The 461,373-nt window shown below is 57.3% G+C and carries 429 protein-coding genes, 2 tRNA genes, 2 pseudogenes and 2 riboswitches (2 of these 435 only partly in view); of the genes and pseudogenes, 175 read left to right on the top strand and 258 right to left on the bottom strand.

Annotated elements, in window-relative coordinates; all coding sequences use genetic code 11:
• The 6 genes in view from QUE75_RS02635 to QUE75_RS02605 are tightly spaced (at most 33 nt apart) and all read left to right on the top strand, a layout consistent with a single transcriptional unit that may run on beyond the window.
• Nucleotides 1–1,029: the 3' portion of an ABC transporter substrate-binding protein gene (locus tag QUE75_RS02635; RefSeq protein WP_106694402.1), read on the top strand. The gene continues 522 nt to the left of window position 1, outside the view; only the last 1,029 of its 1,551 coding nucleotides appear in the window; its start codon lies off the left edge, out of view; it ends in the stop codon at nt 1,027–1,029.
• Complete coding sequence (locus QUE75_RS02630; protein WP_286253425.1) at nt 1,029–1,946, top strand: ABC transporter permease; 918 nt, start codon at nt 1,029–1,031, stop codon at nt 1,944–1,946. The genes QUE75_RS02635 and QUE75_RS02630 overlap by 1 nt, the downstream gene beginning before the upstream one ends.
• The gene (locus tag QUE75_RS02625) at nt 1,947–2,882 is read left to right on the top strand and encodes an ABC transporter permease (protein ID WP_286253424.1); all 936 of its coding nucleotides are present in this window, start codon (nt 1,947–1,949) and stop codon (nt 2,880–2,882) included.
• Between the two features lie 13 nt (nt 2,883–2,895).
• Nucleotides 2,896–4,905, top strand: coding sequence for a dipeptide ABC transporter ATP-binding protein (locus QUE75_RS20580; RefSeq protein ID WP_396631683.1), 2,010 nt, complete (start codon nt 2,896–2,898; stop codon nt 4,903–4,905).
• A gap of 29 nt (nt 4,906–4,934) precedes the next feature.
• Entirely contained in the window at nt 4,935–6,008 is a 1,074-nt protein-coding gene (locus tag QUE75_RS02610; RefSeq protein WP_286253423.1) for a hypothetical protein, read from the top strand.
• Nucleotides 6,009–6,041: 33 nt separating this feature from the next.
• Nucleotides 6,042–6,851, top strand: coding sequence for an alpha/beta fold hydrolase (locus tag QUE75_RS02605; protein ID WP_286253422.1), 810 nt, complete (start codon nt 6,042–6,044; stop codon nt 6,849–6,851).
• On the opposite strand, the gene mrtJ is transcribed toward QUE75_RS02605, so the two are convergent.
• Nucleotides 6,852–7,337: a JDVT-CTERM system glutamic-type intramembrane protease MrtJ gene (gene mrtJ / locus QUE75_RS02600; protein WP_286253421.1), complete on the bottom strand. Its 486-nt coding sequence runs from the start codon at nt 7,335–7,337 to the stop codon at nt 6,852–6,854.
• 144 nt (nt 7,338–7,481) lie between these two features.
• On the bottom strand, nt 7,482–9,176 hold the full coding sequence (locus tag QUE75_RS02595; protein ID WP_286253420.1) for a JDVT-CTERM domain-containing protein: 1,695 nt from the start codon (nt 9,174–9,176) through the stop codon (nt 7,482–7,484).
• A gap of 423 nt (nt 9,177–9,599) precedes the next feature.
• Here QUE75_RS02595 and QUE75_RS02590 point away from each other — a divergent pair, with 423 nt between their 5' ends.
• The gene (locus tag QUE75_RS02590; RefSeq protein WP_286253419.1) at nt 9,600–11,903 is read left to right on the top strand and encodes a galactose oxidase-like domain-containing protein; all 2,304 of its coding nucleotides are present in this window, start codon (nt 9,600–9,602) and stop codon (nt 11,901–11,903) included.
• 10 nt (nt 11,904–11,913) lie between these two features.
• Nucleotides 11,914–12,453 (top strand): hypothetical protein, encoded by a 540-nt coding sequence (locus QUE75_RS02585; protein WP_286253418.1) that lies wholly within the window; start codon nt 11,914–11,916, stop codon nt 12,451–12,453.
• A 67-nt stretch (nt 12,454–12,520) separates the two neighbouring features.
• Here the strand turns inward: QUE75_RS02585 and QUE75_RS02580 are convergent, their stop codons facing one another.
• Nucleotides 12,521–12,934: a c-type cytochrome gene (locus tag QUE75_RS02580; RefSeq protein ID WP_106694394.1), complete on the bottom strand. Its 414-nt coding sequence runs from the start codon at nt 12,932–12,934 to the stop codon at nt 12,521–12,523.
• 215 nt (nt 12,935–13,149) lie between these two features.
• Here QUE75_RS02580 and QUE75_RS02575 point away from each other — a divergent pair, with 215 nt between their 5' ends.
• Nucleotides 13,150–13,482 carry a hypothetical protein gene (locus QUE75_RS02575; RefSeq protein WP_286253417.1) on the top strand — a complete coding sequence of 111 codons (333 nt, stop codon included), beginning with the start codon at nt 13,150–13,152 and terminating at the stop codon, nt 13,480–13,482.
• 9 nt (nt 13,483–13,491) lie between these two features.
• Complete coding sequence (locus QUE75_RS02570; protein WP_286253416.1) at nt 13,492–14,610, top strand: phospholipase A; 1,119 nt, start codon at nt 13,492–13,494, stop codon at nt 14,608–14,610.
• Between the two features lie 128 nt (nt 14,611–14,738).
• Here the strand turns inward: QUE75_RS02570 and QUE75_RS02565 are convergent, their stop codons facing one another.
• The 5 genes from QUE75_RS02565 to QUE75_RS02545 form a co-directional block, all read right to left on the bottom strand.
• The gene (locus QUE75_RS02565; RefSeq protein WP_286253415.1) at nt 14,739–16,094 is read right to left on the bottom strand and encodes a phosphohexomutase domain-containing protein; all 1,356 of its coding nucleotides are present in this window, start codon (nt 16,092–16,094) and stop codon (nt 14,739–14,741) included.
• Between the two features lie 158 nt (nt 16,095–16,252).
• Nucleotides 16,253–16,729 (bottom strand): bacterioferritin, encoded by a 477-nt coding sequence (gene bfr / locus QUE75_RS02560; protein ID WP_058092587.1) that lies wholly within the window; start codon nt 16,727–16,729, stop codon nt 16,253–16,255.
• Nucleotides 16,730–16,846: 117 nt separating this feature from the next.
• Nucleotides 16,847–17,053, bottom strand: coding sequence for a bacterioferritin-associated ferredoxin (locus tag QUE75_RS02555; RefSeq protein WP_058092588.1), 207 nt, complete (start codon nt 17,051–17,053; stop codon nt 16,847–16,849).
• A gap of 98 nt (nt 17,054–17,151) precedes the next feature.
• Nucleotides 17,152–17,877, bottom strand: coding sequence for an LrgB family protein (locus QUE75_RS02550; protein ID WP_138436851.1), 726 nt, complete (start codon nt 17,875–17,877; stop codon nt 17,152–17,154).
• Nucleotides 17,870–18,235 carry a CidA/LrgA family protein gene (locus QUE75_RS02545; protein WP_138437003.1) on the bottom strand — a complete coding sequence of 122 codons (366 nt, stop codon included), beginning with the start codon at nt 18,233–18,235 and terminating at the stop codon, nt 17,870–17,872. Before QUE75_RS02545 ends, QUE75_RS02550 begins: the two co-directional genes overlap by 8 nt.
• Nucleotides 18,236–18,304: 69 nt before the next feature.
• Between QUE75_RS02545 and QUE75_RS02540 the strand changes: the two genes are divergently transcribed.
• The 3 genes from QUE75_RS02540 (at nt 18,305) to bluB (QUE75_RS02530) (ending at nt 19,759) form a co-directional block, all read left to right on the top strand.
• Nucleotides 18,305–18,850, top strand: a complete 546-nt coding sequence (locus QUE75_RS02540; RefSeq protein WP_286253414.1) for a YaeQ family protein — start codon at nt 18,305–18,307, stop codon at nt 18,848–18,850.
• A gap of 90 nt (nt 18,851–18,940) precedes the next feature.
• Nucleotides 18,941–19,017 (top strand) — tRNA-Arg (locus QUE75_RS02535).
• A gap of 64 nt (nt 19,018–19,081) precedes the next feature.
• Complete coding sequence (gene bluB / locus QUE75_RS02530) at nt 19,082–19,759, top strand: 5,6-dimethylbenzimidazole synthase (RefSeq protein ID WP_286255574.1); 678 nt, start codon at nt 19,082–19,084, stop codon at nt 19,757–19,759.
• 69 nt (nt 19,760–19,828) lie between these two features.
• Here bluB (QUE75_RS02530) and QUE75_RS02525 read toward each other — a convergent pair whose 3' ends face one another.
• From QUE75_RS02525 to QUE75_RS02465, 13 genes are read right to left on the bottom strand one after another with little or no spacing between them, the layout of a single operon-like run.
• Nucleotides 19,829–20,737, bottom strand: coding sequence for a F0F1 ATP synthase subunit gamma (locus tag QUE75_RS02525; RefSeq protein WP_286253413.1), 909 nt, complete (start codon nt 20,735–20,737; stop codon nt 19,829–19,831).
• Nucleotides 20,721–22,337, bottom strand: a complete 1,617-nt coding sequence (locus QUE75_RS02520; RefSeq protein WP_286253412.1) for a F0F1 ATP synthase subunit alpha — start codon at nt 22,335–22,337, stop codon at nt 20,721–20,723. Before QUE75_RS02520 ends, QUE75_RS02525 begins: the two co-directional genes overlap by 17 nt.
• 34 nt (nt 22,338–22,371) lie before the next feature.
• The gene (locus QUE75_RS02515) at nt 22,372–23,142 is read right to left on the bottom strand and encodes a F0F1 ATP synthase subunit B family protein (RefSeq protein WP_022990720.1); all 771 of its coding nucleotides are present in this window, start codon (nt 23,140–23,142) and stop codon (nt 22,372–22,374) included.
• An 8-nt stretch (nt 23,143–23,150) separates the two neighbouring features.
• Nucleotides 23,151–23,429 (bottom strand): F0F1 ATP synthase subunit C, encoded by a 279-nt coding sequence (locus QUE75_RS02510; RefSeq protein WP_022990721.1) that lies wholly within the window; start codon nt 23,427–23,429, stop codon nt 23,151–23,153.
• Nucleotides 23,426–24,124, bottom strand: coding sequence for a F0F1 ATP synthase subunit A (locus tag QUE75_RS02505; protein ID WP_022990722.1), 699 nt, complete (start codon nt 24,122–24,124; stop codon nt 23,426–23,428). The genes QUE75_RS02510 and QUE75_RS02505 overlap by 4 nt, the downstream gene beginning before the upstream one ends.
• Nucleotides 24,124–24,438, bottom strand: coding sequence for an ATP synthase subunit I (locus QUE75_RS02500; RefSeq protein ID WP_022990723.1), 315 nt, complete (start codon nt 24,436–24,438; stop codon nt 24,124–24,126). The genes QUE75_RS02505 and QUE75_RS02500 overlap by 1 nt, the downstream gene beginning before the upstream one ends.
• Complete coding sequence (locus QUE75_RS02495) at nt 24,435–24,737, bottom strand: AtpZ/AtpI family protein (RefSeq protein ID WP_022990724.1); 303 nt, start codon at nt 24,735–24,737, stop codon at nt 24,435–24,437. The genes QUE75_RS02500 and QUE75_RS02495 overlap by 4 nt, the downstream gene beginning before the upstream one ends.
• Nucleotides 24,734–25,144, bottom strand: coding sequence for a F0F1 ATP synthase subunit epsilon (locus tag QUE75_RS02490; RefSeq protein ID WP_286253411.1), 411 nt, complete (start codon nt 25,142–25,144; stop codon nt 24,734–24,736). The genes QUE75_RS02495 and QUE75_RS02490 overlap by 4 nt, the downstream gene beginning before the upstream one ends.
• Nucleotides 25,141–26,517: a F0F1 ATP synthase subunit beta gene (gene atpD / locus QUE75_RS02485; protein ID WP_022990726.1), complete on the bottom strand. Its 1,377-nt coding sequence runs from the start codon at nt 26,515–26,517 to the stop codon at nt 25,141–25,143. Before atpD ends, QUE75_RS02490 begins: the two co-directional genes overlap by 4 nt.
• A gap of 19 nt (nt 26,518–26,536) precedes the next feature.
• Nucleotides 26,537–27,460: a carbamate kinase gene (arcC, locus tag QUE75_RS02480; protein ID WP_022990727.1), complete on the bottom strand. Its 924-nt coding sequence runs from the start codon at nt 27,458–27,460 to the stop codon at nt 26,537–26,539.
• A 33-nt stretch (nt 27,461–27,493) separates the two neighbouring features.
• The gene (locus QUE75_RS02475) at nt 27,494–28,495 is read right to left on the bottom strand and encodes an ornithine carbamoyltransferase (protein WP_022990728.1); all 1,002 of its coding nucleotides are present in this window, start codon (nt 28,493–28,495) and stop codon (nt 27,494–27,496) included.
• 18 nt (nt 28,496–28,513) lie between these two features.
• Nucleotides 28,514–29,743: an arginine deiminase gene (locus QUE75_RS02470; protein WP_022990729.1), complete on the bottom strand. Its 1,230-nt coding sequence runs from the start codon at nt 29,741–29,743 to the stop codon at nt 28,514–28,516.
• A 14-nt stretch (nt 29,744–29,757) separates the two neighbouring features.
• Nucleotides 29,758–31,242 carry a YfcC family protein gene (locus tag QUE75_RS02465; RefSeq protein ID WP_022990730.1) on the bottom strand — a complete coding sequence of 495 codons (1,485 nt, stop codon included), beginning with the start codon at nt 31,240–31,242 and terminating at the stop codon, nt 29,758–29,760.
• Between the two features lie 224 nt (nt 31,243–31,466).
• Here QUE75_RS02465 and QUE75_RS02460 point away from each other — a divergent pair, with 224 nt between their 5' ends.
• Together QUE75_RS02460 and QUE75_RS02455 are read left to right on the top strand one after the other, a co-directional pair.
• Nucleotides 31,467–32,135, top strand: a complete 669-nt coding sequence (locus QUE75_RS02460; RefSeq protein WP_286253410.1) for a DNA-3-methyladenine glycosylase I — start codon at nt 31,467–31,469, stop codon at nt 32,133–32,135.
• A 107-nt stretch (nt 32,136–32,242) separates the two neighbouring features.
• Nucleotides 32,243–32,764: a type I restriction-modification system subunit M N-terminal domain-containing protein gene (locus QUE75_RS02455; RefSeq protein ID WP_286253409.1), complete on the top strand. Its 522-nt coding sequence runs from the start codon at nt 32,243–32,245 to the stop codon at nt 32,762–32,764.
• On the opposite strand, the gene QUE75_RS02450 is transcribed toward QUE75_RS02455, so the two are convergent.
• The 12 genes from QUE75_RS02450 to QUE75_RS02395 all read right to left on the bottom strand — a co-directional run bounded on the left by QUE75_RS02450 (nt 32,761) and on the right by QUE75_RS02395 (nt 41,916).
• On the bottom strand, nt 32,761–33,138 hold the full coding sequence (locus tag QUE75_RS02450) for an antitoxin Xre-like helix-turn-helix domain-containing protein (RefSeq protein WP_022990734.1): 378 nt from the start codon (nt 33,136–33,138) through the stop codon (nt 32,761–32,763). The genes QUE75_RS02455 and QUE75_RS02450 overlap by 4 nt on opposite strands.
• The gene (locus tag QUE75_RS02445; RefSeq protein WP_022990735.1) at nt 33,138–33,377 is read right to left on the bottom strand and encodes an AbrB/MazE/SpoVT family DNA-binding domain-containing protein; all 240 of its coding nucleotides are present in this window, start codon (nt 33,375–33,377) and stop codon (nt 33,138–33,140) included. The genes QUE75_RS02450 and QUE75_RS02445 overlap by 1 nt, the downstream gene beginning before the upstream one ends.
• 518 nt (nt 33,378–33,895) lie before the next feature.
• On the bottom strand, nt 33,896–35,467 hold the full coding sequence (locus QUE75_RS02440; RefSeq protein WP_286250329.1) for a transposase: 1,572 nt from the start codon (nt 35,465–35,467) through the stop codon (nt 33,896–33,898).
• Between the two features lie 154 nt (nt 35,468–35,621).
• The gene (locus QUE75_RS02435) at nt 35,622–36,119 is read right to left on the bottom strand and encodes an ankyrin repeat domain-containing protein (protein WP_286253408.1); all 498 of its coding nucleotides are present in this window, start codon (nt 36,117–36,119) and stop codon (nt 35,622–35,624) included.
• Nucleotides 36,120–36,250: 131 nt separating this feature from the next.
• Entirely contained in the window at nt 36,251–36,685 is a 435-nt protein-coding gene (locus QUE75_RS02430; protein WP_286253407.1) for a DUF2262 domain-containing protein, read from the bottom strand.
• A gap of 106 nt (nt 36,686–36,791) precedes the next feature.
• A complete protein-coding gene (locus tag QUE75_RS02425; protein ID WP_286253406.1) occupies nt 36,792–37,133 on the bottom strand; it encodes an SMI1/KNR4 family protein in 342 nt (113 codons plus the stop codon).
• A gap of 92 nt (nt 37,134–37,225) precedes the next feature.
• The gene (locus QUE75_RS02420) at nt 37,226–37,714 is read right to left on the bottom strand and encodes a hypothetical protein (RefSeq protein ID WP_286253405.1); all 489 of its coding nucleotides are present in this window, start codon (nt 37,712–37,714) and stop codon (nt 37,226–37,228) included.
• A 91-nt stretch (nt 37,715–37,805) separates the two neighbouring features.
• Nucleotides 37,806–38,348 carry a DinB family protein gene (locus QUE75_RS02415; RefSeq protein ID WP_286253404.1) on the bottom strand — a complete coding sequence of 181 codons (543 nt, stop codon included), beginning with the start codon at nt 38,346–38,348 and terminating at the stop codon, nt 37,806–37,808.
• 96 nt (nt 38,349–38,444) lie between these two features.
• Nucleotides 38,445–38,978, bottom strand: coding sequence for a GNAT family N-acetyltransferase (locus QUE75_RS02410; RefSeq protein ID WP_286253403.1), 534 nt, complete (start codon nt 38,976–38,978; stop codon nt 38,445–38,447).
• A gap of 98 nt (nt 38,979–39,076) precedes the next feature.
• Nucleotides 39,077–39,658 (bottom strand): GNAT family N-acetyltransferase, encoded by a 582-nt coding sequence (locus tag QUE75_RS02405; RefSeq protein WP_286253402.1) that lies wholly within the window; start codon nt 39,656–39,658, stop codon nt 39,077–39,079.
• Nucleotides 39,636–40,133, bottom strand: coding sequence for a DUF3291 domain-containing protein (locus QUE75_RS02400; protein ID WP_286253401.1), 498 nt, complete (start codon nt 40,131–40,133; stop codon nt 39,636–39,638). Before QUE75_RS02400 ends, QUE75_RS02405 begins: the two co-directional genes overlap by 23 nt.
• Before the next feature lie 211 nt (nt 40,134–40,344).
• Nucleotides 40,345–41,916, bottom strand: a complete 1,572-nt coding sequence (locus QUE75_RS02395) for a transposase (protein WP_286250329.1) — start codon at nt 41,914–41,916, stop codon at nt 40,345–40,347.
• 520 nt (nt 41,917–42,436) lie between these two features.
• Here QUE75_RS02395 and QUE75_RS02390 point away from each other — a divergent pair.
• From QUE75_RS02390 to QUE75_RS02365, 6 genes are all read left to right on the top strand, one after another.
• The gene (locus QUE75_RS02390; protein ID WP_054645368.1) at nt 42,437–43,465 is read left to right on the top strand and encodes an IS630 family transposase; all 1,029 of its coding nucleotides are present in this window, start codon (nt 42,437–42,439) and stop codon (nt 43,463–43,465) included.
• 442 nt (nt 43,466–43,907) lie between these two features.
• Complete coding sequence (gene phnC, locus QUE75_RS02385; protein ID WP_011784779.1) at nt 43,908–44,753, top strand: phosphonate ABC transporter ATP-binding protein; 846 nt, start codon at nt 43,908–43,910, stop codon at nt 44,751–44,753.
• Complete coding sequence (phnD, locus tag QUE75_RS02380; protein WP_011784780.1) at nt 44,750–45,613, top strand: phosphate/phosphite/phosphonate ABC transporter substrate-binding protein; 864 nt, start codon at nt 44,750–44,752, stop codon at nt 45,611–45,613. The genes phnC and phnD overlap by 4 nt, the downstream gene beginning before the upstream one ends.
• A gap of 10 nt (nt 45,614–45,623) precedes the next feature.
• On the top strand, nt 45,624–46,454 hold the full coding sequence (gene phnE, locus QUE75_RS02375; RefSeq protein WP_011783501.1) for a phosphonate ABC transporter, permease protein PhnE: 831 nt from the start codon (nt 45,624–45,626) through the stop codon (nt 46,452–46,454).
• A gap of 9 nt (nt 46,455–46,463) precedes the next feature.
• Nucleotides 46,464–47,474 (top strand): phosphonate dehydrogenase, encoded by a 1,011-nt coding sequence (locus QUE75_RS02370; protein ID WP_026949874.1) that lies wholly within the window; start codon nt 46,464–46,466, stop codon nt 47,472–47,474.
• On the top strand, nt 47,468–48,328 hold the full coding sequence (locus QUE75_RS02365) for a LysR family transcriptional regulator (RefSeq protein WP_011783503.1): 861 nt from the start codon (nt 47,468–47,470) through the stop codon (nt 48,326–48,328). The genes QUE75_RS02370 and QUE75_RS02365 overlap by 7 nt, the downstream gene beginning before the upstream one ends.
• On the opposite strand, the gene QUE75_RS02360 is transcribed toward QUE75_RS02365, so the two are convergent.
• The 6 genes from QUE75_RS02360 to QUE75_RS02335 form a co-directional block, all read right to left on the bottom strand.
• Nucleotides 48,243–48,566, bottom strand: coding sequence for a reverse transcriptase domain-containing protein (locus QUE75_RS02360; protein WP_081697591.1), 324 nt, complete (start codon nt 48,564–48,566; stop codon nt 48,243–48,245). The genes QUE75_RS02365 and QUE75_RS02360 overlap by 86 nt on opposite strands.
• A 345-nt stretch (nt 48,567–48,911) precedes the next feature.
• Entirely contained in the window at nt 48,912–49,664 is a 753-nt protein-coding gene (locus QUE75_RS02355) for a VIT1/CCC1 transporter family protein (RefSeq protein WP_011784790.1), read from the bottom strand.
• A gap of 75 nt (nt 49,665–49,739) precedes the next feature.
• The gene (locus tag QUE75_RS02350; RefSeq protein ID WP_022989539.1) at nt 49,740–51,956 is read right to left on the bottom strand and encodes a PepSY domain-containing protein; all 2,217 of its coding nucleotides are present in this window, start codon (nt 51,954–51,956) and stop codon (nt 49,740–49,742) included.
• 22 nt (nt 51,957–51,978) lie between these two features.
• Nucleotides 51,979–52,452, bottom strand: a complete 474-nt coding sequence (locus tag QUE75_RS02345) for a DUF2271 domain-containing protein (protein ID WP_011784788.1) — start codon at nt 52,450–52,452, stop codon at nt 51,979–51,981.
• Between the two features lie 54 nt (nt 52,453–52,506).
• Nucleotides 52,507–52,887, bottom strand: a complete 381-nt coding sequence (locus QUE75_RS02340) for a PepSY domain-containing protein (protein WP_011784787.1) — start codon at nt 52,885–52,887, stop codon at nt 52,507–52,509.
• Nucleotides 52,888–52,963: 76 nt separating this feature from the next.
• The gene (locus tag QUE75_RS02335; RefSeq protein ID WP_286253399.1) at nt 52,964–54,280 is read right to left on the bottom strand and encodes a ferredoxin reductase family protein; all 1,317 of its coding nucleotides are present in this window, start codon (nt 54,278–54,280) and stop codon (nt 52,964–52,966) included.
• A gap of 167 nt (nt 54,281–54,447) precedes the next feature.
• Here QUE75_RS02335 and QUE75_RS02330 point away from each other — a divergent pair, with 167 nt between their 5' ends.
• The 4 genes from QUE75_RS02330 to QUE75_RS02315 all read left to right on the top strand — a co-directional run bounded on the left by QUE75_RS02330 (nt 54,448) and on the right by QUE75_RS02315 (nt 58,355).
• The gene (locus QUE75_RS02330; protein ID WP_011786648.1) at nt 54,448–55,113 is read left to right on the top strand and encodes a response regulator; all 666 of its coding nucleotides are present in this window, start codon (nt 54,448–54,450) and stop codon (nt 55,111–55,113) included.
• Nucleotides 55,103–56,428: an ATP-binding protein gene (locus tag QUE75_RS02325; protein WP_011786649.1), complete on the top strand. Its 1,326-nt coding sequence runs from the start codon at nt 55,103–55,105 to the stop codon at nt 56,426–56,428. Before QUE75_RS02330 ends, QUE75_RS02325 begins: the two co-directional genes overlap by 11 nt.
• A complete protein-coding gene (locus QUE75_RS02320) occupies nt 56,419–57,558 on the top strand; it encodes a helix-turn-helix domain-containing protein (RefSeq protein ID WP_022989540.1) in 1,140 nt (379 codons plus the stop codon). Before QUE75_RS02325 ends, QUE75_RS02320 begins: the two co-directional genes overlap by 10 nt.
• A gap of 215 nt (nt 57,559–57,773) precedes the next feature.
• Nucleotides 57,774–58,355, top strand: coding sequence for a DUF6448 family protein (locus QUE75_RS02315; RefSeq protein ID WP_022989541.1), 582 nt, complete (start codon nt 57,774–57,776; stop codon nt 58,353–58,355).
• Nucleotides 58,356–58,462: 107 nt separating this feature from the next.
• On the opposite strand, the gene QUE75_RS20575 is transcribed toward QUE75_RS02315, so the two are convergent.
• From QUE75_RS20575 to QUE75_RS02305, 3 genes are all read right to left on the bottom strand, one after another.
• The gene (locus tag QUE75_RS20575; protein ID WP_396631682.1) at nt 58,463–58,609 is read right to left on the bottom strand and encodes a MipA/OmpV family protein; all 147 of its coding nucleotides are present in this window, start codon (nt 58,607–58,609) and stop codon (nt 58,463–58,465) included.
• A 116-nt stretch (nt 58,610–58,725) separates the two neighbouring features.
• Nucleotides 58,726–59,148, bottom strand: a complete 423-nt coding sequence (locus QUE75_RS02310; protein WP_286253397.1) for a MipA/OmpV family protein — start codon at nt 59,146–59,148, stop codon at nt 58,726–58,728.
• Nucleotides 59,149–59,253: 105 nt separating this feature from the next.
• Complete coding sequence (locus QUE75_RS02305; RefSeq protein WP_286253396.1) at nt 59,254–59,694, bottom strand: hotdog fold domain-containing protein; 441 nt, start codon at nt 59,692–59,694, stop codon at nt 59,254–59,256.
• A 143-nt stretch (nt 59,695–59,837) separates the two neighbouring features.
• Here QUE75_RS02305 and QUE75_RS02300 point away from each other — a divergent pair, with 143 nt between their 5' ends.
• Nucleotides 59,838–60,452, top strand: a complete 615-nt coding sequence (locus QUE75_RS02300; protein ID WP_286253395.1) for a TetR/AcrR family transcriptional regulator — start codon at nt 59,838–59,840, stop codon at nt 60,450–60,452.
• A gap of 1,110 nt (nt 60,453–61,562) precedes the next feature.
• On the opposite strand, the gene QUE75_RS02295 is transcribed toward QUE75_RS02300, so the two are convergent.
• The 9 genes and pseudogenes from QUE75_RS02295 to QUE75_RS02260 all read right to left on the bottom strand — a co-directional run bounded on the left by QUE75_RS02295 (nt 61,563) and on the right by QUE75_RS02260 (nt 71,763).
• Nucleotides 61,563–63,284: a hypothetical protein gene (locus tag QUE75_RS02295; RefSeq protein ID WP_286253394.1), complete on the bottom strand. Its 1,722-nt coding sequence runs from the start codon at nt 63,282–63,284 to the stop codon at nt 61,563–61,565.
• Between the two features lie 415 nt (nt 63,285–63,699).
• Complete coding sequence (locus QUE75_RS02290; protein WP_286253393.1) at nt 63,700–64,149, bottom strand: hypothetical protein; 450 nt, start codon at nt 64,147–64,149, stop codon at nt 63,700–63,702.
• Nucleotides 64,150–64,760: 611 nt separating this feature from the next.
• Entirely contained in the window at nt 64,761–65,033 is a 273-nt protein-coding gene (locus QUE75_RS02285; protein WP_286253392.1) for a hypothetical protein, read from the bottom strand.
• A 526-nt stretch (nt 65,034–65,559) separates the two neighbouring features.
• Nucleotides 65,560–66,480, bottom strand: coding sequence for a lipid A deacylase LpxR family protein (locus tag QUE75_RS02280; RefSeq protein WP_286253391.1), 921 nt, complete (start codon nt 66,478–66,480; stop codon nt 65,560–65,562).
• 1,116 nt (nt 66,481–67,596) lie between these two features.
• Nucleotides 67,597–67,707: pseudogene (locus tag QUE75_RS02275) on the bottom strand (ATP-binding protein); the annotation flags it as partial.
• A gap of 27 nt (nt 67,708–67,734) precedes the next feature.
• A pseudogene (locus QUE75_RS02270) lies at nt 67,735–68,988 on the bottom strand (IS256 family transposase).
• Nucleotides 68,989–69,052: 64 nt separating this feature from the next.
• Nucleotides 69,053–69,382: a retropepsin-like aspartic protease family protein gene (locus QUE75_RS20570; protein WP_396631681.1), complete on the bottom strand. Its 330-nt coding sequence runs from the start codon at nt 69,380–69,382 to the stop codon at nt 69,053–69,055.
• A gap of 123 nt (nt 69,383–69,505) precedes the next feature.
• Complete coding sequence (locus QUE75_RS02265; RefSeq protein WP_286253390.1) at nt 69,506–70,483, bottom strand: XdhC family protein; 978 nt, start codon at nt 70,481–70,483, stop codon at nt 69,506–69,508.
• A gap of 17 nt (nt 70,484–70,500) precedes the next feature.
• Nucleotides 70,501–71,763 (bottom strand): amidohydrolase/deacetylase family metallohydrolase, encoded by a 1,263-nt coding sequence (locus QUE75_RS02260; protein WP_286253389.1) that lies wholly within the window; start codon nt 71,761–71,763, stop codon nt 70,501–70,503.
• Between the two features lie 238 nt (nt 71,764–72,001).
• Here QUE75_RS02260 and QUE75_RS02255 point away from each other — a divergent pair, with 238 nt between their 5' ends.
• The 4 genes from QUE75_RS02255 to QUE75_RS02240 all read left to right on the top strand — a co-directional run bounded on the left by QUE75_RS02255 (nt 72,002) and on the right by QUE75_RS02240 (nt 76,936).
• Entirely contained in the window at nt 72,002–74,395 is a 2,394-nt protein-coding gene (locus QUE75_RS02255) for a xanthine dehydrogenase family protein molybdopterin-binding subunit (RefSeq protein ID WP_286253388.1), read from the top strand.
• On the top strand, nt 74,392–75,201 hold the full coding sequence (locus tag QUE75_RS02250) for an FAD binding domain-containing protein (RefSeq protein WP_286253387.1): 810 nt from the start codon (nt 74,392–74,394) through the stop codon (nt 75,199–75,201). The genes QUE75_RS02255 and QUE75_RS02250 overlap by 4 nt, the downstream gene beginning before the upstream one ends.
• Entirely contained in the window at nt 75,198–76,340 is a 1,143-nt protein-coding gene (locus QUE75_RS02245; RefSeq protein ID WP_286253386.1) for a xanthine dehydrogenase family Fe-S subunit, read from the top strand. The genes QUE75_RS02250 and QUE75_RS02245 overlap by 4 nt, the downstream gene beginning before the upstream one ends.
• A 95-nt stretch (nt 76,341–76,435) precedes the next feature.
• Nucleotides 76,436–76,936, top strand: coding sequence for a MarR family winged helix-turn-helix transcriptional regulator (locus QUE75_RS02240; protein WP_286253385.1), 501 nt, complete (start codon nt 76,436–76,438; stop codon nt 76,934–76,936).
• Here the strand turns inward: QUE75_RS02240 and QUE75_RS02235 are convergent.
• From QUE75_RS02235 to QUE75_RS02175, 13 genes are all read right to left on the bottom strand, one after another.
• Nucleotides 76,933–77,652, bottom strand: a complete 720-nt coding sequence (locus QUE75_RS02235) for an ABC transporter ATP-binding protein (protein WP_286253384.1) — start codon at nt 77,650–77,652, stop codon at nt 76,933–76,935. The two genes, QUE75_RS02240 and QUE75_RS02235, sit on opposite strands and share 4 nt — an antisense overlap.
• Entirely contained in the window at nt 77,645–78,448 is an 804-nt protein-coding gene (locus QUE75_RS02230) for an ABC transporter ATP-binding protein (protein ID WP_286253383.1), read from the bottom strand. Before QUE75_RS02230 ends, QUE75_RS02235 begins: the two co-directional genes overlap by 8 nt.
• On the bottom strand, nt 78,448–79,491 hold the full coding sequence (locus tag QUE75_RS02225) for a branched-chain amino acid ABC transporter permease (protein WP_286253382.1): 1,044 nt from the start codon (nt 79,489–79,491) through the stop codon (nt 78,448–78,450). Before QUE75_RS02225 ends, QUE75_RS02230 begins: the two co-directional genes overlap by 1 nt.
• 1 nt (nt 79,492) lies before the next feature.
• Nucleotides 79,493–80,365, bottom strand: a complete 873-nt coding sequence (locus QUE75_RS02220) for a branched-chain amino acid ABC transporter permease (protein ID WP_286253381.1) — start codon at nt 80,363–80,365, stop codon at nt 79,493–79,495.
• A 68-nt stretch (nt 80,366–80,433) separates the two neighbouring features.
• Nucleotides 80,434–81,585 carry an ABC transporter substrate-binding protein gene (locus QUE75_RS02215; RefSeq protein ID WP_286253380.1) on the bottom strand — a complete coding sequence of 384 codons (1,152 nt, stop codon included), beginning with the start codon at nt 81,583–81,585 and terminating at the stop codon, nt 80,434–80,436.
• 46 nt (nt 81,586–81,631) lie between these two features.
• Nucleotides 81,632–82,600, bottom strand: coding sequence for an isopenicillin N synthase family dioxygenase (locus QUE75_RS02210; RefSeq protein ID WP_286253379.1), 969 nt, complete (start codon nt 82,598–82,600; stop codon nt 81,632–81,634).
• A 10-nt stretch (nt 82,601–82,610) separates the two neighbouring features.
• Nucleotides 82,611–83,333 (bottom strand): SDR family NAD(P)-dependent oxidoreductase, encoded by a 723-nt coding sequence (locus tag QUE75_RS02205; protein ID WP_286253378.1) that lies wholly within the window; start codon nt 83,331–83,333, stop codon nt 82,611–82,613.
• Complete coding sequence (locus QUE75_RS02200; protein WP_286253377.1) at nt 83,330–84,382, bottom strand: oxamate carbamoyltransferase subunit AllG family protein; 1,053 nt, start codon at nt 84,380–84,382, stop codon at nt 83,330–83,332. Before QUE75_RS02200 ends, QUE75_RS02205 begins: the two co-directional genes overlap by 4 nt.
• Before the next feature lie 381 nt (nt 84,383–84,763).
• Nucleotides 84,764–85,558, bottom strand: coding sequence for a sulfite exporter TauE/SafE family protein (locus QUE75_RS02195; protein WP_286253376.1), 795 nt, complete (start codon nt 85,556–85,558; stop codon nt 84,764–84,766).
• The gene (locus QUE75_RS02190; RefSeq protein WP_286253375.1) at nt 85,555–87,165 is read right to left on the bottom strand and encodes a gamma-glutamyltransferase family protein; all 1,611 of its coding nucleotides are present in this window, start codon (nt 87,163–87,165) and stop codon (nt 85,555–85,557) included. The genes QUE75_RS02195 and QUE75_RS02190 overlap by 4 nt, the downstream gene beginning before the upstream one ends.
• Nucleotides 87,162–87,872, bottom strand: coding sequence for a GntR family transcriptional regulator (locus tag QUE75_RS02185; protein WP_286253374.1), 711 nt, complete (start codon nt 87,870–87,872; stop codon nt 87,162–87,164). The genes QUE75_RS02190 and QUE75_RS02185 overlap by 4 nt, the downstream gene beginning before the upstream one ends.
• A 235-nt stretch (nt 87,873–88,107) precedes the next feature.
• On the bottom strand, nt 88,108–88,587 hold the full coding sequence (locus tag QUE75_RS02180; protein ID WP_286253373.1) for an EAL domain-containing protein: 480 nt from the start codon (nt 88,585–88,587) through the stop codon (nt 88,108–88,110).
• A 79-nt stretch (nt 88,588–88,666) separates the two neighbouring features.
• Nucleotides 88,667–89,551, bottom strand: coding sequence for a helix-turn-helix transcriptional regulator (locus tag QUE75_RS02175; protein WP_286253372.1), 885 nt, complete (start codon nt 89,549–89,551; stop codon nt 88,667–88,669).
• A 118-nt stretch (nt 89,552–89,669) separates the two neighbouring features.
• Between QUE75_RS02175 and QUE75_RS02170 the strand changes: the two genes are divergently transcribed.
• The 7 genes from QUE75_RS02170 to QUE75_RS02140 all read left to right on the top strand — a co-directional run bounded on the left by QUE75_RS02170 (nt 89,670) and on the right by QUE75_RS02140 (nt 95,259).
• Nucleotides 89,670–90,368, top strand: a complete 699-nt coding sequence (locus QUE75_RS02170) for an ABC transporter permease (RefSeq protein ID WP_058092941.1) — start codon at nt 89,670–89,672, stop codon at nt 90,366–90,368.
• Nucleotides 90,365–91,108 (top strand): ATP-binding cassette domain-containing protein, encoded by a 744-nt coding sequence (locus tag QUE75_RS02165; RefSeq protein ID WP_286253371.1) that lies wholly within the window; start codon nt 90,365–90,367, stop codon nt 91,106–91,108. The genes QUE75_RS02170 and QUE75_RS02165 overlap by 4 nt, the downstream gene beginning before the upstream one ends.
• 67 nt (nt 91,109–91,175) lie before the next feature.
• On the top strand, nt 91,176–91,982 hold the full coding sequence (locus QUE75_RS02160; RefSeq protein WP_286253370.1) for a substrate-binding domain-containing protein: 807 nt from the start codon (nt 91,176–91,178) through the stop codon (nt 91,980–91,982).
• Nucleotides 91,983–92,047: 65 nt separating this feature from the next.
• Nucleotides 92,048–92,917: a formate dehydrogenase accessory sulfurtransferase FdhD gene (locus QUE75_RS02155; protein WP_286253369.1), complete on the top strand. Its 870-nt coding sequence runs from the start codon at nt 92,048–92,050 to the stop codon at nt 92,915–92,917.
• On the top strand, nt 92,910–93,497 hold the full coding sequence (mobA, locus tag QUE75_RS02150; protein ID WP_286253368.1) for a molybdenum cofactor guanylyltransferase MobA: 588 nt from the start codon (nt 92,910–92,912) through the stop codon (nt 93,495–93,497). The genes QUE75_RS02155 and mobA overlap by 8 nt, the downstream gene beginning before the upstream one ends.
• On the top strand, nt 93,494–93,985 hold the full coding sequence (mobB, locus tag QUE75_RS02145) for a molybdopterin-guanine dinucleotide biosynthesis protein B (protein ID WP_061333159.1): 492 nt from the start codon (nt 93,494–93,496) through the stop codon (nt 93,983–93,985). The genes mobA and mobB overlap by 4 nt, the downstream gene beginning before the upstream one ends.
• Nucleotides 93,982–95,259: a molybdopterin-binding protein gene (locus tag QUE75_RS02140; RefSeq protein WP_286253367.1), complete on the top strand. Its 1,278-nt coding sequence runs from the start codon at nt 93,982–93,984 to the stop codon at nt 95,257–95,259. The genes mobB and QUE75_RS02140 overlap by 4 nt, the downstream gene beginning before the upstream one ends.
• Here QUE75_RS02140 and QUE75_RS02135 read toward each other — a convergent pair whose 3' ends face one another.
• From QUE75_RS02135 to QUE75_RS02120, 4 genes are read right to left on the bottom strand one after another with little or no spacing between them, the layout of a single operon-like run.
• Nucleotides 95,260–95,736, bottom strand: a complete 477-nt coding sequence (locus QUE75_RS02135) for a DUF6505 family protein (protein WP_138436866.1) — start codon at nt 95,734–95,736, stop codon at nt 95,260–95,262.
• Nucleotides 95,733–96,437 (bottom strand): biotin/lipoate--protein ligase family protein, encoded by a 705-nt coding sequence (locus QUE75_RS02130; RefSeq protein WP_286253366.1) that lies wholly within the window; start codon nt 96,435–96,437, stop codon nt 95,733–95,735. The genes QUE75_RS02135 and QUE75_RS02130 overlap by 4 nt, the downstream gene beginning before the upstream one ends.
• Nucleotides 96,434–97,279 (bottom strand): Mrp/NBP35 family ATP-binding protein, encoded by an 846-nt coding sequence (locus QUE75_RS02125; RefSeq protein WP_138436868.1) that lies wholly within the window; start codon nt 97,277–97,279, stop codon nt 96,434–96,436. Before QUE75_RS02125 ends, QUE75_RS02130 begins: the two co-directional genes overlap by 4 nt.
• Nucleotides 97,280–97,297: 18 nt before the next feature.
• Nucleotides 97,298–99,277 (bottom strand): 4Fe-4S binding protein, encoded by a 1,980-nt coding sequence (locus QUE75_RS02120; protein ID WP_286253365.1) that lies wholly within the window; start codon nt 99,275–99,277, stop codon nt 97,298–97,300.
• Nucleotides 99,278–99,429: 152 nt separating this feature from the next.
• On the opposite strand from QUE75_RS02120, the gene QUE75_RS02115 reads away from it, so the two are divergent.
• The 9 genes from QUE75_RS02115 to QUE75_RS02075 all read left to right on the top strand — a co-directional run bounded on the left by QUE75_RS02115 (nt 99,430) and on the right by QUE75_RS02075 (nt 106,784).
• Entirely contained in the window at nt 99,430–100,008 is a 579-nt protein-coding gene (locus tag QUE75_RS02115) for a DUF3305 domain-containing protein (protein WP_152437141.1), read from the top strand.
• Nucleotides 100,008–100,622 (top strand): DUF3306 domain-containing protein, encoded by a 615-nt coding sequence (locus QUE75_RS02110; RefSeq protein WP_286253364.1) that lies wholly within the window; start codon nt 100,008–100,010, stop codon nt 100,620–100,622. Before QUE75_RS02115 ends, QUE75_RS02110 begins: the two co-directional genes overlap by 1 nt.
• Nucleotides 100,623–100,729: 107 nt before the next feature.
• Nucleotides 100,730–101,341: a TorD/DmsD family molecular chaperone gene (locus QUE75_RS02105; protein WP_138437004.1), complete on the top strand. Its 612-nt coding sequence runs from the start codon at nt 100,730–100,732 to the stop codon at nt 101,339–101,341.
• Nucleotides 101,342–101,382: 41 nt separating this feature from the next.
• The gene (locus QUE75_RS02100) at nt 101,383–101,571 is read left to right on the top strand and encodes a twin-arginine translocation signal domain-containing protein (RefSeq protein WP_058092954.1); all 189 of its coding nucleotides are present in this window, start codon (nt 101,383–101,385) and stop codon (nt 101,569–101,571) included.
• A gap of 89 nt (nt 101,572–101,660) precedes the next feature.
• On the top strand, nt 101,661–104,546 hold the full coding sequence (locus QUE75_RS02095) for a formate dehydrogenase subunit alpha (protein ID WP_286253363.1): 2,886 nt from the start codon (nt 101,661–101,663) through the stop codon (nt 104,544–104,546).
• A 15-nt stretch (nt 104,547–104,561) separates the two neighbouring features.
• Nucleotides 104,562–105,170, top strand: coding sequence for a formate dehydrogenase FDH3 subunit beta (fdh3B, locus tag QUE75_RS02090; RefSeq protein ID WP_058092956.1), 609 nt, complete (start codon nt 104,562–104,564; stop codon nt 105,168–105,170).
• An 87-nt stretch (nt 105,171–105,257) separates the two neighbouring features.
• Entirely contained in the window at nt 105,258–106,430 is a 1,173-nt protein-coding gene (locus QUE75_RS02085; RefSeq protein WP_286253362.1) for a formate dehydrogenase subunit gamma, read from the top strand.
• A complete protein-coding gene (locus QUE75_RS02080; protein WP_264754036.1) occupies nt 106,427–106,552 on the top strand; it encodes a hypothetical protein in 126 nt (41 codons plus the stop codon). Before QUE75_RS02085 ends, QUE75_RS02080 begins: the two co-directional genes overlap by 4 nt.
• Complete coding sequence (locus QUE75_RS02075) at nt 106,545–106,784, top strand: sulfurtransferase TusA family protein (RefSeq protein WP_106694373.1); 240 nt, start codon at nt 106,545–106,547, stop codon at nt 106,782–106,784. Before QUE75_RS02080 ends, QUE75_RS02075 begins: the two co-directional genes overlap by 8 nt.
• A gap of 30 nt (nt 106,785–106,814) precedes the next feature.
• Here QUE75_RS02075 and QUE75_RS02070 read toward each other — a convergent pair whose 3' ends face one another.
• Complete coding sequence (locus tag QUE75_RS02070) at nt 106,815–107,852, bottom strand: helix-turn-helix domain-containing protein (protein ID WP_286253361.1); 1,038 nt, start codon at nt 107,850–107,852, stop codon at nt 106,815–106,817.
• A gap of 159 nt (nt 107,853–108,011) precedes the next feature.
• Here QUE75_RS02070 and QUE75_RS02065 point away from each other — a divergent pair, with 159 nt between their 5' ends.
• The 3 genes from QUE75_RS02065 (at nt 108,012) to QUE75_RS02055 (ending at nt 111,260) form a co-directional block, all read left to right on the top strand.
• Nucleotides 108,012–108,332: a 2Fe-2S iron-sulfur cluster-binding protein gene (locus QUE75_RS02065; RefSeq protein ID WP_286253360.1), complete on the top strand. Its 321-nt coding sequence runs from the start codon at nt 108,012–108,014 to the stop codon at nt 108,330–108,332.
• 75 nt (nt 108,333–108,407) lie between these two features.
• Nucleotides 108,408–109,817, top strand: coding sequence for a cytochrome P450 (locus QUE75_RS02060; protein WP_286253359.1), 1,410 nt, complete (start codon nt 108,408–108,410; stop codon nt 109,815–109,817).
• Between the two features lie 129 nt (nt 109,818–109,946).
• A complete protein-coding gene (locus QUE75_RS02055) occupies nt 109,947–111,260 on the top strand; it encodes a peptidoglycan DD-metalloendopeptidase family protein (protein ID WP_286253358.1) in 1,314 nt (437 codons plus the stop codon).
• Between the two features lie 37 nt (nt 111,261–111,297).
• Here the strand turns inward: QUE75_RS02055 and QUE75_RS02050 are convergent, their stop codons facing one another.
• The 5 genes from QUE75_RS02050 to QUE75_RS02030 all read right to left on the bottom strand — a co-directional run bounded on the left by QUE75_RS02050 (nt 111,298) and on the right by QUE75_RS02030 (nt 117,045).
• Nucleotides 111,298–113,625 (bottom strand): molybdopterin-dependent oxidoreductase, encoded by a 2,328-nt coding sequence (locus tag QUE75_RS02050; protein WP_286253357.1) that lies wholly within the window; start codon nt 113,623–113,625, stop codon nt 111,298–111,300.
• Nucleotides 113,626–113,789: 164 nt separating this feature from the next.
• On the bottom strand, nt 113,790–114,431 hold the full coding sequence (locus QUE75_RS02045) for a response regulator transcription factor (RefSeq protein ID WP_286253356.1): 642 nt from the start codon (nt 114,429–114,431) through the stop codon (nt 113,790–113,792).
• A 4-nt stretch (nt 114,432–114,435) separates the two neighbouring features.
• Nucleotides 114,436–115,956 (bottom strand): PAS domain-containing sensor histidine kinase, encoded by a 1,521-nt coding sequence (locus QUE75_RS02040; protein ID WP_286253355.1) that lies wholly within the window; start codon nt 115,954–115,956, stop codon nt 114,436–114,438.
• 95 nt (nt 115,957–116,051) lie between these two features.
• Nucleotides 116,052–116,597 carry a hydrolase gene (locus tag QUE75_RS02035; RefSeq protein ID WP_286253354.1) on the bottom strand — a complete coding sequence of 182 codons (546 nt, stop codon included), beginning with the start codon at nt 116,595–116,597 and terminating at the stop codon, nt 116,052–116,054.
• 16 nt (nt 116,598–116,613) lie between these two features.
• Nucleotides 116,614–117,045 (bottom strand): MaoC family dehydratase, encoded by a 432-nt coding sequence (locus QUE75_RS02030; RefSeq protein WP_286253353.1) that lies wholly within the window; start codon nt 117,043–117,045, stop codon nt 116,614–116,616.
• Nucleotides 117,046–117,194: 149 nt separating this feature from the next.
• Between QUE75_RS02030 and QUE75_RS02025 the strand changes: the two genes are divergently transcribed.
• Genes QUE75_RS02025 through QUE75_RS02010 form a run of 4 tightly spaced genes read left to right on the top strand, consistent with a single transcriptional unit; the run spans nt 117,195 to nt 122,571 of the window.
• Nucleotides 117,195–118,562, top strand: a complete 1,368-nt coding sequence (locus QUE75_RS02025; RefSeq protein ID WP_286253352.1) for a malonyl-CoA decarboxylase — start codon at nt 117,195–117,197, stop codon at nt 118,560–118,562.
• Nucleotides 118,563–118,585: 23 nt separating this feature from the next.
• Entirely contained in the window at nt 118,586–119,335 is a 750-nt protein-coding gene (gene phbB / locus QUE75_RS02020) for an acetoacetyl-CoA reductase (protein WP_286253351.1), read from the top strand.
• 11 nt (nt 119,336–119,346) lie between these two features.
• Entirely contained in the window at nt 119,347–121,125 is a 1,779-nt protein-coding gene (locus QUE75_RS02015; protein WP_286253350.1) for an acyl-CoA dehydrogenase, read from the top strand.
• A 24-nt stretch (nt 121,126–121,149) separates the two neighbouring features.
• Nucleotides 121,150–122,571 (top strand): NAD-dependent succinate-semialdehyde dehydrogenase, encoded by a 1,422-nt coding sequence (locus QUE75_RS02010; protein ID WP_286253349.1) that lies wholly within the window; start codon nt 121,150–121,152, stop codon nt 122,569–122,571.
• A gap of 111 nt (nt 122,572–122,682) precedes the next feature.
• Here QUE75_RS02010 and QUE75_RS02005 read toward each other — a convergent pair whose 3' ends face one another.
• Together QUE75_RS02005 and QUE75_RS02000 are read right to left on the bottom strand one after the other, a co-directional pair.
• Nucleotides 122,683–124,308, bottom strand: coding sequence for an AMP-binding protein (locus QUE75_RS02005; protein ID WP_286253348.1), 1,626 nt, complete (start codon nt 124,306–124,308; stop codon nt 122,683–122,685).
• A 43-nt stretch (nt 124,309–124,351) separates the two neighbouring features.
• Complete coding sequence (locus tag QUE75_RS02000; RefSeq protein WP_286253347.1) at nt 124,352–125,599, bottom strand: hypothetical protein; 1,248 nt, start codon at nt 125,597–125,599, stop codon at nt 124,352–124,354.
• 433 nt (nt 125,600–126,032) lie between these two features.
• On the opposite strand from QUE75_RS02000, the gene QUE75_RS01995 reads away from it, so the two are divergent.
• Nucleotides 126,033–126,917 carry a mechanosensitive ion channel family protein gene (locus QUE75_RS01995; RefSeq protein ID WP_286253346.1) on the top strand — a complete coding sequence of 295 codons (885 nt, stop codon included), beginning with the start codon at nt 126,033–126,035 and terminating at the stop codon, nt 126,915–126,917.
• 72 nt (nt 126,918–126,989) lie between these two features.
• Here the strand turns inward: QUE75_RS01995 and QUE75_RS01990 are convergent, their stop codons facing one another.
• The 19 genes from QUE75_RS01990 to QUE75_RS01900 form a co-directional block, all read right to left on the bottom strand.
• Complete coding sequence (locus QUE75_RS01990) at nt 126,990–127,739, bottom strand: fructosamine kinase family protein (protein WP_286253345.1); 750 nt, start codon at nt 127,737–127,739, stop codon at nt 126,990–126,992.
• Between the two features lie 9 nt (nt 127,740–127,748).
• Nucleotides 127,749–128,693: a ketopantoate reductase family protein gene (locus tag QUE75_RS01985; protein ID WP_286253344.1), complete on the bottom strand. Its 945-nt coding sequence runs from the start codon at nt 128,691–128,693 to the stop codon at nt 127,749–127,751.
• Nucleotides 128,694–128,772: 79 nt separating this feature from the next.
• A complete protein-coding gene (locus QUE75_RS01980; protein WP_286253343.1) occupies nt 128,773–129,216 on the bottom strand; it encodes a GlcG/HbpS family heme-binding protein in 444 nt (147 codons plus the stop codon).
• Nucleotides 129,217–129,221: 5 nt separating this feature from the next.
• Nucleotides 129,222–129,908, bottom strand: coding sequence for a hypothetical protein (locus QUE75_RS01975; protein WP_061332458.1), 687 nt, complete (start codon nt 129,906–129,908; stop codon nt 129,222–129,224).
• 37 nt (nt 129,909–129,945) lie between these two features.
• Entirely contained in the window at nt 129,946–130,137 is a 192-nt protein-coding gene (locus QUE75_RS01970) for a 2-hydroxymuconate tautomerase (protein ID WP_027951160.1), read from the bottom strand.
• 9 nt (nt 130,138–130,146) lie between these two features.
• The gene (gene dmpH / locus QUE75_RS01965; RefSeq protein ID WP_286253342.1) at nt 130,147–130,941 is read right to left on the bottom strand and encodes a 2-oxo-3-hexenedioate decarboxylase; all 795 of its coding nucleotides are present in this window, start codon (nt 130,939–130,941) and stop codon (nt 130,147–130,149) included.
• Entirely contained in the window at nt 130,938–131,975 is a 1,038-nt protein-coding gene (gene dmpG, locus QUE75_RS01960) for a 4-hydroxy-2-oxovalerate aldolase (RefSeq protein WP_286253341.1), read from the bottom strand. The genes dmpH (QUE75_RS01965) and dmpG (QUE75_RS01960) overlap by 4 nt, the downstream gene beginning before the upstream one ends.
• Before the next feature lie 12 nt (nt 131,976–131,987).
• Entirely contained in the window at nt 131,988–132,923 is a 936-nt protein-coding gene (locus QUE75_RS01955) for an acetaldehyde dehydrogenase (acetylating) (protein WP_286253340.1), read from the bottom strand.
• A 24-nt stretch (nt 132,924–132,947) separates the two neighbouring features.
• On the bottom strand, nt 132,948–133,733 hold the full coding sequence (gene dmpE / locus QUE75_RS01950) for a 2-oxopent-4-enoate hydratase (RefSeq protein WP_286253339.1): 786 nt from the start codon (nt 133,731–133,733) through the stop codon (nt 132,948–132,950).
• Nucleotides 133,733–134,593 carry an alpha/beta fold hydrolase gene (locus QUE75_RS01945; RefSeq protein WP_138436882.1) on the bottom strand — a complete coding sequence of 287 codons (861 nt, stop codon included), beginning with the start codon at nt 134,591–134,593 and terminating at the stop codon, nt 133,733–133,735. Before QUE75_RS01945 ends, dmpE (QUE75_RS01950) begins: the two co-directional genes overlap by 1 nt.
• A gap of 7 nt (nt 134,594–134,600) precedes the next feature.
• The gene (locus tag QUE75_RS01940) at nt 134,601–136,061 is read right to left on the bottom strand and encodes a 2-hydroxymuconic semialdehyde dehydrogenase (protein ID WP_286253338.1); all 1,461 of its coding nucleotides are present in this window, start codon (nt 136,059–136,061) and stop codon (nt 134,601–134,603) included.
• A gap of 46 nt (nt 136,062–136,107) precedes the next feature.
• Nucleotides 136,108–137,031, bottom strand: coding sequence for a catechol 2,3-dioxygenase (locus tag QUE75_RS01935; protein ID WP_286253336.1), 924 nt, complete (start codon nt 137,029–137,031; stop codon nt 136,108–136,110).
• 5 nt (nt 137,032–137,036) lie between these two features.
• Nucleotides 137,037–137,366 carry a 2Fe-2S iron-sulfur cluster binding domain-containing protein gene (locus tag QUE75_RS01930; RefSeq protein WP_286253333.1) on the bottom strand — a complete coding sequence of 110 codons (330 nt, stop codon included), beginning with the start codon at nt 137,364–137,366 and terminating at the stop codon, nt 137,037–137,039.
• Nucleotides 137,367–137,378: 12 nt separating this feature from the next.
• Nucleotides 137,379–138,440: an NADH:ubiquinone reductase (Na(+)-transporting) subunit F gene (locus tag QUE75_RS01925; protein WP_286253330.1), complete on the bottom strand. Its 1,062-nt coding sequence runs from the start codon at nt 138,438–138,440 to the stop codon at nt 137,379–137,381.
• 10 nt (nt 138,441–138,450) lie between these two features.
• Entirely contained in the window at nt 138,451–138,810 is a 360-nt protein-coding gene (locus QUE75_RS01920) for a phenol hydroxylase subunit P4 (protein WP_286253329.1), read from the bottom strand.
• A 72-nt stretch (nt 138,811–138,882) separates the two neighbouring features.
• Nucleotides 138,883–140,418, bottom strand: a complete 1,536-nt coding sequence (locus QUE75_RS01915) for an aromatic/alkene/methane monooxygenase hydroxylase/oxygenase subunit alpha (RefSeq protein WP_286253327.1) — start codon at nt 140,416–140,418, stop codon at nt 138,883–138,885.
• A gap of 14 nt (nt 140,419–140,432) precedes the next feature.
• Nucleotides 140,433–140,702, bottom strand: a complete 270-nt coding sequence (locus tag QUE75_RS01910; protein ID WP_106694354.1) for an MmoB/DmpM family protein — start codon at nt 140,700–140,702, stop codon at nt 140,433–140,435.
• The gene (locus tag QUE75_RS01905; protein ID WP_286253325.1) at nt 140,699–141,700 is read right to left on the bottom strand and encodes an aromatic/alkene monooxygenase hydroxylase subunit beta; all 1,002 of its coding nucleotides are present in this window, start codon (nt 141,698–141,700) and stop codon (nt 140,699–140,701) included. Before QUE75_RS01905 ends, QUE75_RS01910 begins: the two co-directional genes overlap by 4 nt.
• 52 nt (nt 141,701–141,752) lie before the next feature.
• Nucleotides 141,753–142,013 (bottom strand): phenol hydroxylase subunit, encoded by a 261-nt coding sequence (locus QUE75_RS01900; protein WP_027951174.1) that lies wholly within the window; start codon nt 142,011–142,013, stop codon nt 141,753–141,755.
• Between the two features lie 364 nt (nt 142,014–142,377).
• Here QUE75_RS01900 and QUE75_RS01895 point away from each other — a divergent pair, with 364 nt between their 5' ends.
• From QUE75_RS01895 to QUE75_RS01860, 8 genes are all read left to right on the top strand, one after another.
• Nucleotides 142,378–144,081 carry a sigma-54-dependent Fis family transcriptional regulator gene (locus QUE75_RS01895; RefSeq protein WP_286253319.1) on the top strand — a complete coding sequence of 568 codons (1,704 nt, stop codon included), beginning with the start codon at nt 142,378–142,380 and terminating at the stop codon, nt 144,079–144,081.
• 261 nt (nt 144,082–144,342) lie between these two features.
• Nucleotides 144,343–145,335: a WD40/YVTN/BNR-like repeat-containing protein gene (locus QUE75_RS01890; RefSeq protein WP_106694521.1), complete on the top strand. Its 993-nt coding sequence runs from the start codon at nt 144,343–144,345 to the stop codon at nt 145,333–145,335.
• Nucleotides 145,336–145,346: 11 nt separating this feature from the next.
• Complete coding sequence (locus tag QUE75_RS01885; RefSeq protein ID WP_106694350.1) at nt 145,347–147,812, top strand: efflux RND transporter permease subunit; 2,466 nt, start codon at nt 145,347–145,349, stop codon at nt 147,810–147,812.
• Between the two features lie 41 nt (nt 147,813–147,853).
• Entirely contained in the window at nt 147,854–149,797 is a 1,944-nt protein-coding gene (locus tag QUE75_RS01880; RefSeq protein WP_061332474.1) for a DUF1302 family protein, read from the top strand.
• A gap of 18 nt (nt 149,798–149,815) precedes the next feature.
• Nucleotides 149,816–151,147 carry a DUF1329 domain-containing protein gene (locus QUE75_RS01875; RefSeq protein WP_286253315.1) on the top strand — a complete coding sequence of 444 codons (1,332 nt, stop codon included), beginning with the start codon at nt 149,816–149,818 and terminating at the stop codon, nt 151,145–151,147.
• 72 nt (nt 151,148–151,219) lie between these two features.
• Complete coding sequence (locus QUE75_RS01870) at nt 151,220–152,827, top strand: methyl-accepting chemotaxis protein (protein ID WP_286253314.1); 1,608 nt, start codon at nt 151,220–151,222, stop codon at nt 152,825–152,827.
• Entirely contained in the window at nt 152,824–153,408 is a 585-nt protein-coding gene (locus tag QUE75_RS01865; RefSeq protein ID WP_286253313.1) for an antibiotic biosynthesis monooxygenase, read from the top strand. The genes QUE75_RS01870 and QUE75_RS01865 overlap by 4 nt, the downstream gene beginning before the upstream one ends.
• Nucleotides 153,409–153,432: 24 nt before the next feature.
• On the top strand, nt 153,433–154,821 hold the full coding sequence (locus QUE75_RS01860) for an SLC13 family permease (protein WP_286253311.1): 1,389 nt from the start codon (nt 153,433–153,435) through the stop codon (nt 154,819–154,821).
• A gap of 36 nt (nt 154,822–154,857) precedes the next feature.
• Here QUE75_RS01860 and QUE75_RS01855 read toward each other — a convergent pair whose 3' ends face one another.
• Nucleotides 154,858–156,948, bottom strand: a complete 2,091-nt coding sequence (locus tag QUE75_RS01855) for a tetratricopeptide repeat protein (RefSeq protein WP_286253309.1) — start codon at nt 156,946–156,948, stop codon at nt 154,858–154,860.
• Between the two features lie 186 nt (nt 156,949–157,134).
• Here QUE75_RS01855 and QUE75_RS01850 point away from each other — a divergent pair, with 186 nt between their 5' ends.
• Nucleotides 157,135–158,124, top strand: a complete 990-nt coding sequence (locus QUE75_RS01850) for a helix-turn-helix domain-containing protein (protein WP_286253307.1) — start codon at nt 157,135–157,137, stop codon at nt 158,122–158,124.
• A gap of 33 nt (nt 158,125–158,157) precedes the next feature.
• Here QUE75_RS01850 and QUE75_RS01845 read toward each other — a convergent pair whose 3' ends face one another.
• Nucleotides 158,158–159,183 (bottom strand): porin, encoded by a 1,026-nt coding sequence (locus QUE75_RS01845; RefSeq protein ID WP_286253305.1) that lies wholly within the window; start codon nt 159,181–159,183, stop codon nt 158,158–158,160.
• A gap of 33 nt (nt 159,184–159,216) precedes the next feature.
• Complete coding sequence (locus QUE75_RS01840) at nt 159,217–160,905, bottom strand: arylsulfatase (RefSeq protein ID WP_138436899.1); 1,689 nt, start codon at nt 160,903–160,905, stop codon at nt 159,217–159,219.
• 344 nt (nt 160,906–161,249) lie between these two features.
• Between QUE75_RS01840 and QUE75_RS01835 the strand changes: the two genes are divergently transcribed.
• The 4 genes from QUE75_RS01835 (at nt 161,250) to QUE75_RS01820 (ending at nt 166,833) form a co-directional block, all read left to right on the top strand.
• Entirely contained in the window at nt 161,250–162,200 is a 951-nt protein-coding gene (locus QUE75_RS01835) for an alpha/beta hydrolase (protein WP_286253301.1), read from the top strand.
• A 35-nt stretch (nt 162,201–162,235) separates the two neighbouring features.
• On the top strand, nt 162,236–163,156 hold the full coding sequence (locus tag QUE75_RS01830; protein WP_138436901.1) for a SphA family protein: 921 nt from the start codon (nt 162,236–162,238) through the stop codon (nt 163,154–163,156).
• Nucleotides 163,157–163,230: 74 nt separating this feature from the next.
• Entirely contained in the window at nt 163,231–164,880 is a 1,650-nt protein-coding gene (locus QUE75_RS01825) for a flavin-containing monooxygenase (protein ID WP_286253299.1), read from the top strand.
• A gap of 243 nt (nt 164,881–165,123) precedes the next feature.
• On the top strand, nt 165,124–166,833 hold the full coding sequence (locus QUE75_RS01820) for a sigma-54-dependent Fis family transcriptional regulator (protein ID WP_286253297.1): 1,710 nt from the start codon (nt 165,124–165,126) through the stop codon (nt 166,831–166,833).
• A gap of 32 nt (nt 166,834–166,865) precedes the next feature.
• Here the strand turns inward: QUE75_RS01820 and QUE75_RS01815 are convergent, their stop codons facing one another.
• A complete protein-coding gene (locus QUE75_RS01815; protein WP_286253295.1) occupies nt 166,866–167,522 on the bottom strand; it encodes a GntR family transcriptional regulator in 657 nt (218 codons plus the stop codon).
• Between the two features lie 154 nt (nt 167,523–167,676).
• On the opposite strand from QUE75_RS01815, the gene QUE75_RS01810 reads away from it, so the two are divergent.
• Complete coding sequence (locus tag QUE75_RS01810; RefSeq protein WP_286253294.1) at nt 167,677–169,419, top strand: FAD-dependent oxidoreductase; 1,743 nt, start codon at nt 167,677–167,679, stop codon at nt 169,417–169,419.
• A gap of 73 nt (nt 169,420–169,492) precedes the next feature.
• Here QUE75_RS01810 and QUE75_RS01805 read toward each other — a convergent pair whose 3' ends face one another.
• The 10 genes from QUE75_RS01805 to QUE75_RS01760 form a co-directional block, all read right to left on the bottom strand.
• Entirely contained in the window at nt 169,493–170,644 is a 1,152-nt protein-coding gene (locus tag QUE75_RS01805) for a DcaP family trimeric outer membrane transporter (protein ID WP_286253292.1), read from the bottom strand.
• A gap of 145 nt (nt 170,645–170,789) precedes the next feature.
• Nucleotides 170,790–172,085: a TRAP transporter large permease gene (locus tag QUE75_RS01800; RefSeq protein ID WP_286253291.1), complete on the bottom strand. Its 1,296-nt coding sequence runs from the start codon at nt 172,083–172,085 to the stop codon at nt 170,790–170,792.
• Nucleotides 172,086–172,095: 10 nt separating this feature from the next.
• Nucleotides 172,096–172,602, bottom strand: coding sequence for a TRAP transporter small permease (locus QUE75_RS01795; protein WP_286253289.1), 507 nt, complete (start codon nt 172,600–172,602; stop codon nt 172,096–172,098).
• A gap of 69 nt (nt 172,603–172,671) precedes the next feature.
• Nucleotides 172,672–173,811, bottom strand: coding sequence for a C4-dicarboxylate TRAP transporter substrate-binding protein (locus QUE75_RS01790; protein ID WP_286253287.1), 1,140 nt, complete (start codon nt 173,809–173,811; stop codon nt 172,672–172,674).
• Between the two features lie 271 nt (nt 173,812–174,082).
• Nucleotides 174,083–175,111 carry a 4-hydroxy-2-oxovalerate aldolase gene (dmpG, locus tag QUE75_RS01785; RefSeq protein WP_286253285.1) on the bottom strand — a complete coding sequence of 343 codons (1,029 nt, stop codon included), beginning with the start codon at nt 175,109–175,111 and terminating at the stop codon, nt 174,083–174,085.
• Nucleotides 175,112–175,123: 12 nt separating this feature from the next.
• Nucleotides 175,124–176,059 (bottom strand): acetaldehyde dehydrogenase (acetylating), encoded by a 936-nt coding sequence (locus QUE75_RS01780; protein ID WP_286253283.1) that lies wholly within the window; start codon nt 176,057–176,059, stop codon nt 175,124–175,126.
• Nucleotides 176,060–176,089: 30 nt separating this feature from the next.
• The gene (gene mhpD / locus QUE75_RS01775; RefSeq protein WP_286253280.1) at nt 176,090–176,884 is read right to left on the bottom strand and encodes a 2-keto-4-pentenoate hydratase; all 795 of its coding nucleotides are present in this window, start codon (nt 176,882–176,884) and stop codon (nt 176,090–176,092) included.
• 34 nt (nt 176,885–176,918) lie between these two features.
• Nucleotides 176,919–177,788, bottom strand: a complete 870-nt coding sequence (locus tag QUE75_RS01770; RefSeq protein WP_286253278.1) for an alpha/beta fold hydrolase — start codon at nt 177,786–177,788, stop codon at nt 176,919–176,921.
• A gap of 41 nt (nt 177,789–177,829) precedes the next feature.
• The gene (locus QUE75_RS01765) at nt 177,830–178,771 is read right to left on the bottom strand and encodes a 3-carboxyethylcatechol 2,3-dioxygenase (protein WP_286253276.1); all 942 of its coding nucleotides are present in this window, start codon (nt 178,769–178,771) and stop codon (nt 177,830–177,832) included.
• A gap of 1 nt (nt 178,772) precedes the next feature.
• Entirely contained in the window at nt 178,773–180,446 is a 1,674-nt protein-coding gene (locus tag QUE75_RS01760; protein ID WP_286253274.1) for a bifunctional 3-(3-hydroxy-phenyl)propionate/3-hydroxycinnamic acid hydroxylase, read from the bottom strand.
• Between the two features lie 193 nt (nt 180,447–180,639).
• On the opposite strand from QUE75_RS01760, the gene QUE75_RS01755 reads away from it, so the two are divergent.
• Complete coding sequence (locus QUE75_RS01755; protein WP_286253272.1) at nt 180,640–181,434, top strand: DNA-binding transcriptional regulator; 795 nt, start codon at nt 180,640–180,642, stop codon at nt 181,432–181,434.
• 22 nt (nt 181,435–181,456) lie between these two features.
• On the opposite strand, the gene QUE75_RS01750 is transcribed toward QUE75_RS01755, so the two are convergent.
• The 23 genes from QUE75_RS01750 to QUE75_RS01640 all read right to left on the bottom strand — a co-directional run bounded on the left by QUE75_RS01750 (nt 181,457) and on the right by QUE75_RS01640 (nt 205,578).
• Nucleotides 181,457–181,765: a 2Fe-2S iron-sulfur cluster-binding protein gene (locus QUE75_RS01750; RefSeq protein WP_138436916.1), complete on the bottom strand. Its 309-nt coding sequence runs from the start codon at nt 181,763–181,765 to the stop codon at nt 181,457–181,459.
• A 72-nt stretch (nt 181,766–181,837) separates the two neighbouring features.
• Nucleotides 181,838–182,773 (bottom strand): catechol 2,3-dioxygenase, encoded by a 936-nt coding sequence (locus QUE75_RS01745; protein ID WP_138436917.1) that lies wholly within the window; start codon nt 182,771–182,773, stop codon nt 181,838–181,840.
• A 60-nt stretch (nt 182,774–182,833) separates the two neighbouring features.
• Nucleotides 182,834–183,898, bottom strand: a complete 1,065-nt coding sequence (gene dmpG / locus QUE75_RS01740; RefSeq protein WP_228263860.1) for a 4-hydroxy-2-oxovalerate aldolase — start codon at nt 183,896–183,898, stop codon at nt 182,834–182,836.
• Nucleotides 183,898–184,812, bottom strand: coding sequence for an acetaldehyde dehydrogenase (acetylating) (locus tag QUE75_RS01735; RefSeq protein WP_138436918.1), 915 nt, complete (start codon nt 184,810–184,812; stop codon nt 183,898–183,900). Before QUE75_RS01735 ends, dmpG (QUE75_RS01740) begins: the two co-directional genes overlap by 1 nt.
• 3 nt (nt 184,813–184,815) lie before the next feature.
• Nucleotides 184,816–185,043, bottom strand: a complete 228-nt coding sequence (locus tag QUE75_RS01730) for a tautomerase family protein (RefSeq protein ID WP_138436919.1) — start codon at nt 185,041–185,043, stop codon at nt 184,816–184,818.
• Nucleotides 185,044–185,061: 18 nt separating this feature from the next.
• Nucleotides 185,062–185,859 (bottom strand): 2-oxo-3-hexenedioate decarboxylase, encoded by a 798-nt coding sequence (gene dmpH / locus QUE75_RS01725; RefSeq protein ID WP_286253266.1) that lies wholly within the window; start codon nt 185,857–185,859, stop codon nt 185,062–185,064.
• Nucleotides 185,856–186,653 (bottom strand): 2-oxopent-4-enoate hydratase, encoded by a 798-nt coding sequence (gene dmpE, locus QUE75_RS01720; protein WP_286253264.1) that lies wholly within the window; start codon nt 186,651–186,653, stop codon nt 185,856–185,858. The genes dmpH (QUE75_RS01725) and dmpE (QUE75_RS01720) overlap by 4 nt, the downstream gene beginning before the upstream one ends.
• A 7-nt stretch (nt 186,654–186,660) precedes the next feature.
• Nucleotides 186,661–188,121, bottom strand: coding sequence for a 2-hydroxymuconic semialdehyde dehydrogenase (locus tag QUE75_RS01715; protein ID WP_286253262.1), 1,461 nt, complete (start codon nt 188,119–188,121; stop codon nt 186,661–186,663).
• Nucleotides 188,122–188,292: 171 nt separating this feature from the next.
• Nucleotides 188,293–189,222, bottom strand: coding sequence for a catechol 2,3-dioxygenase (locus tag QUE75_RS01710; protein ID WP_286253260.1), 930 nt, complete (start codon nt 189,220–189,222; stop codon nt 188,293–188,295).
• 32 nt (nt 189,223–189,254) lie between these two features.
• Entirely contained in the window at nt 189,255–190,316 is a 1,062-nt protein-coding gene (locus QUE75_RS01705) for an NADH:ubiquinone reductase (Na(+)-transporting) subunit F (protein ID WP_286253258.1), read from the bottom strand.
• A gap of 15 nt (nt 190,317–190,331) precedes the next feature.
• Nucleotides 190,332–190,682: a phenol hydroxylase subunit P4 gene (locus QUE75_RS01700; RefSeq protein ID WP_286253257.1), complete on the bottom strand. Its 351-nt coding sequence runs from the start codon at nt 190,680–190,682 to the stop codon at nt 190,332–190,334.
• Between the two features lie 71 nt (nt 190,683–190,753).
• Nucleotides 190,754–192,271 carry a YHS domain-containing protein gene (locus tag QUE75_RS01695; RefSeq protein WP_286253255.1) on the bottom strand — a complete coding sequence of 506 codons (1,518 nt, stop codon included), beginning with the start codon at nt 192,269–192,271 and terminating at the stop codon, nt 190,754–190,756.
• Nucleotides 192,272–192,287: 16 nt separating this feature from the next.
• Nucleotides 192,288–192,554: an MmoB/DmpM family protein gene (locus tag QUE75_RS01690; protein ID WP_138436927.1), complete on the bottom strand. Its 267-nt coding sequence runs from the start codon at nt 192,552–192,554 to the stop codon at nt 192,288–192,290.
• Nucleotides 192,555–192,563: 9 nt separating this feature from the next.
• Nucleotides 192,564–193,556 (bottom strand): ferritin family protein, encoded by a 993-nt coding sequence (locus QUE75_RS01685; RefSeq protein ID WP_286253253.1) that lies wholly within the window; start codon nt 193,554–193,556, stop codon nt 192,564–192,566.
• Nucleotides 193,557–193,602: 46 nt separating this feature from the next.
• Nucleotides 193,603–193,890, bottom strand: coding sequence for a phenol hydroxylase subunit (locus QUE75_RS01680; RefSeq protein WP_138436929.1), 288 nt, complete (start codon nt 193,888–193,890; stop codon nt 193,603–193,605).
• A gap of 351 nt (nt 193,891–194,241) precedes the next feature.
• The gene (locus QUE75_RS01675) at nt 194,242–195,921 is read right to left on the bottom strand and encodes a sigma-54-dependent Fis family transcriptional regulator (RefSeq protein WP_286253249.1); all 1,680 of its coding nucleotides are present in this window, start codon (nt 195,919–195,921) and stop codon (nt 194,242–194,244) included.
• Nucleotides 195,922–196,050: 129 nt separating this feature from the next.
• Nucleotides 196,051–198,447 carry an efflux RND transporter permease subunit gene (locus QUE75_RS01670; protein ID WP_286253247.1) on the bottom strand — a complete coding sequence of 799 codons (2,397 nt, stop codon included), beginning with the start codon at nt 198,445–198,447 and terminating at the stop codon, nt 196,051–196,053.
• A 10-nt stretch (nt 198,448–198,457) separates the two neighbouring features.
• On the bottom strand, nt 198,458–199,555 hold the full coding sequence (locus tag QUE75_RS01665) for a WD40/YVTN/BNR-like repeat-containing protein (RefSeq protein WP_286253244.1): 1,098 nt from the start codon (nt 199,553–199,555) through the stop codon (nt 198,458–198,460).
• A gap of 79 nt (nt 199,556–199,634) precedes the next feature.
• Complete coding sequence (locus QUE75_RS01660; protein WP_286253243.1) at nt 199,635–200,987, bottom strand: DUF1329 domain-containing protein; 1,353 nt, start codon at nt 200,985–200,987, stop codon at nt 199,635–199,637.
• 36 nt (nt 200,988–201,023) lie between these two features.
• On the bottom strand, nt 201,024–202,715 hold the full coding sequence (locus QUE75_RS01655; protein WP_286253241.1) for a DUF1302 domain-containing protein: 1,692 nt from the start codon (nt 202,713–202,715) through the stop codon (nt 201,024–201,026).
• Nucleotides 202,716–202,906: 191 nt separating this feature from the next.
• Entirely contained in the window at nt 202,907–204,307 is a 1,401-nt protein-coding gene (locus QUE75_RS01650; RefSeq protein ID WP_286253239.1) for a methyl-accepting chemotaxis protein, read from the bottom strand.
• An 82-nt stretch (nt 204,308–204,389) separates the two neighbouring features.
• On the bottom strand, nt 204,390–204,803 hold the full coding sequence (locus tag QUE75_RS01645) for a tautomerase family protein (RefSeq protein ID WP_138436936.1): 414 nt from the start codon (nt 204,801–204,803) through the stop codon (nt 204,390–204,392).
• 10 nt (nt 204,804–204,813) lie between these two features.
• Nucleotides 204,814–205,578: an SDR family NAD(P)-dependent oxidoreductase gene (locus QUE75_RS01640; protein WP_286253233.1), complete on the bottom strand. Its 765-nt coding sequence runs from the start codon at nt 205,576–205,578 to the stop codon at nt 204,814–204,816.
• 155 nt (nt 205,579–205,733) lie between these two features.
• On the opposite strand from QUE75_RS01640, the gene QUE75_RS01635 reads away from it, so the two are divergent.
• Nucleotides 205,734–206,645 carry a LysR substrate-binding domain-containing protein gene (locus tag QUE75_RS01635; RefSeq protein WP_138436938.1) on the top strand — a complete coding sequence of 304 codons (912 nt, stop codon included), beginning with the start codon at nt 205,734–205,736 and terminating at the stop codon, nt 206,643–206,645.
• Nucleotides 206,646–206,738: 93 nt separating this feature from the next.
• Here the strand turns inward: QUE75_RS01635 and QUE75_RS01630 are convergent, their stop codons facing one another.
• The gene (locus QUE75_RS01630; protein ID WP_138436939.1) at nt 206,739–207,170 is read right to left on the bottom strand and encodes an EAL domain-containing protein; all 432 of its coding nucleotides are present in this window, start codon (nt 207,168–207,170) and stop codon (nt 206,739–206,741) included.
• Between the two features lie 236 nt (nt 207,171–207,406).
• Between QUE75_RS01630 and QUE75_RS01625 the strand changes: the two genes are divergently transcribed.
• Nucleotides 207,407–208,510, top strand: a complete 1,104-nt coding sequence (locus tag QUE75_RS01625; protein WP_286253229.1) for a PilT/PilU family type 4a pilus ATPase — start codon at nt 207,407–207,409, stop codon at nt 208,508–208,510.
• Between the two features lie 56 nt (nt 208,511–208,566).
• Here the strand turns inward: QUE75_RS01625 and QUE75_RS01620 are convergent, their stop codons facing one another.
• The 4 genes from QUE75_RS01620 to QUE75_RS01605 all read right to left on the bottom strand — a co-directional run bounded on the left by QUE75_RS01620 (nt 208,567) and on the right by QUE75_RS01605 (nt 210,948).
• Nucleotides 208,567–209,193 carry a peroxiredoxin gene (locus QUE75_RS01620; protein WP_286253227.1) on the bottom strand — a complete coding sequence of 209 codons (627 nt, stop codon included), beginning with the start codon at nt 209,191–209,193 and terminating at the stop codon, nt 208,567–208,569.
• Between the two features lie 133 nt (nt 209,194–209,326).
• On the bottom strand, nt 209,327–209,752 hold the full coding sequence (locus tag QUE75_RS01615; RefSeq protein ID WP_286253225.1) for a TIGR01244 family sulfur transferase: 426 nt from the start codon (nt 209,750–209,752) through the stop codon (nt 209,327–209,329).
• Nucleotides 209,753–209,779: 27 nt separating this feature from the next.
• Complete coding sequence (locus QUE75_RS01610) at nt 209,780–210,646, bottom strand: MBL fold metallo-hydrolase (RefSeq protein ID WP_286253223.1); 867 nt, start codon at nt 210,644–210,646, stop codon at nt 209,780–209,782.
• Between the two features lie 173 nt (nt 210,647–210,819).
• Nucleotides 210,820–210,948: a hypothetical protein gene (locus tag QUE75_RS01605; RefSeq protein WP_286253221.1), complete on the bottom strand. Its 129-nt coding sequence runs from the start codon at nt 210,946–210,948 to the stop codon at nt 210,820–210,822.
• A 90-nt stretch (nt 210,949–211,038) separates the two neighbouring features.
• Here QUE75_RS01605 and QUE75_RS01600 point away from each other — a divergent pair, with 90 nt between their 5' ends.
• Both QUE75_RS01600 and QUE75_RS01595 read left to right on the top strand, forming a co-directional pair.
• Entirely contained in the window at nt 211,039–211,491 is a 453-nt protein-coding gene (locus QUE75_RS01600) for a hypothetical protein (RefSeq protein WP_286253219.1), read from the top strand.
• A gap of 83 nt (nt 211,492–211,574) precedes the next feature.
• Complete coding sequence (locus QUE75_RS01595) at nt 211,575–212,537, top strand: SLAC1 anion channel family protein (RefSeq protein ID WP_286253217.1); 963 nt, start codon at nt 211,575–211,577, stop codon at nt 212,535–212,537.
• Between the two features lie 42 nt (nt 212,538–212,579).
• On the opposite strand, the gene QUE75_RS01590 is transcribed toward QUE75_RS01595, so the two are convergent.
• Complete coding sequence (locus tag QUE75_RS01590) at nt 212,580–213,125, bottom strand: rhodanese-like domain-containing protein (RefSeq protein WP_286253215.1); 546 nt, start codon at nt 213,123–213,125, stop codon at nt 212,580–212,582.
• A 248-nt stretch (nt 213,126–213,373) separates the two neighbouring features.
• Between QUE75_RS01590 and QUE75_RS01585 the strand changes: the two genes are divergently transcribed.
• Nucleotides 213,374–214,423 (top strand): cytochrome-c peroxidase, encoded by a 1,050-nt coding sequence (locus tag QUE75_RS01585; protein ID WP_061332483.1) that lies wholly within the window; start codon nt 213,374–213,376, stop codon nt 214,421–214,423.
• A gap of 154 nt (nt 214,424–214,577) precedes the next feature.
• On the top strand, nt 214,578–215,315 hold the full coding sequence (gene nfsA, locus QUE75_RS01580) for an oxygen-insensitive NADPH nitroreductase (RefSeq protein WP_286253213.1): 738 nt from the start codon (nt 214,578–214,580) through the stop codon (nt 215,313–215,315).
• Nucleotides 215,316–215,325: 10 nt separating this feature from the next.
• Here nfsA and QUE75_RS01575 read toward each other — a convergent pair whose 3' ends face one another.
• The 4 genes from QUE75_RS01575 to QUE75_RS01560 are packed head-to-tail and all read right to left on the bottom strand — an operon-like array spanning nt 215,326 to nt 220,018.
• Nucleotides 215,326–215,997: a LutC/YkgG family protein gene (locus tag QUE75_RS01575; RefSeq protein WP_061332488.1), complete on the bottom strand. Its 672-nt coding sequence runs from the start codon at nt 215,995–215,997 to the stop codon at nt 215,326–215,328.
• On the bottom strand, nt 215,997–217,439 hold the full coding sequence (locus tag QUE75_RS01570; RefSeq protein WP_286253200.1) for a LutB/LldF family L-lactate oxidation iron-sulfur protein: 1,443 nt from the start codon (nt 217,437–217,439) through the stop codon (nt 215,997–215,999). Before QUE75_RS01570 ends, QUE75_RS01575 begins: the two co-directional genes overlap by 1 nt.
• Nucleotides 217,436–218,263 carry a (Fe-S)-binding protein gene (locus QUE75_RS01565; protein ID WP_286253199.1) on the bottom strand — a complete coding sequence of 276 codons (828 nt, stop codon included), beginning with the start codon at nt 218,261–218,263 and terminating at the stop codon, nt 217,436–217,438. Before QUE75_RS01565 ends, QUE75_RS01570 begins: the two co-directional genes overlap by 4 nt.
• 60 nt (nt 218,264–218,323) lie before the next feature.
• The gene (locus QUE75_RS01560; RefSeq protein WP_286253198.1) at nt 218,324–220,018 is read right to left on the bottom strand and encodes an L-lactate permease; all 1,695 of its coding nucleotides are present in this window, start codon (nt 220,016–220,018) and stop codon (nt 218,324–218,326) included.
• A gap of 218 nt (nt 220,019–220,236) precedes the next feature.
• Here QUE75_RS01560 and QUE75_RS01555 point away from each other — a divergent pair, with 218 nt between their 5' ends.
• Nucleotides 220,237–221,022: a GntR family transcriptional regulator gene (locus QUE75_RS01555; RefSeq protein ID WP_106694332.1), complete on the top strand. Its 786-nt coding sequence runs from the start codon at nt 220,237–220,239 to the stop codon at nt 221,020–221,022.
• Between the two features lie 116 nt (nt 221,023–221,138).
• On the opposite strand, the gene QUE75_RS01550 is transcribed toward QUE75_RS01555, so the two are convergent.
• Nucleotides 221,139–221,897, bottom strand: coding sequence for a putative 4-mercaptohistidine N1-methyltransferase (locus tag QUE75_RS01550; protein WP_286253197.1), 759 nt, complete (start codon nt 221,895–221,897; stop codon nt 221,139–221,141).
• Between the two features lie 220 nt (nt 221,898–222,117).
• Between QUE75_RS01550 and QUE75_RS01545 the strand changes: the two genes are divergently transcribed.
• From QUE75_RS01545 to QUE75_RS01535, 3 genes are all read left to right on the top strand, one after another.
• Entirely contained in the window at nt 222,118–224,592 is a 2,475-nt protein-coding gene (locus QUE75_RS01545) for an ExeM/NucH family extracellular endonuclease (RefSeq protein ID WP_286253196.1), read from the top strand.
• A 122-nt stretch (nt 224,593–224,714) separates the two neighbouring features.
• The gene (gene nadN / locus QUE75_RS01540) at nt 224,715–226,535 is read left to right on the top strand and encodes an NAD nucleotidase (RefSeq protein WP_286253195.1); all 1,821 of its coding nucleotides are present in this window, start codon (nt 224,715–224,717) and stop codon (nt 226,533–226,535) included.
• 147 nt (nt 226,536–226,682) lie between these two features.
• Nucleotides 226,683–227,702: an LLM class flavin-dependent oxidoreductase gene (locus QUE75_RS01535; RefSeq protein ID WP_138436955.1), complete on the top strand. Its 1,020-nt coding sequence runs from the start codon at nt 226,683–226,685 to the stop codon at nt 227,700–227,702.
• On the opposite strand, the gene QUE75_RS01530 is transcribed toward QUE75_RS01535, so the two are convergent.
• A complete protein-coding gene (locus QUE75_RS01530; RefSeq protein ID WP_396631680.1) occupies nt 227,669–228,214 on the bottom strand; it encodes a glutathione peroxidase in 546 nt (181 codons plus the stop codon). The two genes, QUE75_RS01535 and QUE75_RS01530, sit on opposite strands and share 34 nt — an antisense overlap.
• A gap of 107 nt (nt 228,215–228,321) precedes the next feature.
• Here QUE75_RS01530 and QUE75_RS01525 point away from each other — a divergent pair, with 107 nt between their 5' ends.
• The 7 genes from QUE75_RS01525 (at nt 228,322) to QUE75_RS01495 (ending at nt 234,670) form a co-directional block, all read left to right on the top strand.
• Nucleotides 228,322–228,861, top strand: a complete 540-nt coding sequence (locus QUE75_RS01525; protein ID WP_106694326.1) for an alpha/beta fold hydrolase — start codon at nt 228,322–228,324, stop codon at nt 228,859–228,861.
• A 127-nt stretch (nt 228,862–228,988) separates the two neighbouring features.
• On the top strand, nt 228,989–229,312 hold the full coding sequence (locus tag QUE75_RS01520) for a high-potential iron-sulfur protein (protein ID WP_106694325.1): 324 nt from the start codon (nt 228,989–228,991) through the stop codon (nt 229,310–229,312).
• Nucleotides 229,313–229,559: 247 nt separating this feature from the next.
• Nucleotides 229,560–230,588, top strand: a complete 1,029-nt coding sequence (locus tag QUE75_RS01515) for a TRAP transporter substrate-binding protein (protein ID WP_286253192.1) — start codon at nt 229,560–229,562, stop codon at nt 230,586–230,588.
• A 115-nt stretch (nt 230,589–230,703) separates the two neighbouring features.
• The gene (locus QUE75_RS01510) at nt 230,704–231,300 is read left to right on the top strand and encodes a TRAP transporter small permease (protein WP_072678710.1); all 597 of its coding nucleotides are present in this window, start codon (nt 230,704–230,706) and stop codon (nt 231,298–231,300) included.
• A 37-nt stretch (nt 231,301–231,337) separates the two neighbouring features.
• Nucleotides 231,338–232,624 (top strand): TRAP transporter large permease, encoded by a 1,287-nt coding sequence (locus QUE75_RS01505; RefSeq protein WP_106694323.1) that lies wholly within the window; start codon nt 231,338–231,340, stop codon nt 232,622–232,624.
• A 33-nt stretch (nt 232,625–232,657) separates the two neighbouring features.
• Nucleotides 232,658–233,101 carry a universal stress protein gene (locus QUE75_RS01500; protein ID WP_061332500.1) on the top strand — a complete coding sequence of 148 codons (444 nt, stop codon included), beginning with the start codon at nt 232,658–232,660 and terminating at the stop codon, nt 233,099–233,101.
• Between the two features lie 156 nt (nt 233,102–233,257).
• Entirely contained in the window at nt 233,258–234,670 is a 1,413-nt protein-coding gene (locus QUE75_RS01495; protein WP_058093010.1) for an alanine/glycine:cation symporter family protein, read from the top strand.
• 2 nt (nt 234,671–234,672) lie between these two features.
• Here the strand turns inward: QUE75_RS01495 and QUE75_RS01490 are convergent, their stop codons facing one another.
• From QUE75_RS01490 to QUE75_RS01460, 7 genes are all read right to left on the bottom strand, one after another.
• Nucleotides 234,673–236,829 carry a GGDEF domain-containing protein gene (locus tag QUE75_RS01490; protein ID WP_286253184.1) on the bottom strand — a complete coding sequence of 719 codons (2,157 nt, stop codon included), beginning with the start codon at nt 236,827–236,829 and terminating at the stop codon, nt 234,673–234,675.
• Nucleotides 236,830–237,026: 197 nt separating this feature from the next.
• On the bottom strand, nt 237,027–238,064 hold the full coding sequence (locus QUE75_RS01485) for an extracellular solute-binding protein (protein ID WP_061332502.1): 1,038 nt from the start codon (nt 238,062–238,064) through the stop codon (nt 237,027–237,029).
• Nucleotides 238,061–238,831, bottom strand: coding sequence for a spermidine/putrescine ABC transporter permease PotC (gene potC, locus QUE75_RS01480; protein WP_058093013.1), 771 nt, complete (start codon nt 238,829–238,831; stop codon nt 238,061–238,063). Before potC ends, QUE75_RS01485 begins: the two co-directional genes overlap by 4 nt.
• Complete coding sequence (gene potB, locus QUE75_RS01475; RefSeq protein WP_106694322.1) at nt 238,828–239,685, bottom strand: spermidine/putrescine ABC transporter permease PotB; 858 nt, start codon at nt 239,683–239,685, stop codon at nt 238,828–238,830. Before potB ends, potC begins: the two co-directional genes overlap by 4 nt.
• On the bottom strand, nt 239,678–240,799 hold the full coding sequence (gene potA, locus QUE75_RS01470) for a spermidine/putrescine ABC transporter ATP-binding protein PotA (RefSeq protein ID WP_058093015.1): 1,122 nt from the start codon (nt 240,797–240,799) through the stop codon (nt 239,678–239,680). The genes potB and potA overlap by 8 nt, the downstream gene beginning before the upstream one ends.
• A 130-nt stretch (nt 240,800–240,929) precedes the next feature.
• Nucleotides 240,930–241,994, bottom strand: a complete 1,065-nt coding sequence (locus QUE75_RS01465; RefSeq protein ID WP_286255559.1) for a TRAP transporter substrate-binding protein — start codon at nt 241,992–241,994, stop codon at nt 240,930–240,932.
• Between the two features lie 116 nt (nt 241,995–242,110).
• Nucleotides 242,111–243,787, bottom strand: coding sequence for a methyl-accepting chemotaxis protein (locus QUE75_RS01460; RefSeq protein ID WP_286253178.1), 1,677 nt, complete (start codon nt 243,785–243,787; stop codon nt 242,111–242,113).
• Between the two features lie 233 nt (nt 243,788–244,020).
• Between QUE75_RS01460 and QUE75_RS01455 the strand changes: the two genes are divergently transcribed.
• Complete coding sequence (locus tag QUE75_RS01455; protein ID WP_286253175.1) at nt 244,021–245,370, top strand: CHAD domain-containing protein; 1,350 nt, start codon at nt 244,021–244,023, stop codon at nt 245,368–245,370.
• 16 nt (nt 245,371–245,386) lie between these two features.
• On the opposite strand, the gene QUE75_RS01450 is transcribed toward QUE75_RS01455, so the two are convergent.
• A complete protein-coding gene (locus tag QUE75_RS01450; RefSeq protein WP_058093018.1) occupies nt 245,387–246,160 on the bottom strand; it encodes a cation diffusion facilitator family transporter in 774 nt (257 codons plus the stop codon).
• 93 nt (nt 246,161–246,253) lie between these two features.
• On the opposite strand from QUE75_RS01450, the gene QUE75_RS01445 reads away from it, so the two are divergent.
• Nucleotides 246,254–247,135, top strand: coding sequence for a LysR family transcriptional regulator (locus QUE75_RS01445; RefSeq protein WP_286253173.1), 882 nt, complete (start codon nt 246,254–246,256; stop codon nt 247,133–247,135).
• Here QUE75_RS01445 and QUE75_RS01440 read toward each other — a convergent pair.
• The 5 genes from QUE75_RS01440 to QUE75_RS01420 all read right to left on the bottom strand — a co-directional run bounded on the left by QUE75_RS01440 (nt 247,114) and on the right by QUE75_RS01420 (nt 250,516).
• A complete protein-coding gene (locus tag QUE75_RS01440) occupies nt 247,114–247,347 on the bottom strand; it encodes a DUF3565 domain-containing protein (RefSeq protein ID WP_286253172.1) in 234 nt (77 codons plus the stop codon). The two genes, QUE75_RS01445 and QUE75_RS01440, sit on opposite strands and share 22 nt — an antisense overlap.
• Complete coding sequence (rarD, locus tag QUE75_RS01435; RefSeq protein WP_138436968.1) at nt 247,344–248,240, bottom strand: EamA family transporter RarD; 897 nt, start codon at nt 248,238–248,240, stop codon at nt 247,344–247,346. The genes QUE75_RS01440 and rarD overlap by 4 nt, the downstream gene beginning before the upstream one ends.
• 116 nt (nt 248,241–248,356) lie before the next feature.
• Nucleotides 248,357–248,821 (bottom strand): YchJ family protein, encoded by a 465-nt coding sequence (locus tag QUE75_RS01430; protein ID WP_228263862.1) that lies wholly within the window; start codon nt 248,819–248,821, stop codon nt 248,357–248,359.
• A gap of 69 nt (nt 248,822–248,890) precedes the next feature.
• Nucleotides 248,891–249,565, bottom strand: a complete 675-nt coding sequence (locus QUE75_RS01425) for a Frag1/DRAM/Sfk1 family protein (protein ID WP_061331182.1) — start codon at nt 249,563–249,565, stop codon at nt 248,891–248,893.
• A gap of 114 nt (nt 249,566–249,679) precedes the next feature.
• Nucleotides 249,680–250,516 (bottom strand): substrate-binding periplasmic protein, encoded by an 837-nt coding sequence (locus tag QUE75_RS01420; protein WP_286253168.1) that lies wholly within the window; start codon nt 250,514–250,516, stop codon nt 249,680–249,682.
• A gap of 235 nt (nt 250,517–250,751) precedes the next feature.
• Between QUE75_RS01420 and QUE75_RS01415 the strand changes: the two genes are divergently transcribed.
• From QUE75_RS01415 to QUE75_RS01395, 5 genes are all read left to right on the top strand, one after another.
• Nucleotides 250,752–251,390 carry a DUF1826 domain-containing protein gene (locus QUE75_RS01415; protein WP_286253166.1) on the top strand — a complete coding sequence of 213 codons (639 nt, stop codon included), beginning with the start codon at nt 250,752–250,754 and terminating at the stop codon, nt 251,388–251,390.
• 45 nt (nt 251,391–251,435) lie between these two features.
• A complete protein-coding gene (locus tag QUE75_RS01410; RefSeq protein WP_286253164.1) occupies nt 251,436–252,734 on the top strand; it encodes a hypothetical protein in 1,299 nt (432 codons plus the stop codon).
• Between the two features lie 84 nt (nt 252,735–252,818).
• A complete protein-coding gene (locus QUE75_RS01405) occupies nt 252,819–253,934 on the top strand; it encodes a porin family protein (RefSeq protein WP_286253163.1) in 1,116 nt (371 codons plus the stop codon).
• Nucleotides 253,924–254,850: a metal ABC transporter solute-binding protein, Zn/Mn family gene (locus QUE75_RS01400; protein ID WP_286253160.1), complete on the top strand. Its 927-nt coding sequence runs from the start codon at nt 253,924–253,926 to the stop codon at nt 254,848–254,850. The genes QUE75_RS01405 and QUE75_RS01400 overlap by 11 nt, the downstream gene beginning before the upstream one ends.
• The gene (locus tag QUE75_RS01395) at nt 254,840–255,601 is read left to right on the top strand and encodes an ABC transporter permease family protein (protein ID WP_106694312.1); all 762 of its coding nucleotides are present in this window, start codon (nt 254,840–254,842) and stop codon (nt 255,599–255,601) included. Before QUE75_RS01400 ends, QUE75_RS01395 begins: the two co-directional genes overlap by 11 nt.
• Here the strand turns inward: QUE75_RS01395 and QUE75_RS01390 are convergent.
• On the bottom strand, nt 255,582–256,010 hold the full coding sequence (locus QUE75_RS01390; RefSeq protein ID WP_286253158.1) for a hotdog fold thioesterase: 429 nt from the start codon (nt 256,008–256,010) through the stop codon (nt 255,582–255,584). The two genes, QUE75_RS01395 and QUE75_RS01390, sit on opposite strands and share 20 nt — an antisense overlap.
• A gap of 138 nt (nt 256,011–256,148) precedes the next feature.
• On the opposite strand from QUE75_RS01390, the gene QUE75_RS01385 reads away from it, so the two are divergent.
• Nucleotides 256,149–256,613 carry a c-type cytochrome gene (locus QUE75_RS01385; protein WP_286253155.1) on the top strand — a complete coding sequence of 155 codons (465 nt, stop codon included), beginning with the start codon at nt 256,149–256,151 and terminating at the stop codon, nt 256,611–256,613.
• 14 nt (nt 256,614–256,627) lie between these two features.
• Here the strand turns inward: QUE75_RS01385 and QUE75_RS01380 are convergent, their stop codons facing one another.
• The 3 genes from QUE75_RS01380 to QUE75_RS01370 all read right to left on the bottom strand — a co-directional run bounded on the left by QUE75_RS01380 (nt 256,628) and on the right by QUE75_RS01370 (nt 259,538).
• Nucleotides 256,628–257,320, bottom strand: coding sequence for a cytochrome b/b6 domain-containing protein (locus QUE75_RS01380; protein WP_286253153.1), 693 nt, complete (start codon nt 257,318–257,320; stop codon nt 256,628–256,630).
• Between the two features lie 71 nt (nt 257,321–257,391).
• Nucleotides 257,392–258,774, bottom strand: a complete 1,383-nt coding sequence (locus tag QUE75_RS01375; RefSeq protein ID WP_286253151.1) for a ribonuclease J — start codon at nt 258,772–258,774, stop codon at nt 257,392–257,394.
• Nucleotides 258,771–259,538 (bottom strand): substrate-binding periplasmic protein, encoded by a 768-nt coding sequence (locus QUE75_RS01370; RefSeq protein ID WP_286253149.1) that lies wholly within the window; start codon nt 259,536–259,538, stop codon nt 258,771–258,773. The genes QUE75_RS01375 and QUE75_RS01370 overlap by 4 nt, the downstream gene beginning before the upstream one ends.
• Before the next feature lie 174 nt (nt 259,539–259,712).
• Here QUE75_RS01370 and QUE75_RS01365 point away from each other — a divergent pair, with 174 nt between their 5' ends.
• A complete protein-coding gene (locus QUE75_RS01365; protein WP_286253147.1) occupies nt 259,713–260,396 on the top strand; it encodes a type 1 glutamine amidotransferase domain-containing protein in 684 nt (227 codons plus the stop codon).
• Between the two features lie 80 nt (nt 260,397–260,476).
• On the opposite strand, the gene QUE75_RS01360 is transcribed toward QUE75_RS01365, so the two are convergent.
• Entirely contained in the window at nt 260,477–261,589 is a 1,113-nt protein-coding gene (locus QUE75_RS01360; RefSeq protein ID WP_138436979.1) for an S-(hydroxymethyl)glutathione dehydrogenase/class III alcohol dehydrogenase, read from the bottom strand.
• Nucleotides 261,590–261,742: 153 nt separating this feature from the next.
• Here QUE75_RS01360 and QUE75_RS01355 point away from each other — a divergent pair, with 153 nt between their 5' ends.
• The 7 genes from QUE75_RS01355 to QUE75_RS01325 all read left to right on the top strand — a co-directional run bounded on the left by QUE75_RS01355 (nt 261,743) and on the right by QUE75_RS01325 (nt 267,699).
• Entirely contained in the window at nt 261,743–263,068 is a 1,326-nt protein-coding gene (locus QUE75_RS01355; protein ID WP_286253144.1) for a DASH family cryptochrome, read from the top strand.
• Entirely contained in the window at nt 263,065–263,553 is a 489-nt protein-coding gene (locus QUE75_RS01350) for a DUF6231 family protein (protein ID WP_286253142.1), read from the top strand. Before QUE75_RS01355 ends, QUE75_RS01350 begins: the two co-directional genes overlap by 4 nt.
• Complete coding sequence (locus QUE75_RS01345; protein WP_286253140.1) at nt 263,547–265,190, top strand: phytoene desaturase family protein; 1,644 nt, start codon at nt 263,547–263,549, stop codon at nt 265,188–265,190. Before QUE75_RS01350 ends, QUE75_RS01345 begins: the two co-directional genes overlap by 7 nt.
• A gap of 9 nt (nt 265,191–265,199) precedes the next feature.
• Nucleotides 265,200–265,457, top strand: a complete 258-nt coding sequence (locus QUE75_RS01340) for a TIGR03643 family protein (RefSeq protein ID WP_318036578.1) — start codon at nt 265,200–265,202, stop codon at nt 265,455–265,457.
• 56 nt (nt 265,458–265,513) lie between these two features.
• Nucleotides 265,514–265,936, top strand: a complete 423-nt coding sequence (locus QUE75_RS01335) for a YkvA family protein (RefSeq protein ID WP_061331198.1) — start codon at nt 265,514–265,516, stop codon at nt 265,934–265,936.
• Nucleotides 265,937–265,999: 63 nt separating this feature from the next.
• The gene (gene pomA / locus QUE75_RS01330; protein WP_061331199.1) at nt 266,000–266,776 is read left to right on the top strand and encodes a flagellar motor protein PomA; all 777 of its coding nucleotides are present in this window, start codon (nt 266,000–266,002) and stop codon (nt 266,774–266,776) included.
• A 2-nt stretch (nt 266,777–266,778) separates the two neighbouring features.
• A complete protein-coding gene (locus QUE75_RS01325) occupies nt 266,779–267,699 on the top strand; it encodes a flagellar motor protein MotB (protein WP_061331200.1) in 921 nt (306 codons plus the stop codon).
• Nucleotides 267,700–267,703: 4 nt separating this feature from the next.
• On the opposite strand, the gene QUE75_RS01320 is transcribed toward QUE75_RS01325, so the two are convergent.
• The 7 genes from QUE75_RS01320 to QUE75_RS01290 all read right to left on the bottom strand — a co-directional run bounded on the left by QUE75_RS01320 (nt 267,704) and on the right by QUE75_RS01290 (nt 280,132).
• On the bottom strand, nt 267,704–268,804 hold the full coding sequence (locus tag QUE75_RS01320; protein WP_286253135.1) for a lipocalin-like domain-containing protein: 1,101 nt from the start codon (nt 268,802–268,804) through the stop codon (nt 267,704–267,706).
• The gene (locus QUE75_RS01315; protein WP_286253134.1) at nt 268,801–271,059 is read right to left on the bottom strand and encodes an FtsX-like permease family protein; all 2,259 of its coding nucleotides are present in this window, start codon (nt 271,057–271,059) and stop codon (nt 268,801–268,803) included. The genes QUE75_RS01320 and QUE75_RS01315 overlap by 4 nt, the downstream gene beginning before the upstream one ends.
• Nucleotides 271,060–271,065: 6 nt before the next feature.
• Nucleotides 271,066–271,716, bottom strand: a complete 651-nt coding sequence (locus QUE75_RS01310; protein ID WP_061331424.1) for an ABC transporter ATP-binding protein — start codon at nt 271,714–271,716, stop codon at nt 271,066–271,068.
• Between the two features lie 39 nt (nt 271,717–271,755).
• Nucleotides 271,756–274,914, bottom strand: a complete 3,159-nt coding sequence (locus tag QUE75_RS01305; protein WP_286253130.1) for an efflux RND transporter permease subunit — start codon at nt 274,912–274,914, stop codon at nt 271,756–271,758.
• Complete coding sequence (locus tag QUE75_RS01300) at nt 274,911–276,152, bottom strand: efflux RND transporter periplasmic adaptor subunit (RefSeq protein WP_138436989.1); 1,242 nt, start codon at nt 276,150–276,152, stop codon at nt 274,911–274,913. Before QUE75_RS01300 ends, QUE75_RS01305 begins: the two co-directional genes overlap by 4 nt.
• A gap of 163 nt (nt 276,153–276,315) precedes the next feature.
• Nucleotides 276,316–277,929 (bottom strand): BCCT family transporter, encoded by a 1,614-nt coding sequence (locus QUE75_RS01295; protein ID WP_286253127.1) that lies wholly within the window; start codon nt 277,927–277,929, stop codon nt 276,316–276,318.
• A gap of 178 nt (nt 277,930–278,107) precedes the next feature.
• Entirely contained in the window at nt 278,108–280,132 is a 2,025-nt protein-coding gene (locus QUE75_RS01290) for a TonB-dependent receptor domain-containing protein (RefSeq protein ID WP_286253125.1), read from the bottom strand.
• Between the two features lie 251 nt (nt 280,133–280,383).
• Here QUE75_RS01290 and gdhA point away from each other — a divergent pair, with 251 nt between their 5' ends.
• The 5 genes from gdhA (at nt 280,384) to QUE75_RS01265 (ending at nt 288,507) form a co-directional block, all read left to right on the top strand.
• Nucleotides 280,384–281,733 carry an NADP-specific glutamate dehydrogenase gene (gdhA, locus tag QUE75_RS01285; protein ID WP_061331205.1) on the top strand — a complete coding sequence of 450 codons (1,350 nt, stop codon included), beginning with the start codon at nt 280,384–280,386 and terminating at the stop codon, nt 281,731–281,733.
• A 7-nt stretch (nt 281,734–281,740) separates the two neighbouring features.
• On the top strand, nt 281,741–284,317 hold the full coding sequence (locus QUE75_RS01280) for a PEP/pyruvate-binding domain-containing protein (protein ID WP_286253122.1): 2,577 nt from the start codon (nt 281,741–281,743) through the stop codon (nt 284,315–284,317).
• 63 nt (nt 284,318–284,380) lie between these two features.
• Nucleotides 284,381–285,652, top strand: coding sequence for a sensor histidine kinase (locus QUE75_RS01275; RefSeq protein WP_286253120.1), 1,272 nt, complete (start codon nt 284,381–284,383; stop codon nt 285,650–285,652).
• Nucleotides 285,649–286,179, top strand: a complete 531-nt coding sequence (locus tag QUE75_RS01270; protein ID WP_061331207.1) for a response regulator transcription factor — start codon at nt 285,649–285,651, stop codon at nt 286,177–286,179. Before QUE75_RS01275 ends, QUE75_RS01270 begins: the two co-directional genes overlap by 4 nt.
• Before the next feature lie 198 nt (nt 286,180–286,377).
• Nucleotides 286,378–288,507, top strand: a complete 2,130-nt coding sequence (locus QUE75_RS01265) for a putative bifunctional diguanylate cyclase/phosphodiesterase (protein ID WP_286253118.1) — start codon at nt 286,378–286,380, stop codon at nt 288,505–288,507.
• A 7-nt stretch (nt 288,508–288,514) separates the two neighbouring features.
• Here QUE75_RS01265 and QUE75_RS01260 read toward each other — a convergent pair whose 3' ends face one another.
• From QUE75_RS01260 to QUE75_RS01225, 8 genes are all read right to left on the bottom strand, one after another.
• Nucleotides 288,515–289,174 carry an energy-coupling factor ABC transporter permease gene (locus QUE75_RS01260; protein WP_061331209.1) on the bottom strand — a complete coding sequence of 220 codons (660 nt, stop codon included), beginning with the start codon at nt 289,172–289,174 and terminating at the stop codon, nt 288,515–288,517.
• A gap of 87 nt (nt 289,175–289,261) precedes the next feature.
• Complete coding sequence (locus QUE75_RS01255) at nt 289,262–290,983, bottom strand: SulP family inorganic anion transporter (protein ID WP_061331210.1); 1,722 nt, start codon at nt 290,981–290,983, stop codon at nt 289,262–289,264.
• A gap of 7 nt (nt 290,984–290,990) precedes the next feature.
• Nucleotides 290,991–291,857, bottom strand: coding sequence for an MBL fold metallo-hydrolase (locus QUE75_RS01250; protein ID WP_061331211.1), 867 nt, complete (start codon nt 291,855–291,857; stop codon nt 290,991–290,993).
• 85 nt (nt 291,858–291,942) lie between these two features.
• Nucleotides 291,943–293,457 carry a sensor domain-containing diguanylate cyclase gene (locus QUE75_RS01245; RefSeq protein ID WP_286253112.1) on the bottom strand — a complete coding sequence of 505 codons (1,515 nt, stop codon included), beginning with the start codon at nt 293,455–293,457 and terminating at the stop codon, nt 291,943–291,945.
• Nucleotides 293,458–293,536: 79 nt separating this feature from the next.
• Complete coding sequence (locus QUE75_RS01240) at nt 293,537–294,157, bottom strand: tetratricopeptide repeat protein (protein ID WP_286253110.1); 621 nt, start codon at nt 294,155–294,157, stop codon at nt 293,537–293,539.
• Nucleotides 294,157–294,936, bottom strand: coding sequence for an SDR family oxidoreductase (locus QUE75_RS01235; protein WP_286253109.1), 780 nt, complete (start codon nt 294,934–294,936; stop codon nt 294,157–294,159). The genes QUE75_RS01240 and QUE75_RS01235 overlap by 1 nt, the downstream gene beginning before the upstream one ends.
• Nucleotides 294,923–297,130, bottom strand: coding sequence for an AMP-binding protein (locus QUE75_RS01230; protein ID WP_286253107.1), 2,208 nt, complete (start codon nt 297,128–297,130; stop codon nt 294,923–294,925). Before QUE75_RS01230 ends, QUE75_RS01235 begins: the two co-directional genes overlap by 14 nt.
• Entirely contained in the window at nt 297,114–297,824 is a 711-nt protein-coding gene (locus tag QUE75_RS01225) for a thermostable hemolysin (RefSeq protein ID WP_286253106.1), read from the bottom strand. The genes QUE75_RS01230 and QUE75_RS01225 overlap by 17 nt, the downstream gene beginning before the upstream one ends.
• Before the next feature lie 157 nt (nt 297,825–297,981).
• Here QUE75_RS01225 and QUE75_RS01220 point away from each other — a divergent pair, with 157 nt between their 5' ends.
• The 3 genes from QUE75_RS01220 to cobS all read left to right on the top strand — a co-directional run bounded on the left by QUE75_RS01220 (nt 297,982) and on the right by cobS (nt 300,944).
• Nucleotides 297,982–298,668 carry a response regulator transcription factor gene (locus QUE75_RS01220; protein ID WP_061331216.1) on the top strand — a complete coding sequence of 229 codons (687 nt, stop codon included), beginning with the start codon at nt 297,982–297,984 and terminating at the stop codon, nt 298,666–298,668.
• Entirely contained in the window at nt 298,659–300,083 is a 1,425-nt protein-coding gene (locus QUE75_RS01215; RefSeq protein ID WP_061331217.1) for an ATP-binding protein, read from the top strand. The genes QUE75_RS01220 and QUE75_RS01215 overlap by 10 nt, the downstream gene beginning before the upstream one ends.
• A gap of 99 nt (nt 300,084–300,182) precedes the next feature.
• Entirely contained in the window at nt 300,183–300,944 is a 762-nt protein-coding gene (gene cobS / locus QUE75_RS01210) for an adenosylcobinamide-GDP ribazoletransferase (RefSeq protein ID WP_082780509.1), read from the top strand.
• Nucleotides 300,945–300,974: 30 nt separating this feature from the next.
• On the opposite strand, the gene QUE75_RS01205 is transcribed toward cobS, so the two are convergent.
• From QUE75_RS01205 to cbiB, 11 genes are all read right to left on the bottom strand, one after another.
• Nucleotides 300,975–301,643 carry a DNA-3-methyladenine glycosylase I gene (locus QUE75_RS01205; RefSeq protein WP_061331219.1) on the bottom strand — a complete coding sequence of 223 codons (669 nt, stop codon included), beginning with the start codon at nt 301,641–301,643 and terminating at the stop codon, nt 300,975–300,977.
• 91 nt (nt 301,644–301,734) lie between these two features.
• Nucleotides 301,735–302,436: a 5,6-dimethylbenzimidazole synthase gene (gene bluB / locus QUE75_RS01200; protein WP_061331220.1), complete on the bottom strand. Its 702-nt coding sequence runs from the start codon at nt 302,434–302,436 to the stop codon at nt 301,735–301,737.
• A complete protein-coding gene (locus tag QUE75_RS01195) occupies nt 302,433–303,902 on the bottom strand; it encodes a cobyric acid synthase (protein WP_230714106.1) in 1,470 nt (489 codons plus the stop codon). The genes bluB (QUE75_RS01200) and QUE75_RS01195 overlap by 4 nt, the downstream gene beginning before the upstream one ends.
• Nucleotides 303,903–304,514 (bottom strand): cob(I)yrinic acid a,c-diamide adenosyltransferase, encoded by a 612-nt coding sequence (cobO, locus tag QUE75_RS01190; RefSeq protein WP_230714104.1) that lies wholly within the window; start codon nt 304,512–304,514, stop codon nt 303,903–303,905.
• A 34-nt stretch (nt 304,515–304,548) separates the two neighbouring features.
• A complete protein-coding gene (locus QUE75_RS01185) occupies nt 304,549–305,856 on the bottom strand; it encodes a cobyrinate a,c-diamide synthase (RefSeq protein WP_230714102.1) in 1,308 nt (435 codons plus the stop codon).
• Nucleotides 305,857–306,015: 159 nt separating this feature from the next.
• Nucleotides 306,016–306,786, bottom strand: coding sequence for an ABC transporter ATP-binding protein (locus QUE75_RS01180; RefSeq protein WP_230714182.1), 771 nt, complete (start codon nt 306,784–306,786; stop codon nt 306,016–306,018).
• 23 nt (nt 306,787–306,809) lie between these two features.
• A complete protein-coding gene (locus QUE75_RS01175) occupies nt 306,810–307,724 on the bottom strand; it encodes a FecCD family ABC transporter permease (protein WP_061331429.1) in 915 nt (304 codons plus the stop codon).
• 69 nt (nt 307,725–307,793) lie between these two features.
• On the bottom strand, nt 307,794–308,645 hold the full coding sequence (locus QUE75_RS01170) for a cobalamin-binding protein (protein ID WP_061331430.1): 852 nt from the start codon (nt 308,643–308,645) through the stop codon (nt 307,794–307,796).
• Nucleotides 308,646–308,713: 68 nt separating this feature from the next.
• Nucleotides 308,714–310,543, bottom strand: a complete 1,830-nt coding sequence (locus tag QUE75_RS01165; RefSeq protein WP_286253096.1) for a TonB-dependent receptor domain-containing protein — start codon at nt 310,541–310,543, stop codon at nt 308,714–308,716.
• A 158-nt stretch (nt 310,544–310,701) separates the two neighbouring features.
• Nucleotides 310,702–310,894: riboswitch (cobalamin riboswitch) on the bottom strand.
• Between the two features lie 39 nt (nt 310,895–310,933).
• Complete coding sequence (gene cobD / locus QUE75_RS01160; protein ID WP_230714098.1) at nt 310,934–311,998, bottom strand: threonine-phosphate decarboxylase CobD; 1,065 nt, start codon at nt 311,996–311,998, stop codon at nt 310,934–310,936.
• Nucleotides 311,995–312,954: an adenosylcobinamide-phosphate synthase CbiB gene (cbiB, locus tag QUE75_RS01155; RefSeq protein WP_230714097.1), complete on the bottom strand. Its 960-nt coding sequence runs from the start codon at nt 312,952–312,954 to the stop codon at nt 311,995–311,997. Before cbiB ends, cobD begins: the two co-directional genes overlap by 4 nt.
• A gap of 114 nt (nt 312,955–313,068) precedes the next feature.
• Here cbiB and cobT point away from each other — a divergent pair, with 114 nt between their 5' ends.
• Both cobT and QUE75_RS01145 read left to right on the top strand, forming a co-directional pair.
• Nucleotides 313,069–314,127 (top strand): nicotinate-nucleotide--dimethylbenzimidazole phosphoribosyltransferase, encoded by a 1,059-nt coding sequence (cobT, locus tag QUE75_RS01150; RefSeq protein WP_230714096.1) that lies wholly within the window; start codon nt 313,069–313,071, stop codon nt 314,125–314,127.
• A gap of 4 nt (nt 314,128–314,131) precedes the next feature.
• Nucleotides 314,132–314,731 carry a histidine phosphatase family protein gene (locus QUE75_RS01145; RefSeq protein ID WP_230714094.1) on the top strand — a complete coding sequence of 200 codons (600 nt, stop codon included), beginning with the start codon at nt 314,132–314,134 and terminating at the stop codon, nt 314,729–314,731.
• Here QUE75_RS01145 and cobU read toward each other — a convergent pair.
• Nucleotides 314,715–315,245 carry a bifunctional adenosylcobinamide kinase/adenosylcobinamide-phosphate guanylyltransferase gene (cobU, locus tag QUE75_RS01140; protein WP_061331229.1) on the bottom strand — a complete coding sequence of 177 codons (531 nt, stop codon included), beginning with the start codon at nt 315,243–315,245 and terminating at the stop codon, nt 314,715–314,717. The two genes, QUE75_RS01145 and cobU, sit on opposite strands and share 17 nt — an antisense overlap.
• A 139-nt stretch (nt 315,246–315,384) precedes the next feature.
• Here cobU and QUE75_RS01135 point away from each other — a divergent pair, with 139 nt between their 5' ends.
• The 4 genes from QUE75_RS01135 to QUE75_RS01120 all read left to right on the top strand — a co-directional run bounded on the left by QUE75_RS01135 (nt 315,385) and on the right by QUE75_RS01120 (nt 319,341).
• Entirely contained in the window at nt 315,385–317,262 is a 1,878-nt protein-coding gene (locus QUE75_RS01135; RefSeq protein ID WP_230714092.1) for a putative nucleotidyltransferase substrate binding domain-containing protein, read from the top strand.
• Complete coding sequence (locus tag QUE75_RS01130) at nt 317,255–317,977, top strand: 3'-5' exonuclease (RefSeq protein WP_230714090.1); 723 nt, start codon at nt 317,255–317,257, stop codon at nt 317,975–317,977. Before QUE75_RS01135 ends, QUE75_RS01130 begins: the two co-directional genes overlap by 8 nt.
• A gap of 62 nt (nt 317,978–318,039) precedes the next feature.
• On the top strand, nt 318,040–318,618 hold the full coding sequence (locus QUE75_RS01125; protein WP_230714089.1) for a QsdR family transcriptional regulator: 579 nt from the start codon (nt 318,040–318,042) through the stop codon (nt 318,616–318,618).
• A 120-nt stretch (nt 318,619–318,738) separates the two neighbouring features.
• Nucleotides 318,739–319,341 (top strand): hypothetical protein, encoded by a 603-nt coding sequence (locus QUE75_RS01120; protein WP_230714087.1) that lies wholly within the window; start codon nt 318,739–318,741, stop codon nt 319,339–319,341.
• An 81-nt stretch (nt 319,342–319,422) separates the two neighbouring features.
• Here the strand turns inward: QUE75_RS01120 and QUE75_RS01115 are convergent, their stop codons facing one another.
• From QUE75_RS01115 to QUE75_RS01105, 3 genes are all read right to left on the bottom strand, one after another.
• Entirely contained in the window at nt 319,423–320,817 is a 1,395-nt protein-coding gene (locus tag QUE75_RS01115) for a sodium-dependent transporter (protein WP_286253089.1), read from the bottom strand.
• Between the two features lie 171 nt (nt 320,818–320,988).
• Nucleotides 320,989–322,563 (bottom strand): methyl-accepting chemotaxis protein, encoded by a 1,575-nt coding sequence (locus QUE75_RS01110; RefSeq protein WP_286253087.1) that lies wholly within the window; start codon nt 322,561–322,563, stop codon nt 320,989–320,991.
• Between the two features lie 144 nt (nt 322,564–322,707).
• On the bottom strand, nt 322,708–323,580 hold the full coding sequence (locus QUE75_RS01105) for a carboxylate/amino acid/amine transporter (protein ID WP_058092806.1): 873 nt from the start codon (nt 323,578–323,580) through the stop codon (nt 322,708–322,710).
• Nucleotides 323,581–323,744: 164 nt separating this feature from the next.
• Here QUE75_RS01105 and QUE75_RS01100 point away from each other — a divergent pair, with 164 nt between their 5' ends.
• A complete protein-coding gene (locus tag QUE75_RS01100; protein WP_058092807.1) occupies nt 323,745–325,187 on the top strand; it encodes an MATE family efflux transporter in 1,443 nt (480 codons plus the stop codon).
• Here QUE75_RS01100 and QUE75_RS01095 read toward each other — a convergent pair.
• Nucleotides 325,163–326,167: a GGDEF domain-containing protein gene (locus QUE75_RS01095; RefSeq protein ID WP_286253083.1), complete on the bottom strand. Its 1,005-nt coding sequence runs from the start codon at nt 326,165–326,167 to the stop codon at nt 325,163–325,165. The genes QUE75_RS01100 and QUE75_RS01095 overlap by 25 nt on opposite strands.
• Before the next feature lie 244 nt (nt 326,168–326,411).
• Between QUE75_RS01095 and QUE75_RS01090 the strand changes: the two genes are divergently transcribed.
• Nucleotides 326,412–327,536 carry an HD-GYP domain-containing protein gene (locus QUE75_RS01090; protein WP_061331238.1) on the top strand — a complete coding sequence of 375 codons (1,125 nt, stop codon included), beginning with the start codon at nt 326,412–326,414 and terminating at the stop codon, nt 327,534–327,536.
• Nucleotides 327,537–327,557: 21 nt separating this feature from the next.
• Here QUE75_RS01090 and fghA read toward each other — a convergent pair whose 3' ends face one another.
• Both fghA and QUE75_RS01080 read right to left on the bottom strand, forming a co-directional pair.
• Nucleotides 327,558–328,403, bottom strand: a complete 846-nt coding sequence (gene fghA / locus QUE75_RS01085; RefSeq protein ID WP_230713173.1) for an S-formylglutathione hydrolase — start codon at nt 328,401–328,403, stop codon at nt 327,558–327,560.
• A 29-nt stretch (nt 328,404–328,432) separates the two neighbouring features.
• A complete protein-coding gene (locus tag QUE75_RS01080) occupies nt 328,433–328,864 on the bottom strand; it encodes a CBS domain-containing protein (protein ID WP_061331240.1) in 432 nt (143 codons plus the stop codon).
• Nucleotides 328,865–329,062: 198 nt separating this feature from the next.
• Here QUE75_RS01080 and QUE75_RS01075 point away from each other — a divergent pair, with 198 nt between their 5' ends.
• Nucleotides 329,063–330,424, top strand: coding sequence for an alanine/glycine:cation symporter family protein (locus tag QUE75_RS01075; protein WP_058092812.1), 1,362 nt, complete (start codon nt 329,063–329,065; stop codon nt 330,422–330,424).
• 155 nt (nt 330,425–330,579) lie between these two features.
• Nucleotides 330,580–331,233, top strand: coding sequence for a peroxiredoxin (locus tag QUE75_RS01070; protein WP_058092813.1), 654 nt, complete (start codon nt 330,580–330,582; stop codon nt 331,231–331,233).
• A gap of 84 nt (nt 331,234–331,317) precedes the next feature.
• Here QUE75_RS01070 and QUE75_RS01065 read toward each other — a convergent pair whose 3' ends face one another.
• From QUE75_RS01065 to QUE75_RS01055, 3 genes are all read right to left on the bottom strand, one after another.
• Nucleotides 331,318–332,100, bottom strand: a complete 783-nt coding sequence (locus tag QUE75_RS01065; protein ID WP_058092814.1) for a MetQ/NlpA family ABC transporter substrate-binding protein — start codon at nt 332,098–332,100, stop codon at nt 331,318–331,320.
• 200 nt (nt 332,101–332,300) lie between these two features.
• Nucleotides 332,301–332,978 (bottom strand): methionine ABC transporter permease, encoded by a 678-nt coding sequence (locus QUE75_RS01060; RefSeq protein ID WP_058092815.1) that lies wholly within the window; start codon nt 332,976–332,978, stop codon nt 332,301–332,303.
• Complete coding sequence (locus QUE75_RS01055) at nt 332,978–333,985, bottom strand: methionine ABC transporter ATP-binding protein (RefSeq protein WP_058092816.1); 1,008 nt, start codon at nt 333,983–333,985, stop codon at nt 332,978–332,980. The genes QUE75_RS01060 and QUE75_RS01055 overlap by 1 nt, the downstream gene beginning before the upstream one ends.
• Before the next feature lie 210 nt (nt 333,986–334,195).
• Between QUE75_RS01055 and QUE75_RS01050 the strand changes: the two genes are divergently transcribed.
• A complete protein-coding gene (locus tag QUE75_RS01050; protein WP_286253072.1) occupies nt 334,196–335,620 on the top strand; it encodes an HDOD domain-containing protein in 1,425 nt (474 codons plus the stop codon).
• A gap of 27 nt (nt 335,621–335,647) precedes the next feature.
• Here QUE75_RS01050 and QUE75_RS01045 read toward each other — a convergent pair whose 3' ends face one another.
• Nucleotides 335,648–336,346 (bottom strand): anti-sigma factor, encoded by a 699-nt coding sequence (locus QUE75_RS01045; RefSeq protein ID WP_286253070.1) that lies wholly within the window; start codon nt 336,344–336,346, stop codon nt 335,648–335,650.
• Complete coding sequence (locus QUE75_RS01040) at nt 336,343–336,900, bottom strand: sigma-70 family RNA polymerase sigma factor (RefSeq protein WP_138437296.1); 558 nt, start codon at nt 336,898–336,900, stop codon at nt 336,343–336,345. Before QUE75_RS01040 ends, QUE75_RS01045 begins: the two co-directional genes overlap by 4 nt.
• A 170-nt stretch (nt 336,901–337,070) precedes the next feature.
• Here QUE75_RS01040 and QUE75_RS01035 point away from each other — a divergent pair, with 170 nt between their 5' ends.
• The 4 genes from QUE75_RS01035 to QUE75_RS01020 are packed head-to-tail and all read left to right on the top strand — an operon-like array spanning nt 337,071 to nt 341,158.
• On the top strand, nt 337,071–338,576 hold the full coding sequence (locus tag QUE75_RS01035; RefSeq protein WP_286253067.1) for a DUF4331 domain-containing protein: 1,506 nt from the start codon (nt 337,071–337,073) through the stop codon (nt 338,574–338,576).
• A 20-nt stretch (nt 338,577–338,596) separates the two neighbouring features.
• Entirely contained in the window at nt 338,597–338,830 is a 234-nt protein-coding gene (locus tag QUE75_RS01030; protein WP_286253066.1) for a hypothetical protein, read from the top strand.
• On the top strand, nt 338,814–340,031 hold the full coding sequence (locus tag QUE75_RS01025; protein WP_286253065.1) for a tetratricopeptide repeat protein: 1,218 nt from the start codon (nt 338,814–338,816) through the stop codon (nt 340,029–340,031). The genes QUE75_RS01030 and QUE75_RS01025 overlap by 17 nt, the downstream gene beginning before the upstream one ends.
• Complete coding sequence (locus QUE75_RS01020) at nt 340,028–341,158, top strand: HupE/UreJ family protein (protein ID WP_106694255.1); 1,131 nt, start codon at nt 340,028–340,030, stop codon at nt 341,156–341,158. Before QUE75_RS01025 ends, QUE75_RS01020 begins: the two co-directional genes overlap by 4 nt.
• A 48-nt stretch (nt 341,159–341,206) precedes the next feature.
• Here the strand turns inward: QUE75_RS01020 and QUE75_RS01015 are convergent, their stop codons facing one another.
• Together QUE75_RS01015 and QUE75_RS01010 are read right to left on the bottom strand one after the other, a co-directional pair.
• Nucleotides 341,207–341,815, bottom strand: a complete 609-nt coding sequence (locus QUE75_RS01015; RefSeq protein WP_058092818.1) for a hypothetical protein — start codon at nt 341,813–341,815, stop codon at nt 341,207–341,209.
• Nucleotides 341,816–341,957: 142 nt separating this feature from the next.
• A complete protein-coding gene (locus QUE75_RS01010; protein WP_286253063.1) occupies nt 341,958–343,445 on the bottom strand; it encodes an amidase in 1,488 nt (495 codons plus the stop codon).
• A 96-nt stretch (nt 343,446–343,541) separates the two neighbouring features.
• Between QUE75_RS01010 and QUE75_RS01005 the strand changes: the two genes are divergently transcribed.
• The gene (locus QUE75_RS01005) at nt 343,542–344,309 is read left to right on the top strand and encodes a sulfite exporter TauE/SafE family protein (RefSeq protein WP_286253061.1); all 768 of its coding nucleotides are present in this window, start codon (nt 343,542–343,544) and stop codon (nt 344,307–344,309) included.
• Here the strand turns inward: QUE75_RS01005 and QUE75_RS01000 are convergent.
• Nucleotides 344,306–346,660 (bottom strand): sensor domain-containing diguanylate cyclase, encoded by a 2,355-nt coding sequence (locus tag QUE75_RS01000; RefSeq protein WP_286253059.1) that lies wholly within the window; start codon nt 346,658–346,660, stop codon nt 344,306–344,308. The genes QUE75_RS01005 and QUE75_RS01000 overlap by 4 nt on opposite strands.
• A 155-nt stretch (nt 346,661–346,815) precedes the next feature.
• Between QUE75_RS01000 and QUE75_RS00995 the strand changes: the two genes are divergently transcribed.
• From QUE75_RS00995 to QUE75_RS00950, 10 genes are all read left to right on the top strand, one after another.
• The gene (locus QUE75_RS00995) at nt 346,816–347,601 is read left to right on the top strand and encodes a MotA/TolQ/ExbB proton channel family protein (protein WP_106694252.1); all 786 of its coding nucleotides are present in this window, start codon (nt 346,816–346,818) and stop codon (nt 347,599–347,601) included.
• A 76-nt stretch (nt 347,602–347,677) separates the two neighbouring features.
• Nucleotides 347,678–347,983: a biopolymer transporter ExbD gene (locus QUE75_RS00990; RefSeq protein WP_286253055.1), complete on the top strand. Its 306-nt coding sequence runs from the start codon at nt 347,678–347,680 to the stop codon at nt 347,981–347,983.
• Entirely contained in the window at nt 347,980–348,390 is a 411-nt protein-coding gene (locus QUE75_RS00985; RefSeq protein WP_138437304.1) for an ExbD/TolR family protein, read from the top strand. The genes QUE75_RS00990 and QUE75_RS00985 overlap by 4 nt, the downstream gene beginning before the upstream one ends.
• Nucleotides 348,387–349,127, top strand: a complete 741-nt coding sequence (locus tag QUE75_RS00980; RefSeq protein WP_286253053.1) for an energy transducer TonB — start codon at nt 348,387–348,389, stop codon at nt 349,125–349,127. The genes QUE75_RS00985 and QUE75_RS00980 overlap by 4 nt, the downstream gene beginning before the upstream one ends.
• A 296-nt stretch (nt 349,128–349,423) precedes the next feature.
• Nucleotides 349,424–350,260 carry a formate/nitrite transporter family protein gene (locus tag QUE75_RS00975; protein WP_058092825.1) on the top strand — a complete coding sequence of 279 codons (837 nt, stop codon included), beginning with the start codon at nt 349,424–349,426 and terminating at the stop codon, nt 350,258–350,260.
• Nucleotides 350,257–351,987: a bifunctional protein-serine/threonine kinase/phosphatase gene (locus tag QUE75_RS00970; RefSeq protein WP_286253050.1), complete on the top strand. Its 1,731-nt coding sequence runs from the start codon at nt 350,257–350,259 to the stop codon at nt 351,985–351,987. The genes QUE75_RS00975 and QUE75_RS00970 overlap by 4 nt, the downstream gene beginning before the upstream one ends.
• A 204-nt stretch (nt 351,988–352,191) precedes the next feature.
• A complete protein-coding gene (locus QUE75_RS00965) occupies nt 352,192–352,710 on the top strand; it encodes an Hcp family type VI secretion system effector (protein WP_286253048.1) in 519 nt (172 codons plus the stop codon).
• A gap of 116 nt (nt 352,711–352,826) precedes the next feature.
• Nucleotides 352,827–353,015, top strand: coding sequence for a type II toxin-antitoxin system HicA family toxin (locus QUE75_RS00960; RefSeq protein ID WP_072678787.1), 189 nt, complete (start codon nt 352,827–352,829; stop codon nt 353,013–353,015).
• A gap of 2 nt (nt 353,016–353,017) precedes the next feature.
• Nucleotides 353,018–353,410 (top strand): type II toxin-antitoxin system HicB family antitoxin, encoded by a 393-nt coding sequence (locus tag QUE75_RS00955; protein WP_138437307.1) that lies wholly within the window; start codon nt 353,018–353,020, stop codon nt 353,408–353,410.
• A gap of 48 nt (nt 353,411–353,458) precedes the next feature.
• Entirely contained in the window at nt 353,459–354,115 is a 657-nt protein-coding gene (locus QUE75_RS00950) for a hypothetical protein (protein ID WP_286253045.1), read from the top strand.
• Nucleotides 354,116–354,122: 7 nt separating this feature from the next.
• On the opposite strand, the gene QUE75_RS00945 is transcribed toward QUE75_RS00950, so the two are convergent.
• Nucleotides 354,123–356,798: a nitrate reductase gene (locus tag QUE75_RS00945; RefSeq protein WP_286253044.1), complete on the bottom strand. Its 2,676-nt coding sequence runs from the start codon at nt 356,796–356,798 to the stop codon at nt 354,123–354,125.
• Nucleotides 356,799–357,284: 486 nt separating this feature from the next.
• Here QUE75_RS00945 and QUE75_RS00940 point away from each other — a divergent pair, with 486 nt between their 5' ends.
• The 3 genes from QUE75_RS00940 to QUE75_RS00930 all read left to right on the top strand — a co-directional run bounded on the left by QUE75_RS00940 (nt 357,285) and on the right by QUE75_RS00930 (nt 360,684).
• Complete coding sequence (locus QUE75_RS00940) at nt 357,285–358,649, top strand: CmpA/NrtA family ABC transporter substrate-binding protein (RefSeq protein ID WP_286253042.1); 1,365 nt, start codon at nt 357,285–357,287, stop codon at nt 358,647–358,649.
• A gap of 11 nt (nt 358,650–358,660) precedes the next feature.
• Nucleotides 358,661–359,653 (top strand): ABC transporter permease, encoded by a 993-nt coding sequence (locus QUE75_RS00935; RefSeq protein WP_286253040.1) that lies wholly within the window; start codon nt 358,661–358,663, stop codon nt 359,651–359,653.
• Between the two features lie 152 nt (nt 359,654–359,805).
• On the top strand, nt 359,806–360,684 hold the full coding sequence (locus QUE75_RS00930) for an ABC transporter ATP-binding protein (protein ID WP_106694242.1): 879 nt from the start codon (nt 359,806–359,808) through the stop codon (nt 360,682–360,684).
• Nucleotides 360,685–360,734: 50 nt separating this feature from the next.
• On the opposite strand, the gene QUE75_RS00925 is transcribed toward QUE75_RS00930, so the two are convergent.
• Nucleotides 360,735–362,033 carry a nitrate regulatory protein gene (locus QUE75_RS00925; protein WP_286253038.1) on the bottom strand — a complete coding sequence of 433 codons (1,299 nt, stop codon included), beginning with the start codon at nt 362,031–362,033 and terminating at the stop codon, nt 360,735–360,737.
• A 364-nt stretch (nt 362,034–362,397) separates the two neighbouring features.
• On the opposite strand from QUE75_RS00925, the gene QUE75_RS00920 reads away from it, so the two are divergent.
• The 3 genes from QUE75_RS00920 to nirD all read left to right on the top strand — a co-directional run bounded on the left by QUE75_RS00920 (nt 362,398) and on the right by nirD (nt 366,705).
• The gene (locus tag QUE75_RS00920) at nt 362,398–363,627 is read left to right on the top strand and encodes an NAD(P)/FAD-dependent oxidoreductase (protein WP_286253036.1); all 1,230 of its coding nucleotides are present in this window, start codon (nt 362,398–362,400) and stop codon (nt 363,625–363,627) included.
• 27 nt (nt 363,628–363,654) lie between these two features.
• Nucleotides 363,655–366,168, top strand: a complete 2,514-nt coding sequence (gene nirB, locus QUE75_RS00915; protein WP_286253034.1) for a nitrite reductase large subunit NirB — start codon at nt 363,655–363,657, stop codon at nt 366,166–366,168.
• Nucleotides 366,169–366,336: 168 nt separating this feature from the next.
• Nucleotides 366,337–366,705 carry a nitrite reductase small subunit NirD gene (gene nirD, locus QUE75_RS00910; protein WP_106694238.1) on the top strand — a complete coding sequence of 123 codons (369 nt, stop codon included), beginning with the start codon at nt 366,337–366,339 and terminating at the stop codon, nt 366,703–366,705.
• A gap of 19 nt (nt 366,706–366,724) precedes the next feature.
• Here nirD and QUE75_RS00905 read toward each other — a convergent pair whose 3' ends face one another.
• Nucleotides 366,725–367,390 (bottom strand): nitroreductase, encoded by a 666-nt coding sequence (locus QUE75_RS00905; RefSeq protein ID WP_286253030.1) that lies wholly within the window; start codon nt 367,388–367,390, stop codon nt 366,725–366,727.
• 145 nt (nt 367,391–367,535) lie between these two features.
• On the opposite strand from QUE75_RS00905, the gene QUE75_RS00900 reads away from it, so the two are divergent.
• Both QUE75_RS00900 and QUE75_RS00895 read left to right on the top strand, forming a co-directional pair.
• Nucleotides 367,536–369,413 (top strand): MFS transporter, encoded by a 1,878-nt coding sequence (locus QUE75_RS00900; RefSeq protein WP_286253029.1) that lies wholly within the window; start codon nt 367,536–367,538, stop codon nt 369,411–369,413.
• Between the two features lie 113 nt (nt 369,414–369,526).
• On the top strand, nt 369,527–370,894 hold the full coding sequence (locus QUE75_RS00895) for a WS/DGAT/MGAT family O-acyltransferase (protein WP_286253027.1): 1,368 nt from the start codon (nt 369,527–369,529) through the stop codon (nt 370,892–370,894).
• On the opposite strand, the gene QUE75_RS00890 is transcribed toward QUE75_RS00895, so the two are convergent.
• Nucleotides 370,895–371,302: an NINE protein gene (locus tag QUE75_RS00890; protein WP_061331279.1), complete on the bottom strand. Its 408-nt coding sequence runs from the start codon at nt 371,300–371,302 to the stop codon at nt 370,895–370,897. It abuts the gene before it with no gap.
• 397 nt (nt 371,303–371,699) lie between these two features.
• Nucleotides 371,700–372,806, bottom strand: a complete 1,107-nt coding sequence (locus tag QUE75_RS00885; protein WP_286253022.1) for an AraC family transcriptional regulator — start codon at nt 372,804–372,806, stop codon at nt 371,700–371,702.
• A 229-nt stretch (nt 372,807–373,035) separates the two neighbouring features.
• Between QUE75_RS00885 and QUE75_RS00880 the strand changes: the two genes are divergently transcribed.
• Complete coding sequence (locus QUE75_RS00880) at nt 373,036–373,929, top strand: metal-dependent hydrolase (RefSeq protein ID WP_061331283.1); 894 nt, start codon at nt 373,036–373,038, stop codon at nt 373,927–373,929.
• Between the two features lie 188 nt (nt 373,930–374,117).
• Here QUE75_RS00880 and QUE75_RS00875 read toward each other — a convergent pair whose 3' ends face one another.
• The 3 genes from QUE75_RS00875 to pqqA all read right to left on the bottom strand — a co-directional run bounded on the left by QUE75_RS00875 (nt 374,118) and on the right by pqqA (nt 377,850).
• On the bottom strand, nt 374,118–376,250 hold the full coding sequence (locus QUE75_RS00875; RefSeq protein ID WP_286253020.1) for a PQQ-dependent dehydrogenase, methanol/ethanol family: 2,133 nt from the start codon (nt 376,248–376,250) through the stop codon (nt 374,118–374,120).
• A 445-nt stretch (nt 376,251–376,695) separates the two neighbouring features.
• On the bottom strand, nt 376,696–377,472 hold the full coding sequence (locus QUE75_RS00870; protein WP_286253018.1) for a response regulator: 777 nt from the start codon (nt 377,470–377,472) through the stop codon (nt 376,696–376,698).
• Nucleotides 377,473–377,775: 303 nt separating this feature from the next.
• On the bottom strand, nt 377,776–377,850 hold the full coding sequence (gene pqqA, locus QUE75_RS00865) for a pyrroloquinoline quinone precursor peptide PqqA (RefSeq protein ID WP_286255554.1): 75 nt from the start codon (nt 377,848–377,850) through the stop codon (nt 377,776–377,778).
• A gap of 185 nt (nt 377,851–378,035) precedes the next feature.
• Between pqqA and tnpA the strand changes: the two genes are divergently transcribed.
• From tnpA to QUE75_RS00840, 5 genes are all read left to right on the top strand, one after another.
• On the top strand, nt 378,036–378,326 hold the full coding sequence (tnpA, locus tag QUE75_RS00860; RefSeq protein WP_286250842.1) for an IS66 family insertion sequence element accessory protein TnpA: 291 nt from the start codon (nt 378,036–378,038) through the stop codon (nt 378,324–378,326).
• Nucleotides 378,323–378,667, top strand: a complete 345-nt coding sequence (gene tnpB / locus QUE75_RS00855) for an IS66 family insertion sequence element accessory protein TnpB (RefSeq protein ID WP_016915087.1) — start codon at nt 378,323–378,325, stop codon at nt 378,665–378,667. The genes tnpA and tnpB overlap by 4 nt, the downstream gene beginning before the upstream one ends.
• Entirely contained in the window at nt 378,615–380,327 is a 1,713-nt protein-coding gene (tnpC, locus tag QUE75_RS00850; RefSeq protein WP_374815464.1) for an IS66 family transposase, read from the top strand. The genes tnpB and tnpC overlap by 53 nt, the downstream gene beginning before the upstream one ends.
• A complete protein-coding gene (locus QUE75_RS00845; RefSeq protein ID WP_100732364.1) occupies nt 380,317–380,586 on the top strand; it encodes a hypothetical protein in 270 nt (89 codons plus the stop codon). Before tnpC ends, QUE75_RS00845 begins: the two co-directional genes overlap by 11 nt.
• A gap of 629 nt (nt 380,587–381,215) precedes the next feature.
• Complete coding sequence (locus QUE75_RS00840) at nt 381,216–383,159, top strand: sigma-54-dependent Fis family transcriptional regulator (protein WP_286253014.1); 1,944 nt, start codon at nt 381,216–381,218, stop codon at nt 383,157–383,159.
• Nucleotides 383,160–383,237: 78 nt separating this feature from the next.
• Here the strand turns inward: QUE75_RS00840 and QUE75_RS00835 are convergent, their stop codons facing one another.
• The 15 genes from QUE75_RS00835 to QUE75_RS00765 all read right to left on the bottom strand — a co-directional run bounded on the left by QUE75_RS00835 (nt 383,238) and on the right by QUE75_RS00765 (nt 400,578).
• Nucleotides 383,238–384,491, bottom strand: a complete 1,254-nt coding sequence (locus QUE75_RS00835; protein WP_286253013.1) for a porin family protein — start codon at nt 384,489–384,491, stop codon at nt 383,238–383,240.
• Nucleotides 384,492–384,765: 274 nt separating this feature from the next.
• Nucleotides 384,766–386,343, bottom strand: coding sequence for a GMC family oxidoreductase (locus QUE75_RS00830; protein ID WP_286253012.1), 1,578 nt, complete (start codon nt 386,341–386,343; stop codon nt 384,766–384,768).
• Nucleotides 386,344–386,355: 12 nt separating this feature from the next.
• On the bottom strand, nt 386,356–386,916 hold the full coding sequence (locus QUE75_RS00825; RefSeq protein WP_286253010.1) for a gluconate 2-dehydrogenase subunit 3 family protein: 561 nt from the start codon (nt 386,914–386,916) through the stop codon (nt 386,356–386,358).
• Between the two features lie 39 nt (nt 386,917–386,955).
• Nucleotides 386,956–387,750 (bottom strand): lipoate--protein ligase family protein, encoded by a 795-nt coding sequence (locus QUE75_RS00820; protein WP_286253008.1) that lies wholly within the window; start codon nt 387,748–387,750, stop codon nt 386,956–386,958.
• On the bottom strand, nt 387,737–388,423 hold the full coding sequence (locus QUE75_RS00815) for a 2-oxo acid dehydrogenase subunit E2 (RefSeq protein ID WP_286253007.1): 687 nt from the start codon (nt 388,421–388,423) through the stop codon (nt 387,737–387,739). Before QUE75_RS00815 ends, QUE75_RS00820 begins: the two co-directional genes overlap by 14 nt.
• Before the next feature lie 18 nt (nt 388,424–388,441).
• A complete protein-coding gene (locus tag QUE75_RS00810) occupies nt 388,442–388,675 on the bottom strand; it encodes a biotin/lipoyl-containing protein (protein ID WP_286253005.1) in 234 nt (77 codons plus the stop codon).
• Entirely contained in the window at nt 388,672–389,652 is a 981-nt protein-coding gene (locus QUE75_RS00805; protein WP_286255550.1) for an alpha-ketoacid dehydrogenase subunit beta, read from the bottom strand. Before QUE75_RS00805 ends, QUE75_RS00810 begins: the two co-directional genes overlap by 4 nt.
• Nucleotides 389,653–389,730: 78 nt before the next feature.
• Nucleotides 389,731–390,717 carry a thiamine pyrophosphate-dependent dehydrogenase E1 component subunit alpha gene (locus tag QUE75_RS00800; protein WP_286253003.1) on the bottom strand — a complete coding sequence of 329 codons (987 nt, stop codon included), beginning with the start codon at nt 390,715–390,717 and terminating at the stop codon, nt 389,731–389,733.
• A gap of 414 nt (nt 390,718–391,131) precedes the next feature.
• Nucleotides 391,132–391,521: a c-type cytochrome gene (locus QUE75_RS00795; protein WP_286253001.1), complete on the bottom strand. Its 390-nt coding sequence runs from the start codon at nt 391,519–391,521 to the stop codon at nt 391,132–391,134.
• A 63-nt stretch (nt 391,522–391,584) separates the two neighbouring features.
• Nucleotides 391,585–393,567 carry a pyrroloquinoline quinone-dependent dehydrogenase gene (locus QUE75_RS00790; RefSeq protein WP_286252999.1) on the bottom strand — a complete coding sequence of 661 codons (1,983 nt, stop codon included), beginning with the start codon at nt 393,565–393,567 and terminating at the stop codon, nt 391,585–391,587.
• 575 nt (nt 393,568–394,142) lie between these two features.
• Nucleotides 394,143–394,916 (bottom strand): class II glutamine amidotransferase, encoded by a 774-nt coding sequence (locus QUE75_RS00785; protein ID WP_286252997.1) that lies wholly within the window; start codon nt 394,914–394,916, stop codon nt 394,143–394,145.
• Between the two features lie 50 nt (nt 394,917–394,966).
• Nucleotides 394,967–396,073, bottom strand: coding sequence for a GGDEF domain-containing protein (locus tag QUE75_RS00780; RefSeq protein ID WP_286252996.1), 1,107 nt, complete (start codon nt 396,071–396,073; stop codon nt 394,967–394,969).
• Nucleotides 396,074–396,167: 94 nt separating this feature from the next.
• Nucleotides 396,168–396,983: an SDR family NAD(P)-dependent oxidoreductase gene (locus QUE75_RS00775; protein ID WP_286252994.1), complete on the bottom strand. Its 816-nt coding sequence runs from the start codon at nt 396,981–396,983 to the stop codon at nt 396,168–396,170.
• Between the two features lie 131 nt (nt 396,984–397,114).
• Nucleotides 397,115–397,720: a 5'-deoxynucleotidase gene (yfbR, locus tag QUE75_RS00770; RefSeq protein ID WP_286252992.1), complete on the bottom strand. Its 606-nt coding sequence runs from the start codon at nt 397,718–397,720 to the stop codon at nt 397,115–397,117.
• Nucleotides 397,721–397,743: 23 nt separating this feature from the next.
• Nucleotides 397,744–400,578, bottom strand: a complete 2,835-nt coding sequence (locus QUE75_RS00765; protein WP_286252989.1) for a DUF748 domain-containing protein — start codon at nt 400,576–400,578, stop codon at nt 397,744–397,746.
• A gap of 177 nt (nt 400,579–400,755) precedes the next feature.
• Here QUE75_RS00765 and pdxH point away from each other — a divergent pair, with 177 nt between their 5' ends.
• The 5 genes from pdxH to QUE75_RS00740 are packed head-to-tail and all read left to right on the top strand — an operon-like array spanning nt 400,756 to nt 403,536.
• Nucleotides 400,756–401,391, top strand: coding sequence for a pyridoxamine 5'-phosphate oxidase (gene pdxH, locus QUE75_RS00760; protein ID WP_106694228.1), 636 nt, complete (start codon nt 400,756–400,758; stop codon nt 401,389–401,391).
• Nucleotides 401,360–402,121, top strand: coding sequence for a 4'-phosphopantetheinyl transferase family protein (locus QUE75_RS00755; RefSeq protein WP_286252986.1), 762 nt, complete (start codon nt 401,360–401,362; stop codon nt 402,119–402,121). The genes pdxH and QUE75_RS00755 overlap by 32 nt, the downstream gene beginning before the upstream one ends.
• A 15-nt stretch (nt 402,122–402,136) precedes the next feature.
• Entirely contained in the window at nt 402,137–402,721 is a 585-nt protein-coding gene (locus QUE75_RS00750) for a DNA-3-methyladenine glycosylase I (RefSeq protein WP_061331298.1), read from the top strand.
• A 57-nt stretch (nt 402,722–402,778) separates the two neighbouring features.
• Nucleotides 402,779–403,084 carry a DUF6482 family protein gene (locus QUE75_RS00745; protein ID WP_061331300.1) on the top strand — a complete coding sequence of 102 codons (306 nt, stop codon included), beginning with the start codon at nt 402,779–402,781 and terminating at the stop codon, nt 403,082–403,084.
• Nucleotides 403,081–403,536 (top strand): DUF3429 domain-containing protein, encoded by a 456-nt coding sequence (locus QUE75_RS00740; RefSeq protein WP_286252982.1) that lies wholly within the window; start codon nt 403,081–403,083, stop codon nt 403,534–403,536. The genes QUE75_RS00745 and QUE75_RS00740 overlap by 4 nt, the downstream gene beginning before the upstream one ends.
• A 2-nt stretch (nt 403,537–403,538) precedes the next feature.
• Here the strand turns inward: QUE75_RS00740 and QUE75_RS00735 are convergent, their stop codons facing one another.
• From QUE75_RS00735 to QUE75_RS00700, 8 genes are all read right to left on the bottom strand, one after another.
• Nucleotides 403,539–404,531 carry a sigma-70 family RNA polymerase sigma factor gene (locus QUE75_RS00735; RefSeq protein ID WP_061331304.1) on the bottom strand — a complete coding sequence of 331 codons (993 nt, stop codon included), beginning with the start codon at nt 404,529–404,531 and terminating at the stop codon, nt 403,539–403,541.
• A 241-nt stretch (nt 404,532–404,772) separates the two neighbouring features.
• The gene (locus QUE75_RS00730; protein ID WP_061331306.1) at nt 404,773–406,224 is read right to left on the bottom strand and encodes an aspartate kinase; all 1,452 of its coding nucleotides are present in this window, start codon (nt 406,222–406,224) and stop codon (nt 404,773–404,775) included.
• Between the two features lie 50 nt (nt 406,225–406,274).
• Nucleotides 406,275–407,543: a diaminobutyrate--2-oxoglutarate transaminase gene (ectB, locus tag QUE75_RS00725; protein ID WP_061331308.1), complete on the bottom strand. Its 1,269-nt coding sequence runs from the start codon at nt 407,541–407,543 to the stop codon at nt 406,275–406,277.
• Between the two features lie 178 nt (nt 407,544–407,721).
• Nucleotides 407,722–408,237, bottom strand: a complete 516-nt coding sequence (gene ectA / locus QUE75_RS00720) for a diaminobutyrate acetyltransferase (RefSeq protein ID WP_072675768.1) — start codon at nt 408,235–408,237, stop codon at nt 407,722–407,724.
• A gap of 148 nt (nt 408,238–408,385) precedes the next feature.
• Nucleotides 408,386–409,342, bottom strand: coding sequence for a hypothetical protein (locus QUE75_RS00715; RefSeq protein ID WP_230713204.1), 957 nt, complete (start codon nt 409,340–409,342; stop codon nt 408,386–408,388).
• 21 nt (nt 409,343–409,363) lie between these two features.
• Entirely contained in the window at nt 409,364–410,767 is a 1,404-nt protein-coding gene (locus QUE75_RS00710; protein ID WP_286252974.1) for a sodium:solute symporter family transporter, read from the bottom strand.
• Nucleotides 410,768–411,049: 282 nt separating this feature from the next.
• Nucleotides 411,050–412,021 (bottom strand): radical SAM protein, encoded by a 972-nt coding sequence (locus QUE75_RS00705; RefSeq protein WP_061331317.1) that lies wholly within the window; start codon nt 412,019–412,021, stop codon nt 411,050–411,052.
• Entirely contained in the window at nt 412,008–414,200 is a 2,193-nt protein-coding gene (locus QUE75_RS00700) for an FAD-dependent oxidoreductase (RefSeq protein ID WP_286252971.1), read from the bottom strand. The genes QUE75_RS00705 and QUE75_RS00700 overlap by 14 nt, the downstream gene beginning before the upstream one ends.
• A gap of 189 nt (nt 414,201–414,389) precedes the next feature.
• Between QUE75_RS00700 and QUE75_RS00695 the strand changes: the two genes are divergently transcribed.
• The 4 genes from QUE75_RS00695 to QUE75_RS00675 all read left to right on the top strand — a co-directional run bounded on the left by QUE75_RS00695 (nt 414,390) and on the right by QUE75_RS00675 (nt 416,913).
• Nucleotides 414,390–415,010 (top strand): RNA polymerase sigma factor, encoded by a 621-nt coding sequence (locus QUE75_RS00695; RefSeq protein ID WP_286252969.1) that lies wholly within the window; start codon nt 414,390–414,392, stop codon nt 415,008–415,010.
• Complete coding sequence (locus QUE75_RS00690) at nt 415,004–415,279, top strand: zf-HC2 domain-containing protein (RefSeq protein WP_138437331.1); 276 nt, start codon at nt 415,004–415,006, stop codon at nt 415,277–415,279. Before QUE75_RS00695 ends, QUE75_RS00690 begins: the two co-directional genes overlap by 7 nt.
• A gap of 95 nt (nt 415,280–415,374) precedes the next feature.
• Nucleotides 415,375–416,046 carry a TVP38/TMEM64 family protein gene (locus QUE75_RS00685; protein ID WP_286252965.1) on the top strand — a complete coding sequence of 224 codons (672 nt, stop codon included), beginning with the start codon at nt 415,375–415,377 and terminating at the stop codon, nt 416,044–416,046.
• 261 nt (nt 416,047–416,307) lie between these two features.
• Complete coding sequence (locus tag QUE75_RS00675; protein ID WP_138437333.1) at nt 416,308–416,913, top strand: TetR/AcrR family transcriptional regulator; 606 nt, start codon at nt 416,308–416,310, stop codon at nt 416,911–416,913.
• Nucleotides 416,914–416,971: 58 nt separating this feature from the next.
• Here the strand turns inward: QUE75_RS00675 and QUE75_RS00670 are convergent, their stop codons facing one another.
• Nucleotides 416,972–417,823, bottom strand: coding sequence for a UDP-2,3-diacylglucosamine diphosphatase (locus QUE75_RS00670; RefSeq protein ID WP_072678081.1), 852 nt, complete (start codon nt 417,821–417,823; stop codon nt 416,972–416,974).
• Nucleotides 417,824–417,958: 135 nt separating this feature from the next.
• Complete coding sequence (locus QUE75_RS00665; RefSeq protein ID WP_286252959.1) at nt 417,959–418,582, bottom strand: YbhB/YbcL family Raf kinase inhibitor-like protein; 624 nt, start codon at nt 418,580–418,582, stop codon at nt 417,959–417,961.
• 327 nt (nt 418,583–418,909) lie between these two features.
• Here QUE75_RS00665 and QUE75_RS00660 point away from each other — a divergent pair, with 327 nt between their 5' ends.
• Nucleotides 418,910–420,220 (top strand): NAD(P)/FAD-dependent oxidoreductase, encoded by a 1,311-nt coding sequence (locus QUE75_RS00660; RefSeq protein WP_286252957.1) that lies wholly within the window; start codon nt 418,910–418,912, stop codon nt 420,218–420,220.
• A gap of 51 nt (nt 420,221–420,271) precedes the next feature.
• On the opposite strand, the gene QUE75_RS00655 is transcribed toward QUE75_RS00660, so the two are convergent.
• Nucleotides 420,272–422,017, bottom strand: coding sequence for a BMP family ABC transporter substrate-binding protein (locus tag QUE75_RS00655; protein ID WP_286252955.1), 1,746 nt, complete (start codon nt 422,015–422,017; stop codon nt 420,272–420,274).
• A 295-nt stretch (nt 422,018–422,312) separates the two neighbouring features.
• Here QUE75_RS00655 and QUE75_RS00650 point away from each other — a divergent pair, with 295 nt between their 5' ends.
• Nucleotides 422,313–424,217: a pyruvate kinase gene (locus QUE75_RS00650; protein WP_286252952.1), complete on the top strand. Its 1,905-nt coding sequence runs from the start codon at nt 422,313–422,315 to the stop codon at nt 424,215–424,217.
• A 68-nt stretch (nt 424,218–424,285) separates the two neighbouring features.
• Here QUE75_RS00650 and QUE75_RS00645 read toward each other — a convergent pair whose 3' ends face one another.
• The 3 genes from QUE75_RS00645 to QUE75_RS00635 form a co-directional block, all read right to left on the bottom strand.
• Entirely contained in the window at nt 424,286–425,167 is an 882-nt protein-coding gene (locus tag QUE75_RS00645) for a phosphate/phosphite/phosphonate ABC transporter substrate-binding protein (protein WP_286252950.1), read from the bottom strand.
• Nucleotides 425,164–427,488 carry a putative bifunctional diguanylate cyclase/phosphodiesterase gene (locus QUE75_RS00640; protein WP_396631679.1) on the bottom strand — a complete coding sequence of 775 codons (2,325 nt, stop codon included), beginning with the start codon at nt 427,486–427,488 and terminating at the stop codon, nt 425,164–425,166. Before QUE75_RS00640 ends, QUE75_RS00645 begins: the two co-directional genes overlap by 4 nt.
• 247 nt (nt 427,489–427,735) lie before the next feature.
• Nucleotides 427,736–427,809 (bottom strand) — tRNA-Gly (locus QUE75_RS00635).
• Nucleotides 427,810–427,880: 71 nt separating this feature from the next.
• Here QUE75_RS00635 and QUE75_RS00630 point away from each other — a divergent pair.
• From QUE75_RS00630 to QUE75_RS00620, 3 genes are all read left to right on the top strand, one after another.
• Nucleotides 427,881–429,593 (top strand): potassium/proton antiporter, encoded by a 1,713-nt coding sequence (locus QUE75_RS00630; RefSeq protein ID WP_061331330.1) that lies wholly within the window; start codon nt 427,881–427,883, stop codon nt 429,591–429,593.
• A gap of 123 nt (nt 429,594–429,716) precedes the next feature.
• The gene (locus tag QUE75_RS00625; RefSeq protein ID WP_286252946.1) at nt 429,717–430,271 is read left to right on the top strand and encodes a L,D-transpeptidase family protein; all 555 of its coding nucleotides are present in this window, start codon (nt 429,717–429,719) and stop codon (nt 430,269–430,271) included.
• Between the two features lie 209 nt (nt 430,272–430,480).
• Nucleotides 430,481–430,762 carry an Lpp/OprI family alanine-zipper lipoprotein gene (locus QUE75_RS00620; RefSeq protein WP_061331332.1) on the top strand — a complete coding sequence of 94 codons (282 nt, stop codon included), beginning with the start codon at nt 430,481–430,483 and terminating at the stop codon, nt 430,760–430,762.
• A gap of 66 nt (nt 430,763–430,828) precedes the next feature.
• Here the strand turns inward: QUE75_RS00620 and QUE75_RS00615 are convergent, their stop codons facing one another.
• The 8 genes from QUE75_RS00615 to QUE75_RS00580 form a co-directional block, all read right to left on the bottom strand.
• On the bottom strand, nt 430,829–431,614 hold the full coding sequence (locus tag QUE75_RS00615; protein ID WP_106694188.1) for a slipin family protein: 786 nt from the start codon (nt 431,612–431,614) through the stop codon (nt 430,829–430,831).
• A gap of 42 nt (nt 431,615–431,656) precedes the next feature.
• The gene (locus tag QUE75_RS00610; RefSeq protein WP_061331334.1) at nt 431,657–433,117 is read right to left on the bottom strand and encodes an NfeD family protein; all 1,461 of its coding nucleotides are present in this window, start codon (nt 433,115–433,117) and stop codon (nt 431,657–431,659) included.
• A gap of 22 nt (nt 433,118–433,139) precedes the next feature.
• On the bottom strand, nt 433,140–433,892 hold the full coding sequence (locus tag QUE75_RS00605; RefSeq protein ID WP_286252940.1) for an SDR family oxidoreductase: 753 nt from the start codon (nt 433,890–433,892) through the stop codon (nt 433,140–433,142).
• Between the two features lie 70 nt (nt 433,893–433,962).
• Entirely contained in the window at nt 433,963–435,003 is a 1,041-nt protein-coding gene (locus QUE75_RS00600) for a L,D-transpeptidase family protein (protein WP_396631678.1), read from the bottom strand.
• Between the two features lie 60 nt (nt 435,004–435,063).
• Complete coding sequence (locus QUE75_RS00595; protein ID WP_286252938.1) at nt 435,064–435,633, bottom strand: TMEM165/GDT1 family protein; 570 nt, start codon at nt 435,631–435,633, stop codon at nt 435,064–435,066.
• Nucleotides 435,634–435,717: 84 nt separating this feature from the next.
• Nucleotides 435,718–435,823, bottom strand: a riboswitch (yybP-ykoY riboswitch).
• A gap of 46 nt (nt 435,824–435,869) precedes the next feature.
• Nucleotides 435,870–437,261: a DHA2 family efflux MFS transporter permease subunit gene (locus tag QUE75_RS00590; RefSeq protein ID WP_061331338.1), complete on the bottom strand. Its 1,392-nt coding sequence runs from the start codon at nt 437,259–437,261 to the stop codon at nt 435,870–435,872.
• A gap of 3 nt (nt 437,262–437,264) precedes the next feature.
• Nucleotides 437,265–437,690: a MarR family transcriptional regulator gene (locus QUE75_RS00585; RefSeq protein ID WP_058092884.1), complete on the bottom strand. Its 426-nt coding sequence runs from the start codon at nt 437,688–437,690 to the stop codon at nt 437,265–437,267.
• A 162-nt stretch (nt 437,691–437,852) separates the two neighbouring features.
• Nucleotides 437,853–439,136, bottom strand: coding sequence for an MFS transporter (locus QUE75_RS00580; protein ID WP_061331339.1), 1,284 nt, complete (start codon nt 439,134–439,136; stop codon nt 437,853–437,855).
• A gap of 249 nt (nt 439,137–439,385) precedes the next feature.
• On the opposite strand from QUE75_RS00580, the gene QUE75_RS00575 reads away from it, so the two are divergent.
• From QUE75_RS00575 to QUE75_RS00560, 4 genes are all read left to right on the top strand, one after another.
• Nucleotides 439,386–440,288 carry a WYL domain-containing protein gene (locus QUE75_RS00575; RefSeq protein WP_106694183.1) on the top strand — a complete coding sequence of 301 codons (903 nt, stop codon included), beginning with the start codon at nt 439,386–439,388 and terminating at the stop codon, nt 440,286–440,288.
• A gap of 9 nt (nt 440,289–440,297) precedes the next feature.
• Entirely contained in the window at nt 440,298–442,064 is a 1,767-nt protein-coding gene (locus QUE75_RS00570; RefSeq protein ID WP_286252933.1) for an ExeM/NucH family extracellular endonuclease, read from the top strand.
• A 106-nt stretch (nt 442,065–442,170) separates the two neighbouring features.
• Complete coding sequence (locus QUE75_RS00565) at nt 442,171–443,058, top strand: alpha/beta fold hydrolase (protein WP_106694182.1); 888 nt, start codon at nt 442,171–442,173, stop codon at nt 443,056–443,058.
• A gap of 144 nt (nt 443,059–443,202) precedes the next feature.
• Nucleotides 443,203–444,246: an AraC family transcriptional regulator gene (locus QUE75_RS00560; RefSeq protein WP_061331343.1), complete on the top strand. Its 1,044-nt coding sequence runs from the start codon at nt 443,203–443,205 to the stop codon at nt 444,244–444,246.
• Between the two features lie 43 nt (nt 444,247–444,289).
• On the opposite strand, the gene queE is transcribed toward QUE75_RS00560, so the two are convergent.
• Both queE and queC read right to left on the bottom strand, forming a co-directional pair.
• Entirely contained in the window at nt 444,290–444,946 is a 657-nt protein-coding gene (queE, locus tag QUE75_RS00555) for a 7-carboxy-7-deazaguanine synthase (RefSeq protein WP_106694181.1), read from the bottom strand.
• Nucleotides 444,946–445,611, bottom strand: a complete 666-nt coding sequence (gene queC, locus QUE75_RS00550; RefSeq protein ID WP_106694180.1) for a 7-cyano-7-deazaguanine synthase QueC — start codon at nt 445,609–445,611, stop codon at nt 444,946–444,948. Before queC ends, queE begins: the two co-directional genes overlap by 1 nt.
• Before the next feature lie 150 nt (nt 445,612–445,761).
• Between queC and QUE75_RS00545 the strand changes: the two genes are divergently transcribed.
• Nucleotides 445,762–446,274, top strand: a complete 513-nt coding sequence (locus QUE75_RS00545) for a 3'-5' exonuclease (protein WP_286252928.1) — start codon at nt 445,762–445,764, stop codon at nt 446,272–446,274.
• On the opposite strand, the gene QUE75_RS00540 is transcribed toward QUE75_RS00545, so the two are convergent.
• The gene (locus QUE75_RS00540; RefSeq protein WP_058092893.1) at nt 446,243–446,479 is read right to left on the bottom strand and encodes a hypothetical protein; all 237 of its coding nucleotides are present in this window, start codon (nt 446,477–446,479) and stop codon (nt 446,243–446,245) included. The two genes, QUE75_RS00545 and QUE75_RS00540, sit on opposite strands and share 32 nt — an antisense overlap.
• A gap of 571 nt (nt 446,480–447,050) precedes the next feature.
• Between QUE75_RS00540 and QUE75_RS00535 the strand changes: the two genes are divergently transcribed.
• Complete coding sequence (locus tag QUE75_RS00535) at nt 447,051–447,323, top strand: hypothetical protein (RefSeq protein WP_058092894.1); 273 nt, start codon at nt 447,051–447,053, stop codon at nt 447,321–447,323.
• Between the two features lie 25 nt (nt 447,324–447,348).
• Here the strand turns inward: QUE75_RS00535 and QUE75_RS00530 are convergent, their stop codons facing one another.
• Genes QUE75_RS00530 through QUE75_RS00520 form a run of 3 tightly spaced genes read right to left on the bottom strand, consistent with a single transcriptional unit; the run spans nt 447,349 to nt 451,871 of the window.
• Complete coding sequence (locus tag QUE75_RS00530; protein WP_061331348.1) at nt 447,349–447,762, bottom strand: response regulator; 414 nt, start codon at nt 447,760–447,762, stop codon at nt 447,349–447,351.
• Between the two features lie 28 nt (nt 447,763–447,790).
• On the bottom strand, nt 447,791–448,336 hold the full coding sequence (locus QUE75_RS00525) for a hypothetical protein (protein WP_286252926.1): 546 nt from the start codon (nt 448,334–448,336) through the stop codon (nt 447,791–447,793).
• The gene (locus QUE75_RS00520; protein ID WP_396631677.1) at nt 448,329–451,871 is read right to left on the bottom strand and encodes a 7TM diverse intracellular signaling domain-containing protein; all 3,543 of its coding nucleotides are present in this window, start codon (nt 451,869–451,871) and stop codon (nt 448,329–448,331) included. Before QUE75_RS00520 ends, QUE75_RS00525 begins: the two co-directional genes overlap by 8 nt.
• A 164-nt stretch (nt 451,872–452,035) precedes the next feature.
• Between QUE75_RS00520 and QUE75_RS00515 the strand changes: the two genes are divergently transcribed.
• Nucleotides 452,036–453,049: a hypothetical protein gene (locus QUE75_RS00515; protein WP_286252924.1), complete on the top strand. Its 1,014-nt coding sequence runs from the start codon at nt 452,036–452,038 to the stop codon at nt 453,047–453,049.
• 2 nt (nt 453,050–453,051) lie between these two features.
• Here QUE75_RS00515 and QUE75_RS00510 read toward each other — a convergent pair whose 3' ends face one another.
• The 3 genes from QUE75_RS00510 to QUE75_RS00500 all read right to left on the bottom strand — a co-directional run bounded on the left by QUE75_RS00510 (nt 453,052) and on the right by QUE75_RS00500 (nt 455,968).
• Nucleotides 453,052–453,279, bottom strand: coding sequence for a hypothetical protein (locus tag QUE75_RS00510; protein ID WP_058092899.1), 228 nt, complete (start codon nt 453,277–453,279; stop codon nt 453,052–453,054).
• 107 nt (nt 453,280–453,386) lie between these two features.
• Complete coding sequence (locus QUE75_RS00505; protein ID WP_106694175.1) at nt 453,387–454,673, bottom strand: serine hydrolase domain-containing protein; 1,287 nt, start codon at nt 454,671–454,673, stop codon at nt 453,387–453,389.
• A gap of 74 nt (nt 454,674–454,747) precedes the next feature.
• Complete coding sequence (locus tag QUE75_RS00500) at nt 454,748–455,968, bottom strand: sensor domain-containing diguanylate cyclase (RefSeq protein WP_286252919.1); 1,221 nt, start codon at nt 455,966–455,968, stop codon at nt 454,748–454,750.
• A 136-nt stretch (nt 455,969–456,104) separates the two neighbouring features.
• Between QUE75_RS00500 and QUE75_RS00495 the strand changes: the two genes are divergently transcribed.
• From QUE75_RS00495 to ybaK, 4 genes are read left to right on the top strand one after another with little or no spacing between them, the layout of a single operon-like run.
• Nucleotides 456,105–456,488, top strand: a complete 384-nt coding sequence (locus tag QUE75_RS00495) for a c-type cytochrome (RefSeq protein ID WP_286252917.1) — start codon at nt 456,105–456,107, stop codon at nt 456,486–456,488.
• A gap of 11 nt (nt 456,489–456,499) precedes the next feature.
• Nucleotides 456,500–457,918: a D-arabinono-1,4-lactone oxidase gene (locus QUE75_RS00490; protein ID WP_286252916.1), complete on the top strand. Its 1,419-nt coding sequence runs from the start codon at nt 456,500–456,502 to the stop codon at nt 457,916–457,918.
• Nucleotides 457,919–457,924: 6 nt separating this feature from the next.
• On the top strand, nt 457,925–459,229 hold the full coding sequence (locus tag QUE75_RS00485) for a DSD1 family PLP-dependent enzyme (RefSeq protein WP_286252914.1): 1,305 nt from the start codon (nt 457,925–457,927) through the stop codon (nt 459,227–459,229).
• A 57-nt stretch (nt 459,230–459,286) separates the two neighbouring features.
• Entirely contained in the window at nt 459,287–459,757 is a 471-nt protein-coding gene (gene ybaK, locus QUE75_RS00480; protein ID WP_106694170.1) for a Cys-tRNA(Pro) deacylase, read from the top strand.
• A gap of 96 nt (nt 459,758–459,853) precedes the next feature.
• Here ybaK and QUE75_RS00475 read toward each other — a convergent pair whose 3' ends face one another.
• Nucleotides 459,854–461,373: the 3' portion of an NADP-dependent isocitrate dehydrogenase gene (locus QUE75_RS00475; RefSeq protein ID WP_286252912.1), read on the bottom strand. It continues 724 nt past the right edge of the window; the window shows 1,520 of its 2,244 coding nt (coding positions 725–2,244); its start codon lies off the right edge, out of view; it ends in the stop codon at nt 459,854–459,856.

Raw genomic sequence — 461,373 nt, 5'->3', positions numbered from 1 at the left:
TACGACGGTACCCGGGGGCGGGAGAACGCCGCCGAGGATATCCCCCTGAACGGCATCGGCCCTTATAAGCTCAAAGAGTTCCGGGCCGGGCGAGAGATCGTGTTAGAGCGGTTTGACAACTATTACCAGGCCAGCCCGAAAGCCAATCCCGCCATCGACACCATTGTGTTCCGGGTTATTCCCGACCAAGGCACGCAGCAGGCGGAACTGCTCAGCGGTGGCATCGACCTGATGATGGACGTTCCACCGGATGTGGCGGACAACATCAGCCACCTGCCGGGCGTGCGCAGAAAAGAAGGCAACGATATCCGGATTGGCTACATCACGCTGGATGCGGCTGGTTACTCCAACCCGGACAGCCCGTTCACCAATGTCAAAGTGCGCCAGGCCATTAACCACGCCATCAATCGCGAAGAGATAACCCGCTACCTGGTTCGCGGCAGCGCCGAAGTGGTTCATTTCGCCTGCCACCCCCGCCAGTTTGGCTGCGACAGTGACGGCCCCCGATATCCGTACGACCCGCAGAAGGCCAAAGCTTTGCTCGCAGAGGCGGGCTACCCGGACGGTTTCTCCTTCAACCTCTGGGCCTACCGGGAAAAGATCATTGCCGAAGCGGTGGTCAGCAACCTCAGAGCCATAGGGCTGGACGTGGACCTGCGCTTTGTAAAGCTGAACGTGTTTTCCAAGGTCCGCAACGATAGAAACATGGAAACCTTCTTTGCCTCTTACGGCAGCGGTGGTACCGCTGACGCATCGGCGTCTGCCGGCGTCCACTTTGCCAGCAATACCGCCCGTAACTTCACCAAGGATGAAGAGCTGGCCGAGACGTTACTGGCCGCCGAACAGACCATTAATCCGGATGAACGTAAACGCCTGTATCGCAACGCTCTGAACCGTATCGCTGAACAGGCCTACTGGGTGCCCATGTTCTCCTACAGCCAGAACTATCTGCTGGCTCCCGGGCTGGAGTTTCCGGTGCCTAACGATGGCGTCCCCCGATTCTGGCAAGCCAGTTGGAGCGAACAGTAATGCTTACTTTCATACTTCGCCGCGGTCTGATGGCCATACTGGTGGCCCTTACCGTTTCCTTCGGTACGTTCGCCCTTTTCCATTACGCAACAGACCCGGCACAGACCATTGCCGGTGAGGATGCCCCACAGGAAATGGTCGACGAGATCCGTAAACAGTACGGCTTTGATCGCCCGGCCGCCGTGCAGTATTTCGATTGGCTGGGAAGTACCCTGACCGGCGATTTTGGCGAGAGTTATTTCTGGAAGCAGCCGGTGGTACAGCTGATTGTGGACCATGCCCCGGTCACCATCACCCTGGCACTGGCGTCGCTGTGCGTCACCGTGCTGATCGCCCTGCCGCTGGGCATCAGCGCCGCCCTGAAACCCAACAGTTGGGTGGACCGCTTTGCCCTGTCAACAGCCGTTTCAGCCCAGGCCATCCCGAACTTCTGGCTGGGGCTGATGCTGATCATCCTGTTGGCGGTAACCTTCCCGATTTTCCCGGTATCGGGTGACGCTACCTGGCGCCACTTTGTGCTGCCCTCGCTGGTTCTGGGCGCCAGCTCTGTGCCAGCGGTCATGCGCCTGACTCGCACCGGTCTGCTCGACGTGCTGTCTTCCGACTATATTCGCACGGCCCGGGCCAAGGGCTTCACCGGCTACCGGCTGATTGTCCAGCAGGCCATGCGCAACGCTCTGTTGCCCATTGTCAGTGTGCTGGCCGTGCAGCTCGGCAACAAACTGGGAGGGTCGGTGGTCACCGAATCGGTATTCAGCATGAATGGCCTTGGCCGGCTAGCCGTTGAGTCCATTTTCAATTCCGATATCCCGACCGTTCAGTCACTGATCCTGATTTTTGTTTTGACCTTTGTATTGCTCACGCTGGCGGCTGACCTTATCAACGCCTGGCTTGACCCGCGGATCCGGATGGGGTGAATGATGACGACCAATCAAGCAATCAATGAATCCGGCCTTACACCAACCACCGCCGTTCAGGAAGACAACAGCCTCGGCTTGAGCCCAACCATGGCCGCCCTGAAACGGGCGCGCAGCCATTACGGGCTGAAGATCGGCCTGGGCATTCTGCTGGTGATGGCGATCTTTGCACTGTTCGCGCCCTGGCTGGCACCTCACGACCCTTACATGCAGAACCTGCCAATGCGCATGTTGCCACCGGTCTGGGGGGAAGGCGGTCAATGGCAATACCTGCTTGGCACCGACCATCTGGGTCGGGATTACCTGAGCCGACTGATCTACGGCGCGAGAATCTCCATGACCATCGGTATCGGTGCCGCTACAGTCGGCATGATCATCGGCGTCACGCTCGGCCTGATTGCCGGCTACTACGGCGGCTGGCTGGATCAAGCGGTCAATTTCCTGGTGACCTGCCAGCTCGCCGTTCCCAGCCTGCTGCTGATCATGGCCCTGGTGTTTGTGATCGGCCAGTCCGTCACCGTGGTGATCTTCGTGATCGGCGCCACCCACTGGGTGTTCTATCTGGTGGTCACCCGCTCCGCCACTCTGCGCCTGCGGGAAATGGACTTTGTTGCCGCCGCCCATGCCATGGGTTGCAGCAAATTCCAGATCGCTGTGAAAGAAGTGCTGCCGAATCTGGCGAACCAGATTATGGTGATTTTCACCCTGGAAGTGGCGGTGGCCATCCTCAACGAAGCCACCCTGTCGTTCCTTGGCCTGGGTATTCCGTCGCCCATTCCGTCCTGGGGGCTGATGATTGCTGAAGGCAAACAGGCCATGTTCTTCCAGCCCTGGCTGGTGGTTTTGCCGGGCATCGCCCTGTTCGTTCTCGTGATTGCCATCAACCTGCTGGGTGATGGGGTTCGCGACGTGACCGTGACCAACCGGAGAAACTGATATGGGTACTGATATGAGCAGAGCATCCATACTGGACATCCAGAACCTGGCGGTCGAAATTCCCACCGACTCCAGCACCCTGAGGGCGGTCCGCAACATCAGTCTTGAACTGAACAGGGGCGAGACTCTGGGTATCGTGGGCGAATCCGGTTCCGGCAAATCCATGACCGCCCTGGCGCTGATGAACCTGCTGCCGCCAGCGGCAAAGCGCTCGGCGGCCTGCATCAATTTTGACGGCAGCGACCTGACCCACGCCACCGAACAGGAACTGGCCAGCAAGATTCGCGGGCAGAGAATTGGCATGATTTTCCAGGAGCCGATGACCAGCCTCAACCCGGTCTACTCCATCGGCCGCCAGCTGCGGGAAACCATGACGCTGCACCGCAAGGTGTCCGACGCCGACGCCCAAAAGCGCGCTATCTACCTGCTGGAAAAGGTGGGGCTGCCCGATCCGGCCAGCCGGCTGAAGCAATACCCCCACGAGCTTTCCGGCGGACAACGCCAGCGGGTGATGATCGCCATGGCCCTGATGAACGAGCCGGAACTGTTGATCGCCGACGAACCCACCACGGCGCTGGACGTTACCATTCAGGCCCAGATTCTGCATCTGCTGCAGGATCTACAGAAAGAATTCGGTATGTCGATGATTCTGATCACCCACGACCTGGGCGTGGTCTCCCGGGCGGCCGATCAGATTGCGGTGATGTACGCCGGTGACATTGTGGAGTCAGGCAAAACCGCTGATGTGCTGAAAAACCCGAGGCACCCATACACTCAGGGACTGTTGGAATGTATCCCGGGTTACCAGGGCGCCGCCCGGAAACGCCTCGGCGCCATTCCCGGCATCGTGCCGTCAATGACCGGTCGGATCTCCGGCTGCGCCTTTGCCTCCCGTTGCCCCCGTGCCGCGGATGTTTGCAAAACCGATACACCGCCAACCAAGGAGCTCCATCCCGGGCGGTATTTCGTGTGCCATGAACCGGATGAAAACGCCGTTGAAAAAGCCGGGGCACCAGACCTGGCCGGAGTGCATGCAAGGCCCTTCAGCGGCCAACCGGTTCTGACCGTTGAGAATGTCAGCATCCGCTTTTCCGTCCGGCGAGGGCTGTTTGGCAAGCGGCGCCCCTTACAGGCACTCGATAATGTCAGCCTGACCCTGAATAAGGGGGAGGTACTGGCCCTGGTGGGGGAATCCGGCTGCGGCAAGACCACCCTGACACGCTCCATCATGGGGCTTCAGCAGCCTGATACCGGCTCGGTCACTCTGAACGGGCGGCACATCGGTCAATTGCCGCCCATGGAACGGGCACGGATGATTCAGCCAATCTTCCAGGACCCCTATTCCTCTTTGAATCCCCGCAAAACCATTGGTGAGATCATCACCAAACCGCTGGCCGTTCATAAGCTGGGTACCCGCCAGGAACAGCAAGAAAAAGCCAGGCGGATGATGGAACTGGTCGGGCTGCCCTTGCGGGTATTCAACAGCTACCCCGATCAGCTCTCCGGAGGGCAGCGCCAGCGTGCCGCCATCGCCCGGGCGCTGGTCTTGAACCCGGAAGTGATCATCTGCGACGAACCCACCTCGGCACTGGACGTATCGGTGCAGGCCCAGATTCTGAACCTGCTGCTGGACCTGCGGGACGAGCTGGACCTGACCTACCTGTTTGTGACCCACGATCTGTCCGTGGTGCAGCACATGGCCGACAGGGTGGCCGTGATGTACCTGGGCGAAATTGTGGAATGCGGTAACCGGGACCAGGTGATGTCCGCACCGAAACACCCCTACACCCACGCGCTGATGAACTCGGCACTGAGTATTTCGCCCGGCGAATCCATACCCGATCCCGGCTTGTCCGGTGATTTCCCGAACCCGATGAACCGGCCCAGTGGATGCCCGTTTCACCCACGTTGCCCGATCGCCAATCAGCAATGCCGTGAACAGGCGCCTGGCCCCGAAATCATCGACAACACGCTGGTTCAGTGCTGGAAGGCGAAAACCGCCGGCAGCCAGCTCAAATCCTGACCCAAACAAAAACACAGAGGGCTAGCGCCATGAAACTCATCGCCATTCTGCTTGCAGGGCTGTTATCCGCCCTCTCCGGCTGTGCCTCGGTGCAACCGGGTAATGCGGCACTCAGTGAGGACGACGAATCCAACCTTTTCAAGCTCCCAACGTTTGAACGTTACGGGTCTTTGGTCGTACCGGCCGGCACCGAAGCAAAGCCCGTTAACATGCGGCTCTGGTACTCTGCCCCCGATCAGATCACCCCTGACACACCGGTTGTCATGGTCATGCACGGCGGCCGCCGCGATGCCGACCAATACCGGGATTACTGGGGCAGCTACGCCAGGAAATACGGCGCTCTGATCGTTTCCCCGGAAATTTCCCGGAAGGACTTCCCCACCGGATGGGGCTACCAGGCCGGCAACTGGGTCACCCCGGATTCCAGCTCCACAGACGCAACCAAAGGCCAGCGGGTACCCGTGGAAGAAACCTCGTTTGCCGCCCTCGAGCGAGCGTTTGACCAACTCAAAGAGCGATTTGATCTGAACGCTGACACCTACGACATCTGGGGCCACGGCAGCGGTGCCCAGTTTGTCTCCCGCATGGTCATGTTGTATCCGCAAGCGCGCATTGGCACAGCCATCGCCGCCAACGCAGGCACCTACACCTTTCCGGACTGGACCCTACCCCTGCGTTACGGACTCAAGAACACCGGTGTACAACCGGAAGACCTGAAAGCCGCCTATCAACATCACCTGGTCATCATGCTGGGCACGGAAGACAACGACACCTCCCATCGCCTGCTGAGTCAGCTCGACATCGCCAAGGCGCAGGGCGAGCACCGCGTGGCAAAAGGGAGGAACTTCTTTCAGGCAAACAAGGCCCAGGCAGAAAAGCTGAACACCCCTTACAACTGGGAACTGCAGACGGTCTATGGCATTGGCCACAGTGGCCGGCGAATGTCGAAGGCGGGTGCCGAGTACCTGCTGGAGGGGAAAACCGAACAGCCCCTGTTCACCAACGACATGGAAGTGAACGAGCCCTATCGCCGGTCCGGCAAGCCGGGAAAAACCAACGAGTTACTAAAAGGTTCGGACGACGGTGAAGCGTCACCCTTCTAGGGAAAGGCGTCTTGATCTCTGGACCAATCAACCATGAGCGAGTCAAACTTCATGAAACAGCCAATCCCCCGGTCGATTGTCCGCCTCGCGCATGGTCGACTCAGCTATCTGCACAGCGGCAGCGGAACACCGGTGCTCTTTCTTCACGGCCTCAATGGCAACGGCTCTAGCTGGGTCGACCAGCTGTCAGCGCTGGCCCCATTCATGGAAATGTGGGCCTGGGACGCTCCCGGCTACGGTGAATCCGATGTGGCCGGTAGTTCGGTCACGGCGTTGGCGCGAGTTGCCATCGAGTTTTTGTCGCATTGTCATCAGGGACCGGTCAATGTCGTCGGCCACTCCATGGGCGGGCTGGTCGCCATGAAAATAGCCATTCTGAGGCCGGATCTGGTGAACCGCCTGATACTCTCGTGCACCCATCCCGGCCACGGCCTTACCGACGGAGCCAACGAGCGATATCAAAGACGGTTGCGGGAACTGGCGGAATTGCCGAAGGCAGAATATGGCAAGCGGCGGGCCACCGGGATGCTGCCCGAGGGTACCGATGATACGATTTTCCAGCGCGTCGCTGACATTGCAGCGGAATCAAGGCAGGAGGGTGTGGCAAATGCTGCCCTGGCCATTCAAACCGCCAACCTGATACCGGAGCTCGCGCGAATTCAGGCCCCGACACAGGTGATTACCTGCGACCGGGATTCCGTCGCACCACTGACAAAAGCCCAACCGCTGTTGGACCATATTCCTGACGTACACCATTTGGAGCTCAGGGGCCTGGGCCACGCGCCTTACCTCGAAGACGCAAAACAGTTCAATTCTGCGGTATCCAGCTTCCTGCTGGGCTGATCAGCCGGGCTCGATCGCAATGGCCGACATTGCGACAATCAGGTTGAAGGCCATATGCATCATGATGGGCGACACCAGCCGCTGGTGACGTTCAAAAAAGTATCCGAAACAAATACTGGGAACAATCACACCTGCCGCGAGGAGCAGCCCACCTCGCGGCAAGTGTGCGATGGCGAACAGTGACGAGGTCACAAGATTGGCCAGGGTCATGGGCCCGTAGCACCGCCGTCCTATCGACGTTTTGAGCAGCCCGCGCTGCATCATCCCCCGAAAGACGAATTCCTCCAGGAACGGAAAAACAACCACGAATACGACCAGTGGTAGGACACCGGCGTCGAAAACCCCTGCCGTTGGCTCTATCCACCATACCCACAGAAAGCCGATGGGGATTGCAACACTCATGGCTGCCTGAAACTGCCAATCCCTTAGTATGTCGATACTGGACCACGCCACGCTGGTTTGACGGCCTTCTCCGCTACGTTGCATGAAGTTCCTGCCTTGCGTTCATTCAATCGCATCATGCCACACCGTCACTGCCCGGGTTGAAAAGATCAGCGTATTCCCCTGCCGGACACATAAAAAAAGCTCCCTGCCGACGACAGGGAGCAAAGATGACGGCCGGACTGATCGTCAGGCGTTAGTCCGCCGCGCACCCCTCGCCAAACCGATCAAAGCCATCAATACCAGCATGGGCAGCACAGGGTCCTGGCCGCCACCCAGACTGCAACCGAATGAACTACCGCTGCTTTGACTGCCAAGCTCTGAGCGATTAAGACGGGTATAGACTGCGGACTGTATCTCTGACACCGCTTGCCCATCTGACGCCAACGCCCGGAGCTCTGTTGTCTCGATTAACTCGATGGTCTCCCCAGGCTGCAACGCCAGGCTGCTGGTATCCGGATCAGAACCGTCTGTGGTGATATACAGCGTGGTCCCCGGGCGGCCGTTCACGGTGACGACCAGCCTGTCCAGGAAACTCTGACCGCCATCCGGGCTGAAGGTAGGTCTGGCAAGCGTCAAGGCCGATAACTGTACGTCATCCACGAACACGGTACGGACCAAACCGTTATCCGGAGCGCCACTGCCGCCGGACTGATCGCGGACGCTGAGGGTAAGACGCATGGAACCGCTGCCAGCAATGCTATCCGCATCGATATCGTCCGTGGTCCTGATGAATAGCCACTGCCGGGGATCCGCCGTGATCTCCAGCTCCCCTTCGAGGTCATCCAGGGTGTCCCCATTGACACAGGCATCGTCCGTGAAGAACTCGGCACGTAAGGCGGCCATCAACCCAACAGCAGGTTCATCGCTTGAGACATTGACCGACGGCTGGAGAACACCGGACGGGATATCATCCCGGCTTATGCACTGAACCAGTCTGGCATCCTCGTATTCGCCGGTGAGACGCTTGAAGTAGAGGCCATTATCACCACTCAGCGCAAAAGGAAGGGGACCCGCCGAAGCCAGCGGAGTGATGCTGTTACGGGGTGACAATGCCAACTGCCAGCCACTGGCATCGGCTGTCACAAAGTCTCCATCCTTAAGGGCCGGATGGCTGAAGTCGTTATTAATCAGCACATTTTCGCCATTCTGCTCTACCCGAATATCGTCCAGCCAGATTCGCACTTCCTCGGGATCACTGGCGGCATTAAGGCTAAAGGGGCGAATGGACAAGCGAACCGCCTTTGCTCCTTCCGAAATCTGGTCGGCGGGGTGAACCATCGGGCCGGTTGTCTCGCGATTCGCCTCCTCCACGAACGCCCATTGATTTTGCTCAACACCACCGTCACCAAGGTGAAATCTGCGGTTTACATCAAACTCACCGTCCGTTAACCGGTTGTCGGTGCTGTTGGCTTGTATGTCCCTGTTGCAGGTTTCCAGATCACTGTAAAAGTTGGTGTTCAGCTGAACCCGGAGACTGTTGTTGACCGCACTGCGATTGGAGAGCACCCAGTAGCTGAATTTGATGTCAAGGTTCTCATCAATGGCGACACACTGCTCGAGTCTGTTGGCATCGAAATCATTGGTTATTTGCTCAAAGGAGAACACGCCCGTGCCCGATACCGGTGCTGGTGAGTCGGTGATGACAGACCCCTCTACCGACACGGTCGCGGATGGATCTCGGGTAGCGATCGTGAGATCCCGCAGGAAGGTCCAGGACGGGAGAAAACCAAGGCCAACATCGCCACCAATGTCGACCACCTCAAAATTGGTATCTTCCGGGAAGGGGGTTACGTCTGAAAAATCACCGTTGGGTGCAGCCAGTGCCAGACTCGACAGACCAGCAGTCGCTAAAATGAACAAGCCTTTAAGGGGGGGATGCATAATCACGCTCCACTTTTTTGTTTTCGTAAGGTCTCCTCGGTAGATGTCACCTTTTATCTTCAGCAGACTTGATTACTATCCCGGTAACAAATCTGGCTCAATTGGCGCGGTCTACCCCCTATTTGTCCGCCATTACCAATACCAAAGTAAATTGAAATAATACGATATACCTATGCATATTTTGCATCGAAATCGAAAAGCCCCAACATATCAGGACACTGGGAAGGTGTCGGGGGCTAGGACAAAAACGGCAACCAGAATATAGAAAACGCCACGCTCAGAGAGCCAGCCAACCGCCACCTCGTCATATTGCCGGACAATATGACATTTTTTGAAACTTTTCCCGCTCCCCTTCGTATGAAATAGATACGTGGTCGCATAGACCACTGCATACCATACAAATACAAGACAAGGGAGCATACGATGAATCGAACAAAAATCGGGTTATACAGGGGTATCCCCATTTTGTTGGGCGCCGCCTATCTTTCAGCCTGCGGCGGTGACGGTGCTGAATCGGGTGATACCGCCAACCCAAGCACCGAGGCGCCAGCAGTCGCAGACGCGGCCCAACCGTCGCCCAGGCCGCTGCCCGCCATCCCGGAGAATTACTCACCTATCGGTGTGTTCAGCGCACCGTTCGCAGAACCCACCATCGTGGTGGATGGGGAAGTGGTCGAAACCGACGAAAAGTGCATCACCACCGAAGACGGTCTGCAGGAATGTAAGCCGGCCGCCGGCACCATGGCGCTGCTTCCCGACGACCGCCTTCTTTACCTGAATGCGCTGGAGGGAACCGAAAACGTTGAGTTGTCCATTGTTGCAGAATTCGGCGAGGTATCGGTAAACGACCAGACACGGGTGCTGTCACTGGGTAACGACGATCGCCCCGACTGGCTGAAACCCTCTCCGCTACGCGGTGGTGCCAACCCGGATGGCAACGACAGTGAGACGTTGCTTGGCGGAACGCCACTGGACGGTTTGCTGGACACCGCCGACAACACCAACCGGAACGATGGCGCCCTGTTCTGCTCTGACGTGATCGGGCTCGCGGATGGCAGTGTCATGGCCGTAGGCGGCACCGACTATTATTCCGAGCCGGGCATTGATGGCTTACCCCTGGGGGTAGCTGAGCTGGAAGGCATCAAGAATTCCCGGATCTTTGATCCGACCACCAATACCTGGCGACAAACGGGAGACATGAACTTCGGCCGCTGGTATCCCTCCATGGTCACGCTGCCAGACAGCAAAATCTTTGTTGCCAGCGGCGTCACCAAACTGCTGAAGCCGGTTTATCCCGAGGAGCCCATCAACTCCGGCCGCAACGTGGTGCAAACGGAAACCTTCAACCCCTGCACCGGCGTATGGAGCCAGAATCCCAGCACCGCTGATCGTTCTCTGCCTTTGTACCCCCGCTTGCACCTGCTGCCCAACGGCCACGTGCTCTACAATGCCGGCGGCCAAGCCTTCAATCCGTTTGGCCAGGGTTATGACCAGGCACTCTGGAACATCGTCGCCACCTTTGACCCTGCCAGCCAGCGCTGGAACGACATTGGCTATGCCGGCCTGCCGTTGCGGCTGGACGAAGTCGGGTTGGGACAACTTGCCAGCACGCTCAATCTGACCAACCTGACCGAAGAGCAGCTCCGGTTGTTTACCGAAGGCCTGTTATCCAGCACGGATGGACTGATCAGCTCCGTCACGGATCTGCTGACCAGCCCGGACGATTCGCTCCTGACAACTGACACGCTGATCAAAGCCATCGGCGGTGGTATGCGGGGCTCCACCTCCTCGACCATGCTGCCGTTAAAGCCGGACGAAAATGGCGAGTACAACGACGTTGAACTGCTCACAGCCGGTGGCGTGCCCAGCTATGCACTGCTGACCAGCCCTGGCGGCTACCTGCCGACCGATCAGAGCCGGATTGACCGGATTGAAACCAACGGCGACCAGATTGGCTATGAATCACGGCTGACCGGCGCCCTGAACCAGCCGCGCTGGTATGGCACCAATGTGGTTATGCCTGACGGCAGCGTGATGGTATTCAGTGGTGGCACCCGAGACGGCGTCGTCTTGCCGGGACTTGAAGGCGCCATCATGACCGCGGAGCGATTTGATCCGGACACCGAAACCTGGACCGAAATGGCCAGCGGCCATCGCCCAAGAACCTATCACAACACCGCCGTGTTGATGGCCGATGGCCGGGTCATGATTGGCGGGCACGCTCCGATCAACACAGCGTATTTGTCTCACATCAGCCTGGAAGACTTCGGACTGGCCCCGAACGATGGCCGGGACCCAAGCTTCGAGATCTACACACCGCCCTACGCCATGCGTAATGATCGGCCCACCATACTGTCTGCACCGGAGCAGCTCAGTGTTGGCGATAGCTTTACCATTCAGGTGGACCAGGCCCTGGACATCGACAAGGTGCTGCTGATCCGAAGAACGGTGATGACTCACCTGATTGATGGCGATCAGCGGGCGATTGAGCTGCCGGTCAAGGCTCGCAACGGCCGCAACCTGCAACTGGAAATGCCCGGAAAACAGAGCGTTGTGCCCGCCGGGCAGTATATGTTGTTCGTCAGCAAATCCACGCCGGAGGGGCGGGTACCCTCGGTTTCTGCACCGATTGCGGTGGTAAACGAAGCGCTCCAGTGCCAGGGCGATGCCACCATGGCGCAGCTGGGCCAGGACATGCTTGAGCTGTTGCCTGGTGCATCCGGCTAAGGAGGCGATCATGCAGATGACGAAAAAGGCGCGGACATTGGCTGAGGCCGCTGTGTTTGCACTGCTAGGCACAGCTTTACCCTCAACCTTGCTGGCGCACGGAGCCGTTGAGGTAGACAACGCGCCCGAGCACATCCTGCAGGCGAGCATCAGCCAGTCTGCAGCGATCCCCGGGCTGTCTGCGGTTATCCTGGATGCGCCACAACCGGGCATTCTGGTGTCTTACCGTGGGAACAATGTTCTTACCGTGGAGGATACGGAAGGCGAGGGGCTGCTGAGGTTCAGCCCGGAAGGCGTGATGGCAAACCGTTCGAGCACAGACTGGCCCGGCCTGAGCGAGGCAAGACCGGGTATGGTCAACAGCCACAACAAGGACAGTTCCTGGGTAAAGGTGTCTGCGACGCCAAGCTTTGGCTGGCTGGATCCTCGCCTGGGTGTTGAAAACGGGGAGGGACTCTGGCGAATTCCCGTTATTACAGATTCGGGCGCTCAGTCTGAGATCAGTGGGCGCCTAACCAGAAACCCACTACCCAAGGATGACCACCACTGATCCGCACAAAATAAAACAGCCCCTTTATGAGGGGCTGTTTTATTCATCCAAACATTCTCAAGCCGAATTACTGGCTCTCATCAATGATGTGCTCAATAGCAGCAACGATTTCCTCATCGGAGCAGCTGGCACAGCCGCCTTTGGCCGGCATGGCGTTGAAGCCGTTAATGGCATGATCAATCAGGGTGTCCATGCCCTTGTCAATGCGAGGCGCCCACTGGTCGGCGTTGCCGATAACCGGAGCACCGGCGGCACCGGTGGTGTGGCAAGCCATACAGGCTGCATCGTAAACTTCGCTACCGGAGCGAGGGCCAGAGCTGGCGGCGGCCGGAGCAGCTGCTGCTTCACCACACTCCTCACCCTGCAGGCACACTTCGCCCACTGGTTTGATGCGGTTACGGATCTCATCTTCAACACTTGCCAGTGCAGCACCAGCGGCCAGGCCAAAACCCAGAACAACAACAGCCAGGACTCTCTTCATCTTCACAATGCACCTCGCATTTGAGCGTTATAATCTTTCGGTGGCAGCATTATAGCGATTGAGCCCCCGCAAAAAAACCAAAGGCCAGAAACAGAATTTGATTTCAACCATTTTAGTGACAGTTTCGTAGGTTATAACGGAACTGAAGCCAATTCCGGTTACCATACCTGTTGACCGTGTGGTTTAACATTATTCCGGCCAGAACAGGGAGTCACATGTCTGACAACACCCCCCACCGCCTGCGCAAGCCGCTGCTGATCGTCGAGTTCTCGAGCCTGGCGATTCTGTTGGTTTCGATGGCCTGGTTTGGCAACCAGTCCACTGCTGAGACGCCGGTGAGCGCTGCCTGGCTTCTTGTTCCGGCGGTGGCCAGCCTGGGCGTTTTCCTGAGCTTCATCGGTCTGATGTATCTGCGCTGGGTGGCGTCTGCCAGTGATGATCGCAACTCCCGGCATAAACTGATTTTCCTCCTGCTGGCCCTGAGCCTGCTGGGGATCTGGGTATACAGCATTGCCAATACCTGGCTCAGCCTGACCGCCACCAACTGAGGGGCTCTGATGAAAAGATATGGACATGGATTGTCAGTCGCTGCGCTGACCGTAATGCTGCTGGCTTCCAGCGCTTCGATCTCGGCCCAGGAAACACCCGGGAAAGAGGGCGCATCGGTCAACTGCGCTTTGATCCGTGACGGCATCCAACGGCTAGCCTGCTACGACGCCCAGAACGATCCGGAAACAGCCCGGACGTCGGCGGAGCAGGAGGAAGTGGAACAGGCCGAGCAGAAAGCCGATGCCATGGTTGCTGACGATGCCAGCCGTGAGGAGATGGTCGGTGATGCCCTTGGCGACGATCCGGATGCCGGCGTAATGGCGGCACTGGTGGATAATTACCTGACCGCCGAGCAAGCCATTTTTTCCTTTACCGGTAGTTTCGTAACGCATCGGCCAAATTATATCCTGCCGATTACTTACGTAGACGACCCCAATCCGAGGCCTGTCAGCCCGCGACTGGGCACAGGCGGGTACGACTATGGTCTGGAGCAGGAAGAAGCGAAATATCAGATCAGTTTCAAGGTTCCACTGCTGACGGGCATTTTCGACGATCGCACAACGTTCTGGTTCGGTTATACCCAGCAATCCTACTGGCAGGTATACAACACCAATGATTCGGCTCCGTTCCGGGAGACCAATTACGAGCCGGAGATTTTTTTCCGTCACCGCCTCAATTGGGATATCGGCCCGGGCACGCTAAGCGCGGTTTCCCTTGGTTTCAATCATCAGTCCAATGGCCAATCGGAGCCCCGCTCCCGAAGCTGGAACCGGATCACGGGTACGGCGGCATACAGCTACGATCGCTGGCTGTTTATGGTGCACCCGTGGTACCGGCTGCCGGAGAGCAGCAGTGATGACGATAATTCGGATATCGAGAAGTATCTGGGGCATGGCAGTTACCATGCGGTTTACAAGCTGACGGAGGACCGTACGTTCTCGCTGAAGCTTTTGAACAATATGCGGTCTACCAATCGGACGTCGGTGGAGTTTGGCTACAGTTTCCCGATGGGGGATACGTTGAAGGGCTTTTTCCAGTACTACAACGGGTATGGGGAGAGTTTGATTGATTATAATGAGCGTATTGAGCGCTTTGGGGTGGGTATTATGCTGAATAACTGGCTGTAGTAAATATAGTTCAAGACCGGGGTAAGGGGGAGGGCTTCCAAAACGGAAACCGTGGCTTTCCTGATAGTTTTGGAAGCCCTCCCCCTTACCCCGGTCCCGAAGCCCATCCGTGGTTTCAACTCACAGTCTTAATTCTTGTTCAGTCTGTCCATTTCCTGCAGTAACTCTTCCGTTTTCGCCTCCATCAACGCTTTGTCTGCCCTGGATTCCACGTTCAGGCGAACCACCGGTTCGGTGTTGGACATCCGGAGGTTGAAGCGCCAGTTGTCGAATTCGACGCTCAGGCCATCTACGAAGCTGACGCTCTTGGCTCCCACGGAGTATTTGCCTTCGATGGCGGCGATGACCTTGGGGGGATCGCTGATGGTGCGGTTGATTTCGCCGCTGGCCGGGTAGGCTTCGATTCTGGCGTCGATCAAAGACGACAGGGTCTGGCCGGACTGGCACAGGCGTTCGGCGATCAGTAGCCAGGGGATCATGCCGCTGTCGCAGTAGGCGAAGTCACGGAAGTAGTGGTGGGCGCTCATTTCGCCGCCGTAGACGGCGTCTTCGTCGCGCATTCTCTGCTTGATGAAGGCGTGGCCGGTTTTGCTTTCGATGGCTTCGCCGCCGGCGGCTTTGACCAGGTCCAGGGTGTTCCAGGTGAGGCGGGGGTCGTGGATAACTTTGCCACCGCCGGTCTTGCGCAGGAACTGGTCGGCCAGCAAGCCCACTACATAGTAGCCTTCAATGAACCGGCCGTTTTCGTCGAAGAAGAAGCAGCGGTCGTAGTCGCCGTCCCAGGCGATGCCCATGGCTGCACCGTGTTCGATCACGGCATCTGCGGTGGCGGTGCGGTTCTCCGGCAGGATCGGGTTGGGTACGCCGTTGGGGAAGTGGCCATCCGGCTGGTGGTGCACTTTCACGAACTCGAATGGCAGGTGCTGTTCCAGTTCGTCAATCACCAGCCCTGCACCACCGTTACCCGCGTTGCAGACGATGGTCATGGGCTTGAGGCTGGCGGCGTCGATGTAACCCAGCAGGTGGTCTACATAGGCACTCATTACTTCCAGTGTTTCGTAGCGGCCCTGCTCCGGTGCGTTCGTGAAAGGTTCCAGAACCCGGTCCCGAATGTCGTTCAGGCCGTTGTCGGAGCTGATCGGCCGTGATTCGGGGCCAACCATTTTCATGCCGTTGTGGTCTTTCGGGTTATGGCTGGCAGTCACCATGATGCCGCCGTCCATGCCATAGTGGCTGGTAGCAAAATACACCTGCTCGGTGCCACAAAGGCCAATGTCATATACATCCGCGCCGGCGGCCATCAGGCCGGAGCTGAGAGCCTCTGTGATTTCGGGGCTGGACAGGCGGATGTCGTAGCCGACGATCACTTTCTTTGCGCCTGTGATCTCCACATAGGCGCGGCCGATTTTCTCTGCCAGGGTGGGGTTGAGTTGATCAGGTACTCGGCCACGAAGGTCGTAGGCCTTGAAACAGGACAGGTCCATTGCAGTCTCCCGGTCAGTGGTATCCGGCAGGATCCGGATGATTCAGAACGTCAACCGGAACATTCTAACCGTTATCAGGCGATTTCGGGGACCCAGACCGAAAAAACCGGGCAAATGAAACCCGGCACACGCCCGTCATGGCGAGTGCCGGTCAGATGTTACTCAGATGCACCGGACTGCAGCTGAATATAATTCTGGATGCCCATCTGGGAAATCATTTCCAGCTGGGTTTCCAGCCAGTCGATGTGCTCTTCTTCGCTCTCCAGAATACGGCGGAAGATTTCCCGGGAGGTGTAATCCTTGACCTGATCACAGTAGGCAACGGCTTCGACGTAGTCTGCATGGCCGGCCAACTCCAGTTTCAGATCGCACTGGAGCATTTCTTCCACGTTCTCACCGATCAGCAGCTTGTTCAGGTCCTGCAGGTTAGGCAGCCCCTCAAGAAAGAGAATACGCTCGATCAGCTCGTCGGCGTGCTTCATCTCGTCGATGGACTCTTCGTATTCCTTTTCAGCCAGCTTCGTGATGCCCCAGTCCTTGTACATTCTGGAGTGCAGGAAATACTGGTTGATGGCAGTCAGCTCGTTGGCAAGAGCCTTGTTGAGGTATTGGATGACTTTCTTATCGCCTTTCATAACCGGATTCCTTGTGTGTTGAATGCCATAACACACAAGGATAGACCGTTAAGTGCCGATAAAAAACCGCGACTGTAAAAAGATCGCAATTGAAAATACGGGGGAATAACGAAATAGTCAGGCCGGTTGGGCAAGCATATTCGCCAGCGAGAGGTAATCCGGCGACCGGCTCTCACGGAGTATTTCCCGGGCCGTACAGGCGCAACGGCCACACTGGGTACCCACACCCAGCTGTTTGCCAAGTTGGCGCATAGAGGATACCCCTTCTTCAGCGGCTTCCCGGATTTCTCGATCAGTTACCCCGTGGCAAAGGCAGACGTACATAGCTGTCTCTCACTAACGCCATAAAAGTTAGTGATAATTATTGTCATTACAAACGAGAATTGCAACCATTTGTACTTAACTTTTTGCTAATAAATGTATCAGATCATCCAGAAGGCCAGCGGCAGGAACAACGCCGTGAATACCCCCGTCAGCCCCATCCCCAGAGAAGCAAAGGCGCCGGCAGTATGACTGATCTCAAACGCACGGGCCGTGCCAATGGCGTGACCATTGAGGCCAAGGGCAAAACCGATGATTCGGTCGTCGGTAATCCTGAGCCAGCGGGCGCACCAGTCCACGAACAGCGAGGCCAGTACACCGGTGATCAGCAGCCCGCCCAGTGTGAGCGACACCGACCCGCCCAACTCCTCAGTGATGCCCATCGCAATGGGTGCCGTAACGGATTTAGGCGCCAGTGATGCCAACACCATCGGCGCCGCCCCCATCAACCAGGCAATGGCCAGGGCATAGATCGCCGCCAGGCTTGCGGCCAGGGGCAGCGTCACGATAATCGGCCGCCACAGCGCCCGGATGTGATGCATCTGCTGATACAGGGGAATACCAAGCGCAACCGTTGCCGGCCCCAGCAGCACCGTTAGCCAGCGCGCACCCGCCTCGTAACGTTCAAAGCCCAGGCCACTGGCGGCCACTACCGTCGCCAGCAGCAGCGCCGCAATCATTACCGGCGGCAACCACAATGGGCGCCGTAGCCTGGCGAACAGCCACTGGGCCACGATAAAGGCGCCCAGGGTCAGACCAATGGACAACATGGGGCCAGCCGTCCAGGCCGCCAGCAACGCGTTGAATCCGCCCGGTTGATCAGTCATGTTGATCACCTCGGGTTTGCTCTGTCGTCAGTTTCTTCATCAACAGCAACGTGGTGAACACACTCAGCAAGGTGCCTAAAACCAACGCCACCACCACGGCTGTCCAGTGCCCGGCAAACTGATCCGCTATAAAGAACACACCAACAACACCGGGCGTGATCAGTAACACCAGAACCGATATCAGCCCCTGGCTGGCTGCCGCCAGCTCGTCGGTTACCCGCCCGCGAAGCATCAGGGTAAAGGTTGCCATCACCATACCCAGAACCCCGCCGCTGATGGGCAGCCCCACCAGTACCCGCACCGCTTCACCCAGCAGAAAAAACACCACCAGAACCAGAAAACCCCGCAACACCACCATGCCGCTATGCCCTGCCAAGTCAAAATTGCTCTACACTATTGCCCTGCCACCCAAAACACAGGACGCTCAATGGCACTGAAAGCCACTATATTCAAAGCCACACTCCATATCGCGGATATGGACCGGCATTACTACGCCGACCACCACCTGACCATCGCCCGCCACCCGTCAGAGACCGACGAGCGAATGATGATCCGGCTGCTGGCCTTTGCCCTGAACGCCACAGATACGCTGGAGTTTACCAAAGGCCTGAGCACCGATGACGAACCGGAGCTGTGGCAGAAATCCCTGACCGATGACATCGAACTCTGGGTAGAGCTGGGCCTGCCAGACGAAGACCGGGTTCGCAAAGCCTGCAACCGGTCGCAGCAGGTCATTCTGTATACCTACGGTGGCCGCGCGGTGCCGGTGTGGTGGGAGAAACACCATAACAAGCTGGAAAGATTTGGCAACCTGACCATCGTCGACCTTCCCGCCGAAAGCACCGCCGCACTGGCTCGCCTGGTGGAGCGCTCAATGACGCTACAGGTGTCGATGCAGGACGGCGAAGTCACCTTCAGCAATGACACTGATCTGGTCAGCATCACACCGGAACAGAAACTGCCGAAGGTGTGAAAACAGAGTTGCCGCAAGGGGCTGGACAGACGCCCCCGGCGCACGTAAGATTGCGCACTCGAAATTGACGAGCAATCCGCAGTTTCGAATGCGCCCGTAGCTCAGCTGGATAGAGCGCTGCCCTCCGGAGGCAGAGGTCAGAGGTTCGAATCCTCTCGGGCGCGCCATATTTTTCAAGGGCTTACGTGAAAACGTAAGCCCTTTTTATTTGTCTGTGTCCAAATTGTGTCCATGGTGTGTCCACGGTTTCTAGGACATTTTTTCCGGCCATGGAATTTTGACCTTTGTACTGAAACCGAAAACTCCCCCATTCCCCAGCCAGTGTTGGCTCGTTTGCTGAAAGCTGCCCACCATGCGCCATCGGTGGGCTTTATGCAGCCGTGGGACTTTGTTCTGATTGATAGCCTTGAGGTGCGTCAGCAGGTGCTGGCGAGCTTTAACGAAGAAAATGCCAAAGCTGCAGAAAACTATACTGGTGAACGCCAGCAAACCTACCGCAGCCTGAAATTGCAGGGCATTACCGAAAGCCCGATGAATTTATGTATTACCTGCGATCGCAGCCGGGGTGGTACTCACGTACTGGGCCGTAACTCGATTGTTGAAATGGATCTGTTCAGCACTTGCTTGGCGGTACAGAATTTGTGGCTGGCGGCGCGAGCGGAAGGTATTGGTGTGGGCTGGGTTAGTATTATCGATCAGGATCGGTTGTCGGATATTCTGCAGTTGCCCGAGCAAGTCTACCCCTTGGCGTATCTGTGCTTGGGCTATGTCAGCGAGTTTCTGGATCAGCCAGAGCTGCAAGCGAAAGGCTGGCGTGAACGCTTGCCATTGGAAGAGTTGGTGCATGGAAATGGCTGGGGAAAGCCGTTAGAGCCGGTTGGCTTGAGTGAACGATTGAAGAATAGCTGAACATCAGGCTGCAATGGGCGCTAACCTCTTTAACAGCACCTGAAGCCCCAGAGTGGGGATGATAAGCCCCTATTTGGGGATTTGAGAGCCCATTATGGGCTTTTTAGGCTTCTTCAACGCCTCAAAACCAATAATCACATCCATCAGTTCATTGGTAATTTCGTCTTGCCGCACCGATCTTAACTCGCCCGTTACATCTTCTATGCGCTCATCCACGGACTGCTCCGCCTGCTGCATAAGGGCCAAACGTGCGGAGTTTTCAGTGACCATGGCTTCTGCGGAGGCGCGGAAAACGCTGGCGAAAATGTGACTGCGAATCAGGGATGATAACAGCGCGTCTGCTTCCATGGTGTAATCCGGAAGTGCGCGTGAGTCCCATTGTTTTTCAGGCTGGAGCAGAGAAGGCTCCAGCGGTAAAAGGCTCTGCAGTGTCGGCTCTCGGGTGCCGTGCTCACCCCGCTGGGTAAAAGCCAGGGTGACGGCCAGGTGATGCAACGGCTGGCCCCGGCTAAAGCGATCGATACGGGTAACAATATCACCAGCGAGGCGGCCTATGCCGTCAGCTGAGGCGGGAGGCAGCAGGACCGCTTCCGGCGCCAGAGTCTGATCATCCAGGGCATCGTTCATTTGTGCACCAATACAAAGCAGGCGCTGTTTGCCTGCCATTGTGCGTTGGCAATGTTGCTGAACCGCTTTTGCGAGTACTTCATTGTAGTTGCCGCAGAGGCCATGGTCGGAGCCGAATACGATCACCAGATGCTCCAGCGCGTCGTCCTGGCGCAGGGTGATGCCGCCGGTTCGGTAAGCGAAGGCTGCAAAGCCCCGCAGTATGGCCTGATGATAGGCTTCGATTGAGCGGGCTGCGTGTTCATAAGGCGTTGCGTTTATCGCCGACAGGGTTTTCATAGTGTGAACGATGCCACGAATACTGGTCAGGGTATCGCTCTGCCGGGTGAGTGCTTCAAGCGTCTGGGCCATGCTTGACCTCGTCCGCTTCGGGTGTGGGGCCGGCATGATTTGCAGGCAGTACGGTGCGGGCAGTTGCGATAATCTGTGCGCGGTCGTCCTGGCTTAATGCCTTGTTTTCGCTGATGCGTTCATCAATGAACTGGAAATGCTTGCGGGCCGCGGCGCGGATACGGCTCATGGCATCGCTTAACTGCTCTTCAGGCAGGTCGTCGAACAGTCCTTCCATTGCCGCAATCAAAACCGCCAGTTGTTCGGCAGCAGGCATGGGATCACGCTCGGCCTGACGTAACGCGGTGCGAACCGCAGCACCACGGGTAAGGCGGGCGCGGGTGGTGTCGTCCAGCCGGGTACCGAACCGGGCGAAGTCTTCCAGTTCTTCAAACTGTGACAGGGTAACCCGCAGGTTACCGGCCACTTCCCGCAAGGTGCGGCTTTGCGCTTTGCCGCCTACGCGGGAAACCGACAAGCCCAGATCCACAGCCGGAAACTGGTTTCGACGCACCAGCCTTGGTGACAGATAAATTTGCCCGTCGGTAATGGAAATCAGGTTGGTGGGGATATAGGCGGACAGGTTTTCTGCCTGGGTCTCCACCACCGGCAAGGCGGTGATCGAACCGCCACCGGCTTCCCGGGTAAACTGACCGGCCCGCTCCAGCAAGCGGGCGTGTACATAGAAAATATCTCCGGGGAAGGCTTCGCGTCCCGGCGGCCGACGCAACAACAGCGACAACTCCCGGTAGGAGCGGGCGTGGTGGGTAAGGTCATCAAAAATCACCAGCACATCCTGGCTCTGATCAGAAAAATACTCCGCCATGGCCATGGCGGAGTAGGGGGCAATGTACGCCAGTCCGGGAGTTTCTTCGTCGCCGGCGGACATCACGATACTGCGGGCCAGCATGTTATCTTTCTTAAGGGCCGCAATGACTCGCGAGACCGCATCGCCGCGCTGGCCAATGGCGCAATAGATACAGGTCACGTCTGATCGTGCCTGATTGAGCATTGTGTCTATGGCGATGGAGGTTTTTCCGGTCTGGCGATCACCAATAATCAGCTCCCGCTGGCCCAGCCCCACGGGCACGGCGGCGTCAATGGCTTTGATGCCGGTCGCCAGGGGCCGGAAAATGGCTGAGCGGCTGAGCACACCCGGTGCTTCGGCTTCAATAGGCGTGTCTGCTACCGCGGCTATGTCCCCCAGGCCGTCCCTCGGGCGGCCCATGGCATCCACCACGCGCCCGAGTAAAGCCGGGCCCACAGGCACGCTCACCACTTTGCGGGTGCGGCGAACATCTTCGCCCAGAGAAATAGATTCCGAGGGGCCGAGCAGAATCACGCCAAGCCTGCCAGGTTCCAGATCCAGTACCATGCCGCGCACACCGCTCTCGAACACCAGCAGCTCATCTGCCAGGGCGCGGGCAAGGCCGGTAACCACCGCCACACCGTCGCCCACTTCGGTTACCTTGCCAACTTCGGTTATTGCCGGGGTTGGTGCAGGCACTGCCAGCAGTGAGTTGCGCCATGCCTCAAACTGCTCGGCTGAGTGCAATTCTGTGTGTGATTGCGGGAGTGGTTCAGAAGGGTTTTCTGAAGCACTGCGATGAGTTTCGGCCATAGCGTCTCACTTATCCTGTTTGTACCTGCCGTATTCAGGTCTCGACGGGCGGTAACCGCCCGGACGCGCCGGCAGCCATGCGTTCGCTTAATAAAGCGTCAAATTCATCGGTGTAACTGTCCACTGTCCAGGCCACCTGGGCGCCGCCAACTCGAAGAACCAGGCCCGGGGCCTGTTGCGGGTCGGTTTCATAGCGCAGGTTAATACCGGGAAGCAGATCTTTGATATCGGCTCGCAGCAAAGCTTGTGCTGGTTCAGGCAAGGGATCACGAGTGGTTGCTATTGCCTCCTTGCTGTTGCCCGCAGCGTCTGACAGCTCGCTGGTCATGGGTCGTAAGCGCGCGCTGACGTGGCGAACGATAGCCTCTTCCAGGGATTCGTCCGCAAGATCCCGTAAGGCTTTGCGGGTAAGCTCCAGCAGAGTTTCTTCGCCGGCCCGCTGCAATTTTGCGGTGAACTTGCGGCGTTCACGCTCAAGGTATTTGTGCCAGTCTTGTTGCTCCTGCTCAAGCCTGGCGCGGGCATCGGCCAGAATGTTGTCGCGCTGGTCTTCTGATTCCCTGAGCGCCTGTTTGACCATGGCATCCTGGTCTGAAAGCAGTTGCTTTTTCTGCTGGCGAAACTCTGCTTCGGCAGCCTGGGCTTTCTTCTCGGCCTCTCCGGCTTCGGCCATGCGCCTGGCTATTTCAGCCTCACGGGCATCAATTCCGTCAAGTATCGGGCGATAAAGAAACCGCTTCAATAGCCACACCAGTACCAGAAAGTTGGCGATCTGCGCGATAACGGTAACCCAGTCAATGGACATGATCGGCTCTAACCTCCTGCGGCAACCTGCATGGCATCCCAGAACGGGTTGGCAAAAATCAGAATCATTGCCACCACAAAGCAGTATATGGCGGTGGATTCAATCATCGCCAGACTCACAAACAGGGTTCGTGACAGGGTTGGAGCGGCGTCCGGTTGCTGTGCTATGGCAGCAATCGCGGCTGCGGCTGCTCTCCCTTCGCCCAGTGCAGGGCCAATGGCCCCAATGGCAATGGTCAGGCCGGCGGTAAATATGGAAATCGCCGCAATAATGGCAAGATCGGTCATGATTTGTCCTCTTTCTTGAGCACTGGGTGGTCTGGGTCTGCTGTGGCAGACGAAATGTAAACGGTGGCAAGAATGGCGAAAATGTAGGCCTGAATCATGCCGGTTAACAATCCCAGCATGTCCATGACCACCGGGAAGAAAAACGGCGCGACGGTCAGCAGAATGGCAGCAATAACCGCGCCACTCATCACGTTGCCGTAAAGACGGATGGCCAGGGAAATGCCCCGGGAAAACTCACCAATAATATTGAACGGCAACATGATGACTGAAGGCTCAATAAACGTTTTCAGGTAATGCCCGACGCCGCCGCTGGCTATACCGAAAATCGGTACTGCCACCAACACAGACAAGGCCAGTGCTGCCGTGGTGGATAGCGACGACGTTGGTGGCGAAAACCCGGGGATCACCAGCATCAGGTTTGATAGGGCAATGAACAGGAACAGGGTGCCGGCAAAGTACATTACGTGGCGTGCCGAGTTGCGGGTAACTTCTTCGATCTGACCCTGGATCAGCTTAACAATCACTTCCAGTGATGTGCGCCAGCGATTGGGTGGCACATCAGGGCGCAGGTTGCGGGTAATCAGCATGGAAATGCCCACAAGCAGAGCCATTACAATCCAGGTGTTAACGATGGTGGCGTTGACCTCCCAGCCGGCGAGTGTGAAAACAATAATGTCATCGGGGGTAAGCTGCATTACGCGCCCTCCTGTGGTGCGGTTGTGGGTGCCTTGCCGGCTCTGGCCCGGAATACAGCCACCAGTCGCGTCAGGAAAAATGCCAGTGCGTAACCGGCGATGGCCCAGTTGCTGCCGGCGTAAGCGGTGCCCCCTGCACCAATGCCAAGCAGCACCGCAATCCGGCAGAATGAACTGGCCATCAGCCAGAGCCCGGGCCGCTCAGAGGCCAAAGCCTGCCGCATGCCCCAGGCCAGCCCTATAAAGAACAAGGCGCTGATGGGTAAACCAAAAGAAAAACCCAGCAGTACCGCTTGCCAGTTTACTGTTATCACCGTTTGTCCCCCTTTTGATCCGGCCCTTCTTTTTCGATCCAGCTCCAGGCAATGATGCCTCCTACAACCACACCGCCAAGAATCAGCGCAATGGGCCAGGAAAAGTTCTGGGGTGCCACCTTGTTCAACCATAACCCCAGGAAGGCGCCACCCACAGTAGGCACCGCGATTGACCAGCCGATGATGCCGAAGGCGCCCAGCCCGCGGAGGGGACTGACTCCTGGCTCATTGCGCGCGCGCTTCATGCGCTCGGCACTGCGCCGGATGTCGTCTGCCGAGCGATCATTTTTCGTGCTCATACCGTGGGTTTCCGTAAGTCGCCGAAACGCCGCACTATGCCCGCTTCCAGCCGGGACAGGGCTGAGCGTGCCACCCGCTCTTCTTCATCCACTTCGATAAATGCAGCCTGTATGGTTTCGTTGAGAGTTTCCAGGTCTTTGCCCTGAACACCGCGGCGTATGGCGATGTCCACCTGGTGGCCCGTCTTTACCAGCACACCTTCATCGATGCCAAAAAACGTTTCGGTACCCTCGGCCGAGGTGAGGATCAACACCGAGGGCACTAAAGCTGTCACGAAATCCGTGTGGTTCGGGAGCATGCCAAAAGCGCCGTTTTGCGCGGTCGCAAACAGCTTTTTCACGCTGCCTTCGAACAGGGTCCGGGTGGGCAGTCGCAGCGTTACCCGCATGGATTCGGCAAGGCTCATGGTTTTTTCTCCAGATCCTGCAGGGAGCCGATCATGTAGTAGTCGGTTTCGTTATCGTGAAATTCGGTCTGGTTCAGGATGGTTTCGCAACCGTCCAGCGTGTCCTTGATGGACACGCGCCTGCCGCTGTCGCCGGTTAACGCACCAACGGTGAAAAACGGCTGGGTGAGAAAGCGCTCAAGCCGTCGTGCCTGTGCCACTGTGGCCCGGTCTGCGGCGGAGAGTTCTTCCATGCCCAGCATGGCAATAATATCCCGCAGATCTTCGTATTCGGCCAGGGTGCGCCTTACCGCCCGGGCAATATCGTAATGGCGTTGGCCTACAATGGCCGGCGTCAGCATCACGGAGGCGGAGCCAAGGGGGTCCACTGCCGGATAAAGACCTTCACTGGCGCGCTTGCGCGACAGCACCACAGAGGCGGAAAGGTGCGAGAAAATATGCGCTGCTGCCGGGTCCGTGAAGTCATCGGCGGGCACATAGACTGCCTGAATGGAGGTGATGGCACCGTTGCGGGTGGATGTGATGCGCTCCTGCAATGTGGCGAGTTCAGTCGCCAGTGTGGGCTGGTAACCCACCCGGGAAGGCATGCGACCCATCAATCCGGAGACTTCAGAGCCTGCCTGCACAAAGCGGAAAATGTTGTCGATGAGCAGTAGTACATCCTGCTTCTGCTCGTCGCGGAAATACTCCGCCATGGTGAGTGCGGTTTTGCCCACCAGAAAGCGCACTCCCGGGGCTTCGTTCATCTGCCCGAACAGCATCACGGTTTTATCGCGCACACCGGCATCGTCCATTTCGCGGTACAGCTCTTCGGCTTCCCGGGAGCGTTCACCTATGCCGCAGAACAAGCTTACGCCCTGGTAGTGCTGAACTGTGTTGTTGATCAGTTCCGTAATCAGTACGGTTTTGCCCACCCCGGCGCCCCCGAAAAGCCCGGTTTTGCCACCACGTTCAATGGGGGACAGCAGATCGATGGCCTTGATGCCGGTTTCCAGAATATCACTGTGTATTACGCGGTCTTCCAGCGCTGGGGGAGGCTGATGGATGGCGCGGTACACTGAGGCTGCAGGAGCCGGTTTGTCGTCAATGGGTTCGCCAAATACGTTGAGCATGCGACCCAGGACGGTATCACCCACCGGAACCTGAATGGGTGCCCCGGTGGCCCGAACCGGCATTCCCAGCCCCAGCCCACGTACAGGCGCCAGCGCCATACAGCGCACAACCCCGTCATCAAGGAGGGAAGTTACCTCCAGCGCAAGGCTGCCGGCGTAAACCAGGTCCTGAATACGGGGCGAGGTTGCCGGGAACTTCACATCGATAACACCGCCGCGTATTCCCACGATCTGTCCATCATCGACGATCTGATCCAGCATGGATAACGAGCCCGAACCTTTAAGTGTTATGGGTAGCGTTCCTGGTGATAAGCGTACCCGCGCGCCCATCGAGAATATCGAGAGCATCTTCCAGGCGGCCAATTCCGCTGATACCGCCAAAGTCAGCAAAATCGCAGGCCGCCGCCACCTTTGGCCCCATTGAACCGGCCGGAACATCCAGCTTCCGTCCTTGTTCGGGGGTTACTTTTTGAACGGGTGCGGCAGCAGGTGTACCAAAGTCACGATACACCGCGTCCACATCGGTTAACAGCAGCAGTGCATCAGCCCGCAACTCTCGTGCCAGTAAGGCACTGGCCGCATCCTTGTCAATCACCGCTTCTACACCAGTCATACTACCGTCATTGCGACGCAATACCGGAATGCCACCGCCTCCGGTGCAGATAACAACCACTCCCTGATCCAGAAGCAACCTCAGCACCCGCATATCGGGTATTTCTTTGGGTGCAGGCGAGGGCACAACTCTGCGCCACTTATCGCCGTCGGCCGCAATATGCCAGCCGGCAGCGGCTGCCCGGGATTCGGCTTCTGCCTTATCATAGACCGGGCCGATAAATTTGGTGGGATTTTTGAAGGCAGGGTCCTCACGCTCAACCACAACCTGGGTAAGCAAAGTTGCCACAGGGCGGGAGTGGTTGAGGGCGTTTTCCATCTCCTGTTCGATCATGTACCCGATCATGCCACCGGTTTCCGCCCCCAGCACATCCAGTGGGTAGGCTTCCTCAGGCTTGTATGCCGCGCCCTGCAATGCCAGCAACCCCACCTGGGGGCCGTTGCCGTGGGTAATCACCAACTCATGCCCGGCCTCTACCAGTTTGGCCAGTGATTTCGCAGCGATTTTCACATTGGTGCGCTGGGTTTGGGCGGTTAATGGCTCACCGCGCTTTAAAAGGGCGTTACCGCCCAATGCTGCAACAATCAACATCCTGTGTATCCTTTTTAGCAGCCGGGGCCGGCGTCAGGCCCCGAGGGTGGCTACCAACACCGCCTTGATGGTGTGCATACGATTCTCTGCCTGATCAAACACGATGGATGCAGGGCTTTCGAAAACCTCGTCTGTCACCTCCATGGCACTTATGCCGAACTCCGCTTCTATTTCTTTACCCACGGCTGTTTCTGTATTGTGAAAAGCAGGCAGGCAATGCATGAAGCGGGCGCGCGGATTGCCGGTTTTTTCCATCAGTCCGGCGTTCACCTGGTAGGGCATTAACAGCTTGATCCGCTGGCCCCACTTCTCTTTCGGCTCACCCATGGATACCCAGACATCTGTGTACACAAAATCGACCCCGGCCACGGCCGTATCAATGTCGTCGGTAATGGTAATGCGGGCGCCGGTTTCCCGGGCAATAGCCTGAGCTTCATCTTGTATGGCCTCTTCAGGCCAGCATTCTTCGGGTGCACACAGGCGCACATCCATACCCATTTTGGCACCGCCAATCAGCAGGCTGTCCCCCATGTTATTGGCAGCGTCGCCAATAAAAACATAGGCCATTTCATGCAGTGGTTTTTCAACGTGCTCCTGCATGGTTAAAAAGTCTGCAAGAATCTGGGTTGGGTGGAACTCATCCGTCAGGCCGTTAAAAACCGGTACACCTGCATACTCTGCCAGTTCCTCAACAATTTTCTGACCAAAGCCCCGGTATTCAATGCCGTCATAAACACGGCCCAGCACCCGGGCAGTATCTTTTACCGACTCCTTGTGGCCAATATGGGTGCCTGAAGGTCCCAGGTAGGTCACTCTGGCCCCCTGGTCGTAGGCGGCCACCTCGAACCCCACCCGTGTCCGGGTGGAGTTTTTTTCGAAGATCAGTGCGAGTTCCTTGTTAACAAGCTGGGGAACCTCGGTGCCGGCATATTTGGCGGCTTTCAGGTCTTTGGCCAGTTTCAGAAGAAAACTGATCTCTTGCGGGGAGAAATCCCGCAAGGTCAGAAAGTCACGATTTTTCAGGTTAAAAGCCATGGTCTGAACCCTCTCCGGTCAAACGGGATCGCGCATTGTGGGGCAGCTCATGCAGCGCCCACCGCCGCGGCCACGGCCCAGCTCTGCACCTGGAATAGCCAGCACTTCGATGCCTGCTGCCTCAAGAGCTGCGTTGGTGTCGTCGTTGCGGTCGTAGCCAATAACCACACCCGGACTCAGGGCCAGTACGTTGTTACCATCGTTCCACTGCTCCCGCTCACGTTCGGCCGGGTTATCGCCTCCGGTTGGAACAACCTCCAGGGACTTATAGCCAAGCACGTCTGCGACTACGTCGAACAAGGGCCTGGGGTCCTGGCGGAAAGACAGGTGTTTACCGCCCTCACCCGGGCGCAGGTCGTAGCAGATCAACTCCTCTGCGACTTCTTTGAAGGCTGTAACGACGTTGCCACCGCAGAAGGTAAAGATGGTATCAAGGTGCATGGCCGCGCGGGATTTCGGGATCTGACAGGCAATGACCCGCTCTGCAGTACCCTTCCTGAACAGAGCATTGGCCAGCTGCCCGACGGCTTGTGGTGATGAGCGCTCACCCATGCCCACAAGCACGGTGCCATTACCTACGGGCATCACATCACCGCCTTCAAGTGTTGCAAGGCCATGGTTTTGTGTTGGATCACCCCAGAGCACGTCCACCTTCCCGGCAAATTTCGGGTGGTAGCGGTACACGCCGGCCATCAACAGTGTTTCGGGTTGCCGAGCAGACCAGTACATGGGGTTGAGGGTAACGCCATCGTAGATCCAGGAGCTGTTGTCCCGTGTGAACAGGTAGTTAGGCAGCGGTGGCAGCACAAATCCGTAGTGCCCCAAGTGGTTGCCAAAAAGCCCGGTTGGATCAAAGGGCAAATCGCCCACTTCAAGGCCGCCAATCAGATATTTTGAAAGCTCGGCTCCCGGCAACTCGTCCATCCAGGCGCGCAGGTCGGAAATCATCCCTACACCAATGTCGTTCCACGTAATCCGGTGGTCCAGGATCCATTTACGGGCTTCCGGAATATCCAGGGTCTCTGCCAATAATTCGTTAACATCCAGTACTTCAACGCCTCGCTCGCGCATCACGCTGGCAAACACATCGTGATCTTTCTGGGCCTGTTTGACCCAGAAAACGTCGTCAAACAACAGGGCGTCACAGTTGGATGGAGTTAGCCTCCGGTGGGCCAGGCCAGGGCGGCATACAACCACCTGCCGCAGCTTTCCGGTTTCCGAATGTACTCCAAGCTTGTGATCAGACATGGTTCAATCCTCTTTTAGATGAGTGCAGCTATGCTGATAACCACTGAAATGAAAATGGTGAGAATCAGGAGCAAAGGCCAGATAAACGCGATCCAGCGGTCGTAGGACACACGGCCAATTGCCAAACCTCCAACGACGACTGCAAACGTCGGGTTGATCAGGTTTACGAGTCCGTTGGCTGACTGGTACGCGGTGACCACCAGATCCCGGCCTACATGAGCAAAATCTGCAAGAGGTGCCAGAATCGGCATCGAGAGAACCGCCAGGCCGGATGACGATGGTACAAAGAAGCTCATGCCCACCTCGATCCAGAACATCAGGTTAATAAAGGCCAGTTCGGGTAAACCGCCCAGGGAGGTTTCGGCGCTGTGCAAAATGGTGTCTGCAATCATGCCCTGATCCATGATCACCACGATGCCTCGCGCAAGCCCTACTACCAGGGCCACACCCAGGAGATCACGGGCACCATCCACAAAGCTGCCGGTCAGCTCTTTCTCGCCCAGGCGGGCAATGATGCCGATAACAAGCGCAGAGCCAAAGAACAATGCCCCCATGCGCGCCATCCACCAGTCCTGGGACGATACGCCCCAGATCATCACTACGAAGGTGGCGGCAAAGATCAGCAACGCGACAATCTGTGTTCTGGTCAGAGTGGAAGCCTGAACTTCGTCGGCATGCTTGCCCAGGAAAAGTCGACGGTGTGCATCCCATTGCCTGGAAACCACCGAGTGAGAAGGGTCTGACTTTACGCGAACGGCATAACGCATAACGTAGCCGGCGCAAATCAACAGGCCGCCAATAAGCAGAATTAAGCGCACGACAATACCGTCTGTAAACGGAATTTGCGCTGCATTGGCGGCGATAACCGTGGCAAACGGGTTAATGGTAGAGCCCAGAACGCCAATGCCGGCCCCGATCAGGATAATGGCAACGCCGGTTACAACGTCGTATCCGGCGGCCATCATCACTGGAATCAGAATGGCATAAAACGCCAGGGTCTCTTCAGCCATGCCATAGGTGGTGCCGCCGATGGCAAATAAACTCATCAGGATCGGGATCATCCAGACCTCACGACCCTTGAGATGTCGCATGGCGCTGCGTATCCCAGTATCTATGGCCCCCGTAGCGTTCATCACGCCGAGGAAGCCGCCCAGGAAAAGTACGAACAAGGCAACATCAATGGCGTTTGCGACATAACTGTCCGGATCATAAAACCCGGCCGTTGGCGCCAGCATTACTTCCATAAAGCCCTGAGGGTTGGGGTCGACCGTCTGGTAGGTGCCAGGCACGGCCACTTCACGCCCGACTTCCTCGTTCATTGCCCGGTCGTATTGGCCGGCAGGTATAATCCAGGTCAGGGCTGCAACAAATATAATCAGCAGAAACAGAATGGTATAGGCGGTGGGGAACCGCGTTGCCAAATCCTGCTCAGGGTCGTTGGGTGAGTTTTCCAAAGATTTATCAGAAGGGGTTTCGGTGAGGTTATCATTATCATTCACAGCGCTTCTCCTTTGTGCACATCGACAGCTATATAGAGCCAATGAAGGGTCTCGATCCCGGCTGTGAACTTTTTGCTCTCATCCAGCCAGGAGTGAGCACGATTTCCGGATCGTTCATCTCCAAGATAGACGAGAAACAAAAAAATGAATTGAGTTAGGTCACTATTAATACAACTGTGACATTAATTTTCGGGTACCCGTCAATACTTCAAAGGCGAGACATTATGCGTTTTTCAGAGATTCATGAGCGTGCCATCGCCCGTAAAGGCGGCATCGAAGAGCTGAACGCCCTGCTGCCAAAACTGCCGCCAGCCACGGCCCTGGAGGCGCGATCGGATGATCGTTACCTCTCGGAAATCACCCGCTGCGTATTCAAGGCTGGTTTTGTGTGGCGCGTTATAGACAACAAATGGCCGGGTTTTGAAGCGGCTTTTCATGGCTTTGTGCCTGCCTACTGGCAACAGGTGCCACCAGACGTTTTGGAAGAGTTGGCGCAGGATGAACGGATTGTGCGCAACATGCAGAAAATACGTACCGTGCCGGAAAATGCCCGCATGATTGTGGATGCTGCGCGGGAATACGGCAGCTTTGGGGCTTTTCTGCAGCAATGGTCGTCAGAAGATCAAGTTGGCTTGTTGTTGTGGCTAAAGCGCAATGGCTCCCGCTTGGGCGGTAACAGTGCTCAGTATTTTCTGCGCATTGTTGGCTGGGATGGCTTTATTTTGTCTCACGATGTTGTTGCCGGCCTGCGCAACGCCAATCTTCTGGATGCTTCACCAACGAGCAAGAAAGGGCTGCAGCAGGCGCAGGCTGCGTTTACCGGTTGGCACCAGGAAACCGAGTTGCCATACAGCCAGCTGTCCCGCATTTTGTCGTATTCGGTGGAGAGTTGAATCCCTGAATTATAGTGGCTCAGGGTTAGGCACAAACTTTGTGTAGGCGCTATCATGCCAGTCACTATTGGATTTGTTCCCACCGCACCCGTAACTAAAGGCAGTTCATGAGCAAGGCGTCTTCCCCTGTAAAAAAGAACACCCGCACCTTCGAACAAACCCTCTGGGACACCGCTGACAAGTTGCGCGGTACGGTGGAATCGTCGGAATACAAGCACGTGGTGCTCAGCCTGATCTTCCTCAAATTCGTTAGCGATAAATTTGAGGCCCGAAAACAGGCGCTGGTTAAGGAGGGGCAAGAGGCCTATGTAGACATGGTGGAATTCTACACCATGAAAAACGTGTTCTACCTGCCCGAGCATGCCCGCTGGAATACCCTGCAGAAACAGGCCAAGCAGGACGACATAGCGGTAAAAATTGATTCAGCCCTGTTTTCCATTGAAAAACTGAACCCATCGCTGAAAGGCGCACTGCCGGACAACTACTTTTCCCGCATGGGGTTGGAGGCCAGCAAACTGGCGGCGTTGATTGATTCCATCCGGTCGAACTGGCTCCGTATTTCCTACCACTCAAACAAAAAAGGTGGCCAAACTGACCGCCCAAAATCTTGGTCGACGGGGGCTGGTTAACCCGCCCGCTTTGCATCAAAGTAGCGTCGAGTTTCCATGAGGTGCTTCATGGAGCCTAGCGCCATAAAGTCCAGGGCAGACGTTCCAGCGAAAGGAACTTCACTGGTTACCAGGCGAATCCGGTGATTGGCGCGCTCGGCCGTTGGGTACATGACTCTCAAGGATTTGTAGATGCCCAGGATGTAGCTGATGCGCTCCAGGGTATCCTGCGAGAGCGTTACATGTGGCAACGTCTCATACTTGGCCAGCGTGCTCCGGGACACACCGCCGAGCAACTGCATCATCTCTTTCTGGGTGCAGTCCCATTCGCGACAGATACCAAAAAAGCCTTTGAGAGCCACATGCCCTCTAGTTTTTTCGTCATCGAGGGCCATTATGTTCGTCCATCCTTGGGCTGCTCTCGATCTTCCACAAAGTCGTCACTGACGCCTTCAGAGTCGAACCACTCGTCCCAAACCGGATCGGTTGGTCGCTCGTAGCCTTTGACTGTCCCCTTTAGGCGTTCCAGAGGTGTAAGCTCCTGAGGGAGCGGCTCGGCCAGCTCGTCAGCATGGGCGGTGTGGGCATCTAGGCCGTCCAGGAGTTCTTTTTCGGTTGGGCGTTTGGTCTTCATGGCACACTCTCCGCAATCACAAGCAGGCCAACTCCGGGGCAGTAGGCTGCAGATAGTATGACTTTACCACCCGAACGAAGCGAGCTACATAGCCGCACTCGCCCAATGGGGGCTGCCATTCGTCGGGACCTTCGGCTCCCTTGCTCAGGCTCGCTTCGACAGGCAAAAGACTAACCGAGTCATTGGCGATGGACCGGCGCTTCTGGCCAAGCCATTCTCAGGCTCCACGATCCCAAACCCAGGCCAGCGGCACAACATGTTTGGTGCCCTCAAGGAACAAGCTTTTGGTACACGGTATGGTCGCAAAGCGAACGTTCAGATTTCGGAATAACGAGGCTGTAGAAAAACCCGATTCCGAGCCTTCCCCAGCACCTGGTTCCTAAAATTTTCTTAGCGGCCATCAGTTAGCCGATTATCATCGTTCCGATGTTCAGCCATGAGTTTCAGCCCTTTTGACGGTGTCAGTGCCGGTATAGCTGACATCCAGCAGACACATTTGTAACCGCCTGATCCCGACATCACGCTGCTAACCGCCCGTAATTCGCCAACTTCTCAATATTGTGCACCAGGCAGTATAGCTGCCATTGGCCTTGCACCTTCTTCTTGCCTCGCAAGCTGAAGCGATTCAGCCGTTTGTTCGTGCCGATGTTGCCGAACACCGGCTCCACCACCGACATTCGGTGGCTGTATATCTCTTTGCCCTGTTGGCTGTCGACCCGGTGCTTCATCCAGTCCGTGTAGTTCGGCAGACGCTTGTTCTCAATGGTGAACGACACCTGTCGGCCAGACCCATTTCGGTGGTTAGCGGATGCAGGGTTCTGCATGCATTGGTGCTTCTTGGGACAGTGGCGACATTGCAGCAATCGACCTTCGAAGTGAACTCGGACCTTGCCATTCTCGGCTTCCCTTTGACCCCGATAGGTAAGCTCTTCGCCAGTCGGGCAGACGCAGATCAGGTTCACGGGATCGAACTGGAATTCACTGGCCGGAATGATGTCTTTCCAACCCTTGTCCGGCAGGTTTTGATGCCGCTTGCCGTACTTGTCTTTCTGGTTTGTGAACTTCGGGTCCCGGCTGCGGAACTGGTTGTCTGGCACATAGCCGTTGATCTGACGGTCATGCAGGTACTGCATGTTGGCCTCGTTGGCGAAGCCGGTGTCGGCAGTGACAATAGCGCCAGACTGGTAGATGTTGTCAGCGATACCCAGTTTCTTGAAACGGGCTTCGACGGTTTCCAGTACCGGTTGCAGGGTGTGATGTTCCTGGCCTTCGCCAAAGGCCTGGGCGTCGATGATGATTTGGTGTTTCTTATCCACCGTGGCGACCCCATTGTAGCCCTGGATCGTGCCTTTGCTGGTGGTCATCTTGGCGCTTTCGTTATCGGTGACGTTGCTCTTCACTTCCTTGCTCCGTTTCCCCCGGCCCATCCGTGGGCGGCTCGTCTTTAGGAAACGATCAATCTTTTTAGCGGCCTCATCCAACGACAGAATGGTCTTCGCTCGGCGGATGTCGCGGTCCAGTTCGGCCTCGGTGTCTGCCTCGTCCCGCTCGTAATGCGCCCTGAGGTGATGACGGATCAGTCGTCGCAGTTTCTCCCGCTTCTCGCCCAGCTCTTTAAAGGTGCCGGACCATTCCTTGGCCGCGTTGGAGGACATTTTGCAGCCGTCGATGGCAAACAGCTCGTTACCCAACAGACCTTCTTCGTGGCACACCAGCAGAACTTGTTCGAACAGCTCTTCGATCTCATCGGCGTGGCTGCTGACAAACTTGGCCAGGGTCGTGAAATGCGGAACGGTATCGCAGGAGAGAGCTTTGAAGATGATGTTGGTCTCGCAACACCACTGCATTTCGCGACTGGAGGTGATGCCCTTGGAGTAGGCAAACAGGATGATCTTCAGCAGGATGGCCGGATCGTAGGCCAGCCGGCCAGTGTCTTCGTTGCGGTACTTGGGATGAAACACCGCCAGGTTCAGTTTGTGCTCGATCAGGTAGTGCACCGCGTGTTCAAAGGTGCCGGGCTGGAGCTGTTCCTGGTAGTTGATGGCGACCATGGTGTCCTGGTCGTAGTTGTAGTGCTTGAAGCGGGGCATCTGACCACTCCTTGTCCGTTTGCCTGATCCTATCAAAACACAGGGTGATTTCGGGGTTTTTCTACAGCCTCAACGCCCGCAGCACGCGCGGCCTTGTAGTGTAGGCGCAGCCGCAACGAAAAGGCCGTCGCTGTGCCTGCGCTGGTTATGCCGTCTAGGCCACCGTTTGCACGTACGCAATGGTCTCTGCATGACCTCTTTCTTTTGCGAATTCCAAGGCGCCCATATTCTTCATTGACTGCCCCGTATACCTCACCGACGTGTCGATGCCGGCTTCCACCAAAATTCGGGCGATGTCCGTATGGCCGTCGTAAATCGCAGAGAACAAGGCAATACGTTCTGGCTCACTTATATCGAAGCAGGCGCCACTTTTGATCAAAAAACATACCATTTCCCGTTGACCTTCTTGAGCAGCAGCATTGAGAGGGTTTCCACCAGAGACACCTCCATTAATGTTTATATCAATGCCTTGCTCAATGAGATACTTCGCCACCGACTTCTGCCCGGCGCTCGCAGCGATGTGAAGCCAAGACCCAAAAGGCGTCAACTTATGAAGATAATCAGAATCTTCCTCAAGGATCGCCTTGATTTTTTCTAGATCGCCATGCCTTACGGCATTTAGCATTGACCTGTTTTTCTCTTTATCTTCCATGGCTACTTCCAGAACCCCATGGGGCATAACGCCCTTGTTCAGCGGCAGCCTTGGAGGTGCGAAGCGCTGTAAAGGCTGTCCGATGGAGGCACCGAAGGTGCCGGAATGCACTGGAACAGTTTGTTAAGCGCCTACCCATACATTTGCACATAGGTAAAGTTCTCTCCATCAAATGATTGCGAGATTAGGGAATGACCGCCAAACATACCGCCATCGGAATACATGAAATCAACACCGTCTACCCCAAGAAACCATATGTGCACGAGCTTAATCCGCTGTAGGAACTGATCCTCTGTAAGAACGGGCTCATCCTGCTGCCGCCAATCATCATTGTATGAAGAGAAGCAATCTTGAAGTATTTTCTCCTTTGCTTTCCTTTCATATAATTCCAGCTTCGATAGGACTTCTTTTGCCCGCCATAAAATAACATCCCACTCTTCATCGTCTGGATCTACGGCAACAGAGACTTCTTCACCCTGGAAATCAAACTTTCCTTCAAGGCCTCCATCAGGCTTCCCGTCCCGCCTGACACACTGAGTCAATCTATCTAACACATCTGCGTACATAGCTTGCCTTTACGCTTAACGCGAAGGTAACCGGCACCGGAGCGCCAGCGGAGGGAACCATAGCCCGCCAGGGCTATGGTGTCCGGTTGACCGTATGGTTATGTGGTTACCCGTCTTCATACTGAAAGCCTGTAGCCACCCAACCGCTGAAGCTTGAGCAAACCAGCTCTTTGAATTTAGGATCCATGCTCCCATGCCCTACCGCGACCACCGCCGGGTCATCTTCGTCAAAGCTGATCAGGAAGGCCTGCCCTCCACCATCATCTCCGATACTTATGTAGCCGGGCGCATACTTTCTCGTTTCGTAGCACTCATTCCGCTCTATCAGTAGTGCAAGGGGGTAAAGATGAATGTCCCCATTGATTCCTGTTGGTTGGCCTAGAACAAAGTCTCTGTAGACTTTCGGAAGCTTCTGCCCGAAATATGCTTCTATTTCAGCGATAGCCATGATGCTTCCCTCACACATAACGCTGCCAGCACGCGCAGCTTTGTAGTGGAGGCGAAGCCGCAACGGAAAAGCTGTCGCTGTGACTGGCCTTGTTATGCATTGTCCGCACTCAGGACTCCTTTTCGATGCTCAAGCCAACCAGCTTTCTCTTGCTGACCGATGTATTGATTAATTATTTTCCTCGAATCTTCTGGCGACATGGAAAGCATCTTGATAAAGGTAGAAATATTACTTTCGTATTTTGTGCCAACTGAATTAGCCAGCCCGCACAATAGCTCTCCTGCCCATTCAGAATTTCTCTGTATCATTGGCGGGAGCTCAGAAATCAGCGCCTCAATGTATTCAGCGCCAGGAAACCTCCCGAGCGCCGCCTGGGTTGTTTGATATGCTCCATAATCATCTTCTGCTTGCATTGACTGTATTAGTGCCCTGACTACTTCAATGCCTTCGTTGCCTGACAACGAATCTAAAAGTTCGATATACCTATTAAATCGATCCTCTCGCTCAGGCCAAGGCACCGACTCGTCTGAGTCTTGTACGATATTACCAGTGGCGATTAATTCTTTGATTAGTTCTTCCATGTTCTCTCATGCATAACGCTGAGCTTAGCGGCGCCACGACAGTGGCGTCCGGTGGACGGCCCTCGGGCCGGGAACGCACTACAGCGACTGGTTATACGTGAGTTTCCTCCGGAATCAGAGCCAATAGGTCAGTAACCCCAACGTCCGCACCTGCCTGTGATAATAGAGCGGAAACTTGCCCTCGATGATGAGCCTGATGGTTAAAAAAATGAAGGACAAGACTCGAATATCGCTTATTGGCCGGAATCCCTTTGGTGTTGTGGTAGCTGAGAACGAAATCCAGATCGCTTTGGGTTAACCCGGCTACCCAGCTAATAATCTGCCGGTCAAGCCAAGTCCGATGTTCGAATAAGCTACCAATATCGTCAAACACTATCTGGCTTAGGCTTGTCGGATTTGGAAGGTTGGCGACCTCCTGCAACGAGCCCACGCAGGATGGATGGTTGGCAAACCGCTTCAGCCAGATCGTGTCACCAACGACGATGTGATTCAGAGTTCCAAGAATAGAGCCGAAAAAAGCCCCGCGATCCTGAGTTAAGTCTGTTGCAGAGAGCGAACTTGCAGACTCGTAAATTTTGGCATTCATCCATTGGTTGTATATGGACAGCAATTCAAAGTGATCTTTCAGGCTCACCTGAGTTCCCTCTCATGTATAACGCTTTTGTTTAGCGGCGACTACGGAGCGCAGCGTAGTAGGCGTCCGGTGTAGGGCCGCCAGGCCCGGAACGCACTACAACAATTTGTTATGCAGTGCCCAGTCGTCGCACGACATTCGATACACCCGCACAGGTCGGGCATGGAACTCTCGAATCGTATAGTCTCCGAACCCGACCTTCTCCGTAACCCTGACAGAAGCTGTATGCTCCGGCTCGATAATAACAATTACCGACTCGCAGTGTTTATGGTCGAAAGCATACTGGAGAACGCCTTTTACAGCTTCTGTCGCATACCCCTGATGCCAGAACCTGCGCGCCAGACGATAACCCAGGTTGATCTCCTCAACATTGCCAACCAACTCCGGCCCGACGCCACAGAAGCCGATAAAATTCCCTGATTTTTTCTCACACAATGCCCATGGCCCTATCCCATGGGAGGCGTAACACTGAAGGCACCAATCAACGAATTTTCGGGTGGCTTCTTCGTCACAAACTCCACGGACGGAGAACTTCATAACTTCTGGATCACTGAGCATTCCAGTGAGCACCGGAACGTCTTGATGGGACAGCTTCCTTGCAATCAACCTCTCTGTTTCAAACAATGGCACTCATCTCTCCCTGTGCATAACGCTTAGGTAACCGGCGCCGGAGCGCCAGCGGAGGGAACCAAAAGCGGCACGCTTTTGGTGTCCGGTTGACCGCCTTGTTACATGGTGATTCGATAGTATCCGCCATACTCTCCATCCTTAGAACCACTATGCGTGGCCTGCCAACCCAATTTTTGGGCCACTCTCTTGCTGGCCACATTATCGTCCGCGATGAAGACCTGAACGGTATCGAGGTCGAACTCTGTGGATAGCCTTTCAACCGCCAACTCGCAAGCCTTGGCAGCTATCCCGTTTCCCCAAAACTCCGACCTGATGAAATAGCCGAAGTCGAAAACGCCATCTATCTGCTTAATACCGCAGAACCCGATAAATTCATCTTTATCAGCCTCTGCAATAGCAAAGCGAGTTGGGTTAGTGAGAGCACTCTCGAACCAAGAATTCGCCTCATCTTCTGTCAGGGCGCGACCCGGCCCAAGAAATCGCATGACCTCAGGATCTCGAAGCATCGACATAACAGCCGTCTTATCTTTCTGTTGAAGATCCCTCAGCTTCACTGGAATCACAAGGCTGACCTCACCATGTAACGCCGAAAATAAGCGGCGGCCCGACAGGGCCGTCCGGTGGAGGCCGAAGGCCGGAACGAACTTAATTGATTTGTTAAGTGGCTGGACATTCACCACCCAAAGTATCGGTCGACACGGTGCCCAATTCACTTGGAGCCGGGAAGGCTTTTTTGAACGTGAAAGCCTCGGCGGTCGGTCCATGCTCTCTCAGGGTGTTCAGCTTTTGCGCCGCTTCTTCGACTGAGGGAATGTGACCGGCAGGCACCCACCAAAGAACCATGTATGCCTCACCCATTTTGTGGAACCACTCTTTCTTGCGACGCATGATCTCGACGTGGGCAGACCGATAAACATAATCATGCAAAGCCTCGACCGAATCCCAGAGAGAAAGATTCACGATCTTATCGGAGCCAAAATAATCAATGCCGGTGGCATCACCTTCGTCGGTTTGCAAGCGCCAGACGAAACCAGGCGAGTCCTCAGCCAACGCGTTTATCCTGTCCAAATTCGCGACGAAATCTGAAAGCTGAGGCGAATCGATCGGAGCCATTAGTGTGGCAATGTTGAGCTGGGCAATCTGATACTTACTCACAGTTTCCTCCCTGAAAACACTTAACGAGGCTGTAGAAAAACCCGATTCCGAGCCTTCCCCAGCACCTGGTTCCTAAAATTTTCTTAGCGGCCATCAGTTAGCCGATTATCATCGTTCCGATGTTCAGCCATGAGTTTCAGCCCTTTTGACGGTGTCAGTGCCGGTATAGCTGACATCCAGCAGACACATTTGTAACCGCCTGATCCCGACATCACGCTGCTAACCGCCCGTAATTCGCCAACTTCTCAATATTGTGCACCAGGCAGTATAGCTGCCATTGGCCTTGCACCTTCTTCTTGCCTCGCAAGCTGAAGCGATTCAGCCGTTTGTTCGTGCCGATGTTGCCGAACACCGGCTCCACCACCGACATTCGGTGGCTGTATATCTCTTTGCCCTGTTGGCTGTCGACCCGGTGCTTCATCCAGTCCGTGTAGTTCGGCAGACGCTTGTTCTCAATGGTGAACGACACCTGTCGGCCAGACCCATTTCGGTGGTTAGCGGATGCAGGGTTCTGCATGCATTGGTGCTTCTTGGGACAGTGGCGACATTGCAGCAATCGACCTTCGAAGTGAACTCGGACCTTGCCATTCTCGGCTTCCCTTTGACCCCGATAGGTAAGCTCTTCGCCAGTCGGGCAGACGCAGATCAGGTTCACGGGATCGAACTGGAATTCACTGGCCGGAATGATGTCTTTCCAACCCTTGTCCGGCAGGTTTTGATGCCGCTTGCCGTACTTGTCTTTCTGGTTTGTGAACTTCGGGTCCCGGCTGCGGAACTGGTTGTCTGGCACATAGCCGTTGATCTGACGGTCATGCAGGTACTGCATGTTGGCCTCGTTGGCGAAGCCGGTGTCGGCAGTGACAATAGCGCCAGACTGGTAGATGTTGTCAGCGATACCCAGTTTCTTGAAACGGGCTTCGACGGTTTCCAGTACCGGTTGCAGGGTGTGATGTTCCTGGCCTTCGCCAAAGGCCTGGGCGTCGATGATGATTTGGTGTTTCTTATCCACCGTGGCGACCCCATTGTAGCCCTGGATCGTGCCTTTGCTGGTGGTCATCTTGGCGCTTTCGTTATCGGTGACGTTGCTCTTCACTTCCTTGCTCCGTTTCCCCCGGCCCATCCGTGGGCGGCTCGTCTTTAGGAAACGATCAATCTTTTTAGCGGCCTCATCCAACGACAGAATGGTCTTCGCTCGGCGGATGTCGCGGTCCAGTTCGGCCTCGGTGTCTGCCTCGTCCCGCTCGTAATGCGCCCTGAGGTGATGACGGATCAGTCGTCGCAGTTTCTCCCGCTTCTCGCCCAGCTCTTTAAAGGTGCCGGACCATTCCTTGGCCGCGTTGGAGGACATTTTGCAGCCGTCGATGGCAAACAGCTCGTTACCCAACAGACCTTCTTCGTGGCACACCAGCAGAACTTGTTCGAACAGCTCTTCGATCTCATCGGCGTGGCTGCTGACAAACTTGGCCAGGGTCGTGAAATGCGGAACGGTATCGCAGGAGAGAGCTTTGAAGATGATGTTGGTCTCGCAACACCACTGCATTTCGCGACTGGAGGTGATGCCCTTGGAGTAGGCAAACAGGATGATCTTCAGCAGGATGGCCGGATCGTAGGCCAGCCGGCCAGTGTCTTCGTTGCGGTACTTGGGATGAAACACCGCCAGGTTCAGTTTGTGCTCGATCAGGTAGTGCACCGCGTGTTCAAAGGTGCCGGGCTGGAGCTGTTCCTGGTAGTTGATGGCGACCATGGTGTCCTGGTCGTAGTTGTAGTGCTTGAAGCGGGGCATCTGACCACTCCTTGTCCGTTTGCCTGATCCTATCAAAACACAGGGTGATTTCGGGGTTTTTCTACAGCCTCAACGCTTGCAGCATGCGCGCCTACGAAATGAAGCCGAAGGCGCAATGTAGTGGGCGTCGCCGTGCCTGCACTTGTTATGAGAGGCTTTAAGAGCTGACACCATAGTATGAGGAAACTCGCTTTGAACGCTTTAAATAAGAAGCACAGATTATATTATAAATAATACCAAACAGAATCGGTATTGGCTTCTCACTAACGTAACCTTGCATATATGCATAATATATAAATATAGTTGCTATAAAGTTCAACGCCAACTCAATTCGCATTAACGATTTAATTTTTGATGGTATCTCATAAGATTTAACAAGGAGCGACTTCCATATTAAAAACGAAATCACAGCTCCAGGAAAAAACCTCACTAATGATGCAATTACTAATGGGTTCGAAAGTAAGCGAACATCATTTATAATGTAGGCTCCGTTCGCCAAGCTTATCGGATATTTACACACATGCGCCACGATGACGGTCGTAAACTTGATCACAAAACATTAGAAGCCATTCGCGTTCGCGCCGTTCAACGGGTCATGGATGGCGAGAGTCCAGAAGTCGTCATCAAAGCGCTGGGGATGAGCCGAGCACGAATCTATGAATGGCTGGCTGCCTACCGCGAGGGTGGCTTTGACGCGCTCAAGGCCAAGCAGATTTCCGGTCGTCCCAAGAAACTGAGCGGTGCTCAGATCCGGGAGCTGTATATCTGGATAACGACCTTTACGCCGGACCAGTTGAAGTTTGATTTTGCCCTGTGGACTCGGGGCCGAGTTCGTGAGCTCATCCGGCAAAAGTTCAACGTCCGGTTAAGCGATGTCTCGGTCGGTCGTCTGCTTCGAAACCTGGGGCTGACGCCTCAGAAACCCCTGCATCGGGCCTACCAGCAAAAACCAGAGGCCGTGAAACAATGGAAAGAAGAGACCTACCCGGAAATTCGCAAGGAAGCAAAAAAAGTCGGCGCCACCATCTATTTCGGCGATGAAGCCAGCATTCGGTCTGATTATCACAGTGGCACCACCTGGGCACCCAGGGGTGAAACTCCGATCATCCGTAATACGGGCAGTCGCTTCAGCATCAATCTGATCTCGGCCATCTCGCCTCGCGGCGAGCTTCGCTTTAAGACCATTCAGGGCAACATGAACACCGATGCGTTTCTTGGTTTCCTCAAGGCTCTGGTGCAAGACGTTGACAAGCCGGTTTTCCTGATCCTCGATAACCACCCGGTTCATCATGCTCGTCGGGTTCGAGACTATGTTGAGAGTCTCGACGGCAAGCTCAGGTTGTTCTTCCTGCCGCCGTACTCGCCGGAGCTGAATCCTGACGAGTCTGTTTGGGGCTATATCAAATACCATCACGTCGGTAAAAAGATCATTAACAGCAAAGAACAACTTCGGAGCACTGTTTACCGGCAGCTTCGACGTTTGCAAAAATTGCCACGACTATTGAAATCGTTTTTTGGCCATCCGGATTTGGCTTATATCTCTGGGTAATGTTCGCTTACTTTATTTCGAATTAGTAAGTGCAAGGCTGTCCTTGCCCACCCTTAAGGCCACACCTTGAATTGCTGCCCGTTTCCAGATCCACCCCACCATAGTCAGCACCTGGAAGCGCGACCTATTGGAGAGCGCGTCCGACCTCCTCGAAGGCAAGAGTATAGTCGGTAAGCAATTCGATGAACTCAGCACGGACGAACTGTACCGTGAGATTCGCCGACTGACGGTGGAACGCAATTTTTGTTGCTTAAGCTCCTGGGTGGCTCGTTCCACTTTGGCTGAGCTCCATGTATTTCACAGAGCCCTTCGGAAAATCCTTGCGAACCAAAAGCACTTCATCAACCTGTCACGTCAGTGACACGACGGTGTCATCTCTCAGCTTTACCGTTCAATTGTAACTCGCAATACGGCGAGCTTATTTATTGCAAAAGGTGATCCTGTGGCGCCAACTCAATCAACCAATGTGATGCTTCGAGTCGAGAGTATGGGCGTAACCTACCCGGGAAACGTCCTCGCGCTCAAACCCACCAACGTTCACTTTCACAAGGGCGAATTCACCGTGCTACTGGGACTTTCAGGCGCGGGTAAATCCACTCTGCTTCGTTCACTGAATCACCTGGTTAAGCCCACAACCGGGAAGGTTGTGTCTGGCGAGTTTGGTGAACTGACCAACCGTAGAATCCTGCGACAGCACCGCAGCCGCACCGCCATGGTGTTCCAGCATCACCAGCTGATCGAACGATACACCGCGTTACAGAATGTGCTGACAGGCAGACTTGCGTATCACGGTACTTGGCGAAGCCTGCTTCCCCTGCCCCGGCAGGACCTGGAGTTGGCTCTGCAATGCCTCGACCGCGTAGGTCTGGCTGACAAAGCGCTTTCCCGAGTAGATCAGTTGTCCGGCGGCCAGCAGCAGCGGGTTGGAATCGCCAGAGCATTGGTGCAGCAACCATCCATGATTCTTGCCGATGAGCCCGTTGCCAGCCTGGATCCGGCCACTTCTGAAAAGGTACTCGGCCTACTGCGCGATATTTGTCAGGAAGATGGAATCACCGCGGTTATTTCCTTGCACCAATTGGAATACGCCCAGCGTTTTGCAGACCGGATCATCGGCCTTTCGAACGCTCATATCGTTTTTGACGATGCTCCTGAAAACCTGAAATCGAAACACCTGGACGAGATTTACCACCGTTCACCCAGCGTGGTAGCTGCGGAAGGCAAACCAGCCATCCATAAACCTAAGACCACCCCGATAACGACAGACGTACTGGAGATAGCACAATGAAGACAATGATTCACTCTTTGCTGGCTCTGATAATGATGCTCGGCATCCATTGGTCAGCCCATGCCGCAGATACAGACCCTGATCTTTTGAAAGTTGCCTTGCTGCCGGATGAGAACGCGTCAGAACTGATCAAGCGAAACCAACCTTTGAAGGATTACCTCGAAACCACTCTTGGTAAGGAAGTAGAACTGATTGTTACCACCGATTACTCCTCCATGATCGAAGCCATGCGTTTTGGCCGAATTGACCTGGCTTACTTTGGTCCGTTGTCCTATGTGATGGCCAAGAGTAAGAGTGACATTGAACCCTTTGCCGCCATGGTGGTAGACGGGAAGCCGACTTATCGCTCCATCATTATTGCCAATGCGGACTCTGGCGTTGGCTCCTTCGCGGATATCAAAGGCAAGAAAATGGCCTACGGTGACCGCGCATCCACTTCCAGCCACCTGATCCCCAAGACCGTACTCCTTGAGAAGGCAGAGCTCGAAGCCGGAAAGGACTATGAGGCTCATTTCGTCGGTAGCCATGACGCTGTTGCGGTTAACGTCGCCAATGGCAATGCCGACGCCGGAGGGTTGTCCGAAGTTATCTTCGAGCATGTGATGGACCGCGGTTTGATTGATCGGAGCAAGGTCAAAGTGCTGGGCTACAGCGGTGACTTTCCTCAATACCCCTGGGCCATGCGTTCGAACCTGGCCCCTGAGCTGAAGAGCAACATTCAGAAAGCCTTTCTGCAGATCGATGACCCGGAGATTCTCGACAACCTGAAGGCTGAGGGATTCGCGGCAATTACCGACGAAGATTACGATGTCATCCGCGCTATGGGTGGCCTGCTCAATCTTGATTTCGCAAAAATGTGAGGAGTGCCCCATGAACTATACAACGACGGAACCGGCGACTCTGTCGCCGGCCCCGTCGGCCTCCGTGCTGGATGAGCACGCGAAAGGCTGGCGGAAAAAACTCGGACAGTCGCTGTTAGTGCTGCTCATCATTTTTGTCGCAAGTTGGTACGTAGGGCTGCTCAATTTCAATACACTTGCCAATGGCGTGCCAGCCATAGGCACACTCATTGGCGAATCTCTTCCACCTGACTTCACCAATGTGGCCAGCTGGGTGTCGCCGTTAATCGACACGCTTGCGATGAGCATTGCCGGTACTGCCATTGCAGTAACCTTGTCTGTGCCACTGGCATTCCTGGCTGCGCGCAACACCTCTCCACATCCGGTGGTGTTCCAAGTAACTCGAACCCTTTTAAACGGTTTGCGTTCAGTCCCGGAACTGATCATGGGCATCATCTTCGTGGCTGCTGTTGGTTTTGGGGCGTTGCCTGGCGTACTGGCGCTCGGTCTTCACTCCATTGGCATGGTTGGAAAGTTTTTTGCCGAAGCGATTGAGCATGTAGATGAGGCGCCAGTGGAAGCGGCCGATGCTGCCGGCGCTACTCGCTTGCAGGTGCTCTATCACGCCGTGCTGCCACAAGTACTTCCTCAATTCGCGGACGTGTCCATTTATCGCTGGGAATACAATTTCCGTGCCTCGACCGTAATGGGCATGGTGGGTGCCGGTGGTATTGGCTTCGAATTGATGGGCTCGCTGAGAATCATGCAGTATCAGGAAGTCAGCGCCATTCTCATTGTCATCTTGTTGATGGTCACCGTCGTGGACAGTCTCAGTGGCCGCCTTCGTAAGAAATTCAAATAAGGAACGTCGATGAAACCCAAGGTTGTGATAACCCATAAGGTCCATGACAGTGTTCTGGATGAACTTGCCCAAGATTGCGAGCTGGTCACCAACCAATCCGGCGCCACGTTGCCCCAGGAGGAAGTGGCTGCGCGCGTTGCAGACGCTGATGCGATGATGGCGTTCATGCCAGACCGAGTTGGAGTGGAGTTCCTACAGGGGTGTCCGCGCTTGAAGGTGATTGGTGCAGCCCTGAAAGGCTATGACAACTTTGATGTGGATGCCTGCACGCGTCATGGGGTTTGGCTGACATTTGTACCGGATTTGCTAACCGTGCCTACTGCAGAGCTAACGGTCGGGCTGACGATCAGTCTCACCCGACAAGTCAAGGCGGCGGACCACTTCGTTCGATCCGGTGAATTTACTGGCTGGACACCACGCTTCTATGGGCAGGGGATCGAAGGCTCACGGATTGGTATTGTGGGTATGGGGGCCATCGGCCAAGCGGTGGCGCAGCGCCTGAACGGATGGGGAGCGGATTTAATCTATTCCCAGCCGGAACGTTTACCCGTGCAGCATGAGCAGGCACTGGGTTTGTCCCATACTCCCCTCAAGATGCTGCTGGCCCAGTCAGATATTGTGATCCTGGCACTGGCGCTCAATGAGCAAACCCTCCACACCATTAATCGCGAAACGCTAACAGGAATGAAACCGGGCGCATTCCTTATCAATCCCTGCCGTGGATCTGTGGTGGATGAGGGTAGTGTTCTGCAAGCGCTTCAATCCGGTCAGTTGGGGGGGTACGCCGCTGATGTGTTTGAGATGGAAGATTGGGCGAGAGAAGATCGTCCGAGGGAGATCGCCCAGGGGCTCAGGGCCCACCCCAACACGCTGTTTACTGCTCACATCGGATCGGCAGTCAGCCAGGTGCGTCTGGCTATCGAGCAACGCGCTGCTCGGAACATTCTGCAAGTGCTTCGGGGTGAGCGGCCGGGTGATGCGATCAATGATCCCAGTGGCCGCGAGAGCGGCCCATGCTGAATCTTGTCTGGCTGAAGAGTTTCGTGGCGGTGCTGGACCACAACGGGTTTCAGGCCGCAGCCCGCCAGTTGGACATCGCACAACCCACACTGTCCCAGCACCTTCAAAAACTCGAAAACCAACTTGGCGTTTTATTGGTCCACAGGGGGCGCTCTGGCTGTGAGCCAACCCGGGCTGCCTTAACCTTGTTGCCTTTTGCCCGAAGTCTGCTCCGGCTGGAGGAGCAGGCGAGATCTTCCATTATGGAGGCTCGACTTCGCGTTGGGGCGAGCTCCAATATTGGGATTTATATGCTCCAGCCCTACATCCGTCGTTACAAGGAGCTGGGCGTAGGGCCCGAGGTGGATGTGGTAATAGATTCCAATCCGACTATTGCACGGCATTTATCGGACGGTGAGCTGGACGTGGCGATTATGGAGTGGTGGCATGATCTACCCGGATTCCATGCTCAGGCGTGGCGTAACGAGCCCGTTGTTCTAATCGTTCCGCCTGGTCACCCGTTAGCCCGTCGAACCGATATCGACCGCGATACGCTGTCTAACATGGCTCTGATCGGCGGCGAACCCGGCACCGGCACTGGCCGGCTTTTGGCGACCTACTTCGGTGAGCATGGGCCATTTCCGACGGTATCTATGCAGCTGGGTAGCACCGAAGCCGTCAAGCAAGCGGTTAAGGTCGGACTTGGCGCATCGTTGGTGCTTGAAAGTTCTGTACGGGAGGAGGTCCAAAATGGAAGTCTGGTGGCTATTCCCGTGAGTGAGCCTGGCCTTAGCAAGGAGCTGATGGTGATTTATCCGAGCAGCCTGGACAAACACAGGCCAGTATACTCGTTTGTTGGGCATCTCTGTGAATAGCTATTGGGTCCACCTCACGCATATCTAGCTGGGAATGCAGATACTGAGCCTCACGCTCACTTCGACAACGCAGTATTCCGTCATCTGCATATCGGCAGAATGGGATATCCGGATGACGAACGGTCAGCCAACGATCCAATGCATAATGCAGAAACAGGTTTGCCAGAACTGGCGATAACGGGCCACCTTGTGGTGTGCCAACGTTCCGTCGTTCCTGCTTACCATCTTTCGTCTGCATCGGTGCCGTTAGCCAGCGCCTCACATACAGCAGCACCCAGGATTCAGAGCAATGGTGGGGTCAGTTCACGAAACGGAAAAAATTGTACGCTAAGCCTTTGGCATCAATGATATCGACACCATTTTTTCCACAATTCATAAAGTTGCGCAGTAATTAGTCGACGACTGGCCCTTGCTAAATAATTTTCATTTCAGCATGAGTTGTGCTTTAAAAATTCAATTCTGCAACTACACTCATTGGGCGAACAGAGCGAGAAATCCGCCGTTAATTCCAATAGCGGGTACGCGAATGAATATCAGCTCTTAGGGGAATATTATGTTAAATTGTCTATTCACCGCTGAAGAACTAACCCCCCAATAACCCCTGCGCAAAATGCCCAGTAGCAAACGCCAGCCCCGCTGCGGCCGTACCCATGATCAAAGTCCGGAGTCCTGATCGCATTGCTGGTAAGCCATAGACGATACTTTTAAGCATTCCGATACCCAAGAAGACGACGCCTGCCAAACCAAGACTCGTCAGGAACTGAATCTGACTCTCCATACCCGGGATGGCATAAGGCAGTAAAGGTAAAGCACCAACCGACAAAAATGCGGCGAAGGTAGTCAACGCGGCTCGGCGTGGGCTGAGTCCGGCACCCGAGAGTCCGTACTCTTCTCGCAACATGGTTGCTACCCACACATCGGGATTACGACTGATAGCCTCCACTACTTGCTCCAGCAATTCGCCGTCGAATCCCTTCGCCTGAAACAGCTGGCGAATTTCCTCACGTTCACCTTCTGGCACAGCACGGATATGTTCACGTTCTGTGCGTTCAGCAAATTTGATCTGATTCAACTGCGCCTGGCCCGCTTCGTAATTACTTACCGCCATGCTGAAGCCGTCTGCAATCAGGTTTGCAAAGCCGAGTACCAACGCAACCTGTGGCGAGAAACCTGCGCCGAACGCACCCGATACAACCGCAAACGTTGTAACGCAGCCATCGATGCCGCCAAGCACAGCATCTGGTAGCGTCGAGGCCTTAACGGGACCAGCAAGCCGTGCACGAACGGCATTAGGCTGGTGCTCGCTGAGCAGTCTTTCATTTTCTGTGGATGGCATCTTTCAGCTTCCTGTTCAGGACGCGATTTGGTGCTTTGGGATTATAGGCTCAGTTCGACCTTGTCACTTTATCTGTCAATATACATCTTCAAGATAACGTCCCTGGCCTCTCAGAGTTTCAATATCGATGTGCAAGGGTTTGAGAATGTCTTCTATAACCTGCCGCACAGCCGCCGCCATATCCCGGCCACCACAGACCAGTATCTGCGCACCGGTGTTAACCATCTGTCGCACGGCTAATTCATCCTGTTTGAGCTTATCCTGCACGTAGGCGCGCTCGTCTGTTCTTGAGAAGGCTGTGTTCAGCCCGCTCAGTCGATGATCCTCAAGATAGCGCCCAAGCTCAGGTTGGTAGAGAAAATCTGACCTGGCATCGCGACCGCCCCAGTACAGATACATAGGGTTGCAACTGGTATTGTTTCTGATGAAACCGGTTAACGGACCAATGCCGGCACCTGCACCGATTAGGATAACTGGCTGGCTACCTGTAGCTGGCCGAAAGCCTGGATTGGGGCGGATGAAGCCATCGATACAATCACCCGGCTTGAGGTCATGCAAATAACCGGAGCAAAGACCGCCGGCCTGCTTACGGACGCATATCTCAACAATTTCGTCATTTGCCGAGGACGCGAGCGAGTAGAACCGCGGGGGTTGACCGTGTGGGGGAATAACCCCCAAAAGGTCTCCCGCCTCGAACGGTGGCAGCGCTTTAAATCTTCTTGGAGAAGCCGTTAGCCATCCGCCCTGCTCCGCCGGTTTGAACCGGAAGATACTGGTGGGCGCCTGAACCGCAATCCCGTAATCCGCCCTTTCTACCAGTTCCAGTTTGACCGTTGCTGGCTGCAATGCACAGTAGTTCAAGAAAAGCGGAGTACCGATAACCTCACCAACCCGGTTTCCCCACTCACTGAATTGCGAGGCAGAACACCGATCAATCAGTTCAATGGCGTGCAAACGGCTGACGCCTTTACCGGCGAGCGCAGTATCCACCGACAAGGCAAACTGACAGAAGTTCGGAAACTGCCGGTCACCAAAACCCAGTACCGTGTATCGCAGGTTCTTCTCAGCCCGGAATTCTTTGAGCCTGGCCATAAACTGCCGGGCCGATGCGGGTGCATCACCATCGCCGTATGTCGAAGTCAGCACGAACAGCCTGGAAGCCTGCGGATACTGCTTAGCCAGGGCATTCATCTCGCTGCAATGCACGCGGAAACCGGCCTTATTCAGGCTGCTATGGAGTTCCCGGGCAAATCCCCAGGTGGCATTACCTTCGGAGCCGACCAGAATAATTGTATCCGCCTGAGCGGCATCGGCGTTGTCAGGAAGCTGCCCTGAAGACCGGCGACGCTGCCACCAGATGGTTGCACCTGTTATCGAGAGAGCTGGCACAGTCAGTGCCGCAGCGCCAAGAATCAGGCCAAGCCACCATAGGCCTTCACCGGTGTGCAAACGTACAATCCAGTCCTGCAATACGCCGCTGTCAGAGCGCGGCTGGAACTGCAGCAACTCGCCCGTAGCCTGGTCCACGAATCCGGAGCCGCCGGCGGTTGACAGCGAATAGACGTCCTGCGGATCACCGGGATAGGGAAACACCAGTTCCCGGAGTTCGCCAAGATCGAAATTGCCTAGCGCTTTTAAGGTGCCCACAGGCGATGGTTGCCCGCCCGAGACCTCAGCCGGAAACCCTGGCCCTGTGTCAGGCGCTTCCGGCAGCAAACCAAAGCGCTGTGCCGACATATAGCTACCGGTCAGTGCGGATAACAGTAGGCCGAGCACGGCAAACCGGGCCAGCTCGGCATGGATTCGTTTCCCGCCTGAGCCGGAAAGCGGTCTTAATATATTCTTCCAACCCCCGGTACGCCGGGCTATCAAAAATATTCCCGAAAGACACAGAAGCACCATCAAAACAGCCAATACGCCGGCCAGCGCTCTACCGGCATCATCCAGCATAAACGCACGATGCAGATCCTTGATCCAGCCAAAGAATGCGGAAGGTTCGTAGGGCGTGCCCTCACCTGTTACCGGATTCACCAGATCCGCACCGGCCTGGCCGTCACGGCTGTAATAGACAATGACCTTGCCAGAAGGCTCTCGCACGATCTGCTCAGTCCCGGGATAGTGAGCAACGACCCGGTCTGCCAGCTCGGCAATACTGACTTCACCGGAAGCCGGAATGACCGCTGACACTCTATCCAGCGTCGGAGCCAAAGCCAACACAGCTCCCGTGACCGAGAGAACGATCAGGAACACGCCTGCAAGCAAACCCGGTAAACTGTGGAACTTGCGCAACATAATAGCCGATGCTCCTGGTGAATTATTGAAGCTCGTAGGTCAGAGCGCGCACGTAACCACGTCCTGAAACCGGCTTTCCGGACCCTTCGGTGGTCAGGGGGGCTATCACATCGGCTCTGATATCGCGCATATCTTCAACAGCAGAGTCGACTCGAACCTCATAGCCGTTGTCGATCAGCGAATCATCGAGGTTCAGAGTCACTTTCAGCGTGCGGCCACTGGTAACACTGGCGCCAGTCAAGCCGTCATACTCTGCAGGATCAAGCCCACTGCCCCGGGCCCAGCCTCCCAGGTGTTTGTAGTATTTAGATTTCTTCCCGGAAACCCAAAGGGTACCCTGATACTCTCCGGCGGCATCGGTAAGATACAGCGCCAGATAGGCTCCATCGCCGCCGTAATTCTGTAGTTCCGTAGTGAAGGTCACGTCACGGGCCTGGGCGAATACCGGTAAAGCCAAGGCGGCGAAAAGGCTGCAAGTGAGAACAAACGTTTTCATAAATGGTCTCCAAAAACCTGATGAACGTTAAAGGAACAGGGCAAATTCGCTCAGTTACTCAACGGTAACCGTGGGACGCCCCTTGACGATGCCGTTGCGTGGCGCCTGACTTTTGGGATTGTCCTGTCCATTTTTCCTGTTGCCGCGGTCCCTCTCCTCATCGTCACTGTCTTCACGCTCCCATTTCATCATGGTCAATGAAGCGGGCGCGAAAGAGGCTTCTGCCCTGACCCCATCGGCATCGAGGCCCCGGACTTCATAACAACCGTCGTCAACCTTTATTCGGTGAACTGTCCAGCCTTCGGCTTCCAGCTTTTCACGCAGATTTTCACGGGGCTGCCAACTCGCCACCGGATCATCGCAGTCGTCATCGGCCACTGCGGTACCGCTCAGAAGTAACAAAGACAGGCTCAGAATAATGGGTTTGGTCTTCATGGTGTCTCTCCTGCTGGTTGTGTTAAATCCACTCTAAGGCGCTAACCTGACAACGACCTGAACAAACGAGGCCATTTCAGCGGAACTGAAAAGCTTCTTTATGGAAGCGAGTCAGGCGGAAGGGTGCTGCCCGCAAGCCGTTTCTAATGGCTTCCCCCAGCCCTGCCGGGCCGCAGAACCAGACCTCTGCGCCTGCTGCCGAGCGTCCGTTGGTAGACAACGTCTCGGCAGACAACCTCTGCCCCTTGCTGCTGTCATGAATCTCGAGGTGTATCCCGGAAAAGCCATCGCAAAGCGCCCGAAGTCGATCCACCATGGGATCCTGGCCGGCGTTGCGCGTGCAGTAATGCAGATCGGCTTCAGGCACGGTGGCGTCGGTGGCGCTGCTTAGAGCTTCGAGCCAGGCCAGAAACGGCGTGATCCCGATGCCACCGGCTATCCAGATCTGGTGGGATTTGCGGTTGCGGCGATCGAAGTTAAAACAGCCGTAAGGGCCTTCTATATTTACGGTTTGCCCCACGCTGATTTTTTGGCTCAGATTGCGGGTGAAGTCGCCGAGCGATTTAATGATGAACGTAACCGTGCCATTTTCCCTATCGGCACTGGCAATCGTGAACGGGTGCGCGCCCTCTAGTCGGTCGAAGGTCACAAAGGCGAATTGCCCCGCACGGTGACCGGGCCATGCCGGCCCCATGTGGCAGGTAACTTCGGTGACGTCCCGGTCTGGTGTTTTGATCGCGGTGACCATGCCGCGAACCTGGCGACGACGACCAACTCTGCCGGTCAGGGATAGCCCGCTGGCGATGCTGCCGCCAAAGAGCAAAATGGCCATCAGCACACCGATTGGCTGCTGCCACCATTGCAGCGGAGTAAGCCACGCCGCGTGGAAAGCGAGCAACAGATAAAGCACCGGCATGCCGCGATGCAAATAGCGCCAGTATTTGTAGGGGAACTTGCGCAACAAGGTGATCAGCAGCATGGCGAACAGCAGATAGATGGCGAACTCCCCTACCTCTTCCGCCGCATCGCGCATGGTGTCGATGAACCCGGAATAATCCTGATCGTGCAGCTTGCCGGCTTTTCCGAACACCGACTCTATTACATCGTCACCCATTTCAATCAGCCAATGGGCGGCGGCGAATACCACTGCCAGAATGCCCGCCCATTTGTGGGTGCGATAGATCTGATCCAACCCGCCCAGCGGTCTCTCCAACCAGGCTGGGCGCAGTGCCAACATCATGGCTAGTGACATCAGAGCAATGGATAACAGCCCACTGAGCAGCAGGCTCTGGTCATAGACTGCCCAGGGAGAACCGGCCCCAGGACCTGCAAAGAGGTTCCAGGCCCATAGGCCCAAAACCAACACAACGAAAGGAAAAATCATCCGCATCATCACATCTCCTGCGATCGGTACCTGGAATATTCCCCCGAAGGCTAGCGCCCAAACCTGACAGCCAGCTGAAGGTCGGTGAAGAGAGATCGAAGCGTTATTGACCATTCAGGCTGTTGTCAGGTTCGAGCTGTAGTATCTTGATTTCAGGGCTGGGTCAGAGGTGAACAATGCGGGTTCTTTTGGTGGAGGATACGGCGGGATTGGGCGAGGCGGTCCGGGATCAGATTGCGGACGACGGCCACGCCGTGGACTGGGTGCAAACTCTGCGCTTTGCTGAGGCGAGTATCAGGACCACAGCCTACGACCTGATTCTGCTGGACCTGATGCTGCCCGACGGCCATGGCTTCGGCTTTTTGCGAACGATCCGGGCTACCGGAATAACAACACCGGTGATCATTCTGACCGCCAGGGATCAGGTGTCTGACCGGATTGAAGGATTGAATGCCGGTGCTGACGACTACCTGGTCAAACCCTTTGATCTTTCGGAGTTGTCGGCCCGCGTGGCCGCGGTGGCTCGCCGATATCGCGGCAATCCAAGCCCGATCATACAAGTGGGCGAGCTGATGATTGATCTTGGCGATCACCGCATCAGTCGCAACGGCCTGCCGGTAGAACTTACGGCACGGGAGTGGGCATTGTTTGAGGGCTTTATCCAGCGACCCGGAATGCTGTTATCGCGATCGCAACTGGAGGATCGTCTATACGCTTTCGGGGCCGAAATCGAAAGTAACACCATCGAAGTTTATGTCAGCCGTCTGCGTAAAAAGCTGGGGCGGGACGCTATCGTAACCGTCAGGGGAATGGGCTATCGCCTGGAAACACATGACCACTAGAACCAGCCTGCAAAAAACACTCGGTATCGGCCTGACACTCGGTGTCACCCTACTCTGGCTGTTGGGCGTGACCGCTTCGGGACTGGTGGCACAGCATGAAATGAACGAGGTCTTCGACAGTGCCCTGGAAGAAACCGCCCAGCGCATACTGCCACTGGCGGTCACCGACATCCTGAACCGTGAGAACGGCGCGGGCAATCAAAAGGCCCCAGCCCTGAAAGACCATGACGAATACCTGACCTATCTGGTACGGGACGAAGCTGGAAATATTCTGCTCCAGTCCCACGATGCCGACCCTGGCGTGTTTAGCAGGACCCCCGCGGAAGGGTTTTCAGATACTCTGACCCACCGGCTATATGGCGTATCTGCAGTCAGCAATACCATCTATCTTGAAGTGGCCGAACCCTTGGCGCACCGGCGTGAATCCGCTCTGGAGGCGGGATTAGCCTTACTGTTGCCTTTACTGGTGCTGATTCCGGTCAGCCTGTTGGGTGTCTGGTGGATTGTCCGGCTTTCCCTTCGTAAGGTGGTCGATTTTCAGCAAGACATTGAATCCCGCGGCGCGGGAGATCTGTCCCCTGTTGTAGAAGAGCAGTTACCCCGTGAATTTGAACCAATCGCCGGTGCCATCAACCGGCTGCTTGAGCGTTTGCATCGTGCTCTCGAATCAGAACGCAGCTTTACCGCCAACAGTGCCCATGAATTGCGAACTCCCCTGGCAACAGCGCTTGCCAAAGTGCAGCGACTGAAAACCAGAATGCCCGATGATTATCTCAAGAATGATGTTGCAGAAATTGAAGAAGCGTTACGCAGTCTCTCGGTGCTGTCCGGAAAACTGCTCGAGTTGGCAAAAGCAGAAGGTGGCGGTGCACTCTCACAAAGCCAGCAGGATCTTGTGCCCATCCTCGCGATGATTGCCCGGGATTTTGAGGCCCAGGCACCCGGGCGAGTTGTTTTATCCCTGCCGGAGCGCGAAGTGAACTCCTTTCTTGATCCCGATGCCTTCGCCATCCTGGTGCGTAACCTGATCGAGAATGCCCTTAAGCATGGTTCCCGTAGCGAGCCGGTGAAGATCAACCTGAACGATAATGGGGTTTTAAGGGTCTGCAATGGCGGTGCAAGAGTGCCACCGGAACAGCTCGCTCTTTTAAGAAACCGGTTTGCACGCGCCAAAACGGACGCTGCAGGTTCTGGCCTGGGCCTCGCGATTGCCGATGCGATTGCTAAAGGTGCCGGCATGACCCTGCATCTCAGATCGCCGGCAACAGGACGGCAGGATGGTTTTGAAGCGGAGCTGAATCTGGCATGTATCTGACACTCACCGACATTGTGCTGCTGACGAGCATCATTCAATCGCTGGCTCTTGCCGTTTTTCTCCTACTTCCATCCAACAGTGGGCTCATATCTAACCGACTCCTGGTTGCCACTCTGGTGTTCTTCGCCGCCGGGTTGGGAGAGATCTTCCTCTATGGCAGCGGGCTTGCGTTCCAGCACCCAAACTTCGCCTACCTCGGGACACTCATCGGGCTTCTGCAAGCAGGCACGCTCTATCTATATGCGCAATCGCTGATGTATCAGAACTTCCGGTTACGCGGGAAGCATCTCGTGCACACGTTGCTCTTCTGGGTGGTCGGCGCAATTTTTCTGGTTGAGTATTATTTGCAGCCGAGCGAGACCAAAATTCAGATTCTGCTTGAACGGGACCACCCGGGCGTACTTACCTCTCCCCTTCTTGCAGTCGCTATTCACGCGGTCTTTCTGGGCTACCTGTGCACGACGATTCGTGCGATCAACCGTTTCGGCCTTGGTATTCGACAGATTTTCTCGAGTATTGAAAACAAACAACTTGCGTGGTTACGGACGCTTCTGATCGGCTATGCAGTGGCCTGGACCGTAAGCATGTTTTACTGCCTTGCGGCGCATGTGTTTAGAAGCGTGCCTGGAACCGAGTGGGTGGCCGGCGCTGGCGCTGTAACGGGCTTCATTTTCATCAATTTTCTGATGATAAACTCTCTTCGCCAACCCGTTGTTTTCTCTGGATTGGCAGCAGACCAGGCCGCCTTGCTGGAAGAAGAGCCCACGCCGCAGTTTGATCAAACTTTAAAGGTCAGGCTCCAACAGTTAATGCACCAGGAAAAGCCCCACTTGCACCCCAACCTGACCCTGGAACAACTTTCACGGAAATTGGGCGCCCCTTCAAGAGAGGTTTCACGGGCCATTAACCAAGGCTTTGGCTGCAATTTCTTTGAGTTCGTCAGTCGCTATCGCATCGACGAGGCGAAATCGCGCCTGGCCGATGCAGCCAATCAGGCAAATATTCTGCAAACTATGTATGACTCTGGCTTCAACTCGAAGTCCGTATTCAACACTGCTTTCAAGAAAGAGACAGGATTTACCCCCAGTGAATATCGCCGACGAGCCCTGCAGGGCGATATCCGACCCTAGCCACGATCCTGAACCTGGCTACCCGGCGTTCGAGTACGCTCTCACCCGATACTGAAACCTCTATCCTTTTGAATTATATATTTTATTTCCAAACCATGGAATCGGTTCGGTTTCGTACTTGCGAACGATTCTTTGGCCTCCCTTCCGTACTCTGATTGCGAAACGCCACCAAACCCGGTGCTCGTGAAGCTCAACGCAATATGAAGAGGTCATGTATGAAAACCAAATTACGCAAAACCGCTGTTCCCGCAGTGGCCGCAGCAATCTTCAGCCTGATGTTTGCCGGTAGCGCCCAAGCTCATTGTGATGCTCTGGACGGTCCCGTGATTACCGAAGCCCGTGCGGCACTGGAGTCAGGCAATGTTAAGCCCTTGCTCAAATGGGTGCCGGCAAAGGATGAGGCCGAAATCAAAAGGGTATTCGCCGATGTGCGCCAAGTCCGCGGGCAAAGCGAAACTGCGAAAAACATTGCCGATCAGCATCTGTTCTCGACGCTCGTTGAGGTTCATCGTGCCTCCGAAGGCGCACCCTTTACCGGCATCAAGCCTTCCGGACAGATTGATCCGGGTTTAATGGCGGCGGATGCGGCGTTGGAAAACGGGCAAATTGATCGCCTCGTGGCAAATATAACCCGCAAGATCGAGAACGGTATTCGTGAGCGTTATCATGAGGCTCAGCGTGCAAGGGCCATGGCTGATCAAAGCGGCGATAAGGGGCGTGCCTTTGTCGCTGACTACGTCAATTACATTCACTATATAGAGGGCGTGCATGGCGCTGCTGGAGGGCAGGGGCACTAATTCCTATCTTCACGCAGACGCAAAGCAGGCTGACGGCCTGCTTTGCGTTGTATTCATTTCCAGTTTCGCCTTCGGCTGAATTGGTACCATCATTCTATTAAGGCGCATCAAAAAACATAAATGAAGCCAACACCAATCTCCGCTTCATAATCATTCCGGGATATCGGGCTATCTGAGACGTCACTCCCATAAACTTCGTAAAGAGCTTCGCCGAAGATCTGCCGTGGAACGTTGCAGCCGCGCCAATTTCCCATCCAGTGCCATCAGGCTGGCAAGCCAGGCAGGTTCCTGCGCCGAAAACCCCCAACGTACCGATCTCTCCCGCTGAAACACGACCATCCAGGAAGTAACGCCAGTTTTCTGCAAGAGCCTAACGCACCTCAAGCAACACTGCCGCTCCAGAACTTGATTCACCCAGGCCATCCAGTCTGCCATCCTCGGAATCACCCTCTTCCCGGCCTTCTTCGTAGCCTACCGAGGCTTGAATCAACCACGCATCCCTGGCCAGTGTTCGCCACCCAATGGCCTCACCTGCCCAGAAAAAAAGGTGGTCACCCGTTCGCCACTGAACACCCCCAGCCGGATCGACCTCAAGCTCGAACTCGTCTGAACCCTCATAAGCCGTCTCATACTCAACGCCCAGGCCAAGCCCAACACCCCAGCCATCGCCATCGGTAAAATCAACGACAGAGGGAAGCGGAACCAGAGGGGTTCTCGTCTCCGTCGCATTTACCAATCCAAAACAAGAAATTGCGCCAAGAAATGTGGCGGTTTGCAGAACTGCTTTTTTCATGGTTTTTCCCTCATCAAATCCTGAGGGGTTATACGACATACGCATCATTATGGATGCATATTTTAGAGAGGCTGCCGGGCCATAAGCCCGACATTCAAATATCTATTACCCCAGTTTTACGTTCATGGTGATTTCTGCAGTGAATACCGTTTGCCCGTCTTCGTCGATGACAGAAACCGGAACGATTTTTTGTCCCGCACTATCCCAGGCAATTCCTTCTCCGTTTGCGATCGCGCGCAGGTCGGTTTTCGCTTTGGCCAGGTAATTCACGCTCATTGACTGAGGAATCCATCGGGCACCGCTCGGAATTGTCGCATCAGTCATCAGGCCAGCGACTAACTCGGCGGCGTTGCACATGGCAATGGCGTGGACCGTTCCCAGGTGGTTTGTGATTTCCTTCCTGAATGGCACCTTCGCCTCGGCGTAGCCTTGCTTCAATTCGACAAGCGTTGGCTGGATAGTGCTGAAGTAAGGCGCTTGCTGACACATCATGCTGGAAAAACTTTCGGCACCAAAGGCGTTGAATGCTGCGAGTGCTTGGCTCATAAATCGTGATCTCCATGATATTTGGTAGCGACAAGTTACTAAACAGAATAATATTCTGTAAAAGAATAATGTTCTGTTTATGGAGGGGCTGTCAAGGAGTAAACTGCCGTATTAATCGATACAGGAATGAGCAAGAGCCCTTTATGCCTGACGACGATATTCTCGAAAAGCCGTTCCCAGGGCGCAGATCTGCGCTGAAGCGGAACATTCTTGAGAACGCCCTGGCTTGCTTCAATGAGCTTGGCGTGGAAGCCACGACCATCGACACCATCAAGGTTCGGTGTGGCGCCAGTGTTGGTGCTATCTACCATCATTTCGGAAACAAAGAAGGCATTCTGAGCGCCCTATTCTTCTGTGCGCAGGATAATCAGAGAGCGAAACTGACATCAGCTCTGGAGACGGCGGAAACACTGAAAGAAGCTGTCCACGTTATCGTTAAAAGTTATGTGGACTGGGTAACGAGTTACCCGGAGTGGGCTCGTTTCCTTTTTCAGGCACGATCCGCTGTGGCTAAAGGGCCACATCAGCAGCAACTCAGAGAGCGCAATATTGAAAACTACCGTGAGCTGAGGGAGGTGTTATTCAGGCTGGATTCCGGCGCGAATGAGATTATTCAATGCCAGGAATTGCTTCCATCTCTGATCATCGGGCCGGCGGAGAACTTTTGCAGGGCCTGGCTTTCCGGGCGGATCCAGACGTCACCCCTCGAGTATCGGGAACAGTTTGCGGAATCGGCCTGGCGGTCCATTCATAGGTAAGGGCCTGATAATGGCGTTGGAGTCGGGCAGTACCCCGCCCTTATATACATGCTCAGTAGCCTGCGACCGACGAAAGGCTTGAATCCTGCCCTGACTATTCTCCGGCCTTTCTGGCCGATGCTTCTCATTACCGTATCAGGATCTGCCGATGTCTGACCCCTCCTAGTCGCATTAAAGGAGCACCCTCACATCATCGAAGACCGGTCTGAAACGGCAGAAAAACTTGCCGCCCAATCATTCATCCTATTGTACTTGGCAGTACTCATTGATTTTTTAAATAGAAATTAGAAAAATCAATATAACCATATGTTTTTTAATGAAAATATTGGATAACACAATATTGTGAGTCTGTTTGGTAAGTAGGCTGACGAAGTGGCCAAAGGCAAGTATCATCAGTCCATCGCCTTTCTTTAGGCGATAAAAAACCCCAGGACCGAAGCCCTGAGGTTTTACCAAGCGGCAGGGGCCTTCCGCCAAGAATAACCCCCTACCTATATCCACACAGCCAGTAAGACTGATGGGTTGAGAATAGTACAAAACGAGACGCTTGTATGCCAATACCCTTTGGATCTATCGTCCCGTGATCGTAACGCCTCTTACCGTCACCTCACTGGCTATCTCGTACAGGAGATCAGCCATGGTCATCAGACCCGCTGTCTACGTTCGAGCCTACTTCCGAATGGTCAACGGCACGCTTCAGCGTGTTTGCGCCCATTTCCGGAGTTGGCCAAACCGCTAAATGAGGATGATGCCGAGGGCATCCCTGGGCATCGCTAGAATCTTTTCATTGATGTGAGGTGACGCATGTCCAAAAAATACCGAAGCGCTGTAACAGGCCGTTATGTAACCGAGACCTTTGCCAAGAAACACCCGCGGGAAACCGTCGGTGAAAAGAGTAAACCGTCTCGGAAGAAAAAATAACGAAGTCGGCACAAGGACGTGCCCTGGAACCCGCTTCAGGCTCTGGTGGTCTCCCAAGTACACTGCGCATAATCGGCGTTACGTTAAGGTCGCGAAGCGAATATTCAGATCCAAGCCCGAGGGGCTCGTCTTGAGGGCCTTGTGCAGCATAGCTATGGAGGCAAGCCCATGTTCGACAACACCGATTTGCTAGGCTTCATTGGCATTGTCTTTATTAGAATCAGCCAGAAGGATATTCTCCCAGCGTATTTGATCGTTGTTCTCGAAAAACTCATTTTCGAATAATCTTAACCCCTCGTGTTCGGGGTAATTTTCTACCGCCCTTGAAATATAAAGTTTGGCTTCCTCAATACTACCATTATCTCGATAGCGCTCAGCTAACTCTAGAAGAATACCCGCCTCCAGAACTCTGGGCGCTCGAAAACCTTGCTTATTGTCCCTAGTCTTAAAATACCTATTAATTACTTCCTGATGCTCACAAAAACTCCACTGAGGGGTAATATTGAAAAGCAGATTCATGAAAGCTGCTTCGGAGCTTGGTTCTGAAATTTCACCCCTATACTTTTCATTTATCTTTCTGAGTCCTGGCATGCGATTTTCTTCGGAGAGAAGGCCGTTAAAAATAAAATACAGGGCGAGAAAAGGTCTGCGTTCCTTTTTCTTTAACGTTGGAATAAGATTTTCAACTTCCTCTAATACAGCGGTTAAGTCTGTAACTAAAGCACCAGGTTCCTTTAAAAGATAAGAGCCTAGCTGACTTAAGAATCCCTCAAGCTTTCTGGGTGCTGAATTTCGATCCATGCCTTTGACGTTGCCGACCCAATACTGGGGAGCCAAAGGAGCTTGAACAATTCCAGACCTCTCCAAGTGGTAATCATGCACTTCTTTTTTAATTGTAGGTTGGCGTCTTATGAACTCCAAAATCACATGCCGAACAATTCTAGAAAGCCCTTGCAAAGTCAGCCAGGTTTCTCTATCTACCCGACAGGTTTCTGAAAAGGAAGAGCCCATAGTAAGAAGTTTGGGAAGTTGTTTAAGATTATGAATATATTTAGATCGAGCACGGTATGCTATATTTAGAGCGCCAGGTAGCTCTTCTCGTGTGACTGGATTCAAAAGCCCGTTAACTTCCTCTCTAAAAAAAGAAGGACCAAGATTATTCAATGTGAAAACACGAAATCGACGAGCCAGAGCGGTATGTTCAATCTCCAATATTGCAGTCCGCACATTTTCTATGGTTTTCTCGTTTGCCGACACTAGTGCACGGTCTATTTTAGTTCTTTTTTTGGGGTCGAAATCTTCCCAAGTTGCTTCGTGCTCATCGAAATCTTGAGCTAAGGATTCTACGGAGGCAACCAATAAGGTATAAGCTAGCTCCAAGTCATCAGAAATTCTATGCATTCCTGTAACATAAGTTTTGATTGCTCTCATAACTCCCAAAAAGGTTTTTCTTTTTAACCCAATCAATTGGTTCACAAAACTTATGAAATTCACCTCATCGTCGTGGTTCGCCCATACTTCCCTATCGAACACTCTTCTAACTAACCTATTTGGAGTCTCAGGAGTAGAAGGACTTCGCCTTGAGCTTAGCAGCCTATCTGTTAGTTCATAATCAGGCGTGGCAATACAATTCAGAGCAAAGGATAGAATCGTCGAGAAATCAGAAATGTATGGATCAACACCATGAGATATCAGTACACCCGGCCCATTTTCTTGAGATTCTATAAGCTCAGAAAATTCGTAAACTAATGCAAGGGAATTGCCTAAATTCGATGTTGGGAGAATTGTTCCGGCGTCGGTTTCAATTTCTCGCTCCCGCCGCAGCTTTAAATTTGTGTAGATTACACCACGCAGATGGTTCTCATGCTCGGCTTCTCTTTGGAACAATTTACCTGAACCTATCTGTAGCAATACTCCCCCTACCGCGACTTACCTTCCTATTTGCCCAACAGCAATTAGACAGCACGCTTTATCATTAAAAACTGATTACGTCACTATTATCACTGACTTTCAATCATCAATCACGCCGCAATTAAATTCAGAAATAAATGGCTTATTCGAACATGATCATCGCTGCCATTCGATCGTTTAGCGTCTGCATTTGCACTGCCAACCATATTGTATGAGAAAACTGTACTTAGTTAGGAGGCTTTGGAGCATAGCTCTGACATGAATATTCACCTTTATAAGGAATTCCAGGAGCCTGGCCGGTCGCACAGCAAACATTCTGTTTTGGCAATCATGTCGGCAGTATGCGCGGCTTTGGAATGGAGGTGAAGCAGCAACGTAAAGCCGTCGCCGTGCCTGAGATGGTTATGGGCCATGCCTATTTTAGCTGGAAATTACAGTCGAAATTCGTAGACCGCGCCTTTACTCCGCTTCTCGGCGCTCCATAGGTTCCGTATGCGTTGACTTGAGACCCAACAACTTTCTGCATTCCAATGTGTATCGCATACGTCCAAACCCCCGCGGCATTTCCATTATTTCCGGGGGCTTCTACAACAATTATTAATCCAGGATTCTGCGCGAGGACATAGCCCATTTTTTCATCAATACTGATTTGGTCAGGAGGAGTAAACGTGAATTTCCACGTAGACCCAAACTTTTCCGCTGTCGTCCAAACGCCGCCCGATTGGTCTTCACGAAAATCTGTTGCGTCGCGATATCCATGCGTATTCACATCTTTGCATATCGCATCGAATGCCGGATTTTGGCCTTGCCCGAAAGCAAATGTCCCGGTGGCCGTGAGAACCAGTCCAACGATCAATGTTCTCATACCTATTTCCTCGGCATTGCCCTGACGTAATCTAATAAGGCAAACAGCAGGGGCGCGACGAAAGGAGCGTCCCTTGCCCGTATCTGTTATGCCTAGCTCTCAGGCAGCTCCCGGATAGCTCGCCGAATGTCTGATTCAGCATCATCCAACTCACGGATTGCTCGATCGATATCTGAGCGTCCTTCACCTGACCGGTTCCTCGCGCTCTGAAGAGCCGAAATTGCGTCTTCAAGTGCACTCAGGGCTCTTTTCATCCGTCTTTTCGTGTCCATTTATCCCCCCATCGTAACAATATGAACTACTTACCGAACTGACACGGTGTGTTAGGCGACTCCGCAGGCCAGGCTCACCACCAGAAGCGCTGCCTGAATTACTAGCAGAACTAAGCAGCTGTTCTCTGACAAATTCGACAGCCGGTACTGCAACAGGGAATGTTTAATGTCCTTTTCTCGCTGTTCATCAGTGAGCTTTTCCGGATCCCCAGACATTACATTGCCGATACGGAAATACATCTTCTTCATTGCAAGATAGTTACTAATGGGTAACAAAGTAGCCGAACACTTAAAAATATCGACTGAAAAAGACCGAAAACTCGTTATTTCAAAGATAAATCAATAAGTTAAATTCGTAGATAATCTTTCGGGAGTTGCGTTGACCGGTGTTCGGATACAAAGTTTCGCATTAGTAAATGTCAACAACGCAATTGATAATAGAGCAAGCACGACCACAAAGACCTTGATTTTCGAAAGATTATCGGCAGCAACCAAGGTGGCAGCTGCGAGAATCAATCCATTCACAGTAAGAAGGGCGTTCCACAAACCATAGCTTGCCTGGAGGTAGCGTTCGATTACTTGTTCTCGTCGAGCTTCGTGCTGATCCTGCATACGCTCTTACCTAACAGCTTATTTAGTCTGGATTAGCACTAAACCCAGTCGGCTTCTTCATTCTAGATCTGAATCACAATGCAAATTTTCAGTCCAGTTCAAAGGGATACTAGCTGCCTTTCCGCTATTCTGCGAAGCTAGGCTCTCTCAAAAGGTTGCACACGGCTTATCCGTGCACATTTCTGCAATTAAAATCCAGAGGGCTGAAAAAGCTTTTCGTTAAAACAATGAGCTACAAGGATTCCTTGTGAAAAGTGCACAGCACCGTGCAAATTAAACTAGGAGCATTTTGCGGATTTGAGGTATTTTCATTGTATGCCCATAAATTCTACAGACACCTATGCCGACCAAAAGCCCTCACAGAAACTCAGCTTTAGACCAATTCGTTTGCTCCAGACAGGATGGATTTCTTAAGTTTGAGCCAAGAAAACGGACTTGAATTGAGTGCGAAGCGAATGTTCGCTTTTGTTTAACAGCGGGAACAAGCGCCACCACATCCCGTAAGCAACGGGCAAAACCAACCTTTCTACAATTCCCAAGAAACTGACAGCGTCCCAAAGCTGAAGTTGTCTTTATGACGCTCGTCTTCACTGGTTGAGGCACGCAGTGTGACCGAGGCCAGCAGGTGATCCCACTGCCAGGTAGCGCCCAGACCAAGCTGACCAATCAACGGCCCCTCGTCAAAACGATAAGCCCCGGCATTGTCATCGATGTAGGAATAGCCTACATACTCCAGCCCCAGCCCCACATATACTGACCAGCTACTGCCTGAATCCTTGAACGAGCCCGGCAAAGCGATGGTTGAGGATGTACCAGCGTAGTCCGGCACAAAATTTATAGGAAGGTGTCTGCCAAGCTGCCAGACCAACCCGGTTTTAGCGGAGGTTCGAAAACTCGACAGTAGTCCGGATCCGATCACCGACAAACGCTGTTCAATGTCGCCGCCCTGCCCGGCTTGCAACAGTTTTCGGCCATGCGCAGCCTGTATGCCACCCACCACATCGGTTCCAAGCTGATTCCCCCACCCTTGCGGCTTGTCGCTTCCAGTGGCTTTGTGCACCCATTTCTGAACCGACTCGGCACCGCTTTCGGGCCCAATAACACCAATGTGAGCACCAAAGCCGGTAATCGTATCGGCGTTCCAGCTCCAGAGTGTGCCGCTGAGCGACAGGTGGCCGGCATAGGGAATGTCGTCGAATTGGGGATCCTCAACCGTGATATCTTCAGGTGTGACCATGAATTGCCGCAAACTCAGGCTTACCGCCTGCTTTGAATCAGCAGTTCCAATACCTGGCAGATAGCGCAGCTCATCACGCAGAATCCGGGCAAATCTTGCCGACTTTCCATCGTTCTCGTCAGCGGTGTCTGTCAGATACGAAAAGCGTACCCCGTTTGTATAGCCGCGATCGGTTCCGGTAAGCAGGTCGTTATCCCAGGACAGGTTCACGACTTCAGCCTTCAGGCTGGTTGGGAAAACACTAATGACGAAAAACAGCAGGAGGGCACATCCGCAGCGACAACTCAAATCCAGTCTCTCCGGTTGATACAAGAGTTAACAAGCATGGCCTATGTCGAGTCATACCGTTACAACGGCCACTCAATCAGATGTGCAGACTAAGTCGCTTTCCCTCGCTTTTCTAGCTCCCTCCCATCGACGCGGTCAGCTCTTCCGGATTAACGTGCCGCCGGACGAGATAGAACACCCGATACTTGGAAAAGTTCAGCTGTAGTCAATCGACCTGACAGATACTGGCTCTTTAGCTATTGGTAGTCTGAACTCTACACTCTACTCTAGTCGCCCCGAGTGTCAGCTATGTGGTTGCCGAATCCCCCCGTTACTCTTGATAACCTCTGATGCGGCCAACCCTTGACTGTTAACGAGTGCCGATGGGTGATACTCTCTCGCAAAATATAGCTTTCTACAGGCGGACTCTCGGACTACCCCGCTCGACAACTGTCCAATTTCGGACAGTTAAAACCAGACATTTTTTCTGAGCTTGAAGTTCGCATAGTAAACTGTAAAGCTAGAAATTAAGCAGCTGGGGCAGTGGTCATTCTGTCCAGGTAGAGCCATCTCCAACCTGACAAATGCGTGCCCAAACTTGGGATAAAACGTGTAACTAGCGGTGTTAACAGAACTTTTTTGAACTTCCGCCCAGCCTGCAAGTTACTGACGAACAACGATTTAGACCCACCGACCTCACTCCAAACCGACCCCAATCGGCGCCCTCCGGAGGCAGAGGTCAGAGGTTCGAATCCTCTCGGGCGCGCCATACATATGAAAGTCTTGCGTGAAAGCGCAGGTCCTTTTTTTGACTTGTTCCCAAACGGTGCCCTGATAGTGCTTTATTAATTAAGGCAGCAGGACAGGCCCCTAACATTCTGACCTTTGCACTGCCCTCCTCCAAGCTTACTCAGGCACCGAAAAACTCCCTTCAATTATGCTCATTGCAGCAGAAGCCTCAACATCGTTATGACTATACCCGTATCTTAATCTCTCTTTTTTGCGTAAACCGCTGAAGGTTGCCACCCATCGGAACGTAGCGACGCGGGGTTTCTTTTCTTACGCCGAAGTCTCGGTGGTCGTCAACTTTGCCTGTTGTTTTCGCATGGACTCGCCCCGCAGATTGATCTTGTAGGCGTTGTGAACGAGCCGGTCCAGAATGGCGTCAGAGTTATTGTCAAATCTGGTGTATGACCATCAAGCGGCGTCTCTGTCAGGTTGACCATCCACCCGCTCTCCATCCCGAAACTGAACGTTGTTCACGACCAGCTTCAGTTGGTTGAACCCCTTAATCCGCTTCCAGCGTTTCTGGGCGGATTGGAGCAATTTGAACACCATCGATAACGTGGTGTCGCGGTTGCCACAGAACCGGCTTCGCTTGGTCCTCAGCCTGACTGTGGCGAAGGTAGATTCAATGGGATTCGTGGTCCTCAAGTGAATCCAGTGCGCTGCCGGGAAGTCGTAAAAGGCCAGTAGTTCATCCCGGTCCTTTTCAAGGTTTTCCATGGCCTTCGGGTACTTGTCCCGGAATCGCCTTAACGTGCTGTCAAAGGCTTTGTGAGCGCCATCACGGGTCTCCGCCAGATAGATTTCATGCAGGTCTGACTTCACCTTCGGCTGTACGGACTTGGGCAGCTTGTCCAGCACGTTGGCAGTCTTGTGAACCCAGCACCTCTGGTGCCGGGTATCCGGAAACACCTTGCTAAGCGCTTTCCAGAAGCCCAAAGCCCCGTCGCCTACGGCCAGCTTGGGCGCATTGTCCAGGCCGCGTTCCCGCAAGCCGGTGAGTAGCTCTCACCAGCTGGCTTCGGACTCGCGGTGGCCGTCTTCCACCGCGACCAGCTCCTTGTGGCCATGCTCTGTGACCCCGATGATCACCAGCAGGCAAAGCCGATCATCCAGGCGAACATTGCTGTAGACACCGTCTGCCCACCAGTAGACGTAGCGCTTCTGGCCCAGACCACGGCGACGCCAATCCTCGTGCTCCTTCAGCCACCGCGCCTTGAGCCGCGACACCGTGTTGGCGGACAGGCCCTTGGCCTGCTCGCCAACCAGGGCACTCAGGGCTTCCTGGAAATCGCCAGAGGAGACACCGCGCAGGTAGAGCCAGGAGATGAGTTCATCCAGACTCTGGGCCCGCTTCAAATACGGTGGCAGGAGCTGACTGTTGAAGCGAATGCCGGAGCCGCTGCGGTCCCGAACCTTGGGCACCTGAACGTCAACATCTCCAACGCCTGTCTGGATCGTGCGCTTGGGCAGGTGTCCGTTGCGGACCACCGCCTTGCGACCATCGGGGGTCGACACATCGGCATACTGATCCAATAGCCCCTGAAGCTCAGATTCGACAGCCCGCGCAATCAGGTCACGGGCACCTTGTCGGATCAGGTCGTGCAAGGGATCGTTCGTGGTCGCCTCTGGTTGTGAAAGAGCATGCAGGTTAGACTTGGACATGGCGTATCCATCCTCTGTTGGTTGTGATCTTGGCGGTGATCAACCAACAGGATACGCCACCCTTTCAGCCTGCTTCCATACACCAGAAATCACCATAACTCCCCGATTGCTGAGAGAAGTTTAGCTGTCTAAGGACGCTCATCCCCAGTAATACCATTTCGGGGTCCATGGCGGGACTGATAGTGCCAGGCACATGATTGAACCTCATATTCCCCATGCGGAGCTCCGGTATGGTCGTACTCCATACCTTAACTGTGCCAGCCGCCGTCTGTGCAATACCTGGCTGTCCTCGACTAAGGCCTGCTTTTTGGGCTACGGCTTCTGAGACGGATACCGTTGTAGCGCCGGTGTCCAGAATGAAGGTGGCTTTGTGATTATTTATGGTGCCGTTCACCAGATAATGACCTTGGCGATTGGCTTTCAGTTGAATTTCGGCAACTCCGCCACAGGTGTGACTGACCAGTTATTGATTTGAGTTGGGCCGCTGTGACTCCAACCTATCGAAAAAATGTGCCGGTTAACTGAGCGCCGGCGGGCAACTCCGGACATCACGGAGGCTCCCGGAGCCCGGAACAAGCAGCGGACGATCAACTGACCGATATGCCCGGGTCATTTCCGCCAGTATCGACAGGGCGATTTCAGACGGTGTCTGGGCACGAATAGCCAGTCCGGCGGGCCCGTGCAGGGACTCGGCCCAATCGCCCAGCCCCTGCTCGTGCAGATGTTCAAGTCGTCGGGCATGGGTCCGATGGCTTCCGAGGGCGCCGAGGTAGTAACAGCGGCTCCCGAGGAGCGATTTCAGGATAGGCATTTCCCAGTCGTGGTCATGAAACATGGTGACGGCCGCCGTCCAGGGGTCCGGCGCCGGGCAGGCAAACGCCCGCGCTGTGGGCAACTCAAATGTGGCCGCACCGGCCTGAGCGGCCACCTCAAGTGTTCCGGCATCAGGCGAGAACATCATGACCTCGTGCCCACTGGCCACCGCCACCTGACTCAGGGCCATGGCGTTGAGCCCCTGCCCGATCACCACCAGCCGCTGGCGGGGATACAGCCAGCGCCGGAACACGCCCTCAGGTGGCGGGATGGTCTCAGCATCGATCACCACACGGGAGGTCGAGGCCCGGGTATCAATCTCCAGCGCCACCGGGCGGCGGACTTCATGCAGCTCCAGCAGGTTTGCCAGGCTGTCCCCATCTGTCCGGACATCAATATAGAACTCAACGTCTGCCCCACAAGGCAAGCGAATGTCCAGATAAGCTGACCCGGCGCCCAGGCGCAACCATCGGTTCCGGTCCACCCTGATGGCTTCGAGCGCCTCGTGAACAATCAGTTGGTCGGCACAACCGGTGCCCGTAAGACTCCCCACACAGTTACCTTGACCGCTGATGACCATCTGGCTGCCCAGTGACCTGGGTGCGGAACCCCGGCGGTTGACCAGGGTGACCAGTGCGACTGCCTCGCCCTGGCCCAGGAAATCCCGGGCTGCCGCGAGCACAGATACCTCATCGGGAATCAACCGGCCAGATCCATTGGCTCGACCACCACTGGACTGTCCACGTCGAAACGAATTCCTTCACGAAGCATGAACAGGGGTCTGAGTGCTTCCGACGCGTTGACGGTCACGCCACTGTTATCCGTCAGGGTAAACCGGCCCCTGACCTGCTCCAGCACCGACACGTCGGCAATCTGGCCAACCGAAAGGCTGCCCACTTCATCATCAATGCCCAGCATGCCGGCGGCATTACTCGTCACCGTGGCAATCACTTCGTTCAGCGACACACCCAGTGCCAGCAATTCAGTCATGGCGTGGGTGAGACAGAAACGGGTCTTGCCGAAGAACGGGCTGGCTTCCCGGTTCGCGGTCTTCGCCTGACCGGCGTCGGTGTTATAACCGTGCATATCGGCCCCGAGGGTATTGGGGAGGATACCGGCATCAATCACCTTGCGCGCCATCTCAAAGCTGAAATGGGAGCCGTGGCCCACATCCACGCGCAAGCCCCGGTCCAGTCCCGCGCGAATGATCGGATGCAGCTCTCCGGTCTTGCTGGAGATAAACCCGCCCGGGTGCCGGGTGAAGGGATGCGCAAGAATGTCACCTTCCTTCATCAGCGGCACCAGCTCTTCTATCACCGTGTCGGGATCATCAATGCCTTTACCGGCTTCTGGCCATATCTGGCCCAGGTGAATGTACAAGGGTACGCCAATGCCCCGGGCGATATCCCGGGCCTGCTTGATCACGTCCATGCCCCAGCGTGATTTGCCGCCAACTTCGGCATGGGCCTTGATGCCCTTGACCAGGTCCCGGTTGGCCAGGCCCACCTCTATCGTCCGCTTCACATCAACGTCTTCCGGACTGTAGAGCTGCGGGTAGTGATGCCCCTCCAGTCCGCCCACGAGGTATGCGGACAGGAAACACAGAACACGGCTGTGGGCGGGTTCGGAGATGTAATGGCGAAAGGCCGGCAGCGTCATCAGGCTGGGCCCGCCCTGATCCACCAGGGTCGCCACACCGGCCTGCACACCGCAACGATCCGGATTGAGCCCGAAGCGCCCGGTCACATGCTCGAACACATGTGCATGGGTATCGATCAGACCGGGGGTTACGAGGCGGTTCTCCGCGTCAATGACCTCCTCGGCCAGATCCGGGTTAATACCCGCTTCCACCGCCGCAATGCGACCGTCCTTGATGGCGACATCCAGAACGCCATCGCTCCGGTTCGCAGGATCAACAACGCGCCCCGACTTCAGCAGCAGGTCGTAGGGTTTACGTTCCATAAGCCTTCTCCTCTCTGTAGGCGCGCGAGCGGCACGGGTATTGCTTTCGCTCTTCATCTGACGCCGCGACATCAAAAAAATTATGCAGTACACGAACTAATAGTATACAGTAGCCCCAATCAAATTAAACAGTGTACTGATTATTTTCTGAAATACATTTCCATGCTTAACAGCAAGTTGCCGTTTTTAAAGCCTTTTTAATTTAGCTTTCTGGCGGCGATTCCCGGAGGAACTGAAGGTGCAGAGCAAAAACCACGACGAAGCATCAGTCACGCAGGAGCGCGGTGTCGGCGCCAGAAAGGTGCGTAAAGAAGACGACCGCTACATGAGGGGACGTGGTGAGTACGTGGGCGACATGAGTCTGCCTGGCATGCTCGAAGTCGCATTTCTTCGCAGTCCGGTCGCCCATGGACGAGTGAAAAACGTCACCAAACCCCCGGGTTCCGAGGCGCAGGTTTTTGTTGCGGCCGATCTGGTCGGCGTAAAAGGCATCCTCGCGGATTCAGCGCTGCCGGGATTCAAGTCATCGGAACAACCCATCCTGGCCAACGACAAGGTTCGCTATGTTGGCGAACTGGTTGCTGCCTGCATCGCCTCGGACCGGGCCAGGGCCGAAGACCTGGCCGACGGGATCGAGCTGGAGATCGACAACCTTCCGGCGGTGTCCGATATGCTGGAAGCCCTCGAGGAGGGCGCGCCACTGGTCCATGACGAATGGGGCGACAACATCTTCCAGCACACCCTCGTTGACGGTGACCTGGACACCGTCCGTCGCGAGGCTGCCATCAAGATCGAACGGGAGTTCCGCACCGCCCGCCAGTGCATGTCTCCCATGGAGGGACGCGGCGTTCTCGCGGTCTGGGACAAGCGGCTGGGGCAGCTTCAGGTGTATACCTCGACACAGATTCCCCACATCGTCCGTACCGGCCTGTGCGAGTGCCTGGGTTTGAGCCATGAGCAGATTCGGGTGGTGGCGCCGGATGTTGGCGGCGGCTTCGGCTACAAAGGCATCCTGCTGGCGGAAGAAGTGTGTGTCGCCTGGCTGGCGATGCATCTCAAGCGCCCGGTGCGCTGGCTTGAGGACCGGCGAGAGCAGCTCACCGCCAATGCCAACTGCCGCGAACACCACTACCGGGTCACCGCCTATGGCGATGCATCCGGCCGGTTACTGGCCATGGACACCGACGCCGTCGTTGACGCGGGCGCCTATTCCTCTTACCCCTTTTCCGCCTGCCTGGAGGGCGCGCAGGTGGCCAGCATCCTTCCGGGCCCCTACGACTTCGGCGCCTATCGCTGCAGCACTATCTCTGCATCGACCAACAAACCACCGATCCTCCCCTATCGGGGCGTGGCACGCACAGGCGTGTGCTTTGCCATGGAACTGACCATCGATGCCCTTGCCCGGGCCGCTGGACGGGAGCCTTCCGATGTGCGTCTGGACTGCCTGGTGAAACCGGAGGACATGCCGTTCAACAACATCACCGGCAAACACTTCGACAGTGGCAACTACATCGAGTGTGTGCAACGCGCCGTGGCCGCAATCGACCTGAAAGCCGTGCGTCAGCGACAGCAGCAGCCCGAACCCGACGGTCGTCTGATTGGCCTTGGTATGTCCATATTCTGTGAACAATCCGCCCACGGCACTTCGGTCTACGCCGGCTGGGGCATTCCCATGGTTCCGGGCCACGAACAGGCCGTGGTCCGGTTGACGCCCGATGGAACCCTGGAGGTCCGGGTGGGCATCCATTCCCACGGCCAGGGACTGGAAACAACCCTGGCCCAGGTTGCCGAAGAGGTCCTGGGGATCGATACAGACCAGGTTCAGGTTGTTCATGGTGATACCGCGCTGACCCCCTACTCCACCGGCACCTGGGGGTCACGCTGCATGGTCATGGCGGGGGGCGCGGTTGCCCGCGCCTGCACAGCCCTGGCCTCAAGGATTGCCCTCATCGGCGCCCACCTGCTTGAAGTGCCGGCGGGGTCGGTCAAGGTGCAGGACGGCGTGGTGTGCTCATCGGAAACCAGCGGTACCGTCACCCTGCAGGACGTGGCCCGGGTCTGGTACCTCAAGCCCCAGTTGCTTCCGGACAACGTCGATTCCGGTGGCCTTGAAGTCACCGTCGGGTATAAGCCACAACGGGACAGTGGCACCTTCAGCTACGCCTGCCACGCGGTTGTGGTTGCAGTCGACCCTGAGCTTGGCACCACGGAGATCCTGGATTACGCCATCGTCGAGGACGGCGGCGTACTGGTAAATCCCATGATCGTTGACGGTCAGGTCTACGGAGGCGTCGCCCAGGGCATCGGCACCGCCCTCTATGAGGAGATGCCGTTTGACCGGAACGGCCAGCCACTGGCTTCGACCCTGGCCGACTATCTGCTGCCAGGCGCAACGGAAGTGCCGGCCATCACAATCGACCACATGGAAACGCCGTCGCCGTATACCGAGTTTGGCCAGAAAGGCATTGGAGAGAGCGGTGCCATCGGGCCACCCGCCGCCATTGTGAACGCCATTAACGACGCACTCCGGCCCCTGCAGGCAGAGATCTGCGAAGTGCCGGTCACTCCACAGCGCCTGTTGCGTGCCATCAACAAGGCCCGAACGGCTGCCACCAGGGAGGCCGTATCATGAAACCACAGGCATTCGACTATCAACGGGCAGAGACCGTCACCGACGCCTGCCAGGGCATGACCCACGGCGACACCCGCCCACTGGCGGGAGGCCAGTCCCTGGGCCCGATGCTGAACCTTCGGCTGGCACGGCCCGGCACCCTGCTGGACGTGTCTGTCACCCGGGAGCTCAGGGGCGTAAAACGCGTAAACGGGGGCGTCCTGATCGGCGCCTCGGTCACCCACGCCGAAATTGAAGACGGCCTGGTTCCGGACAACACCGGTGGCATTCTGCCCCAGGTGGCTCGTGGCATTGCGTACCGTGCGGTCCGCAGCCGTGGCACGATTGGGGGCAGCCTTGCCCATGCCGACCCGGCCGCTGACTGGGCCACCACGCTGACGGCGCTGAGGGCGCAGGTCGTTCTACAACGTCAGTCCACCCAGGGAGCCGTCCGTCGCCGCCTGTATCTGAAAGACTTCATTTCCGGCGCCATGCAGACGGTCATTGGCGAAGACGAACTGATGATCGCGGTCTTTGTGCCGGATGTCCCCGAAGACCACCGTTTCGGCTATTTCAAGCTCTGCCGCAAGACCGGCGAACTGGCCCATGCCATGACCGCCATTCTCAGGGGCTCCGAGCCGGACGATCAACGGGTGGTATTCGGCGCCCTGCCCGGTGCGCCAATCGTTCAGACCGGCGCTGACGCCCTGGAACCTGACGTCTGGCGTCAACTGCTCGCCAGGCGCTACCCCGATATGGACGACGTGGAACTCGCGGTGCGTATTCGCGTTATGAAAGAGGCCTTCGAGCGGAGCAAGACCCGATGAACAGCAAAACGGTAACCATCAATGGCCGCGCGTCTGAGCTGAACGTTGAGCCCCGGCGCAACCTGGCAGACTACGTCCGTGAGGATCTATTACTGACCGGCACCCACCTGGGCTGCGAACAGGGCATCTGCGGCGCATGCACCGTCGTCAAGGACGGTCGCCCGGTGCGTTCATGCCTCACCTGGGCCGCCAGCTGTGAAGGCAGCGACGTCCGGACCATTGAGGCCTATGACACCGATGCCGTGATGACCAGATTACGCGAGGCGTTTTCCCGGGAGCACGCCCTGCAATGCGGCTTCTGCACACCCGGCATGCTGATTACCGCGCAGGACATCGTGCGGCGGTTCGCCGGCCAGACCATCAGCGACAAGCGCATCCGCTATGAACTGAGCGGCAACCTGTGTCGGTGCACCGGATACGCGGGCATTGTGCGGGCCATCCAACGGGTGCTGGAAAGCTACGGCGACCAGCCTGTTCCGGACCTGGCAACCGCCCCGTCATTGGGCGCTATGGAACTGCAGGATTTCGACGCCATTCCGCTTGAGGAGACCACCCGGGACGAGAGCCGGGGCCCCACCACCCGCAGCGTGGCCGAAGGAAATGGCCGTCGCATTGAAGCCCGGTTCGAGCTGGCGCACCCCGCCCCCGCCGTCTGGGCCATCCTGCGGGATGAATTGCCCGCCGTGGTAGCCTGCCTGCCAGGTGCCGAACTGAGCACCATGAACGACGACGGCACCCTGGAGGGCTTCTTTCATGTCAAACTGGGGCCGGTCTCGGCACGCATCGCTGGTGAGGGCAAGGCCACGTTCGATGACAGCCGCTGGCACGGGGAGGTCAGTGGTCAGGGCACCGACAGTCGCTCCAACTCCCGGGCCAAGGGCACGCTCTCCTTCTCCCTTGAAGAACTGGACGAGTCCGCCAGCCGCATGACGGTGTCGATCAGCTTTGAAATGAGCGGCGCCCTGGCCCAGTTCAGCCGCGGTGGCCTGGTGGAGGAAATCATCAGCGTGCTGATCGAGCAGTTTCAAACCAACTTTGGCCGGCATATGGCCGGCGAAGCCCCGGTGAAACAGTCTTCCCTTGGTATTTTCCAGCTCACCTGGATGGCCTTCAAACGGTGGCTGCGGCGCCTGTTCTGAGGCGCCCGGATTTCCCGCTTATTGGCATTGGCCCGGGCTGATGGGTAACAATAGGCCGTTGTTGGTTTCGACTCATCAGAAGGACACTGTCGCCCATGCCCGTCAACGCTCCTGTCACTGCCGCCGAACAGGCGTCGGAAGAACGCCTGGATATCCTGTCGGAACGTCCGGGCTTCCTGATTCGGCGCCTGCACCAGATTCACGTGGCCCTGTTTCATGACGAATGCGAGGCCTTCGGCCTGACGCCGGTCCAGTTCAGCGTGATCACCGCGCTGGAAGATGAAGAGCTGGACCAGAAGCAGCTGGGCCAGAAGGTGGGTATCGACCGGGCATCCACAACGGATGTGTTGCGTCGACTGGAAAAAGCCGGCCTGATCGAGCGTCGGAAATGCCCCGAAGACGGTCGCCGGCAGCTGGTACGCCTGACCGCTGAAGGTGAGTCATTGTTGACGAAAGTCGCGGGCAGCGCCCTGCGCGCCCATGAACGCACGTTGCAGCCACTGACCAAAGCGGAACGCGAACGCTTCATTCGCTATATGCGCAAAATTGTCAGTGCCAACAACGAACATGGGCGCGCCTCACTGAAGCTGTCCTAGGCCGTCGCTGCCTCGCCACCCAGGTAGATCCGGCGCACGTCCGGGTTGTTCAGCATCTCTTCCGCCGTGCCACTCAGCATGACCTCACCGGTGCTCAGCAGGTAGGATCGGTCACACAAGTCCAGGGCGGCGTAAGCGTTCTGTTCCACCATCAGAACCGTCGTGCCACTGGCGCATATGCTCGAGACCAGCTTGAAGACCTGTTCCACGAAGTTCGGGGCCAGGCCCAGGGACGGTTCGTCAAACATCACCAGGCGGGGACGCGACATCAGGGAGCGGGCAATAGCCAGCATCTGCTGCTCACCGCCGGAGAGTGTACCGGCGGCCTGGCGCTCCCGTTCCGCAAGACGGGGAAACATTTCCAGTTTCTGCTCAATGTCGGCGCTGACGCTCTGGCGGTCATACCGACAGAACGCGCCCATCTCCAGGTTTTCCCTTACCGTCAGCTGAGGAAACACCCGTCGACCTTCCGGGCAATGGGCGATACCCAACCGGATGATGTCCTGAGGAGCGGCATTGTGTATGGGTTCGCCCTCAAACAGGATACGCCCCTCCCGCACGGGTTCAAGGCCGCTGATCGCCCTGAGGGTGGTGGACTTGCCCGCCCCGTTGGCACCGATGAGGGTGACAAACTCCCCTTCTTTCACTTCCATGGAAACGTTTTTGACGGCCTCGGTGGCGCCATAGCGAACGGACACGTTTTCAAGCTTAAGCACGTTTCACTCCTGAGCCCAGATAGGCTTCGATGACATCGGGGTTATTCTGGATGGCCTTGGGATCCCCCTCGGCAATGACCCGCCCCTGGTTAAGCACGACAATCCGGTCGGAAATCGACATCACCATGTGCATATCGTGCTCGACAAGCAGCACCGTCACGCCGCTGTCGCCAATACGGCGGATCATGGCCTTGAACTCGTCGGTTTCCGACGGGTTCAGGCCCGCCGCCGGTTCGTCCAGAAGAAGAATCCTGGGGCTGGCGGCGAGGGCGATCCCCACCCCGAGGATGCGCTGCTCGCCGTAGGACAGAGACGCCGCCCGCTCGTCCGCACGATGGCGGAGATCCAGGAAATCCAGCATCTGCCAGACCTGCGCCTTCAATCGGGCTTCCTCGGCGCGGAACCTGGGCAGCCGCAGCAATGACTGAATCAGGGAAGCTCGGCCCTGCAGGTGATAGGCGGTCAGCAGGTTGTCGAAGACCGACTGGTCATCGAACACGCTGGTGCGCTGAAAACTCCGCACCAGGCCGCGGGCGGCGATGCTGTGCGGAGAGTGCCCGGTGATCTCTTCGTCAAACAGGTGGACCGTCCCGGCGGTTGGCGGCATGTATCCCGAAATGACGTTGTAGGCCGTGGTTTTCCCGGCGCCGTTCGGGCCAATCAGACTGACAATCTCACCGGCCGGAATACTGAAGGTGACGTTATCCAGTGCCACGAGACCGGCGATTTTCATGGTCACGCCTTTCAGTGACAGAACCATCTGGCCGGTTTCGGACACCTGGGTTGCATGGGTCATCAGTTCGCCTCCTTTGCAAGCGAATGGCCGGTTTTGCGCTGGGAAATGGCAACGGGTGAGCGTAGCCACGCAATGAAGTCATAGATGGCTGGCACCAGTCCCCGCGGCAGAAACAGCAGAATAATGATCATGGTGATGCCGTAGATCACCCACTGCACTTCGGGCTGAACGACACCGCGAAGCAGTTCCGGCATCAGTCCGAAAATCAGCCCGCCGATAATGGGCCCGCCAAGGGTGCCTTTGCCACCGGCAACCACCATGATGACCATGGTGACGGTGTAGATGAACAGGAAAACATCGGGATCGATAATGCGCACGGTATGGGCATAGAGCCCCCCGGCCGCACCAGCGATGGCCGCTGAAATAATGGCCGCCATCGACAGGAAATAGGTGACCGGAATGCCCACCGATGTCGCCAGCGTCTCGTTTTCACGCAGGGCAATCATGGCGCGGCCCTGGCGGGAATTAACCAGCATCGCCACTAGCAGGTAAGCAATCACGCCAACTGCCAGCACCAGCCAGTAGATCGCGGCTTTGGAAGTAAGGTTGATCAGCCCTTCACCCGGCACCCAGAGATTGAGCGGCGGTATGGAAATCATCCCCATCGGACCTTCGGTCAGGTCGGTCCAGTTCAGGGAGATCATGCGCATCACCTGCGCAAAGCTGATGGTGATCACAACGAAGTAGGCACCCCGCACCTTGAACGCCAGCTTGCCCACCAGCCAGCCAAAGAACGCAGTCACCAGGATCGCGGTGGCGAAGGCCATCCACACCGGCTTGGCGTCCACCTGCCAACTCATGCCGAAACCGGTATCAATGTCGAAGCCGAGTGACATCAGTGCACTGGTGTATGCGCCGATACCGAAGAAGGCCGCGTGGCCAAGGGATAACTGGCCAGTGTAGCCCAGCAGCAGGTTCAGGCTGATGGCGGCAATGATCATGATGCCCGCCGAGCCCATCACCGACAGAACGTAGGGATCACTCCACAAAAACGGGAAAAGCCCAAGAATCGCGACGAAGATTGCAAACAGTTTCCAGTTCATATCAACCGACCCTCTCTTTAGCGGCAAACAGACCCTGAGGGCGAAACAGCATAACGACGATGATGACCAGGAACCCGAACGCATCCCGATAGGCGCTGGATATGTAACTGGCCCCGAATTCTTCTATGAAGGCAAGCAGGAAGCCCCCCAAAGCAGCACCACCGAGACTTCCCAGGCCACCCAGAATGACGATCGCAAAGGCTTTCAGACTTGCCAGGTCGCCCATCAGGGGCGTCGCCACAAACATCGGTGCCAGCAGCGCGCCGGCGACCGCAGCCATGGCGGAACCCAGGGCGAAGGTGACGGTGTAGATGCGCTTGACGTTGACCCCGACGATCCGGGCCGCATCCTGATCCTGGAACGTGGCCCGGATAGCCAGGCCAAAACGGGTGCGTTCAATGCCCAGGTAGAAAATCACCAGCAGCACCGCCGCAATGCAGAAAACAAACACGCGGGTGGGAGAGATGGAGATGTCGCCCATGGAAATGGGGTCCTGTGAGAAAGGCGTCGGGATGATCTTGGCCACCCCACCCCAGATCATCAATTCCAGGTTCTGCATGATAATCATGATGCCGATCATGATCAGCATGACTTCATCGATGTTCTTCAGGTCCTTGCGGCGCAGGAACACATACTCGATCAGTGCGCCTATCAACATCCCGATGAGTGCGGCGACCAGAATCGAACTGAAGAAATCGAGCTTGAGTAAGGCCACCATGCCGTAGGCGGTGTAAGCACCCAGGGTGTATAGCTCACCGTGGGCAAAATTGACCACCCGCATGATGCCGAAAATGATGGTCAGACCAATGCCCAGCAGCGCGTAGGTCGACCCCAGCACCATGGCATTGATGACGTGTTGAAGAATCTGGTCCATTTGCCCTCTCCCAGGATTTCATTCTGCGTTTACAGGGCGGAAACCACGGGTTTCCGCCCTGAAGATGGTTATTGAGCAGAGACTTCGCCGTCCTTGAGCTGAACAACGTAAACGTTGGGCTCGTTCTGTCCGCTTTCTTTGCCTTCAGGTCCGTCTTTGAAGAACGAGATGTCCCCGTTCACCCCTTTCACCTGGACGTCCCAGAGGGCTTCACGGATGGCCTCGGAATCGGTGGAGCCGGCATTCTCGATGGCGGCGGCAATGGTCATGATGCCGTCGTAACCACGGAACCCTTCACTCAGGCCCGGGAAGGAGTAACCGGCTTCATTCCACGCATCCACGAACGCGCCCGCGATGTCCGGGTATACCGCGCTTTCCGGCGTCCAGGGTGAGAAGAACAGCAGGTGTGAGCTGGTGTAGCCTTTCGGTCCCGGTGACGCCAGCAGGGGCTCGGGGAAGGAGCCGCCGGTGGTCACGATGCGCTGCGACAGCTGCTGATCAGCGGCCTGACGAATACCCAGAGTCAGCTGCTCTACCCCTGATGTCATGATCAGCGTGTCACTGCCGGTTCCCTTGAGGGCGGACAACTGGGCCGACAGGTCGACCGTGTCTGGAGAGACGGTTTCCTTGCGGCCAATCTCAATGCCGTTGGCTTTGAACATCTTCTCGAATTCCTGTGAGGCGCCCAGCCCCCAGTCGTTGTTCACTGACAGGAAATCCACTTTCTTGATGGGGGGATCGAAGTTATCTAGTTTCTTGGCGAACGCCTGCGCTTCCATGGCGGATGTGGGGGCAATCCGGAAGATCCAGGGGTTGCCGGCCTTGGTGATCTTGCTGGACGAGGAGGTCTCCACCACCATCGGGACGCCATACTCCTCAAGCTTCGGCATGGTGGCCAGGGTGTATGTTGAGCTCCAGGCGCCCATGATTACCGGCACCTTATCGCTGAGAATCAGCTTCTCAGCGGCGTTCACGGCTTCCCGTGGATTGGACTTGTTGTCTTCGATAATCAGTTCAACCTCGCGTCCCAGCAGGCCGCCCTTTTCATTGATTTCAGCGGCGGCAATCCGGGCGCCGTTTGTCACATAGTTTCCCGATGCGGCCACCGCACCGGTCAGGGGCTGGGACACACCGATTTTAATTGGATCGGCAGCCCATACCTGCGTGGAAGCCAGGGTGCCAACGAGTAAGGAGGCAAGGTAGCGCTTTGAAATAGCCATGGTGTTCCTCTCATGTTTTACGTTGTGGTGTTGGTGTCACGAAGCATCAGACGCGGGTTTGCCGGTATTTCATGTCCCGGTACGCACCTGACAGGACCGGGGGATACTTTGCTTCTCCCTCCGGGACGACGCACTCAATCAGTGCGTCGTAGTTCGGGTGATGGAAAAACGCGACGGAGAGCCGCGCTTCCTGTGGGCTGCCCGCGGGCGGGTTAACCACGCGGTGGGTGTTCGACACCCAGCGATCGTTGGTCCAGCGCATCAGCAGGTCGCCGATATTGACGACAAAGGTGTCCGGAGCTGTCTCCACATCCACCCAGGCACCGCTGCGGGTCAGTACCTGCAGGCCGCCGGGCTTGTTCTCACCGTTGAGGATGGTCAGCATGCCGTAGTCCGTATGGGCGCCGGCCCGAAGCTGACCACTGGCCGGTGACGAGGGCTGTGCGGGATAGTGATTGACCCTCATGGCGGTGATGTGCCGGTCAATCCTGGTGGCGAAAAAGGTCTCGTCCAGCCCGAGGGCCAGTGCACAGAGCGCCATCATCTCTCCGGTCAGTCGCTCCATTTCGGCGTAGTAGCGCTCCGCCACGGCCGACCAGCCAGCGGGCGCATCAGGCCAGAGGTTGGGGATGAAATAGCGCTGGCCTTCCGTGCTGGTGTAATAGGGTTCATCGGGCCACCGCTCGCGTCCGAAGTGGTAATACTCCTTGAGATCCGGAGGCGTGGTTTGATCATTCCCCGCAGACAGCGCTTCAAACCCCAGGGCACGGTAACCTCTTGGTGTCTGGCGATCCGCCGGGGCCATGCGCTGCTTCTGCTCCACGGGTTGATTGAAGAACTCGTAGGATCGGGAACGCAGCTCATCGATCAGCGCCGGATCAACACCATGACCGCGAATGGTAAAAAAGCCGATTTCACGACAGGTCCGGTCGATCTCGGCAGCCACCTCGCGGCGCGCTTGCGCACCACCGTTCAGTGCCGGTGCGAGATCAATGATGGGGATAACATGGGACATAGACTCAACCTCAGTGAAAGTAGGCGCCGCCATCAACAACCAGGGTCTGGCCGGTAATGAACGCCGATTCGTTGCCAACGAAAAACGCCACCGCGCCAACGAGGTCCTCCGCCGTCATATCGCGACTCAGTACCCGCCCTTTCAGCGATGGGCCTTTCACGCCATCGGACAGGGTGAACCCGGGCGCGACGCTGTTGACCCGGACACGGTGCTCTCCGCACTCGGTTGCCAGGGCTCGCGTGAGGGAGATCACCGCCCCTTTGCTGGCCACGTAATGGGCCATGAGCGGATTGCCCTTGAAGGCCACCCCCGACGATATGTTCACGATGCTGCCCTGGCCGGCCTGCCGGAACGCCGGTATAACGGCTTTGCAGCACAGGAACAGGCCAAGGACGTTAACGTCGAGCACCCGCCGCCAGTCTTCCGCGGTCAGCGACTCGAATCCGGTCGGTACCAGTGACGAGTAAATCCCGGCGTTATTGACCAGGGCGTCTATGGCGCCGTATTCTTCGAGGGTGTAGGCCACCAGGGCTTCAACCTGGTCCGGGTCGGACACGTCCACGTCATACCCGCACACCGCCAGGCCGAGGTCCTGCAATGACCGGGCGCTGCGTTGTGCATTCACAAGGTCGGCAATCACCACGCGCATACCACGGGTGGCCAGGTCCCGGGCCACCGCCAGGCCGATGCCCTGGCTGCCGCCGGTCACGATCACAACAGATCCTGATGTCATGATGCGGCTCCTGCCCTGGCGGCCTTGAAAAGACTGAGGTCTGGCTGGTAAAAGCCTTTCCCGAGAATGCCGCCCGCGGCGTCTGCGCTCACCAGGGCCAGGTTCACAATTGGCACGGTCTGCTTTTCCCTCACACGACGTGCGCAAACCACGCCGGAGTCGGGGTCCAGAACGTTTCCGGCGCGCGTCGACCAGTCTTCCGGAAGCAACGCCTGCCAGTCAGAAAGCAGCGAAGGCGCATGGTCCAGGGCCTGCCCCCCCAGACCGCAGAAGTCGATAACCGCACTGTCACCAATCGCACCCAGCACAGGACGCCCTTGCTGATGGGGAAACCGGGTTCCTTCCGGTGGTTGCGCGGGCACGGTCGACCAGTGCCTCTGTCCGCTCAGTCGTATCCCGAATTGCAGACCATTGCCGCCGGCAGCGACCACCTGGCCCGAAGAGCCCGGTGCACGGGGGCCAAACTGGAGCAGCCAGCCAGCGGCCCCCATCAACACCGGCAGGACGAAACCCGGGCTGCTTTCAAGGAGGTCCCGATACTCGCCAGACAGACCCTGGAGCTGGTCCAGGAGCGCGGCGTTTGCGCGGTCCGTCAGCGAATGGCACTCATTGCCTTCGGCCAGGGCACGCTTGATGATCGCGGCGATCTGGACCGGTGACTTGTGAAGTGAGGGGGCGAGCTCCGTCTTAGCAAACCGGGCATGGCGGCGGAGGTTCTCGAGGCATTCCGGTTCGGGGCAACCAAAACGGATACCGGTTGGCGCGCCTTCCACAACCGGGGCGTACATTTGGCTGACACCATCACCGATGACGAATACCGGCATGGACGGGGAGACCACCTGAGCCAGCGGCGTAACCACGCCCCAATCCTGGGCAGGCTGGAAACTCACCTTGCCGTCGTCGATAAGCCGGGCAGCCTGGTCAGGCGTGGTTGCCTGGCCTTCATACAGCAGTGCATGGATGGTCGCGTTGCGAATTGCAGCGGGTACAGCGGCGCTGACAAACGGAGGCCCTGCATGGAGCACCACCCGACCGCTGAGATTGGGCAAAACCTCTCTCAGGAGGCAGGTTCCCCTTAGGGCAATGCCGTCAAACTTCTTATCTATACCGCTTTCTGAAGAACCCATCACGCTTCGCACCAGAATGTATTTTTTAGCCTCTGGAATATTGCATACATAACTTGTGCCAAACTCGGTATTTTGGATACTAAAATACTTTAAGCCATTGTTTTTAAGGTTATTATTTTCGATTCCAAGTTAATGAATACGGCGCCTCAATGCCCGTAACCATGCGCCAATAAAGATCAGTACACTGATCATTGCACCAAATAAAGGCCCGGTCAGGCCGGGCTCAGGGAGAAAACAGGTAGGGACAACAAGACGGGCGTCAGGATCAACCGGGGTTCGTGCGCCCCGGCGACAGATCCGACATCAGATGGAGATGTAGAGCATTCTCAGTGCGACCAGCATCAGCAGGGCTCCGAAGCATCGCTTGAGGGTCGGTGCGGGGATATGATGACTCAGAGCCACGCCCACAGGCGCCAGAGCCACCGTAAACATGGCAATCAATGCGGCTGCCGGCAGATAGACATAGCCCACGGACCCGTCGGTGATGGACAGGTCCCATCCCGAGATCAGATACCCCAGGGTACCTACCAGGGCCAGCGGCAGACCCAGGGCGCTGGAGGTCGCCACCGCACGCTGCATGGGTACATTGAAGAACACCATGAGCGGTACCATGACATTGCCACCTCCTATTCCAGCGAGTCCGGAGAGGGTCCCGCTGAAGAAGCCCAGCACCGAAGTACCCACTTTGCCCGGCATGGAGCGGGAGGGGTTGGGCACCCATTTACTGAGCATGATGATCGACACGATCAGCAGAAAAATGGCGATGCCGGTTTCCAGCACCACCGGGGGCAGTTTGCCTGCAATAAAACCGCTCAGGAAACTGCCGACCACGACCAACAGGGACCAGCGTCTGAAGATGTCCCAATCCACAGCTTTACGTTTGATCTGGGCGCGGGCTGCGGAAATCGAGGTAAAGATGATAGTGCACAGGGACGTGGCTACCGCTGTAACAACAACATACTCCGCCGGGAAGCCCTGACTTGTCAGTATGATCACCAGGGCCGGGACAATCACCACGCCGCCGCCAATGCCTAACATTCCCGCCAGAAGACCAGCGACAATACCCAAGCCCGCACAGGCAAGAATCATTTCCATCATAATGTTGTTTCCGTTTTTTCGGTTGTTTGGCCAAGGCTGACACCCTCCCCCCTGGGATCGTGCATTGCCTCGCGTCTCCCGTCAGGACGTATGTGTATGACACCGGCCTGGCCGTAGAACGGACTTAACTTCGGGAGCCACTCCACGTCGTGCCCCCGCGCTTCCAGTTCACGGGCGACCGTCGTATCGACCGATTCCTCAAGTTTCAGATTCTCCGTACTCCCGAAGAAACTGCGCCCCTGCAGGAAGCGAGGGGCATGGAGCGCCCGCTCTATCGGCTGCGCGTAATCGATCAACTGGGTGGCCAGTACCATCTGGGTCTGGGGCTGCCCATCGCCACCCTGGGTACCGAAATAGAACTGTTCACCGTTGTCTGCCAGGTAACAGCTGGGATTCAGTGTATGGGCCACCCGCTTCCCCGGCGCCCAGGCATTCGGGTGGACCGGATCGGCATTGAATCCCGCCCCCCGGTTAAGCCAGAGCACGCCGGTGTCCCCCGCGAAGCAACCCGAGCCAAAATCGTGAAATAGGCTCTGGATGACACAGGCTGTGCGCCCCTGGCGGTCGGCCACGGCAAACCACACCGTATCCGCCGGGTGGGAAGGCTCCCGCCACGAGGTGGCCCGCGACGGGTCGATGTGCGCGACATCTTCATCGGCGTGGGCCGGGGATAGCTGGGCCGCCAGGTCTGCAACGGCGAACTGCGGATCACACAGTTCCAGGTTGCGATTCACCAGTTGCCGCTTGATGGCTTCCACCAGGTAGTGGTAATAATCCGCTCCGCCGTTGGGCATGGCCCTGAGGTCCACCCTGTCCAGGGCATGCAACGCACGGAGCGTGTATAGACCCTGGCTCGGCGGTGGCATATTGAACAGGTAACCCTGGCGGTACCGGATTTTCAGAGGCTCGACGAGATGTGCCCGGGTCTGGCGAAGGTCATCCACGGTCAACCCGTTGCCAAGGGCATCAAAACCTTTGGCCAGGGCCCACGCCACGTCCCCGTCATAGAAATCATCCACTCCAGCGTCTGCCAGTTGCCTGAGTGTCGCCGCCAGTTCCGGCTGAGTCAGCGTCTCGCCCTCCTGGCGAAACTGGCCGTTGGCGTTGTAACACAGTCGCTGAAGATCCGGTGCTCCCGCAATTAGCTCCGTCCTCTGATGCTGCCAGAACACCTGTGAACCGGAAACGTCAGCGCCCTGCTCGGCCAGACGGATGGCCGGTGCCAGCAAGTCCGGCCATCCCATCCGCGATCCCCAGCGCCCTTGGTTCAGTTGGTGAGCCAGTGACCAGCTACGCAACGCTCCGGCGGTGGTGGCGGCAGAGGCAGGCCCGCGCTCGGTGATGGCACCGCCATCCGGCAGGCGCCCGCCCGCCTGGCCCAGCCCCAGAATTGCATCCACTTTGTGCCCGTCACTCAACAGCCACATAGCATCGCCACCAAGGCCAGTCATATGGGGAAACGCCACACACAACGCCGCACTGGCAGCCAGCGCCGCGTCGATGGCGGTCCCCCCGGCATCCAGCGCCGCCAGACCGGCCTCACTTGCCTGCCGGTGAGGTGTACAGATAACACCTCCGCTCGATACCGCTTTCCCCGAGACACTCATGATCGTTGGTTTCCTTTTGCTACAGGCCGACCCGGCGTGCGGTGTTCCGCGACAAATTCCGCTGATATCGCACTGACGGTCTGAACATGAAGACGCATCAACCGCCCGACACTGTCCGCGTCGCCTATCAGGATCGCCCTGACAATGGCGTCATGCTCTTCCCAGGATTTGCTGATTCGATTGGGCACCCGGAACTGGGCACGGCGAAATGGCGCCAGCCGGGCGCGGGTGGCCACGGCAAGGCCCTGTAATTGGGAGCTTTGCGCCGCTTCGAAGATCAGGTCGTGGAATTCCTGGTTAAAGCGCGAGTAGGCTTCGGTGCTGCCGTCGCGAACAAGATGCACCGATTCCCGGTGGATCTGTTCAAGGCGCTCACGCTGCTCCCGGTTCATACGAAGGGTCGCGAGCCTTGCCAGGGCAGCTTCGAGCTCCGCCATAGCTTCATAAAGGTCCGACAGAGCCTCCGGACGCATCGTGGATACGGTAACGCCACGGTTCGGTCGGTGTGTGACCAACCCCATGGCCGACAGGTGTCCGAACGTTTCCCGTATGGGCGTTCTGGACACACCAAACCGTTCCGCAATGCTCTGCGCATCCAGCTTGGTTCCCGGAGTCAATCGCCCACCTACAATGTCGTCTGCCAATGACTGGACGATCCGGTCAACCACATTGCCCTTGCGCAATCCCTGGCCCTGGTCGGTACTCATAACGGCGGCTTCCACCTTGCATGCTTATCTGGATATCAAATCGCCAAAGTGCATGCACTTCACATGCCAACCTTCGGCCTTCCAGGAAATTCAGAAACGCCAGTTTTTTCAATGCACTAGAAAATTGGAAAAAGGCGCGTAGGAAGTTGTCGCGCCCCATAAGGCATCATAGAGGGGAAATTGCACCACGAACGAACAGAGGTCTGGGCGGTGTGGCGTCCGTGGACACGTTTGGCTAGGCGCCTTCCATTCTCTGCTGCACCCATTTAACTAGGTCTTCAGAAGGCATCGGCCTTGCGAAAAAATATCTTCGGAAGCTGGGACAGCCGTTCCGGGCGAGATACAGGTACTGTTCCTCGGTTTCCACTCCTTCGGCCACCACCGTCCTGTTCAGCTTCCTCGCCAGGGTGATCACTCTCTTGCAAACAGCCGAATCTTTGTCACCATAACCTTCATGAGAATAAGCAGATCGCCCCGGATGATAGGGGCGGCGGCCTGTGTGAGCCGTTTGAGCCTTCCTGAATCCCATCTCTGACAAATTCAGTGAATCCACAAACGCATCAATGACGCGAACCGGGTGATCTTCGGGGACGTAATCTTCAACGCTGGGTGGGAGCATCAGCGTCTGACTTCGAGGGGTGCCTTCAAGATGTCTCATAAAAATAACCGCGAGGCATGTCGCGGTTATTTTGCCAGCTTCTGAGGCTGTTTTCACACAGCCTCCGAGTGCCGGCTTTTTGTGGAACTCTGGTTCACCCGAGGGCCGATGCAGAACTTTCGTTCGCCCCTCCCTCTCACGCGTTATAAACCACCCGCCCCAACTCACTGATGTCATACCCCCCCAACGCCTCTGCCCGCTGACCAAAGCGCTCGCATCGGGCGAACGCCAGCAAGCGCTGCATGGCGGGCTCAAAGTAGTGGCGCCGGCGCATGGCGAGATCAAAATGCTCCTGCTGCAGAGGAATAAACGCCAAGCCCTGGCGGCGCGCTGCCGCCTCGATACCCAGCCCGATATGCGCCTCGCCCTGGCGAATGGCCAGCGCCAGGTCGTCCTCGCTGAGTGACGGGTGAACAGCCCATCTGAGTTGTTTCGCGTCAATACGGTGGCGAGCGAGTAAGCTCTGGAGCAAATGGCTGACGCCGGCATCGGGCTGGCGATGGGCAACCCGGATGCCGGGGCGGGCGATGTCCTCTAGCCGCACCAATTGGTGAGGGTTATCGGCGGCCAGCAGAAGCCCCTGCTGACGTTTTGCCCAGCGGATCAGCACCAGGTCGCGCATGCCGCTCAGGCCCAGGGTGGCCGGGTCGTTGTAACACTGGCTGTCTTCGTGCCAGATATGCATACCGGCGAGCATGGCACGCCCGTCAACCAACCTCTGCACACCATCGCCGCTCCCCTGGCACAGCAAAGCCAGCTCTGCGCCGCTTTCCTTAACTGCCCATTCCAGCAGCGGGTCCTGGCTGCCCGCCAGGACGGGCGGGATCGGCGTGCTGACGGCGTCGTCACCCTCCAGGTGGTTCATCAACCACAGATCCAGCCGCTGGCGTGGGAAGAGAAGCTTGCCTGTCACCCGGACACAGGGAATCACGCCCTGGCTGACCAGGTCGTAAACCTTGCGCTCTTTGAGCCGCAAATACTCGGCGGCCTCAGCGGTGGTGAGATAAGCAGGAAGGGGCATCATTCTCTCCAACTGCGCGGGGAAAGCACAGGACTGTTTCAGGCTGCATGAATTCCGGAAGGCTGTGCAAAGCGTAGTTAAAAACGCCACGATGCTCAAATAATAAGGAGACGCAGCAGTGGAAAATAATGCGTTCTATGTGGCGTTGTCGTTGTTGTTAAGCCTCGACGCCTCGCTAATCCAGATCGTCGCGCTCTCGCTACAGGTGTCGCTTCTGGCCGTGCTGATTGCAGCGGTGCTGGGGTTTCCGCTTGGCGCTGCAGTGGCGCTGTGGCGATTCCCTGGGCGCGGCGCCGTGGTCGTGGTGCTAAACGCACTCATGGGGCTGCCGCCGGTGGTTGCCGGGCTAATGGTGTATTTGCTGCTCTCCCGCGCCGGGCCGCTCGGTGAATGGGGCCTTCTGTTTACCCCCGGCGCCATGGTGATCGCCCAGGTGGTGCTGGTGTTGCCCATACTGGCGGCGCTCTCACGCCAGAAAGTGGAAGAAATGCTGGGCGAGTACCGGGAACAGTTCGTGTCTCTCGGTATGTCTCGGGCTCGCATGATGCCCACCCTGCTCTGGGATGCCCGTTTTGCGCTGTTGACGGTACTGCTCGCCGGGTTTGGCCGGGCCAGTGCCGAAGTAGGCGCAGTGATGATGGTTGGCGGCAACATTGATGGGGTCACCCGGGTCATGACCACCGCCATCGTGCTGGAAACTGGCAAAGGCAATCTGCCCCTGGCGCTCGGGCTCGGCATTGTACTTTTGACGCTGGTCATGCTGATTAACGCCGGCGCCTATCTTGTGGGTGAACTGAGCAGGAGGCGGACAGGATGACCTCACTGAACGCCCCCCTCTTTTCCAGATCCGTTCTGCTTCCACCACCGGCCCTGTCCTTTCAGGGTGTCGCCTTCCATCACGAGGAAAAGACATTGCTGGGCCCCTGCTCCTTCACCCTGGACGGCCCCGGCCCTACCCTGGTGATGGGCCCAAACGGCGCCGGCAAAAGCCTCCTGTTGAGACTGGCCCACGGGCTGCTATCGCCAACCCAAGGCCGGATTATTTGGTCGGATGAGGGCACGCCCCGCCAGGCCATGGTGTTCCAGCAACCGGTGCTTCTGCGCCGCTCGGCGGTGGCCAATCTTCGGCACGCGCTGGCGGTCAACAAGGTTCCCCGTCGGGCACGGGCGAAACTGGCACTGGATGCCCTCGAGCGCTTCGGCCTGTCGGCCTGCGCTCACACACCCGCACGGGTGCTTTCGGGTGGCCAGCAACAGCGCCTTGCGTTGGCGCGGGCCTGGGTGCTCTCGCCCCAGGTGCTGTTTCTTGACGAACCCACCTCGGCGCTTGACCCAGCCGCGATTAAGGCTGTCGAGGCCGCCGTGCTGGATTTTCACCAGCGCGGCACACGCATTGTGATGACCACCCACGATCTACATCAGGCCCGCCGGCTAGCCGGTGACGTTCTGTTCCTGTCTGGGGGAAAAGTGCGCGAACACACGGCGGCTGACGCCTTCTTCAGCAAACCCGTATCCCCCGAGGCGCAGGCGTTTGTTACCGGAGAGCTTGTGGAATAGCTCCGCCTCAAGACTTTGATATGAAGTGACCCGAAAAACGCTCCCAACGCACGGAAGGAAAAACAAGATGAAAAGGACCCTGAATCTGCTGTTTGCAAGTGTGATTGCGATGGGCATGTCGCTCAGTGCGCACGCCGAGGGATACATCATTCTCGCTTCCACCACCTCAACGGAAAACTCGGGGCTGTTCGACTCTATTCTGCCCAAATTCAAAAACGCCAGCGGCATCGACGTGCGGGTTGTGGCCGTGGGCACCGGACAGGCCTTTGAGCTTGCCCGCCGCGGCGACGCCGACAGTCTTCTGGTGCACGACACCAACGGCGAACAGCGCTTTATTGACAACGGACATGCCACCGGGCGAGCGGATGTGATGTACAACGACTTTGTACTGATTGGTCCAGCAAACGATCCCGCCAATGTCCGCAACGCCAAAACCGCCGCCGAGGCCTTCGCGGCCATTGCCAGTGCTCGGGCCCCGTTCACATCACGGGGTGATGACAGTGGCACCAACCGCGCCGAGTTGCGTCTTTGGGAGAACGCCGGTGTTGAGCCCGACGGCGACTGGTACCGGGAACTGGGCAGCGGCATGGGGCCAACACTCAACACGGCCGCGGCCATGGACGCCTATGTGATGTCGGATCGCGCCACCTGGGTGGCGTTTGGCAACCGCCAGAACCTGACCCTGCTGTTTGAAGGCGACAACGTGCTGTTCAACCAGTACGGCAGCTTGTTGCTCTCGGAACAGAAACACCCCCACCTCAAACACGATCTGGCCCGTCAGTGGCACAACTGGCTGATTTCCAAAGAGGGTCAGCAAGCGATTGCTGACTTTAAAGTGAATGGACAACAGCTGTTTTTCCCGAATGCCAAATAAGCTAATCTCTGGCTATGTCCGTAGATAATGCGGTATGCGGAATCCCTGAGAGAGCCAGAATAACAATGACGATCGATTCCATACTTCCAGACCCGAAAGACCCTCGACTGTCCCGGGCAGTCGAGGGTGTTGATGAAACCGGTCAACCCAAGTCCATCAGTGTTATCGAAGAGCGCCCCCTGACCATTTACCTGAACAGCCAGGAGATCCTCACCGCCATGACCATTGGCGATCACCCGGAATACCTGGCCCTGGGTTTCCTGTTGAATCAGGGCATGCTGAAAGAGACCGATCAGGTTACCGGGATTGATTTCGACGAGGAGCTGGAAGTGGCCGTGGTACGCACAGCCGGCATCACGGATGTTGAGGACAAACTGGAAAAGAAAACCCGAACCTCCGGCTGCGCCGTGGGTACGGTGTTTGGTGACATGATGGCAGGGCTGGACGGGCTTTCGCTGCCAGACACCCCGGTACACACCAGTACCTTTTACGACCTGTCCTACCAGATCAACCATACCCCCAGCCTGTACATGGAAACCGGCGCCATCCATGGCACCGCGCTGTGCCAGGGCCGCAGGATTCTGGCGTACATGGAAGATGTCGGACGCCATAACGCGGTCGACAAGATCGCTGGCTGGATGCATCAGAACAAAGTGCCCGCGGCCGACAAGGTGCTCTATACCACTGGCCGTTTAACCTCCGAAATGGTGATCAAAACGTCCCTGATGGGCATCCCGACTCTGATCAGCCGGTCCGGTTTCACCGCCTGGGGCGTGGATATTGCCCGGCAGGTGGGGCTAACCCTGATCGGTCGGATGCGGGGCAAGAAGTTCACCTGCCTCAGTGGCCAGCACCGCCTGGTGTTTGACCAGGACCTGTCTCAGGTTCCCGATGAGGACAAGAAAATGCGTAGAAAAGGGGCTGAGCATGACTGAGTGCGCCGTGATTCTGGCCGGGGGGCAGGCCCACCGAATGGGCGGTGGCGATAAAGGCCGGTTGATGCTGGGGAATCATTCCCTGATTCATCGGGTTATCGAGCGGATAACACCGCAGGTAGACGCCGTAGTACTGAATGCCAATGGCGATCTGTCCCGGTTCGATGATCTGGGGTTGCCGGTGGTTGCGGACTCCATACCGGACTATGCCGGCCCCCTGGCCGGCATTCTGGCGGGCATGGACTGGGCGGCAGAACAGGGCCATGAGTGGCTGATCAGCGTGGCGGCGGATACCCCATCTTTTCCCCTGGACATGGTCGAGCGCCTGTCCGACTCAGGCGCCCCGGTGGTGCTGGCAGCCACCCCGGACCCGGAACGGGGGCGGATTCCCCAGCCCACCTTTGGCCGCTGGCAAGTCGCGCTGAGGCATGACCTGAGAGCCGCCCTGAACGACGGCGTGCGCAAGATTCGCCAATGGACGCTGGCCAAGGGTGAAACCCTGGTGATGTTCGAGGAGGCCGACTTCTTCAACATCAATACACCGGAAGACCTGGCTTGGGCGGAGCAGCATCTGACGTGAACGTGATAGGTATCGTAGGCTGGAAGAATTCGGGCAAGACCACCCTGGCCAGCGCCGTGATTCACGAGTTGTCCAGCAGAGGTTTGACCGTTAACGCCATCAAACACGCCCACCACCTAGTGGACATAGACCAACCCGGAACCGACAGCTACAAGCACCGGGAGGCTGGCGCTCAGGAAGTCATCCTCGCGGGCGGCCAACGCTTCGCCATCATGCATGAACTCCGCGGCGCCCGCGAGCCAACCCTGGATGAGTTGCTGGCCAGGCTGGGCCCCTGCGACTGGGTCGTGGTTGAGGGATTCAAAACCAACGCCCATCCCAAAATTGAAGTTCACCGGCAGGACAGCTCCCACGCCCCCCTGTACCCGCAGGACCCAAGCATTGTGGCGGTGGCGGCAGACTATGCCGCGGATTTCCCGGGCCCGGTCTTCGATATCAACGATGTCACCGGCATCACTGACTTTATTCTGAAGCGTGAACAACCATGAGCAACGCCGCCAATAACGGGAGCCCCACGAAACCGCTCCGCAACGACTGCTTTGCCCTGCCTCCAGGGGTGAACTGGACACCGGTGGACGAAGCGCTGGCGCGGCTGCGTTCCCGCCTGCACCCGGTGGTGGGGGTGGAGCAGGACGTCCCGCTGTCTCAGCTCAACGGCCGAATACTGGCTAAAGATGTCCATGCACCCAGAGCCCACCCGCCAAGCAGCAATTCCGCCGTCGATGGCTATGCCCTTGCCGGCCCTCTAACCGAGGTTCCTTGTGTGCTGCCACTGGCCGATGGCCGCAGTGCTGCCGGTGAACCTTACACCGGGCAGGTTCCCGAGGGATACGCCATCCGCATACTCACCGGCGCAGTGATGCCGGCAGGCACAGACACCGTAGTGCTGGAAGAAGACTGCGAGGTCATCGATGGCCAGCTGCACCTGAACGGCACGTTAAAGGCGGGTGCCAACCGACGCAAAGCCGGCGAGGATATCCAGGTACAGGATTGCATTCTGACCGCCGGCACCCGGCTGACACCTACCCAGATTTCGGTACTTGCCAGTGTCGGCATCGAATCAGTGGATGTTTACCAACGGCTGCGTGTTGGCGTGTTGTCGACGGGAGACGAAGTAAAGCCCGTCGGTGCCCCGGTGACCGACTGGCAGATTTACGACGCCAACCGCCCGATGCTCAGCGCCATGGTGACGCAACTGGGCTATGAACTGGTCGACCTGGGCCATGCGCTGGACCGGGCTGAGGACGTTAAAGCCGCTCTGGAGCGCGGTGCGGACCAATGCGACTTGATCCTCACCAGCGGCGGCGTTTCCGCCGGGGATGAAGACCATGTGTCGAAAACCCTGAAAGCCCACGGTGACATCAGCAACTGGCGCATTGCCATCAAACCGGGCCGCCCCCTGGCGCTGGCCATGTTCAAGGGCACGCCCGTGGTGGGTCTGCCGGGCAACCCGGTGGCGGCCTGGGTCTGCGCATTGCGCTTTGGGGTTCCGGCCATGGCACTGCTGGCCGGGGGTGAGTGGTTTGAACCAACGAGTTACCTGATTCCCGCCAACTTTTCCAAGAACAAAAAACCGGGGCGCAGTGAGATGTTGCGGGCACGGGTGCGGGACGGGCAGGTTGAAGTGTTTGGTTCCGAAGGCTCCGGGCGGGTGACCGGCCTGGCCTGGTCCGAAGGTCTGGTGGAGCTGGACGAGAGCGCCCAGGAAATCGAGCCGGGAACGCCCGTTCGCTTTATACCTTATGGCAACTTCGGGCTGTAATCACTCAACGCTGCCGTGCACGGCGAAGGCTTCCAGTGAGGCATCCTGCGGGGCCCGGGAACGGTAGGTTTCCTCAACCCCCAGTTCGGTCAGGGTTCGGCTGACCATCAGCAGGGTATTGTCCTCGAAGTCCTCACACATGCTGCGCATCTGGTCGATTTCTTCGCAAGCCACGGGGTAGGCCGCCTCTATGTCTGGCGCCCCGTATTGCTCGACAAAGGTTTGCGCCAGGGTCCGGCGCAACCCCTCCAGTTCGGTTTCGGTAATGTCACACACACCCACGAAACTGGCTCGACCACCGGATTCGATGCTGTACCAACCATTACTGAAGGCCTGCCGGGCTTTGCCCTTCAGCTCCGCGTCGGTCCAGTTGGAGAACTCGAATCCGCCCGAAATAGCCCATTCGCCGCTCGGCGCCGGATTCTCGAACACATTGTCATCAGACACATCCAGTCGCAGGGTTCGGGCCAGTTTCATAGGTGCTCCGCGAATTCAATCAGGCTTACGGTTTCTGTCATCACATCTTCCCGTAACAACATCCGGCCTTTGTCATCGAGGCCAACGAAGAGTCCCGGCCTCGGGTAGTCGATCTGCATGCCAAGGGTGTCGCAACGTGGCCGCCAGTCGGCATGTATGCGCTCGAACCCGCTGTCCAGAAAGTAGGTCAGCCAGAGCAATGTGTGCTTGGACCAGCTTTCCAGCAGCGACATGGGGGTGATATCCACACAGCCTTCTTCACACAGGCAGGTTTCGTCCGGGTTCTCACCGGGTTCGTTGCCGGCCATGGTGAACGGCACATGAATACCGATCACCAGCCAGTTCGGGTACGCCTTCGGGTCTGACACATCCGCGGCAAAGCAAACACCGCCGCACACAGCACCATTCACCTTGATACGATCCGGCCACTGGAAATGAACCGGCACCTCTGGCGGCGCCAGCGCACCCAGGCTCTCAGCCAAGCCGATCTGGGCCACGTAGACAGCCTGAATGGCCTCTTCCAGTGGCGTTTCCGGTGCCAACACAAGCGCGGCACGCAAGGTATCCTCCCCTTGCGAGTAGAAGATGGTGCCAGAATCGACCCCGGCGATGGCACGGCTGACCGCCTTGTCAAAAGGGTCGGTATGCTTGGGCACCACCTCGCCCGTCAGCAGCGGCGGAAACTGGGGAGATTGGTTCATAACACAGCCCGGGCATACACATCAGAGGCCATAATTTCATCGGCGATTCGCTGGAACGCCCTGGCCTGGGGGCTTTCCGGTTTCGACACCACAATCGGCACACCGCCATCGGATCCGACCCGGATATCCAGGTCCAGCGGGATTTCGCCCAGGAAAGGCGCCCCAAGCTTTTCCGCTTCCGCCCTGGCGCCGCCGGAGCCGAAGGGATGATGTTCTTTGCCACAACCGTCGCAGACAAACGACGCCATGTTCTCGATCAGGCCAAACAGTGGCACCTCCATCCGGTTGAACATGTCGATGCCCTTGCGCGCGTCCATCAGGGCAATGTCCTGTGGGGTCGACACCACGACGGCGCCGGCTACAAAGAACTTCTGGCTAAGCGTCATCTGCACATCGCCGGTGCCGGGGGGCAGATCCACCAGCAACACGTCCAGCCTGCCCCAGTCCACCTGATTCATCATCTGTTCCAGGGCCCCCATCAGCATCGGCCCACGCCACACGATTGCTTCGTCTTCCGTGGTCATCAGGCCCAGCGACATCAACGTTACGCCATGATTGCGCAAGGGCAGAATGGTGTGCCCGTCCGGGCTGGAAGGGCGGCCGGAAACCCCCAGCATACGGGGCTGGCTGGGCCCGTAGACGTCTGCATCAAGCAGCCCCACTTTGAGTCCCTTCGATGCCAGTGCCACCGCCAGGTTGGAGGCCACGGTGGATTTGCCAACACCGCCCTTGCCCGAGGCAATGGCGATAATCCGGCTGATGCCTCTCGGATTCTTGTCCTGCGGCCGGGGCGCATCGGTTCCGATCAGATTGCTTTTGTCGGCGTTAACGTATTGAACCATACAATGTCCCGATCAGATCTAGTGGTCGCGATAGTCATCACTGGTGCGAACCCGGGGGCGCTCACCGCTGGCCATGGGCGCACTGTCGCCATGGAACTGGGCCTTTACCCGGCAATCGTCACACATCTTGATGAGCTGGACGTTGTCAGACTTGGTGTACATCCAGTGTTGGTTTTCCAGCTTCTCAACAATCCGGTTAATGGTGCTGGCAACACCAAAGGGTTTACCACACTGGATACATTCGAAGGGATCTTCACCGTGCAGGGCACGGGCGCTCAGTGCCGCCTTGGATAGATCCAGCTGTGGCTTCAGAGTGATGGCGGTTTCCGGACAGGTGCTTTCGCAGACACCGCACTGCACACAGGCGTTCTCGGTGAACTGAACTTCCGGTCTGTCCGGGTGATCGCCAAGCGCACCGGTCGGGCACAGGGATACACAGGCAAGGCACAACGTGCACTTGTCTGAATCAATTTCGATGGCGCCGTAGGGCGCGCCCGCCGGCAGGGGGATGGGCGCCTCAATTTTGTCTGCCATCGCAGTGGCGGCAACTCTGGTGATATCCCTGCGGCCGCCCACCAGCAACACAGGTTCACTCAGGCGGCCGGCATTGTCACCAGCTTCGCCGAGGTGCCCAGCCGCAATAACCCGAATCCGGCTGGGGGAATTGTGGGTACCCACCAGCATGGCCTGGGCCAGTTCCACTTCGGCAGCGACAGCCCGCCGATCCAGTTCGTTATCTGCCAGCATCAGCACTTCGGCGTAGCCCGCACCAAAGGCAGCCAGTATCTCTGCATGGCCTATGCGGTCAATCTGTTCCAGGCCAAACGGAATCAGGTCGTCCGCCAGCCCGTCGTGATACCTGGCCAGGTAGGCAATGGCCTCAGCGCCCGCACCCAGGGAATGAAACACCAGCCGTGGTGCCTCGCCCGCGTGCTCCCGGTAGGTCCTGGCCATCACATCCAGCGCTTTGGTAATCGACTCAAAGGGGGTTTCGTTCATGGTGATGGCGGAGGTCGGGCAAACCGCTGCACAAGTCCCGCAACCGGCGCAGATATCGGAATCAATCTGAATGTGGTCGCCGGCGGAAAAGATTGCCTCGGTGGAACAGACATCCAGGCAACGGGTACAACCGGGCTGGTTCGCCCGCGAGTGGGCGCACAGGGATTCTTCCAGCCGGAAATACACGGTTTTCTCAAACTCACCCACCCGCTCTCTGGCGGTCAGGGCAATGCGCTCCAGCTCACCGCTTTTGGCAGGATCAGCCCAGAAATAGCCGTTGCGCTTCTGGTAGTGTGGAAATGCCGGGGCACCGCCCCGCAGATCGATAAAAATGTCGCACTCGCTGCGGGCCGTGGCCTTTGCGTCGCCATAGGCCGGTGCACCCCGGCCCGCCGGATTCAGCATTTGCAGCTGGGCGAATTCCAGCGTGAAATTGCCGAGTGCGCCTTTGGCCGCGGTCAGTTTACCCCTGGCTACGTCGTACCTGGCGGAGGGTAACTGGACAGGGCCGGCATCACTCACAACGCAGGTAACGCCAAGCTCATCCTGCACCAGTTCCGCCATCCGAATGGCCTGGTCGGTTGGGCCAACGATACAGCAGATGCCACTGGACTGGATGAGCTTTGCCGGCGCCATGGCCGCCGGCAGCTGCGCCCCGGCCATCAACGCGGCCTGCTTGGCATGCAGGCGTTTGGGATTGGCATCCGGCGCGCTCCAGCCGGCACGGTCACGGATATCGATGGTGCTCAACGGCGCGGACTGGCTCACTTCCGCTTGCACATCCTCGCCCAGGCGCTCGAATAACGCCGCTTGCTGGCCGCAGGCAATGAGCACTTCACCAGTGCCGCTCAGGTGTTCGGCGGCCGTAGCCATGTCCTTGCCACACAACTCATCCACAACAATCACCTGCCCGGCTGCCGAAGCCGCTTTCAGCGCCTCGGGACTGACGGCCTGCGTTTTTTCGCAGGTGCATAACAGAAGGGTTTTAGTTGGCGTCATCAGGAAAATTACTCTTTTAGTTATTTTTGTACGTATTGATTTCAACCGTGGCTCTTCGAGCATGCCACAGCTGTTTGGCCTTGGACAATCGGATAATTGGATAATTGCCCGGGCTCTGCTAGCTTCAAGAGACAATAAGAAAGAGAAACATCATGAGCAGTCGTACGGACAGTTGGAAACGAGAATTGCCGGTCGGCGCGGTGGTTCGGCGTACCCCCGGAATCACCCGGTGGGCACGTGATATCTGGACACCCGTTGCTGTGATCCCCGGTGCGCCAGAAGCGTTCTGGAAAGAAATGGTCCGCAATGGCGATGTGGTGGATTACCACGCCGGCACCGTGACCATGGAGCTGTTTCGTGCTGATGTGGAAGGTTACCTTGTTTCCCTCAACATGGCCGTCCCCTCTGTTTGGGTCGTGTTGGACAGAGATACCACCGGTCAGTCCCCGGCGGGATGGGTCGTCACCACCATCACCGCCAGTGCCCATGAAGCCCTCGATACCCTGGACAGCGGCGAAAGTATCGTCGAACCCGTTCCGATCCCCGAGTCTCTGGCGGCCTGGATCAAAGAATTTATTGATATGCACTTCGTCGATGAGCCCTTCAAGAAACGCCGCCGAGACCGGGTTGACGTAGATGCCGTCGAAGAGGGCAAAGGCGACCCGCGTATTCGTCAGGAGAGCGACGTTTACCGGGCTCCGACAAACATCAAAAAACCGAATGTGCAGTGATGACTGAATCACGCCTGCAACGATGGTCGCGCAAGAAAGCCGAAGCCAGCAAGCAGTCTGGCCCTACCACCCCCTTACCTGTTGAGAATGAGCCCCCTGCCGAAGAGCAGGAGCTCGCCATTAACCAGGCGCTGCCTGAGCACGAAGTGCTCGAAAAATACGGCTTGCCGGATCCGGACACCATCACACTCGGCACCGACATCACCGGGTTCATGCGCAAGGAGATCCCCGAATTGTTGCGCCGCAAGGCACTGCGCGCACTCTGGAAATCCAATCCGGTTCTCGCGGTGCTGGATGGCCTCAACGACTACGACGAGGACTACACAGACGCGGCAACCGCAGGCGAAGCCGTCAAGACGTTGTACAAAGTCGGCCAGGGCATGTTCGACAAAACGGCGACAAAGACCGAATCAACAATAGAACACGCAGAACCTCAGACCGGCGAGCCGGAACCAGTCAACACCCGGGAAACTTCGCCACCGGAGGGGTCTTCGGAACCAGAGCCAGCCATTGACTCTTCAAGCCAGACCAGGCAGCCACCATCGCTGTCGGACGCGGAGGATGAAGAGGCAGAACCGGCCCCACGTTACCGGCCAAGAATGAGGTTTGATTAAACACCACCACAAACCGGACATGTCTCGAGACTGGTTGCGCCATCGCCCTTTCGGGACTATAAATCTAGATAGCACAAAATTTGAACAACAACATGAAGGAACGTGATTTGGCCAACACTGCTGAAAGCCTTTGTCCTCGCTCGATCAGTGACGAGGATCGAGCCAGAGCCCAGATTTACCAGCTACTGGGCACCCTGCTGAGCAACCCACCGTCAAGTGAGTTGCTGAAGGGGCTGGCGACCCTCAAGGGCGACGACACCCTCATTGGGTCTGCCTCGAAGAACCTTGCTGCCCTCGCCCAACGCACCTCGGCCACCGACGCGGAGCGGGAGTATAACAATCTGTTCGTGGGCCTTGGCCGTGGTGAACTGCTGCCTTACGCCAGCTATTACCTGACCGGATTCCTGAACGAAAAGCCTCTTGCGAACCTTCGCAGTGATTTGATGGCAAGGGGCATCCGTGCCCGTGCCGACGTCAAAGAGCCGGAAGATCACATGGGCACGCTGTGTGAAACCATGGCAGGCATTATCACCGGCGAATTTGAGTGTGACAGCGACCTGCCGTCGCAAAAAGCGTTTTTTGACGCCCACATGGCAAAGTGGGCGCGATTGTTTTTTACCGATCTGGAGCAAGCGCAAAGTGCCATCTTCTACGCCCCCGTGGGCTCGCTTGGTAAAGCATTCATGGCCGTAGAAGCAGACGCCTTTGCAATCCAGTAACCGGGATCAGCTCGATCCCCTGAACCAGGTGGAGATGTTGTATGAACGACCGTAATAAAGAAAACAGCCGCCGACATTTTTTGCGGATGGCCGTTGCCGCTGCCCCCGCTGCAGTGGCAATGACGGTAGCACCGAACGCCGCAGCCGAGGTCGTTAAAGACGTACCGAAAAGCAGCGGCCTGCGCGACACAGAACATACGCGCAAGTATTTCGAATCGGCTCGCTTTTGAAGGGAGCCAGGCCGTTCAAGATTGCGTGATGCTCTTGGATGACCCTGCCCCCGGTAAAACGAGAACAATAAAAGAGAGAGGTATTGGACATGTTAAGGAAGAAAACCAACGGGTTAGCGAAAGGCCCCCGGGCGGGTTCTTTACTTTCATCCCTCGCTGCAACCACCATGGACCGACGGGGCTTTTTGACCGCCTCCGGAGTTGCCGTGGGCGGGCTGGCTGCGTTGTCGTTACCAACCACACGGGTACAGGCCTCAACGCCATCAACTGAAGGCGGAAACGTCGTTCGCAGAAAATCCGTGTGTACCCACTGCTCGGTAGGCTGCACGGTGGAAGCGGAGGTTCAGAACGGCACCTGGATTGGTCAGGAGCCGGGATGGGACAGCCCTTTCAACATGGGCGCCCACTGCGCCAAAGGCGCTTCGGTACGGGAGCATGCCCACGGTGAGCGCCGTCTGAAGTCACCCATGAAAATGGTTAACGGTCAGTGGCAGAAGATCTCCTGGGACGACGCCATCAACGAGATTGGCGACAAGATGCTCCAGATCCGCGACGAGAGCGGCCCGGATTCCGTCTATTGGCTCGGCAGCGCGAAGTTCAACAACGAACAGGCCTATTTGTTCCGGAAGTTTGCCGCTTACTGGGGCACCAACAACGTCGACCACCAGGCCCGGATCTGTCACTCCACCACCGTTGCCGGTGTAGCCAACACCTGGGGCTACGGCGCGATGACCAACTCCTACAACGACATCCACAATTCCAAGGCCATCTTCCTGATAGGAGGCAACCCGGCCGAAGCACACCCGGTATCGCTGCTGCACATTCTTAAAGCCAAGGAAGAAAACAACGCACCACTGATTGTCTGCGATCCACGCTTCACCCGAACGGCGGCTCATGCCGACGAGTTTGTGCGCTTCCGCCCAGGCTCAGACGTCGCGCTGATCTGGGGCATTCTCTGGCACATTTTCGAAAATAAATGGGAAGACAGAGAGTTTATCCGCACCCGCGTTTATGGCATGGAGCAGATTCGCGAAGAGGTTAAACGCTGGAACCCCGAGGAGGTAGAGCGAGTAACCGGTGCACCCGGAGCACAGCTGGAACGGGTTGCCCGCACTCTGGTCAACAACCGCCCGGGCACGGTGATCTGGTGCATGGGTGGTACCCAGCATACCAACGGTAACAACAACACCCGCGCCTACTGCGTGCTGCAACTGGCACTGGGCAATATGGGCGTGGCCGGCGGTGGCACCAACATTTTCCGGGGCCACGACAACGTACAGGGCGCCACCGACCTTGGCGTACTGGCCGACACCCTGCCCGGCTACTACGGCCTGACCGCCGGCTCCTGGGCCCATTGGGCACGGGTCTGGGAAGAGGACATGGACTGGCTGAAGGGTCGTTTTGTCACCTGGGACAAAGATGGAAAATCCCGGGCCATGATGAACGAAAAAGGCATTCCGGTATCCCGCTGGATAGATGGCGTCCTGGAAGCCAAGGAAAACCTCGAGCAGCCCGACAACACCCGGGCCATGGTGCTGTGGGGCCATGCGCCCAACTCGCAGACCCGTATGCTGGAAATGAAAGAGGCCATGGAGAAGCTCGATCTGCTGGTTGTGGTGGACCCCTTCCCGACGGTTTCAGCGGTGCTGCATGATCGTAAAGAAGGCGCTTACCTGCTGCCTGCCACCACCCAGTTCGAGACTACAGGTTCGGTGACCGCCTCGAACCGCTCTTTGCAGTGGCGTGAAAAAGTGATTGAGCCCCTGTTCGACTCCAAGGTCGACCACGAAATCATGAAGCTCCTTGCGGACAAGTTTGGCTTTACCGATCGCATGTTCCGCAACATCGCCATTGAGGGCAACGAGCCACTGATTGAGGACATCACCCGCGAGTTCAACCGGGGCATGTGGACCATTGGCTACACCGGCCAGTCGCCAGAACGCCTGAAAAAACACATGCAGTATCAGCACCACTTCGACAAGACCACCTTGCGCGCAGTGGGCGGGCCCTGTGATGGAGACACCTACGGTTTGCCCTGGCCCTGCTGGGGCACAGCGGAGATGAACCACCCGGGTACGCATATCCTGTACGACATGTCGGTGCCCGTCTCCAAAGGCGGCCTCACCTTCCGGGCGCGATTCGGGGTGGAGCACAACGGCCAGAACATTCTGGCAGACGGTGTTTACTCCAAAGACTCCGAAATCAAGGATGGTTACCCGGAATTCACCATGCAAATGCTGATGGATCTGGGCTGGGACAGCGATCTGACCGCAGAGGAACGGGCTGCCATCGAAGCTGTTGGCGGACCAACCGCAAACTGGAAAACGGACCTGTCAGGCGGTATCCAGCGGGTAGCCATCAAGCACGAATGCGCGCCCTTTGGTAATGCCAAGGCCCGCACCATCGTCTGGAACTTCCCGGACCCCGTGCCACTGCACCGTGAACCGCTGTATACCAATCGTCGCGACCTGATCGAGGACTATCCAACCTACGCCGACAAGACCTTCTGGCGGGTGCCAACCCTGTACGAGTCGATCCAGAAGAACGACTTCAGCAAGGACTTCCCCATCATTCTGACCTCCGGTCGACTGGTGGAATACGAAGGGGGTGGCGACGAAACTCGCTCCAACCCCTGGCTGGCGGAACTCCAGCAGGACATGTTCATTGAGGTGAATCCACGCGACGCGAATAACATGAACATTCGCGATGGCAGGGATGTCTGGGTGTCTGGCCCGGAGGGCGCACGCATCAAGGTAAAAGCAATGGTTACCGAAAGGGTTGGCGAAGGCGTGGCCTTCATGCCGTTCCACTTCGGCGGTCACCTGCAAGGCGAGGATCGCAGGCACAAGTATCCAAAGGGTGCTGATCCTTACGTGTTGGGTGAATCCACAAACACCGTTCAGACATACGGGTACGACTCGGTCACGCAGATGCAAGAGACCAAGTGCACCCTGTGTGCCATCGAACCAGCATAACAAGAGGTGTAGACCATGGCACTTGAAGGACAAGCAAGAGCAAAATTCCTTTGTGACGCCGAGCGCTGCATCGAATGTAATGCTTGCGTGACAGCCTGTAAGAACGAGCACGAGGTCCCCTGGGGCATCAACCGCCGCCGCGTGGTTACCATTGAAGACGGTAAACCGGGTGAGCGGTCCATCTCGGTAGCTTGCATGCACTGTTCAGACGCGCCCTGTATGGCCGTTTGCCCAACAGACTGCTTCTACCAGACGGCGGACGGCATTGTGCTGCACTCCAAGGATCTGTGTATCGGGTGTGGCTATTGTTTTTACGCCTGCCCCTTCGGTGCGCCGCAGTTTCCCCAGGCGGGAAACTTTGGCAGCCGGGGCAAGATGGACAAGTGCACGTTCTGTGCGGGTGGCCCGGAGGAAGACCACTCCACAACCGAGTTCAACAAATACGGCCGTAACCGTATTGCAGAGGGCAAATTGCCACTCTGCGCGGAAATGTGCTCAACCAAAGCCCTGTTGGCCGGTGATGGCAACACGGTTTCGGACATCTATCGCCAGCGAGTGGTGAACCGCGGTTTCGGTTCCGGCGCCTGGGGATGGGGCACAGCCTACGAGAAGAAGGGCGCGTAAACCCACCGGACAGTTCCGGGGCCTTCGGGCCCCGGAACTGATTTCGGCATTGTCTTCTTTTGGTCTATTCCGCTCTGGAGCACTCTGATGAAAACAAAACTATTGGGTGCCGCCCTGCTTGCTATGGCGACACTGCTTTTTCATCCTGCCTGGGCGAGTGATGCCCCGGCGGTTGATCGAACCGCGACCGGGGGCGCGCAAACCCTCGAAGATATCATGGCTCGCCAGCAACAGCTGAAAATGGACGAGTCGTTCCGTTCTGAAAACCTCGGCAACCCGGCCAACGCCAAACCGATCACGGAGCAACTGGGCACCCGGGGCGGCGTGTCAGACTCCGATGTCTGGCGGGGCATCCGCTACAACCAGAGCGATATCAAAACCCAGGCCAGGGGCCCCGGGGCCGATGTGCTGATTCAGGATGGGGGAATGCCTTGGTACAAGCTGCGGGAGGGCCCGATCATCTCCTACGGCGGTGGCGCCCTTCTGGGCATCATTCTGCTGCTGGTAGTGTTCTACTTTGTTCGCGGCAAAATCATGATTGATGGTGGCCCCTCAGGCACCAAAATCGAACGATTCAAAGCCATCGAACGCTTTGGCCATTGGCTGTTGGCTGGTTCGTTTATCGCACTGGCCCTGACCGGCCTGATCACCCTGATGGGGCGAAGCTTCCTGATCCCGGTCATCGGGCACGAGGCCTATTCAACCCTCGCCGTGGGCTCCAAGTGGTTGCACAACAATATTGCCTGGGCGTTTATGCTGGGCCTGGTCATGACCTTTTGCATGTGGGTAGCGCACAACATACCCAACAAACTCGACTGGCAGTGGATCAAGGCGGGCGGTGGCATCTTCACCAAGTCCCACCCCTCCTCGAAGAAGTTCAACGCCGGCCAGAAGATCATCTTCTGGACCGTGATGCTGCTGGGTGTCTCGGTGTCCCTGTCAGGCCTGTCGCTGCTGTTCCCGTTTGAAATGCCCATGTTCGCTGGCACCTTCAGCGTTATTAACAGTGTTATCGGTACCGACTTCCCGACTGCGCTGACGCCCCATGAAGAGATGCAGTACGCCAACATCTGGCACTCTATCGTTGCGTTCGCCATGATGGTGGCCATCATCGCCCACATCTACATCGGCTCTGTCGGTATGGAAGGTGCGTTTGATGCCATGGGCAACGGCCAGGTTGATCGCGAATGGGCCCGCCAGCATCACGACCTGTGGGTAGAAGAGGTTGAGGCGAAACAAGGCAAAGGGGGTTCATCATGAAAGTTATGGCAGCCGCGTTTGTCGTGGCCCTGGTCATTGCCTTTTGTGCGCCCGTGGTACTGAACCAGTTTGGCTGGTCCTCTGCGGAACAAGGCAGTTCCACGAGTGTGCGCCTTGACTGACCAGGCAGAGGTATACCGGATCGACGCTGTCGGTCTGGTATGCCCGCTTCCGGTTTTGCGCTTCAAGAAACGCACCCAGGGGCTGCCCAGTGGCACCCGGGTGGAATTCCTGGCGGATGACGTCAGTGGCCGCCGCGATTTGCAGGCCCTATGCGAGATCACCGGCCACCAGATTGAATCGGTCCATGAAGAAGATAACGGCGTCATTCGTTATCGTATTTGCCTGGCCTGAAGCAAAGCGCCCAATACCTCTGGCCACAGATCATGTTTGCGATGCACTACGACGTCGATATTGGTCCGGTGTAACGCCAAACCACCGCTTGAATGCCCGCCGGAAATTCGCGCTGTCGTGATAATTCAGCAACTCCGCAATGGCCTCGACGGACACCGAGCTGTCCCGCAGATAGCCTATCGCCTGCTGCGACAAAATGCCGTCTCTCAATTGCCGAAAACTGGCGCCTTCCGCTTTCAATCTTCTCGCCAACGTGCGCTTGCAGATAAACAGCGCGGCGGCGGCCTCTTCTTCAGTCAACACCCCGGGCGGATGAGACAGCATCATTTTCTGTACCCGGTATTTGCAGCTCTCACGGTCGGACTGCAATTGCGCCAGCATGCATTCACACTGCTTCAGCGCCATCATGTAGTTCTCATGGTTGGCGGACGCATTGGGCACCTTGCACACGTCGAGCGGAATGTTCAGCGCGAGTGAGGTTGCGCCAAATGTTATCGAACCCGGAATGTAGTCCGCGTAGCAATGGCTGTACCCAGGCTCCTTGTGCAGAAACCCGCATACCACCTCCCCCACCGGTCGGCCCACAATAAATTCCGCACAATCAAAGAAGATCACCGCAAAGCTCTCACTCAGAACCTTTAAAAGTGATTCCGACAATTCCACATGAAAGCGGCAAGTCACCTCCAACCAGTTGTCCCTGGCGGCCATCTCAAGGCGGGCCAGGTTCATGCGGGTTGGCAGGAAGACCTGAAAAGCCCGAATGGCAGTCAGCAGGTCCGGGCTGCTGTTGACCAGAAACCCCATGGCACCGTGGGTAGGCGACGTCAGCCGCCGGCCTAGGCGCAATCCGAAGGTATCGTCATTAGCCAGCTGCAAACTGTTATCCAGTATCTGCAATTGCTGTTGCGGGGTCAGCAGAGTGTCCTCCTGCAGAAACTGATCCACTGTCAGCTGGGTCATCGCCAGCAAATCCGGGACATCGCGGGTTTGTAAAGCCAACTCCCGGGCAATCAGTCGGCTGTAATTGGAGGGAATACACGGCTGGCTCAGGTCAATGTCGCGTATCATTATTCTTGTGTCCTTGAGTGAGCGCCTGAAGACCGGCGCACACCTTGAGTGTCTTTAAATGACCCCTCGCTGTCAATTAATGACCTGCCACCCGAACATCGCTGATCGTAATCTGGCTTCCACTGAAACCACTCCAAAAACAACAGAGGTGAAACGCGTATGGGTCAGATTACATTTATTGAACACAACGGTGCCGCACATGTGGTCGAGATTGCCGCAGGCCAAACGCTGATGCAGACCGCCGTTGATAACGGCATCCCGGGAATAGACGCGGATTGTGGCGGCGCCTGCGCCTGTGGCACCTGCCATGTAATTGTTGATAACGACTGGATTCAGGCCACCGGCAACATCAACGCCGATGAGCAGGGCATGCTGGGTCTCACGCCCGAAAGAGCCGATACCTCACGCCTGTCTTGTCAGATCACCGTCTCGGAGGCCCTGGATGGCCTGATCGTGCGCCTGCCCGAGTTTCAGATGTAATCCACAAGAACTCTGCTGCATGTCGGCTTACCCGCGCCGGCAATAACGAAACAACTGTGTTAACCGAGGTATCCTATGAACCTGCTGAATTCACTGATTGAGCCTGCCCTGAAGCCGGTTATGGATAAGGCTGCGGCGGTTATTCCTGTTCATTGGCAAGTCCGTGGCGCTCATGCTATTCAGAGCATCAAGCAGCGTACCGGCAGGAGCCGCGAAGTGCCGGTGTTCAATGAAGTCCCATTACCCGATGTATCCACTCTTGCGTTACAAGACATCGACCTGAGCAATCCGTTTCTGTACCGGCAAGGCCTCTGGGGTTCCTATTTCAAGCGGTTGCGGGATGAGTGCCCTGTGCACTTCCAGAAACAGAGCCCGTTCGGCCCGTTCTGGTCGATCACCCGCTACGAGGACATCATGTTTGTGGATACCCGCCATGACCTGTTCTCCGCCGAGCCCATCATTTCCATTGGCCCCCAGCCTGAAGGGCTGGAAATCGAAACCTTTATTGCCATGGACCCACCCAAGCACGATGCCCAGCGCCAGGCTGTGCAGGGTGTGGTAGCACCGAACAACCTGGCGCAAATGGAGGCGCTGATTCGCAGCCGCACAGCCGATGTGCTGGACCAGCTGCCGGTGGACGAACCCTTTGACTGGGTACAACGGGTATCGGTTGAACTCACTTCCCGTATGCTGGCCACCCTGTTCGATTTCCCCTTTGAGCTGCGTCACAAACTCGCTTACTGGTCGGATGTGGCCTCCGGCGCCCCGGAATCCACCGGAGGGCACGCCAACCGTGACGAGTTTTTCCGGGCGGCCGCCGATATGGCGCAGCAGATGTCGTTGTTGTGGCGAGAAAAGGAGGCCCGGAAAGCTGCTGGCGAAGAAACCGGGTTTGACCTGATCAGTCTGCTGTTGGCCAATAACGACACCCGGGACATGATCAACCGCCCCATGGAGTTTATGGGTAATATGGTGCTGCTGATCATTGGCGGCAACGACACCACCCGCAATTCCATGACCGGCGGCGTGCTGGCGCTTAACCAGTTTCCAGAGCAGTTCACAAAACTCAAACAGAATCCCGAGCTGATTCCCAATATGGTGTCAGAAATCATCCGCTGGCAAACACCCCTGGCCTACATGCGCAGGGTTGCGAAACAGGATGTGACGCTGAACGGGCAGACCATTAAACAGGGTGACAAGGTGGTTATGTGGTACGCCTCGGGCAATCGGGATGAGCGGGCCTTCGAGCAAGACCCGGACCAGTTCATTATTGATCGGAAAAACGTGCGTAAGCATCTTTCCTTCGGTTTCGGCGTGCACCGCTGCATGGGTAACCGCCTGGCAGAATTGCAGCTCAGGATCTTATGGGAGGAGATACTGAAACGCTTTGACCGTATTGAAGTTTTGGCAGAGCCCGAGTACGTTCAGTCCAATTTCGTACGCGGCTACAGTGCGATGACGGTAAAACTCTCCGCCAAGCCCTGACGAGGGGGTTAACACCGGATGGGCATCACCTGTTAAACTGCTTTCGGAGCAGGCCCGCAGGGCGTGCAGTACGCAATCAGGTTTAAAGCTTGTCGGAACGGTTTCAGGGCGAGCGGGGTTTATTGAACGATGGCAAAGCAACAGGCATTCACTCCAACTCACAAGGTGCTGCTTGGCATCACCGTGCTCATGGTGTTGATCGCCAGCTTCTGGTCCACACAAAGCTCATCCGCGAAGATACCCGCCCTACCGGTTGAGCCCCTGGTTACCCCTACTGATCCCTCTGCCGGTGTTGGGGCGCTGCCTGATACGCTTGCCGAATCCCGTTCAGACACCCGCACCCAGCACCACGAAGTTCAGCCCGGCGACACCCTGAGCAGTATTTTCAGCCGCTACGGGGCACCCACGTCTGATCTGTACAAAATCATGGAAACGGATGTGGAATACCTGGCCCTGGAAACCCTGCAACCCGGCACCCAGCTGCGGCTGACCTTTGACGATCAGCACAGGTTCACCGAGCTTGCCCTCGTGCTTGATACCGCCCGCACCGTTTTCTACACCCGCACAGACGATGACCAGTTCGAATATCGCCGGATTGAAGCAGATACTCACTGGGTGTCTGAAGTGCTGAGAGGTTCCATTGAAGGCAGCTTCTACGTTTCTGCGGTAAAAGCAGGGCTCACCGCGCACCAGATTGCCTCGGTCAACCAGTTGCTTGAACACCGCCTGAATTTCCGGCGGGATTTACGTGCCGGCGACCAGTTTGCCGTAATCATCAGCCATGAAATGACCGATGATCAAAGCACCGGTAAAACCCGGGTTGAAGCGGTTTCGCTGAAGCGGGGGAGCCGCACACACACCGCATTCCGGTTTGAGGACGGCAATTACTACGACCAAAACGGCAAAAGTGTGCTGCCCGCGTTTCGCCGCTGGCCCACCCAGACGCCTTACCGGGTCAGTTCCCACTTCAATCCGAACCGCAAGCACCCGGTAACCAAGCGAATCGCCCCGCACAACGGCGTTGATCTGGCCACCCCCGTTGGCACCCCCATTTTCAGTACCGGCGATGGCATTGTGCAGCGCGTAGGTAACCATCCTTTCGCAGGCAAGTACATCGACATCGACCACGGCAACGCTTACAAAACCCGCTACCTGCACCTGCACAGGATTCTGGTCAAGAAGGGACAGTCCATTCAGCGGGGTGAGAGAATTGCGCTGTCTGGCAACACCGGGCGCAGCACCGGCCCTCACCTGCATTTTGAACTGCATGTGAATGGACGGCCGGTGAATCCTCTGAAGGCAGATATACCTACCGCAGCGGACATCCCCAGTGAACACGCCAAAGCGTTCAAAGAGGACGCTTCCTACAAACTCGCTGTTATGGAGCGGGCGGGTAGTCGTTCGAATCTGATGTTGGCGGGTGCTCGGGTTTCGTTTGAGTGAACCCGACCATTCAGCACCCGCCATTCTCAAATGCCCATCAGTAGCTCGGCCATCTCACCGTCGGTGGTGTAAACACAGTCACAGGAGGCGCCTCGCCTTTGTATACTTCGATGTCGACCATGCACGACATGGCACTGGGACCCTGAGCCAAGCGTGAAGTACCCTCATCCCGCGTTAACACGTTCGGGTTCCCGTGCAAACAAGAAATGCCTGAAATGTTAGCCGGTGGTGGGTTGTACCAGGCGCCGGTACTCAGTTGCAGAACCCCGGCACGCACATCATCGCTAATCAGCGCAGTGCACAGGCAAGAACCACGTGGACTGTACACACGGACTAATGCTCCGTCCTGTATATCCCGAGACTCTGCATCCTCAGGGTTAATAAGCACGGGCTCACGACCATTAATTTTCGAATTGCGACTGTGGCTACCGTGGTCAAGCTGGGAGTGAAGTTTGTTTGCGGGCTGATTCGAAATCAGATGCAGTCTCTGGCCATTTGCGGGACGCCCTAACCATTCCTTAGGTTCGTTCCAGAAGGGAAATCCCGGGGCTTCTTGATAACCAAAAGCCGCCACCCGCTCTGAGAAAATTTCAATTTTTCCGCTAGGCGTTTTCAGGGGGTACATCTCAGGGGCGTCACGAAACTGTTTCAGCAGTATCTGAGGCTCGCGAGGCGTGGAATTCTCAAACCATTCGCTCAATTTGAACTCGTCGAATTCTGGCAACTCAATGCCAACAGACTTTGCCTTATCTCGTGTTTCAGCATAAAGGGCTTGTAGCCAAGCTTCCTCATCACGATTCCCGGTAAAGGCCTCTTCCGCACCCATGGCTTTGGCCAGCAGCCTGAAAATGTCATAATCAGCCCGACTCTCCCCAACAGGCTCAATGGCTTTTTCCATATAAACCAAAAACGGATCCCGGCTGGACGATGCGATATCGTTTCGCTCAAGGGGAGTCGCGGATGGCAAGACAATATCCGCGTGCCGAGCCAGCGAGTTCCAACTCCATTCATGCACCACAATCGTGTCTGGCTTCTGCCACGCTTGCCTCATCCGAACAAGGTCCTGGTGATGGTGGAACGGGTTACCGCCGGCCCAGTACACCAATTTGATCTCGGGGTACACACCCGTCATCCCGTTGTACTCAAAGGTTTCACCGGGATGCAGCAGCAAATCCGTAATCCGTGCAACCGGGATAAAGCTTTTAACCGGGTTTTGCCCCTGGGGTAACGCAGCTCCGGGCATGCCTTGGTAATTGGCGCCTATGGCATTCATTGCACTGTAGCCAAAGCCGATGCCGCCGCCGGGGGTTCCCAGCTGGCCTAACATCGATGCAACAGCAATGGCAGCCCAGTACGGTTGCTCACCGTTATCCTGACGGGTAAGCGACCAGCTCACCGAAATCATCGTCCGTTTGGTGGCCATTTCAACAGCGAGATCACGGATCTCAGAAGGCTGAAGGCCTGTTCGTTGGCTCGCCCATTCCGCTGATTTGGGCTCACCGTCATCATCGCCCAGGACATACTGGAGGAAACGCTCAAAACCCACGGTGTATTTCGACAGGAATGCCTGGTCTACAAGATTCTCTTCATGAAGGGTATGGGCTATGCCCAGGAGGAGGGCCACATCACTACCCGGGTAGATGGGATACCAGCGTGCATCGGATTCAGGCAACATATCTGAGCGCAAAGGCCCTACATTGACAAACTTCATGCCGTTGGCTGCCGCATCCCGCACGCCTTGCGCCTGCCCATGGCGCCCAACGCCACCATTGGTCACCTGGCCATTTTTGATGGGCACTCCGCCAAACGCGACAAACAGTTCGCAGTGGTCCTTAAGAACGTCCCAGCTCGTCGCACCATTGACCATTGAGTAAAAGTCACCGAGCACATACGGAAGCGTCACTTCTGCGGCGGCGTAACTATAGGTGTTAACAGAGTAGGTAAACCCGCCAATCGTGTTGAGAAAGCGCTTGAGCTGGCTCTGTGCGTGGTGAAAGCGGCCAGCACTGGACCAGCCATAGGAGCCACCGTAGATCGCCTGGCTCCCGAACTGACTGCGAACCCTCTCCAGTTCGCCACTGACAAGCTCTATGGCCTTTTCCCACGAAACCTCGACGAAATCATCGCTTCCCCGCCGCCCGTCAGTGTTTCCCGGCCCCTTCTCCAGCCAACCTTTACGTACCATTGGCCTTTTAATTCTTAACGGGCCATCGAGCACATCGACAATCCCCTGTCCAATTGGGGAGGGGTCCGGGTCCTTTTCGAAACCGTTGATAGCGGTCACAACCCCGTTGTCAGTATGGACCCGATAAGTACCCCAGTGGGTGCTGGTGAGTGTGCCTTTGTCCAAACATGCAGAATTCATGTGCGACTCCTATTTGTTATATAGGAATCAAAGCACACAGAGCAATCAAATACAAATACTTGGTTTATTTTTTATAATTGAGGGTTTTTACTTGATTTTGGTTTTTTCGGCCAGCTTGGCAGATAGAACAGCCTCAGGGCCACCGGCTGCAACCCGGCTCCGGGCTAGCCCGCCGTGTTAAAACCCGGAAGTAACCCCAGAGAGATTGCCACCTGAACCAACTCCGCAAACGAATCTACCTGCATCTTTGCCATCATATTGGCACGATGGCCTTCAACGGTTTTCCGGTTGATTTGCAACTCGTCTGCGGCCTCCTGGTTAGAAAGCCCCCTCACAATGAGCTCCAGGACCTGACGCTCCCTTCGAGTAAGGCTCTCATAGCGCTCACGCATGCGTATCTGAGAACCCTGCCGAAACCGACGCACTCGATCTTTTTCAAGGGCATTATGTACATGATCGATTAGCACCTGATCATCGAAAGGTTTCTCGATAAACGTCAGGGCTCCCTGCGTAAGTGCAGTCACCGCCATGTCTACATTTCCGTGGGCTGAGATCATGATAACGGGTAACTCAATGTTGTGTTCTGGCAGCTTCTTCTGGGCATTAATCCCACTTAGCCCAGGCATCCGGACATCCATTACGATGCACCCACTTTGGTTCACATCAGCTTGATCAAAAAATTCGAGGGCATTTTCAAACGCCTGAACCTTCAACCCGACGGACTCAAGCAGCCATTTCAAGGAATCTCTTACATCAGCGTCGTCGTCAATGACAAATACTGTTTGAGCGTCAGTCTTCACAGTCATAGTGTCAGTCAGCAGTATCTAAGGTGAAAGAAAAGCGGGCGCCCCGCTCAGGCAAATTTTCGGCCCATAACTCGCCACCAAGATTCTCTACCAATGTACGGCTTATGGCCAGCCCCATTCCAAGGCCAGATTGCTTTGTTGAGAAGAAACGATCAAAAAGGCGCGGCAGGTCGGCTTCCGAGATACCACCTCCCTGATCCTCAACCCTCACGCATACGTGTCCCGGCACTTGATGGGCTGCCTCGACTTTCACAGTTGCAAAGGGCTCTTCGCAATCCTGAGCACTGGCTTCGATTGCATTAACAATCAAGTTCAACAAAACCTGCTCAAGCTGAACACGGTCACCACGAACCAACGGCAACCCCGCAGGCACCTGACAAACCACCCGCACATGATGCCGCTCCGCCGTCGACTCACAGAAATCCACCATCTCTCGTATCAATTCCGAGAGATCAAGGTCAGAGATGATAGGCTCTTGCTTACGAGTAAAGTCCATCATCCGATGAATGATTTCACCAGCCCTTAGGGCCGTGCGTATGCTTCGGCTTATCGGAACCTCTAGGTCACTCCAGGTAATTTTTTCCTGGCCAGCAAAGCGCCGCTCAATCCCACGCAAGTAATTAACCACAGCCGTCAATGGCTGGTTCAGCTCATGGGCCAGACTCGAAGCCAATTCCCCCATTGTCACCAATCGGCTGGCATGGTCGATATCCCCCTGGTATTGCTTAAGCTGCTCCTCCGCCGCCTTCTTCTCTGTGAGGTCATGTGCCACCAGAGAAAAGTACTCAATGTCACCATGAAGCGAACGGTGCGCCAACAGTTCCAGCATAACAGGAATACGACGGCCTTTAAGGCTGCGCATGTCCAGCTCACCGCGCCAATTTCCGGAATGCCGGGCTGCAGGAAGGCCATCATCCATCAGCAGGGCATAGCCCTTATCGGTAACAAACCAGGACAACGGGAAAGCACTATAGTCAGTTTGCTCCAGCTGTAGCGCCATTCGAGCCGATTCATTGAGGTGAGAAACGGTAAGGTCCAGGTTCAGAAAGACCACAAGATCCTGAGTACTCTCTAAAACTCGAGCAAGCCGCCGATTCGCCTTATCAGCCTTGATTCGGTGGGTAGCATCCCTCGAAACCACCAGGATCTCACGAATCTCGTTAGTCTTCAGGTCGCGAATCGTACGACTGGTGCTTTCCAGCCAAGTGTAGTGGCCATCCTTGCACCGAAAACGATAGGTATGGGTGTACAGGCCCCGGTCATAGTTCACCGTGGGCGCGCGCAGCCTGAAGTCTTCGACATCATCAGGGTGGTAGAGATCGTAGGCAGACATGCCGACAATCTCCTCAACGCTGTAGCCCAGCAGGTGGGTGACGGCAGGAGACGCATAGATGAACCGCCAGTCCTCCGGTGTATGCCGGGAAATCATATCCGTAGACTGTTCGGCCATCTCTGCCAAGAGCCGATTGCGCTCGGCATCATCTGTCAGAGCCGTAAGCCCCTCTTCCGGAGTTCGGGTTTTCATTTGCAGCAGGTTCTCCCGGCCATCGTTGCCTTACTGGAGCCTATTCTGACGATCTCCGGGGCCCTTGGCCATAAGGCCGCAGAGCCCCGAGCCCGCTACCTCAGGAACTCTTTACTGAATGCCTTGAATTCCGCAGCATCAGACCGGCGTAGCCATTCAAAGCCGACCATTTCTCTGGTGACAATTCGGGCGCCAGCCCGCTCCATCCGACGCAAGGCAACGTCGGTATCGAAGGGGTTGCGCGCGGAGATGGCATCAGCCACAACAAACACGTCCAACCCTTCATCCAACAACCTCAGCGCAGACTGCATAACGCAAGCCTGAGATTCCATTCCGCATAGCACCACCTGCTTGCGACCATGGGCCTGAAACGCCTTTTCAAACTCAGGGTCATCGATACAGGCAAAGAACGTTTTGCCATAAATCTTGTCGAGGCCAACCAGTTCGCGCAGGCTTTCCTCTGTATGCCCGAGACCGTCCGGATATTGTTCAGAGCCAATAACGGGAACCCCCATCAAACTCGCCAACCTGACCAACCAGCTGCAATTCCTTACAAGCTGCTCATTTTCGTGAACACCGGATAATAAACGTGCTTGAACATCAATGACCGTAACAATGGCGTTCTCTTTATCCATCATCATTTAACACCCCCTGTTCTCACGCCGGCCGGCGGTCGACCATATTGGTAGCAAAGCCTTCAGCAACCACGGTGTCACCAACTTTGCACACTGTCTCGAGCTTAACCCGGCGACGCTCCTCATTGATCTCGACCACCTTCGCAGAAGCAACGACCGTGTCTCCTATGTGGACCGGAGCCTTAAACTTGATTTGTTGATCAATGTAGATGGCGCCAGGGCCCGGCAAGCGCGTCCCCAGAACGGCGGAGATCAAGGCGGCGCTGAACATGCCATGAACAATCCGTTCCTTGAATGGCGTGGTTTTGGCGTACTCCACGTTGATATGAACGGGATTGTCATCACCACTGATCCCGGCAAACAGCACCACATCTGCTTCGGTAATCGTCTTCGCGTAGAAAGCTTCCATTCCAACTTCCAGGTCTTCCAGATAGTAACCGTGTAGCTCTTGCATTGTGTTTTCCTCAATTTGATCCATGCGCCTACAACGATAATGGTTTACCACCAACAAACCAAGTATTTTTACTTGGTTTTTCCATAATGCTCTGATAGCCTTCTTTCGACAACAAAGACAACACCGCTTTGTACAAGAGGGAAAAGGGTATGCAGAGCCAACCCGTAAGCATTTTAGAACGAGCATTCAAGAAGCTGGTCCCCGGAGGGCTGGAGTCTGTTGGGCGGCGCGGTGCCGATATCATGAACATTGCTGCGGACCTTCCTGACAACGATGCCTTCATCGTTCGGGAGTGGATAGACAACTGTCTTTCAGAAAATGGCGGTCAGGTAGAGGCTCGAAACCGTGCAGCGATGCTTGGTCGCGCCTATCTGAAGTTGTCGCAAACAGGGAAAATGCGTTTTCTGGGATTGCTCTCTGAGCAGTACGGGGTTAACGAAAGCGGCGTAGAGAAGGCTATCAAGCAGTGGCAGAGTGCTGACTCTGTTCAGAAAACCCATGCTGCGCAAACCCTGCGCAGAGCATTGGAGCCAAGTCGAACGGCCTTGTTAAAACAATTCAACGGAGTTCCGTCAGGCGTCAAATTCCTGGTGGACATGCGAGACGAATTGCTCACTTTTTGCAAGGACTACCCCGCCCTCAAACCACTGGAGACCGATCTCCGCAACCTCCTGGCCACCTGGTTTGATGTCGGGCTTCTCCAGCTTGAAGAGATCAGCTGGAACTCCAGCGCTGCGATGTTGGAAAAACTTATTGCCTATGAAGCCGTGCACGCGATCCAGAGCTGGAATGATCTCAAGAACCGGTTGGATTCAGACCGGCGCTGCTTTGCCTTCATTCACCCCAACATGCCGGAAGAGCCTCTGATATTTGTTGAGGTCGCGCTGGTTAACGGGTTGGCAGGTAATGTCCAAAAACTCCTGGACGAAGATGCTCCGACCCAGGACATCGATGAGGCCGATACCGCGATTTTCTATTCAATCTCAAATGCACAACGAGGATTGGCAGGGATAAGCTTCGGTAATTTCCTGATCAAACAGGTGGTGAAAAAGCTCAGAGATGAGTTTCCCCACCTGAAACAGTTTGCCACTTTGTCCCCGATCCCAGGCTTCTGCCGATGGCTGGACAGTATCCCACCAAAAGAACTGGCACAGTTGCCGGGCGGCGAACAATGGCTCAGCTTCCCCCCACCCCGTGATCCGGTGCGAGCCAATCTGGTAGACACCACCGGCGGCCAGCAGGAAGCCATCACAAAACTGGCAGCAGCTTACCTGACCTCAACGAAACCCGGTTCCGGCCGAGCTATCGACCCTGTTGCGCATTTCCATTTGAGTAATGGTGCACAGTTGGCCCGCCTGAACTGGATGGCAGACACCTCAGACAAAGGACTGAAGCAGTCCGCAGGGCTGATGGTCAATTACGTTTATGAGCTCCCGAAAATCGTACATCGGAGCCAGCACTACACCACGGCCGGCACTATTTCCCAGTCGCCTGCCATCAAAAAACTCTTGAAGTAAATCACCCAAAAAAGGAGAACACCATGTCTAATCGTATCGCTGTCATCACTGGCGCAACCGGTGGTCTGGGTACCGCTATGTGCAAGGCACTGGCCAATCAGGGTCGAACCGTTGTCGGCACGCACCTACCCGGTGAAGAGTTCACCGCACAGGCCCAACAATGGCAAGCTGATCTGAGCAAAGAGGGTATTAACGTTGCCATCTATCCGCTGGACGTTACTGACTTCGATCATTGCCAAACGTTTGTACAGACCGTTGAAAAAGAACAGGGCCCGATTGACATTCTGGTCAACAACGCTGGCATCACAAACGATGCTCCACTCAAGAAGATGCAACCGGAGCAATGGAATCAGGTAATCAATGTCAACCTGAACTCCATGTTCAACATGTGTCATCAGGTTTTCGAGGGCATGTGCGAACGCGGCTTTGGCCGGATTGTGAACGTGTCCTCCCTGAACGGTGAGAAAGGCCAGTTCGGCCAGTCAAACTACGCAGCAACCAAAGCTGGCATCTACGGATTCACCAAGTCCATCGCTTTGGAAGGAGCTCGCAAAGGCGTCACTGCCAACTCGGTTTCACCTGGATACATCGACACCCCAATGGTTCGCCAGGTGCCAGAGAAAGTGCTCAACAACATCGTGGCGGGCATCCCGGTGGGTCGCCTCGGTCAGCCCGAGGATATCGCCCGGGCAGTCGCATTTCTGACAGCGGATGAGGCTGGCTTCGTAACCGGCACCAACATGTCGGTCAACGGCGGCCAGTACATGAGTTAAGGGAGCAGACGATGACAGAGTACAGAGCACCCACCCGCGAAATGGCCTTCACCCTGCAACAGGTTGCCGGCTTTTCCGAAATGTCCAAGGCCTGTGGTTACGAAGATGCCAGCGACGATGTGGTCGCTGCCATTCTTGAAGAGGCTGCCCGTTTCGCAGGTTCAGTGATTGCGCCCACCAACGAAAGCGGCGACAAAACCGGCGTCCGACTGGATGGCGAGCACCGTGTCGCAACCCCAGCGGGCTTCCGGGAAGCGTATCAGCAATACGCTGAAAGCGGTTGGGCCAGCCTACAGTTTGACCCAGCTTATGGCGGCCAGGGGCTCCCATTCTCGTTGGCAATCCCGGTCCAGGAAATGTGGCACGCGGCTAACATGGCGTGGGGGCTCTGTCCTTTGCTTTCCCAGGGTGCCGTCGAGGCACTCTCGGAGAACGCCAGTGATGACCTCCGACAACTGCTTCTGCCAAAAATGATATCGGGTGAGTGGACCGGCACGATGAACCTGACTGAACCTCAGTCTGGTTCCGATCTCTCAGGCATCCGGACACAAGCTCGTCCTGACGGGGACATCTACAGGATCAAAGGCCAGAAGATATTCATCACCTGGGGTGAGCACGACATGGCGGAGAACATCATCCATCTGGTGCTCGCACGCTTGCCCGATGCGCCCCCGGGCGTTAAAGGCATTTCGCTGTTTGCCGTCCCCAAGTACCTGCCGGACGCCAACGGCGATCCCGGGCAACGCAACGACTGCAAAGCAGTTTCACTTGAGCACAAGCTTGGCATTCATGCCAGCCCAACCTGTGTGATGAGCTACGGCGACAACGAAGGCGCCATTGGCTATCTGGTTGGCGAGGAAAACCGGGGCCTCGCGTGCATGTTCACCATGATGAACAATGCACGACTCACCGTGGGACTCCAAGGCGTAGCCATTTCGGAACGTGCTTACCAGCAAGCCCGGGCGTACACCTTCGAGCGAACCCAGGGCACCGCGCCCGGAGAGCAGGGCGTGTCACCGATCATTCGTCACCCGGATGTACGCCGGATGATGATGACGATGAAAACGCTGACGGAGGCCGCCCGAACCCTTGCCTACACGGGCTGCGTGGCGGTTGACTATGCCAACGCCCGCGAATTACCCGACGATATCCGCAACCGCTTCAAACGCCGCGCTGATCTTCTGACTCCGCTGGTGAAAGGCTGGTGCACGGAAATCGCCCAGGAAGTAACATCGCTGGCCATACAGTGCCATGGTGGCATGGGGTTCATAGAGGAAACGGGTGTCGCACAGCACTATCGAGATGCCCGGATCCTTCCCATCTATGAGGGCACCAATGGCATTCAGGCAATGGATCTTATTGGCCGAAAGACCATTCGCGATCAAGGCAAGGCTATGGCTGAGTTGATTGGCGATATGCGTCCGTACACCGGGCAACAACAAACCAATACTCTGCTCACGGCTGAACGCCAGGCCCGGTTTGACCAGGCTGTCGCCTTCCTTGAGGATGCGACCAGAATGGTTCTCGAACACGGCGACGATGAACAATTTTCCGGAGCGGTAGCGTTCAATTATCTGATGCTGAGTTCTACGGTGACGGCAGCGTGGCTTATGGTCAAAGCTGCCGGTGCAGCCGCTCCAGGATCAGAATCTCAGGACGCCTTTGCCAGAAGCAGGCTGGCAACCACCAATTTCTTTATTGATCATATTCTACCTCGAAGCTCTGGTCATCTGACCTCACTACGAGCCGGAGACGACGCTATCATGGCGCTCCCTGAGGATGAATTCTAATTACGTTCAGGAGGAAAACACTTCATGTATATCAATGGAGAATGGCTGACCGGGCGCCCTGAATTCCCGGTCACAAACCCTGCAACCGGTGAAATTATCGGCCAGGCCCCGGATTGTACCGATCAGGATATCGAGGCGGCCCTTGCGGCCGCCGATCTTGCTTTCAGGGGTTGGCGAAAGACAACTGCCTATCAACGCTCCCAACTACTGTACCGGGCGTGGGAGTTGATGCTACGCCAGAAGCGTCAACTGGCCGAGCTAATGACGCGGGAACAGGGCAAACCGTTAAAGGCCTCCCTTAACGAAGTCCAATACGGCGCCGACTTCCTGCTTTGGTTCGCCGAAGAAGCCAAGCGCATGTACGGCCAGATCATTCCCTCTGCCCGCGAGAACCAAAGATTCCTCGTACAGAAAGCTCCGGTAGGCGTTGTGGGTGCAATCACACCCTGGAACTATCCGATTTCCATGATAACCCGCAAGTTGGCGCCAGCCCTCGCTGCAGGTTGCACCGTGATATTAAAACCGGCTGAAAGCACACCGTTGTGCGCCAAGGCCATGATGGAAATCTTTGCCGAAGCCGGTTTTCCACCGGGAGTGGTTAACCTGCTGACGGTGCAAAACCCTGCCAGAGTTGGCGAGGCGTTCTGTACCGACTCGCGCATCCGCAAGCTGACCTTTACTGGGTCCACCCCAGTCGGCAAGGAGCTCAACGCCCTCGCCGCGGCAAACATGAAACGGGTGTCTATGGAACTGGGCGGGCACGCACCGGCGATTGTTTTTCCCGATGCAGACCCCGTGCATGCAGCCAAAGGCTTGTCGCTCGTTAAGTTTCTCAATACCGGGCAAGCCTGCATAAGCCCTAACCGGATCTTTGTTCACGAAGACCATCTGGAACCTTTTATCCGGGAACTGACCAGCCGTGCCAGCCGTTTGGTTGCGGGCAATGGCATGTCTGAGGGCACGGGTGTTGGACCACTGATCAATGAGCTGGCCATACAAAAAGTGGATAGCCAGGTTAAGGATGCGGTTTCACGAGGCGCAAAGATCGAAACAGGTGGCCATCGGCTAATCGAGAACGGCTTGTCAGAAGGCTACTTCTACGCCCCCACTGTGCTGTCTGGCGTTACACCCGCCATGAAAATCTATCGGGAAGAAACGTTCGGACCGGTCGCCCCCGTCATTACCTACCGTTCGGAAGATGACGTCATTGCCATGGCCAACGATACAGACTATGGCCTCGCTGCCTACATCTACAGCAACAATATGGCCACGGCCATGCGTGCTTTTGAGGCGTTGGACTTCGGCATTATCGGCATCAATGACATTAATCCAACCAGTGCTGCGGCACCCTTTGGTGGCATGAAGAATAGTGGCCTTGGGCGTGAAGGGGCTCAGGAAGGCATTGAGGAGTATCTGGAAACCAAGCTCGGTGGATTTGCAATCTAGACAGACCACGCTTCCTTTAGCCCGGTTAACCCCGGGCTTTTTTATGGCTACAAAAAAAGCCCCCGGCACTGGCCGGGGGAACATAGCTACAGCGTCAAAACCAGCTCACCACTACGCTGACAGCTGACTCCTCAGTACATGTTTCTGAAGCTTACCCGTTGAGGTCTTTGGCAACTCATCCGAAAAGATCACCTTCTTTGGCACCTTGAACCCGGCCAGATTCGCTCGGCAATGGGCCACAATGTCATCTGCCGTCAGGCCGTCATTCCCGGACTTCAGGGTGATAAAGGCACAGGGGATCTCGCCCCAATGATCATCAGGAGCAGCGACAACGGCCGCTTCCAGAACCGCAGGGTGATCGTATAGCGTACTCTCGACTTCCAGAGTCGAAATATTCTCGCCGCCCGAAATTATGATGTCCTTGGACCGATCCTTGATCTCAACGTAGCCATCGGCATGCCATACCCCAAGATCTCCGGTATGGAACCAGCCCCCTTTAAGGGCTTTGGAGGTTTCTTCCGGGTTATTCAGGTACCCCTTCATCACTGAATTACCACGAACAAACAGCTCGCCAATAGAAACCCCATCCTTGGCGACCGGTTGCAGAGTGTGGGGGTCGGCTACCATCATATCTGTCATAGACAGCGAGAGAATGCCCTGACGAGCCATCTTTGCAGCTTTCTTTTTGCTATCAAGAGTGTGCCATTCGTCCTGGAACTCACAGATCAGGCTTGGGCCATAGGTTTCAGTTAGACCATAGAGGTGGACCACATTGATACCCATCGCCTCCATGGCTTCGATGGTTGCAGCTGGTGGCGCCGCGCCGCCGGTGGCTGCAGTTACCGTCTGGCTAAATGGTTTTTTCACTTCATCCGGCGCATTGATCAACATATTGAGCACGACAGGCGCCGCACAGAAATGCGTGACTCCGTAGCGGGCAATCGCATCAAAGACAGGTTCAGGATGGGGCGCTCGCAGGCACACATGGGTGCCTGCCGCGGCCGTTACGGCCCACGGATAACACCAACCATTGCAATGAAACATCGGCAACGTCCACAGATAAGCCGCCCCTGAAGGCAGTCCGAATCCGATGACGTTGCTCAACGCATTGAGATGCGCGCCGCGATGATGGTAAACAACACCCTTGGGGTTACCCGTAGTGCCAGACGTGTAATTCAGGGCAATCGCCTGCCACTCGTCGTCAGGCATTTCCCACTCAAAGTCATCGTCACCAGTGGCAAGCAAATCCTCATAGGTCATTTTGCCAATCAGCTCACCGCCTTCAAAGTTAGGATCATCCACATCCACCACAATCGGCTTGGCATCACAGCCCGCCAGGGCTTCTCGTGAACGATCGCTGTATTCCTTATCGGTAAAGAACACTTTGGCTCGGCCATGATTCAGCATGAAGGTCATCGTTTTCGAATCAAGCCGGGTATTTTGGGCATTCAAAACCGCACCAATCATTGGCACGGCGTAATGCAGCTCCAACATTTCAGGAATATTCGGTAACAAAGCCGCTACCGTGTCCCCTTTGCGAACGCCAAGTTTGCGTAGTGCCGATGCCATTTTCAGACAGCGCTGGTATGTCTCCGCCCAGGATCGACGGAGATCACCATGAATAACGGCAGTCCGCGATGGATGCGCAAGCGCCGTTCGCTGAATAAAGGTGATCGGCGTCAGAGGCGTATAGTTCGCCTCTGCTTTGTCGAGCCCAAGCTCAAACATGTTTTCCATTTCAGGTACCTCTTGTTTTTCTCGCAGGCGAATAAATCCACCCTCAATTTCGATCAGTTACTGCATCCTCGGAGGTTTCATCATCGTGGTGATGGGTCATCTCATAGGCATCTGCGAACCAGTTTTTCTCCAGGAAGAACCAGAGCACCAGGCCAACCCCCAGTCCCCAGGCAGCACCCTGCACAGCGAGTACAGCCCCCACAATAACAGCAACCCCACGCTCGAGATTCGTCTGTCGGTCAAGCATCTCAATCGCCAGGTATCCACACAGGTAGCCCTGAATCAGCAGTGTCAATGCCATGCCGATGTTCAAGCCAGGCTTGAACAGGGTCACCACGGGAACCAACACAATGGCAATGGTCATACCCCAGTAAAGGCTGGTTGCCCCGCCCCAGTAACTATCCATAACCTTGCGAGGATTGTTCATGTAACGGTTGATGACCAGCGCTTGCCCACCTGTCCAGGCCGGGCCCGACAGGCTGATAAAGGGCGCAAAAATGGCGTGCAGGAAATTACGAATGCCGACTATGATGCTATTGCGACGCGGACTGAATACCAGCTTCTCATCTTTGCGCACCGCATCCGCGTTCTTGAACAGTGAGTCCATCACCAGAATATCGCCAAAGGCAATGATGTAAGCAGCCAGCGCCAGCGGTATGGCATCAATGAAGTATTGAAGCGGCGGCATGCCCAACCCGAACACACTGTAGTCCTGAAGAATGGTCCCCATTGGGATTGTAGTGAACCCCCATTCAATTACTGGTGCGTCCACCTCACCGATAATGATCCCGAACACATAGGCAATCAGGAAAGGCACGGCGATCCCATACTGGGCAACAAAGCGGAAAAACCCGTAGCGTGCACGGAGTGGGCCGGCAGTTTCGGAGAACAACATAAAGAACCCGAGCACAGCACCCGTCAGAATGGTAATCGGCATGGTCCACACCCGACCATCGGCACCGAATTCACCCATGATGGCAGAGATGCCAGCGCCAATCAGGATGCCAGACTTCAATGATGCCGGCATTTTCCTGACCAAGGCATCAGCGCCCTTAAACACCCCGAGCCCAAGGAAAATCACCGCCACCGTTATCTGCAATGCAATCAATGCCAATATTCTGGCATCCCCCTCTGGATAACCCATCAGGAAAGCGATGTAGAGCGGAATACCGGCCGTTATCCAGCCAGCAACCGTTGGATCACCAAAGTGCGTATGAACCAGGTAGAGCATGTTGTTGAGCAGTACAAAAGCCACCGCGATCTCGAACGGAATCCCCAGAACCGATGTCATCAGCGCCGTGATACTCAAAGGGACGACACACAATATCGCGCCCTGAAGTATGTCTGGTATCTCAATCTTGTAATGCACAAAGGGCACACGAAATTTCAATGCACCCAACGTAGACGGTTGTTCACCGCCTGTTGGCCTCTTCTGTAAGGACATTGTTTTTGTTCTCCATCCAATGAAGTTTGGGAATACAGCAAAGGAGATTCCCACCCTGAGCAAATACTAGGCATTATCACTCGTGCAATCAATGGTTTTTACTTGGTTTTTCGGGTATTTTTGACCGAAAAATTAGAAGGGAGGAGTATTAATGGCTAAATTGACCCAATTTTCATATAGTTAAGAACAATTCTGAGCAAGCACAGCCAGCTTCCGCTTGTTAGCTATTCGCCTAATCAAGAAAATAGACCTCCTATCCCACCATCCGGGGACGACAATCATGCTCGAGAACCTAGAATGGCTACCTGAGAACCTCAGCCTGCCGGAGTCGGCCTTACCACTGCTGATCAGCACCACGCTCCTGATCCTTGGTGTGATTGCCCTGAGGGTTGTCATCGCAGGGGTTATCCGGCGCAACGTGGCGTCATCTGAACTGCGTGGCCGGCTCTTGGTCAATTCCCGAAATGCACTGGTGTTGCTGGCGGTGTTCGGCCTGGTCTTTATCTGGGGCGAGCAGCTTCGTTCCCTGGCGCTGTCGATCGTCGCCATCGCGGTAGCGTTTGTGGTGGCTACCAAGGAACTGATTCTTTGTGTGTCCGGCTCCATTCTCAAAGGCGGTGCCGGCTCATTCAGCATTGGCGATCGTATTCAGGTAAAGGATTTTCGGGGTGATGTGATCGACCAGACCCTGCTGACCACCACACTGCTGGAAGTTGGGCCCGGCAAGGCCAGCCATCAACGCACCGGGCGCATGATCGTGTTGCCCAATGCGTTGTTTGTATCGGAGCCAGTTACTAATGAGAGCTTCACCGACCACTGGGATTTCCATGTCTTTACCGTGCCGTTCAAACGCGAAGACAACTGGCCAGCGGCCCGGGAGGCCCTGTTAAATGCCGCAAACCGCCACTGCGAGTCGTACCTGGATACCGCTCGCAAATACATGAGCAAAGTGGGTACGGCCCGAGGACTGGAAGTGCCCTCTGTCGATCCCAGAGTCACTATCCAGGCTCCCGCCGCCGGAGAGATTCACCTAACCGTCCGATTACCCACCCGCACTGGGCAACGCAGTTATATCGAGCAGGCCATTCTGTCAGAGGTTTTTCTGAACAATGATTTTTCTGCCAAGAAAGCTGAGCCCGAACCAAGCGAACCCACGAAGGAATAATTGAACCTTCCAGTTGTCAAAAGTAGTCGAACCTTATCGTTTTGATCTGCTCGCAGTTGTTGCGTCTGCTGGTCAGACCCTCGCAACTACCTTCATACCCCGTTCGCATCCCCCCAGATAACCGGCACCAAACAGGTTGTAGTGATTCAGGTAATGGTAGAGGTTGTAGATCTCGCGCTTGGTGGTATAGACCTCCGAGCGAGGATAAACACTGTCATAAGCGCGATAGAAGGCCGCACCGAAGCCTCCAAACATTTCTGTCATTGCGATATCCGCTTCCCGATCGCCCTGATAGACCGCAGGGTCAATCAGCCAGGGGCCGTCGTGATCGAACAACACATTGCCACGCCACAAATCACCGTGCAGAAGGCTGGGGTGCTTGCAGTGGCTGTCCAGCCAGCGGGTAAGCGCAGCGCTACTTTGGTCAACAACGCGTTGAAATCTTTTTCGAATAACCGGATCAGCAATCCGGCTGACCTGGTACCGGAGTCGATAGTCGACAAAGAACTGACCCCAGGATTCCGTCAGCCCGTTGGGCTGTGGTGACAGACCGATATAATTATCCCGGCCCCAGCCGTAGTGTTCCCGCTCTTGCTGGTGAAGTCGGGCCAGGCCCTCACCGAGCAGGGCCTGGCCCCTTTCGTCCGGAGCAACCGACACGATCTGGGTCATCACCAGCTTGTACTGATCGACCTCAGCCACTTGCGGAATTCTCAGATGCTCCACACCAACCTGCACCAACAATTCGCGAAGGCTTTCCAGCCCCTCCGCCTCACGAGTTAATGCATCGGCAAAGCCGGTGGTGTTGGTTTTGACAAACATAACGTCGCCCTATTGCTGCTGGCGCAGCAAGGCATTCACAGTAAAGGTATACGGCGCATCCACACCCAGTTGCGCACACCGGCGCAGCACGGCCCCGGCGATGCTGTCCAGCTCCAGCGGACGGCCTTTTTCCTTGTCCACCAGCATGGAGGTTTTGATGGCGTTGAAGTTGCTGATCAGCTCGAACATGTCATCCAGGTCTTGCCGTGTCAGGTTCACCCCGTCTGCTTCCGATGCCTTAACCGTTTCCGCCATCATGCCGTAGACCACTTTGCCGAACTCCGGGTGATGAGTCAGGCTGCGGGTATCCAGATGAGTGAGCGCTGACAACGGATTAACTCCATTGTTGATGACCAGCTTGCGCCAGAGTTCGTACCGGATGTTTTCCGATACGGTGGTGGGAATGCCCGCCTCGTTAAAAGCCAACGCCAAAGTCTTGAGCAGTTCCACTCGTAGGTCGTCAGTTTTTGGTATGGGCCAGGCGCCCATCACAATCTGGGCCACGCCTTCGGCGAACACCTTGCCCGGCTCGGTTATGTGGCCGCCAATGCGCACCGCAAGGCCACCGAGCACACGTTCTTCGCCCACCACCTCGGCAATCAGGGGTTCATTATCAATACCATTCTGGAGAGACAGCACCGGAACGGAGCCTGCACACAGCCAGTCAGAAAGCCCCGTCATCACGGCACCGGTCGCCGTCGATTTGAGGGCAATGGCAACCAGATCAAAATCATTCGGGTGGTAATCCCGAATGAGCTCCTGATGATCGCAGGCCGGGAGGCGATGCTGGAGAACCTGCCCTTGATAATCTACGGTCAGGCCTTTTGCTCTCAATGCCTCAAGGTGATCGCCACGGGCCGTCAGCACAACCTGGTGACCGACGTCAGCCAACCTTGCGGCGTAGTAACCTCCGATGCCACCAGCACCGATCATCAGAATCTTCAAAGCAACCACGGCAACCTCGATCAGTCAGGGCGTTGGTCAGAGAGCGTTCAGGGACAGCAGCCCAGAGTATATCAGGCCCGCAGCGCCGTCAGCTCGCGAGGACCTCCGCTGCAGAAAGGGCGCATTCAATGTCCTCATCTTCACTGCCACCAGATACCCCAATGCCGCCCACCAGAACGCCTTCCCAGTACAGCGGCACGCCGCCGCCAATCACGGTGAATTCACCGGCCTTGGTGAGGCCGTCAAGCACTCTGGCAGGAGCCGACGCGAGCATATTTTCCAGATCAACCGTGTTAACGCCCATACCTGCGGCCGTGGTGGCTTTTTTCTGAGCCAGTTCGGAGGACACCAGGAACGACCCGGCCATTTTAATGAACGCCAACTGGCGCCCGGACGTGTCCACAATTGATACCGTCGCCTTGATGCCCAGCCCACTCGCCTTGTTGACGGCAGCCTGGAGCAGGCTTAACGACGCTTGTTCAGTCAGAGAAAACGAGGGTTGTACGAGTGCGAATCGCTGATTGTCATTCATGGTTGCTATCTCATCCAGCCAAATCCGGACAGCATCTGTGCCGCATTGTTCATTCCACTGCTGAACATCCGTTGCGGAAACTGCGAGCCCCCCAGGGTAAACGCGGCATTGAGCAGGCACACCGTCGGGTCATCCAGGCGATTATTCTGGGCGGAGCCCGCAGCATCTCCCTTGAATGACATCACGGCCCCCCACTGCTGATCCTGTGCCCAGGCACTGAGCAACTCCCTTAAATGCCGGTCGTGCAGGGAAATACCATCTGCCTCTTTATGGCAGGCCTTGTCATCAAGGCAGATTAAAAGGACATCCTGTTCCCGAAGCACCTCCAGACACCGCCCGACTCGCCGATATTCAAGCTCACTCATACCGGTATTAAGGATCAGCTCCGTTAACTCCCCGGGCTCCTCTGCCAGAAGCACCCGGAACAACTGGTGCCGGCTTACGACATCCCGTGAATGCACTTCCGGCTCAAAGCCCTGGTCTGAGAGCAGCGTCTTTATCCTGCCAGCGGTGGAGCCGTTGCCTTTAAGCTGCAGGATTTCCGGGGCTTTTTGATCGGCACGGGAGCTGATCACCACCACGCTCTTGTACTGCTTGCCCCAGATCATCCGGGCAGGCCCGGAACAGGTCTGTTCCCGGGACTGGATGCTGTCAGCGTCACAGGAGACAAATAACACCGGAAGTTTTGTCATGTGTCTTCTCCTAATAAGACGGCGAAATTGCCGGGGCTTATCGCCCCAGCTTTTTTGCTGACTGCCCGCCGATGCCGAAATGTTGCTTCGGCATTTCGTTGAGAATGACACGAACACTTTCAACCGGCGCGCCGAGAGAACGGACAATGGCGTCTGTCACCTCGTGGATCAGCATCTCCTTTTGCTCGTCCGTACGGCCTTCCAGAATGTTGATTTGAGCAACGGGCATAAAACCTCCTTATGCGAACCGGGCCGTGACCGTTCCCAGGCCCTGGTAGCGAACGCTGATGTTGTCACCGGCTTCCACCGTAATCGCCGCGGTGATGCCGCCGGTCATGATGAAGGTGCCGGCCGGAATGTGCTCACCGCGCTCAGCCAGAAGGTTGGCCAGCATGGCCACGCTGGAGGCCGGATGGCCCAGCACCGCAGCACCGGCGCCGACGTCCACAATCTCACCGTTCTTTTCAACCACAACACCCAGGGTTTTCAGGTCCAGGTCCGCAATATTCGACATGGTGCCACCGGTAATGAAACGGCTGGAGGAAGCGTTGTCTGCCACCACGCTCACCAGGTCGAACTTGAAGTTCTCGTAGCGGGAATCGATCACTTCCACCGCCGGAATCACGAAGTCGGTGGCAGCCAGGACGTCACCGATGTGACAACCCGGGCCGTGCAACGGTGCTTTGGTCACAAACGCAATCTCGGCTTCGATTTTCGGGTGGATCAGCTCTTTGGTGTTGACCACACCGCCGTCCGGCACACTGAAATAGTCCGCCAGGAAGCCGTAGATGGGGGTTTCCACGCCCATCTGGGCCATCTTGGCCCAGGAGGTCAGGCCCATTTTCATACCAACCACCTTGTTGCCGCGAGCTTCCTTACGGCGGCGGATTTCCCACTGCACGTCGTAGGCGTCTTCAAAGGTCATGTCCGGATAATCATTGGTGACCTTGGTGATGTCGCGGGCGTTCAGTTCGGCGTTTTCTACGTGCTCGGCCAGGGCCAGCATCTGGTCATTGCTAAGGGTCTTGCTCATGCTTTTTGCTCCTCTTGCGCCTTCAGCAGATCCAGCGCCACGTCCACGATCATGTCTTCCTGACCACCCACCATCCGGCGTTTGCCCAGTTCAACGAGAATATCCACAGTCTTCAGGCCATACTTCTGCGCTGCCACTTCGGAATGGCGCAGGAAGCTGGAGTACACACCGGCATAGCCCAGCGCCAATGTTTCACGGTCCACACGCACCGGGCGGTCCTGCAACGGGCGCACGATGTCATCAGCCGCGTCCATCAGGGCGTACACGTCGGTGCCGTGGTTCCAGCCCAGCTTGTCGAAGGCGGCAATGCACACTTCCAGCGGGGCGTTGCCAGCACCGGCGCCCATGCCGGAGAGGCTGGCGTCGATGCGGTCACAGCCTTCTTCCACCGCCACCATGGAGTTGGCCACACCCAGGGCCAGGTTGTGGTGGGCGTGAATACCGGTCTGGGTTTCCGGCTTGAGTACGTCTTTCAGGGCGCGGAAGCGATCCCGAATGTCGTTCATGTTCATGGCACCGCCGGAGTCCACCACGTACAGGCACGTGGCGCCGTAGCTTTCCATCAGCTTGGCTTGTTCGGCCAGGCCCTGCGGGGTCTGCATATGGCTCATCATCAGGAAGCCGACGGTGTCCATGCCCAGCTTTCTGGCGTGCTCGATATGCTGTTTGGAGACATCCGCTTCGGTGCAATGAGTTGCCACGCGTACGATTCGGGCGCCCGCCTTGTAGGCGTTGTCCAGATCGTGGACGGTGCCGATGCCGGGCAGCAGCAGGGTAGCGATTTGTGAGTGGGTGACCACTTCGGCCACGGCTTCAATCCACTCCAGGTCGGTGTGGGCACCGAAACCGTAGTTGAAGCTGGAGCCTTGCAGGCCGTCGCCGTGGGCGACTTCGATGCTGTCGACTTTCGCCTTGTCCAGGGCACGGGCGATGTCCTGCACGTTCTTGATGCTGTACTGGTGGCGAATGGCGTGGCTGCCGTCGCGCAGGGTCACGTCGGAGATGTAGAGCTTTTTACCAGGGTTAAAGGTCATGATTCAGTCTCCTCACTTGACCAGCGATTCGGCGATGCGCTCGGCAGTACCGAGGGCGGCGGAGGTCATGATGTCCAGGTTGCCGGCGTAGGCGGGCAGGTAATGGGCGGCGCCTTCCACTTCCAGGAAGATGGAGGTCTTCAGGCCACTGAAGCGGCCCAGGCCCGGGACGTTCATGGGCTGGTCTTCGGGAATCACGTCGAACTGCACTTTCTGCTTGAGGCGATAGCCGGGTACGTAGGACGACACGGCTTTCACCATTTCTTCGACCGAGGCTTCCACTTCCGCCTGGTCGGCAGCGTCGGACAGCACGTAGACGGTGTCGCGCATCAGCAGCGGCGGTTCAGCCGGGTTCAGGATGATGATGGCCTTGCCCTTCTGGGCGCCACCGACCACTTCGATGGCCTTGGAGGTGGTTTCGGTGAACTCGTCGATGTTGGCGCGGGTGCCGGGGCCGGCGGACTTCGAAGAAATAGACGCCACGATTTCGGCGTAGTGCACCTTGGCGACGCGGGAAACAGCAGCCACCATCGGGATGGTGGCCTGGCCACCGCAGGTAACCATGTTCACGTTACCTTCATGCAGGTTCTGCTCCAGGTTCACCACCGGTACGCAGTAGGGGCCGATGGCCGCCGGCGTCAGGTCGATGATCTTCAGGCTTTCCTTATGGCCACGCAGGAACACTTCGTTGTGCATGTGGGCACCGGCGGAAGTGGCATCAAACACGATATCGATGTTAGCAAATTCCGGCATCTTCACCAGGCCATCCACGCCTTCGTGGGTGGTGGCTACGCCCATGCGATTGGCGCGGGCCAGGCCATCGGATTCCGGGTCGATGCCGACCATGGCGCCCATTTCGATGTGCTGGCCATTACGCAGGATCTTGATCATCAGGTCGGTGCCGATGTTGCCCGAGCCGATGATGGCGGCTTTCAGTTTCTTGCTCATAATCTTGTCCTCAATGGGTACGGATCAGACAAAGCGCACAGACGCGCTGCCAATCCCGCCAATGTCCACACGCATGGTGTCACCGGCTTTCACCGGCTCCAGCGGTACCAGGGAGCCCGACAGGATGACTTCACCTGCCTTCAGGGAAATACCGAACTCGCCCAGGGTGTTGGCCAGCCAGGCCACGCAGTTCACCGGGGAACTCAACGCCGCTGCGCCGGCGCCGGTGCTGATGATGGAACCGTTCTTCTCCACCACCATGCCGCAGGTCACCAGATCGATATCCCGGGGAGAGACTGCGTTGTCGCCCAACACAAACAGGCCACAGGAGGCGTTGTCGGCGATGGTATCCTGAATGGCGATCTTCCAGTCCTGGATGCGGGAATCGACAATCTCGAAACAGGGCATCACACACTCGGTGGCCGCCAGCACGTCGGCGTTGGTCACGCCCGGGCCGGTCAGGTCCTTCTTCAGGATGAAGGCGATTTCGCCTTCGGTCCGAGGGGCAATCAGTCGGTCGCTGATGGGCACCACTTCACCGCTGTTGAACACCATGTCGTCGGTCAGGTAACCGAAATCCGGCTGGTGTACGTTCAGCATGTTCATCACCGCCTTGCTGGTGACGCCAATCTTCTTGCCGATCACCCGGGCACCGGCCTGCTGCCGACGCTCGAGCATGCGCAGAGAGATGTGGTAGGCATCGTCGATGCTGATGTCTTCGCCGCGGCCGGTCAGGGGCGAAACAGCTTCCCGCTTGACCATGGCTTCATAGAGTTCGTCGCCGAACTGCTGGATCTTCTGCTTATCCATTACTTGTCTCCGGCAGCGGCCTGATCCGCTTCGTTCAGGAAATCGTTGACCAACCGGGCGAACCGGTCAGCGTGTTCAATCTGGGTCCAGTGGCCGCAGCGGCCGAACACGTGCAGCTGGGCACGATCAATCAGTTCAGCCAGCTTGTAGGAGGCGTCCAGTGGAATGACTTCGTCTTCGCGGCCGTGGATGATCAGGGTTTCGTGTTGCAGGGCGCGGATGTCGTCCTCGTTGCTGGCCAGTCCATCCACCCAGCGCTGGCGAGGTGCCGGGAACATGGCCGCAAAGGATTCCTGGAAGCCGGGGCGAACGCTGGCCTGATACCGCATCTCCGCCAGCTCGTCGGTCAGCAGCCCCTTATTGAAGGCAAACACATCCATCAACCGACGCATGGCGTCCAGTGACGGCTGGTAACCCCAGACTTCGTCCAACCCCTTGGTGATCGGGAAGCTGACACCTACAGACCCCATCAACACCAACCGGCGAACCCGTTGCGGGTGTTCGATAGCGAGGGCCAGAGCGAGACCACCACCAAAGGAGTTACCCACCAGGTCCACCTGTTCCAGGCCCAGTTCATCCAGCACACCGATGGCGTGTTTAACCCAGCGTTCACGGTTGTAGACCTGGTCTTCGGGGCGTTCGCTGTAGCCGAAGCCCAGCATGTCCGGGGCGATCACCCGGCGATGCTTGGCCAGCTCGGGAATCACCAGGCGCCAGTTGGCCCAGGCGGTCACGCCGGGGCCGGAGCCGTGGATCATCATCAGCGGAAATCCGCCTTTGCCGTGATCATGCAGGTTGGTCCGGTAGCCGGCGGCGGTAATCTCGCGCCCGATTTCCGGGCTGTCTACAGGTGCGTTCATGGCTACCTCACAGTTTGATGCAGACGTTCTTCATTTCGGTGTAGAACTCCAGGGAGTGCACACCGCCCTCGCGGCCAATACCAGACTGCTTGCTGCCACCAAACGGTGTGCGCAGGTCCCGCAGGAACCAGCTGTTCACCCAGATGATGCCGGCTTCAATCTGTCCTGCTACCCGGTGGGCACGGCTCACGTTCTCGGTCCAGATGGCCGAGGCCAGGCCGTAAGGCAGGCTGTTGGCCAGCTCGATGGCTTCTTCTTCGCTGTCGAACGGGCGAATGTGGCAACAGGGGCCGAAGATTTCATCGGTGATCACCGCCGAATCGTCCGGCAGGCCGGTCCAGATGGTGGGCTGTACCCAGGCACCGCCGGCATACTCTTCCGGCATGTCGGGAACACCGCCGCCAGTCACCACCGTGGCGCCGTCGTCCACCGCTTTCTGGTAGTAGGACAGCACTTTCTCGCGGTGCTTCAGGCTCACCAGTGGGCCGAAGTTAGCTTTGTCATCATCGGGCGGTCCGATACGCAGCTTTTCCGCTTCCGCTTTCAGGCGGGCCACAAACTCGTCAAAGATGGACCGCTCCACGTACACCCGCTCAGTACCCAGGCACACCTGGCCACAGTTGACGAACGCAGAGCGCATGGTGCCTTCGATGGCCTTGTCCATATCGCAGTCGGCGAACACCAGGCCGGCGTTCTTGCCACCCAGTTCCAGGGAGATATCGCGGATGCCCTTGGCGGCCGCCTTCATGATCACCTCGCCGGTGCCGGTTTCACCGGTGAAGGTAAAGCCGTCCACGTCCGGATGGGCCGTGAGGAAGGCGCCGGCGGAATCGCCACCGAAGCCATGCACCACGTTGTACACGCCGTCCGGCACGCCGGCTTCCTTCATCACCTCGCCCAGCAGGGCGGTGGTGGTCGGGGTCTCTTCGGAAGGTTTGACCACCACGGTGTTGCCACAGGCCAGCGCAGGACCGACTTTCCAGGTCATCAGCAGCAAGGGCAGGTTCCAGGGGCTGATCACTCCGATCACGCCCTTGGGACGGCGCACGGCATAGTTCAGCGCGCCGCTACCATCGGGCGTAGCCATTTCAAAGGATTCCGCCGCCACGTTTTTGACCATGTCGGCGAATACCTTGAAGTTGGCGGCACCCCGGGGGATGTCGATGTGGCTGGCCATGGACTTGGGCTTGCCGGTGTCCAGACACTCCGCCTCCAGAAACTCATCAAAGCGGTCGTTAATGCCGTCGGCCACCTTGTGCAGAATCCGGGTGCGCTCATCCAGGGTCATCTTGCCCCACGGGCCTTTCAAAGCGGCTCTGGCCGCTTTGACGGCCGCATCCACTTCATCGCGGCCAGCCTCATGAACCTTGGCAATCACCTTGCCGTTCACCGGGTTGACGTTGTCAAACAGCTTTCCGTTGGCAGAGCCGACGTATTGGCCGTTGATGTAGTGTTTGATCTCTTTCATTGCTGCCTAGTCCTGTAAAGTTGAATCCTGTTTGGGCGTTCTCAGATCAGGTCAACACCGTCAAGAAACGCTCGTTCAGTACCCGGTCGTGGTAGAAAATGGCCTTACCAAGTTGTTCGGCCTGCCAGGTCACTGGTTTGTGGTCCGGGTAGAAGTAATCGCCGCCACAGAACACTTCGTTGCGGTTGCCGGACGGGTCAAAGAAGTAAATTGTCTTGCCGTGGGTCAGACCGTGACGGGTCGGGCCGATATCGATGGAGGTGTCGGTCATGGAGATCAGGTCCGCCGCCCGCAGCACGTCTTCCCAGGTTTCCAGGAAGAAAGACGCGTGGTGGAACTTGGCCTTCTCTTCATGGTGAATGAAGGCAATGTCGTGCTCTTTCATGGACACGGTCAGGAACTGGGCGATCCGGGTGCCCTCAGGGTCCAGGACTTGTTCGGCCAGATCGAAGCCCAGAACATTCACGAAGATGTCGTAAACGGCGGCAAGCTCCGGTCCGTAGAACAGGCAATGGTCGAAGCGCACGGCCTTCATCCCTTGCAGGCCGCGAGGCCAGGCTTCCGGGTTGACGCTGGAAACACCCCACTTGCCGGTGTACTTCTTGTCGGCATAGAGTTCAAAAGCGTGGCCGGAAGGCACGGTGAAACGAACGCGGCGGCCGCAATCCTTCAGTTCTTCCGCCGGCACCTGCTCCACCTCAACACCGTAGGCCACCAGGTCTTTTTCCAGGTTGACCAGGGTGTCTTCGTCCACCACCTTGAAGCCCATGAAGTCGCAGCCCGGCTCATCTGCCTCACGCAGTACCAGGGAGAACTTGTCTACCTCGGTCCAGGCTTTCAGGTACACCCGGCCCTGGTCGTCACGATCGGTTTCGATCATGCCCAGCAGCTCGGTGTAGTGTTTGACGGCTTCGCCCATATCGAGAACCCGGATCTGAACGTGGCCGGGACGCATTACACCTTTTTTCATGACAATCACCTCAACGGTTTTGTTGTTGTTTGCTTCGCAAGCGCCGCCTCAGGCAGAGGCACGCACTCGATGGTCAAGTCGGTCCGCGGGTAGATCCGGCAAGCCAGGACCTCCCCTTTTTCAACGGCTTCAGGAGGGGCATGCACCTTGCTCATCTTGCCGCACTCGAAATCCCCCTCCAGAACCCGGATCTTGCAAAAGCCGCAGCCACCGCCCCGGCAGCCCACGGGCACACACTTCATACCCAGCTGTTCCATAGCCTTGAGCACGCTCAGGCCTTCCTGGCAGGTGAAGTGGTCACCCGTTGTGCGGTTGAACACCTGGAACCCGGCCATACCGCCTCCCGGTCAGATCTTTTTGAACAGGGCCGAACGCTGGGTGTCTTCCGCACCGTCGGCCGCTGTCAGGAATTTCTCCATGAAGATGTCCCGCTCGAACAGCCGGCCTTGCATCAGGGCGGTGATCGCTGCATCAATCATCGGAGGTGGGCCACACAGGTAAGCCTTGTTACCGGAAAACCGGCCATCAAAGTGCTCCTTGGCGGCGTCGTGCACGTAACCCCGGAAGCCCTGCCAGTCGGTATCGTCTTCGGCCTGGCTCAGGGCCGGCACGTAGGTAAAGTTGTCGTGGTCGCGATCCAGCGCCTCGAACAATTCACGGTTGTACAGTTCGGCCAGGTTGCGGGCGCCCTGGAACAGCACGATCCTGCGTTCGTCGTTCTGCTCCAGCAGGTCGAGAATCATTGATTGCGGGCTGGAAAGCCCTGAACCACCCGCAATGAAGATCAGGTCGCCAGGCTGGGAACTGCGCACAAAGAACTGCCCATAGGGGCCGGACAGGTTGAGCTCATCGCCTGCTTTCAGCTGCTCGTGGATGTAGGTAGTTGCAGCGCCCCCTTCAACCAGGCGAATGTGCAGTTCCACTTCATCGGGCTTGCCTGGCGGGTTAGCAAGTGAGAACGCGCGGGCGCCCTCTACCCCGGGTACTTCGATGTTGATGTACTGGCCGGCCTGGAAGGTCATCGGCCGGTCCAGTTTCAGGTGCAAACCCTTGATAGTGGGCGACAGCTCAACAATGTCCGTTACTGTTGCCACGTAATCCTCCACCGGGTAACCCTCGAAATCCGGGTCGACATCGATATCGGCTTCGATGGTGACGTCGCTTTCCACCGTGGCGCAGCAGGCCAGTACCTTGCCTTCGTCCCGCTCAACGTCCATCAGGGCAAAGGGAGAGGCGTCGCCAATTTCAACATCGCCTTCCAGAACCTGAACCTTGCAGGTAGCGCAGGTGCCGTGGCCGCAGGCAAAGGGCAACCACACGCCCTGGCGCAGGGCCGCCTGAAGGATGGTCTGGCCATCCTCCACTTCAATCTGCTCGCCAATCGGCTCGATAGTAACGGTATGACTCATAGCTGTGCCCTCAGTATCCGGCGTTCGCCATGCCTTTCAGGCCCGGCGTGGTGACCGTCAGCATGCTCTTGTGATCAATGCCCTGGTCTTTCAGGCTGGCGTCAGCCTTGGGCGTGAACGGCTCATCGTTCAGCAGCCACTCGGCATTGAGGAAATCCGCCCTGGCGGAATCCGGATGCGCGGCCGTGGCAGGCTTGAGGATGTCGTCCACCAGGGCACGGAAGGTCATGTCCGGCTGCACCAGCAACGCAAACGGTGCGCAGAACAGCAGATGGTCGGGCCAGTAGACATACAGCAGCTGCATGCCGTGGAAGTTTTCAACCTTGTCTTTCGGTTCAAACTTGTAATCGTAAAGTGCGTTTACACTCATGATGGTCACCTTGTTGTTTTTGTGGGTGTGTCACCCGGCGCCAATGGCCGCCGGGTAACTCCCGAGTCAATATCAGGCGGCGTCCTGGTTGTCGTCCGCAGGCTTCTGGCCCTTGATGGTCATCCAGTGCTTATGGTCCGGAGACCCGAGGTACTCGAAATTGTCCTCGCCGATGTTGATGTGGTAGTACTTCTGCACCACGGTCTCCACATCCGCACCTTCACAGTTGCCCTGATAGATCTGATGTACTGGCAACCAGGCCTGGACGTACTTCTCCGGCTCATGCTCGAAGATCTCGCAGCAGGCCTCAGAGCAGAAGTGGTAACGCTCGCCCTCATGCACCACCTGGCGATGGCTCAGCTTGGTGGGTGCGCCCATTTCGGTGAACAGCGTCGGTACCTGGCACACCTGGCACAGCTGCGGCAGGGTGTTGTTGTAGAAGCGACGGCCAGCGGCGGCTTCTTTCGCCAGGTACTCGTAACGCGGGCGGTAATACTTGTCGAAAGACTCCGGGTACTTCTCGGACATCCAGTCCATCTCTTGCTTCTCCGGAATCCAGGTGTGGAAGTTGGTGGCCTGGCTGTACTGATAGAAAGTGGTCCACAGCTGATGGCTCAGGTGATGCTTGGCATCGTTAGCCACGTCCTGGTACTTGGGCGGGCGAATGCCGTAGCGCTCAAGATCCTTGAACAGGGCACCACCGTTCTGCTCGTAATACACTTCCCAGGCCTCGGCCCAACTCATCACCTTGTTCGGCAGCATGTAGTCCATCATCATGCTGACCAGGCTGAGCAGGCGGAAACCACGCCAGAACCACTTGTCGATCCAGCGCTGAACGATGGGCACGTTGTCTTCGTGCTGCTCGAGGATGAATTTGATCACCTCAAGGCCCAGGGTCATGTGGCGGGCTTCGTCTGACTGGGCGGAGAAACCGAAAGTCACGGTGGCCATGTCGCCGTTGTAGGCCGCGCCGGACATGAACGGAACGAACAACAGGTTGGTCAGCACGTACTCGAACGAGAACGAAATCGCCGTCAGGAACTCGAACGGGCCGGCGGTGCGGGCATCATCAAAGAACGACTTGGGAACGGACAGGAACCACACCCGGTCGTGCATGTGCGGGGCATCATGCAGGCCGTTGAAGTGCTTGTTGTAGTGGCTCATGGCGTGCTGCTGGGTCTGGGAATGACGCAGCTCGTCAATCGCCTGCATCTGGCAGGCCACCCGCGCACCGGCACCACTGAACTGGCGGCCAACCTTCGCATACCCCTGGAAAGCCGCGTGTTCCAGCGGGGAGACACCGCTGAGGAACAGTTTCAGGGCGTTCACGTAACGGGCATCGGAAATGTTCTGGTGGCCGTTGTTCTGGGCAAAGGCGTCGAAGATGGCGTACAGCTTCTTCTCTTTCTCGGCCTGGTACTTCCAGTAGGCGTCCATGGTCAGGCGGAACGGGTCTTCCCACTGGGACCAATCCACAATCTTGATGCCTTCAAACCGCTCGTCCGGATAGATGTCTTCCATCTTCTGGTAAGTCGGCTCCCAGGCCATATCCCGGGTCAGGTACTGGTATTTGTCTTTAAGGTTCAGCTTTTTGTTTTTAACAGCCATGGTCATTCTCCCGATTATTTCCACTCAAGGATGAAGTGGTCATCGTCTTCGTCGACGTTGCCGCCAATACTGATGACATCGATAAGCATTTCCTGAACGTCCCAGTCACGCCCCAGTTTCTCTTCCATGGTTTCCCGGTTGATCACCAGGCGCTTCTCAGCCTGGATCCGGATCATGGCGGGCTGGTGCTGAATCTCAGCCTCAGGGTTATCTTCCATCACGGCTTCCGCCAGATAACGGGCGTTATCGTTGTCCTGAAATACAATGAATACGAGCTGGCTCATGCGGATACTCCCCGGCTCTGCAGTCCGACTTTCTTCAGGCGGGTAGACAGTTCCGCCCGGGCTTCGTCCAGTGCTTCAACGCCAACCGAGGCCTCTGCCAGGGGTTTAAGCGCGCTGTAAACCTGAGGCTCCCAGTGGTCGACCCACTGCTGGAGTTGTGCAACGTTGGCGTCGCTTTCACCGGCCACGGCTTTCATCATGGCGTTGGTCCAGCGCAGGGTGTCCTTGTACCAGTCGCGCATGAATTCGGTGAGCATCGAAACCTCTTCGGCGCCCTGGCTTTCCAGCCACTCGTCCATCTTGTGGTACACCAGCGGGAACATCAGGCCGTCCATCAGGATGTTCTGGAGCAGGGTCAGTTCGAACCAGTCCTGCACCACCAGTGAGTCTTCCACCAGTTTGCGCATGGGCTGCCACAGCTCGTCGTCCATCCAGTAGCCCTTGGATTCGTCCAGGGCGGTGCCGGTGCTGCCATCAATCATCAAGGCAATGCGGGACAAGTACTGGCCAATGCCCAGTCGGTCCATGGCCTGATAGATATGCATCTGGGACACGGTGGTGGCAGTGGCCTCGCCGGCAATCTTGCTGTTGTTCATGTTGGCGCCCAGTTCCACATGGCGCAGGGGCACCATCAGGCGCAGCAACAGCTTCTGGGTTTCTTCCGGCAGGCGGGTCAGCAGGTTGCGCTTGTCACAGAAGCCGTAGCTGGTTTCGGCCTGCTCCTGCATCTTTGCCCGGTTGCCCACATAGGCGCCGTAGTAGAACTGGCGAGGGTCAGACACCGCATACCAGTCTTCCATCCGGATGGCGGTGCGGCGCTCGTCGTTGAGCTCGTAGTTCGCATCCCACTGCGGGCGATAATGGAAGTTGGTTTTCGCTTCCAGGTCGTAGCTGGCTTCCTGGTAACGGGTAGCCGGCTTCTCGCCAAAACGACGGGCGATGTGGCTGTATGTCTGGCGAATAGGTTCCACCGAGGTGGTTTTGATTTCGATACTCATATCAACCTTTCCGTTTTGTTTTTGTGGATCAGATCGTGGGTGTTGCTGTTGTTCAGTAACGCTGACCGCGCTCGCCGAAGCGCCACTTGATCATGTCTTCGTCGATCTCACGGATCATGTCCGAATCCATATGGACCACGTTGTTGTGCTTGCAGAAAATCTCGAAGGCTTCCCTTGGCAGCACAAGCTCGACGAACAGCTCCGGATAACCAATGGCAAAATCGAATTCCACGAATTTGTCACCTGGCTCGCTGCGAACCCGGATATAGCGGGTCATTTCGTTGAAAGTCTTGGCTTCTGGTTGGTTCGTCATAGTGAGCCCCGTTTATGTTTGTGGTCGGCTTGCAATGTACTGAGCAACGGCTGTGCCACTTCGGAGATAACCACCACGACAGAGTATGTAGACCAATGTTTTTGATAGGTTTTTCAGGAGCAAACGAACGCTTCAAGCGGGTAAAACGAGCTCCGAACTTCGGCTCAAGTGGGGCTCTTTTTTCACCAAATGATCAAAATCAAGGGTGATCTGACCAAATGCTCAGACCAAGGCCCAATTCAACGATTACCTCCATTTTTTTACTATTTGGTTGATTTTTGACGTTGATCAGGTGTTAGATGATTAATTAATGAGCTCCTAATGAGCTGTTCCCCGCCTACAACGATAAAAGGGGTCTCCGACCATGGCTGTCAGTTACAAGCCACAACTGAACTACACCGATTTCAAGGATCTGACGGAGCAGATTCATTTCCAAAGCTCGGAAGGCAAGATCTGGTTTGGCGAGCAGCGGATGCTGCTGATGAACCTCACCTCACTGGGTGCGTTTCGCCGTGAGATCGTCAACAGCATGGGCGCAGAGAGAGCCAAGGGGTTCTTTCTGCGGCTGGGTTATCTGTCTGGTCTGAAAGATGCCGAGCTGGCCCGCAAACTTCGCCCGCATTGCAGTGAGCTGGACATTTTCCTGGCAGGCCCCCAATTACATTCGCTCAAAGGCATGGTCAAGGTGATCCCGCTGGAAATCGATCTGGACCAGGAAACCGGTGATTTCTATGGCCGCTTTGAATGGATTGACTCCTGGGAAGTTGAAATCTGCAAAACCGAACTGGGTCAAATGAGCGAGCCGGCCTGCTGGGTGTTGCTGGGGTACGCCTGCGCCTATACATCATCATTCATGGGGCGGGAAATTATCTTCCGCGAGGTGAGTTGCCGGGGTTGTGGCGACGAGAAATGCATTATTGAAGGCAAACCGGCGGAGGAATGGCCGGATGCAAAAGAGTTTTCCCGCCACTTCAAAGCAGACCCGATCATTGAAGAGCTCTACGACCTGCAGGAGCAACTGAACTCCCTGCGCAGTACCCTGCAGCGACAGCAGGGCCAGTACTACGGCATCGGCCAGTCGGCTTCCTATAACAAAGTGTGCAAGATGATCGACAAGGCAGCTCAGGGCAAGGTGTCTGTGCTGCTGCTCGGTGAAACCGGCGTTGGTAAGGAAGTCATCGCCAAGAGTGTTCACCTGCGCAGCGAGCGGGCCGACGGGCCGTTCATTGCCGTCAACTGCGCCGCCATTCCGCCAGACCTGATTGAAGCCGAGCTGTTCGGGGTGGAAAAAGGCGCCTATACCGGCGCCAACCAGGCCCGTGAGGGTCGCTTCGAACGCGCCCACGGCGGCACGATTTTTCTGGACGAAGTGATTGAACTGACCCCTCGGGCCCAGGCAACCCTGTTACGGGTTCTGCAGGAGGGCGAGTTGGAGCGGGTGGGCGACAACCGTACCCGCAAGGTCAATGTCCGGGTGATTGCCGCGACTAATGAAAGCCTCGAGCAAGCAGTCGAGCAAGGCCGGTTCCGGGCTGATCTGTTTTATCGCCTAAACGTTTTCCCGGTACAGATTCCGGCCTTGCGAGATCGCCTGGAAGACCTGCCCCTGTTGGCCGGGCACTTTCTTGAGAAGTTCCACGCCGAGTATGAAAAGCGCACGCTTGGCTTATCCGACAAGGCGTTATCGCTGTGCATGAATTACCACTGGCCGGGCAATATTCGAGAATTGGAGAACGTGATTGAGCGGGGCGTAATACTGACCGACAACAACGAAACCATCAGTCAGGATGCCCTGTTTGTGACCCCGCCCGCGACGGACAAACAGCCCGGTGAGCGTATTGATGAAGAAGGCAATATGCGTTCCGGCAGACCGGAAGGCGGCACGGGCAGCTGGTCCGATACCATTCTGGGTTCCGGAATTAGCCTTGATGAAGTGGAAGAAACCCTGATGCGCCAGGCGATGGAACAAGCCAATCAGAACGTTTCCAAAGCCGCCAGACTCCTGGGCCTAACCCGCCCGGCCCTGGCCTATCGCCTGAAGAAATCCGGCATTCTTGCCGAAAGCTGATCAGCAACCTGATTCATCCAGCAACAGGGATGTTGCACCACATTTCCGTCGCCTTACGAAATGGACAACCCGCCAGATCACTTGATCATTTGATTAAAATCAAACCCTGACAACCCCCCTCTGCTTTTGCCTCCAACCCTTCTAGAAACAAAATATTTACATATTATTCAATGCGTTAATTAATCACCATTCCAAATGGCACAGCCGTTGCTGATGGCATTGTCAGTCGCTTTTCACAACAACAAAGACGGTGACAAAACAATGCAAAACGCTTTCCTGCGCTCGAAGCGCAAAACGGCGGTGGCTGTCGCGATGGTCGGCGCATCGTCGCTCATCCTGACCGGGTGCGAAGCACCGCTGAATCTCGAATCCGTCAGGGCGGTTTCAGAGCAATCCTCAAAACGCACAGATTTCTACCAGGCCATGGCCAGCAACCACCAGGTGATTGTGGTGTCTGGCAATGATGGGGTTCTCCTGGCCAGTGATGACCAAGGCGATACCTGGAAGCGGCTACCGGTCGGCGCCGCCAGCAGTTTCCTGGCCATGGATGTGTGCCCAGATAACTCCTTTGTCGCGCTGGCCTTCGACAACCACATCTGGCACGGCACAGCCGATGCATCCGAGTGGACAGCCCACGCCATGCCCAGCCAGGAGCAGATGATGACCGCGGCCTGCGGGCCCGATGGTAGCTGGCTCGCCGCAGGCAGCTTTACCACCGTTCAGTTCAGCACCGATCAAGGCGAAAGCTGGGACGAAACCTCCCTCTACGAAGACGCCATCATCAACAATCTCCAGTTTGTCAGTGACGAGCAGGTGATCGCCACCGGCGAATACGGGCTGGTTCTGCGCAGCGACGACAGTGGCATGAACTGGGAAATCGCCGGCCGTGCTCCGGACGAGTTCTACATTCACGCCAGTTACTTCGCATCTGAGTCTGAAGGCTGGGTAGGTGGCCTGAACGGCTTCATCTATCACACCACGGACGGCGGTGAGAGCTGGGATCAGGTGCCGGCCGAAACCTCCGCACCGGTGTTTGGCTTCATTCCGGGTGCAGGTGCCGTCTACGCCCTGGCCGATAACGCCACGGTACTGAAACTGGGCGATGCCGGCTGGAGAAAGATCTCGGAATCCAGCCAACCACTCTACCTGAGAGCCGGGCTGGCTCTGCCAGACCATCGCCTGTTGGTGGCCGGTGGCCGGGGCCTGCTCTTCGACCTTGAACTCCCCACGGCCCTTGCCGCCAGTAAAGACTGAGGATTCCCACCATGTCCCAACTGCATCGTTTCACGCATTTGCTGCACCTGTTGGAAGTGTGGATCTTCAACAATCCACGCAAGGTGTTGTCGTTAATTGCCATTCTCACCCTGGTGTTTGCCCTGCGCATTCCGGGGCTCAAGATTTTCACCGATTTCGCGGACCTGTTGCCGCAACAGCACCCCTACATTGAGCTGCACAACAGCATCAAAGACAGCTTTGGCGGTGCCAACGTGTTGGTTGTCGGTGTTGAGTTCGAAGAGGGGGATATTTTCACCAACGAGAACCTGGCGCGGATTGATCGCATTACCCAGGCGGTGGACAGCCTGCCGGGGGTCAACCACAACCTGGTGTCCAGCGTTACCCACCGCAATTCCCGGAAGGTGTGGCTGACGGAAGTCGGCAGCATCAACTCCGAGCCTTACTACGATTCCACCCGGGGCCTGTACTCACCGGAGGCTCTTGAAGCCATGCGTGCGGATGTGGCTGCCAACCCGCGGGTTTACGGCCCCCTGGTGTCACCGGACCTGAAGATGGCCCTGGTGAAAGCTCAGCTGATTGAAGGCCAGCTGGACTACGAAACAACCTTCGCTCAACTCCAGCAGCTTCGGGCCAATGAAGCCGCCGAAGGCATCAATATCTACGCCACCGGCCAACCAGTCTTGGTGGGCTGGGCCTATACCTACATGGATCAGATCCTGCAGATCTTTATTTTCACCGTGCTGACCATGCTGGCCCTTCTGATCTTCCATTTCCGTAAAGCGTACGGTGTGCTCATCCCCCTTGGAGGCGTTCTGGTCTCAACGATTTGGGGGCTTGGGATTATCAGCCTGCTGGGCTACAACCTTGACCCCCTTGGGCTGGTAATCCCCTTTTTGATCGCCGCACGGGCCATGAGCCACGGGGTGCAGCTGGTCGAGCGCTACTACGCCGAAACCCTGGTACTGGGCAGTGGCCCCAAGGCGGCAAAAGCCACCTTCGACAGCCTGTTCCGCCCCGGCTCACTGGGCGTGGTGTCAGATGCCATCGGCCTGTCCCTGATTGCCATTGGCTCGATTCCCCTGAACACCCACCTGGGCATTTACGCGTCCCTGTGGGCGATCACCGTGGTGTTCACGGTGTTGATTGGTGTGCCGCTGCTGCTCTCCATTCTGCCCACCCCGAAAAATCCGGAAATCCGGGAAACCGCATTGCGTCACATTGGTTCCACCTGCTCCCGTACGGTCACCAAACCGGGGGCGGCACGGTTGATACTGGCGTTCGCCGCGGTCGCCATGCTCGGTGGCTTGCTGGCGTCTTCCAATGTGCAGATTGGTGACTCCGAACCGGGCTCTCCCATTCTGTATCCGGACCACGATTACAACCTCTCTTCCAGAATCGTTAACGACCGCTTTCCGGGTTCCGAGGAACTGTACATCGTTGCCGAAACCAGCGAGAACGGCGGTCTGAAGCGGCCGGAAGTGCTGGCGGCACTGTCCGATCTGCAAGCTCACATGCTGCTCGACCCGGAAGTAGGCGGCACCAAGGGCCTGCCAGACCTGATCAAGCAGGTTAACCGCCTGATGCACAACGACGACCCCCGCTGGTACCAGATTCCCCACGATGCCGGCTACGTGGGCGGATTGATGTTCACTTACATGGCTTCCAGCCCGGTTCCCGGAGCCCTGGACGAATTCAACGATACCGACGACCGCATCGCCAACCTGGTGTTCTATTACAAGGACCGCCAGGGCGAGACCATCCGCCGCGCCATTCATATGGCCAAGGAGTGGATTGACGCGCACGGCGACAGCGTGGAAGGCCTGACCATCCGCCTCGCCGGTGGCACCCTGGGTGTGGCTGCCGCCATGAACGAGTCCGCGTTCGAAACCAACGTGATCGTACTGCCACTGGTGTTCCTGCTGATTTTCATCTTCGTGATGCTGTTCTACACCTCCTGGCACGCCGGGCTGATGATGCTGTTGTCGATGCTGTTCGCCACCACGCTGACCTACGCCTACATGGGCATCAAGGGGCTGAGCATTGATATCAACACGGTACCGGTGATTGCCGTTGGCATTGGTGTGGGTATCGATTACTCCATCTACATGATGGATCGCATCCGGGAAGAAATGGCCAAGTGCCAGGATCTTCGCGAGGCGGTGCGTCGCGCAATATCCACCACCGGTATGGCCATCAGCTTTACCGCCCTCACCCTGATGGCCGGCATCGTGATGTGGGTGATCTTCTCTGACCTGCGCTTCCAGTCCGATGCCGCGTTGCTGCTGTGCGTTATGATCGTGATCAACGGCCTGGCCGCCATGCTGCTGGTGCCTTCCTGGGTGCTGAGTTTCCGCCCCCGCTTCATCACCGATGTGTACGCCGATGAAGACGGCATCCTGCATTCCGACCACAGAACCCCGAAATCAACTCCCTCTGCTGCTCCAGCCATGAAGCAGGAAGACGGATTTGTGCCAGGAGAACCGTACCGGGCCTGAGCCAGGTACCAACTCCCAAAAACCTGTAACGAGGACAAGCCATGCAAATAAAAACAAGAGGCCTGAGATTCTGGTGCTACACCCTGGCGGGTGGGGCCAGCCTGGCGCTGCTACCAATGACCACCACCGTGGCCGCGGAAGACACCCGCTTTAACGGCTACGTGGAGAACGCAACCTACGGGCGGGAGGGCGTTGGCCTTTCCAAGTTCCGTAACACCCTTCAGTTAGAGGCTCAGAAACGCGCTGGCGACATGGGCATCTTCAGTAACGTTCGCTTCAACGCCATCCTGCGGGGTAGTTACGATGGTGTTTATGATCTGAATGATGACGAGTATGGCCGTAACGCCGGCGGGCCGATTCAATTACAGGATCTTGCCCAGGGCTCCGTACCCCATGGCAGCGGTGTTGGCAGTCCTGCCAGCGCGATCCCCTTGCCGCCGGGAAACACCTTCGGCTTTGACACTACCCAAAACCCGAACGACGGCATGGTGGTACTGGGCGAACACCTGCACGGGCAGGACAACGGCGTAGCCTTTGGTGTTCCCGTCCGGCCCTGCGACAAAGACGACCGGGGCTGTATCCAGGGCTACCTGGATAAAGATTCAAACGAGATGAGGTTCCAGGAATTCAACGACCGGGCCGACTTCATCCGTGAACTCTACGCCGATTTCGACATTAACTTCTCCAACGGTAATATCCTGAGTACTCGTGTGGGTAAACAGCAGGTGATCTGGGGCCGAACCGACCTGTTCCGGGTGCTCGATGTGATCAACCCGGTCGACTTCTCCCGCAACAACATCTACGACGAACTGGAAGATATCCGGATTCCGATGTGGATGGTTCGTACCGACTACCGCATGGGGCCCACCGAAGTCTTCGACGGCCTGGCGTTTGATGATCTGAACTTCCAGGTGGTCTGGAACTTCGACAAGTTCCGGCCCCATGACATTGGCCAGTGTGGCCAGCCAAATGTGATTCTGGATGCCGGCTGCTTTTTCCGGGGCATGAATAACCTCTGGGAGAATGGTGGCACCGTGGCCAACTTCGCGGGCGCCACTCCTGACGGGGGGCTGGCAACAGACTTCGGCCCTGGCCAGATCGGTATCCGCAAGGCGCACATGCCCAGCTGGAGCCTGTCCAACACCCAGCTTGGTCTGAAGATGGAAGGGGTTTACGGCGATCTTGGCTTCTCGCTGAATGCGCTGACCTACCGTTCACAGCTGCCCTCGCTCCGTGGAGGCATACCCGCCCAGAACGGGTTCACAGGTGAAACCGGCGTTTGGCCGAGCCTGATTGCGTTCGACATTCACTTCCCGCGGGTCAACCTGGTGGGCGGTTCCCTCGATTACTACTCACAAGGCATCGATACCGTATTCCGGGTCGAAACCGCCTATACCTCCGGTGAGGAGTTCGCCAACACCCTCCGTGAACGGCTCTACTCCGAATCCGATGTTCTGCGTTACGTGATCGGTGCAGACAAGAACATCTTCATCCCGGCGCTGAACGAAAGCCAGGCGTTCCTGTTCTCAGGCCAGATCTTTGGTCAGCACATTCTGGATCACGAACGTGAGCAGCGCACCTACGGCGAGGCCGGTATCCCCGACTGGGAACACAACTGGACCGCGACACTGCTGATCAAGGGCTTCTACATGAATGGCCGGCTCAGCCCCCAGCTCATCACCGCCCACGATTTCCGTGCCCAGGCCACCGCCCTGGCACCGTCGGTTGAATGGCTGGTGACCGATCGCTTCAAGCTCACCGCCGGCGGCAACTTCAAGGTGGGCACGGGCGCCCGCAAGTTTGACGACTGCCGCTCCTGCAACCCCTGGGATCCGTTCACACAAACCCCGGGCGTTGTCGGACACCAACCGGGTGAATCCGCAGGTCTCTCCGGCTATGAACCCCTCGGTCGTTTCCAGTCTGGCCCCATCGGCATGGCCCAGAAAGAAGACGAAATTCAGCTGACCGCCCGTTACAGCTTCTGATAACAAGAGGACAGAACCATGAAAACCACAACCAAACCAACGCTGCTTTCCCGGTGCCTGGCCGCTGGCCTGGCCACCGGAATGCTGGCCTCACTGGCCCATGCCAGTGACGACGTTATCGAGAACTCTTTTTTCCCATATAACGATTCGGTGCCTACGAAAGAGGGCCTGAACACCGGCCTGGTGATCGACCAGTCTAACGTGGCCGAATTCAAAGATGTGATTGACCCGGCCTTCTACACGTTTATCGAGAATGGCTGGACTTCCATCACCGTGGGTGACACCACCTCCTTTGGCCTGAACGAAGGCTACATCGAGGCCACCCGCGCCGCCCTTGGCCAGGTATCGCTGGGTGACCAGGTGGGTGAGATCAACGGCTGGCAAGCCGGCCGCCCGTTCCCGGAAGAGCCGGATGCCAACGACCCGCGCGCTGGCGAGAAGCTGGCGTGGAACTACAAGTACGGTTACAACTGGGGCGACAGCGCCGCCATTTACCCGTTCTACTGGAAGTACCGGGACATGAACTCCGGCAAGCTGGAGCGCACCATCAAGTTCAACTTCCACTTCCTGAACTTCAAGGGTCGGGTAAACCAGGAACCGACGCCGGAAATCACCCCCAACCCGTCTGACCTGTTCCGTGCCATCTACGTGCAGGTACTGGACCCGGCCGATGTGCGCAACACCCAGTTGCTGATTCACCGCGCCGCAGATGACCTCAAGCGCGACAACTCCTGGCTGTACCTGGGCTTCCAGCGCCGGGTTCGTCGCCTGGCCACCGGCCAGGTAACCGATGCCTTCCTCGGCTCAGACCTGATGATCGAGGACTTTGAGGGCTACAACGGCCGAATTTCAGACATGAACTGGACCTACAAAGGCACCCGGAACATGCTGATGCCGTTCTACAACCACAACGACCTGGAACTGGATACCGAGACCCACCAGGACAGCGATGGCTACCAGGTTGTGGCCTTCGGCGGCCAGGGTGGCTGCTTCCCAAACATCACCTGGCAGCTGCGCAAGGTCTACGAAGTGGAATCGGTGCCGGTGGATGACAGCCACCCGCTGTCGCGCCGGGTTCACTACATGGACGCCCAGACCTTCACTATCCCGCGCACGGTGTCTTATGACCGCAAGGGCAGCATGTGGAAAACCTTCACCATTGGTCAGGCGCATCCGGACCATCACCTGCCCAAGAACAAGGGCAGCGGCGTGTCTATCGATGACAGCTTTAGCATGATCGATGTTCAGGCCAGCCACTGCACCACCGGCCAGTTCAAGGGCCAGGTTGACCCGGAGATGTCACCGCCACAAATGTTCAACGTGCAACACATGCGCGCAACAGGCAGCTGATCGGCAAGTCGTAGTTGCTCTCCTTTGGGCCCGCTGTGCGGGCCCCTTTTTCATTTCGGAGGATGAAAAAAGATGTCCCGATATGAACCATTACCAGGGAACGCGCAGGACCAGGATCAACTTCTGGTACTGACCGATGACAAAGGCAGAATTACCTACGCAAGCAGTGCTTTTTGCCGGCTGTGCGGCTTTGATGAAGACACGCTGAAAGCCGAAGGGTTCAGCCAGCTTCGACACCCGAACATGCCCAAAGGCCCACTGAATGATCTGTGGGAAACCCTGGGGCGGAATGACTCCTGGATGGGTATGATCCGGAACCGCAACGCCCGCGGCAACGATCTCTGGCTCGATGCCTTTGTCACTCCAATCTCGGACGAGCACGGTCGGGTCGTCGAATACCAGGCCATTTATCAGGTACCGGACGGTGCCACGGTTCAGCGCACCCAGCAGGTTTACCAGGCCCGGGCCAGGGGCAAACAACCACTGGCCCTGAAGCTTCCCGGGCTGGCGCCGGCCACTCAGCAATGGCTTCTGGCAACGCTGTTGTTCAGCCCCCTGTTGATAGCCGGGCTGATGGCCCAACCCGCACTGTTCGCCGTTCTGTTTACCCTCAGCAGCGCCCTGTGTGGCCTGGCGTTTTTCCTGCTGAACCGCCCCTTACAAGCGCTGTCCCGGTACTGTCAGGGCATTGTAGACCACCCCATCAAACAACTGGTGTACACCGGCCAAGCCGGCACCGTCGGCAAGATCCAACTGGCCATGCGACTGGTGGAAACCCGGCTGAACGTGATGATCGCCAGGGTACGGGACAGCGGCAGCCAGATCGAAGGCTATGTCGGCCAGGCCAATACACTGTTGCAGGCCAGCACCCGAGCGTCTGAACAGCAGCTCTCCGGGTTGAGTACCGTCGCGGCCTCGGTGGAAGAGTTCAGTGCCACCATCCGGGAGGTGTCCGAAAGCACCCATCAGGCCGCCCATCTGAGCACCCGCAACCGGGAATCCGGTGACGACAGTGCCCGCTCCGCCGCAGCCGCACAGGAAAGTATTCGCACCCTGGCCCGGGAACTGGAAGAGGCCGGCGACATTGTCCAGGAGCTGGACCAGAACAGTCAGGCCATCGGGCGTATACTGGATGTGATCAATGCCATTGCGGAACAAACCAATCTGCTGGCGCTGAATGCGGCGATTGAAGCCGCCAGGGCCGGTGAAAACGGGCGAGGGTTTGCGGTGGTTGCCGATGAGGTTCGATCCCTGGCCAAACGAACCCAGCAATCCACCGATGAAGTTCGCGAGATGATCAGCGCCCTGCAGGAAGGGTCTGCCCGGGTGGTTGAATCCATGGAAAAAGGCAAGCGCCAGTCAGCGGCCAGTGTTGAACAAGTATCCGCCAGCGCCGAAGCGCTTCAGGCCATTGTCGCCGGCATTAACGAAAGCGATGGCCTGAACCAGCAGATTGCTGCGGCCACCGAGCAGCAGAGCCAGACCGTCAGCCAGCTGAGCCAGGAGATCCACACCATCCACCAGCTCGCCAGCCAGACCTGTCACCAACTGGCAGATACGGTAAACGCCGGTGAATCCGTTGGCCACCATGTGTTCCGCCAGAAGTTTCTGATCAAACACCTGATGCCCGCCGGCGCCAGCAATGCCCGGCAAGTACAGCTCAAGGAGAAGGTATCGTGACAACGCACACCAACCAGGACACCCACACTCCCCTCACGGTGGTGGTTTCCCGCCGGGTAAAAAAAGGTGAGGAATCGGCCTTTGAGCAACTCAGCAGCCAGATGACCGAAAGGGCCGCCAGCTTCCCGGGTTATCTGGGTGCCACCATGTTCCGGCCCTCCTCGCCGGATGACCCGGAATACCGGATTGTCTTCAAGTTCCGGGACCGGGACACCCTGACCGCCTGGGAAGACTCCCCCGAAAGAGCCGAACTACTTGAGCAGATTGAAGCGCTGCTGGCAAAACCCAGTGAGCGGGAAGTCACCTCTGGCATTGTCACCTGGTTTACCCTGCCCGGTCAGAACCCGGTCAAACCGCCACCCAAGTGGAAAATGACCTTCGTCAGCTGGCTGGCCCTGTATCCCGCCGTTACCCTGGTGTTCCTGCTCTTCGGCGACCTGCTGGCACAGATACCGCTGCTGCTGCGCACCATGGCGGTCACCATCGTGGTCATGCTGCTGATGAGCTACGTGCTGATGCCACGGATGACCCGGTGGTTTGCCTTCTGGCTGTTTCCGAAAAAGAACCACGATGTTCGTTAACGGCGAGAAGGATCTTACCCGGCAATGACCAACCTGCCTGTTAGCCGGTCTCAGTGGCTCGCGCTGGCCCTGATTCCATTATTGTCTGCCGGGTTGCTGTTCAGCCCGGTGGCGGGTTGGTTTGACGGCCCGCAACTGCTATCGGCCTTGCTGGTGATGGCCGGGCTTGTGCTGTTCGCCACCGGCGCCTTGCCGGAGTTTGTCACCGCCCTGCTGGTGCTGACCCTGGCCATGCTGTTGTCGCTGGCCCCGGCCGAGGTGGTGTTTTCCGGGCTCACTTCAACCGCCTGCTGGCTGATTGTGTCCGGGCTGGTGATCGGCATTGCCATCTCGGAAACCGGCCTGGCCCAGCGGGTGTCAGACCTGTTTACCCGCCACCTGGATACCAGCTATACCCGGTTGATCGCCGGCATTGTGGTGATCGGCATTGTGCTGGGCTTTGTCATGCCGTCCTCGGTGGGGCGTATTGTTCTATTTATTCCCATCGCGCTGACCATCGCCCACAGCTGTGGCTTTGAGCCTGGCAGCAATGGCCAGAAAGCCGTCGGGCTGGCGGCGGCCTTTGGCAGCCATCTGCCCACCTTTGCCATTCTGCCCGCCAATGTCCCGAACATGATCATGATCGGCTCTGCCGAGAAGATTCATGGCTGGAGCCCGATGTTCGGGGAATACCTGTTGCTGCACTTTCCGGTGCTGGGCATCCTCAAGGCCATCCTGCTGGTGGTTGTGCTGGTGCGGTTGTACCCGGACAGCCCGAAACCTGTTCCGCAAGCGGGCCCAAGCCGGCCGTTCGATTTCACGGAATCGCGGCTGATGGTGATTCTTCTGGTGACCCTCGGGTTCTGGCTGACCGACACCTGGCACCAGATCTCCGCGGCGTGGATTGGCCTGGCCGCAGCGACCCTGCTGCTGATGCCCGGTATTGGCATGATCTCCACCCAGAGCTTCAACCAGAAAGTGAATATCAGCTCGATTCTGGTGGTGGCCGGCCTGCTGGGCATTGCCGGGCTGATCAACCATCAGAACATCAGCGGCATTCTGGGCGGCCATGTACTGGCCTGGCTGCCGTTGGAGCCGGGGCGGGATTTCGCCAACTTCCTTACGTTGTCACTGGCGGCGACCGCGACCGGGATGGTCACCACCCTGGCCGGCATTCCGGCAACGCTCACACCCCTGGCCGGCGCCATGAGCGAGATGACCGGTTTCAGCCTGGAAGCGGTGCTGATGACCCAGGTTCTGGGCTTCTCCACCATCATCTTCACCTACCAGTCCGTACCCTTGATGATGGCCATGCCCCTGGCCGGCATTCCCATGCGCCATGCCGCCCGGTTGTGCCTGATACTGGCCGCCCTCACCATCGTGATTCTGTTTCCGCTGGATTACCTGTGGTGGAAATGGCTGGGGTGGATCTGAGGCTACAGCGCGCCCCAGCCCCGGTTCTGGTTGTCCCTACAGGTGGTTCATCAGTGCCCGCAACTGGGCGTTGTCGGGGTATCGTTGCAACAAGGCTTGGGTCACTTGCCGGGCTTTGTCCTTCTGGTCCAGCTGGAACAGTGCAACCGCGTACCGGTAGCCAAACAACCACTCGCCGGGCGCCAGCTCATAGGCCCGTTCCAGATCCGCCAGCGCCGCCGGGTAGTCTTGCAGGCGAATGCGGATCAGCCCCCGCAGGTGAATCAGTTGGGGTTCATCAGGGCTGTGTTCCAGGGTTTTATCAATGGCCCGGACCGCTTCCAGGTTGCGGTCTCCGGAACGAAGAATATCGGTCAGCAGGATGGTGGCGGGCACATAGCTTCGGTCTTTGGCCAGAGCACGTTTGAGTTGTTGCTCGGCCTTGTAGACATAATCCCCGGCCATCAGGTATCGGGCTTTCAGCACACTGCCCGCGGGCAGGTCTGACTGCATATCAACATAGTGCTCGTATTCCCGCTTAACCCCGGCCCAGCGTTCGGAGTCCGGCAGGCTGCCACTCCACACCATGGATTCAAAGGCCACCAGCCTGACCGCCAGTGATTCATCAGCCAACCCGTGCTCGGCAAGGTTCCGGACCCGGCCCGTCTCGCCGTGCCTGAGCACACGATAGGCGCTCTCGCGGATCACCGCATGATCGCTCTGGGCCAGGCGCCCCACCACCGACATGTGCCGGGCCACGAGGGCGTCCCCGTGCTGTTCCAGCAGCGTTGCCCGGCGAATGGCAGGCTCGCCCTCATCGGCCAGATAGGCCAGAACCTCTGACAGGTTACGTTGCTGAACGTGATGCCAGGTGTCCGGCTGGTAAAGATCCGGATACCAGCTCCCGACGGTTTCTATCGACCAGGCACGATCCTGGTCTGTGTGGCACGCCAGGCAAACATCCGGGCTGCCGGATGCCTTCGACACATCAGGCCGGGGCACCATGAAACTGTGCTCCCGCCGGTCATCGATTCTCATAAACGTGGCTTCGGGCATGTGGCAGCTTACGCACTGCGCACCCTCGCTGTTGCGGGGGTGATGGTGGTGATCCGGGGTATCGTAGTCACCGGCGTTGTGGCACTGGGCACAGACACCGTTGCCTTCAATCTTGAGCTTGCCGGTATGGGGGTTGTGGCAGTCCGAACAGACCACACCAGCCTGGAACATCTTGCTTTGTTCAAAGGAGCCCAGCACAAATACCTCTTCCCGGACTCGCCCATCAGAGTAATACAGCGGTTGATCCAGCCGGCTCAGGCTGAACTGGTCGTGTACCTGGCCACCGGCGGAATCCGTCAGGCTGGTGCGCAGGGAATGGCACTGGCCGCAGGTGGCCACCTGTTTGGAACCAGGCTTGGCCCCTTTCAGGCGAGGCGGCTGTTTTCCTTCGCTCACCAGCCAGGCCCCCACCGCCGCCAGTTGCACGCCGGCGGCCAGGGAGTCTCCGCTACTCTGGGCAGAGGCATGGTCCAGAGCCGCATCATGGCACGCGGTGCAACTCACGGCCACGTGCTGCCACTCGGTGTGGTAGCGGTCTTCCACCGGGTCGTAATGACGCTCCAGCCCGGTGGAATGGCAATCGGCGCATTGGTTGTTCCAGTTCTGGTAAATGCCGGTCCAGTGCATGGCATCACCGGGCCGGTTCTGCCCCGGTTCATCCAACCGGAACCAGCGCTGACCGCCGTCGGACTTGCTGCGGGTATCCCAGGCAATATTGAAAGCCTGAAGGCGGCCATCGCCAATATCAATCAGGTACTGTTGCAGCGGGTAAACCCCGAAGGTATAGCGGACGGTCCACTGGCGTTTTTCGTCACCCTCCCGGGTGTGAATAACGAATTGCCCGTCTTTCTCCAGGAATTGAACGGCGAGCTCTGAGTCTTGATAGCGGGCGCCGGAGAAGTCACCAGCCGCCGCCTCCGGGCTGGCTTCAGCCATGGCGACGGCATGCTGGGAGCGGGACCACTCGGCCACTTCCCCTTCATGGCAGTCCACACAAACAGAAGGGTCGGCCACGGCCGTGCCGCCGGCCAGCACCTGCAGACCGATGGCTAATAGCCTGCAGCCTCGCTTCATCATATCGTTCAATTCCATGTTACTTCAGCACCCATTTCACCAGATCATAAACCCGAATTCCCGGAATATCCTGTGACCACCCCTGTAAGCCCACGACTTGCAATGGCTGGCCCAACTTTCGGGATGTGGCCTGCCGCTTGCTTGATTTATGATAAAGATTGTGAAAATCCCGTTGGCTGAACACACAAAAACAACGACTCCGCCATGAACGAAAAACAGGTTCCATTCCGATACAACGTGGGTGTGCGCTCTCCCGATTTTGAGGAGGCAAAGGCCTTTATCAATGCCCACATTGAAGACCGCGAGGTTGCCCCTCTGTCTCACAGCGGCCGGGCCGAAAACCTGCTGACGTTGCAGCCTGTGGGCAGCAGCTCGTTGTTTGGCGCCATGTGGTCCGAGAAGGTTCACATTCAGTCCGAAACCCAGCAGACCTTTCACGCGGTTCTGGTGCTGTCCGGCAATATTTACTGCAAATCCCTGGATACCCATGTGCCGGCCGACAGCCTGGTGTTGACGGCGCCGGGCAAGCAGGCAGACCTGGTCTGGGAAAAAGGCACCCGGGCCGTGGTGATGAGCCTGGCGCGCCAGAAACTGATCGACACCCTGGGTGTCCCGGACCTCAGCTTTCTTAGGGAAACCAACGCCTTTATCCCCGGTAATCATCAAGACGCCCTGGTGTTGAGAAACGCCATTACCTGCCTGGCGCAACAACACGAAATCTGTCACGGGCGGATCGACCCGGCGGTTCAGTCCCAGTGGGAAGGCTTGCTGCTGGCACAATTTGCAAACCAGTTGCACCGTGAGGGCCTGGAAAACCCGTCGATACTCCCGGGCCGGATTCGCCTGGCAACGGAATGGATACTGGCGCATATTCGCGAACCCATCTCGGTGTGCGACCTGCTGCGGATCACCGGCGCCAGCCGGCGGTCGCTGGAATCCGGGTTTCGTACCTACCTCAACACCACGCCGGCAAAGTTTATTCTGTGCCACAAACTCAAAGGCGTTCGGGAGTTACTCCGAACCAGCCCCGACATCAACATCGGCGATGCGGCGTTTTCCTTCGGCTTCAACCACCTGAGCCACTTTACCCGCCAGTACCACGAAGCCTTTGGCGAGCTGCCTTCGGAAACCCTGCGGCAGTGCCGTGCATCCCGGGTTGTGGTCAGTAAAAAGGCCCGGCTCGATTCGGTTTAATGCCGAATCTCCCCGGGCAAGACGCTTTCAGAGTCAGAAGGTTAGGTTAAAGCCAATGGCGTAATTGGTATCGGTCACGAGCGCCCCTTGCGGGCTGACAACCGGCTTATCGTATTGGCCGGTTTCTGCCCATACCTTCACCTGAGGGGTGATTCGCTGCTCGAGCTTCACGGTGTAGACGGAGTTGTCCGCCGCCGAGTAATCGTGATCCTTTTCCTTGTAGCCCACCGCTATGCCAGCACCGCCTTCGGTGATGTATTGGGCAGAGACACCGTAGGAATCAAAATCGGCCTTGCCTTGCGGGTCCAGTGGGTATGGCGCATTCCGGTTGTTTTCCCAAACCGCACCCAGGGCCAGACCGCCCAGCTGGTAACTCACGCCAGCGGCAGAGATCAGGTAATCATCCGTGGCAAACGGCGGCAGTTGCTCCTGCACCAATTGAGTGGTTCCGATGGCGAATCCGAGGTTGTCGCCCTTATGAACCAGTCGCACCGAGCGACCATCGGCATCTTTACCGTTACTGTCGTTCAGGGTGATCGCCGCGAATACCAGCTTGGTCTTCATAAACCAGGGGGTATGGTAGGCAAAGGTACCTGAGGTCCGATCCGGCTGGGCGAAGATGCCATCGGGTCGTGGGTCTGCCCGAGACACGTTGTATTCATAGTGGTTGATTGGCCCGTAGATATCCGTCCACTGGCCACTGGTGCCCCGGGGCGCCGCCACAAACAACCCGTAGCGGGTTGGCAGCCAGAACTTGGCCTCTTTCACATGCACATCGGCTTCACCATCACGGCCGGTGGTGGGGTCATCGGCGCTGTTGGCGGCCCAGGCAAGGTCCACCTCAACGGCGTAGTTCAGGTTCAGGCCTTGATCGATGGCTGCTTTGCCTTGCAACCCGAGTTCAAGTTCAAACGCTTCTGCTTCCGCGTCTTTTCCTTCGATCTTCAGGGCACCGGCATTCAGGTTTCCGTAGAAGTTCGGTTTATCCAGCTCGACCGCGAGGGCCGGGCTGGCGGCTGCACATATCGCAGCCACCAGCAGTGTCTGTTTCAGTTTCATGGCGTATCTCCTGTTTTCTGACATGGGGTCGGGTTACTCAACACACTTGCCGTACAGGCAGGTGGTGAAGCTGTATCCAACTCTCCGCATGTCGGCAGGGTCAGCTGCGATCACGCCATTGCGCTTGACGTACTTGTCCCACTCAGCCAGCAGTTGTTTCAGCTTTTCAGGTTCCTTGCTGGCCAGGTCCGTGGTTTCAGTAGGATCAACAGCCAGATTGAAAAGCTGCCATTCGCCCGGGCCATAAGGTGGCTCCATCAGTCGAATTTTCCAGTCACCCATGCGCACCGCGGAACGGCCATAGAGTTCCCATCCAACAACCCGGTTTTCCGGAGCCTTGCCGTTCAGGCCGGGCACCATCGAAATGCCTTGAACCTCGAATACTTCCCGGCCCTTGTAAGGGCTGGTAGGAACATCGATACCCGCCAGTTCCAGGAACGTCGGCATGATGTCCATCACATGGAAAAACTCGTGGTTGATTTCGCCGTTGGCGTCTTTACCCGGTAGGCTGAGGATAGCCGGCACCAGGAAACCACCCTGGGTTGGGTAGCCTTTCCACATCGGCCATGGCGTGGCACTGACCTGGCCCCACTGGGCGCCATACCAGATGTAGGAGTCACGACGGCCCATGTTCTCGAAGCTGTTGTCGTACTCAGAGGCAATCCATTCCTTGTTGCGGGGCAACACTTCCGGGCTGTTGCCATCTGCGCCGTTATCGGACATGAACATGACCACGGTATTATCGAGCTTGCCAGCTTTTTCCAGGTGACCAATAACACGGCCGATGTTCTCGTCCATGTTGTCGACCATGGCGGCGTAGATCTCCATCTTTCGGGCTTCGATCCTGCGCTGCTCATCGGTCAGCTCATCCCAGCTCGGCAGCTGGTCAAAAGGTACGTTGGCGGCGAGTTCATGCCCAACCAGCCCCATGTCTTTCATCTTGCCCAGGCGCTGCTGGCGAATGGCTTCATAGCCCTCGTCGTAACGACCCTCGTATTTCTTGATGTAGGAATCCGGCGCCTGCAGGGGCCAATGGGGTGCGGTGAACGACAGCACATGGAAGAACGGTTTGTCGCCGGCTGCGGTTACGTACTCAATGGCTTTGTCGGCGTAGAAATCCGAAGAGAAGAAGCCATTGGGCACCTCTACCTGCTTGCCGTTCTCCAGGTAGATGGCTTTCGGATCGACACCGATAATCGCCCGGCCATCATCAAAGTGGCTGGCGCCGCCCTGCACCAGCACCCAGGATTCGTCGAACCCACGCGCATTGGGGCTCAGCGCTTCAGTCCGGCCAAGATGCCATTTACCTGTGGTGGATGTGTGGTACCCGTTATCCCGCAGCACTTCAGGCAGAGTCACCACCAGATCATTCAGGTGGCCCTCGTAGCCTGGCTGCCCTTTCTGTTCCGGCGTCAGCAGCTCGGCCATGTTGCCGATACCGGCGCGGTGGTTATCGGTGCCGGAAAACAGCATGGACCGGGTCGGGGAACACGTGGGTGCGGTGTGGAAGTTGGTCATCCGGATGCCTTCATTGGCCAGGGCATCCAGGCTCGGGGTTTCAATCTCGCCCCCAAACGCGCCGATGTCTGAATAGCCCAGGTCATCGGCGATAATCAGCAGGAAGTTGGGTTTTTCAGCCTGGTTGGCTGATGCCAGCGTAGACGCTGCCACCAACCCCAGGGCAAGCCCCAACCGACGAAGCAGCGTGTTGTTTTTGTACATGCTATGCCCTCAATCAGTTCGTTGTTGTGCCACCAGTGTGTGGTCAACACCATTCTGCTGAGGGTTTGTGGGTAAGGGTTATCCCGTATGCGCAGGCGTTGTCATAAATGCGCAACAAAGATGATTGGAGCTGCGAAAAGTGGTTACGCATTTCCTGAAATCCATGTGCGAATATCCTGAAATCTGGCTGTGCTGAGCGTGGAGAAAATCACTGTCCAGACCAACCTTCAAAAACGTAAAACTCCTATACATTGTTGTTTTTAAAAAACAACACAAAAAAATTGCCAGTGCTGGCATATCGGTTGCTCCTGCGCTTGTGACAACAACAAACACGAGGACCAACCATGGCTCTGGATCACGCAAGCCGCCAGTTTCTCCAACAGCTCACCGATCAGAATGCGCCCGCCTTTCACACACTGAGCGCTCCTGACGCCCGTGCGTTCTTTTCCGCACTTCGGGAGATTATCGGCGAGGGCCCCGCAGTCCATAATAGCGACGAATTCAGCATTCCATCGGGTGAGGCGACGATTGCCGTGCGAGTGCTGACACCGACACCCAAGCCCGACGGCATCATTGTCTATTTCCACGGCGGCGGGTGGGTTGTCGGCGATCTCGACGACTACGACACGCTGGGCCGTTTCATAGCAACCGAAAGTAACTGCGCTGTCGTATTGGTGGATTACCGGCTGGCGCCCGAGTATCCCTTCCCTGCAGCCATGAACGATGCCTGGGCTGCCACGCAATGGGTAGCTAACAACGCAAGTAGAATCATCGGCTCCCGCGATCTTCCGTTGATCGTCGGAGGCGACAGCGCCGGGGGCAACCTGGCCGCAGTTGTCGCCCGCAAAGCCCGGGATGCCGGAGGCCCAGCCCTGGCCCAACAGGTTCTGATCTATCCGGTCACCCAGCCAGACCTGACTACTGCCGGCTATCAGGACCCGGAAAACCAGGGCCTGCTGAACCAGGCCGACATGGTCTGGTTCTGGGACAGTTATGTACCGGAAATCGGCGAGCGCCAGCACCCGGATGCTTCACCACTGCTTGCTGAAGACCTGTCAGGCCTGCCCCCGGCGGTGGTGGTCACCGCAGAGCACGATGTCCTGAGCGACGAGGGTACTGCCTACGCCAACCGGCTAAAACAAGCCGGCGTGCCCGTTAGCCATAGACAGTTCGACGGCCAGATTCACGGTTTCTTCACCATCCTCAACGCCCTGCCCGAGAGCACTACGGCAAGACAGTTTGTCGTTGGCGAAATCCGTCGAGCAGTGCAGAACGCCTCTACCTCAAGCGTGTAACACATCCAACAAAAGCAACAAAAAGGAAATCCGAGATGATGCCCAAACCAAGAACACTGAGCAGTAACCTCCTCGCTTTTGCGATCAGCATGACTGCAGCAACTTCACTACAGGCCGTCGAGAACGGTGTTACCAACTGGCCCAATGGGGTGAATTCAGTTCTGCCGGCGATCATGCCCGCACCGGGCGAAACCCAGTTCTATGGCTACACGGTGTTCTACTCCGCAGACAGCTACAAAGACACAAACGGCAACACCACACCCGGCACGTTCGAGCTGGACGTGTTCGCCCAGGCCTTCCGCCTTAACCACACCTGGGACCACCAGACCGATTCGGGAATCACCTTTACGAGCGGCGCCATCCTCTCCGGCGGGCGAAACTCTCTGGATGTCGGGGTTGCCGACGATTCAGAAACTGGCCTCAACCAGCTTTATGTGACCCCGTTATACGTGAACTGGTCCGCTTCGGAGGCCCTGCACTTCTCAACCGGTTTCAGCGGCTTCATTCCGCTCGGTGACTACGATCGCAACAATCTGATCAACACCACCAGCAACACGGCTTCCTACGTTCAGGAGTTCAACATGACTTGGTTCCCGAACCGGGAATGGGAACTGTCGCTGTCACCTACCTTCACCGTCAATTTCAAGAATGATGACACCGACTATGAGTCCGGTGACGTATTCAACGTGGATTATTTCGCGGGCTATCGCCCTGCTTCGGCACCCCAGTGGCAGGTTGGTATTGCCGGCCATTACACCAGGCAATTCTCAGACGACAAACAGAATGGCCAGACGGTGGGGGACGGCAACCGCCTGCAAAAGCTGGGCATTGGGCCTCAGGTTTTCTACGGCCTGGGACCAAGAACAGCCATCGTCTTCAAGTACCTACACGAGACCGAGGTCAAAAACAGCTCAGAAGGCCGTTCCTTCTGGTTCCAGTTCACCATGCCCCTGTAACCATCCCAGCGTTTGGATGATTTCCGGCCATATGGCCACGTTGCTCAAGCACACAAAAACAAGAGGTTGAACTCATGACTGTACAAACCGATACCATCATTCATACCGACGCCGTTGTTGTTGGCGCCGGCTTTGCCGGCCTGTATATGCTCCACACCCTACGCGACAAACTGGGTATGAAAGCAGAAGTTTTTGAAGCCGCCGATGACGTTGGTGGCACTTGGTACTGGAACCGTTACCCAGGGGCCCGCTGCGACATTTCCAGTTACCACTACTCGTTTTCTTTCTCCGAGGATATCCAGCAGGAATGGACCTGGTCCGAGAAATACGCGGGTCAGGCCGAGATTCTGGACTACCTGAGATTTGTCGCCGATAAGCTGGACCTGAGAGACGACATCACCTTTGAAACTCGGGTAATAACATCAGATTTTGACGAGCATACCAACCGCTGGACCATCAAAACCGACCGTGGCCATACGGTGATTTGCAAGTACTATATTTCGGGCGTTGGCACCCTCTCCACCGCCGCCATCCCGAGCTACCCGGGCAAGGATTCGTTCAAGGGGGACGTGTTCGCGACCTCCAGCTGGCCCCACGAAGGTGTCGACTTCACCGGCAAAACCGTAGGCATCATCGGCACCGGCGCATCTGCTATTCAGGCAATTCCTCTGATCGCCGAGCAGGCCCGCCATCTGACCGTTTTCCAGCGCACACCAAACTACGCCACACCGCTACAGAACGGCCCGATGGATGTCGCCGAAGCTAACGCAATCAAGGCCAACTACGGCTCGTTGCGTAAGGAAGCCCGTGCCGCCCTGGCCGGTGTACCTTTCCCAGATATGCGCGAATCCATCTTCAACGACACTCCGGAGCAGGTGCAGAAGCATCTGGAAGACTGCTGGAACGACGGCGGCTTCGCGCTCTGGCTGGGTAGCTATGGCGATGTTCTGTTCGACGAAAAGGCCAACGCTATCGTGGCCGAATTTGTTCGTAACAAAATCCGCGCCCGGGTCAAAGATCCGAAAACTGCAGAACTTCTATGCCCGGACTACCTGTACGGCACCAAACGCCAACCCTGCGAAACGAACTACTTTGAGACCTACAACCGGGACAACGTGTCGCTGGTGGACATCAAATCCAACGGCATTAACCAGATTATCGAACAGGGTCTGGAGCTAGTTAACGGCGACAGCTATGCCTTCGACTGCCTGATCTATTCCACGGGCTTCGATGCCTTCACCGGCCCCCTGTTCAAGCTCAACCTTAAGGGTCGCAATGACGTACGCCTCCAGGACTACTGGCGTGACGGCCCGAGAACCAATCTGGGGCTGATGTCCAACGGTTTCCCGAACTTCTTCATGATCACCGGTCCACAGAGTCCTTCTGTGTTGTTCAACATGCCTCTGGGTATCGAGCAGCATGTTGAGTGGATCGCCGATACTATCCGTTACATGGAAGCTAACGGCATCGAGACCATCGAGCCTGAAAAGGCAAAAGAGGATGAATGGCGCGGCGTGGTCGAAGGCATTGCGAATTCCACGCTGCTTCCGAAAACCAATACCTGGTATACCGGCTCCAACATTCCGGGTAAACCTCGCTCCTTCATGGTGTATTTGGGAGGTGGCGCCGCATACAAACAAGTTTGTGATGACGTCGCACAGAATGGTTATTCCGGTTTCCTCTTGGGTAGAGCCACTGCTGATAGGGAGGCTATTGCGTCGTGACCTCTCTCCTCGGGGGCTAGTTCCCCATTTACCCGGCGCCGTTGGCGCCGGGCTTTTTCGAACCAGAACTCATCATTTCGTTAACGGTTTCATGATTTCCTGAAATTCTGATTGAGCCTCGGCAGACATCCTACGGTCTGCAGCCAGTTTCCGAGGCGAGCCTCTTGGGCATGATTCATGCTGTCATTCTTCTGATATACCCTGTGTTCAACCCACGATAATGACAACAACAGGATGGATAACATGCCAACAACCACAGACCCGAAGTTTCCCACCAGCCAGGATCTGGTCAGCCAGATTCGTTTTGACACCGGTAAGGGTATGGTCTGGATGCATGAACAGCGTATGCTTCTGATTCACTCCAGCGTCTTCCTCACGCTCAGGAATGAACTGATCACCACCATTGGTTCAGAGCGTACACGGGGTCTGTTGATGCGACTTGGCTTTCATTCGGGTTGGCGTGACGCAGAATTGGCTCGCAAAATTCGCCCGGAACTGTCCACTGCCAATGCTTTCGCCGCAGGCCCCCAACTCGCCATGATCAAGGGGTTGGTTAACGTTTCACCGGTGCATATGGACTTCGATCTTGAGGAAGGCAGCTTCTACGGCGAATTTCTCTGGGACAATGCGTTTGAAGCAGACTTACAGCTGGCCAACAGTGGGGCGACCGACCATGCTGTCTGTTGGTTTCTGACAGGGTACGCCAGTGGCTTTACAACGTTCTACATGGGCCGCAAGGTTCTGTTTCGGGAGGTTGATTGCCAGGCGAAAGGTGACGAGCAATGCCGTATCATCGGCCGACCGGCGGACGAATGGGAAGACCCTTACGAACTTGATCGGATACTGCAACCGGACGCCCTAGCGGAAGAGTTAATCTCTCTTCAGAGCCAGCTCAGCGAACTGCAAGCTCACCAGCGGGATAATTACGACAAGGCAGATCTGGCGATTAATTCCGTGGGGCACGCACCCAAGTTCAAAGAAGCCTGGAACCTGCTCCAAAAGGCCGCAGCCAACAACGTCTCGGTGTTACTTCAAGGCGAAACTGGTGTCGGCAAGGAGGTCTTTGCCCGAAGCCTGCATCTGAATTCAGCGAGAGCCGAGAAGCCCTTCGTTGCGGTGAATTGCGCATGCATCCCTCCTGATCTCATAGAGTCGGAACTGTTCGGGGTGGAAAAGGGCGCATTCACAGGTGCGCATTCCAGCCGGCCCGGCAAGTTTGAGCGCGCCAGCGGCGGAACACTGTTCCTGGACGAAGTAGTGGAACTGTCGCCCCGGGCTCAAGCCTCTCTTCTCCGGGCATTACAGGAAGGTGAGGTGGAGCGCGTTGGCGGCACAGACACCCTGACAGTTGATGTCCGACTGGTGATTGCAACCAACGAAGATCTGGAAGAAGCGGTGGCACAGGGAAAGTTCCGGGCGGATCTTTTTTACCGTCTGAACATCTATCCCGTTTACATCCCTGCGCTGAGGGAGCGCAAAGAAGATATTCCGCTTCTGGTCACACATTTCCTGAAGAAATTTCAAACCCAGTACCAAAAGAAGATACCCGGCGTTTCCGACAAAGCTCAACAAGCACTTATGGCGTACAACTGGCCAGGCAATATTCGCGAGCTTGAGAACATGCTGGAGCGCGGTGTGATCCTGACAGAAAACAATCAGCTGATCGACCTTGAGGCATTGTGCCCGGCATTGGAAAATCCGGAGGGGCCCAACTCAGAGGTCGACAGCGGAGGACATTTGCAGACCTCATCCAAACAATGCTTTAGCAACCCCGACCCAGCCTGCGAGGCGATGCTGGATAAAGGCTTCAAGTTTGACGATTTTGAGAAACGACTCATCCACACTGCCATGTTCAAGGCGGACGGCAACGTTTCCAAAGCGGCTCGCCTGTTGGGGCTCACCCGTGCACAACTGGCCTATCGTCTAGAAAAGTTTGAGTCATCTGAACAGTAATTGCCCCGATACCTGATTTATTGCAGCCCCCATCAGGCTTCTGCTTCAGGTAGCGCCTTCACCACCTGCCGGGCAATGCTGTCTATATGCTCCATCGCTCTGGCTTGCGCGGCAGCGGCGTCCCCGGCTCTGATGGCAGCGATGATCTCTTCGTGTTCGTCTGTCACCTGGCCCAGATGGGCCTCAAAACCACAACTTTGCACGATGAAAAAATCCGACAACTCAAAATTCGCCATTTGCTGGCGAGACACCAGCGGCGAGCGGGCCATGGCATGCAGGCAGTGATGGAACGCCTCGTTGAGTCGGCGGTAGTCCGCATCTGCATCGGTATGGGCCGGGTTGATCTGGTGAATTTTTTCATTGATTTCAGCCAGCCGCCGCACTTCCTGCGCCTGCCCCCGCTCCGCTGCCAGGGCAGCCACCAGGCCCTCATTCGTTGAGAACAGTCGGTAGAAGTCATCCACCTCACTGCTCGATGGCCGGTACACGGTACAACCCACCTGCGCGGTAATTTCGACAAAACCCCGCTCCTGCAGATTGCTCAACGCCGACATGATGGGCTGGCGGCTTACGCCGGTTTCTTCAGACAGCTCCTTCACCACGATTTTTTCGCCAAACCGGTACTGGCGGGTCATCAGCTTTTCAAGGATGTATTCGTAGATGGCGGCTTTCTTGGTGGACTTGTTCATCAAGCTGTCGGGCCTTTGATCGAGTGCTTACGGATACCTGCATTCTAGCGTGCCAGCAGGCACAAGCAATCAATGCCGCCGGGGTTATTCATTGCACACATAAAAACTAACATGCTAGCATCCTAGAATGCAAAACAGGAGGCATCAGACAACAATGACAACCCCACAACACTTCGATACCGACGTAATGATCATCGGCACCGGGCCTACCGGCGGCATTACCGCCCTGGCACTGGCCACCTACGGCGTGCGTGTGCACATGGTGTCGATGTTCAACTGGCTGGCGAACAGCCCCCGGGCACACATCACCAACCAACGTGCCATGGAGGTGTTCCGGGCACTGGGCATTGAAGACGACATCAAGCGTCACGCCACCCCCTGGGAAAAGATGGGCGATACCCTGTTCACCACCAGCCTGGCCGGTGAGGAAGTTGCCCGCATGCGTACCTGGGGCACTGGTGACTTGCGCAAAGGTGATTACATCAAAGGCAGCCCGTGCCCCCTGGTGGACATCATCCAGCCTGAAATGGAGCCACTGGTTCTGAAACACGCGGCAGCACGGGGCGCCCAGGTGACTCTGAACACCGAATACCTGCGCCACGAACAGGATGCTGACGGCGTAACCGTGTATCTGAAAGACCGCATCCGTGGCGAGGAATACTCCCTGCGAGCGAAATACCTGGTGGGCGCAGACGGTGCCAACTCCAGGATTGCCCAGGAAATCGACCTGAACATCGAGGGCCAGATGGCCCGAGCCGGCACCGTGTACGTGCAGTTCAAGGGCGACCTGAGTCGTTACATGGAACACCGCCCCAGTATTCTGAACTGGATCGTTACCCCGGAAGCCAGCTTTGGCGAAATCGGCATGGGCCTGTTGCGGGCCGTGAAGCCCTGGACTCACTGGATCGCCGGCTGGGGCTTTGATATCGCCAAGGGTGACCCGGACACGTCCGAAGAAACCGTCCTGTCCCAGATTCGAGCCCTGGTGGGCGACGACAGCTTTGTGCCGGAAATCGAGAAAGTATCCACCTGGTACGTTAACCAGGCCTACGCCACCGACTATTCCAAAGGCCGGGTGTTCTGTGGCGGCGACGCTGTCCACCGCCACCCGCCCTCCAGCGGCCTGGGTTCCAACACCTGCGTGCAGGACGGCTTCAACCTGGCCTGGAAACTGGCCTTTGTGCTTAAGGGCTACGCCAAGCCGCAGCTTCTGGAAACCTATTCCGACGAGCGCCAGCCGGTGGGCAAGCAAATTGTGCTGCGGGCCAACCAGTCCCGACTGGATTACAAACCACTGAGTGACTGCTTTGGCTTCAAGGAAGGCGTGAACACCGTCGAGCAACTGCTGCAACGCTTCCGCGATCCTTCACCGGAAGGCGCGAAGCTTCGCTCAGACCTGCTGGATGCGCTGGAACTGAAGAACTACGAGTTCAACGCCCAGGGTACAGAACTGAACCAGCGTTACGCCTCCAGTGCCGTGCTCTCCGAGCCAGGCGAAGAGCAATGGCAGGCAGACCCTCAGCTGCACTTACAGGCCACCACACGCCCGGGTGCCAAGCTGCCCCACGCCTGGCTGATTGATCGCTCCGGCAACAAAGTCTCCACGCTGGATGTGCTGGCAGAAGGCAAGCTGACCCTGGTAACGGGACTGTCTGGCACCGCCTGGAAATCCGCTGTTACCGAAATGGATGCACCTTACCTGGCATGCGTGGTCACCGGTGACCCGGATACCAACGACATTTATTGCGACTGGCAACGCATCCGCGAAGTACACGAAGCCGGCGCGGTACTGGTGAGGCCGGATGGCTATGTGGCCTGGCGCAGTGTCGAGCCGGTGTGGGAAATCTCCAAAGCAAAGCAACAACTTGAAACCGTTCTGTCGGCACTTCTTGGGTGACCCGAAACACCAGCCACATACAACAAGGCCGCTCACATGAGCGGCCTTGTCGGTTCAAGTCATCCTGTCAGTGTCAGAATGCAAACTGTGCCATACCCTGCACCCGCAAAGCATTGCCACGATCACCACTCCAGATCTCACGCTGATGGTAAGCAACCTCGGCACCAAAGGTGATGCGGTTTACCGGAGACCAGATGTAGTTCAGGTGAGTAGACTGCACCATCTCGTTGGCGTTTTCGGCACCGGTCAGGCTGTCGGCAACTGCATCATCCCAGTCGGCCGTCGCAATCGCCGTGCCAAGGGTCACAGCGCCCGGCCCCACTTTAAGGGTTGCTGCCAGGGTGCCGCCGGTTGACTCGATGGTTTCAACTTTGCCGTTTGACACGTAGGCCGGTGCCCCAGGGTTCAGGTTGATATAGCCACCAATACCGTCGCCGTGAATTACACTGGCTCTGAGGGTAAGGGCGTCTGTTACGTCCTGGGCAACGCCAAAGGACACACCCCAACCAAACGCGGAATCATCATCGGTGCCATCATCAACCGCCAGTTGGCGCAATACCGCAGATGCGTGGTAGCTGGTTGCACCACGTACGGCGTAACGGATGGTGAAGTCGGGCATACCGTTCTTGGCGTTTGTGGCTTTTACACCGGCGCCATTGGCAGCGTTAACCGAGGCCGCCACCTGACCACCCAACTTTCCGGACTCTTCCAGAGCCACCGACAGATTGCCAGTGGTGTAACGCAGTTGCGCCTGGCGAGTTTCGGACGTGCCCACCGGTACCCGGAAATCTACCGTCGGATAAATGCCGGTAAAGCCCGGGAAGTTGGTCCAAGCCTGGCCGGCCAGAACACCGTTCCACTCTCCGTAGGCGTGGCGCAGTCGCAGGTTACCGGTGCCGAAGAAATCACCTTCAATGACGGTTTTCAGCTCGCTGCCGTCCTCCAGTTCCGTCACGGTGGACAAACCAAGGCGAGACTCATAGGCATCTGCCTGAAAGTGCCCCTCGGAGGAGCTGTCGCTGTCCAGGGCAATGGCGCCCGGGGTGAACAGCGGCCCCAGGTTAGCGTCCTTGTCGTAGATCATGTTGAGTTTGGCATAGCCATACAGGCTCGCTTTGGTACCGGCAACGTTCAGGTCCAGCGCGGCGGCACTGACACTCACCGCCATCAGTGACAGGCTGGCAGTACACCCCAAAAGAACACGAGATTGAGAGATTGATTTCATAGATTCACCATCAGTTTTATTTGTTGATCACGCAAAGTCAGTTTGTTTTTGTGTTTCACATAGCAAGGCAAAGGCCTGGAGCAGTCCCCTCCTGGTGTTGTCGAGATTGATAGGTTGGAAGTAGGCGGACCCAGCCGCCCGGTGATTACTTGGTCAGAATCATCACAAACTCCGGTGCGAACACCATGAGTGCAACAATGAAGAGGTCTGCCACCAGAAACAGAGTGACACCCTTGAAGATATCCACCAGCGAGGCGTATTGGGATGCCACACCGCGAATGACGAAGATATTCATACCCACTGGCGGCGTAATCATGCCGATTTCCAGCAACTTGACCACCAGAACACCAAACCAGATCAGCGATACACCGAAGTCGCTCAGGATCGGCAGAAAAATCGGCAGGGTAATCAGCATGGCCCCGAACGGTTCCATGAACAGCCCCAGCACCAGGTAAACCAGAACGATCATCAGCATCAGTTGCAGATAACTGAGCTCCCAATCGGCCAGCAGGTCGCCGACAGCGCCGGATACGCCACTCAGGCTGAGAAACACCGTAAACATACTGGCACCGATACCGATGATCAGCAGTGATGATGTGGTAGAGAGCGTTTCCAGCATGGACGTTTTGAACGTTGCCAGGTCCAGGCGTCGCAGAATAATGGCAATAACGATCGCGCCACCGGCCCCGATAGCGCCAGCCTCGGTTGCCGTAAACACGCCAGAGAACATGCCACCGAAGATGATCACACCCAGCACCAGAACCGGCCAGATTTCCCGGATTGCCTGGCCCACGGTGTAGTCCAGGGAACCTTCCTCGTGGCGGGGTACCACATCCGGCCGAAAGAAGCTCACTAACAGAATGACCAGACTGTAGCCCAGTGCAGTCAACAGGCCGATGACAATCCCACCGAGGAAAATATCGGTGATGGAGGTCTGGGTGAAGGTGCCGTAGATGATCATCAGAATGCTGGGCGGGATAAGGGCACCGATGGTGCCCCCGGCAGCAATGGTTCCGCAGGCGAAACTCGGCTTGTAGCCAGAGCGTACCATTTCAGGGATGGCGATCTTGCCCATGGCCGCAGCGCAGGCCACGCTTGAGCCAGACACCGCGGCAAAGCCTGAGCTGGCAAACACGCTGGATATGGCCAAGCCGCCCGGCAACCAGCGAAACACCACTTTGGCCGCGTTGAACAGGCCCGCCGTCAGACCCGTGTGGTAACTGACAAAGCCCATCAGCAAAAACATGGGCACGGCGCTCAGTGTCCACTTGGAAAGAAAATCGTAAGGCTTGGAGGCCAGCATGCTGATGGCTACATCAGACCCCATCATGGCAGCGATGCCGCCAATAGAGACACCTATCAAGGCAATCGCAACCGGCACCCGCAGTATCAGCAGAGCCAGCATGACGCCAAGACCAATAAGACCCGTTTCAAGGAACATAACGAATTACCTAAGCCGCGTCAGGGGCGGACGTCGGGAACAGCAAAAGGGGGATGCGAATCAGGCATACCAGGGCCGCCAGACCAAATCCGAAAGGCAGGGTGAAATAGCCCGGCCAGACGATGATCTGGGTATCAAGGGCGACTATGTAGGCGCCTACATCGAACTGCTCCATGGCCTTGGTCCAGGTGCTGATTGCCAGCACGCCGTAGACACCAATGCAGATGATTGCTACCAGCACATCAACAAGACGCAAACCTAGTTTGCCAAACAGCCCTGAGAACGCTTCCACCACAATCATGAAACGCTTTTTTTCGACCCAGGCCAACGGCAGCAGGACCAGCATCAGCATGTAGTATCGGGTAACCATTTCCAGTGTTGCCGGCACCGACACTTCAAACACTGTTCGTGCAATCACGTCGGCACAGATGTGAACCATCATGGCGAGCACACCGATCATGCCAAAGTAGGACAGAAACCCCGTGAGCTTGTCCGTTATCCGGGAAAGTGCGTTCATATCGCCCTCAGACTACCGATGGATACCGGCCACCCAAAGGATGGCCGTATCTGTGATCTGGAATCGTGTTTACTGACCGTAGCTGGCCAGGTCCACCTTTTCGAGAATTTCGGATTCGTAGAGGGCAACAATCGCCTCTTCACTTCCATCGGTGTCGCCAATCAGGCCTTCCCATTTCTCCACCAGTGACTGGAAGCGGGCGATTTTTTCCTCCGCACCGGTGATGCCAAACCGGCGCTCGGAACTTGCGGCAGAACTGACAAAGTCGGCTTCCTTGAACTCGTTCATCGCGGCAACCAGTTCTTCGGAGGGCTCAAGAATCTCAAGACCGCTGTCCAGAGCGACTTTCTTGCCCTCTTCGACCATCTCCAACCAGCGGGCTGTCGTGCGGACATTTGCAATAATGGATGCCTTGACCAAGGCTTCACGGTTAGCCACCGATAGGCTGTTCCAGACACTGTTACGGACGGAATGATTGGCCAGTGAGTGGAAGGTACCCACATCGAGAAGAGTGATGTGGGAAGTCACCTCACCAAGATTGAAGGAAATAACATCAGAGATGGACGTTACTGTGCCATCAACCACGCGCTGAGAGAGCGCTTCAAACGCTTCACCAGTGGTCATGGTAACCGCTTTGCCGCCCATGGCTTCGACCCAGCGAGCATGCTGAGGTGTCGCGGTGCGCAGGCGCAGACCTTTCATATCTTCCGGCTTGCTGACCGGCTTGGTGGTCAGCAGGCTGTACGGGTTAGCGTGGGAGTTGGTGTACACCACACCCAGCTTCTTGAATTCGTCCTGACAGTCACCGCAAGTGACGATGTATTCACTCATGGCGGCGGCAGTCACCTGGGGATTCTGGTGCCCCAGCATGGACAGGTCACCCACCAGGTTGAAGTTCGGCAGGTCGGCCGGGAAATAGGAGGGTAGGAACAGGCCGACTTCTACCATGCCACTGAGAATCGAGGCACGCATGTTGCCCAGGGTGGTGATTTCAGTACCGAACAAACGGCCAGACAGTTTGCCATCGGAAAGCTCAGGCAGCAGCTTCTGAAAATCGGTGTAAAGAGGGTCATGGGCCGGATGCAGAGGTGGCAGACCGGAGGCCATGCGAAGCTCCTTTGCGGAGACACCGGCGGCAGCTGTTGACAGCAGAACCGCACTCAAAATCGCCTTAGCTGCCGTTTTCATGGTCGGAATATTGATTGTCATGATGGTCACCTGATTTTTGTCTTGTAATAGGTATGCATTTCTTCAGCAAATTGATACCTGTCAAGGGCCTGAAACATATTTCCAGTATCATCCTTGATAAGTATTAATGCCCATTCCGAATGGATCGCAGTATAGAAACTGACCAAAGTCAGTCTCAATAAAATTCGTTCACTCCGTGCACCTGGTGCACACTCGTTATTTGGCCACAAAAAAGGGCCAGCGGGGCAAGCCCGGCTGGCCAATGAGGGGTCACAACAACGCCTCTTACGAGCTATTTGCCCTGCTGCTTGAGCAGGTCCAACGCAACGTCAACAATCATATCTTCCTGACCACCCACCATCCGGCGCTTGCCCAGTTCAACGAGAATATCCACAGTCTTCAGGCCATACTTCTGCGCTGCTACTTCAGAGTGACGCAGGAAGCTGGAGTACACACCGGCATAGCCCAGCGCCAATGTTTCACGGTCGACTCTTACCGGGCGGTCCTGCAGCGGCCTTACGATATCGTCGGCGGCGTCCATCAGGGCGTACACGTCCGTGCCGTGGTTCCAGCCCAGCTTGTCGAAGGCGGCAATGCACACTTCCAGCGGGGCGTTGCCAGCGCCGGCACCCATGCCGGAGAGGCTGGCGTCGATGCGGTCACAGCCTTCTTCCACCGCCACCATGGAGTTGGCCACACCCAGCGCCAGGTTGTGGTGGGCGTGGATGCCGGTCTGGGTTTCCGGTTTCAGAACGTCTTTCAGGGCGCGGAAGCGGTCACGAATATCGTTCATGTTCATGGCGCCGCCGGAGTCCACCACGTACAGGCAGGTGGCACCGTAGTCTTCCATCAGCTTGGCCTGCTCCGCCAACCCTTGCGGGGTCTGCATGTGGCTCATCATCAGGAAGCCAACGGTGTCCATACCCAGTTTTCTTGCGTGTTCAATGTGCTGTCTGGACACGTCCGCTTCGGTGCAGTGGGTAGCGACCCGTACGATACGGGCACCGGCTTTGTAGGCGTTGTCCAGGTCGTGCACGGTACCGATGCCGGGCAGCAGCAGGGTGGCAATCTGTGAGTGGGTGACCACTTCGGCCACCGCCTCGATCCACTCCAGGTCGGTGTGGGCACCGAAGCCGTAGTTGAAGCTGGAGCCCTGCAGGCCGTCGCCATGGGCGACCTCGATGCTGTCGACTTTTGCCTTGTCCAGGGCCCGGGCGATGTCCTGCACGTTCTTGATACTGTACTGGTGGCGTACGGCGTGGCTGCCGTCGCGCAGAGTCACGTCGGAGATGTAGAGTTTCTTGCCAGGGTTAAAAGTCATGCTTCAATCTCCTCAGTTAATCAGTGACTCGGCGATGCGCTCGGCTGTGCCCAGGGCCGCAGAGGTCATGATGTCGAGGTTGCCGGCATAGGCCGGGAGATAATGGGCGGCGCCTTCCACTTCCAGGAACACCGACGTCTTCAGGCCACTGAAGTGACCCAGGCCCGGAACATTAAGGGGCTGGTCTTCCGGGATTACATCAAACTGCACCTTCTGCTTCAGGCGGTAGCCCGGCACGTAGGTTTGTACGGCCGCAGCCATCTCTTCCACAGACTTCTCTACTTCGGCCTGGTCTGCTGCATCAGACAGCACGTACACGGTGTCGCGCATCAGCAGCGGCGGTTCAGCCGGGTTCAGGATGATGATGGCCTTGCCCTTCTGGGCGCCACCGACCACTTCGATGGCCTTGGAGGTGGTTTCGGTGAACTCGTCGATGTTGGCCCGGGTGCCGGGGCCGGCGGACTTCGACGAAATGGATGCCACGATTTCGGCGTAGTGCACTTTCGCCACACGGGAGACGGCCGCCACCATCGGAATGGTGGCCTGGCCACCGCAGGTGACCATGTTGACGTTGCCCTCACTCAGATTCTGCTCCAGATTCACCACTGGCACGCAATAAGGGCCGATGGCGGCGGGCGTCAGGTCGATGATCTTCAGACTTTCCTTATGGCCACGCAGGAACACTTCGTTGTGCATATGGGCACCGGCGGAAGTGGCATCAAACACGATGTCGATGTCGGCAAATTCCGGCATTTTCACCAGGCCGTCTACACCTTCGTGGGTGGTGGCTACGCCCATGCGGTTGGCGCGGGCCAGGCCGTCGGATTCCGGGTCGATACCCACCATGGCGCCCATTTCGATGTGCTTGCCGTTACGCAGGATCTTGATCATCAGGTCGGTGCCGATGTTGCCCGAGCCGATGATGGCGGCTTTCAGTTTCTTGCTCATACTCATATTCCTCAAATAATCCGGTGGACCCTATTCGGCACTGAATGACACGCCAACCTGGCCAATGCCTTCGATGACGGCCTCAAACCGGTCGCCGGCGGCCACTGGTGACATAGGCCCCAGTGCACCGGTCAGAATGATGTCGCCTTTACGCAGGGGCTCATCCAGGCTCGCCATTTTGCGTGCCAGCCATACCGCAGCATTCAGGGGGTTGCCCAGGCACTCTGAACCGTCGCCGGCGGAGACTTCCTCACCGTTGCGGGTCATGGTCATGGAGGCCTTGCGCAGGTCTACACCGCCGATCCGGCGGGCCGGGCCACCCAGCACAAAGCAGCCACTGGAGGCGTTGTCGGCCACCGTGTCCACAAAGCGGATGTTCCAGTTCTCGACACGGCTACCGACAATTTCCAGCGCCGGCATTACCCAGTCCACTGCAGCCACCAACTCAGCCAGTCCGGTGTCTGCCCGGGGCAGATCTTCGGCCAGCACCAGGGCGATTTCCGCTTCCACTTTCGGCTGCAGAACACGGCCAAAGGGCACTTCTTCGTTGTCGCCATAGGCCATGTCGGCATACAGGGTGCCAAAATCCGGCTGATCCACGCCCAGCTGGGCCTGTACTTTCGGGTTGGTCAGGCCGATCTTGCGGCCAACAATGCGGGCACCGTTGGCGCAGGCATGGGCCACGTTCAAACGCTGGATCTGGTAGGCCGCTTCCGCGTTGTCTTCGCCGATCTGGTCACGCAAGGGCGGCACCGGCTGTCCGGAAACGTCGGCCTGGCGCAGTTGTTCCGCCAGCTTGTCCAGAACCTGTTGATCTACACTCATTTCAACGTCCTTCAAGGCTATCTGTGGCGGGCGATCAGTTGATGCCGTGCTTCAGGAAGTCCAGAACCATGCGGTTGAACTTGTCAGCATATTCCCACTGCACCCAGTGGCCACAGCGGTTAAAGATGTGCAGCTCGGAACGCTGGATGCCGTTGACCAGGCGAATGCCGGTATCCATAGGTACAAAGCGATCATCGCGACCCCAGACAATCAGGGTTTCGTTCCTGATTTCACCCAGGCGATGGCCTACATCCGGGAACTGCTTGGGGTTGGCCTTGGTGCTGGCAACGAAGTTTTCCAGGTGGTCCTTGCGGGCCAGGATGTTGTCCAGGCGGGTCTGGAACAGCTCTTCAGTCAGGTTGCTGGTTTCGTATACGAAGATGTCCATCATCTCTTTGAGATTGTCCATGTTCGGTTCACGGTACAGCTTACCAATGCGCTTGATGCCTTCAGCCGGCATCGGCGTGAACAGGCTGCCGCCACCGGTGCCACCGCCCATCAGGATCAGCTTGTCTACGTGCTCCGGATACTCCAGTGTAAAGGCGACGGCAGTGTGGCCACCCATGGAGTTACCGATCATGTGGATCTTGTTCAGGTCCAGGGCATCAACCAGCCCTTTGAGAACACGGGCGTTCAGGTGGGAACGGGAGCCATCGTTCACGATGGTGTCGCTTTTGCTCCAGCCCGGGCAGTCCATCAGGATCACCCGGTAGCCGGCGTCGGTCAGGGGCTGGATGTTGCGATTGAAGTTCGCCCAGCCACTGGCGCCGGGGCCGGACCCATGCAGCATCACAACCACTTCGTCACCGGCTTCGGTGTCGTTGTAGTGAATGTTCAGGTCCGCATCGCCTTCGCGGATGGTTACAAACTTGCTGGTACCGGCTTCGGTCCATTGCTGTGTCATGTTCTTTCCCCTCGAAATTACGTGTTGTTGGGCCTGAACACTCAGGCCCTGGCTGCTGTCAGTGCGCCGTAGCCGGCAATCCACTCGGGAATTGGCCGGTAATAACGGGTTTCTTCGGCGTATTCGCCGAACGCAGCCATGGCGGCGGCGGCAGCCACCCAGTTCTTGACTTCATGGGTCGACTTGCCGGCCTTATCGGATACTTCCTGGTTGCTCACGCTGTCGAGTTCCGACAACTTGCCGGTGGCAACCAGGTTCAGGAACCACTGGTCCCACTCCGGGTTGAGCGGGTGCAGGGTGTTCTGGTCGTCGACAAACTTGCGGGCCGCGTCGATCACTCGCGCGGTACGAAGCTCCCGCTCCTCTTCCGGCAAGTCACGACCACTGCCCAAGAGGCGGTCTTTCATGTGATCGTTAGCGGTGGCCAGTTCCGGCACCGGTGGCTGGTGCGACAAGCCACCGGAACCGATGATCAATACCCGCTTGTTCAAGGAAGCGGCCCAGCGGCCCAAAGCTTCACCCAGAAGACGGGCGCGCTGGAACGACGGCAGCGGTACAGCCACGGAGTTGATAAACACGGGAATCACCGGCGTTTTGTCCAGCCCACCGAGCAGGAACTCCAAAGGCTGTGAAAAACCGTGGTCTACCTGCATTTTATGAGACAGGGCCACATCCACACCGGCGTTCATCACTTGCTGAACAGCCTGTTCGGCCAGCTCGGTCGGTACCGGCAAGTCGCCGGCAGCGGTTCCGAAATCGCCAATCGCATAAGCCTTGGTACCAATGCAGAACGACGGCATGATGTCGTAGAAAAAGCCGTTGTAATGATCCGGCGAAAACAGCAGCACCAGCTCCGGATCAAACGTTTCGATGCGCTTACGGGCAGCAGCAATCACACCATTCACTTCGTCGAGAATCGGCTGCTCCGGGTCCACATGCCCCACCAGGGGCGTGTGGGATAAACACTGCAGTAACGCCGTCATATCACGCCACCTTCTTGCCGGAATCCGAGTCTTTCGCGCTGACCGGAGTCGCTTTCAGCACACGCAGGTAATCATCACCGATGCTGCCCAGGGTCTGCGGAATAGCCACGGCGCCAACGAAGCGATCCGGGCGAATGATGGCGACAGAGGCCGGGTACTGGCCGAACCAGTCCTTCAGGCGGTTCTGAACGTCACCGACACGCACCACACCATCCACAACTTCCCGCTCGTTGCGCATCTGCACCGCCGGAATCGCCTGGATAAAGGTGGCACCCAGCGCCTTCCACGCAGCAACCTGCTTCTCGCTCAGGCCCCAGGTGGGGTCTGCGCCCCAGGCAATGATGGCAAAGCCGGAACCGATCACTTCGTCGAGCAGTACTTCGCTGCCCTGCTCGGTCAGCACTTTCGGCTGGATGAACATTTTGCCGACCGGGGACTCTTTGCGGTTTTCTTTCACTTCAACCTGTGCGCCTTTCTCGTACTTCGGCATCGGCTTGAAACGCATCTCCAGGAAGTAGCGCTTCACTGGCGGCACAAAGCCCATGGCCCAGGACAAGCTGTCACGCAGGGTTGCCTGCCAGCGCTTGGGCGGAGCCAGAACGTGGCCAGCCAGAACAGACAGGTCGATCATCGCCTTGGCGTGATCACGGCGTTCCATTTCATAGGTATCCAGCAGCTCTTCGCCGGCCTTGCCCTGTACCACCAGCGCCACTTTCCAGGCCAGGTTGAAGGCATCCCGCATACCGCTGTTGTAACCCTGGCCCTGCCATACCGGCATGATGTGGGCCGCGTCGCCCGCCAGCACAACCCGGCCCTTGCGGAACTGGCCGGCCAGGCGTGCGTTGTGGGTGTACACGCGGCTACGGATCAGGTCTACGTTGTCGGCGTTCGGGATCACTTTTTCCAGCAGTTTGCGCATGTTTTCCGGCTGGTTCAGCTGCTCTTCGGTTTCACCCGGCATCACCATGAATTCGAAACGGCGGATGCCGTGGGGCAGCGCGGCAGAAACGTACGGGCGCTCGGGGTCAGCACATAGGTAAATGTTCGGCGTGGCCAGCGGGTCGTTGGCGATATCCACCACAATCCACTGGTTAGGCGCGGTCTTGCCATCAAAACTGATGCCCAGGTTACGGCGTATGTAGCTATTGCCGCCGTCACAGGCGATCAGATAATCGGCGCGAACGGTTTCTTTCTTGCCTTCCGGCGCATCGGCTACCAAAGTAACGCCGCTGCTGTCCTGGGAAAATTCCTGTACGTCCCGGGCGAACAGCACCTTCACATTATTGAACCGGCTCAGGCCACGGTAGAGAACCGCATCTACCTGGGGCTGGATGAAGGCGTTCCGGCGGGACCAGCCAAACTCGTCGGTCATCGGCTGGATATCAGCGAAGCAACGGCCCTTCGGCGTCAGGAACCTCATGGCGTGATAGGGTGTCGTATGGGGCAGGACTTCATCAATCAGCCCGACCGACTGGATGGTGCGCAGCGCTTCGTCATCAATACCAATGGCACGGGGGTAGTCGATCAACTCGTCGAGCTTCTCCATGACCAGAACCTCAACGCCAGCCTGGCCGAGGTAGTTAGCAATGGTCAGGCCTACCGGCCCTGCGCCCAGAATGGCGACTTTGCAGGTATAATCGGTGGTAGCTGTGCTGGTCTTGTGTGAATTGGTCATGAGAACACCTTGCTAAGCAGTGAGTCGCGTGCGCCGGATAACCGCCTCCAACTGGAAGCTGGGGCCCGCGGGGTTTGCATTTTTTGTCAATTGTCATTTTCCGAGTGGCTGCAGTATAAAAATCAGCCTGTTCTGCTCTCAATGAAAAACCGCCTAGTGGTGCACAGAGTGCACCGGCACCGGAAAGGACCGCATGGAACCTAGCTCTACCGCCAATTACAAAACCGTTCGGGGCCTGACTCGGGGGCTTACTGTGCTTAACGCACTTAACCGGGAACTGGTGGGCGCCACGCCATCTCGGCTGTCCGAGTTGACCGGCATACACCGGACCACCGTGCGCCGATTGCTGGAAACCCTGCAAAGTGAAGGCTACGTGCGGCGCAGCCCGTCTGATGACAGCTATCGGCTGACCATGAAAGTGCGGGAACTCAGCGAAGGCTTCCGGGATGACCACTGGATTTCAGCGGTAGCCGCACCGTTACTGGGCGAGCTGTTGAACGAAGTACTCTGGCCAACCGACCTGACCACGCTGGAGGCAGACGCCATGGTGGTGCGGGAAACCACCCACCGGTTCAGCCGGCTGTCGTTTCACCGTTCCATGGTGGGCCGTCGCCTGCCGTTGCTGGAAACCGCCAGCGGACTGGCCTATCTGGCGTTCTGCCCGGAGAAGGAGCGGAACGAACTGATCCAGTTGCTGGCCCGCCAGCAGGGCCGTGAAGGTGAGATCGCCAGAGACACCAAGGCACTTAACAACCTGTTATTGCGCACCCAGCGAAAGGGGTTTGGCGAGAACTATCAGGACTGGGATCTGGAACAGCGCATTGCCTCCATCGCCATTCCGATCCGCTCCGGGGATGAGGTGCTGGCCTGCCTGAACCTGGTTTACATTGCCGAGGCCATGACCATCGACGACGCGGCAGCGAAGTATCTGCCGGCGATGAACCGTACGCGGGCGAAAATTGAAGAGGCTCTTACCAATCCAGACTGAGCCCTTACCAAAAAATAATGGATCAAGACCTTCGCTGTATTGGCTTTGCAATCTTTCCTATAACTTTTAATGTGAGGTCGCTCAGGGGGGATATGCAACAGGCCAGCACTTGCCGATTTGAAATTGCTTGGTCGTCGACATGGGCTTTGCTCATGGGTCGCGCAGAGAACTCACCATCAACAACTTCAACCTTACAAACCCCGCATCCACCACCTCGGCAGCCAACCTGGATACCTTTCTTTCCGGAACCGATCATACACTCCAACACATTCTGCCCCGGGTGGCAGGTGAAATCGAGTTCCAGTTCATCCAAATGCACCTGATACCGCATAATGAAGCTCCTTGTTATAGGCTGTAGACGGCCGAAACAGGCTAAGCATCCCACCTGTCTCGGCCAGTCACTTCATGTCACAACGGTCAAAAAGCTTTCCCGGGGAACGTTGTCCTGGGAAAACTGAGCCGGCCCCATGTGTGAGGTATCCCAGGTCAGGGTTGGTGTATCGGGGTAATGCACATAGCCCCCCGAGAAGACCTCATTTCTGTTCCCTGAAGGGTCGAAGAAATAGATTGTATTACCCCGGGTAACCCCGTGCCGGTTTGGCCCTACGTCTACCGGAATTCGATATTTCCCGATCATATCCGCCGCGTAGATGACGTCTGTGGCAGACTCCAGGAGGAATGAAACGTGGTGAAAACGACCAGGCTCAGGCTGAATGACAAATGCCACATCATGGGGCTTGGTGGAGCATGTCAGGAACAGCGCCAGTGAGGCCCGGCTCTCTTCATCTTCGATGCGTTCGCTGAGATCAAAATCAAACACCTCCCGGAACAGCCGTGCACTTTCATCAATGTTTGGCCCACCAAGCAGGCAATGATCGAGGCGATTGATCCGGAATCCTCTAATTACGCCTTCATCCGGCATAACACCCGGGTTCCGGGTGCCCAGTGTGTTACCGATCTGCTCTTTCTCGGCATAAAGCTGCATGCGATGGCCAGAGGGAAGGATAAACTCCAGCCGGCGGCCGCTTTTTGGATAAACTCCGGCATCAATCCTTGCGACCTCAAGTCCGAACGCCTGAATTTTGGGCTCGAGCTCAGTCAGGGTTTGATCGTCATAGACCCTGAAGGCCACGTAATCTAGACCCGCTTCATCGGCTTCACGCAAAACAATGGAGTGGTGGTCGTGCTCATCCCATGCTTTGCAGTAGATTTTTCGCTCAGCCTCATCAGCCATGACCTCAATGAGGCCCATGCGATCGACGTAATGTTGCCTGGCATCGGCCATATCGAGAACTCGTATGCCTACTTCCCCCAGTCTTAAAACACCTCGGAGTGCCATGTTTCACCTCTTGTTTTTGTCGGTTCTGGTTAAGAAAAAGGAGGGCCTGAAATCAGGCCCTCAACCTGCTACCGCCTTCAATAATCCACGTTCTTTCGCCATGGTCATGGCCGTATCGTCAATCATGTCTTCCTGACCCCCGATCATCTTCTTTCGACCCAGCTCAACCAGGATGTCTCGAGCTGGCACGCCGTAACGTTTCGCTGCACGCTTGGCTGGCAGCAGGAAGGTTGAGTAGACGCCGGCATAGCCCAGCGCCAATGATTCCCGGTCAATCCGGACAATGTGATCCATCATTGGCACGATGATTTCTTCAGCAACGTCGGTCAATTTGAAGACGTCAACGCCGGTTTCGATGCCCATCCGCTCACACACGGCGGCAAACACTTCCAACGGCGTGTTACCCGCACCAGCGCCCAGACCAGCGACAGATCCGTCGATTCGTGTCGCTCCGGCGTCGATCGCGGCAATGGAATTGGCAATGCCCATGCCAAGGTTGTGATGGCCATGAAAGCCAATCTCGGTCTCGGGCTTCAGCACGTCACGAAGCGCCTGTACCCGGGCTTTAACGTCTGCGGGCAGCATGTAGCCGGCGGAATCTGTGATGTAAACGGTGTGGGCGCCATAGGACTCCATCAATCTACCCTGTTCCGCCAACCCCTTGGGATCATTAAGGTGGGCCATCATCAGGAATCCTGTCGAGTCCATGCCCAGCTCTCTTGCGCAGGCAATATGCTGAGGCGAGGTATCGGCTTCGGTGCAGTGGGTTGCAACGTGCACACTACGTGCGCCCGCGTCATACGCCGAGCGCAACTCATCCATGGTACCCAGCCCCGGGATCAACAACACCGAGACTTTCGCCTGTTTCATTCTGGACGAAACTGCATGGATGTATTCTTCGTTACTCGCCAGTGCAAACCCATGCTGAAGAGAATTGCCCCCCAAGCCAGCCCCGTGCGTCACTTGCACGTAAGGCACCCCCGCATCGTCCATCGCGGTGGCCACTTTGATCATCTGTTCAACAGAAATCTGCTCACGCTTGGCATGCATCCCGTCCCGCAAACACATGTCGTGAAGAATTACTTTCCGGCCTTTCAGATCGCCGGTGATCATGGAATCAGTCATTACGCTACCTCCACGGGTTGGGGATTGAACGTGCCCGCAATAATTTCCTGAGCGAACATCTCTGCCGTGCGGGTCGCGGCGGCGGTCATGATGTCCAGGTTGCCGGCATACTTCGGCAGGTAATCACCCAGACCTTCAACTTCCATGAAAACTGTAACCCGCTTGTCATCAAACACGGGACCATTGACCAACCGGTATCCGGGAACGTATTTCTGTACTTCTTTAATCATGGCCAGAACCGATTTTGTAATGGCCTGCTCATCTGGTGCCTCGTCAGTGAGGCAAGAGATGGTATTGCGCATGATCATCGGTGGCTCCGCAGGATTAATGACTGCAAGAGCCTTACCTCGACGTGCACCACCGACCTTTACAAGGGCGTTGGACGTTGTGTAGGTGAACTCATCCAGGTTTGCACGGGTTCCGGGACCGATAGAATGCGATGCCAGCGTTGCCACAATCTCCGCATAATCCACCGGCTGGACCTGGGCCACGGCATTCACTATTGGAATCGTTGCCTGCCCGGCACAGGAAATCATGTTCACGTTCATTTCGTATTTGTCGGTATGCTCTTTAAGATTGACTGGCGGCACACACAACGGGCCAATGGCTGCCGGAGTCAGGTCAATCATCAACACACCCAGGGCATTGAGCTTGCGGCTGTTGTCGGCGTGAACATAGGCACTGGTGGCGTCAAAGGCTATTTGAATTCCGTCTTCTTCGATATGAGGAAGCAAGCCATCCACGCCCTCTGCGGTGGTTTTCAGGCCCATTTCCTGGGCTCGCTTCAGACCCTCAGATTCCGGATCAATACCAACCATCCAAACCGGCTCCAGGTATTCACTTCGCTGAATCTTGTAAATCAGGTCGGTGCCAATATTTCCTGAACCGATCAAGGCACATTTAATTTTCTGCATGGTTCAATCCTCTGCCTTTTTCAATTCAGCAACAGCGCTTTGCTGAGCTTTGAGTGCCGGGGCAACGCCCGCCACATAGAATTCTTCACCCCGATGTTCCGTAATCAGAATCCGGACAGACTCTGCACGCACACCCAGGCTGCTGGTGATCGCATCGGTAATCGCCTTGGCCGCCCCGGATTTTTGTTCAATGGTGCGGCCTTCCATCAAATGCATTTCAATAATCGGCATGTTCTGCTCCTTTTCTTGTTATTCGCCAAACCGGACAGAAACGCTGCCAAGATCCTGATACCTGGCAATCACGTTATCGCCCGGCTGCACTGCAATGGCCTCGGTTATGCCGCCACTCATCACGAAGCTTCCTGCAGGAAGGGTCTCGCCAAGGTCGTGGAGAATGTTGACCAGCATCGCCACAGCGTTAGCAGGATTGCCAAGCACCGCCGCAGACGCGCCCATACCAACGACCTCGCCGTTCTTTTCCATCACCACTCCGAGCGTGCGCAGATCAACATCTTTCGGGTGCCGCGCCCGGCCACCTCCGACAAAACGGGCTGATGAGCCGTTGTCGGCAACGACACTTTCAAGGTCGAATTTGAATCCGGAAAAACGCGAATCAATAATCTCGATTGCGGGCAACACGTAGTCCGTTGCGTCAATTACGTCCTCGGCGGTCACCCCTGGCCCCGCCAGATCCTTATTGGTCACAAACGCAACTTCACACTCCACTCTTGGATGCACCAGGTCTGACGTGGAGACAATTGAATTTTCCGGTCGGGCCATTTTGTCCGTCAGGAAGCCGATCGACGGTACATTCACGCCCATCTGCTCCATTTTCGCTTTTGACGTCAGACCAGCCTTCCATCCGACCAGAGTGTGCCCCTGCTCGATAAACCGACGCCGCAACTCCGATTGCACGGCATAGCCATCTTCAATCGTCATATCCGGATATTCATTGGTCAGCTTGGGAATGGCGTAGGCTCTGGTCTGGGCGCCCTCAACCCGCTCGCACAAACGGACAATATCTTCGCGATTCAGCGTAATGCTCATACTGCACTCCTCCCTGCAAAGCGAACGGAGCAGCTACCAATACCGCCAACCGTACACACCAATTCGTCACCATCCACAACCGGCACCAGATTGGATTGCGAACCCGACAGAATCACCTCACCCGCTTTGAATGGAATTCCCAGTTCGCCAAGCGTATTGGCCAGCCAGGCCACCGCATTGGCAGGCGAACCCTGCACTGCGGCCCCGACGCCGGTCGAGTACAACTCGCCATTCTTTTCCAGCACCATGCCGGCCATGGTTATGTCGACATCGCGAGGATCCGCCTTTGAGGAACCAAGTACGTAAACCCCACAAGAAGCGTTATCTGCCACCGTGTCCTGAATCAGGATCTTCCACTCCCGGATCCGCGAATCGACTATTTCAAAGCACGGCGACACGTACTCGGTGGCCCTTATAACATCCATTGCCGTTACACCGGGGCCCCGCAAATCTTCTTTCAGCACAAAGGCCAGCTCCGCCTCAGCTTTCGGCTGGATCAGTCCATTGAGGTCGATTACATCTCCTTCCTGATAAACCATATTGGAGGTTAGCTGACCAAAGTCTGGCTGAAATACACCGAGAAAATCCTGAACAGGTTTACTCGTGACGCCAATCTTCTTACCAACAATCTTTTCACCCGCTTCGACCCGCCGCTGGATGAACCTCAGCTGGATTTTGTAGGCATCCTCAAGGCTGATGCCAGGCTCCCGATCCGTAAACGGCGCAATGGTTTTGCTCTGGAGGAACGCCTGGTAGAGTTCGTCACCATACTGATCAATCTTTTCCTGATTCATACTCACCTCACATCTTGATGCAGACATTGCGCATCTCGGTGTAGAACTCCAGGGAGTGAACACCTCCCTCCCGACCGATACCGGACTGTTTTGAACCACCGAAAGCCGTGCGCAGATCCCTCAGGAACCAGCTATTTACCCACGTAATCCCCACATCAACCTTCGCCGCGACACGGTGTGCACGAGTCAGGTTCTCAGTCCAGATAGTGGTAGCGAGCCCGTAATCGGAAGCATTCGCCAGCTCGATGACCTCTTCTTCCGAATCAAACGGGCGGATGTGGCAGCAGGGACCGAAGATCTCTTCTTGAATAACCGCCGATGATTCCGGCAAATCTGTCCAGATCGTAGGCTGTACCCAGGAGCCCTCAGACAATTCCGAGGGCATCTCCGGAACCCCACCGCCGGTAACAATCGTTGCGCCATCGGCTTTGGCTTTGGCGTAGTAGGACAAGACCTTGTCTCTGTGCTCATGACTAATGAGCGGTCCGTAATTCACACCTGAGTCTGTCGGCCGGCCCAGACTCACACCCTCCACTTTCTCTTTAAGTGCAGCCACAAACCGTTCAAAAATTGGTCGCTGTACATAAACCCGTTCCGTGCCAAGACAGACTTGCCCAGTATTGAGAAACGCAGAACGGAAAATACCGTCGACCGCCTTATCAAAGTCGCAATCAGCGAACACAATCCCCGCATTCTTGCCCCCCATTTCAAAAGACACATCCCGAATGCCATCAGATGCCGCCTTCATGATGGTCGATCCAGTGCGGGTTTCTCCGGTGAAAGTGATGGCGTCGACATCTTTATGACGTGTCAGGAACTCTCCTGCCGAGTCCGGGCCAAATCCGTTGATGACGTTATAGACCCCTTTCGGAACTCCAACCTTGTTCATCACCTCGCCAAGCAATGTTGCGGTTAGCGGCGTTTCTTCTGAAGGCTTGACCACAACGGTGTTTCCACACGCCAAGGCCGGACCCACCTTCCAGGTCATCAGAAGGAATGGCGCATTCCATGGCGCAACCACACCGATAACACCCTTCGGTACGCGCATACCGTAATTCAACGCGCCACGCCCATCCGGGGTGTCCATATGGAAGGTTTCAGTAGGAACATTCTTGATGATGTCCGCGAATACTTTGAAGTTAGCAGCGCCCCTGGGGATGAAAGCGTGCGTCATTACATGGTGGGGCTGGCCAGTATCGGCCATTTCCGCTTCAACAAAATCATCAAAACGGCGGGTTATCTCGTCAGCAACCTCGTATAAAAGGTCAACGCGCTGATTCGTAGCGAGCTGCCCCCACTCACCAGCTAATGCATGCTTCGCAGCGCTTACAGCCTGATCGACTTCTTCCTGGCCCGCCTCAGCAATACTGGCAATAACCTGATCATCCACCGGGGAGCGCTTATCGAAACGCTGGCCCGAGCTGGAAGCGATGAACTCGCCATTAATGAAATTGTTAATCTGGCGCATAAAATTTCCTGCTCAATCCTGTATCGGAACTTCGGGTGTCTGTTTGTACCAACCTGTTTCGAGTCTATGGCCAGCAATACATACCGTCTAATACCATTTAATAGGAAACTTGCTACCTTTTAGGTATCAAGATAAATGTACGCGCGCTGTAGGCGCGCGTGTTCAGAGGGGTTAGCTGACGACAGTCAGAAAGGTTTCATGGAGCTTACGCTGGGGATAATCGAGGCCTTGACCAAAGTTGTCAAAGGTCCAGGTCAGCGGTTCATAGTCCGGGTACGGCTGGTATCCGCCCATGAAGGTTTCGAACCGGTTACCTGAGGGGTCCCACGCGTAAATTGTGCAGCCTCGCGTGACTCCGTGGCGAGTTGGCCCGATATCCACAGGCACCTTGTTCATAGACATGATGTCCCCGGCGCGCAACACTCGTTCCCAGCTATCCATCAGGAAGGAACAATGATGCAACTTGCCGGGCTCAGGATATTCGGCAAATGCAATATCGTGGACTTTATGGGAACAGGAGAGCCAGATTACGGCTTCGCTATCACCGTCTTCCCCGAGAACTCTCTCGACAAGGTAAAAACCCAGTACGTCGACAAAAATCTTTTTCACTTCAGCTATATTGGGCCCATACAGCAATGTATGGTCTAACCTTACCGGTGCAATTCCCCGTTCGGAATCCTCACACCAAGGTCCAGGGTTAATGGTTGGAATCCCGTTACCAACCGACGTTTTCGTCGCGTAGAGTTCGATTTCGTGACCCGATGGAATGGTAAACCTCACCCGTTCCCCAGTCTCAAGCAAGTCACCTGCAGGGAGACGGCGCGTCTCGACACCGTAATCGTTAAGATCTTTTTCCAGCTGGTCGAGTGTTGGCTCATCCAGGACCTTGAATCCGAAAAAATCTATTCCTGCCTGATCAGACTCCCGCAAGATATAACTGTTATGGTCACGCTCATCCCAACACTTGAAATACACTCGGCCTTGCGCGTCACGCCCTGTTTCGACCAAACCAAGAACATCCCGATAAAATGCAACAGCTTTGTCGAGTTCAAGCACCCGCACTTGAGCATGCCCCGGCCGTAAAACACCTGTCATTGCCATGATGAATCGCCTCTCAGATCATTCTTGTTGCGTCATATAGACTTGAACAACGGGCTGCGCACCTGCTGGGCATCCGCTGCAGAAATAAACTTTTCGGTATAGATGTCTCGTTCGTATAATCGACCCTGCATCAATGTGGAGATACACGAATCGATCATTCTCGGGGGACCGCAAAGGTAGGCTTTACTACCACTGAAGTCATTGGCAAAGTGCTCCTTTGCGGCATCGTGCACATAGCCACGGAATCCCTGCCAGGAAGAATCTTCCGGCTCATCAGACAACGCCGGAACGTAGGTGAAGTTCTCGTAGTTTTCCGCCAACCTCAGAAACTCATCGTGATAATAGAGCTCCTCCTGATTGCGCTGGCCATAAACCAATGTAATCGGCAGCTCAAACCCCTCCTCCAGCAGGTCCAGAATCATGGAGCGTGGGCTTGAAAGCCCGGAACCACCCGCCATAAAGATCACAGGAACGTGTGCGGACTTTTTCACGAAGAAGCGGCCGTATGGTCCGCTTGCCGTCAGTTCATCACCTACTTTCAACTGCTCATGAAGATAAGTTGTTCCCTCACCCCCAAGCACAATGCGAACATTGAGTTCAATCTCGCCCGAGCCAGACGGCGCATTTGCGATTGAGAAGGCCCTGTGGCCTATCTCATCCGGCAGCTCCAGATTAATGTACTGGCCAGCCTGGAATTCGACTTTTTCGCCAGATTTGGGGCGCAACCAGATTCCTTTTATCGTCGGGGTGAGTTCTTCAATCCGCGTAACCTCACACCGATAGTCTTTCACCGGAAGATTCCTCGCGTCCGGGTCTTCCTCGATTTCGGCCTCAATGACCAAGTCACTTTCCGCTGTAGCGCAACAAGCAAGACATTTCTGTTCTTCGCGCTCAAAATCCATCAACGCAAAATCGGACACCTCACCATGTTCTATCTCACCGTCAACTACCTGGACTTTACAGGTCGCACACAAGCCGTGGCAGCACGCGTGAGGGAGATAGATGCCCGCTCTGAGCGCGGCGTCGAGGATGGTTTGGCCATCCTCGATTTCGACAGTCTGCCCCAGCGGCTCAATCGTCAGTTCATAACTCATGTCACACTCCCGCCATTAACCGCAGATCGTATTCAACGACGGGGTCTGAAAGCGCACCAGGCTCTTATGGCCGACGCCGTTTTCAGCAAGCGTAGCGTCCCAAGCCGGTGCCCATGGCTTATTGCCCTTGAGCCAGCTTACATTGTCCCAATCTATCTTTTCGGCATCAGGGTCAGCCGCAATCAGCGGCACAACATTGTTCTTAACGAGGTCTCGAAATGTGCTCTCAGGGGATACAAACAGGAGGAAAGCTGAGGCGAACAACAGATGGTTATCCCACCCAACGTAAACCAGCTGATTGCCATTGAAGTTTTCTACACGGTCACGGGGAACACCGATATATTCTTTTCTGGACACAACAGACATGATGTATCTCCTTGTTTTTGTTTTCGGGCTGGCGGAACGACCAAACGCCCGCCACCACCAGCCCCTCAGTTTTAGTTAGAGGTAGTTGCTTCTCGCCATTTCTGGAAACTGGTCTGATCGTGGGAGCCCTTGTAGTCACCATTATCGGACCCGTTTTCAAGACTGACCCACTTCATCCAGGCCTCGAGATCTCCGTTAAGCGGCTCCTGGAAAAGGGCCGGCATAGGCAACCACGCCTGAACATACTTCTCCGGCTCGCCCTTGAAAATGTCACAGCAGTGCTCTGAGCAGAACTGGTAGGTTTCGCCCTTATATTCCGTTTCTCTATGGCACAGGCTGGAGGGGTCGCCTGGCTCAGTAAACACCGTCGGTAACTGACAGGTTTGACACAGCTTCGCCAAGCCGAAGTTATTGAATGGCGTACCTTCCGCCTCCATTTTCTTGATGTGCTCCCAGCGGGGGCGATAGTACTTGTCGAAAGTTGTCGGGTATTTTTTGGACAACCACTCCATATCGTCATCACTTGGAATCCAGCTATGGAAAGCTGTCCCAAAGTTCCACTGATACAGTGCCAACATGAACTGATGCGACATGTGATCAACCGCTTCGCCCGCATCTGCCCAACCTTTTGGAGGACGGATGCCGTAGCGGGCTAAATCGTTGAACAGCGCGCCTCCGTTCTCTTCGCCGTAGATATCCCAGGCTTCACGCCAGGACATCACACGTTTTGGCAGCATGTAATCCATCATGGTGCTAACCAACCCGAGCACCCGGAAACCACGCCAGAACCACTTATCAATCCACTTCTGAACGATCTCCACATTATCCGGATCCTGCTCAAGCATGAATTTGATGCACTCCAGACCCAGCGTCATGTGACGCGCCTCATCAGACTGAGCAGAGAAGCCGAAGGTCACGGTCGACATGTCGCCGTTATAAGCAGCCCCGGACATGAATGGCACAAACAGCAGGTTCGTCAGCACATATTCAAACGAGAACCCAATTGCAATCATGAACTCGAACGGACCTGCGGACATCGCGTCGTCGAAGAAAGACCGAGCTACTGACGTGTACCAGATCCGGTCACGCTGATCAGCAAACGCATGAAAGCCACTGTAGAACTTGTTGTAGTTCGACATGGCGTGGACCTGCGTCTGGGCATGACGAATTTCATCAATGGCCTGCATTTGGCAAGCCACCTGAGGCCCCACGCCAGGAAACTCTCGGCCAGTCCGGGCGAAACCCTTATGGGCAGCGTATTCGCCCGGGCTAATCGCTTGCAGAAAAATCTTTAGTGCCGACAGATAGCGGGCATCGGTAATTTTCAAATGCCCATTATTCTGGGCAAATGCATCGATGATCGCGTAAAACTTTCGCTCCTTTTCGGCCTGATACTTCCAATAGGCATCCATGGTCAGTCGGAAAGGGTCTTCCCACTTTTCCCAATCATGAATTTTGATGCCTTCGTAGGTGGCGTATGGAAACAAATCCTCTTTCTTCTGATAGGACGGCTCCCAGGCCAGGTCCCGCGTCAGGTAGCTGTACTTTTCTTTGAGGCTTAGCTTTTTTTTGTTTACCGGGGTATCCATAATTCAATCCTCGTGGTTATTTCCAGCTCAAGGTGAATGTGTCTTCGTCTTCGCTGAGGTGACCAGACATAGTGATCAGGTTGACTTGCAATTCCTGCAAGTCGTACTCCCGCCCAATCTGTTCCTCGATAGTTTCTCTGCGAATTACCAGCTCATCCGGCGCATCTATCTTCACCATCGCCGGCTCCTGATGAACCGTTGCGTTGGGGTTATCCAGTTCAATGGCCTCTATGATCGGCCGCGTTTCTTCGTTGGTTTGAAATGCAATAAAAACGGTGGACATGATCGCTCCTTACAAAGTGATGCCGGTTTTTGCGATGCGGGCTCGGAAAGCGTCTAGCTCCTCACACACCATTTCATCAACCCGCTCATCCACCACAGAATTCACAATCGGTAGCAGTGCGGACGCCGCCCGGTCACTCCAATGGTTAATCCACTCGGACAGAACTTGCGCATTTTCAGGAGACTCAGCGGCGGCCACTTTCAGCACCCCAGTGGTCCACTTTTTGGATTCGGTGAACCAGCTAGTCATGAACTGGGTCAACATGGCCACCGCCTGCCCACCCTGAGAGGCAAAATAGGTGTCCACAAGACGCTCGTAGACAATCGGATACAGCAGGCCGTCCAACACAACGTTCTGCAGGACGAACACTTCAAACGGATCCCTCACTACCATGCTGTCTTCAACGTAACGACGCAGCGACTGCCACGAGGGATCGTTCATCCAGATGTCTTTCCCTTTTTCCAGAGCATCGGTGCCACCAAGCAGCAAACCGAGACGGGAGAGATACTGGGAGATACCAAGGTTATCCATTGCGTGGTACATGCATGGCTGAGTGAACACCACGCCATAGCCATACCCGCATACCAGAGTGTTATTCTGATTCGCTCCCCAGGCTGCGTGACGCAGGGGTACGAGCAAATTCAGTGCAGACTCTTTTAGCTCATCAGACAGCATGTCTTGCAGGCCTCGAGCCTCAACGAAGGCGAAATTCGCCTCCATATTTTCCTGCTGGCGGGAACGAGTCAGCGTGTAGGTACTGTAATAAAACTGGCGAGGGTCTTTCAGGTCATACCAGTCATTCATCCGGATACGGGAAAGATTGGGATCGTAAAGTTCCTGATCAGGATCCCAAGTCGGACGATAGTGAAGATTTTCAGCCGCCTGTAGATCGTAACTTCCCTCCTGGTAGCGCGAAGCGGGCTTGTCACCGAATCGGCGAGCCAAGTGGTCGTACGTTTTTCTGACCGGTTCGATACTTACTGTTCTAAGGTCAATCTGCATTTTTTGTTATCCTCTGCTGTCTTGGTGTCTTGAGAGAAGTCAGGAATTACTTGAACCGCTTTCCTGTCGCATCGCGAAGGTTCCAGGCGAAATCCGACATCCGATCCTCTGGCCCGGAATCTTCAGCGGGCCCCATCGTCTGCACCTGATTCATTTCGCAAAACTCTTCAAAAGCGGGGCGGGAGAGAATCATTTCAACGAACAGCTCTGGCTCACCAACTGCAAAATCGAACTCGACAAAACCGTCCGATCGCTCGCCGGTGATCCGGACATAGCGACGCTCGGTATCAAGTTTTGCCGGCGTGATATCGCCCGAATAGTTTGTTTCTGCCATGTGCTTCACCTCAACCTCTGACCTGAGGGCCAGTATGTTTGGTGACATCATTTGCCCTGGTGTTCAGGGCGGAAGGAATTGATGCCATCTTGTTTTTGTATGTTGATGCCTGGATTTCCAGACTCGCCCATCACCGCTCGACTGGGCACACACCATACAAAGCAGATAGCGTGCCAACCACATAACCACTTGTTTTTTATTATATTTACAAACAATGAAGGGAGATCAGGGATGCGCAGACTTACGAAATCGAACACCTCTAGGGCTGGACTTACAAATTGGTCAAGCTGCTGCCCCATCAAAAAAGGCCGCAAGTGCGGCCTTTAGAATATCGAGGAATGAAGTGCTTCATTAATCTTCATAGGATTCCGATGATTTAGCTAGTCGATATGCCAATTGACGACGCGAAATACCCAACAGTTTCGCTGCGTGGGTCAGGTTCCCTCCTGCCTTATCCACGGCCATTGTCATCAAGGTTTGTTCATGACGCCCCAGATCAAACCCGTCATCCAGTAACGACTCAAACGCGCGCAGTTCACCTTCCTTTTGCGGATTCTGCACGGTACCTGCTTTGCCCACTGCCACCTCGGCGACAGTTGCCGCGGCCCCTTGCATCAAGACATGCTCCAGCTCCAACACACCACCACTCGGTGCCAGCAGCACACCCCTTTCTATCAGATTTTCCAGCTCGCGCACGTTGCCTGGCCAATCATATTCAATTAGCGCATGGACAGCTTTATCAGAAAGCCCTTTGATCTTCTTTGAGTAAAGAGGCGCGTACTTGGCAATCATTGCTTCTGCCAGCAAGGGGATATCGGATTTACGCTCTCGCAAGGGTGGGATCTGAACCGGATAGGTCGCGAGACGATAGTACAAATCTGATCGGAATCTACCGGATGTGATTGCCTCATTGAGGTTCACGTTGGTTGCGGCCACCAAACGGACATCAACCTTGATCGTTTTATCGTCGCCCAAACGTTCCAGCTCACCAGTTTGCAACACCCTAAGCAGCTTGACCTGTGCCGCTGGAGATAGATCTCCGACTTCATCAAGAAATAGCGTACCGCCATCCGCTCGCTCAAACCGTCCGCGCCGAGACTCTTCGGCACCCGTATATGCACCTTTGCGAACACCGAACAGCTCAGATTCAATCAAATCGTGCGGAATCGCCGAACAGTTCAGTGCAACAAAAGGACCTTCAGCTCTGCCACTATTCTTATGTAACCAATGAGCAAATACTTCTTTGCCTACGCCGGTTTCGCCCAGCAGCAGCACGTTAATTGGACTGTCCGCTGCCCGCTCAAGCAGATGAAACGCACTTTTGAACGCTTGCGACTCACCGATGAGATTCCCGCGTCCCCGTTTGCTGCAAAGAGATTCGCGTAGATTGGTCACCTCTTCCCGAAGTTCCCGAATCTCTCGGTCAATATTGTCGGGCTTAAAGAGTTTGACGTATTCCTGATCGTCCCATTCTTCTGCAGGTTTGCCGACTATTGAACATTTGTCATCCCCGCAGCACAGACATTGCTCCTCCCTGAAAACAACAAACCTGTTGAAAAAGCGGGTAACGTAGCCAGATGCATATCCGGCCAACGTCCAACAGGCCACTTCACCGCCAATCCCGAATGTCTGTATATGAGACTCCGCCTCCCATGAGCCCTCCCAATCGACAGCGCCATTGAACACACCTTTGTCCCAATCGATCTCAGCACTCGTGATTTCTGCTTTGACCAGTCCTTCAAAGGCGTGCAACAGCGGGCCAATTCGAAACACATCGTAGGGTTCACCAGAGTCAATCAGCTTTCGGGCCAGTTCTGCATCTCTCTGGCCAGACTCGAACCCCATTCGTAGCAACAACCCTTTGGCACGCAGTACACCCAGAGATTGAATAAGCTCTGTCCGCAACGCTCCGAATGCCGACGCATGCAGGAGCAACATCCGATTTTCGTCAAGCCAGATATTACCCTCATCAATATTGAACTTAAGACGCGAACGCAGATTGAACTGTTCCACGAGTTGTTTCTTCGACATGGCCCCACCTTGCCAAGATCCACCCCCCGTCAGCCACTTGGGAGATGGCAAGCGGGGGCCGGCATTGTTGTTATAGGAAGACCGATGTCCCTTCAGTCGCTTCTAACCAAACAATCTACAGCGCAGGCCTCAGCTTGTCACCGGCTGCATTTTTGGCACCAGTAAAAACCGCGCGAGGGCGGGCAAAAGAACCAGTGCACCAACCATGTTCCAGATGAACATAAACGCCAGCAACAGCCCCATATCGGCCTGAAACTTGATGGGAGAAAACCACCAGGTCAGTACTGCCACTCCAAGGGTTATACCGGTCAATATCACCACCTTGCCAGTGAATAACAGCGCACCGTAATAGGCATCTGACAAGTTCTCGCCAGCCCTCAATCGCGCCAGGGTTACTGACAATATGTAGAGCGCGTAATCGACACCGATCCCCACGCCCAACGCTATTACAGGAAGTGTGGCAACCTTGATCCCGATATCCAGCCACACCATAAGGGCCTGGCACAGAGCAGAGGTAATCATCAGAGGAAGTACGGCGCACACCACCGCCCGCCAGGATCGGAAGGTGACAAAGGCAAGAACAATCACAGCGGCATAAACCAGCACCAGCATCAGCAGGTTGGCCTGTTCGACCACGATATTGGTGGCGGCCTCGATACCGGCGTTACCGGCAGCGTTAATGAATCTCAGGCTATCGGTACTGTACTCGGCAGAGAATGCTTCCGTTGCCGCGACGACACTGCTGAGTGTGTCCGCCTTGTGATCTTTGAGAAACGCAAACACCGTCAATAGATCGCAATTCTGGTTAAACAATTCACGCGGTGCACGGGTAACGATTGCGTTCAGCATACCTTGGGTTTCCGGTATGCCCCACCATTTGAGGCTACCCTCATTCATACCCACATTGGCGACTTTGGTAAGGCCCGCCAATGACTGTGTCGATTCAACCCCCGGCAGCTGTTGCAGGCGCCGCTCCAGTGCATCAACGCCTTTCATCGTCTCATAATGAATACAGGCATACTGTTCGGTCTTGACCATCACAACGTAGACGTCACTGCTTGCCGCATAGTTCGTAACCATGAACTGGTTGTCCAGGTTGTACCTGGAAACTGCACGCAGCTCTGGCGCACCGATGTCGGTGTCACCGATTTTCACGTTAGAGCCAACCACAATACCCATGACACCGAGAGCACCGAAAACCAGTATCGTGACGCCGGCCACTTTGCGCTCGGTGAATTTGTCCAATAATGCCCAAACCGGGTGTTTGCTGTGCGTGATATCGTTCTGGTTGTCGATATCAGCCAGCACACTTCGGGTGGCCGCTTTGCTATTCACACCGGTGTAGGACAAAAGTATCGGCAGCAAGATGAGGTTAGTGAAGATAAGTGCGGCAACACCAATACTGGCCGTGACCGCCAGATCCTGTATGACGGGAATATCAATCACCATCAGCACCGCAAACCCGATGGCATCCGACACCAATGCGGTTAGTCCGGCAATAAACAGGCGCCGAAAAGTATGGCGCGCAGCAACAAACTTATGAGTGCCACGACCGATATCCTGCATGATGCCGTTCATTTTCTGGGCACCGTGACTCATCCCGATGGCGAACACCAGGAAGGGGACAAGTATCGAGTACGGGTCCAGCTCGAAGCCCAATACTCTCAGCAATCCCAGCAGCCACACAACGGCAACCATCGAACACAAAACCACTAACAGAGTGCTGCGCAGGCATCGGGTATAAAAGAACAAAACCACCGCGCAAATGGCAATCGTCAACGCAAGAAACAGAAGAACCTCTTGCATGCCATTGATCAAATCACCTACCACTTTGGCGAAGCCGGTGATGTATATATTGATGTCGTCCGATTCGTATTTAGCTCTCAATGACTCCAAACGTAAACCGAGGTCATGGTAGTCAATCGTTTCACCCGTAACATTATTGAGCTCCTGTAGCGGAACAAAAATAATCGTCGACCGGTAATCCTCCGCAACCAACTGGCCAATCTCACCCGAACGTTCAACATTCTCACGAATCTGCTCGAGACTTTGCGAAGAGCCGTCATAATCGTCTGGAATGACCGGCCCGCCATCCAGGCCGACCTCTGTGACACCAGACCATCGCACAGCAGGCGCCCACAGGTGCTTCATAAAGGGGCGATCAACCCCAGGCAGCAAAAACAACTCTTCACTCAACTGCCGCAATGTTTCCAGGTACTCTCTATCAAAGATATTGCCCTGGGTGGTCTCCACCGCAATCCTGATGGAGTTCTCGCTGCCCGCCAGCTCACTTCGGTGTTCCTGATAGTTGATGATGAATGGGTGGTTGGTCGGAATCATCTTCTGAAAGGCCGCACTCATCGTGATGTCGCGCGCCTGCAGACCCAAAAAGGCGGTGGCCAGCAAACACAAAATCACCACAATCGCACGGTTATTGAAGAGCGCACGCTCCACAACACTGCCCGACCTGGTATCAAAATCTTCGAGGCTACGAATGTTATCTACTTGTTGTTTATTGGCGCTCATAGTCTTTAACTCACTTGAACTCAGCATTATCAAGGCCAAGAAGCTTCAGCCCCCGGCCCGTCGCCACCACCAATTCGCCACGGGAGTTCAGGGTCATGTCGGTGATGGCAGCGTCCGAGGATTCGACAAACTCTCGAAGGCTGTTGTCTTTCTCCGAAAACAGAAACAGGCGACCGGAAACATCGCCCAGCACAACGCCCCGGGGTGTTGATAGGGACGCATTGAACGAGGACTCGGTACTGGAGTTAACCCGCGCCCACCCTTCTGCATTTCCGGTCCAGATATTTCCGCGCAGACCGTGCAACAAGTAACCGCCATCACTGAGCGCCACACCGCCAAAAAACGTCCCCTGATAATCAATGGGTATGGGCTCAAAGGTTTGGCTAGCCTCGGAAAACGAAGCTACAAAACCACGTTCGCCAACGATCAAATCGCCGGCCTCGGAGGACGGCACAAACTTGTACAAATGAGAGGAGTTCGGGTTATTGATCGCAGTAAAAGCAGATTGCCACGATTTGCCCAAATCGCGTGTGCGCAGCGCAATGCCATAACCGCCCAATAACCAGCCCTCACCAACGTCATTGAAGTAGAGATCCAGAACAGGTTCGGTACCATTCAGATAGGAAGCGTTGCGCTTTAGCGCCTGAGCCTCAGGATCATCCTCAGATGCCCCTGCCACGTCGGACTTGATCATCTCCACCAGGTCATTGCCAGTCATCACTCTGACCCATTGATCACCCGCAGAATCCGTTTTCAGAATCACTCCGGAGTGCCCAACAGCCCAGCCTTCCAGATCGGAAACAAAGGCCACCTGTGTCAAGGTCACACTCACAGGAACGCCCGCGGACTGGCGCCAGGTTTCACCGTGATCGTCTGACAGCAAAACAATGCCTTGCTCGCCAACTGACACCAAGCGATCTCCAGCTTTTGCGAGACCCAACTGCACAGAATGCCTCGCATCCTTCGACAGCATGGCTGGCAGCTCTGTGTAGTCTGGCAACACTCCGTTACCTGCATAAACTCGCGGAGCGAACGAAAGGGAAATCAAGATCAGCAGCACCACAAGCGATGCTGCCGAGAACTTCAGGGAGAGGTTTGTATTCTTCATGACGTGAACACCTGAAACGAGCCTGTTAAACCGGGATTACGCTGGGGCAGGCACCGCGGACGGATACCTGCCCCAAACATCAACGCATTGCTTCAGCCGCAACAGCGTCACCGGTAAAGTAGGTTTCAGGCTTGACAGGAACCACATCCAGATATTCCTCCTGCAAGGCCTGAACGATACTCATCGTGTTCGCCTGAAGGTTGAATACCAGCGTGGTTTTCATGGCTTTCGCCGGAATATCGGGAACGACAAACGGCGTTGTCATAGATGCCCGCCAGAGATTCCCCTCAGAATCATAGCCATCCACTAAAGCAATCAGCCAGCTATCTTCATCAAGGAAATAGGTCCTCTTCGGCACAGCATGTCGCTTGCCTTGGGCAACCGTTGCTTCAACTTCCCAAACGCGGTGCAACTCCCAGCGCACCAGGTCGGGATTGGCATGGTAATTCATGTAGGCGTCATCAATGCTGGCACCGATGAAGTTGTTGTTATTGTAGGGAATCAACATTTCCCTTTTACCGACCAAACGCCAATCAAAGCGGTCAAGGGATCCAAAGAAGCCCTGAACTTCATCAAAGTAGTTCGCACCTGATGCCACAAAATCCGGCGTGTCATATGAAACGGTTGGGGCCTGGCGAACACGACGCTGGCCCACCAGATACTGCCAGGCCTGACGGGCGTTTTGCTGACTGATGCTATCCCGGATCACCAACGACTCACCCGCCTTGAAGGGAGGCGCCAGAGTATTGAACCGGAACATCGCGTATTCCCCGCTCCAGGAGTCAGGAGTTACCCCTTCATAAAACTGTGGATACTGAAAGGAGATTTCGTTCCGGGTTGCCAAGGTGTGCGAACCATCCGAGTTACCCACAATATTTCTAAACGTGTATTCGATGGAAGGCGCCTCTGTTCTGAGGAGAAAGTTCCACATCACCTCCACACCGGACTGTGGGATCGGGAACGGGGTGCCGCCAGCACACCCCTCAAGGGAGTATCCCCCGGCCACAGCCTCACACCTTGTCGCGTTCGCAAAAGCGTTGTCATAGACAGACTGGGGATGCGCCGCAGTTCGATGCGTTGGATAAACATTGAGGAAGAACGTGTCCGGGTATTTTTCGAGTAGCGCCTTTACTCCTTCAGATAACAGGTGCTCATACTCTCCCATATTTTGCCTGGTTACCTTGTACAGCGGTTCTTCATCTGAAAACAGTGAAGCAGGGATATCCCCCAAGTGCTTCCCCGGCAGCGCCTCCGTAATACCACCGGTCCATTCAGGAATGGTTCCGTCAGCGTTTCCGGCCCGCTCGGCTCCAACCGGGGTGAGGTCTGATTTCAAACGTTCAGCCTCATCAGACGATACCGCGGAGTGAACATATCCGGCGTTCAATGCGATCACTGAGGCGATAACAAGTGCAATATTGTTTTTCTTCATGACAAACTCCTAATTACAGATTCGCGTTTGCGACCATCAAAAAGTGCGCTGCACGGAAAGCGAGACAAAGTCTCTGTCACCATGAAAGTTCTTGTAGGAAAGTTCGGGAGCCGCTGTGTCGTACTTGATGATGGAGCCCGATGCGCCGTAGTAATGGTTGTAGTTGAGGCTCGCTTGCCAGGTTCTCTGGTAGTCCGCAACAACACCAAGGCTCAGGGTACCGCCGTGCTCTGAGGGGAATAGAGCCCCGTTCACAGAAGAGCGACCATCAACGCCGTAACTGACGCCAACGGGGGTTCGCAAGTCTAAGCCCGGCGAAACCTGAAAATACTCAGGAGTGAAGAGAAACTGTAAAGCCGTTGCATCTCGGGTAGCACTCGGATCTAACTGATCTGCATTTTCCTTTATGCTCAAACGACGATTAAACGCCACCTCCGCCAGCAATGTTGCGCCATCCCAAATGGGGCTCTCATTGAACACATTTACAACTGACAGGTTTGCGTGAAAGGTTCTGCCAACCGGATAAGCCGGATTATTGCTGTTATCAGAAACAGTATCGCCGGGCAGTATAACGGTATTACCAGAGGCAACCAGCGGCATGTCATCACGGATTGACGCTTCGGCAGACACGTTTGCGTCAGCGATTAAGGTACTGACACTGGCACCAACGGTTTTGATGTCTTCCGCATAGGTGAGCACATAATCGCCTATGCTGCCGTCTTGCACGTTTACGCCCGGTCGCACGTAGAACTGAGGCATCTTGTCGTGAAACTGCGCGGCGTATAAGCCAAAGTCATAGTCACCAGCACGGACTTTCAACTGCGCACCAAACTGGCCGCTATCACTTGCGCTCTGATCATCTCCACGATAAACAGATTGGCCTGGCCCCAGAATGATGGTCTCGCCACCATCATCAGCGAAGTCGGCGAAACTGAAATAACTGCCAGCGCCCGGAAGCCGAGTCTTCTCCCACTCAAACTGGTAGTAAGCACCTACAGAAACCGCCGGAGACAGCTGCAACTGTGCTGCCAACTGGTTTACCGGGCGAAGTATTTCCTGGAAGCGGGAGTTCGGAACGGACAAACCCTTCACCAGATCCAGAGACGTTTGGGCTGCGGCAATACCGTTAGAACCGAAGAACAAACTCTCCCCATACAGCTGGGTAAAGCGACCAGCCTTCAGGTTCAGGCTCTTTTGGTCCAGATAGAAGTTCCCGAACACAAAGGCATCCAACAGCTCGCCTTTGCGGCCATGTAACTTCTCGGTGGCACGTGTGAATTCATCAGTGTCGACAGAGCGAGAGTTGTAGAGCGCTCCGCCCAGCTCGCCGGGGTTGTCATGGCCGGTGTTATAGACCGAGTCGTACCAGGCCGCACCACTCACCCTGAGCCCGTACCGACGTTTGTAGTTCAGGTTGAATTCGGACAAAAGATCCAACCGGTTAGAAATCAATCCCTTGTCGAAATTCAGGTCGCCATCGTTGGTGTTTGCCTGAACACCAATACTGTTGTCTGCGACACTTGAATCCTGATCGCTGACTCGCCAGGCGGCACTGTATTTAACCGTGGTATCAAGACTCATACGGAGGTCCCGATTACCTGTTTCGATCACCATGGCTGTGGCAGTTGTGCTTACCGCCAGCCCGGCAAAAATGGTCGTATTGAGAATGGCTGCGGCTAGTTTCGAACGTGATTGCTTAGGACATAAGCCATTATTTTTGTTTAGCATTCAATTCTCCTCATGCAGGGGAGTAGTTGTTTTTGTATGGGAAGCAGCTTGAGCGGACCTCCACTGAGTTAAAGGTAAGCGCCGGTTCGATTACCTTCCAATACTATCTGATAGGAACAGCCATACCTTTTGGGTATCCAAACAAAAACGCTGTACGGACCGGAGCACGGGCAAGACGCTTCGATTACTGGTTAAGCGGCGGTCAGCAATTGCTCGCAGGCTTCACGAACCCGCTGATAGGCGGGCCGCACTTTGGGAACCCCAGTTTCTCTGACACTGGCAAAATCACCAGCTCGAGCCCACTCAAAGACTTCGTTACGGGCACTTCTATAGTCAGACAGTGCGGCCTCCAGCTCTTTAATCGTTGAATGATAGGACACCGGCTGATCGCTTCTTGTAACGCAGAGGCCAAGCTGTTGATCTACAACCCTATCCAATTCAAGAATTCGTTCAATATGAGGGCTCGCCATTTCTGGCGTGTTCGAATTGACCACCATGATGTTGTGGCCCCGAATCTCTTCCACGGAATCAAGGATCAACAGTTCTGGTCCGGCACTCACGTCAAGGTGATTCACCAAGTCTTGCATATTCACCAGCTTCAACATCAGCTGTCGGAGGTCCCGATTGCAATGCTGAACCTTGGAGTCAATATCACTCGCCAATTCTCGTATCAGACCTCCTGCGTTCGCCACCCCTACTGAAGCTTCCGCCTGCTGCAATGCCTGCTCAGACATCAGTTCAACTTTTTGAGAAACCCTTCGGGACTCGAGAACAATTGCCTCAAGTGCGTTATTGGCATCCTGCGCTCCTGCGACAGCTAGTTCCGACGAACTTGAGGTCTCCCGCAACTCCGCCTGAAGTGAAACAATCGAACGATTGGCAGCCTCAATAATTTCGCTGACGTTAGTCGTTGCCTCTGAGGTTCTTGCAGCCAACTGCCGAACTTCATCAGCCACAACGGCAAACCCCCGGCCGGCCTCCCCCGCCCGTGCAGCTTCAATTGCGGCATTCAGCGCAAGCAGATTGGTCTGGCTTGAGATGGTCTCAATCAGTGTAACGATACCGCCAATATTGGTGAGATGGCCCTGAACCTCGTGGAACTGCTTTTCCGATCGCACCACCGAAGCAGTCAACTGAACGACCAGATCTCTAACCTGGGCAACCTTTGTCTCACCACTTTCTGCATCGGCACACACCTTTAACATCGCTCCGCACCCATCTTTCGCAGAATCGGCGACCTGCTGAATTTCAGAGGCAATGGATTCGAATGCTGCGATATCGTCCTGAGCTCGAGCGGATTGACGATGACTGGAGGCAACTACCGTCGTAAACCCAGATACCAAGGTGCCGGTTGAGACAGTCAACTCCCTGGAGAGCGAATGGATATTTCCTGCCGCCTGAATTTTCTCTTGCAAGATGGAAGAGAGTTGTTCAACTTTTTCGGGTAGCCCTCTGACCTTTACCGAATTCTCCGGCAAAAAATGGCCAAGCAGTTCATCGAGATAGGCGAGCGCTTTTCGCTCTCGGCGCCAGACCAGATAAGCGAAGACAGTAACAACAACCGTCCCGAAAAATAATGCCAACATCAGCATCAGCCACCTCAGGTTACGGGTGAACCAAGAATAAAAACACCATCCATGGTTAAACAGGCCTTCCTATGGTCACGTGGGAGCATCAACGCTTAAGTTGATTCTTTCTGGATTCAATTTCCGTTTTTCGCAGGCTATCGGCAAACTCTCCACCAATGCACCAATCCTCTGGCGCCACTGGAATGCATCGCCCCCGCACCCGCTGAAGATCTAGGCCCAAGACATCCTCAATCAGACCGCAGAAGCCTTTGGCAATCTGTTGTCGCTGCGTCAATGACCGACCCTGCAGCACAATAAACTCAAAAAACACCGATGCAGCCCCCGGAACATTGCCTTCCACGGCAACCATATCCTGACTGCACGGTATAAAGATCACGCGCACACGCTCTTTCGGACATTCAAGAACATTGGCATAGACATCAGAGGCTCGATCCAGGAATTCTCTGACGGAATCGTTGTTGGGCTCAGAGCCCCACACATAAAACTTGGCTACAGGCATTATTTACTCCCTATGGCAGACCGCGGCGACGCCCCGAGTCCAGCATCATTGTAGAACCGGTCATAGCCCTGGCTTCGTCAGCCAAAAGCGTTGATACCGCCCAGGCAACCTGATCAGGCGTAGTAAACGACCCGGTAGAAGACTCTAAGCGCATCTGTTCGAGCACGTCTTCTACTTCGAGACTATCTCTCTGGGCTCGGGCCGTTGCGACCGACCGTAAGCGCTCTGTGTCCGCTGGACCAGGCGCTATGGTGTGTGCCGTAATGCCACGCATGCCGTATCCCAGGCTTAGCTGCCGAACCACATTAACCAATGCTGCGTTAGCAACACCCGCAGACGCAGCATATGCCGTGGGTTCAAGCCCATAGTGCCCGCCGATGGCAATGATCCGGGAGCCATCAAAAAGATGGGCTTCAGCAGCCCTAACCAAGCGAAGGATTCCCCCGACCTTTATGTTGACGGCCTCTAGCACCACCCCAATATCAGCATTGAGAATACCTCCAGCGACACCAACACCCGGGCCATGAATCAGGGCCTTCACCGGCCCCGACAAAGATTGCCTGATGACCGCAACCGAATCATCCGACGCGATATCCGCAGGGCAGGTACGAAGGCCAGGCATTTCTTCTGCCAATGACCGGAGTGCCGACTGGTCACGGGCAACCGCCAACACATCCATCCCCTTGGACAGCAAACTGGCTGCAATGACCTGGCCAAAGACACCTGTAGCACCAACGACTATCGCAGTCTGGCCCACCAATGTTGGAGTTTGCATAACGTTCCTTTTGTTTTTATGTCTGAGCCCATCGACATAAACTGGGATATCCATGAGCCGAATTGACTTGAGTTTAGGAAGGCCAAAAGATACCGTCTAATACCATTTGATAGACCCCCCAATACCTAAATCGTATCAACTGAAAGGGTAACCCCATGGATCTTCGCAAACTGCGTTATTTTCTTGCCGTTGCCGAGGAAGGAAACCTTGGTCGTGCTGCAGCCCAATTACATATCTCCCAGCCGCCATTAACGAGACAGATTCACCAGCTTGAGCAGGAATTGGCCGTACAGCTTTTTAACCGGACGCCAAAAGGTATGGAATTGACTGAGGCCGGCGTCTTGCTGGCCCAGGAAGCACGGAACATCTTCTCTCTCGTACAGCAGGCCTCAGAAAAAACGCAGCGAGCCAGTCAAGGAAGGCTTGGAAGGCTGGATATTGCCGTTTTTGGGTCCGGCGTTCTCGACACCATTCCGCGCTTGCTGCTGCGCTTCAAGCGAGACTTTCCGGAGGTACGAGTGGTTCTCCATACAATGGAAAAAGAGGAACAAATCCAGGCTCTTAGACAGCATCGAATCAGCCTTGGGTTCAATCGCATGCTGAAGCCCGTACCTGACATAGACAGTGTACTCGTTCAAAAGGAGCCACTTCTGCTAGCTGTTAATGAGAACAGCCAGTTAGCAAGACAGCCTTCGATCCACTTTCGAGAACTGGCAGACCATCCCATGGTGCTCTTTTCTTCGAGCGGACGCCCCAACTTTGTCGATAAAGTTATGTCGTTATGCTACTCGGCAGGGTTTACCCCTGAAATAACACAAGAGGTTGGCGATGTCGTCACGGGGGTTGCCTTAGTCGCAAGTGGTTTTGGGGTATGCCTGGTTTCCAAATCGGGAGCTACGCTTTCAATACCGGGAGTTGTTTACAGGGAGATCTCAGATATGCCGGAGAATTCAACCATTGATCTATCCTGTATATATCGAGCAAACGACAACTCTCGATTACTAGCATCTTTTCTGGACACTTTGGATAGATTCAAGCGCGAAGAAGAATCAAAGTTTGATTCATGAGCCATCACTACACCACTTCTTCGAATGGTGCCGGCAGCATTGTGACCACCTAGATATATACGATTTTAAGAGCCGCCATTCTTCTAACGTGACTTACAAAAACAGCGGCCCCGGCTTCCCGAAAAGATACCCCTGGAAATGGTCACAACCATGCGCCACCAGCCAGTCCCGCTGGGCCTCAGTTTCCACGCCTTCGGCGATGACCTCAAGGCCAAGGCCCTGAGACAACCCGATGATGGAATCCACAATCGCGGCGCTGGCCGGATTGGTGGTCAGGTCACGAACGAACGACTGATCAATCTTGATCTGGTCCAACGAAAGTCGTTTGAGATAGCTCAGTGATGAGTATCCGGCGCCGAAATCATTTAGCGAGAAGCGCACACCCAGTTGTTTCAGGTCGTTCATTGCTGCAGAAATCCGTTCCGGATCGTCCATCAACAGGCTTTCAGTCACTTCCAGTTTCAGTAGCCCGGGCGGGGCGCCAGTCCGCCTGAGAATCGTTGCTACCTGCTCAGTAAAGCCCACGCCAGAACCTGGCGCTCTCGTGGTTGGTCTTGCGGTACAACCTGGGAGTCTGTTTCAGTCATCCGGTGTTTCGTAGTGATTGGCTCGATGAAGATACTGCGACCATGGTATCGGTCGACGGGGCTTTTGATCGTGTCCCTTCCTGAAACCGAAGCCACTCTACTATAGTTGATAGTTGCGGTGCCTGTAGGCTTTATTCCCCGCACACGCTGTTTCCGTAACCCTAAGGAGTCTTCATGGAACTGCCCGCCTACCTGAAAGTCATGGCCGACAAGGGCGCCTCTGACCTGTTCTTTTCTACCGGTTCACCGGTGATGATGAAGGTCGAGGGCAAAACCGGCCCGATCACCCAGAACTCCCTGGCCTCTGGCGCGGTCCGGCAACTGGCCTATTCGGTGATGAACGACAAGCAGCGGGCCGAGTTCGAGAAGAACCTGGAACTGGACATGGCGGTCGGGGTGAACGAGGTTGGGCGCTTCCGGGTGAATGTGTTCTGGCAGCGCGGAGAAGTCAGCATGGTGGTGCGCCATCTGCGCAACGACATTCCCTCCATTGAGAGTCTTGGCCTGCCATCGGTGCTGAAACAGCTGATCCTGGAACCTCGCGGATTGATACTGGTGGTTGGCTCCACGGGCTCCGGCAAATCCACCACCCTGGCCTCGATGATTGACCACCGTAACGGCAACCAGTCTGGTCATATTCTGACGGTGGAAGACCCCATTGAATACACCCACAACCACAGGAAAAGTGTGGTTAACCAGCGGGAGGTGGGGGTAGACACCCGCTCCTATAACGAAGCGTTGCGCCGGGCCATGCGGGAAGCGCCCGATGTGATCATGATCGGTGAGATCCGCGACCGGGACACTATAAAACACGCCCTTACCTATGCGGAAACCGGCCACCTGTGCATCTCAACCCTGCACGCCAGCAACGTGGACCATACCATGCGCCGGATTGTGAACTTCTTTCCCGAGCACGCCCACAAGGAGCTGTTCATGGATATGAGCATGCACTTGAAAGCGGTGGTGGCCCAACGTCTGCTGAAGGGTAAAGACAGCAAACGAGTGGTCGCCGTGGAAGTGATGCTTGCCAGCCCCTACATTCGGGACCTGATCTCCAAGGGCGAAATTGATGGCATCGCGGACATTATGACCCGGGGCGGCGAGCACGGAATGAAAACCTTCGATCAGGCCATTCTCGAGCTCTACAACGCGGGTAAGATTACCCGGGAAGAGGCTCTCAACAACGCCAACTCCAGGCACAACCTGGAAGTCAAGATTCGCCTGGCCAGCGGCGGCCTACAATCGCCCAGCGACCTGCTGAGCATTGACGAAAGCTGAGTCTAACAACGAAAAACGCCCCGATTGACGGGGCGTTTTCTGGACCGGAGACCTGATCAGATCTTGGTCATTCTCAGGTAAGGACGCAGTTCGCTCCAGCCCTGCGGGAACATCTCCTTGGCCTTTTCGTTGTCGATTGACGGCGGAATGATCACCTCACCACCCTTACGCCAGTCGGCAGGCATCGCACACTTGTTGGCATCCGCAAATTGCAGGGCATCGATGGCGCGAAGGATCTCGTCGAAGTTACGACCAACCGCCATCGGGTAGGTCATGGTCAGGCGCACTTTCTTGTTCGGGTCGATGATGAACACGCTGCGCACAGCGGCGGTTTCGCTCTCGCCCGGGTGAATCATTTCGTACAGCTGAGCAATCTTGAAGTCTTCGTCGGCAACGATCGGGAACTGCAGATCACAGCTCTGGGTGTCGTTGACGTCGTCGATCCACTTCAGGTGCTCTTCTACCGAATCGGTAGACAGACCCAGAGGCTTGACGTTGCGGGCTGCGAACTCTTGCGCCAGCTGGGCAGTACGGCCCATTTCAGTGGTACATACCGGGGTGAAATCAGCCGGGTGGCTGAAGAAGAACACCCAGGAATCACCAGCCCACTCGTGGAAGCTCATTTGGCCTTTGGTGGTGTCTACGTTGAAATCCGGGGCGGTTTCGCCGAGTCGAATTGTCATGTCATTTCTCCTGTCGGGGTTTCACATCAGTGGTTTTGTTAACAGCAAGTTCAGAGTAAGCGAGTCCTTTCGTTATATCAATTTCAATATATCTATAGCTATATTAGTTTTAAGCAAATGATCGATGGCTTGATCATCCTGCCTCCTTATCCAGCAAATCACGGATGGATTGCGGGTCGTGCCCTGCTTCGTGCGCGGCCTTAAGCAACATCGGGATGTTGCATTGCGGATTCTGGGCGCGGCTCTGGGCCCACATATGCACCGCTCGCCGGCCGGTCCTGCAGAAGCCCAGGATTGGTGTCGGCGCCGCATCCAGCGCCTTGCCGAACGCTTCGACATCGGCGGCGGTGTACTCGCCAGAGGCCACCGGCACACAGAACCATTGCAACCCCGCGCGCTCCGCCGACTCACGAAAAACATCCTCACTTTCGTAGCCTTCTTCGCCCACCCGCCGGTTGCAAATCACCGCTTTGAAACCCTGCTGGCGAACGCTCTCGAAATCTTCAAGGGTAATCTCGTCCGAAATCGCAAATCCGGGTTCAACAAAATGCACTTTCATTACTTGCTCTCCTCTGGGTCAACCTGCTCAAAACCGGTTGACCGGTACTTTCAGATAAACTTGACCGTTTTGATCCGCCTCAGGCATTTCTCCGGCGCGCATGTTCACTTGCACCGAAGGCAGAATCAGCCTCGGCATATCCAGGGTGGCATCCCGCTCGGTTCTCAGGCGCACAAACTCCTCTTCCGCCATACCCTCGCGAACGTGGATATTGCGTGCCCGCTGTTCAGCGACCGTGGTCTGATGCTGATACTCATCCCGGCCCGGGGCTTTGTAGTCGTGGCACAGGAAAATGCGGGTCTCGACCGGCAGTGCCAGCACCTTCTGCACTGATTGATAGAGCACCTTGGCGTCTCCCCCCGGGAAATCACACCGGGCCGTGCCGGAATCCGGGGCAAACAGGGTGTCCCCGACAAACGCAGCGTCGCCGATGACATAGGTCAGGCAGGCCGGTGTGTGGCCGGGGGTGTGAAGCACATAACCCTCAAGCGTGCCTATCCGGAAACGGTCACCTTCTTCGAACAACTGTCCGAACTGGCTGCCGTCCCGGGCAAACTCGGTACCGGCATTGAAGGCCTTACCAAAGATTTCCTGAACCTCAATGATGCGCGCGCCGATACCGGTCTTACCGCCAAGCCGCTCCTGCAGATACGGCGCTGCCGAGAGGTGGTCCGCGTGGACATGGGTTTCCAGAATCCATTCCACCACCAGGCCGTTGTCCTGGACATAACGCACGATCTCGTCGGCTGAGCGAACATCGGTACGGCCAGCGGCGTAATCGAAATCAAGCACCGAATCGATAATGGCACAGGCATCACTGCCCGGATCTTTCACGACGTAGCTGAAGGTATTGGTCGCTTCGTCGAAGAAGTGGGTGACTATTGGCTGTTGCATAGTCGTTTCCTCCTCGTAAATGGTGTGAATCACTCGTTGACCACTAAACCACACAACAAGGAATAACGATATACCTATTAGCAATATGTATTTCTATATCGATTATAGGGGAAGATAATCGGCCAGCTATTTTCGATAGCAATCAATGAATAATGGGGAGGGGGGGGGAGCGGCTAGTGCCGCTCCTCAAGATCTTCGTAACCGGTGATCATGGGCTTGATATGACTGGTCACCGTCGTGCCCATGGTGGCCATGTAGACGTGGGCGGATAATCCGGGCACTACCCTGAATTTGCATCTCACTCTTTCGCCCGACAGTGACAATGTCACTGAACTCGCCCCCAACGCCGCTCTATATTGGTAAGTGACAACCTCACTCAAGGAGCCCAACCAATGACAAATATTCTCAAGCTTTTCACCCTGGCCGTTCTGGTTACACTGGCACCGATGCACGCGATGGCCGCTAACCACGGAAACAAAGGCAGCGCCGTAGAAGAAGTTCTGGTGATTCTGTCCAGCGACTCCCTCCAGACCCAGGGCATGGCCATGGTGCTGGCCAATACCATGGCGGAGAAAGGCACCAAGGTTAACGTGCTGCTGTGTGATGAGGCCGGAGACCTGGCCCTGAAATCCTATGAGGGTGAAGCTCTGGCGCCGCGCAACGTAACGCCCGGCCAAATGCTGCGTGGATTGCTGAAAGCGGGTGGCACCGCCAGTGTTTGTGCTCTCTACTTGCCGAACAGCGACAACAACAAAGACGACCTGATTGACGGTGTTGGTGTCGCGATGCCGCCGCAAATGGCCGACCAGATGCTGGATCGCAAAATGCGCACTTTCACCTTCTGAGGTGATCGGGTAGCCAAGTTATAGCGACAACGCCAGCCCCAGGGCTGGCGTTTCAGGTTCTAAACAGACAACTGAGGTAAACGATGGCCCAAGCTGAAACCTCCCGCCTGCAGAACTTTCCCGTCTCCTGGTTTGCCACGGTGATGGGTCTGGCCGGCCTGACCATTGCCCTGCATCGGGCCGAGGCAGTGCTCGGCCTTCCCTCAACCGTCAGCCTCACTGTGTTGGTTCTGACCATAGCGGTATTTGTCAGCCTGGCATTGCTCTATGCCCTGAAGGCGGCACGATACCCCCAGCAGGTGAAGGCAGAACTGAACCACCCGATCAAACTCAATTTTGCCCCGACCATTTCCATCGGCCTGATTCTGCTTAGTATTGCGCTGCTCCCTCACCACCAGGGCGCGTCTCTGATTATCTGGGGTTTGGGTACAGTACTGCATCTGGGTTTCACGCTTTACGTGCTCTCGGCATGGATTCACCACACTCACTTCGAGATCAACCACATGAACCCGGCCTGGTTCATCCCGATCGTCGGTAACATTCTGGTACCCATTGCCGGGGTGCAACATGGTTTTACCGAGCTTTCCTGGTTTTTCTTCAGCATTGGCCTGGTGTTCTGGCTGGTGTTGCTGACCATCATCTTCAACCGGATGTTTTTCCACCACCCGTTGCCCGGCAAGCTGCTACCCACCCTGTTCATCCTGATTGCGCCGCCGGGAGTGGGTTTTATTTCCTGGCTCCAGCTCACCGGTGAACTCGACAGTTTTGCCCGGGTGCTTTATTACAGCGCCCTGTTTCTGACCCTGATGCTGTTTACCCAGGTGTCGCGATTCCTGAAGCTGCAGTTTTTTCTGTCCTGGTGGGCTTATTCGTTTCCGATGGCCGCCATCACTATTGCCACATTGACCATGTATCAGCGTTTGGAGATCCCATTCTTCAAATGGCTGGGGGTTGGCCTGTTGGTCGTTCTGGTGGTGTTGATCGCGGGGCTTGTGCTAAGAACGGCGATTGCCGTGCGCCGGCGGGAAATCTGTATTGAGGAATAATCGGAACAGAACGGGTGCTTGCCATGACAAGCACCCGAACCACTACGGACGATAGATTTTTTCCGGGTTGGCCTTGGTAGACCAGGGCATTCCGGAGTTCTGCCAGCCATTCTTCAGGCGCATACCCTTCTGCGGACCTTCCTTCAGGGAATCACCCTGGAAACCGTGATCCACGTACTTGACGTTGGTAAAACCGCGCTCCAGCAAATAGTCTGCGCTGGGCTTGCCCCGGGCAGAACCTGAACGACACATGGTGATGATCAGGGAATCCCGGTCCAGCCCCTTTTCAGCCAGCGCGGCATCCACCTCGGCAACAAAATTTTCGTTGATGTCCATGGCGAAAACGGATTTCTCGTCATTGAACCGGGTGCGGTCCACCAACTGGAAAGGAATGTTCAGGTCCACCGCATCGGTGAAGCCGATGAACATGATTTCCACCGGGTCCCGTACGTCAATGAACAACACCTGGTCACCCTGCTCCTGGACCATATCGAGGGTTTCCTGTGGCGTGACTGACAGCGCTTCCTCAGCCTGGGCCGTGGTCACCAGGGCAAAACTGAACAGCAACATCACGAGTAACGATTTCATGGCAATCTCCTGTTTTGAGTCTAGGATTTCTCTTCGAGCATAACGATATAACCTCCCATTTGACACCCGCCAAACCGCTTCGTTCAGCGGCGAAATGTCGCAGCTAACCCTGAATATCCACGACAAAAAGTGAAAATTGACAGACATCAATTATGACGCCAACTCTGACCGGTTTTCCGTGCAGTTGCCGGGGCATTTGTTAACTTTAGTTCAGAGAGACCAGACCCGTCTCATAAGGAGAGTGAACCATGATGAAACGTCCGTTAACCAAAGCCCTGATTCTGAGTCTTGGATTTATGGCAGGGTCCGCTGCCGCGGATCAGCTGCTCGACCGGGCCAGAAACACCTTCGAACCGATTCCCAAATACCCGCCAGTGATAGACGGCAATGAGCTGACCCAATCCAAGGTGGAACTGGGCAAGATGCTGTTCTTCGAACCGCGCCTGTCTTCCAGCCATCTGATCAGCTGTAACACCTGCCATAACGTAGGTATGGGCGGTGATGATTACCTGCCGGTATCCATCGGTCATGGCTGGCAGAAAGGCCCCCGGAACTCCCCGACGGTATTCAACGCGGTGTTCAACGCAGCGCAGTTCTGGGATGGCCGGGCAGCAGACCTTGCTGAACAGGCCAAGGGCCCGGTTCAGGCTGGCGTGGAAATGAGCAGCACGCCGGAGCGGGTGGTTTCTACCCTGAAGAGTATGCCGGAGTATGTTGAGCGCTTTGGCGATGCCTTTCCGGGGCAGGATGACCCGGTAACCTTCGATAACATGGCCATTGCCATTGAAGCTTTCGAGGCAACCTTGATCACTCCGGACTCAGATTTCGACAAGTACCTGCGTGGCAACACTGAGGCGATGAACGAAAAAGAGAAAGAGGGACTGGCCCTGTTCATGGATCGCGGTTGCGCGGCCTGCCACAGCGGTGTGAACCTCGGTGGCCAGGAATACTACCCGTTTGGTCTGGTCGAACGCCCGGGCGGTGCCATTTTGCCTGAGGGTGACCGCGGGCGCTTCGAAGTGACCCAGACAGCAACCGACGAGTATGTCTTCCGTGCGTCCCCGCTTCGGAACATCGAGCTGACCGCACCCTATTTCCACTCTGGCGCAGTCTGGAGCCTGGATGAGGCCGTAGCGGTCATGGGTACCGCACAGCTGGGTACCGAGCTTAATGACAACGAGGTTCAAGCCATCGTTGCCTTCCTCAAGACCCTGACCGGTAATGTCCCTGAAATCCGGTACCCGATCCTGCCGCCGAGCACCGCCACCACACCTCGGCCCACCGACATGGTGCCGTGATCACCTGATCAGCCGGTACCTTTAACAGCGTGCCTCCGGGCGCGCTGTTTCGTTCAGGGCCAGGGCCATACGAACAATTCCCCACCTTTGTCCTGTTGTGCCAATCCTGATAAGCAAGCTATCGTCTGCCTTTACCTGCAGCAGATGAGGTCCTATGAATCCGACCATCGAACTCCTGAAATCCCATCGCTCCATCCGCAAATTCAAGGATCAGCAGATTCCCCGGGAACTGTTTGAAGACCTGATCCGTGCCGGACAATGCGCAGCTACCTCCAACCATGTCCAGGCCTACACCATTATTCATGTGGTCAACCCGGAAAGCCGGCGGAAACTGGCAGAACTGGCCGGGGGCCAGACTTATGTGGAAAGCTGCTCGGATTTCCTGGTGTTCTGCGCCGATATGAAGCGGGCGACCGAATCGGCAGAGAAAGCCGGAGCGGATGTGATTCGAGGTATGACCGAGCAACTGCTGGTGGCCAGCATTGATGCCGCTCTGATTGCCCAGAATGTGGTGGTAGCGGCGGAATCGGAAGGACTGGGTATCTGCTACATTGGCGGTATTCGCAACAACCCGCAGGAAGTGAGCGATCTGCTCAAGCTGCCGGAGCATGTGTACCCGGTATTTGGCCTGTGCCTCGGCTATCCCGACCAGCAACCGGAAGTGAAGCCGCGTCTGCCCCTGGCCGCCATCCTGAAACAGGATGCTTACGACGATTCACAGGATGAACACCTGGTGGCCCGCTTCGACGACACCATGGCCCGCTATTACCGCGAGCGCACCGGAGGCAACAAGGACACCAACTGGTCCGAACAGCTGAAACCGCTGTTTACCAGCAAGCTTCGACCGCACATGAAGGAGTTCCTGAACAAGCGAGGGTTCGGGGTCAAGTAACCCCCTCCCCTCAGGCGTCCTCAAGGATGAGGACCACCAGCTCTTTCGGGCCATGGGCACCGTAAGCCAGCACCTGCTCGATATCCGCAGTCTTGGACGGGCCGGAGACCAGTAACAGGTTCGTGGGCAAACCCGCGGACCAGTTGTGTTTTTGCATCATTCCGTACAGGTTATCTTCCACCTCACTGGCCTTGAGCAGGGCTATGTGCAACGGCGGCAGCAGGCTCATCAGGCGCGGTTCATGACGGTCCGGCCAGAGCACCAGGGACCCGGTGGCTGCAATGCCGCCCACAGTACCGGTTATGCTGGCATCCACCTTCCAGAACAACTCATCTTTCCATTCCTCGATGGGCCGATCGTAGACCATCAACTGAACTTTCGCACTGCTCCGCTGCCAGTGCACCGCCAGCTGTCTGCCATGGGCGGTGCCTGGGGCATATAGCAGGTTGCCCAGACCTCGGCTCTCCAGCAATTCCTGCACTTTGGCAGGCCACTGGGCGCTGGTGACCTGATGAACCTCGGTGTGTACCGCTTCCATCAAAGTGCGCAGGCGGGTAATCCGGTCTTCCGGGGCGTACTGCCAGGGAGTTGTAACCAGACCCTCGTCAAAATCATCAGGCCGGGGCGTGGTGCCGGCCAGGCCGGCACGAAGTTTGTTCAGAATATTGCTGCGAGCGCTCATCACCGATCCCCCTGATTCAGATGGGCTTTGGCAAGATCGTGCAACGACCGGCGGGCCGGCACCGGTGCTGAGTGGTTCTCAGTCCATGGGCCGACGTTTTTCGGTGCCAGCTTGCGCAAGCGGGTCGCGCCCCACAGGAACAACCGGTAGAACACCGGCGACGTGTTCAGTCTGGCCCAGAAGCGCCAGATCGCCCGCTCCTTGCGGGAGTATTTGGCACCGCCATCTTTCACTTTCGGCTGCTCCGCCGGGCTTTTCACGTTTTCCTGCCGCAATCGCTGCAGCATTTCCGGAATCGGAATCTTCACCGGGCACACTTCGCCACAGGCACCACACAATGACGACGCGCTGGGATGATCCGGAACCTTGTGCAGGCCCACCATGTGCGGCGTAATGATCTTGCCGATCGGCCCCGGATACACCTCACCGTAGGTATGGCCGCCCACCCGGGTATACACCGGGCAATGGTTCATGCAGGCGCCGCAGCGGATACAGTTCAGGGTCTGGCGCAACTGGGAATCGGCAAAGGCGCCGCTGCGGCCGTTGTCCAGCAGCACCAGGTGGACTTCTTCCGGGCCATCCAGCTCATCCGCCTTGCGGGGGCCGGAGATCATGTTCACGTAAGTGGTGATGGGTTGGCCCAAGGCGGAACGGGTCAGCAATGACAACAAAGGCACCACGTCCCGCAGGTTTTCCACCACCTTTTCAATTCCGGTCACGGCAATGTGCACCGGCGGCGTAGTGGTACTCATGCGGCCATTGCCCTCGTTCTCCACCAGCAGCAGGGTGCCGGTTTCGGCGATGGCGAAGTTGACGCCAGACACCCCGACGTCCGCCTCCAGGAACTTCTGGCGCAGGGTGCGCCGGCCAATCTGGATCAGCTCGTTCACATCCTCGGTTTCATCCACACCCAGCTTGTCATGGAACAGTCTGGATACCTGAAAGCGGTTCTTGTGAATGGCCGGCATGATGATGTGGGAGGGCTTTTCACCATCCAGCTGGACAATGTATTCGCCCATGTCGGACTCCAGGCACTCGATGTTGCGCTCGGCCAGGTAGTCGTTCATCTCCATTTCTTCGCTGACCATGGATTTGCCTTTCACCACCTGAGCGCCTTTCTTTGCCTCGATGATGGAATGGACAATCCGGTTGGCTTCTTCGGTGGTTTCCGCCCAGTGGACCTTCACACCATTGTCGGTCAGTTTGGCTTCCAGCTGCTCCAGCAAATCCGGCAACCGGGACAGGGCCCGGGCCTTGATGTGGTTACCCAGTTCCCGCAAGCCTTCGCGCTCGTCTTCATCCGGGAAAGCATCGGCGCGCTTTTTCATCAGCGAATCCATAGCCACCCGGAAGTTGGTGCGCAGCTGGTCGTCCGCCAGGGCACCCACGGCCCGGCCACGGAAGCTGTCGGTCAGCTCCTTAATGGGTATGCGCTGGCTCATGGCGTCACCTCACCGCTGACCCGCTCCCACAGGAAGCTGGCCAGGTGCCGGCCCCGGAAGGTCTGCTGTTGTTTTTCCAGGGAGCCATTGATGTTGAGCAGGCAGCCACCATCGGCGGTGACCATTTCCACCGCGCCGGACTCCCGTAGCGAACGGGTTTTGTCCAGCACCATGGCGCCGGAGACTTCCGGCATGCGCACCGAGAACGTACCACCGAAACCACAGCACTCGCTTTCATGGTCGTGGTCCAGTCGCTGCACGTTGGATAGCTTGCCCAGCAGTTCCCGGGCGTGCAGGTGGGTGTTCATTTCCCGGCGGGCAGAACAGGAGGTGTGCAGGGCAATCTGCGTGGGCTGGCCCAGGTCCTGCCAGTCCACTTTACATACATGCAACAGGAATTCGGTCAGCTCGAACGTGCGCTCGGCCAGGCTTTCAACACGCTCGAGGGTATCCGGCTCTTCGGCAAACACTTCCTGATAGTGCTGGCGGAACATACCGGCACAGGAACCCGAGGGCACCACCACCGGCATGCCGTTATCCAGCAGGTTGAGCTGTGCCCGCGCCACCTCCCGGGCCTCATTCACGTAACCAGAGGTCCAGGCCGGCTGGCCGCAGCAAGACTGCGCCTGCGGAAAATGTACGCGAATACCCTCCCGTTCCAGCAGGCGGATGGCGTCCAGCCCAGCCTCGGGGAAGAACAAGTCCACCACGCAGGTGCCAAACAGCGTGACCTCGGCCGGCTTTGCCGGGTAGGTCCGGGGCTTGGGGCGCTCCGGAGCCACACGGGTGGCATTGGGGGCGGCATCGTAGAACAGCTCACTCATCAGTCATTGCCTCCGGGCGATACGGCCACCGGCCGCCCGCCCGTCATCGTTATGTCAGCGTTACCGGCCCATTAACGGGTCCATCACACCCAGGCCATAGGCCGCCAGCAATGCAATCAAACCGGTCGCCAAGAGGTAGTATAGGGTCGGCCACACGGTCTTGCGCAGGGTCTGTCCTTCACGGCCCAACAGCCCCACCGTGGCTGAGGCGGCCACCACGTTATGAATGGCCACCATGTTACCGGCAGCGGCACCCACGGCCTGCACCGCCACCATCAGGGCGGTGGACAGGCCGAGGCTTTCAGCGACACCAAACTGGAACTGACTGAACATCATGTTGGATACGGTGTTGGAACCCGCCAGAAAGGCACCCAGCGCACCCACGGTCGGTGCCAGCAGCGGATAGATACCACCCACGGCATCGGCGGCCCAGGTGGCCATGGCCAGCGGCATACTGGGCAAATCGGACATGTTAACGCCCGAGTTGATCAGTATCCGCACCATCGGCACCGTAAACAGAAGAACAAAGCCTGCGCTCAACAGCACACCACTGGATTCCTTGACGGCATTCCCAAGGGCACGAGCGCTCATGCGGTGAATGAAGAAGGTTGCCAGAACAACCATCACCAGGATACCGCCCGGCAGGTACAGAGGCTGAACACCGGCATTGATGCCTGCCTCACCTAGAATATTCGAGAACGATACACCAACGCTGGTGAAGGCCTGTTTGATCGGGTCGACGGTCCGGCTCAGCACCAGCACGACGCCCACCAGTACATAGGGCACCCAGGCACGGAAACCGCTCATGGGCTTGGCCGCGATGTCTTCCAGTTTCATCTCGATGCTGCCCAGCCACTCCGAGGGCCAGTCCTTGCGGTCGGCAAAATCCCAGGCGTTTTTGGGCATCAGGAAGCCTTTTTTCGCCGCCATGGTCACGATCGCCAGGCCAATCAGGCCACCCAGAAGAGACGGGAATTCCGGCCCCAGAATCACACCGGTCAGCGCGTAGGGAACCACAAAGGCAACACCGGCAAACAGGGCAAACGGCAGCACCTCCAACCCTTCTTTCCAGCTTTTGTTCCTGCCGAAGAAGCGGGTCATCATGGTCACCATCAGCAACGGCATAACCACACCGACAATGGCGTGGGTGATGGCCACTTCCGAGGTGATCAGCTGCAGGTACGCATCCCAGTTGGAGCCCAGAGCCTCCAGTCGCTCGGTAATCGTGGCACGGTCGAGACCCGTGGTTACACCAACCACCACCGGGGTGCCCACGGCACCAAAGGACACCGGCGTGCTCTGCACCATCATGCCCAGCATAACAGCCGCCATGGCCGGGAAGCCCACAGCCACCAGCAGAGGCGCGGCAATGGCCGCCGGCGTGCCGAAGCCGGAGGCGCCTTCGATGAAGCTGCCGAACAGCCAGACAATGATAATCGCCTGAATACGGCGGTCCGGGGTGATGTTGGTAAAGCCCGCCCGAATGGTGGTGATGGCCCCCGAATGTTTCAGCGTGTTCAGCAGTAAAATAGCGCCGAAGATAATCCACAGCAGTCCAATGGTAATCACCAGACCCTGCAGGGTGGAGGCAAGAATACGGTTCAGGGTCATATCCCAGGCGCTGTAACCGATCAGCGCAGTGACCAGGAACACCACGGGCATGGCGCGGCGGGCAGGCCAACGCAGGCCAATCAGAAGGATTCCGGCCAGCAGAATCGGGGCAAATGCCAACAGGGCGAGCAGTCCGGACGACATGATTTTCTCCAGAGTATTGTTGTTGGATACTATTTTTGGATAATTGGTAATACCAATTTACAAGTCTGTCCAAGTACGTTATTTGAACACCCTTTGGGCTGTCAAAAGCAGGGCGTTCGACATTCGTCTAATTGCCTATGGGTTTTACTGGGAAAACAAGAACAAAGCAGGCTAATATTTATTGGTAAGACCAATTTATTTATCAACCGGAGCCGTACATGGCCATCAATCAGGTGGCGCCCAGGCGCCTCGCCGACACCATCGTTGAGCAACTGGAAACCATGATTCTGGAAGGCACATTGCAACCCGGCCAGCGGTTACCTCCGGAGCGGGTGCTGGCAGAGCAATTCGGTGTGTCCCGGCCATCGTTGAGAGAAGCAATCCAGAAACTGGCCGCCAAAGGCCTGCTCCACAGCCGCCAGGGAGGGGGCAACTTTGTCACCGAAACGCTGGGTGCCAGTTTCAGTGACCCACTGATCAAGTTGCTGGAGACGCACCCGGAAGCCCATCGCGACCTGCTGGAATTTCGCCGCACGCTGGAAGCAGACTGTGCCTTTTACGCAGCGCAAAGAGCCACCGAAGTTGACCGCCAGTACCTCACTCAAGCCTGGACCGCACTGGATGCCTGTTACCGCGACAGCTCCGGCAACAACCTGGAAGCCGAAGGCGCAGCGGACGCCCGCTTCCACATGGCCATCGCCGAGGCCAGCCATAATGTGGTGCTGATGCACACCATGCGTAACCTGTTCAACATGCTCAAGAACAACATTGTGACCAACATCGGCGGCATGTATGCCAGAGCCGCCAAAACCCGGCAGGGCCTGGTAGACCAGCATTCCCGGCTGTTTCAGGCAATCATGGAAGGAAGGGCCGAGGATGCCCGGGCCATTGCCGGCCACCACATCGAGTTTGTCCAGCAGACCATCTCGGAACACTCGGAAAACGAACGGCGCAAACAGCGGGCCTTGCGCCGGGAACGGCACAACGCTGACGAACAGGCATAAAAAAGCCGGGGGAGTTCCCCGGCCAAAGTATTCACACGATGCACCAACACAATGCGTGTCGTCCTGATGAGTCTTTAAGTTAACACCCGAACATGACCGTTCAGTGACAGCACTCGTCAGGCCGGCAACTTTTCCCATATGGTCAGTTCGGAAAAGCTGTGCTGGAATTTATTGCGGGTTTCCCGTATCACGAACGGCAGGCTTCTGGGCTCGCCCAGCAGCCTGAAATGAGGCGCCAGCATGTCTTTCAGGCCATCGAGCGTGGTGAAAGGCTCACCATTTTTCAGGTAACCGCCCACCCACTCGGATTTCGGCGTGTAGTCTTCCAGCCAGGTGTAAGGTGATGCGATCACCAGCAAACCCAGATCATTGATCCGCTCGTGGATGGTTTCAAGAAACAGGGACGGCTTGTATAACCGGTCGATCAGGTTACCCGCCAGCACCAGATCATAATCCCGGTAGTCCTGCCCCAGATCGCAGGCATCGCCCTGGTGGAAAGCGACGCGTTGAGCCGCTTCTGCCAGACCCAGTGCCGCCAGTGAGCGCTCCTGATAACTGGCCAGCTCACCCTCTTCCGGCCTGGCGTAGCGGGCCCTACCGCTGGCCACAACATCCCGGCAGGTGTTCACAAAGCTCTGGGAAAAATCGACGCCATCGACATGATCAAAATGGCGGGCCAGTTCCAGCGTGGTTCGCCCCACCGCACAGCCGATATCCAGCGCCCGACAGGTTTCACGGCCATTCAGTGCCTCCAGGGCGGCCTCCGCCAGCTCTTTCGGGAAATTCGCCTCGCCATGCCAGGATTCACCAAAGTGAAACTCCAGATACTGGGCCAGGGTGGTATCGTTTTCATAGTAATCGCTGGGATTGTTCACCTATTTCTCCTCTGCTCGGTTCGCATAGCACGGTTTCACTGTACCGCGAATCCTCGATACTGACAGCCTGGGGCTGGAGTCCCGTTCGTCGGGCACGCCGAACTCATGTCACCATCCGGCAAAACACCCTTCACACAAATCACACGCCATCGTCACAGATGTTCGCCAGATTGTCCGTAGCGGACTTCCCGCTAACCAACAATGACTCAGGGACAGAACCATGACGATGAAGCATACACTGCTGGCCACTGCCATCAGCGGTTTTCTGGCCGGCCCAATTCAGGCGGGGCTGGTTATCAGCGAATACGTTGAAGGCTCCAGCAACAACAAGGCTATTGAGTTACTGAACACCACTGATGCCAGCATTGATCTGGCCGCCTGGGAACTTCAGGTTTACTTCAACGGGTCGGACGTGGCTGGTCAGACCTTCGATCTGACCGGCAATGTGGCACCTGGCACCAACTTTGTGTTCGCCCACAGCAGCGCAGATCCGGCGATTCTGGCCGTGGCCGATCAAACCACCGGCGCCGGGCTGTTCAACGGTGACGACGCCGTCGTGTTGCTAAAGGGTGGCGCCGTGGCTGACAGTATCGGCCAGGTCGGTTTCGACCCCGGCAGCTACTGGGGCTCAGGGGATACCCGAACCCAGAACCGCACACTGCGCCGAAAAGCCGGTGCAGTGGCAGACACCAATCCGTTCGATACATACGACCCGGCCATCGCTTACGACGGTTTCCCACAGGACGATTTTTCAGACCTCGGTAAAGCCGGCGGCAGCGATGGCCCACTTGAGCCAGAGACACCAGACCTCACCTGTGGCGCTGAGGCAACCCGTATTTCCGAAATCCAGGGCCTGACGGACCAGAGCCCGCTGGCTGGCCAGACGGCGGTTATTGAAGCGATCGTCACCGCCAGTTTCAACGGAGACGGACAACTGGGCGGCTTTTTCATGGAAGAAGAACTGCAGCACCGGGATGACGATCCGAGGACATCCGAAGGCATTTTCGTCTTCGCTCCCAATCTTGCAGTAGAGGCCGGCCAACGAATCCGAATCGCCGGCAAGGTACTGGAATATCAGGGGCTGACCGAACTGACCGACATCATCGACAGCACCCTCTGTGGTTCCGGCGAGCTACCCCCGCCCGTGTCTTTGACCCTGCCATGGCCGGATCTGGATTCTCCGGAAGCCTTCGAATCCATGCGCGTCATCTTCAATGAGGCGCTGGTGGTTAACGACAACTACGATCTTGGCCGATTCGGCAGCCTGACCCTGGGTAGCGGACGGCATTTCATTCCCACTAACGTGGCGCTGCCAGGCCCAGATGCCGCACTGGTCGCCGAAATGAATGGCCTGGACAGGATCATTCTGGACGATGGCAGTAATCGACAGAACCCCGCCATCGTGCCTTACCCGTCACCCCAGCTCAGTGCCAGCCAGACTGTCCGCGCCGGTGATACGGTAAACGACCTGCAAGGCATTCTGGATTACCGGTTCTCCGAGTGGCGATTGCAACCAACCACCGCTCCCAGCTTCAGCCAAACCAACCCACGACCAACCGAACCACGGCTTGAGAATCGGGGAAACCTGCTTGTAGCGTCGTTCAACGTGCTGAACTTTTTCAATGGTGACGGCATGGGCGGGGGTTTCCCGACCGCCCGCGGTGCCAACAACGCGGAAGAGCTCAGCCGGCAGACTGCCAAGCTCGCCAGTGCCTTAACCGCCCTGGATGCTGACATTATCGGCTTGATGGAAATTGAGAATGACGGCTACGACAACAACAGTGCCATTGCTGAGCTGACGGCGGCCCTGGGAAGCCAGTGGCAGTATGTTAACCCGGGCCTGACGCAGTTAGGCGGGGACGCGATCGCCGTAGGTCTGCTTTACCGGGCAGACCGTGTTGAGACGGTTGGCAGTGCCGCCACTATCGGCGCCGCCCCGTTCAACCAGCTGAACCGTCAGCCGCTGGCACAAACCTTCCGGTTGATCGGATCTGAGGATGGCCTGACCATCGCCGTTAACCACTTCAAATCCAAGGGCTGTGGTGACGCCGACGGCGCCAATGCTGATCAAGGTGATGGCCAGGGCTGCTGGAACCCGGAGCGAACCCAGGCCGCCAACGCCCTGGCGGACTGGCTGGCTAACGATGCCACGGGCACCGGCGAACAGGATGTACTGATCATCGGTGACCTCAATGCCTACGCCAAGGAAGATCCGATTCGCGCCCTGAACGCACGGGGATATCAGGATCTCGTAGCCGTCCACGAAGGCGAACAGGCTTACTCTTACGTGTTTTTCGGCCAGGCAGGTTACCTCGATCACGCCCTTGCCAATGAAGCACTGGCAGGCAAGGTCAAAGACACCAGCATCTGGACCATCAACGCTGACGAACCCCGGGCGCTGGACTACAACACCGAGTTCAAGACTCCGGAGCAACAGGCCAGCTTCTATGCGCCGGACCCCTACCGCGCCTCCGACCATGACCCGGTGCTGGTGGCGCTTGAGATGGACACCCGCACCGCAGCCGACCGGGCAGACCTGAACGGCGACGGCCGGGTGAATGGCCGCGACCTCGCCCGCTTTATTCTTGCAACCCTGTTCGGTAAGGCCCCGGCGCCAACCTACGACATCAACGCAGACGGCAAAGTGGATGGCCAGGACTTCCTGGCCCTCGTACACGCCATTCGAGGCCAATAATCCGGTCGCACAACACCTGCCGGCGGGCAGGTGTTGTGCCCTTCAAACTGCAACAAAATCATCACGGCTTTGACACCTCAACAACGCAGACTCCCTGTAGTCACCCAACAAGGAGTTCAGGCATGATTCGCAAAACCCTATGGATTGCATTGCCCCTGGCCGCACTGGCCGGTTGCAACAGCGACAGCGATAACAACACCCCGGAAGCCAGCAGCTTTACTGCCAACATCCTGCACATCAATGACCACCACTCCCATCTGGAAGAGGGCTCCCAGTCCCTGATGATTGCCGGCCAGAGCACGTCCTTTCCGATTGGCGGCTTTCCACGAGTGGCCGGGAAGATCGCAGAGCGTGAGGCGGCCCTGGACAACGTCCTGAAACTACATGCCGGCGATGCCATCACCGGCACCCTGTATTTTTCATCGTTTGAGGGAGAGGCCGATGCCCGACTGATGAACCAGGTGTGTTTCGATGCCTTTGCACTGGGCAACCACGAGTTCGACCGGGGCGATGAGGGGCTGAAGAAGTTCCTTGATCTGCTGGATAGCGGAAGCTGTCAGACGCCGGTACTGGCCGCCAACGTCAAGCCCCAGGTTGGCACTCCCCTGGCACCGATTGCCGAGGATGACTACATCCAGCCCTACGTCATCAAATCAATCGGTGGTGAGCAGGTGGCCATAGTCGGTATCGACATAGCCAATAAAACCCGCAACAGCTCCAGCCCGCTGGAGACCACCGAATTCCTCGATGAGATGGAAACGGCGCAGGCCATGATCGACGAGCTCGAGGCGGCCGGCATCAACAAGATCGTGCTGCTGACCCATTATCAGTACGACAACGACCTGAACCTGGCAGCGTCGCTGTCCGGCGTGGATGTCATCATCGGTGGTGATTCCCACAGCCTGCTGGGAGACTTCGATGCCTACGGACTGTCTGCTGCAGGGCCCTACCCAACAGAACTGACCAATGCCGATGGTGACAAAGTATGCGTAGCCCAGGCGTGGCAGTATTCCCGAGTGGTTGGCGAGCTCAGCGTTACCTGGGACGAAAACGGCGTAGTAACCTCGTGCAGCGGCACGCCCCACCTGCTCCTGGGTGATAACTTCACGCGCAAAGATGCGGAAGATAACAACTACGAGCCGGAGGGCAGCGAGCGCGCCGACATCCTGGCGGCCATCGACGCCGATGACCAGCTCAGCCTGGTAACGCCAGACCCGACATCCGCACAGCTGCTGGCCTACTACACCAACCAACTGGATGATTTCCGCAACCGGGTAATCGGAACCGCCACCGAAGATCTCTGCCTGGCCAGAATTCCCGGCCGGCCCTATGGGGATGACACGTGCGACGGCGAAGACCCCAACCGCGGCAGCGACATCTCCAACCTTGTTGCCCAGGCCTTCCTGTTCCTGAGCAAGAACGCCGATGTGGCCATCCAGAACGGTGGTGGCGTCCGAACCGACCTGTTTGCTGGCAGCATCACCATCGGCGACGCCTACACGCTCCTGCCGTTTGCCAACACCCTGACGGACCTGGCCATGTCCGGCGCGGAAATCCGGGCGGTGTTGAACGAAGCGGTTGAGTTTGCCCATGTTGAGGGCGGCTCCAGCGGCGCCTACCCCTACGCGGCAGGGCTGCGCTGGGAAGTGGACATGAACCGACCGGAAGGCGAGCGCTTGTTCAACATTGAGGTCAACCCGCGCAATTCGGCCGAATGGCGAGCCCTGGCCGATGACGAGGAATTGAACGTGGTCACCAACAGCTTCACCGCCGGCGGCCGCGATGGCTATGTGACCTTTGGCGCCGTTTCTGACGACGGCCGGGCAACCGATACGTTCCTGGATTATGCCCAGTCGTTTGTCGATTACGTTCTTGAGGTAGGCTCCCTGAGCAAGCCGTCCGCAGACGAATATTCAACCCAGAACTATATACCCGCCCTCTGAAGCAGCGCCTTGGTAACCTCCGGTCAGTCGCCCCCGACTGGCCGGACTTCAGCTACCCTCCCAGTATACTTCTTCGCTATTCTTGAAATAGGCCGCCGACATCACCATGGTTGCCTGTCCATTGATTACAACAGCCACCGGAGAACTATGCCTACCCTGCCCGATTATTCCCTGCTCGAACTGGCCTCCGTCCGCGAAGGTGATTCGGTGAGCACCACACTGGCAAACAGTGTTGCCTACGCCCAACATGCCGAAACACTGGGCTTTAAGCGGTTCTGGCTGGCCGAGCACCACAACATGGAGGGCATATCCAGTTCCGCCACGTCTGTGCTGGTGGGTCATATCGCTGGTCGAACCAACACCATTCGGGTTGGCTCTGGTGGCGTCATGCTGCCCAATCACCCGCCGTTGGTGGTGGCTGAACAGTTTGGCACCCTGGAATGTCTTTATCCGGGGCGCATTGACCTTGGCCTTGGCCGGGCGCCGGGTACCGACCCGATCACGGCCAGGGCGCTGCGCCGTGAAGGCCTGGGAGCAGAACAGTTCCCGGAAGATGTGGCCCGCCTGCAAAGCCTGCTCGGCCCCCTGCAACCGGACCAACCGGTCAAGGCAATTCCCGGGGCGGGCACCGAGGTGCCCATCTGGCTTCTGGGCTCAAGCCTGTTCAGCGCCCAGCTGGCAGCTGCCCGGGGCTTGCCCTATGCCTTCGCCGGGCACTTCGCCCCAAGGCTGTACCGGGAAGCCCTGAGGGTTTACCGGGATAATTTCCAGCCCTCACCCCAATTGGACCGGCCCTACGCCATGCTTGCCATTCCGGCCATTCCGGCCGACTCACTGGATCAGGCAAAGTTTCTGGCCACCACCAGTTACCAGCGCATTCTGTCTCTGTTCCGGGGCCAGCCCTTGTGGATGAAACCGCCGGTTGAATCCATGGACGGTCTGTGGAATGCCGGTGAGAAGCTCAGCGTACTGGATTTCCTGGCGTTACAGGTGATGGGCGACGCCGATGATATCCGCCACCAACTCGATAACCTGCTGGCGGATATCCACGTAGACGAACTGATGTTCACCGTCGATATCTATGACCCGGCACAGCGCCGTCATGCTCTCGACATCCTGGCGCAAACCCGGGATCAGAGCACCTCTTCAATGGCTTCCATTAACTGAGGATCGTCCGGGCGAACCCGGCTGGTGAAGCTGGCGGTGACCTTGCCGTCCCGGTCCAGTACGTATTTGGTGAAGTTCCAGCGCGGCGGCTGGCTCTGACGGTTGATCTCGCGGAACACCGGGTTCGCCTGGGTACCGGTCACCGGCCCGGGCGCGATCATCGTGAAGGTGACGCCAAAGTTGACGAAACAAACCTCGGCCGCTTCTTCTTCGGTGCTCGCCTCCTGCCGGAAATCATCGCTGGCGAAGCCCACCACAACCAGGCCCTTGTCGCGGAATGTCTGATGCAGCGCTTCGAGCCCCTCAAACTGGCCGGTATAACCGCATCGGCTTGCGGTGTTCACAACCAGCATCGGCTGGCCGGCGGCCAGGTCACACAGGTTGACGGAATCCCTGGAGTGCAGCTTGCGCTGGTCATGGTCGAGAAAGGCGGGGCACTCGGCGGCCCATGCTGGCAAAGCAGCAACCATAAGCGCGATCAGCGACCACCGCTGCCATCGTGTCGTGTGCATTGTTAGACTCCTGTTCTGCTGACAAGAAGGAATACGATTGCGAGTGGCAATCCGCTCATAACCCGACTTAACGCCAAAGTTCCTGACCAACCACCGGAGTAAATCCCGTGTCTGCACCCGAAACTTTCGTTTTTCTTTCCCATGGGCTCGAAAGCGGCCCCGGGAGTACCAAGATCCAGGCCCTTAAAACGGTGGCGGAGTCGTTCGCCGGCGTCCACGCTGAAGCTATTGATCATCGTAGCACCAAAGACCCGGCCCAGCGCCTTGGGCAAATGCGAGATGCCATGGCGGCAGCGGGTGCTGACCCGGCCCGGACCATTCTTGCCGGTTCCAGCATGGGCGGCTGGGTGTGTGCGCAAACCAGTGCAGACACACCGGTACTGGGCTGTTTCCTGTTGGCGCCAGCCCTGGCCCTCCCCGATTACCCCCAAAGCCGGCCTCGCATTCAGGCCCGGCATACCCAGATCATCCACGGTTGGCAGGACGACGTGGTGCCACCTATGCCGGTCATTGAACTGGCGCAAGCGCAGAACCTGCCAATCCTGCTGTTACCCGACAACCACCGGCTGGAGCACAGCGTTACCCGGGTTGCCGATGAGTTCCGTGCCTTTCTCATGAACACCGGATTAAACCCGCGTCATCATTGACCGATGTCATCCAAACGCCGTGCATGACCGAATCATTTTGGTAGGGTGGTTCTGCTGCCCTCGCCGTTGCCTGAACCCCGGTTCCGGCAGGGCAACCCATAAATGATGAGAGAGAAAGGAGTTACCAATGAGCGATTTCAATAAAAGTCGACGGGTATTCCTGCGCACTGCCGCGTTAGGTGTCGCTGCCGTTCCACTGGCACGGGTGGCCACACACGTTCCGGCAGCCCGAGCCGAGAAGCCGAAAGCGGAGGACGGCCATGCCCTGGACTACGTGAACGACGGTAGTACCAGCGATCATGAGAAATATCAGGATGGAAACAAGTGTTCCAACTGTGCGTTTTGGGCCGGGGAAGTTTCCGGGGGATGGGGCGGTTGCCGCCACCCGCAGTTCAGCGATGTACTGGTCAATGCCGATGGCTGGTGTAACACCTGGGTACCGGGCGGTTAACGTAACATGACAGGCGGCCACAAGGCCGCCTGTCATCCACCTGCCCGCCATCAAAAATTCAATTTTTTCCTCCCCTGAGTAAGACAGAAAACCGAATAAATCGAAAATTCATAGACTTGCGATACCAATAAAACCTGTCGCCTGAATTATCTGATTTTGGCCATTTCCTTGCGAAAACCCTCATGTTTTGCCAGTCTTTAATAATGTAACAAAGGATTTCAGCAAAAAAACAAACGGAGACAGCGCGATGAGCAACACAAGTAAATTCAGGAAACTGGCCGGTTTTTCGGCGTTCGCCTTTGCAGCGATCACTGCGGCAAACTCGGTAAACGCAGCCAACTGGCGCTATGCCCATGAAGAATACGAGGGTGATGTTCAGGACGTTTACGCCTACAAATTCAAGGAATACGTTGAGGAGAATTCCGACCACACGGTCCAGGTGTTCCGCTTCGGCGAGCTGGGCGAGTCTGATGACATCATGGAGCAAACCCAGGCTGGCATTCTCAACTTCGTAAACCAGTCACCAGGCTTCACCGGCTCCCTGATTCCCGAAGCACAGATCTTCTTCATTCCCTACCTGATGCCGACCGACATGGAAACGGTTATCACGTTTTTCCGGGAATCCAAGGCCATCAACGAAGACTTCCCGGAGCTCTATTCCGAGCAGGGCCTGGAACTGCTGAAGATGTACCCCGAGGGTGAAATGGTGGTCACGGTAGATGAGCCAGTCACCTCACCGGAAGAATTCCGCAACAAAAAAATCCGGGTAATGACCAACCCGCTGTTGTCTGAAACCTATTCCGCCTTTGGTGCCACACCCACGCCGCTGCCCTGGGGTGAAGTGTACGGTGCCCTGCAGACCAACATGATCCAGGGTCAGGAAAACCCGATATTCTGGATTGAATCCGGTGGTCTGTACGAGGTATCCCCGAACTTGGTATTCACCGGCCACGGCTGGTTTACCACCGCCATGATGGCGAACCAGAATTTCTACAACGGCCTGTCTGATGAAGACAAAAAGCTGGTTCGCGATGCTGCGGACTACGCCTTTGAGGAAATCATCGTTCACATCGATGGCCTGGCCGATGAAGCCCTGGAGAAAATCCAGGCAGCCAGTGATCGGGTTACCGTTACCCGCCTGAACGACGAGCAGATTGAAGCCTTCCGCGCCCGCGCACCGCAGGTGGAAGAACGCTTCATTCGCATGACCGGCGAACGTGGCCAGCAGCTGCTTGACCAGTTCAAGGCCGACCTCGAAGCCGTTCAGGGACAGTAAAACGGCAGGATTCAAAGGGTGGCCCGGTGCCACCCTTTGATGTCCGGCCCTGGTTTAACCCCCGCCCCGCCGGGGTCTTTACCGGCCGGGAGCAAATGATTCTGGAGAGGAATCCATGTCTGAACATCCCCAGGAGGTTGTTGAAGACGATACCGGTACCTACGAGTCCGGTTTACCGGGCTTTCTGGGCACCATCGACGAGTGGATCGCCAAGGTCGAGGCAGTCATGCTCGCCGCCGGCGTCATCCTCATGGCCATCAACACCTGCGCCAACGTTATCGGGCGTTTTGTGTTCGGAGAAGGCCTGTTTTTCTCTGGTGAGATCAACCGCATCCTGATCATTCTGATCACCTTCGCCGGGATTGGTTACGCCGCCCGCCATGGTCGCCACATCCGAATGTCGGCGGTATACGACGCCCTGCCCGCCAAAGGCCGAAAGGTTCTGATGATCTTCATCGCCCTGTTCACTTCGGTGGTGATGTTTTTCCTGTGTTACCACGCCTACGGCTACATCGAAACGCTGTATAGCCGTGGCCGCATTTTGCCTGCCCTGGGCATACCTATCTGGATCATCTATATATGGGCGCCCATCGGTTTCGCCATTACCGGAATCCAGTATTTCCTGACAGCCATCAAGAACCTCACCAGCAAGGACGTCTACCTCTCGACCGGCGTGGTGGATGGCTACGCTGATACCGAGTCCGAGGTCTGAGACAGCCGTAACCCGATAAGGAACAGGAAGATTACTTATGGCAACCATTCTGATGTTGATCATGATCGGGCTACTGCTGCTGGGCTTCCCGATGATGATCCCACTGACCACCGCGGCGGTGGTTGGCTTTGTAATGATGTTCGACGGCTTCGGCCAGATGCAAACCTTCATCCAGCAAATGATGGGTGGTATCCGGCCGGCGTCGTTGATTGCGGTACCCATGTTTATTCTGGCCGCCGACATCATGACCCGGGGCCAGTCGGCCGACCGGTTGATCAACATGGTGATGTCCTTCATCGGCCACATCAAGGGTGGCCTGGCCATCAGTACCGCCACCTCCTGCACCCTGTTTGGGGCGGTTTCCGGATCTACCCAGGCCACGGTGGTGGCGGTTGGGTCGCCTCTGCGCCCGAAGATGCTGAAAGCGGGCTATTCTGACCCGTTCACGCTCGCGCTGATCATCAACGCCAGTGATATCGCATTCCTGATTCCCCCGAGCATCGGGATGATTATCTACGGGGTTATCTCCGAGACCTCCATTGCCGAGCTGTTCATTGCCGGCATTGGTCCGGGCGTTCTGATCCTGTTCATGTTCTCGTTGTACTGCCTGTTCTATGCGTACAAGCACAATGTGCCAACCGAAGAAAAGGCCACCTGGAAACAACGGGCGCTGTCAGTGCGGGATGCCTCCTGGCCGCTGATGTTCCCGGTGATCATTGTTGGCGGTATCTACGGCGGCATATTCAGCCCCACCGAAGCCGCCGCCGTGTGCGTACTTTACGCCTTCCTGCTGGAGTTCGTGATCTTCCGCTCCCTGAAGCTCAACGACATCTACAAGATCGCCAAGTCCACCGGTCTGATTACCGCCGTGGTATTTATTCTGGTTGCCGTTGGTAATGGTTTCTCCTGGATTATCTCCTTCGCCCAGATTCCCCAGGCCATTCTGGAAACCGTCGGCGTGAACGAAGCGGGCCCGGTGGGTGTGCTGATTGCCATCTGTATTGCCTTCTTTATCGCCTGCATGTTTGTTGACCCGATTGTGGTCATCCTGGTGCTCACCCCCATCTTTGCGCCAGCCATCCAGGCAACCGGGCTGGACCCGGTTCTGGTAGGGGTGCTGATCACCCTGCAGGTAGCCATAGGCTCCGCAACGCCGCCGTTTGGCTGTGACATCTTCACCGCCATCGCCATCTTCAAACGCCCCTACATGGAAGTGATCCGAGGCACGCCACCGTTTATCTTCATGCTGGTGGCCGCCGCCGGGCTAATCATTGCCTTCCCGGATATCGCCCTGTTCCTGAGGGACCTGGCTTACCGAGACTGAGCCGGGTTCCCCGGCCAGTAACAGGAGAGACCTATGTTCAAACGGATTCTGGTAGCCGTGGATGGCTCCAAAACCTCGCTGAAAGCACTGGATAAGGCGATTGACCTGCAGAAGCTGATCCCGGATGCCGAGATCTTCATCCTGTGCGTCTACAAGCATCACAGCCTGTTCGAGGCGTCATTGTCGATCGGACGCCCCGACGACATGGACATTCCGGACAAGGTACTGTCGGATTACGCCAAGGGAGTGGTGAACCATGCCAAGGAACTGGCCAAGGAACACGGCGCGACCAAAGTGCGCGGCTTTGTGAAAGCCGGCCGGCCATCCAAGGTGATCGTAAAATTCGCCCAGGACAAAGAGGCGGATCTGATCGTCGTTGGTACCAAGGGCACCAACAGCGACAAAGACGGCATGTTCCTCGGCAGTGTTTCCCACCGGGTGGCGTCCCATGCCAAATGCCCGGTATTGGTGGTCTGAACAGACATTGATGCTGCAATCTCGGGCCGGTATTGCAAAATACCGGCCCTCTGGCAATCACGGATTTCCGCAGTCTGATCAGATTTTCACCGTGCTAGACTCCCCCGCCTTGCGTTTCTTTCAATTCACAAAACTCAAATCACAAGGCGTCTACCCATGACTGCAATTGTCGATTTTCTCAACTCGATTCTCTGGGGTTATGTCCTCGTCTACGGCCTGCTGGCCGTCGGTGTCTTCTTCACCATCCGCCTGGGTTTTCTGCAATTCGTCAATTTCGGCGAAATGGTCAGGGCCATCCGCGGCTCCCGTGAAAGCGACGTTCACGGTATCTCACCTTTCCAGGCGCTGTGTACCAGCCTTGCTTCCCGGGTCGGCACCGGCAACCTGGCCGGCGTGGCCGTAGCCCTGTACCTCGGCGGTGCCGGCGCCATTTTCTGGATGTGGATGGTCGCACTGGTGGGCATGGCCACGGGCTATGCCGAAAGCACCCTGGCGCAGCTTTACAAGGTGCGTGACGGCAAGGGCCAGTATCGGGGCGGTCCGGCGGTTTACATTGCCAAGGGCCTGAAAGCCCCCTGGGCAGCGGCCATTTTCGCAGTTTGCCTGATCATCTCGTTTGGCCTGGTGTTCAACGCTGTGCAGGCAAACTCCATCGCCGACGCCATGGAGGGTGCCTTTGGTGCACCCAAACTGGGTGTTGGTGTGGTCATCGCGGCGCTCGCCGGCATCGTGATTTTTGGTGGTCTGCGCAAGATCGTTCGCTTTGCCGAGTTCGTAGTGCCGTTTATGGCGGGCGCCTATGTGCTGCTGGCACTTGGCGTGATGGCCATGAACATCACCGAGGTACCGGGCATTCTGACGATGATCGTCAAAAGCGCCTTCGGCCTGGAAGAAGCCGCCGGTGGCGCCGCCGGCTCGGTGACCGCCGCGATGCTCAACGGCATCAAGCGGGGCCTGTTCTCTAACGAAGCCGGCATGGGTTCCGCCCCCAATATCGCGGCCACCGCCACACCAGCACCGCACCACCCGTCGTCACAGGGCCTTGTTCAGGCATTTGGTGTGTTTGTCGACACCATCATTATCTGTACCGCCACAGCCGTGATGATTCTGCTGGCCGGCGTGCTGGAACCCGGTTCTGGCATCACCGGTACGCAACTGACCCAGCAGGCCATGGAAGTCCACCTGGGTGAATTTGGTGGCTACTTTATTGCCGTCGCCATCCTGTTTTTTGCCTTCACGTCCATCGTGGCCAACTACACCTATGCCGAGAACGCCCTGATCTACCTGAAAGGCGGCAGCACCCTCGGGCTCACCCTGCTTCGCCTGGCAGCTCTGGCCATGGTGATCTGGGGCGGCTATGAAGCGGTGGTTACGGTATTCAACGCCGCGGATGCCTCGATGGGACTGATGGCGGCCATCAACCTGGTGGCGATTGTGCTGCTGTCCGGCACGGTAGCCAAGTTGACCAAGGACTACCTGGCCCAACGGAAAGAGGGACTGGTACCCCACTTCAAGTCAAAGGATTACCCGGAGCTGCACGAGAAAATCGACAGCAACATCTGGCATTAAGCTCAAACACTGGCCGTAACCACCCGGTTACGGCCAGCGGCCTTGGCCTGATACAACGCCCGGTCGGCTGCCCGGAACAGCTCGTCGAACTCCGGGCTGCTTTCCGGCCAGCATGCAATACCTGCCGATATCGTCAGATTGCCCAACTGCTTTCCAAGGTATTCAACCTGAGATTCGGCAATGGTTGCCCGAAGATTTTCCGCCCTCTGGCGGGCTTCCTCCCGTGACGCCCCTGGCATCAGAACCGTAAACTCCTCTCCCCCATAACGGCATACCGTATCGCTCCCGCGAAAGCAGTTCTCAAGGACTCTCCCAACCATTCGCAAAACCTCATCGCCGGCATCGTGGCCATGACTGTCGTTGAAGCGCTTGAAGTGGTCGATATCGAAGATCAACAGGCTCAGTGGGCGCTCTGAGCGGATGGCGACTTCCCGCTCATGTCGGAATAACTCATCAAAGTAGCGCCGATTTTTAAGACCCGTCAGGCTGTCCTCATAGGAAAACCGTTGCAATTCGGATCGCAGGGCCAACCCTGACAGGGTAATCCCGATCTTCTCGACAGACTGATACACCCAGGCAACCACCCGGGCGGTGCCGTAATCCTTCACGACGTCTGGCAGATTCGGTCGCTCCAAAAGCAACACGCCCTCAGGAACATTCCCGAACTGGGCTGGTTCAACCCGCAGCAGGAAACAGAGTTGTGCAGGTACGTCCTGGCTCCGCACGGGTAAAACGGTCTCAATCAGGCCGGAAAGATCCTGCGTCAGGCTGGGTGGAAAGGTATTGGCAGCGGATCTGCCCCAGAGGCAGGCCCGATCATAGCCGCCACCCGGGTTGCGCCGGTAGAAACAGCCAGCAATCGGCAAGTACAGTTGCGGCAGCGCCTGAAGCAAAGGCTGGAAAGCCTCTTCCACACCCGCACAGTCCTGCAGGGCCGCAATGGTGTCCGCCAATTTCTGACTTTTCTTGCTCTCCAGCGCTAACAGCCGTGACCGCTCTACCTCTCGCTCAGCAAGCGCTTCAGCTCGAGCAGTGCGCTCAGCCACCTTCTGCTCCAGTTGAACGGTCAACTGATGCAAGGCCTGTTGGGTTTTGCCGTAATGCCACACAGAAATACTGATAAGCGCCAGCGAGAACGCCAGCGCCCCCCAGCTGACCGGCACCCGCCCCCAGGGGAGAAAGCCATGAGCAACCGCCATATCCAGAATCAGCAGAACGATAAACACGCCACAGGTAAACAGAAACACCTGCTGTTCCCGATACAAGCTACTGAAATTCCTGACAACCACCGCCACCATTAATGCCAGGGAGATCAGCAAAACACCGTCAAACACCGGGAATGTAGAGGACAGGTTCACTAACCCGAGCAGCGCCAGCATAAGGGCAAGAGCCGCAAACACCAGATGCAGCCACATCAGCCAGCGAACCAGGCGGGGGCGACGGGCGTCGAGCCACTGGCTTAGCAAGAGCGCCAGTGCAACCGGAATCAAATAATAAGAGCCCGCTGCCAGATAGTCCCACAGCAGTGGCTGATACAGGATCAGCAAGCTGGCCTGGCTTTCCGCCAGCAGCATTACGCCGGTCAGGAATGCAAACAGGGCAATGCTGGCGAAACTTCTCTGGCCTCGCTGGATCAGGGCAAATACCAGGGCAAGGAGTGCAATCAGTCCGGATAACGCCGCAATAACCAGACTCTCGGCCGAGTTGCCAACGATGTGCAGCACCAGGTCCGGGTGATCGAGAATGGCCACCTCCCCCCACAACCCGATATCCGTGTAATTTGAGAACACGCGGAAGTACATGGTTTCGCCTTCGTAGCCATCGGGCAATGGAATCTCGTGCCAGGGCCAGCCTTCAAATTTGCCACGGCCGTGCTCGTCGAAGGTGCCGTACTGATACAGCAACTCGCCCCGGAACCAGACCTGCAGGATGATATCGACGCTGTAGATGTATAGTGCCGGCGCGTACCACTCCCCTTCCGGTAATGTCACCCGGAACCAGGCATGTTCTTGCCCTTTTCGGCCGGGAGGGTTGGAAGGGAAAGCAATGTCATGCCAGTGTTTGTCGCTGTCCGGTTCGTCCAGCCAAAGCGGTGTGCCGTCAGCCAGGAAAGGGGAGTCGCCCCAGCGATATTGCCACCCTTCATCCACTGGCTGCATGGCAGACAACGCCGGTTGGGACAGGCAGAGCGCCAAAACGAGTGTGGCAAGGCAGAATAAAGTGCGACAGGAAGAGGGGCGCAAAGCGAAACCTGCTGTTGGACGCTATGTTTTCAGTATAAACCGTAGGCAGCAGTTACAGAACTATTCTGGCGGGAAGAATTCAGGGCGGCACTGGGCCGCCCTGGTAGGAGTCCTCAACGGCCGGATTTCAGCATTTCCCAGAACTTTGCGTAGATCTGCAAAGCATCATCACCGATATCCGCCTGGAATTCAGCATTCTCCATATCCGCATCGGTCGGGTAGCTAGCTCGGTCGTTAGCAACGGACTCATCCAGCAACTCAAGCGCGGCCTGATTAGGCGTCGCGTAACCAATGTCTTCGCTGATCAGGGCTGCGATTTCCGGCTGCAACACAAAGCTGATGAACTGGTGCGCCGCTTCCGGGTTACGGGCATTCTTCGGGATCACGAAGCTGTCGAGCCAGGCAATGATGCCTTCCTCCGGGTACACGTATTCCAGGCTCGGCATGGTTTCCTTACCCATCACCGCCTCGCCGTTCCAGATCATGCCCACGTCGGCTTCGCCTTCCAGGTAGGGCATGCGGGGCGCATCAGAGTTGAAGGTGCGCACAGACGGCATCAATTCCGCCAGTTTTTCGTAGGCTTCTTCGATTTCCTGCGGGTCAGTGCTGTTACCGGAATAACCCAGTACCCGCAGGCCAACGTGGAACACTTCGCGCATGTCGTTGGTCAGCATGACACGGCCCTGGAAGCGCTCATCCCAGAGATCTGCCCAGGCCGTCACCTCGCCTTCCACGTCATCGGTGTCCACCGCGATGCCAGTGGTGCCCCAGAGATAAGGAATGCTGTACTGGTTGTCCGGGTCAATATCCAGGTTCACCAGATCGTCGTCCAGGTTACCAAAGCCTTCAATCTTGCTGCGATCAATGGGCATCAGGAGGTCTTCCTGGCGCATTTTGCTGACGTAATAGGTGGAAGGCACAGCCAGGTCATAGGCAGCGCTCTCGTCCAGCAACTTCAGCCGGGCATACATGGCTTCGTTGCTGTCGTAGGTGGTGTAAACCACCTGAATACCGGTTTCCTCGGTGAACCTGTCCAGGACTTCCTGGGGCATGTACTCGGACCAGTTGTACAGGTTCAGCACCTGCGGGTCTTCAGAGCTACACCCGGTCAGGCCTATGGCCAGCATACCGGCCAGTGCCAGTTTCTTCATCGTCTACTCCTTAGCAATATCCATTGAGACAAGATCAACATGAACAGTGAGAACACCAGCAACAGCGTACCCAATGCATTCACTTCCGGCTTCAGCCCTACCCGCACCATGGAGTAGATGCGCAGGGGCAGAATTTCATAACTCGGGCCGCTGACAAAGGTACTGACGACCACATCGTCCAGTGACAGTGTAAACCCCAACAGCCAGCCTGCCACCAAAGCCGGCATGATCACCGGGATCAGCACCGTGCGGGTCATGGTGAAATCGCTGGCACCCAGATCCCGCGCGGCTTCCGGCAGGCGTTCGTCAAAGCCGCTCAGGCGTGCCATGACCGTAATCACCACAAACGGCAGACAGAAGGTGACATGGGCCAGCAGCAACGACACATAGCCCAGTTTCAGGCCCACTAACAGGAACAGCGCCAGCAGTGAAATCGCCAGCACGATCTCCGGCGACATCATCACAATAAACAGCATGCCATTGAGCAGCTTCTTGCCCCGGAACCGGTACCGATGAAGGGCCAGGGCGGTGAGGGCACCAATCATGGTCGACACAGTGGCGGCAGACAACGCCAGCCACAGGGAGTTCCACATGGCCTGCACCATGGCCCGGTTATTGAACAGCGCCTCGTACCAACGCAGGCTAAGCCCACCCCACTCATAGCCGCTGCGGGAATCGTTAAAAGAAAACACCACCAACACGATGATGGGTACGTACAGCAGAACATACACCAGGGTCAGGTAGGTGCGGGGCAACCAGCGGCTCATACACCGTCCTCCCCGATCCGCCGCTTACTCAGGCGGTGAGCAAACATCAGAAACGCCATGGCCAGGGTCAACACGATGCTGGCAGCGGCGCCGAAGGGCCAGTTACGAGCATCCAGGAACTGGTTCTTGATGACGTTACCCACCAGCAAGTTGCGGGAGCCGCCGAGAATATCCGGCACAAAGAACAGCCCCATGGCCGGCAACAGCACCAGCATAACGCCCGCCAGCACACCGGGCAGGGTAAGCGGCACAATCACATGAACAAAGGTCGCCAAGCGGCCGGCGCCAAGATCGTGAGACGCCCGAAGCAAATCTTCCCTCAGGTCATCAAAAACCGCATACAGCGGCAGGATCATGAACGGCAGCAGCAAATACACCAAGCCGACAATCACGGCTCCCTCGGTGTAAAGCATCCGCAGGGGCTCTTCGATTATGCCCAGGGACATCAGCGCGTTATTCAGCAGGCCATTGGTGGCCAGCAGCAGCTTCAGGGCATAGGTGCGCACCAGTGAATTGGTCCAGAAGGGTACGATCAGCAGGAAAATCAGCAACATTTGCCGCTGCTTGCCAACCTTGGTCAGCGCCCAGGCGAAAGGATAGCCGATCAGCAGGCAGATCAGGGTGGTCATGGCCGCCATGTACAGGGAGTGCAGGAACACGTCCAGGTACAGGGGGTTCATCAACTGCCGGTAGGCGTCCAGGTTCAGAGGCAGGGACAGAAAGCTGCCTGGGTCCCGGGTCATCACGCTGGCGCCCACCACCAGCAGATTCGGGGTCAGTACCAGGAACAGCAGCCAGCCCCAGACCAGCACCAGTACCGCCGTGCGAAACGGCTGCTGCGTGACGCTACTCATCCAGGTTGGCTTCCGCTTCAGCTTCCGGGCTCTCCATGGGAAGCAGCCATTCCCAGCCATCTACCCAGCTCACCTTCACCGGCTCACCCAATCGGTAGTCAAAGGTGGGATCGTCTTCGTCGAAGAATTCCGACGCCAGTACCTCGGTGCCGTCCTCAAGGTGAATAACCGAATCCAGGGTGCTGCCCTTGTAGTTCCGCTCCACCACCTTGCCGGCCACACCGTCATCGTCATCCGGCGCCAGAACCCGGATGTCCTCCGGGCGCAACAGAACGTGCAGGGGCTGGCCGGCGGCCACCGGGAAGTCGGGTTTGCGAAAGGTGCGTTTCAGGCCAAACACATCCACGGTAATGGTGTCATCGCCGTTGGCTTTGTCGATGCGGCCCGGGAAGAAATTGGTCTCGCCCACGAACCGGGCGGTGAACAGGTTGGCCGGCCGCTCGTAGACTTCCCTGGGAGTGCCCAGTTGCTGGATCAGGCCATCCTTGAGCACCACGACCCGGTCTGACATGGACAAGGCTTCTTCCTGGTCGTGGGTCACGAATACGAAGGTAATCCCGAGTTCCCGCTGCAGGCGCTTAAGCTCCACCTGCATGGTACGCCGCAGTTTGTAGTCCAGGGCTGACAGGGGCTCGTCCAGCAGCAGCATCTTCGGCCGTTTGACCACCGCTCGGGCAATAGCCACGCGCTGCTGTTGGCCTCCGGAAAGCTGGTGTGGTTTGCGCCGGGCAAACTCCTCCAACTGGACCATGGCCAGGGCTTCGTCGACCCGCTGACGGATCTCTTCCTTCGGGCGCTTTTCCATTTTCAGGCCATAAGCCACGTTGTCGAACACCGACATATGGGGGAACAGGGCGTAGTTCTGGAACACGGTGTTGAGCGGGCGTTTCTCCGGCGGGGTGTGGGTCAGGTCCTGGCCACCCAGCAGAATGGTACCGTCATCCGGATGCTCAAAACCGGCCATCAACCGCAACAGGGTGGTTTTGCCACAACCGGACGGCCCCAACAGGGTAATGAACTCGCCATCAAGGATCTCCAGATCCAGCGAATCCAGTACCGTTTTGCCGTCAAATTGCTTGGAGAGGTTGCTCAGAGATAGCAGTGTCTGTTTCATCGGCCCTGCCCACAGAATGAGCGGCTTATTTTTCCAGAAACAGGGGCAAACAGAAAGGGGCGTCGGGATAATCCGCAATCCCGACGCCCCTTGATCTCAGCTCACTTCGGCAGGTTTGCCAACATGCTGCTCACTGATCTGCAACGCTATCCAGATAGGCTTTGTCAGAAATGTTGGTCCAGGGCCGTACCTGTCCGAGGTAGTCGCGCTGGGAGGTGATGATTTCACGGGCCAGCTCGTCTTTCTCCGCGAACTCATCCAGCAGGCGATTGGTGGTGTCACGCAGGGCGTTGATCACTTCCGGCGGGAACACTTTGTGGGTGACGTCCGGATAGTCCTCGGTCATGCGGCTCCAGGCGACACCGCTCTCGTGGGTGCTCTGGATGTACATGTCATAGGCTGCGGTGCGCATGGATACCCGCAGAATTTCCTGAAGATCGGCCGGCAGCGAATCCCAGGTTTTCTTGTTGATCAGGAACTGCACCTCGGCATTGGGCTCCTGCCAACCGGAATAGTAGTACTTGGCGATCTGGTGAAAGCCCATCTGGAAGTCCAGCGCCGGGCCAACCCATTCCACAGCATCAATGGTGCCCCGCTCCAGGGCGGTGTATAGCTCGCCTGGCGGCAGGTTGGTAACCGCTACACCCAGCTCGGCCATCACTTCTCCGGCAAAGCCCGGGGTGCGCATCTTCAGGCCTTTGAGGTCGTCCAGGGAGTTGATTTCCTTGCGAAACCAACCACCCATCTGGTTGCTGGTATTACCGCCCGGAAACGACAGCAGGCCATAGGGCTCATAAACCTTCTGCATCAGCGCCATGCCATCATCGTGGTAGAACCAGGCATACATTTCCGGCGTGATCATGCCAAACGGTATGGTGGTGAAGTACATGGCGTTGGGGATGGTGCCCTTGTAGTAGTACGAGGCAGTGTGGCCCATGTCATACTGGCCGTTGCGCACCAGGTCAAAAATACCGAAGGGCGCCTTGTGCTTGTTCGAGGAATCGATTCGGAACTTCAGGCGGCCGTTGGACATCCGCTCCGCCATCGCGGCCATATTGCGGGGAGTCTCACCGAGGATTTTGGAGTTCGGGCCCCAGGTTTCAGCCAGGCGGATGGTGTAGGTTTTCTCGGCCACCGCAAACGGGCTGGTCAGCAGGGCAACCATCGTAAGGGCCGCCACGAAGATTCTGTGCATAGACATGGTGTTGGCTTCCATTGTTATTGCTTTGAGGGTAAAACGAACAAATAACGGAAAGCCATGATAACCGTGGAGGCCAGCCACGCCAATGCGGCAGGCCGGCCTCGCCGGTATCAGACCTTGAACTGGCTCACCAGCTCGCGCAGGTTTTCACCCAGCCGCGCCAGCTCGTGACTGGCTTCATTGGTCTGGGTAACACCGGTGTCACTGCGCTGGGCCGCATCCACAATACGCACCACGTTCTGGTTGATTTCTTCCGCCACCTGGCTCTGCTGCTCCGCGGCCGTGGCAATCTGGGTTACCTGATCATGGATCTGGGTCACCGACGTCACAATGGTGTTCAGCGCACCAGTGGCGTGATTGATGCGCTCGACAGTGGCTTCGGAACTCTTGCGGGAATGATTCATCCGTTCAACAGACGCCTTGGATTCGGCCACAAAGCCATCAATCATTTCCCGAATCTGATCGGCGGATTCCGCAGAGCGTTTGGCCAGCTGCCGAACCTCGTCCGCCACCACCGAGAAGCCACGACCGTGCTCACCCGCCCGTGCCGCTTCGATGGCCGCGTTCAGCGCCAGCAGGTTGGTCTGCTCGGTGACTGCATGGATCACATCCAGAACCTGCTGGATATCATTGGACTTCTCCGCCAGGGCGTTGATGCTGGCCGCCGTGCTCTCCATTTCTTCTGACAGCTGGTTGACGGCTCCTTGCGCGCTGGTGATGGTTTCACCACCCTCACGGGCCATGCGGTCGGCGTCTGAAGCGGCGCTTTCCACTTCATTGGCATTGCCGGAAATCTGCTGGATGGTGGCTGCCATCTCGTTGATCGCCGACGCAATCTGGTCTGTTTCCGAGCCCTGTTCCTGAACCGACTGCCGGGTTTCGTTGGCCACACGGCTCAGCTCTTCGGCGGCCGAGGCGACCTGATCGGTGGTGGAGCCCACTTCACGAATAGTATCCTGAATCTTGACCACAAAATGATTGAACCGGCGGCCAAGTTCCGCCAACTCGTCTTTGCCATCCTCCGGCAAACGCTGGCGCAGATCGCCATCGCCATCGGCAATTTCCTGCATGATGTTACTGACTTTGTTCAGTGGCGCTGTCACGGTGCGGCCAATCACCAGGCCGATGATCAGGGACACAGCAACCACAATGAAGGTCACCAACAGGATAAAGCCCATGGCCGCCGCCATGGCCGAATCGATTTCCTTTCGTGCCTCAACCAATACCCGCTCAATATCGGTGACGTAGATACCGGCACCCATCATCCAGTCCCAGCCCGGGATGATGCTTGAATAAGACACTTTCGGCTCTACCTCGCCCGAGGCGGGGTTTGGCCAGTCGTACTCATAGAAGCCGTCGGTTCCCGCCGCGGAGAACAGATCCCGAACCAGTTTCTGTGTCGTGGGGTTGGTCGTCGGGCCCTCGCGGGAAGGGTCCGGAGCGTAGGCGAGATTATCCAGATTACGGGCGTAGGCAAAAACGTAGTTATCCTGCCCGAATGTGATGGAGCGTAGCCGTTTGCGGGCTTCCTCGCGGGCTTCTCTGTCAGATAACCCGGAGTTGTTCTTGGCATCCATGACCACTGCCCGGGCCGTTTCCACGAGATTCTTCAGGCCTTCCTTACGGGCATCCAGAAGCTCTTCCTCCAGGCGTTCTAACTCGGCTTCTCCGTTTGCCTGAATCTGGCTGGCGGTGATCCAGGCAATGGTACCCGCCGTAATCAGTACGGGCACCAGTACGCCAATCAACAGGCGGGCTCGGATGGTCAGGTTGCTCAACAATGTCATGGTTCTGCTCCGGATTGTCTGCTCAGGCCTCGGGATTATCCACAGTGCCACGTACAAGGCTGTTCCAGTTTGTTAACGCCTGTATACCAATACTTAAGTACAAACATGTCGACTTTGTTGCCAGGCCATTTGTATCAAGCCTTTCGGGTAGTTCGGGTATCGGCCGTCATGTAAACGACTTGAGCTTGTGTCAGACTAAAGTTTCATGTCAGCCGTGCCGGGGAGAGCTCACCGTGAAACACCTTTTTCTCATCCGCCATGCCAAATCCAGCTGGGATAACGACAACCTCAGCGACAAGGACCGCCCGCTTAACCCAAGAGGCGAGCAACAGCTGGCACCGCTGGGGCGGGCACTGCTGCGTTACGGGGCCATGGCAGGAGAGATTCACGCAAGCCCTGCCCTGCGCGCCCAACAAACGCTGAAAGGCATCCTGCCTCCCTCGATTGGTGAAGCACAGATTTACACTAACCCGGAACTCTATACCTTTGATTACCGGCGTCTATTACAGTGGCTGCAGAACTGTGACGATCAGGCGCAAACCCTGGCCATTGTCGGGCACAACCCGGCTCTTTTGGAGCTGGCAGCAACCCTGGTGCCGCACGCTCCCTTTGAACTCCCAACGGCCAGCTTTATTCACATACGGTTGCCAATCAAACACTGGCGCAAGCTCGGCAAACGGGAGGGGCGGCTTGAAACCTTCCTGACCCCTGTGGATTTCAGTTTCGAGGCGTTCAATCGCAAGAATCAGAAACGGCACAAGAACGCCGGCAAAGCGACGGTCAAAGACACTCCGTCAGTGCTTTTGGGGCAGGCCGAGAGTCTTGCCCAGTTACATCGGGGGGTGATGCTCGGCCTGGACGATGAGTTTCTCCACCAGTATCGCATTGCCCTTCGTCGCAGCCGCGCCGTGGCCGAATCCCTGGCCGAGGTAACCGGAAACAAATCACTGAAGAGCCACATTTCCCACCTGAAACGACACGCCCAGGCCACGAGCAACCTGCGGGACCTGCACGTATTCAGCCAGGATCTGCCGCAGCTATGCAGTGACCAGCCAGAACTCCTGAAGGCACTGGAGCAATGGGTCTGCGCGCGGGTGGACAAGGAACAGAAAAAACTGGCGAAACGGCTTGCAAGCAAACGTTACCGGCAGAGCCTGCACAGCTGGGAAGACGAGCTGCAGTCACGGCAATTCCGCAAACTGATCGACAAACTCAGTACCAGGGACATTCAAAAAAGCGTTGAGCACCGGCTACGAATGTTCAACCGGAAAACCGCAGAACTGCTGCACGACTCGCCAGATGAGGACATCCACAATCTGCGCAAACTCCTGAAGCGCATCCGCTACCTGATGGAACTGGACATCGACAGCTGGAAATCCGCCCTTAAGACCCTGCGACAGCGCCAGGATCTCTATGGCCGGTTCCAGGATCTGCATGTCCAGATTGAGCTGGTCAAACGGTTTGCTTCAAACTACCCGGAGGATCCAAACGGCGCACTTCAGGCACTGCTGGACCACCTGATCATCAAAAAGGACGACACCCGCAGACTGATTCTGTCCATCGGCGGGCTGAAAGCTGGCTGATGCCAGAACATCAGATTCAGATTCTGACCATACGAGCTTCCAGGAGCAGGTTGGGGCCCAGCTTCGCCACTCTCACCTGGCCCGGATTCAAGCCAAGGTCTTCCAGGGTTTCCTGGATATCGTCCATGGCCTCTTCCGAGGGTGCCGCCAGCAGCAACTCACGCACTGACTCCAGAATCATCTTCACCGGCACGGTCATGAAATACACCGAGATCACCAGCATCATCACCGGGTCTGCGTATACTGCCAGCTCTGACCACTGACTTTTCTCCAGCATCCAGGCGGCGGCAAAACCGATCATCACAGCAGCACTCAGGGCGCTGTCCATCAGCCACTGCCTCTGCTCGGCCCTGACCAGGCCAGAGTCGTTCTGGAAGCTGGACCAGCGCAGATACACCCACACGGCCAGGCAACCCACCACGTTCACCGCACCAAACACCATGGCCATGTCGGCGGCCACCGCACGGCCACCCTGCAGCAGCGAAACCACCGCCGAGGCCAGCGAAAGCACACACACCAGGGCAATAACCAGGCCTTTCACCGCAATCACCAGCGGCTCCACCGCACCCAAACCAAACGGATAATCTTCTGTTGCCGGCCGACGCACCAGGCGAGCGGCATAGAGAGAAAGCAGGGACAGCGCCAGACTGATCAGTGAATAGGCGCCATCGAAAAGAATGACCAGGGAATCAACCCAAAGCCCCCAGCCGATACCGACGACAGCAAACAAGCCCGCACCGGCCGCAGATAATGTCAGCGCCATATTTTCCCGCGCCAGAGAAGTAAACATTTTGACCTCCTGAGAATTGCCGGCCATATTATCGGCATCATCACGAAGGCGTGAGTCGCTGAGCGACGGAAAATCCGGCGCAACGAGATAAGCATGAAAACTTCCCAGATTAAAACCTTTCTGTCCGTAGTCCGGAACGGCAGCGTGGCCGCGGCCGCCCGCGAGCTGAACCGCAGCCGGACGACGGTCAGCACTGTGTTGGCCTCGCTGGAGGATGAGCTGGGGGTTGAATTGTTTGAACGCAGCGGTAACCAGCTGCATCTGACCTCCATCGGCCAGTCCATTCTCACCGACTGTCGGCGCTTTGATCAGGTCGCCGGCCAGATACAGGCCCGCTGCCAGCACCACCTGAGCGGCGCCGAATCGGTGTTGCGCATCGCCCGGGACGATGCCATTCCCGAGGACGTGTGGCGAGACATCCTGCGCCGCCTGAAACAGCGGTTTCCGCAAACCAGCCTGTCGATCTATCTTGCCCCTCCGCGAGAACTGCCCTCGCTGGTCCGTAACCAGTCGGTGGATGTCGCCTACGGCCTGATGCCGGAACTGATGAATGAGGGCTACCAATGGTTCCGCGAGCTGGCTGACGTGCGCATGCTGACCGTCGCTGCGCCCGAGCATCCACTTAGCCAGCTCAAACGGGTAACCCAGGACGATCTGATCAGCCACACCGAAATCACCATCGCCTACATGCAGGATTCAGTGCTGGTGGCAGACTCACCGGAAACCGCCAACTACCTGGCGTTTACCCAGTACGAGTTGATCCGGGATGCAGTGATGGACGGTGCCGGCTGGGCGGACCTGCCGTTACCGTTAATTGCCGAGGCACTGCGGAAAGAACAACTGAAAACCATCCACCACCGCAGCGCGCGCTGGTGGAAGGTGTTCAGCGCCCTCGAGTCAGAGCAGGCTCAGGGCGGCGCCGTGGTAGGCTGGCTGGCTAACGAACTGGAAGCCTATCTGGAGACGATGGCCTGAAGGCCTGGCTGCTCATCGGCCGGAGCACCCTCGTCACACTTTTTGCAGTCCAGCTCAACTCCCAGCATGGCCTGCCGCCCTTCCGTGGTAACAACCCATGGGCGGTTCACCCACGGCGGATCGTGGCGCACATGCTGGTTATGCCCGCAGGCCAGCTGCGCCACCCAATGGTTTTCGTCGTCTTGGTGATAGCCGATGATGCGCTGTTTCATGATCTCCCCCTTTGATCCCAGGCCGACCAGGAATAAATCCCCAGCGCCACCCAGATCATGCTAAAGCTCACCAGTTTCGCGGTGCTCAGGGGCTCGTAGAACACAAAAAGCGCAATCAGGAACTGGATAGTGGGGTTGATGTACATCAGAAACCCCACCGTCGAGAGCTTCAGCCGCCGGGCGGCACCGGCGAAGGCCAGCAGGGGAATGGCAGTAACCGCACCGCTGGAAAGCAACAGCAAGGTACTGTAGCTGGTGCCACCAAAGTGAGACAAACCCTCCGATGACAACCAGGCCAGCGTCACCAGCCCCAGCGGCAGCAACAGCAGAGTTTCCACAAACAGGCCAGACAGCCCATCCAGCTCGACCTTCTTTCGCATCAACCCGTAGGTGCCAAAGCTGAACGCCAGCACCAGGGTAATCCAGGGCAGCTCACCCAGCAGAACAAACTGGTACAGAATCGCCACTGCCGCAAGGGTCACTGCAACCACTTGCAAGCGTGAAATCCGCTCCCCCAGAATCAGCAGCCCCATGGCCACATTCACCAGCGGGGTAAGGAAGTACCCCAGGCTGGCCTGCAGCACGTGCCGGGTTTCCACGGCATAAATGTAGACGCCCCAGTTAAGGGCAATGAACACCGCACAACCGAGTACGAAACCCAGCCTCTTTGGCTGCTTCAACGCTGCGATTACCGCCGGCCAGCGTGTGAGAAGGGAAATCACGATGGCGAGAAACAGGCAGGACCAGATTACCCTGTGAATCAGGACTTCCCAGGCGGGAATCCCCTGAAACAACGCGAAGTACAGGGGAAAACTGCCCCATAGGGTGTAGGCAGCCAGCCCATAGAGAACGCCTTTGGTGGTTTCCGGGTTAACCGGGGTCTTTGAGTGCATAGGTTCCTCATCACTGGACGAGATAATCTAGCACACCAAGGGTGACGGGAACCCCATGAATTATCCTAACCCGGCACTAACGTCTGACCTCCTCAATATGACAGGATTTCCTGTTATCAGCCTTTCAGGCAACAGGCTTTATACTTTCTCCCGCTGCCGCACGGGCAAGGTTCGTTGCGGCCGGGTTTGAGGGCACCCTCGCTCGTTTCGCCGGCCACGTAAAACCAGCGATCGCCTTCCCGCACAAACTCCGAGATTTCCTCCAGATAACCCCAACCAACTCCGGCCCGGTAGAGCGCACGGAAGTGGACACGGCCACGGGCGCCCTGCTCACTGGCATCCAGAACCTGCAGTGATGCCCACTCCGGAGAGTTTTCCAGCCCCAGCTCCGTGGGCCGGGTATCCGGATGCCAGGTGGCCATCAGGTAGTCGGGATTGCGCAGCACAAACGCCGCATAGCGAGAGCGCATCAGCGCCTCGGGGGTAGGTGCCGGCTGCCCGGAATGCCAGCGCTGGCAGCAATCCTGGTAGGCCTTGCCGCTGCTACAGGGGCACGGGCTTGATGATGTCATCGTGGTCATGGTGGCAGGCTCATGAGGTCCGTTTTGCCGGCAGTCTAGCAAGCCGGCCCCGGCCTGTCCCGCAGGCCGTCAATCTGCCCACAGCCTGGCGCGAAACCCGCTGCGCCGCCACAGCAAAGCCAGCCAGAGCGCGTGCAGGTTGATCAGCAGCGCCAGCACCCACTCAAAGGCATCGTCTTTCTGGCTGTACCAGTCCGGTACCACCGCCGTCAGAATCACCGAGAGAATGCCTACTGCCAGCGTCAGCTGACAAAGACGTAACAAGCGCAGGCCGGAGGTGTACCACCTCGGATGATTCATCAGGCAGGCGCTGACCAGCAACTGGCACAGATAGGTGAATGAAAAATACAGAACAACGCCAATACGGCGAGTCAGGTTAAAACCGTCCCCCGCATGGCCCAGCGCCAGGGTATAAAAGGCGAGGGCAGCACAGGCAATCAAACCGAGCCATGGAATCCAGGCAACGCGCCTAGCCTGAACACCAAGCTGGCGCAACCAGAGACCGTTCAGCCACCAGAACAAAATCCCCAGCAGTGCTGCCGGCAGCATGGTCCCCTTAAAAATGAAATAAGCGGTACCGTGGCGACCGGTTCGGCTGATGCTGGTGCAGCTGTCCCAATACGGCACACACCACGACACATACCCTTCTATTACTGACACGGCAAAGGTCAGGTGGATCGTCAGCAAGGGAATCAGTGCCGCTGCAAACGCCAACCACCATAGTGGCAAAGATCGGTGCCCCATACCGTTGCTCCTGAAACGTTTTATCTCTGACGTAACCCCAGGAACTACTTTACATGACCGCCTGCGGCCGCTGCATCATGGGCAGCACCAACGGCAGCAAAGATCGATGCACCGTTATAAATCCTGATTGCCAACGTACCGGGCCGTATATTCCTCGATAAGCGTTGGCAATCTTCTGTTCACCGTCAGGTGCGAGAGCCGTTCCATAAAAGCTTCCCTGAAGGATTCTGAATTGCACGGTGAGCCTTTCGGAAACGCAAAGAACAGCCCCTCCCTCGAAATCGGTGGGTCCAGTGCAATAAAATCGCCGGCAAGCCCGAGCCTCTGGAGTTTCACCTGCCCCTGAAGTTGTTCGTACAACACATAGTCAACTCGGCCCGCCCTGGCCATCAGGAATGACTGTTCAATCGTGCGCACCCCTTCGATCATCAGGTTTGCTTTTGCGTACTGATCGAAACGCTGACCAAAACTGTTGTTGATCAGGGTGCTGCCCCGCTTCATCTGCAAGTCCGGCCAATGGCGATACTCAAAAGGCCGGTCTTTTGGCACCCAGACGCTAGTGGGTAAGTGAGTCATCGGCGGCAGCACATAATCCATATAACCAATGCGCTCCGATGTCATAAAGGCGCCGGCCACGAGATCAAGATCACCCAGCTTTGCAAGATGCTGCACCCTGGCCCAGGAACCCTTGTCCCGAACCTCAACTTTAACTCCGAGCGGCTCTGTCAGCTCCCGCAAAAATGCTGGTATAGCGCCAACCAGCTCCCCGGGCGACCGGTCTGAACGCCAAAGCAGAGGTGGGTACTGAGGGTTACCACTGGCCAAGAGTGTGGTGCATACGAACCTTTCAGACTCTCCGGCCACGACCCCGTGATGGCTTACCGACACCATCATCAAGCAGGCAAGCACGAGCCTTGTCATGGCCCCACCAATCGTCACTTTGATTGACACACAGTCTCCTGATGCGAGAAAGCAGCCGCTGCAAACTGGTTGATAAAATGAACTAAATTGAGTGTATCACCGATCCTGCCGACCGGCAGGCTGAAAACTTGATATCTCTCAAACCCCGGTCAACTTCCTCAAACCCGTTTCGCCAATTCATGTCAGCCCTTCACAATTCATATGTTATAACATAACATTGTCAGCCCGGATTCGGCTTCTCTCGCCAGACCAAGAGGTTCCAGCGATGACACAACACCCTCATAACCTCGAACACTCCTTAAGTGTCCACGGGAAAAATGTACAGTGCCTTGCGGAAATACTCCGTGACAACGTTAACCTGGCCGTCTGGCAGAGACCCCGGAACAACCACTGGGCCGCATTCGTAAATGAATTCTGTAACCGCGCGGGGAACCTTGAACGTTTCGTCAGCCTCGAACGTGGGCAAAGTGCGGCCACTGCATTGCCCGGGTGGGCTCTTGATATCGAAGGTTCCAACCACTGGATTGCCGATGTCGACGAGCTGGCAGAGATGTATCAGTGCCTGTTTGAGCCTGAAGCGATAGGTCTTCGCATACATGTTCTGGCTGACACTATGTGCCCCAGATTTCATGTGGATCGGGTACCGGTGCGGCTGCTTTGCACTTACCGCGGGCCAGGAACCGAGTGGCTACCCGAACCCCTTGTTACCCGTCCTGCTGGTGAAGGCCCTCTGCCAGAGCAAAGTGTTCCCTCAGATCAAATTCAAACCATACCCACTGCCGCCGTCGCCCTTCTGAAGGGCGAAGCATGGGAGGGCAATGAGGGCCGGGGACTGGTGCATCGTTCACCGCAGCCGAATGGCACCCCAAGACTGATTGTTGGCCTCGATTGGCTTTCATCCTGAACCTTTAATGCAACGTTATAACATGAACAAAGGAGTGAGAATTCAATGAAACTAGCACCCCCCGCTCAAAAACCGGTAACACCAAGGCTGATCATTACATCCATTGTCGCAGCCTCAGCACTCATGCTTTCTGGATGCGGCGGCAGCAGCTCCAGTGACGGTCACGACCACACAGAGATCGAGACCGCCGGGCGCCTGGCCATTTATGACAGCACCGGCTCACAGATCAAGGTGATGGACCTGGACGACGGAAGCATACTGGAACAATTCCCCCTGGACGGTGAGGCACCCCGCCTGTACCGATCACCCAACGCACGGTATGGGGTAGTCATCCAGCGTGGAGATGACCTGGTGTCCTTTGTTGACAGCGGACTCTATACCGAAGACCACGGCGACCACATGCATGATTACGCGGAAACGCCATCCATGCTGAGCCTGACGCTGAACGATCACCGGCCCACCCACTATTCCCTCGGCGAAGAGTATGGCGTGGTGTTCTACGACGGCGCGGCCAGCGCGGCCAACGCCAAGGTGACAGTCTTCTCCGACCACTCCCTGGAAAGTAACAGTGAGGTCGCATCTCTGGGTCGTGACAACAACATGCATGGCGTTGCCAAGATGGTTGGGGATCGCCTGTTCGTTACCCGTCGTGATTCATCGATCACCGATACGACCCTGCCAGCGGAAGTTGAGCGTTACCAGCTGGACGGTGGCAGTTTCACCCACGAACACCTCTACGCTGAACAATGCCCACGCCTGCATGGCGCGGCAGCCAATCACCATGCCCTGGCCTTCGGCTGCTCCGATGGTGTGCTGGTGATCGATCTGGAAGACGATACCTTCCCTGCTGAAAAACTGGATAACCCACCAACCCTGATCGACGGCAGCCGCATTGGCACCCTGGTTGCCCATCATGACGTCGACGCCCTGGTTGGCATTGCCGGAAACCAGCTTTTCGTCATCAACCCGGAAGATGCCGAGCCCTACCTGGAGTTGACCTTGGGCGAAGGCGTCACTCGCATTGCCCAGGGCTTTGATGGACACGGTGAAACCTTCTACGTGTTCGGTAATGACGGCAAGCTTCGGTTGTTCGACCCGGCCGACGGCTGGCTACTGGCTGCCACCCTGGACGTTATGGAGCCACTGGCAGAGGGCGACCAAGTTGCGTTTACCGAGTCGGCCAGCGAAGACCGCCTGTTTGCACTGACACCGGATGGTCAGTCCATCATCGAAATCGACACCCATGAGCGGGAGGTTCTGCGGACGATTGCCCTGGACTTCCAGGCCGCCAGCCTGGTCTGGCTTGGCCTGATGGATGATCACGACCACGATCACGCTCACTAACCAACACCGATCACACAGCGCCGGCTGCTCAACGCATCACCGGCGCTGACTCCATTTCCTATGCAAGCAGTACGAGGATTCAACATGCGTTTTACCCGCCTTCAAGCCGGCCTGTTCTCCACCTTGCTGGTGCCATTTGCGTCGGCCCAGGCCAATGAAATGAACCCAGACATCAGCGTGGTTCTGGATGGTTATTACAAACAGAACGCCACCGCGCTGTCCCACCGGGACGAAGGCTTTGGGCTCGGGCACACCGAGCTGTCTTTGTCTGCCCCAATTGATGATCTGTTCGCAGGCCGCCTGACCGCCGTCCTGGAAGAACATCACGGCGAAACCGAAGTGGCACTGGAAGAAGCCTACCTGCAGACCACCGGCATGCCCTGGAACCTGAGCATTCGGGGCGGCCGCTTCCTGTCCCAAGTTGGCTACCTGAACAGTCGCCACATGCATGAAGACAACTTTGTCGAGCGCCCCGCAGCCTATCGGGCTCTTCTGGGAAGCCACTACTTCGACGACGGCCTGCGGGTCAACCTGCTGATGCCCACACCGTTTTTCTGGCAGATCGGGGCGGAGGCTTTCAACGGCAATCGCCTGACGGAAGGTGACGAAGACATTGGTGTGTACACCGTCAACACTCGTTTCGGTGGCGACATCGGGGTGTCACAAAGCTGGCAGGCCGGGCTGTCCTATCTGAACAACCGCCAGGTTCATGGTGACCATGACGGCGATCACGATCATGACCATGACCACGGTGATCACGACCACAGCCATGCCGCCGCCTACACCGGCGAGAACCTCTATATCGCCGACCTGGTCTGGAAATGGTCGCCTGATGGCAACACCCGCCAGCAACAGCTGACGCTCAGCGGCGAATACCTGTACGCGGACGAACTGAACGAACATGCCCGCTCCTCAGATTACCACCAGGGCTGGTATACCTCCGCTGTCTACCGCTTTACCCCCCAGTGGTCTGTCGGTGCCCGCTATGGCCGGGTGGATCTCAAGGAAGCCCACGGTGACCACTTCCACGATCAGCAACTGAAAGAAACCGACGTGATGTTGGCCTGGTCCCGGTCCCACTTCTCGACTCTGCGTCTGCAGTACACGCACCAGAGTGCTCACGGTTTCGATGACGCCGACAACACCGTCACTCTGCAGTACGTGATGACCTTCGGAGCTCATGGTGCCCATGATTTCTAAGCCCAACCGCCTGGCATGGGTGTTTGGCTGGCTGCTGGCGTTTGCCAGCGTGCCGGCCAGCGCCAGTCTGAATGTGTTCGCCTGCGAACCAGAGTGGGCCAGCCTGGTCTCGGCGTTGCTGCCGGATGCAACCATCACCACCGCGACCACCGCCTGGCAAGACCCGCACTACATTGAGGCCAGACCCAGCCTGATTGCCGCCATGCGTAAAGCCGACCTGGCCGTGTGCACGGGTGCGTCGCTGGAAGCCGGCTGGCTGCCTTCGCTGATCTCAAGGGCGGCCAATCGCAAGATCCAGCCCGGCAGCGATGGGCTGTTCTTTGCCGCCGACCATGCTCCTCTGCATCAGAGTCATGAGCACGTTGACCGCAGCATGGGGGACGTCCATCCAGAGGGCGACCCGCACCTGCATCTGTCTCCGGACGCCATCCCCCTGGTTGCCGATGCCCTCGCCGAACGACTGGCTGCCCTGGTCCCCGATCAGCAAGCGCAGATTCAAATGAGGTACATTCGGTGGCGGGGAGAGTGGAACCAGCAACGCCAGTCCTGGCGTTCTGCCGCCCGGCAACTGGCCGGGACCGGTGTGGTTACCCAGCACTCCACCTTCGATTATCTGCTGCGTTGGCTGGGCATCGAGGTCATTGCCGACCTGGAGCCAAAACCCGGCTTACCACCCGGCAGCGCGTACCTGCGGAACGTACTGGCCACCCCGGACCTGGCTCGTGCCAGCGTGATTATCGTCGCCTCCTATCAGGATGATCGTCCGGCCCGGTGGTTATCCTCACAATCCGGCATACCGGCGATAGTGCTACCTGGCACCGTCACCGGCCAACCGGGTGAAGAGACTCTGGAGCAGGTTATCAACCTGATCGTCGACACACTGTTGAATCATCAGGAGCCAACGAATGTGGAATGAGTGGGGCTGGATGTGGCCGGCACTCACCGCCAGCGCGCTGACTGCAATCGCCCTGGTGCCTCTGGGCAACCGGGTACTTGAGCGGGGTATGGTATTTGCGGATCTGGCGATCGCCCAGTGGGCGGCGCTGGGCATTTTGCTGGTCGGTACGGTACTCCCTGCCAGCGGCTCCACTGCAAGCCTTGCCAGCAGTCTGGCCCTGGCGCTGCTTGCGGTTGCCTTGGTCAGCCTGGTTTTACGGTATCTGACCCGTCACCGTGAAGCCATGATTGGCCTGCTCTACGCACTGGGCGCGTGCCTGGCCACCTTGCTGGTAAGCCAGGACCCCCACGGCGCACAGCGGCTTGCCCATACCCTGAACGGAGATCTGCTCTGGACCACACCCACGGTGCTGGCCCCGATGGTGCTGCTGGCACTGGCCGTGCTTGTCTGGCAATACGTCCTGCCGCAGAGTTACAGGGGCTGGCTGTTCCTGCCAATGTTCGCTATCGCCATCACACTGACGGTCGACCTGGCCGGCATCTACGTGGTGTTCACCTCATTGATTGCCGCCCCACTGCTACTGATACACCTGCGGGGCACCAGCATTGTCTTCGCCATACTGACGTGCCTGGCGGGCCACAGTCTGGGGCTTCTGATCTCAGCCTGGCAGGATCTGCCAACCGGGCCAACCGTGGTTATCGCTGCCATGGCCACCTGTGCCAGTGCGGCGGTGCTGGCGCGCAAACCCATCAACCGGGACGCTTGGTAACCGCCATCGTCAGCCTGGAAATGCAGGTCAGCTTGCCCTGCTCGTTCTCCAGGCGGATTTCCCAAACCTGGGTGGTGCTGCCGATGTGCTGGGCGCGGGCCGTGCCGTACACCCAGCCGCCGGTCACCGGGCGAATGTGGTTGGCGTTGATATCGAGCCCCACCGCCACCGTGTTCTTGTCTTTCAGGCAGCAATTGGCCGCCATGCTGCCCAGGGTTTCCGCCAGCAACACCGAGGAACCGCCGTGCAGGATGCCAAACGGCTGAACCGTACGCTGGTCCACCGGCATGCGGCCTTTCACGTAATCGTCACCAATTTCGAGGTATTCAATACCCATGTGACTGACGGCGGTGTTCTTGCTGGCCTCGGCCATGTATTCCAGGTTCGGGGTAACGGTCCAAATCGCCATACTTGGAAATTCTCCAGATTGAACTTTAGTCTGTTATAACTGTCAGCACTGAGTCTATACAGGTAGGATGCTCATAACCAAGCCTTTATAGAGCAATTTGGCAAATTGACCAATTCGACCAAAAGAGAGGGACCTGATATGAAAAAAACCGGTGTGATGACCGCCGCTCTACTCGCTGCTTCGTTTGCCATGCCAGCGGTTGCCCAGCTGAGCGTGGAAGACCAGATCAAAGCACGCCAGGCTGGCTACCAGTTCATGTCCTGGAACATGGGCAAAATCAAAGCTCAAGCCGTTGATGGCGATGTGGAATTCAATGCAGACCAGATGAAAGCGGCGGCCAACGCCATTGCGGCCATCGCCAATTCTGGCATGGGCGCGCTTTACAGCCCCGATTCAACCATGGATAAAGCAGAGAATACCCGCTTGAAGCCGGAATTTTTCGAGCAAACGGATAAAGTTCGGGAAGTCGGCACTAACTTCGTTCGTGAAGCCAACAAACTGCAGGAAGTGGCCGCAACCGGTGACCGTGGTGCATTGGCGCGCCAGTTCAGCGCTGTCGGGCAAACCTGCAAAGCCTGCCACGACAACTTCCGTGCCGACTGATCAGCGCGGTTAACCTACCAGCCCAGATCCTGGGGGGCAGGTTCCGGCGCCGGCGGTGGTGATACAAGCTCACCGCTGGCCGCCCACACCACCGCCAGTGCCAACACCAGAGACACCACGAACGCGATCGCACCCCCGCCTTTAGCATCTTCGGCGTGCCCGTCCGGGACCACTTTCCTGCCAGTGATCATCGGTTTCACCAGATTGTCTTTCCTGACGTGGGTGTAGAACATCACCGCTGCCACATGCAGGGCCACCAGGCCGTACAGATACCATTCGGTTTGCCGGTGCCAGCCACTCAGGGTGCCGCTCAGATCTGACGACACCAGCGGGTACAGAGGGCCGTAGAAGGCAATTTCGTCATTGGCGAACAACCCAGTCACAGCCTGAAAACCGAACAAGCCGATCAGGGCCAGAACCGATAAAGCACCCAGCGGGTTGTGGCCCACGCCCTGCCACCGGCCTTTGAGATAGGCCATGATAGCGCCGGGGCCGCGTACAAAACGGGTAAACCTGGCGTAACTGGAACCCAGAAAGCCCCAGGCGATACGAAAGGCCAGCAAGCCCACAACCAGTAAGCCAAATCGCTCATGCCAAACCATCCAGCTGCCACCGAGCTTGGTGGTCGCGATGGCACCAAGCACCGCCAACACCAACAACCAGTGAAACAGCCGGACCGGTAGATCCCATAATCGAATAGTGGTCATCTTCATTCCCTTGCGTCACTCACGGATTGGCGACATAGACCATCATAAGCTTACTAAGTTCCTTGCAGCCATCAATAGACTCTGACCAATTCCTGCTTTTGCCACCCCAACCGCCCTGTCTCGACGACCTGACGCCGAATACCCGGCACTGGCCGCACCATGAACAGGTCGCCATTTCGGCCAACCATGGCCCTGGGCACGCCTGCACCTTTCGCAAGATCGGCATGCACGTCCATATGTTCAGCCTCACCGTGAACAGGAATGGCAATGCGGGGCTGAACCCAGCGATACATCGCCTTAAGTTCATCCTGGGCCGGATGGCCTGAGGCATGAATGGGCACGCCCGCGTCTTCGGCGGTAATCACAATCACCCCCAGTTTGCGCAGCTGGCTGATCAGCGCCTCGATGGCTTCTTCATTGCCGGGTATTGCCCGGGCACTGAAAATCACCGTGTCACCGGCTTCCAGCTCAAAATCCGGGTGGCTGCCCTGGGCAAGGCGCCGCAACGCGGTTCGAGGTTCACCCTGGCTGCCGGTGGCCACACCCAGCACCTCATGGCGCGGCAGGTAGCCCAGATGGGCGGGGCTGATCAGTTTGTCTGAGCCCGGCCAAAGCCCCGTAGCCTTGGCCGCACCACTCATGTTTACCAACGAGCGGCCCAGCAATCCCATGTAGCGGCCTGTTTCCCGGGCAATACTGGCCAGCGTGTGCAGGCGCGCAATATTGCTGCCAAAGCAGGTGACAATCACCCGCCCCTCGGCCACCGCAATCAGGTCCCGCAGGCCTTCGTGCAGCGCCGCCTCGGAGACCGAGTGGCCCTGCACGGTGGCGTTGGTGGAATCACAGACCATGGCGGCCACACCTTCTTCCGCCAGATCGGTAAACGTGGATGTGGCGTAACCGTGACCAACCAACGGATTATCATCCAGCTTCCAGTCACCGCTGTGGAAAATGTTGCCAATCTGGGTGCGGATCATCAGGGCATTGGGGTCGGGAATCGAGTGGGTGAGTGCCAGCCACTGCACATTGAACGTGCCGATCTGCCGGCGCTCTCCGGTGTCCACCTCGATGATCGGTACCCGATGCAACAGATCAAACTCCGCCAGCTTTCGGCGCAGGATTTCAGCGGTAAATCGGCTGGTGTAGACGGGGCACTGCAGCAGTGGCCAGAGATAGGGCACGGCGCCGATGTGATCTTCGTGGGCATGGGTAATGATCAACCCCGCCAGTTTGTCCCGCCGGTCGGCGATAAACGCCGGGTCTGCCATCTGCACCGGTGGCTCACCACGATGGTGCACGGTGCCATCGGCCGCGATACGGCCCGGCTTGGGGAAGGTCACCCCGCAGTCCACCATCAACCACTGGCCATCGTGGCCGTAGAGGTTCAGGTTCATACCGATTTCACCCGTGCCGCCAAGGGGCAAAAACCATAAATCGTTGTGGTCAGGGGTCATTGAGCGGGTTGTTCCAGGTACTTCAACACAAGATTTTCCTTGATACCTTCACGTTCGATCAGCTTCAGGGCCGCGCGAATGTCGTCAGCATATTTTAGCGCAGGCGATTTATCCGACACCGCAATCCAGGAACGTTCGCCCGGCACAAAAAACGGAGATACCTGCGCCGGGAGTTGCAATCGACTGATGGTGTACAGGCCTACAAGTTCCGGAGCGATCACCACATCCACCCGGCCTTTTTCCATCATCAGCATCAGGTTCTCGTAGTGCGGTGCCGATTCTTTGATCAGATCCCTGTCGCGATCAAACCGGCTGAAGTAGGTGGCGCCATCCAGGACGCCAACCGTTCTTCCGTAAAGATCGTTGTAGCGGGTGATCCGGTGGTCGTCATCCAGATAGAAGAAAAGACGGCGCTCCGGAGGGAAAGCGGGGGCAACGAAGGTCATGTAGTCCTCGCGACCGTCGGTTCTCAGCGGCCCCAACATTACATCCACTTCCCCTCTTTGCAGCATCAGCAGTACACGCCGAAACGGCGCCTCCCGGTACTTCACCTGCCAACCAAGGCGATCGGCAATTTCCTCGAAAATCTCCAGATAGAGGCCACCTTTATGGCCGGCTTCCAGTATTCGGTAGGGCGGAGAATGGTTCACCCCGACGGTGACCGTGAGTGGTTCGACGGTTTCCGTGCCCTGCTGCGCAAGTACTGGCATGGTGAAGAGCAGCAGCAAAGATGCCAGCCGGAGCCTTACGTTTCTCACGTCCATTTCGGCCTCAATCCATGGTCAAATGAGTGTAAAACGATGACAGTATAGTAGGCCGCAGCATCCATAACCTACCTGTAACCGTAATCCCTGTTGAAATATCGCCATCCCGTCACAAGGTCTCGGGGTAAGGCACATCAAACTCGTTTCTGAACTCCGACACAAGGATCGACCACAATGAAGATACTGATGGTACTGACTTCCCATGACCAAATGGGCGATACCGGCCACAAGACAGGCTTCTGGCTGGAAGAGTTCACGTCACCGTTTTACGTCTTCAAGGACGCAGGCGCCGACACTACCCTCGCGTCCCCTAAAGGCGGTCAGCCGCCGGTAGACCCCAACAGTGAAGCCGAAGACGCCCTCACTGAATCCACCCGCCGCTTCATGGACGACACTCACGCCCGTGAAATGCTCGCCAGCACGAAAAAGCTGGCGGATGTGGACATGAACCAGTTCGATGCCATTTTCTACCCCGGTGGCCACGGCCCGCTGTGGGATCTGGCAGAGGATCAAAAGTCCATCGCCCTGATCAAGACGGCCTACGAGCAGGACAAGGTGATTGGCGCTGTTTGCCACGCCCCGGCGGTTTTCAAGAACGTGTTCGTCAAGCCGGATCAGAACATCGTAGGCGGCCGGGAAGTCACCGGTTTCAGTAATACCGAAGAAGACGCCGTTCAGCTCACCAACATCGTGCCGTTTCTGCTGGAAGACATGCTCAAGCAGAACAACGCCCGCTATACCCGTGGCGATGACTGGGCACCGCACATTGTGGTGGACGGCAAGTTGATCACCGGGCAAAACCCGGCCTCTTCCGAGGGCACCGCCAAGGCCGTGGTGCAGGCGTTACAGGCCAGCTAACAGGCTGAGTCCATGACCGAAAAAACAAAGGGGAGGCCGGCGGCCTCCCCTTTAACGTTCTGACCTGGGTGCAACCCTGATCAGAAGTGAATCACCGTACGGATGCTCTTGCCTTCGTGCATCAGGTCGAACGCCTTGTTGATGTCTTCCAGCGGCATTTCATGGGTGATGAATACATCCAGCGGAATCTCACCCTTCTCGGCCTTCTCCACGTAGGACGGCAGTTCGGTACGGCCCTTCACGCCACCAAACGCGGAGCCACGCCACACCCGGCCTGTCACCAGCTGGAACGGGCGGGTGCTGATTTCTTCACCGGCACCGGCCACGCCGATAATCACCGACTCACCCCAGCCCTTGTGGCAGCATTCCAGGGCTGCACGCATCACCTTGACGTTACCGATGCATTCGAAGGAATAGTCCACACCGCCGTCGGTCATCTCGACAATGACTTCCTGAATCGGCTTGTCGTAGTCGTTGGGGTTGACCACGTCGGTGGCACCCAGCTGCCTGGCGATATCAAACTTGCCAGGGTTGATGTCGATGGCGATGATTCGGCTGGCCTTGGCCATGGTGGCGCCGATGATCGCTGCCAGGCCAATTCCCCCCAGGCCGAAGATGGCCACAGTGGCACCCTCTTCCACCTTTGCGGTGTTCATCACCGCACCGATACCGGTGGTGACACCACAACCCAGCAGGCACACCTTTTCCAGAGGTGCTTCTTTGGGAATCTTGGCCAGGGAAATTTCCGGCAGCACGGTGTATTCGGAGAAGGTAGAGCAGCCCATGTAGTGGTACAGAGGCTGGCCGTTGTACGAGAAACGGGAAGTACCATCCGGCATCACGCCTTTGCCCTGGGTCGCCCGCACCGCACCGCACAGGTTGGTCTTGCCAGAGGTACAGAACTTACACTCGCCACACTCAGCGGTGTACAGAGGGATGACATGGTCACCTACCTTCAGGTCTTTCACGCCCGGGCCAACCGCTTCCACAATGCCCCCACCTTCATGGCCCAGAATCGTCGGGAACAGGCCCTCCGGGTCGGCACCAGACAGAGTGTAGGCATCGGTATGGCACACACCGGTGGCGACAATCTTCACCAGCACTTCGCCCTCTTGAGGCGGCGCCACATCCACTTCCACAATTTCCAGTGGCTTGTTAGCCTCAAAGGCTACAGCCGCGCGGGATTTAATCACTTTCAATCTCCTGGTATCCGGTTGAGTCGAATTGCCTGCCAGCATTAACCTTGGACTTTAGCACGTCAGTGCCCTCAAGGCCTGAAACAGACGCCAATCCTCCGGGCAATTACTGACGTATGTTCCGGTAACTTTTTCAGAAGGTTTAATACTTTGAAAACGCTTTACTGGTTTACCCGCGACCTGCGAATGCACGATAACGCAGCGCTACTGGCAGCGGCCCGCTCTGACATGTTGCTGTGCGTGTACGTGGTGGATCCCCGGTCGTTTGCCAACGGGCCATTCCAGTGCCGGGCGATGGGTGAGCATCGATGGCGGTTTCTGTGGCAAAGCCTGACCGACCTGGAGCGCAGCCTGCGGGCCTTGGGGCAGCGCCTGCATATTGCCTTCGGAGAACCGGAGCAGGCACTCCCTGAACTGGTTCACCAGCATTCCGTTGATCGCGTTATTCGCTCACGCCAGCCCGGCACCATCGAAGCGCAACAGTGGCAGACGCTTCAACAGAAGCTGCCAAACACCCTGTTTCAGGAGTTCGAAACACTGAGCCTGTATACGGAAGGCTCGCTGCCTATGCCTCTCAGCGAGCTGCCCGGAACCTTTTCCCAGTTCCGCAAGCGGATCGAGAAGCAGGGCGACCGGGGCCCCGATCTTCTGCGTATTCGCACGCTGACCGCCCTGCCACCGCCGCCCGGGTTCCCGGAAGACAACCGGGGTGAATGCCCGCCTATCCCGGAGCCCTCATCGGCGCTGACGTTTACAGGCGGAGAGACTGCCGGGCTGGCGCGCCTGCAAGAGTATTGCTTTGGCAACCACGGCATTGCCACCTACAAGGAAACCCGCAACGCCCTGGATGACTGGGACTCGTCCTCCAAGTTTTCCCCCTGGCTGGCCAATGGCAGCCTGTCAGCTCGGGAGGTGGCTGCCACCATCGAAGATTACGAACGCCAGCACACCCGTAACGATTCCACCTACTGGCTCTGGTTCGAACTGCTCTGGCGCGAATACTTCTACTGGTGCGCGCTCAAACACGGCAGCCACCTGTTCCGCCGGGATGGTGTGCAACGCAAGCATCGGCAGGTGACCTTCTATGGCCATCGTTTTAAGGCCTGGTGTGAAGGAAACACCCAGTATCCCATCGTCAACGCCGCCATGAACCAACTGCGCGAAACCGGCTACATGAGCAACCGGGCCAGGCAGTTGGTCGCCAGTTGCTTCGTGCACGAACTGGAGCTGGACTGGCGCTACGGCGCAGCCTGGTTTGAGCAGCAGCTGGTAGATTACGATGTCGCCAGCAACTACGGCAACTGGCAGTACCTGGCCGGCGTGGGCGCAGACCCGCGAGGCTTGCGGCAATTCAATCTGGACAAGCAGGCGCAACAATACGATCCTGATGGAGCCTTCGTTGAGCGATGGCAGGGCAGGTCTTCACAACCGGTGGGCCTGCATACCGTGGACGCAGCAGACTGGCCCATTCTATGAGCACATCAGCGGACAGCCCGGCCAAGGTTCTGGCACGAATCATCGACACCAGCCAACCCCAAACCCTGCTTTCTTGCGGAAGCACCGCCAACGACGTTGCAGCAGTCTGGAAGCAGCAGGCAGGGTGCCAGTTACTGACTCTGGACACCAAAGACCCAAACGCCCACCTGCCACCGGCCCAGACACCGGATCTGGCCCTGATCACCGACACCCTTGAGCACCTTCCCTATGAAGAAGGCGCCCTGTTACTGGGCCAGCTGAGGAACTACGGCGCCCGCCAGATTGCCGTCGTTATGCCCCAGTCCTCCGATTGGGGCTTTACCGATTTCATCGCTTTGGGTTTCCAGCGCCACGCAGAGCTGGAAACCGAGAACGGCGCACTCACGCTTTACACCTACAATCTGGATACTTACAACCATAAACGGGCCTGGAACAATCCCGATAACTGGGCCAATCCGCACATGTGGGGAAAATCGTGGTGGTAAAGAAAACAACCTCAAAAACACTGACACCCAGCTCCATCCGTATCGGCACCCGCTATCGGGCCAGCCGTTTGAAAGGCCCTTATGACGCCCTGGTGATCGGCTCTGGTATTGGCGGCCTGACCACCGCCGCCTGCCTGTCCAAGGCCGGCTACAAGGTGCTGGTTCTGGAACAGCATTACACCGCTGGCGGCTACACCCACAGCTATGCCCGCAACGGCTATGAATGGGACGTGGGTGTGCACTACATTGGAGACATGGGCGCCCGCCATACTCTTGGCCGCCGGCTGTTCGATTACATCACCGATGGCAAGCTCGAATGGGCGCCCATGGACGAGAACTACGACCGTTTCTTCCTGGGCGACAAGGTCGTCAACCTTCGGGCCGGCAAGGAGGGCCTGCGGCATTCCCTGTTGGCCTCGTTCCCAAACGAAAGCGAAGCCATCGATCGCTACCTGGCCCTGCTCGGAAAAGTTGCCGACGGCATGCAGTGGTACACCCTGTCCAAACTGTCCCCGGCCCTGGCCGGCCCGCTGGTTTCCCGGGGCCTGAAAACCGTCCTCCCGGACTGCTTTAACCGGACCACCTACGAGGTGTTAAGCGACCTGACCGACAACCAGGAGCTGATTGGCGCCATCACCGGCCAGTGGGGCGATTGCGGCGTGACGCCCAAACATTCCAGCTTTATGGTGCACGCGCTGATCGCCAAGCATTACCTGTATGGTGGCTTCTACCCGGTGGGCGGCGCCTCGGAAATTGCCAAAACCATCATCCCGGTGATTCAGGCCGGCGGTGGCGATGTGCTCACCTACGCCGACGTGAAGGATATCCTGATCGAGAAGGGCAAGGCCGTTGGCGTGCGTATGGCCGACGGCCATGACATCCGCGCCCCACTGGTGATCAGCAATGCGGGGGTGATCAATACCTTCGAACGACTGCTGCCCGAGTCCATCGCTGACCGCATTGGCTATCCCGGCAATCGGGAACACATCAAGCCGTCCATGCCACATATCGGTCTTTACATCGGTCTGAAAGGCACGCCCGACCAGCTCGGCCTGCCCCGCACCAACTTCTGGATTTACCCGAGCGCAGACCACGATGGCAATGTGGAGCGGTTCCTTAGTGATCCCCATAACGCGCCTTTCCCCGTGGTCTACATCTCGTTCCCGGCGGCCAAAGACCCGGATTACCAGAATCGCTGGCCGGGCACGTCCACCATCGAGATTGTGGCCCCCACCACCTGGGAGATGTTTGAGCCCTGGCAGGGCTCCACCTGGGGCAAACGAGGTGATGATTACGAGGCAGTGAAAGCCCGGATCACCGACCAGTTGCTGGAGGTGATGTATGAGAAGCTGCCCCAGCTCCGGGGCAAGGTGGACTATGTGGAAACCTCCACACCGCTGTCGACTGCCTGGTTCTGCCGTTACGAGCAAGGCGAACTCTATGGCCTGGACCACACACCGGAACGCTTTGAACAACGCTGGCTGCGGCCGAAAACCGACATCCCCGGCCTGTACCTGACCGGGCAGGACATACTCACCTGCGGTGTGGTGGGCGCGATGATTGGCGGGCTGGTGACCACCCTGGCGATCCGAGGTCTGAAAGGCGCAGGCCTGGCCAAACGAATCTTTGTGGGCTGAGGTGCTGCGATGAGCTCCACACTAACACCTGAAGACCTGTCTCGGGTTATCGAAATGGCCTGGGAAGACCGCACACCCTTTGAGGCCATCGAAGCCTGCTATGGCCTGCCGGAAAAAGACGTAATCAGCCTGATGCGCCATGAGCTGAAACCCGGCAGTTTCAGGCTCTGGCGCAAGAGGGTGAGTGGGCGCAGCACCAAACATGCGCGATTAAGGCCGGAAGGTGTTTTGCGGGCTTACTGCCCGACCCAGTACAAACACAGATGACGACATGGACGACTTTCGTTACCGTTACAGTCATCGGATAACCATTGAGCACAGCTATGGCATTGTTCTCTGAAAGAGCAGCAGCAACGCAACTGAAACAGGAAGCAGATAAGGTCGCCAAGGAAGACCTGAAGCCGCTGCTGGAACGGCAGAAAGCCATTGAGGAAAAGGTTCGGGGCAGTGGCCGGCTGCAACGGTTCGCCACCGACGTGCGGCTGATGTTTTCCCTGATACGGGATTACTGGCGGGGCGATTACCGGGCCATTCCCTGGAAAAGCATTGCCGCCATCGCCGGCGCGCTGTTGTATGTGCTGAACCCCATCGATCTGATTCCGGACATCATTTTCGGCATCGGCTTTCTGGACGACGCCGGCGTAGTGGCACTGTGCCTGAAACTGGTGGAATCAGACCTGCATCGCTACGCCGCCTGGAAAGAACACCGGGAATCCGACGATGTCACCACGGTGACAATTGATTAAGGAATAATCAAAGGGTATTCTCTCGCCCCCTGACTTCAACCCCCAGCAGTTAACGGAGTAACCGTGGATTTTGCCACCCTGATCGGCCTGGTCGGCGCCATCATGCTTATCGCATCGGCGGTGATACTGGGCGTGTCTCCCGAGGTATTTTTAAACCCGGCGTCACTACTGATTGTAGTGGGCGGCAGCCTGCTGGTGGTTCTAGCCAAATTCAGCTTTTTCCAGTTTCTTGATGCCTTCAAGGTGGCTGCCCGGGCGTTCAAGTTCAAGCTACCGGAAACCCAGGCCAGCATAGACGAGCTGGTTGAAGTCGCCCAGATTGCCCGCAAACAGGGTGTTCTGGGGCTTGAGGGCCGGGACGTCAGCTCGCCGTTTCTGGCCCAGGGCATTCAGATGCTGGTGGATGGCCAGGACGCCAACACCATCAAGCAACTGCTTAACAAAGAGCGGTTGATGACCCTGGACCACAACCGTTCCGGGGCCAAGGTGTTCAACGCCCTGGCTGATGTGGCGCCGGCCATGGGTATGATCGGTACCTTGATCGGCCTGGTACAGATGCTGTCGAACATGGAAGACCCGAAATCCATCGGCCCGGCCATGGCGGTGGCGCTCCTCACCACGCTTTACGGCGCCATGATCGCCACCATGATTGCCACGCCCATCGCCGACAAACTGTCGCTGCGAATGACCGAAGAAGCCCGTATGCAGTCCCTCTACATTGATGCGCTGGTGGCCATACAGGAAGGCACCAACCCCCGAATCATTGAACAGATGCTGTCTTCTTACCTGCCCCCGAAAGAGCGCGCAAAGAACGGTGAAGCGGAGACGGCAAGCGACTGACCATGGACGAGTTACCGGAAGAGGAAAAGCGCGCGATACCGGCCTGGGTGGTCACCTTTGCCGACCTGATGTCGTTGCTGATGTGCTTCTTCGTGTTACTGCTGTCGTTCTCCGAAATCGACGCCCAGAAGTTCAAGCAGATTGCCGGTGAACTGTCCAAAGCCTTCGGTGTTCAGCGCGAAATTCCGGCCCTCGAAATCCCCATGGGCACCAGCCCGATCTTCGACAAGTTCTCACCGGCACCGCCGGAGCCGACCGTGGTCAATGAAATACGCCAGACCACCACCGATCAGCAGCCACAACTGCAGACGCTTAACGACCCCACCGAGCAGGCGGTGCAGGACGCTATTCAGGAACAGATGGATGCCAACCTGGCAGAGATCCTGGAAGTACTGGAGCCGGCGATTATGGACGGGCGCATTAATGTCTCGGAAGACCAGCGCCGAATTGTAATCCGGGTCGAAGAGAAGGGCTCGTTCCCGTCCGGGTCTGCTCAGCTGACCTGGGAATTCGAGGGCTTGCTGCTTGACATGGCAGAGGTACTGGCCGACATGCCCGGCGATCTGGCGGTGGAAGGCCACACCGACAACATCCCGATCCGCACGGAAAGATTCTTCAGCAACTGGGACCTGTCAGCGGCCCGGGCAGCCGCCGTGGCGAATGTGCTGCTGGCGCGGGATCAGGTGTCGCCCGAGCGCCTGCGAGTAACCGGCCTGGCCGATACCCGCCCCCGGGTCGCAAACACCACCGCAGACAACCGGGCCAAGAACCGGCGCGTGGAAATCATCATTGATCTGTCCGGCCCCCTGGAAGAACAGGAAATCCGGCTGCGGGAGCTGATTGAAGCCGAGCAGCAAAGCCAGGAAGCAATCATTGATCTGCGGTCTGAGCAGGCTTCACCATCCGGCGACCTGGTCTGGTAAAGCGCTACGGCTCGGAGTAGCCCGTAAGCTCCATATACCCCACCCCTTCGTGACTGCCAGTCACCGTTACCGGGCTTTCCCAGTAGGGATACAAACCATCATTGGTGTAGTTACCTGGTGGAGCCGACAGCGTCAGATCAATATCATGGTCCGGCACCGCCAAGCGCCACCGGGTGGGCACAGGCTCCGCGCCGGTGCCCGGTTCCAACTGCAACTGGCCCGGAGCCAGGGCAATCGGCTCACCACCCGCCGGTATCCAGGTGCCAGAGCGGAAATGATCTTGCTGCTCCCGAAGCTGGAATGCCATCAGTTTGTCGCCGGAGTCCAGGTGCAGGGCAAACCAGTCCCAGCCCTGCTGGCCCGCTTTCAGAAACTGGCTACTCCACTCCCGGTCGAACCAGGCCTTGCCCCTTACCGGCAGCGTTTCACGCCCTAACCTCACCTGTCCGGTCACCTCGATGTCCACCAGGCTGAAATACATGGACCCTTCACCGCTGGCCGACTTGGCACTAAACCCGTCAACCCCGTGGGCCACCGGCGCCCCCCGCACGGTCAGTTCAAGGTCAAACGCCCAGTAGTTCTCCTTATCGGGCTGCCCATGACTGACCTGTACCTGCCACTGGTTCGGGGACTCGCCCGTGCTCAGTTGCCAGTGGTCGAGCCAGACCTGGAAGGGCTCCGCGGTGGCACCCGCCTGGCCCAGATCACCCCGGGCCAGGCGTTCACCGAACCAATGCTGCTCCCGGTAGCTGACGGCGGCATGGGCCATCCAGGCCGCCTGCAATGGCCAGCCCGAGGGCTCCGGTGACGGGGATTCATAATCCCGGGGCTCGATGGCCTGGCGGAACTGGGTCCATTGCAAGCCCAGCGGTTCGCCAGCGTCCGTTTCCAAATTCGCGGTGAGGTACCACCATTCGATGCGATGGGCCGGATGAGGGCCGAAGTCCCGGGGGAAAACCAGTTCCGTGCCCGGTCCCGGCTGCTCAAATCCGTCGTCAGGGCCGGCCGTTCCGCCCAGACCGGCAAAACCCGCGTCTGTGCCCGGCTCGCTGCAGCCTGCAAGCAGCCCGTAGACAAGCAACATGGTCAGCCAACGAAGCCTCATCGCTCTTCTCCCGTCACGCTACCGGTCACCGAAGGGCGAACCGCAGGGCGCCCCAACTGCCGGCGCATCAGCAAGGCAATACAGCCGCCGATGAGCAACGCCAGGGCCAGTAATTCCAACCAGAAAACCGGATAGACAGCCATCGGCAGTGACCAGCCGAAGGCCAGGGGGTTGATGCGCTGCACCAGCACCCAGGTCAGGCCAACACCCAGCGGTAAAGCCAGCGCCGCTGCACTCAGGGTCACTGCCAGCGCCAACAGCAGGAGTTTCCGGAAGATTTCTGCTTTAGTCATACCCCAGACTTCCAGCAGCCGGAAGTACCACAGGCGGGTGGACAGAAATACCCAGCCCATCAGTAACAGGGCAACCGCCGCCAGGGCCAGGGTCAGCACCGTCATGGCACGGGTCAGCATAAAGGTCTGCTCGAACACCCGGTTGGCCAGGTCCTGAATGGCACGATTGTCCCGGATGGTCAATGCCGGCTCGGCCCAGAGTGCCCGCAACGCGTCAGTGATGGTTTCAATAGGGACACTGGCCGGGGAGATCGAGAAGCTCTCGAAGGTCACCTCAAAGTCCGCCGGCAGAATTTGCCCTGCAATCAGCACTTCCCCCGCAGGCCGGCCGTAATCCGGGTAGATACCCAGCACCGGCAAGTTAAGGGCCTGCTCCGCCAGCACCAGCTCCAGCTCTTCGCCCACGGACAAGTCCAGGCGGTAGGCGAGCTGCTCGTTAACCATCACACCGGCACCAGACGCCAGTGTCTGCCAGGGCTGTGATGTCTGCTCAAGCAGGCCCCAGCCGGTCATCAATGGGCCAACCGGTGCCACGGCAAAGATATCCACATCCTGCCAGGCTTGCCCATGCCGGAAGCGGCCCAAGCCACGCTGGACATGGTGCCAAAGCCCTTCGTCTGCGCTTGGGAGATGCTCCGTCAGCCAGTTGGCAGCCAGTGCGCTGTCCGCGCCCTCGGGCACCTGCACGTAGACATCCGCCGACAATCGCTGGCTCAACCAGCGATCAAAGGTGTCTTCAAAGGTAATCACCAAAGCCTGCACGGCCAACACCATGGCCAGGGAGAACTGTAACGCCACCAGGGGCAACGCCAGGCGCCGGCACAACACGCCAAACTCCGCCCACCACCAGCGCCAACGCGGTTGCGCGCTGGCACGCACACCCGCACCAGACATCAACGACAGGCCCCGGGGCATTAACCACCCGATACCGGCTAACACCAGTGCCAGTGCCACAAACAGCAGCCACAAGGCATTAGCCAGCCACACACCAGCCAGGCCAACCGACACCAACAATGTGGCCGCTGCGGGCCGCAGGCGGCTGCTCGGCGTGACGCGGGCAACCATCGGCATCAGCCAATCCACCATGGCCACGGCGAGCAGCAGTACGGTCATCACCAATGCGGGCACCCGCCAGTGATTGCCGCCGGTCGCTAACTGACGGCTATCAAACAGTCCTTCCATGACATTGGTGAAGCCACCTTCCAGTACCGATGCCAGCGCCTGGCCCAGCCAGATACCGGGAATCAGGGTGAGAGCGGCAAGACACAGAAGCTCCAATAGCAGATGCCCGCGCACCCGCCGGCCAGACACCCCAAAGCGGGCAAGGAGCGCGAAACTGTCCCGGCGCTGGGACAGCGACAACAGATAGACACTGCGCAGGAGCAACCCGGTAATCAGCCACACCAGCACACTCAAGGCATCCAGGTTCAGCAGGAAACTGTCACCCAGCTGACCGGTATCCGGTGACAAAGCGAAAGGGGCCACGCGATAGGCCGAGGGCAAAGGACCCTCGCCCGCGGCCAGGATCAGGAACAGCTGCTGTTCGGCGGCCGTTAGAGAAGCTGCGTCGGCGATATCCAGAAACGGCTGGCCGACCAGTGGCTGGCCATCGAAGCTGGCGACATCAGCCTGGCCCTGAAAACACAGGGCTGCCAAAGGGTCGACGCCAATCACCCGGCGGGACTGCCCCTCCGGCAAGACTTCCAGCCAAGGCATCACGCACAGGCCCTGGCGGCGAAGCAAGACAAAATCCTCCACCGTGAGCGCTGCGCCATCAACTCGCTGCACCTGTTCACGCACCTCCACCAGCCGTTCACTCTGGCCGAGGCTGTCGCGGGCCTGGCTGGTGAGGTGGTGAATACCGGTCCACAAGGCGGTGGCCAGCAGCATCAGAAGGGCCAGCGCGGCGCCCTGCCAGGGGTGCCGGCGATAGTGGCTGAATAGGGCGGTAAACACCGTCATGGGCGCTCAGCCCCCGGACCGATGGCCAAGGTCCAGCGTCTGCTGGCAGCGGGCAGCCAGCTCCGGGTCGTGGGTAGCGAGAATCAGGCTGCAACCGGTATCGCCCTGGAGCCTGAACAGCTCATCAGCCACCTCGTTGGCCGTGTTGCGATCCAGGCTGCCGGTGGGTTCGTCTGCCAGAATCAGATCCGGCGCCATGGCGAAGACCATGGCCAGCGCGGCCCGCTGGCGCTGGCCGCCAGACACCTGGTCCGGAAACCGGTGGCCGAGCTCCCCGATATCAAGCACCTCCAGCCAATGTTGGCAACGGGTTTCCGGCTGGCCGGCCAGCGAAGCGCGAAAGCGCACGTTATCCAGCAGCGACAAGGTGGGCATCAGGTTGGCTTCCTGAAACACCACACCGATTCGCTCGCGGCGCAGGCGTGGCCAGTCTGCGGTCCGGCCGCACTCGCCAAACAATGTCACGGTGCCGGCATCCACTTGCTCCAGCCCACACAGAATATTCAGCAAGGTGGACTTGCCAGAGCCGGAACGCCCCATCAGGGCCAACGAACTGCCGGCAGGCAGATCAAAGCCCAGGTCAGACAACACGGCAACGGCCGAATCGCCCTGGCCGAAGGTTTTACGTAAACCGCTGACGTTTACTGCACTGTGCACCTTAACGTTCTCCCCGTTGGCCAATTCGCCCCCCAACGTTCAACCCTGCAGGGGTTCCGGCGTTTCGCCATGGCGCTGCGCACGCCATTCCCGGAACTGCTCCAGCCACGACAACAGTGCCGGTATCACCAGCAACACCAGGAAAGTGGACAGGCCCAGGCCAAAGGCGATGGACGTCGCCATGGGAATCAGGAACTGCGCCTGCAGGGAGGTTTCAAACAACAGCGGCAGCAAGCCACCAATGGTGGTGAGGGAGGTCAACAGTACCGCTCGAACCCGCTGCACGGCCGCCTCATTGAGGGCATCGGTAATACCCAGTCCTTTCTGGCGCTGCTGGTTATAGAACGACACCAGAATAATCGCGTTGTTGACCACAATACCGGACAAGCCGAAGAGGCCGAACAACGACAGAATGGTGAGCTGCAACCCCATCAGCCAGTGCCCCAACAAGGCACCCACCAGGGCAAAGGGAATGATCGCCATTACGATCAGCGGCAGGCTCCAGGAGGCAAACACCCAGGCCAGCACCACATACATCAGTGCGATACCGATCACCAGGCCGGTTTTCATGTCGTCCATGGTTTCCCGTTGATCGGCAGACCGCCCCTCGAAGCTGTAACGCACGCCATACCGACTGGCGATATCCGGCAGGGCGCCGGCCTGCAGGCTTTCCAGTACCTGATCGGTGGTGGCCACCCGGGTATTCAGGGCCGAGGTCACCTCCACCGCCAGTTTGCCGTCGGCATGGCGCAGAGCCTGGAAGCCCTGACGGTGGTCCAGGTTCATTACCTGGGTCAACGGCACGAATCGGCCATCCGGAATACGCACCATCATTTGCTCGAGGGTGGAATACCGCTCCCGTTGATCGCGGGGTAGCTGCACCCGCACTTCGATCTCGTCACGGCCGTCCTGATAGATCTGGGCAATCCGGCCATCAAAGGCTGCCCGCAGCTGACGCCCGAGATCCACGGTGGTCAGGCCCAGGGCTTCACCATAGGGGCTAACCTGATAGATCAACTGCTCCCGGCCCCAGGGCATGTCGTCTTCCACATCCAGCACTCCCGGCAGGGTACTGAGAGCCTGGGCCACTTCGTCGGCCGCGCGTTTGAGGTTATCGGCGCTGTCGCCGGTCAGGCGAATGTTCACATCCCGCCCCGGCGGTCCGGACTGGCGCTCACTGATGTTGAGCGAATCCAGCCCTGCGGGTAACGGAAGGCGCTTGCGCCATTGCTCAATGAACTCCGGGTTGCGGACGTCGCGCCGATCCGACGGCACCAGTTCCACCAGCATCGAGCCCAACTCATCGTCGTTGCGGGAACTGCCCTCGGCTCCCTGGGTAGCGCCGTAGGTGGTCACCGCATGGAGAATCAGGTTACCGCCCAGCGCCTGCTCTGTTTCATTCAGCGCGCGCTGCATCTCGCGCATGAAATCCGCCACCTCGCGTTTATCGGTACCGGCGACAAAACTGGCGTTGGCATAGAACACCGAGGGCTCCGGTGTCGGGAAAAAATTGAAGCCCAGACGACCGCCAGCCAGCAGACCGACGGTGAGGATTGCCAGGGCCAGAGCGCTGGCCACCGTCACGCCGCGATGCTTCAGGCTGTAGCGGGAAAATCGCCGGAACGGGCCATCGCGAAAAGCATCAAACCGCCGCTCAAAGCCATTGCGAAGCCGAGTGACCGGGTTTGGCTGACGCTTTGCAGGCGCCGGCTGGCCCGCCTTTTCAGTTTTACGCTTGAAGGCGTGGCGCAAGTGCGCCGGCAGCACAATGAAGCACTCCACCAGCGAGGCAATCAGGACACAGATCATCACCAAGGGGATGTCGCCCAGGATGTTGCCAATCACGCCCCCCACCACCAGCAACGGCATAAACGCCGCTACCGTGGTCAGAGACGATGCCAGCACCGGCCAAACCATGCGCTTGGCGGCACCCTCGGAGGCATAAATGGATTCCTCGCCCATCCGCGCATGGGCATCGGCATCCTCACCCACCACGATGGCGTCATCCACAATCACCCCCAGCGCCATGATCAGGGCAAACAGGGAAATCATGTTGATGGAGCCACCAATCAGCCAGAGCACCGCCAGCGCGGCCAGAAAGGCGGTGGGAATTCCGATCGCCACCCACATGGCCACGCGCCCCGGCAGGAACAGGTACAGCAACCCCACCACCAGCACCAGACCACCCAGGCCGTTGTTGACCAACAGGGAGATACGATCCTGCAACAGTTGCCAGGTTTCGTCATACACTTCCATTTTGATGGAATCCGGCAGCACCGGCCGGGTGTCTTCCAGCCAAATTTCCAGCACCTTGGCGGCGGCCAGAGAGTTGCCGTTTTCCGAGCGCTGCAGCTGTAGTTCCACCGCAGGCACGCCATGGTTCTCCATCACCGTCTGGTTGTCACGGGCTTCCTGGCGGATGATAGCGATATCGCCCAGCTGCATCCGCACCCGGTCACCACTGAGCACCGGAACGGTTTCAAAGGCCTGCGGGCTGCGCCGTTGCTCGATAGAGCGAAGTTCCCGGGTAGCGTCCTGCTGCGCCATCATACCCGCTGGCAAATCCCGTGACAGGGAGGCTACCCGGTCGGCAATCTGTTCAAGCGAGAGACCGAGGGTTTCCAGCCGTTCCGCCGGCACATCGATACTGATCTGCTGCTCCGGTAAACCACGGATAGCGATGCGGTCAATGCCCCGGTCCAACAGCTCGTCTTCAAACCGGTACACCAGATTGCGCAGTTCACTGCGGTCCACGTCGCCATAGATCAACAGGCGGGCTACCGGCTCATAACGTTCGATGCGGGCTACCTGCGGTTCTTCAGCGTCAGCCGGCAGGTTATTGAATTCGTCCACCTGCTGGCGCACGTCGTCCACCGCCTGAATCGGATCGGTGCCCTCATGGAACTCCAGGGTGATGGAGGAGATACCCTGGGCGGAGGTAGACGTCATTTTCTTCAGGCCATCGACACTTCGGAGCCGTTGCTCCAGAGGGTCCGTGATCCCCCGTTCGACGTCCTCGGCAGACGCACCGCTCCAGACCACCCGCACACTGACCACATCCAACGCAAAGGTAGGGAAGAACTGGATGTTCATCCGGCTCAGGGCCAACACACCGCCAAGAATCATCACCAGCATAACCAGATTGCCGGCTACCCGGTGGTGGACGAAGAAACCGATAATGCCTTTCCTGCGCCTCACTCTGACGACTCCCCGTTGTCACCGGCCACTTCAACTTTCAGGCCGGTCATGGCATTGGGGAGGTGGGTAATGATCAGGCGGGCGCCTGGCGTAAGCTGCTCACCGGCGATCAGCAAACGACGTTCGCCGTTACTGGCTATCGCCTCGCCGATGCGCTCCACCTGCACCCGCTGCATCCGCTGATCGTCGGTCATCAGATAGATGCTATCGGCGCCGTACAGGGCACTGAATGGCACTTCCACCGCCTGTTCCCGGGCGGGCCGCTCAAGGGTCAGCGGCAGCAGCGCACCCGGCCTCAAGCCCGCCGGCGCCCCGTCGAGTGTCAACACCGCTTCGGTGCCTGCGGGGTCAGCAATCCCGGCAAAGCGGGTTAACGTGAACCGATGCTCCCGGTTGCGGCTGTAGGCGTTGAGGGTGTCACCCCGCTCCAGCGCCCCGATCAATTCCCGCTGGAAGACTTCCGGTACCCTGGCGCGCACTTCGAGCCCGGCCAGCGGATAAATCGACAACAGCGACTGATTGCGGGATACCTGATCACCCACCGCCACCTGCACGTTGGTAACCACACCATCAAAGGGCGCGACGACGCGGGCCCTGTCACCGTCCCGTTCTGTGGCCGTCAGGTTAGCGGTGGCTTGCAGTAATCTGGCCTGCAAGCTTTGCAACCGGGCCGGGTGTTCATCGATGGCCCGCGCCCGGGTACTGACCGTCAGTTCCGCCCGGGCCAGGGCGTCGGTTGCCGTTTCCAGGTTCTCCCGGGAAGCCAGGTTCCGACCCACCAGGGCTTCAATCCGTTCGAACTGGCGGCGGGCGTTGTCCGCAATGGCCTGCTCACTTTCCAGGGCGCGCTGGTCGTTCCGATGGCGAACCTGCTCCGAGCGGATCTGGGCCTGCAAATCCTGAACCTGAGCCCGCGCCTGGGCAAGAGCCGGCTCAATGTCTGCTTCGTCCAGGGCCAGCAAAAGGTCACCACGGCTCACCCGGGCACCCTCCGCTGCCGGGCGCTCGGCAATGCGGCCAGCCATGGTCGCAGCCACCGTTTGCTGGTCAGGCGCCACCACTTCACCGTACAACGGCAACACAGGCACCCCGGTAGCTGGAGCCACGACCTGAACCTCGACCCGCCAGCTGCGTTCGGTGGCGGCCACTTGGGCAGGCTCGGGGCGCGTTGCCTTGAGCACAATGAAGCCCGCAATACCCGCGGCCAGAATCAGGAGAGGAACAAAACGTTTGTACATGGGTAGTGTCTACGCTCAGGATGGTTGAGTCGCGCTTTCGCGCAAAGTTACTATACAACCCGTTACCGTATTCGGATTGTTAACAGGGTGCGACAAATATTCACAGCCACAACCGACAGTCAGCCAACACCAGAAAATCCATCCGGTACCATTCAACGGATGATCATTCGTTTTTCCCGGGCTCCTCGGGCTTCAACCCGGGTTCAGAGCCAGCCCGCTCATCACCAAGGTGATCGTTTTCTGCCAGCAGGCGCAGCAAGCGCTCTCTGGTCATGGCCTCGTGCAACTCGATCTGCCGCTGCTCGTTTCGCAGTGATTTCAACAGGGCAACAGCCATAAAAATCATCAACACCATGAACGGGAAGGCAGCCAGTATTGAAATGGTCTGGAGCGCTTCCAGTCCGCCACTGAGCAACAGTACCCCGGCCACCGACACCTGCACTATGCCCCAGGTCAAACGGGACCAGCGTTTCGGGTTCAGAACCCCTTTACTGGTAAACATACCCAGCACAAAGGTAGCCGAGTTGGCGGAAGTAATAACGAACAGCACGATCAGCACCAGCATCAGGCCGCCAATAATGGTAGTGCCCGGCAGGTAGTTCAGGGTGGCGAACAGGGCCGAGCTCATCTCCGCCAGCACGGCGTCACCCAGGGCGGCCCCCTCAAACAGTTCGAAATACAACGCGGAGCCGCCAAAGGTGGAGAACCAGACAATACTGAGCAACACCGGCATGCCAATCACCCCGAACACAAACTCCCGGATGGTTCGGCCCCGGGAGATCCGGGCAATAAAACTACCGACAAAGGGTGCCCAGGACAGCCCCCAGGCCCAGTAGAAGATGGTCCATCGCTCCACCCAGTCATCGCCGGTGTAGGGCGTCATCACCAGGCTCATGCCGACCATATTGGCGAAATAGTCACCAATGGCATTGGTCATGGCGGCGGTGATGAAGTCGGTAGGGCCCATAAAGAACACGAACACCAGCAACCCCGCCGCCAGCAGCATGTTGGCGTCACTCACATAGCGGATCCCGCTCTCCAGTGGCGCCAGGGAACACAGCAGGAACACAACCGCAACGCCGGCCAGAATGAACAGTTGTTGGGTGACGCCGAACGCGGTACCGGCCACAGCACCCAAACCACTGTTGATCTGGATGACGCCCAGGCCTAGGGTGGTCGCCACCCCGAACACGGTGGAGACAACGGCGAGGATATTGATGGAATGTCCGATGCCCGAGTCCACCCGGTTACCCAGAGTGGAGCGGAAGGCTTCACTGATCAAACCGGGGCGTTGAAGGCGGAAGCGCACATAGGCAATGGCCAGACCCACCAGGGCAAAGTTGGCCCACTGGTGAAAGCCCCAGTGAAACAAGGAATACCGCATCGCCATGCTCGCGGCCTGTGGGCCACGGGGCTCAGCCGAGTCAAACGGGGGCGCCACATAATGGCTCATGGGCTCGGCCACGGCCCAGAACACCAGGCCAACACCCATACCGGCGGAAAAGATCATGCCCAGCCAGGTCAGATAGGAAAACTCCGGTGCCTCACCATCGGCACCCAGGCGAATCTTGCCGTAATTACCGGCAGCAACGGCAATGCAGAACACCAGAAATCCAGAAGTGGCAAACAGATACAGCCAGCCAAAATGCAGGGTGGTGAAATCCAGTGCCTCATTGGCATAGCGTGACAACTCGGCGGGCATCAGGCCCCCGGCCACCACAAATAAAACCAGCAGCACGAAAGAACAGTAGAACACCCAGCCGGGTCGATGACTCATAACAAACCTGATAATCCGATGACTTTAAAACGAAAACGCTTTCATTCTAGCCACATTCGTCCAGCCATTCCGAATCCCGGACCACCTCCTCAAAAAAAGCCCCGGGCAGACTGGCTGTCTGCCCGGGGCACAAGATCACCCGCCGGCTATGAGAAGCGGGCAACCGCCATAATCGATGTCACCAACGCGCGGTCAGCGCGGCGCGTACGGTACGACCAGGTTCATTAACCCTGAACACACCGCTGTCTGCCAGGTTGTCCTTACTCACGTGATACGCCCAGGTGTTATCAAACAGATTATCCAGCGCCCAAGTGAAGCTCAGGTTCGCCATCAATGGATGGGTGCCAGAGAGATTAAAAACGCCATAGCCCGGAGAGGTGCTTGGGTCCAGGCCGGACTCCAGATCTACCCGGTCCTGCCGGCGCGCCAGTTGCCATTCCGCTTCGATGGTATGGCCCTGATGCTGCCACCCGAGAGTTTGGATAAACTGAACTGGCGGAATGCGAGGCAATGCCTTGTCGGCATCCCGGTTCTCACCGCGAACGGAGGCCAGTTTGCTACTGGCATTCCAGGACCCGTTGTTCCAGCCAACCAGGGCTTCCACACCCAGCAGTCGGGCATCTATATTGGCGTACCGGGTATCCACCGTGCCATCGGGATTGCGGGTATCAAATCGATAAACATAATCTTCCACCTGGTCTACCCAGACCGCCGGGCGCCAGCTCCAGTTGCCATCACGGCCAGACAGGCTCACTTCCAGCTTGTTGTGCTTTTCGGTTTCCAGATCCGGATTACCAATCCAGGAGCCTCGCATCATTCTCTGGGCAACGTAGCGCTCGTTCACGCTGGGGGAACGAACACTGTGGGAAGCGGTGGCTTCCAGAGTGTTGGCCGGAGACAAACGCCACTCGCCGGTGATAAAGCCGCTGACATTGTTATCGTCGGCCTTGGTGTCCGTGACTCCATAGGCGCTCATATACAGCATCGCCGGGGTCATGGTCATGGGCGCCCCGGGCATCATCCGGAAGCTGTCTCCGGCGCGGGTGGCATCCATTTCAACCCGGTCATAGCGGATACCGGCACCCAGGCGGGTATTGACCCGAATCCGGTGAAATGCCTCCACGAAGACACCAACACGGTCCCGCTCCACACCCGGCCACATCAACGACGCCGGGTTGTCCAGATTCATGCCGTTGTACATGGTGGCATCCCACTCATTACGTTCCACGTCCAAACCAATGGCGATGTCTTTGGTAAAGTTGATGGTCTGATCCAGCACCAGGCGGGCACCCTGGGTGCGGGTTTGCGAGTCGGTCTGCATTTTCATGGCAGACTCCCGCAGGCTGAAGTTATCCATCACATGGTCCACGTCTGCCTGCCAGGCCATCAGGCTCCAGCCACCCTCGGCCACCGGTGCGCCGATTTCCATCCGATAGAGGTCAGTATCGGTTTTTGGCGCATCCATGCCACGGCCCGGGAACTTCACATCCCGCTCTTCCTGCCGGCTGACCAGGCCTTTGATATAAAAGCCGTTGTCTGCGGTCCAGGCAGCATCCACCCGGCCCTCAGTGTTCTCATAGGAACTGCGAACCTTGTTGCCGTCGCCGTCCTCATAATCGTTGGCTTCGTCATAGCCGGCGGCCATCCGCAGGTAGGAGGCTTTACTGCCAACAGCTACACTGCCATTCATTAACTTGCCATCGCCATTGTCTGCACCACCCAGAGTCAGGTGCCCGGTGGTCAGGTTGTCATCCGCGAATTCCGGAGCCGCCGTGGTCGCCACTACCTGCCCCCCGGCAATCGGCCCCCAACGCAGGGTGCGATTACTGGTGCGCACTTCCAGCACCGGTGCCAGCGAGGTACTCAATCGACTGGTGGGCGGGTCCATCCGGCTTGGGCAGGCACCTTCAACCCGCATGCCATCCAGCAGCACGTCTACCCGTTCCTCGTTCTGACCTCGAATCACCGGGTCAAGCCCCCGCCCCCCCATTCGAGACAGAGACACCGACGCGCTGCCCGACAACCGCTGTGCCGGCTCCGACTGCACGGCGGCAGCCGAAAGCCTTGCCGCCTCCGCAGATTGCCCCTCCGTCACCCGTATCAGCAACGAATCTTCTCCTTCCATCTGGGCGTGAACGGCGGGAGTGAGGGTAAAGCCAGCCAACACCAGGCTGATACTGCGAGCCAGACGTTTCTTGAGCATGCAGGGCGTTCCTTTTAACAGCGCATTTCAAACGGGGGGAATGGTGATTTTTGGCAATTTTAAAGGGCGAGGGCATTGCTGGCTTGAGACACAATGCCGCACCCCGAAGGAGGTATCCCGGAAGGCAAAGGGTGAATAAATTTTGCGCGACCGACTTGCCAACTAACGCGCCAATGTGGTGCAATCACTGCCCTTTTTTTGGGCATCCGCATTTTTGCGGTTTTCAATACGCGTATTCCGAGGGCCTTGCCATGACAGTTAAACTCGACGAAAAACTCGAACCGATTTTCCAGGACGTGCTGCACCGCAACCCGGGTGAGAGTGAATTCCACCAGGCGGTTCACGAAGTTCTGGAAACCCTCGGGCCGGTTCTGGTGAAGTACCCGGAGTTTGCCGACAAGAAGATCATCCAGCGTATCTGTGAGCCCGAGCGCCAGATCATCTTCCGTGTGCCCTGGCAGGACGACAGCGGCGAAATTCATATCAACCGCGCCTTCCGCGTCGAATTCAACAGCGCCCTGGGGCCCTATAAAGGTGGCATGCGCTTCCACCCGTCCGTTTACCTCGGCATCATCAAGTTCCTGGGCTTTGAACAGATTTTCAAGAACGCCCTGACCGGCCTGCCCATTGGCGGCGGTAAAGGCGGCAGTGACTTTGACCCCAAGGGCAAGTCCGACGACGAGATCATGCGTTTCTGCCAGAGCATGATGACCGAGCTGTACCGCCACCTGGGCGAGTACACCGACGTACCTGCCGGCGATATCGGCGTAGGTGGTCGTGAAATCGGTTACCTGTTCGGCCAGTACAAGCGCATCACCAACCGTTACGAGTCCGGCGTGTTTACCGGCAAGGGCCTGGACTGGGGCGGCAGCCGCGCCCGTACTGAAGCCACCGGTTACGGCACGGTGTTCTTCACCCACGAAATGCTGAAAGCCCGTGGTGACTCACTGGAAGGCAAAACCGTGGTGGTTTCCGGTTCCGGCAACGTGGCCATTTACGCCATCGAGAAAGCCCACGAGCTGGGCGCCAAGGTCATTGCCTGCTCCGATTCCCAGGGCATGATTGTCCATGAGAAGGGCATCGACCTGCAGACCCTGAAGCGCATCAAGGAAGTGGAGCGTCGCCGGATCAGCGCCTACACTGAATACCACAAAGACGCCAAGTATGTGGAAGACGGCAACATCTGGAGCGTGCCTTGCGATGTGGCGCTGCCCTGCGCAACCCAGAACGAGCTGAACGGCAAAGACGCCAAGATGCTGGTCGAAAACGGCTGTGTTGCCGTGGCCGAAGGCGCCAATATGCCGACCACGCCTGAAGGTATTATCGTGTTCCAGGATGCCAAGATTGCCTATGGCCCTGGCAAGGCCGCCAACGCCGGCGGTGTTGCCACGTCCGCCCTGGAAATGCAGCAGAACGCCAGCCGCGACTCCTGGACCTTCGATTACACCCAGAAGCGCCTTGAGGAGATCATGATCGATATCCACAAGAACTGCTACGAGACCGCCGCCGAGTTCGGTGCCGAGGGCAACTACGTGCTGGGCGCCAATATCAATGGCTTCCTGCGCGTTGCCAAGGCGATGAACGCCATGGGTGTTATCTGATCCGGCCATGATCAGCAACGAACCTCTCCAGCCTGATGACCGGGTTTCCACCGGCCTGAGTGGGCTGGATGAGGTTCTGGATGGCCTTCGAATCGGCGATAACGTGGTCTGGCGGGTTTCCGACCTGGACGACTATCGCCGATTTGTTCTTCCCTTCGTAGACGCCGCTTCTGACGCCGGCCGGCAGATTATCTACCTTCGCTTTGGTGACCATGCCCCGATTATCCGGGACCACCCGTCGGTTCGAACCATCACCATCGATGCCCTCGGTGGCTTTGAAAGCTTTACCAGTCGAGTCTGGCACCTGATCGAACAGCATGGCCGTGGCGCCTTTTATGTCTGCGACAGCCTGAGCGAGCTGCTCAACGCCTGGGCAACCGATGCCATGGTCGGTAATTTCTTCCGGGTGGTGTGCCCGTTTCTGTTTGAACTGGACACCGTGGCCTGGTTTGCCCTGCACCCGGAAAGACACTCCCGGATGACCCTGGACCGGATTCGCCAGACCACCCAGGTGATGATTGATGTGCATCGCCACGGCGATGACGTGCAGATTCATCCGATCAAGGCCTGGCGGCGGCAATCGCCCACCATGTTCCTGCCGCACCGGGAGCATGATGGACAGTTTCAACCCATAACCGACAGCAGTGATGCCACCCGACTGCAAGCCAGCCTGGAGCTTGAACACCTGCACCGCCAGCCCCTGCTGGACTATTGGGACCGATTGTTCCAGGAAGCCAGCCGGGCTTTGTCCGACCAGGACACCAACTGCATCGACGACCTGCAGGAGCAAGTACTGCAGGTAATGATCAGCCGCGATTCCCGGATACTGGAACTGGCACGGCGTTACCTGTCGCTGGAGGACCTGCTGGGCATTCGCAGCCGCCTGGTCGGCAGCGGCTATATCGGCGGCAAGGCCACCGGCATGCTGATTGCTCGCAACATTCTGTTAAAAGATGCCACCGAGCCATGGCAAAGCCAGCTGGAGCCCCACGATTCCAGTTATCTGGGCACCGACGCCTATTACGCTTTCCTGGTCCATAACGGGCTCTGGCCGGCGATCATGCGGCAACGCTCCGGGGAGGGTTACCTGAGTGAGGCGCCCGCGCTCAGAGCCGCGATCCTGGCCGGCAAGTTTCCCCACGAGATACAGGCCGAGCTGGAGCGACTGCTGGACCATTACGGCCAGTACCCTATCCTGGTGCGCTCGTCGAGCCTGCAGGAAGACGGCTTTGGCAATGCTTTTGCGGGCAAATACGACAGTGTGTTCCTGGTCAACCAGGGGGCACCGGAACAACGGCTGTCGGCACTGGAAGACGCAATCCGCCAGGTGTACGCATCATCCATGAGTGAAGATGCCCTGGTGTACCGCAAACAGCGGGGCCTGGACCAGCGGGAAGAGCCCATGGCGCTGCTGATCCAGCGGGTCAACGGGCGGTTTCATGGTCGCTATTACCTGCCCGATGCGGCCGGGGTCGGGGTATCCCGCAATACCTTTGCCTGGGACAGCAGTATGGACCCGGAAGCGGGGATGGTCCGGCTGGTGATGGGCCTGGGCACCCGGGCGGTTGATCGCATTGAAGGCGATCACGCCTGCGTGATGGCGCTGGACCACCCCATGCGCCAGCCGTTCCGCAACCAGGACGAAAGCTACCGGTATTCCCAGCACCTGGTGGATTTGCTGGACCTACAGGATGGAAAGCTCGACACCCGCCCCCTGAGCCAGTTGCTGGAAACCACCAACGATCTGCCCATGGATCACCTGGCCGAGGTGGATCGGGCGGCCAGTACCCGGGCCGAGCAGATTGGCTTGCAAGGCCCGGTGTGGCGGCTGACCTTCCGCCCTTTGGTGCAGCGCACTCCGTTTATCAGCCGGCTGTCGCATCTGCTGCAAACCCTGGAAGCGGGCTACCGGCACCCGGTGGATGTGGAATTCACCCTGCACCTGGACCAACAGGGCAACCCCGCCTTCAACTTGGTGCAATGCCGCCCGCTGGCGACCATCGGCGAGACCGGGCCGGTGGCTCTGCCCGGCGACTTGCCTGAGCGTAAGCTACTGTTCAGTACCCAGGGCCACTTCATGGGCGGCAATATCAACCTGGCCATCGAACGGGTGATCCGGGTCGACGCGTCGGTCTACGCCGGGCTGTCCACCAGCCAGCGCTATGACGTTGCCCGCCGTGTCGGCGAAGCTGTCCGCGCATCCGGTGTGCCCACCCTGCTGATCGGCCCGGGCCGCTGGGGCACCAGCAGCCCGGATCTTGGCGTTCCGGTTCGCTTTGCGGACATTGCCGGGGTCGCCGCCTTGGTCGAGGTCTCAGAAAAGGCCGGCGAGATGGTGCCAGACCTGTCCTACGGTTCTCACTTTTTCCAGGACCTGGTGGAAACCGGCATCGCCTACGCGGCGCTGTTTCCCGACATCCAGCATTGCCGATATCACCCTGAACGCCTGCCCGGGGCCCCGACGCCCACCAGCACCGAATCTGCGGTCAACCGTGCGGTTCAGGTGCATGATCTGCAGGCGCAACACCTGCAACTGACCGGTGATGTGGTGCGCCAGCAACTGGTCTGTTATTTCACCGATTGACCCGTCGCAAACAAACGCCGTTTTCACCACCATGGCCGATGGCATGCTGCTAGAATGCCGTCTATGGAATGGCTCACACACTCTCAAACCGGTTTTCGTCAGGCTGCCCGTTATCTTCTGGGTATGCGGCTGGCCATTATTGCCACGCAACTGGTCGCGATCGCTGTTGCCGAAACCACCGTAACACTGGCCCACCGGGCCGAGGCCCTGATCCTCAGCCTGCTTTATGCCGTTCTGGCCACGCTGGCCTGGCTGTGGTTCAGCCGTAGGCCCCCCGAAACGTTCGCACCGGTCAGCCTGACCCTGGCCACAGATCTGTTCCTGATCGGCTGGTGGCTGTATTTCACCGGCGGCTACACCAACCCCCTGGTGTCCTTGCTGCTGCTGCCCATTGCCGTCGCCATCATTCTGGTCCCCAGCCGCCAGAGCATTGTCCTTACCGTCACCGGCGTTGCGGTGTATACAGCGCTGGTGCTCTGGCACACCCCGGTTATGCATGATCACCACTCGGCAGACCTGGCCAGGCTGCATCTGGTGGGCATGTGGGTGACCTTTGCCCTGACCGCCGCCATTCTGCTACTGGTGGTTGGCACCCTATCCCGCAGGCTAAGGCTGCAACAGTCCCAGCTTTCGCAATTCCGGGAAAACCGTTTGCGGGATGAACAGATCATCGCGCTGGGCCTGTCGTCGGCCGCCGTTGCCCACCGGCTAGGTACCCCGCTGAATACCATGACCCTGTTACTGGACGAAATCCGTTCCCACACCGAAGGCCAGGCCTCCGTGGCTCTGACGGAAGATCTTGACCTGATGGGTCAGCAGTTGAACCTGTGCAGCCAGCATTTGCAGCAACTAACCAAGGCGGCGATTGAAGCCCGCACAGCGCAACTGGAAATACTGACGGTCAAAGACTGGCTCGCCAGGCTGAGGGAGTCGGCCACGCTGTTATGGCCATCAGGGCCGGTTCAATGGCCAGGCGCCCACCCCGACGTCTCGGTGGCCGTGGATGCCACTCTGGACCAGGCGGTGCTCAACCTGCTGGCAAATGCCCTGACAGCGAGCCCGTCCTGGGTCGCCGTCAGAAGTCAGTTGTCGGAATCCGGTCGGGTGGAGGTGGTTGTCGAGGACCAGGGTGACGGCCTGGAAACGGCTCTGCAGGGCACGCCGGGTGAGGACATTGTCGACTCCCACCATGGTCTTGGGGTCGGGTTGTTCCTTTCCAATGCCACGATCCAGAGGCTTGGCGGCAATCTCCGGGCCAAGGCCAGTGAAACAGGCACCACCATGGTCATCGATTTACCGGTTTCCCAGCCCCAAGGCGGGGAGATACAACCATGACGACTCAGGAACTCTGGCTGCTGGTCGACGATGACCAGGCGTTTCTCCAGGTGCTGGCCCGATCCCTGTCTCGCCAGGGCATCGAAACACTCTGCGCCAGCGATGCTGACAGCGCTCTGGAGGCCATCCGTGCCAGGCCGGTGAACCGGTGTGTTCTTGATCTCAACCTGGCCGGGGAAAGTGGCCTGCAACTGTTGCCGGAACTTCTCGAGCAGAAGCCAGATCTGGACGTACTGGTGCTGACTGGTTACGGCAGTATTGCCACGGCGGTGGAAGCCATGCGCCGCGGCGCCGCCAACTACCTGTGCAAGCCGGTTACCGTGAACCAGTTGATGAATGGCTTTGAACCGCTGGACGCACCACCGGACCTGAGGCCCGAACCGCCGTCTGTGGAAGAAATGGAATGGGAACACATCCAGCGCGTGCTGAACGAACACGATGGCAACATTTCCGCCACCGCCCGGGCCCTGAACATGCATCGGCGGACCCTGCAACGCAAACTGCAAAAGCACTCTCGCTGGCGCTAATGAACGGTTGCCGCCGGGTGTGCCCGAAGAATCTCCCCGGAAATTGATATCAATCAACCAGACACCGCTTTGGTCGAATGTCTTAACGGGCCAGATAGTCTAGCATCGTGCCCCGTTGTGAGATTGCAATAAACGGACACACCCTCTCACAGGGAGGAGAGAAACACCCAAGCCACCGTTACCCGGAACACCCGACACATGTCGAATGCCCCTGATTCCAACAATACGTCACCGGAGTTTGACCCCAAGCGCCTGGCACTGGTGGCCTCTGCCACCCGCAATCTGGTGCTCATTCTGGATGCTGGTGGTCGCATCGAATGGGTGAATGCGGCTTTCGAACGTCATACCGGCTTTCACCTCGACACCATAGTTGGAAAGAACCCCGGCGAACTCCTCTACGGGCCGGACACCGACACCGAGACCGTCCGCCGTATTCGCCAACACCTGTTCCGTGGCGAAGTGTTCGAGGAAGACGTTCTCAATTATTCGGCGGATGGCACGCCCTACTGGGTACACACCTACTGTATGCCTGTTGGCGAAAGCGAGGGTGTCGAGCCCGGCTTCGTAGTCATTCAGACCAATATCTCCGACCGGAAGAATAGTGAACGCGGCCTGCGCATCGCCGCCAGCGTGTTTGATCGCAGCCACGAAGCCATTGTCATTACTGATCACTTCAATCGGATTATCGACGTCAACCCGGCTTTCTCCCGCATCACCGGATACAGTCGCCCGGAAGTACTTGGATTGAATCCTTCCATCCTCAGCTCCGGTCGCCACTCCCGCGAATACTACCAGTCCATGTGGACGTCGATTGAGAAGACCGATCACTGGCGAGGCGAAATCTGGAACCGCCGGAAAAGCGGGGAAGAATATGCAGAGCTGCTGTCGATCAGCCGCGTTCACCTTGAAGAGCCGGGGCGTTTCTACCATGTGGCCGCGTTCTCAGATATCACTGCTCTGAAAAATCATGCCAGGGAACTGGACCGCGCCGCCAACTATGACGAGCTGACCGGGCTGCCCAACCGGCAACTGCTGGAAGAGCGTCTTCGCTCGGCCCGCACCCACGCGGATCGTCAGAAGCGGGTGCTGTCCATCTGCTACCTGGACCTGGATGGCTTTAAAGCCATTAACGACCAGCTGGGCCATGGCATCGGCGACCTGGCGCTGCGAGCGACCGCCGAGCGCCTGACCCGCGCCCTACGCAGTGGCGATACCATCGCCCGCATCGGGGGTGATGAATTCGTACTGTTACTGCAAAGCGACAGCCCCGAGGCGGTGTATTCGCGAATACTCGCCAATGTCAGCGAGCCCCTGCAGATTGGTGACCAGACGGTCAACCTGACCGCCAGCCTGGGCGTCACCCTGTATCCGGAGGACGACACCGATGCAGAGGGCCTGATTCGCCATGCCGACCAGGCCATGTATGCCGCCAAAGAGAAGGGCCGGAATCAGTTCCACATTTTCGACCCCGGCCTGGACGCCCATCGCCGGCAGCGCCGGAACCAGTTGATGGAAATATCCCGCGCGCTGGAGAACGAAGAATTCGAACTCTACTTCCAGCCCCAGTTACGCCTGGACGATAGCGAGGTCATTGGGTTTGAGGCGCTGATTCGCTGGAATCATCCGGACAAAGGACTGCTTGGCCCCGGTGAGTTCTTGCCAGCTGTCGCCAACAGCCATCTGGAGATTCCGCTGGGCCAGTGGGTACTCAAGGAAGCCATCCATCAGATGAATCTGTGGCATGAGGCGGACGAATCGCTCGCCGTCAGCATCAACATCAGCGCACCTCACCTGATGGACCGCAGTTTTGCCGATTACCTGGAAAGCTACTTGCACAGCCATCCGGATGTGCGCCCCGGGCAAATCACCCTGGAGGTTCTGGAATCCACCGCGCTGGAAGACACCAAGCGCGCGAGCAATGTGTTGGCTCGCTGCCAGTCCCTGGGGTTACAGGTGGCACTGGACGACTTCGGCACCGGTTTCTCGTCATTAACTTACCTGCGCACCCTGCCGGTGGATGTGATCAAGATCGACCAAAGTTTCGTCCGCAACATGCTCACCGATGCCAGTGACCGCGCGATTGTGGAGAGCGTGATTTTCCTTGCGCAACGCTTCGACCACCCGGTTCTTGCTGAAGGCGTGGAAACCATGGAACATGCTCGCGCCCTGAGGGACATGGGGTGCAATCTGATTCAGGGTTATGGCATCGCCCGCCCAATGCAAGCGAAGGCCTTGCTGCCCTGGCTGGCACAGTGGCGCGATCAGGTGAGCCGACATCACAGCCTGGGCAAACATGAACAAACCTCCGTCCAGGGCGGAGGCATCTGACCGGGCGTTACCGGTATCGTCGCTGATCCAGGGTGCTGAGCCGGTCTGGGTGAAACACCATCAGGCCGGTCACAAAAACGCCGTTCACAAAGCCTTCCGGAATCATGAACAGTGGCAGGTAGCGCAGGTATTCGTGCACCAGGGTCTCGAAGGTATAAACGCCGCTGGACCACAGCATCAGACACATCAGAACACCGGCTGCGGCCACCGACAGCCCGGCACCAAAAAAACCGCAAAAGAAAATGTAGGCAAAGAAGTTGCGGAAATCCCTGCGCCGCTCCCACAGCATGATGGCGTGGGTAACCAGAGCCGGCACCATCACCGTCACCAGGCCGTTGGCGGCAAACATCACCAGAGGCTCGCGGCCGGTAATAACGGTGATCACCAGCGCTAACAGACCGCTGATAACGGCCAACGCCCAGCCAAGCATCAGGGTAATCACGGTGATGCCAAAAATGTGGATGGCCAGCCCGGGCGAGATGCCCGCCCGTAACTGCCAGACAAAGCCCAACACCACCGCCGCACCAAACAGCGAGTGCTGGGTGGCGTTATCTTTCCTCAGCGCCTGCCAATCCACTGAGCGCAAAGCTGCCAGCAACACCAGCACAAAAATCGACGCGGTCAGCAACCACTGGCTGGTTGAAAGCAGATTTTCTGTCATTCCCATCAAAGTCACCGGTTACCAAAGCATCGGATGCGCGGGGCAGTGTTTACTGATACCCCCCGGCCGGTCAATGGGATCACTTGACCCCGGTCACTCCAGGGCAGTACGCCCGGTCAGGGACTGCCAGGCCTCGTAAGTGCTCAGATAGACGTTACCACCGAGGTGCCGGATAAGCTCGGTACCCTTCAGCCGGTCCATCACCGGGCCTTTCACCTCCGACAGGTGCAACCGCACCCCGGCATCGGTCAGCCGCTCATTGATGGCTTCCAGGCTCTCCAGGGCCGACGCATCCACCAGGTTCACCGCCGGGCAGACCAGCACCAGGTCGGTCAGCTCCGGTTCCCGGGTGACCAGATCCATCACTCGCTCTTCAAGAAAGCGGGCATTGGCAAAGTAGAGGCTTTCATCCACCCGCAGGAAGGTCACTTTCGGGCACAGTTCCACGTCGTGGCGCAGAATGTTCCGGAAGTGTTCGGTGCCCGGCACCCGGCCCACCACGGCACTGTGGGGTCGGCTGGTGCGGTACAGAAACAGACCGATCGACAGGGCAACACCGGCAATGATTCCCGCCTCAACGCTGTGAACCAGAGTCAGCACAATGGTTGCCAGCATGGCGCCGAAATCCGTCCGTGAATACCGGAAGGTGCGGCCCAGCGCTGGCAGGTCGATCAGCGTGGCAACCGCCACGATGATCGTGGCCGCCAACGTGGCCTGGGGCAGCCAGGCGATGGCCGGGGTCAGGAACAACGTGGCCAGGGCAATGCCGACCGCCGTATAAGCACCGGCCGCCGGAGTTTCCGCGCCGGCATCAAAGTTCACCACCGAACGGGAAAAGCCTCCGGTCACCGGCATCCCACCGGAGAGCCCGGAGCCCAGGTTCGCAGTGCCCAGGCCGATCAACTCCTGATCCGGATCGATTCTCTGGCGCCGTTTCGCCGCCAGGGTCTGGCCCACCGACACCGATTCCACAAACCCAACCACACTGATCAGCAGGGCACTGACCGCCAACTGCGACCAGATCGCCATATCCAGTGTGGGCATGGTAAATGAGGGCAATCCTGCCGGAACCTCGCCCACCAGGCGAACGCCTTTTTCGTCCAGATTCAGCCACCAGGCAATCAGCGTGGTCACCACCACCGCCAGAATCGGAGCGGTTTTGGTGATGATATCTGCGCTTCTGTTGGCCAGGCCCAGCCGGACCAGCAATGGCTTCAGAAATTCTCGGGACCACAGCAGGAATGCCAGCGCGCCAACCCCCACCAGCAAGGTAGGTATGTTGGTTTCCGGCAGGGATGCCAGCAAGGAGCCCGCAATTTCCCACAGGTTATGGCCCGAGGCCTGGATTCCAAACACGTGTTTGAGCTGACTCGCCGCAATCACGATACCCGAGGCCGTAATAAAACCGGAGATGACCGGATGGCTGAGGAAATTCGCCAGGAAGCCAAGCCGCAGGATGCCCATCACCGTCAGCATCAGGCCGGACATCACCGCAATCAATACGGCACCGGCAATGTACTCCGGTGTTCCCATGTCCGCCAGCGGCGCCAGGGCCGCCGCCGTCATCAACGAGACCACCGCCACCGGGCCCACCGACAAGGTCCTGCTGGTGCCGAACACCGCATACACCACCAGCGGCAGAATACTGGCGTACAGCCCGACCTGCGCCGGCAACCCCGCCAGCAAAGCGTAAGCCAGCGACTGGGGAATCAGCATGACGGTCACAATCACCGCCGCGACCAGATCACTGGTCGCCTGATCACGACTGTACTTTGGCGCCCATTGCAGAACAGGCAGGTAATGTTTGAGGTTCATGCCGGGCTCAGAACCGGTTAACCGGAACTTTCAGGTACACCTGGCCGTTATCCTCAGCCGGCGGCATGTGACCGGCGCGCATGTTCACCTGCACCGAAGGCAGGATGAGCCGGGGCATGTCCAGAGTGGCATCACGCTCGGTACGCATTCTGACAAATTCGTCCTCTGAAATTCCCTCATGTACATGCACGTTGGCCTCGCGCTGTTCCGCGACCGTGGTCATGTGATGGTACTCATCGCGACCAGGCGCCTTGTAATCGTGGCACAGGAAAATCCGGGTCTCGGCCGGCAACGACAGTACTTTCTGGATTGACCGGTACAGGGTACGGGCATCACCACCGGGGAAGTCGCAGCGCGCGGTGCCGTAATCCGGCATAAACAGGGTATCGCCAACGAAAGCGGCGTCGCCAATTACATAGGTCAAGCAAGCGGGCGTGTGGCCCGGAGTGTGCAGAACCCGACCTTCCAGGTTGCCGATGGCGAAGGTATCTCCCTCTTCGAACAGCTGGTCAAACTGGCTGCCGTCACGAGCGAACTCCGTGCCGGCATTGAACGCTTTGCCAAAGATTTCCTGAACATCGACGATTTTCGCGCCAATACCTGTCTTGCCACCCAGTTTCTCGTGCAAGTACGGGGCAGCCGAAAGATGATCGGCGTGCACGTGGGTTTCCAGAATCCACTCTACGGTCAGGTTGTTGGCGCGAACGTACTGAATAATGTCGTCAGCCGAACGCACGTCGGTACGGCCTGCGGCGTAGTCGAAATCCAGCACGGAATCGAGGATGGCGCAAGCCTGGCTGTCAGGGTCACGCACCACGTAACTGAACGTGTTGGTGGGCTCGTCGAAAAAATGCTGAACGATGGGCTGTGTCATGGTATTCACCTCTGAGATCTGCCGATCACTAATCTTATGATCTAAGAATATACCAAATGGATATATGAGGTGAAATGCTGTTTTCTTATATGCGTGATAATCCCGATGCATCGACCAGGCAGTCCCGACCACCCTGCTTGGCCTGGTACAACCGCTGGTCCGCAAGCCCAATCAATGCGTGGGGGCTGGCCGGTTCCTCGGTAAGCTCCGCCACACAGACAGAACCAGCACTTACCGTGATCCCGAAAGTCTCGCCACCAATCGCAAACTTTTCCGCCCTGACGGCGTGCATGATTCGCTCCACCAATGGCTGAACATTCGAATCTGCCATTTCGGTAAAAACCACGAGAAATTCCTCGCCTCCATATCGCGAAATCACATCGGTATTCCGCGTGTTCGCGAGAAGCAGTTCGGCAAATCGCACCAACACCTGGTCCCCGGCCAGGTGGCCCAGGTTATCGTTAATCCGTTTAAAGTGATCGATGTCAAACATCGCCAGGCAAAAACGTTCACCATGACGACTGCAGGTAGCCAGCACCTCATCCAGCCTGGGCATTAAGTAGCGACGGTTGTGAAGGCCGGTGAGAGGGTCACGAATCGACTGGTTCAGCAAATCTTCCTCCAGACGATTGCGCTCAAGGGCACCGGACAAAAGCCCGGAGACAATGATCAGAAGGTCTGCCATATCCTGCCGCCAAGGTCGATGCGATAACGAATCAACGCCAAAAAAGCCCATTACCTGGCCACGTATCCAGATTGGCACGCAGAACATGGAACTCACGCCCTGCAACTCCAACAGGGAACGTTCGTTGTTGGCCTCGGGCGGCAACTGATTGACGTCTTCAATAAAAACCACCTGATTCTGGTTTTTCATCGCGTTGATTTGCGCTTGCCACCACTGGAAGTCCTCGATTGACACGTTTTGCTGATCCGCCATCAGGGAAGCCACCCCCGGCGCGCACCATTCGTGGGTATTGGTCATCGTCAGGTGATCTTGCGAAAACCCATAGACATAGGCTCGATCAATGCCAAAAAAGCCACCAATGGAGCGGAGCAACTCGTCGATGCACTCGTCGATCGAACCAAATCCGAGCTGGATAAATTCTCCGGACAACCGGGCAATCAGCTTCTGAAAACCCGCCTGAAACTGGAACTCCGCTTCGCTGTCCCGCAGGATCTGCTCCAGTTCTTTGTAGTGCTGAATGTTGTGGAACTGACCATACCAGATGGTACTGCCATCGGGTTGGCGCTCCGGCACCGAATGGGCCTCAAACCACTGATACTGGCCATCCAGCAACTTCAGACGCGCCCGGTAACACCAGGGCTCCAGAGTCTGCGCCGAGTGCACAATACTGTTGGCCACCCCGGTCGCGTCCTCCGGGTGAATTACCGAGAATACTGCTCTGGCGTCTTCGTTAAGCAGGGCGGGTTCAATGCCGAACAGGTCCTGTACCTGATCACTGACATAGGGGTAACGGTGGGACTGACCATCCGGGCTGAGCCAATAGGTAAACAGGATTCCCGGAACTCCTGATGCCAATTTCCGGAAGAAATGAGCCGGCATTCGGTCTGGCTGGCCTGCCCCATAATTGCTCGCCATGAATGACCTGTCTCCCTAGCATTTGCACTCTTACGTAATGACGAGTGTAGCCCAGCCAGACAGGCGCCGCGACCAGCGATCACAGATTATTCAAGCGTGCCTCTGCCTCTGCCCGGCGGCCCTGGTCAGCCACCTCACGACCGGGCCTGCCGGGTGCCATCAATACTCTTTCCAGGTAAATGCGGGCACGTTGGGGCTCGCCCTGATCCAGCAGAAAATCCCCGAAGAAGTAATTGGCATCAATACCGTCGGGATTGATGGCCAGCGACTTTTGCAGGTACTTCCGCGCCTTGCCATCATCCCCGAACCCCAGCGGCCAGCCCGGCACCTGATAGTACAGACTGCCGAGCGACGTGTAAGCGGAGCCATCCAACGCTTCCGGGTCGATGTCGAGGGCCGCTTCCAGTGAGGCCCGGGCTTGCTTTACCAGCCCGAGGGCGCCGAGGCCGCCTTTGGCACCGGCGTAGGTGCTGAGCACAATACCCTGCCAGATCAGCGGTTCGGCACGGCCCGGGTAGCGGCCAACAAAGGCTTCGGCCTCAGCGGCCAGCTTCTCGAATACTTTCTCTTTGTCCCTGTCCTGAACCTGATATTGAATTTCGGCCCAGCGCTGCTGGATTTGCGCCAGCTCAATTTCAACATCCTGCGCCCACAGTGGCATAGCCGCCACAGAGACCAGCACCAGAATCATCCACTTCATCACACCACTCCTGAATCCAGAAAGCGCCGGATTACCGGCAGTTGTTTCAACATGGCTTTATCCACAATCTTCGGCAGGATGCCGTTGAGTACCACAAACAGTTTTTCCGGCCAGCCTAGAAAACGCCGGCGCTCATCTTTTTCCATGGCTTGAAGAATCTGGGCTGCGACGGCTTCCGGTGCGTCCATGGCATTGCCCAGGGCACGGTTCAGCTCGTTCACCGGCGCCGGGTTCATGGCTGTGGCGGTGGCTCTGGGCGCCACATACACCACCTGTACCGGGGTATCCGCCAGCTCCCGGCGCAGGGATTCGCTGAAGCCGCGCAGGCCGAACTTGCTGGCGCAATAGGCGGTGTAGCCGGGAAATCCGATACTGCCAAAGGTGGAGCCGACAAACACCAGCGCGCCCATCCCTGCTTTGCGGAAACGAGGCGCAAAATGCCGGGCCACCAGCATGGCGGAACGCAGGTTGACCATAAGCTGGGCATCCAGGTCACTGACCGCCATGGTATCCAGCGCCGCAAACCGGTTCTGGCCGGCGCAATGAATCACCCCATCAATATCGGGATACACCTCGCTCAACTGTTGCAGCTGTTGATCCAGCTTCGGGCTGGCCAGCTCCAGGTGCACCGGAGAAACGCCCGCACGCTTTTCCAGCCGCTCCGGATGCCGGGTAGCGACGATCACCCGGGCACCGCATTCCACCAGCGGCCCGATCAGGGCCTGGCCAATGCCGCCGGTGCCGCCCAGCAGCAAAAAGGTACGGTCATGCAGCCTCATGGCGCTGCTCCTTGCCACGTGCCGGCAGCGGAATGCTGTGCAGCATGTCGCCGTACAGGCGGTACACCATTTGGGCTGCGTCAATAATGGCCTGCTGGTCGTCCGGGTCGGTGATGTCGTTCATCAGGTTGCGGAAGAACTCGAAGTGTTCCTGGTCCAGGGCGCCGTGGGAGTATAGGTAGCTAAACGCCTGGTCCGGCAGGCCCAGCTGCTTCTGGATGGCTTCACCCAGCGGCGTGGCCAGCTCAATGGAAGTGCCTTCCAGTACCTGAACCATGCCAAAAAACGCCGCCGGGTTACCCCGCTGGATGCGGTCGTACAGGTAGGCCACCATCAACTCGATGGAGGTATCGGGCTGGCCATGGCGAATGGCTTCTTTGTCTTCACCGCAGGCTTCAAGATCGTTGAGGATCCACTCGTGGTGGCCGTATTCTTCCTCGATGTATTCCACCAGCGCCTTACGCACGAACTCCAGCCGCTCGGGCAGCCGGCCACCGCAGGCCATCATCAGCGGTACCGTGTGTTTGACGTGGTGGTAGGCCTGTGTCAGGAACCAGGTGTATCCGTCAAGATCAAAGCGACCCTCACGGATAGCCTGAATCACCGGGGCACCGGTGACATGGGCCCGGGCCTGTTCGGTTTCGGATTGCAGTCGGTCAAAAAATGCCATGTTGGAGTCTCCTGGCGTTGAAAACTGGGTAGTTACGGGTTGTGAAGAGGCGCTTGATGGCGCCGAGAGGTTCATGAACAGGGGGAAGCCTTCCGCCAAAAGCATGGGCAGGTCGGCCTGAATCTGGTGCCGCACCGGGCGGCCGTTGGCGGTGATATGTCCTTCGGCCTGAGTGAGCGGTTGCCGGCGCAGGTATACCGCCTGCAGGCGGGCATAGTCGGGCAATCCGGCATTGAGCTGCGCCAGGGCCTGACGCACAGCCTCGGGGCTACGACCATCCCGGATGACCAACAGGGCCAGGGGCTGGGGCTCTCCGTCACCGAACACCACGGCCTGGGTAGCGCCCACGGCCTGTATCAACTCGCTTTCCAGCCATTCCGGGCTGATGTTACGGCAGAAACTGGTAATGATCAGGTTCTTGGCCCGGCCGTTAACGCCCAGGAATCCGCCCGGGCCTGTGGCTCCAAGATCGCCGGTGTCCAACCAGCCATCATGCTCCGGCTCATCTCCCAGGTAACCCAGGTGGGTATTGCCCTGCACCAGAATCCGCTGGTCGCTATCCACACGAACCTGCACGTGATTCAGCGGCAGGCCTACGGTGCCCTCGCACTCGCAACCCGGCGCATTCAGCGCCACCACCGAGCCACACTCAGACAAGCCATAGCCTTCGTACAGCGGCAAACCAGCCGCCCGGCCCCGAGCCAGCAAATCCGTCGATACCCGGCCGCCACCAACAGCCAGGAAGCGGAAACCGCCAGCCAACAATTGGCCCTGCTCAGCGGCATTGACCAGCGCCATCGCAAGCTCTGGCACCAGAATCACTGAATGCGGCTGAAACCGGTTAAGGGCGAGGGCAAGCTGGCCCACGTCCAACCCGCTGCTGCCGGTCATGCCCAGGGTTTTCAGCGGCATAACCGTCACTGTGGCGCCTATCAGCAAGGGCAGGTAAACCCCGGCAATGTTTTCCAGCAGGGTGGCCAGCGGCAGGATGCACAGGTGCTTCTGCAGATCCACACCCTCGAGCCGTTGCTGCAGGGCACACGCGGTAGCGACCATTTGCCCGGCAGACAGGCATACGCCCTTCGGCGTGCCGGTGCTGCCGGAGGTGAAGGTGATCTTGGCGGTTTGCTCCGGCATCCAGGCGGCTCCCGGAAAAACCGACAAACGGCGCAGCCAGACTCCCTGTCCAATGGTCTCCGCGTGTTCTGCCTCAGCGCTGAATAGCAGGGCATCCAGCCCGGCCCTCTGGATCAGGTGCTCAGTCTGGCTATTGGAAAAAAACACCGGCACCGGCACACACACCACCCCAGCCATCAGGCAGGCGAGATCGGCCACTACCCAGGCCGGTGTGTTGTCGCCACACAGCCCGATACGTTTGACGCCGAGATTCCGCAACTGTTCAGCCAACGCCCCGGCAGCCTGCCACATCTGCCGGTAACTTAGTTGCACATCCGGCCCGCGCAGGGCGATGCGCCCGGGGTGCAGATCAACACGGGCCTGCAGCCGTTCAGGCAAGGCGGCCATAGGCACCTCCCAGGTCCGGCTGGCTTTTGATTTCTGTCGGGACAACCGGCTGTACCAACTTCAGTAAGCCCACCTCACGCAGTGCTGACATACCTTCGGCCACACGAATGGTCATCACCACCGGATGGTGGTCGTAATAGCGGCCCCAACCGGCGCCGCCATCCGGTAGCTTTGAAGGATCAGCATTTGCCAGCACCTGGGTGGCGATTCCGAGACGATGGAAGCTGTTACGCAACTGATCGGTGCCGGTGCACACCACCCAGTCATAGCCCGCGGAATCCAACCAGACCGACAGAGAGGCAAACAGATAGCGGCTCACTCCGGCTTCCACCCCAGCCAGGTGGGCAATTTCGGCGATCCGGTGGCGTTCGGTTCCTGACTCCGGCATCAACGATTGCACTGGCACCGACAGGTAGTCCTCCAGGAACAGCTTGTCGGCGCCGGCATTACGCACGCCCACCGCTGCCATCAGGCTGCCCTGAGCCGTGGTCAACGCCAGCAGAGAGGGAATACGCAACTTCGGCTCGGCTCCGTACGCCTGCAGGAAACGGCGACGGATAAATTCCGCCACCGTCGTCGCCATGGCGCTTTGCGGGGCGATTTCACTGAACCACCTGCCGGCGCACCTCAGCACCGGTGTAACCGCCGGGGAATCGGGCGGGCAGCAGGTAGACATCGTCAGCGGATCTGTCATCAGGTTTCTCCAACAGCCGGGCAAGGCCCATGGGTTACGACTGTCAGAGTATTGTCAGAGCCTTAAACCTCCCTTAAGACGACACGCAAGAATTCTTAAGCTCGGCTTAAGGTTTCTGTGGCAAACTCGTTTTCAGATATCAGAACGGGGCTCGTGAATGCGCATACTGTTGGTGGAAGATGACCACTCCCTTGCCCGCACCATGCTCAATATGCTGCGGGAAGACCAGAACACGGTGGACTGGCTGGATGATGGCCAGCAGGCCCTGAATGCCCTGCTGCAGGAACACTTTGACTTGGCCATTCTGGACCTGACCCTGCCGCGGATGGACGGCCTGGACATTGTCCGGAACATCCGCCAGCAGGGTAACCAAACCCCGGTCATCATCCTCACTGCACGGGCAGATCTGAACGAAAAGCTCCAGGGACTCGACGCCGGGGCCGATGACTACCTGACCAAACCCTTCGCCATGGCCGAACTGAAAGCCCGGATTCGAGCGGTGACCCGCCGTGGTGCCGCAACCAGCCCCTCCACGGGGCTGACGGTAGGGCGCCTGACCCTGAATCCGGAGAACGGCCATTTGATCGTTGACGGCGAATCCATCACCTTGCCCCGCAGCGAGTTCCAGATTCTGCATTACCTGATGCGCAACCCGGACCAGGTGGCTACCCGGCGCCGGCTGGAGGAACAGCTTTACGGCTGGGAGGCGGGGGCGGAGAGCAATGCCCTGGAGGTGCATATCCATCATCTGCGCCGACGGATTGGCAAGGCAGCCATCCGAACCGTACGGGGTGTAGGCTACCTACTCGACAGCCAGGCCGCCGCGGAGCCCGCATGTCTCTGACCCGTACCTTGACTCTGCTGGTTACATCCGCCGTGCTGCTGATCGCCCTGATCGCCGCCGGCTGGAGCTATGTTGAGAGTAACCACGAGTTGGAAGAACTGTTCGACGCGGAGCTGGCCCAAAGCACCCGGATCGTGCAGGGGCTGATCCGGCACCTGGCCGACAGCCAATCACTGGAACAGCTTTCTGACACCCTTGAAGAAACCCTGCAGCTTCCCGGGCTTGGCCTGACCGAAGCAGAGCTTGAGTCAGACCGGGATGAGATCCTGCCGGATGGAGCCGGCCACAAGTACGAGAAAAAACTGGCTTTTGAGGTTTGGACTCCCGGAGGCTCCCCGTTGCTGGACACCTTGAATGCCGACGATTCTTTAGGCCTTACACCCGGCTATACCTGGGCCGAATCTACCGGTTATCGGTGGCGCACCTTTACCCTGCAGGACCCGGACACCGGATTCTGGATACGCGCCGCGCAACGTGAGGATATCCGCGAAGAACTGAGCCAGGAGTTGGCGCTGGGCAATATCCTGCCTCTATTGCTGGCCCTGCCATTGCTGGCATTAGCGGTAATAGCCGCCATACAGATCAGTTTCCGCCCCCTGCGCCGGCTGGAAAAGCCCGTTCGCAACATGGCCCCGGAACGCATCCACCCCCTGGACGACCGGCAGGCTCCCAAGGAAGTTGCCGGGCTGGTTCAGGCCGTCAACGGTTTGCTGAAACGGCTAAACCAGGCACTGGAGCGTGAGCGCCGGTTCTCCGCCGACGCCGCCCACGAGCTACGCACACCGCTGACCGTGCTTCGGCTGAACCTGGAAAAAGCCTGCGAGCAAAACCCCGAACAATTCAGCGAACTGATCGGTGCCGTGGACAGGATGGTTCACCTGGTAGAACAGATGTTGCTACTGAGCCGGGTAGACGCGGGCACCGACTCAATGCCGGACATTCACAACCTGCCAGAATTGCTGGAACAGAGCATCGCGGATATTGCCCCGCTGGCCCTGAAAAAGCACATCGAGCCGGAACTGGATGATAAAACCAGCGGCAATGGCCTGGTTCGATGCCACAGCACGTTGATCAACACCCTGATGCGTACCGTGCTGGCTAATGCCATCCAGTACAGCCCAGCACATACCGTGATTTCCATCCAGCTGGTGCCGGCGGGCGAAGGTTATGCCATTTCGGTATGCGACCAGGGACCAGGCATACCCTCAAAGGAGCGGGAGCGCGCTCTGAGCAGGTTTGTAAGACTGGATCAACGCGCAGGTGGCGGAGCGGGCTTGGGCCTGGCGATTGCCCGACGTATTGCTGAACTCCATGGCGGCCAGTTGACGCTGTTAGATAGAGCAGATGGACACCCCGGACTCTGTGTACACGTTTGGCTGCCTGCCTCAAGCGACCTCATTCACACGCCGTCCTGACTCTGTCACTTTCTCCCGACCAGCAAACGTCCGTACAAGGCAGCACTTCATGGCGCTCTAAAGTACAATGGCGCTTTGGCTCAAACATGGAGGCGCCCTTTGCCCCTTAGGTCACGCGTTGCCCATGAATGGCAAGCCTTCTGGCTGGCTATCGGCTTCCTTACACGCATCCCCATGCTCGTGCGGATTGACTACTCCCAGCGCCTCATGAATCAGAGCAGCACCTATTTTCCCCTAGTGGGCCTTCTGCTCGGATTGGTCTATTGCGCCGCCTTCTTTCTGTTTTCACTGATCGCCAGCCCAGTGGTCGCCATTATCCTGGTGGTTATTCTGCACCTGTTTATCACCGGAGCTTTTCACGAGGACGGTCTGGCGGACAGTGTTGACGCTCTCGGCGGGGGTTATACCTTAGAAAAACGGCTGGCGATCATGAAGGACAGCCGCATTGGTACCTATGGCACGGTGGCGCTGGTGATGGCCTTGCTGCTAAAAGTGGCCCTGCTGGCCGATGCCCAATTGATCTGGCTCGCGTTGCTGGTGTCACCTGCGGTTTCCCGCCTGACACCCCTGGTGTTGATGGCTTGCCTGCCCTATGTCACCGATCCTGACAAAAGCAAATCCAAACCGGTGGCGGACGGTTTCTCCCGCAGCCGGTTGTTGGCGGCGGCCGGCTTTGTAATGTTGCTTACAGCGGGGTTATCACTCTGGCAGCCGTTGCTTATTCCCGCGACCGTCACTGCCGTACTTCTGGCTGCCCTGCTCTGGGGAGGCTATCTGCGCAGGCAGCTTGGCGGCTATACAGGCGATACCCTGGGCGCGGCCGTCGTCTTAAGTGAACTGGTGCTATTGCTGTTTCTGTAGTCTCAGGCGGTCATTGATTCTGGGCAATGCTCAGTTATCCACCGTGAATGACACTATCCGGGAAAGCTGACTGATGGGCATCCCGGTTTCTTCATGCCAGCGATTAAATGCCTCCTGGGCCTGGGTGAGCCCTTTCTTGCTGGCAGGAGACGCATCCAGAATGCCTGCACGGGTCAGTGCGGTCACCACATCGTGAGACAGGATAAAGCCATCCCACCCCACCCGGCGCAGGAAATACTGGGCGGAATTACCCCCCAGACGCTCGCCATTGCGTTTCAGGTACAGCAGCAGCCCCACCTGATCGGTTGACGGCCACTGCGCCAGAAACCGGCCAAAGCTACCATGATCTTTCGCCACATCCATGATCATCCGGGCATTCTCCGGAACCGTGCGGATCTTCTGCATGTTACGAACAATCCGCTCGTCTGTTGCCAGCCGCTCCAGGACTTCCGGCGGGACCTGCTGCCAGTAGGCGGGCACAAACCCTTCGAACGCCGCCTCAAAATCCGGCCATTTATTCTCGATCACCCGCCAGACAAACCCGGCCTTGAAAATGCACCGGGTGATCTCGGAAAGGTAACGGTCGTCGCTGATCTTGGCCAGGCGCTGCTTCTCGGTGACCGGTGGCAGCATGGATTTCAGGGCCTGTTCGCCGCCTTTGCGGGCCAGTGCCTGCTGGTAGAGCTCGGAAAATTTCATTTCACCTCCTGACCAGAAGCCCCAAATCGAGTCTGATCGTACCCAATTCAGGACCTGTGAGGAAAACGATCATGTTCTTTTTCGGTGCCCTTCACTTGCCGGCGAGGTAACTTGCCAGACGCTGATGCTCAAGAGGCTGACCCCAGCCATTACCATGCACCAGCTCTTCCAGCGGCAGCCGTGAACGCCAGCCTTTGGCCTGCAGCTCCGGCTGCTCCAGAAACTCGCTGACATACCCCAGGCACAGATACGCAAGAGGGTATACGTGATCTGGCAGCTGCAGGATGTCAGACAGTATTCCCTGATCCAGAATACTGACCCAGCCCACACCAATACCCTCTGCTCGCGCCGCCAGCCACAGGTTTTGTACCGACAGGCAGGTGCTGAACAGATCCATTTCCATGATGGAGTTACGGCCGAGCACATGGGGCCCGCCGCGGGTCCGGTCACAGGTAATGCATAGATTAATCGGACTCTCCAGAATGCCCTGGAGTTTGAGTGTCCGGTAGGTTTGCTGTCGCTCGCCGGTGTAATTTTCCGAGGCTTTTCCGTTTTCCTCGTTGAAGCTGGCCAGCACCTGCCCGCGCACCGCCAGGCTGTCGACAACGATGAAATCCCAGGGCTGCATGAAGCCCACTGACGGCGCATGGTGGGCTGCCCTCAGAATACGGGCCAGCACCTCATCCGGAATGGCATCCGGCAAAAACTGCGAGCGCACATCCCGACGCTCGAAGATGGCCCGGTAGAGCCCCTCACGTTGGGCATCCGTGAATGGGTCGTTCTGGTTGCTCATAACTGCAACAGGCTCCTTAACCGGTCCGTGTCCAGGCACTGTTCCACCTGATCTGCCAGGCGGTCGAGCTGCTGCAGACGGTGACTCTGATAGTCCACTGACCGCGCATTCTGTGTATTTAGACCGGCCCAGCACAGAATGGCATCGCAGGCGGCAGGCTCATCAAAGAGACCGTGCACATAGGTGCCCGCCATCTGACCGTCGGCGCTGACCGCACCATCCGGTCGACCATCAAGCTCCGCAAAAGGCCTGGCCAGCGCTGAGCCCTCGGTGACTCCGTTGTGCATTTCATAGCCGGTCATTGTCGCCGTAACACCACTTTCAGTAACCTCGGGGGATAGTCTACCGGTCACTTGTCTGAGCTGCTTACCCGATACCATGCGGGTGACCATCTCGAACAGTGCCAGGCCCTCGGTATTGCCAACTTCGCCTTCCAGCCCGTCCGGGTCTTCCACCCGAAGTCCCAGCATCTGGAATCCGCCACAGATACCCAGCAGCTTGCCACCATAGCGCAGGTGTTTCTGGATGGCCTCGGGCCAGCCCTGCTGTTTCAGCCACTGCAGGTCGTGGCGGGTACTTTTGCTGCCGGGCAGGATAATCAGGTCCGCCGGCGGAATGGTCTCATCCGGGCCAACGAAAACAAGGTCTACCCCCGGGTGCAATCGCAACGGATCAAAATCGTTGTGGTTGCTGATCCTGGGCAGTACCGGCACCACCACTTTCAAGGCGCCGGCCTCGCTGGTGCCGGCGGCACTGACACTGTCTTCGGAATCTATCACCAACCCGTGCAGGTAGGGCAAGACCCCGAACACCGGCTTGCCAGTGTGTTCGGCGAGCCAGTCCAGCCCGGGCTCCAACAGCGCAATGTCACCCCGGAACCGATTGATGATAAATCCGGCCGTTCTGGCTTGTTCACTGTCGGAGATCAACGCCAGGGTGCCCACCAACTGGGCGAAAACCCCGCCTTTATCGATATCACCCACCAGCAACACCGGGCAATCGGCGGCCTCAGCAAACCCCATGTTGGCAATGTCGTTGGCCCGCAGGTTAATTTCAGCCGGGCTGCCAGCGCCTTCGGCGATGACCACATCGAAGCGGGCGCTCAGAGCCCGCCAGCTTGCCATCACCGAATTCATCGCCTCAGCTTTGTAGGCGTGGTAATCCAGGGCATCCATATTGCCATGAACCTTGCCCCGTAATATCACCTGGGCCCCGCAATCGCTCTGGGGCTTCAGTAACACCGGGTTCATGTCACTGTGGGGCTCCAGTCCACAGGCCAGTGCCTGCAACGCCGTGGAGCGGCCGATTTCGCCACCATCCACGGTAACCGCACTGTTCAGGGCCATGTTCTGGGGTTTGAACGGTGCCACCGATACCCCCTGACGCGCCAGCCAGCGGCACAGGGCCGCCACCACCGTGGTCTTGCCAGCATCCGAGGTGGTGCCCTGCACCATCAGGGTGGGCATTTACAGCTCCACGCCCTTCTGGGCCTTGATGCCCTGATCCTTGAAGGCGTGCTTGACCACACCCATTTCGGTCACGGTGTCGGCCAGGTCGATCAGTTCCTGGGGAGCACCACGGCCGGTGACCACCACATGCTGCATCTCCGGCCGGGCCTGCAGGTCATCCAGCACCCGGTCCAGATCGATGTAGTCGTACTTCAGCGCGATATTCAGTTCGTCCAGCAGAATCAGGTCATAGCTGTCGTCTTTGAGCATGTCAGCTGCGACTTCCCAGGCATCGGTTGCGCTCTTCACATCCTGTTCCCGGTTCTGGGTGTCCCAGGTGTAGCCCTGTCCCATCACGTGGTAGGTCACGTTCGGCAGGCTCCGGAAGAACGCTTCCTCGCCGGTGCTGAAAGCGCCCTTGATAAACTGGACGATGCCCACTTTCATACCATGGCCCAGGGCCCGGGCGACCATGCCGAAGCCGGAACTGCTCTTGCCTTTACCTGGGCCGGTCAGCACCAGCAACACGCCCTGTTCTTTCTGGGCGCGGGCGATACGTTCCTGCATGATTTTCTGTTTGGCGGCCATGCGCTTGGCATGGCGTTCGGGGTCTTTGGCGCGTTCACGCATGATGACTCTCCTTGGGTTCACGCATTTGTATTCATCAGGAAAACCGGATTTCCTCGCCGCGAAAGATCGCGGCAACCAACGCCGGCGACGACGGGAAGTAGCCGTGAAAATAGCTGGCCACCAGATTCCGGTGGCGATACACCGCCTCTCCGTCAGAGCCGGCCTGCTTCTTCGCCCTGGCCGCAGGTTGCCAAGGGGTCTCAAGACTGGAATGGTGATAGGTATGACCCCGCAACCCGCCCAGCTGGGTCTCCAGACTTTGCAGGCCCAGCGCGGTCAAACGGTTAGCCATGGTAGCGCGCCCGGGTACCAGGCCCAGCAGGCCATGCACCGTGCCGTCTTTGTCTGCCAGCTCTTCGGCACAGGCCATTAGCCCGCCACACTCTGCCAGAATGGGCTTACCGGCCTGATGAAAGGCGCGGATCGACAATTGCATAGGCTGGTTTTCCGCCAAGCTCCGGGCATGCAGTTCCGGATAGCCGCCCGGCAGCCAGAGCGCGTCGGCCATCGGTACTTCCGAATCGTGCAGGGGCGAAAAATACACCAGCTCAGCGCCCATGGCTGTGAGAAGATCCAGGTTGGCCCTGTAGATAAAGCTGAAGGCCGCATCCCTGGCCACGGCAATCCGGCGCCCGGTCAGCAGCGGTTCTGGCCTCGGTGGTGCTTGAAAATGAAAAGGTACGGGCTTGGGAAGTACATCCAGACCCGCTGATGTCAGGACTTCGGCCGCTCTATCCAGCCGATCACTGAGGTCGTCCATTTCTGCCGCCTGGACCAGCCCAAGGTGCCGGTCCGGGATATTCATGGCATCGTTTCGGGGTATCGCGCCCAAAAGGCTGATGCCATCCGGCAGGCTCTCCCGTAACAGCTCGCCGTGGTAGGAACTGCCAATCTTGTTGGCAATTACCTGATGAACAGGGAGTTCGGAATCAAAGCTCGCCAAGCCCATGGCAACCGCGCCGAAGGTCTGAGCCATGCCCTTGGCATCAATCACGGGCAGGGCCGGGATGCCTGCCAGTTTGGCCAGGTCGCCGCTACTGGGGCTGCCATCAAACAAGCCCATGGAGCCCTCCACCAGGATCAGGTCGGCGCTCTGGGCGGCCTCGGCCAGCCGCCACCGACACTCGTCCTCGCCGGTCATCCAGGGGTGCAATTGGTAAACCGGGTTACCGGAGGCGACTTCCAGCACCATGGGGTCCAGGTAATCCGGCCCATGCTTGAACACCCGGACGTTACGGCCCGCATTCCGATGCAGGCGCGCCAGCGCAGCCGTAACCATGGATTTGCCCTGGCCGGAACCCGGGGCGGTGATCATGGCGGCGGGGATTTTGTTGTCTGGCATGTGTTGCTGTTCCCTGTCGTCTGAATTTGGTGCAGACGGGCAGCGGAGCAGGGCTTTCCGGGACACGCTGTAAATACATCCCTGTACGCTTGACTGCAGCATCCCTGCTGCAGACAGTCCCGGAAAGCCCTGCTCCGCTGCCCTCGCGATACTTCTGAGCTAGTCTCGTTTTGGCACGAAAAAAGGCGCGCCATCCACTTCCACCGTTGCCAGCTGCTGGTTATACAAACGTTCCAGAGCGTTCGGCACCAGCATCCTTTCTGCCGGGCCCCAGCAGGTTTCGCCATTGGGGTACATCAGCAAAATATGATCACACCAGCGGGCAGCCAGGTTCAGGTCGTGCAGGCACATGAAAATGGCGTTACCCGCTGCCGCCCGGTCAGTGAGCAATTTCATGACGGCCACCTGGTGGTGCAGGTCCAGGTGATTTGTCGGTTCATCCAGCAGCCAGGTGTGGGGCGACTGTGTCATCAGCGTGGCAATCGCCACTCGCTGGCGTTCACCGCCAGACAGGGTGCTGACCAGGCGGTTTTTCAGATGCAGGACATCCAGCGCTTCAAGTGATCTCTCGGCCATGGCCAGATCGTCTGCCCCTTCCATCTGCCAGGGCGCCAGCCACGGATGACGCCCGATCAGTGCGGTTTCCAGTACCGTTGCAGGGAAGCCATCCTGTCGGTCCTGGAACACCAGCCCCAACTGTTGGGAGAGGGCTCTCCGCTTTAGCTTCGTTGTAGGCACATCATTCAGGAACAAAGCACCGGCACGGGGCGCACGAAGACCTGCGAGGGTGTGCAACAGCGTGGTCTTGCCGGCCCCGTTGGGCCCAAGTACGCCCCAAACCTGACCTGATTTTATTGTCAGATCCAAAGGGTAACCGTCGGCCCGGCCAGGAATATCGATGACCAGTTCCCGGGTACTCAAGGCTTGCATTGGGGGGCGTTTATTACCGGACATCAGCGACTCCGGTACAACAGATACAGGAAAGTGGGAACGCCCAACAGCGCGGTGATCACACCCACCGGCAGTTGCTCCGGCGCGATCACAACCCTTGCCAGGGTATCCGCCAGCACCAACAGTGTGCCACCGGCTAACGCACAGGCCGGTAAAATCAGGCGCTGGTCGTTACCAAGCACCAACCGAAGCATATGCGGGACCACCAGCCCTACAAAGCCTATGCTACCGGCCATGGTCACCGCCGTGGCCGTGAGCAGGCTGGCAAGTATGTAAATCAGCCATTCCAGTGGGCGCACTGAAATCCCCAGGGCAGCAGCCTGCATGGGGCCACGGGCCAATACATTCAGACTGCGGCCAAGAGGCACCACCAGCGCACAGACCAGCACCAGCACGCCAAGCCCCGGCCAGGGTGCCCTGGCGTAGGACACATCGCCCATGAGCCAGTACAACATGCCCGGCAACTCTCTGGCCGGGCTGATGGCCAGCATCAAGGTAATGACCGCCCCCCAGCCAGCCGCCACCACAACCCCCGTGAGCAAAAGGCGGGAGGGCGTCCAGCTGCCGGTGCCGTGGGCGAGCCCGAACACCATCAAGGTGGCCAGCATGGCACCGGCAAAGGCAGAACCGGAGATAACCGCGCCGCCGAGCCCCGCCAACATCGCCAGCAATGCCCCCACGGCGGCACCCCCGGACAGCCCCAACACATAGGGATCGGCAAGCGGGTTACGCAGCAGCACCTGCATCAATGCCCCGGCCACCGCCAGCAGACCTCCGGTGGCAAAGGCCGACAGCGTTCTGGGTAGCCGGAGCTCAAGAATCAGAGTACGGTGCAGGTTGGAGCCCTCACCCAGAAACACCAACAGCACATCCGCAGGTGCAATTGCGACACTGCCAATACCGACCGACATCACCATGGCGATCAGCCCCGCTACGGCTAGAACGGTGAGGGGCAGGGTGATCGGGCGTATCACACGGCTACTCCACTAGGGCCGTCGGCCACGGGCCACCTCCAGTTTCTCGCAAAACAATTGCGTTCCCTCAAGCATTCTCGGAGTCGGTCGCTGAACCAGTGACGGCGGAATAAAAAAGAGGTTGTTTCGCTCTGTCGCAGTGATACTGGGGAATGCCTGCCAGCGCGCCAGCCAGTGGCGATTCTCCTCACCCATTCCACCCGCCAGAATGGCCTCGGGATTCGCCGCAATCACCGCTTCCGCACTGATCCTCGGCACTAGCCGGTCCAGCTGACCAAACACGTTATCACCACCGCAAAGTTCAATCATTTCACCGATCAGGTGCTGGCTGTTGACCGTCATCAGGGGCTCATCCCAAACCTGGTAGAACACCGGCACCGGATCAGCCTTGGCGTACGCCTCCTGCAAGTCGGCAATGCCCTGACGGAATCGCTCCGCCTCTGCAAAGCCTTCTGCTTCAGTACCTGCCAGTATGGAGATGCGCTCAATGGTGTTGGAGACAGCTTCAAAACTCCGGGGTTCAATGGAGAACACCGGGACGCCCATATTCTTGAGTGTGACCAGCTGCTCCGTCGGATTCCCGGTTACCCAGCCAATCACAAGATCCGGCTGCAGCTCCAGCAGCCGTTCCATATCCATGCGGGTATGGCTACCCACTGAAGCGACCTCTCGGGCTGCCGGGGGATAATCGCTGTAAGCCACCACGGCAACTACCTGATCACCGGCGCCCGCCGCCCATGCCAGTTCTGTCGCCCCAGGCGAAAGTGCGGCAATGCGTTTTGCCGGGTGTTCCAGGCATATCTCCTCGCCCAGATCATCCGTGGCGCAGACATAGGATGCCAGGGCCGGAGATGCCAGCAGCATCCAGCCGAGCAGTATGCTCACACCCTTAAGCTTTCCCACTGGCGCCTCCCCGGCAAGATTATGCAGTTTTATCGGAAGTCATAGCGAATCGAAAGAAACCCTGCGGTTCCCGCCGCCAGGTAGCCTGAACCATCAAATCGGGTTGCCGTCGCGTATTCCTTATCCGTAACGTTCTGAAGCGTCAGCCGTGCTGTCCAGTCCTGAGTAAATTCCCACCCTGCACGAAGGTTGAAGGTGACGTAGCCCGGTAAACGATTTTGATTACTAGCATCATCGTAGCGGTAGCCACTGGCCAGAGCGGTGCCTCCCAGACTCCAGGCGCCCATTTGACGGTCCAGGTCAACCCTCAGCGATTGGTGACTGCGACGACGCAGGCGGTTATCCGTCTCACGATCACGAGGATCCATCAAGGTGAGTTTGACCCCAAGATCCCAACCATTCGACCGCAGACCGGAGGCCAGCTCCGCGCCACGAATACGGGCTTCACTCACGTTGGCAGGCCGGAGATCACCGTTGATGCTCTGGAGTTCAATCAGATTCTCTACGTCCAGTTGATAAAGAGCGGCATCCCAGTACCAGTGTTCGTAACGACCGCTAAGCCCCAGCTCCACGGACGCGCCTTCCTCCGGCTTGAGGTCCGGGTTGCCGGCATAACTGCCACCGAAATCGAATATCTCCAAAGGATAGTAAAGATCATTGAACGTGGGCGCCCGGAAAGAGGTGCCATAACTCACCCGTACCCGGTGGGAACGGTCAAACGAGTGGCCAAGGGCAATGCCACCGGTTTCCTGTCGACCGTATGCCTCGTTGTCGTCGCCGCGAAATGACAACTGAATATCGGAAGGGCCGAAGTTTAAGCGCAGTTGGGTGAATAACGCGGCATTAGTGCGACTGTTCTCATCGAACTCGATGGTGCTTTTCACTTCGTCGGATTGTAGCTCTCCCCCGACCGCAAGCTCGTGCACGCCTGCGGTGAAAGTGTTTTCCCATCGTGCGGTTCGGGTTTTGGTGTTGAATACAGAATCGCCGGCACTACGGAAGCTTTCTTGCTCGTCAGCGGATTCTGAAAGCTGGATGGACGTCGCCCAATAATCACTGACAGGGGTATTCAATGTGACGCCGATGGTCCGGATCATAAAATCCGTGTTGCCACCGTCAAATTCAGTATTGCCCTGTGACTGCATGATGACGAAACTGGCCTCTCCTCCGCTCGGCAATTCATGCACAACACGCCCGACGCCGGCGGTATTGCGAAAACCTTTGTCCTCGCCATCTTTCACAATTCTGGTGCCATCGGTCTCCTTGTGCAGCCCGCTGAGGCTGAACCGGGTTGCGCCTTGAGTCGCCGATGCGCCAGCACTGGTTTTCTGGGTGTTGAAATTGCCTGCTCCGGTTTCAACCCACCCTCTGTTACCGTGCTTTGGATCCAGTGTAAATGCCTGAATGACACCGCCTACCGCGTCAGCGCCATAGAGTGCACTGCGGGGGCCCCTGACGATTTCCACGCGCTCGACCAGATCAGCTGGAAAATACTGCCAGGGCGCGCCACCGCTGGTTGCAGAACGAAGGCGCACACCATCAACCAGAAAGACCGTGGAATCATTCGCAGTGCCACGAGTGAATACACTGGTGTTCTTGCCAAATGACCCGTTAGTGACCAGATCAATACCGGGCTGCGCCGCCAGCAGATCGGTAAACTCGGCAGGCGCCTCACGACGGATGGTTTCTTCTTCGATGACCGTCACCGAAGACAGGCTTTCGCCCACCGTACGGGGGCCAAGCGTGGCAGTTACAACAATAGGTTCAAGAGTATCCGGGGCGGCTTCAGACTCTGAACCACTCGCCGGTAGGGCAAAAGGCATGAACACAAGGGCAGACAAGACTTTGGAACGCTTCATTTCTTCACTCGCTTCGCACCGCACTCACCCGTGCGGTTGATACTGATTCATGCGGAGGAGAAATGTCTGTATTGACGGAGGGTGGAGGGGCGTCGATCAGTTGCATTGGCCGGTTCACCCACCGCCGCTGCCCTCCGCAACGTAGGTGTCTGGAACTCATGGGCTCCAAATTCCAGGCCGGTCTCCGGGCTTCCAGGTGGAGCTGATGCTCCGGGGCAATCACCTTCCCATGCCAGAGGCACAGTGGCGCATTGGATTGCCTTTCACCTGATTACCGTTGCGGGGGCAGCGCCGGGCTCTCACCGGCTTCCCGTTTCACTCACTGCATTCGCCGGACTATCGCCAGTCCGGTTGGAACGCTCAGAGCACCTGAAATTGCGGGCAAGACTATCAACCCGGGTGGGGGTGGTCAATGAGATATGTTAATTCAGACAACGCACTTCCCAGACGTTGCCAACCGGACTCATCAGGCGGCAAACCGAAGCGCAGGGCTGGCGGCTCATCAAAACGCCTGACCAGAATGGCACGACGAGCCAACTCATCCGCTATTGGTGCTGCGTTTTCGTGATGGACCGTGCGAAACAGCAACGTACCGTTGGTTGCTGGCATGCCAGATTTCCTGAGCAGGCCGTCCATCCGCAGCCGTGACGTCTGCAGCCTGCCCAGCGCCTCTATCTGCCATGCCCTGTCAGCCAGAGCTCTTGCCATCAGGTAACGCGCCGGGCCACTGACGGTCCAGGGGCCCAATTCAAAAGCCAGCGCACGGGTCAGCTCAGGTTCAGCCAACACAGCCCCGGCGCGCATTCCGGCCAGGCCGAAAAACTTGCCCAGAGATCGCAGAAGTATCAGACCCGGCGCGCCCGCCCAGGGTTCCAAACCGTGTCCGGGCTCTCCCTCAACAAAGGCCTGATCAAGTACCAGCCAGCCCCCACGTGCCTGCAATCGTTGGTGCCATAGCAGAAGACGGGCCGGATCGACCAGCTGCCCGGTCGGATTATTCGGCTGTATCCACACCACCACGTCCACAGAATCCAGCCAGGTCAGATCGTCTTGCTCTATTGCCTGCTCAGGAATCGCCACCACCTCGAAACCGGCGCGACGCCAGGCATGACCGTGCTCGCGATATCCAGGCACGGGCACCGCCACTCGACCAAGACCATGCACCCTGGCGCGCACGGCGGGCAGGGCCATGATCGCCGCCTGGGATCCCGCCACCGGCAGGCAGCTGGCCCGCTCGGGCGCACCTGCCCAGGAACGGATGATCTTCTCCAGCCCATCGTCCGGCTCTGGCAGTCGTTGCCATACCTCCGGTGGGATGGCCGGCACCGGCCAGGGTACCGGATTGATGCCGGTGGACAGATCAAGCCATTGCTCGCGGGGGATGCCCCAACGCTGTATTGCGGCCTGTAACCGCCCGCCATGCTCCGGGGATTCAGAAAGGTCGAAGGCCGTCATCCGGCACCTCCAGGCACCACCCAGCTGCAGGCAAGGGCGAGGACGAGCAGCACCGACAACCAGAGCATTACCCCGCGCTGTACCAGGGCAATAGCACCTTCGATTGTCGCTGCCGAAGCCCCGGGGCCACGACCTAACACTGGCCGTTCCTTGATGCCATTGGCATAGGGCGCCGGCCCACCGAGGGTCACACCAAGGGCGCCCGCCCCGGCCGACATCACTGGCCCGGCATTGGGGCTATCCCAGGTTCTTGCCTGGGTACGCCAACAACGGAGCGCCACCCGGGTACTTCCCAACAGCGCATAAGTGAGGGCTGTCAGCCGGGCAGGCAGCCAGTTCATGAGGTCATCCAGCCTGGCGGCAAACCGACCGAAGTAAAGAAATCGTGAGTTGCGATAGCCCCACATGGCGTCCAGGGTATTGATCAATCGGTGCAAAACCACACCCGGCAGCCCGGCAAGCAGGTACCAGAACAGACTTGAGAACACCGCATCGGCACCATTCTCCAGCATGGATTCCGAGGCAGCCGCGGCCACCCCCTCGTCGGACAGCGCCGCTGCATCCCGGCTGACAATCCACCCCACCGCTTTCCTGGCTTGGTCACCGTCGCCCGTATTCAATGCAGAGGACACCGCCCGGCCATGCTCCGCCAGCCCCCGTAACGACATTGCGAGCCATACGCCGGCCACTTGAGCCACCAACCATAGCCAGCCGCCCAGCCAGAATTGCAGCGCTACAGCCAGTGCCAGCACCGGCGTGACGACGATCGCGGTTGCCAGCGCACCCAGGCACAGGCTCCTTGCTGCGGCCTGCGGCTGGCCATTCAGGCCAGCTTCCGCCACCGAGGCCCAACGGCCAAAGCCTGCCAGAGGGTGCCACCGGCGCGGTTCACCAACCAACCAGTCCAGTGCAACCGCCACGACACATACCAATACCGCAACCAGAAACGTTTCCAAATGTGGGCTCCATGAATCAGATGCTGGCAAGTCTAACCGAGTGGAGCCTGATCTTGACACCTTCGCCTCCCGGTAAGACCATCCTCGGTTTTCCGCCCACAAGGAATCATCGTCATGGCCCTGCCTCAAAGCTGGCTAGCACCGCCCCCCGCCCCCTCAGCCGAACACGCCGCACTTGCCGCAGCGCGACAGCAGGTTCTGACCAAACCGCCAGGCTCTCTCGGGCAACTGGAGCAGCTGGCGATTACCCTGGCGGCCCTGAACGGCACAGACAGGCCAACCGTTGATCCTGTCCGCATGGTGGTGTTTGCCGGTGATCATGGCGTATGTGCTGAAGGTGTTTCCGCCTTTCCCCAGGAGGTCACCGCCCAGATGGTTGCCAACTTCGCCGGCGGTGGCGCGGCCATCAGCGTTATGGCCAGGGAACTCGGCGCCAGCCTGGAAGTTGTGAACCTGGGCACGGTCGGAGAGGTACCGATGCTCCCCGGCGTCATTCACCAGATTATCGGCCCCAGTACTGCAAATATGGCCGAAAAATCCGCCCTGGGCACGGGCCAGGTAGCTGCTGCACTGACCAGTGGCGACCAGGCAGCCGAGCGATCGGCCAACGCCGGATGTCGGCTGTTCATCGGTGGCGACATGGGTATCGGCAACACAACCAGTGCCGCCGCACTCGCCTGCGCATTGCTTGACCTGCCACCCGAGAGGCTCGTCGGGCCGGGCACCGGCCTTGACAGCGAGGGGGTCACTCGCAAAGCCCGGGTGGTCTCCAAAGCACTGGCCCGGCATGGCGACGACCGAAACGCCTTGTCTGTGCTGACTTCTCTCGGCGGCTTCGAGATTGCTGCGTTGACCGGTGCCATCCTCGGCTGCGCAGCCCGCAAGATCCCGGTATTGGTCGATGGCTTTATCGTCTCGGCCGCCGCTCTTGTGGCGGTTAGCCAGCAACCCGGAGCGCGTGATTGGCTCATGTTTGCGCACCGGTCTGCCGAGCCCGGTCACGACGCGGTGCTGGAAGCACTTGATGCGACCCCACTGCTGGACCTGGGCATGCGCCTGGGTGAGGGCAGCGGCGCCGCCGTTGCCCTGCCTTTGCTTCGGGCAGCCTGCGCACTGCATAACAACATGGCCAGCTTTGCTGATGCCGGCATCAGCGGAAAATCCGGGGAGTAGAATCATGACAACCACCGTGATCGACCTGATACGCCATGGCGAACCCGAGGGTGGGCAAATGTTCCGGGGCAGCAAGGACGACCCGCTGAGCCCCGTCGGCTGGCAGCAAATGGAAGCCGCCGTCCACGGTCACGACCATTGGGATGCCATTGTCAGCTCGCCGATGACACGGTGCCGCCTGTTTGCAGAACAGCTCGCGCAAAGACGCAGGATTCCCCTGCACATCGAAGATGACCTGCGGGAAATCGGATTTGGTGACTGGGAGGGGTTAACTTCGCGGCAGGTCCAGGAACGTTATGGCGACCATCTCAGCCGCTTCTGGCAGGATCCCATAAACTCCAACCCGCCCGGCGGTGAAGCCATTACCGACTTCTACCAGCGAGTCACCCTCGGGTTTGATCGCTGGCAGGACAAACTTGCGAGTCAGCGTATCCTGGTGGTTTGCCATGGTGGCGTTATTCGCATGGTGCTGGCCAACGTGCTGGGCATTCCTCTGGAGAAATCGTTTGCCGGCTTTTCCGTACCCTATGCCTGCCGCAGCCGGATTCAGGTAGACCAATCCGAGTTTGGCACCTTCCGCAGCCTGGTCAGCCACCAGCCTTGAGGGTCAGTGGCAGACCAGCCACCGACATCACCACCTCATCACAGCGCTGCGCGAGTGCCTGGTTGAGCCATCCCAGCTCGTCGGCAAAGCGACGGGTGAGGGGGTCCATGCCGATGGTGCCCAGGCCTACCTCATTGGTGACGATCACCAAGGGGCCTGGATAAGTTTCCACGGCAGTCAGAAAGGCGGCACGTTCAGGCTGAAACAGCGAACGGTCGGCGAACAGGAGATTACTCAACCAGAGACTCATGCAGTCCACTAGAACCAGCGGCGAGGTACCATGCCCGTGAGCCAGGTCTGACAGCGCCCGGCCAAGGTAAACGGGCTCCTCAACCAGCTGCCAGTGTGCCGGGCGTTGTTGCTGGTGGCGCCGGATCCGCAGGGCCATTTCATCGTCACCGGCGGTGGCGGTAGCCACGTAGACCACGTCTGCGCCGGCGTCGCGTGCCCGTTGCTCCGCCAGCCCCGTTTTTCCAGACCGGATACCACCGGTAACCAGTAACTTGTTGACCATAAAACACTCTCTCGTGCTTACCCACCGTGGCCAAGGTACACCAAGTGAACAGACAGCTGCTATAGTTTGGCCAGACTCTGGAATAAGCGGCCAGCCAACCGCAAACATTTAATCAAGACTCAGTCACTCTGGAGAGCCCATGCAGGCCGAACTGTTGGACATCCGCAACCACATTGCCCAATACCCCCCGTTCAATGACATGCCTGAAGAACTTCTTGAACGGGTTGTCAGCGGTATTGAGGTGGCCTACTACCGCGCCGGCACCCAGATACTTGAACTCGGCCAGACCAATCATTGGCTCCACTATATCCGCAGCGGCGCCGTGGAGATTTTCCGCCGCTCCGGTGAGCTGTACAACCGCGTGGGCGAGGGCGAAATCTTTGGCCAGTTCGGATTGATGATGAACAAGAAAGTCCGGTTCCCCGCCAAAGCCATCGAAGATTGCCTGATCTACAAGATTCCGGATACCACCTTTCAGCATCTGTGGGAAACCGACGAAAACTTTGCTGACTTTGTTGAGATTGAAGACCGCAGCCGACTGCGTTCGGCGGTTTCGCGTAGAGAGAAATCCAACGAACTGATGACCGCCAAGGTTACCCGCCTGATATCCCGGGAACCGGTTTCCGCTCCGACCACCGTTCGCCTGCAGGAAGCCGCCAGAATCATGACAGACAATGGCGTATCGGCGCTGCTGTTGATGGATGAAAGCGGCGAACGCCCGAAATTGCAGGGCATCATCACCGACCGGGATCTACGTACCCGTGCGGTTACCCATGCCCTGGCCTCGGAAACCCCGATCAGCGACATCATGTCGGAAGGGCTGATCACCATCAGCGCCCGCTCCTTCATCTTCGAAGCCATGCTCACCATGCTCCACAACAACGTGCACCACCTGCCGGTGATGGAAGGCGACGAAGTGCGGGGCGTGATTGCGTTGTCAGACATCGTCAAGTATGAAAGTCAGAGCAGCCTGTACCTGGTGAGCAACATCTACCACCAGAACGACGTCAAAGGCCTGAAGAGAATCAGCCTGGAAGTCCGCGACAGCTTTGTACGCATGGTCAATGAAGACGCCAACTCCCACATGATCGGCAGCGCCATGGCCGGTATCGGTCGCAGCTTCAGCCAACGCCTGCTGGAACTGGGTGAAGAAAAACTCGGCCCGCCACCGGTTCCCTACTGCTTCATGGCCCTGGGCTCCATGGCCCGGGATGAACAGCTGGTCGTTACCGACCAGGACAACGCCATGGTGCTGGACGACAGTTTCATCCCCGAAGAGCACGATGAATATTTTATGGCGCTGGCCAAGTTCGTGTCCGATGGCCTGGCCGAGTGTGGATACACCTACTGCACCGGCGATATCATGGCCACCAACCCGAAATGGCGGCAACCGCTGAGTGTGTGGAAAGGTTACTTCACCGACTGGATCGAAAATCCCAAGGCGGAAGCCCTGCTCAACAGCAATATCTTCTTCGACCTGGATGGCATTTACGGGCAAACCGACTTTACCGAACAGTTGAAAACCCTGATTGTAGAGAAAGCCAGCGGCAGTCAGCGCTTCCTTACCTTCCTGGCCAGGAACGCCCTGAACCGAACACCACCGCTCGGTTTCTTTCGCACCTTCGTGCTTGAGGAAGACGGCAAGCACCAGAAAACATTCAACCTCAAGCGCCGGGGTACAGCGCCATTATCCGATTTGATCCGCGTACACGCCCTCGGATGCGGCAGCCGCTCCCAGAACTCCTTTGAGCGACTGAAAGACATTGCCAAAACCAAGCTGCTGCTGGAGGACGATGCCGGCAACCTGCGCGACGCCCTGGAATTCATCTCCATCGTCCGCATCCGCCACCAGGCCCTGGCGATTGAAGAGGGGCGAGAACCTGACAACAACGTACGCCCGGAAGACCTGTCCCCGTTCGAACGCAGTCATCTGAAAGACGCCTTCCAGATCGTCAGCAACGCCCAGAAATTCCTGCGCTTCCGTTACAACGCCGGAGGAGCCACCAGGAATGTCTGACAGCATCAAAAGCGGAAACCGAAAACAGGACTGGCCAGACAACTACCGAAAAGCCGCGGAGAAAGCGAAGGATTCCCGAATCCGAGCTTTCTACCAGGCCGGCTGTCCTGACCCGCAAACTCCCATTAAAGAGGTGCCCCTGGTCGCCCTCGACTTCGAAACCACCGGGCTGGATGCCGACCGCCATTCCATTATCAGCGTTGGCCTGGTCCCCTTTACCCTCGGTGGCATTCAACTCGGCAAAGCCTGGCACCAGATCGTCCGGCCGCAACTGCCGTTGCAGCAAGACACCGTCACCATCCACGGCATCACCCACAGTGAAATCGAACACGCCCCGGACCTCGCCGACGTGCTCGACACCCTGTTCCAGCACCTCAACGGCCGAATCCCCGTGGTCCACTACCGCAACATAGAGCGCCCGTTTCTCAACACCGCCCTGCAATGGCGCCTGAAAGAACAACTCCGCTTCCCGGTCATAGACACCATGGCCATCGAAGCCCACCTGCACCCCAACCGAAACCCAAGCCGCTGGCAACAACTCATGGGCAAACAACCCATCTCCATCCGCCTGGCCGACAGCCGAACCCGCTACGGCTTACCCCACTACGCCGGCCACAACGCCCTGATAGACGCCATCGCCACCGCCGAACTGTTCCAGGCCCAGGTGCAGCATCATTTCAGTTCTGACACACCTATCGGAGATCTCTGGGTCTGACCGCCATAGCCCCAAAGCCCCGCAACCGCTAGAATGAACCCACACCAACCAAAGAGCCCAAAGTGACCGTACAAATCACCAAAACCACCCCCCTGGACGCCTTCCGTCGCGCCAGAAGAATGTGGCTAAAAGGGGAGAAAATCAGCCTCGCCGCCCTGGCCGATGACCTGCACATCGGCCGAGCTACCCTGTTCCGTTGGGTAGGCAACCGAGACCTCCTGATTGGTGAAATCCTATGGTCGCTCTATGAGCCTCTGTACAAAGAAGCCCGGGCCCAAACCCCCGGCCATGGCGTAGACTACGTGGTCGGCGTATTCCGCCACATCAACATGACCATTCTGCACTTCAGCCCCCTGCGCAAATTCCTGCACCAGGACCCTGAATACGCCCTGAAAATGCTCACCTCGTCTCACTCCACCCTGCACGCCCGCACCGTGGAAGTGAACACCCGCTTACTGAAAGACGAAGTGCGCGCCGGCCACCTGAGCCCACCGATGAACATCCAGAGCCTGTCCTACTTCATGGTGCGTATCGCCGAATCCTGTCTGTACAGCGATATCATCGGCGGCCGCGAACCCAGGGATGAAGAGCTGGAAGATGCCTGCACCGCTGTGCGCATCCTGCTAGGCGGGAAAGTCTGACAACATCTGCGCTGGCAGAACCGTGCAACGCAGGCTAATCTGACGCAATAACGCCGGGCCCCGGCCCGTTCAAAAGCAGACCACAAACACCCGGAACCAACACCCGCAAAGGAGCGCGACATGCCGTTACACCAATCCATTAGCCAGAAACTGTTTACGCCAATCATCATTGCACTCGCCCTGATTGCCCTCACACTCGCCCCCCAGGCTCAGGCTCGCGACCTGACAGAGAAAACCGTCCGGTCATTCATCGACAGCCTCGGCGCCGCCGAAACCCTGGCCGAGGACCACAAAGAATTTCTAGATGCCCTGGAAGCCGAGCAGGACGAGAACATGGATTTCTCCAGACTCTTCTCCGACAGCCTTAAAGACTTAGAAGGGCACGCGGTGCACGGACAGCTGGAGAAGTTGGTCAAGCGGTATGGATTCTCCAGCCTTGAACAATGGGGACAGACGGGGGACCGGGTTTACCAGGCCTGGTTCGCTCTGGAAATGGATGAGCAAGGGGGAGCGCCCCAAAATGAAATGCAGCAAGCCTTGGCTGAAATCGAAAACAGCCCTCATATGACCGAAGAACAAAAAACCCAGATGCGGGCGATGATGCAATCCGCTACTTCCGCCATGGATACAGCAAGGAACGCACCGGAAAGCGACAAGCGTGCGGTTCGACCGTTTATGGACGAACTGCGGGCCCTGAGCGAGGATGACGAAAGCGACTGGTAAGTAGTAACCGCTAGAAAAAGAAAACCCGGCGACTGTCTCCAGCGCCGGGTTTTCTTTTTGGCGGGCTATCAGCCGGGCTGATTACGCCAGCAGGTTGTAGACAAACACGATTGCTACAGCAATCGGCGTCAAAAACCGGATCAGGTTGTACCACAAGCCAAAGGTGCTTTCCTGCAGAGCCAGGTCGCTCTTCAGAGACTCCTTGGCCACGAACCAACCCACGAAGATGGCGGTCAGCAGGCCGGAGAGCGGCAGCATGATGTTGGCGGTGAAGTAGTCCAATAGATCGAAGATGGTCTTGCCTTCGAATGCAGCGAACATACCCAGCGGTGCCACATCGGCCCACACGTTCAGTGACAGGATCGACGCGATACCCAGCAACCAGCAGGCACCACCGGCAATCACGGCACTGCCCACACGGGCAAAGCTGGTTTTCTCCTCAATCCACTCAACCACTGGCTCTAGCAGTGAGATGCCGGATGTCCAGGCGGCGAACAGCAGCAGGACGAAGAACAGGGTGCCAAACAGGGTACCCATGGGCATGTTACCGAACGCCAGTGGCAAGGTCTGGAAAATCAGGCCGGGGCCGGCACCGGCTTCAAGGCCGTTGGCGAATACCACCGGGAAAATAGCCAGGCCAGCCAGCAGGGCCACGACGGTATCCATGATGGCCACGGTGACTGCCGTGCGGCCGATAGAGACATCGCGGCTCAGGTAAGAGCCGTAAGCCATCATGATAGCCATACCGAGGCTCAAGGTGAAGAACGCATGACCCAGGGCCACCAGCACACCGTTAACCGTCAGGGCACTGAAATCCGGATTAAACAGGAAAGAAACCGCTTCCCCGAAGTGGCCGGTGGTGGTGGCATAACCCACCACCATCAACAGCAGGATAAACAGGGCCGGCATCAGAATGGTAACCGCACGCTCCAGGCCGCCTTTCAGGCCGCGGGCGACAACCAGCACGACCAGAGCCATGAACACCGTGTGCCAGAGTAGGAGCTTGGCCGGGCTGGCCAGCAGGCCGCCGAACATTTCACCCACGGATTCGGCAGTACCGCCGGTGAAATCACCCATGGCGGCGTGGCCAACATAGGAGGCAGCCCAGCCACCGATCACCGAGTAGAACGACAGAATGATGAAGGCCGCCAGCATGCCGATGATGGCGGAAATTCGCCAGCCGGACGATGCCAGGTTGCGCTCAGCCACCAGGCGGAAACTGGTGATCGGGTTGTGGCGACCATTCCGGCCGATAAACACCTCGGCCATCATGATGGGAATACCGATGATGAAGATACAGAGCAGGTAAACCAGAACGAAGGCACCGCCGCCGTTCTCACCAGTGACATAAGGGAACTTCCAGACGTTACCGAGACCAACAGCAGAACCGGTTGCTGCCAGAATAAACGCGAACTTAGACGACCAGAGTCCGCGAGCCCCGATACCGCTGTCTGATGCGGAGTTGGACTGTGACATGAATTTTCTTCCTGTGCTTTTGGCTATAGGAAACTACGAATTGTGAGGGCGCCAAACCAATGGTTCAGGCCATTGGTGCGGGATTCTGCCAGCACTGGCGCGGTGATGCCAGTGCTGAAATGTTGTTCAGTGGTTTCTGTCGACCACACAGATCCAACCGGCCAGCGCTAACTAGCCAGATTTACTGACAAACCGGGCAATCAGATCCTTCAGACCACGGGCCATGCCACTGAGCTTGTCGCTGCTGTCTTTAGCGGCTTCAGCCTGCTCGTCGCTCTGGTCGGCAAGGCCGGCGATGTTCACGATTTGCCGGTTGATCTCGTCCGATACCTGGCTTTGCTCCTCGAACGCGGCCGACATGGTAATGAAACTGTCGGAAATCGAATCCACCGAACCCACAATGGTTTGCAGGGATTCTGCCGCGCCCTGCACCCGGGCCAGACCCTGGCTGGCGATTTCCTCACCAGAACGTACGGCCTGAATGGTTTCATCCACCTGGGCCCGAAACTGCTCAATCACCTCATGGATCTTGACGGTGGACTGCCGGGTTCTCTGGGCCAGGGACCGCACTTCATCGGCCACCACGGCAAAGCCTCTGCCTTGCTCGCCGGCGCGGGCCGCTTCAATGGCCGCGTTGAGAGCCAGCAGGTTGGTCTGCTCGGCAATGTCCGAGATCAGGTCGGCCGCTTCACCAATGGTGCGGGTGGATTCACCCAGGCGACTCACCGATTCGCCAATGCCATTCACCTGCTGCACCAGCTGCTCAATCGCGGCAGTGGCCTCACCACTGCGCTGGCTGCCCTCGTGGGCCAGCCGGTTGGCCTGCTCTGCTTCTTTGGCGTTGTGGGTAACGGCTTCCGCCACTTCCTGAATGGACGCGGTCATTTCATTGATCGCCGAGGCGGTCTGGTCCGTCTCCGCCCGCTGCCGGGCAATGGCCGTGGCCCCCTCGGTAATGAAGCCATGGGACGCCCGGGCCTGCTGCAATAAATGCTCAGCCTGATCGTCAATTCGCGCCAGCGCCGTGCGAATGCGTGCTTCCTCACTGACCAGCACCAGGGCCAACCGCGACATCAGGCCACGCTCACCGCTGTATGTGCGGGCAACGATGGGGTCCTGGAAAGCATCGGGGCGCAACGCGAGTAAACCTTTCAAACGATTGGAAATAGACCCGAACACCAGACTGAAAGCCAGACCATGACCCACCAACACGACCAGCGCTGCCAGCCAGAGCGGCTCGAGTTGCATGGCACCCAAGGTGATTACCAGGGATAACAAAAACGGCCAGCCGGATCGGCCCATCGACATGGCCCGGTTACTGAACGATGACGACAACTTGCCTGCGGAGATACCAGCATAGAGCTTTTCAGCCCGCGCAATCTGGTCCCGAGTGGCAGCCACGCGCACGGACTCATAACCCACCATCTGGCCGTTGTCCCAGATAGGAGTGGCATAGGCACTGACCCAGTAATGATCTCCGTTCTTTGCCCGGTTCTTGACCACACCCATCCAGGCCTTGCCCGCTTTCAGATACTCCCACATGTCGGCGAACACCGCCGGCGGCATGTCCGGGTGGCGAATCAGATTGTGGGCCTGGCCAATCAGTTCGTCCCGGGTGTAACCACTGATGGTTTCAAAATCGTCGTTGCAATAGGTGATCACGCCCTTGAGGGAGGTGGTACTGATCAGGCGCATACCTTCCGGTACGGTAATTTCGCGCTGGGTGACAGGTAGATTCTTGCGCATAGGGGGTCGATGTCCGTTAAACCGGGGAAATTATTTCAGGGCGCAAGCGTAAGCCTGGATGAATATCAAGGAAATATCTAATGAGTTACGCTACGTCACATTAATGTAACGGCACACAACCCGATATCTTGAAGACAAGGCTTGTCAGGGCCCGGCCAGGACCCTTGCCCGGGGATGAAAACGGGCATTCACCCACAGTGAAAACGCGATCACCGCGCCGCCAAGCATAAGGCGCATGAGGTCCGCATCCCGGTTCCAGATCAGCAGGTTCACCAGCAACCCGGCAGGCACCAGGGCATTGTTCATAATCGCCAGGGTGCCAGCATCTACCTCACAGGCACCGCGATTCCACAGGTATAGCCCAAGCCCCGAGGCCGCGAGCCCCAGCCAACCGAGAATGCCCCACTGAAGACTGGTCGTGGGCAGCTTGTCAGCATCACCGAATATCAGGAACGACGGCAAGGCGATCACCAGCGCCCCGAAAAAGAAGTAGCCGAAGGTACGGTAGCCCGGCAAGGCCAGGGCGTAGTGGCGCATCACGTGTTTGTAGCCCACTTGACCGGCGGCAAATGTAAAATTAGCCACTTGCAGTAACAAGAAGCCGGTAATGAAATCTTCACTCAGGCCATCGTAGCGAATAATCCCGGCGCCCAGAGTAGCGATGGCTGCCGCCAGCAAGGCCACCGGGGAGAACCGGCGAAACAGGGCATCGTCAATCAGCGTAACGTACAAAGGGGTGAAGATGGTAAACAGCAACACTTCAGGCACCGTGAGGTAACTGAACGAGCGGTACAGGCAAAGGTAGGTAATACCGAACTGCAGCATGCCGGTAATCAGAATACCAAGCTTCATGCCCCCGGGCACACCACGCCAGCGGGTGAAGGGCAGAAACACCAGGGCCGCCAGCAGCACACGGGTAAGCACGGCAAAATCGCTGTCTACCCGGCCAGCCAGGAACTCGCCGATCAAGCTGAACGAAAACGCCCACAGCGCCGTTACCAGAACCAGAAGAACCATACCACCACACCAGAGATAAACCGGACCGCTACTGTACCGTTTTTGCCGGCATTATCCAGTACGGAAGGCGGTGCAAACCCCTATAAGCTGCCCGACCGCCAATCGGGTACCATGTCCGCCTCTGACAGGTACAACCCTGACGAACCAACATCGAAACCAGCACCATGGACGAAAACCACCAACCGTTACCCGAAGCCCGACAGCCCCTTGTTCGCCGCACGCTGGCGGAATGGAGAACCCTGGCCATTCTGGGCGGGCCGATCCTGATTGCCCAGGTGGCACAGATGGCCAATGGGGTTATTGATACCGTTATGGCGGGCCACGCGAGCGCTCGGGATTTGGCCGCGGTAGGCATAGGCAGCAGCCTGTGGATGCCACTATTCCTGTTTTTCATGGGCATGCTGGGGGCTCTGCAACCGATCATTTCCGGCTACAACGGTGCCCGGCAGCACTCGAAGATCATGCCGGCCACCTGGCAGGGCATTTACATCGCAGCCGGCGGCACGGTGATCATGGCGTTGTTGCTGACCAACGTACACCCGGTACTGGCGATGCTGAAGATGGATACAGAGACTGCCGGCATCACCCAGGGATACCTGAACGCCTTCGCCTGGGGCATTCCAGCCCTGCTTCTTATGAACGCTCTGCGGGGACTCACTGACGGCCTCGGCCACACCCGGGTAATCATGGCTTTCTCTGTACTCAGCACGCTGATCAACCTGCCGCTGAACTACATCTTCATTTATGGCAAGCTCGGCCTGCCCGCCATGGGCGGTGTGGGCTGCGGCTGGGCGACATCGCTGTCCAACGGGACGGCCGCCATTGCCTTACTGATCTACCTGAACCGGAGCCGTACCTTCCGCCAGTTTCACCTGCTGGCCGACTGGGTGAAGCCCAACTGGCGGGGAATTCGCTACATTCTGGGTATCGGTGTGCCCATTGGCTTCACCATTTTTGTTGAAGCCAGCATGTTTTCAGTCATTGCCCTGTTCCTGGCACCCCTGGGGCCGGTGATTGTGGCCGGACATCAGATTGCGCTGAACGTGGTGTCGTTGTTGTTCATGCTACCGCTGAGCATAGGCATGGCACTGACGCTGCGGGTGAGTTTTCTGGTGGGTGCCCGGGCACCGGATACCGCCCGGCTGATTTCCCGTAGCTCGCTCATCCTGGCCTCGGCGGTTGCCCTGATCTTTGCCACGTTGCTGTTTGTGTTCTCCGCACAGATCGCCGCACTCTACACCGGCGACCAGGCCGTGCGGGATGTCACCATTCGCCTGCTGGCGTTTGCCGCCATGTTCCAGGTTGCTGATGTGATTCAGGTAACCTGCATCAGTGCGCTCAGGGGCTATAAAGACACCCGCATTCCCATGTTCATTATGCTGTTTTCGTTCTGGGGGGTTGGCCTGCCACTGGGCTACGTTCTGACCTTTACAGACCTGCTTTGGCCGGCGTTGGGAGCGGCGGGGTTCTGGGTGGGGCTGACGGCGGGGCTGACCTCCGCCAGTGTTTTGCTGGGTTGGCGATTGTTTCGCTACCGGCCCGGAAACCACCATCACGGCGAACCCGACAGCCGGACTTCAGTTCAAGCCGGTTCGGCCACCAACTGAGTGTTCTTATCTGCAAATACAATCCGATCCCGCCCGGTCTCCTTGGCCTGATACAGCGCTTCATCAGCCCTCGCCAACCAGCTCTCCACGCTCTCGCCGTGGCCCAGCAAGGCGACACCAAATGACGAAGTAACCGGGCCACCGGGGTACTTGAGATGCCTGCGCAACACCTGTTGCAGGTTGTTCATAACTGTCTGCAGGCTGGAACCATCCACACCCGGCAGCAATAACACGAACTCCTCACCACCATAACGGAACAGCTGATCAGACTTTCGTGTGTTGTGTTCAATCAGCGCCACCAAGTCCGTCAGCACATTATCACCGACGCCATGACCATACACATCGTTGATTTTCTTGAAGTGGTCGATGTCCAGCATCACCAGCGCGTAAGGTAGCCCTGATCGCTCCGCATTAGCAGCAGCCGCATCAAGTTCCTCATCCATGGAGCGGCGGTTCTTGACCCCGGTCAGCGGGTCGATGGTGGCCAGGTGCTCCAAGCGTTCTCGCTGATCCTGGTTACGATAGGCAAAGACATAGGCACAGGCGCTGACCACCGTCGCCGTGGTCGCAAACGTCCACATTTGAACCGTTGAGCTGAACGCCGTTTCAATCGACATCAGCGCCAGAACGGATAGCAGGTTCAGAATGGCCGCAAGTCGGCTCGATACCAGAAAGAAGGTTGTCACCAGGCAAGGGAAGAGCCAGAACAAACCTGCCTCACCCATAACCGCGCCAACGGTGACCGCGCCCGCGCAGATGATAATCGCCAGGAACATACCGCTGCGGTATGTGTCGCCGGTGACCCAGGCATAAGCAAGGCTGCCAACGATGCCAGACAGAATCCCGAGATCAACAAAACCTGCGAGCGGATTACCCTCGACAAATCGCAGGATCACGAACGGCGTGATGCCAATGATGGCACTGATACCAAGCAATGTGATGATCGATAATCGGAAATCGTTTTTTAGCCGATGAAACATTCAGATCGGGTCCGACTATGGTCTTAGTTAGTGCACAAGCTTAGCGTAAGCTATGAAAGGGGGCGCTACCGGGCTACGATTCTTAACAATTCTATCTCTGAACACGACACAATGTGACATGCATCACAAAAGTGTGTCGGTTAGTATTCTAAATACACAAGCCTATGCCGGTTTTGACGTCAGAATATTGAAAGAAGTATTCCGAAGAACAAGAATCGCTCTACGACACCTTGGGATATTCAAATTGGATTCACTCATACGCATCGCCCCTGGGGCATTGACCATCGGCCGTCCATTACCCTGGGATGTTTTCGACGCCGATGGAAACGTCTTGCTGCGTCAGGGCTATGTTATCCAGACCAATACTCAGCTGGAGCAATTGTTTGAGCGGGGCCGGTTCAAGCCCCGGAAAATCGAACGGAAAAAGGAAAAAATTCAGGAGGATCAACGGCAGCGTAACCCCTTCGCCGACTACGCCGACCTGCTGGCCACCCTGGAAGCAACCCTCAACGCCATCACCAGTGAAGATCCGTCTGCCCAAAAACGCTTATTGGGGCTGGCGCGAATGCTGGAGCGGACCTGTCAGGAAGCGCCGGAAGCCAGCCTGGCCCTGGTGCATCTGTACTCCATCGGCCCCACCATTCACGAACAGATTCTTTTCTACGGCATTTTGTGCCACTTCACGGCCAGGGCGTTTGGGCTTGATGAAAAACGTACCAGTGTGCTGACCGCCGCGGCCCTGACCGCCAACCTGGCACTTGTGCCGGTGGCCGACCAGCTAAATGCTTCCACCCGTGTGCTCACCGACGACCAGCGGGCGGTTATCCGCAAACACCCGCACCGCAGCATCCAGGCACTGACCTCCGCCGGCATTACCAATAAACTGTTGCTGAAAATCATCGCCCAGCACCACGAGCAGGCCGATGGCTCCGGCTATCCGGAAGGATTAAGTGGCACTGATATTCTGCCAGAGGCGGAAATTCTGGCTCTGTCAGAACGCTACGTGGCCATGATCACCAAACGAGCCTACCGCAACAGGATGACCATCACCGCTGCCCGCAAACTGATAGCCACTCTCGGTGACGGCAAGGTCCGCCCGGCCATTCCACGGTCACTGTTGCAAGTACTCGGCGAATACCCGCCTGGCATGCTGGTGCGGCTCGACAATAACGAAGTCGGTGTGGTGACCGGCCGCGCCGTCAGGGCCAGGGGACCGTTTGTCAAAGCTATTTTCGGGCCCCGGGGCAACCGCTACAGCGGCACGTTTGAGCGCGACACCAGCGTTCCCGAATACAACATCCAGGGCGCCGAAGAGCCAGAAGAGATGCCCTCCATGGATTTCAGCCTGCTCTGGGGCTTTCGCAACTGAAACCCGCGGAGCGTGGCGGGCTCATGCCAAACCCAATGCCCTGGCATGATGATTCAGGTGGTCGTCAATGAACGAGGCAATAAAGAAATAACTGTGGTCGTACCCACGGTGCATTCGCAGGTTGATGTGGTGATGAAACTTCTCACAGACATCCGCCAACGTTTCCGGGTTCAGCTGGGTTTCCAGAAACTCATCGGCCGTACCCTGGTCTACCAGTAGCGGCAGCCGCTCTTTTGCGGTCGGAATCAGGCGGGTGGCATCCCACGCTTCCCACTTGCTCTGGTCATCTCCAAGATAACCCTTGAAGGCTTTCTGCCCCCAGGGGCACGCCATCGGGTTGGCAATGGGCGCGAACGCCGATACCGATTTGTAATACCCCGGATTCTTCAGGGCACAGATCAAAGCTCCGTGGCCGCCCATGGAATGGCCGCTGACCGACCGCTCACCGCTAAGCGGCAACTCATTCTCGACCAGTTGGGGCAGCTCCTTCACAACGTAATCGCACATGCGGTAGTGGGGTGCCCAGGGCTGTTCCGTGGCATTCACGTAAAAGCCCGCGCCACTGCCAAAATCGTAACTGTCGTGCTCGCCAGGCAGGTCCACGCCCCGGGGGCTGGTATCCGGGCACACAATCGCCAGGCCCAGCCTGGCGGCCAGTTTCTGGGCACCGGCTTTCTGCATGAAATTCTGGTCGGTGCAGGTCAGCCCGGACAACCAGTAAAGCACTGGCGCTGGTTTGCCTTCCTCGCCCAGAGCCGACGGCGGCAGAAACACCGCAAACTCCATGTCGCACTGGAGCGTGGCAGATGAGTGGCGGTAGCGGCGGTGCTCGCCGTCAAAGCAAACGTTGGTGGCTAAAAGTTCCATAGCACTCCTGGCGATTGTGGGTGGAGAAGTCAGTCCTCGACGTTGGCGAAACGCTGTTTTTCGATAGTATTACCGGATTTGGCCAACTGGGACAGAATAGCTGTACGGGTGACAATCCCCACCAGTTTGCCATGATCAACCACCGGGTACACTTTCGGCTTTCCGGCCCCCAGATTCTGCGCCAGATCGATCACTGACATCTCTGGCGACACCGTCAGCGGTTTATGGAACATCACATCGTCCACAATGGGCTCGCCCTCGCTGTGATAATTACTCACCAGCAGCGAGTGAATGCAGTCCTGCTCCGACACAAAGCCCAGAACCTGGCGCTTTTCATCCACCACTGGCAAACCGGTAACGTGGTTATCCAGTAACGCTTTAACAACCTTGGTCAGCGGTGTGCCGCAACGGATAGGCTCAATGTGATTCCACATGACTTCCGAGATTTTCAGTGAGCGCATAGGCAGCCCCTTTTCGGTTTTATTTAAGGCGCCGAAACTGGCACCGCAGTTACTCTAAACATAGGCAATGCTCGGCAAAATGGACAACTCTCAGGAGCAAAACGGTTTACACCACAAAATAGTCGACTAAACTCAACAGGTTATGCCCTCTGGGGCTCTATTCATATGACCTAGCCGTGGTAAACAGTGGGAGAACCCATGGAACCCATTTCTGAATTTGTAAGTCAAATCAATAGCCTGGTCTGGGGACCACCCATGCTGGTGATGATCCTCGGGGTCGGGCTGTTTCTCAGTATTGGTCTGAAACTGATGCCGATCCTGAAACTGGGTGCCGGTTTCCGGCTGATGTGGAGCGGCCGTGCCCGCGGTGACGAGGACGATGGTGATATTCCGCCATTCCAGGCCCTGATGACCGCCCTGTCAGCCACCGTAGGCACGGGTAACATTGCAGGGGTTGCCACCGCCGTGTTCCTGGGCGGCCCGGGCGCCCTGTTCTGGATGTGGCTGACCGCCCTGGTGGGCATGGCCACCAAGTACGGCGAGGCCGTGCTGGCCGTGCGCTACCGGGAAGTGGATGAGCGTGGTGCCCATGTGGGCGGCCCCATGTATTACATCCGCAATGGCCTGGGCAAGAAATGGGCCTGGCTTGGGGTGTTGTTCGCGATCTTCGCCTCCATTGCCGCTTTCGGTATCGGCAATACGGTACAAGCCAACTCGGTGGCGGATGTGTTGTCTGCCAACTTCGGCCTGCCCCACTGGATCACCGGCGTTCTGCTGATGATTATGGTGGGCCTGGTGCTGATTGGCGGCATCAAGCGTATTGGCCAGGTGGCCAGTGCCCTGGTGCCATTTATGGCGGTGTCTTACGTGCTGGTTGGCCTGATTGTTCTGGCCATCAATGCCAGTGAAATTCCCGCAGCCGTCAGCATGGTGTTCAGCTATGCCTTCAGCCCGGCCGCAGCCGAGGGGGGCTTTGCCGGTGCCGCTGTCTGGGCGGCTATCCGCTTTGGTGTCGCACGCGGTATCTTCTCCAACGAAGCGGGCCTGGGTTCTGCGCCCATCGCCCATGCCGCCGCCCAGACCAAGAACCCGGTCAAGCAGGGCATGGTCGCCATGCTGGGCACCTTCATCGATACCATCATTGTGTGCAGCATCACCGGCCTGGTGATTATTACCTCCGGCGCCTGGACCTCCGGCGAGACGGGTGCGGCCCTCACCTCCCTGGCCTTTGAAACAGGCCTCCCCGGCTTCGGCAACTACGTGGTAGCGATTGCCCTGGCGATTTTCGCCTTCACCACCATCATTGGCTGGTCGTTCTATGGTGAACGCTGCATCGAGTTCCTGTTTGGTGTGAAGGCCATCGTGCCTTATCGGGTGTTGTGGATTGTCGCCATCCCCGTGGGTGCCACCATCAACCTGGGCTTTATCTGGCTGGTGGCCGACACCCTCAACGCGATGATGGCGCTGCCCAACCTGATCGCCCTGCTGTTACTCAGCCCGGTGGTGTTCAAACTCACCCGGGAGCACTTTGAGAAGCAGAAGGCATTGGGTGTGAAATAGTCGGCATCTAAGTCTGGTGCTCATAAGGATGTGAGCAAACCGTTGGATGCTCTGGATCAAGCCCCCCTTGCATTCAGGGCATCCATCGCCACAGTGTCTAACGTACACAGAAAATAACACCGTGTTTGCCAACAACCTGTCTGAGGAGAACGACTATGAGTTTGCGTCTTGGAGACACTGCACCGGATTTTGAACAGGATTCCAGCGAAGGCACCATTCGCTTCTATGACTGGCTTGGTGACAGCTGGGGGGTTCTGTTCTCACACCCTGCCGACTTCACACCGGTATGCACCACGGAACTCGGCCTGACCGCCAAACTGAAAGACGAATTCGCCAAACGTGGCGTCAAGGCCATTGCCCTGAGTGTCGACCCGGTTGACTCCCACAAGGACTGGATCAAGGATATCAACGAAACTCAGGGCTGCACCGTCAACTTCCCGATCATTGCCGACCACGACAGCAAGGTGGCCAAGCTGTACGACATGATCCACCCGAACGCCGACAGCACCCTGACCGTGCGTTCGCTGTTTATCATTGATCCGAACAAGAAGGTGCGCCTGATCATTACCTACCCGGCATCCACCGGTCGTAACTTCAACGAGGTGCTGCGGGTTATCGACTCCCTGCAACTGACCGATGACCACAAAGTGGCTACGCCAGGTAACTGGGAAAAAGGCGGCGATGTGGTGATTGTGCCGTCACTGCAGGATGAAGACGAGATCAAACAGCGCTTCCCGAAGGGCTACAAGGCGGTGAAATCCTACCTGCGGATGACTCCAGACCCGTCCTCTAACTGGAGCGGTGACTGATCCTCGCTTTTCAGTAAGTTTTGTGCCAGTAAAAAGCCGGGCAGTTCTCACTGCCCGGCTTTTTCATTATCGGGTACCCGGATGTCAGAATGCCGGTACTACTGCACCTTCGTATTTTTCTTTGATGAACTCGCGAACGGCGTCTGATTTCAGCGCATTGGCCAGTTTCTGCATGGCGTCGCTGTCCTTGTTGTCCGGGCGGGCAACCAGGATGTTTACGTAAGGGGACTCGGCACCTTCAATCACCATGGCATCTTCAGACGGGTTCAGGCCGGCTTCCAGGGCGTAGTTGGTGTTGATCAGGGCCATGTCGACCTGGTTCAGGATACGCGGCAGGGTAGCGGCTTCCAGTTCGCGGAAGTTCAGGCGCTTGGGGTTGTCGGCAATGTCACGGGGTGTGGCGGTGATTTTGCTTTCGTCTTTCAGGGTGATCAGGCCGGCTTCCTGAAGCAGCAGCAGGGCGCGGCCGCCGTTGGTGGGGTCGTTGGGGATGGCCACTACGGCACGATCTTTCAGTTCGTCGAGGGAGCTGATTTTGCTGGAGTAGGCACCGAAGGGCTCAACGTGGATGCCGGCAACGGTGACCAGGTTGGTGCCACGGCCGCTGTTGAATTCGTCCAGGTACGGCTGGTGCTGGAAGAAGTTGGCGTCCATCCGCTTCTGGTCAACCTGGATGTTGGGCTGTACGTAGTCGGTGAAGACTTTCACATCCAGCTCAACACCTTGTTCGGCCAGCGCCGGCTTCACAAATTCCAGCAGCTCAGCATGGGGGACCGGAGTAGCGGCTACGGACAGTTTCTCTGCAACAGCAGCAGAGGAGAAAGTTGCTACGGCAGCGATGGCTACCAGAGTTTTCTTCAGATTCATTATTGCGTTCTCCTGTGGAGCATCGTGTTTAACTTTGGTTTACGGCACGCTGCTAGGAGGTTCCTTCCGAAAAACGCCCGTAAATACGTCCATGTAGGGCTCCGTCGCGCCATCCCTGGCGCTCCAGGTTTTCGGAAGGAACCTCCCAGCAGCCTGCCTATACCGGACTTTGGAATTGCCTGCCCGGCTCAATCACAGTCTTACTTTCTGCTGAAATACAGCACCAGACGATCACCAACCATCTGGAGTACTTGTACGAAAATCACCAGTAACGCGACGGTGATCACCATCACGTCGGTCTGGAAACGCTGGTAACCGAAGCGGATGGCCAGGTCGCCCAGGCCGCCGCCACCGATGACGCCAGACATGGCCGCGTAGGAGACCAGGGTGATGGCCGTCACGGTAATACCGGCGATGATGCCCGGAAGCGCTTCCGGCAGCAAGGCGCCGAAGATGATCTGGCGCACGTTAGCACCCATGGCCTGAGTGGCTTCGATGATGCCGCGGTCGACTTCCCGCAGGGAGGTTTCCACCAGGCGGGCGAAGAAGGGGGCACCGCCAGCCACCAGTGGCGGGATGGCGCCGGCCACGCCCAGTGACGTGCCAATGAGCAGTACGGTGAACGGGATCATCACGATCAGCAGGATGATGAAAGGCACGGAACGCAGTACGTTGACCACGAACGACAACACCGCGTAGGCCACCGGTTGTTCCAGGAGCTGGCGTTTGCCGAACAGGAACAATAATACGCCAATGGGCAGGCCGATCAGTACGCTGAACAGCAGGGACATGCCCACCATCACCAGGGTGTCCCAGCTGGCCCAGCCGATTTCCAGCCAGTCGACGTTGCCCATGAGGGTTTCCATTAAAGCTTCCATCAGCGCACTACCTCCACGTGAACATCGGCGGCTTCCAGCGCCTGCATGGCGACGTCGAGATCACCGCCCACCAGTGACAGGGTCAGCTGGCCGTAGGGGGTGTCTTTGATGTGATCGATCCGGCCGGAGAGGATGCTGAAGTCTACGCCGGATTCCCTTGCCACGCTGCCCAGCAGGGGTTTGTAGGTGGATTCGCCCTTGAAGGTCAGGCGCAGGATGCGGCCTTCGGCTTTCTGCAGGTCTTCCTGGAGTTCGTTGCGGTCGATGTTTTCGCTTTCGAACACAAAATCCCGGGTGGTGGGATGCTGGGGGTGCAGGAACACCTCGCTCACCGGGCCCATTTCCACGACGCGACCAGCGTCCATTACGGCTACCCGATCGCACACCCGGCGTACCACATCCATTTCGTGGGTGATCAAGACAATGGTCAGGCCCAGCTCTTTGTTAATGTCACTCAGCAGTTTCAGCACCGACTGGGTGGTTTGCGGGTCCAGTGCGCTGGTGGCCTCGTCGCATAGCAGAATGGTGGGGCGGCAGGCCAGGGCACGGGCGATACCAACGCGTTGTTTCTGGCCCCCGGACAGCTGAGACGGATACTTGTCGGCGTGGTCGGTCAGGCTCACCCGGGCCAGCAGTTCCTGTACCCGCTCCCGTATCTCGGTTTTGCTGTAGATGCCCGCCAGCTTCATCGGAAACGCGATGTTGTCTGCCACGGTTTTGGACGACAGCAGGTTGAAGTGCTGGAAGATCATGCCCACTTTGCGGCGGAAGGCTCTCAGTTCCGCAGAGTTGTACCGGGTAATGTCTTCGTCATCGATCAGGATGCGGCCGCCGGTGGGCGGTTCCAGCAGGTTGATCAGCCTTACGAGGGTGGATTTACCCGCGCCGGAATGGCCGACGATGCCGAATACCTCGCCGGTTTCAATGGTCATACTGGTAGGGTGCAGCGCGGGGATCGCCCGGCCGGCCACCTGGTATGACTTCTGTACCTGGTCAAATACAATCACGATCAGTGCCTTGGTCTTTGCCTTTGGAGTGCGTAGGGCGCGCAGCCGAAAACCGGCGATTATAGCCTATTCGATGACCAAACCCGAATCCCGGCGGTGTGTAGTTGCCCTTACACAAAAAGCTACCTGACACATCAGCCTGCCCTCAGCTAAACTGCTATTTGAAAAGAACATTAATAAACGACCACCCGTCCGAGGCGCGCCAGACCTGTGACTACATTGTCCGAGAATACGCCCTCAAGGATGAATTCCACCCAGGCATGGGTTTCCTACCTCAGCAAGGTAGAATTGCCGGTGTTGGCCAACACCCTCCGGCAAATCAACGAACTGACCGACAGCCGCAACAGCACAGTGAACGAACTGGCGAATGTCATTCTGAATGATGCCCAGTTGACCTCCCAGGTGCTTCGGCTTTCCAACACGGTGTTCTACAACCAGACCCGAACCCAGGTGAGCACGGTCAGCCGGGCCATCACGCTGATCGGTTTCGATGCCGTGAAGTCCATGGCGATTTCCTCGCTGATTGTCGACACCCTGCTCAAACGCAACGACCGGCCCCATTTGCTGCGCTGCCTCGCCCGCGCTATTCACGCAGCCGTTCAGGCCCGGTGCCTGATGCCCAAACGCACCGAACATGCGCTCGAAGAAGTGTTCATCGGGGCCTTGCTGATGAACATCGGTGAGCTGGCATTCTGGTCCTGCGAAACCGATCAGGCGACCGAGCTGGAAGAACGCCTGCGGCTGGACGAACCGCCCGTGGAGGCACAGAAGGCTGTGCTGCACACCACTTTTACCGAGATCACCCGGGGCCTGGTGGAAGCCTGGTCTCTAGGACCGTTTATCCGTGAAGTGGTTGCTCCCGGCAAGGCCAATTCCATGGCAAGCAGCCTGGTGCGCAGTACCGTGGAAATGGCCACGGTGTCCGAGCATGGCTGGAGCGGGCCAGAGATGGACAAGGTGCTGGAACGGTTGTCGGCAGATGTTGGAGAAAGCCCCGCCGCCATCCGGGACCAACTGAAGGTCAACGCCCAGGAAGCCACCAAAGTAGCCGTGTCTCTGGGCATTCCGCAGGTCACGGCGTTGCTGCCCGGCAATCAGGAGAGCGCCGCCGGACACGGCGCCGAAGCCCCGGTTATGGACCCCGCCCTGCAATTGCAGATTCTGCGAGATCTGACTCAAACACTCGCTGAAAAACCCGATATCAACGAAGTGTGCCAGCTGGTGATCGAAGGCATTCACCGGGCCATTGGAATGCAACGGGTAGCCCTGCTGATGAGTGACCGCACCGGACAAGACCTGATTCCCAGAAAGGTAGGCGGTCGTGGTACCGAAGAGTGGCGCGAACACCTGATTATCCACAAGGATGGCACCGGGCCACTAGGAGAGCTTTTACCCCATGGCACTTGTGCCATCTACAAACCCGGCAAACAGGCGGGCGGTGTTCCCTATGACCGCTGGCTGGGCAAGGTGCCGGCCCTGGTAGGCTCGCTTACCGCCAAGGGCCGACTGGTGGGCCTGTTCTATGCCGATAATGCGGCGGCGGGCTATGTGCCGTCGGAACAGCAGCTGGCAGCCTTTGCCCACTTTATCCAGAACGCACAATTGTGCCTCACGCTGCTAACCACCAACCACTGATCAGCCGAGAGGCGGCTCGACCCTGTTTCACATCTCGTAAAGCCGGGTGATATGCAGGACCGGGCCGGTCGGTACGCCCGTGGGAGAGCCGCCTCTCGGCTCCAGGCTGATGGCCAGCGTGCGGCTGCTGGCCAGCAGCCTGCGGGCATCCTCAGACAGCGTCACCTCGTATACTCCTCCCACGGCCATAATGCCCAACGACAAGGGGCTACCGTCACCCGGCACTACCCATAACTCGTAATCTCTGCCCTGTTCTGCGTCGACGGCGGCCACGGGTCTCAGCCTCAATCGGTTACTTCCCGCTTCGCTGACCAGCCATAGCGGATCGCTCACGTCAGCCTGCACCACTGCGCCGGTTAACTGGACATCACGGCCTGTGCCCGTCTGGTGAGGAGAAACCACAATCACTGCCAGAACCAAGGCAGCCGCGCTTGCCAGCAAGCTCCAGCTCGGCCAGAGCCAACGCATGCGCGGGCGTTCCTGGGTAGATTCTCCGGCAGTGGGCCAGAGTCGCTGTTCTATGTTCGCCCAGACCGACGGGGCTGGACTGACCGACGGCACCGCCCGAGTCAGTTGGCCAAGCCTTTCTTCCCAGAACCAGACCTCCTGCCGAACCTGCACCGATTGCATCATCCAGCGCTCGAAGCGCTGCCTCGCCCGCCCGGTTAGCGAACCCAACACATACTCTGCGGCGAGACTTTCAACACGTTCCGGCGTTTTTTTCATCGTTCCAGGCACCTCTTCAGCGCCATCAGGCCGCGCCTTATCCAGCTCTTCACAGTGCCGACAGGCGAGCTCAAGGCCTGAGCCAGCTCATCGTGGGTCAGGCCCCGGTAGTAGGACAGCAGAATGGTGTCTCGCTGGGTATCGCTCAACTCTTCCAGGCACCCTGTCAGCGCTGTTGCTCCAGCTTGCTGTAGCCGGGTCTCCAGTGGCCCCCAGCGTCCGTCTTCCAGATGTTTCAACATGTCGTCACCAGCACTTCTCAGAGGTCGGCGTGCCCGGATGAGATCAAGAGTTCGGTATCTGGCAATGGTCAACATCCAGCCCAGGGGTGCACCTCTATCGCCGTGATACTCGCCCGCGTTGTGCCAGATCTGAACAAAGGCATCCTGCAAGGCTTCTTCCGCGAGATCCTGTTGGCCTGAGAGCTTGTAACACAGCCCGAACATGCGAGCCGAGACTCGCTGGTACAGCTGTCGAAAAGCCTCCCGATCATGCTGTGCCACTGCCAACAACAGGTTCAACAATTCTTTTTGTTCTGACTCATCAACCGTCATGTTCTGCCCCGTGTCCTCCAATGCTCCTGAACAGTTACGGGGCGGGTGCCGCGAAAGTTGCAAGACCGCTCGTTGAAAATCACATCTTTTATTTTGCGCCGGAGTGCATCTTTTCACCGGTGGCACCCGTTACCCCTTTGCATTACCAACCATCGATGAGGAAGCACGGAATGAACACATTAATAAAACGCTCCGGCCTCGCAGTTGCGGTTGCCGGTTTGTGCCTGGCCGCCGGATCCGGACACGCGTCCAGCCACAGAGAAGCCCCATTCATCACCGAGATACCGAAAGTGGACGGAACCGATTTCTATATGTTCCGCAGTTATGAATCTGGCCGGGAAGGTTTCGTCACATTGATCGCAAACTACCTTCCACTGCAGGATGCCTATGGCGGGCCCAACTACTTCGATCTTGATGAAGACGCCATCTACGAGATTCACATCGACAACACCGGGAACGCGCAGGAAGACATCACCTTCCGTTTCTCATTCCAGGATGTGAAGCAGGATCTCAAAATCGATGTGAACGGAGAAATGGTCTCCATCCCTCTGAAAACTGGCGCACCGGTTGGTCCCGGCGCCATGGATGACGCCATGAACGGCGCTATTCAGGTTCGCCAGACCTATACCGTGGATGTCATTCGAGGTGATCGGCGCACCGGCGTATCACAGCCCGTCACCGGTGACGGAGGCAGCCCCACCTTCAGCAAGCCACTGGATAACATCGGCAGTAAAACCATTGCGGATTATCCTGCCTATGCCCAGAGCCATGTATACACTGCCAATATTCCGGGCTGCGGCACCGGCCGGGTGTTTGCCGGCCAGCGGGCCGAAGCCTTTGCCGTCAACCTCGGCGAAGTCTTCGATCTGATCAACCTGTCGCCCGAGGATGTCACCGGCGCGAACGGCGGGGATCTTGGTCTGAATATTCTGGAAGGCAAGAACGTGACGTCGCTTGCTCTTGAGGTGCCGATCGAGTGTGTTGCCTCGGCCAATGATCCGGTCATCGGTGCCTGGACTACAGCCAGCCTTCGCCAGGCACGAGTGATCAATCCGCGACCTGTCGCCTTCGAAGAAGGTGATGCAGGCAAGGGTGCGACCGTTGAAGGTGGCGCATTCACCCAGGTGTCGCGCCTCGGTTCCCCGCTGGTCAATGAAGTCGTGATTGGCCTTCGGGATAAGGATCTCTTCAATGCCAGCGAGCCGAAAGACGATGCGTCTAACTTCGCACCCTATGTACTGACTCCCACCTTACCAGTGCTGATCGAGAGCCTGTTCGGTGTGCAGGCGCCCGACGCCTATCCACGCACCGATCTGGTTTGGGCCTTCCTCAATGGTGTACCAGACCTGACACGCCCCGGCGGCACGCCAACCCTGGGTGAAATGCTTCGGCTGAACACCAGCATTGAGGCCGCCAGCAGCGACGTCACCATGCAGGATGATCTGGGCGTCATCGCCGGAGACGTTACCGGCTTCCCGAATGGCCGCCGGCCTGTGGATGATGTGGTGGACATTGCCTTGCGCGTGGTGATGGGCGTCCTGCTCGATGAGGAATCGGCACCTGCTGGTCAGATCGAATACACCGACGGAGCAGTGGTTGATCGGGATCTTCTGCTGAGCGGCTTCCCGTACCTGGGCCATCCGTTCTCTGGCTCCCCGAATCCACAGCGTAACTGAAGCGACAAAAGGAGGTTTCCATGAAACCCATACTCAAGATCGCGGCGCTGTTGGTGTTTGGTCTGGCACTGACAGGCTGTTCTGACAGCTCCAACAACCGGGGCCAGGACCTGAAAATCTCGGTGGATTTCACCACGTTCGTCCAGAACGAGATACAGCGCACGGCGGATGATCGCGAACCGGTCAACATCAATAACCTGGAGTTCAGCTTCAATGATCAAGATAACGAACAGGCGTTTGACAACCTGTTCTGATCGCGGTTTGCTCTGCCACCAGCGTGCCAGGCACGGCGCGCTGGTGGCTCTTGCGCCTGCCCTGAAGGGCGGAGCCTTTTCAGCCATCCTGACCGGGATGGCCTTTTTTGGCTCCGCCGCCTGGGCAGCACCCGCCGATATCAGAACCGACTTTGGTGACACCGACATTCTGGTCACCCTGCCACAACCCGCGCTAACCCAAGCCCCGCTGCCCGACAACGCAGCGGAACTGGCAGACACCATACAGCAGCAGATCCTCCAGGCCAGACGGGATGGCGACCCAAGATACCTGGGTTATGCCAGCGGCTTGCTCTCGCAATGGCCCGAGGACCGACTGACCGACCGACTGCGAGTTCTTCGAGCCACGGTTCGGCAAAGCCTGCATCAATTTGACGATGCACGGGCCGACCTGCAAACCGTCATTAACACCGCCAATGACCCAACTCAGAAGCGACAGGCCCAACTGACGCTGGCAAACCTTGAGTTGGTACAGGGCCGCTATGAACAGGCGGCCGTACAATGTCACGCTTTGATTGAATCCTCGCCGGGGCTGGTTGCCCACAGTTGTCAGGCACAAGTTCAGGGCCGAACCGGGCAACCACAAGCGGCATATCAACAGCTTCTTGATCGTACCCGCGCAGAACAGCGGCACAACAGCTCGGCAAGACTCTGGGCGGAGGGGACGCTTGCAGACCTCGCAGCCCAGCTCGGCGATGCCCGTGCCCGCGACCACTGGCGGTTCATTCTCAGCCAGCAGCCAGACGATCTGTACACCCGCGCCCGGCTGGCCGACTGGTTTCTGGACAACAACCAACCAGAGAACACCCTGCCTTTGACAGAAGGCTATGAGCACGTGGACTCCCTGGCAGTTGTCCAGGCGATTGCCATGCTGCAAACCAATCATCCTCAAGCCAATGCCGTGATCACTCGCCTGAGAGAGCGGTTTTCCGAAGCTCGCTGGCGGGGGAGCCTTCTGCATGAACGAGATCTGGCACGGTTCCAACTTGATGTGGAAGGACAACCACAGCAAGCGCTTAGTCATGCATTGGCCAACTGGCAAGATCAACGGGAGCCGGAGGACACCAGGCTGGTATTACGCGCCAGCATTGCGGCCGGCGAAGAAGAACCCGCCAACACGGTTCGCAACTGGCTGAACCAACACCGGCAAACCGACAGCCGCTTCCCGGAGACCGACTCATGAACCGATTCCTTCTTCCTGGGTTACTGTTCGTTGCGATGCTGGCAGCAAGCTCATCGCCGGCCTGGGCCCACAAGGCCAGCGATGCCTTTATCTACCTTGACCTTGACCAGTCGACCGTCCGGGTGGACCTCGCCCTCAGGGACCTTGCCCTGGAGGTGCCCCTCGACCGCAATGCCGACCGGAGGGTCAGTGGTGCCGAGCTAAGAGCAGCCCGAGGAGAAATTACCCGCTACCTGGAGGAGGGTCTGCTCCTGGCCAATCACAGCGGCAGCTGCGCCCTGCAGGGTGAGCAGTGGGGGCTATCCACCCACAGCGATGGCCCTTACGCGGCGGCTTTGTATCAGGTCTCATGCCCAAACGGACAAGTACCGGAATCCATTACCTATACACTGCTGTTTGATCGCGACCCCCTGCACAGGGGGCTTGTCAGCCTGACCTACGAAGGCCAGGAGACGCTTGCCGTTATTGGCCCCGATGACCCAACGCTAGCCTTGGCAGCAACCAGCTTCGGTAGTGGTCGCTTATTCGGCACGTTTCTCTATGAAGGCGTCGTTCACTTGCTGATAGGGCTTGATCACATTCTCTTCCTGCTGGTGTTGATGCTGCCAGCCACGATTCGACGACGGGAAACTACTGGGACCCGACATACTTCGGTTCACGCCGGTCTGAGACCGAGGCTGCTTGAACTGGTCGGCATCGTCACCGCTTTTACTGTGGCCCATTCCATTACCCTTGGACTTTCAGCACTCGGTGTGGTGCGCCTGCCCATTGCCTGGGTAGAGACCATTATTGCGTTGTCCGTTGCGCTGGCCGCCCTGAACGTCATCTGGCCGATACTGGGCCGGAAAACCTGGAAGCTGGCCTTCGGCTTCGGTCTTATTCACGGGTTTGGTTTTGCCAGTGTGCTGGGCGATCTGACCACCGGCGTCTCTCAAATGGCGGTGGCGCTGGCCGGGTTCAATCTTGGCGTGGAACTGGGGCAGGTTGCGCTGGTGCTGGTGGTTTTCCCATTGCTGTACCTCGCCGCCCGCTCGCGTTTCTACGAACGGGCCGCCGTGCCAGCCATGCTCGTGGCAGTCGGCGCCCTGAGCCTGTATTGGGTGGTGGAACGGATCGCCGAAATATAGAACCTATCCGGCCGGGGCCGTGGCGCCCGGCCGGCCTTTATCACGGGATCAGTGCAACGCCCGCATCTGCCGCGGGTAGAGCGCCGCGCTGACCTCGGGTTCTTCCAGCAAATCCGCCAGCTCGCGGTCGATATCGGTTTCCTCGCCTTCGTCTGGCAAAGGTTCGAACAGGGTGCTCAACCAGGCAGCCACGCTTGGCGCGCTGTCTCTGTCGTAGTCGGTGGACAGCGCTTTGATCCGGCGAAAGCCGATAATGCGCTGATGTTTGGGATCGCGGATTTGTTCAAAGCCCCGCCAATAGATTCTGTCTCGGGTGTGCAGCTGCACAAACAGGGTGTCGATGGGGCCGTTATCATCATCGGCACTGTCTTCATCCTCTGCCTGGGCCTGGGATGTTTCGGCATCGGTCGGTTTTCGACGGATGGTGGTCCAGGCCGGGTAGAGTACCGCTACGGCGTCGGCTTCCACATGTTCGCGGGCCGCCCGCAGAATCAGACCCCAGCGGGCCTTGTCGGCATCGGTTTCCAGAGAGTTGATGGGCAGGTCGTAGCTCTGCTCACTGGACAGAACTATGGCCATCATCGGGGCGTCCAGTTCCCCCATGGCTTCGGCCTGTGCTACGGATACCAGATCGTCGATTGCCATCGATTGGTTCATAAGATGCTCGCCTCCTCGATGCCATCAGGGTAGTCAGGGAATCAGATCCCTGTGTTACAGCATAGCCTGTTCCACCAGTAAAGATAAACGTGGAGTTTGCCGGCGCGGATCACAACCCCGCACGGGAGTTTGTGTCACCGCGTCAGAATGCGTTTTCCAGGCGTTCGTAATTGGCGAACCAGGGGTTTGCTTCCTCAAGCTGGGCGGCCAGCTGCAACAGTCGATCCTCGCGGCCATGGGCGGCGCCGAACTGGACGCCTACCGGCAAACCATCGCGGGTCCAGTGCATGGGTACCGACATCGCCGGCGTGCCGGTCAGGTTCGCAAGCTGGGTAAAGGGCGTTCGGGCCAGGCTTTCCAGCGCCATCTGGTCCACCTGGCCGCTACGATGGACCAGCTTGCCCGCTTTCAGGGTTAGCATCAGCCTGGCGATCAGTTTGAGGTGGGCCGGCGTATCCATTTCACCGATCCTGGCCGGCAACTGGCCGGTGGTCGGGGACAGGTACAGGTCAAAACGCTCGAAGAATGCACCCAGAGCACGGGCAAAGTCATTCCATTGCTGCCGGCGGCGAACATAATCCGGCAACGGCATAGTACGCCCCAACATACCCAGTAACCGGGTCTCCAGCTCAAAATCCTTGTCCTCTGCACCGAACTGCTCGCGGGCCCTGTCCATCATTGAGGACACTTCACCGAAGTAAAGGGCCAGGTAGCACCGTGCCAGGGCCATGCCGTCAAATTCCGGCCGGGCATATTCAACATGATGCCCAAGGCCTTCCAGCATACGGGCGGTTTCTTCGACGGCGGCCACACACTCCGGCGCTACCTCGGTGTCGTAAGGAGAAGAGGTAAACACACCAATCCTCAGCCGCCCCGGCGATTGCTGCATCAGGTCCAGCCAGGAACCCTCCGGTTCCGGAATTCGGAAGGGGTCGCCACTGGCTGCACCGGCCAACACATCCAGCATGCTGGCGCTGTCTCTCACCGTCCGGGACACCACATGGTCGGTCGAAGCGCCGGTCCAGGCCTCTCCGGCGTGGGGCCCTACAGAGATCCGGCCGCGGGATGGCTTTAGTCCAAACAACCCGTTGTAAGCCGCCGGAATGCGGATGGACCCACCGCCATCGTTGGCTCCGGCCATGGGAACAACACCGGCGGCTACCGCGGCACCGGAGCCACCACTGGAGCCCCCGGGCGTCAGTTCTGTGTTCCAGGGGTTGCGGCTCGGGCCCCAAAGAGCAGACTCGGTGACGGCCTTGAGGCCGAACTCCGGCGTTGCCGTGCGACCGATAAACACCAAGCCGGCCTTACGGGCACGTTGTACGAACTGTGAGTCCCGGCTCGGAATATTCTTTCGCATGGCCCGGCTGCCGTAGGTGCAAGGTTGCCCGGCCTGTTCCTGGGCCAGGTCTTTCAGCAGCAGGGGTACACCAGAAAACGGCCCATCAGACACCGGCGCCTGCCCCATGGCATCCGAGTACTGGGGGTGGCAAATGGCGTTCAAGGCCCCATTGACATGATTGGCTCGCTCCACCGCCGCATCGGTTACTTCTCGGGGCGTCACATCACCCCGGCGGATCAGATCAGCCAGCGCTGTTGCGTCGTATCTCAGATAGTCGGACTGGTTCATGGGCCACCCTGTTTGTTGTTATTTACCCGCCCCCACTGGACTTTCGGGGCATAAACCGGAAACTCAGGAGCTTACGCCAATCCCAAAGTGAGTTCCATGGACCTGACCCTGTTTCCAGAGGCCATTAGCCCGGGCGTCGCTCTTTTCCTGCTATTAGCCTCGGCGATAACCTCAATGCTGACCGCTGTGCTCGGTGCCGGTGGTGGCGTTCTGCTGCTAGTGTTGATGGCATCCTGGATGCCACCGGCGGCGATTATTCCGGTGCATGGCATGATTCAGCTTGGCTCCAATACCGGCCGGGCAGTGCTGACCCGGCACCACATCGACTGGAAGGTTATTGCTGCCTTCACGCCCGGCGTAATCTCAGGGGCGGCGCTTGGCGCCTGGCTGTTGGTTGATTTACCCGCGCACCTCTGGCAGCTATCCATCGCTCTGTTCGTGCTGTATCTGTGTTGGGGGCCGAAACTGCCAAAAGCGTCGTTCGGGCCCGTTGGCATTTTTTTAGCTTCCGCCGTCACCAGTTTTGTCAGCCTGTTCGTGGGCGCCACGGGCCCCCTGGTCGCCGCCTTTATCAAGCAGATTCACCGGGATCGCTTTAAAACCGTGGCCACCTTCGCCGCTGCCATGACCTTGCAACATGCGCCCAAAGCGCTGGTCTTCGGGGTTGCCGGATTCGTGTTCTCGGACTGGCTGCTGTTCATTCTCGCCATGATTGCCTGCGGCTTCACCGGCACCTGGCTGGGGCTGCACGTTTTGAAATCCATGACCAACCGGTGGTTCAGCCTCGCCTTCAACCTGGTACTGACACTGCTGGCGCTGCGCCTGCTGTGGCAAGCGGCGGAGTCCGCCGGCTGGTTGGCCTAAAGTCCCGTGTCGTCAGGCGGGGCGGGCACTGAGACCACCGCATTGCGCCCCCGAGATTTGGCGATATAGCACCCTTCATCCGCCCGTGCCATGACCTCCCTCGGGCCGCTGTCGCCAGCAGACACCGGTGTGAGCCCAATGCTTACAGTGACACCGAAAGAACGGCCATCGTGCTGGACTTTCAGTGCCTCGACCCGGCTGCGCAGGTTTTCTGCCAGGGCTTCGGCCCGGTCCAGACCACATCCGGGCAACAGAACCGCAAATTCATCACCACCCAATCGTGCGACGGTATCCGATTGGCGAACCGCGCTCTGGAACAGATCCGCCAGGCGTTTCAACAGGTCGTCGCCCACCAGGTGGCCGCCCTGGTCATTGACCGGTTTGAAATGATCCAGATCGATCATCATCAAGACAGCGGGCGTCGCCTGGTGTGGCGCCTCAGCCAGCGCTTTCAGCAACGCGGCAGTGAAAGCCCTGCGGTTCACCAGTTGGGTCAGCGCATCGTGGGTAGCCTCCCAGGAGAGTCGTTCTTCTTCCCGACGCCGTTCGCTGTCGTCCCTCAGCACAAAGACCAGGCGTTCCTCATGCTCACCCCTGCGCAAGTGCAACATGGTGAGATCAATGTCGAAGACCTGACCCTGCGAGTTTTCCAGAGTAACGTACCGGTTATCGATTTCCTCGCCTTCCTGAAACTCCTCCGGCTCCATCTTGTGGTTGTCATAACGAAAGGTCACGGTCTCGAAGAAGTTCTCACCAATGCAATCATCGCCCAACGCAAGAAATTCGCCGGCCGCGTCGTTGGCGTACCGGATCAGGCCTGCCTTGTCGACCATCAGAACGCCTTCCTGCAACACATCCAGGATCGAGTCGGCCCTGTGCTGCTCTTCCCGGAGCGCCTGCTCAAAACGCATTTCACGGGTGATATCCCGCACAATCGTGATGGTGCCAAGCGCCTGGTCTGGCAGTTCAATGACCGAGGTCATGGTATCTACCCAGACATACCCCGGTGAACGGGTGGTCCGCAACCGCAGGCGTCCGCGATAAAACCTGCGGCGGGTCAATGCCCGGCGCCAGCCCGCCAATGCTGTGTCGCCATCTTCAACGGCCACTTTCGAGATAAGGTAGCGCTGGGTAACCTGTTCAGCCGTTTCACCGAGAATGTTCAACAGCGCCGGGTTAACAAATTCAATCCGGCCGAGAATATTGGAGTGGACAATGCCAATGGGGGCATCCTGGGTCAGAGAACGGAAGAATGCCTCCCGCTCCGCCAATGATCGCAGAATCTCGTCGCGCTCATGGCGGACCATGTTGAAAACCCGGGCTACATTCCGGATTTCCCGCCCTCCCATTTCCGAGACCGGCATCTGGCGCTCACCGGTATGGCGCTGATAGATCTGGACGCTCAGATCGCGCAGTGGCCGCAACAAACGGTGGAAGAACCAGAATCCCAGGGGGACCAAAACGACCAGTACTGACAGCAGTGTCCAGCTGAAAGCATCGCGCATACGATTGACCGACGCGAAGGCATCCGTCTCGGGCCAGACCGCCGCCACAAACCAAGGCACCTGGGCCATTTGCCCATAGGCAGTGATGGTCGGCATTTGCTGCTCAGACTCATCGCGAAGTGTACCTTCAAAGCCCTCCATGGCACGTACAATAGAGCTCTGCCGGGCATCCACCGGCACCATAACCCGACCGTCTCGGCCATCAGCCAGTACCACCCCCTGCCGGGTTATCAGGCGCAGATAGCCTGCATCCCCCACACGAATCCCGGAGATATCGCTCATGAAGTTGTCACCATCGAGCAGAATCAACCCGCCAATCATGCCGGTGAAACGTTTACGGTGATCAAAAAGTGGTGCAGCCAGCATTACGCCTGGCCGCCCCTCAAGAGCGGTAACGTACGGTTCACTGATAATCGGCACTAGCTGGCTGGAAACGGCTTTGAAGTATGGCCGTTCCGAGGCATTGAAGCTGGGGACCAGATAATCAAGGGGATTGGCGGCCAGTAGCTCACCCTCGGCATCCATTATAAACAGAGCATCAAACAGCCTGAGCAGCGAGGCCTGCTGACGCAACATCACTCGCGCCCGATTCTGGAGCAGGGCTTCCGAGGCCGGGATTTCACTGGCAACGTGAGAGAGAACATCACGCCGCAGGGCAAGTTTCTGGTCGAGGTCACGAGTCACCATTCCGACAATCATTTCAACTTGGCGGTGCGCCTGATATTCCAGCTCTGACCGGCTCAGCGTAGAACCAATACTGGCCACCACAACCGCGGTCACCAACACAAAAGCCACTACCAGGGCAACTGCCCGATTCGCCAGACTCGCAAACCACAACTTTATCAAATAACCAGCCTCATACTGTCCAAATCGTACGCACCGCATTCTACGAACTTTATGAAAGTGTAGCAAAGACAGGTTTTTCCAATCAGATTCCCGCTTGTAATTTCAGTGATAATCGTTATTATTTAGATCTATTTTCATTTTCCGAGCGATTCTGTATGGATTCCATCAGCCCTGCATCCGCCGCACTGGCCCAGCACGGCCCCCTTGCCCAACTGATCGACATGGGCGGACCGGTGATGATTGTGCTCATCGCCATTGCCGTTATTGGCCTCGTCACCTTCGTTTATCTGATGCTTTTCGGCGCCTTGTACGCACCCCGATACACCCGCAAGCTGAAGCACCTTATCCAGCAGTGGCAGTCCTCCCCGGCAGATACCCGGCCCGAAAAGGTGCGGGAGCAGGCAGGCTTTTTGGGCCGTTGTAATCCTCTGATGCATTTGATGGTGAATACCATGTCGGCCTGCAAAGGCACCGCAAACACCACAGCGGTTCGGGAGACCGCCGTGCGGGATGCCCAACACGCTCTGGAACCCTTTGAAGCGCCGCTCAAGATCATTGAAGTGATCGCAGCCCTGGCGCCACTGCTTGGCCTTCTGGGCACGGTTATGGGCATGATGGAAGCCTTCAGCGCCATGGCCGCAACCGATGGTCGTGCCAATGCCAGCCAGCTCAGTGGCGGTATCTACGAAGCGCTGACCACCACTGCCGCAGGCCTGGTCATTGCCATTCCATTTGCGGCACTGGCGGCGTGGGTGGAGTTTCGCCTGCGACGCATTCACAAAGTGATCAACAGCACCCTGGTAAGCGTGTTCAACGTGCTGCCTGCCACTGAGCCGCAGCCTGTTACCGGGCAATCCGCAGTTGCTGCGGAGCAGGCCGCTCAAGCCAGCCACAGCTACGACACCGCAGACAACCCGCGTTTTGCCCATGCAGCTGGTTGAGCCCCGACCAAACAGGCCCATACCGATCCGGATTACACCACTAATTGATGTGGTGTTTATCCTTCTGGTGTTTTTCATGCTCACCACCAGGCTGTTACCTGTGGATTACCTGGAACTGGGCAACGACACCAGCCAGCGCGGCACCACCGCAGGCGACCCCCGCCCGGAACTCCGGGTAGAGGTAGATGGCCGCATCCTTTGGCAGAACACCCGCTACAGCCTGCAGGAGCTGGTGCCGGCCCTGACCGCCGCCGGCGTTTCCGAAGCGAACCTCGAGACGGCTCCGGAGGCCAGCCTGGCCAGCTTTACCCGCACGCTGAGCACGCTGGATAACGCCGGCATCACCCCCCACTGGAAACGTAGCGGCACACCCGAATCATGACCGAACTGGTTCCACCCCCCGCCACCTCCGGAAAAGGTCTGCTGGAACGTGTTGAAGATGCGTTGCTGCCGCTGATCAATCTGGTGTTCCTGTTGTTGATGTTCTTTATTGTTGCCGGCCAGCTCACTGAAGACCCATTACCGGAACTGCCGGGAAGCTCGCAGCTAAAAGAAGAGCGCGCTCCAGAGGCAGATCTGATGGTCAAGGCCGATGGCAGCTGGACAGTGGGTGGAGAAACGGTCAGCCGGGACCGACTGCTGGCAAGTTTGCCCGAACCTGAAGATCAGGCGTCTTTGCGCATTGCCGCCGACCAAAGCCTCACCATGGCGGACCTGGAAGACCTGCTGGGTGTTCTGGAAGCCGGCGGTTACACCGATGTGCTGCTACTGACGGAGCCTGGGGCATGACAACCGCAGGCCGGGGACCGAAAACTCTGATTCTGACCGCCGCCATTGTGGCGACGGTAGCCACACTGGCGCTGATGGCACCAGACAAACCCATGGAACTTCCGGTGCTGGGCGACAGCGCTGTCAACACCGCTCCGGCCATCCGGATCAGCCTTGCGGGCCGACAATCGCCAGAACCGGAACAGGAACCTGTGACCGAACCTGAACCCACCCCGGAACCAGAGCCGATACCGGAACCTGAACCCGAGCCAGAACCAGAGCCCGAGCCCGAACCAGAGCCCGAACCAGAGCCCGAACCGGCTCCGAAGCCAGAGCCCGTTCCTGAGCCAGTCAGCGAGCCCAGCACACCAGCGCCCACGGATTCAGCGGCTGTAGAAGAAGCGGGGGAGGAAGCAGATGCCGAAAACAGCCAGGATGCGATACCCCTCCAGAACGCAGGAAATTCCAGCGAGGTCGACAGCTACCTGAGCAAGCTCAGCCGCCACCTCGCCCGTTATTACGAATACCCCCGGCGGGCCCGCCGCCTCGGGCAGGAAGGTACCCCGGTGATCGTCTTCGAATTTGCCCGTGACGGCACGCTGGTCAGCCATTCGCTGCGGGACAGCTCCGGGCATCAACTGCTTGATGACTCAGCCATGCAGATGCTGGCCCAGGCAGCGCCCCTACCCAAGGTTCCGGACTCCATGCGCGGCCAGACGTTTACCTACGCGCTGCCCGTTCGCTTCAGCTTGCGCTGAACCCGCACCACAGAAGCGCAGATCGCACTGAGCCGGTGCAGGCCAGCAAACACCGCCCCGGGCACACAGCCCGCTGTCCTTTTATTACTTACTGAATTAAAAGCCTTTTCCCCGAAAAGCCCAGAGCTGGCACGGTGCCTGCTGAGTCCTGGTCAGCAGATCGAATTTGTCTGCCCAAACAGCAATCTTTCAGACGACGGCGTCTGCTCATGCCTGCCATTCACGGCAGCCCATGGGCGTCGTCGTTTTTTTTCGCCCACGGAAAAGCGGGCAAAGAAGGAACCAGGGGATAACCTATGTCTTACATCATGCCTTCGGAATTTGTCACCAAAATGGTGGACACCGGTGAATCAAAAATCTACATGGCTACCCGGGATGTACTGATCCGAGCGTTCATGGCTGGCGCCATTCTGTCCCTGGCAGCGGTATTCGCGGTCACCGTTGCCGTTCAGACAGGCAGCCCACTGATCGGCGCCATGCTGTTCCCGGTTGGCTTCTGCATGCTTTACCTCATGGGCTTTGACCTGCTCACCGGGGTGTTCATGCTCACCCCCCTGGCCCTGCTGGACAAACGCCCGGGGGTGGATACCCGCGGCATTCTTCGCAACTGGGGCTGGGTATTCCTTGGCAACTTTGCCGGCGCTTTAACCGTCGCTGTCATCATGGCCTTTGTCTTCACCTACGGCTTTAATACCGAACCCGGCGTGGTCGGCGACCGCATTGCCGCGATCGGCAAGGAGCGCACTCTGGGTTACGCGGAACACGGCGTGGCCGGCTGGTTTACCATTTTTCTGCGGGGCGTACTCTGCAACTGGATGGTATCTATGGGCGTGGTCGGGGCGATGATCTCAACCACGGTACAGGGCAAGGTGCTGGCCATGTGGATGCCGATCATGCTGTTCTTCTACATGGGCTTTGAGCATTCCATCGTCAACATGTTCCTGTTCCCTTTTGCCCTGCTGATGGGCGGCGAGTTCGGCATCATGGACTACTTCGTCTGGAACGAAATTCCCACCGTACTGGGCAACCTGGTCGGAGGCCTGTCGTTCACCGGCCTGACTCTCTATGCCACTCATGTGCGCACGGCGCCCAAGCGCACCCTGCCGGAACGCTTTAACACCAATGCGGTATGACCTCACAGCTCGCGGTCTCTACCGGCCAGCACACTGACCCGGGGCCCAAGCCGGTCAACCAGGATTTCCATGGACTGATGATCCCGGGCGACCATCAGCTGGGCACCAAGGGTATCGCGGTGGCAATTGCCGATGGCATCAGCTCCAGTAACGTCAGCCAGATTGCCAGCGAATCTGCCGTCGCCGGTTTTCTGAACGACTATTACGCGACACCAGACAGCTGGTCCGTAAAACAGTCGGCCCAACGGGTGCTTCGGGCCACCAACGCCTGGCTGCACGCCCAAACTCGACAAAGCCGCTACCGCTATGATCAGGACAGGGGCTACGTCTGCACTCTCAGTGTACTGGTGCTGAAATCGGCGACGGCCCATGTGTTCCATATTGGCGATGCCCGCATCTATCGGCTGCAGGGTAACTCGCTGGAACAGCTAACCACCGATCACCGGGTATGGTTGTCGCAGGAAGACAGCTGCCTGAACCGGGCCATGGGGCTGAGCCAGCAAGTCGACATCGACTACCTGGCGGTGCCGGTATGGCTCGGTGATACATTTTTGCTGGCGACTGACGGCGTCTATGAACATCTGTCCGAGCGTGACATGGCCGGCTTTATCCAGGCGGCCGGTGAAGATCTGGACTCCGCCGCCCGAACGCTGGTCGAGCGAGCCCTTGCCGCTGGCAGCAACGATAACCTGAGCGTGCAGCTTGTTCGTGTAGATTCCGTTGCCGCCGGAAAGAGCAGCGCCGAATTCGCCCGGGATGTTCAGCAGTTGCCGTTCGCCCGGGAACTGGCATCGGGGCAGGTACTGGATGGCTACCGTATTGTGCGGCCGATTCACGCCAGCAGCCGCAGCCAGGTCTACCTGGCCATCGATGAAGCCAGCCATCAGCATGTCGCCCTGAAAGTCCCAGCCATGGAACTGCGCGAAAACCCGGCGGGGCTGGAGCAATTTGCCACCGAGCAATGGGTAGCCCAGCGCATCGACAGCCCTCACGTAGTGAAAGCGTTTGCGCCGGAACGCCCTCGCAGCTGCCTGTACCTGGCCACCGAGTACGTTCAGGGAATCAGCCTGCGGCAATGGCTTCTGGACCACCCGGCGCCGGCACTGGAAACCGTGCGTCAATTGGTGGAGCAGATTGCCCGCGGGCTGCGGGCGTTTCACCGGTTGGAAATGGTGCACCAGGACCTGAAACCGGAGAATATCCTGATCAACGGCGAGGGCACCGTGGTGCTCATCGACTTCGGCGCCACCCGCATCGCTGGCCTGCAGGAACTCCATGACCACGATGAGCCCACCTGGCCCCGTGGCGCCGCGCTTTACAGCGCTCCGGAAGCCTTTCTCGGCGAAACCACCGGCTGGCAGGCGGACCAGTTTTCCCTGGGCGTAATCGCCTATCAGATGCTGACCGGCCAGCTACCCTACGGCACCCGCGTGCCGGGTATTCGCAATCACCGCCAGTTACGCCAGCTCAGCTACCATCCTGCTCGCCTACACCGGGAGGACCTTCCCGGCTGGATTGACCATGCCCTGGCCCGGGCGTTGCACCCGGAATCCCACAAACGCTACCCGGCGCTGTCGGAATTTCTGTTCGACCTGCGCCAACCGAATCCGCAGTGGCAGCAGCATCACCAGAAACCCTTGATGGAGCGCCACCCGGTGGCCTTCTGGCAGGGAATGTCTGCGCTGTTGTTACTCGCCTTACTTGCGTCCTTCGCCTGGCGCCCCTGATCGGGCAACTTTTTGCCCGGCCAGCAAAAGCTCGCCCAGAGGCCAAGCAAGGGTTTGCTCACCACCAACTTCGGCTTCGCCGAATATTACATAAATATCTGTATTTTATATATTTTTTAGAGTTGGCACAGCGCTTGTAACCAGTAAGCGCGTCCAGGGAACAGCCCGGGGACAAACATTCACTTAAACGTCATGGAGCAGACTATGCCAACTCCTTGTTATATCAGCATCGAAGGTAAAACTCAGGGTAACATCACCGCTGGCGCATTCACTTCCGACTCCGTAGGTAACATCTACGTTGAAGGTCACAAAGACGAAGTGCTGGTTCAGGAATTCAGCCACGTTGTCACCGTCCCTACTGACCCGCAGTCCGGTCAGCCTTCCGGCCAGCGTGTTCACAAGCCGTTCAAGTTCACTTCTGCCCTGAACAAAGCCACCCCGCTGATGTACAACGCCCTGGCTTCCGGCGAAATGCTGCCGAAGGTAGAGCTCAAGTGGTACCGCACTTCCGTAGAAGGCAAGCAGGAGCACTTCTTCTCCACCATCCTGGAAGATGCCACCATCATCGACATCAACTGCAACATGCCCCACTGCCAGGACGCCGCCAACGCTGACTTCACCCAGCTGGTGACCGTTTCTCTGTCCTACCGCAAGGTAACCTGGGAGCATGCCGTTGCCGGTACTTCCGGTGCAGACGACTGGCGTACGCCGATCGAAGCCTGATTATTTCAGGATCGATCACCCAAAACGGCTGGCCTTCGGGCCGGCCGTTTTTGTTTCCGGACCTCGTTGTCAGATATCATTTATTGTGTAAGCATACACAACACGGATGTTGTATCGTGAAGAGTGCTGAACTGATTAGACGACTCAAAGCTGAAGGCTGGGCCAAAGTCGGTGGCAAGGGAGATCACGAAAAATATAAGCATCCGGACAAACCGGGGCATGTTGTGGTTCCGCACCCCCGCAAAGATATTCCCATCGGCACCCTGAGAAACATTTATCGCCAGGCCGGGTGGGATTGGAGGTAAACGTGCTTTATCCCGTATACGTGCACAAGGGCGACGACGAGCACGCTCACGGCGCCGAAATTCCGGATTTCCCCGGCTGTTTTTCCGCTGCTGATCAGTGGCAGGAGTTACCGGGCAAAATTCAGGAAGCCATTGAACTGTATTGCGAAGATGAGGACATGGAGCTGCCGCAGCCTTCCTCGCTGGATGACCTGATGAACAATCCGGATTATCAGGGCGGCCTCTGGATGATGGTCGATATCGACGTTAACCGCTTGAAAACCAGAGCTGTCCGTCTTAACGTCAGCCTTCCGGAAGGGTTGTTGCGCCGTATAGACGAAGAGGCCCGAAGCAGACATATGAGCCGGTCGGCATTTCTGGCAATGACGGCCCGCAAAGAACTGGAAGCCCATTAACTCGTGACGTCCCCGCATCATCAGATTACAAAACAACTCGGCGCCCTCATGTGCCAGGCCACCCGCGACATCCTGTGGGCACCCGCCGAAACCCGGGTTCGGGAGCAAAACCGGGGTGTAGCGCTGGCATTGCGGGTAGGGTCCGGCCAGGCCACCTATCACCGTTACGATCCAATCCAGAAGCAGCATCTGATCACCTATGGCGCGCGGATGATTGCCGCCAAGCATCAGCCGGAAACCGCCCAGGGCTGGTTATCGACTCGGGAAATCCGGAGTCGGGGTTATTTTGGGGGTGAGGTGAGTGTATTGAACCTGCTGGCCCACACCTGCTGCCATGAGTTTGCCCATTTGCTGCAATACAGTGCAGGCCAGCGGCACTATGGTTCGGTGCATAACCGGCATTTCTATGAAGCGCTGGACGGGTTGTATAGCAGTGGTGCGTCGGTCGCCACCCGGCAGTACCTTGAGGAGACTGCCGTAGAAGCGGGAGTGACGTTGCCCAGCACACCGTTTGTATTCCCCAGTCCAGTCCGGGAGCTCCGGCAGTGGCAGGTCGGCGATGCGGTCTGTTTTGGCGAAGGCCGGCATGAGAAACGGGGCCAGGTTGTCCGGGTGAACCGAAAAACCTGCACGGTTGCGGTTACTTTGAATGCCCGCGGTTTGCGGTACCGGGTACCGGTTTCCCTCCTACGCCGCCCGGACTGATCCGGTTTCAGGCAGGCTCCCGATCCGCCGATTTCGCCAGCAAGCCACGAATCTCAGGTATACAAGAACCACAATTGCTGCCGCACTGCAGCCGCTGGCCCAATGCTTCAACGCTGGCGGCCCCATCTTCGATTGCCTGGTTGATCTGGCGCTCGCCTACCTGGAAACAGCTGCAGACCAGCGGCCCGGTCGGTTCTGCATCGATCGAACCTGCAGCCAACAAGGATCGGCGCTGCTCCGGTGTCAGGTTCTCGGAGCCAAAACAGTCATCCAACCAGCCGAGGTCCGGCATGGTTTGCACACAGGGCTCTACCAGCAATACGCCATCCAACCGGTTGCCGGTGAGCCAGGCCGCACGAAAGCGACGCCGGGCACTATCTTGCATAACCAGCTCCGGTTCCCTGGCGAAAATCTGCTGGGCCCATTCACGCCAGTCCATTGACCGGCGACCGGCCAGCCACCAGGACCGGCTATGAGGCAGTGCCTGGTGGCTCCAGTAGTCCAGTGACGTGGCGTCCAATGCGGTGCCCCCGGCCGCGGGCAGCATCAGCCGGGCTTGCCATCGAGTGATTAGTGGCCGAAGGGAGGCTACGCCAAATTTGGCTTCCGGTTGCCCTGAAATCGGGTCGACGACGGGGGCGATCAGGTCGGAGGCCAGGGCTGAGGATGCAAACTGCCGATTCCAGTGAATTGGAACGAATACCTCTCCGGGTCTCTGTGCCGGGCTGGCCCGGACCCGGCCGGTGAACCCCTTTCGGGCATGCCCTGTCAGCGTGGCCAGTGCACCTTCAATCAAACCAAAGGTGGCGATGTCCTTCGGGTGAACCTCGATAAAGGGCTCACTGCGATGGGCAAACAGTCTGGGCGCCAGTGCCGTGCGCGTCATGGTGTGCCACTGGTCCCGAATACGACCGGTATTCACGATCAGGGGATGCCGGGCATCGGGCTGCTGTCCGGGCGGCAGGTTCGAAACCGGTACCAGGCGGGCGCGACCATCGGGCGTGGGAAAGCGACCATCGGAGAACAGCCGGCGGGTCTGCAGCCAGGCACCGGGATTGCCCCCGGTAAGCGGCCACTGCACGGGTTGAAGCCGGTCATATTCCGTGGAACTCAGCTTGGCCAGGGCGGAAATATCAAACACTCTCTCACCGCCGTTACCGTAACCGGACAGTGCCGCGTGTTCTCTGAAAATCTCCGCAGGCTCCTGGTAGTCAAAGGCGTGACCATAACCGAGCGCCTGGGCGATATCCCGGATGATTCGCCAATCCGGCCGGACACCCTCTGGCACTGGCAAAAATCGACGCTGGCGTGAAATGCACCGTTCCGAGTTGGTCACGGTACCGTCCTTCTCGCCCCAACCGGCAGCAGGCAACAGGATATCGGCAAACGCCGTGGTATCGGTCTGGGCCACGCAGTCTGAGACTATAAGGGTCTCGCATCGCGCCAGGGCCTCCCTGACCCGGGCGTTGTCGGGCAGGCTGACCGCAGGATTGGTGCCCATCACCCAGAGCACCCGGATGTCGCCCCGATGAACGGCTTCAAACAGATCCACCGCCTTATAGCCCGGTCCCGCTGCCAATTTTTCACTGTGCCAGAAGTCGGCAACCCGTTGCACCGCGCCGGGCGTGTCGTAATCCATATGGGCCGCCAGGGTGTTGGCCAGACCGCCCACTTCCCGCCCACCCATGGCGTTGGGTTGACCGGTGAGTGAAAACGGACTGGCACCGGGCCGGCCAACGCGCCCTGTGGCCAGGTGGCAGTTGATAATAGCGTTGGCTTTGTCGGTGCCAGCCACCGACTGATTGATGCCCTGGGAAAAGGCGGTGACTGTCCGATCGGTCTCGGCAAACCACCGATAGAAGCGTTCCACATCCGCAGCCCGAAGGTCACATCCGCGGGCGACCGCCAGTATCGAAGGCGCACAGGCGCGGGCCACACTCAGAGTCTCCTCGAATCCATTGCAATGCTGTTCCAGGTACTGTGTGGCCAGGGCTCCGTGGTCATGCAGCCAAACCAGCAAGCCATTGAACAGCAGGGTGTCGGTTCCCGGCCGCAGTTGCAGGTGCAGGTCAGCCATCTCTGTGGTTGCGGTTTGCCTTGGGTCAATGGCTACCACTTTGCGCCCGGGCCGGTGGGACGCTTTTATCCGCTGATAAAGTACCGGATGCGTCCAGGCGGCATTACTGCCCGCCAGCACCAGCAAGTCCGCCAGCTCGAGGTCCTCATAACAGCCGGGCACGCAGTCCTCACCAAACGCCCTCTTGTGGGCTGCCACGGCAGACGACATGCACAACCGGGAATTGGTATCCACGTGCGGGGTGCCAATAAAGCCCTTGGCCAGCTTGTTGGCAATGTAATAGTCCTCTGTGAGCAGCTGCCCAGACAGGTAAAAAGCCACAGACTCCGGGCCATGGTCTCTGACCGAAACACGAATGGCTTCAGCTACCCGGTCAATGGCTTCCGACCACTCAACGGTATGCCCTGCCACACGGGGGGCCAGCAAACGGTCGTGTCCGGTCACGGTCTCATGTAACGCAGAGCCTTTGACACAAAGGCGACCATTATTGGCCGGGTGGCCAAGATCGCCCTGAACGGCGTCAGGTTTCGCCAGAACACCACAGCCCACACCGCAATAAGGGCAGGTGGTGGCGGTACTTCCGGGAGTGGTTCGGCGGTTTTTCATGATCAATCCTCTGCTTTACCCATAAAAAAGCCCGCCATCCGGGGTCTGTTTCCAGAGCCGGGGCGGGCTTCTTTGCCAAAATTGTCTGTTTTATGGAAAGCAATAACGGGGCCAGCGATTGCCAAAACAGCACTTGCCCGGCCGGCCTTGTGGCAACGCCCGGGCTACGGCCTTGTTCAGCAGATCCATCGGCTCCGGCAGGCCGGGATACACTTCTGCCTTGAGGTTTCACATTGGTGCGAAATCGCTCAGGTTGCACCAAAAACAGACCGGGCTCGATTGGCGTTTTCCTCACTCAACACGGAAGGGAATATCAAGCCTTTGAAAACTATGAATATTAAAAAATGGCACGGCTTATGCTGAGGTAACAGCGAACCATCAAGACATCACATCTCTCGTTCTAAGGCATTGGCGCCTGCTCTCCGGAAACGGAGGGTGGGCGTTTTTTTTGTGCGCCAGAAAAGAGAGACACAGAGAGGTAACAGCATGAACACACGCCGTCATCAACTCAGAGGCTTGCTCACAGGCGCACTGATTGGGCTGAGCACGCTGGCCCAGGCGAGCATCGGGCCGGCCGAGAAACCAGACCTGAAACTGGGCTTCATCAAACTCACCGATATGGCGCCACTGGCGGTTGCCTGGGAACAGGGCTACTTCCTGGACGAAGGCCTGTTCGTGGAACTGGAAGCCCAGGCCAACTGGAAAGTGCTGCTGGACCGGGTGATCACCGGCGAGCTGGACGGTGCCCACATGCTGGCCGGCCAGCCTTTGGGCGCGTCCATTGGCTATGGCACTCAGGCCAACATCATTACCGCCTTCAGCATGGACCTCAACGGCAACGCGATTACCGTGTCCAACGCGGTATGGGAAACCATGAAGCCCCACCTGGACATGGATGGCGACAAACCCGCCCACCCGATCTCCGCGAGCGCGCTGAAACCGGCGGTGGAGCAATCCCTGAGCAAAGGCGAGCGGTTCCGGATGGGCATGGTGTTCCCGGTGTCCACCCACAACTACGAACTCCGCTACTGGCTGGCCGCCGGCGGCCTGAATCCCGGCTTCTACGCCCCACAACGGGGTGATACCAGTGGCACCTTGCAGGCCGATGTTCATCTGTCCGTTACCCCGCCGCCGCAAATGCCAGCCACCATGGAAGCTGGCACCATTCAGGGCTACTGCGTGGGCGAACCCTGGAATCAGCAGGCGGTGTTCAAGGGCATCGGGGTGCCGGTCATCACCGATTATGAGATCTGGCCAAACAACCCTGAGAAAGTCTTTGGCGTGACCGAGACCTGGGCAGAGAAGCATCCCAATACCCACCTGCGGTTGTTGCGGGCACTGATCCGCGCGGCTTACTGGCTGGATGAAAACGACAACGCAAACCGCCAGGAAGCAGTAGAGCTCCTTTCCCGCTCCAGCTACGTGGGCGCAGACAAAGACGTGATCGCTAACTCCATGACCGGCACGTTCGAATACGAGAAAGGGGATGTGCGGGAGGTTCCGGACTTCAACGTGTTCTTCCGCTATCACGCCACTTACCCCTATCCCTCTGATGCAATCTGGTATCTGACCCAGATGCGCCGGTGGGGCCAGATTCCGGACGCCAAGCCAGATGACTGGTACATGCAGACCGCAGCCAGGGTATACCGGGGTGATCTGTATGCTCAGGCCGCGCAGTCACTGATCGATGATGGTGTGATGAACGCCAGTGACTTCCCTGACTTTGACGCTGAGAACTTTGAACGCCCCTTCCAGGGCCAGCTGATTGACGGCGTGCCTTTCACACCCCGTGAACCGAACGCTTACATAGACCGTTTTGATATCGGGCTGAAAGGCACCGAGACACCGTAAGGGGGCACAACATGAGCACATTAAGCATAAGGATTGGCCAGTCGATGGCCGCCAGGAGCCGCAACCTGCTCGCCCGGCTGAGCCCAAATGAATTGTTGGCGGCTGGCAAACAGGCCTTGCTGCCCTTGATCGGAATTCTGGTGTTTCTGGGATTCTGGCATCTGGCAGCACCCCAGGTGCAGACGTCCCTTGGCGCATTTCCGGGGCCAGCTCAGGTCTGGGAGCAGGCGGGACAACTCTGGCAAGAACACGCCAACCAGCGGGAACGCGCCAGCCAGTTCATCGCCATGCAGGAGCAGCGTAATGCCAGGATTCTGGCCGACAACCCGGAGGCGGAGGTACGAATCCGGTCTTACCCGGGCGCACCCACCTTTATCGATCAGATCGGTACCAGCCTGGTCACGGTGTTGTCAGGATTTGCCCTGGCCACGCTGATTGCGGTGCCCCTGGGAATTGTGTTCGGTCTTAACCGGTATTTTCAGGCGGCGGTCAATCCGCTGATCCAGATCTTCAAGCCGGTGTCGCCCCTGGCCTGGCTGCCACTGGTCACCATGGTGGTGTCAGCCACGTACGTCAGCGATGACCCGATGTTCCAGAAGTCGTTTCTGACGTCGATGATCACGGTCACCCTTTGCAGCCTGTGGCCCACGCTGATCAATACCAGCGTGGGCGTGGCCGCGGTGAATCCGGACCTGCTGAACGTGTCGAAGGTGCTGAAGCTGTCGTTCTGGACCCACGTTCGCAAGGTGGTGCTGCCGTCGTCGGTACCGATGATTTTTACCGGGTTGCGGGTGTCTTTGGGTATTGCCTGGATGGTGCTGATTGCGGCGGAGATGCTGGCGCAGAGTCCCGGGCTTGGCAAGTTTGTCTGGGATGAGTTTCAGAATGGCAGCAGTCAGTCGTTGAGCCGGATCATGGTGGCGGTGCTGGCCATCGGGTTTATCGGGTTTTTGCTGGATCGGGTGATGCTGTTGATTCAGAAGAAGGTGGCCTGGAACGAGTGATCAAACTTGGGAGCATGCCGCACCGGGTGGGTTACGCCTCCCGAAACACGCGGCGAGTACATCCATGTACGCTCCGCAAAAACATCCATGTTTTTGAGGGTTTCGGGAGGCGTAACCCACCCGGCGCTCCGCTTGCTTTTGAGGTGATTTCCATGAGTAAAACACATTTAGAACTTACCGGTGTTGAGATGGCGTTTGATACGCCGAAAGGGCCGTTCGTTGCCCTGGACAACGTGAACCTGAAGATCCAGAAAGGGGAGTTTGTTTCGCTTATCGGCCACTCCGGCTGTGGTAAATCGACGGTGCTGAACATTGTCGCCGGCTTGTTGCAGGCCTCCAAGGGTGGCTGTGTGTTGAACGGGCATGAGGTGAACTCACCGGGGCCGGAGCGGGCGGTGGTGTTTCAGAATCATGCGCTGATGCCTTGGCTGACGGTGTATGAGAATGTGGAGCTGGCTGTTCGGCAGGTGTTTCGCAAGTCGATGAACCGTAAGGAGCGCCGGGACTGGATTACCCATAACCTGGAGCTGGTGAATATGGCCCATGCCGCCAATAAACGGCCGGGGGAGATTTCCGGGGGCATGGCGCAGCGGGTGGGGATTGCCCGGGCGTTGGCGATGAAACCGAGCGTGCTGCTGATGGATGAGCCCTTCGGGGCCCTGGATGCGTTGACCCGGGCACATCTGCAGGATTCGCTGATGGAGATTCAGCAGGAGCTGAACAATACGGTGATCATGATCACCCACGATGTAGACGAGGCGGTGCTGTTGTCGGACCGCATCATCATGATGACCAACGGGCCGGCGGCGACGGTGGGGGAAGATCTGCACATTGATTTGCCTCGGCCGCGTAATCGGGTGGCGTTGGCGGATGACGCCAAATATGTGCATTACCGGCAGGAGGTGCTGTCGTTCCTGTACGAGAAACAGCGCAAGCTGGAATCCCTGAGCAGCCGGCGGGCCGCCAGTGCCTCCACGCAGGGTGGGGAGAGTGCAAAGGTGGAGAAGGAGAAACAGCCGGCGTCTGCCTGAGACTGCACGGCACCGGGGCTACTTTGCCCCCGGTGCCATCAGGGATGGTGTCAGCCCAGAACGCCGGCCATGGAGACCAGGGCCCGGGCCACATCGGGTAATCGCTTGCCCTGATCCATGGCCAGCTTTCGCAGCAATCGGTGGGCTTCGTCGTTGCTGATGTCACGATGTTCCATCAGTAGCAACACGGCCTTTTCCTGGGTGCGTCGGTCTTCCAGAGCTTCTTTTGCACTTTGCAGTTCTTCAGACATCTGGCGCAGGCGGCGGGTTTGCTCCTGAACCAGATCAAAGATGGATCTGCCTGACTGTTGCCCGACACCGTCACCGGCCCAGGCATCTGCCGTACTCGCATCTACTCCATTATCGCAGACCACCAATACCGGCATTGTCGAGGCGTTCCGTTGTTCCAGCGAGGCCAGCAGAGTTTCCTGGTGAGCCAGGGAGTGGCGCGCCTCGGTGTAGCGTTCCACGCAACGGTGGTGGAAGGCGTTTTCCACGGAATCTTCGATTTTCTTGAGATCATCCATACGGTCGGTCATCAGGTTAAACCAGCGATCGGCCATTTCCCTGTCCAGGGATTTATAGGGTCCGACCGACACCGCCTTCTGGCGCATCCGCTCTATTTCCAGTTCCCGCGGGTGAGACCGCAGGGCCTGCCAGAGAGCCAGGCTGTCTTCGCTGGCAAAGGCAACAAATACCTCGAAACACCGTTCCTGCGCTTCAACCAGGTGCATCATGCGCCGTGACAGTGCGTTTTCGAAGTGGCCACTGGAGAATCCCGCTGAGCCTGCCGCCCGCTCCTGGCCACAGTATTCCTTTCCATTCATCACGTGCACCATGGCCACCAGCAGGCCGGCAATGGAGGGTTCAGCAACGGTTTCGGCGGCTTCAAAAACCACCGTAATCAGCTGATGGATGGTGTCGCAAAACCAGTCCGTAGCATCCACCACGCTGGCTTCCTGCCCGACCACTTTCTGCCTGAACTCGGCCAGCTGATCGAGGCTATGAAGGGCACTGGCAATATGACCCAGCAGCGGGCTGCTGACCGGATGGGTAGTCAGGTCTTCCTGTATGTCGGTCAGCGCCTTACGGAAGATGACAGCCAGTTGGTCGTTCTCTTTCAGGATAACCGAACGCTCCCGGGCGAAACGCTGGCAACCGGACCCCAGATACAGGTTGGTAGCTCCCCGCTCCCGTTGCAGTCCGTGCACCAGGTTACCCACGCTCTGCACCAGCCGGCCCATCTGCAGAAAGTACTCCAGGTTGCGGATTTCGCACTGCCGGGAGGCCATCAGAAAGTCTGCGGCTGTGGCCGTCGCGGCCGTATTGGTCTGGCGTTTGCTGTTCATGGTGCAACTCCTGGTATCGGTACACAGCGGGTTCCTGTCTGACTGGACTGCAGCAATTAACAGGCCAGAACCACCGGCATCATCTTCGTGCGTTTCGCCCCATCCCGGGGCATCTTTTCTGCCCGGCACGGGTGCAATAGAGCCGCGATATCATCTAAGCAACTGAATTAAATGGAGTTAAAAAGTTGGCATGGAGATCGCTATGTCCTAATCAAGGACGACTGTCCCGGCCATGGAATCAGGCCGGACCATCAGATCATTGTTGTTGGCATTGGTGCCGGACCATCTGTTCTCTTCGGAGAGCATGATGCTCCGGCTTTTTTCGTTTGGTTTTCGGCAATTCGTTGAGTAAGGGAGCGCACCTATGGAACACACACAGACCCCTGCGCTGGTGATCTGCGGCCATGGCATGGTTGCGCAGCGATTGCTGGAGCAACTGGTGGCCACAGGGCACCCGTTCAGCCGCATTGTGGTGTTCAACGGCGAGCCTTTCGCTGCCTATAACCGAATCCAGCTGTCGTCCTTGCTGGCGAATCAGGTCCGGGAGTCAGAGCTGGAACTGAAACCCCGGTCCTGGTTCCGCCAGCACAAAATCGAGATCTATAACCGTGAGCCGGTCACGGCCATCGAACCGCATCAGCGCCGGGTGACGACCGCCAGCGGGCGCACGCTGGCTTACCACACCCTTGTGTTGGCCACTGGCGCCAGTCCTTCACGTCTTGGCCTGCCCGGTGAGGATCTGGATGGCGTGATGACCTTCCGGGATCTGACCGATACCCGCACCCTGATTCACCGGGCGCAGACACATCGCCGTGCGGTCGTCATCGGCGGCGGTTTTCTTGGCCTGGAAGCGGCCGAGGGGCTCAGGGCCCGGGGCATGGACGTCACGGTTCTGCATCGCAGCGGTCACCTGCTGAACCGACAGCTCAATCCAGCTGCCGGCGAATTACTGAAGCACCAGTTACAGCAACGGGGCCTCACCGTTCTGACCGGTACAGAGCCGACAGCGCTGCTGGGCAAAAACCAGGTCCAGGCGGTACAACTCAGCGACGGCACCGTGCTGGCGACGGACCTGGTGGTGCTGGCAACCGGTATTCATCCGAACAAAGCACTGGCTGAAGCAGCCGGCCTGGCCTGCAACCGGGGCGTACAGGTGGATTCGCAGATGACCACTTCCAATCCTCATATCCACGCCCTCGGTGAATGCTGCCAGTTTCAGGAACACACGTTTGGCCTCGTGGAGCCCGGCTACGAACAGGCGGCCGTGTTGGCCCGGCATCTCTGCCAGGTGTCCGGAAACCCGGGTTTCACACCGGGAGAAATCGCCACACGCCTGAAAATCAGCGACCTCCCCATTTTTTCCTGCGGGCCGATCACTCCGGGCCCGCACACCGAAACCATTGAGTGGCAGGACTACGCCCAAGCGGTCTACGGCCAACTGCTGGTGGAACACAACCGCCTGACCGGCGCCATTCTGCTCGGCGACACCAGCAGCGCCCCCTGGTACAGCGAGTTGATTCGTTCAGGCACGGATATATCCCGCTACCGGGACACCATCGCTTTCGGCAAACCCTATTGCGACGCAGCGGCCTGATCCGCTGCCATGAGAGAGGACAAGACTATGAGCAAACAGACCCTGATCGTGATCGGTAACGGCATGGTTGGCCATCACTTCCTGGAACAGTTCAGCCAGTCTCCGGCCGCCGACGCCTATAACATCGTCGTTTTCGGCGAAGAAAAGCAACTGGCCTACGACCGGGTGCACCTGTCGGAGTATTTCAGCGGCTCAAGCCATGCTGACCTGGCCATGGGCACCGCGGACTGGTATGCCGACCAGGGCATTGATCTGCACCTGAATGAGCCGGTGACCGGCATTGATCGGGACGCCCGGATGGTCACCACACCCAAGGGCGAGTACCCCTACGATCAGCTGGTGCTGGCCACCGGCTCTTACCCGTTTGTCCCGCCCATTGAAGGTAACGATCAGGAAGGCTGCTTTGTATACCGCACCCTGGATGACCTGGACGCCATTCAGGCCAGCGCCCAGAAGGCGAAGACCGGCGTGGTGGTCGGCGGCGGTCTGCTGGGGCTGGAAGCGGCAAACGCGCTGAAAAGCCTCGGCTTACAGGCCCACGTGGTGGAGTTTGCTCCGCGCCTGATGCCGGTTCAGCTGGACGATCAGGGCGGCGCCCTGTTACGCCAGAAAATTGAAGACCTTGGTGTGCAGGTGCACACTGAGAAAGCCACCACCGCCATTGTGCCGGGCAGCGCCGCGCGGCTACGGATGAATTTCTCGGATGAGAGCCATCTGGAAACCGACCTGATTGTGTTCTCCGCCGGCATCCGCCCCCAGGATACCCTGGCTCGGGCCTGCGGCCTTGAACTGGGCGAACGCGGCGGGATTGTGATCAACAACCAATGCACCACGTCCGACCCGCACATCCACGCCATCGGCGAATGCGCGCTCTGGAACAACTTTGTCTTCGGCCTTGTGGCGCCGGGCTACACCATGGCCCGCACGCTATCGGCGGCGCTGAACAACGACGCCAGTGCGGCCTTTACCGGTGCCGACATGAGCACCAAACTGAAGTTGCTGGGGGTGGATGTGGGCTCCATCGGCGACGCCCATGCCAAGACCCCCGGCGCCCGTAACATTCGCTTTCACGATGAGCAGGCCGGCCACTACCGGCGCATGGTGGTGAGCCAGGACGGCAAGACCCTGCTGGGCGCCATCCTGGTGGGCGATAACGGCCCCTACGATACCCTGCTGCAATACGCCCTCAATGGCATTGAGTTGCCGGCCAATCCGGAAGCCCTGATTCTGCCGGAGAGCGAAGGCGGTGCCCCGGCCCTGGGTGCCGATGCCCTGCCGGATACCGCGTCTATCTGTTCCTGCCACAACGTTACCAAGGGCGACATCTGCTGCGCGATTGACGCCGGCTGCACTGATCTGGGCGGCGTGAAGGCCGAAACCAAGGCCAGCAGCGGCTGTGGTGGCTGTGCAGCTTTGCTCAAAAAGGTGGTGGACAGCGAGCTGGAGAAACGCGGCGTGGAGGTGTGCACGGATTTGTGCGAACACTTCCCCTACACACGCCAGGAGCTGTTCCATCTGGTGAAGGTAAACGGCATCCGCACCTTCCGGGGCCTGCTCAAGCAATACGGCAAGGGCCAGGGCTGTGATATCTGCAAGCCGACTGTGGGTTCGATTCTGGCCACCTGCTGGAACGAGCACATCCTGGCCACGGACCACGTGCCGCTGCAGGACACCAACGATACCTTCATGGCCAACATGCAGAAGAACGGCACCTATTCCATCGTGCCGCGCATTCCCGGCGGCGAGATCACCCCGGATAAGCTGATTGTGCTGGGCGAGGTGGCCAAGCAGTACAACCTGTACACGAAGATCACCGGCGGTCAGCGGGTGGACCTGTTCGGTGCCACCCTGAGTGAGCTGCCGGAGATCTGGGAAAAGCTGATCGCCGCCGGTTTCGAAACCGGCCACGCCTACGGCAAGTCCCTGCGCACGGTGAAATCCTGCGTGGGCAGCACCTGGTGCCGCTACGGCGTGCAGGACAGCGTGGGCATGGCGATCACCCTGGAGAATCGCTACAAGGGCCTGCGGGCGCCCCATAAGGTGAAGATGGCGGTGTCTGGCTGCACCCGCGAATGCGCCGAGGCCCAGAGCAAGGATTTCGGGGTGATTGCCACGGAGAAGGGCTGGAATCTGTACGTGTGTGGCAACGGCGGCATGCGGCCCCGGCATGCGGATCTGTTCGCTACGGATCTGTCGGATGAGGAGCTGATCCGCACGATTGACCGGGTGGTGATGTTCTATGTGCGCACGGCGGACCGGCTGCAGCGGACGTCGGTCTGGATGGAGAATCTGGAGGGTGGTCTGGAGTATCTGAAGCAGGTGGTGCTAGAGGATAGCCTCGGTATTGGCGAGGAGCTGGAGCAGCATATGGCAGATCTGGTGAATACCTATCAGTGTGAGTGGAAAACCGCCGTTGAGGATCCTGAGAAGCGCAAGCGGTTCCGGGAGTTTGTGAATGCGCCGGAGCAGAAGGACCCGGTGCAGCAGTGGACTTCAGAGCGGGGGCAGCGTCGGCCGGTTTTGGAGGTGGTTTCTTCGTAGCCTTCTGTTTAGGGGCGGAGCGCGGGGGCCGGATTCATTTTCTTCTGGAAAAAACAACTCGCTTTGCTCAGACATCTTTTTTCCTGCCAGAAAATGAATCCGGCCCCCACGCTCACAAACATTAGTGGGATAGGCAACTGACTTAGATTGAAACTTGGGAGACTGTTTATGAAAGCTCGGACTTGTTGGGAAGCGGTTTGTACAGTGGACGATCTGGTGGCTGACTCCGGCATTGCGGTTTGGACGGAGGACGGGCCGGTGGCGGTGTTTTATCTGCCACACCGGCTGCCGGCGCTGTTTGCCATCAGCCATACCGATCCGTTCAGCGGCTCGAATGTGCTGGCCCGGGGGATTACCGGGGATATCAACGGGGAGCCGGTGGTGGCGTCGCCGCTGTACAAGCAGCATTTCAGTCTGCGTACCGGGCGATGCCTGGAGGACGAGAATGTTGCGGTAAAAGTGTACCCGGTGTTGCTGGACGGGGATCAGATTCGTCTGGAGGTGCCGGTGGCTCAGGCGGCGTCGGTGGCCGCCTGAGATCTGAGAGACGCTTACGTCAGCTGATGAATTCGACGTTTTCTTCCAGCGGTGCCCTTGGGCTGGTGATCTGGTTCACCGGGCTGTCGGGGTTGGCGTAGCCGATGGCCATACCGGCGAAGACTTTTCGGTGTTCGGGCAGGCCCAGGAATTCGCTGATGGTTTTCGGGTACACCGACCAGGATTCCTGGGCGCAGCTGTCGAGGCCTTCGGCGCGCAGCAACAGCATGATGGTTTGCAGGATCATGCCCAGGTCGGACCACTGGGGCGGGCCCATGTTGTCGTCGACGGTGCAGAACAGGCCGACCGGGGCGCCGAAGAATTCGAAGTTGCGTTTGAACCACTCGAAGCGGGCGGCTTTGTCTTCCCGTGGGATGTCGAGCTGTCGGTACATGAGTTCGCCAATCTCGAAGCGGCGGTCGCGGTAGGGTGATTGCAGTTTGGCTGGGTAGATTTCGTATTCCGGCACTTCGTTGAAGCCCTTGCTGACTTTCTCCCGCATCAGGGTTTTCAGGCGGGCCAGGGCATCGCCGGTAACCACGTGCAGGTGCCAGGGTTGCAGGTTGCCGCCGGACGGGGCCCGGGTGGCGGTTTCGATCACTTTGCGAAGGGTAGCCTCGGAGACCGGGGTGTCCAGGAAATCCCGGACCGACCTGCGGGACTGGACGGCTTGTTGTACATCCATTGAATACAGCTCCCAAAAAACGTCGTTGTTGTTTGAACAGGCTCAGACTGTGGCCCAGTATGGAGACCGTTTCAGAGCTTGACCACCCTCACCGGCGGGTTTAGTCTCCGGCAACATTACAAGGCCAATCGAGGGTGTTCGGGTCATGGAAGATCACAGTCAGTTTCGCCTGTTGTCGGAGCGGCGGTTCCTGCCGTTTTTTGTGACCCAGTTTGCCGGGGCATTCAACGACAACCTGTTCAAGAACGCCTTGCTGTTGCTGGTCACCTACACCGCAGGGGGGCTATTCGGGTTGTCGGCAGATGTGGTGGTCAACCTCGCCGCCATGCTGTTTATCCTGCCGTTCTTTCTGTTCTCCGCCATTGCCGGCCAGGTCGCGGACCGGTTCGAGAAGTCGGCGGTGATCCGCTGGATCAAGTTTGCCGAAGTGGTGATCATGGGTGTCGCCGCCATCGGGCTCTGGTTCGGCTGGTACGAGATGTTGTTCCTGCTTTTGTTCCTCACCGGGGTGCAATCCGCCTTTTTCGGGCCGGTAAAGTACGCCATTCTGCCCCAGGCCCTGAAGGATTCGGAGCTGGTAGGTGGCAACGCGCTGGTGGAGATGGGCACCTTTGTGGCCATTCTCGTGGGCACGTTAATGGCGGGCGTGATGATGAAGGCCCCGGTGCCGGGCCCGGTGATTGCGGTGGCCGTTGCGTTGCTTGCCGTCGCAGGCCTGATCGCCGCGCTGCGGATTCCCAAGGCGGAGGCTGCCGCGCCGGATCTGAGGATTCGGTTCCGCCCGCTCCAGGAAACCTGGAAGCTGATGGCCATCGCCCGGGAAAACCACAATGTGTTCCTGAGCATTCTGACCATCTCCTGGTTCTGGTTTCTCGGCGCAGCCTACCTGACCCAGTTCCCCAACTTTGCCAAAACCCATCTGCTGGGTGACGAGACCGTGGTCACCATCCTGCTGGCCATTTTCACCATTGGCATTGCCGCCGGCTCCATTGCCTGTGAGCGGCTGTCCGGCCACAAGATTGAGCTGGGTATTGTGCCCATTGGTTCCCTCGGGCTCAGTTTCTTCGGCATTGACCTGTACTTCAACATGCCCGAGCAGCCCATCCCCTCCGACTGGTGGATGATCATCACCGATCCCCATTACCGCCAGGTGGCCATCGACTTGCTGGCCATCGGCATTTTTGGCGGGCTGTTTATTGTGCCGCTGTATGCTTATGTTCAGCGGGAGGCCAAGCCAGAGTCCCGGGCCCGGGTGATCGCCGCGCTCAATGTGTTCAACGCGTTATTCATGGTGATCAGTGCTTTGCTGGCGATGCTGATGCTGGGCGTGATCGGGCTGAGCATTCCCGAGTTTTTCCTGGTGCTGTCGATCATGAACCTGATCGTGGCCGGCTTTGTTTATCAGCAGGTGCCGGATTTTGCCCTGCGCTTTGTGATCTGGGTGCTGTCCCACACCGTTTACCGGGTCAGCCATCATCACCTGGACAGGATCCCCGAAGAAGGGCCAGCGCTGCTGGTGTGTAACCACGTGTCCTACATGGACGCCCTGGTGATTGCCGGTGCCGTGCGCAGGCCGGTGCGCTTTGTGATGGACCACAATATCTTCGCAACCCCCATCATGGGCAGCTTCTTCCGGCTGGCGAAGACCATCCCGATTGGTCCTAAATCCAAAGTCCCGGAAATCTACGAAGCGGCCTTCGACCGCATTGATGAGGAGCTGGCCGCCGGCCATCTGGTGTGCATTTTCCCGGAGGGCAAACTGACCAAGGACGGCGAAGTGGATACCTTCAAATCCGGCGTGGATATGATTCTGCAGCGCCGGCCGGTCACCGTCGTGCCGATGGCCCTGAGAGGCCTGTGGGGCAGTTTCTTTAGCCACTGCGGTGGCCCGGCATTCAGCCACCTGCCGAAGCGCTTCTGGTCCCGGATACACCTTCTGGCGGACCACCCCGTTGGCCCGGAGCAGGCCTCCGCATCGTTTCTGGAGGAAAAAGTCAAAGCCTTGCGGGGTGACCACCGCTGATCCCAACTACCGCGCAGTCGCCTGGGTAACACAGAACCGGGTTAATAAAGTCAATAAAGCCTGGGCCGACTTGCGCTAGTATCGGCCCATAGATCAATAACAAGGATTGCGCTGTGAAACCTCTGAGCCCCACCGACCAATTGTTTCTCTGGCTGGAAAAACGCCAGCAACCCATGCATGTGGGAGGCCTGCAGTTATTCTCGTTTCCCGAGGGCGCGCCGGATGATTATGTGGCACAGCTAGCGGAGGAGCTGAGGCAGAAATTTGAGGTGACGCCGCCGTTTAACCAGCGGCTGAGCTACAAGCTGGGTCAGCCAATGTGGGTGGAAGACGAACACCTGGACCTGGAACACCATTTCCGTTTCGAGGCCTTGCCAACCCCCGGCCGTATCCGGGAGTTACTGGCATTTGTGTCGGCGGAGCATTCCCATTTGATGGACCGAGAACGGCCCATGTGGGAGGTACACCTGATTGAAGGCTTGAAGGATCGGCAGTTTGCCATCTACACCAAGATTCACCATTCCCTGGTGGATGGCGTATCCGCCATGCGCATGGCCACCCGGATGCTCAGCGACAACCCGCAGGACACCGGTCTCCCCCCCATCTGGGACCTGCCCCGCAAGGCCCGGCCAGACCGGGACGACCCGGGCAGCTCCCTCTGGCACAGCATCACCCACCTGCTGGGGATGTCTGGCAAGCAGCTGGGCACCATTCCCACGGTGGCCAAAGAGCTGCTGAAAACCATCAACCAGGCCCGTAAAGACCCGGCGTACGACTCCATCTTCCACGCGCCACGCAGCGTGTTGAACCAGAAAATCACCGGCTCCCGCCGTTTCGCCGCCCAGTCCTATTGCCTCACCCGCATCAAGTCGGTGTGCGAAGCCTACGGCACCACCATCAACGATGTGGTCACCGCCATGTGCGCCTCGGCTCTGCGCACGTATCTGATGAATCAGGATGCCCTGCCGGAGAAACCACTGATCGCCTTTGTGCCTGTATCCCTGCACCGGGACGACAGCACCGAGGGCAATCAGGTAGGCGTGATTCTGGCCAACTTGCACACCGACGAAAACGACGCCGGCCAGCGCTTGCTGAAAATCCATCATGGTATGCAGGAGGCAAAGGACCGGTACCGGCACATGTCGCCGGAAGAGATCATCAACTACACCGCGCTTACCCTGGCCCCCGCGGCATTCCACCTGCTCACCGGCATGGCGCCCAAGTGGCAGACCTTCAACGTGGTGATTTCCAACGTGCCGGGGCCGTCCTCACCCCGCTACTGGAACGGCGCCAAGCTGGAGGGTATGTACCCGGTGTCCATTGCCATGGATCGCATGGCCCTGAACATGACCCTGACAAGCTACAACGGCCAGGTGGAGTTCGGGCTGATAGGCTGCCGAAGAACCCTGCCCAGCCTGCAGCGGATGCTGGATTACCTGGAAGACGGCCTCGCAGAACTGGAGATCGCCGCAGGCCTTTGATCAGCCGATCTGGTCGGCGTGGTTGCGTTCTGAGATCTGGCTGTTCAGGGTCCAGAAGTCGTACAGCACACCAATCAGGAACAGGCCGCCGGTAAGGAGGTAGATGATGCCGGTGATCCACTTGCCCATGTACATGCGGTGTACGCCGAACACGCCTAGGAAGGTGAGCAGTATCCAGCTGATGTTGTAGCTGATATTGCCTTCCTGGAAGCGCTTGTCGGCCTGGCGATCCATGCTGGGGATAAGGAACAGGTCGATGATCCAGCCAATGAGGAACAGCCCGAAGGTGAAGAACCAGATGGTGCCGGTGATGGGTTTGCCGTAATAAAAGCGGTGGGAGCCGAGGAATCCGAAGATCCAGAGCAGGTAGCCTATGATTTTGCTGTGGGTGTCTGGTTGTCCGTTCATCTTGGTTCCTTTTTTTGGCTTTAACTCCGGCCCTGGCCTGTGGGTTTTGGGGGCGGGACTGGGGAGGTGGGATTATTTTTCCCTTGGAAAAAACAACTCGCTTCGCTCAGACATCTTTTTTCTGGCGGGAAAAATAATCCCACCTCCCCGTCCGTCACAATATCGGGGCATAGGCGGGGAAAGACAACTGCGAAAACCAATACATAACACTGAAAACAACGTTCAAAAACCGCTATGTGTTAGTAGATACGCCTTCCAAAAGGTCAGCAGGGCGTGGGGTGGTCAGAGAATTTTTCTGTGAAAAAGATGTCTGAGCGCAGCGAGTTGTTTTTCGCAGAAAAATTCTCTGACCACCTTACGACCACGTTCCCAACCCAAAGGCGCAACAAACAAACTATCAAGGCCCCACCTCCGGAGCCGGGTCCGGCCCACCTTCCCGAAACTCGGAGGCGGACTTCCCGGTCCACTTGCGAAAGGCCCGGCTGAAATTCGACAGGTCGGCGTAGCCCAGTTCATAGGCGATCTCGCTGACTGACTGATTGGTATAACGCAACAGCTGGATGGCCCGGTCTTTCAGTACCGCCTCGACGATTTCGCGGTAGCTGGTGTCTTTCTCCGCCAGTCGGCGCTTGAGCGTTCGGGACGACACACAGAAACGCTCTGCCATGGCTTCCAGAGAGGGCAAAGGCCCAGGCGTCATGCGCAGCATGTTGCGAATCGCGAGCACGATATCACCCTGTTCTTTCAACGCCTTTTGCAGTTCAAACTCGCACTGGTCCCGGGCCATGCGGGAGGCCTCGGCGTCGGCCAGGCGCATGCGCACATCAAGTAGTTTGCGGGGAAACACCAGCATTTCCTCCGGCTGGCCGTACTCGAAACGCACCGGTAACTGGCTGGCAAACCGGGCGTAGTAGGCGGGCTCCGGGCCAGACAGGCGCACCGAGACCCCTGGCAACTTGCCGTCTTCCAGGGCAAAGCCGCGGCTTTCGGCATCGGCGCGGTCCAGGAGCTGTTCGGTTAACAGAATCAGGGTGGCGCTGACGGTTTCCGCCAGAAAACCGTAGAGCCCCGGCACGTCGAATTCGGTGCACAGCTGCACCAGCACCTGATCACCGGCCAGGGATTGTTTCATACTCAGGAACGGGGCCCGCAACTGCAGATAGCGGCGGACCGAATCCAGTGCCCCTTCAAAGGTCGGGCTGGTCAGGGCAGCAAAACCGAGGGTGCCGTGAATGGTCAGCCGCAGTTCCTTGGCCAGGTGGAAGCTGAGGCCATCCTTTCCGGCCAGCTCCAGGGCGCGCTGGGCCATCAGGATGGCATCGGTTACGAAGATGCGGCTGTCGTTGGCCTTGAGGTCGTCTGCCGTGAAATCCAGCCCCTGGTAAAGGGCCCGATCGTTGTGGCCGAGCTGGCGTACCGTTTCACCCAGTACCCGCAGGTAAACGCCGGGTACCAGGAACAGCCCCAGCATTTGCCGTTCTTTGTCTGCACTGGTTGATGCCATGCCATGTCCCTGATTGATATTTATCGTGTTTCTGACTCTATCAGAAGCCACCGCCACTGGCAGTGGGGCGGCTCGCACCGATTTACCTGTCTCCCGGGCCAATTGTGCGGCGCTTTTTGTCCCAATGTGAACGGTAGCCGTCCCAACCTCGCATTCTGAAACGCCGTTGACTCCTCCACACTGGACCCATGACATCAGCCAAAGCGTTCAATCGCAGAGGAGTACAGACATGCTGACAACAACTCAAACAGACAAGCAAAACAAGGTTTCACATACACCGGACAATGTCTCGATCAAGCCGCAGCGCATGGGCTTTGAATTTGGAGAACAGGTACCCCGGTACTGGTTGGATAACAATTACCTGATCAGCCATACCATGAATGCGCTGTCGGTGCTGTTCCCCGAGGGCGAGCAGTTCTTTGTGGATTCGGTACGGGCGTTCCGGGGCCAGATTCAGGACCCCAAGCTGAAAGAGGAAGTTCGCGGCTTTATTGGCCAGGAAGCCATGCATTCGCTGGAACACATTGCCATGAACCAGCACGTGCGGGACCAGGGCATGCCGGTGGAGGAAATGGAGCGTGACCTGAAGGTGATTCTGGACGTGGCCCGCAAACTGCCCAAGCGCCACCAGCTGGCCATTACCTGCGCCCTGGAGCACATCACCGCCATGATGGCCGACATGCTGCTGGAGCGGGATGACGTGCGCGAGGATATGCACGAGAGCATGCGCCCGCTTTGGGTATGGCACGCCATCGAGGAGACCGAACACAAGGCGGTTGCCTACGATGTCTTCCAGCAGGCTGGCGGCACCTACGCCGAGCGGGCGTTCTATCAGGTGTTCAGTACCGTCGCACTGGGCATTGTGGGTACCTGGTACACCGGCCGGATGATCATGCACGATCGCAAGCATTTCTCGTTGAAGGATGCCGCCAAGGGCATGTGGCGCATGTGGGGCAAGGACGGTGCGTTTTCCAGCCTGATTCCGACCTGGCTGGAGTACTTCAAGCCTGGTTTCCACCCCTGGGACAAGGACAACAGTGAGGTGATCGGTCGGTTCAAGGCGGAGATCGAGGGTTACATTGCGCCGCAGTATAAGAATGGCAATCGGCGGACCTTGCAGTAAGGCTTTGCACTTAGGGTGATTCCAAGATTCTAAGGTCGAGAAAGCCCGAACCCTTTGTGATTAAAGTATTGGTTAGCAAATTTACTCTATTCACAAAGGGTTCAGGATTTTCTCTTTATCTCAAACGACAGCGCTTGTCGGTGCTACCACCTCAGGTCGTAAGTTTGTCGTTTGGTATATGTGCTAATCTAATGTCCACCTCCAGACTTCACACCATCGTGCGCTTGCCTGCGGACGAAATGACGGATACTTTCCAGCTCAACATCTGTCAAATCCGGGAACTTAGGCATACCGTTGACAAGAAACGCTCCACCACGCACAACCGTCTCAAACAACGCTTCATTGCCTGCGAGCAACATCTGCGACTCTCGCAGATCTGGTGCTTTCATACCTGCAACAGCGCCAGCGCCGTGACAAGCAACACAAAGGTTTTCTGCATAAACACCAGCACCCGCCTCTGCTTTTTTGGCATCAACCTCGAACTTCTCATCTAAGATTGGCTTGGCAAGCTGCGGTGCAGGTTGTTCTGGAATAACCGCTTTTCCGTCAAGCGAAAACGTCATGATACGGCGTTCATGCTTACCATATTTCCAGCCATGTCCCTCAAAACCCAGCTCACCGGAGCCGCCAAAATTCGAAGCTAATGCGCCACCAGGCCCAACTAGAAGGGAAACCATCTGCTTACCATCTAACTTATAAGTAATCGGTGGCGCGGAGATACCAAGACCTAAATCGTAAGACCAAAGAACATCGCCCGTGCGAGCATCATAAGCTTTAAACATTCCATCGGGCAGGCCTTGGAAAACCAAGTTGCCCGCTGTAGTCAAGGTTCCAGCACCCCAAGGGCTGTCCTGATTCACTTGCCAGACACGGTCATTCTTAACAGGGTCCCAAGCCTGTAGGGAGCCCCGTGACTCATGAGGATCTTTTGTTAATTCCCAACCCGTCAGGCCCAAATATAGTTTGTGGTTCTCCATCTTATGGCCAGCTTCGGTCTTATTACCATTGTCCTTAAAGGTGTTGCCCAAATGATTGGTTGGAATAAACGCAAGGCCCAGTTCTGGATTATAAGACATAGCATGCCAGGAGTGAGCGCCAAACGCCGATGGGTAAATATTCGCCTCGCCATCAGGATACCTCGCGCTATCCGGAACAATATGACGCTGTTCTTTTAGATCAAACTTGGTTGACCAGTTGGCATCAACAAACTTTTCAGCAGACAGTACACGACCGTTTGAACGGTCAATGGTATAGAAAAAACCGTTCTTCGGTGCATGCAATGCCGCATCAACTTGTTCACCATCAATTTTCAGATCGGCCAGTACAATGTCCATGTTCGAGTTGTAATCCCAAGTATCACCAGGAGCAGTTTGAACATGCCATTTATATTCGCCTGTATCCGCATCGACCGCTATGACCGAACACAGGAACAGGTTATCACCACCCTCTGGGCTACGGATCTTAATATTCCAGGGCCCGCCATTACCTGTACCAAAAATAAGCTGGTTATATTTCTCATCGTAAGTCCAACCATGCCATGCATTGCCGCCACCACCGTTCTCCCACCAACGACCACTCCAGGTTTTAGCTGCCATTTCCTGAGCTGCATCCTCAAATCCGTCGGCAGGATTGCCAGGAACGATATAAAAACGCCAAACCTGATCGCCCGTTTCGGCATCATAGGCGGTCACGTAACCACGCATCGGGCCAAGCTCAGTACCTCCATTTCCTACAAATACTTTTCCATCAAAGGCTTTGGGATGACCTGTAATATTCAACGGCTGATCATGATCAAACGTTCTGGTTTGCCAAACCTCCTTGCCATCGTTTCTGGTAATCGCAATCAGCCGCCCATCCCATGTAGCAAGGAACAACTTGTCTCCATAGGTAGAAAGGCCACGGTTATGCTTCCAAAACACCTTCTTCATATCATTTTCGGCGATCTCTTTGGCAACCTCCGGATCATATTCCCAAAGCATCTTTCCTGTGCGAGCATCGAATGCACGTACCCTATTCATTTCCCCGACATAATACATAACACCATCCACGACCAATGGTGTCCCGACGATGTCAGATTTATCCGGTAGAGGTGCATACCACTCAGGCTTGAGCTGGCTGACATTGCTTATATTGATATCAGTAAGCGGGCTGAACCTCTGTTCGGAATGTGTTCGTCCGTAGGCGAGCCAATCAGATGTGTTTGACTCATCCGACAATTCTTTATCCGTAATATTCCTGTCTGAAGCATGCAGCGGCGTAATTGAAAGAAACGTAGCTGCCATGCACGCCGTTAGGCTTAAGCTGGACCGTATGGATTTCATCTCTTATCTCCTCAACTAAAGCTCTTTCTCGCTTCAGGCATGCCTCAAGCGAACTCCCACCAGAGAATCCCTTCCCACATATCTTTTGTTTTCGAATCGGTCTCCAGTGTTACGGCCGACCAACGCAAGCAACATGCCATACCTATAACCCAATGTTTTTATAGACATTTCAATTGCCCCCTTGTGATCTACTCGCTATTTCAGACCAGATTGACGCACCTGATGCAACACTGTGTTTCACGTAAGGGAATGAGGAAGAAAATTATCAATCCGTAGCCGAGAGGAAGCTTAGAATGGAGCTTAATTAGACCAGAGTTCGACAATACTGCCGAACCTTAAACTTCGCGAGTTGCTGCAAACCAGTTACAGGCTCAAAAGGCAACCCGAGCTGACGGCAAGTCATGCTTGTCTTAAACTTTCATCAATTGATTTATCGATAGCGTTGCTACTTGCGCATTTGAGAGACGAGGTCCAGACAACTCGCTGCAAGAATCGCTTGTACCCGGTTCTGAACATTAAGCTTGCGTAAAATGGCCGAAACATGAGCCTTAACTGTCGTTTCGGCTATATGCAGGTTGTATGCAATCTGTTTGTTGGATTCGCCAAAAGTCATTCTCTCCAAAACCAACAATTGCCGCCTCGTCAAAGATTGAAACTGTTCTGGACCGACCGCGGCCTCTGGACTCGAACGACCAGGTGCGCAACCTCTTCCACGTTCCGTAACGCCAGATCCTACACAGATACAAATTTTGCCAACCAGAACCTGCCGGATAGCTGCGATAATCTCATCTCGTGACGCAGATTTCGCTATATACCCCATAGCTCCGCGACTGATCACCTGCGCAGCTATATGCCTACTTACCCTCACTGACATAACTATGATAGGCAAGGAGGGGGCTAACTCATTCAAGCTGACCAGCCCTCCCAAGCCCTGAATTTCCGGCATATCAAGATCCAGGAACGCAAGGTCAAGGCCATCATGTTTACTCACGATTTCGATGGCATCCTTCAAATTGGACGCCTCAAAGACCTGCTGACAATCAGGAATTCCGAATATAATATCCCGTATGGCGTCACGAAAGAGCGGCTGATCATCAGCAATCATCGCCTTAGATAGTCTCACGGTTTCGTTTTTTTCCTGCACGGCGTCACGAGCCGAGAGCTCGTACAGCGCCCCCTGACATTTATCCAAACGTCTGACATTGTTGGCTTCTTTCAGCATTAGTCATTCCTCGAACAGCTGTACTCCAGGCGTGTTTCGCACCCTGGTTAATTCATCCTCTGTCAAAGAGCAATCTGAAACCCTTAACGTTGTGGGAAGCATCAAGATTCATGCCAGCATGAATCGCCTTAAGCTCCCTCTGGTGTCAGGGAGGAGCGAAGCTCAAAAACGATTACAGAAAAGGCGATGCTTGCGGGAACTGGGGAGAAATGAACGTGAGGTGAAAGCCCAAATTTTTGAGCGATGGCTATCAGCTTCACACTTCAAAAAACGACCAGCCGTAAAACGGCTGGTCGCAGTACTTCAGCGGTTTGCGAAATACATTGTTACTTCAAAGCCAACTCGTAAATCAGTATAGCTAGGTGCTTCCCATTCCATAGACATGCTCCTCTTGATTGCGTTAATGATCCTACGCGTACTGCCAATGGCAGAGTACGCAAGATACCATCAAGCAAAAGTCAGACCACCCGTTTGCAGCGTAAGCGTTCATTCCAAGACGTCCTGCCACCCCGCTGAAATTCGCCCTACAGTAACCTCACATGTTCCAACACGAGGTTACCCCCATGAGAAAGCACCGCACACCCGAGCAGTGGCAGGCGCTGGTTGATCAGCAGCGTGACAGCGGCTTGTCAGCGCCACAATTTTGCAAACAGGAAGGCATTGGCTATGCCAGCTTCTGCAACTGGCGCAAGCGCCTGTCCGATCCGTCGACCGACGATTCGGCAGGTTCCGGTGAAGCCAGCTTTCTGGATTTGTCATCACTGATGGGCAGCTCTCCATCCTCCGGCCCAGGCTGGAATATTGTGCTTAGCCTTGGCAATGGCGTCGAACTGCGGCTGAGCCAGAACGGATGATCGGGCTCGATAGCCAGGCGCGCATCTGGCTGTGCACAGAGCCCACCGACATGCGCAAATCGTTCCGGGGCCTGAGTGCCCTTGTTCGGAATCAGTTGAAGCACGACCCGCTCAGCGGTCAGTATTTCGTCTTCGTCAATCGGCGCAAGACCCAGATGAAGATGCTGTATTTTACGGCCACCGGTTACTGCCTGTGGGCCAAGCGCCTGGAGCAGGGGCAGTTCCGGGTGCCATTATCCGCCTCGGGTCAGCGAGCCCTGACCCTGACGGATCTGCAACTGCTGATCGATGGCATCGAAGTGCAGAAATACCGCCAGTTCAAGCGTTTTCGAGGGGTATAGAAGGCCGACTTCCGGTATAATATCGGTCATGAATTCAATGGCTTCCGCCCCCCATTCCAACACGTCTTCTTACTCGGCCCTGGCCGAGGAAAATGCGTTGCTACGTGAACAACTTCAGGTCATGCAGCACCAGTTGGACTGGTTCAAGAAGCAGCTGTTCGGTCCCAAATCCGAGAAGCAGGTGTTCGATCTGCCCGGTCAGGACAGCCTGTTTACATCGGATGACGCACCGGTTCCGGAAAAGCCACCGGTAGACGAGAAGCGCACGGTTCGGGCTTACCAGCGCGGCACCGGCAAAAAGCAGCGGGACGACGACTGCCTGAACGACACCGGCCTGCGCTTTACCGCTGATGTCCCGATGGAAGTCATTGAGCACCGGCCACCGGAGCTGACCGGCCCAGAGGCCGATCAGTACGAAGTGATCGGCAGCAAGACCACCTACCGGCTGGCCCAGCGGGCCTCCAGTTATGTGGTACTGAAAGTGGAGCGCCCGGTATTCCGGCGCAAGGGAACCGAGAAGTTGGTAACCACTCCGGCTCCGTTCAACGTGCTGGACAACAGCCTGGCCGATGTCAGCCTGCTGGCCGGGTTGCTGGTGGACAAGTTCCAGTTCCATCTGCCGCTGTATCGCCAGCACCAGCGTATTCAACAGGCGGGCATTACCGTCAGCCGCAGCACCCTGACCAACCTGGTCAAGCGCGCCATCGACCTGCTGCGCCCCATTGTGGATGCCCAGGCCGATAACGTGTTGCGCAGTCGAGTGCTGGCCATGGATGAAACGCCCATCAAGGCCGGGCATCAGGGCCGGGCCGGCCCACAAAAGGGCAAAATGAAATCCGGCTGGTTCTGGCCGTTGTACGGCGATGCCGACGAAGTGGTGTTCACCTACTCGAACAGCCGTGGCCGGGCCCACATCGAACAGGTACTCAGCGAGTCGTTCAGCGGCACCCTGATCAGTGACGGCTACGCGGCCTATGCCCGTTATGCCGCCGCCCAGGAGAACGTCACCCACGCCCAATGCTGGGTGCACAGTCGCCGTTACTTCATCGAGGCTCAAAAGGACCACCCGGAGAAAGTTACTGAGGCCCTGCAACGGATCGCGGCGCTGTACCAGAATGAAGAGATCATTAAAGCTCAAGGGCTGACTGGCGAGAAGAAACGCCAGTACCGGTTGGACCACTCGAAGCCGATGGTCAGCGACTTCTTCCAGTGGTGCCGGGATCAGTTGGCGCAAAGCGGGCTGTTGCCCAGCGATCCACTGACCAAAGCTCTGAACTACGTGCTCAGCCGCGAAACCAGCCTGACCGTGTTCCTGGAAAATCCCGACGTGCAGCCAGACACCAACCACTTGGAAAGGGCCCTACGGCCCATTCCCATGGGCAAGAAAAACTGGATGTTCTGCTGGACCGAACTGGGCGCGGAACACCTGGGCATCATCCAGAGCCTGATCAGCACCTGCAAGCTGCACGATATTAACCCCTACACCTACCTGGTGGACGTGCTGCAACGCATCAGCCAGCACCCGGCCAGTGACGTCAGCGACCTGACGCCCCGACTCTGGAAAACCCGGTTTGCCGACAACCCATTACGGGCGCTGATCGACCCACGCCATCCTGACCGACAGAGCAAACAGCCGGAGGCTACCGTCCGTGCGCATTGAGGACATGAGCATCGACCAGTTGCTGGAGCTGAACCAGTACATCTGCCAGCGCATTGATGAACTGCAAGAGCAGGAAACCCTGCAAGCCTTGAGTCAGTTGCGGGTTGGCCTGAAAGTGACCTTCGAAGGCCGGGAAGGACCTGTGCTGGGGATCGTCACCAAGATCAACCGCAAGAGCGTGATCGTGTTAGCCGAGGACGGTACCAAACAGTACAAGGTCTCGCCGGAGTTATTAAGGCCTCTCCGTGACGTGAAATAGGTCAACTATGTCGTGGAATGAACGCTTACTTTGCAGCGGGTATTGAGTTGTCACAGCATAGCTCTGAAACACAATGACACCCTCAAAAGGACACTGTGTCGCAATCGTCACCGGACTCTAAAACAACAATGGGCTGAGAGTGCTAGCTTGGCGTGTCTGGATGATAAATTTTGTGGCACGAGAAATGCTTCGAAGATTATTGCAACGATGAAGAGTCTTGTCTCCAGTTGGAACGTTGCATCTTCCTGAGGTCTGGTTTGTTCGTGCCGCCCGGGACTTTGGGCGCGAAGTATCGCGCCCTTTTTTTCAGAGCGTCATATGTTTCCCGCAAAAATTGTAGATCGCTGATCACGTCCCAGGTTGATCAGTGACCGGTCACGATAGTTGACTTTTACATCTACTATTAACTGTGCTCTAATGAATATTGCACTTCCATGGAATACGACATTTCCGCGCGAGAGTTGAGGCCATGAGAAGCGACGCACCGGTCGAGATGTACGAGGTTAATTTGCATTAGCGATAGCTGTTTCTGGCATTCGATCGCCTCAGACGACTAGCCAGAGTATGAAAATAATAAAGAAAACCATGCTTGAGACTCTCAAGGCCATGGTTCCGATGAGGAAAAGAATATGCATCACTCTCATTTTCCTGATAGCTCAAAAAGTCATAACCCTGCCGATAGCCAATTCTGCGACACAAGTTATATCAAAACGTCATGGGAACGCTGCAAACATCGATATAAACTCTCACAAGCAAGCAAGACAGAAATCTTGACTCTTACAGAAAGGGAGATCCGCGAAAAATGCGAACCTTTGGAACAACTGATGCACGATTCATCGTCGATAATCGAAAGGGTGCGCCAAGTTGCAAGACAAAGCGGATACAGCGTCCTGATTAGTAATGAGGAGGGCGCCGCGGTTAAGGCATTCACAGATTCGGATCTTTCCGTTGAATTAGAAAACGGGGGCATCCGCTTAGGAACACTGTGGCAGGAGTCAATGGTTGGCACGAACGGATTGGGCACTTGCCTCGAAGAAAGTCGCCCCGTCACTGTTAACGCCAGCGAACATTTCGGTAGAAATCTCCAAGCGTTTAGCTGTTCAGCTGCCCCCCTCATCGGTGCAGACGGGAGCATCCTTGGGGCACTAAATTTGTCGACGTTTGCTAGTGGTAATCTTGTTAATCAAGCGCTGGCGTTGAACTTCGTGACTGAAACTGCAGACGAAATCGAAGCCCTCATTTTTCTGAAAGCATACGCGGGACGCTATATAGTAAGCCTAAGCTCCGAAATGCTCTCAACACACAACACCAATGCGTTAATAGCATTCAATGACGCCGGCACCATAATCTCGGCCACAACTCCGGCACTACGGCAACTGAGCTGTCACAATCGCTACGACCTCGTCGGAAGGAAATTTCAAGATACTTTCGAGCTAAAAGCAGAGGATCTGGCCCAGAGCTCACCTTTAAACCACCAGTTTCATCTAAATGGGCACAAATATCGACTCTACCTAGCACTACTTTCAGCTCAGAACCAAGCCACCAAGCTCAGTCTGCATCGGGCAGGCTCACCAACAAAGAGCTGGCAATCCAATAACAATGCCCAACCATTGCTTGAAACAGCCGGAAGAGACCCCCAATTACTCCAGCAAGCGAAGCGATGCATGCGTGTTATTGATAAGGGGCTGAGCATTCTCCTCCAGGGGGAGACAGGCACAGGCAAAGAAGTCTGGGCCAAAGCACTTCACGACTGCAGCAAACGGAAAAACAAACCCTTTGTGGCTGTAAACTGTGCAGCGATCCCAGAATCCCTTATTGAGAGCGAGCTTTTCGGCTACGGAGCGGGCACTTTCACTGGCGGGCTTAAATCAGGCAAAGTCGGCAAGATTGAGGCAAGCAATGGAGGCACTCTGTTTCTGGACGAAATCGGAGATATGCCTGCCGAAATGCAGGCCCGACTGCTACGCGTTCTTGCCGAGGGAGAAGTAGTTCCACTGGGCGAGGTAAAGCCCGTAGCCGTAGACATAAACGTGATCTGCGCTAGTCACCGAGATCTGGAACATTATGTTAGCCGGGGAGATTTCCGTGAAGACCTTTACTACCGAATAAGCGTCTTCAAGGTAAGCTTACCCGCCTTAAGGGAACGTCAGGACAAAAAGCATATAATTCATAAGGTATTAAATGGCCTCAAAATAGAGGGCGCCGAAAGCATTTCTTTGTGCCCCAAAGCAGAGGATGCTTTACTCAGCTACCACTGGCCGGGCAACATTCGTCAACTAAAGAACGTGCTTCAGTACGCGGTCTGCATTTCTGATGGTATCCAGATAAAAACTGATGACCTCCCAGGAGAAGTTTTCAAACCGCAAGTTGCGAACGCCGCACCGAGAGTGTCATCTACGCCGCTTGGACATATTGGAGTAGCCGACCATACCGAGAAAGAACAATTAATTGCGACTTTGGAGCAAAATCGCTGGATTGTCACTCGTGCAGCCAAGGCTTTAGGAGTCAGCCGGTCGACTCTTCACCGGAAAATAAAAATGCATGGCCTCCTGTTGGACGCTCAAGAGCATTAGGCCACCATACCTATCAGATAAACTCCGAGATCAGAGTACCCCGACGTTAATACGCTCGGGGTACTCAACTAGGTAAGGTTAGAAAACTAGTGACATCTCAACCGAAACACCATCCCACTCAGCGCTTCCCGTTCCATTTACATTCTGGCCTCCAGATAGGGCTTCCTCTTTTTGTTTCGCGTACTCAACCTTTAACAACGTACTATCGGTAATATGATAACCACCAGCTAGCTGCCACCGATACAGTGAGTTGTCATTTGAAATATCCCCTGTTTTATTTTCCGAAGCTGTATAGCGGGCAGCAACATAGAGACTGCCGGCTACATCAACCTTAGTTTCCAAACCATAAAATTCCATTTCAGCATCAACTTTTTCAAAGTTGCCACTTATGGGCCGATACTTACCTCCTGTATCCTGCCAAGCATAATCGTCTTTGGCCTGACCATAAAACCCGTGAATCAGCAGTGGTCCTTTTTGATACTGCGCATTCGCCTGCCAGATAAACGCTTCAATTCCGGGGATAATAGCGACATGGTTAACTTGGCTCGGACCGCGAGTAGCAAACGCATAATTATCGCCATCACCCAAACCAATTAGAGAATTGACGACAGCACCATCAACTCGACTGCACACGCCACCACTGCAATCAACGTTGCCATTGGTTTTGAAAAAGCCAGTTCCAAGTGACAATCCATTGTCAAAATTCACCGTGCCGCGCGCTTGCATATTGAAGCCGGCACTCTTGGTATGATCCCTCAGGAAGCTAGGGGTAGAAACACCTATATCCCAAGTGATATCAGTGCTCAAACCAATATCTTTCGCTCCCAGAAGCCACAGGCCTTCTTCGGCAGTAATCATATCTACGGGTGTGTTTCCAATAAACGGATTGCTCTGCACAACTGCACCATCCGAATAACGTAGGAACGTTTGTGTTGTAGATAGTATAGTGCCAAGGCGCGCCTTCACCCCATTGTTGAAATCAGCCTGAATCCATCCCAAATCCATATGTATACCAAATGGATCAAACCCTGCATCCGTGCTTAAGTCGTTTGGTTCCTCTGCTAGCTCTGCGAAAACCGACCACGTCTCATCAATTTCAGCATTTATTTGAAGGGCATAGCGAAAGCGCTGAAAACCAGCGCTTGCTTCATCATCAGCAGTGGTAACTCGACCTGCTCCTTCTAACTCAATTGGCGACTGAAACGCCTGCATCACGGCGCCATTTATAGAGAGCTTGCCATCCATGAATTGAGCGGCGCTCGTACTACCAAAAGGGAGCATCGGAACCCCAAGAAACATAACCGTTTTAATAAAAACAATTTTTTTATTCATGCTAACCTCGTTAAGAATCGTTGGACACCAAGCGTCATATATTTTCCAGGCGCTCAACACTAGGTCAGCAATTTAAATGCCACCAAATTTACCTTATAAGATACTGTTTTCTAAAACATAAAATAAAACTCAAAAACAATAAAAACAGACTGTCGCAAACATGAGACAGTATGAACGATTCATATTTAATTCTATTTCCAAAAAAAAAGCCCTTGCATAAAAGCAAGGGCAAAAATTAAACAACCTAAACTCGAAGAATGAAATCTAAAACACACTATATATTTCTTTTACCCATCTGATCAGCAATATAGTCTGCTTGTCGAATAGCTAAAGCAACAATCGTCAATGTTGGATTCTCAGTTCCACTACTGGTGAACTGGCTACCATCAGAAACAAACAGATTATCAATATCGTGGCTTTGTCCCCAACGATTTACCACACCATCACGTGCATGCTCACTCATTCGGTTCGTACCCATATTATGACTGGCGGGGTAAGGCGGGAGGTCGGTTACCTTTAACGCACCCACTGACTCAAACAGCTCCTTCGAGCGCGCATACGCGTGATTACGCATCCGGGTATCGTTGATGTGGTCGGTCTTGTAGACCACTGGCACGGGTAGCCCATACTGATCTTTTTCCGTGGGGTGCAGAGTAATATTGTTCGATTCGACGGCCATATCTTCACCGCAAATCCAGAACCCTGCCATGTGATCATAGTTCTCCAGCGATTCAGCGAGTTCACGCCCCCAACCGCTCTTACCTGGATTCATGAAGGCCGACATAAAGGGTAGCCCCAGATGCAGGATCTCAAGCTCATAGCCCCCTAAATGCCCGCGCGAGGGATCGTTGTTCTGATACTCAGTGACAATCCCCGGCACTACCGTACTTTTGTACATATGCACCGGCTTTTCGAACTCAGCGTAAACTCCACCCGTGGTGTGAGTCATATAGTTCTGCCCAACCTGGCCGGAGGAGTTGGCCAGGCCGTCGGGAAATAGGTTTGACGCAGAGTTGAGCAGCATCCTTGGTGACTCGATCGAATTACCTGCGACAGCCACAATTCGGGCCTTTTGAAGGTGTTGATTGCCATCCCTATCGGCGTAGAGGACCCCACTCACCCTTCCATTGGCGTCGTGTTCAATTCGCAACACCATGGACTCTGGTCGTACCTCCACGTTTCCAGTCGCTTCCGCTTTCGGGATCTCGGTGTACATGGTCGACCACTTAGCGCCAATCCGACAGCCCTGCATGCAAAAACCGGCCACCTGACAGGCCGGACGACCATCACGAGGCTGCGTGTTTATCGCCAGATGTGCCTGCTCACATTGCGCACCGACCCGCTTGGCTCCCTCAGCAACCACCTTGTAGTGACTGCTCTTGCCATGGAACGGCATGCCGGTCGCCTTAGTACCGCAGACGCCCATCTTCTTCTCGGCTTTTTCGTAGTAGGGTTCCAGCTCCTGGAGAGTAATAGGCCAGTCCAAAACGTTCGCGCCTGGAACGGTGCCGTTCGTGGTCTTCATCTTGAATTCATGCTCTTGGAACCGCATGGCGACACCAGCCCAGTGCATTGTGGCACCACCGACACCCTTAACGATCCACGCAGGCAGGTTTGGGAAATCTTTCGCCAGTCGGGCTGGGCCCTCGACATAGCGTTTGTCCAGCCAGGAAATCTTGCCGAACATTTTCCATTCGTCATTCTCGATATCAGACATCGTGAAACGTTTGCCTGCTTCCAGGACAACCGACCGGATCCCCTTCTGAGCCAGCTCGTTGGCCAGTGTGCCACCGCCGGCCCCTGAGCCAATAATCACAACCAAACTATCGTCATTCAAATCAAATTTAGCCATTTGCACTCCCCTCTAGATCCAGTCAATTTCGTCATAGCCGCGATTGATGTATCCACCGTGCTGCCATGACGAACCACCAAAGCCGAACTTTTCCCAGATTTCGGGGTTGTTATAGATCCCCATCATGAGATCGCCTTTGATCCTTTGGAAAAAGGCAGAGGCCTCGATGGCCTTCAGCACCTGCACTCGCTCTTCTTCTGTCTCAACGTTGAGATAGGGCGTGCCGTATCTGGCCCTGGATTCCTGATTCAGAGCTGCAATTCCAATGATGAGCAGGTCCATCAGCTTCGGGTCGGCTTCTGCCTGTTTGGCCAGGGGAACCATTACCTGCTGGTAGTACTTATCTTCGAGGGAATCGTGAGGGTATACATCTCGTGCCATCCGAAGAAGCGCCCGATTACCCTCCTCGCCAACCTGCTTTGCAGCTTGGCTATCTGCTGCAAACAATCCCGTGACAGAAAAGACCGCCACACTGCCCACCAGGGTGGCTCCCGAACCCGCGAGAAAGCACCGCCGACTCATCCGAAGGCTTGAAGCCTTGAGGTGTTGACCTAATTTTTTGTCATTATTCATAGTCCCTCCACGTATCGTTAACGTGCTCTATTCCTTCGATCAAAAGCTCGGCAGAACTGAACTTTGATCAACTCTGGAAAACATAGAAATGTGTTGCTGTACCACCCTATTCAGGTCCCTCATTGCTCTTCTTATGAAGGCTTCACCACGCTGCTGCGTGATCTCCGACATACAAATGTGACGATCACCAATGATGAAAGGAGGGAGTTGACAGGCCTTGTAAAATTCGTTGGACACTTTCCATATTCGCTCAAGGCCCTCATCACAGAGAATAACGGCATGAAGCAGAATCGCGGTGTCCTCCTCCTGTCCGGGCGACATAGGAATCTTGATGCGTTTGCGACGTTGAGCAGTCCCGGCGATCTTTTTTCCATTAACCACCAGGTTAAATTCACCATTGCAGAAAGCGCCCTCTACGCCGGAGCAATAGGCATGTATGCCCATAGCTTCAAGCCAGTGGAGGAGGGGCTGACAGATCAGAGAGTAACTTTCACGAATGCCGATTTTTTCTCCTTTCCTGGACACCACCATCGAAAGATTTATGAACCCACTTGTCTGGGGCGTCATCTCACCACCGGTGCTACGAACAACTACTGGCCACCCCTTTGACTCGCAATACCTGGAGGCGAGATCAAATCCCTGCCTATGAGTTGCACTCCGTGGTACTACCAGAGCCTGACGACTTCTCCAGATGGAATAACCGAATCGACTCTGGCCCGATGCGACTTGCTCAAGTAGACGTTGCTCTATTGCCAACCCCTCTTCAATGGGCATAGGTGTGACGCAGCAGACGGCATTTTGGGACATTATTCCTATATCTTTAGCAGCCAGCACTTTCGATCTCCTCGCACAAATCGCTGAGGAACTCTGCCGCCGGCCCACCGTCCACCGCTCGGTGATCGAAGGTGAGCGACAAGCCCATAAAGCGCCGGCTCACCCACTGTCCCGCAGAATTCTCGACTGGCCTGGTGTAAGTCTCACCGATTCCCAGAATTGCAAGTTGCGGCAGGTTGATGATGGGCGTGAAAAAGCGGACACGAGATCGTCCGAGATTGCTGAGTGTGAACGTACCTCCGGTCATTTCAGATACCGACAAATCACCGTTCCTTGCGCGTTCAAGCATATTTTTTCGAGCCTCAGCCCTTTCCATCAGGCTTTTTTCATCGGCATCGAAAACCACCGGCGCAATCAGCTTGTTGCCCGGCAAAGCGATGGCGAACCCAATGTGTACGTTCCGGTAATGACGGATTTCGTTATCGTCTATCCGACCATTCAACCCGGGATGCCTGACCAGAGTTCTGACAACGCAGTCCGCCAAGAGGTCTTCAATTGAAGCCTTCGTTCCGCTGCCGGCCAGCGCCTCCTTGAAATTAAGCAGCGCTTCAATTTCGCATTCCGCATGATGGGTCAACTGTGCAGCCTCATCGAGGCTGCGTCTCATATTGCTGGCGATCATGCCGCGCAATCCTTTCAAGGGGATCGCATTAGTAATATCGTTATCTGACATGTCTTGATCTCCAGGCATCTACGCGATCTTGGCCACGCAATCGCCCTTGGCGACCACGTCATCGATCTCCTTCAAAATCGACAAATTACCCGAAGCTGGCGCCAGTAATTCGTACTGAATCTTTGCCACCATCAGTTCAGCGATCATGTCGCCCTCGGACACACTGGCACCATCGCTTACCAGCCATGAGGTTATGACTGCTTCATCGTCTTCTTCCCAAAGGTCGTGCGGAACTAATACCTCGGTGCTCATTGTTCAGCCTCCTTCATTTTGGCGAACGCTTTTACAATCTTGTCTGCGCTGGGCAGGGCCCACTGCTCCATTACAGGGGTGAACGGAATAGGAATATCCGGGTAGGCAACTCGCTGAGGCGCGGCTTTCATGGGAACGCCGGCCTCGGAAACAGACGCGATGATTTCGGCAGTCATGCCATAACTGTGGTAATCCTCATCCACAACAATCAGCCGACCGGTTTTTTTCACCGATTCAATAACTGTCTCTCTGTCCAGAGGCACCAGCGAACGCAAATCCACGACTTCAGCACTGACACCCTTCGCTTCGAGTTCGCGGGCAGCTTTCAGGCCATGGTGTACCCCCGAAGTGATACCGACAATCGTGACATCGGCTCCTTCCCTGGTGATCGCGGCTGTGCCCAGCGGCACTTCATAAGCCTCCTCAGGCACATCGACAATGGCTTCCTTTTCGGTGCCGAGCCATCCCATCCCCTGCAGGGCCTTGTGGAACATGAAGATCACCGGATTCGGATCGCGAATGGCGGCTGTCATCAGGCCCTTGGCATCATAGGCATTCGATGGCGCCACAACTTTCATGCCAGGCAGGTGCGCAAAGGTAGCGTGCAGGCACTGGGAATGCTGCCCCCCGTCACTGTAGCCGCCGCCGGTTGAAGTCATCAGCACCATGGGTACATTGATTTCACCGCCTGCAAAGTAGGTGTTCTTCGCCATCATGTTGTAGATAGCATCGAAACAGACCCCAAAGAAATCCACGAACATTAGCTCTACTATTGGCTTCATACCGTCGGAGGCAGCGCCGACTGCGGCACCAATAAAGGCGGTTTCGGAGATTGGAGTGTCCTTCACACGCTCCGCCCCAAACTCCGTGTACAGTCCTCGGGTATTACCGAAAACACCACCGAGCTCACCAATATCCTCCCCCATCAGAAAGACTTTTTCGTCTTCACGCATCTCCATGGCGATGGACTCAGCCATGGCACGAGCAATCGTTAATTTGCGGTTTTTTGCTTTCACCTGCGTCATGTTTTTTCTCCTTTTAACTTGGCCCAAATTTCAAACAAACACTTTCTCCAGCGCCTCTTCAGGCGCCGGATATTCACTGTCGCGGGCAAACTGGATAGCGGCGTCGACAGTCTCCCGTGCTTGTGATCTCAGGGCTTCATCCTGCTCTTCGGTCCATTGATAACGATCATGCAGGCGTTTCTTGAACGCGGGGATTGGATCAATCGTCGCGAGATGCTCCTTTTCGCCAGCGGGCCGGTAGGCCTCGGCGTCACCCATAAAGTGGCCTGCCAGTCGCGAGGTCTCGATCTCAATGAGGGTAGGCCCCTCACCGCGACGGGCCCGCTCAATAGCCTCGCCGGCCTTTTCGAAAATCTGAACCGGGTCGTTATTGGGAATATGGATACCGGGCATCGAATAGGCTACAGCCCGGTCAGAGTTGTACTTCACGGCGGTACTGGCCTGCTTCGAAACCGAGATACCCCAAGCATTGTCCTCAATCACGAAGACAACGGGCAGCTTCCAGACCGAGGCAAGGTTCAGCGCCTCGTGAAACGCGCCCTGATTGGCCGCACCTTCCCCGAGATAAGCGATCGCCACACCCGGCTTGCCCTGCATCTTCCGAGATAGCGCGGCACCAGCGGCAACGCCGACGCTCTCGCCAATAATCCCGGAGCAAGAGAAATTCACATTCGCATCGAAGATGTGCATATGGCCGCCACGACCACCACTCAAACCCGTCTTCTTCCCAAAGATCTCTGCGGTCATCTTCATGAGATCCACACCTTTGGCGATAGCTATATGGTGAGGGCGATGAGTGGAAACGACGATGTCTTCCTTGTTCAGATGTGCACAAACACCCACAGCACACGGCTCCTGCCCATTGGAGAGATGCATCTCACCGGGTATAGGCCCCTTAGCCATATTGAAAGCCGGGGTCTTGCCCTCCATGTATATCTTCTCTATTGACTCCTCAAAGAATCGACTGATAACCATATGCTGGTACATCCAGATTTCTTGTTCTTGGCTTGGCGTCATTTGTATCTCCCGTTTCAAATAGTCCAATTTCTGCATACTCAATTGACGACAGCGATCGTTGCGCCTTTGTCTTGAGCACAAAAAAAGCAATCCTCTTGCCAATTCCCAAGTAAATGTTTTAATTAGATTTTCTTTATCTATCGAGAACATGCACATCAGTCTGTTGCAAGCAAAAGGCACACTGTGTAGCACCGCACGAAAACGATGTGACCGCGAGTTGAGATCTATGGTGCTAAATAAAGCCTGGGATAAGGTAAGTGGCTTCAAGACACTCAATCAGAGCAAACGGTTGAGCTGAGGACTGCGGCAAGACGCCCCCAGAAAAAGTGGGAGCACGTCTTACCGACAAAAAGCGGATTAGAGGTTTGCTTTGTTGTAAGCCAACGAATGGGGTCTCAGGTGGTTGCCTGCATACTATTCGGTGGTTCCGAGATACTTAATGTAAGCAACAAGTTCCCAGATTTCGTCATCAGTAAGAATCCCTCCCCAAGGCGGCATGGGCGTGGCTCCTTTTCCGCCTTCATAGATAGTTTTAAAAGCCTGTACCGGGTCAAGATCATCCCTATTGATGAACAAGGCGGGTTCTCTGCCGTGGCAATAGTCCGCACAGGTGGACTGGAAAGTCATTTCCCCAGCGGCAACCCTGTCGGGATCTTTCAAATCGACGTCCACGCCTTTCTCCCAAGGCGGAGAAGAATCTGTACCCGCAGTACCCTGGGAATCAGGCACGCCGCCCGCCCGTGCCAACCCTGCCGCTGACAATATCAGCGTGCAAAGCAATACTACCGTTGAACTCTTTTTCATGATCACCTCGTCTGCTGAATCGGGCTTACTCAAATTTGAGCAAGCCCGATTGCCTTGAACGAATTAACCGCCGACTTTTACGGCAACCAGTTTCGCGTCTTGTGCTGCGCCACCCACCGGCAGAACTACGTAATGTTTGTCATTGACGCTGTAAGACATCGGGGCTCCGAAAACGCCGCCAGGAAGTTCAACCTCGCTGATCAATTCTCCGGTGTCCGCGTCATGGGCATACAGGAAAGGCTCCTCCTCTTTCTCACTCGCATTGGCCACCAGCGCGTTACCCCGTGTGGACAGTCCTACCATGCCGTACGTGCCTTCTGGCGCGACAAAAAGAACCTCGTCGGTCAAAGTGAAATGGCTTTGCCTCGGCACCCCCAACCGATCTAAGTTCAGATGCTTGATTGCCGGGTGGTTCACCGGACCTTTTCCGGCCGGAATCCGCCAGAGGTGCTCTCCCGTATTCATATCAATAGCGACAATGCTGGAGAAAGGAGGCTTCAACAGAGGCAACCCCATAGGACCGCCTACCCCAGCCCAAGTACCTGTATACTCGTAAGCACCGAGTTTTTCCTTTTTAAGCCTGATAGCAAATGGAATCTTGAAAGGGTTCACGTAAATGACGTTCGTGTCTGGATTATGGGCCGCACCCGTCCAACTCGACCCGCCCAATACGCCTGGAACCTGCAGTGTTCCGCCTTTGGTCAGTGATGGAGGGGTGTACAACTCCCCATAGTTGTATCGATTGAGAATTTTTTCTGCGCCAGCCTTAAGCTCAGGCGTCAAGTCGATCAGGTCGTCCTCAGACACGCCTTGCTGCGCATAGGCAGCTGGCTTGGTGGGGAATGGCTGCGTCGGAGAGAGCTTTTCACCAGGTACGTCTGAGGCAGGTACGGGTCTCTCTTCGATTGGCCAGATGGGCTCTCCAGTCACTCGATCGAACGCAAACAGAAATCCCTGCTTGGTTGGCAGTACGACGGCTTTAATGTGCTCGCCATCCACATTCAAATCCATCAGATTAGGCGCAGTTGGGGGATCGTAATCCCAAACACCGTGATGGGTTATCTGGAAATGCCATGCAACTTTCCCTGTATTCACATCGAGAGCCACCAGCGAGTCGCCAAACAGGCCATCGCCAGGACGCTCTCCACCATAAAAATCGTTGGTTGGCGTGGAGACCGGCAAAAATACCAAACCGTTTTCATCATCACAGGAAGGCCGGGCCCATACATTCATACCCCCAGTTCGCTTCCAGGCGTCACTTTCCCAGGAATCGTTGCCCGGCTCCCCAGCCTGCGGCGGGTTTCGGAATACCCAACTACGCTCGCCAGTCTGAACGTCGAATGCTTGGACGTCGCCCGGAGGATGATACTTCATTGGAGCACGGCCAATCGCAAAGGAGTCCAGCACCGCTAAACTGGGAATGACTTTACCGCCACAAATAATTGGTGGAGATGTCGGCGAGATAAGCGAACGATCAACATCGCGCAGATAGCCTTTAGTCAAGTCGACTTTCCCGTTTTCCCCCCACGAATCAATTGGCTTCCCGGTTTCGGCGTTCAAAGCAATCAGGTATCCGTCGCTCGTGCCAGCAATGATTCGTTTATCGTCGCCCTCTTCCCAGTAGCTCAAACCACGGCTGATAAACCCCAGGTTTGGCGGGGTTCCAAGCGTGTAGGCTTTTGGATTATAGGTCCATAGCGTTTCCCCTGTTTCACCATCAATGGCAGAAACAAAGCTCATCGGCGAGCTGGAATAGAGAACCCCATCAATTGCCAACGGCGTTGACTGATTCATCCAAGTAATGAGATCAGGGTTATCTTTCCAAACCTGATTGTCGGGCATAGACCACTCCCACACCACTTCCATATTCTTAACACTGCCTTTGGTAACCAGCGGCGCTTTGGAAAATTTTGATCCAGCTTTATCTCCGTCATACGCTAGCCAGTTCGACCCCGAACTCGCAGTCGCGCAACCGGCGAGCCCCAAGCCAGCCACAGCAACTGCCGACACGATCGCCCTACAACTTGGAATTGGTTTCATGCTCATCGTTTGATCCTTTATTGTTCAGTTTAAAGAGGCCAGCAATGTTATTTTTTGCTAAGCGCCCACATGCCTCTCCTGCCTAAAGGCAAAGCCTGAGCCAAAGAAGGTAAATCAATATAAATCGTTAACTTAGATGGCCTACAAACCGAACAACGAACAACACAATGTCGCAGGTAATCGAACATATGAGACAGCATGTCTCAACAGGCAAGCGATCTACCGGTCTGTGGTATGCAAATTCGCTCCACCGCTAAACCGACCAAAAGTATCTGCGGGCTAGAGGGTAAAACGGGCTCAGATTCGAGTGAAACACAAACGATAGATTTCAAATGATTTGTTCAAATAGGGCATTGGTTTCGGGAGCTAGCATTCGTTTGCCCAGTCCCAGGCAAACAGCCGCACCTGTCAATAAACTTGGACGCTACTTGGTTGAGTAGAAATCGAAATAGGCGACTAAAAGCCGCTTGGCGCAGAAAAAGAAGTATTTGCATCAACTTTGAGCTCGCAGCATCGGTTTACAAAGCCCACTCTCCTGCTTGACGGGACTTTGTGCTCTGGGCTCTTTTTGGCCCAGAGTATTATTTTCCTCCTGATGCTATCACTTCTCCCTTTTTCCACAGTCGCCACTCACCTGGCTGGTAGATATCCCATTGTTCATCGCTGGTCAGGGGTTCGGTGACGATCACACTGACAACGTCGTTGGGGGTAGTTTCGGATTCGAAATCAACGGTCACGTCGGCATCTTTTAGGCGGGCCGGGCCGAAGGGGGCTCGGCGGGTGATGCTGGCCATTTTGGTGGTGCAGTAGGTGAACAGCCAGTCGCCGTTACTGAGCAGAAGGTTGAACACGCCTTCGCGGGCGTAGGCCTGTGACAGGCGCACCAGCCTCTCTACCACTTCCTCAAGAGGCGTATTGCGGTCACAGTGACTGCGCAGGTGGTTGAGGATGTCGCAGAACAGGGCTTCACTGTCGGTGTCGCCCACCGGCTCGTAGAACCCCTCTGCGGCCCGAAAGTGGGAAAGCTGGCCGTTGTGGGCGAAGACCCAGTAGCGGCCCCAGAGTTCGCGGATAAACGGGTGAGTGTTGGCCAGGCAGATTTCGCCAACGTTGGCCTGGCGGATGTGGCAGATGGCCACTTCGCTTTTGATCGGGTGGGTCTGGACCACTTCGGCCAGGCGGGAGCTGGCACTGGCGTCGGAATCGTGGAAGCTGCGAACGCCCTTGCCTTCATAGAAGGATACGCCCCAGCCGTCTTTGTGGGGGCCGGTTTCGCCACCACGGCGGGTCAGACCGGTGAAGCTGAAACACAGGTCGGTGGGGGTGTTGGCGCTCATGGCCAGCAGTTCGCACATGGTGAATTCGGTCCTTGGCTGTCGATGCTGTCCGCCTTAGGATACCCGATTCAGACTGTACCTCCAGCCACGGTTTTTTCGCTCCGGTCACGGTGCACCGGCCCCGCAGGGGCCACCCGATTCCGACCAGCGCGTTTGCCGGTATAGAGGCAGCGGTCGGCGACACAGAACAGGGTTTCGGCATCCTGGCCATGGTCAGGCCACTGGGCAATGCCGAAGGACGCCGTCACCCGGATACCGGCCTCACCGTAGTGTAACTCCCGGCCGGCAATGCGCTCTCGCAGTTCGTCCATCAGTTCAAAGGCGTCTGCAGGTTTTACGTCCCGCAGGATCAAACCGAACTCTTCACCTCCAAGGCGGCCCACAGAGTCGGTGGTACGCAGGCGTTCGCTCAGGCATTGGCCGATGTTGCGCAGCACGTGGTCACCGGCATCATGGCCCAGTGTGTCGTTCACCAGCTTGAAGTGGTCGATGTCCATCACCACCAGCGCAAAGCCGCTGCCGTTGCGTTCGCATTCGGCAATGGTGCGGGCCAGGGTGGACTGGAAATTAGCCCGGTTAGCCAGGCCGGTCAGGGCATCGGTCTGGGCCATGTCGACCAGCCGTTGCTCGGCCTCCTCCCGGCGCTCCTCGTACATATGCATGAACACTTGCATAAGCACGCCGCACAACACCATGTTCAGCAGATCAATCATGCCGTGGGCGGTGCCAACGGTTTCCAGGAAGAAGTAGTAGACAACAAGGCCGACAACCATGAACGGCACGCTCAGGATCATGCCTTCGCATTTTCCCAGCAGCAAATAGGCCAACACCGGCATCATCAACACCCAGACAAACGCCGCGATGGAGGCATCCGGCAACAACATGATGACAATAAAGAATGAGAAGATGGCCACCAGATAGGCGTAGATCCACTGCTGCAGGTGGGGCGTGGTCTTCAGCCGTTGCGCGCCGAAGAACAGAAGGCCGCTGGCAAGCAGTTCAATGGCAGACACCCAGGGGAATCCGTTGAAAAACTGAAGCACAGCAAACACCACCAGTGCGGAACCGGTGACAAAAAACAGTAATCTTGCGAGTGTACGGCGGTGACTGTCCCGCAAACCGGAGCGGCTGTGTTCCAGCGCCGCGCCCAGATCGGGATGCTTTGGCGTATTCATGCTGACTCTTCCCTGGATCAGCCTCAGAGTATAGCCCTTGAATACTGGTTGTAAAATAAGCAATCGGTATTCAAGGGCCGGGGGTTAGAACCGATCAGACGTACAGGTTCTTTCTGGAGAAACGCTCCACCAGTGGCTGATAGGCAGAGCCCAACAGGCGGTTGAGGGCATCAATACCCCAGGCATCCGGGCCCACCAGGATGCGGGATTCGTTCCTCAGAATGCCTTTAACGATGATTTCGGCCGCCTTGTCCGGGGTGGTCATGGCCAGCTTATCGAAGCCCTTACGCTGGGCGTCGCCGTTTTCGGACTTGCCCATACGAGCGGCGTTGGCAATGTTGGTACGAATGCCACCCGGGTGCACACAGCTGACATTAACTGGCTGGTTCTCCAGCTTCATTTCCTGGCGCAGGGATTCAGTAAAGCCACGAACGGCAAACTTGGCGGCGTTATAGGCGCTTTGCTTGGGCACACCAATCAGGCCGAATACGCTGGAGATGTTCACCACGTGGCCGTCGCCGGAGGCGATCAGGTGCGGCAAAAAGGCCCGTGTGCCGTGGGCGACGCCCCAGAAATCGATGTCCATGACCCACTTGAAGTCGTCGTCAGTCATTTCCCGCACCGTGGCAGACAGCGCCACACCCGCGTTGTTGATCACCAGGTTTACCTGGCCGAAATCTGCCTTCACCTGTTCGGCGTGGGCGTAGATCTCATCACGGTCAGACACGTCCAGGCGGTAGGTTTTCACACGGTTCTTGTCGAGGGTGGCGACGGTTTCCGCCAGGCCAGCTTCGTTGACATCCGACAGCGCCAGGCGGCAGCCCCGGGCAGCCAGGGCGTGGGCCAGGGCACGGCCAATGCCGGAACCTGCACCGGTCACCACGGCAACTTTGTTTTTCAGATCTTTCATGGCGGGAGCCTCTTGTTGTGGTCTTTCCAATTAAAGCAGCGTCTTGGTACTTCGCCACTTTAGAGAGCCACCCGGACCAAACCTATGGCAGCGGACTCCGCCTGGCGCCGGCAGCGGGGCCAGTCAACAGGCTATTCCAGCAGGTTATCCAGAGGCTGGTCGTAGCCCGGTGCAAAGACCTCCAGAAAGTAGCGCACCTCCGGCAATCCGTCTGCGTCCAGCCGGGCGCGGATCTGGGCTTCAGCGGGCACGAATTCCGGGTTGCCGGCACGGATTTCCGCCCGGCACTTGAGCCAGGCCGAGAGCCGGTCAGCCGCCTTGATCAATTCCTTTTCCTGCTCAGCCAGCCGGGACTCCCGAACATAGGGCGAGAAGTCATCCCGGAGATCGGCCGGTAACAAGGCCAGTAACTCCGCTTCTGCCTTGTGTTCGATATCACCGAAGGCTTCCCGCATCACTTTCGAGTGATATTTCACCGGTGTCGGCATGTCGCCGGTGATCACCTCGGTGGCATCGTGGTAAAGCGCGGCAGCCGCGATGCGGTCCGCGTTGACCTGACCGTCAAAATGCCGGTTGCGGATCAGCGCCAGGGCGTGGGCGATGGTCGCCACTTCCCAGGAATGGGTGGCGACGTTTTCTTCGATGGCGTTACGCATCAAGCCCCAGCGCTTGATCCAGCGCAGACGGGAAACATAGGCAAAGAAGTGGCTGGCAGTGCGCTGTGTCAGACTGGCCATAGAACTACCTGATTCAATTAGGATTAACGAACGTCCAGCGTGAACTGCACGGTGACAAGCCCCTGTTCATCGGTGATGGCCTGGCGGGACGGCTCCAGGGTGAACAACTGGGCAGGGTCCACTTCATGAGTTTCCTGCAGCAGGCGGCGAACCGCCAGACCCCGGTTGGTAGCCAGTTGCCCCAGGGCCTCTGGCGGCAGCGGGCGCTCACCCTCGCGCCAGGCTTGTTGTGCCTGGGCCCAGGCTTCGTCGGTCAGTTCCTCGCCCCGGGCTTCCATCCGGGCGCGCAGTAGCGCCAGGGCGTCAGCTTCCGGATTCACGCCGCCGCGAACGTTCAGCACCAGCTCAGGGCGCTCCCTCAAAGCCTGTGCCAGGGCCGACAGTTTGGCGGCCTCACCCTCTGCCAACTCAACGCTACCCGGCACAAAACTGACCTCGCCCAGGTCTTCACTACTGAAGCCCGCCAGATCCGCCAGGGAGCCCAACATGCTGAAGGGGGATGCAGCGGCTTTAACCAGCAGGTTCACAAAGGCGCGCATGACGATCTGGCCGACCCGAAATTCCGGATCGGCAATATCACCCTGCACCGGCAAGTCGACCTCAATGACGCCACGGCGGTCGGTCAGCAGCGCGAGGCCGAGCTTGACCGGCGCGCTGATGGCCTCATCACTCGGTACGGCCTGACCCAGTTCCATACGGTCCAGCACCACCCGATTTGAGGCTTTCAGACGGGTGCCGGTGAATTCATAGTCCAGATTCATTTTGAGCTTGCCCGAGTCGACCGCGTAGCCCAGGTATCGGCCGAAGTAGGGTGACAATACCGGCAACGCCAGATCCTCCATGGCCAGGCGAATGTCGCTGGTATCCTCGGTGCCCAATGCGCCCAGCGTGCCTTCAAAGGTGACGGGGGCAACGCCTGCGAGCCGGCCCTTGAGGTTCACCCGTCCTTGCTGTGGCGGCACATTACTGATGCCGCTGACCGCACCGGTGAGGTTATCAAAGTTGGTACTGAACGGCGGCTCCAGTGTTCGATCGGAATAACCGACGGCCCCGTCTTCAACCACCAGTTGATTGATCCGGAAAACAAACTCTGGTTCGCCGGAGCTGGCTTCGGGGCCGGTCGATTGCGCTGATGCAGGCTCACTGCCGGTATCTGGCTGCCCGCGAACGATCCGGGCCAGATTGTGTACGCCATCAAGTGAGCGAACAACGTTCAGCGAGGGCCGTGCCAGGGTTACCGTGCCGATTTCCAGCCTTGGCGGGTAAACATTGAATTCGATAGGCGCCAGGCGCAGGGTACGCCAGCCCAACATGGAAGCCTCGCCATCAGGCAGCCTTAAATCCAGGTTTGCGACCTCGCCGGTGCCGCTGAACGTACCAGTCATCGGATCGTCCTGGCTGTCCAGGTCCAGGTTGCCATCAAAACTCAACTCACCGCTGGCCAACGCCAGGTTGGCCGCTTGCTGCAGGTATGGCTCAATCACCGCAAGCACAAGATCGGAACCGGATACTGCCGCCTCCAGCGTGAACGGCGCCGGTGTCAACTGGCCGTTGGCGGCTACACGGCCACCACTGGCAAGCGCTGAACTCAGCCGGTAGCTGACGGGTTCATCCAGGCGATCCGATAAACCGCCCAGGGTTATGTCCAGATCCACCAGTTCCAGCTCCGCCGCTTGCTGTGGCACCTGATCCCGCCAGCGCACCCGCCCGTCAGCCAGCTCAAAACCCTGAACCGACCAGCGAAACGCCGGTACGCCGGTGTCCGGTGGCTCGCCCTGGCCTTCATCGGCAGTGGCTTCTGGCATAGTTGCCAGCCAGTCAATCTGACCCTCGTTGTTGCGGACCGCGGCAACAAAGGGTTGATCGAGTGTGATCATACCTACGCGGACTTCTCTGGCTGTCAGATCAAAGCCGATACCATCAACCTGAATATCGGAAGTGGTCAAGCCTGGTTCCTCATCCCCGGCATCCAGGGCCAGGGCCAGGTTCTGCACAGTCAGCTTGCCCCGGGACGTGATCAGCTCAAACGGCTCGCCGCCCGCCAACTGGTAATAGGACTCGATGGTCACGGTGCCATCCCGTAACTGCCATGGCAAAAACGGCGACAGAAAATGCGCCAGGGTGTCATGGCGCAAATCAGCCACCTTCAGGCGGCCTTCGGAGTAAAGTGGCGCTATGCTCAGCTCACCGTCCCACTCAATGGTCTGGTCACCCAGGGCGGCAATCACTGAATACTGACTGCCACCGGTCTCCCTTGGCCAGGTGGCCAGCTCGTTGATGGACAGGTCGAGCGGGGTAATACGGAACTCTGCCGGCTCCGCCTGGCTGAAATCCCGGAACAGCAACTCGCCGCCATCGATCGCCAGGTGCTGGAAGTACAGCTTGGGTATCGCGCCTGCCTCATCCCCGGCTTCGGCTTCGGCTGCGGCTACGGGTTCCTGTGCGAGCTCATCTGGCCGGGAGGCCTGCCAATCGCGGGCAAAGTTGATGCTGTAGTCATCCAACAGATCCAGCCGGATGTGCGGTTCCTGCAGGCGAATGTCCTGGAAATGGACGATCCCCCGGAACAGGGGAAAGAAACCCAGATTTACAAACAGGCGATCAAACCCAACCACTTTTTCGCCGGCACGGTCGTCCGCAGACAGCCCCGTTATATCCAGGGTCAGGGTGAAGGGGTTTACCTGAACTTCCGACAACTCAGCCTGCCAGCCCATCTGCTGATTCAGCTGTTCCGGCAAAGTCTTTTCGAGCCACCAGGGCAAAGCCAAAAAGCCTGCGAGGGCGTACAAGCCAAACAGAACGACCGCTACAATAGCCAGGTTTCTGGGCAAACGACTGGGGGAATGACTCCGGGCCACGAAACTCTCCTTGATCGAGGGCGAACACACGGGGCTGCCTGCACCCCCTGCCTGACACTAGGATAGTCCGCCCGGTAGTCCTTTGTCAGCCGCTGACACGCCAACGTGAACCCGTTATGCTTGAGTGCCGTACCTGTAGACACTTAGCGGGTTACGCAGCAAGACGAGGAGAGGTGAATGGACATCGGCGATATGCGTCGGGATTTTGAAAGTGAGGGGCTGGACAGGGAACACCTGAATGATGACCCAGTAGCCCAGTTCCAGGCCTGGTTTAACGATGCCCGTAGTGCCGGGATTCTGGAACCCAACGCCATGTCACTTGCCACCACCGGCTCTGACCAGATGCCGGACTTGCGCACCGTGCTACTGAAATACTTTGATAGCCAAGGCTTTGTTTTCTACACCAACTACGGCAGCCGCAAGGCCAGAGAACTGGACGAAAACCCAAGGGCTGCGCTGCTGTTCCCCTGGATCGGTCTGAACCGCCAGGTACGTATTCAGGGAAAGGTAGAGAAAGTCAGTAAGGCGGAATCCCTCAGGTACTTCGCCTCCAGACCCCGTGGCAGCCAGCTCGGTGCCTGGGTTTCTGAACAGAGCAAGGCGATTACCTCAAGGGGGCTACTGGAACAAAAGGTGGCGGAGATGAAACGCAAGTTCAGCTCCGGTGAAATACCCTTACCCAGCTTCTGGGGCGGTTATCGGGTGGTACCGGAACGCATCGAGTTCTGGCAGGGACGGCCAAGCCGACTTCACGACCGTTTTGAATACGTGAGAGAGGCCGATGGCTGGACCATCCAACGACTCCAACCCTGATCGTCCCAGTATCTGGCTGTGCCACCAGATCAACCGGGATGTTCCCGAAGCTCCTGCCTGGATGACCGGTTTCGAGGCTGAAACACTGGCTCGGCTGGCGGGTACTCGCCGTCAGGAGTTCCTGACCAGCCGCTGGCTGCTCCGGCAAAGCCTTGCGCAAACTAGTGACCAGGCACCAGAGTGCTGTCTTCCCGTGGATGGGCGACCAAACCGTGCCGTTAATCCGGAAGGCCGATTTCTGTCCTTGAGCCATAGCCGGGGGCTTTGCGCCGTGGGCACAGACACCTATCAGCTGGGTATCGACATCGAGCCAAGCCAACGCAGGCCGGATTGGGTCGCCGTTGCCAGACGCTGGTTCTCCCCCATCGAACAGGAGTGGCTGTTTCGCGCTGATGATCCCTTCGATTTCCTTAAAGTATGGACCCTGAAAGAAGCCTGGCTCAAGGCAACCGGTCGTGGCATTGCCGGCAACCTGCAAACCCTTGAAGTTCGCAACCAGTTTGAGCTCTATGGCGATCAGCCCGACCAGACCTGGCTGGCCAGTTGCTTCTACGTGGAGGGTTTTCTGGTAACGTTGGTCTATCGAAACAGGGATCAGGGCGGCCCGGGCAGTTGGCCCGGCATCACCCTGCTGGAACCACCTCCGGATGACTATAACCTGGCACTGGCGGGTACCCAGGAAGCAAGTTGGGAGCCCATGTTCCACAGGGTCATCCGGTCAAAGCGATAACCGGGATTCACTGTTATGACCCAATACACCGAGCGCTGCCCCTGGTGCGGCACCGACCCACTCTACGTGCATTACCACGACACCGTCTGGGGCCGCCCGGAGTACGATGACCAGGCGCTGTTTGAAAAGCTGTGTCTGGACGGCCAGCAGGCAGGTTTGAGCTGGATCACCATCCTGCGAAAGCAACAGAGCTATCGCGACGCTTATGCCAACTTTGATCCGGAAACCGTCGCCCGCTTTACCGAGCAAGACCAGCAACGCCTGCTGCAGAACCCGGGCATCATCCGTAATCGACTGAAAGTACGTTCGGTGATCAACAATGCCCGACGCTACCTTGAACTGCAGGAACAGGGCATTGGCTTTTCCTCGTTTCTCTGGCAGTTCGTTGATCACCAGCCAATCCAGAACACCTGGCAACGTTTCGAGGAAGTTCCGGCGATCACCAAAGAATCCGAGGCCATGTCCAGGGCCCTGAAGAAAGCCGGCTTCACGTTCGTTGGCCCGACCATCGTCTACGCCTTCATGCAGGCTACAGGCATGGTGAATGATCATCTGGTTCAATGCCCGGCCTATCAGGCCTGCTTTGAGATGTCACAATGATCTTACCGGAGCGGTTGCACGTAAATCCCTGGGTAACACCATTTCGGGAGCCAATCCGTGCGCATCACCCTCAACCAACTCAGGAACCTCGAGCAGCCGGTTATTGAACTGCTGGAGATCATTTCACTGGAAGGCCAGCATTACATGGCCAGACTGCACGGGCCGGATGGCCTGATGCTGTTGTCTGACGACAAAGGGCAAACACGCCTGTTTCGCAGCGCCTGGCAACTGCAGGACACCCTGAGCGATCTGGACGTGCGTGAAACCCAGATTGTTCACCCGTCCGCCTACCATGAAATGGTGGGCATGGAGCCAACAGAATTCGAACCCATGCGGATACAGGTTCAGAGGCAACGGTCGTGATTGCAGTTGCCCGTCTGGCCATCCTGGTCGGCATAGCCGGCCTGATACCGTTTCTTGCAGGAACCGCCGGCCTGTTTGCAATGCCGGGGAAAAGCATCATCATCCTGAGCTGGTTCTACGCGTACAGTGCGGGCATTCTCGCGTTCATGGCCGGCATTTACTGGACCATCGCACTGCAACTGGAGAACCGCTCCTACCCCCAGTCACCACTGGTGTCGATGTTACTCAGCCAGCTGTTTTTCGTCGCCGCCGGAGTAGGGCTGCTATTACAAACGCCCCACAAGATTGCCCTGTACACCTCCGCCTACCTGCTGCTGTACATCGTCGACGCTCGCTGGATGCGGCCCTACTGGCCGGCATGGTATCTGCGACTGCGCCTGGTGCTGACCACCGTGGTACTGGCCTGCCAGGTGACCGTCGGCGTGTGGTTCTATCTTAGTCACGGTGCCTGAGGTCAGGCACCGTTGTTCGGCTCCGAAAACCACTGTTGCAGCTTCTTTAACGCGGTCTTCTCTATCTGGCGTACCCGCTCACGGCTGATTCCCAACTGATCCGACAGGGTTTGCAGCGTCTCCGGTTCGGATACGCCCAGTCCGTAGCGTCGGGACAGAATATCCCTCTCCCGCTCAGTCAACTCACCCATCATGGCCTGCAAGGTAATCTGCCGGTCCCGCTGCCGCAGAGGATGATCTGGAGACATGGTTTCGCCACTGGCCAGGCTGTCGCCCAGGGTAATGGTACCGTCTTCAAGCAAAGGCACATCGGTGGACACTTCCCGGGCGGCCAGCGCTCTCAGTTCGCCGATCCGCGAGGGCGAGGCCTCCATGGCTTTGGCCAGCTCGGTCTGCGATGGCGTGCGCCCCAGGGCCTGGTGTAATCGCATGGAGGTTTTTTGGAGCTGACGTATTTCCTCGACAACGTTCTCCGGTGTGTGCACTACCCGCACGCCACGCTGCAGGCAACGGCGCACCTCCTCGCTGATCCACCAGTAGGCATAGGTTGAAAAACGAAAACCCTTGGCCGGGTCGTATCGTTCAACCGCCTTGATCAAACCCACATTGGCGTCCTGAATCAGGTCTGACATGGGGATACCGTGCTGGTTGTAACGGCGGGCGATGTGCACCGCCAACCTCAGGTTGCACTGAATCAGCCGGCGCCGGCAGGCCATGGCCAGGTGATAGGCCCGGCGACAGCGGCTGGAGAAGGCACAGGCATCACCCAGGCTACCAACCACTTCCCGAAGGGTTTGTGGGGTGTCATCGGGCAAACAGAGTTCCTGGCTGATCACTCTTAAGCTGCGAATCAGCTGCCGCGCCAGGCGGCGCTCCGCATCATCGCTGAGAAGTTCATGTCGGGACGCATCCCTGAAGTACAACCCTACCAGGGAATCCCTTTCACCATCGTGGGGAAGAGTCGGAGACGGTCCCTGCCGATCATGTATCTGCATTGGCTAAGGTACCCGTTGAAACTTTGTCGAATATACGGTGAGGTCGGGCGGGCAGATTGCCCTGGAAGGCGTGGAAACCCGAGACAAACGAGCGGGGAGGTGAGGAGATCGGTCACGCCCGGCCATGTTACTTACCCGGTGAAAACACCGGGCAAAACGGCCGACCGGGCGCCCGATCAGGAGGCAAGACGTCCTCCATTACCCACCGGCAAAGCGACCGGTTTTGCCGGTGGGTAATTCTTCAGGTGGTTGAAGCCGCCACAATGGCGTACTCGTGATTGTGGGGTTCAATCAGAGCACCGTGCAGGGCCACAATCGCCTGGTTGTAGTGGTCTTCTTCAATCACAAACTGGATATCCACCTGACGCATGCACTGGTGGATGGCCAACACGCTGATGTCCTGGTCCGCCAGCGATTTCACAGAGCGTGCCAGGATACCCGGCACCTTCATATCACTGCCGATGGCAGACACCAGGGCCACTTTGCGGGTACTGATCTCGGCATTGGGGAATTCTTCCTCCAGCGCCTTGACCACACGCTTCACGTGCTTGAGCGTGGTGTCCACATAATGGGTAATGGTGTTGGCGTTGGTGTCCTTGGACATGAAGCGCACCTTGAAGCGGCTGAGCACTTCCAGGATTCGGCGGTCTGAGCCCGGCTCACCCTGCATGTCCTGGTCAAACACCTCAATGGCGAACACGCCCTTGGCACCGGCCACGATTTCCACCTGCGGCTTCTCGCTGACGTAATCGCCAGTGATCAGCGTGCCGGTGTGCTCCGGTTCAAAGGTGTTCATCACCCGCAACGGAATCTCGTTTTGACGCAGGCCCTTACCGGCACGGGGGTGAATGGCTTCCATACCGAGGTTGGCGAGCTGGTCGGCGACGTCGTAGTTGGTTCGGCCCAGGGGCACCACCTTCTCTTCACCCACAATATTGGGGTCGGCAGAACTCAGGTGGTATTCCTTGTGAATGATCGCTTCACGGGCATTGGTGATTACCGCCACCCGGCTGAAGGTCATTTCACTGTATCCCCGGTCAAAGGTTCGCATCAGGCCTTCCTTGCACTGAGCGTAGCCGGTGACAATCGGCAGTTCGCGAGTCAGGTCAACGCTGTCGAACGCCTGCTTAAGCTTCTGGTCGAGAGGCAGCAGTTCGCTGTCGCGCCAGCCGGTCAGGTCGACAAAGCGCGCATTGATGCCTTCCTGCTGCAATTTCAGGGCGGTGTTGAACGCACTGTGGGCTTCACCGATTCCGGCGAGCATTTCCCGAACGGTCAGCAGATGCTCTTCCAGCTGGAACTGGCCATAGGAACACAGACGCTGGAGGTCGATCAGACAACCCCGCACCCCTTCAATTCGGTCGGTAATGAACTGGTCAGCCTGCTGTTTGAGCATGGGGTCTTCAAACAGTTCGCCGTTGATGTCGGTCAGGAACTGGATCAGTTTGGTGAGGTCGTCGCCCCAGGCCCAGTCAGATTCAGCGTCTGCGAACAGGGCGTATACGCCCGGCTCGCCGGTTTTCTTGTGCTCCAGCAGTTCGTTGGTGACACCACCGTAGGCTGACACCACGAAAATCCGCTGGTAGAGGTCGCTCTTCTTGCGTTTACCAATAATGATATTGTCGCGAACGGCCTCATAATTACTCATTGAGGTACCGCCGATCTTCTCGACGGTATGCTGTGCCGTAGTCATATTTTTGCCTTCGCTATCCTGCGGAATGAATGGTCTGGATGACGGGCGCCTTACGACGCCTCGCTGACACCTTCCTGCATGATTTCATCAACCGACTCGGCCAGCAGGCTGGCTCCCAGGCGCAAGTCCTCCTCGCTGGTGGTCAGCGGCATCAGGCACTTGATGACTTCGTCGTTCGGACCACTGGTCTCGATGATCAGGCCCTTCTGGAAAGCACGCTTGGTAATGGCACCGGTGATGTCCGCATGGGTCGCTTCAATGCCACGCATCAGGCCCCGGCCCTTCATCTTGAACTCACTCGGGTACTTGTCGCAGATCGCTTGCAGGGCGTCTCCCAGCACCTTGGTCTTGGCCTTCACTTCGTTAGCGAAACTGTCGTCTTTCCAGTAGGTTTCTACCGCGGCACGGGCCGTGACAAACGCCATGTTGTTACCACGGAAGGTACCGTTGTGCTCACCGGATTCCCAAACATCCAGCTCCGGCTTGAACAGCACCAGCGCCATCGGCAGACCATAACCGGACAGCGACTTGGACACGGTCACAATGTCCGGCTTGATGCCGGCAAATTCAAAGCTGAAGAACTCGCCGGTACGGCCGTTGCCCGCCTGGATGTCATCCAGAATCAGCAGGATATCGTGCTTCTTACACAGGTCAGACAGGCCTTTGAGCCATTCGGCACGGGCTGCGTTAAGACCGCCCTCGCCTTGAACCGCCTCGACAATCACTGCCGCCGGCAATTCAACACCGGAAGAGCTGTCGGACAGCACCTTGTCCATGATCATCAGGGTGTCGATGTCTTCACCGAGGTAACCATCGTAAAACTGGAAATCAACGCTGCCCAGCGGTGTGCCGACACCACCACGGTGGTGCTTGTTACCGGTTGCAGCAACCGCACCCATGGTGACACCGTGGAAACCGTTGGTGAACGAGATAATACCGGTGCGGCCTTTGACCTTACGGGCCAGCTTCATGGCCGCTTCCACACAGTTGGTGCCCGTGGGGCCAGTGAACTGCATCTTGTAGTCCAGGCCGCGGGGATCCAGGATGTACTTCTTATAGGCTTCCATGAAGTCATGCTTGGCGGTGGTAAACATATCCAGGCCCTGGCTCACGCCGTCCGCTTCGATGTACTCAAGCAGCGCTTTTTTCAGAATATCGTTGTTGTGGCCGTAGTTCAGGGAACCGGCACCGGCCAGGAAGTCCAGGTACTGTTTGCCGTCTTCGGTGTACAGGTGCGCGTTCTTGGCACGGTTAAAAATCACCGGGAAGGCACGGGAATAAACGCGTACTTCAGATTCAGTGGACTTAAAAATTTCCATTGTCTTGCCTCTTAGCATGTCAGGTTCGAGGTAATTGCGCGGGGAGCCTGCTGGTAATACGTGTCGGTCGCAACAAGCCCGCCGTGCGTTGATGTCAGCCCTTTGGCAGGCCCACCTCGGGTGGCCCGCCGGCTGTTTCTAGTCGCTATCGGCGATTCACATTGGTGAATCAGGGCACTCAGACAGGCTTCGTGAAGGGCCCGATGCGCAGCAGGAACTCGGAGTCGTGCTTGCCGCCAAAGTGGGTCTCTTTCTCGAAGTGCTCGTGATAGGTGAGCTCGGCTCCCAGATCACGTGCAAAAGAGCGGAACAGCGCCCAGGACGCCTCGTTGTCTTCGGTAATCGTGGTTTCCAGATGCGTGACATTCTTGCACGCTTCGCGACCCACAATTTCCTTCAGCATCCGCTTGGCGAGGCCCTGTCCACGGCCTTTTTCGTGAACCGCCACCTGCCAGACAAACACGGTCTCGGGCTGTTGGGGAGGGATGTATCCGGAGATAAAGCCGACCAGATCGCCTTCCTTCTCCGCGGCCACGCCGGTTTCGGCAAAGTGGCTGCACTGCAACAGGTTGCAGTAAATCGAGTTGGGGTCCAGCGGCGGGCATTCCGCTACCAGCTGGTGGAGCCTGTAGCCATCATCCTTGGTAGGTTTGCGCAAGGCGATGGCGGTGGTATTCGATCCTTCTGATGTCATAACGTGATCAATTCGCTTCAAAAGTTAGAGTTGAATTATATAGACCACAAAATATATTTCAAGTCGCCCCCCAACAGCCACCAAGAACTACCGGGGTTCGATTCTTTCAGAATAGACCGAATTGAAGCATTCGCCAGTGACAGACTGGTTACGGAATGGAAGGAAAAACCACATTGCCAGGATCCAGACTGGTTCCACCCACCAGGCGGCTCCGATAAGACACTGCCGCAGGCGAGCCTTCCGGCCACAGCCGGTCAAACTGTGACAGCCAGGCATTCACATCGTAAGCCACAGGCATCAGGGAAACGTGCAAACCGGGCCGCGCCAAGCCCGCCACAGGCTCAGAGAAGGGGCTCGTAAAGCCAATACGGGTAATCAAACCGCGTGGGTCAGAGCGCAGGTTACCCATCCCCGCCGCGCCGTTATTGGTCACCAGGCAAGGGCGCCCATCCACTTCTCCAGACCAGAGAACCGGCAGGCAGGTGTGAGTGCACGCGATCACATCGGCACCGGTGGTGCGAAACCAACTGACCAACTGCCGGTCGTTACCGGCGGTGAATGCTTCATGCGACAACCCCCAGCCCGCCAGCGACTCAGGGTCACCATGCAACACCAAAATCTTTAGGCCTCCAAAGATCAAGCAGCGGTATCTTGGTAATAGCGAGAGTTTCTTTTGGATATCGGGGTGTTGGTCCGCCAGCGCCTGCAGGCGTTCCATCATCTGGTTCGAACGCGCCACCACACCTTGATCCACGTACTCCGGGTAGGCACAACCACAGCCCGCTCCGGCATTGGGAAGCGATAGCTCATAATCTACATTGCCGAGAACCGCGGTATGGTCCAGAACCCGGCTGTTGATCTCCCGGAACAAGGTGTCGTCGGCGTTGAACCAGTTAAAATCGCCATTGAACACCAGTTTGACCCGGTGACCATGGCGCTCCTCCGCCTGCGCCATGGCTTCGATTTCGTCCAGGGCAAAGGGGTTGCCGTACAGCCCGCCGACGATATACAGCACACTCTCAGAGGCATGGGAGGGCTCCCCGCAAAGCGCTTCCGGCCGGTAGCGGTAAGCCAGCGGGCAGCTGCGCCCTTCTGTGTCAGCCATTGCCTGATCCCTCCCGTTTTATCACGCGCCCTCAGCAACCACAGACTTTCCGGCCAGGCGCCGCAGCAGCAAAGGCAGGAAGAAACACGCCGTACAGATCAGAAAGCCGTAGGCATTCACACCCAGCAACATGGCGTAGGCACCATCACCAATCGCCCAACTCGATGGAATAAGGCCTACCGCCAGTAGTACACCCAGCCCGAGCCCGGTCCAGAAACTGAGATGAAAGCTCCAGGGCGACCACTGGGTAAAGCCATAGAACAGGAAAACCGGCGCAAGACCCATCACCATGGTACCCGAGATGGTTGTGGCCTTGAGGATATCGGTACCTGCGAACATGGGCAGGTTGCCCAGGAAAGCAAAAATAACCATCACCACCGCGCCCACTCGCATACTCGGCAGTTTGTCCTTGGCGCGGCGAGCCAGACGGGGCAAATCCACCGCCAGGGATTTGGCCAGGGACGTGAACGTGGAATCCAGGGTCGAGCCCGCGGAGGTCATCATCACCACACTCATAAAGAACAACGCCGCCAGACCAAGGGATTGACCGACCGCCGCCGGTGCATTGCCCATTGCTTCAATGCCATTGAGACGCGCATGCACGCCCACCAGACTGAAGATAAACACTGCCACAAAGCCAAGAAGACCCGCCACCACGAAGCTCTTGAGCATGGTCTTTTCCTTGTTCACAAAGCCCCGGTCGGTCAGCACCGGGTCATGGAACGGGTAACTGAACAGCTGCAGCAAAGCCACCAGCAGCAGATCGAAGCCGGCGTTCAGGCGGAACTCGCCGTTGGTCAGCAGCGCGCTGGTATCGTTGGCCGGAATAATCAGGAACAACACCGCCCCGACGAAGAACACGAACACAAAGGCCTGAATCACATCGGTAAAGATCGAAGACCGGAGCCCGCCTTTGAGGCTGTACGCCAGGGTAAAAACGGTAAACAGCATCGCCGCAGCGTAGTATTCCCACTCACCAGGCAGGCCGAAATACCCACCGACCACGGCGGTGTTACTCCAGACTTCGTTATACAACCGGATGAGGATCGCCGCCGAAAACGCCAGCGCTGCGAACCGACCAAATCGGGAGGTCAGGAAATCCTGCAGGCTCCTGGCCCCGGTCTGGGTGCGGATCAGATAGATAACGTAACCCGCCACCGGAATCGACAACCAGTAACTGGCATAGGCCAGGCCACCGACCACGCCATACGCCGCCCCAAGATTGGCGGCGTTGGTCACCGATTTGGCAAAGATCCAGCTGATAAAGATACTCGCCGTGAGCGACCACTGGCCCACCGGATTGCCGTGGTCATCCGCGCCCTTGTAAAACGAATTCGCGTTCTTGCTCTTGGGCGACAGCACGTACATAACCACGCCGTACACCAGCAGAAATCCCCAAAACAGGGAGGCTTCAGTAATGTTCATTTTTTATTCCATTGTTTTGGTGCAGGTCATTGAGCGGTGGAGGGGGTTCCAAAACGAAAATCGTGGATTTTCTAATGGTTTTGGAACCCCCTCCACCGCTCAACGCCCCCGACATCGATAACGGCTTTCCGGTACACCACCGGTATTCAACAAGGCTGTTGGGGTTGGGGGATGCCCTCCAAAACCATTAAAAAATCCACGATTTTTGTTTTGGAGGGCATCCCCCAACCCCAACAGCCGTAACTCCAAAGCTCCAGAACCCCAGAACTCCGAAACAAGACATCAACCGGGCGCCGAACAACTAGCCCCAAACCGGTAACAGGAAAAACACCGGTGATGCCGCAACATAATCCGCTCGTCCATGCTCTCAGCCAGCGTGCCGCCCAAGTCGTACTGCGGGTCATCATCCACCAGCGTGCAGGCATACACCCGAACCTGATCTCCCTTCTTCACCAGCATCCGCGTGTAGGTGCACATGAAGTGGGAACGGGCCTCTTTGGTCGGGTACTTCTCCATGCAAGTCTCGGTAATCTCCGGGCTGCCGTCTTCAGATCCCGGCGTGCCCAGGTCCGGAAACGCGGTAAACGCCAGGTTCTCCGGAATGTTCCACTGACGGAAAATCTCACGGAACGCGGCTTCCACCTCCACCGGGTTTTCGCCGGGGTCGGTCTGCCGGGCGATGGACACCTTGAAACCTTGTTCGATCAGCCATTGGATACCGTCCAGTGCCTGGGCAAAGCTGCCTTCGCCGCGATCTTTGTCGTGCCGTGCGCGATCCGGAAAATCCAGGCTGACCCGGAAGTGAATCGGGTAGGGGTTGTCCAGTAACGGCAACACCTGGTGTTGCCGTTTATGCAGCGGCTCGGTGGCGTTGGTCAGTACAAAACAGGGCCGGTGCTGGCTGGCGTAATCCAGGATATTCACGAAATCCCGGATCACGAACGGCTCTCCGCCGGTGAAGGAGAACTGCTCCACGCCCATGTCGATGGCTTCGTGGATAAACGGTTTCACATCGCTAAGCTTCATGCCCGGAATGCGACCATCGCCGGGGTGTGAACCTTCCAGGCAGAAGGGGCAGGCCAGGTTGCAGGCGGTGCCCGTGTGAATCCACAGCTCCTTGAGCTTGTCCGCGTCGATGTATCCCCGAGGGTCGCCGTTGCGGGTGTGGGTCCAGCTGTCGAATGCCCGGGGTTCCAGCACTTCCACGGCCGGAATGCGTTTACTGCGTGCCGGTCGGGTTTCAGTCAGGGGCATAGGTGCTCCTCAATGCTTTTGTATTTTTGCCACCACGGCGCCAGCCGTGGAGCTTCTCCAGCAGCCTCAGAATGCCTTCGGGCGCGTGGGCCCGCTTCCATTCACCCGCCGCGTACTTGGCTGACTCGTTCCAGGTGGGGTACGGGTGAATGGTGCCCAGAATCTTGTTCAGCCCCAGGCCATGTTTCATCGCCAGCGTGAACTCGGCAAGAATTTCCCCTGCATGGGCACCCACCACCACGGCCCCCAGAATCTTGTCTTTGCCCGGCGGCGTGAGCACCTTGATGAAGCCGTGGTCTTCGCTCTCGGCGATGGCTCTGTCCAGATCGTCCAGGCCATAGCGAGTCACCTCGTAGGCAACCCCTTGCTGCTGAGCCTCCGCTTCACTCAAACCAACCCGGGCCACTTCCGGAGAGGTAAACGTCACCCAGGGCATTACCCGGTAATCCACCTTGAAGCGCTTGAACTGGCCAAACAGACCGTTCACCGCCGCGTACCAGGCCTGATGGGCGGCCGCATGGGTGAACTGGTACGGGCCGGCCACGTCGCCGCAGGCAAACACGTTGGGATAACGCAAGCTCATGTCGTCTTCCACCGGCACGGTTCCGTTCGGCAAGGTGTCCACGCCAATCGCTTCCAGGTTCAGGCCGGAGGTATTCGCCGCGCGCCCCACCGCCACCAAAACCTGATCAAAGGGAATCCGTATCTTCTCGCCTTCATAATCGCAATAGGCGACCTTCTCTCCATCCTCTATACGAAACTCGGCAGCGGAATGTTTCAACCGGACGTCAATTCCGTCGGATTCAAACTGTTTGAGTACCAGCTCTGAGACATCAGCATCTTCTTTTGCCAGCAATCGCTCGCCTTTTTCCACCTGGGTCACATGGCAGCCAAGCCGGGCGAACGCGTGCGCCAGTTCCGAGCCAATGGGGCCACCACCGAGCACGAGCAGGCGTTGCGGTTGCTCCTCCAGTTCCCACAAATTATCGGAGGTCAGCGGCTGCATGTCGTTCAGGCCGGGAATGGGTGGCACGGCAGGCTTGCCGCCGGTGGCGACAATGATGCTGCGGGCAGTGAGACGTTCGGTGCGGCCGTCGTTGTGCTTTACCTCCAGCTCCCAGGGCGACACGAAACTCGCCTCGCCGGAAATGCAGTCCACACCGAGCTTGCGATAGCGTTCCGGGGAATCGTGGGGCTCCACTTTCGCGATGACATCCTTGACCCGGTTCATGATGTTCTTGAACGAGCCTTTCACCGGCACCGCCTCCAGCCCGTAACGATTAGCATGGCGCAAGGTGTCGGCCGCCTTGGCGCTGCGGATCAGGGCTTTGGAGGGCACACAACCGGTGTTCAGGCAGTCACCACCCATTTTGTGCTTCTCGATCAACGCCACTTTGGCTTTTACAGCCGCGGCGATGTAGGCGGAGACCAGTCCGGCCGAACCGCCACCAATCACCAACAGGTTGTAATCGAAATGGTCAGGCTTCTGCCAGCCGGCATACACTTTGCGGCGTCGGATGAACCCCACCACAAACTTGGCGATCAGCGGGAACAGCCCCAGCAGGGCAAAGGACAGCAGCAGGTTGGCCGAAAGAATGTCACCGGTCGACTGGATTTGCCCCAGCTGGGTGCCCGCGTTCACGTACACAAAGGTACCGGGCAACATGGCAATCCAACTCACCAGGGCATAGGTGCGCAGCTTCATGGCGGTCAGACCCATGGCCAGGTTGATCAGGAAGAAGGGGAACACCGGCACCAGGCGCAGGGTGGCCAGATAGAACGCACCGTCTTTCTCGATGCCGCGGTCCATTTTGGCCACCGTTTCCGCGTAGCGCTTACGCAGGGTGTCCCGCATCAGGAATCGGGCAACCAGAAAGGCCAGGGATGCGCCCACGGTCGACGCAATGGAGACCGCCGCCAAACCGTAAAGGTTACCGAAGAAGGCACCACCGGCCAGAGTCATGATGGTGGCTCCGGGCAGAGACAGGGCGGTCACAACCACATAGATAACCGCGTAACCTGAGACGGCCAATACCAGATTCTGGTCAATCCACTGCCCGATGGCACTCTGGTGCGACTGGAGGTTTTCCAGAGTATGAAGTTTGTGGCCGTCGAATCCGAGGAAGATCCCCACGATGGCGGCGATAATCAGAAGAAGTAAAAGCTTGCTGCGATTCATATCCATGCCTGTAAGAATTGAATAAACCAATACGCTGTTATAGCCAAGACACGATCACCGGCTGGATGTTACACAGCCCCTGAACTATTATTTTTGAGCACTCACTACAGAATACCGGAACTTTTACCGATTCCGAAACACTATACAAAGACAAACAGCCATACTGACAGCGACAAGGGACGGAAACCCATGGACACAGCGGCACGCCCGGAACTTGAAACATCACTGATCGACGACCTCAAGCAGGGCGAGCCCAGCGCGTATCGCCGGGCAGTACGTGAATACTCAGCCGGCATGCTCGCCGTGGCCCGGTTTTACCTGGACCACTCCAGCGCGGAAGAGGTTGTCCAGGACTGCTGGGTAACAGTGATAGATGCAATACAGAAATTTGAAGGCCGCTCAGGCCTGAAAACCTGGCTGCACCGCATCGTTGCCAATCGGTGCAAAAACAAACTGCGCTCAAGCAATCGGGAAGTGGCCACGGATTTCTCGGAAAGCCTGGAACCGGAACTGGCTGACCGTTTCAACGCCAAAGGCCATTGGGACCTGCCCCCAAAGCTTCAGTTCCATGAATCAGCCGACAATCTGATGGAAAACGGTGCCCTCAGCGATTGCCTGGACAAACATTTGTCTGCCCTGCCGGAAACTCAGCGCTCAGCCCTGATGCTCTATGAAGCCCACCAGCATAAATCGGATGATGTCTGTAACATTCTGGATGTCAGTGCCTCTAACCTGCGTGTACTGTTACATCGGGCGAGGCAGAGGATCTTTCTCATGGTGGAGACTTTCCAGGAGACCGGCGAATGTTAATGTGCAGGGGCCTGGCCGAAATCGCCAGTGATTACATTGATGGCGAACTCAGCGGCCGTCAGAATCTGACTGTGAAAATGCACCTGATGATGTGCAAGGACTGCCGGACGTTTATTGGCAATTTGAGGGCCAGTAACAACCTACTGAGGGCGCACTCTTCGGGGCGCGCAGACGAGGAATTCCTTCGCCGGATTGATGAGCGGGTTTCCGAGGCTCTCAAGAGTCAACCCACAGGCCCAAATGACTCGAACGACACGCCTCAGTCATAGTGATATCCTGGGTTTCCCTGATACGACACGCTCTTGCTTGAGTAATCAGCCACGTTATCCCAGAGCTAACCCGCCACTTCCTTGAAGGTTGTTCAATGACTCTCAGAATCACAATTCTGGTCGTGGTTCTTGTTGCGCTGGCAGCATCCTGGTGGCTGTTACAGAACCTGGGTATGCCAACGAACCTTTCTCCGGATGTGCTGTCCGCCTGGCTTGGTAGCCAAGGCGCAATCGGTCCTCTACTGCTGATAATGTTGATGATCATCGCGGTGGTGGTGGGCCCCATCCCAACCCTACCTGTCAGCGCAACCTCCGGACTTGCCTTCGGCGTTGTGTGGGGCACAGCGATCGCGGCGACCGGCGCGCTGGTCGGCGCCATGGCGGCCTTCTGGATTGCCCGAAGCCTTGGCCGCGATGCCATCTGCAAACGGTTCCCTGACAACCCCGTGCTGGCTCCGGATGGGTCTCAGCGTTTTCTGACCATCGCAATTCTGCTGACCCGGCTGATTCCTGTATTTTCCTTTGCCCTGATCAGCTATGCCGCCGGCGTTACTGCCATTAAAGCCTGGCGTTTCGCCATCGCGACTCTGCTCGGCATGCTCCCGATGACAGTGGTCTTCGCCGGGCTGGGGAACACCTTTAGGCTAAATCCCATACTGACCGTGCTGGCCGGCGCTGCAATTCTGGCCGCCATGGTATGGTTACCCTGGTCGATCAGCCGACGCCCCGGCTCAAGGCTGGCCCGTTGGCTGCAACTAAATCAATAACGACAAAAGGGTGGGCCCAGCCTCACCATCCCTGACTTCTGGCTGGACTCTCCAGTCTGCGGGCGTAATCAAGGTAGTTCAATTGAAACGGCCATCTACCGGCTTTTTGGCGATGTGATTGATGTAGTTACTCATGATTTTCTGGGACAACGTCATGACCACTTTCAGTACGTGCCGGTTACGGTAGCTCACCTGTTTTTGATCAGTCACTCAAGTTATAATTGAGTGAACATTCAAAGCTCACACGAAGGCGGTGTTGTTATGCCAAGACCTCCAAGCTATGACCGGGATACAGCCCTGGCCAAGGCCGTCAGTCTGTTCTGGCACAAGGGCTATCACGGCAGCTCGATGAAGCAGATCGAACAGGCGCTGGATATGCGCCCGGGCAGCATCTACGCCACGTTTGGCAGTAAAGATGGCCTGTTTTCTGAAGCCCTGGCCAATTACGCAGAGCAGGGCGGAGCCGACCTTTCGGAACACATGGCGAGTTATGACAGCATCGTTGAAGGGTTGCAGGCGTACCTGCGGAAAATCGCCGGCAGTTGCGTAGGCGGTGACTGCACCCCCGCGCGCGCCTGCCTGATCGTGAAAACCCTGCTGGAGGCCAGCAACACCAACCAGACATTGTATTCACAGGCCCAGAGCGTGCTTGCCGCCATTGAAACGTCCTTTGCCGAGCTCCTGGAAAGTGCAAAAAATCAGGGAGAGATTGCCGCCAAGACCGATTGCCGGCGGCTGGCAAGGCTGATTCAAAGCCAGATTATGGGGTTACGCTCTATGGCTGAGCGCAACCTGTCGGCCACTGAGCTGGAACACCTGGGCGACGACATGGCGGCAATTCTAGAGGTCTACAAGGTACAGAACTGAACTCCAGCCAGGTGTCCTCTGCCAAGTTGAAACTCCTTACCCCCCGTTCAATCAGCCGCTAGCGCACGGGGCCGTTCAACTGGTCCAGAAATGCAGCTGGCAGGGCGTCGATCACCGGCCGGGCGTCACCGGCCAGTTCCGGATTGGGGTGTTCCGGTTCCCGGCTCAGGGTCACCGGCGATTCTGACCAGTGCAAAAGCTCCAGCTTGCCGTCGTCCCGCTCAACCAGCGCGGTGCAATGCTCCACCCAGTCGCCATCGTTGCAGTAGAGTCCATCTTCACTGCGAAGAAAGCCTGCCGAGTGGATGTGGCCGCAGATAAAACCATGGTAATGACCTTTCTCTGCAGCCGTCAGCGCCGCCAGCTCGAATCGCCGGATAAAGGTTCTGGCCTTACCGATCCGGCTTTTGATCCAGGCCGCCAGCGACCAGTAAGGCTTGCCTTGAAGCCGACGCAGGGCGTTGAACCAGCGGTTCAGGCGCAGCAACAGGCCGTGGGCGCGGTCTCCCACCAGCAGCATCAGCGGGCTGCAGCGCACCACCTGGTCGAACTGGTCGCCATGGCAGACCAGAAACTGACGACCGTCGGCGGTGGTGTGCACTGCCTTGTATTGCAGCTCTATGCCGGAGAAGGTCTGACCGCAGAAGCGCCGGAAAAACTCGTCGTGATTACCGGGAATGTATACCACCCGGGTACCGGTGGCGGCGAGCTCCAGCAGCTTGTGGATAACCTGCCGATGACTGTCCGGGAAATGGGCCCGGCGCTGCATGGCGATCAGGTCGATAATGTCGCCTACCAGGTACAGCGTCTGGCAGCGAACGTTGTTGAGGAAATCCAGCAGGTAGTCGGCCTGGCAATCGGCCGTTCCCAGATGAACATCGGAAATGAATACGCTGCGATACGCTCGCATGGTGCCTCCCGTGGTGTCAGGCCTGCCTTCGGTTTCCTGTAACAACCTTGGCAAGCTCCGGTGACACCCGGGTGACAATGGCAAGTCAGTTTTATGAAGTCGGGCGAAGAACCGTCCGCCCGGCGACAAACAGCGTCAGCGCAGATCTGGATTGAGAGTGTAGGTGCCGGTCACCCTGGCACTGGCCAGCACATGGCCGGCCATCGCCTGGCGCACATCGTTCCCATCAAACTCACCTTCCAGACCAAGACTGTCCACATCCAGCGCGTGCACTTCAAAATGGTAGTGGTGGATGATCTCGTCGTTCCAGGGCGGGCAGGGGCCGTCATATCCGGCATAGGTGCCCGCCATGTCCGGGTTGCCGGCAAGGAACTGGGTGTAATTATTCACGCCCCGAACGCCCATCGGACCCGGCCCATGGTCCTTGCCCTTGGGCAACACGCCGTCACTGTCTTCGCCTTCCGGGATGCGGCCGATATTGGCGGGAATGTCTGTCAGCAGCCAGTGGAAGAAATCCACCCGGGGCAGGTCGGCGGGCACGGTTTTGCCTTCCTGATTCACATCATCGGCTACGCTGGGCACATCCGGGTCAAACATCATCACCACAAAACTCTTCGTACCCTCCGGTGCCCCAGACCAGACCAACTCGGGGTTTCGGTTGGGGCCAAAGCTCATGTGGTCCTGCTCGCTGAAAACCCCAAAGGCAAACTTCTCTGGAATGGGTTGTCCCTCTTCTACACCACGAACCTCTAGTTTCACGATCGTCTCTCCTGTCGAGCGGCTTTTGATTAATTCAGCCATCGCCGAATGATACGGGACCGGCCGGTGTTCCGGTTTTATCAACCACGTCAGGTCTTTGTCCAGATTAGCAAACTAGCGGCGGAAAACACGGCTTCTGCGCTCAGGTGTAACCCAAAGCACCCGCCAGACAACACTTCTGTCCAATTGTCATCCCGGGCCGTCAACGTTAGTATAACGGTGTTAGCAGCCTACCTTTTGTGTTCACAGGTCAGACTGATCAGAGCAGACAGCCAAGCGTTTTCCCGCGAGAGCGCTTGGCTCTCATCTTCTGAAGGTCTGACTGTTATGGAAAACCTGCATCACATTGTTGTCGTCGGCGGTGGCGCCGGAGGCCTGGAACTGGTCACCAGCCTCGGCAACAAACTCGGCAAAAAAAACAAGGCTCGCATCTCCCTGGTCGACGCCGGCTTGACCCACGTCTGGAAACCTCTGCTGCACGAAGTGGCCTCCGGCTCACTGGACGCCAGTGCCAACGAAATTAATTACCGGGCCCACGCACGGAAACATCACTATGAATTTCAGCTGGGGCGCATGAACGGCCTTGATCGGGCGGCCAAGGAAATCATCATCGCGCCGTTCCTGGACGAAGAGGGCCACGAGGTGGTGCCCGAGCGTCGGATTCAATACGACACCCTGGTGATCGCCGTGGGCAGTACAGCCAACGATTTCGGCACACCCGGCGCCCAGGAACACTGCCTGTTTCTCGACAGCCTCAGGCAAGCAAGGCGATTCCATAACCTGATGCTTAACGCCTTCCTGCGCAAGAACCACGAGGCCAACCAGGGCAAACCCCATACTCTGAACATCAGCATCATCGGCGCTGGCGCCACGGGTGTGGAGCTGGCTGCCGAGCTGCGACTTGCATCCAGGGAATTGCCGGTCTACGGCATGAACCACCTGCAGTCCTCGGATGTTTCCATCAGCGTGATCGAAGCGGCAGACCGGATTTTGCCGGCCCTGCCCGGGCGCCTGTCAGCGGCAGCCACCCGTGAACTGGAACGCCAGAAGGTGAAAGTACTGACCGGGCAGCCAGTCAGCGAAGTGCGTGAAAACAGCCTGGTCATGAAAGACGGCACCGAATTACCATCTGAAATGACCATCTGGGCCGCGGGCATCAAGGCTCCGCCGTTTCTGGCGGAGCTCGGCGGCCTGGAAACCAATCGCAGCAATCAGCTGTTGGTGAAGCAAACCCTCGAAACCACACGGGATACCGACATCTTTGCCTTCGGTGATTGCGCAGCCTGCCCGCAGCCCGATTCCGACCATCCCGTGCCACCACGGGCCCAAGCCGCCCATCAGCAGGCCGATGCCCTGTTCAAGACCCTGTGCAACCGCCTGGAGGGCAAAGATCCAGTGGCCTTTGTCTACAATGACTATGGCTCACTGATCAATTTCAGCCGTTACACGACGGTCGGCAACCTGATGGGCAACCTGTCTGGTCGCAGCATGTACATCGAAGGGAAGGTGGCCAGGTTGTTCTATGTGTCCCTGTACCGGATGCACCAGGTTGCTCTGCACGGGTTCCTGCGCACGGGCATTATCTGGCTGATGGACAAGATCAGCCGAGCGATGCATCCTCGCCTGAAGTTGCATTGAGTTACGACGATTAATAGTAAGCGACACAAGCCTATTGCTCAGGTCAGGGCCTCAATCTCCATTACCGGAGGTTGTGGTCCTGAGGTCCAGCCCGGCTTCCGCAAAATACCTTTCCACGTTATCCCATAAAGCAACAGATTCCCGAATCTCCGATAGGCGATTCCAGAGCTGTTCGCTGAATGCCGGGTAACGTTGATAAAAGCTCTCGGATAACACCAGATAACTGGACTCTTTAGCCATCGAGGGGCTGATCTTAATAAGATTGTCCGAGAAGACCGGGGTTGCTGCAATCAGGTAGTCCGTATAAACAGCGTCTGCCAAGGCGGTATTCGTATGCCCTCTAAGCAGCATGCGGAGTTGTCGTTCGGGTGTTTCGATAACATGAACTTCCTGCTGTTTCAGGCCATCCACTTTATCCCGGCCAAAACCAGGTGGTACCGTGAACGGAGATCTTGGAACGAAGGTGCCATTCTTTACGTCTTCTTTTCTTTGATAAGCGGCCAAGTCCCAAATCATCATGGCCCTGTCCTCATCCAACTGCCCAGTTCGCCTCGGAAACTCGCCATGTTCCTCAAGTTCCGAACTCCACAAAGCGAATAGCATACCGTCCACCTGATCATGTTTGATCAGGTGCTCACCACGGCGCGTCGGCAGTACTCGAAAATCAACGTCTACACCCAACTGTTTACCCGCGAGCTCCATTGCATCGAAAGCCAAGCCAGCTGGACCAAACTCACTATGTACAATAAAGGGTGGTTGGGCTTCGGCAGGAATGACCAGTTCAATCAAATCAGGTTTTTCGATCTCGCTGATTTGCAATCCACGCTCGATCGTTTGAAGGGAATAACCTAAGAGTATGCCTTCGCGTATCTGCTCTATCTCCTCAAACCTTGAGGGCGTCAATAGCGGTCGGTTGTGGTCATCAATACTGATCGAAACACCACCCTGAGCAAGACCCAACTGCTTGACCGGTGATCTCCACAAATTCCAGCGTTCGTTGACGAGAGCGACATATACCGCACGGTCAAGATGCTTCACAACAGAAGTCAGGACGTGGCCGGGATAAAGCCCGTTCTGGTTTCGATCAACACCAATGGCATATTTGCCAGACTCGAAAGCCGCCCTCAAAATGCCACGGCCTGCGTTACCTGCCGCAACGAAGACCACATCATACCCGCTTTGATAAAGCCCCTTTCCTAAGCTGTATGCGCCGGCCACATCATCCCAGGGGCGATCAATAACATCCGCCAGATAACGCACTGTTACCCGGCCTTCGGGCTTCACATGATAAAAACCCGACTCAAAACCTTCCTGAAGCGATCTGACCGGTTTGATCGAAATGCCGCCAACAAAGGCAACTTGCTTGCTAACGCTCGCCCTCGCCGCCAGAACGCCCGCAAGGTAAGCACCCTCGTACTCATCAAAAACAACTGAACGCACATTTGGCAGATCCAGAACATAATCGATGGCGATAAAAGTTGTCTCTGGATACTGAGGAGCTACGGATTCAACCATCGGCCGAATGTGCGCGCCGGGTACCAAAATCGGCGTTCGGCCCGCTTCAGCCAGGTTTTTCAATGTTTGGAGGTAAGCATCCAATTCGGACTCTGCCTCTTTGACAAAGGAGATTCCTTTGCGAGCCTGAAACTGCTTCATTCCTTCCAACAGACTTTCGTTGTATGAATCATCCAGAATAATTTCTGAATTGAAAAGAATGGCAGGCGCGAAGGGCTGCGCACGCAATGGCGCACAGAGGCACCATAGGATGACGGAAAGCACAAAACAGAACGCTTTCATTAGTCGATAGTTCTCGTTTATTCGGCTTAACGAGCACAAACAGGCAGACAAAAATCCCGTTCCGCCACTTGCACTTATCGCCTTCGTGTTTATGTACCTATTGGCGACACAGCGACAATATGTCAAAGGTATTACGATTTCGTGACACTTCCGCTGGGGCAAGAATAATTTAGCCCGCAACATAAACGTCACACCGTTGACACATTTCCGGACGACTCTATAACTGTACAGAATTTAGCCAGCCTCGCATCAAAATATTCCACGCTCGAAGGCACATGCAGCGGGGAGGCCAGATATGGAAAAAAGAATCTCGAACGCCCTCACCGCCCCAGAAATTGAGTACATGGGTGAGCTACTGGAAGACCTTGTTAACCTTCGAGATAGCCTTTTCTCTCAAGCTGACAGGCCACCATCCCACCTCAGCGAACTCGACTTTGGCTACCGTATAAGCGCCGAAAACCTTCTGCATTACCTTGCTTTGCGCCGACAGGATATTCGAATGCTCCAGCAGCGCCTCGTCGCGCTTGGGTTTTCCTCGCTGGGTCGCTCGGAATCCTGCCTACTGCCGACACTAGACACCATTATTCGCTCACTTTCCTTGCTTCTCGGACAGTCACCAGAAACAGATCGGGACAAAACCTCAGCGATTACTATTCAGGACGGCCCCCTGTTACTTCTGCAACACTCGAAAGAGTTACTTGGGGCCGCGCCCGAGGACCGAAATGTACGGATCATGGTCACCATGCCAACGGAAGCTGCAAAAGATCCCTCTATCATTCACGACTTGTTGAAAGCCGGGATGAATTGCATGCGCATAAACTGCGCCCACGATGATCCAGAAACCTGGCTGGGAATGATCAATCACCTGCAAACTGCAAGAGACAAGCTTGGGCTTAGCTGTCAGGTTTTCATGGATCTGGGTGGGCCTAAGATCCGCACGGGTGAGATCGAACCCGGAACGCCAGTTGTGCATGTGCGACCCAAACGTAATGAATACGGAATCACCGTTTTCCCTGCCCGCATATTACTGGTACCTGAGAGCAGTTCGGCGCCTGAACTTCGCGATGACCAACCGTTTTTTGGTGTTCCAGAGAGTTTTCTCCAGAAGCTCAAAAGGTTTGATGGGATCCGGCTACTCGATGCACGACACAAGTCCCGAAAATGGACCGTCGTTGAACTGAACAACTTCGGTTGCTGGGTAGAAAGCATCAAAGCATGTTACGTCGTGTCCGGAACAACCCTGCAGTTAAAGGAAAAACCAAGCCCGAAAATCATAGCGAAGATTACCGATGTCCCCAGGCAACCGGGAGTGATAATCCTCCACCAGGGCGATTCCCTTGTGGTTACGGCAGACTCGGTTGTCGGGCATTCCAAGCATTTAAACTCCCAGGGAGATCTTGTTACTCCCGCCACGATAAGCTGCACGATGCCAGAGATCGTTTCCCAGGTTCATCCGGGAGAAAGCATCTGGTTTGACGATGGCAAAATCGGTGGTGTCATTGAAAAAGTGGAGACAAACCGATTTTGGGTGAAAATCCAACACGCTCGTCCCGAGGGCAGCAAGCTCCGGGCAGGTAAAGGCATGAACCTTCCGGATAGCCATCTTAACGTAAGCGCCCTGACGTCGACCGACATCAATCACCTGGCTTTTATCGCCAAGCATGCCGATGCCGTCCAGATGTCATTTGCAAATTCACCGCATGATGTCACTTTGCTTGGCGAAGCACTGTCCACGGTATGCGGGGATAACCTGGGCATTGTCCTCAAGATCGAAACCAGAAAAGGCTTTGAAAGTTTACCCGCCATGCTGCTGACAGCTATGCGCCGGCCCAAAGTAGGCGTCATGATTGCCAGGGGCGACCTTGCCGTCGAGTGCGGTTACGAACGACTGGCCGAAGTTCAGGAAGAAATACTTTCAGTGTGTGAAGCCGCCCATGTACCCGTTATCTGGGCCACTCAGGTGCTTGAAAACCTGGCTCAGAAAGGCATGCCGTCACGCGCAGAGATTTCAGATGCAGTCATGGCACACCGTGCAGAGTGCGTGATGCTGAACAAGGGGCCTCACGTTATCGAAGCGGTTGGAGTGCTCGACAGTATTCTCAAACGCATGGAACAGCATCAAACCAAAAAACGGGCTTTACTCAGGGCTCTGAGATTGGCACAGAACCGCTCGGATTCAGACCAGACTGATCGTTCATAGTTTGTTCACGCAAGCTTCATCCGGTTGATAGAAAATTTGAGGGAGTCAGGACTTTAGCAGGAACCAACCTAGTTATTCAGAACGGCCTCAATCGCCCTGTAGTCATCGTGGGTCACGCGGTTTATTCCCATCGCGCGCTGGGTATTCAAATACTCGGTAAGCATTGGTGAAGGTGTTGTCAGTAAATCAATTACCCGGCTGCGAACTTCCTCGCAAATCCCACTGCGGAATACAAACGGGTCATAGTGAAGCGGTGCAGAGCGCCAGAGAACCGTGAGAGTATTCTTATCAATCACGCCGCGCCTGTAGGCTTCATCTGCTCTTGAGCTGGAAACAAAGGCTGCATCCGCCTTGTTATCCAGCAACGCCATCAATGCCTTATCATGGCTGCCCGCGTAAATGTTTGCGCCAAAGAAATCGGAGAACGGCTCGCCGATAGTAGTGGCAAACTCTTTCTTTGGAACCAGGGCCCCCGATGTACTGGAGGGGTCGGTCAGCAACACCTGGGCATGTCTCAGGCGCTCAATGCTATCTATTCCTGCCGCTTTTGGAACCACCAACAACGAGTAATAGAAACTTCCCTTTGGCGTAAAGAACCCGGCCTCTGTGGTTAATGACGCAAAGGCATCCAGGCCCGAATCTTGAGCGTGGGCGATAACATAGGACGCCGGCCCCATGACGGCCAGATCGACACCGCCCGAGAGTAAGCCATCCATCACGCTCTCGTAGGAAGTTGCTCTGACCAGCTCAACTGGCATTCCAAGCCCCTGTTCTAACAGCATGATTAACGGCCGATATTCAGTGCGCTGCTGGTCAATGTCTTTTTTAGGAACCATGGTGAAGGTCAATCGGCTCATGCTGCAGGATTTGACCTCCTGAACAGCTTCTGCACGGGAGAATGGTGCAAAAGCCACGAAGACAAGCCCTAGAGTCAACATCAACAACCTCATGCGCTGGCGGCCTCCTCTGCAAAGGTTCTGAGAAACTCTGGTATTTGCTCTGCGGGCATTGGACGCCCAAGGTGATAGCCCTGAGCGATATCGCAGCCGGCGACTTTCAGGTGCACCAGCTGTTCACGGGTTTCTACCCCCTCGGCCACCACCTTGAGCGCCATTCGCTTGGCCAGAATAATGGTTGAGGACACAATGGGACTGTCATCGTGGCTGTTTGATATTCGATTGATCAGGCTTCGGTCAATCTTCAGCTTGTCTACCGGTACCGCCTCGAGGTGGGCAAACCCTGCATAACCGGTGCCGAAATCATCAAGACTGAGCCGGATACCTGCCCGCTTGAGGCAGTGCAGACTTTCGACGGCCCGGCCCTCCAGCATGGCGGTTTCCGTAATTTCCAGCTCCACCAGGTCTGTCGTCAAGTCGTGTTCAGCCACCATCGCCAGGACCTCTTTACAGAATTCCGGCTGGGCAAGCTGTATCGGGGAAACATTGACTGCAACTGGCTTTGAGCTACCGTATTTCTGTTTCCAGTCAGATATCTGGACACACGCCAATCGAAGTACTTCCATACCCAGTGCCACCACAAAGCCCGTTTTCTCGGCGACAGGAATAAACCGATCCGGATAAAGCAAACCAATACCTGGATGCTGCCAGCGCACCAGGGCCTCATAGCCGATGACTTCCATACTCTCCAGACACACCAGGGGCTGGTAGTGCAGCACGAACTCCCGTTTTCTGAGAGCCTCGGCGAAGGCTTGTTCCAAGTGAAATTCTTCCACATCAGCTACATTCAATGACTGGTCGAAAAAGCGATATTGGCCACGCCCGGCTTTCTTGGCCGAGTACATGGCAGCATCAGCGCATTTCGTCAGTTCATCAATACTCTGGCCATCCCGAGGACTGATGGCGATACCGATGCTGGGACTGGTAACCAGTTCCGTGCCTTCCAGCATGTAGGGAGCGGACAAGTGCGCAGTCAATGCTGAGGCCCACTGCTCAATGTCTGCCTCACTGCGATCACCAGCCAGCAACACCACAAACTCATCACCGCCGAAACGAGCGGCGATGTCACCTGTTCCAAGCATTCGCTGAATACGACCCGCGACCGCTTGCAACAACAGATCGCCGATATGGTGACCGAGCGAGTCATTAATGGATTTGAAACGGTCCAGGTCAATGAACAGCATCGTTGATAACTTACGCTGTCGGCGTTGTTCCAGCACCAGCGAATCCGCCACATCCAGAAACTGGCGACGGTTGAACAGACCACTGAGATGATCAATGGAAGCGGCACGGCTACTGCGGGCATGCTCGGTCTCAAGACGCCCAATCAGTCGCTGGTTGTTCCGCTCCGACAACCGCAATGCTTCCATAACCCGTTGCTGCTGGGTCAGGCTACGAATGAGCCAGAACACAATGCCCAGAACCAGTAACGTCATCACGCTATTAGCTACCAGTTGATTGTTCCGGCCAGGCGTAATCGGTGCAAAGATTTCATAATAGGGCTGGGCCACACTGACGGTGAAACCGTTAGCTGGACGGGTAACAAAAACGTACTGGTAACGCTCGCCCGCCAGCTCCAGCGTGGCTTCTCCGGTGACAACACGACCTTCACCTGCAATTTGAACTTTTGGAACCTGTGGACCTCCGACCACAATGCCGCTTTCATTGGCGCGCATCCACTCACCACCCCTGGAATCCAAAATCTGAATGAAGCCCGCGCCCAGCTCAACATTCTGTATAAGCCCTGCCAGGTAGGCGATGTCCAGCTCAATCAATATCAATCTTGAGGATTGGGACACGTCTGTCAGCCTGAGCGGAACCAGGAATGGCAATCGCCAGGCAGGTTCTCCCGGCGCGTATGCAGGATCCGCAACTCGGTCGGGAAGCACAGGCGCAGATCCAGTTCCGGCAAAGTGCGTCTCAGTTCCAGCCAACCAACTACCAAGCTTTGACCGTGCTGAACCCAAATGACTGGTATAGATCAGATCTCCAGATAAGTTGTAAACACTGAGCCGGTTGAACACCGGATCTTCTGCCAGAAGGGTCAGAAGCCGAGTTTCTGCCCCTTGATGCGCGATGACATCGTCAGTCACCAAGCTACCCATGGCCTTGGCACGATCAGTCATCTGCTTTAGGCTCTCCGACACAATTAACGCCAGATTGCGGTTCTCGGACAGCCTCGCATTGAGTGTTTCTGCCTTTGTCGATGATCCTTGCCAAAGAAATAACACCCAGAGGAACAAAACGATAATCACCCCAAGTGCCAGCATGGTTAGCTGAACGCTATTAAGGGGGGTATCGGACTTCGTTGTCATCAAGCTAGAACCTGGAGAAAGGGGATAGATTACAGGCAGCCTCTCCAGTGGCCGTACTAATCCTATGAACTGAGCGTGCCGTTTGGCCGGCCAAACTCAGATGCCTCGAACACTAATCGCCTAGTGTGGCAGTTGCATTACAGGCCGGCTTTGTTAACAGATTCACAGCCAGGACACAGGGGCCAACCTCGGAAATCCTAAAAAGGTTGGGGGGTGGAAAATTGCAGACTATGCAGAGATAGTGTCTTGGAGCGGGCGATGGGAATCGAACCCACGTCGTAGGCTTGGGAAGCCTCTGCTCTACCATTGAGCTACGCCCGCCTGCATAATGATTGCCACAGCAATATAGGCCCGGACCAGCGTCCGGGCAAGTCCCTTTGGTCAGGAGTCTGATGGATCCCACGTTTACTCTGATTGGCGCCTTGATGCTTGTGTTCAGCATCGTTCTCAGCCCGCTTTCAAGCAGGGTCGGCATGCCGGTGCTGCTGGTTTTTCTGGCTGTTGGCATGATGATGGGCGAGGATGGACCGGGCGGCATCCAGTTCAATAACTTTGAGCTGGCTTTTCTTATCGCCAATCTTTCACTGGCCGTTATCCTGCTGGATGGCGGAATGCGCACCCGGGTAGAGACCTTCAGGGTAGGTCTGCGGCCAGCCCTGGTACTTGCCACCCTTGGCGTTGCCCTGACCGCGGGTGGCGCGGCCATCGTGGCATGGTGGGTATTCGATTTGCATTGGATGATGGCGTTGTTGATCGGGGCCATTATTTCCTCAACCGATGCGGCCGCGGTCTTCTCTCTGCTGCAGGGCCGGGGCCTGCACCTGAACGAGCGGGTCAGTGCCACCCTTGAGATCGAGTCTGGCAGTAACGACCCGATGGCCATTTTCCTCACCCTGATGCTGGTGACCTTGATTGGCCAACATGAGCAGGGGTCCATTCTCTCGGGCCTGATCATGCTGGTACAACAGTTCGGCATCGGCGCCGCAGCCGGCGTTCTGGGTGGCTTTCTGGTGGTGGAACTGGCCAATCGGATGCGCCTGACCCCCGCGCTGTACCCCCTGCTGGTGGGTGCGGCCGGCATTTCGGTGTTTTCTGCCACCAACGCTGTCGGAGGCAGCGGATTCCTCGCCATTTACCTGTGCGGTGTGGTCATTGGAAACCGTCATGTCCGGATGATGCCGATGATTCTTCAGGTGCACGACGGCATGGCCTGGCTGGCACAGCTCTGTCTGTTCCTGATGCTCGGCCTGCTGGTGAGCCCATCAGACCTGATCCCCCTGGCAGGCGCCGGTTTGGTGCTGGCTCTGGCGCTTATCTTTGTTATTCGGCCATTAACCGTGCTGATCACGCTCTGGCCATTCGGCTTCAACCGGCGGGAGCTGGGCTTTATCAGCTGGGTGGGCCTGCGAGGCGCGGTGCCCATTGTTTTGGCGCTGTTCCCGATCATTGCCGACCTGCCAGATGCGCAACTGGTTTTCCACGCGGCGTTCTTTATCGTTCTGGTGTCGCTGATTGTGCAGGGCACCACCATGGCACCTCTCGCCCGCAAGTTGCGGCTTGAAGTTCCCGCCGGCGAAGATCCCTACCGGCGGCTACCACTGGATGCGCCCGCCGCTGGCGACCACGAGCTGATGCTGTTTCCACTCCGGGGCAAGGGTTGGGACAAGCCCAGAGCCCTTGGCCAGCTGCGCCTGCCGGAAAACACCGCCGTGGCCGGGGTGTTTCGCGACCGTAAGTGCCTTCAGCCCACAAAGGACCTCGAAGTGACCGCCGGCGATATGTTGGCCATGTTCGCCACGCCGTCGGTTCTACCCGATCTCGGCAAGGCATTGAGCGGGCGGCAAGCTCCGAAACACCTGGCAGAGCGAGCCTTCTTCGGCGACTTCGTGCTGAACGGAGATGCCCTGCTCGGCGATGTGGAACAGGTCTATGGTATCGAGTTCGACGAGTTGCCTCCCGAGTTGTCGCTGGCCGAGTGTTTCGCCAAACGCACCAAGGGGCATCCAGTTGTTGGCGACACCGTCATATTGGGGCCAGTAACGCTCGTGGCCCGGGCCACCGAAGCCGACCGGGTAACCAAGGTTGGCCTGAAAATGGATGCGTGACGCCCGTCCGGTTTGTGCAGGAAAACCAAAAACCGTAACAAAACCCCTTATCAATCCCCTTGCTGGCTATGTTATAAACACACGTGAACAAAGTTTAACCATCCAGCGACCTGTGCCAGCATCATGATCTTCAGAGTTTTTCTATCACTAATGCTTGTCGTATTGCCTGCCCTGGCCAGTAGCTCGGAGTTGCTGGCCCGGGCTGATACACGCATGGCCATGCCTGGCAGCGAACCAACGCTGGAAGAGCACCTGAACATCACCAAGGTTCTGGTGCGCAAAAGTGAGCGCAGGCTTTATCTGTTGAGCGGTGAGCACAAGGTGCGCAGCTATCGGATTTCACTGGGAGGCAATCCGGTAGGACACAAGCTGTATGAGGGTGACAAGCGAACGCCAGAAGGGGATTACATTCTCGATTGGCGCAACGCGAACAGCGATTTCTACAAGTCCATCCATATATCCTACCCGAACGCCCGTGACCGGGAGCTGGCCGAAGCCTGGGGGCTTAATCCCGGCGGCAGCATCATGATCCACGGACTGCCCAACGAAGCGGGCGACCTTGCCTTCGCGTATACCGGCCTGGACTGGACCGAAGGCTGTATTGCGGTCACCAATGAAGAGATGGATGAGATCTGGGCACTGGTCGATAACGGCACCCCCATTCGGATTCTTCCCTGACCGCAGAACCCACCCCGTTCATGACGGGAGTATTAAGTTGTTGTCATAGCCTAAGAAAATTTACGTATCCTTAGTTAACATTTTGTCTCTGAGTGTTTTACACTGTTTGACGACTCCGGTAGTCAACGCCTATCGGGCTTAGCTGACAGGAAGTCGTCTTAATGACTTCTGGATCACAGGAAATAAAACGACCAATAAGGGGATTTACCATGCGTAAACTGACGATCGCCGGGTTTGCAATGGCCGCTGCTCTGACTGCAGGCTGTGCCACCACTGAGCAGGGCGCTATCGACGAGGCCAATGCGACTGCAAGCTCCGCCGAGCAAACTGCTAACAACGCTCTGAACACTGCTAACAGCGCTGCAAGCTCCGCTCGCACTGCTCAGCAGACTGCTGAAGAAGCCCTGGCTGCTGCCCGTGCTGCTCAGAAGTCCGCTGACGAAGCGAACGAGCGCGCCAAGCGCATGCTCGAGCGTGCCAGCCAGAAGTAAGGCTGCCGTTTAGCAAAAAAGGCCGGTTCAACCGGCCTTTTTTGTGCTCGCTCAAAATGTTTTGTCTTACCCCTCCGGGTTGCCGGAAGCCTTCTGTTGCTGGTTTTGCATAAAGGTTTTCATCATGTCCATCGGTAGCGGGAACACAATCGTGGAGGAGTTGTTGTTGCTCATGTCTGACAGGGTCTGCAGATAACGCAACTGCATGGCACCGGAATTCACAGACATCACCTCTGCGGCCTCGACCAGCTTTTTGGAAGCCTGCAATTCGCCCTCTGCGTGGATGACCTTCGCACGACGTTCCCGCTCAGCCTCAGCCTGCCGGGCAATCGCACGAATCATCGACTCATTCAGGTCAACGTGTTTGATTTCCACATTGGCCACCTTGATACCCCAATCCTCGGTCTGGGAATCAATGATTTCCTGAATATCCGAATTCAGCTTGTCTCGCTCAGACAGCATTTCATCGAGATCGTGTTTGCCGAGCACAGAGCGCAAGGTTGTTTGCGCCAACTGGCTGGTAGCAGCGCCATAGTCTTCGACCCGGATAATCGCCTTCTCGGGGTCAACCACGCGGAAGTACAGCACTGCATTTACTCTGACCGTCACGTTGTCTTTGGAAATAACATCCTGGCTTGGGACATCCAGGGTGATCACCCGCAGATCCACCCGGACAATTTGCTGAATTCCGGGGATGACGATGATCAGGCCGGGGCCTTTGACACCCTGAAAGCGGCCCAGGAAAAACACCACACCGCGCTCGTATTCCGGCAGGATCTTGATGGCGGAACCGAGAATCAGAAGCAGCACCACAGTCGGTGCAATATAGGGAATAATGTCACCCAGGTTCATACGGCCTCCTTGATTTGCCGTTGGTTAGTACGAATTGCTCGTTCAATGACCTTGATCAGAATCAGGCCTGGCTTCAACCAGAAGGGTCAGCCCCTCCATACCGTTTACCTGCACCTGCGTGCCCTTGGTGATCTGATGCGGACAACGGGCATTCCAACGCTCCCCACTGACTCGGACATGGCCCTTGTAGCCGTCATAAGAAGATTCAAAGTCGTCCAGTGCCACGCCTTTTTCCTCAGCCATGTGTTCGCTGCCACTGACCGGCGTACGGCGTCGCAAACCGATGAAGCGGGTAACCGTCCAGAGAATAAACCCGCCCGCCACAACAGCCGTGCCGCCAACGGTGGGCAATGAGATATCCGAGTGGCTGCCATCCATCAGAATCACCGATCCCGTGACAAAGGCGACTATGCCACCGACACCAAGAATGCCGAAACTAGGCATGAAGGCTTCCCCCACGATGAACGCCAGCCCCAACAGAATCAAGGCAAGGCCGGCGTAATTCACCGACAACACCTGAAATGCAAACAACGCGAGTATCAGACAGATAGCACCGATCACCCCGGGGAACACGGCACCGGGATTCGACAGTTCAAAGATAATGCCGTAGAAACCGATGATCATCAGGAAATAGGCGACGTTCGGATCGGTGATCACCGACAGTAACCGGGTTCGCCAATCCGGTTCTGAACGGACCAGTTCCAGGTCCGCCGTGACCAGCTCCCGCTCGCCGGTGGCCATCTGCACGGTGCGACCATCAATGGCCTCCAGCAATTCGCGGAGGTTAGGCGCCACGACATCGATAACATTCAGTTCCAGCGCCTCGGTTGCGCCGAGGTTGACGGCTTCGCGGACGGCCTCTTCCGCCCAGTCGGCATTCCGACCATGGCGCTCGGCCAAGCCACGGATATAACTGACGGCATCCTCCAGAACCTTACGCTCCATCGCCGTGTCGCCCCGGCGTTTCTGTGGTTCGGCGGCCGAGTCGTCGGCACTGGTCTCTGAAGCTTCGTCGTCCCCGGCGGGCTGCTCCGGTTCTTGCTCTGGCGAGCCTGGCAGGCCGCCCATCTGAACCGGCGTTGCCGAACCGAGGTTGGTGGCGGGCGCCATAGCCGCAATATGACTGCCGTAGAGGATGAAGGTACCGGCACTGGCGGCGCGGGCGCCCTGGGGTGACACGTAGGTTGCCACCGGCACCTCGGAGGCGAGGATGGTTTTGATGATTTCCCGCATGGAATCCATCAGGCCACCCGGCGTATCCATTTCCAGAATGACCAGGCCAGCATTCTCCTGCTCGGCCCGTCTGATGCCACGGGTGACATAATCCATTGTGGCCGGGCCGATAGCACCCTCGACCGTCAATACCAGTGCAGTTCTCGGCGTGTCCTGCTGGGCAATTGCCTGCCAGGAAGCCCCGATCAGTCCCAGCAGCCCTCCCAGGAAAAAAATCAGGGACCAGAGGGGCAAGCGGAGGTTCTGACGTTGCATCGGGTTTGGCGTCATGGCGATCTCCCAGGCAGAGTGATCAGAATATTCGGGCCAGTACGGACTCTGGCAGTCGCCTCAGTATGAAACCAATGGGCGTCCAGGGCCAACCTGGCACAAAACGTTCGGCCTTGCCGGACTCAATGGCACGGACCATGGCCCGGCATCCGGTCTTCGCGTCCACAATGAAAGGTGTGTTCTTGACCCTTTCGTTGATCTCAGTCCGGATATACCCCGGATAGAGCGTGGTCACGCGAATGGGAGACCGGCGCTTTTTCAGTTCGACACGCAAACCCTCGCAAAGTGCCGCCAATCCGGCCTTGGTCGCCGCATAGGTGGTGACGTTGCCCGGCATCCCCCGAACAGCCGTTACCGATGATACGGCAACCAGGTGACCATGGTTCTGTGCCCGGAAAATCTCCATGGCAGCTTCTATCTGAGCCAGGGCGGAAACAAAATTGGTTTCTGCGGTCTGCCGGTTGGCATCAAAGCGCCCGGTGCCCAGCGGCTGCCCCTTGCCAATGCCGGCATTGACGATGATCCTGTCGAGCTGACCAAACTCCTCCCGGAAAGCCTGAAAAACCTCGGCCACTTGTGCGTGATCATTCACATCCAGGGCCCGCACACTAATCTTCACTCCCGGATAGGTGCCCTCCAGCTCGGCCCGGAGCTGGTCCAGCCGCTCGGTACGACGGGCACACAGGGCTAGGTGATCACCCCGGGCAGCAAACTCCCGGGCCATGCCTTCACCCAGTCCGGAACTGGCTCCGGTAATCAGTATAGTACGACTCATGAGTACTCCTGCCGTTTGGTTATTATTGGTTGTCGCGGAGCGGGTACTTCAGCAAAGCCTGGCGCCAGGGTCAAAAGTACAGCTTTTGCTCCGGCTCTGCAGGCTCTTCCGGGTTGCTTTCCGTCTGCCCCTTATCAGAAGCCACCCGGGTCAGCCGCTCACCGACCATGGTGGGAATGCCATCGGCCTGATCCACCACCAGCTCGATGGACCGGCGCTGGACTTCCACGTCCGGGTGTTGCTGGCGGAAGGCTTCCAGTTTTTCCAGTGTTTCACGCCATAGCTGTTCGCGATCCTCGGGCGAGTAATCTTCATGGGGCCGGTGCACTTCAAGCCAAACCTCGCCGCCAGACAAGCCAAGCTTGACAGGTTCGCGAATAATCTGGACCGACGTGCCCTTCTGAACCTGATAGACAAACCGGGAAATGTCTTCGTTGTACATACGGAAACAGCCGGCACTGACCGGCAAGCCGATACCGAAACGCTTATTGGTTCCGTGGATCAGATAGCCTTTCTCGCTTAACATCAGGGCATGAGTGCCAAGCGGATTATCCGGGCCGGGCGGGATCATACGCGGCAGATACTCTCCACGGGCCTCATAGGATGCCCGGATACTGGCCGGCGGATACCACGCAGGCGATTCCAGTGGCATGGTTACCTCGGCGTCGGTTAGCGGTGACGGATTCTCTTCACGCCCAATGCCCACCGGATACACCTGAACGCCATCGTTGGTGAAATAATAGAGCCGATACTCGGCCAGGTTAATCACGATGCCTTCCCGGCGTGCATCGGGCAGAACATACATACGCGGCAGGGTAATGGTCGTGCCGTCTCCCGGTAACCAGGGGTCAACACCCGGATTGGCCTTCACCAACTCCAGGTAACCCAGAGCCTCATCATGGCCAATAGCAGCAAAGGTATCCTCATAGCGGGTCGTGAAAACCTGCAGCTCCCCCGCCAGATCGCCGTTAAGAGCGAAAGTTGGTACCCGGGGCGAACGATCGTTTTCCACCGTTGCAGTGTCTGACGGCTTTTGGTTCTGCGCAGCATTGACAGCTGACGCCAGGAACATCAGGCACACCAGAACGGCGACACATTTTTTCAACCACATATCAACCAGTTCCCATAAACATTCATTCCGGGCCTCTGCTCTGAAAGACACGGTTCCGTGTCAGGAGTTCACCAGGGTGGTCCAGACCGTTACCACCGCCAGCACCACAAACAATACGCTGGCACTGATCCTGGCCGTCGCCAGCGGCAGTCGCTCCATCAGCCAGCGCCCTGCCAGGATCACCGGAATATTGGCCAGGAGCATGCCTACCGTCGTGCCGATGATAACCCATAACGTTTCCGTATACCTTGCCGCCAGGACCACCGTAGCCACTTGGGTTTTATCACCTATCTCCGCCAGGAAGAACATTACCGTAGTAGCCCAGAAGGCGCCCATGCCGAGAAACCGAGATTCGGCACTGTCGTCTTTATCCGGTATCAGCAACCACAGGGCGATGGCGACAAAGCTCACTGCGAGAATCCAGGGCAGCGACTGGGACGGAATCCAGCTGGCCACCCAGGCCCCCAGCCACGCTGAGAGCGCGTGATTGAGCACGGTCGCAACCAGAATACCAAGAATGATAGGGGTACGCTTTGCGTATCGGGCAACCAGGAAAAGAGACAGGAGCTGGGTTTTGTCGCCAATTTCAGCAATGGCCACAGCAAGGGTTGAAGCGAGAAACGCATCCATTCGAAGAGACCTCAGGGCGGAAATCGTCAGACATGAGACAGCTCACCTTCCGCCCAGTGGAGGTGATCTGCCTCAGGTCTTGCCAATTCCGCGATCAATCACGGAACACGGTAGCCATGGAGAATGAGCTCCAAGTATGTTGACTACCGTCCGCTCCTGTTACCCAGAAGCGAAGGCTACTCCCCCGAAGTTGGCCACATGCTAATGAATCCCGCCGGAAATGGCAACTGGCCACCTTACACCCGCATTTTCCAGACCGGCACGGCAGCCAACGCCACAAACACCGCTACCAGCCACCAGGCTGCCTCGAACGCAGCCACAGTAGGCACACTGCCCTGGTGTTCACCGAACTCGATGGTCAGTGCCACCACATTTACCCCCAGGGCACCCCCGAGTTGGCGGGCGAAATTGATGGTGCTGGACCCGGCGCCCAGCTGTTCCTTGGGCAGTGGATTCAGCGCACCGGTGGACAGGGCCGGCAGCATAAAGCCAATCCCAATCCGGCCCAGCACTGCCCAGAGTACCAGCCAGCCAAACCCAGCGTACTGGCCGGTCAGAGCAAACAGGACCGCAGACAGGGCGAACACCGCGATTCCAAACAGCACCAGGCTGCGGGCGCTGCGCTTGTCTGCCAGCCGGCCCGACAGTGGAAAAACAATGCCCAGCACCACCCCGGCGGGCAGCATCAGCAGACCCGCCTCCGTCGCGGAGAAGCCCAGCGTGGTCTGCACAAACAGAGGAATCAGGTAGGTTGAGCCAAACAGCGCCAGCCCAAGCGCCATGGCGCCCAGCGTGGCGAACAGAAACACCGGTTGGCGCAACAGTAGCAGGTTAACCAGGGGATGCTTCGCCGTGCGTTCCCGAAAGACAAAGGCGAACAGAAGGCCAAGGGCCAACGCCCATTGCATCACGATTCGCAGTTCCTGGCCTGGCCAGGCCTGCATTCGGGTCAGGGTATCGAGGGTCAGGGCGATGGTTGCCCCAAGCAGTAACAAACCGGGCAGATCAAAGGGATAAGGCGCAGGGCGGGAGCGGGGCAGCGGCAGGAACCGCCAGGCCATCCAGACACCCAGAAGGGTGACCGGTGCCGGCGCAAACATCACATAGCGCCAGTTGAACTGGTCCACCAGAAAGCCACCCAGCACAGGGCCCAATGCCGGTGCCAGAATCACCCCCATGCCATAAATGCCCATGGCTTGACCACGCCTGTCTGCCGGAAATATCCGGAACACCAGGTACATGCCCATGGGTTGCATCAACCCGGCCATGGCGCCCTGGCCTATTCTGGCGGCAATCAGCTGTTCAGGAGACTCGGCAAAGCCGCCGACAAGGGATATGACGGTGAACACCGCCATGGCAACACCCAGGGTCAGGCGCACACCAAAACGGTCCAGCAGCCAGGCGGACGCCAGCATGGTGGTGGTCATGGCGGCGATGAATCCGGTGGCCAGCCAGTGCACCTGGCCCTGGCGAATGCCGAACTCCATCATGATGTCATGGAGCGCAACATTCACCACCGTGGCGCTGAGCACCGTGGCCATGGTGCCAAGGACAACCGTAGCAACGGCCAGCCAGCGCCAGCGTTCACCGTAACGGGCGGTCAGGCCCTCGACAGAATTATCGATCAAGCGTTACTTCTGCTTCTCGGCATTATCCATAATTTTGTGGAACACCTTGAGCGCGCATTCGATTTCCTTGTCAGTCACGCCCTCCAGCATCTCTTCACGCAACACAGCGGCACGCTCGGACAGCTCATCCATGAACTCGGCACCGGCCTTGGTCAGATGCAACCGGCGGGCGCGCCGATCGTTCGGGCAGGGGCGTCGCTCAATCAACTCCTGCTGCTCCAGGCTATCAAGCAACCTGACCAGGGTGGGATTTTCAATGGCCATCAGACTGGCCAGTTCGCGCTGGGTAAGGCCTTCACCACCCTGCTGCAGATACACCATGGTGCTCCAGCGAGCCTGCGTGACTCCCAAGTCTTTCAACCGCTCATCCAGCATCTTGCGCCAGCGGCGGGTAACCCGGGCAACGGCAAACGGGAATTGATCTCTCATGGTTAAACACTCCTGATGGTGATCCGGCATGGGACAAGCAAACGCCACCCCGAAAACCGAGAAAACACTTACCTTATTGGAAATTCACCAATAGTAAGCTAACCATTGAAATAAAAACAGATATCAGGGTGAAAATATAATTGGGGAAAACCGAAAGGCGCGTCAGCCAGCCTGACGCAACTCTTCCTGCATTTCCTCCACTTCCGGAGATTCGTGGAACTCGGTGTTACGCGGGTCCAGCTCGGAAAGCACCGGAGACGCCTCCGGCATGGCCGGGACAAAGTGCTCCTGCTCCTCCACCGGCACGTCGTCGGTGTGGCTGATCCGGTAGCTAGTGATCACTGCCAGCAACACCAGGAAGCCGGCGTTGCCATAGAACAGGCCGGAGGGCCCCATGATGTTGATTAACTCCGCCATGGTGATCGGCCCGATCACACTGCCAATACCGTAGCTCAGCAAAAGCGTGGCACTGGCGGCGACAATCCGGTTGCTGTCCATGCGGTCGTTGGTGATGGCCACCGCGATTGGGTACAGAGTGGCCGACAGACCGGTAAAAAGTCCTACCAACAGAGTGAGCAACGCCAGGCTTGCCGCCCCGAAAACGCCAACCCCAACGGCTGAAGCGGAAGCAATCAGTGCCACCCAGAACATCACCCGGCGTCGGTCAAATCGATCGCACACCCGGCCCAATGGCCAGGCCAACAACATGGCAGCAATGATGGCGCTGGCCATGAAGGTCGAAGTTCTGGCCACGTCCAGCCCCACTAACGTGGCGTATACCGGCCCCAGTGCATAGAAGCCGCCAATCATGACGCCGCTGATCAGCGCGCCAGCGACACCGGAAAATGATTCCCGCCCGAGTTTGAAGATCGACATCCGGTGCACCTGCTCAATCGCCGGCGCTTCCATTCGAGTGAGAGCCAGAGGAATCAGGGCGAGAGTCAGCAGGATGGCCGCCAGCGAAAACGGCAGGAAACTGCCCGGGTCACCCACGTTGACAATCAACTGGCCGCCGGCGGCCGACAAGTAGAAAACAATCTGGTAAACGGCAAACAGCGCACCCCGGTTGGCGTTAGTGGCACGGCTGGAGAACCAGCTTTCAATCACCACCAACACACCGGCGATGGTGAAGCCAGACAGTACCCGAAGGACCGCCCAGAAAATCATCGACACCGCCATCGGATACATCAGCGACACCACGGCAGCCATAGCAGCAAATGCCGCAAAGGCGCGGATATGGCCTACCCTGCCAATAATCTTGTGGACATACAGGGTGCCAAGGACAAAACCGATGGAATAGCACACCAGCACCCAGCCAATGACATTGGGTGAGACTTCTTCGATACTCAGGCGAATACCCAGCAGCGTCATCAGAAACGCATTGCCGCTGACCAGCAACACAATGCTGAGGATCAGCGCCGAAAGGGAGGTGACCATTCGGGTCATGAGTGGCTCCGGGTATTGGGTTACATCAGGGTGACAGTAAAGAAAAGATAGCAACGTTATGGGTTGTCTGCTGGTGTGTATTTAACCAGCCATCGCCAGACGACTCCACTAAGCAGTTGCCGAGACCTCGAACCCAGTAGTGGCGCGGTATTTGACAATGTTTTACATTAATGGGCCGTAACAGAACCTGATAGCCGTAGCGGGTAACATAAACATCAAGCTACTTACTCGGACCGTGAGCGCCTGGTTATGAAGAAAACGGACTGGCCCATTCGCTGGGATTTACTGCTTCGCTATCGACTGATTGAAATCATCGCCTTGTGGGAAGGACGCCTGACCACTAACCACATCTGCCACAGTTTCGGCATTGGTCGCCAGCAGGCATCAAAGGATATCAACACCTACTTGCGGGAACTGGCTCCCGGCAACCTGGTTTACGACCGGCACCTGAAAGGTTATGTGCCGGCAGCCGGTTTCAAACCGGTGGTAACACGGGGCCAGGTTAGCGAATATCAAGACCTGCTTGCGCGGCAACAGAGCCTGAGCGACACGTTTTCTGACCTGGAGCTTGGACTGCCGGGCAATGCGGTCATCCCGGAACCGTCCCGGCGCATCGCCCCGGAAACCATGCGGGCTGTGGTTAACGCTACCCGTTATCACCGCCAACTCAAGGCCAGTTACGTGTCCCTGAGCCGACCGGAAGCCGCCGACAGCCTGCTGGAGCCGCATTCACTGGTATGCACGGGTAACAGCTGGCATGTGCGGGCCTGGTGCAATGCCAACCGGGAATTCCGGGATTTCGCCCTGAGCCGTTTTCAGGGCCAGCCGGAAGCACTACGGCAGAAATCCAGACACGCCGCGCAGCAAGATGAAGACTGGCAACGCCTGGTCACCCTGGAGATCGCACCTGATCAGCGCCTGACCGAAGCCCAGCAACAGATCATTGCCAACGACTACGGTATGGAACAGGGCTGCCTCAGCATCGAAACCCGCGCAGCGTTGGCGCCCTATGTCCTGTCCCGGCTCGGAATTACCTTTGATAACAGCCACCCGGACCCACTGGTGCAACAGCTGGAACTGGCCAACCCGGACCAGCTTGGCTTTGGAAGCAAGCGCGAACGGGCACTCAAAGCGGTGGCCGGTCTCTGCTAGACTGGCCCGGTGACGACACTTTCCAGACTTCTGCTCAACGCCGCCCTCGGCCTGGCTACCACGCTCTGCGTCCCGACGCAGGCAGTGGCCGAGGCGTGCGGCGCGCCGGCCACTGCCATCCACGCCATTCAGGGCAGCGGCCCTGCTTCGCCCCTGGTCGGGCAAACCGTCACCGTCGAAGGCATCCTCACCCAGGACAGTCGCCACAAAGGTGGTTTTGGTGGTTTCTACCTGCAACAGGCTGATGCTGAAACGGACCAGAACCCGGCCACCTCCGAAGCCCTGTTCATCTACACACGCCAGGCAGCGGGCAAGCCCGGCCAGCGCCTGCGACTGACAGGGACCGTCAAGGAATATCATGGTCTGACGGAACTGGTGGATGTCGGCAAGCTGACAGTCTGCGGCGAGGGCAAGATGCCCAGGCCCATCGAGGTGTCACTGCCCTGGTCACAACCACCGGAAAGTCTTGAGAACATGCGGGTTCGCTTTGCCGCCCCGCTGACGGTTATTGACCACTACAACCTTGCCCTTTACGGCGAGCTTACTCTGGCCGCCGAGGATCAAGTCATCCCGACGGAATACCTGGCACCGGGGCCAGCAGCCGTCACGCAGGCCCGCAACAACCATCAACACCGTGTGTTTCTGGACGATGGCCTGGCCGTGCGCAATCCCGATCCCGTGCCTTGGCCACCGGGCGGGCTTGATGGGCGGAACACGGTACGCGCCGGCGATACCGTCTCGCAACTGCAGGGTGTTCTCGATTTCCGCTTTGGCCAGTGGCGTGTCCAGCCAGACAGGCAACCGGCCTTCAAAGCCAGCAACGAGCGCCCGCAACCACCCGGAAAGCCCGATGACGTCGACCTGCGGATCGTCACCCTGAACCTGGAGAACTACTTCAACGGTAACGGCCAGGGTGCAGGCTTTCCCACTGCCCGGGGGGCGGAGAGCGTGGCAGCCTTCCGGGAACAGAACCAGCGGCTGGTGGCGGCTCTCACCCTGCCGGACCCAGACATACTAGCCGTCACCGAACTTGAAAACGACGGCTATGGCCCAGACAGTGCCGTTGCCGAACTGGCCGCGCGACTTGGCGCCGAGTGGCGTTTTGTGGCGACACCCGGCGATGACGGCTCCGACGCCATTCGCAGCGCCCTGTTATACCGGACAGACCGGGCAACCCCTGTTGGCGAAGCCAGTCGGCAGCCGTCAGAGCCCATGGGCAGGCCTCCCCTGGCCCAGATGTTCCAGGCCCGGCATGGCGACCAGGTTGTTCGCATCGTAGTGACGCACCTGAAATCGAAGTCCTGTCGGAACGCCAGCGGCAAAGATTCCGATCAGAAAGACGGCCAGGGCTGTTTCAATTATCGGCGCAGCCAGGCTACCGAAACCATGCTCGACTGGCTTGGCTCACTTCCGGCACCGGACACACTCGCCGGCACCCTGATCACCGGCGACCTCAACAGCTACGCTCAGGAAGACCCGGTGCAGGTGCTTTATCGCCAGGGCTTTACCAGCCTGGTGCACCACTTCCATCCCTGCCAACAGGACCACTGCCCACACCACAGTTACCGATACCGGGGAGAAAAAGGCAGCCTCGACTATGCCCTGGCTTCGGCCAGCCTGCTGCCCCATGTCATCCACGCCCAGACCTGGAACATCAACGCCGATGAACCTCGGGCCCTGGGCTACGACCAGCCACCTCGGATACCGGTCAGCGGCCCTTGGCGCTCTTCGGATCACAACCCGGTGATCACGGATATCCGGCTGCCATCGCCTTGAACCCGGTTGCCGCACCGACGCCAGATCGGGGCGGGCAGGCAATAGCACCCAACCACAGGGGCGGTAAACTGGAATTCGGATTTACCATCAAGAGGTTGTCGTATCCATGAAAGTCCCGACCCCGAACCTATGGCCGGTCGCCCGCACCGGCCAACGCTGGCTGCTGCGCGCACAACGGCAGGAAGCCATTGTCGACGGCCATCGCATGGTGTTTCTGGAACGTGGCAAACCGGCACCCGGGCGACCAACCCTGGTGTTGATACATGGCTTTGCCGCCATGAAGGAAAACTGGGCCTTCTGGATGCAGAGACTCCCTGCAGACTGGCACCTGCTGGTTCCGGACGTACCCGGACTGGGTGAGAGCCAGTACCATGCTGACGCCTGCTACCGCTATGAAAGCCAGGCCCGACGGCTGAGTGACTGGCTATCCGGCTACGCGACAGACAACCTGCACATTGCCGGCAGCTCCATGGGAGGCGCCATTGCGTCAATTCTGGCCCATAAGCTGGAGCAACCTCCTCGGTCACTGACACTGCTTAACAGTGCCGGTATCCCGGAACATGCGGATGTGGATATTGACGCTCCCTTTGAGTCTGATCGCGATGCCATCCTGATTCCCCAGGACTGGGCCGGGGTCTACCGGATGTTCAACAGTGTGGGCACCGGCAAACCAACGTTACCCGGGCTGGCCATGGCCGGATTACTGGGCCCGGACCTTCTGAACCGCCGACAAGCACTGAGACACATTTTCAACGACATGCTCGCTGACGCCCTTGCCCCGGCCCGGTATCTCGGCCCGGGCACACCACCGCTGCAGGTGCAGTGGGGCGAGAAAGACGTTATCACCCCGACCCGTTGCGTAAACTGGTTCAGAACCGCCACACCAGACGCCGATGTGCATGTATTCCGGGGCGTCGGCCACCTGCCCATGCTGGAAAATCCTGGCCGTTCCGCCAAGGTTCTGGAAACCTTCATCCGGCGCCATAGCCATTGAAATGACTGAACGGAGAGGTGCCGAATTGGCCTCTCTGGCCCATTGACCCGTCAATCAAGTCATGGGGCTGGCCCGGGCAAACGGTCATAATCAGCAATACTGAACACCCTTACATAACAAGAACAGTCGCTGACGAGGAAACCCATGCGCGTCTCAGTTTCTACTGCACAGGATCTGGGCATGCCGGCCATCTACCTGCATACCCTGGCCGAATTGCTGCATACCATTGGAGTGGACGAAAGGGATCTCATTCTTCGGGTCGGTCTTGACCCCACCCGCCTGAACTCAACGGAAGTAAGAGTCAGCCAGGCCCAGGCCAGCGAGTTTGTCACCCGCGCCATTATTGAGAGTGGCGAGCCGGGCCTTGGCATCATGCTCGCCCGGGAGCTCAAGCTCCCCCTGCACGGCGCCCTGGGAACGGCGGTCATGAGCAGCCGAACCCTGGAAGAGGCGCTGGAGCTGATGACCCGCTACCTGACGCTGCGAGCGCCCCACCTGAAAGTTCAGAAACGGGTATCCGGGCAGAACGCCTGGTATAACGTGACCTGCGACATCGAGCTGGGGCCACTGCAGGGTTTTGTGCTGGATGCGGTTCTGTTTGGCTGTGTAACCATGGGCGCTCAGTTGACCGGCACCCTGGTACCCGGCACACGGGTGCTTCGGCGCGGGCCAGAGCCCAACCACTTCCACCGCTTTCGCAATCGTATCGGGGTGCCGGTGGAGTATGGCGCGACCGAGAACGCGCTTATCGTGCCCGTCAGCCAGCTTTGCCTGCCAGTGCGATTCAGCGACGACCAGCTTGCCGCCAGTTCACGGGCGCAGTGCGAGGAAGCCCTGAAGCAGTTAAAGGAGGATGCCGGCTTTGCCTGCCGGGTTCGACGGGTCATCGAGACCAGTCATCCGTTCCCTCCAAAACTGGCGCGGGTAGCCGCTACTCTGTTTGTGTCCGAGCGCACCCTGAAACGCCGCCTCCAGGAAGAAGAGGCCAGCTTCCAGCAACTGGTGGATCAGGTTCGCCTTGAGCGGGCCAAGGAACTTCTGGAAAACACGGGCATGAACCTGAGCCAGATTGCCGATGCCCTTGGCTATGCCGATGCGGCCAACTTTACCCGGGCCTTCAAGCGTTGGACCGGTCTGAGCCCCAGCCATTTCCGCACCCGGGAAACGGCCCTGCGCCGAACGGCCTGAAGCATGACCGGAGAGTGCCTGCGGGGCTCACCCGGGCATTCGGTCAGTCAATGCCCAGGATCTTGTGCATTTGCAGGGTCAGGCGCCATTGCGGATGCGCGAGGCAATACTCGGTGGCCTTTTGGGTGTTGCTGCGTTTGACCGGGTCATCCCCCTGATCCGGTACAGACGGCGAGGCCATTGGTGACAGGAAATAGTGCCTGGCCCGAATTCCCAGAAACCGTTCCGGCTGTGCCAGAGGCTGGGGATACACCAGTTTCAGCTCGTCACATTGGGTAATAACCACCTCGGCGTCGGCTTTTGGGCTGACACACAGCCAGTCAATTCCCTCCGGCGCCGGCAGGGTGCCGTTGGTTTCCACCCCTACCTCGAAACCCGCAGCGTGGAAGGCATCAATCAACGGCTGGTCCAGCTGCAACAGAGGTTCCCCACCGGTGCAGACCACGTAGGGCTGGCCCGGGGCGCCGGGCCAAAGCTTACGAATATGTTCGGCCAGCTCCACGGCAGTCTCGAAACGCCCGCCATTCTGGCCGTCGGTACCGACAAAATCGGTATCGCAGAAGTTACAGACAGCCGCCGCCCGATCCTTCTCCCGTCCGGTCCACAGATTGCATTTGCTGAACCGGCAGAATACCGCTGCCCGGCCAGCCTGGGCGCCTTCCCCCTGCAGGGTGTAAAACGCTTCCTTTACCCGGTACATCAGGCGTGACTCTCATAAGCCAGGGGGTCTTTCAGGCCATGAGCCGCAAACGCCTCGAGGCGCTCAACGCAGGAGCCGCAACGGCCACAAGCCCGCTCCCGGCCGTTGTAGCAGGTCCAGGTCTGGCTGTAGTCCAGGCCCAGCTTCAAACCCTCGCCCAGGATCTCGCCCTTGTCGAGCGCCATAAAAGGTGCCTCTACCGCCACTGGCTGGTAATTCGCCACCCGGCACACCGCATCCATTTTTTCGATAAATTCCGGCCGGCAATCCGGATAGATGGCATGGTCACCGCCATGGGCGCCAAACCAGACGGCTTGTGCACCGGCCGTGACGGCATAGCCGGTGGCCAGCGACAGCAGGATCATGTTGCGGTTGGGTACCACCGTCGACTTCATGCTGTCTTCCTGATAGTGCCCCTCCGGCACGGCAATGTCTGAGGTCAGTGAGGACCCCGCCATCACCTCACTCATGGCGCGGATATCAATCACCTTGTGGGGAATCGCCTCCGCCTGACACACCGCAGCTGCCGCCTCCAACTCCCGTACATGGCGCTGACCGTAATTAAACGACAGTGCATGCACTTTATAGCCACGGGCCCGGGCAAGATGGAGCAGGGTAAAGGAGTCCATGCCCCCGGAATAGATAACGACAACGGTGTCAGTCATGGGGTATTCACCAGGAAAAGAAGGGGATTTGTCATTGGGCTTTTACAAACCATGGCTATATTGTAACAGCGCCAGAGCCGCTTGGGTTCGCGTCATGGGAAGATCAGGGGTAAACTCGATGGAAAACGACAAACAGCCAGCAACGATTCAATGAACTCAGACAGCAGCCCGGCATTCATCGACTTTGAAGCATCCAGTCTCGATCTGATCGCAAGTTATCCGATCGAAGTTGGCGTGTGCATGCCCAATGGCAGCCTGCACAGCTGGCTGATTCGACCACACGTGCTTTGGCAGGACTGGTCTGAGAGCGCGGAAACCATACACGGCATTTCCCGTGCACGGCTGGAGCAGGAAGGCACACCGGTAGGGGAAGTGGCCCGGGCGCTGAACAGGCTGTTGCCGGAGCAGATCTTCTGCGACGCCTGGACCTTTGACAGCTTCTGGCTGCACCGGCTGTTCCGGGCCGCCGGCGAAACCCCGGAGTTCCAGCTGGAATCGGTGTCCATGCTGCTGAACCCGGCCCAAGTGCGGCAGTGGTCGGGCACCCGCCAACAAGTCATTGCCGACCTGGGACTACCGGTTCACCGGGCCGCCAACGACGCGCTGATCCTGCACAAAACCTGGGAGCGGGTTATTTGCCTGGGCGAAGCCGCAGTGCGATAACTTCCAGGCCGTCACGAACGGTGTGAAGCGTCCAGTAAGTGGCCAGGGCCATCAGGGCCGCGCCCACCACGGTAAACGACAGATTTTCTCCAACTGCCTGCCCCTGGGCCATCATCAGATAAACGGCCACAGCGACAATCAACGCAAGCTCAACCATGAAATCGGAACGGAATTTGTTACGGGCAGATCCGGGTTCGTCGGGCATTTTCTTCGGTTTCAACCTCTGGGTTTCGGATAATTCAATGCATTAAGTTAGTGTACGAATTATCGCAAAAAAGACCCCAAGAGGCTGTACGGACTAGTGGCTACGAACTAACCGAAACCACCCTGGCCTGCCAATTTCCGGGCAAAAAAAACGCAGCCAATTCGGCTGCGTAGAAAGGAGAGATCCATTCGATACCTGATACGGAGGTACCGCGGATTGCACAACGTAAAAACACGTGACACTGGGAATTATCCCGATCGACCTTCGCCACGTCTGTACGGGTTTGCCGAATCACCGGGGCTATTGCAAACCGGCCAATTGCCTATACACTGGTAAGTGAACCGAATCCAAAGAGCTGATATGACCAGGATGATTACCAAGACCACCGCTTACTCCGCCACCGGTTGCCGTCACGGGCAGTCTGTGCGCGCCATGGTGAAAGACATCTAACGGCTTTCGGTCAGTCCCGGGAGCCATTGCGGCGACCGGGGCAGCTTCTCTGCCAAACCCCGGTTGCCTCAGGCCCCGGGGTTTTTTGTTTTTGCAGCCGCAAAACGACAAGGAGAAGATCATGAGAAGACATCCGACAACCCGTGCAGCCAATCAGCCGATCAGCAATCGTCAGGCTCCGATCAAGCGCCCGGAAAAGCTGCCGCTGCTGGATGCGATTTGCAAGAAACTGAATCAGCGTGTCAACCTGGATGACGAACAGCGGGTGCTGGGCCTGTATGAACGAGGCTGGATTTTCAAAGGGGTTCTGAGCAATCTGGATGGATCCGAAGCGCGTTACGTGCGTGCCCTGGCCACCCGTTATAACTCCTGGATTGCACGCCAGGTCGCCTGAACACTCCGATGCTGTGCTGAACCGGTCAGTGGCGCCGGTTCAGCCCCTGCATCATCGCCATATCGCCGCCATGCACGATGGCGTAGTTATTCACCACATCGTGAATTTTTTCCTGGGAGTAGGGCTTGACCACATAACCATTGGCACCGGCACTGATTGCCCGCTGAATGCTTTCAATGGAGTCATCGGCGGTGACCAGCACGATATGCTGATCCTCCCGAATCTGCTTGAAGCGCGTCATTAGCTCATGACCATCTCCATCCGGCAAACCCAGATCCAGCAGAACAATATGGTACTCGCTGGCATCGAAAGCCGCCCGGGCCGAGGCCGCATCCGGGCATTCAGCCACCTGCGTCGCCCCCGCCTTGTAGAGCATTTCAACCAACCGCTCCCGCATCACGGGCTCATCTTCCACTACCAGTATTCTCAGATCCGTCATCCATTGTCTCCTGTATTATCCGCTCCGATCAGTAGCCATCGTTGCCGGTTCGTCTGGGCAAATCCAGGGGCGCGGGCCGGGGACGACCATCTTTCGACTGCGACGTGGCTTCAGACACCTCCGCCCCTGACGGCCCCTGGTTGGTACGCACCAGAATATTGGCGATGCTCACCGCCGTGGTGTAGAGCGAAATGGCCACAATCAACAAGACCGGCTGCACAAACGCCACAAATCCCGGGACCTGTGCGTTGGCTGTGATACTCAGTATCAGGATAATCGCCGGGCCCAGCACCACGAACAACGTCAAGGCAATAAAGAACACAATACGCTCTTTGTAACGCCCAAGCTCTCGATTGGTCACCAGGCCAAGCACAAATTTGCCAATGGCCAGACCCGCCAGTATCGCCGCCGCGATGCTCAGGTCCGGGCGCATCAGCGTCTGGTAAAGATTGCCATCCCACAACCGCTGCATGGCAATCACCAGAAACGGAAACAGCACGAACAGAACGTCGGCGTAGGTACCATACATCATGCTGAGGGAATACTGTTCCTGTTGCTGTCGGTTTTCAGTCATTGGCCTGTTCCTGTGTTGTTTCCCGCTCATCTGGCGCTCCCTGCAGCGCCCGTTCAATCATCTCGTCCAGAGTTCTGAGCTCCCTGCCGATTCGCGCCCAATCCGGCGGATTTTCCCTCAACCGATTTTCCAGGCTGGTCGCCTGGCGCGTCATCAAGGGGTAGCCCATGGCACCGGCCGTGCCTTTGATCTGGTGGCTTTCCATCTGTAGTGCGCTCGCATCCCTGGCCCGGAATGCCACACGCATGCGTTCACGCCGATCCTCAAGCCCGCCCAGAAACCGGGGCACCAAATGCGCCATATCATCGGAGGTGACCGCTGAGGCCGGTGACGCCACCAGGTACCGTTCGAGAATGGCCTGCAAATGCGACTGGTCGATCGGTTTGTTCAGCACCCCATCACAGCCCGCCGCCAGCAGAGCATCGTTCTCGGTCTGATCCCCGGCCGTGAAGGCAATGATCGGGCGGCGGAACCCGGCCTGGCGCAGCAGGCGGGTGGCGGCTACACCGTCCATTTCCGGCATGTGCCGATCCATGAGGACCAGGTGCACAGTGTCAGCCAGCGCAAGCCGGACGGCCAGATCGCCACTGGCGACCGGAACCGGCTCAACACCAAAGCGCCGCAATATCCGCTCAACCAACAAACGATTGTCGTCGTTGTCTTCGGCAACCAGCACCTTACCCGAGTACTGGCGCGTATCGCCCTGATAGTCCTCAGGGCAAACCGTCAGGTACCGGGCCAGCACCTCGTAGAAGCGTTGTTTGTCGATGGGCTTGGCCAGATGCTCATTACAGCCCGCCAGCCGGTACTCGGCAATGTCTTCCGTCATTACGTTGGCTGTCAGGGCGATGATTGGGGTATTTACCCCGGCTTCTCTCAATGCCTGGGTGGCATCCCGGCCGTTCATCACCGGCATCTGGATGTCCATCAGAATCAGGTCAAAACGCTCCCGGCTAGCCAATTCCAGCGCCTCGGCTCCGTTACTAACGTGCACCAGCTCGGCACCGGTTCTGTCTACCAGCATGGATACCAGGCGTCGATTAACGTCGTTATCTTCAGCACACAGAATCCGGCCTTTGAGCCTGGGGGCCAACACCGTGGCAATACCCCGTCGGCGCTGGTTCAACTCCGAGGCGTCACGCAGAAAATGGACGTCGGCAAGGTCGCCGGTGCGAATGCAGACGTCAAACTCACTGCCCTCACCGTAGGTACTGGATACCCGGATACTGCCGCCAAGCAACTCGGCCAGCCGGCGGGAAATGCTGAGTCCCAACCCCGTCCCGCCGTATTGCCGGGAGATAGCCGTGCTGCCCTGGGCGAAGGGATCAAACAGCCGCTCCAGTTGCTCCGGTTTCATGCCAATGCCGGTGTCCACAACCCGGGCACAGAGGGTTTCGGCTTCTCGGTCACAGCGCAAAATAAGAGAAATTGTGCCTTTTTCGGTGAATTTAAGCGCATTTCCACACAGGTTAATGATGATCTGCCGAAACCGGGTTGGGTCGGTCAGGATCTGCTCGGGCAGGGGAAAGTCGCAGATAATGGTGAATTCCAAGCCCTTTTCCCGGGCCCGGGGTTCGAAAAAGGCGCGAATCTCATCCAGCAAATCCGGCAGCATGACCGGTACCACATCGACATCGAGCTTGTTGGCATCGATCTTCGAGTGGTCAAGGATGTCGTTGACCAACTCCAGCAGATGTCGGCCACTGCGCACGACAGTCTCGGCACTGCTGCGTTTCTCCCGCTCATCAAGGTCTGGGTCCAGCAGGGTTTCGCCATACCCGATAATGGCTGCCAGCGGTGTCCGGATCTCATGGCTCATGTTGGCCAAAAACTGGCTCTTGGCCTGGGCTGAGTGTCGGGCCAGCTCTTTCTCCAGGCGCTCCTGCTCACGCTCCCGCTCGATTCGCTGGCGCTGGTGGCTCTCGGTCGCATCAATGCAGGTACCTTCAAGGTGCATGGGCTCGCCATCCAGATCGTAGGCCGTGTGCAACGAGATGGTGGCCCAGCGTTCAACACCACTGCGGGTGAAATAGCGGGCTTCAATACCCTTGACCATGCCCCGGACTTCCAGCTGCTCTACCACCAGGCGCCGCAGCCGGTCATCAGCAATGCAGGTTTCCAGCACATCCGGGTTGTCCTGCAGTAACTCGCGGCTGCTGCTGTAGCCCAACAACTCGGCCATCGCCGGATTGGCGGTGACAAAGCGCCGGTCTGGCGACATCTGGAACACCCCTTCAATGGCGTTATCAAACAGAGACTGGTAGCGCTGGAGATTAGCCAGTGCCCGCTGGTTCCAGGCCAGCGCTTCGCCCTGAACCTGCTTGATACGATCGGCAAGGGCAAAGGAAAACAGAATGATCTGGGCCACCAGGCCGAATTGGGGCGCATAGGTGGTAAAGGTATTCAGCGGCAGATACCCCATGACCGTCAGGGCATAGATCCCAAAACCGATCAGCGCCATGGTCCAGGCAAAGAAGTAGGACCGGGCCGCTGGGTTGTAATAGCGCCATGACAGGTAACTGACCACAATCAGGATCAGGCTCAACAGAATGGACCCCACCACAATCCATTCCATCGCCACCGAGTAGGGCATGAAGAACGACAACACGAAGGTGGCCGTCACCGAATACAGGCACAGGCGGATCACCTGGTCCAGGTCCGGGGAGCGCTGTTGGGTCTCGAGCAGAGAACGGGCCATCAGCAACCCGAAGAACCAGGTCAGGATGATCTGAAAATGCAGGTAGGCCTTGTCCAGAATCGGTGGCCGGTTGTCCAGCAACTGAACCCCGTGCACCTGTTCGGTGCCGATAAACACCGCCGCGCAGACCAGGTACAGCACATAATAGATGTTGCTGCGTTCCCGGACTGACACAGCAACAAACAGGTTATAGGCGAGGATGGCCAGGATGGCCCCCAACAGCACGCCCCTGACCGCTTCATCGATGGAGACTTTCTCAATGTAACTGTCCGGGTGCCAGAGTGTTACTGGCAACCTGAAGGTATTGGTGGTGGTGGTTCGCAGATACACGGTGGTGGTGGCATCGGGCAACAACTGCAGACGGAAGGTCGGGTTGGGCACGGCCAGATCCCGGTCGTCCCAGTTGTCGAGGTAGCCCGCACGGCGCTGTTCAACCACCCGACCGTCACGCACCACATACAGCCAGACTTCATCCACCAGTGGCAACGCCAGTTCCAGGATCCAGTTGCTGGCAACCTGGCTGCCGCGGGTGGTCAGATCAAAACGGGTCCAGTAGGCCGAGTCGGTATAACCGAAATTGAGCACGCCCCCCCGGTGCAGGCTGAACTGCTCCTCCGGCATAGCCAGGATGTCGTCAATGGCCAGCTCATGGCCGGCATCTTCCAGATACCAGATACAGCCATCGAGATTACGCACACTGCTGGTCGTACTATCCAGCACCACCGACCCGGCAGGACAGGCGTTTTTCGCCTGCACCAGCGATGGCAAGGAAACAACAACCAGCATCAACAGGGCGACGAGCACCCGGTTGAGCGTTTCGGAAAACCGTTGCTGCAAAATGTGATCTCCGCGCGGGTAGCTGCGTGCTTTATCGTTTATTGTCAGCACAAGTCACTTTAGCCTTTCACCCGTTTTTTCGCACCCCGGGGCCACCTGAAATGAGACATTCCTGCCTTTTTGTTGCTGTTTCCCTGTCCGTCCTTACCCTGTCGGGGTGCCGGATGGAAAGCACCGGTTCCTCCGCGTTCAACCCGGCAACCAATGTTGACCTGGTGTTCTCAACCTTTGACCTGACCAACACCGAGCAGGCGCCGGATACCCTCAGCTTCACCCGGTTCAGCGATTTCTACCAAAGCATACAACCCACTGGCGACGACGCCGACAACGAGGACCACCTGGCTACGGTGGAAGAAATCCGGCGGCATATCGATATCTTCATCGGTGCACAGCCAGACGACACCGGCCAGGACTATACCCGGGTGCGTAACCCGCTGGACCTGATGAACCAGGTGATCAGCGTGGGCGGTATTACCAACTTTGCTGAAGGCCGGCGTTACATCCGGGATCGCATCGCGCTGTCCCAGGCCGGCAACTACAACACCCGCAGTGCCGGCGCCCGTATTCGCTTTACCGACCAGGCGGCGTCCTTCAGTCTCCAGCCCCTGAACGACTACGAATGGAACTACCAGACCCTCGATTGGCGATATCTGCCGGAGGGTCCCGAAGGCAGTGACCTTACCGAAAAGGTCTATCGGACCATTCAGTATGTGGCCCGAAGCGTCAACGATGATGTCAGGGAAGAGCAGCCGGAGCTGCTGAGTGTGCTGGCCGGTTCCCGCTTTGACGCCTTGCAGTTTGTTGCCAGTGGCTACAACCAGCCGGAGTATGCCACCGCCGATTACGTCAGCCGGAATGTCGGGGGCATTGAACTACGCCAAACCTTTGTAACCGACGCCCAACTCGACACACTGTTCATCAAGAATACCGAGCAGACGGTCATAGACCTGAGCCGGTACGGTGCGGATAACACGCCGCCAGACTGCCTGCGCGTTGAGATCAACTACGCCATGGATACTGTGCATATCTACACTTCGGATGGCGAGCCTGCCCGTGTACCGGACGACGGGGCGGAAGACGACGATGCAACAAAGCAGAATCCCGATAACTGCGTCTACCAGAGCGAAGATCTCGCCATCGCCACCTGGAACGCAGCGTCGGCCTCAACCCGCAAATAGGCTCACAGGTCCCAGTTCTGCAGAAAGCCTTTCTTCCGGCTGATCATACGCTCATAGGTGGAGATCATGATGGCCGCATGGGGGGCTTTGGTCAGTCGCAGGGTTTCGATACGGCGTTCCAGGCGCTGGACCTCGTCGCATACCTGCTGTTGTACATGGCTGCGTACGCTGTCGTGCTGGTCCAGCTTGACGCGCTGAAGTTCAGGCGGGGGAAGTTCGGGTTTGTCCATGGTGCCTCATCCTTTGAGTCTGGTGAATAATCCGTTTCAGAATGCCGATTTTGCAGAACTGTCAGACAAAGTGCAATTAGAATGAACAAGGTTTCACTTTTACTGACTCAGGCAGCCACCAGCCTTCGCTTGTTTTCCGGCAACACCGGGAACTGCCTGCACACAGTATAGACAAATCTGGCCAGGGCCGGTAAGTGATGACCCACTATCGGAAACCCGGTGTTGAGCAGGCTCACGGAAATATCCCGGGCCGGGTCGGCCCAACACAACTTGTTGATCAGACCGACATGGCCAAAGGCATAACGGCTCTGCTGCCCCCAGAGTCCTACCGGGTTGCCGCCCAGCATCATGCCAGCACTGAAGCGCATGGGGATCATCATGGTACGGTCTATCTGCAATGAACCGAACTGGTGGATGGCACGGCGGATGGTTAACTCACTGCAAATCCGTTGGCCGTTCCAAACCCCGCCGTTGAGCATCATCTGGAAGAACCGGCCCATTTCCTCCGCGGTGCCACAGAGATTACCGGCGGGTATGACCGCCTCCTGGAAGCGCGGGTCGTTGGTGACTTTCTCCACCGTGCGAATGTCTCCGCCCAGGGCCCGGCTGACGATCCACGACAGCGGAAACATCGGGGTCGGGCCGGTGGCATAATTGGTAGCCAGTTCGTGCAGCTTCTCCGGGGCGATTCCGTAAGTGAACCACTTCATACCCATAGGTTTGCGCAGGTACCGGTCCAGATAATTCTCGATGGTATCGCCCGTGACCTTCTCCAAGACCCGCTGCAACACAAAGCCACCGGTAATGGCATGGTAAGCCACCTTCGCGCCATCCACCTCGACCGGTTTGGCAGCGCACAGCAGGCGCCAGATTTCATCACGCTCCCAGAGCACGTCTATGGGGGTCTCACGGGGAATCGCCGGAATACCGCCCCGGTGTGAGAGAATCTGGTGCACGGTGATGGTGCGCTTTCCGTTCTTGGCAAACTCCGGGCAGTAGTAGGAAACCGGGTCCATCAGATTCACCAGGCCCTGCTCTGCGAGCATGTGCATCAGCAGCGCCGTCACCGCCTTGGAGGCGGAGAAATAGCAGATCGGGGTTTCCGTGGTCATCGGCAGCCTGGGCAGAGCGGCGGGATCATGGGGGCCGTTGCCCCGGGTATGGCCCATGGCGCCATGCAGCACCTGCTCGCCCCGGTAACGGAGCGACAGCTGGATTCCCGGGTGCACACCGGTCCGGTACAAGCCCTCCACACTACGCCATACGGATTCCACTGCGTCCTGCGGTAAACCAACCCGATCCGGGTGTTCGGTGTCACGATTGCGGAAAGTGACAGAGGTCAGGTCTTCCGGAATATCGCAGGTGTGCAGGGCACGGCGGGCGAGTGAATGCATAACGGACGCCTTTTATCGTTATTGAGAACTGGCCCCTCCCGGGACACTTGCTGGGGCCGACATTTCAGCCTTTATCAGGTTTCATTATGAACCGGCTCGATCGGCTGCGCCATGGCCACACAGTTGCGACCCTGCATTTTGGCCTGATACATCGCCTTGTCCGCTGCGCTGCAAAGTGTTTCCACTGTGTGACCATGAACAGGATAAACCGCGACACCCACGCTGATGGTTAATGGCACCGAGTGGCCAGACTCCAGCGGTATCGGCGCGTTACCTACCCGCTGGCGCAAACGCTCGGCGGTATCCCGGGCACCCTCCACATCCATTTCGGGCAGCACAATAACGAATTCCTCGCCACCAAACCGGCCGACGGAATCGACACTTCTTACCCGGTCGGTCAGGATCTCGCTCACCGCACAGAGCACGGTATCACCAGCAGCGTGGCCCCAGCTGTCATTGATGTCCTTGAAGTGATCAAAATCAATCCATAACAGCGCCATCGGACGTTCATAGCGGCGGGCGCGCTCCAACTCTTCCTCCAGGACTCTGGAGAACTCCCGCCGGTTGAGCAGGCCGGTCAAAGGATCTCGGGTGGCCATCTCCTCCAACTCGGTTTCCAGCTGTTTGCGGTCGGAGATATCCAGCACTATCCCCTCCAGGAAAACACTGCCGTCATCGTGCTCGACACCGCAGCCACGCTCCCAGACCCACACCTTACGGCCGTCTTTGCGGGTAATAGCGTACTCCAGGGAAAAAGACCGGCCTTTGCGCACCGCAATGGCGACCTCTTCGGACACCTGTTCGATTGCATCCGGATCCATCAGGCTGGCATAGCTGACGAGCTTGTTGTTGATCAGGTCGTCGGGCAGATAGCCGGTCAGCTGCTCACAGCCACCAGAAACGAACATCATGGTCCAGCTGTCGTCGTTCCGGCATCGATAGGCCATGCCCGGGAGGTTATCCATCAATACCCGCAGTTGCTGCTCCCTCTGGCGCAGCGCCCGCCGCTGGTCCAGCTGGAGCGACAGCAACAAACGATCCTTGCTGAGCAAGCGCAGCATAACGGTGAATAACACCAGCGCGGTGACCGCGACAAACAAAAACCCTTTCCAGGTTTGCATGGCTGACAGGGACCGGGGGTCTGCAAACCAGATCTCCACCATCCGGTCAGAAAACGTAATCCAGATGATACCTGCCACCAGGTACACCAGGGTGGCCGACAGGGCACGGCGCAAAGGGCTTTGACTGCTACTCCAGCCGGTTTCTTTCCCTCGCTCTGGTTGTTCAGGCTGCATAGTCTTCCTTTTGCCTTGGGGAGCTGTCCTATAGGAAAAGTAGACAGTTTCACACGTTCAGTCGAGGCAAGGTTGCATTTTCCCGGCATTTCCACAAAACTAAACGTGACACATAGTTTTGTTTTGGGCAAAAACAATGATTCAACACCCTCTGCACCATACTCACGCCAGGCTGCTGGTCATTACCAGCCTTGCCTTGATCATTGGCGGTTGTTCACCCTCCGGCCCTTCTGAACAGGCCATCTGGGACTATGCCGAAACAGCCCGTCCTCAAGACCCTGAACTTTCCGGTATCTATCAGCGCTCCTGCATGGCCTGTCACAGCCGGGGCACTTCGGATGCCCCCCTGACCGGTGACAGCGAAGCCTGGAACAGGCGCCTGGAGAAAGGCATGCAGCGGCTGGTGGACAACGTGGTGTCGGGCATGGGTGGTATGCCGCCCTACGGCTTGTGCATGGACTGCGACACCGCAGAATTTCAGGCGCTCATCGAATTCATGGCGCGGCCGGCAGAAACCTGAGGTAGATTCATATGGAACGACGGCATTTTCTGCAATTGCTGGTCAGTACCGCCATCGTCGGGCATACCCTGTCGCTGCAGGCAGCACAGCAAGCGCCGGCACAGGCACAAAGCAACGCCGGGGGCAGCAAGTCCCCTTTGCCTTGGCGTAACTGGTCTGGCTCCCAGCAGTCGGTCCCTGCCATGCGTGTTGCCCCCCGGAGCGTCACCGAGCTGCAGGAACTCCTTGCCGCCCCAAACCATCGACACCTGCCCGTTCGCCCCGTTGGCTCTGGCCATTCATTCTCCGCCCTGGTACCCACCGACGGCATTCTGGTATCCGTGGCTCGCCTGAGCGGCGTTCTGGGGCATGATGACAGCCGGTGCCAGGCCAAGGTGGCCGCCGGCACCCTGCTCGGGCAACTGGGCCAACCCCTGGAAGCGATTGACCAGGCCCTGTTCAACATGCCCGATATAGACCAGCAATCCCTGGCGGGCCTTCTGGCCACTGCAACCCATGGCACTGGCAGCAAGCTGATGTGCTTGTCTGGCTACGTATCGGCGCTGACACTGGTCACCGCCAATGGCGAGCGTATCGAGTGCAGCCAGACCCAGCATCCGGACCTGTTCCAGGCAGCCAGGGTGGGGCTGGGCTGCCTGGGCATTGTGACTGACGTCACCCTGCAAAATACCCGCCCATATCGGCTCCGGAAAACCACCGAATGGCTGCCCATCGAGGACATTCTGGCAACGGCGGACACCCTGGCAGACCAGCATCGCAATTTTGAGTTCTATTACATTCCGTTCTCCGGCATGGGTTTCACCAGCACCCACGACCTGACGGACGAACCCCTCTCGGCAACCCCGGCACTGGACCAGAACGACGGCGCGCGGGATTTGCAGAAAGCCCGCGACTACCTGGCCTGGTCCCCCAGGCTGCGGCGCTTGATTCTCGGGGGTTATATGCGCACCCTGGCCCGGGAGCAGAAGGTGGCGCCGTCCTGGCAGAACTACACCAGTGACCGCAATGTGCGCTTCAATGAGATGGAGTACCACCTGCCCAGAGAAAACTGGCAAAAGGCCTTCCGGGAGGTGGTGGATCTGGTTGAAAACTGTTTCCCGGAGGTGTTCTTTCCCTTCGAGGTGCGCTTTGTGCAAGCCGATGATGCCTGGCTCAGCCCATTCTATCGGCGGGATTCAGTATCCATCGCCGTCCACCGGTTTTTCGAGGATGACTACCAGCCGCTCTTTGCCGCAGTGGAGCCGATATTCCGCCGGTATGGTGGCAGGCCTCACTGGGGCAAGCTGAACACGCTTACCGCCGCTGAATTCCAGGCGCAGTACCCGAAATGGCAGGCATTCTGTGAAGTAAGGAAAAGTCTCGACCCGAACGGCCGTTTCCTGAACCCTTACCTGGCCGGCCTTTTCAGCGACAATACCTCCCACGGATAACCCACCATGGCTCACAGCGAAGCGTTCCGTCAGCAAAGGCGCAAACTCATTCTGGCCGGGGTGGCGGCCGGCGGCCTGGGTACAGCCGCATGGCTCCGGCCCCCGGCTATTCGCGATGGCCACTCAGACTACTTCCGCGCCCTGTCCCGGGCGCTGGATGCCAGCGGGCTGGCCACACCCACCCTGGTGATTGACCAGCAACGCCTGGACCACAACATTCAGGTGTTGCTACAACACCTTGGCCACGACTTCGACTACCGGATTGTGGTGAAATCCCTACCTTCGGTGCCCTTACTGGAGCACGTGATGGCCAAGACCGGCACCCGGCGGCTGATGCTGTTTCACCAGCCTTTCCTCAACCAGATTGCCAGCTCCATCCCTGACGCCGACATTCTGCTGGGCAAACCGTTACCGGTCGCGGCGGCTGCCCGTTTCTATGATCGGCACCAGGCTGACCAGAACGACTTCCAGCCCCGACAGCAACTGCAATGGCTGATCGACTCTCCACGCCGGTTGGCGCAATACGAGCAACTGGCCCGTCAACGGAGCGAGCCTATGCGGGTGAACCTGGAACTGGATATCGGCCTGCACCGGGGCGGGTTCAACGATGATCAGCTGCTATCCCGGGCGCTGTTGGACATAGAGCAATCCCGCTGGCTGAGCTTCAGCGGTTTTATGGGTTATGAACCCCATATCGTGAAAGCACCGGGGCCAACCGACTGGTTGTGGCAAAAGGCCATGGCCCGTTACAACCGGTATGTTTCACTGGCCCGGAACACCTTGGGGCGTGATCTGGCAGGGCTCACCTTCAACACCGGAGGCTCCACCACGTACCAGTTATATAAGGGCCGGGCCAACACCATTACCGCCAACGAACTAGCGGCCGGCTCCGGCCTGGTGATGCCCACGGATTTCGACCTGGCCACCCTGGCGGGCCACCAGCCTGCGGCTTTCATTGCCACTCCGGTGCTGAAACTGCAGGAAGCCAACCGGATTCCCGGCACACCGGGCATTGGCCGACTGCAGCGATTGTGGAACCCCAACCGGGCCAGGGCGGTCTTCATTTACGGGGGCAACTGGAAGGCTCGGCCGGTGTCACCGGCGGGGCTGACAACCAACCCGGTGTTCGGACGGTCCAGTAATCAGGAGATGCTTAACCTGGCCGCCGGGGTGCCACTGCAGGAAGACGACTGGGTATTCCTGAGGCCGCATCAGAGCGAGTCTGTGTTTTTGCAGTTCGGCGATCTCGCCGTTTTCGATGCCAGACTGGGAGAAATTTCCCGTTACTGGCCGGTGGTGCCAGAGGGATGACGTCGCCGGCAGCGCATGCTTTAATTCCGTCCACCATCGATCAATACGGGACCCTGCATGACCCCTGGAATTCTTGCGGCCAAGAAGGCCAAAGTGAACTACACCATACATGAGTACGACCACGATCCGGCGGCCGAGAGTTACGGTGGTGAAGCAGCGGCGAAAATGGGTGTGGCGCCGGAGCAAGTATTCAAGACGCTTGTGGTGAGCCTGGATGACAAGGAACTGGCGGTCGGCATTGTACCGGTCACCGCCATGCTGGGCCTCAAGCAGATCGCAAGGGCCGCCGGGGCAAAGAAAGCCACGATGGCGGACAAACAGCTGGTCCAGAAAACCACCGGTTATGTGCTGGGTGGTGTCAGCCCTCTGGGCCAGAAAAAACGGCTCCGAACGTTTATCGACAGCACCGCCCACCACTTCCCGACGGTGTTCGTCAGCGCCGGCAAACGTGGACTCGAGATAGAGCTGACGCCGGACGATCTGGCACGCCTGACCAATGGCCTGTTAGTGCCTCTGCAGCAGGATTGACGGCAGGAGCAAGCACAAAAAAACCGGGCGACCATGGGCAACCCGGTTTTTGTCAATCACGGCCGGAGCAGGCTCCGGCCGGCTGAACCGCTGGCCTTACTTCACGGAGTCCCGTGCATCGGCCAGGATCTTGTTGAAGGTCGCGCTTGGCTGCATCACCTCACACACCTTCTCCATGGGCGGGTGGTAGTAACCACCGATATCGGCCGGGTGGCCCTGCACCACGGTCATTTCCTCCAGGATCTTGTCCTTGTTCTCTTCCAGCTGTTTCGACAACTTGGCAAAGAACTCTTTCAGCTCCTTGTCATCATCCTGCTTTGACAGCTCTTCCGCCCAGTAACGAGCCAGGTGGAAGTGGGAACCCCGGTTATCCAGCTCACCGGTGACGCGAGACGGAGACTGGTTATTTTCCAGCAGGCGCTCGGTGGCTTTGTCCAGGGTCTGGCCCAGCAGACGGGCCCGCTGGTTGTCCTGTTTCTCACCCAGCTCATCCAGAGACACCGCCGTGGCCAGGAATTCACCCAGGGAATCCCAACGCAGGTGGTTTTCCTGGATCAGCTGCTGTACGTGCTTGGGCGCAGAACCGCCAGCACCGGTCTCGTACAGGCCACCGCCGTTCAGCAACGGTACGATGGACAGCATCTTGGCACTGGTGCCCAGTTCCAGAATCGGGAACAGGTCGGTCAGGTAGTCCCGCAGCACGTTGCCGGTTACCGAGATGGTGTCCAGACCACGAATCAGGCGCTCCATGGTCCAGCGAATGGCGCGAACCGGAGACTTGATGTGGATTTCCAGACCGTCGGTGTCCAGCTCGGCCAGGTACTTTTCAACCTTCTTGATCAGCTGGGCATCGTGGGCGCGCTCATCGTCCAGCCAGAACACCGCAGGCGTGCCGCTGGAGCGGGCCCGGTTAACCGCCAGCTTGACCCAGTCACGGATCGGCAGGTCTTTGGTCTGACAGGCGCGCCAGATGTCGCCTTCTTCAACCTTGTGCTCGGTCAGCACGGTGCCGTCTTCGGCCACCACACGCACAATGCCGTCTTCCTTCATTTCGAAGGTCTTATCGTGGGAGCCGTACTCTTCGGCTTTCTGCGCCATCAGGCCCACATTCGGTACGGTACCCATGGTGGTGGGGTCAAACGCGCCGTGGGTCTTACAGAAGTTGATCACTTCCTGGTAGATGGTGGCGTAGGTGGACTCCGGCATAACCGCCTTGGTGTCCTTGAGCTTGCCGTCACGGGCCCACATCTTGCCGGAGTTGCGGATCATCGCCGGCATGGAGGCATCGACAATCACGTCGCTCGGTACGTGCAGGTTGGTGATGCCTTTAACGGAATCCACCATGGCAATTTCCGGGCGGTGCTCATAGCACGCGTGCAGGTCTTCCTGAATCTGCTCCTGCTTGGACTCCGGCAGCTGCTTGATCTTCTCAATGACGGAAGACAGGCCGTTGTTCGGGTTAACACCGATTTCCTTGAACAGGTCGCCGTATTTGTCGAACAGCTCCTTGTAGAAAACCTTCACCGCGTGACCGAACACGATCGGGTGGGAGATTTTCATCATGGTGGCTTTAACGTGCAGGGAGAACATCACGCCGGTTTTCTCGCAGTCGGCAA

The sequence above is a fragment of the Marinobacter shengliensis genome, from assembly GCF_030297115.1.
GTDB lineage: Bacteria > Pseudomonadota > Gammaproteobacteria > Pseudomonadales > Oleiphilaceae > Marinobacter > Marinobacter shengliensis.
This window is presented reverse-complemented; position numbering and strand designations above follow the sequence as displayed.

Bases quoted from the DNA above. Each gene is read 5' to 3' on its own strand.
- QUE75_RS02355 (WP_011784790.1), bottom strand. From the start codon at position 49,664: ATGCCATCCACAGAAAATGAAAGACTGCTCAGCGAGCACCAGCCTAAT.
- QUE75_RS02315 (WP_022989541.1), top strand. From the start codon at position 57,774: ATGAAAACCAAATTACGCAAAACCGCTGTTCCCGCAGTGGCCGCAGCA.
- QUE75_RS02100 (WP_058092954.1), top strand. From the start codon at position 101,383: ATGAACGACCGTAATAAAGAAAACAGCCGCCGACATTTTTTGCGGATG.
- QUE75_RS02135 (WP_138436866.1), bottom strand. From the start codon at position 95,736: ATGAAACTGGCCCGAACCCTGCGACTGGATGTGTCTGATGACAATGTG.
- QUE75_RS01680 (WP_138436929.1), bottom strand. From the start codon at position 193,890: ATGGCAGAAACAAACTATTCGGGCGATATCACGCCGGCAAAACTTGAT.
- QUE75_RS01340 (WP_318036578.1), top strand. From the start codon at position 265,200: ATGAGCTCCACACTAACACCTGAAGACCTGTCTCGGGTTATCGAAATG.
- QUE75_RS02230 (WP_286253383.1), bottom strand. From the start codon at position 78,448: ATGACCCATGCAACCCAGGTGTCCGAAACCGGCCAGATGGTTCTGTCA.
- QUE75_RS01815 (WP_286253295.1), bottom strand. From the start codon at position 167,522: ATGAACAAGTCCACCAAGAAAGCCGCCATCTACGAATACATCCTTGAA.
- QUE75_RS00505 (WP_106694175.1), bottom strand. From the start codon at position 454,673: ATGCATTCACTCGCCCGCCGTGCCCTGCACACCTGCGATATTCCGGAA.
- QUE75_RS02625 (WP_286253424.1), top strand. From the start codon at position 1,947: ATGATGACGACCAATCAAGCAATCAATGAATCCGGCCTTACACCAACC.
- QUE75_RS00650 (WP_286252952.1), top strand. From the start codon at position 422,313: ATGGAAAAAAGAATCTCGAACGCCCTCACCGCCCCAGAAATTGAGTAC.
- phnD (WP_011784780.1), top strand. From the start codon at position 44,750: ATGAAGACAATGATTCACTCTTTGCTGGCTCTGATAATGATGCTCGGC.
- QUE75_RS02165 (WP_286253371.1), top strand. From the start codon at position 90,365: ATGACCTCACTGAACGCCCCCCTCTTTTCCAGATCCGTTCTGCTTCCA.
- cobT (WP_230714096.1), top strand. From the start codon at position 313,069: ATGGCCCTGCCTCAAAGCTGGCTAGCACCGCCCCCCGCCCCCTCAGCC.
- QUE75_RS01505 (WP_106694323.1), top strand. From the start codon at position 231,338: ATGGCAACCATTCTGATGTTGATCATGATCGGGCTACTGCTGCTGGGC.
- QUE75_RS02005 (WP_286253348.1), bottom strand. From the start codon at position 124,308: ATGGAAAACATGTTTGAGCTTGGGCTCGACAAAGCAGAGGCGAACTAT.
- QUE75_RS00630 (WP_061331330.1), top strand. From the start codon at position 427,881: ATGGATCCCACGTTTACTCTGATTGGCGCCTTGATGCTTGTGTTCAGC.
- QUE75_RS02175 (WP_286253372.1), bottom strand. From the start codon at position 89,551: ATGCCCCTTCCTGCTTATCTCACCACCGCTGAGGCCGCCGAGTATTTG.
- queC (WP_106694180.1), bottom strand. From the start codon at position 445,611: ATGACTGACACCGTTGTCGTTATCTATTCCGGGGGCATGGACTCCTTT.
- bluB (WP_061331220.1), bottom strand. From the start codon at position 302,436: ATGAGCAACCAGAACGACCCATTCACGGATGCCCAACGTGAGGGGCTC.
- QUE75_RS00945 (WP_286253044.1), bottom strand. From the start codon at position 356,798: ATGAAAAACCGCCGAACCACTCCCGGAAGTACCGCCACCACCTGCCCT.
- QUE75_RS00500 (WP_286252919.1), bottom strand. From the start codon at position 455,968: ATGCAGCCTGAACAACCAGAGCGAGGGAAAGAAACCGGCTGGAGTAGC.
- QUE75_RS01935 (WP_286253336.1), bottom strand. From the start codon at position 137,031: ATGAAAAAAGGTGTAATGCGTCCCGGCCACGTTCAGATCCGGGTTCTC.
- QUE75_RS01045 (WP_286253070.1), bottom strand. From the start codon at position 336,346: ATGAAAAAAACGCCGGAACGTGTTGAAAGTCTCGCCGCAGAGTATGTG.
- QUE75_RS00675 (WP_138437333.1), top strand. From the start codon at position 416,308: ATGCCAAGACCTCCAAGCTATGACCGGGATACAGCCCTGGCCAAGGCC.
- QUE75_RS02260 (WP_286253389.1), bottom strand. From the start codon at position 71,763: ATGGAACGTAAACCCTACGACCTGCTGCTGAAGTCGGGGCGCGTTGTT.
- QUE75_RS00940 (WP_286253042.1), top strand. From the start codon at position 357,285: ATGAACACACGCCGTCATCAACTCAGAGGCTTGCTCACAGGCGCACTG.
- fdh3B (WP_058092956.1), top strand. From the start codon at position 104,562: ATGGCACTTGAAGGACAAGCAAGAGCAAAATTCCTTTGTGACGCCGAG.
- QUE75_RS01920 (WP_286253329.1), bottom strand. From the start codon at position 138,810: ATGAGTGTAAACGCACTTTACGATTACAAGTTTGAACCGAAAGACAAG.
- QUE75_RS02050 (WP_286253357.1), bottom strand. From the start codon at position 113,625: ATGAATTCTGCATGTTTGGACAAAGGCACACTCACCAGCACCCACTGG.
- QUE75_RS01075 (WP_058092812.1), top strand. From the start codon at position 329,063: ATGGAACCCATTTCTGAATTTGTAAGTCAAATCAATAGCCTGGTCTGG.
- QUE75_RS02185 (WP_286253374.1), bottom strand. From the start codon at position 87,872: ATGAGTACCGACCAGGGCCAGGGATTGCGCAAGGGCAATGTGGTTGAC.
- QUE75_RS00705 (WP_061331317.1), bottom strand. From the start codon at position 412,021: ATGCCCCTGACTGAAACCCGACCGGCACGCAGTAAACGCATTCCGGCC.
- QUE75_RS02545 (WP_138437003.1), bottom strand. From the start codon at position 18,235: ATGGTGGTGTTGCGGGGTTTTCTGGTTCTGGTGGTGTTTTTTCTGCTG.
- QUE75_RS01060 (WP_058092815.1), bottom strand. From the start codon at position 332,978: ATGGAAGCTTTAATGGAAACCCTCATGGGCAACGTCGACTGGCTGGAA.
- QUE75_RS02390 (WP_054645368.1), top strand. From the start codon at position 42,437: ATGCGCCACGATGACGGTCGTAAACTTGATCACAAAACATTAGAAGCC.
- QUE75_RS00825 (WP_286253010.1), bottom strand. From the start codon at position 386,916: ATGAATAATGACAAAAAATTAGGTCAACACCTCAAGGCTTCAAGCCTT.
- QUE75_RS02250 (WP_286253387.1), top strand. From the start codon at position 74,392: ATGAAACCACAGGCATTCGACTATCAACGGGCAGAGACCGTCACCGAC.
- cobO (WP_230714104.1), bottom strand. From the start codon at position 304,514: ATGCGTGAACGCGCCAAAGACCCCGAACGCCATGCCAAGCGCATGGCC.
- QUE75_RS00995 (WP_106694252.1), top strand. From the start codon at position 346,816: ATGGATTCCATCAGCCCTGCATCCGCCGCACTGGCCCAGCACGGCCCC.
- QUE75_RS02505 (WP_022990722.1), bottom strand. From the start codon at position 24,124: ATGCAGCTTACCCCCGATGACATTATTGTTTTCACACTCGCCGGCTGG.
- QUE75_RS00990 (WP_286253055.1), top strand. From the start codon at position 347,678: ATGCTCACCACCAGGCTGTTACCTGTGGATTACCTGGAACTGGGCAAC.
- QUE75_RS01765 (WP_286253276.1), bottom strand. From the start codon at position 178,771: ATGACGGCGTTACTGCAGTGTTTATCCCACACGCCCCTGGTGGGGCAT.
- QUE75_RS02360 (WP_081697591.1), bottom strand. From the start codon at position 48,566: ATGCAGACGAAAGATGGTAAGCAGGAACGACGGAACGTTGGCACACCA.
- QUE75_RS01870 (WP_286253314.1), top strand. From the start codon at position 151,220: ATGTCCCGATATGAACCATTACCAGGGAACGCGCAGGACCAGGATCAA.
- QUE75_RS01600 (WP_286253219.1), top strand. From the start codon at position 211,039: ATGACAAATATTCTCAAGCTTTTCACCCTGGCCGTTCTGGTTACACTG.
- QUE75_RS01245 (WP_286253112.1), bottom strand. From the start codon at position 293,457: ATGGCGAGCAATTATGGGGCAGGCCAGCCAGACCGAATGCCGGCTCAT.
- QUE75_RS02030 (WP_286253353.1), bottom strand. From the start codon at position 117,045: ATGCAAGAGCTACACGGTTACTATCTGGAAGACCTGGAAGTTGGAATG.
- QUE75_RS20580 (WP_396631683.1), top strand. From the start codon at position 2,896: ATGAGCAGAGCATCCATACTGGACATCCAGAACCTGGCGGTCGAAATT.
- QUE75_RS01820 (WP_286253297.1), top strand. From the start codon at position 165,124: ATGCCAACAACCACAGACCCGAAGTTTCCCACCAGCCAGGATCTGGTC.
- ybaK (WP_106694170.1), top strand. From the start codon at position 459,287: ATGACCCCTGGAATTCTTGCGGCCAAGAAGGCCAAAGTGAACTACACC.
- QUE75_RS01695 (WP_286253255.1), bottom strand. From the start codon at position 192,271: ATGGATACCCCGGTAAACAAAAAAAAGCTAAGCCTCAAAGAAAAGTAC.
- QUE75_RS01905 (WP_286253325.1), bottom strand. From the start codon at position 141,700: ATGAGTATCGAAATCAAAACCACCTCGGTGGAACCTATTCGCCAGACA.
- QUE75_RS00640 (WP_396631679.1), bottom strand. From the start codon at position 427,488: ATGACAACGAAGTCCGATACCCCCCTTAATAGCGTTCAGCTAACCATG.
- QUE75_RS01925 (WP_286253330.1), bottom strand. From the start codon at position 138,440: ATGAGTCATACCGTTACTATCGAGCCGATTGGCGAGCAGATTGAAGTG.
- QUE75_RS00600 (WP_396631678.1), bottom strand. From the start codon at position 435,003: ATGTGGTTGAAAAAATGTGTCGCCGTTCTGGTGTGCCTGATGTTCCTG.
- arcC (WP_022990727.1), bottom strand. From the start codon at position 27,460: ATGTTGATTGTTGCAGCATTGGGCGGTAACGCCCTTTTAAAGCGCGGT.
- QUE75_RS00485 (WP_286252914.1), top strand. From the start codon at position 457,925: ATGGCTCACAGCGAAGCGTTCCGTCAGCAAAGGCGCAAACTCATTCTG.
- QUE75_RS02460 (WP_286253410.1), top strand. From the start codon at position 31,467: ATGCGTTTTTCAGAGATTCATGAGCGTGCCATCGCCCGTAAAGGCGGC.
- QUE75_RS01645 (WP_138436936.1), bottom strand. From the start codon at position 204,803: ATGCCTGTAGCCAAGTTTTATGTGTGGGGCTCTGAGCCCAACAACGAT.
- QUE75_RS01675 (WP_286253249.1), bottom strand. From the start codon at position 195,921: ATGTCGAAGAAACAACTCGTGGAACAGTTCAATCTGCGTTCGCGTCTT.
- QUE75_RS00495 (WP_286252917.1), top strand. From the start codon at position 456,105: ATGATTCAACACCCTCTGCACCATACTCACGCCAGGCTGCTGGTCATT.
- QUE75_RS01350 (WP_286253142.1), top strand. From the start codon at position 263,065: ATGAGCACATCAGCGGACAGCCCGGCCAAGGTTCTGGCACGAATCATC.
- QUE75_RS01490 (WP_286253184.1), bottom strand. From the start codon at position 236,829: ATGCAGCCAGTGGATGAAGGGTGGCAATATCGCTGGGGCGACTCCCCT.
- QUE75_RS02550 (WP_138436851.1), bottom strand. From the start codon at position 17,877: ATGACTGATCAACCGGGCGGATTCAACGCGTTGCTGGCGGCCTGGACG.
- QUE75_RS01990 (WP_286253345.1), bottom strand. From the start codon at position 127,739: ATGTTTGTCAAAACCAACACCACCGGCTTTGCCGATGCATTAACTCGT.
- QUE75_RS00905 (WP_286253030.1), bottom strand. From the start codon at position 367,390: ATGGATGTACAACAAGCCGTCCAGTCCCGCAGGTCGGTCCGGGATTTC.
- QUE75_RS02325 (WP_011786649.1), top strand. From the start codon at position 55,103: ATGACCACTAGAACCAGCCTGCAAAAAACACTCGGTATCGGCCTGACA.
- QUE75_RS00965 (WP_286253048.1), top strand. From the start codon at position 352,192: ATGCCAACTCCTTGTTATATCAGCATCGAAGGTAAAACTCAGGGTAAC.
- QUE75_RS02370 (WP_026949874.1), top strand. From the start codon at position 46,464: ATGAAACCCAAGGTTGTGATAACCCATAAGGTCCATGACAGTGTTCTG.
- pdxH (WP_106694228.1), top strand. From the start codon at position 400,756: ATGGACATCGGCGATATGCGTCGGGATTTTGAAAGTGAGGGGCTGGAC.
- QUE75_RS01670 (WP_286253247.1), bottom strand. From the start codon at position 198,447: ATGAGCGCCAATAAACAACAAGTAGATAACATTCGTAGCCTCGAAGAT.
- QUE75_RS02475 (WP_022990728.1), bottom strand. From the start codon at position 28,495: ATGGCTTTTAACCTGAAAAATCGTGACTTTCTGACCTTGCGGGATTTC.
- QUE75_RS01035 (WP_286253067.1), top strand. From the start codon at position 337,071: ATGAACACATTAATAAAACGCTCCGGCCTCGCAGTTGCGGTTGCCGGT.
- QUE75_RS00530 (WP_061331348.1), bottom strand. From the start codon at position 447,762: ATGACGGATCTGAGAATACTGGTAGTGGAAGATGAGCCCGTGATGCGG.
- QUE75_RS02320 (WP_022989540.1), top strand. From the start codon at position 56,419: ATGTATCTGACACTCACCGACATTGTGCTGCTGACGAGCATCATTCAA.
- QUE75_RS02335 (WP_286253399.1), bottom strand. From the start codon at position 54,280: ATGATGCGGATGATTTTTCCTTTCGTTGTGTTGGTTTTGGGCCTATGG.
- QUE75_RS01405 (WP_286253163.1), top strand. From the start codon at position 252,819: ATGCGTTTTACCCGCCTTCAAGCCGGCCTGTTCTCCACCTTGCTGGTG.
- QUE75_RS00930 (WP_106694242.1), top strand. From the start codon at position 359,806: ATGAGTAAAACACATTTAGAACTTACCGGTGTTGAGATGGCGTTTGAT.
- QUE75_RS02330 (WP_011786648.1), top strand. From the start codon at position 54,448: ATGCGGGTTCTTTTGGTGGAGGATACGGCGGGATTGGGCGAGGCGGTC.
- QUE75_RS02140 (WP_286253367.1), top strand. From the start codon at position 93,982: ATGAGCAACGCCGCCAATAACGGGAGCCCCACGAAACCGCTCCGCAAC.
- QUE75_RS02225 (WP_286253382.1), bottom strand. From the start codon at position 79,491: ATGAACTGGAAACTGTTTGCAATCTTCGTCGCGATTCTTGGGCTTTTC.
- QUE75_RS02195 (WP_286253376.1), bottom strand. From the start codon at position 85,558: ATGATGGAAATGATTCTTGCCTGTGCGGGCTTGGGTATTGTCGCTGGT.
- QUE75_RS00510 (WP_058092899.1), bottom strand. From the start codon at position 453,279: ATGGACAAACCCGAACTTCCCCCGCCTGAACTTCAGCGCGTCAAGCTG.
- QUE75_RS02425 (WP_286253406.1), bottom strand. From the start codon at position 37,133: ATGGCTATCGCTGAAATAGAAGCATATTTCGGGCAGAAGCTTCCGAAA.
- gdhA (WP_061331205.1), top strand. From the start codon at position 280,384: ATGACAGTTAAACTCGACGAAAAACTCGAACCGATTTTCCAGGACGTG.
- QUE75_RS00620 (WP_061331332.1), top strand. From the start codon at position 430,481: ATGCGTAAACTGACGATCGCCGGGTTTGCAATGGCCGCTGCTCTGACT.
- QUE75_RS00490 (WP_286252916.1), top strand. From the start codon at position 456,500: ATGGAACGACGGCATTTTCTGCAATTGCTGGTCAGTACCGCCATCGTC.
- QUE75_RS02010 (WP_286253349.1), top strand. From the start codon at position 121,150: ATGTATATCAATGGAGAATGGCTGACCGGGCGCCCTGAATTCCCGGTC.
- QUE75_RS02095 (WP_286253363.1), top strand. From the start codon at position 101,661: ATGTTAAGGAAGAAAACCAACGGGTTAGCGAAAGGCCCCCGGGCGGGT.
- QUE75_RS00545 (WP_286252928.1), top strand. From the start codon at position 445,762: ATGAACTCAGACAGCAGCCCGGCATTCATCGACTTTGAAGCATCCAGT.
- QUE75_RS02585 (WP_286253418.1), top strand. From the start codon at position 11,914: ATGCAGATGACGAAAAAGGCGCGGACATTGGCTGAGGCCGCTGTGTTT.
- QUE75_RS00900 (WP_286253029.1), top strand. From the start codon at position 367,536: ATGGAAGATCACAGTCAGTTTCGCCTGTTGTCGGAGCGGCGGTTCCTG.
- QUE75_RS01070 (WP_058092813.1), top strand. From the start codon at position 330,580: ATGAGTTTGCGTCTTGGAGACACTGCACCGGATTTTGAACAGGATTCC.
- QUE75_RS01175 (WP_061331429.1), bottom strand. From the start codon at position 307,724: ATGGTGATGTCGGTCGGTATTGGCAGTGTCGCAATTGCACCTGCGGAT.
- QUE75_RS01495 (WP_058093010.1), top strand. From the start codon at position 233,258: ATGACTGCAATTGTCGATTTTCTCAACTCGATTCTCTGGGGTTATGTC.
- tnpB (WP_016915087.1), top strand. From the start codon at position 378,323: ATGATCGGGCTCGATAGCCAGGCGCGCATCTGGCTGTGCACAGAGCCC.
- QUE75_RS01750 (WP_138436916.1), bottom strand. From the start codon at position 181,765: ATGCGGTATCAGGTGCATTTGGATGAACTGGAACTCGATTTCACCTGC.
- QUE75_RS00750 (WP_061331298.1), top strand. From the start codon at position 402,137: ATGACCCAATACACCGAGCGCTGCCCCTGGTGCGGCACCGACCCACTC.
- QUE75_RS01565 (WP_286253199.1), bottom strand. From the start codon at position 218,263: ATGAGTGAGCTGTTCTACGATGCCGCCCCCAATGCCACCCGTGTGGCT.
- QUE75_RS01290 (WP_286253125.1), bottom strand. From the start codon at position 280,132: ATGCTCAAGAAACGTCTGGCTCGCAGTATCAGCCTGGTGTTGGCTGGC.
- QUE75_RS00735 (WP_061331304.1), bottom strand. From the start codon at position 404,531: ATGCAGATACATGATCGGCAGGGACCGTCTCCGACTCTTCCCCACGAT.
- QUE75_RS00830 (WP_286253012.1), bottom strand. From the start codon at position 386,343: ATGGCTAAATTTGATTTGAATGACGATAGTTTGGTTGTGATTATTGGC.
- dmpG (WP_286253341.1), bottom strand. From the start codon at position 131,975: ATGACCTTTAACCCTGGTAAAAAGCTCTACATCTCCGACGTGACCCTG.
- QUE75_RS01260 (WP_061331209.1), bottom strand. From the start codon at position 289,174: ATGGGAATGACAGAAAATCTGCTTTCAACCAGCCAGTGGTTGCTGACC.
- QUE75_RS01850 (WP_286253307.1), top strand. From the start codon at position 157,135: ATGAACGAAAAACAGGTTCCATTCCGATACAACGTGGGTGTGCGCTCT.
- QUE75_RS02310 (WP_286253397.1), bottom strand. From the start codon at position 59,148: ATGAAAAAAGCAGTTCTGCAAACCGCCACATTTCTTGGCGCAATTTCT.
- QUE75_RS01835 (WP_286253301.1), top strand. From the start codon at position 161,250: ATGGCTCTGGATCACGCAAGCCGCCAGTTTCTCCAACAGCTCACCGAT.
- QUE75_RS02580 (WP_106694394.1), bottom strand. From the start codon at position 12,934: ATGAAGAGAGTCCTGGCTGTTGTTGTTCTGGGTTTTGGCCTGGCCGCT.
- QUE75_RS01845 (WP_286253305.1), bottom strand. From the start codon at position 159,183: ATGAAACTGAAACAGACACTGCTGGTGGCTGCGATATGTGCAGCCGCC.
- QUE75_RS01205 (WP_061331219.1), bottom strand. From the start codon at position 301,643: ATGAAATTTTCCGAGCTCTACCAGCAGGCACTGGCCCGCAAAGGCGGC.
- QUE75_RS01995 (WP_286253346.1), top strand. From the start codon at position 126,033: ATGCTCGAGAACCTAGAATGGCTACCTGAGAACCTCAGCCTGCCGGAG.
- QUE75_RS01335 (WP_061331198.1), top strand. From the start codon at position 265,514: ATGGCATTGTTCTCTGAAAGAGCAGCAGCAACGCAACTGAAACAGGAA.
- QUE75_RS01195 (WP_230714106.1), bottom strand. From the start codon at position 303,902: ATGCCCACCCTGATGGTGCAGGGCACCACCTCGGATGCTGGCAAGACC.
- QUE75_RS01255 (WP_061331210.1), bottom strand. From the start codon at position 290,983: ATGAACCTCAAACATTACCTGCCTGTTCTGCAATGGGCGCCAAAGTAC.
- QUE75_RS01120 (WP_230714087.1), top strand. From the start codon at position 318,739: ATGCCGTTACACCAATCCATTAGCCAGAAACTGTTTACGCCAATCATC.
- QUE75_RS01485 (WP_061332502.1), bottom strand. From the start codon at position 238,064: ATGAAGAAACTGGCACTGGCCGGTATGCTGGCCATAGGCCTGACCGGG.
- QUE75_RS02345 (WP_011784788.1), bottom strand. From the start codon at position 52,452: ATGAAAACGTTTGTTCTCACTTGCAGCCTTTTCGCCGCCTTGGCTTTA.
- QUE75_RS01980 (WP_286253343.1), bottom strand. From the start codon at position 129,216: ATGAATGACAATCAGCGATTCGCACTCGTACAACCCTCGTTTTCTCTG.
- QUE75_RS01745 (WP_138436917.1), bottom strand. From the start codon at position 182,773: ATGGCACTCCGAGGTGTTTTAAGACTGGGGGAAGTAGGCATACGAGTT.
- QUE75_RS01930 (WP_286253333.1), bottom strand. From the start codon at position 137,366: ATGGCCGGGTTCCAGGTGTTCAACCGCACAACGGGTGACCACTTCACC.
- QUE75_RS02110 (WP_286253364.1), top strand. From the start codon at position 100,008: ATGACTGAATCACGCCTGCAACGATGGTCGCGCAAGAAAGCCGAAGCC.
- QUE75_RS00560 (WP_061331343.1), top strand. From the start codon at position 443,203: ATGCGCGTCTCAGTTTCTACTGCACAGGATCTGGGCATGCCGGCCATC.
- QUE75_RS01170 (WP_061331430.1), bottom strand. From the start codon at position 308,645: ATGCTGCTGGCATCTCCGGCCCTGGCATCCTATGTCTGCGCCACGGAT.
- QUE75_RS00700 (WP_286252971.1), bottom strand. From the start codon at position 414,200: ATGAATCGCAGCAAGCTTTTACTTCTTCTGATTATCGCCGCCATCGTG.
- QUE75_RS02205 (WP_286253378.1), bottom strand. From the start codon at position 83,333: ATGACATCAGGATCTGTTGTGATCGTGACCGGCGGCAGCCAGGGCATC.
- mhpD (WP_286253280.1), bottom strand. From the start codon at position 176,884: ATGAGTGTAGATCAACAGGTTCTGGACAAGCTGGCGGAACAACTGCGC.
- QUE75_RS01315 (WP_286253134.1), bottom strand. From the start codon at position 271,059: ATGACGGTGTTTACCGCCCTATTCAGCCACTATCGCCGGCACCCCTGG.
- QUE75_RS02595 (WP_286253420.1), bottom strand. From the start codon at position 9,176: ATGCATCCCCCCCTTAAAGGCTTGTTCATTTTAGCGACTGCTGGTCTG.
- QUE75_RS02055 (WP_286253358.1), top strand. From the start codon at position 109,947: ATGGCAAAGCAACAGGCATTCACTCCAACTCACAAGGTGCTGCTTGGC.
- QUE75_RS01730 (WP_138436919.1), bottom strand. From the start codon at position 185,043: ATGCCGATTATTGAAATGCATTTGATGGAAGGCCGCACCATTGAACAA.
- QUE75_RS01685 (WP_286253253.1), bottom strand. From the start codon at position 193,556: ATGCAGATTGACCTTAGAACAGTAAGTATCGAACCGGTCAGAAAAACG.
- QUE75_RS00880 (WP_061331283.1), top strand. From the start codon at position 373,036: ATGCTGACAACAACTCAAACAGACAAGCAAAACAAGGTTTCACATACA.
- QUE75_RS01855 (WP_286253309.1), bottom strand. From the start codon at position 156,948: ATGGAATTGAACGATATGATGAAGCGAGGCTGCAGGCTATTAGCCATC.
- QUE75_RS00935 (WP_286253040.1), top strand. From the start codon at position 358,661: ATGAGCACATTAAGCATAAGGATTGGCCAGTCGATGGCCGCCAGGAGC.
- QUE75_RS01795 (WP_286253289.1), bottom strand. From the start codon at position 172,602: ATGAACGCACTTTCCCGGATAACGGACAAGCTCACGGGGTTTCTGTCC.
- QUE75_RS00810 (WP_286253005.1), bottom strand. From the start codon at position 388,675: ATGAGCACCGAGGTATTAGTTCCGCACGACCTTTGGGAAGAAGACGAT.
- QUE75_RS01800 (WP_286253291.1), bottom strand. From the start codon at position 172,085: ATGTTCCTTGAAACGGGTCTTATTGGTCTTGGCGTCATGCTGGCTCTG.
- QUE75_RS00575 (WP_106694183.1), top strand. From the start codon at position 439,386: ATGAAGAAAACGGACTGGCCCATTCGCTGGGATTTACTGCTTCGCTAT.
- QUE75_RS01460 (WP_286253178.1), bottom strand. From the start codon at position 243,787: ATGACATTGTTGAGCAACCTGACCATCCGAGCCCGCCTGTTGATTGGC.
- nadN (WP_286253195.1), top strand. From the start codon at position 224,715: ATGATTCGCAAAACCCTATGGATTGCATTGCCCCTGGCCGCACTGGCC.
- QUE75_RS01650 (WP_286253239.1), bottom strand. From the start codon at position 204,307: ATGCTGATGTTGGCATTATTTTTCGGGACGGTTGTTGTTACTGTCTTC.
- potC (WP_058093013.1), bottom strand. From the start codon at position 238,831: ATGAGCCGCTGGTTGCCCCGCACCTACCTGACCCTGGTGTATGTTCTG.
- QUE75_RS01585 (WP_061332483.1), top strand. From the start codon at position 213,374: ATGATGAAACGTCCGTTAACCAAAGCCCTGATTCTGAGTCTTGGATTT.
- QUE75_RS00625 (WP_286252946.1), top strand. From the start codon at position 429,717: ATGATCTTCAGAGTTTTTCTATCACTAATGCTTGTCGTATTGCCTGCC.
- mrtJ (WP_286253421.1), bottom strand. From the start codon at position 7,337: ATGCAACGTAGCGGAGAAGGCCGTCAAACCAGCGTGGCGTGGTCCAGT.
- cobU (WP_061331229.1), bottom strand. From the start codon at position 315,245: ATGGTCAACAAGTTACTGGTTACCGGTGGTATCCGGTCTGGAAAAACG.
- QUE75_RS01705 (WP_286253258.1), bottom strand. From the start codon at position 190,316: ATGAGTTATGAACTGACGATTGAGCCGCTGGGGCAGACTGTCGAAATC.
- QUE75_RS02080 (WP_264754036.1), top strand. From the start codon at position 106,427: ATGAAAGTTATGGCAGCCGCGTTTGTCGTGGCCCTGGTCATTGCCTTT.
- dmpH (WP_286253266.1), bottom strand. From the start codon at position 185,859: ATGAGCATTACGCTGAATCGCGAAGATATTGTCCGTTTGTGCGAGCGG.
- QUE75_RS01715 (WP_286253262.1), bottom strand. From the start codon at position 188,121: ATGCGCCAGATTAACAATTTCATTAATGGCGAGTTCATCGCTTCCAGC.
- QUE75_RS02520 (WP_286253412.1), bottom strand. From the start codon at position 22,337: ATGGCCGAAACTCATCGCAGTGCTTCAGAAAACCCTTCTGAACCACTC.
- QUE75_RS01570 (WP_286253200.1), bottom strand. From the start codon at position 217,439: ATGAGCCAGCGCATACCCATTAAGGAGCTGACCGACAGCTTCCGTGGC.
- QUE75_RS00780 (WP_286252996.1), bottom strand. From the start codon at position 396,073: ATGAATACGCCAAAGCATCCCGATCTGGGCGCGGCGCTGGAACACAGC.
- QUE75_RS01520 (WP_106694325.1), top strand. From the start codon at position 228,989: ATGAGCGATTTCAATAAAAGTCGACGGGTATTCCTGCGCACTGCCGCG.
- QUE75_RS01225 (WP_286253106.1), bottom strand. From the start codon at position 297,824: ATGACAGATCCGCTGACGATGTCTACCTGCTGCCCGCCCGATTCCCCG.
- QUE75_RS01840 (WP_138436899.1), bottom strand. From the start codon at position 160,905: ATGTACAAAAACAACACGCTGCTTCGTCGGTTGGGGCTTGCCCTGGGG.
- QUE75_RS01515 (WP_286253192.1), top strand. From the start codon at position 229,560: ATGAGCAACACAAGTAAATTCAGGAAACTGGCCGGTTTTTCGGCGTTC.
- atpD (WP_022990726.1), bottom strand. From the start codon at position 26,517: ATGCTGGATCAGATCGTCGATGATGGACAGATCGTGGGAATACGCGGC.
- QUE75_RS01180 (WP_230714182.1), bottom strand. From the start codon at position 306,786: ATGCAAGCCTTGAGTACCCGGGAACTGGTCATCGATATTCCTGGCCGG.
- QUE75_RS02085 (WP_286253362.1), top strand. From the start codon at position 105,258: ATGAAAACAAAACTATTGGGTGCCGCCCTGCTTGCTATGGCGACACTG.
- QUE75_RS00920 (WP_286253036.1), top strand. From the start codon at position 362,398: ATGGAACACACACAGACCCCTGCGCTGGTGATCTGCGGCCATGGCATG.
- QUE75_RS00840 (WP_286253014.1), top strand. From the start codon at position 381,216: ATGCATCACTCTCATTTTCCTGATAGCTCAAAAAGTCATAACCCTGCC.
- QUE75_RS01165 (WP_286253096.1), bottom strand. From the start codon at position 310,543: ATGAAGCGTTCCAAAGTCTTGTCTGCCCTTGTGTTCATGCCTTTTGCC.
- QUE75_RS00885 (WP_286253022.1), bottom strand. From the start codon at position 372,806: ATGGCATCAACCAGTGCAGACAAAGAACGGCAAATGCTGGGGCTGTTC.
- QUE75_RS01880 (WP_061332474.1), top strand. From the start codon at position 147,854: ATGCAAATAAAAACAAGAGGCCTGAGATTCTGGTGCTACACCCTGGCG.
- QUE75_RS00615 (WP_106694188.1), bottom strand. From the start codon at position 431,614: ATGAACCTGGGTGACATTATTCCCTATATTGCACCGACTGTGGTGCTG.
- QUE75_RS00975 (WP_058092825.1), top strand. From the start codon at position 349,424: ATGTCTTACATCATGCCTTCGGAATTTGTCACCAAAATGGTGGACACC.
- phnE (WP_011783501.1), top strand. From the start codon at position 45,624: ATGAACTATACAACGACGGAACCGGCGACTCTGTCGCCGGCCCCGTCG.
- QUE75_RS00605 (WP_286252940.1), bottom strand. From the start codon at position 433,892: ATGAGTCGTACTATACTGATTACCGGAGCCAGTTCCGGACTGGGTGAA.
- QUE75_RS01955 (WP_286253340.1), bottom strand. From the start codon at position 132,923: ATGAGCAAGAAACTGAAAGCCGCCATCATCGGCTCGGGCAACATCGGC.
- QUE75_RS01100 (WP_058092807.1), top strand. From the start codon at position 323,745: ATGGACGAAAACCACCAACCGTTACCCGAAGCCCGACAGCCCCTTGTT.
- QUE75_RS01115 (WP_286253089.1), bottom strand. From the start codon at position 320,817: ATGTCACAGTCCAACTCCGCATCAGACAGCGGTATCGGGGCTCGCGGA.
- potA (WP_058093015.1), bottom strand. From the start codon at position 240,799: ATGAAACAGACACTGCTATCTCTGAGCAACCTCTCCAAGCAATTTGAC.
- QUE75_RS01270 (WP_061331207.1), top strand. From the start codon at position 285,649: ATGACGACTCAGGAACTCTGGCTGCTGGTCGACGATGACCAGGCGTTT.
- QUE75_RS01300 (WP_138436989.1), bottom strand. From the start codon at position 276,152: ATGTACAAACGTTTTGTTCCTCTCCTGATTCTGGCCGCGGGTATTGCG.
- QUE75_RS01615 (WP_286253225.1), bottom strand. From the start codon at position 209,752: ATGAAAGTGCATTTTGTTGAACCCGGATTTGCGATTTCGGACGAGATT.
- QUE75_RS01430 (WP_228263862.1), bottom strand. From the start codon at position 248,821: ATGACCACGATGACATCATCAAGCCCGTGCCCCTGTAGCAGCGGCAAG.
- QUE75_RS01320 (WP_286253135.1), bottom strand. From the start codon at position 268,804: ATGAGGCTTCGTTGGCTGACCATGTTGCTTGTCTACGGGCTGCTTGCA.
- QUE75_RS02060 (WP_286253359.1), top strand. From the start codon at position 108,408: ATGAACCTGCTGAATTCACTGATTGAGCCTGCCCTGAAGCCGGTTATG.
- QUE75_RS02435 (WP_286253408.1), bottom strand. From the start codon at position 36,119: ATGGAAGATAAAGAGAAAAACAGGTCAATGCTAAATGCCGTAAGGCAT.
- QUE75_RS00580 (WP_061331339.1), bottom strand. From the start codon at position 439,136: ATGACCCGAATGGTCACCTCCCTTTCGGCGCTGATCCTCAGCATTGTG.
- QUE75_RS01810 (WP_286253294.1), top strand. From the start codon at position 167,677: ATGACAACCCCACAACACTTCGATACCGACGTAATGATCATCGGCACC.
- QUE75_RS02565 (WP_286253415.1), bottom strand. From the start codon at position 16,094: ATGGACCTGTCCTGTTTCAAGGCCTACGACCTTCGTGGCCGAGTACCT.
- QUE75_RS00565 (WP_106694182.1), top strand. From the start codon at position 442,171: ATGAAAGTCCCGACCCCGAACCTATGGCCGGTCGCCCGCACCGGCCAA.
- QUE75_RS02450 (WP_022990734.1), bottom strand. From the start codon at position 33,138: ATGGCCCTCGATGACGAAAAAACTAGAGGGCATGTGGCTCTCAAAGGC.
- QUE75_RS01445 (WP_286253173.1), top strand. From the start codon at position 246,254: ATGAAAACTTCCCAGATTAAAACCTTTCTGTCCGTAGTCCGGAACGGC.
- QUE75_RS00670 (WP_072678081.1), bottom strand. From the start codon at position 417,823: ATGCGAGCGTATCGCAGCGTATTCATTTCCGATGTTCATCTGGGAACG.
- QUE75_RS01080 (WP_061331240.1), bottom strand. From the start codon at position 328,864: ATGCGCTCACTGAAAATCTCGGAAGTCATGTGGAATCACATTGAGCCT.
- QUE75_RS20575 (WP_396631682.1), bottom strand. From the start codon at position 58,609: ATGGGAAATTGGCGCGGCTGCAACGTTCCACGGCAGATCTTCGGCGAA.
- QUE75_RS00655 (WP_286252955.1), bottom strand. From the start codon at position 422,017: ATGAAAGCGTTCTGTTTTGTGCTTTCCGTCATCCTATGGTGCCTCTGT.
- QUE75_RS02590 (WP_286253419.1), top strand. From the start codon at position 9,600: ATGAATCGAACAAAAATCGGGTTATACAGGGGTATCCCCATTTTGTTG.
- QUE75_RS01240 (WP_286253110.1), bottom strand. From the start codon at position 294,157: ATGAAGTGGATGATTCTGGTGCTGGTCTCTGTGGCGGCTATGCCACTG.
- QUE75_RS02365 (WP_011783503.1), top strand. From the start codon at position 47,468: ATGCTGAATCTTGTCTGGCTGAAGAGTTTCGTGGCGGTGCTGGACCAC.
- QUE75_RS01575 (WP_061332488.1), bottom strand. From the start codon at position 215,997: ATGAGCGCTCGCAGCAATATTCTGAACAAACTTCGTGCCGGCCTGGCC.
- potB (WP_106694322.1), bottom strand. From the start codon at position 239,685: ATGAGTAGCGTCACGCAGCAGCCGTTTCGCACGGCGGTACTGGTGCTG.
- QUE75_RS02220 (WP_286253381.1), bottom strand. From the start codon at position 80,365: ATGGACCAGATTCTTCAACACGTCATCAATGCCATGGTGCTGGGGTCG.
- QUE75_RS01135 (WP_230714092.1), top strand. From the start codon at position 315,385: ATGCAGGCCGAACTGTTGGACATCCGCAACCACATTGCCCAATACCCC.
- QUE75_RS02470 (WP_022990729.1), bottom strand. From the start codon at position 29,743: ATGTCTGATCACAAGCTTGGAGTACATTCGGAAACCGGAAAGCTGCGG.
- QUE75_RS00795 (WP_286253001.1), bottom strand. From the start codon at position 391,521: ATGAAAAAGAGTTCAACGGTAGTATTGCTTTGCACGCTGATATTGTCA.
- QUE75_RS00755 (WP_286252986.1), top strand. From the start codon at position 401,360: ATGGCTGGACCATCCAACGACTCCAACCCTGATCGTCCCAGTATCTGG.
- QUE75_RS01975 (WP_061332458.1), bottom strand. From the start codon at position 129,908: ATGACAAAACTTCCGGTGTTATTTGTCTCCTGTGACGCTGACAGCATC.
- QUE75_RS01110 (WP_286253087.1), bottom strand. From the start codon at position 322,563: ATGCGCAAGAATCTACCTGTCACCCAGCGCGAAATTACCGTACCGGAA.
- QUE75_RS01875 (WP_286253315.1), top strand. From the start codon at position 149,816: ATGAAAACCACAACCAAACCAACGCTGCTTTCCCGGTGCCTGGCCGCT.
- QUE75_RS01790 (WP_286253287.1), bottom strand. From the start codon at position 173,811: ATGACAATCAATATTCCGACCATGAAAACGGCAGCTAAGGCGATTTTG.
- QUE75_RS01390 (WP_286253158.1), bottom strand. From the start codon at position 256,010: ATGGCGATTTGGACCGTTACCCCGAACCTGGAATACATGGCCGAGGCC.
- QUE75_RS01250 (WP_061331211.1), bottom strand. From the start codon at position 291,857: ATGACACAGCCCATCGTTCAGCATTTTTTCGACGAGCCCACCAACACG.
- QUE75_RS01590 (WP_286253215.1), bottom strand. From the start codon at position 213,125: ATGAAATCGTTACTCGTGATGTTGCTGTTCAGTTTTGCCCTGGTGACC.
- QUE75_RS01095 (WP_286253083.1), bottom strand. From the start codon at position 326,167: ATGTTTCATCGGCTAAAAAACGATTTCCGATTATCGATCATCACATTG.
- QUE75_RS01265 (WP_286253118.1), top strand. From the start codon at position 286,378: ATGTCGAATGCCCCTGATTCCAACAATACGTCACCGGAGTTTGACCCC.
- QUE75_RS00870 (WP_286253018.1), bottom strand. From the start codon at position 377,472: ATGCTGAAAGAAGCCAACAATGTCAGACGTTTGGATAAATGTCAGGGG.
- QUE75_RS01940 (WP_286253338.1), bottom strand. From the start codon at position 136,061: ATGAAAGAGATCAAACACTACATCAACGGCCAATACGTCGGCTCTGCC.
- QUE75_RS01425 (WP_061331182.1), bottom strand. From the start codon at position 249,565: ATGGGGCACCGATCTTTGCCACTATGGTGGTTGGCGTTTGCAGCGGCA.
- QUE75_RS01560 (WP_286253198.1), bottom strand. From the start codon at position 220,018: ATGTCGTCCGGACTGCTCGCCCTGTTGGCATTTGCCCCGATTCTGCTG.
- QUE75_RS01760 (WP_286253274.1), bottom strand. From the start codon at position 180,446: ATGACCAATTCACACAAGACCAGCACAGCTACCACCGATTATACCTGC.
- QUE75_RS02610 (WP_286253423.1), top strand. From the start codon at position 4,935: ATGAAACTCATCGCCATTCTGCTTGCAGGGCTGTTATCCGCCCTCTCC.
- QUE75_RS01535 (WP_138436955.1), top strand. From the start codon at position 226,683: ATGCCTACCCTGCCCGATTATTCCCTGCTCGAACTGGCCTCCGTCCGC.
- QUE75_RS01555 (WP_106694332.1), top strand. From the start codon at position 220,237: ATGGCCATCAATCAGGTGGCGCCCAGGCGCCTCGCCGACACCATCGTT.
- QUE75_RS01660 (WP_286253243.1), bottom strand. From the start codon at position 200,987: ATGAAGAAAAACAATATTGCACTTGTTATCGCCTCAGTGATCGCATTG.
- QUE75_RS02495 (WP_022990724.1), bottom strand. From the start codon at position 24,737: ATGAGCACGAAAAATGATCGCTCGGCAGACGACATCCGGCGCAGTGCC.
- QUE75_RS01065 (WP_058092814.1), bottom strand. From the start codon at position 332,100: ATGAATCTGAAGAAAACTCTGGTAGCCATCGCTGCCGTAGCAACTTTC.
- QUE75_RS01830 (WP_138436901.1), top strand. From the start codon at position 162,236: ATGATGCCCAAACCAAGAACACTGAGCAGTAACCTCCTCGCTTTTGCG.
- QUE75_RS01465 (WP_286255559.1), bottom strand. From the start codon at position 241,994: ATGCACAGAATCTTCGTGGCGGCCCTTACGATGGTTGCCCTGCTGACC.
- QUE75_RS00800 (WP_286253003.1), bottom strand. From the start codon at position 390,717: ATGACGCCAAGCCAAGAACAAGAAATCTGGATGTACCAGCATATGGTT.
- QUE75_RS01530 (WP_396631680.1), bottom strand. From the start codon at position 228,214: ATGCACACGACACGATGGCAGCGGTGGTCGCTGATCGCGCTTATGGTT.
- QUE75_RS01040 (WP_138437296.1), bottom strand. From the start codon at position 336,900: ATGACGGTTGATGAGTCAGAACAAAAAGAATTGTTGAACCTGTTGTTG.
- QUE75_RS01770 (WP_286253278.1), bottom strand. From the start codon at position 177,788: ATGACACAGCAATGGACCGAAGCCGGTACCAGCAAGTTTGTAACCATC.
- fghA (WP_230713173.1), bottom strand. From the start codon at position 328,403: ATGGAACTTTTAGCCACCAACGTTTGCTTTGACGGCGAGCACCGCCGC.
- QUE75_RS01755 (WP_286253272.1), top strand. From the start codon at position 180,640: ATGGAACCTAGCTCTACCGCCAATTACAAAACCGTTCGGGGCCTGACT.
- QUE75_RS02575 (WP_286253417.1), top strand. From the start codon at position 13,150: ATGTCTGACAACACCCCCCACCGCCTGCGCAAGCCGCTGCTGATCGTC.
- QUE75_RS00690 (WP_138437331.1), top strand. From the start codon at position 415,004: ATGTTAATGTGCAGGGGCCTGGCCGAAATCGCCAGTGATTACATTGAT.
- QUE75_RS00660 (WP_286252957.1), top strand. From the start codon at position 418,910: ATGGAAAACCTGCATCACATTGTTGTCGTCGGCGGTGGCGCCGGAGGC.
- QUE75_RS02350 (WP_022989539.1), bottom strand. From the start codon at position 51,956: ATGTTGCGCAAGTTCCACAGTTTACCGGGTTTGCTTGCAGGCGTGTTC.
- QUE75_RS01625 (WP_286253229.1), top strand. From the start codon at position 207,407: ATGGAACTGCCCGCCTACCTGAAAGTCATGGCCGACAAGGGCGCCTCT.
- QUE75_RS00515 (WP_286252924.1), top strand. From the start codon at position 452,036: ATGGAAAGCACCGGTTCCTCCGCGTTCAACCCGGCAACCAATGTTGAC.
- QUE75_RS02115 (WP_152437141.1), top strand. From the start codon at position 99,430: ATGAGCAGTCGTACGGACAGTTGGAAACGAGAATTGCCGGTCGGCGCG.
- QUE75_RS01595 (WP_286253217.1), top strand. From the start codon at position 211,575: ATGGCCCAAGCTGAAACCTCCCGCCTGCAGAACTTTCCCGTCTCCTGG.
- QUE75_RS01970 (WP_027951160.1), bottom strand. From the start codon at position 130,137: ATGCCCGTTGCTCAAATCAACATTCTGGAAGGCCGTACGGACGAGCAA.
- QUE75_RS00875 (WP_286253020.1), bottom strand. From the start codon at position 376,250: ATGAAATCCATACGGTCCAGCTTAAGCCTAACGGCGTGCATGGCAGCT.
- QUE75_RS01105 (WP_058092806.1), bottom strand. From the start codon at position 323,580: ATGGTTCTTCTGGTTCTGGTAACGGCGCTGTGGGCGTTTTCGTTCAGC.
- ectB (WP_061331308.1), bottom strand. From the start codon at position 407,543: ATGGAAATTTTTAAGTCCACTGAATCTGAAGTACGCGTTTATTCCCGT.
- QUE75_RS02455 (WP_286253409.1), top strand. From the start codon at position 32,243: ATGAGCAAGGCGTCTTCCCCTGTAAAAAAGAACACCCGCACCTTCGAA.
- QUE75_RS01400 (WP_286253160.1), top strand. From the start codon at position 253,924: ATGATTTCTAAGCCCAACCGCCTGGCATGGGTGTTTGGCTGGCTGCTG.
- QUE75_RS02510 (WP_022990721.1), bottom strand. From the start codon at position 23,429: ATGACCGATCTTGCCATTATTGCGGCGATTTCCATATTTACCGCCGGC.
- QUE75_RS01635 (WP_138436938.1), top strand. From the start codon at position 205,734: ATGGATCTTCGCAAACTGCGTTATTTTCTTGCCGTTGCCGAGGAAGGA.
- QUE75_RS00610 (WP_061331334.1), bottom strand. From the start codon at position 433,117: ATGACGCCAAACCCGATGCAACGTCAGAACCTCCGCTTGCCCCTCTGG.
- nirD (WP_106694238.1), top strand. From the start codon at position 366,337: ATGAAAGCTCGGACTTGTTGGGAAGCGGTTTGTACAGTGGACGATCTG.
- QUE75_RS01640 (WP_286253233.1), bottom strand. From the start codon at position 205,578: ATGCAAACTCCAACATTGGTGGGCCAGACTGCGATAGTCGTTGGTGCT.
- QUE75_RS01295 (WP_286253127.1), bottom strand. From the start codon at position 277,929: ATGAGTCATCGACCCGGCTGGGTGTTCTACTGTTCTTTCGTGCTGCTG.
- QUE75_RS00695 (WP_286252969.1), top strand. From the start codon at position 414,390: ATGGACACAGCGGCACGCCCGGAACTTGAAACATCACTGATCGACGAC.
- QUE75_RS00790 (WP_286252999.1), bottom strand. From the start codon at position 393,567: ATGAGCATGAAACCAATTCCAAGTTGTAGGGCGATCGTGTCGGCAGTT.
- QUE75_RS01370 (WP_286253149.1), bottom strand. From the start codon at position 259,538: ATGGACGTGAGAAACGTAAGGCTCCGGCTGGCATCTTTGCTGCTGCTC.
- bfr (WP_058092587.1), bottom strand. From the start codon at position 16,729: ATGAAAGGCGATAAGAAAGTCATCCAATACCTCAACAAGGCTCTTGCC.
- QUE75_RS01030 (WP_286253066.1), top strand. From the start codon at position 338,597: ATGAAACCCATACTCAAGATCGCGGCGCTGTTGGTGTTTGGTCTGGCA.
- QUE75_RS00835 (WP_286253013.1), bottom strand. From the start codon at position 384,491: ATGAATAAAAAAATTGTTTTTATTAAAACGGTTATGTTTCTTGGGGTT.
- QUE75_RS01185 (WP_230714102.1), bottom strand. From the start codon at position 305,856: ATGCCAGACAACAAAATCCCCGCCGCCATGATCACCGCCCCGGGTTCC.
- QUE75_RS00535 (WP_058092894.1), top strand. From the start codon at position 447,051: ATGAGAAGACATCCGACAACCCGTGCAGCCAATCAGCCGATCAGCAAT.
- QUE75_RS02045 (WP_286253356.1), bottom strand. From the start codon at position 114,431: ATGACTGTGAAGACTGACGCTCAAACAGTATTTGTCATTGACGACGAC.
- QUE75_RS02630 (WP_286253425.1), top strand. From the start codon at position 1,029: ATGCTTACTTTCATACTTCGCCGCGGTCTGATGGCCATACTGGTGGCC.
- QUE75_RS02395 (WP_286250329.1), bottom strand. From the start codon at position 41,916: ATGCCCCGCTTCAAGCACTACAACTACGACCAGGACACCATGGTCGCC.
- QUE75_RS01860 (WP_286253311.1), top strand. From the start codon at position 153,433: ATGACCAACCTGCCTGTTAGCCGGTCTCAGTGGCTCGCGCTGGCCCTG.
- QUE75_RS00805 (WP_286255550.1), bottom strand. From the start codon at position 389,652: ATGGCTGAGTCCATCGCCATGGAGATGCGTGAAGACGAAAAAGTCTTT.
- QUE75_RS01005 (WP_286253061.1), top strand. From the start codon at position 343,542: ATGGACCTGACCCTGTTTCCAGAGGCCATTAGCCCGGGCGTCGCTCTT.
- QUE75_RS01010 (WP_286253063.1), bottom strand. From the start codon at position 343,445: ATGAACCAGTCCGACTATCTGAGATACGACGCAACAGCGCTGGCTGAT.
- QUE75_RS02035 (WP_286253354.1), bottom strand. From the start codon at position 116,597: ATGATGATGGATAAAGAGAACGCCATTGTTACGGTCATTGATGTTCAA.
- QUE75_RS02605 (WP_286253422.1), top strand. From the start codon at position 6,042: ATGAGCGAGTCAAACTTCATGAAACAGCCAATCCCCCGGTCGATTGTC.
- mobA (WP_286253368.1), top strand. From the start codon at position 92,910: ATGACTGAGTGCGCCGTGATTCTGGCCGGGGGGCAGGCCCACCGAATG.
- QUE75_RS02125 (WP_138436868.1), bottom strand. From the start codon at position 97,279: ATGGTTCAATACGTTAACGCCGACAAAAGCAATCTGATCGGAACCGAT.
- QUE75_RS02540 (WP_286253414.1), top strand. From the start codon at position 18,305: ATGGCACTGAAAGCCACTATATTCAAAGCCACACTCCATATCGCGGAT.
- QUE75_RS02430 (WP_286253407.1), bottom strand. From the start codon at position 36,685: ATGTACGCAGATGTGTTAGATAGATTGACTCAGTGTGTCAGGCGGGAC.
- queE (WP_106694181.1), bottom strand. From the start codon at position 444,946: ATGTACCGGGTAAAGGAAGCGTTTTACACCCTGCAGGGGGAAGGCGCC.
- QUE75_RS02015 (WP_286253350.1), top strand. From the start codon at position 119,347: ATGACAGAGTACAGAGCACCCACCCGCGAAATGGCCTTCACCCTGCAA.
- QUE75_RS00785 (WP_286252997.1), bottom strand. From the start codon at position 394,916: ATGTGCGAACTGCTGGCCATGAGCGCCAACACCCCCACCGACCTGTGT.
- nirB (WP_286253034.1), top strand. From the start codon at position 363,655: ATGAGCAAACAGACCCTGATCGTGATCGGTAACGGCATGGTTGGCCAT.
- QUE75_RS01910 (WP_106694354.1), bottom strand. From the start codon at position 140,702: ATGAGCCAGCTCGTATTCATTGTATTTCAGGACAACGATAACGCCCGT.
- tnpC (WP_374815464.1), top strand. From the start codon at position 378,615: ATGGCATCGAAGTGCAGAAATACCGCCAGTTCAAGCGTTTTCGAGGGG.
- QUE75_RS00815 (WP_286253007.1), bottom strand. From the start codon at position 388,423: ATGTCAGATAACGATATTACTAATGCGATCCCCTTGAAAGGATTGCGC.
- QUE75_RS01325 (WP_061331200.1), top strand. From the start codon at position 266,779: ATGGACGAGTTACCGGAAGAGGAAAAGCGCGCGATACCGGCCTGGGTG.
- QUE75_RS01220 (WP_061331216.1), top strand. From the start codon at position 297,982: ATGCGCATACTGTTGGTGGAAGATGACCACTCCCTTGCCCGCACCATG.
- QUE75_RS02120 (WP_286253365.1), bottom strand. From the start codon at position 99,277: ATGACGCCAACTAAAACCCTTCTGTTATGCACCTGCGAAAAAACGCAG.
- QUE75_RS01885 (WP_106694350.1), top strand. From the start codon at position 145,347: ATGTCCCAACTGCATCGTTTCACGCATTTGCTGCACCTGTTGGAAGTG.
- QUE75_RS02065 (WP_286253360.1), top strand. From the start codon at position 108,012: ATGGGTCAGATTACATTTATTGAACACAACGGTGCCGCACATGTGGTC.
- QUE75_RS01130 (WP_230714090.1), top strand. From the start codon at position 317,255: ATGTCTGACAGCATCAAAAGCGGAAACCGAAAACAGGACTGGCCAGAC.
- bluB (WP_286255574.1), top strand. From the start codon at position 19,082: ATGGTGTGTCCACGGTTTCTAGGACATTTTTTCCGGCCATGGAATTTT.
- QUE75_RS02420 (WP_286253405.1), bottom strand. From the start codon at position 37,714: ATGGAAGAACTAATCAAAGAATTAATCGCCACTGGTAATATCGTACAA.
- yfbR (WP_286252992.1), bottom strand. From the start codon at position 397,720: ATGGCCAGTCTGACACAGCGCACTGCCAGCCACTTCTTTGCCTATGTT.
- QUE75_RS02445 (WP_022990735.1), bottom strand. From the start codon at position 33,377: ATGAAGACCAAACGCCCAACCGAAAAAGAACTCCTGGACGGCCTAGAT.
- QUE75_RS00980 (WP_286253053.1), top strand. From the start codon at position 348,387: ATGACAACCGCAGGCCGGGGACCGAAAACTCTGATTCTGACCGCCGCC.
- dmpG (WP_286253285.1), bottom strand. From the start codon at position 175,111: ATGACTTTTAACCCTGGCAAGAAACTCTACATCTCCGACGTGACTCTG.
- QUE75_RS00730 (WP_061331306.1), bottom strand. From the start codon at position 406,224: ATGACTACGGCACAGCATACCGTCGAGAAGATCGGCGGTACCTCAATG.
- QUE75_RS02245 (WP_286253386.1), top strand. From the start codon at position 75,198: ATGAACAGCAAAACGGTAACCATCAATGGCCGCGCGTCTGAGCTGAAC.
- QUE75_RS01500 (WP_061332500.1), top strand. From the start codon at position 232,658: ATGTTCAAACGGATTCTGGTAGCCGTGGATGGCTCCAAAACCTCGCTG.
- QUE75_RS00925 (WP_286253038.1), bottom strand. From the start codon at position 362,033: ATGAACAGCAAACGCCAGACCAATACGGCCGCGACGGCCACAGCCGCA.
- QUE75_RS02210 (WP_286253379.1), bottom strand. From the start codon at position 82,600: ATGTCCCATGTTATCCCCATCATTGATCTCGCACCGGCACTGAACGGT.
- QUE75_RS01440 (WP_286253172.1), bottom strand. From the start codon at position 247,347: ATGAAACAGCGCATCATCGGCTATCACCAAGACGACGAAAACCATTGG.
- QUE75_RS01380 (WP_286253153.1), bottom strand. From the start codon at position 257,320: ATGACCACTATTCGATTATGGGATCTACCGGTCCGGCTGTTTCACTGG.
- QUE75_RS02130 (WP_286253366.1), bottom strand. From the start codon at position 96,437: ATGAACCAATCTCCCCAGTTTCCGCCGCTGCTGACGGGCGAGGTGGTG.
- QUE75_RS01620 (WP_286253227.1), bottom strand. From the start codon at position 209,193: ATGACAATTCGACTCGGCGAAACCGCCCCGGATTTCAACGTAGACACC.
- QUE75_RS01365 (WP_286253147.1), top strand. From the start codon at position 259,713: ATGAAGATACTGATGGTACTGACTTCCCATGACCAAATGGGCGATACC.
- QUE75_RS01915 (WP_286253327.1), bottom strand. From the start codon at position 140,418: ATGGCTGTTAAAAACAAAAAGCTGAACCTTAAAGACAAATACCAGTAC.
- QUE75_RS00525 (WP_286252926.1), bottom strand. From the start codon at position 448,336: ATGACTGAAAACCGACAGCAACAGGAACAGTATTCCCTCAGCATGATG.
- QUE75_RS00540 (WP_058092893.1), bottom strand. From the start codon at position 446,479: ATGCCCGACGAACCCGGATCTGCCCGTAACAAATTCCGTTCCGATTTC.
- QUE75_RS01545 (WP_286253196.1), top strand. From the start codon at position 222,118: ATGACGATGAAGCATACACTGCTGGCCACTGCCATCAGCGGTTTTCTG.
- QUE75_RS02215 (WP_286253380.1), bottom strand. From the start codon at position 81,585: ATGGCTATTTCAAAGCGCTACCTTGCCTCCTTACTCGTTGGCACCCTG.
- QUE75_RS02305 (WP_286253396.1), bottom strand. From the start codon at position 59,694: ATGAGCCAAGCACTCGCAGCATTCAACGCCTTTGGTGCCGAAAGTTTT.
- QUE75_RS01015 (WP_058092818.1), bottom strand. From the start codon at position 341,815: ATGAACCAATCGATGGCAATCGACGATCTGGTATCCGTAGCACAGGCC.
- QUE75_RS02285 (WP_286253392.1), bottom strand. From the start codon at position 65,033: ATGCAGGATCAGCACGAAGCTCGACGAGAACAAGTAATCGAACGCTAC.
- QUE75_RS01375 (WP_286253151.1), bottom strand. From the start codon at position 258,774: ATGACCCCTGACCACAACGATTTATGGTTTTTGCCCCTTGGCGGCACG.
- QUE75_RS01275 (WP_286253120.1), top strand. From the start codon at position 284,381: ATGGAATGGCTCACACACTCTCAAACCGGTTTTCGTCAGGCTGCCCGT.
- QUE75_RS02515 (WP_022990720.1), bottom strand. From the start codon at position 23,142: ATGTCCATTGACTGGGTTACCGTTATCGCGCAGATCGCCAACTTTCTG.
- QUE75_RS02025 (WP_286253352.1), top strand. From the start codon at position 117,195: ATGCAGAGCCAACCCGTAAGCATTTTAGAACGAGCATTCAAGAAGCTG.
- rarD (WP_138436968.1), bottom strand. From the start codon at position 248,240: ATGCACTCAAAGACCCCGGTTAACCCGGAAACCACCAAAGGCGTTCTC.
- QUE75_RS01215 (WP_061331217.1), top strand. From the start codon at position 298,659: ATGTCTCTGACCCGTACCTTGACTCTGCTGGTTACATCCGCCGTGCTG.
- QUE75_RS01395 (WP_106694312.1), top strand. From the start codon at position 254,840: ATGTGGAATGAGTGGGGCTGGATGTGGCCGGCACTCACCGCCAGCGCG.
- QUE75_RS01710 (WP_286253260.1), bottom strand. From the start codon at position 189,222: ATGGCAATGACAGGTGTTTTACGGCCGGGGCATGCTCAAGTGCGGGTG.
- nfsA (WP_286253213.1), top strand. From the start codon at position 214,578: ATGAATCCGACCATCGAACTCCTGAAATCCCATCGCTCCATCCGCAAA.
- QUE75_RS01415 (WP_286253166.1), top strand. From the start codon at position 250,752: ATGACACAACACCCTCATAACCTCGAACACTCCTTAAGTGTCCACGGG.
- tnpA (WP_286250842.1), top strand. From the start codon at position 378,036: ATGAGAAAGCACCGCACACCCGAGCAGTGGCAGGCGCTGGTTGATCAG.
- QUE75_RS01900 (WP_027951174.1), bottom strand. From the start codon at position 142,013: ATGACGAACCAACCAGAAGCCAAGACTTTCAACGAAATGACCCGCTAT.
- QUE75_RS02040 (WP_286253355.1), bottom strand. From the start codon at position 115,956: ATGAAAACCCGAACTCCGGAAGAGGGGCTTACGGCTCTGACAGATGAT.
- QUE75_RS01450 (WP_058093018.1), bottom strand. From the start codon at position 246,160: ATGTTTACTTCTCTGGCGCGGGAAAATATGGCGCTGACATTATCTGCG.
- QUE75_RS01410 (WP_286253164.1), top strand. From the start codon at position 251,436: ATGAAACTAGCACCCCCCGCTCAAAAACCGGTAACACCAAGGCTGATC.
- dmpH (WP_286253342.1), bottom strand. From the start codon at position 130,941: ATGAGCAAGACCCTTAGCAATGACCAGATGCTGGCCCTGGCCGAGCAC.
- QUE75_RS02240 (WP_286253385.1), top strand. From the start codon at position 76,436: ATGCCCGTCAACGCTCCTGTCACTGCCGCCGAACAGGCGTCGGAAGAA.
- QUE75_RS02155 (WP_286253369.1), top strand. From the start codon at position 92,048: ATGACGATCGATTCCATACTTCCAGACCCGAAAGACCCTCGACTGTCC.
- QUE75_RS02160 (WP_286253370.1), top strand. From the start codon at position 91,176: ATGAAAAGGACCCTGAATCTGCTGTTTGCAAGTGTGATTGCGATGGGC.
- QUE75_RS00715 (WP_230713204.1), bottom strand. From the start codon at position 409,342: ATGGCTGACACAGAAGGGCGCAGCTGCCCGCTGGCTTACCGCTACCGG.
- QUE75_RS01890 (WP_106694521.1), top strand. From the start codon at position 144,343: ATGCAAAACGCTTTCCTGCGCTCGAAGCGCAAAACGGCGGTGGCTGTC.
- QUE75_RS02490 (WP_286253411.1), bottom strand. From the start codon at position 25,144: ATGAGCCTTGCCGAATCCATGCGGGTAACGCTGCGACTGCCCACCCGG.
- QUE75_RS01945 (WP_138436882.1), bottom strand. From the start codon at position 134,593: ATGAACGCACCTGTAGACAGCCCGGAAATCGGGCGCGAGATTACCGCC.
- QUE75_RS02070 (WP_286253361.1), bottom strand. From the start codon at position 107,852: ATGATACGCGACATTGACCTGAGCCAGCCGTGTATTCCCTCCAATTAC.
- QUE75_RS00950 (WP_286253045.1), top strand. From the start codon at position 353,459: ATGTGCCAGGCCACCCGCGACATCCTGTGGGCACCCGCCGAAACCCGG.
- QUE75_RS00985 (WP_138437304.1), top strand. From the start codon at position 347,980: ATGACCGAACTGGTTCCACCCCCCGCCACCTCCGGAAAAGGTCTGCTG.
- QUE75_RS00775 (WP_286252994.1), bottom strand. From the start codon at position 396,983: ATGAAAGATCTGAAAAACAAAGTTGCCGTGGTGACCGGTGCAGGTTCC.
- QUE75_RS01230 (WP_286253107.1), bottom strand. From the start codon at position 297,130: ATGGCCGCCTTGCCTGAACGGCTGCAGGCCCGTGTTGATCTGCACCCC.
- QUE75_RS02300 (WP_286253395.1), top strand. From the start codon at position 59,838: ATGCCTGACGACGATATTCTCGAAAAGCCGTTCCCAGGGCGCAGATCT.
- QUE75_RS02440 (WP_286250329.1), bottom strand. From the start codon at position 35,467: ATGCCCCGCTTCAAGCACTACAACTACGACCAGGACACCATGGTCGCC.
- QUE75_RS01665 (WP_286253244.1), bottom strand. From the start codon at position 199,555: ATGAAGAATACAAACCTCTCCCTGAAGTTCTCGGCAGCATCGCTTGTG.
- QUE75_RS01020 (WP_106694255.1), top strand. From the start codon at position 340,028: ATGAACCGATTCCTTCTTCCTGGGTTACTGTTCGTTGCGATGCTGGCA.
- QUE75_RS01385 (WP_286253155.1), top strand. From the start codon at position 256,149: ATGAAAAAAACCGGTGTGATGACCGCCGCTCTACTCGCTGCTTCGTTT.
- QUE75_RS01895 (WP_286253319.1), top strand. From the start codon at position 142,378: ATGGCTGTCAGTTACAAGCCACAACTGAACTACACCGATTTCAAGGAT.
- QUE75_RS00595 (WP_286252938.1), bottom strand. From the start codon at position 435,633: ATGGATGCGTTTCTCGCTTCAACCCTTGCTGTGGCCATTGCTGAAATT.
- QUE75_RS01655 (WP_286253241.1), bottom strand. From the start codon at position 202,715: ATGCTAAACAAAAATAATGGCTTATGTCCTAAGCAATCACGTTCGAAA.
- QUE75_RS01690 (WP_138436927.1), bottom strand. From the start codon at position 192,554: ATGTCCACCGTTTTTATTGCATTTCAAACCAACGAAGAAACGCGGCCG.
- QUE75_RS02555 (WP_058092588.1), bottom strand. From the start codon at position 17,053: ATGTACGTCTGCCTTTGCCACGGGGTAACTGATCGAGAAATCCGGGAA.
- phbB (WP_286253351.1), top strand. From the start codon at position 118,586: ATGTCTAATCGTATCGCTGTCATCACTGGCGCAACCGGTGGTCTGGGT.
- QUE75_RS00585 (WP_058092884.1), bottom strand. From the start codon at position 437,690: ATGAGAGATCAATTCCCGTTTGCCGTTGCCCGGGTTACCCGCCGCTGG.
- QUE75_RS00970 (WP_286253050.1), top strand. From the start codon at position 350,257: ATGACCTCACAGCTCGCGGTCTCTACCGGCCAGCACACTGACCCGGGG.
- QUE75_RS02525 (WP_286253413.1), bottom strand. From the start codon at position 20,737: ATGGCCCAGACGCTTGAAGCACTCACCCGGCAGAGCGATACCCTGACC.
- QUE75_RS02190 (WP_286253375.1), bottom strand. From the start codon at position 87,165: ATGAGTGTCTCGGGGAAAGCGGTATCGAGCGGAGGTGTTATCTGTACA.
- QUE75_RS01610 (WP_286253223.1), bottom strand. From the start codon at position 210,646: ATGCAACAGCCAATAGTCACCCACTTCTTCGACGAAGCGACCAATACC.
- QUE75_RS02000 (WP_286253347.1), bottom strand. From the start codon at position 125,599: ATGACATCGGTTCTGGGGATTCCGTTCGAGATCGCGGTGGCTTTTGTA.
- QUE75_RS01735 (WP_138436918.1), bottom strand. From the start codon at position 184,812: ATGCAGAAAATTAAATGTGCCTTGATCGGTTCAGGAAATATTGGCACC.
- ectA (WP_072675768.1), bottom strand. From the start codon at position 408,237: ATGACATCAGAAGGATCGAATACCACCGCCATCGCCTTGCGCAAACCT.
- QUE75_RS01825 (WP_286253299.1), top strand. From the start codon at position 163,231: ATGACTGTACAAACCGATACCATCATTCATACCGACGCCGTTGTTGTT.
- QUE75_RS01145 (WP_230714094.1), top strand. From the start codon at position 314,132: ATGACAACCACCGTGATCGACCTGATACGCCATGGCGAACCCGAGGGT.
- dmpG (WP_228263860.1), bottom strand. From the start codon at position 183,898: ATGACTGATTCCATGATCACCGGCGATCTGAAAGGCCGGAAAGTAATT.
- QUE75_RS00710 (WP_286252974.1), bottom strand. From the start codon at position 410,767: ATGAACATTACTGAAGCCTCCCTGTTTTGGGGATTTCTGCTGGTGTAC.
- dmpE (WP_286253264.1), bottom strand. From the start codon at position 186,653: ATGAATCAGGAAAAGATTGATCAGTATGGTGACGAACTCTACCAGGCG.
- QUE75_RS01780 (WP_286253283.1), bottom strand. From the start codon at position 176,059: ATGAGCAAGAAACTGAAAGCCGCCATCATCGGCTCGGGCAACATCGGC.
- QUE75_RS01805 (WP_286253292.1), bottom strand. From the start codon at position 170,644: ATGAAATCAATCTCTCAATCTCGTGTTCTTTTGGGGTGTACTGCCAGC.
- dmpE (WP_286253339.1), bottom strand. From the start codon at position 133,733: ATGGATAAGCAGAAGATCCAGCAGTTCGGCGACGAACTCTATGAAGCC.
- QUE75_RS01700 (WP_286253257.1), bottom strand. From the start codon at position 190,682: ATGTCTGTTGTGTCCAGAAAAGAATATATCGGTGTTCCCCGTGACCGT.
- QUE75_RS02340 (WP_011784787.1), bottom strand. From the start codon at position 52,887: ATGAAGACCAAACCCATTATTCTGAGCCTGTCTTTGTTACTTCTGAGC.
- QUE75_RS00685 (WP_286252965.1), top strand. From the start codon at position 415,375: ATGACTCTCAGAATCACAATTCTGGTCGTGGTTCTTGTTGCGCTGGCA.
- QUE75_RS00890 (WP_061331279.1), bottom strand. From the start codon at position 371,302: ATGAACGGACAACCAGACACCCACAGCAAAATCATAGGCTACCTGCTC.
- QUE75_RS01510 (WP_072678710.1), top strand. From the start codon at position 230,704: ATGTCTGAACATCCCCAGGAGGTTGTTGAAGACGATACCGGTACCTAC.
- cobD (WP_230714098.1), bottom strand. From the start codon at position 311,998: ATGACGGCCTTCGACCTTTCTGAATCCCCGGAGCATGGCGGGCGGTTA.
- QUE75_RS00645 (WP_286252950.1), bottom strand. From the start codon at position 425,167: ATGAGGTTGTTGATGTTGACTCTAGGGCTTGTCTTCGTGGCTTTTGCA.
- QUE75_RS02570 (WP_286253416.1), top strand. From the start codon at position 13,492: ATGAAAAGATATGGACATGGATTGTCAGTCGCTGCGCTGACCGTAATG.
- QUE75_RS01235 (WP_286253109.1), bottom strand. From the start codon at position 294,936: ATGAGGCTGCATGACCGTACCTTTTTGCTGCTGGGCGGCACCGGCGGC.
- QUE75_RS01280 (WP_286253122.1), top strand. From the start codon at position 281,741: ATGATCAGCAACGAACCTCTCCAGCCTGATGACCGGGTTTCCACCGGC.
- QUE75_RS02290 (WP_286253393.1), bottom strand. From the start codon at position 64,149: ATGAGAACATTGATCGTTGGACTGGTTCTCACGGCCACCGGGACATTT.